The 402,478-nt window shown below is 62.7% G+C and carries 376 protein-coding genes, 4 tRNA genes, 7 pseudogenes and 1 riboswitch; of the genes and pseudogenes, 231 read left to right on the plus strand and 156 right to left on the minus strand.

The genetic code is table 11. The annotated features are described in order from the left end of the window. Window positions 1-398: 398 nt before the first annotated feature. Both LB568_RS07265 and LB568_RS07270 read right to left on the minus strand, forming a co-directional pair. A complete protein-coding gene (locus LB568_RS07265; protein WP_013895120.1) occupies window positions 399-539 on the minus strand; it encodes a DUF1127 domain-containing protein in 141 nt (46 codons plus the stop codon). 49 nt (window positions 540-588) lie between these two features. Continuing rightward, window positions 589-729: a DUF1127 domain-containing protein gene (locus LB568_RS07270; protein ID WP_013531315.1), complete on the minus strand. Its 141-nt coding sequence runs from the start codon at window positions 727-729 to the stop codon at window positions 589-591. Window positions 730-965: 236 nt separating this feature from the next. Here LB568_RS07270 and LB568_RS07275 point away from each other — a divergent pair, with 236 nt between their 5' ends. Both LB568_RS07275 and LB568_RS07280 read left to right on the plus strand, forming a co-directional pair. Continuing rightward, on the plus strand, window positions 966-2,084 hold the full coding sequence (locus LB568_RS07275) for a DUF2157 domain-containing protein (protein WP_013895121.1): 1,119 nt from the start codon (window positions 966-968) through the stop codon (window positions 2,082-2,084). Next, the gene (locus LB568_RS07280) at window positions 2,081-2,665 is read left to right on the plus strand and encodes a GDYXXLXY domain-containing protein (protein ID WP_041164200.1); all 585 of its coding nucleotides are present in this window, start codon (window positions 2,081-2,083) and stop codon (window positions 2,663-2,665) included. Before LB568_RS07275 ends, LB568_RS07280 begins: the two co-directional genes overlap by 4 nt. Before the next feature lie 50 nt (window positions 2,666-2,715). On the opposite strand, the gene LB568_RS07285 is transcribed toward LB568_RS07280, so the two are convergent. Beyond that, window positions 2,716-2,800: transfer RNA gene (locus LB568_RS07285), tRNA-Leu, on the minus strand. A 362-nt stretch (window positions 2,801-3,162) separates the two neighbouring features. Between LB568_RS07285 and tig the strand changes: the two genes are divergently transcribed. Next, window positions 3,163-4,656: a trigger factor gene (gene tig / locus LB568_RS07290; protein ID WP_224729725.1), complete on the plus strand. Its 1,494-nt coding sequence runs from the start codon at window positions 3,163-3,165 to the stop codon at window positions 4,654-4,656. A 156-nt stretch (window positions 4,657-4,812) separates the two neighbouring features. Beyond that, a complete protein-coding gene (locus tag LB568_RS07295) occupies window positions 4,813-5,334 on the plus strand; it encodes a hypothetical protein (protein ID WP_013895124.1) in 522 nt (173 codons plus the stop codon). A gap of 47 nt (window positions 5,335-5,381) precedes the next feature. Here LB568_RS07295 and LB568_RS07300 read toward each other — a convergent pair whose 3' ends face one another. Then, window positions 5,382-6,062, minus strand: a complete 681-nt coding sequence (locus LB568_RS07300) for a GntR family transcriptional regulator (RefSeq protein WP_013895125.1) — start codon at window positions 6,060-6,062, stop codon at window positions 5,382-5,384. Window positions 6,063-6,282: 220 nt separating this feature from the next. On the opposite strand from LB568_RS07300, the gene LB568_RS07305 reads away from it, so the two are divergent. The 7 genes from LB568_RS07305 to LB568_RS07335 all read left to right on the plus strand — a co-directional run bounded on the left by LB568_RS07305 (window position 6,283) and on the right by LB568_RS07335 (window position 14,783). Continuing rightward, on the plus strand, window positions 6,283-7,410 hold the full coding sequence (locus LB568_RS07305) for a sugar ABC transporter substrate-binding protein (RefSeq protein WP_013895126.1): 1,128 nt from the start codon (window positions 6,283-6,285) through the stop codon (window positions 7,408-7,410). A gap of 102 nt (window positions 7,411-7,512) precedes the next feature. After that, the gene (locus LB568_RS07310) at window positions 7,513-9,045 is read left to right on the plus strand and encodes a sugar ABC transporter ATP-binding protein (protein WP_041164845.1); all 1,533 of its coding nucleotides are present in this window, start codon (window positions 7,513-7,515) and stop codon (window positions 9,043-9,045) included. Next, on the plus strand, window positions 9,042-11,117 hold the full coding sequence (locus LB568_RS07315) for an ABC transporter permease (RefSeq protein ID WP_013895128.1): 2,076 nt from the start codon (window positions 9,042-9,044) through the stop codon (window positions 11,115-11,117). Before LB568_RS07310 ends, LB568_RS07315 begins: the two co-directional genes overlap by 4 nt. A gap of 13 nt (window positions 11,118-11,130) precedes the next feature. Continuing rightward, window positions 11,131-11,937, plus strand: coding sequence for an SDR family oxidoreductase (locus LB568_RS07320; RefSeq protein ID WP_224729726.1), 807 nt, complete (start codon window positions 11,131-11,133; stop codon window positions 11,935-11,937). A gap of 13 nt (window positions 11,938-11,950) precedes the next feature. Continuing rightward, window positions 11,951-12,898 carry a 3-hydroxyacyl-CoA dehydrogenase gene (locus LB568_RS07325; protein WP_224729727.1) on the plus strand — a complete coding sequence of 316 codons (948 nt, stop codon included), beginning with the start codon at window positions 11,951-11,953 and terminating at the stop codon, window positions 12,896-12,898. Further along, complete coding sequence (locus tag LB568_RS07330) at window positions 12,895-13,857, plus strand: 3-keto-5-aminohexanoate cleavage protein (protein ID WP_013895131.1); 963 nt, start codon at window positions 12,895-12,897, stop codon at window positions 13,855-13,857. The genes LB568_RS07325 and LB568_RS07330 overlap by 4 nt, the downstream gene beginning before the upstream one ends. A gap of 47 nt (window positions 13,858-13,904) precedes the next feature. Next, window positions 13,905-14,783 carry an SMP-30/gluconolactonase/LRE family protein gene (locus tag LB568_RS07335; protein WP_224729728.1) on the plus strand — a complete coding sequence of 293 codons (879 nt, stop codon included), beginning with the start codon at window positions 13,905-13,907 and terminating at the stop codon, window positions 14,781-14,783. Between the two features lie 24 nt (window positions 14,784-14,807). Here LB568_RS07335 and LB568_RS07340 read toward each other — a convergent pair whose 3' ends face one another. The 10 genes from LB568_RS07340 to map form a co-directional block, all read right to left on the minus strand. Continuing rightward, the gene (locus LB568_RS07340; RefSeq protein WP_224729729.1) at window positions 14,808-16,124 is read right to left on the minus strand and encodes a M20 family metallopeptidase; all 1,317 of its coding nucleotides are present in this window, start codon (window positions 16,122-16,124) and stop codon (window positions 14,808-14,810) included. Continuing rightward, the gene (locus tag LB568_RS07345; RefSeq protein ID WP_140573750.1) at window positions 16,124-17,083 is read right to left on the minus strand and encodes an ABC transporter permease; all 960 of its coding nucleotides are present in this window, start codon (window positions 17,081-17,083) and stop codon (window positions 16,124-16,126) included. Before LB568_RS07345 ends, LB568_RS07340 begins: the two co-directional genes overlap by 1 nt. After that, window positions 17,080-18,066, minus strand: coding sequence for an ABC transporter permease (locus LB568_RS07350; RefSeq protein ID WP_013895135.1), 987 nt, complete (start codon window positions 18,064-18,066; stop codon window positions 17,080-17,082). Before LB568_RS07350 ends, LB568_RS07345 begins: the two co-directional genes overlap by 4 nt. Before the next feature lie 7 nt (window positions 18,067-18,073). Next, window positions 18,074-19,060, minus strand: a complete 987-nt coding sequence (locus LB568_RS07355; protein WP_013895136.1) for an autoinducer 2 ABC transporter substrate-binding protein — start codon at window positions 19,058-19,060, stop codon at window positions 18,074-18,076. A gap of 34 nt (window positions 19,061-19,094) precedes the next feature. Continuing rightward, a complete protein-coding gene (locus LB568_RS07360) occupies window positions 19,095-19,865 on the minus strand; it encodes an ATP-binding cassette domain-containing protein (protein WP_140573744.1) in 771 nt (256 codons plus the stop codon). 28 nt (window positions 19,866-19,893) lie between these two features. Further along, window positions 19,894-20,670 carry a glutamine amidotransferase gene (locus LB568_RS07365; RefSeq protein WP_224729730.1) on the minus strand — a complete coding sequence of 259 codons (777 nt, stop codon included), beginning with the start codon at window positions 20,668-20,670 and terminating at the stop codon, window positions 19,894-19,896. Window positions 20,671-20,728: 58 nt separating this feature from the next. Continuing rightward, entirely contained in the window at window positions 20,729-21,916 is a 1,188-nt protein-coding gene (locus tag LB568_RS07370) for a carbohydrate kinase family protein (RefSeq protein ID WP_224729731.1), read from the minus strand. A 344-nt stretch (window positions 21,917-22,260) separates the two neighbouring features. Beyond that, window positions 22,261-23,028 carry a hypothetical protein gene (locus tag LB568_RS07375; protein WP_224729732.1) on the minus strand — a complete coding sequence of 256 codons (768 nt, stop codon included), beginning with the start codon at window positions 23,026-23,028 and terminating at the stop codon, window positions 22,261-22,263. A gap of 298 nt (window positions 23,029-23,326) precedes the next feature. Further along, entirely contained in the window at window positions 23,327-24,088 is a 762-nt protein-coding gene (gene radC, locus LB568_RS07380; RefSeq protein ID WP_013895141.1) for a RadC family protein, read from the minus strand. Window positions 24,089-24,145: 57 nt separating this feature from the next. Continuing rightward, window positions 24,146-24,973: a type I methionyl aminopeptidase gene (gene map, locus LB568_RS07385; protein ID WP_023763563.1), complete on the minus strand. Its 828-nt coding sequence runs from the start codon at window positions 24,971-24,973 to the stop codon at window positions 24,146-24,148. A 347-nt stretch (window positions 24,974-25,320) separates the two neighbouring features. On the opposite strand from map, the gene LB568_RS07390 reads away from it, so the two are divergent. From LB568_RS07390 to LB568_RS07400, 3 genes are all read left to right on the plus strand, one after another. Then, window positions 25,321-25,617, plus strand: a complete 297-nt coding sequence (locus LB568_RS07390) for a DUF982 domain-containing protein (protein WP_013895143.1) — start codon at window positions 25,321-25,323, stop codon at window positions 25,615-25,617. Between the two features lie 203 nt (window positions 25,618-25,820). Further along, window positions 25,821-26,084: a DUF6074 family protein gene (locus LB568_RS07395; protein ID WP_013895144.1), complete on the plus strand. Its 264-nt coding sequence runs from the start codon at window positions 25,821-25,823 to the stop codon at window positions 26,082-26,084. A gap of 165 nt (window positions 26,085-26,249) precedes the next feature. Continuing rightward, window positions 26,250-26,325: transfer RNA gene (locus LB568_RS07400), tRNA-Cys, on the plus strand. Between the two features lie 132 nt (window positions 26,326-26,457). Here the strand turns inward: LB568_RS07400 and LB568_RS07405 are convergent. The 5 genes from LB568_RS07405 to phaC form a co-directional block, all read right to left on the minus strand. Continuing rightward, on the minus strand, window positions 26,458-26,664 hold the full coding sequence (locus LB568_RS07405) for a hypothetical protein (protein WP_224729733.1): 207 nt from the start codon (window positions 26,662-26,664) through the stop codon (window positions 26,458-26,460). Between the two features lie 152 nt (window positions 26,665-26,816). Continuing rightward, a tRNA-Glu gene (locus LB568_RS07410) sits at window positions 26,817-26,891 on the minus strand. Next, window positions 26,877-27,035, minus strand: a complete 159-nt coding sequence (locus LB568_RS07415; protein ID WP_167313566.1) for a hypothetical protein — start codon at window positions 27,033-27,035, stop codon at window positions 26,877-26,879. The genes LB568_RS07410 and LB568_RS07415 overlap by 15 nt, the downstream gene beginning before the upstream one ends. Window positions 27,036-27,080: 45 nt before the next feature. Further along, window positions 27,081-28,322 carry a YcbK family protein gene (locus LB568_RS07420; RefSeq protein WP_224729734.1) on the minus strand — a complete coding sequence of 414 codons (1,242 nt, stop codon included), beginning with the start codon at window positions 28,320-28,322 and terminating at the stop codon, window positions 27,081-27,083. A 215-nt stretch (window positions 28,323-28,537) separates the two neighbouring features. After that, on the minus strand, window positions 28,538-30,373 hold the full coding sequence (gene phaC, locus LB568_RS07425; RefSeq protein WP_224729735.1) for a class I poly(R)-hydroxyalkanoic acid synthase: 1,836 nt from the start codon (window positions 30,371-30,373) through the stop codon (window positions 28,538-28,540). Between the two features lie 98 nt (window positions 30,374-30,471). Here phaC and LB568_RS07430 point away from each other — a divergent pair, with 98 nt between their 5' ends. From LB568_RS07430 to recJ, 8 genes are all read left to right on the plus strand, one after another. Then, complete coding sequence (locus tag LB568_RS07430) at window positions 30,472-30,864, plus strand: hypothetical protein (protein WP_140573728.1); 393 nt, start codon at window positions 30,472-30,474, stop codon at window positions 30,862-30,864. A 59-nt stretch (window positions 30,865-30,923) separates the two neighbouring features. Further along, window positions 30,924-32,141 (plus strand): LL-diaminopimelate aminotransferase, encoded by a 1,218-nt coding sequence (locus tag LB568_RS07435; protein WP_013895148.1) that lies wholly within the window; start codon window positions 30,924-30,926, stop codon window positions 32,139-32,141. 37 nt (window positions 32,142-32,178) lie between these two features. Continuing rightward, window positions 32,179-33,492, plus strand: coding sequence for a homoserine dehydrogenase (locus LB568_RS07440; protein WP_224729736.1), 1,314 nt, complete (start codon window positions 32,179-32,181; stop codon window positions 33,490-33,492). A 111-nt stretch (window positions 33,493-33,603) separates the two neighbouring features. Then, window positions 33,604-33,960: a hypothetical protein gene (locus tag LB568_RS07445; RefSeq protein WP_140573726.1), complete on the plus strand. Its 357-nt coding sequence runs from the start codon at window positions 33,604-33,606 to the stop codon at window positions 33,958-33,960. 69 nt (window positions 33,961-34,029) lie between these two features. After that, window positions 34,030-34,197, plus strand: coding sequence for a Thivi_2564 family membrane protein (locus tag LB568_RS07450; protein WP_013895151.1), 168 nt, complete (start codon window positions 34,030-34,032; stop codon window positions 34,195-34,197). 205 nt (window positions 34,198-34,402) lie between these two features. Further along, entirely contained in the window at window positions 34,403-35,386 is a 984-nt protein-coding gene (gene glpX, locus LB568_RS07455) for a class II fructose-bisphosphatase (RefSeq protein ID WP_224729737.1), read from the plus strand. Window positions 35,387-35,460: 74 nt separating this feature from the next. Continuing rightward, a complete protein-coding gene (locus tag LB568_RS07460; protein WP_224729738.1) occupies window positions 35,461-35,685 on the plus strand; it encodes a DUF6434 domain-containing protein in 225 nt (74 codons plus the stop codon). Between the two features lie 94 nt (window positions 35,686-35,779). Continuing rightward, window positions 35,780-37,561, plus strand: a complete 1,782-nt coding sequence (recJ, locus tag LB568_RS07465; RefSeq protein ID WP_224729739.1) for a single-stranded-DNA-specific exonuclease RecJ — start codon at window positions 35,780-35,782, stop codon at window positions 37,559-37,561. Window positions 37,562-37,582: 21 nt separating this feature from the next. Here recJ and LB568_RS07470 read toward each other — a convergent pair whose 3' ends face one another. The 4 genes from LB568_RS07470 to folE form a co-directional block, all read right to left on the minus strand. Continuing rightward, window positions 37,583-38,140 carry a dihydrofolate reductase family protein gene (locus LB568_RS07470; protein WP_224729740.1) on the minus strand — a complete coding sequence of 186 codons (558 nt, stop codon included), beginning with the start codon at window positions 38,138-38,140 and terminating at the stop codon, window positions 37,583-37,585. A gap of 173 nt (window positions 38,141-38,313) precedes the next feature. Further along, on the minus strand, window positions 38,314-39,288 hold the full coding sequence (locus tag LB568_RS07475; protein WP_198028405.1) for a patatin family protein: 975 nt from the start codon (window positions 39,286-39,288) through the stop codon (window positions 38,314-38,316). Between the two features lie 81 nt (window positions 39,289-39,369). Then, complete coding sequence (gene hisI / locus LB568_RS07480) at window positions 39,370-39,828, minus strand: phosphoribosyl-AMP cyclohydrolase (RefSeq protein ID WP_041164852.1); 459 nt, start codon at window positions 39,826-39,828, stop codon at window positions 39,370-39,372. Window positions 39,829-39,919: 91 nt separating this feature from the next. Then, window positions 39,920-40,555, minus strand: coding sequence for a GTP cyclohydrolase I FolE (gene folE / locus LB568_RS07485; RefSeq protein WP_013895157.1), 636 nt, complete (start codon window positions 40,553-40,555; stop codon window positions 39,920-39,922). A gap of 241 nt (window positions 40,556-40,796) precedes the next feature. Between folE and LB568_RS07490 the strand changes: the two genes are divergently transcribed. Then, window positions 40,797-41,243, plus strand: coding sequence for an iron-sulfur cluster assembly scaffold protein (locus tag LB568_RS07490; RefSeq protein WP_023778771.1), 447 nt, complete (start codon window positions 40,797-40,799; stop codon window positions 41,241-41,243). On the opposite strand, the gene LB568_RS07495 is transcribed toward LB568_RS07490, so the two are convergent. Then, on the minus strand, window positions 41,240-42,154 hold the full coding sequence (locus LB568_RS07495; protein ID WP_140573714.1) for a LysR substrate-binding domain-containing protein: 915 nt from the start codon (window positions 42,152-42,154) through the stop codon (window positions 41,240-41,242). The two genes, LB568_RS07490 and LB568_RS07495, sit on opposite strands and share 4 nt — an antisense overlap. A gap of 93 nt (window positions 42,155-42,247) precedes the next feature. Here LB568_RS07495 and LB568_RS07500 point away from each other — a divergent pair, with 93 nt between their 5' ends. The 3 genes from LB568_RS07500 (at window position 42,248) to blaOXA (ending at window position 43,812) form a co-directional block, all read left to right on the plus strand. Further along, window positions 42,248-42,406, plus strand: coding sequence for a hypothetical protein (locus tag LB568_RS07500; RefSeq protein ID WP_224729741.1), 159 nt, complete (start codon window positions 42,248-42,250; stop codon window positions 42,404-42,406). A 74-nt stretch (window positions 42,407-42,480) separates the two neighbouring features. Next, complete coding sequence (yidD, locus tag LB568_RS07505; protein WP_224729742.1) at window positions 42,481-42,849, plus strand: membrane protein insertion efficiency factor YidD; 369 nt, start codon at window positions 42,481-42,483, stop codon at window positions 42,847-42,849. Between the two features lie 141 nt (window positions 42,850-42,990). Beyond that, window positions 42,991-43,812 (plus strand): class D beta-lactamase, encoded by an 822-nt coding sequence (gene blaOXA / locus LB568_RS07510; protein WP_224729743.1) that lies wholly within the window; start codon window positions 42,991-42,993, stop codon window positions 43,810-43,812. 128 nt (window positions 43,813-43,940) lie between these two features. On the opposite strand, the pseudogene LB568_RS07515 reads toward blaOXA, so the two are convergent. Next, window positions 43,941-44,438: pseudogene (locus tag LB568_RS07515) on the minus strand (SAM-dependent methyltransferase); the annotation flags it as partial. Between the two features lie 423 nt (window positions 44,439-44,861). Here LB568_RS07515 and thrS point away from each other — a divergent pair. Beyond that, entirely contained in the window at window positions 44,862-46,838 is a 1,977-nt protein-coding gene (gene thrS / locus LB568_RS07520; protein WP_224729744.1) for a threonine--tRNA ligase, read from the plus strand. A gap of 86 nt (window positions 46,839-46,924) precedes the next feature. Then, window positions 46,925-47,863, plus strand: coding sequence for a lysophospholipid acyltransferase family protein (locus LB568_RS07525; protein WP_224729745.1), 939 nt, complete (start codon window positions 46,925-46,927; stop codon window positions 47,861-47,863). Between the two features lie 2 nt (window positions 47,864-47,865). Here LB568_RS07525 and LB568_RS07530 read toward each other — a convergent pair whose 3' ends face one another. Beyond that, window positions 47,866-48,828, minus strand: coding sequence for a hypothetical protein (locus LB568_RS07530; protein ID WP_140573704.1), 963 nt, complete (start codon window positions 48,826-48,828; stop codon window positions 47,866-47,868). A 154-nt stretch (window positions 48,829-48,982) separates the two neighbouring features. On the opposite strand from LB568_RS07530, the gene LB568_RS07535 reads away from it, so the two are divergent. From LB568_RS07535 to LB568_RS07545, 3 genes are all read left to right on the plus strand, one after another. Next, window positions 48,983-49,567 (plus strand): nitroreductase, encoded by a 585-nt coding sequence (locus LB568_RS07535; RefSeq protein WP_224729746.1) that lies wholly within the window; start codon window positions 48,983-48,985, stop codon window positions 49,565-49,567. Next, window positions 49,568-50,176 carry a flavin reductase family protein gene (locus LB568_RS07540; protein WP_224729747.1) on the plus strand — a complete coding sequence of 203 codons (609 nt, stop codon included), beginning with the start codon at window positions 49,568-49,570 and terminating at the stop codon, window positions 50,174-50,176. A gap of 510 nt (window positions 50,177-50,686) precedes the next feature. After that, window positions 50,687-52,588, plus strand: coding sequence for a CASTOR/POLLUX-related putative ion channel (locus tag LB568_RS07545; protein WP_224729748.1), 1,902 nt, complete (start codon window positions 50,687-50,689; stop codon window positions 52,586-52,588). A gap of 30 nt (window positions 52,589-52,618) precedes the next feature. Here LB568_RS07545 and LB568_RS07550 read toward each other — a convergent pair whose 3' ends face one another. Further along, window positions 52,619-53,500 (minus strand): HpcH/HpaI aldolase/citrate lyase family protein, encoded by an 882-nt coding sequence (locus LB568_RS07550; protein WP_224729749.1) that lies wholly within the window; start codon window positions 53,498-53,500, stop codon window positions 52,619-52,621. Beyond that, the gene (locus LB568_RS07555; RefSeq protein ID WP_013895173.1) at window positions 53,500-53,952 is read right to left on the minus strand and encodes a MaoC family dehydratase; all 453 of its coding nucleotides are present in this window, start codon (window positions 53,950-53,952) and stop codon (window positions 53,500-53,502) included. The genes LB568_RS07550 and LB568_RS07555 overlap by 1 nt, the downstream gene beginning before the upstream one ends. Window positions 53,953-54,105: 153 nt before the next feature. On the opposite strand from LB568_RS07555, the gene LB568_RS07560 reads away from it, so the two are divergent. Next, window positions 54,106-55,230, plus strand: coding sequence for a DUF2336 domain-containing protein (locus LB568_RS07560; RefSeq protein WP_224729750.1), 1,125 nt, complete (start codon window positions 54,106-54,108; stop codon window positions 55,228-55,230). 19 nt (window positions 55,231-55,249) lie between these two features. On the opposite strand, the gene LB568_RS07565 is transcribed toward LB568_RS07560, so the two are convergent. Next, window positions 55,250-57,319, minus strand: a complete 2,070-nt coding sequence (locus tag LB568_RS07565) for an FUSC family protein (protein WP_224729751.1) — start codon at window positions 57,317-57,319, stop codon at window positions 55,250-55,252. 104 nt (window positions 57,320-57,423) lie between these two features. Beyond that, window positions 57,424-59,481 carry a DNA topoisomerase IV subunit B gene (gene parE / locus LB568_RS07570; RefSeq protein WP_224729752.1) on the minus strand — a complete coding sequence of 686 codons (2,058 nt, stop codon included), beginning with the start codon at window positions 59,479-59,481 and terminating at the stop codon, window positions 57,424-57,426. A gap of 257 nt (window positions 59,482-59,738) precedes the next feature. Between parE and cpaB the strand changes: the two genes are divergently transcribed. The 10 genes from cpaB (at window position 59,739) to LB568_RS07620 (ending at window position 69,965) form a co-directional block, all read left to right on the plus strand. Then, window positions 59,739-60,638, plus strand: a complete 900-nt coding sequence (gene cpaB, locus LB568_RS07575) for a Flp pilus assembly protein CpaB (RefSeq protein WP_224729753.1) — start codon at window positions 59,739-59,741, stop codon at window positions 60,636-60,638. A 31-nt stretch (window positions 60,639-60,669) separates the two neighbouring features. Next, window positions 60,670-62,115, plus strand: a complete 1,446-nt coding sequence (locus LB568_RS07580; protein WP_224729754.1) for a type II and III secretion system protein family protein — start codon at window positions 60,670-60,672, stop codon at window positions 62,113-62,115. A 4-nt stretch (window positions 62,116-62,119) separates the two neighbouring features. Then, window positions 62,120-62,389, plus strand: a complete 270-nt coding sequence (locus LB568_RS07585) for a hypothetical protein (protein ID WP_013895179.1) — start codon at window positions 62,120-62,122, stop codon at window positions 62,387-62,389. Between the two features lie 46 nt (window positions 62,390-62,435). Next, window positions 62,436-63,650, plus strand: coding sequence for an AAA family ATPase (locus LB568_RS07590; protein WP_013895180.1), 1,215 nt, complete (start codon window positions 62,436-62,438; stop codon window positions 63,648-63,650). Next, window positions 63,647-65,068, plus strand: a complete 1,422-nt coding sequence (locus LB568_RS07595) for a CpaF family protein (RefSeq protein WP_224729755.1) — start codon at window positions 63,647-63,649, stop codon at window positions 65,066-65,068. Before LB568_RS07590 ends, LB568_RS07595 begins: the two co-directional genes overlap by 4 nt. A gap of 5 nt (window positions 65,069-65,073) precedes the next feature. After that, window positions 65,074-66,039 (plus strand): type II secretion system F family protein, encoded by a 966-nt coding sequence (locus LB568_RS07600; protein WP_140573688.1) that lies wholly within the window; start codon window positions 65,074-65,076, stop codon window positions 66,037-66,039. A gap of 1 nt (window position 66,040) precedes the next feature. Then, entirely contained in the window at window positions 66,041-67,006 is a 966-nt protein-coding gene (locus LB568_RS07605) for a type II secretion system F family protein (protein ID WP_224729756.1), read from the plus strand. A gap of 143 nt (window positions 67,007-67,149) precedes the next feature. Further along, window positions 67,150-67,983 carry a hypothetical protein gene (locus tag LB568_RS07610; protein WP_224729757.1) on the plus strand — a complete coding sequence of 278 codons (834 nt, stop codon included), beginning with the start codon at window positions 67,150-67,152 and terminating at the stop codon, window positions 67,981-67,983. 162 nt (window positions 67,984-68,145) lie between these two features. Beyond that, window positions 68,146-68,619, plus strand: coding sequence for a hypothetical protein (locus tag LB568_RS07615; protein ID WP_041164856.1), 474 nt, complete (start codon window positions 68,146-68,148; stop codon window positions 68,617-68,619). Between the two features lie 170 nt (window positions 68,620-68,789). Continuing rightward, complete coding sequence (locus LB568_RS07620; protein WP_224729758.1) at window positions 68,790-69,965, plus strand: GGDEF domain-containing protein; 1,176 nt, start codon at window positions 68,790-68,792, stop codon at window positions 69,963-69,965. Here the strand turns inward: LB568_RS07620 and gcvP are convergent, their stop codons facing one another. From gcvP to gcvT, 3 genes are read right to left on the minus strand one after another with little or no spacing between them, the layout of a single operon-like run. Next, on the minus strand, window positions 69,966-72,776 hold the full coding sequence (gene gcvP / locus LB568_RS07625) for an aminomethyl-transferring glycine dehydrogenase (protein ID WP_224729759.1): 2,811 nt from the start codon (window positions 72,774-72,776) through the stop codon (window positions 69,966-69,968). A gap of 17 nt (window positions 72,777-72,793) precedes the next feature. Further along, on the minus strand, window positions 72,794-73,162 hold the full coding sequence (gcvH, locus tag LB568_RS07630) for a glycine cleavage system protein GcvH (RefSeq protein ID WP_224729760.1): 369 nt from the start codon (window positions 73,160-73,162) through the stop codon (window positions 72,794-72,796). Window positions 73,163-73,167: 5 nt separating this feature from the next. Further along, window positions 73,168-74,268 (minus strand): glycine cleavage system aminomethyltransferase GcvT, encoded by a 1,101-nt coding sequence (gcvT, locus tag LB568_RS07635; RefSeq protein ID WP_013895189.1) that lies wholly within the window; start codon window positions 74,266-74,268, stop codon window positions 73,168-73,170. A gap of 149 nt (window positions 74,269-74,417) precedes the next feature. After that, window positions 74,418-74,504, minus strand: a riboswitch (glycine riboswitch). A 173-nt stretch (window positions 74,505-74,677) separates the two neighbouring features. Here gcvT and LB568_RS07640 point away from each other — a divergent pair. After that, window positions 74,678-75,679: a hypothetical protein gene (locus LB568_RS07640; protein ID WP_224729761.1), complete on the plus strand. Its 1,002-nt coding sequence runs from the start codon at window positions 74,678-74,680 to the stop codon at window positions 75,677-75,679. On the opposite strand, the gene LB568_RS07645 is transcribed toward LB568_RS07640, so the two are convergent. The 7 genes from LB568_RS07645 to LB568_RS07675 form a co-directional block, all read right to left on the minus strand. After that, on the minus strand, window positions 75,676-76,113 hold the full coding sequence (locus tag LB568_RS07645) for a GNAT family N-acetyltransferase (RefSeq protein WP_224729762.1): 438 nt from the start codon (window positions 76,111-76,113) through the stop codon (window positions 75,676-75,678). The genes LB568_RS07640 and LB568_RS07645 overlap by 4 nt on opposite strands. Beyond that, window positions 76,113-76,904: a molybdopterin-binding protein gene (locus LB568_RS07650; RefSeq protein ID WP_013895192.1), complete on the minus strand. Its 792-nt coding sequence runs from the start codon at window positions 76,902-76,904 to the stop codon at window positions 76,113-76,115. The genes LB568_RS07645 and LB568_RS07650 overlap by 1 nt, the downstream gene beginning before the upstream one ends. Before the next feature lies 1 nt (window position 76,905). Further along, window positions 76,906-77,787, minus strand: a complete 882-nt coding sequence (locus tag LB568_RS07655; protein WP_224729763.1) for a cytochrome b/b6 domain-containing protein — start codon at window positions 77,785-77,787, stop codon at window positions 76,906-76,908. A 97-nt stretch (window positions 77,788-77,884) separates the two neighbouring features. Continuing rightward, on the minus strand, window positions 77,885-78,562 hold the full coding sequence (locus tag LB568_RS07660; RefSeq protein ID WP_013895194.1) for a DUF1345 domain-containing protein: 678 nt from the start codon (window positions 78,560-78,562) through the stop codon (window positions 77,885-77,887). A 30-nt stretch (window positions 78,563-78,592) separates the two neighbouring features. Beyond that, window positions 78,593-79,060 carry a YaiI/YqxD family protein gene (locus LB568_RS07665; RefSeq protein ID WP_140573670.1) on the minus strand — a complete coding sequence of 156 codons (468 nt, stop codon included), beginning with the start codon at window positions 79,058-79,060 and terminating at the stop codon, window positions 78,593-78,595. Window positions 79,061-79,123: 63 nt separating this feature from the next. Continuing rightward, the gene (gene gfa, locus LB568_RS07670) at window positions 79,124-79,693 is read right to left on the minus strand and encodes an S-(hydroxymethyl)glutathione synthase (RefSeq protein ID WP_140573668.1); all 570 of its coding nucleotides are present in this window, start codon (window positions 79,691-79,693) and stop codon (window positions 79,124-79,126) included. Between the two features lie 66 nt (window positions 79,694-79,759). Then, window positions 79,760-80,887 carry an S-(hydroxymethyl)glutathione dehydrogenase/class III alcohol dehydrogenase gene (locus tag LB568_RS07675; protein ID WP_224729764.1) on the minus strand — a complete coding sequence of 376 codons (1,128 nt, stop codon included), beginning with the start codon at window positions 80,885-80,887 and terminating at the stop codon, window positions 79,760-79,762. 239 nt (window positions 80,888-81,126) lie between these two features. Here LB568_RS07675 and LB568_RS07680 point away from each other — a divergent pair, with 239 nt between their 5' ends. The 3 genes from LB568_RS07680 to LB568_RS07690 all read left to right on the plus strand — a co-directional run bounded on the left by LB568_RS07680 (window position 81,127) and on the right by LB568_RS07690 (window position 87,641). Continuing rightward, entirely contained in the window at window positions 81,127-83,139 is a 2,013-nt protein-coding gene (locus LB568_RS07680; RefSeq protein WP_224729765.1) for an acetyl/propionyl/methylcrotonyl-CoA carboxylase subunit alpha, read from the plus strand. Between the two features lie 106 nt (window positions 83,140-83,245). Next, window positions 83,246-86,773 carry a DNA polymerase III subunit alpha gene (dnaE, locus tag LB568_RS07685; RefSeq protein WP_224729766.1) on the plus strand — a complete coding sequence of 1,176 codons (3,528 nt, stop codon included), beginning with the start codon at window positions 83,246-83,248 and terminating at the stop codon, window positions 86,771-86,773. 64 nt (window positions 86,774-86,837) lie between these two features. Further along, a complete protein-coding gene (locus LB568_RS07690; protein WP_224729767.1) occupies window positions 86,838-87,641 on the plus strand; it encodes an ion channel in 804 nt (267 codons plus the stop codon). 17 nt (window positions 87,642-87,658) lie between these two features. Here LB568_RS07690 and LB568_RS07695 read toward each other — a convergent pair whose 3' ends face one another. Further along, complete coding sequence (locus LB568_RS07695) at window positions 87,659-88,540, minus strand: DMT family transporter (RefSeq protein ID WP_013895201.1); 882 nt, start codon at window positions 88,538-88,540, stop codon at window positions 87,659-87,661. Window positions 88,541-88,734: 194 nt separating this feature from the next. Between LB568_RS07695 and LB568_RS07700 the strand changes: the two genes are divergently transcribed. Further along, entirely contained in the window at window positions 88,735-89,241 is a 507-nt protein-coding gene (locus LB568_RS07700) for a hypothetical protein (RefSeq protein WP_224729768.1), read from the plus strand. A 44-nt stretch (window positions 89,242-89,285) separates the two neighbouring features. On the opposite strand, the gene LB568_RS07705 is transcribed toward LB568_RS07700, so the two are convergent. After that, complete coding sequence (locus LB568_RS07705; RefSeq protein WP_224729769.1) at window positions 89,286-90,614, minus strand: DNA polymerase IV; 1,329 nt, start codon at window positions 90,612-90,614, stop codon at window positions 89,286-89,288. A 66-nt stretch (window positions 90,615-90,680) separates the two neighbouring features. Between LB568_RS07705 and LB568_RS07710 the strand changes: the two genes are divergently transcribed. Beyond that, window positions 90,681-91,268: a GNAT family N-acetyltransferase gene (locus LB568_RS07710; protein WP_224729770.1), complete on the plus strand. Its 588-nt coding sequence runs from the start codon at window positions 90,681-90,683 to the stop codon at window positions 91,266-91,268. Between the two features lie 22 nt (window positions 91,269-91,290). Beyond that, the gene (locus tag LB568_RS07715) at window positions 91,291-92,889 is read left to right on the plus strand and encodes a hypothetical protein (protein WP_224729771.1); all 1,599 of its coding nucleotides are present in this window, start codon (window positions 91,291-91,293) and stop codon (window positions 92,887-92,889) included. Window positions 92,890-92,939: 50 nt separating this feature from the next. On the opposite strand, the gene LB568_RS07720 is transcribed toward LB568_RS07715, so the two are convergent. Further along, the gene (locus LB568_RS07720; RefSeq protein ID WP_224729772.1) at window positions 92,940-93,593 is read right to left on the minus strand and encodes a DUF2608 domain-containing protein; all 654 of its coding nucleotides are present in this window, start codon (window positions 93,591-93,593) and stop codon (window positions 92,940-92,942) included. After that, entirely contained in the window at window positions 93,590-93,889 is a 300-nt protein-coding gene (locus LB568_RS07725; protein WP_013895207.1) for a DUF3572 domain-containing protein, read from the minus strand. Before LB568_RS07725 ends, LB568_RS07720 begins: the two co-directional genes overlap by 4 nt. Before the next feature lie 247 nt (window positions 93,890-94,136). Here LB568_RS07725 and LB568_RS07730 point away from each other — a divergent pair, with 247 nt between their 5' ends. The 9 genes from LB568_RS07730 to LB568_RS07770 all read left to right on the plus strand — a co-directional run bounded on the left by LB568_RS07730 (window position 94,137) and on the right by LB568_RS07770 (window position 104,408). Then, window positions 94,137-94,508 carry a response regulator gene (locus LB568_RS07730; protein ID WP_006334976.1) on the plus strand — a complete coding sequence of 124 codons (372 nt, stop codon included), beginning with the start codon at window positions 94,137-94,139 and terminating at the stop codon, window positions 94,506-94,508. A gap of 33 nt (window positions 94,509-94,541) precedes the next feature. Beyond that, a complete protein-coding gene (locus LB568_RS07735; RefSeq protein ID WP_224729773.1) occupies window positions 94,542-95,915 on the plus strand; it encodes a PleD family two-component system response regulator in 1,374 nt (457 codons plus the stop codon). A gap of 550 nt (window positions 95,916-96,465) precedes the next feature. Then, on the plus strand, window positions 96,466-97,965 hold the full coding sequence (locus LB568_RS07740; protein ID WP_224729926.1) for an FAD-dependent monooxygenase: 1,500 nt from the start codon (window positions 96,466-96,468) through the stop codon (window positions 97,963-97,965). Window positions 97,966-98,135: 170 nt separating this feature from the next. After that, a complete protein-coding gene (locus LB568_RS07745) occupies window positions 98,136-98,870 on the plus strand; it encodes a FadR/GntR family transcriptional regulator (RefSeq protein WP_013895211.1) in 735 nt (244 codons plus the stop codon). Continuing rightward, window positions 98,867-100,054 carry a PLP-dependent transferase gene (locus LB568_RS07750; protein ID WP_224729774.1) on the plus strand — a complete coding sequence of 396 codons (1,188 nt, stop codon included), beginning with the start codon at window positions 98,867-98,869 and terminating at the stop codon, window positions 100,052-100,054. The genes LB568_RS07745 and LB568_RS07750 overlap by 4 nt, the downstream gene beginning before the upstream one ends. A 29-nt stretch (window positions 100,055-100,083) precedes the next feature. Continuing rightward, window positions 100,084-101,361 carry an ABC transporter substrate-binding protein gene (locus LB568_RS07755; protein ID WP_013895213.1) on the plus strand — a complete coding sequence of 426 codons (1,278 nt, stop codon included), beginning with the start codon at window positions 100,084-100,086 and terminating at the stop codon, window positions 101,359-101,361. 203 nt (window positions 101,362-101,564) lie between these two features. Further along, on the plus strand, window positions 101,565-102,488 hold the full coding sequence (locus LB568_RS07760; protein WP_224729775.1) for a carbohydrate ABC transporter permease: 924 nt from the start codon (window positions 101,565-101,567) through the stop codon (window positions 102,486-102,488). After that, complete coding sequence (locus LB568_RS07765; RefSeq protein WP_013895215.1) at window positions 102,488-103,336, plus strand: carbohydrate ABC transporter permease; 849 nt, start codon at window positions 102,488-102,490, stop codon at window positions 103,334-103,336. The genes LB568_RS07760 and LB568_RS07765 overlap by 1 nt, the downstream gene beginning before the upstream one ends. Window positions 103,337-103,340: 4 nt before the next feature. Beyond that, complete coding sequence (locus LB568_RS07770; protein ID WP_224729776.1) at window positions 103,341-104,408, plus strand: ABC transporter ATP-binding protein; 1,068 nt, start codon at window positions 103,341-103,343, stop codon at window positions 104,406-104,408. A gap of 103 nt (window positions 104,409-104,511) precedes the next feature. Here LB568_RS07770 and rpmG read toward each other — a convergent pair whose 3' ends face one another. The 8 genes from rpmG to LB568_RS07810 form a co-directional block, all read right to left on the minus strand. Then, a complete protein-coding gene (gene rpmG / locus LB568_RS07775; protein ID WP_006201775.1) occupies window positions 104,512-104,679 on the minus strand; it encodes a 50S ribosomal protein L33 in 168 nt (55 codons plus the stop codon). 282 nt (window positions 104,680-104,961) lie between these two features. Continuing rightward, window positions 104,962-105,417 carry a hypothetical protein gene (locus tag LB568_RS07780; RefSeq protein WP_013895217.1) on the minus strand — a complete coding sequence of 152 codons (456 nt, stop codon included), beginning with the start codon at window positions 105,415-105,417 and terminating at the stop codon, window positions 104,962-104,964. Between the two features lie 115 nt (window positions 105,418-105,532). Further along, window positions 105,533-106,711, minus strand: coding sequence for an MFS transporter (locus tag LB568_RS07785; protein WP_013895218.1), 1,179 nt, complete (start codon window positions 106,709-106,711; stop codon window positions 105,533-105,535). A gap of 77 nt (window positions 106,712-106,788) precedes the next feature. Then, window positions 106,789-107,529, minus strand: a complete 741-nt coding sequence (locus LB568_RS07790; protein WP_224729777.1) for an NUDIX hydrolase — start codon at window positions 107,527-107,529, stop codon at window positions 106,789-106,791. 73 nt (window positions 107,530-107,602) lie between these two features. After that, window positions 107,603-108,055, minus strand: coding sequence for a DUF983 domain-containing protein (locus LB568_RS07795; protein ID WP_224729778.1), 453 nt, complete (start codon window positions 108,053-108,055; stop codon window positions 107,603-107,605). Then, entirely contained in the window at window positions 108,055-110,373 is a 2,319-nt protein-coding gene (gene rnr / locus LB568_RS07800) for a ribonuclease R (protein ID WP_224729779.1), read from the minus strand. The genes LB568_RS07795 and rnr overlap by 1 nt, the downstream gene beginning before the upstream one ends. A gap of 6 nt (window positions 110,374-110,379) precedes the next feature. Further along, entirely contained in the window at window positions 110,380-112,992 is a 2,613-nt protein-coding gene (gene topA / locus LB568_RS07805) for a type I DNA topoisomerase (protein ID WP_224729780.1), read from the minus strand. 338 nt (window positions 112,993-113,330) lie between these two features. Further along, complete coding sequence (locus LB568_RS07810) at window positions 113,331-113,708, minus strand: hypothetical protein (RefSeq protein ID WP_224729781.1); 378 nt, start codon at window positions 113,706-113,708, stop codon at window positions 113,331-113,333. A 294-nt stretch (window positions 113,709-114,002) separates the two neighbouring features. Between LB568_RS07810 and LB568_RS07815 the strand changes: the two genes are divergently transcribed. The 5 genes from LB568_RS07815 to LB568_RS07835 all read left to right on the plus strand — a co-directional run bounded on the left by LB568_RS07815 (window position 114,003) and on the right by LB568_RS07835 (window position 119,618). After that, the gene (locus tag LB568_RS07815; RefSeq protein ID WP_224729782.1) at window positions 114,003-114,749 is read left to right on the plus strand and encodes a cytochrome c biogenesis CcdA family protein; all 747 of its coding nucleotides are present in this window, start codon (window positions 114,003-114,005) and stop codon (window positions 114,747-114,749) included. 82 nt (window positions 114,750-114,831) lie between these two features. Next, a complete protein-coding gene (locus LB568_RS07820; RefSeq protein WP_224729783.1) occupies window positions 114,832-115,269 on the plus strand; it encodes a nuclear transport factor 2 family protein in 438 nt (145 codons plus the stop codon). Window positions 115,270-115,416: 147 nt separating this feature from the next. Continuing rightward, a complete protein-coding gene (gene glmU / locus LB568_RS07825; RefSeq protein WP_224729784.1) occupies window positions 115,417-116,775 on the plus strand; it encodes a bifunctional UDP-N-acetylglucosamine diphosphorylase/glucosamine-1-phosphate N-acetyltransferase GlmU in 1,359 nt (452 codons plus the stop codon). A 173-nt stretch (window positions 116,776-116,948) separates the two neighbouring features. Further along, window positions 116,949-118,772 (plus strand): glutamine--fructose-6-phosphate transaminase (isomerizing), encoded by a 1,824-nt coding sequence (gene glmS, locus LB568_RS07830; protein ID WP_013895227.1) that lies wholly within the window; start codon window positions 116,949-116,951, stop codon window positions 118,770-118,772. Between the two features lie 90 nt (window positions 118,773-118,862). Beyond that, the gene (locus LB568_RS07835) at window positions 118,863-119,618 is read left to right on the plus strand and encodes a DUF502 domain-containing protein (RefSeq protein ID WP_013895228.1); all 756 of its coding nucleotides are present in this window, start codon (window positions 118,863-118,865) and stop codon (window positions 119,616-119,618) included. On the opposite strand, the gene recG is transcribed toward LB568_RS07835, so the two are convergent. Further along, window positions 119,570-121,678 carry an ATP-dependent DNA helicase RecG gene (gene recG, locus LB568_RS07840; RefSeq protein WP_224729785.1) on the minus strand — a complete coding sequence of 703 codons (2,109 nt, stop codon included), beginning with the start codon at window positions 121,676-121,678 and terminating at the stop codon, window positions 119,570-119,572. The genes LB568_RS07835 and recG overlap by 49 nt on opposite strands. A gap of 92 nt (window positions 121,679-121,770) precedes the next feature. Between recG and LB568_RS07845 the strand changes: the two genes are divergently transcribed. The 3 genes from LB568_RS07845 (at window position 121,771) to LB568_RS07855 (ending at window position 127,133) form a co-directional block, all read left to right on the plus strand. Then, the gene (locus LB568_RS07845; protein ID WP_013895230.1) at window positions 121,771-122,058 is read left to right on the plus strand and encodes a succinate dehydrogenase assembly factor 2; all 288 of its coding nucleotides are present in this window, start codon (window positions 121,771-121,773) and stop codon (window positions 122,056-122,058) included. 68 nt (window positions 122,059-122,126) lie between these two features. Further along, window positions 122,127-125,624: a transcription-repair coupling factor gene (mfd, locus tag LB568_RS07850; protein WP_224729786.1), complete on the plus strand. Its 3,498-nt coding sequence runs from the start codon at window positions 122,127-122,129 to the stop codon at window positions 125,622-125,624. A gap of 135 nt (window positions 125,625-125,759) precedes the next feature. Beyond that, on the plus strand, window positions 125,760-127,133 hold the full coding sequence (locus tag LB568_RS07855) for a class II 3-deoxy-7-phosphoheptulonate synthase (protein ID WP_140569275.1): 1,374 nt from the start codon (window positions 125,760-125,762) through the stop codon (window positions 127,131-127,133). Window positions 127,134-127,238: 105 nt separating this feature from the next. Here the strand turns inward: LB568_RS07855 and LB568_RS07860 are convergent, their stop codons facing one another. Continuing rightward, complete coding sequence (locus LB568_RS07860) at window positions 127,239-128,309, minus strand: GGDEF domain-containing protein (RefSeq protein WP_224729787.1); 1,071 nt, start codon at window positions 128,307-128,309, stop codon at window positions 127,239-127,241. 395 nt (window positions 128,310-128,704) lie between these two features. Here LB568_RS07860 and LB568_RS07865 point away from each other — a divergent pair, with 395 nt between their 5' ends. Together LB568_RS07865 and LB568_RS07870 are read left to right on the plus strand one after the other, a co-directional pair. Continuing rightward, entirely contained in the window at window positions 128,705-129,121 is a 417-nt protein-coding gene (locus LB568_RS07865; protein ID WP_013895234.1) for a GFA family protein, read from the plus strand. A gap of 78 nt (window positions 129,122-129,199) precedes the next feature. Next, the gene (locus LB568_RS07870) at window positions 129,200-129,559 is read left to right on the plus strand and encodes a diacylglycerol kinase (protein WP_013895235.1); all 360 of its coding nucleotides are present in this window, start codon (window positions 129,200-129,202) and stop codon (window positions 129,557-129,559) included. Between the two features lie 20 nt (window positions 129,560-129,579). Here LB568_RS07870 and LB568_RS07875 read toward each other — a convergent pair whose 3' ends face one another. Both LB568_RS07875 and LB568_RS07880 read right to left on the minus strand, forming a co-directional pair. Then, complete coding sequence (locus LB568_RS07875; RefSeq protein WP_140569278.1) at window positions 129,580-130,167, minus strand: DedA family protein; 588 nt, start codon at window positions 130,165-130,167, stop codon at window positions 129,580-129,582. Further along, window positions 130,164-130,724, minus strand: a complete 561-nt coding sequence (locus LB568_RS07880) for a DUF1003 domain-containing protein (protein WP_140569280.1) — start codon at window positions 130,722-130,724, stop codon at window positions 130,164-130,166. Before LB568_RS07880 ends, LB568_RS07875 begins: the two co-directional genes overlap by 4 nt. An 86-nt stretch (window positions 130,725-130,810) precedes the next feature. On the opposite strand from LB568_RS07880, the gene LB568_RS07885 reads away from it, so the two are divergent. Next, on the plus strand, window positions 130,811-131,527 hold the full coding sequence (locus tag LB568_RS07885; RefSeq protein ID WP_140569282.1) for a DNA-3-methyladenine glycosylase I: 717 nt from the start codon (window positions 130,811-130,813) through the stop codon (window positions 131,525-131,527). 75 nt (window positions 131,528-131,602) lie between these two features. After that, complete coding sequence (locus LB568_RS07890; protein WP_013895239.1) at window positions 131,603-133,279, plus strand: NAD+ synthase; 1,677 nt, start codon at window positions 131,603-131,605, stop codon at window positions 133,277-133,279. A gap of 29 nt (window positions 133,280-133,308) precedes the next feature. Here the strand turns inward: LB568_RS07890 and LB568_RS07895 are convergent, their stop codons facing one another. Then, on the minus strand, window positions 133,309-133,839 hold the full coding sequence (locus LB568_RS07895) for a dihydrofolate reductase family protein (RefSeq protein ID WP_023780578.1): 531 nt from the start codon (window positions 133,837-133,839) through the stop codon (window positions 133,309-133,311). A 473-nt stretch (window positions 133,840-134,312) separates the two neighbouring features. Here LB568_RS07895 and LB568_RS07900 point away from each other — a divergent pair, with 473 nt between their 5' ends. The 3 genes from LB568_RS07900 (at window position 134,313) to gltX (LB568_RS07910) (ending at window position 138,051) form a co-directional block, all read left to right on the plus strand. After that, entirely contained in the window at window positions 134,313-136,118 is a 1,806-nt protein-coding gene (locus LB568_RS07900) for an ABC transporter ATP-binding protein (protein ID WP_224729788.1), read from the plus strand. A 208-nt stretch (window positions 136,119-136,326) separates the two neighbouring features. After that, on the plus strand, window positions 136,327-136,485 hold the full coding sequence (locus LB568_RS07905; RefSeq protein ID WP_167313527.1) for a hypothetical protein: 159 nt from the start codon (window positions 136,327-136,329) through the stop codon (window positions 136,483-136,485). 192 nt (window positions 136,486-136,677) lie between these two features. Beyond that, window positions 136,678-138,051 carry a glutamate--tRNA ligase gene (gene gltX, locus LB568_RS07910; RefSeq protein ID WP_013895243.1) on the plus strand — a complete coding sequence of 458 codons (1,374 nt, stop codon included), beginning with the start codon at window positions 136,678-136,680 and terminating at the stop codon, window positions 138,049-138,051. On the opposite strand, the gene LB568_RS07915 is transcribed toward gltX (LB568_RS07910), so the two are convergent. The 3 genes from LB568_RS07915 to LB568_RS07925 form a co-directional block, all read right to left on the minus strand. Next, window positions 137,969-139,192 (minus strand): DUF2865 domain-containing protein, encoded by a 1,224-nt coding sequence (locus LB568_RS07915; RefSeq protein WP_013895244.1) that lies wholly within the window; start codon window positions 139,190-139,192, stop codon window positions 137,969-137,971. The two genes, gltX (LB568_RS07910) and LB568_RS07915, sit on opposite strands and share 83 nt — an antisense overlap. Window positions 139,193-139,248: 56 nt before the next feature. After that, window positions 139,249-141,591: an NADP-dependent malic enzyme gene (locus LB568_RS07920; RefSeq protein WP_224729789.1), complete on the minus strand. Its 2,343-nt coding sequence runs from the start codon at window positions 141,589-141,591 to the stop codon at window positions 139,249-139,251. A 161-nt stretch (window positions 141,592-141,752) separates the two neighbouring features. Continuing rightward, entirely contained in the window at window positions 141,753-142,532 is a 780-nt protein-coding gene (locus LB568_RS07925) for an SDR family oxidoreductase (protein ID WP_224729790.1), read from the minus strand. A 118-nt stretch (window positions 142,533-142,650) separates the two neighbouring features. Here LB568_RS07925 and LB568_RS07930 point away from each other — a divergent pair, with 118 nt between their 5' ends. Next, window positions 142,651-143,466, plus strand: a complete 816-nt coding sequence (locus LB568_RS07930; protein WP_013895247.1) for a UDP-2,3-diacylglucosamine diphosphatase — start codon at window positions 142,651-142,653, stop codon at window positions 143,464-143,466. Between the two features lie 125 nt (window positions 143,467-143,591). Further along, a complete protein-coding gene (locus LB568_RS07935) occupies window positions 143,592-144,806 on the plus strand; it encodes an MFS transporter (RefSeq protein WP_224729791.1) in 1,215 nt (404 codons plus the stop codon). Here LB568_RS07935 and dgcA read toward each other — a convergent pair. Then, window positions 144,777-145,760: an N-acetyl-D-Glu racemase DgcA gene (dgcA, locus tag LB568_RS07940; RefSeq protein WP_224729792.1), complete on the minus strand. Its 984-nt coding sequence runs from the start codon at window positions 145,758-145,760 to the stop codon at window positions 144,777-144,779. The genes LB568_RS07935 and dgcA overlap by 30 nt on opposite strands. Window positions 145,761-145,837: 77 nt before the next feature. On the opposite strand from dgcA, the gene LB568_RS07945 reads away from it, so the two are divergent. The 4 genes from LB568_RS07945 to LB568_RS07960 all read left to right on the plus strand — a co-directional run bounded on the left by LB568_RS07945 (window position 145,838) and on the right by LB568_RS07960 (window position 149,912). After that, on the plus strand, window positions 145,838-147,025 hold the full coding sequence (locus LB568_RS07945) for an ABC transporter permease (protein WP_140569299.1): 1,188 nt from the start codon (window positions 145,838-145,840) through the stop codon (window positions 147,023-147,025). A gap of 1 nt (window position 147,026) precedes the next feature. Further along, on the plus strand, window positions 147,027-147,836 hold the full coding sequence (locus LB568_RS07950; protein ID WP_224729793.1) for an ABC transporter ATP-binding protein: 810 nt from the start codon (window positions 147,027-147,029) through the stop codon (window positions 147,834-147,836). A 14-nt stretch (window positions 147,837-147,850) separates the two neighbouring features. Beyond that, window positions 147,851-149,224 (plus strand): MCE family protein, encoded by a 1,374-nt coding sequence (locus LB568_RS07955; RefSeq protein WP_023763666.1) that lies wholly within the window; start codon window positions 147,851-147,853, stop codon window positions 149,222-149,224. A gap of 82 nt (window positions 149,225-149,306) precedes the next feature. Further along, on the plus strand, window positions 149,307-149,912 hold the full coding sequence (locus tag LB568_RS07960) for an ABC-type transport auxiliary lipoprotein family protein (protein WP_224729794.1): 606 nt from the start codon (window positions 149,307-149,309) through the stop codon (window positions 149,910-149,912). Window positions 149,913-149,952: 40 nt separating this feature from the next. Here LB568_RS07960 and LB568_RS07965 read toward each other — a convergent pair whose 3' ends face one another. Both LB568_RS07965 and LB568_RS07970 read right to left on the minus strand, forming a co-directional pair. Beyond that, complete coding sequence (locus LB568_RS07965) at window positions 149,953-150,567, minus strand: 3'-5' exonuclease (protein ID WP_224729795.1); 615 nt, start codon at window positions 150,565-150,567, stop codon at window positions 149,953-149,955. Between the two features lie 188 nt (window positions 150,568-150,755). Then, window positions 150,756-157,049 carry a kinesin gene (locus tag LB568_RS07970; protein ID WP_224729796.1) on the minus strand — a complete coding sequence of 2,098 codons (6,294 nt, stop codon included), beginning with the start codon at window positions 157,047-157,049 and terminating at the stop codon, window positions 150,756-150,758. A gap of 273 nt (window positions 157,050-157,322) precedes the next feature. Between LB568_RS07970 and LB568_RS07975 the strand changes: the two genes are divergently transcribed. The 3 genes from LB568_RS07975 to LB568_RS07985 all read left to right on the plus strand — a co-directional run bounded on the left by LB568_RS07975 (window position 157,323) and on the right by LB568_RS07985 (window position 159,223). Continuing rightward, entirely contained in the window at window positions 157,323-157,691 is a 369-nt protein-coding gene (locus tag LB568_RS07975) for an Hpt domain-containing protein (RefSeq protein WP_224729797.1), read from the plus strand. A gap of 97 nt (window positions 157,692-157,788) precedes the next feature. Further along, a complete protein-coding gene (locus LB568_RS07980) occupies window positions 157,789-158,109 on the plus strand; it encodes a 2Fe-2S iron-sulfur cluster-binding protein (RefSeq protein ID WP_013895257.1) in 321 nt (106 codons plus the stop codon). An 82-nt stretch (window positions 158,110-158,191) separates the two neighbouring features. Beyond that, complete coding sequence (locus tag LB568_RS07985) at window positions 158,192-159,223, plus strand: NAD(P)/FAD-dependent oxidoreductase (RefSeq protein ID WP_140569306.1); 1,032 nt, start codon at window positions 158,192-158,194, stop codon at window positions 159,221-159,223. 15 nt (window positions 159,224-159,238) lie between these two features. Here the strand turns inward: LB568_RS07985 and LB568_RS07990 are convergent, their stop codons facing one another. Together LB568_RS07990 and LB568_RS07995 are read right to left on the minus strand one after the other, a co-directional pair. Continuing rightward, entirely contained in the window at window positions 159,239-160,717 is a 1,479-nt protein-coding gene (locus LB568_RS07990; RefSeq protein ID WP_224729798.1) for an MDR family MFS transporter, read from the minus strand. A 221-nt stretch (window positions 160,718-160,938) separates the two neighbouring features. Continuing rightward, window positions 160,939-161,562 (minus strand): DUF922 domain-containing Zn-dependent protease, encoded by a 624-nt coding sequence (locus tag LB568_RS07995; RefSeq protein ID WP_224729799.1) that lies wholly within the window; start codon window positions 161,560-161,562, stop codon window positions 160,939-160,941. A 213-nt stretch (window positions 161,563-161,775) separates the two neighbouring features. Between LB568_RS07995 and folP the strand changes: the two genes are divergently transcribed. From folP to folK, 3 genes are all read left to right on the plus strand, one after another. After that, window positions 161,776-162,660, plus strand: a complete 885-nt coding sequence (folP, locus tag LB568_RS08000) for a dihydropteroate synthase (protein ID WP_224729800.1) — start codon at window positions 161,776-161,778, stop codon at window positions 162,658-162,660. 73 nt (window positions 162,661-162,733) lie between these two features. Continuing rightward, window positions 162,734-163,093 (plus strand): dihydroneopterin aldolase, encoded by a 360-nt coding sequence (gene folB / locus LB568_RS08005; RefSeq protein ID WP_013895262.1) that lies wholly within the window; start codon window positions 162,734-162,736, stop codon window positions 163,091-163,093. Further along, on the plus strand, window positions 163,077-163,589 hold the full coding sequence (gene folK / locus LB568_RS08010; RefSeq protein WP_224729801.1) for a 2-amino-4-hydroxy-6-hydroxymethyldihydropteridine diphosphokinase: 513 nt from the start codon (window positions 163,077-163,079) through the stop codon (window positions 163,587-163,589). The genes folB and folK overlap by 17 nt, the downstream gene beginning before the upstream one ends. Window positions 163,590-163,601: 12 nt before the next feature. Here the strand turns inward: folK and LB568_RS08015 are convergent, their stop codons facing one another. Next, on the minus strand, window positions 163,602-164,147 hold the full coding sequence (locus LB568_RS08015) for a DUF924 family protein (protein ID WP_224729802.1): 546 nt from the start codon (window positions 164,145-164,147) through the stop codon (window positions 163,602-163,604). Window positions 164,148-164,174: 27 nt separating this feature from the next. Then, window positions 164,175-166,010 (minus strand): monovalent cation:proton antiporter-2 (CPA2) family protein, encoded by a 1,836-nt coding sequence (locus tag LB568_RS08020; protein ID WP_224729803.1) that lies wholly within the window; start codon window positions 166,008-166,010, stop codon window positions 164,175-164,177. 246 nt (window positions 166,011-166,256) lie between these two features. Here LB568_RS08020 and LB568_RS08025 point away from each other — a divergent pair, with 246 nt between their 5' ends. Next, complete coding sequence (locus LB568_RS08025; protein WP_013895266.1) at window positions 166,257-166,523, plus strand: hypothetical protein; 267 nt, start codon at window positions 166,257-166,259, stop codon at window positions 166,521-166,523. Between the two features lie 78 nt (window positions 166,524-166,601). On the opposite strand, the gene LB568_RS08030 is transcribed toward LB568_RS08025, so the two are convergent. The 4 genes from LB568_RS08030 to LB568_RS08045 all read right to left on the minus strand — a co-directional run bounded on the left by LB568_RS08030 (window position 166,602) and on the right by LB568_RS08045 (window position 170,417). Next, complete coding sequence (locus tag LB568_RS08030) at window positions 166,602-167,153, minus strand: hypothetical protein (protein ID WP_013895267.1); 552 nt, start codon at window positions 167,151-167,153, stop codon at window positions 166,602-166,604. 99 nt (window positions 167,154-167,252) lie between these two features. After that, the gene (locus LB568_RS08035) at window positions 167,253-168,362 is read right to left on the minus strand and encodes a YcjF family protein (RefSeq protein WP_224729804.1); all 1,110 of its coding nucleotides are present in this window, start codon (window positions 168,360-168,362) and stop codon (window positions 167,253-167,255) included. Then, window positions 168,359-169,837, minus strand: a complete 1,479-nt coding sequence (locus tag LB568_RS08040; protein WP_224729805.1) for a YcjX family protein — start codon at window positions 169,835-169,837, stop codon at window positions 168,359-168,361. The genes LB568_RS08035 and LB568_RS08040 overlap by 4 nt, the downstream gene beginning before the upstream one ends. A gap of 76 nt (window positions 169,838-169,913) precedes the next feature. After that, the gene (locus tag LB568_RS08045) at window positions 169,914-170,417 is read right to left on the minus strand and encodes a SixA phosphatase family protein (RefSeq protein ID WP_224729806.1); all 504 of its coding nucleotides are present in this window, start codon (window positions 170,415-170,417) and stop codon (window positions 169,914-169,916) included. A gap of 273 nt (window positions 170,418-170,690) precedes the next feature. Between LB568_RS08045 and dksA the strand changes: the two genes are divergently transcribed. Then, a complete protein-coding gene (dksA, locus tag LB568_RS08050; protein WP_006202025.1) occupies window positions 170,691-171,107 on the plus strand; it encodes an RNA polymerase-binding protein DksA in 417 nt (138 codons plus the stop codon). A gap of 121 nt (window positions 171,108-171,228) precedes the next feature. On the opposite strand, the gene LB568_RS08055 is transcribed toward dksA, so the two are convergent. Then, window positions 171,229-171,960 carry a flagellar biosynthetic protein FliO gene (locus LB568_RS08055; protein ID WP_224729807.1) on the minus strand — a complete coding sequence of 244 codons (732 nt, stop codon included), beginning with the start codon at window positions 171,958-171,960 and terminating at the stop codon, window positions 171,229-171,231. Window positions 171,961-172,289: 329 nt separating this feature from the next. Between LB568_RS08055 and cckA the strand changes: the two genes are divergently transcribed. Together cckA and LB568_RS08065 are read left to right on the plus strand one after the other, a co-directional pair. After that, a complete protein-coding gene (gene cckA / locus LB568_RS08060) occupies window positions 172,290-174,866 on the plus strand; it encodes a cell cycle histidine kinase CckA (protein WP_224729808.1) in 2,577 nt (858 codons plus the stop codon). Between the two features lie 83 nt (window positions 174,867-174,949). Then, on the plus strand, window positions 174,950-175,663 hold the full coding sequence (locus LB568_RS08065) for a DeoD-type purine-nucleoside phosphorylase (protein ID WP_224729809.1): 714 nt from the start codon (window positions 174,950-174,952) through the stop codon (window positions 175,661-175,663). 114 nt (window positions 175,664-175,777) lie between these two features. Here LB568_RS08065 and LB568_RS08070 read toward each other — a convergent pair whose 3' ends face one another. Continuing rightward, entirely contained in the window at window positions 175,778-176,083 is a 306-nt protein-coding gene (locus tag LB568_RS08070) for a ribbon-helix-helix domain-containing protein (protein ID WP_013895274.1), read from the minus strand. Window positions 176,084-176,316: 233 nt separating this feature from the next. Between LB568_RS08070 and LB568_RS08075 the strand changes: the two genes are divergently transcribed. The 3 genes from LB568_RS08075 to LB568_RS08085 all read left to right on the plus strand — a co-directional run bounded on the left by LB568_RS08075 (window position 176,317) and on the right by LB568_RS08085 (window position 178,955). Next, a complete protein-coding gene (locus LB568_RS08075) occupies window positions 176,317-176,712 on the plus strand; it encodes a VOC family protein (RefSeq protein ID WP_224729810.1) in 396 nt (131 codons plus the stop codon). A 77-nt stretch (window positions 176,713-176,789) separates the two neighbouring features. Further along, window positions 176,790-177,338, plus strand: coding sequence for a gluconate 2-dehydrogenase subunit 3 family protein (locus LB568_RS08080; protein WP_224729811.1), 549 nt, complete (start codon window positions 176,790-176,792; stop codon window positions 177,336-177,338). A 45-nt stretch (window positions 177,339-177,383) separates the two neighbouring features. Beyond that, window positions 177,384-178,955: a GMC family oxidoreductase gene (locus tag LB568_RS08085; RefSeq protein WP_224729812.1), complete on the plus strand. Its 1,572-nt coding sequence runs from the start codon at window positions 177,384-177,386 to the stop codon at window positions 178,953-178,955. A gap of 55 nt (window positions 178,956-179,010) precedes the next feature. Here the strand turns inward: LB568_RS08085 and LB568_RS08090 are convergent, their stop codons facing one another. Next, window positions 179,011-179,409 carry a hypothetical protein gene (locus tag LB568_RS08090; RefSeq protein WP_013895278.1) on the minus strand — a complete coding sequence of 133 codons (399 nt, stop codon included), beginning with the start codon at window positions 179,407-179,409 and terminating at the stop codon, window positions 179,011-179,013. Between the two features lie 343 nt (window positions 179,410-179,752). On the opposite strand from LB568_RS08090, the gene urtA reads away from it, so the two are divergent. The 6 genes from urtA to LB568_RS08120 all read left to right on the plus strand — a co-directional run bounded on the left by urtA (window position 179,753) and on the right by LB568_RS08120 (window position 186,157). Continuing rightward, the gene (gene urtA / locus LB568_RS08095; RefSeq protein ID WP_412033903.1) at window positions 179,753-181,033 is read left to right on the plus strand and encodes an urea ABC transporter substrate-binding protein; all 1,281 of its coding nucleotides are present in this window, start codon (window positions 179,753-179,755) and stop codon (window positions 181,031-181,033) included. A gap of 106 nt (window positions 181,034-181,139) precedes the next feature. Then, a complete protein-coding gene (gene urtB, locus LB568_RS08100; RefSeq protein ID WP_224729813.1) occupies window positions 181,140-182,756 on the plus strand; it encodes an urea ABC transporter permease subunit UrtB in 1,617 nt (538 codons plus the stop codon). Then, window positions 182,753-183,988, plus strand: a complete 1,236-nt coding sequence (gene urtC, locus LB568_RS08105) for an urea ABC transporter permease subunit UrtC (protein ID WP_224729814.1) — start codon at window positions 182,753-182,755, stop codon at window positions 183,986-183,988. The genes urtB and urtC overlap by 4 nt, the downstream gene beginning before the upstream one ends. Before the next feature lie 6 nt (window positions 183,989-183,994). Beyond that, on the plus strand, window positions 183,995-184,741 hold the full coding sequence (urtD, locus tag LB568_RS08110; RefSeq protein ID WP_023764840.1) for an urea ABC transporter ATP-binding protein UrtD: 747 nt from the start codon (window positions 183,995-183,997) through the stop codon (window positions 184,739-184,741). A gap of 69 nt (window positions 184,742-184,810) precedes the next feature. Further along, complete coding sequence (gene urtE, locus LB568_RS08115) at window positions 184,811-185,506, plus strand: urea ABC transporter ATP-binding subunit UrtE (RefSeq protein ID WP_224729815.1); 696 nt, start codon at window positions 184,811-184,813, stop codon at window positions 185,504-185,506. Between the two features lie 474 nt (window positions 185,507-185,980). Next, on the plus strand, window positions 185,981-186,157 hold the full coding sequence (locus tag LB568_RS08120) for a hypothetical protein (RefSeq protein ID WP_013531844.1): 177 nt from the start codon (window positions 185,981-185,983) through the stop codon (window positions 186,155-186,157). A gap of 49 nt (window positions 186,158-186,206) precedes the next feature. On the opposite strand, the gene LB568_RS08125 is transcribed toward LB568_RS08120, so the two are convergent. The 8 genes from LB568_RS08125 to LB568_RS08160 form a co-directional block, all read right to left on the minus strand. Beyond that, the gene (locus tag LB568_RS08125) at window positions 186,207-187,358 is read right to left on the minus strand and encodes a GGDEF domain-containing protein (RefSeq protein ID WP_140569330.1); all 1,152 of its coding nucleotides are present in this window, start codon (window positions 187,356-187,358) and stop codon (window positions 186,207-186,209) included. 182 nt (window positions 187,359-187,540) lie between these two features. Then, window positions 187,541-188,347: a DUF72 domain-containing protein gene (locus LB568_RS08130; RefSeq protein ID WP_224729816.1), complete on the minus strand. Its 807-nt coding sequence runs from the start codon at window positions 188,345-188,347 to the stop codon at window positions 187,541-187,543. Between the two features lie 24 nt (window positions 188,348-188,371). After that, window positions 188,372-188,845, minus strand: a complete 474-nt coding sequence (locus tag LB568_RS08135; protein WP_263496951.1) for a GNAT family N-acetyltransferase — start codon at window positions 188,843-188,845, stop codon at window positions 188,372-188,374. A 2-nt stretch (window positions 188,846-188,847) separates the two neighbouring features. After that, complete coding sequence (uvrA, locus tag LB568_RS08140; RefSeq protein ID WP_023764844.1) at window positions 188,848-191,769, minus strand: excinuclease ABC subunit UvrA; 2,922 nt, start codon at window positions 191,767-191,769, stop codon at window positions 188,848-188,850. Between the two features lie 687 nt (window positions 191,770-192,456). After that, window positions 192,457-192,750: a hypothetical protein gene (locus tag LB568_RS08145; RefSeq protein WP_224729818.1), complete on the minus strand. Its 294-nt coding sequence runs from the start codon at window positions 192,748-192,750 to the stop codon at window positions 192,457-192,459. Between the two features lie 89 nt (window positions 192,751-192,839). Then, complete coding sequence (locus LB568_RS08150) at window positions 192,840-193,445, minus strand: ATP-dependent Clp protease proteolytic subunit (RefSeq protein ID WP_013895288.1); 606 nt, start codon at window positions 193,443-193,445, stop codon at window positions 192,840-192,842. Between the two features lie 22 nt (window positions 193,446-193,467). Continuing rightward, window positions 193,468-193,944 carry an SRPBCC family protein gene (locus tag LB568_RS08155; RefSeq protein ID WP_013895289.1) on the minus strand — a complete coding sequence of 159 codons (477 nt, stop codon included), beginning with the start codon at window positions 193,942-193,944 and terminating at the stop codon, window positions 193,468-193,470. A gap of 48 nt (window positions 193,945-193,992) precedes the next feature. Then, complete coding sequence (locus LB568_RS08160) at window positions 193,993-194,307, minus strand: ArsR/SmtB family transcription factor (RefSeq protein WP_013895290.1); 315 nt, start codon at window positions 194,305-194,307, stop codon at window positions 193,993-193,995. A gap of 226 nt (window positions 194,308-194,533) precedes the next feature. Between LB568_RS08160 and LB568_RS08165 the strand changes: the two genes are divergently transcribed. Next, window positions 194,534-195,055 carry a single-stranded DNA-binding protein gene (locus LB568_RS08165; protein WP_013895291.1) on the plus strand — a complete coding sequence of 174 codons (522 nt, stop codon included), beginning with the start codon at window positions 194,534-194,536 and terminating at the stop codon, window positions 195,053-195,055. Between the two features lie 162 nt (window positions 195,056-195,217). After that, a complete protein-coding gene (locus tag LB568_RS08170) occupies window positions 195,218-195,643 on the plus strand; it encodes an OsmC family protein (RefSeq protein WP_224729819.1) in 426 nt (141 codons plus the stop codon). Between the two features lie 59 nt (window positions 195,644-195,702). Here LB568_RS08170 and LB568_RS08175 read toward each other — a convergent pair whose 3' ends face one another. Then, on the minus strand, window positions 195,703-196,332 hold the full coding sequence (locus LB568_RS08175; RefSeq protein ID WP_140569344.1) for a MarC family protein: 630 nt from the start codon (window positions 196,330-196,332) through the stop codon (window positions 195,703-195,705). A gap of 117 nt (window positions 196,333-196,449) precedes the next feature. Beyond that, a complete protein-coding gene (locus LB568_RS08180) occupies window positions 196,450-196,992 on the minus strand; it encodes a hypothetical protein (protein WP_224729820.1) in 543 nt (180 codons plus the stop codon). Between the two features lie 86 nt (window positions 196,993-197,078). Between LB568_RS08180 and LB568_RS08185 the strand changes: the two genes are divergently transcribed. Both LB568_RS08185 and gyrA read left to right on the plus strand, forming a co-directional pair. Further along, on the plus strand, window positions 197,079-197,927 hold the full coding sequence (locus tag LB568_RS08185) for a helix-turn-helix transcriptional regulator (protein ID WP_224729821.1): 849 nt from the start codon (window positions 197,079-197,081) through the stop codon (window positions 197,925-197,927). Between the two features lie 325 nt (window positions 197,928-198,252). After that, window positions 198,253-201,054: a DNA gyrase subunit A gene (gene gyrA, locus LB568_RS08190; protein WP_224729822.1), complete on the plus strand. Its 2,802-nt coding sequence runs from the start codon at window positions 198,253-198,255 to the stop codon at window positions 201,052-201,054. Window positions 201,055-201,123: 69 nt separating this feature from the next. On the opposite strand, the gene LB568_RS08195 is transcribed toward gyrA, so the two are convergent. Continuing rightward, window positions 201,124-201,276, minus strand: a complete 153-nt coding sequence (locus LB568_RS08195; protein ID WP_013895297.1) for a hypothetical protein — start codon at window positions 201,274-201,276, stop codon at window positions 201,124-201,126. Between the two features lie 194 nt (window positions 201,277-201,470). On the opposite strand from LB568_RS08195, the gene coaD reads away from it, so the two are divergent. From coaD to tgt, 7 genes are all read left to right on the plus strand, one after another. Next, window positions 201,471-201,971, plus strand: a complete 501-nt coding sequence (gene coaD / locus LB568_RS08200; RefSeq protein ID WP_013895298.1) for a pantetheine-phosphate adenylyltransferase — start codon at window positions 201,471-201,473, stop codon at window positions 201,969-201,971. Between the two features lie 110 nt (window positions 201,972-202,081). Beyond that, entirely contained in the window at window positions 202,082-202,576 is a 495-nt protein-coding gene (locus tag LB568_RS08205; RefSeq protein ID WP_224729927.1) for a peptidylprolyl isomerase, read from the plus strand. A 40-nt stretch (window positions 202,577-202,616) separates the two neighbouring features. After that, entirely contained in the window at window positions 202,617-203,129 is a 513-nt protein-coding gene (locus tag LB568_RS08210) for a peptidylprolyl isomerase (RefSeq protein WP_013895300.1), read from the plus strand. 12 nt (window positions 203,130-203,141) lie between these two features. Continuing rightward, entirely contained in the window at window positions 203,142-203,591 is a 450-nt protein-coding gene (locus LB568_RS08215; protein ID WP_013895301.1) for a DMT family transporter, read from the plus strand. Then, the gene (gene queA, locus LB568_RS08220; protein ID WP_224729823.1) at window positions 203,591-204,679 is read left to right on the plus strand and encodes a tRNA preQ1(34) S-adenosylmethionine ribosyltransferase-isomerase QueA; all 1,089 of its coding nucleotides are present in this window, start codon (window positions 203,591-203,593) and stop codon (window positions 204,677-204,679) included. The genes LB568_RS08215 and queA overlap by 1 nt, the downstream gene beginning before the upstream one ends. Next, window positions 204,669-204,938 (plus strand): hypothetical protein, encoded by a 270-nt coding sequence (locus LB568_RS08225; RefSeq protein ID WP_140569356.1) that lies wholly within the window; start codon window positions 204,669-204,671, stop codon window positions 204,936-204,938. The genes queA and LB568_RS08225 overlap by 11 nt, the downstream gene beginning before the upstream one ends. Next, entirely contained in the window at window positions 204,931-206,061 is a 1,131-nt protein-coding gene (gene tgt, locus LB568_RS08230; RefSeq protein WP_224729824.1) for a tRNA guanosine(34) transglycosylase Tgt, read from the plus strand. The genes LB568_RS08225 and tgt overlap by 8 nt, the downstream gene beginning before the upstream one ends. Before the next feature lie 5 nt (window positions 206,062-206,066). Here the strand turns inward: tgt and LB568_RS08235 are convergent, their stop codons facing one another. Further along, window positions 206,067-206,516: a DUF4864 domain-containing protein gene (locus tag LB568_RS08235; RefSeq protein ID WP_224729825.1), complete on the minus strand. Its 450-nt coding sequence runs from the start codon at window positions 206,514-206,516 to the stop codon at window positions 206,067-206,069. Between the two features lie 245 nt (window positions 206,517-206,761). Between LB568_RS08235 and LB568_RS08240 the strand changes: the two genes are divergently transcribed. The 16 genes from LB568_RS08240 to LB568_RS08315 all read left to right on the plus strand — a co-directional run bounded on the left by LB568_RS08240 (window position 206,762) and on the right by LB568_RS08315 (window position 223,564). After that, complete coding sequence (locus LB568_RS08240; protein WP_010909609.1) at window positions 206,762-206,998, plus strand: Lrp/AsnC family transcriptional regulator; 237 nt, start codon at window positions 206,762-206,764, stop codon at window positions 206,996-206,998. Window positions 206,999-207,169: 171 nt separating this feature from the next. Next, entirely contained in the window at window positions 207,170-208,582 is a 1,413-nt protein-coding gene (locus tag LB568_RS08245; protein WP_041164205.1) for a circularly permuted type 2 ATP-grasp protein, read from the plus strand. A gap of 169 nt (window positions 208,583-208,751) precedes the next feature. Next, window positions 208,752-209,693 (plus strand): alpha-E domain-containing protein, encoded by a 942-nt coding sequence (locus LB568_RS08250; protein WP_013895307.1) that lies wholly within the window; start codon window positions 208,752-208,754, stop codon window positions 209,691-209,693. 66 nt (window positions 209,694-209,759) lie between these two features. Next, window positions 209,760-210,554 (plus strand): transglutaminase family protein, encoded by a 795-nt coding sequence (locus LB568_RS08255; protein ID WP_013895308.1) that lies wholly within the window; start codon window positions 209,760-209,762, stop codon window positions 210,552-210,554. Between the two features lie 31 nt (window positions 210,555-210,585). After that, window positions 210,586-211,317, plus strand: coding sequence for a peptidase (locus tag LB568_RS08260; RefSeq protein WP_013895309.1), 732 nt, complete (start codon window positions 210,586-210,588; stop codon window positions 211,315-211,317). 110 nt (window positions 211,318-211,427) lie between these two features. Further along, entirely contained in the window at window positions 211,428-212,840 is a 1,413-nt protein-coding gene (locus LB568_RS08265) for a pyridoxal phosphate-dependent decarboxylase family protein (RefSeq protein WP_013895310.1), read from the plus strand. Between the two features lie 129 nt (window positions 212,841-212,969). Next, complete coding sequence (locus LB568_RS08270) at window positions 212,970-213,737, plus strand: DeoR/GlpR family DNA-binding transcription regulator (protein WP_013895311.1); 768 nt, start codon at window positions 212,970-212,972, stop codon at window positions 213,735-213,737. 126 nt (window positions 213,738-213,863) lie between these two features. Beyond that, window positions 213,864-215,390 carry a glycerol-3-phosphate dehydrogenase gene (gene glpD, locus LB568_RS08275; RefSeq protein ID WP_140569365.1) on the plus strand — a complete coding sequence of 509 codons (1,527 nt, stop codon included), beginning with the start codon at window positions 213,864-213,866 and terminating at the stop codon, window positions 215,388-215,390. Between the two features lie 42 nt (window positions 215,391-215,432). Beyond that, window positions 215,433-216,512 (plus strand): ABC transporter ATP-binding protein, encoded by a 1,080-nt coding sequence (locus tag LB568_RS08280; RefSeq protein ID WP_013895313.1) that lies wholly within the window; start codon window positions 215,433-215,435, stop codon window positions 216,510-216,512. Window positions 216,513-216,522: 10 nt separating this feature from the next. Next, on the plus strand, window positions 216,523-217,590 hold the full coding sequence (locus LB568_RS08285; protein ID WP_224729826.1) for an ABC transporter ATP-binding protein: 1,068 nt from the start codon (window positions 216,523-216,525) through the stop codon (window positions 217,588-217,590). Continuing rightward, the gene (locus LB568_RS08290) at window positions 217,591-218,457 is read left to right on the plus strand and encodes a carbohydrate ABC transporter permease (protein WP_013895315.1); all 867 of its coding nucleotides are present in this window, start codon (window positions 217,591-217,593) and stop codon (window positions 218,455-218,457) included. 1 nt (window position 218,458) lies between these two features. Further along, entirely contained in the window at window positions 218,459-219,376 is a 918-nt protein-coding gene (locus LB568_RS08295) for a carbohydrate ABC transporter permease (protein ID WP_013895316.1), read from the plus strand. Between the two features lie 2 nt (window positions 219,377-219,378). Further along, window positions 219,379-219,666: a DUF2160 domain-containing protein gene (locus LB568_RS08300; RefSeq protein WP_140569369.1), complete on the plus strand. Its 288-nt coding sequence runs from the start codon at window positions 219,379-219,381 to the stop codon at window positions 219,664-219,666. Between the two features lie 83 nt (window positions 219,667-219,749). Continuing rightward, window positions 219,750-221,474, plus strand: coding sequence for an ABC transporter substrate-binding protein (locus LB568_RS08305; RefSeq protein WP_013895318.1), 1,725 nt, complete (start codon window positions 219,750-219,752; stop codon window positions 221,472-221,474). A gap of 92 nt (window positions 221,475-221,566) precedes the next feature. Continuing rightward, window positions 221,567-223,060, plus strand: coding sequence for a glycerol kinase GlpK (glpK, locus tag LB568_RS08310; protein WP_224729827.1), 1,494 nt, complete (start codon window positions 221,567-221,569; stop codon window positions 223,058-223,060). 27 nt (window positions 223,061-223,087) lie between these two features. Continuing rightward, window positions 223,088-223,564 (plus strand): DUF6882 domain-containing protein, encoded by a 477-nt coding sequence (locus LB568_RS08315; protein WP_013895320.1) that lies wholly within the window; start codon window positions 223,088-223,090, stop codon window positions 223,562-223,564. A gap of 73 nt (window positions 223,565-223,637) precedes the next feature. Here LB568_RS08315 and LB568_RS08320 read toward each other — a convergent pair whose 3' ends face one another. Next, a complete protein-coding gene (locus LB568_RS08320) occupies window positions 223,638-224,108 on the minus strand; it encodes a BA14K family protein (protein ID WP_013895321.1) in 471 nt (156 codons plus the stop codon). 232 nt (window positions 224,109-224,340) lie between these two features. Between LB568_RS08320 and LB568_RS08325 the strand changes: the two genes are divergently transcribed. Then, window positions 224,341-224,416: transfer RNA gene (locus LB568_RS08325), tRNA-Lys, on the plus strand. A 95-nt stretch (window positions 224,417-224,511) separates the two neighbouring features. Here the strand turns inward: LB568_RS08325 and LB568_RS08330 are convergent. After that, window positions 224,512-224,988 (minus strand): hypothetical protein, encoded by a 477-nt coding sequence (locus LB568_RS08330; RefSeq protein WP_224729828.1) that lies wholly within the window; start codon window positions 224,986-224,988, stop codon window positions 224,512-224,514. 173 nt (window positions 224,989-225,161) lie between these two features. Here LB568_RS08330 and LB568_RS08335 point away from each other — a divergent pair, with 173 nt between their 5' ends. The 5 genes from LB568_RS08335 to LB568_RS08355 all read left to right on the plus strand — a co-directional run bounded on the left by LB568_RS08335 (window position 225,162) and on the right by LB568_RS08355 (window position 231,326). Continuing rightward, window positions 225,162-226,235, plus strand: a complete 1,074-nt coding sequence (locus tag LB568_RS08335) for a glycosyltransferase family 4 protein (protein WP_224729829.1) — start codon at window positions 225,162-225,164, stop codon at window positions 226,233-226,235. Between the two features lie 47 nt (window positions 226,236-226,282). Next, on the plus strand, window positions 226,283-228,445 hold the full coding sequence (locus tag LB568_RS08340; protein WP_224729928.1) for a glycogen debranching N-terminal domain-containing protein: 2,163 nt from the start codon (window positions 226,283-226,285) through the stop codon (window positions 228,443-228,445). Window positions 228,446-228,546: 101 nt separating this feature from the next. Further along, window positions 228,547-230,313 carry an alpha,alpha-trehalose-phosphate synthase (UDP-forming) gene (locus tag LB568_RS08345; protein WP_224729830.1) on the plus strand — a complete coding sequence of 589 codons (1,767 nt, stop codon included), beginning with the start codon at window positions 228,547-228,549 and terminating at the stop codon, window positions 230,311-230,313. Then, the gene (gene otsB, locus LB568_RS08350; protein WP_224729831.1) at window positions 230,313-231,095 is read left to right on the plus strand and encodes a trehalose-phosphatase; all 783 of its coding nucleotides are present in this window, start codon (window positions 230,313-230,315) and stop codon (window positions 231,093-231,095) included. The genes LB568_RS08345 and otsB overlap by 1 nt, the downstream gene beginning before the upstream one ends. An 18-nt stretch (window positions 231,096-231,113) precedes the next feature. Further along, entirely contained in the window at window positions 231,114-231,326 is a 213-nt protein-coding gene (locus LB568_RS08355; protein ID WP_224729832.1) for a hypothetical protein, read from the plus strand. Window positions 231,327-231,333: 7 nt separating this feature from the next. Here the strand turns inward: LB568_RS08355 and dprA are convergent, their stop codons facing one another. From dprA to LB568_RS08375, 4 genes are read right to left on the minus strand one after another with little or no spacing between them, the layout of a single operon-like run. After that, on the minus strand, window positions 231,334-232,464 hold the full coding sequence (dprA, locus tag LB568_RS08360; protein ID WP_224729929.1) for a DNA-processing protein DprA: 1,131 nt from the start codon (window positions 232,462-232,464) through the stop codon (window positions 231,334-231,336). Window positions 232,465-232,481: 17 nt separating this feature from the next. Further along, window positions 232,482-233,069, minus strand: a complete 588-nt coding sequence (gene plsY / locus LB568_RS08365) for a glycerol-3-phosphate 1-O-acyltransferase PlsY (protein ID WP_224729833.1) — start codon at window positions 233,067-233,069, stop codon at window positions 232,482-232,484. A gap of 57 nt (window positions 233,070-233,126) precedes the next feature. Next, the gene (locus LB568_RS08370; RefSeq protein ID WP_224729834.1) at window positions 233,127-234,413 is read right to left on the minus strand and encodes a dihydroorotase; all 1,287 of its coding nucleotides are present in this window, start codon (window positions 234,411-234,413) and stop codon (window positions 233,127-233,129) included. Further along, on the minus strand, window positions 234,410-235,390 hold the full coding sequence (locus LB568_RS08375; protein WP_013895331.1) for an aspartate carbamoyltransferase catalytic subunit: 981 nt from the start codon (window positions 235,388-235,390) through the stop codon (window positions 234,410-234,412). The genes LB568_RS08370 and LB568_RS08375 overlap by 4 nt, the downstream gene beginning before the upstream one ends. A 196-nt stretch (window positions 235,391-235,586) precedes the next feature. Between LB568_RS08375 and LB568_RS08380 the strand changes: the two genes are divergently transcribed. The 3 genes from LB568_RS08380 (at window position 235,587) to LB568_RS08390 (ending at window position 238,247) form a co-directional block, all read left to right on the plus strand. Then, entirely contained in the window at window positions 235,587-237,215 is a 1,629-nt protein-coding gene (locus tag LB568_RS08380) for a DNA alkylation response protein (RefSeq protein ID WP_013895332.1), read from the plus strand. A 136-nt stretch (window positions 237,216-237,351) separates the two neighbouring features. Continuing rightward, entirely contained in the window at window positions 237,352-237,906 is a 555-nt protein-coding gene (locus tag LB568_RS08385; RefSeq protein ID WP_013895333.1) for a hypothetical protein, read from the plus strand. Beyond that, on the plus strand, window positions 237,906-238,247 hold the full coding sequence (locus tag LB568_RS08390; protein WP_013895334.1) for a DUF6105 family protein: 342 nt from the start codon (window positions 237,906-237,908) through the stop codon (window positions 238,245-238,247). The genes LB568_RS08385 and LB568_RS08390 overlap by 1 nt, the downstream gene beginning before the upstream one ends. Here the strand turns inward: LB568_RS08390 and ruvX are convergent. Then, window positions 238,165-238,671, minus strand: coding sequence for a Holliday junction resolvase RuvX (gene ruvX / locus LB568_RS08395; protein WP_224729835.1), 507 nt, complete (start codon window positions 238,669-238,671; stop codon window positions 238,165-238,167). The two genes, LB568_RS08390 and ruvX, sit on opposite strands and share 83 nt — an antisense overlap. A gap of 135 nt (window positions 238,672-238,806) precedes the next feature. On the opposite strand from ruvX, the gene LB568_RS08400 reads away from it, so the two are divergent. The 8 genes from LB568_RS08400 to LB568_RS08435 all read left to right on the plus strand — a co-directional run bounded on the left by LB568_RS08400 (window position 238,807) and on the right by LB568_RS08435 (window position 244,563). After that, window positions 238,807-239,514 carry a metal-dependent hydrolase gene (locus tag LB568_RS08400; RefSeq protein WP_224729836.1) on the plus strand — a complete coding sequence of 236 codons (708 nt, stop codon included), beginning with the start codon at window positions 238,807-238,809 and terminating at the stop codon, window positions 239,512-239,514. A 24-nt stretch (window positions 239,515-239,538) separates the two neighbouring features. Next, window positions 239,539-239,955 carry a hypothetical protein gene (locus tag LB568_RS08405; RefSeq protein WP_224729837.1) on the plus strand — a complete coding sequence of 139 codons (417 nt, stop codon included), beginning with the start codon at window positions 239,539-239,541 and terminating at the stop codon, window positions 239,953-239,955. Window positions 239,956-239,999: 44 nt separating this feature from the next. Beyond that, a complete protein-coding gene (locus tag LB568_RS08410) occupies window positions 240,000-240,812 on the plus strand; it encodes a radical SAM protein (RefSeq protein WP_224729838.1) in 813 nt (270 codons plus the stop codon). Window positions 240,813-240,893: 81 nt separating this feature from the next. Further along, on the plus strand, window positions 240,894-241,181 hold the full coding sequence (gene gatC / locus LB568_RS08415; RefSeq protein ID WP_013895338.1) for an Asp-tRNA(Asn)/Glu-tRNA(Gln) amidotransferase subunit GatC: 288 nt from the start codon (window positions 240,894-240,896) through the stop codon (window positions 241,179-241,181). Between the two features lie 6 nt (window positions 241,182-241,187). Beyond that, complete coding sequence (locus LB568_RS08420) at window positions 241,188-241,643, plus strand: GNAT family N-acetyltransferase (protein WP_224729839.1); 456 nt, start codon at window positions 241,188-241,190, stop codon at window positions 241,641-241,643. Further along, a complete protein-coding gene (locus LB568_RS08425; protein ID WP_224729840.1) occupies window positions 241,643-243,208 on the plus strand; it encodes an amidase in 1,566 nt (521 codons plus the stop codon). Before LB568_RS08420 ends, LB568_RS08425 begins: the two co-directional genes overlap by 1 nt. A 1-nt stretch (window position 243,209) precedes the next feature. Then, window positions 243,210-243,743, plus strand: coding sequence for a hypothetical protein (locus LB568_RS08430; protein WP_224729841.1), 534 nt, complete (start codon window positions 243,210-243,212; stop codon window positions 243,741-243,743). Window positions 243,744-243,765: 22 nt separating this feature from the next. Next, window positions 243,766-244,563, plus strand: coding sequence for a YdcF family protein (locus tag LB568_RS08435; protein ID WP_224729842.1), 798 nt, complete (start codon window positions 243,766-243,768; stop codon window positions 244,561-244,563). Here LB568_RS08435 and LB568_RS08440 read toward each other — a convergent pair. Further along, window positions 244,512-245,255, minus strand: coding sequence for a DUF599 domain-containing protein (locus LB568_RS08440; protein WP_013895343.1), 744 nt, complete (start codon window positions 245,253-245,255; stop codon window positions 244,512-244,514). The genes LB568_RS08435 and LB568_RS08440 overlap by 52 nt on opposite strands. Before the next feature lie 175 nt (window positions 245,256-245,430). Between LB568_RS08440 and LB568_RS08445 the strand changes: the two genes are divergently transcribed. The 3 genes from LB568_RS08445 to LB568_RS08455 all read left to right on the plus strand — a co-directional run bounded on the left by LB568_RS08445 (window position 245,431) and on the right by LB568_RS08455 (window position 248,357). Next, entirely contained in the window at window positions 245,431-246,834 is a 1,404-nt protein-coding gene (locus tag LB568_RS08445; RefSeq protein ID WP_224729843.1) for an L-serine ammonia-lyase, read from the plus strand. A 78-nt stretch (window positions 246,835-246,912) separates the two neighbouring features. Then, window positions 246,913-247,350, plus strand: coding sequence for a DUF1489 family protein (locus tag LB568_RS08450; RefSeq protein ID WP_224729844.1), 438 nt, complete (start codon window positions 246,913-246,915; stop codon window positions 247,348-247,350). 305 nt (window positions 247,351-247,655) lie between these two features. Beyond that, window positions 247,656-248,357, plus strand: coding sequence for a DnaJ domain-containing protein (locus LB568_RS08455; protein ID WP_224729845.1), 702 nt, complete (start codon window positions 247,656-247,658; stop codon window positions 248,355-248,357). A 46-nt stretch (window positions 248,358-248,403) separates the two neighbouring features. On the opposite strand, the gene LB568_RS08460 is transcribed toward LB568_RS08455, so the two are convergent. Beyond that, entirely contained in the window at window positions 248,404-249,795 is a 1,392-nt protein-coding gene (locus tag LB568_RS08460) for a D-alanyl-D-alanine carboxypeptidase family protein (protein WP_224729846.1), read from the minus strand. Between LB568_RS08460 and LB568_RS08465 the strand changes: the two genes are divergently transcribed. From LB568_RS08465 to LB568_RS08485, 5 genes and pseudogenes are all read left to right on the plus strand, one after another. Beyond that, window positions 249,722-249,985: a hypothetical protein gene (locus tag LB568_RS08465; RefSeq protein ID WP_224729937.1), complete on the plus strand. Its 264-nt coding sequence runs from the start codon at window positions 249,722-249,724 to the stop codon at window positions 249,983-249,985. The genes LB568_RS08460 and LB568_RS08465 overlap by 74 nt on opposite strands. A 152-nt stretch (window positions 249,986-250,137) precedes the next feature. Next, the gene (locus tag LB568_RS08470; protein WP_013895348.1) at window positions 250,138-250,467 is read left to right on the plus strand and encodes a phasin family protein; all 330 of its coding nucleotides are present in this window, start codon (window positions 250,138-250,140) and stop codon (window positions 250,465-250,467) included. 299 nt (window positions 250,468-250,766) lie between these two features. Further along, window positions 250,767-251,096, plus strand: coding sequence for an ATP-dependent Clp protease adapter ClpS (clpS, locus tag LB568_RS08475; protein ID WP_010909565.1), 330 nt, complete (start codon window positions 250,767-250,769; stop codon window positions 251,094-251,096). Window positions 251,097-251,102: 6 nt separating this feature from the next. Continuing rightward, a complete protein-coding gene (gene clpA, locus LB568_RS08480; protein ID WP_013895350.1) occupies window positions 251,103-253,571 on the plus strand; it encodes an ATP-dependent Clp protease ATP-binding subunit ClpA in 2,469 nt (822 codons plus the stop codon). Between the two features lie 73 nt (window positions 253,572-253,644). Continuing rightward, window positions 253,645-254,233: pseudogene (locus LB568_RS08485) on the plus strand (chloramphenicol phosphotransferase CPT family protein). Here LB568_RS08485 and LB568_RS08490 read toward each other — a convergent pair. The 6 genes from LB568_RS08490 to LB568_RS08515 all read right to left on the minus strand — a co-directional run bounded on the left by LB568_RS08490 (window position 254,230) and on the right by LB568_RS08515 (window position 260,182). Then, window positions 254,230-255,312: a phosphatase PAP2 family protein gene (locus LB568_RS08490; RefSeq protein ID WP_013895352.1), complete on the minus strand. Its 1,083-nt coding sequence runs from the start codon at window positions 255,310-255,312 to the stop codon at window positions 254,230-254,232. The pseudogene LB568_RS08485 and the gene LB568_RS08490 overlap by 4 nt on opposite strands. 108 nt (window positions 255,313-255,420) lie before the next feature. Beyond that, window positions 255,421-255,858: an HIT family protein gene (locus LB568_RS08495; RefSeq protein WP_013895353.1), complete on the minus strand. Its 438-nt coding sequence runs from the start codon at window positions 255,856-255,858 to the stop codon at window positions 255,421-255,423. A 77-nt stretch (window positions 255,859-255,935) separates the two neighbouring features. Beyond that, window positions 255,936-257,555 carry a sulfatase-like hydrolase/transferase gene (locus LB568_RS33655; protein WP_224729847.1) on the minus strand — a complete coding sequence of 540 codons (1,620 nt, stop codon included), beginning with the start codon at window positions 257,553-257,555 and terminating at the stop codon, window positions 255,936-255,938. Window positions 257,556-257,708: 153 nt separating this feature from the next. Then, on the minus strand, window positions 257,709-258,920 hold the full coding sequence (locus LB568_RS08505) for a GNAT family N-acetyltransferase (RefSeq protein WP_224729848.1): 1,212 nt from the start codon (window positions 258,918-258,920) through the stop codon (window positions 257,709-257,711). Between the two features lie 55 nt (window positions 258,921-258,975). Then, window positions 258,976-259,704: a glycerophosphodiester phosphodiesterase gene (locus LB568_RS08510; protein ID WP_023777444.1), complete on the minus strand. Its 729-nt coding sequence runs from the start codon at window positions 259,702-259,704 to the stop codon at window positions 258,976-258,978. Between the two features lie 13 nt (window positions 259,705-259,717). Then, window positions 259,718-260,182, minus strand: a complete 465-nt coding sequence (locus tag LB568_RS08515; protein ID WP_224729849.1) for a RidA family protein — start codon at window positions 260,180-260,182, stop codon at window positions 259,718-259,720. A 139-nt stretch (window positions 260,183-260,321) separates the two neighbouring features. Between LB568_RS08515 and LB568_RS08520 the strand changes: the two genes are divergently transcribed. From LB568_RS08520 to tsf, 5 genes are all read left to right on the plus strand, one after another. Then, window positions 260,322-261,152: a cell envelope integrity EipB family protein gene (locus LB568_RS08520; protein WP_013895357.1), complete on the plus strand. Its 831-nt coding sequence runs from the start codon at window positions 260,322-260,324 to the stop codon at window positions 261,150-261,152. Window positions 261,153-261,248: 96 nt separating this feature from the next. Next, complete coding sequence (locus LB568_RS08525) at window positions 261,249-261,527, plus strand: DUF4031 domain-containing protein (protein ID WP_013895358.1); 279 nt, start codon at window positions 261,249-261,251, stop codon at window positions 261,525-261,527. Beyond that, complete coding sequence (locus LB568_RS08530; protein WP_013895359.1) at window positions 261,524-262,135, plus strand: LysE family translocator; 612 nt, start codon at window positions 261,524-261,526, stop codon at window positions 262,133-262,135. The genes LB568_RS08525 and LB568_RS08530 overlap by 4 nt, the downstream gene beginning before the upstream one ends. Window positions 262,136-262,311: 176 nt before the next feature. Beyond that, window positions 262,312-263,094 carry a 30S ribosomal protein S2 gene (gene rpsB, locus LB568_RS08535; protein WP_224729850.1) on the plus strand — a complete coding sequence of 261 codons (783 nt, stop codon included), beginning with the start codon at window positions 262,312-262,314 and terminating at the stop codon, window positions 263,092-263,094. Window positions 263,095-263,203: 109 nt separating this feature from the next. Next, on the plus strand, window positions 263,204-264,124 hold the full coding sequence (tsf, locus tag LB568_RS08540) for a translation elongation factor Ts (RefSeq protein WP_013895361.1): 921 nt from the start codon (window positions 263,204-263,206) through the stop codon (window positions 264,122-264,124). 107 nt (window positions 264,125-264,231) lie between these two features. On the opposite strand, the gene LB568_RS08545 is transcribed toward tsf, so the two are convergent. Further along, the gene (locus tag LB568_RS08545) at window positions 264,232-265,158 is read right to left on the minus strand and encodes a LysR family transcriptional regulator (protein WP_013895362.1); all 927 of its coding nucleotides are present in this window, start codon (window positions 265,156-265,158) and stop codon (window positions 264,232-264,234) included. 116 nt (window positions 265,159-265,274) lie between these two features. Here LB568_RS08545 and LB568_RS08550 point away from each other — a divergent pair, with 116 nt between their 5' ends. The 13 genes from LB568_RS08550 to lpxB all read left to right on the plus strand — a co-directional run bounded on the left by LB568_RS08550 (window position 265,275) and on the right by lpxB (window position 278,395). Next, window positions 265,275-265,802 carry a nuclear transport factor 2 family protein gene (locus LB568_RS08550; RefSeq protein ID WP_140569486.1) on the plus strand — a complete coding sequence of 176 codons (528 nt, stop codon included), beginning with the start codon at window positions 265,275-265,277 and terminating at the stop codon, window positions 265,800-265,802. Between the two features lie 46 nt (window positions 265,803-265,848). Continuing rightward, window positions 265,849-266,958, plus strand: coding sequence for an aldo/keto reductase (locus tag LB568_RS08555; RefSeq protein ID WP_224729851.1), 1,110 nt, complete (start codon window positions 265,849-265,851; stop codon window positions 266,956-266,958). A 153-nt stretch (window positions 266,959-267,111) separates the two neighbouring features. Next, window positions 267,112-267,834 carry a UMP kinase gene (gene pyrH / locus LB568_RS08560; RefSeq protein WP_013895365.1) on the plus strand — a complete coding sequence of 241 codons (723 nt, stop codon included), beginning with the start codon at window positions 267,112-267,114 and terminating at the stop codon, window positions 267,832-267,834. A gap of 98 nt (window positions 267,835-267,932) precedes the next feature. Next, complete coding sequence (gene frr / locus LB568_RS08565) at window positions 267,933-268,487, plus strand: ribosome recycling factor (RefSeq protein WP_013895366.1); 555 nt, start codon at window positions 267,933-267,935, stop codon at window positions 268,485-268,487. A 31-nt stretch (window positions 268,488-268,518) separates the two neighbouring features. Then, complete coding sequence (locus LB568_RS08570) at window positions 268,519-269,253, plus strand: isoprenyl transferase (RefSeq protein ID WP_023764919.1); 735 nt, start codon at window positions 268,519-268,521, stop codon at window positions 269,251-269,253. Further along, a complete protein-coding gene (locus LB568_RS08575) occupies window positions 269,250-270,065 on the plus strand; it encodes a phosphatidate cytidylyltransferase (RefSeq protein ID WP_224729852.1) in 816 nt (271 codons plus the stop codon). Before LB568_RS08570 ends, LB568_RS08575 begins: the two co-directional genes overlap by 4 nt. Window positions 270,066-270,161: 96 nt before the next feature. Then, on the plus strand, window positions 270,162-271,304 hold the full coding sequence (gene rseP / locus LB568_RS08580) for an RIP metalloprotease RseP (protein WP_224729853.1): 1,143 nt from the start codon (window positions 270,162-270,164) through the stop codon (window positions 271,302-271,304). A 217-nt stretch (window positions 271,305-271,521) separates the two neighbouring features. Then, complete coding sequence (gene bamA, locus LB568_RS08585) at window positions 271,522-273,894, plus strand: outer membrane protein assembly factor BamA (RefSeq protein ID WP_224729854.1); 2,373 nt, start codon at window positions 271,522-271,524, stop codon at window positions 273,892-273,894. A 75-nt stretch (window positions 273,895-273,969) separates the two neighbouring features. Then, a complete protein-coding gene (gene lpxD / locus LB568_RS08590) occupies window positions 273,970-275,025 on the plus strand; it encodes a UDP-3-O-(3-hydroxymyristoyl)glucosamine N-acyltransferase (RefSeq protein WP_013895371.1) in 1,056 nt (351 codons plus the stop codon). Continuing rightward, window positions 275,018-275,485, plus strand: a complete 468-nt coding sequence (gene fabZ, locus LB568_RS08595; RefSeq protein ID WP_013895372.1) for a 3-hydroxyacyl-ACP dehydratase FabZ — start codon at window positions 275,018-275,020, stop codon at window positions 275,483-275,485. The genes lpxD and fabZ overlap by 8 nt, the downstream gene beginning before the upstream one ends. Window positions 275,486-275,498: 13 nt before the next feature. Then, window positions 275,499-276,332 carry an acyl-ACP--UDP-N-acetylglucosamine O-acyltransferase gene (lpxA, locus tag LB568_RS08600; RefSeq protein WP_224729855.1) on the plus strand — a complete coding sequence of 278 codons (834 nt, stop codon included), beginning with the start codon at window positions 275,499-275,501 and terminating at the stop codon, window positions 276,330-276,332. Then, complete coding sequence (locus tag LB568_RS08605) at window positions 276,319-277,221, plus strand: LpxI family protein (RefSeq protein WP_224729856.1); 903 nt, start codon at window positions 276,319-276,321, stop codon at window positions 277,219-277,221. The genes lpxA and LB568_RS08605 overlap by 14 nt, the downstream gene beginning before the upstream one ends. Continuing rightward, window positions 277,211-278,395: a lipid-A-disaccharide synthase gene (lpxB, locus tag LB568_RS08610; RefSeq protein ID WP_224729857.1), complete on the plus strand. Its 1,185-nt coding sequence runs from the start codon at window positions 277,211-277,213 to the stop codon at window positions 278,393-278,395. The genes LB568_RS08605 and lpxB overlap by 11 nt, the downstream gene beginning before the upstream one ends. Before the next feature lie 49 nt (window positions 278,396-278,444). Here the strand turns inward: lpxB and gltA are convergent, their stop codons facing one another. Both gltA and gltX (LB568_RS08620) read right to left on the minus strand, forming a co-directional pair. Continuing rightward, complete coding sequence (gene gltA, locus LB568_RS08615; RefSeq protein WP_013895376.1) at window positions 278,445-279,773, minus strand: citrate synthase; 1,329 nt, start codon at window positions 279,771-279,773, stop codon at window positions 278,445-278,447. 185 nt (window positions 279,774-279,958) lie between these two features. Continuing rightward, window positions 279,959-281,383 carry a glutamate--tRNA ligase gene (gltX, locus tag LB568_RS08620; RefSeq protein WP_224729858.1) on the minus strand — a complete coding sequence of 475 codons (1,425 nt, stop codon included), beginning with the start codon at window positions 281,381-281,383 and terminating at the stop codon, window positions 279,959-279,961. A 103-nt stretch (window positions 281,384-281,486) separates the two neighbouring features. On the opposite strand from gltX (LB568_RS08620), the gene LB568_RS08625 reads away from it, so the two are divergent. Continuing rightward, the gene (locus tag LB568_RS08625) at window positions 281,487-283,940 is read left to right on the plus strand and encodes a ComEC/Rec2 family competence protein (protein WP_224729859.1); all 2,454 of its coding nucleotides are present in this window, start codon (window positions 281,487-281,489) and stop codon (window positions 283,938-283,940) included. On the opposite strand, the gene lexA is transcribed toward LB568_RS08625, so the two are convergent. The 3 genes from lexA to LB568_RS08640 all read right to left on the minus strand — a co-directional run bounded on the left by lexA (window position 283,934) and on the right by LB568_RS08640 (window position 286,830). Further along, a complete protein-coding gene (gene lexA, locus LB568_RS08630) occupies window positions 283,934-284,686 on the minus strand; it encodes a transcriptional repressor LexA (protein ID WP_013895379.1) in 753 nt (250 codons plus the stop codon). The two genes, LB568_RS08625 and lexA, sit on opposite strands and share 7 nt — an antisense overlap. Before the next feature lie 375 nt (window positions 284,687-285,061). After that, window positions 285,062-286,036, minus strand: coding sequence for a pyridoxal-phosphate dependent enzyme (locus LB568_RS08635; protein ID WP_013895380.1), 975 nt, complete (start codon window positions 286,034-286,036; stop codon window positions 285,062-285,064). Further along, complete coding sequence (locus LB568_RS08640) at window positions 286,033-286,830, minus strand: GntR family transcriptional regulator (RefSeq protein WP_013895381.1); 798 nt, start codon at window positions 286,828-286,830, stop codon at window positions 286,033-286,035. The genes LB568_RS08635 and LB568_RS08640 overlap by 4 nt, the downstream gene beginning before the upstream one ends. 126 nt (window positions 286,831-286,956) lie before the next feature. Between LB568_RS08640 and LB568_RS08645 the strand changes: the two genes are divergently transcribed. The 4 genes from LB568_RS08645 to kynU are packed head-to-tail and all read left to right on the plus strand — an operon-like array spanning window position 286,957 to window position 290,975. Continuing rightward, window positions 286,957-287,943, plus strand: coding sequence for an ABC transporter substrate-binding protein (locus LB568_RS08645; protein WP_013895382.1), 987 nt, complete (start codon window positions 286,957-286,959; stop codon window positions 287,941-287,943). 57 nt (window positions 287,944-288,000) lie between these two features. Next, the gene (locus tag LB568_RS08650) at window positions 288,001-288,780 is read left to right on the plus strand and encodes an ABC transporter ATP-binding protein (RefSeq protein ID WP_013895383.1); all 780 of its coding nucleotides are present in this window, start codon (window positions 288,001-288,003) and stop codon (window positions 288,778-288,780) included. 5 nt (window positions 288,781-288,785) lie between these two features. Beyond that, entirely contained in the window at window positions 288,786-289,709 is a 924-nt protein-coding gene (locus LB568_RS08655; RefSeq protein WP_140569498.1) for an ABC transporter permease, read from the plus strand. Between the two features lie 18 nt (window positions 289,710-289,727). Further along, window positions 289,728-290,975, plus strand: a complete 1,248-nt coding sequence (gene kynU, locus LB568_RS08660; RefSeq protein ID WP_224729860.1) for a kynureninase — start codon at window positions 289,728-289,730, stop codon at window positions 290,973-290,975. A gap of 4 nt (window positions 290,976-290,979) precedes the next feature. Here the strand turns inward: kynU and kynA are convergent, their stop codons facing one another. Next, window positions 290,980-291,816 carry a tryptophan 2,3-dioxygenase gene (gene kynA / locus LB568_RS08665; RefSeq protein ID WP_263496958.1) on the minus strand — a complete coding sequence of 279 codons (837 nt, stop codon included), beginning with the start codon at window positions 291,814-291,816 and terminating at the stop codon, window positions 290,980-290,982. Then, window positions 291,813-293,438, minus strand: a complete 1,626-nt coding sequence (locus tag LB568_RS08670) for an AMP-binding protein (protein ID WP_224729861.1) — start codon at window positions 293,436-293,438, stop codon at window positions 291,813-291,815. The genes kynA and LB568_RS08670 overlap by 4 nt, the downstream gene beginning before the upstream one ends. Window positions 293,439-293,747: 309 nt before the next feature. On the opposite strand from LB568_RS08670, the gene LB568_RS08675 reads away from it, so the two are divergent. Then, window positions 293,748-294,578, plus strand: coding sequence for an alpha/beta hydrolase (locus LB568_RS08675; RefSeq protein WP_224729862.1), 831 nt, complete (start codon window positions 293,748-293,750; stop codon window positions 294,576-294,578). Window positions 294,579-294,623: 45 nt separating this feature from the next. Here the strand turns inward: LB568_RS08675 and glp are convergent, their stop codons facing one another. Genes glp through LB568_RS08700 form a run of 5 tightly spaced genes read right to left on the minus strand, consistent with a single transcriptional unit; the run spans window position 294,624 to window position 300,029 of the window. Further along, on the minus strand, window positions 294,624-295,829 hold the full coding sequence (glp, locus tag LB568_RS08680) for a gephyrin-like molybdotransferase Glp (RefSeq protein ID WP_224729863.1): 1,206 nt from the start codon (window positions 295,827-295,829) through the stop codon (window positions 294,624-294,626). Further along, window positions 295,829-296,311: a cyclic pyranopterin monophosphate synthase MoaC gene (gene moaC, locus LB568_RS08685; RefSeq protein ID WP_013895390.1), complete on the minus strand. Its 483-nt coding sequence runs from the start codon at window positions 296,309-296,311 to the stop codon at window positions 295,829-295,831. Before moaC ends, glp begins: the two co-directional genes overlap by 1 nt. 2 nt (window positions 296,312-296,313) lie before the next feature. Continuing rightward, window positions 296,314-297,126, minus strand: coding sequence for an indole-3-glycerol phosphate synthase TrpC (gene trpC, locus LB568_RS08690; protein WP_224729864.1), 813 nt, complete (start codon window positions 297,124-297,126; stop codon window positions 296,314-296,316). A gap of 3 nt (window positions 297,127-297,129) precedes the next feature. Beyond that, window positions 297,130-298,140: an anthranilate phosphoribosyltransferase gene (gene trpD / locus LB568_RS08695; protein WP_224729865.1), complete on the minus strand. Its 1,011-nt coding sequence runs from the start codon at window positions 298,138-298,140 to the stop codon at window positions 297,130-297,132. After that, window positions 298,137-300,029 (minus strand): SurA N-terminal domain-containing protein, encoded by a 1,893-nt coding sequence (locus LB568_RS08700; RefSeq protein ID WP_140569513.1) that lies wholly within the window; start codon window positions 300,027-300,029, stop codon window positions 298,137-298,139. The genes trpD and LB568_RS08700 overlap by 4 nt, the downstream gene beginning before the upstream one ends. A gap of 143 nt (window positions 300,030-300,172) precedes the next feature. Between LB568_RS08700 and tpiA the strand changes: the two genes are divergently transcribed. The 5 genes from tpiA (at window position 300,173) to LB568_RS08725 (ending at window position 305,421) form a co-directional block, all read left to right on the plus strand. Next, on the plus strand, window positions 300,173-300,943 hold the full coding sequence (gene tpiA / locus LB568_RS08705; protein ID WP_013895394.1) for a triose-phosphate isomerase: 771 nt from the start codon (window positions 300,173-300,175) through the stop codon (window positions 300,941-300,943). Window positions 300,944-301,110: 167 nt separating this feature from the next. Beyond that, complete coding sequence (secG, locus tag LB568_RS08710; protein ID WP_224729866.1) at window positions 301,111-301,578, plus strand: preprotein translocase subunit SecG; 468 nt, start codon at window positions 301,111-301,113, stop codon at window positions 301,576-301,578. A gap of 212 nt (window positions 301,579-301,790) precedes the next feature. Then, window positions 301,791-302,918: a L,D-transpeptidase gene (locus LB568_RS08715; RefSeq protein WP_224729867.1), complete on the plus strand. Its 1,128-nt coding sequence runs from the start codon at window positions 301,791-301,793 to the stop codon at window positions 302,916-302,918. A gap of 265 nt (window positions 302,919-303,183) precedes the next feature. After that, complete coding sequence (locus LB568_RS08720) at window positions 303,184-304,821, plus strand: CTP synthase (RefSeq protein WP_140569518.1); 1,638 nt, start codon at window positions 303,184-303,186, stop codon at window positions 304,819-304,821. Window positions 304,822-304,875: 54 nt separating this feature from the next. After that, entirely contained in the window at window positions 304,876-305,421 is a 546-nt protein-coding gene (locus LB568_RS08725) for a DUF1697 domain-containing protein (protein WP_224729868.1), read from the plus strand. Window positions 305,422-305,487: 66 nt separating this feature from the next. Here LB568_RS08725 and LB568_RS08730 read toward each other — a convergent pair whose 3' ends face one another. Both LB568_RS08730 and LB568_RS08735 read right to left on the minus strand, forming a co-directional pair. Further along, the gene (locus tag LB568_RS08730; protein WP_224729869.1) at window positions 305,488-306,945 is read right to left on the minus strand and encodes an NCS1 family nucleobase:cation symporter-1; all 1,458 of its coding nucleotides are present in this window, start codon (window positions 306,943-306,945) and stop codon (window positions 305,488-305,490) included. A gap of 238 nt (window positions 306,946-307,183) precedes the next feature. After that, window positions 307,184-308,086: a LysR substrate-binding domain-containing protein gene (locus LB568_RS08735; protein WP_140569523.1), complete on the minus strand. Its 903-nt coding sequence runs from the start codon at window positions 308,084-308,086 to the stop codon at window positions 307,184-307,186. A 251-nt stretch (window positions 308,087-308,337) separates the two neighbouring features. Here LB568_RS08735 and LB568_RS08740 point away from each other — a divergent pair, with 251 nt between their 5' ends. The 8 genes from LB568_RS08740 to LB568_RS08775 are packed head-to-tail and all read left to right on the plus strand — an operon-like array spanning window position 308,338 to window position 316,938. Then, window positions 308,338-309,852, plus strand: a complete 1,515-nt coding sequence (locus tag LB568_RS08740; RefSeq protein WP_224729870.1) for a leucyl aminopeptidase — start codon at window positions 308,338-308,340, stop codon at window positions 309,850-309,852. A gap of 49 nt (window positions 309,853-309,901) precedes the next feature. Continuing rightward, window positions 309,902-310,822 carry a proline iminopeptidase-family hydrolase gene (locus LB568_RS08745; protein WP_224729871.1) on the plus strand — a complete coding sequence of 307 codons (921 nt, stop codon included), beginning with the start codon at window positions 309,902-309,904 and terminating at the stop codon, window positions 310,820-310,822. A gap of 2 nt (window positions 310,823-310,824) precedes the next feature. After that, the gene (locus LB568_RS08750; protein ID WP_140569528.1) at window positions 310,825-312,486 is read left to right on the plus strand and encodes an ABC transporter substrate-binding protein; all 1,662 of its coding nucleotides are present in this window, start codon (window positions 310,825-310,827) and stop codon (window positions 312,484-312,486) included. Window positions 312,487-312,527: 41 nt separating this feature from the next. Next, a complete protein-coding gene (locus LB568_RS08755; RefSeq protein ID WP_041164208.1) occupies window positions 312,528-313,544 on the plus strand; it encodes an ABC transporter permease in 1,017 nt (338 codons plus the stop codon). Continuing rightward, on the plus strand, window positions 313,544-314,515 hold the full coding sequence (locus LB568_RS08760; protein WP_013895405.1) for an ABC transporter permease: 972 nt from the start codon (window positions 313,544-313,546) through the stop codon (window positions 314,513-314,515). Before LB568_RS08755 ends, LB568_RS08760 begins: the two co-directional genes overlap by 1 nt. Further along, the gene (locus LB568_RS08765) at window positions 314,512-315,471 is read left to right on the plus strand and encodes an ABC transporter ATP-binding protein (RefSeq protein WP_224729872.1); all 960 of its coding nucleotides are present in this window, start codon (window positions 314,512-314,514) and stop codon (window positions 315,469-315,471) included. Before LB568_RS08760 ends, LB568_RS08765 begins: the two co-directional genes overlap by 4 nt. A gap of 8 nt (window positions 315,472-315,479) precedes the next feature. Next, the gene (locus tag LB568_RS08770) at window positions 315,480-316,502 is read left to right on the plus strand and encodes an ABC transporter ATP-binding protein (protein WP_412033902.1); all 1,023 of its coding nucleotides are present in this window, start codon (window positions 315,480-315,482) and stop codon (window positions 316,500-316,502) included. A gap of 25 nt (window positions 316,503-316,527) precedes the next feature. Continuing rightward, the gene (locus tag LB568_RS08775) at window positions 316,528-316,938 is read left to right on the plus strand and encodes a DUF982 domain-containing protein (protein ID WP_224729873.1); all 411 of its coding nucleotides are present in this window, start codon (window positions 316,528-316,530) and stop codon (window positions 316,936-316,938) included. A 1,465-nt stretch (window positions 316,939-318,403) separates the two neighbouring features. Here LB568_RS08775 and LB568_RS08780 read toward each other — a convergent pair. The 4 genes from LB568_RS08780 to LB568_RS08795 form a co-directional block, all read right to left on the minus strand. After that, complete coding sequence (locus tag LB568_RS08780; protein ID WP_140569884.1) at window positions 318,404-318,730, minus strand: low affinity iron permease family protein; 327 nt, start codon at window positions 318,728-318,730, stop codon at window positions 318,404-318,406. A 114-nt stretch (window positions 318,731-318,844) separates the two neighbouring features. Continuing rightward, window positions 318,845-319,327 (minus strand): DUF2269 family protein, encoded by a 483-nt coding sequence (locus LB568_RS08785; RefSeq protein ID WP_224729874.1) that lies wholly within the window; start codon window positions 319,325-319,327, stop codon window positions 318,845-318,847. Further along, window positions 319,327-320,613, minus strand: a complete 1,287-nt coding sequence (locus tag LB568_RS08790) for an SDR family oxidoreductase (RefSeq protein ID WP_224729875.1) — start codon at window positions 320,611-320,613, stop codon at window positions 319,327-319,329. The genes LB568_RS08785 and LB568_RS08790 overlap by 1 nt, the downstream gene beginning before the upstream one ends. 172 nt (window positions 320,614-320,785) lie before the next feature. Beyond that, on the minus strand, window positions 320,786-321,718 hold the full coding sequence (locus LB568_RS08795) for an NAD(P)/FAD-dependent oxidoreductase (protein WP_013895454.1): 933 nt from the start codon (window positions 321,716-321,718) through the stop codon (window positions 320,786-320,788). Window positions 321,719-321,855: 137 nt separating this feature from the next. On the opposite strand from LB568_RS08795, the gene LB568_RS08800 reads away from it, so the two are divergent. The 8 genes from LB568_RS08800 to LB568_RS08835 all read left to right on the plus strand — a co-directional run bounded on the left by LB568_RS08800 (window position 321,856) and on the right by LB568_RS08835 (window position 328,486). Then, on the plus strand, window positions 321,856-322,188 hold the full coding sequence (locus LB568_RS08800; RefSeq protein ID WP_224729876.1) for a hypothetical protein: 333 nt from the start codon (window positions 321,856-321,858) through the stop codon (window positions 322,186-322,188). A gap of 167 nt (window positions 322,189-322,355) precedes the next feature. After that, on the plus strand, window positions 322,356-323,390 hold the full coding sequence (locus tag LB568_RS08805) for an ABC transporter substrate-binding protein (RefSeq protein WP_013895456.1): 1,035 nt from the start codon (window positions 322,356-322,358) through the stop codon (window positions 323,388-323,390). A gap of 10 nt (window positions 323,391-323,400) precedes the next feature. Continuing rightward, window positions 323,401-324,168, plus strand: a complete 768-nt coding sequence (locus LB568_RS08810; RefSeq protein WP_013895457.1) for an ABC transporter permease — start codon at window positions 323,401-323,403, stop codon at window positions 324,166-324,168. Continuing rightward, entirely contained in the window at window positions 324,168-324,842 is a 675-nt protein-coding gene (locus LB568_RS08815; protein WP_224729877.1) for an ABC transporter ATP-binding protein, read from the plus strand. The genes LB568_RS08810 and LB568_RS08815 overlap by 1 nt, the downstream gene beginning before the upstream one ends. Continuing rightward, window positions 324,839-326,014, plus strand: coding sequence for a branched-chain amino acid ABC transporter substrate-binding protein (locus LB568_RS08820; RefSeq protein ID WP_224729878.1), 1,176 nt, complete (start codon window positions 324,839-324,841; stop codon window positions 326,012-326,014). Before LB568_RS08815 ends, LB568_RS08820 begins: the two co-directional genes overlap by 4 nt. After that, the gene (locus tag LB568_RS08825) at window positions 326,002-326,964 is read left to right on the plus strand and encodes a PQQ-dependent catabolism-associated beta-propeller protein (RefSeq protein WP_140569539.1); all 963 of its coding nucleotides are present in this window, start codon (window positions 326,002-326,004) and stop codon (window positions 326,962-326,964) included. The genes LB568_RS08820 and LB568_RS08825 overlap by 13 nt, the downstream gene beginning before the upstream one ends. Beyond that, window positions 326,961-327,686 carry an ABC transporter ATP-binding protein gene (locus LB568_RS08830; RefSeq protein ID WP_224729879.1) on the plus strand — a complete coding sequence of 242 codons (726 nt, stop codon included), beginning with the start codon at window positions 326,961-326,963 and terminating at the stop codon, window positions 327,684-327,686. Before LB568_RS08825 ends, LB568_RS08830 begins: the two co-directional genes overlap by 4 nt. Further along, window positions 327,683-328,486, plus strand: a complete 804-nt coding sequence (locus LB568_RS08835) for an ABC transporter permease (protein ID WP_224729880.1) — start codon at window positions 327,683-327,685, stop codon at window positions 328,484-328,486. The genes LB568_RS08830 and LB568_RS08835 overlap by 4 nt, the downstream gene beginning before the upstream one ends. Window positions 328,487-328,503: 17 nt before the next feature. Here LB568_RS08835 and LB568_RS08840 read toward each other — a convergent pair whose 3' ends face one another. The 11 genes from LB568_RS08840 to LB568_RS08890 all read right to left on the minus strand — a co-directional run bounded on the left by LB568_RS08840 (window position 328,504) and on the right by LB568_RS08890 (window position 339,018). Beyond that, entirely contained in the window at window positions 328,504-328,920 is a 417-nt protein-coding gene (locus LB568_RS08840) for a c-type cytochrome (protein WP_140569541.1), read from the minus strand. Then, complete coding sequence (locus tag LB568_RS08845; RefSeq protein ID WP_224729881.1) at window positions 328,901-329,779, minus strand: cytochrome c oxidase assembly protein; 879 nt, start codon at window positions 329,777-329,779, stop codon at window positions 328,901-328,903. Before LB568_RS08845 ends, LB568_RS08840 begins: the two co-directional genes overlap by 20 nt. After that, entirely contained in the window at window positions 329,776-330,117 is a 342-nt protein-coding gene (locus LB568_RS08850) for a hypothetical protein (protein WP_013895465.1), read from the minus strand. Before LB568_RS08850 ends, LB568_RS08845 begins: the two co-directional genes overlap by 4 nt. Continuing rightward, window positions 330,117-330,722 carry a heme-copper oxidase subunit III gene (locus tag LB568_RS08855; protein WP_013895466.1) on the minus strand — a complete coding sequence of 202 codons (606 nt, stop codon included), beginning with the start codon at window positions 330,720-330,722 and terminating at the stop codon, window positions 330,117-330,119. Before LB568_RS08855 ends, LB568_RS08850 begins: the two co-directional genes overlap by 1 nt. After that, window positions 330,719-332,695, minus strand: a complete 1,977-nt coding sequence (gene ctaD, locus LB568_RS08860; RefSeq protein WP_140569546.1) for a cytochrome c oxidase subunit I — start codon at window positions 332,693-332,695, stop codon at window positions 330,719-330,721. The genes LB568_RS08855 and ctaD (LB568_RS08860) overlap by 4 nt, the downstream gene beginning before the upstream one ends. Beyond that, window positions 332,692-333,705, minus strand: coding sequence for a cytochrome c oxidase subunit II (gene coxB, locus LB568_RS08865; RefSeq protein ID WP_013895468.1), 1,014 nt, complete (start codon window positions 333,703-333,705; stop codon window positions 332,692-332,694). The genes ctaD (LB568_RS08860) and coxB overlap by 4 nt, the downstream gene beginning before the upstream one ends. Then, the gene (locus LB568_RS08870) at window positions 333,702-334,235 is read right to left on the minus strand and encodes a c-type cytochrome (RefSeq protein ID WP_224729882.1); all 534 of its coding nucleotides are present in this window, start codon (window positions 334,233-334,235) and stop codon (window positions 333,702-333,704) included. Before LB568_RS08870 ends, coxB begins: the two co-directional genes overlap by 4 nt. Then, window positions 334,232-335,101: a substrate-binding domain-containing protein gene (locus LB568_RS08875; protein ID WP_224729883.1), complete on the minus strand. Its 870-nt coding sequence runs from the start codon at window positions 335,099-335,101 to the stop codon at window positions 334,232-334,234. Before LB568_RS08875 ends, LB568_RS08870 begins: the two co-directional genes overlap by 4 nt. After that, on the minus strand, window positions 335,082-336,953 hold the full coding sequence (locus LB568_RS08880) for a methanol/ethanol family PQQ-dependent dehydrogenase (protein WP_412033904.1): 1,872 nt from the start codon (window positions 336,951-336,953) through the stop codon (window positions 335,082-335,084). Before LB568_RS08880 ends, LB568_RS08875 begins: the two co-directional genes overlap by 20 nt. 5 nt (window positions 336,954-336,958) lie before the next feature. Then, window positions 336,959-337,693, minus strand: coding sequence for a heme-binding protein (locus tag LB568_RS08885; RefSeq protein WP_224729884.1), 735 nt, complete (start codon window positions 337,691-337,693; stop codon window positions 336,959-336,961). Window positions 337,694-338,049: 356 nt separating this feature from the next. Next, window positions 338,050-339,018: a manganese catalase family protein gene (locus LB568_RS08890; protein ID WP_013895473.1), complete on the minus strand. Its 969-nt coding sequence runs from the start codon at window positions 339,016-339,018 to the stop codon at window positions 338,050-338,052. A 141-nt stretch (window positions 339,019-339,159) separates the two neighbouring features. Here LB568_RS08890 and LB568_RS08895 point away from each other — a divergent pair, with 141 nt between their 5' ends. Next, entirely contained in the window at window positions 339,160-339,669 is a 510-nt protein-coding gene (locus LB568_RS08895; protein ID WP_013895474.1) for a metallophosphoesterase, read from the plus strand. A 35-nt stretch (window positions 339,670-339,704) separates the two neighbouring features. Here LB568_RS08895 and LB568_RS08900 read toward each other — a convergent pair whose 3' ends face one another. Next, the gene (locus LB568_RS08900; RefSeq protein WP_224729885.1) at window positions 339,705-342,857 is read right to left on the minus strand and encodes a GAF domain-containing protein; all 3,153 of its coding nucleotides are present in this window, start codon (window positions 342,855-342,857) and stop codon (window positions 339,705-339,707) included. Between the two features lie 274 nt (window positions 342,858-343,131). Between LB568_RS08900 and LB568_RS08905 the strand changes: the two genes are divergently transcribed. Beyond that, entirely contained in the window at window positions 343,132-343,380 is a 249-nt protein-coding gene (locus LB568_RS08905; RefSeq protein WP_013895476.1) for a hypothetical protein, read from the plus strand. 72 nt (window positions 343,381-343,452) lie between these two features. On the opposite strand, the gene xth is transcribed toward LB568_RS08905, so the two are convergent. Next, window positions 343,453-344,238 carry an exodeoxyribonuclease III gene (gene xth / locus LB568_RS08910; protein ID WP_041164910.1) on the minus strand — a complete coding sequence of 262 codons (786 nt, stop codon included), beginning with the start codon at window positions 344,236-344,238 and terminating at the stop codon, window positions 343,453-343,455. 46 nt (window positions 344,239-344,284) lie between these two features. Between xth and LB568_RS08915 the strand changes: the two genes are divergently transcribed. Beyond that, complete coding sequence (locus LB568_RS08915) at window positions 344,285-345,331, plus strand: alpha/beta hydrolase (RefSeq protein ID WP_224729886.1); 1,047 nt, start codon at window positions 344,285-344,287, stop codon at window positions 345,329-345,331. A 342-nt stretch (window positions 345,332-345,673) separates the two neighbouring features. Continuing rightward, a complete protein-coding gene (locus tag LB568_RS08920; protein ID WP_224729887.1) occupies window positions 345,674-346,009 on the plus strand; it encodes a DUF1003 domain-containing protein in 336 nt (111 codons plus the stop codon). On the opposite strand, the gene LB568_RS08925 is transcribed toward LB568_RS08920, so the two are convergent. Then, a complete protein-coding gene (locus LB568_RS08925) occupies window positions 345,971-346,147 on the minus strand; it encodes a hypothetical protein (protein ID WP_167313568.1) in 177 nt (58 codons plus the stop codon). The two genes, LB568_RS08920 and LB568_RS08925, sit on opposite strands and share 39 nt — an antisense overlap. A 903-nt stretch (window positions 346,148-347,050) precedes the next feature. On the opposite strand from LB568_RS08925, the gene LB568_RS08930 reads away from it, so the two are divergent. Continuing rightward, window positions 347,051-349,042 carry an AI-2E family transporter gene (locus LB568_RS08930; protein WP_013895479.1) on the plus strand — a complete coding sequence of 664 codons (1,992 nt, stop codon included), beginning with the start codon at window positions 347,051-347,053 and terminating at the stop codon, window positions 349,040-349,042. Between the two features lie 78 nt (window positions 349,043-349,120). Here LB568_RS08930 and cyoD read toward each other — a convergent pair whose 3' ends face one another. The 4 genes from cyoD to cyoA are packed head-to-tail and all read right to left on the minus strand — an operon-like array spanning window position 349,121 to window position 353,239. Continuing rightward, window positions 349,121-349,531 carry a cytochrome o ubiquinol oxidase subunit IV gene (gene cyoD / locus LB568_RS08935; protein WP_013895480.1) on the minus strand — a complete coding sequence of 137 codons (411 nt, stop codon included), beginning with the start codon at window positions 349,529-349,531 and terminating at the stop codon, window positions 349,121-349,123. Beyond that, window positions 349,528-350,214, minus strand: coding sequence for a cytochrome (ubi)quinol oxidase subunit III (locus LB568_RS08940; protein WP_140569552.1), 687 nt, complete (start codon window positions 350,212-350,214; stop codon window positions 349,528-349,530). Before LB568_RS08940 ends, cyoD begins: the two co-directional genes overlap by 4 nt. Continuing rightward, window positions 350,211-352,214: a cytochrome o ubiquinol oxidase subunit I gene (cyoB, locus tag LB568_RS08945; RefSeq protein WP_041164913.1), complete on the minus strand. Its 2,004-nt coding sequence runs from the start codon at window positions 352,212-352,214 to the stop codon at window positions 350,211-350,213. The genes LB568_RS08940 and cyoB overlap by 4 nt, the downstream gene beginning before the upstream one ends. Before the next feature lie 2 nt (window positions 352,215-352,216). After that, the gene (cyoA, locus tag LB568_RS08950) at window positions 352,217-353,239 is read right to left on the minus strand and encodes a ubiquinol oxidase subunit II (protein WP_224729888.1); all 1,023 of its coding nucleotides are present in this window, start codon (window positions 353,237-353,239) and stop codon (window positions 352,217-352,219) included. 864 nt (window positions 353,240-354,103) lie between these two features. On the opposite strand from cyoA, the gene LB568_RS08955 reads away from it, so the two are divergent. After that, window positions 354,104-354,973: a class I SAM-dependent methyltransferase gene (locus tag LB568_RS08955; protein WP_013895484.1), complete on the plus strand. Its 870-nt coding sequence runs from the start codon at window positions 354,104-354,106 to the stop codon at window positions 354,971-354,973. Window positions 354,974-355,288: 315 nt separating this feature from the next. Then, on the plus strand, window positions 355,289-357,871 hold the full coding sequence (locus tag LB568_RS08960; RefSeq protein ID WP_224729932.1) for an EAL domain-containing protein: 2,583 nt from the start codon (window positions 355,289-355,291) through the stop codon (window positions 357,869-357,871). Between the two features lie 725 nt (window positions 357,872-358,596). On the opposite strand, the gene LB568_RS08965 is transcribed toward LB568_RS08960, so the two are convergent. Then, entirely contained in the window at window positions 358,597-358,791 is a 195-nt protein-coding gene (locus LB568_RS08965; RefSeq protein ID WP_224729889.1) for a hypothetical protein, read from the minus strand. A gap of 619 nt (window positions 358,792-359,410) precedes the next feature. Continuing rightward, on the minus strand, window positions 359,411-361,204 hold the full coding sequence (locus LB568_RS08970; RefSeq protein WP_013895487.1) for a PAS domain S-box protein: 1,794 nt from the start codon (window positions 361,202-361,204) through the stop codon (window positions 359,411-359,413). A 370-nt stretch (window positions 361,205-361,574) separates the two neighbouring features. On the opposite strand from LB568_RS08970, the gene LB568_RS08975 reads away from it, so the two are divergent. The 5 genes and pseudogenes from LB568_RS08975 to LB568_RS08995 all read left to right on the plus strand — a co-directional run bounded on the left by LB568_RS08975 (window position 361,575) and on the right by LB568_RS08995 (window position 366,495). After that, on the plus strand, window positions 361,575-362,396 hold the full coding sequence (locus LB568_RS08975; protein WP_224729890.1) for a DUF4336 domain-containing protein: 822 nt from the start codon (window positions 361,575-361,577) through the stop codon (window positions 362,394-362,396). Between the two features lie 149 nt (window positions 362,397-362,545). Further along, window positions 362,546-362,683, plus strand: a pseudogene (locus LB568_RS08980) (transcriptional regulator); the annotation flags it as partial. A gap of 44 nt (window positions 362,684-362,727) precedes the next feature. After that, a pseudogene (locus LB568_RS08985) lies at window positions 362,728-364,115 on the plus strand (NAD(P)-binding domain-containing protein). Next, a pseudogene (locus tag LB568_RS08990) lies at window positions 364,112-365,338 on the plus strand (MFS transporter). The pseudogenes LB568_RS08985 and LB568_RS08990 overlap by 4 nt, the downstream one beginning before the upstream one ends. A gap of 491 nt (window positions 365,339-365,829) precedes the next feature. After that, window positions 365,830-366,495 (plus strand): annotated as a pseudogene (locus LB568_RS08995) (ABC transporter ATP-binding protein). Between the two features lie 535 nt (window positions 366,496-367,030). On the opposite strand, the gene LB568_RS09000 reads toward LB568_RS08995, so the two are convergent. The 4 genes from LB568_RS09000 to LB568_RS09015 all read right to left on the minus strand — a co-directional run bounded on the left by LB568_RS09000 (window position 367,031) and on the right by LB568_RS09015 (window position 368,789). Further along, window positions 367,031-367,174, minus strand: coding sequence for a hypothetical protein (locus LB568_RS09000; protein WP_181176674.1), 144 nt, complete (start codon window positions 367,172-367,174; stop codon window positions 367,031-367,033). Window positions 367,175-367,212: 38 nt separating this feature from the next. Continuing rightward, window positions 367,213-367,674 (minus strand): RrF2 family transcriptional regulator, encoded by a 462-nt coding sequence (locus tag LB568_RS09005; protein ID WP_224729891.1) that lies wholly within the window; start codon window positions 367,672-367,674, stop codon window positions 367,213-367,215. Between the two features lie 61 nt (window positions 367,675-367,735). Beyond that, the gene (locus LB568_RS09010; RefSeq protein ID WP_224729892.1) at window positions 367,736-368,200 is read right to left on the minus strand and encodes a group III truncated hemoglobin; all 465 of its coding nucleotides are present in this window, start codon (window positions 368,198-368,200) and stop codon (window positions 367,736-367,738) included. Between the two features lie 115 nt (window positions 368,201-368,315). Further along, complete coding sequence (locus LB568_RS09015) at window positions 368,316-368,789, minus strand: PTS sugar transporter subunit IIA (protein ID WP_224729933.1); 474 nt, start codon at window positions 368,787-368,789, stop codon at window positions 368,316-368,318. Window positions 368,790-369,268: 479 nt separating this feature from the next. Here LB568_RS09015 and LB568_RS09020 point away from each other — a divergent pair, with 479 nt between their 5' ends. The 3 genes from LB568_RS09020 to LB568_RS09030 all read left to right on the plus strand — a co-directional run bounded on the left by LB568_RS09020 (window position 369,269) and on the right by LB568_RS09030 (window position 371,148). Further along, complete coding sequence (locus tag LB568_RS09020) at window positions 369,269-369,682, plus strand: DUF5602 domain-containing protein (RefSeq protein ID WP_224729893.1); 414 nt, start codon at window positions 369,269-369,271, stop codon at window positions 369,680-369,682. Continuing rightward, window positions 369,679-370,203, plus strand: coding sequence for a plastocyanin/azurin family copper-binding protein (locus LB568_RS09025; protein WP_224729894.1), 525 nt, complete (start codon window positions 369,679-369,681; stop codon window positions 370,201-370,203). Before LB568_RS09020 ends, LB568_RS09025 begins: the two co-directional genes overlap by 4 nt. A gap of 114 nt (window positions 370,204-370,317) precedes the next feature. Beyond that, window positions 370,318-371,148 (plus strand): ATP-binding protein, encoded by an 831-nt coding sequence (locus LB568_RS09030; RefSeq protein ID WP_224729895.1) that lies wholly within the window; start codon window positions 370,318-370,320, stop codon window positions 371,146-371,148. On the opposite strand, the gene LB568_RS09035 is transcribed toward LB568_RS09030, so the two are convergent. Continuing rightward, window positions 371,145-372,050, minus strand: a complete 906-nt coding sequence (locus LB568_RS09035) for a LysR family transcriptional regulator (RefSeq protein WP_224729896.1) — start codon at window positions 372,048-372,050, stop codon at window positions 371,145-371,147. The genes LB568_RS09030 and LB568_RS09035 overlap by 4 nt on opposite strands. A 152-nt stretch (window positions 372,051-372,202) precedes the next feature. Here LB568_RS09035 and LB568_RS09040 point away from each other — a divergent pair, with 152 nt between their 5' ends. The 9 genes from LB568_RS09040 to LB568_RS09080 all read left to right on the plus strand — a co-directional run bounded on the left by LB568_RS09040 (window position 372,203) and on the right by LB568_RS09080 (window position 379,912). Beyond that, window positions 372,203-372,976 (plus strand): gluconate 2-dehydrogenase subunit 3 family protein, encoded by a 774-nt coding sequence (locus tag LB568_RS09040; protein WP_224729897.1) that lies wholly within the window; start codon window positions 372,203-372,205, stop codon window positions 372,974-372,976. Between the two features lie 23 nt (window positions 372,977-372,999). Then, window positions 373,000-374,769, plus strand: coding sequence for a GMC family oxidoreductase (locus LB568_RS09045; RefSeq protein WP_224729898.1), 1,770 nt, complete (start codon window positions 373,000-373,002; stop codon window positions 374,767-374,769). A gap of 47 nt (window positions 374,770-374,816) precedes the next feature. Next, on the plus strand, window positions 374,817-375,296 hold the full coding sequence (locus LB568_RS09050; RefSeq protein ID WP_224729899.1) for a c-type cytochrome: 480 nt from the start codon (window positions 374,817-374,819) through the stop codon (window positions 375,294-375,296). Between the two features lie 38 nt (window positions 375,297-375,334). Then, window positions 375,335-375,553: a hypothetical protein gene (locus tag LB568_RS09055; protein WP_224729900.1), complete on the plus strand. Its 219-nt coding sequence runs from the start codon at window positions 375,335-375,337 to the stop codon at window positions 375,551-375,553. Then, the gene (locus tag LB568_RS09060; protein ID WP_224729901.1) at window positions 375,553-375,924 is read left to right on the plus strand and encodes a DUF488 domain-containing protein; all 372 of its coding nucleotides are present in this window, start codon (window positions 375,553-375,555) and stop codon (window positions 375,922-375,924) included. The genes LB568_RS09055 and LB568_RS09060 overlap by 1 nt, the downstream gene beginning before the upstream one ends. 124 nt (window positions 375,925-376,048) lie before the next feature. Beyond that, window positions 376,049-376,705 (plus strand): fructose-6-phosphate aldolase, encoded by a 657-nt coding sequence (gene fsa / locus LB568_RS09065; protein WP_224729902.1) that lies wholly within the window; start codon window positions 376,049-376,051, stop codon window positions 376,703-376,705. A 278-nt stretch (window positions 376,706-376,983) separates the two neighbouring features. After that, window positions 376,984-378,516 (plus strand): FAD-dependent oxidoreductase, encoded by a 1,533-nt coding sequence (locus tag LB568_RS09070; protein WP_224729903.1) that lies wholly within the window; start codon window positions 376,984-376,986, stop codon window positions 378,514-378,516. Window positions 378,517-378,599: 83 nt separating this feature from the next. Next, the gene (locus LB568_RS09075; RefSeq protein WP_224729904.1) at window positions 378,600-378,896 is read left to right on the plus strand and encodes a hypothetical protein; all 297 of its coding nucleotides are present in this window, start codon (window positions 378,600-378,602) and stop codon (window positions 378,894-378,896) included. A 194-nt stretch (window positions 378,897-379,090) separates the two neighbouring features. Further along, window positions 379,091-379,912: a universal stress protein gene (locus LB568_RS09080; RefSeq protein ID WP_224729905.1), complete on the plus strand. Its 822-nt coding sequence runs from the start codon at window positions 379,091-379,093 to the stop codon at window positions 379,910-379,912. A 118-nt stretch (window positions 379,913-380,030) separates the two neighbouring features. Here LB568_RS09080 and LB568_RS09085 read toward each other — a convergent pair whose 3' ends face one another. The 3 genes from LB568_RS09085 to LB568_RS09095 all read right to left on the minus strand — a co-directional run bounded on the left by LB568_RS09085 (window position 380,031) and on the right by LB568_RS09095 (window position 383,073). After that, window positions 380,031-380,651 carry a Tim44/TimA family putative adaptor protein gene (locus LB568_RS09085; RefSeq protein ID WP_224729906.1) on the minus strand — a complete coding sequence of 207 codons (621 nt, stop codon included), beginning with the start codon at window positions 380,649-380,651 and terminating at the stop codon, window positions 380,031-380,033. Between the two features lie 60 nt (window positions 380,652-380,711). Continuing rightward, the gene (ctaD, locus tag LB568_RS09090; protein WP_224729907.1) at window positions 380,712-382,307 is read right to left on the minus strand and encodes a cytochrome c oxidase subunit I; all 1,596 of its coding nucleotides are present in this window, start codon (window positions 382,305-382,307) and stop codon (window positions 380,712-380,714) included. 103 nt (window positions 382,308-382,410) lie between these two features. After that, a complete protein-coding gene (locus LB568_RS09095; protein ID WP_224729934.1) occupies window positions 382,411-383,073 on the minus strand; it encodes a 5-formyltetrahydrofolate cyclo-ligase in 663 nt (220 codons plus the stop codon). Window positions 383,074-383,191: 118 nt separating this feature from the next. Between LB568_RS09095 and LB568_RS33665 the strand changes: the two genes are divergently transcribed. Next, window positions 383,192-384,037, plus strand: coding sequence for a LysR family transcriptional regulator (locus LB568_RS33665; RefSeq protein WP_224729908.1), 846 nt, complete (start codon window positions 383,192-383,194; stop codon window positions 384,035-384,037). 62 nt (window positions 384,038-384,099) lie between these two features. Continuing rightward, window positions 384,100-384,645: a DUF488 family protein gene (locus LB568_RS09105; protein ID WP_224729909.1), complete on the plus strand. Its 546-nt coding sequence runs from the start codon at window positions 384,100-384,102 to the stop codon at window positions 384,643-384,645. Between the two features lie 8 nt (window positions 384,646-384,653). Here LB568_RS09105 and LB568_RS09110 read toward each other — a convergent pair whose 3' ends face one another. The 4 genes from LB568_RS09110 to LB568_RS09125 form a co-directional block, all read right to left on the minus strand. Then, a complete protein-coding gene (locus LB568_RS09110; RefSeq protein WP_224729910.1) occupies window positions 384,654-385,217 on the minus strand; it encodes a nucleoside-diphosphate kinase in 564 nt (187 codons plus the stop codon). Window positions 385,218-385,378: 161 nt separating this feature from the next. Beyond that, complete coding sequence (rnk, locus tag LB568_RS09115; protein WP_224729911.1) at window positions 385,379-385,843, minus strand: nucleoside diphosphate kinase regulator; 465 nt, start codon at window positions 385,841-385,843, stop codon at window positions 385,379-385,381. Window positions 385,844-386,145: 302 nt separating this feature from the next. Next, entirely contained in the window at window positions 386,146-386,352 is a 207-nt protein-coding gene (locus tag LB568_RS09120; protein ID WP_224729912.1) for a hypothetical protein, read from the minus strand. 90 nt (window positions 386,353-386,442) lie between these two features. Next, window positions 386,443-386,664: an XRE family transcriptional regulator gene (locus tag LB568_RS09125; RefSeq protein ID WP_224729913.1), complete on the minus strand. Its 222-nt coding sequence runs from the start codon at window positions 386,662-386,664 to the stop codon at window positions 386,443-386,445. A gap of 387 nt (window positions 386,665-387,051) precedes the next feature. Between LB568_RS09125 and LB568_RS09130 the strand changes: the two genes are divergently transcribed. The 6 genes from LB568_RS09130 (at window position 387,052) to LB568_RS09155 (ending at window position 394,421) form a co-directional block, all read left to right on the plus strand. Continuing rightward, window positions 387,052-387,570 carry a hypothetical protein gene (locus LB568_RS09130; protein ID WP_224729914.1) on the plus strand — a complete coding sequence of 173 codons (519 nt, stop codon included), beginning with the start codon at window positions 387,052-387,054 and terminating at the stop codon, window positions 387,568-387,570. A gap of 11 nt (window positions 387,571-387,581) precedes the next feature. Then, entirely contained in the window at window positions 387,582-388,274 is a 693-nt protein-coding gene (locus tag LB568_RS09135) for a CBS domain-containing protein (protein WP_224729915.1), read from the plus strand. A gap of 10 nt (window positions 388,275-388,284) precedes the next feature. Continuing rightward, complete coding sequence (fdxA, locus tag LB568_RS09140; RefSeq protein WP_224729916.1) at window positions 388,285-388,623, plus strand: ferredoxin FdxA; 339 nt, start codon at window positions 388,285-388,287, stop codon at window positions 388,621-388,623. Window positions 388,624-388,628: 5 nt separating this feature from the next. After that, window positions 388,629-390,647 (plus strand): hydantoinase/oxoprolinase N-terminal domain-containing protein, encoded by a 2,019-nt coding sequence (locus LB568_RS09145; protein ID WP_224729935.1) that lies wholly within the window; start codon window positions 388,629-388,631, stop codon window positions 390,645-390,647. A gap of 333 nt (window positions 390,648-390,980) precedes the next feature. Further along, entirely contained in the window at window positions 390,981-391,505 is a 525-nt protein-coding gene (locus tag LB568_RS09150) for a DUF488 domain-containing protein (RefSeq protein WP_224729917.1), read from the plus strand. Between the two features lie 870 nt (window positions 391,506-392,375). Further along, window positions 392,376-394,421 (plus strand): acyltransferase family protein, encoded by a 2,046-nt coding sequence (locus LB568_RS09155; RefSeq protein WP_224729918.1) that lies wholly within the window; start codon window positions 392,376-392,378, stop codon window positions 394,419-394,421. Window positions 394,422-394,702: 281 nt separating this feature from the next. Here LB568_RS09155 and LB568_RS09160 read toward each other — a convergent pair whose 3' ends face one another. After that, window positions 394,703-394,945: a conjugal transfer protein TraD gene (locus LB568_RS09160; RefSeq protein WP_224729919.1), complete on the minus strand. Its 243-nt coding sequence runs from the start codon at window positions 394,943-394,945 to the stop codon at window positions 394,703-394,705. Window position 394,946: 1 nt separating this feature from the next. Beyond that, window positions 394,947-395,273, minus strand: coding sequence for a conjugal transfer protein TraD (locus tag LB568_RS09165; protein WP_224729920.1), 327 nt, complete (start codon window positions 395,271-395,273; stop codon window positions 394,947-394,949). A gap of 172 nt (window positions 395,274-395,445) precedes the next feature. On the opposite strand from LB568_RS09165, the gene traA reads away from it, so the two are divergent. Together traA and LB568_RS09175 are read left to right on the plus strand one after the other, a co-directional pair. Continuing rightward, window positions 395,446-398,493 carry a Ti-type conjugative transfer relaxase TraA gene (traA, locus tag LB568_RS09170; RefSeq protein WP_224729921.1) on the plus strand — a complete coding sequence of 1,016 codons (3,048 nt, stop codon included), beginning with the start codon at window positions 395,446-395,448 and terminating at the stop codon, window positions 398,491-398,493. 129 nt (window positions 398,494-398,622) lie between these two features. Beyond that, the gene (locus LB568_RS09175) at window positions 398,623-398,820 is read left to right on the plus strand and encodes a helix-turn-helix transcriptional regulator (RefSeq protein ID WP_224729922.1); all 198 of its coding nucleotides are present in this window, start codon (window positions 398,623-398,625) and stop codon (window positions 398,818-398,820) included. 76 nt (window positions 398,821-398,896) lie between these two features. Here LB568_RS09175 and LB568_RS09180 read toward each other — a convergent pair whose 3' ends face one another. Then, window positions 398,897-399,112, minus strand: coding sequence for a helix-turn-helix domain-containing protein (locus LB568_RS09180; RefSeq protein WP_224729936.1), 216 nt, complete (start codon window positions 399,110-399,112; stop codon window positions 398,897-398,899). 163 nt (window positions 399,113-399,275) lie between these two features. On the opposite strand from LB568_RS09180, the gene LB568_RS09185 reads away from it, so the two are divergent. Next, on the plus strand, window positions 399,276-399,881 hold the full coding sequence (locus LB568_RS09185; protein WP_224729923.1) for a hypothetical protein: 606 nt from the start codon (window positions 399,276-399,278) through the stop codon (window positions 399,879-399,881). Between the two features lie 460 nt (window positions 399,882-400,341). Here the strand turns inward: LB568_RS09185 and LB568_RS09190 are convergent, their stop codons facing one another. Continuing rightward, window positions 400,342-401,403, minus strand: a complete 1,062-nt coding sequence (locus LB568_RS09190) for a site-specific integrase (protein ID WP_224729924.1) — start codon at window positions 401,401-401,403, stop codon at window positions 400,342-400,344. Between the two features lie 115 nt (window positions 401,404-401,518). On the opposite strand from LB568_RS09190, the pseudogene dusA reads away from it, so the two are divergent. Next, window positions 401,519-402,478: pseudogene (gene dusA / locus LB568_RS09195) on the plus strand (tRNA dihydrouridine(20/20a) synthase DusA); the annotation flags it as partial.

The following is a 402,478-nucleotide window of genomic DNA, read 5'->3' on the forward strand; positions in this document are numbered from 1 at the left end:
CATTGCCGGGGAGGAGGTCGGCTTTGACGAAATCTCTTTTGCTATCTTTTGAAAGGGGCAAAACCCTTTGGAGCAAATTCATTTGCTCCGGGGAAACAACGCCCGCCGCGGGAGGAGGTGCGGCGGGCGCCGTTTGTGTGGCCAACCCTCGGGAGGAGGTGAAGGTCGGGCCTATTCGTCATTGCCGGGGAGGAGGTCGGCTTTGACGAAATCTCTTTTGCTATCTTTTGAAAGGGGCAAAACCCTTTGGAGCAAAATTCATTTTGCTCCGGGGAAACAACGCCCGCCGCGGGAGGAGGTGCGGCGGGCGTCGTTTTGGTGGTCAACCCTCGGGAGGAGGATAAGGGCTGACCGTTCGCTGGAGGTCGGGGAGGAGGTCGACCCCAGCGAAATTCCTGTTAGATCGCCCGGCGGGCGACGATCTTGATTTCGTCGCGGACGATACCGAGATCATGCAGCTGGCGGTTCGAAAGGCGACCCAGCTCGGTAACCGTCTCGCGATAAACGCGCCAGTTACGATAGTTGCGGATCAGGTTCATTGTCGTTCTCTTTTTCAAAACTGGTTCGGACCATTCGCGGTCCGAAGAATTAGACCGCCTTGCGAGCGACGTAAGGAATGTCGCTACGGCTGATGCCGAGGTCGGTCAGTTCACGGTTGCTCAGGCGGCTCAGCTCGGACACGGTGTCCCTGTAGCGGCGCCAGTTGCGGTAATTGCGGATCAAGTTCATGGTAGTTCTCGTTTCGTCTTTCTTGCGGGTCATTCCGTTTGTGTACCAACCATAAATAGGGGGACCCATATCGATTTAAAAGCGCTATGGCTGCATGGCAGCAATGCAAATTGTGCAATGCAACATTAATGCGCCTTCACGGACCTGACACAAAGAAGCCAGAATCAGAAAGTGCCGCTGGGTCAAAGGTTTGACCGGGCCGGCTGAAAAAAAGACCAAGCTTGGGGAGAAGCGGGATGGCGGGCTATTCGTCACGAGTAAGGTCGGATATCGCGCGGTGGCGGCAGGCGGGCCTGATCGACGCGGCGACAGCCGATACGCTAACGCGTGATGTCGAGGCCAACGAGCGCAATTCGCTCAGTTTCGGTTCGATCCTGGCAATGATGGCCGCCTTGCTGTTCGGCGCCGCCATCCTGATCTTTGTCGCCGCCAACTGGGACGCGATCCCGCGGCTGGCGCGGGTTGTAGCCCTTTTCGCCATCATCCTTGGCGGTTATGTCGGCGGCGCCGTGCTGAAGACGCGCGACCATGCGGCAATCGGCGAGGCCCTGTGGATCGTGGCCGCCGCCGCTTTCGGCGGTTCGATCGCGCTGATCGGCCAAATGTATCATCTCTCGGGCGACGAGGCTTCCGCCCTGATCACGTGGGGCGCCGGCACGGCGCTCGCGGCGGTGGTACTGCGGTCGAACCCGCTAACGGTTGCCGCGGTCGGCATCGCCGATGCCTGGCTGTTCCTGAGAGGGTTCGACTATTTCTATCGCAATGAATTTCCGCACGCCTTCGTCATCATGGCGGCCGTGCTGTTTGCCGTCTCGTTCTGGACCCGCAGCCAGCCGGCACGCCATTTGATCGTCCTGTCTCTGCTCTTCTATCTCGTGCTGTTGGCGATGAACCACGCGACGCTGCCGGTGGCGATCCCCCTGGTCATTGTCTCTGCCGTGCTTTTCGCGGCTGCGGTGTTCGCACCGGAGCCGGTCGACAGGATCGTCCAGCTTGGCGGCCGCTTGCCTTTGCACGCACTGCTCGGCTTCCTCACCGGCCTCGCAATCATCCAGTTCGAACTGGCCGACGAGAGCACCTACAACAGCGGCTTTGCCATCGCTTCCGTCGTCGCGCTGGCCGGCATCGTCGCGGCGATCGTGCTGGCAGGACGGGAGAGCCGCGGCCTGCGCTGGCTTGCCTATCTCGGCTTCGCCTTCGAACTCGCCATCATCTATGTCGTGACCTTGCAGTCGATGCTCGACACCGCAGGCTTCTTCCTTGCCGCCGCCGTGCTGCTCGGCATCCTCGCGACCGTCATCATCCGCGTCGAAAAACGCATGAAGGGTCCAGTCACCAAGGGAGCGATGGCATGATGACCGGAAAGCGGCTGATCATTTCGGCGCTGGTGCTGGCGCTCGTCCAGATAGGGTTCCTGGGTTGGATCATCGCCGGCCGGGCGGCGATCCTGCGCAACGGCAAGGACGTGCTGTTGAAGATCGAACCCGTCGATCCGCGCGACCTGCTGCGCGGCGACTATATCATCCTCGGCTACGAGATTTCGCGCATCCCGGTGAAAATGATCGCCAACATCCCGGCTGGCAAATTCTCCAGCGACGAAACGCCGATCGTGGTCCGCCTGAGGAAGGGGGCCGACGGCTATTGGACGCCAACCACCGCCTGGTTCGGCAAGGCGCCGACGCCGGCTGCTGCCGATGAGGCGGATATATCAGGGCATGTCGCCGAGGGCTGGGATCTTCGCGGGGAGAGCGCGACGATCGCACCGGACTACGGCATCGAGCGCTTCTACCTGCCCGAAGGCGAGGGGATGGCGATCCAGAACGACATGCGGGTGCGCCCGTTCGGGATCAGGCTTGCCCTTGCCAGCGACGGCAAGGCGCAGATCAAGGCGCTGGTCGATGGCGACAAGACGCTGTTCGAGGAGCCGCTGTATTAGTGATAGAGCCTCTGGGTGGCCTGCCACCCGAAGCTCGCTGGAGCGAAGGGTGGTGCGGATGAAGGGACTCGAACCCCCACGCCTTTCGGCACTGGAACCTAAATCCAGGGCGTCTACCAGTTCCGCCACATCCGCATGATCCGGCAATCCCATGTAGCCATCATTCTGTCAATGTCAGGGCCGAAATGTTGGGTCAGGACCAAAAATGTTGGTTATCGGCCGAAATGCGAAGACTGTTGAAAATTAGCCTCGCGTGTGACAAAAGGCGTGTCAAATGTGACGGGACGCGACGATCCGCTTCTACAGAATGTGATAAGAAGTAGGAAAAACAAGAACTTATTCACATTTTGGAACGCAGTTTGGGAGAGTTTGAGCCGTATTTCCGGTCAAACCGCCAGGTTCCGTACCAAAAGCCATTCCCGGCAAGACTATACCGGCAGGCTGTGAACGGCAGGGAGCCGTTTGGCAGCCTCATTGGTGAAAACAAAGGTTTTACGATGCAGGTCACCGAAACACTCAACTCCGGTCTCAAGCGCGAGATCAAGATCACCGTGCCGGCCGGTGACATGGAAGCCAAGCTGATGGCGCGGCTGTCGGACGCCCGCAACAAGGTCCGCATCAACGGCTTCCGGCCGGGCAAGGTGCCGGTGCAGCACCTGCGCAAGGTCTATGGCAAGTCGTTCATGGCCGAAGTGGTCAACGAGATCCTCAACGATTCGACACGGTCGATCATCACGGGCCGCGGCGAGAAGGCAGCCATGCAGCCCGAGGTCATCATGACCGAGGACGAGAAGGAGGCCGAGAAGATCCTGGCCGGTGGCGCCGACTTCGAATTCCGCCTCAACTACGAGGTCATTCCGGCGATCGAGATCAAGGATTTCTCCGACATCAAGGTAACGCGTCAGGTGTACGACGTGCCTGAAACCGAGATCGACGAGCAGGTCAAGCGGGTCGCCGAATCGGCACGCAGCTACGAGCCGAAGACCGGCAAGGCCGCCGAGGGCGACTGTGTGAGCATCGACTATGTCGGCAAGATCGACGGCGAGGCCTTTGCCGGCGGCGCAGGCAACGATCAGCCGCTGGTGCTGGGCTCCAAGGAATTCATTCCCGGCTTCGAGGATCAGCTCATCGGCAGCAAGGCCGGCGACGAAAAGCAGGTCACCGTGACCTTCCCCGAAAACTACCAGGCGGCGCATCTGGCAGGCAAGGAAGCCACCTTCGACGTCACCGTCAAGGAAGTGTCGAAGCCCGGCGAACTCGAAATCAACGACGAGACCGCCAAGAACCTTGGCCTGGATTCGCTGGAGCGCCTGCGTGAGATCGTGCGCGGCCAGATCGAGAACCAGTTCGGTTCGATGACGCGCCAGAAGGTCAAGCGCCAGTTGCTCGACCAACTCGACGCGGCCTATTCGTTCGAGGCACCGTCGAAGCTCGTCGAGGCCGAGTTCAACAACATCTGGGCGCAGGTCAACCGCGATCTGGAAGCGGCCGGCCGCACCTTCGCCGACGAAGAGACGACCGAGGAAGAGGCTCGCGCCGAATATATGCGCCTTGCCGAGCGCCGCGTGCGCCTTGGCCTGGTGCTGGCCGAGATCGGCGAGAAGGCTGGCGTCACCGTGTCGGACGAAGAGCTGCAGCGCGGCCTGTTCGAGCAGGTTCGCCGCTTCCCGGCCAACCAGCAGCAGGAAGCCTTCGAGTTCTACCGCAACAATCCCGAGGCGCTGAATGCGCTGCGGGCGCCGATGTTCGAGGAGAAGGTCGTCGACCACCTGCTCGGCCAGATCTCGGTCACCGACGTCAAGGTCAGCAAGGAAGAGCTGATGGCCGACGACGAGGAAGCGGAAACCACGACCAAGGCCAAGCCGGCCAAGAAAGCCGCAGCCAAGAAGGCCGACGACAAGAAGGCCGATGCCAAGTCTGGCGATGAGGCCGAAGAGCCGAAGAAGAAGGCTGCGCCTAAGAAGAAGGCGGCCGCCAAGGACGCCGAATAAGTCTCGGCACTCGATGGAATTGACGAAGGCCGCCCCCGAGGCGGCCTTTTTCGTTGCGAAACTGCAACAGGCGGCCGGCTTCTCAGGCCGTGGCACTTGGCGATACCAAGCGTTGATCACTATCTGCGCTTCTGCTGCAAATTCCTGGAGGGGGCGTTGAGCCTATTCTTCGAAACGGGGCGTGCTGTCGCCCTGACGCTCGTCCTGGCCTTCGCCTGCAATCTTGCCCCCGCCGACGCGATTGCCGGCGACTGGCGCTTCGGCACGGCTGACGATGGGCTTGTCACGGCTTCGCTCCATGCCACCAACAAGCTGATCACCGGCGGTGGCGCCTTGAGCTACAGTCCGGTCCTGACCATTGCCTGCCGGGCAGGCGGCGAACCGCGCTGGACCGAATGGCTGCAATTGAACGACGCGGTTTCGGCCAGCCGCAAGATCACGATGTCGGTTGCCGTCGACGGCGACAAGTTCGACGAGAGTTGGTCGGTCGGATCGCGCGGCAGGATGCTGGTGCTTGACGGCGCCGATGCGATCAAGCGGCTCGTTTCCGCAAGCCGGCTGTCGCTTTCCTGGCGGTTCGGACTGTTGTCAGGGCGCGGCCAGGCGGATTTCGACCTTGCGGGGTTTGAAGAGGCGGTCGAGCAGATCGCCGGGAACTGCCATACCGATCCGCCGTAACTATCGTCCTCGACCCTGGGGCGAATCCCCGAGCAGGCTTCGCAGTCCTATTTCAGCAGGCCGACCAGGACGTCGAAGGCCGCGTCGATGTCGGCGCGGATCGCCTGGCGGACGGCTTCGACATCGCGGTTGCGCAATGCCGCGAACATCTCCTGGTGGTGCTCGTTGGCGGTCGAGTAGTTTCCGGAATCATGCAGCATGTTGAAATAGGGGCTGATCTGCAGCCACAGGTTCTCGATGATGTTGAGGATGTTCTCGGACCCCGCCGCCCGGTAGATGGAGAAATGAAAGGCATAGTTGGCGCGCAGATAGGATTTGACGTCTCCCGCCGCGTTGGCCTGTTCGAGCGCATTGAGGTGCAGGCCGAGCTGGGCGATGCCCCGGTCGTCCATGCGCTCGGCCGCCCACGCGGCGGCGATCGCTTCGATCTCGAAGCGGACATTCCTGAGATCGATGAGGCGTGCGCGGCTGAGTGCGGGAATTCCGATCGAGCGGCCTGAAACAACCATCAAGGCGTTGGCCGCCGTCAGCCGCCGCAAGGCCTCCCTGACCGGCATCGGACTGACCCCGAAGGCGTCGGCCAGGCTTTGCACGGTCACCATCTCGCCAGGCACGATGCTGCCGTCGAGGATCAATTCGGTGACATGGCGATAGACCCTGTCCTGCAGTGTTTCCCTGGACAGGGGCACGATCTCGACACCAGGCTTCCTGAACGCCGCTCCGGCCATCTCCCCATCAACCTTTCCGCGCAAGGCCGCGCCACAACCCGTTCCCGGAATGCAGGGTTCCGGCAGCGGCGTCAAGCGTCCGCGACTGTCGCCTAGCCGTCAAGGCATTTCATCATTGATCTTTGATCAAATCGTGGTACGGTTTCCAATATCGGATGGCGAGGGCTAGCTTTCGTGCCCTCGGGAGGCATTCGGTCATTCGGATCGGGAGGAATTTCACATGGGTATCGGATTGAAGGTCCGGCGGCTCACGCTGCTGGCAGGCATGGCTGTATGTGCTTTTGGCATGTCCGCGGCTGACGCGGCCCAGAAGCACAAGATCTTTCTCAGCATGAGTTACATCGGCAATGACTGGCAGGCGGAGGCAGCCAATATGGTCAAGGCCATCGCGGCCCACAAAAGCCTGGCCGACAAGGTCGACCTGCAGGTCCAGGTCGCAGGACCCAATGCGCAGCGCCAGATCCAGCAGATCAATGCCATGGTACAGAGCGGCGCCGAGGCGATCGTCGTGTATCCGATCTCGCCGACGGCGCTCAACCAGGTCGTCAAGAATGCCTGCGACAAGGGCGTGAAGGTCTTTGCCTATGACGCCGAGATCACCGAGCCTTGTGCCTACAATGTCCATATCGACCAGCTGGAAGCGGGCAGGGTGACCGCCGAATGGCTCGTCAAGAAGCTCAACGGCAAGGGCAACATCATCGCCATCACCGGTGTTCCCGGAACATCCGTGGACGACCAGCGGACCAAGGCCGCCAAGGAAGTCTTCGCCAAATATCCCGACATCAAGATCGTCGGCGAGGCTGTCGGCATGTGGAGCCAGGCGGTCGCTCGAACCGAACTGTCCAAGATCCTCGCCACGCGCAGTTGGGGCGACATCAACGGCCTGTGGATGCAGGTCGGCTGCTTCACCGCCAACTCCATGCAGCTCGAGGCCGGCAAGAAGGACAGCGAACTGCTGCCTTGCGCCGGCGAGGGCTCGAATGGCGGCCGCATCCAGATGCTGCCGGAGGGGACCGAGGTCGAAGGTGCCGCTCCTCCCTATGCACCGGCGGGCGCGCAACGCATTTCCTATGCCTCGCCGCCCTATTCCGGCGCGTTGGCGTTGAAGCTTGCCGTCGAGGCGATCGAGGGCAAGGACGTGCCGAAGACCACGATCCTGCCGTTGCCGGTCGTCACCAACGAGACGATCAAGCTGTGCAACGAGGGCACCTGGGCGGAGATGAAGGCCGGCTGCAACGTCTTCAAGCCGTCACTGGTTTCCAATCCCGGCTGGTTCGCTTCGATCTTTTCGGACCAGACGCCCGAGATCGGCCTCAACGCCGCCCTCGTCGGACAGCCCGAGAACTAGCCTCCCAGGAAAACCCTGACGATGCGCGGACATCTTGTCCGTGCATCGTCGATCCGCGCTAATGCGTGTCGCCCAGAAGTGCGCAGCCCGGCGATCGAGGACATGACAGAACACCCAGCGCTTCCCGCCATCGAGATCGACGGCATCGGCAAGGCCTTCGGGCCAACGGTGGCGCTGGACGGCGTGTCGTTCCGCATCGCGCCCGGCAGCGTCCACGCACTGCTGGGCGAGAACGGAGCCGGCAAGTCGACGCTGGTGAAACTGCTGTCCGGGCTGGTGCGGCCGAGTGCCGGCCATGTCCGTGTCTTCGGCAAGGAGATCGGCTACGGCGCACCACGCGCGGCACACGCGCTGGGCGTGCAGACGGCGTTCCAGGAAATGACGCTGGTGCGCGACCTCTCGGTCCTCGACAACATGCTGATGCCTTATGCTCCGATCGGCATCTCCGGCCTGATCCGGCGCGCGGCGGCGCGCAAGGCGGTCCGTCGCCATATCGACGAGCTCGGCTTTTCCGTCGATCTCGATGCCGAGGTGGGCGAGCTCGAGCTTTCCGTGCGCCAGAAGATCGAGATCGCGCGCGCCGTCTACCGCAAGCCACGCATCCTGCTGCTCGATGAGCCGACCTCGACGCTCGCCGGTCGCGATGTCGAGTGGCTGGGCGACATCATCGCCAGACTGAAGGCGGCAGGCACCACCATCGTCTTCATCACCCATCGCATGCGCGAGGTCCGCGCTTTTTGCGACACGCTGACGATCCTGAGGAATGGCCGCCACATCGTCACCGCGCCGGTTGCCGATGTCTCGGACGCCGACGTCATCGAAAAGATCATCGGCCGCAGCATCGAACAGACCTTTCCGCCCAAGCCCGATGGCGCCCAGGCTTTCGGTCCGCCGGTCCTGGGCGTGCGTGACTTGAAGGTCGGGCGCAAGCTCGACGGCGCGAGCTTCGATCTGCGCCGCGGCGAGATCCTGGGCATTGCCGGGCTGCAGGGCATGGGCCAGCAGGACCTCTTTCTAGCCTGCTTCGGCATGGCCGAAATCACCCGCGGCGACGTCCTTGTCGACGGCCGCAAGGTCTGGCTCGGCTCTCCGGCGGATGCCTTGCTGCCCAACATGGCCATCGGCCTGGTGCCGGAGGACCGCAAATCCGAGGGCCTGTTCCTGAAACTGCCGGGCAGCCAGAACGCCACACTGCCCGTGGTGTCGCGCTTCACACGCTTCGGCCTTGTCGATGCCGTGGCCGAGGCCCGCTCCGTCGAGGCGGCGTTCGCCACCGTCGAAGTCGACCGCCGCGCGCTGTGGACGCGGGCCGGAGCTTTTTCGGGTGGCAACCAGCAGAAGATCGCCATTGCCAAATGGCTGGTGGCGCAGAGCCGCATCCTGCTGTTGTTCGATCCGACGCGCGGCATCGACGTCGGCACCAAGCACGAGCTCTATGTGATGATGCGAAACTACGTCGCTGCCGGCGGCTCGATCCTGCTGCACTCGACCGAGATTCCCGAACTGGTCCACCAGTGCGACCGGGTCCTGGTTCTCTATGACGGGCGCATCGCGGCCGAGCTCGAAGGCGACGCCATCGCCGAGCCTGCCATCATGCGGCCGGCGCTTGGACATGGCGGGGATATAGCCGCATGAGCAGCGTTTCCCCCTCTGCTTCCGCCGGATTCGGCCTGCGCCGTGCGCTGATACGCAATCGCGGTGCACTGATCGCCGCGGGCGTCCTTGCGATCCTGCTTTTCATCGTCGACTGGATCAGCGCCGGGCCGCTGACCTATTTCGACGTGTCGTTCCTGTCGAGCGGCGGCGCGACCTCGGCGCTTGCGGCGATCGGCCAGACGATCGTGATCCTGTCGGGCGGCTTCGATCTGTCCGCCGGCGCGGTGATATCGCTGGTCAATGCCGTGCTGGCATCGAGCATGGATCCGATGGCGCCAGGCGCAAGCATCCTCTTGTGGACGGCCGTCGGCATCGGCGTCGGCATGGCGGTGGGCGCCTTCAACGGCTTCTTCATCGCGGTGCTGCGCATGCAGCCCATCGTGGTGACGCTGTCCACCATGTTCATCCTGCAAGGCGTGACGCTGCTGGTGATGGACAAGCCCGGCGGCTTCGTGTCGCCCGATCTCGGCACCTTCTATTTGGGCGACGCGATCACCGGCTGGCTGCCAATGCCGCTGGTGGTGATCGGCGTCGTCCTGCTCGCCTGGTTCTGGCTGAAGGGAACCCGTTTCGGCACGGCGCTCTATGCGGTCGGCAGCGACGCGGATTCGGCCGCCGCCGTCGGCATCAACGTCGTGCTGGTGCGCTTTGCCGTCTATGTGATCGCCGGCGGCTGCTACGGCCTTGCCGGCGTCTTCATCAGCGCCCAGACCGGCAGCGGCGACCCGCTGGTCGGCAATCCGCTGCTTCTGTCTATGTTCGCGGCGGTGGTTGTCGGCGGCACGCGCCTGGGCGGCGGGCAGGGTGGTCCGGTGGGTTCTGTGTTCGGCGCCTACATCCTGATGATGGTGGTGAACATCCTGCTGGTGCTCAATGTATCGGCCTATTATTCGACCATCGCCGAAGGCACCATCCTGGTGCTGGCGGCCCTTGCCGGATCCTTGTCTCACGCATCGGTGCTTGCCGTGCAACTGCGCGCGGCGCGAGCCCGGCTCGCCGCCTGGCGCGCGGGTATTCTGCCCTCGCAGCTTGAACCGATCGACCGGCGGCTCAAGATTGCCGGACCCTCGCATGGCAATCCCGACACAGCATCTCCGCGTCCCGCCTTCCATGTTCGCAACGCGGAGACGCTGCGCTACGCGCTGCCTGCCTATGTCTGCCTGCTCATCATCGTGGTCGTCACCCAGATCTGGCTCGGCCGCGCCATCCTCAACCCCGGTTACTGGAATTCACTGCTGGTGCTGTCGTCCTTTCTCGCCGTGCTGGCGCTGGGACAGGGAACGGTCATCCTGACCGGCGGCCTCGATCTCTCCGTGCCGTGGACGATCGGTATTTCCGGCATCATCCTGGCCGGCATGGTCAACGGCTCCGACGCGGCACTCCTCTACGCCTTGCCTGTCGTGCTGGTGATGGCCTGTGCCATCGGCTTCGCCAATGGCTTCGGCATCGTCTATCTCGGCATCTCGCCGATCGTCATGACGCTCGCCACCAACGGCATCCTGCAAGGCTTCGCACTGCTCTATTCGCAGGGCACACCGGCCGGTTTTTCCTCGCCGATGCTGCGCTGGTTCATGACCGCCAAGCTCGGTTTCGTGACTCCGGTGGTCCTGCTGATGGTCGTCTTCGTGGTGGTGGCGGTGCTGCTGCTTGGACGCACGCCGTTCGGGCGCCGGGTCTACGGCATCGGCAATGGGCTGCGCGCGGCGCGCCTGTCCGGCATCGGCGTCGAGCGCACGTTGATCCTGGTCTATATGCTGTCGGCAGTCTGCGCCGCTGTCGTTGGCATCATGCTGACCGGCTTCTCCGGCCAGGCGAGCCTCGGCATGGGCGACGACTATCTCTTGCCGTCGATCGCCGTCGTGGTGGTGGGCGGTGCGCTGATCACCGGCGGGCGCGGCCATTATCTCGGCATGCTCGGAGGCGTGCTGCTTTTGACGGCGCTGCAGATGCTGCTGGCCGGTACCACGCTGCCCTACGCCACGAGGGCAATTCTCTACGGACTGGTCGTTCTGGGCGCCGTCATGGCGTTGCGCGAGCGGCAGTTGCAATGAAAAGGACGGAACGATGAGCGCAAAGGCACCTCAAACGGCGGACGAATTCCTGGCCGGTCTGAAAGGACAGCGCGTGCTGGTGACGGCGGGCGCCGGCGGCATTGGCTTTGCCATCGCCGACACGCTCTCGCGGCTTGGCGCGCGTGTCGTCGTCTGCGACGTTTCCGACGAGGCACTTGCCGCCGCGCCTGGCAAGATCGACCTCGTCGCGGCGGTCAAGGCCGATGTCTCGCGCGACGATGACGTCGATCGGCTGTTCGAGGCGGTCGAGGAAAAACTCGGCGGGCTGGACGCACTGATCAACAATGCCGGCATTGCCGGGCCGACCGGTGGTGTCGACGAGATCGAACCGGACGACTGGCGGCGCTGCATCGACATCTGTCTTACCGGCCAGTTCCTGTGCGCGCGTCGCGCCGTGCCGCTGATCAAGGCGGCGGGCGGCGGCTCGATTGTGTCGATGTCATCGGCGGCCGGCCGCCACGGCTATGCCTTCCGCACGCCCTATTCGGCGGCCAAGTTCGGCGTCATCGGTTTCACCCAAAGCCTCGCCAAGGAGCTTGGGCCGCACGGCATCAGGGTCAACGCCATCCTGCCGGGCATCATCGAAGGGCCGCGCATCGAGGGCGTCATCTCGGCGCGCGCCAGGCAGGTCGGCATCAGCCACGAGGAGATGACCGCTCGCTACCTGCAGAACATCTCGCTGCGCCGCATGACCAGTCCCTATGACGTCGCCTCCATGGTCGCCTTCCTGCTGTCGGACGCCGGCATCAACATTTCCGGGCAGTCGCTCGGCGTCGACGGCAACGTCGAAACGCTCTAGGGAGGGCCGATCCATGGCAAAGGTTGCGATTGTCGGCAGCGGTTTCATCGGGCGGGCATGGGCGATCAGCTTCGCCCGCGCCGGCCATGACGTGCGGATGTGGGACCAGTCGCCCGCCGCGACGGGCGGCGCGCGCGACTACATAGAAGGCGTGCTTGGCGATCTTTCTTCGAACGACCTGCTGCGTGGGCAGTCCGTCGACACCGTGCTTGGCCGCATCGCAATCGCGGCGGAACTGGAGGAGGCGCTGGCCGGAGCAACCCATGTTCAGGAGAACACGCCTGAAAACCTCGATGTGAAGCGGGAAGTGTTCTCCCTGATCGACAGTCTGGCCGGCCCGCAAACGATGATCGCCAGTTCCACCTCGGCGCTGTTGCCGTCGAAGTTCACCGACCATCTAAAGGGACGGCACCGCTGCCTGGTCGTGCATCCGATCAATCCGCCCTACCTCATTCCGGCGGCGGAGGTGGTGCCGGCGCCATGGACCTCCGCCGAGACGCTTGAAAGAACACGCGCCTTCCTCATCGATGCCGGCCATGCGCCGCTGGTGATGAAGCGCGAGCTCGACGGTTTCATCATGAACCGGCTACAGGGCGCCTTGCTTGAGGAAGCCTTCCGGCTCGTCGCCGACGGCTATGCCAGCGTCGAGGATGTCGACATCGGCATCCGCGACGGGTTGGCGCTGCGCTGGTCGTTCATGGGGCCGTTCGAGACCATCGACCTCAATGCGCCCGGCGGCGTGCGCGATTATGTCGATCGCTACCAGGGCATCTACTCCAACATCTTCCCGCAGATGCTGCGCCGGGTCGACTGGGCGGGTGAGGTCATGGCAACCGTCGAGGCCGAGCGCAGCAAGCGCCTGCCGAGGGAAAATCTGGGCGGGCGGCAGGTCTGGCGAGATCGCCGGCTGATGGCGCTGGCGGCACACAAGAAGAAATCGGATCAGGAGTTCGGACAATGAAAGAAACCAGCCGCAAGCCCGGCGCGACGGCGACCAGGGGCAAGGTCATCATCACCTGTGCGGTGACCGGGGCGATCCACACGCCGACCATGTCGCCCTACCTGCCGATCACGCCGGACCAGATCGCGTCGGAAGCGATCGCCGCGGCGGAGGCCGGTGCCGCGATCCTGCATCTGCACGCCCGCGACCCGGAGACGGGCAAGCCTGACCAGACGCCGGAGGCCTTTGCCCGCTTCCTGCCACGCGTCAAGCAAGGCACCAATGCCGCCATCAACATCACCACCGGCGGCAGTCCGTACATGAAGGTAGAAGAGCGCGTGCGCCCAGCCGCCCAGTTCAAACCGGAAGTCGCTTCGCTCAACATGGGCTCGATCAATTTCGGGCTTTATCACCTCGCCGATAAATACGAGACCTTCAAGTTCGACTGGGAAAAGCCGCATCTGGAGGCGACGCGCGACCTGGTCTTCCGCAACTCGTTCAAGGACATCGAGTACATTCTGGCGACCTGCTACGACAACGGCACGCGGTTCGAGTTCGAGTGCTACGACATTGCCCACCTCTACAACCTCGCCCATTTCGCCGATCGCGGGTTGGTGAAGCCGCCGTTCTTCGTGCAGTCGGTGTTCGGCCTGCTCGGTGGCATCGGCACCCATCCGGAAGACGTCGCCCATATGAAGCGCACCGCCGACCGGCTGTTCGGCGACCAGTTCCGCTGGTCGGTGCTCGGCGCGGGCGCCAGCCAACTGCGCATCGCCGCGCAATCGGCCGCGCTCGGCGGCAACATCCGGGTCGGGCTGGAGGACAGCCTGTGGGCCGGCAAGGGCAAGCTCGCCAAGTCGAACGCCGAACAGGTCGTGCTGGCGCGCAAGATCATCGAGGGGCTCGGCATGGAGGTGGCGACGCCGGACGAGGCGCGCGAAATCCTGTCCCTGAAGGGTGGCGACAAGGTTGCCTTCTGACGCGGCCCGACCAATCGCCGCGCGGGCGTCAAAGAGAGGAGGACAGCATGAAGATCGAAGTCGTGGTGGATGTGAAGACCACCTTGGGAGAGGGGCCGCTTTGGGACGTCGAACAGGAGCGCCTTTACTGGATCGACAGTTTCGACGGGCGGGTGTTCCGGGCGACCGCCGACGGGCGCGAAATCCGCTCCTGGGACGTGCCGATGAAGATAGGCTCGATGGCGCTGCGCAAGGACGGCGGCGGCGCGGTGGTTTCGCTGCAGCGCGGCTTCCATCTGCTCGATTTCGCCACCGGCGAGGTGACGCTGATCCATGATCCGGAGCCGGACAAGCCGATGAACCGGCTGAACGACGGGAAGGTCGACCGGCACGGCCGTTTCTTCGCCGGCTCGATGGATACGATGGAGGAGGGGCCTTCAGGCGGGCTCTACCGGCTCGATCCGGATTTCTCCGTCACCCGGATCGATTCCGGCATCATCTGCTCCAACGGCCCGTGTTGGAGCCCCGACGACCGCACCTTCTACTTCGCCGACACCTGGACCGGCGAGATCTGGGCCTACGACTACGACATCGCCACCGGTACGGCCACCAACCGCCGCACCTATACCCGCGTCGACACAAGCCGGGGCGGTGCGGCCGATGGCTCGACCGTCGACGCCGAGGGCTATCTGTGGAATGCGCTGGTCTATGACGGCAGGCTGGTGCGTTATGCGCCGGACGGCAGCATAGATCGCATTATCGACATGCCGGTGAAGAAGATCACCAGCGTCATGTTCGGCGGGCCGAAGCTCGACACGCTCTACGTCACCTCGATGGCCAAGCCGCCACTGCCGCGCTTTCCCGGCGACGGTGTCCTGCGCGGCAGCCTGTTCGCCATCACCGGCCTCGGCGTTACCGGCGTGCCGGAGCCACGATTTGGCGGGTGACCGGCCACCCGGTTCTGTGGCCTGTTAGCGGCACCATTTCTCGACGGCAATCGCAATCGCCTTTGTGCAATCGACGAGATCGCGGACCGAAACGCGCTCGTTGGGCTGATGCGCTTGCGCCGGGTCGCCCGGGCCGAAGTTGACGGTTGGTGTGTTGCCAAGGCCGGTCGGCAGGCCGATGTCGCTATGCGCGCCAAAGCCGCTGAGGACCGGTGACAGATTGGCTTCCTCGACCGCCTGCTGGAAGGCGCCGACGAACGGGTTGTCCGACGGGATCTCGGCGCAGTCCGCGTCGAGAATCCATTCGACGCGGGCCGGGTGCTTTCGCAGATAGGGGTCTGCCTGGCAGACGTTGGCGATATGCTCTTCGATTTCGCGTTTGACGTTGCCACCCAGCCTGAACTCGTCATGTTCGCTCGGCAGATACTGCGCGTCGATGATGATTTCGCCGCGACCCGCCATTGAAGAAGGGTGCTCGCCGGCATTGATCTGGGTGACGATGACCTGGTTGGGCAGGTCCATCAGGGGATGGTTTTTCCTGGGATCGAACATCCAGCGCCGGTTGAGAATGTCTATGCCGTCGAGAATTTGCCGGCAAAGCTGGACGGCATCGACCGGGCCGCTCGAATACCAGGCATTCGGCGTGAGCTCCGCGTGGCCGCCTATGCCGTCGATGATGATCCTGCCCCACAGGATGCCGTGGCAGAGTGGTGCGATCTTGTTCGCCGTCGGTTCGGTCATGATGCCGGCGTCGGCGTGAAAGCCGCGATCGACCATGGCAAGCGAGCCCATGCCGCCGATCTCCTCATCGACCACGGTCGTGAAGACGACGTCGCCGGACAGGGGAATCTCGAGGTCCCTCAGGATCTCGACAGCCATCAGCATGCAGGCGACGCCGCCTTTCATGTCGACCGTGCCGCGGCCGTGCAGGAAGCCGTCCTTGAGGACGGGCTGGAACGGGTCGGTCGTCCAATGGCTCGCGGCGCCCGGCGGGACGACGTCGATATGGCCGGTGAGCATGATGGAGCGTCCTCCACCCGTACCCTTCAGGACGCCGCCGAGATTGGGCCGGCCCTCGAATGTCCGGCCCTTGTTGGCGCCGGCGCGTCCCTTGTATTTCTCGTAGAGCGCCGGGCCGTCCGGATCCCAGAGGTCGGTCGAGAAGCCAAGCGCTTCGATGCGTTTTTGCAGATAGAGCTGGCAATCACGCTCGCCGGGGCCGGCTTCCTTAGGGTTGGATTTCACGATCGAGGGGAAGGCGACGAGATCGCTCAGCGTTGCGACAATACGGTCGGCACTCGCCTCGACGCGCGCGGCGATGATCTCTTCTTTGGACGGCATCATGATCTCCAACGTTGGGACAGTCGGTCGGCGAGAAGGACGAAAACCAGAAGGGCGCCGACAATCCCCACCTGCCAAACCGTGTTAATGTTCAATTGCAGAAGGCCGGTCTTCAGCGTGACCAGCAGCAGGACGGCCGCAAACACGCCGCCGACGCCGCCGCGTCCGCCGGTGATGACGATGCCTCCCAACATGGCGGCGGTCAGCGATTCGAGTTCGAGGTTCTGGCCGATATTGGGCCTGCCGCTGCCGAGCCAGGCGAGCGAAACCAGACCGGCAGCGCCGGCGAGCGCGCCGCTCAGCACATAAAGAATGAAGCGCACGCGGTCGACCGGAATGCCGACCAGTTTGGCCGAGCGTTCGTTGAAGCCCATGGCGTAGATCCAACGCCCCCAGGCCGTCGAGATCAGCACCAGGCCGGCAAGGGCAAAGCACGGAATGGCAAGCGTGAGGAAGGGCATTGGAATGCCCATGACGACGCCGCGCCCCCACACAAGCAGCCACGAGGGCACGCCTGCCTGGGCGGCACCCCCGGTAACGGCAAGTGCCGCGCCGGAATAGACGAAAAATGTGCCAAGCGTCGCAATGAAGGGGAGAAGGGCGAGCCCGTTTACCAGCCATCCGTTCAATGCGCCGAGCATTGCGCCGGCGAGGATGCAGATCGCCGGCAGCAGGGTTGGTGGCAGGCCCAGCTTGAGGCAGAGCATTGCGACGATGGCCGAAAGCGAGACCGCGCCGCCGACCGAAAGGTCGATGCCGGCGCCGCCGGCCATGATGACCAGCCCTTGACCCAGGCCAACCAGCGCCAGGATCGTCGAAAACTGAAGAACGGTGGTGACGGTGCCGAGATTGAAAACCGAGGGCCTCAGCGCCAGCAGGCCGACAATCACGACCAGCCAAAGCCCACAGAGCAAGGCCAGGGTGAGGGCGGGGCCTTGCAAGTTGCGGAGTGTTTTCATGCGCGGGCTCGCTGTATCAGGCTAAGTGGCAATCGGCCGGAGATGGCCTCGAAACCGAGCACGCCGATGATGAGAACACCGGTGACCACGGGCTGCCAGAGCGAGGGGACGCCAATCAGCAGCAGTCCGTTCTGGAGGATTCGCAGGAGGAGCACGCCGAGCACGGTGCCGATCAGGCTGCATTTGCCACCCAATATGCTTGTGCCGCCGAGAATGACCGCGGCAATGGCATCCAGCGCCAGCGTGCTGCCGATGGTCATTTCCACATTACGGTAGGTGGCGACGTAGAAAGTCGCGGCAATGCCAGTCAGGACCCCGCTGATGACGAAGGTCATGAAGCGGGTCTTTATGACCGGTATTCCCGACAGCCGCGCCTTTTCCTCCGAATTGCCGATTGCCAGCAGATAGAGTCCATAGGGCGTTCGACGCAACGCCATCCAGACGATCAGATAGGCCACCGCGATCACCAAGGCAGGAACGGGGACACCAAGTATAGTGGCTGCAAGAAGATTGGTGAGGCTCGAGGGCAGGCCGGAAAGCCATTGCCCGCCGAGAAGGGCGAAGACGGCGGTGCGGTAGACGCCGAGCAGGCCGAGCGTTCCGACAATCGCCGGAACGCGGCCGAGGACGACGACGGTGGCCGTCACGCATCCCAGCAATGCCCCGACCAACGGGCCGACAACGATCGCCAGCACCGGATTGCCGTTCGCGCCGAGCACGCGGCCGATGGCAATCGCCGCGAGACCCATGACGATGCCGATCGACACATCGATGCCGCCCATGGCCAGAAGCAGGGTCATGCCAAGGCCGATCAACAGAAGTTCGACGCTGTTGCGCAGGACTGTCGCCGCATTGCCTGATGTGGCGTAGTGGGGTGATGCGACAGAAAAGATGACGATCGCCAGCAAACAGGCGACAAGCAGAGACCACTCTCGTCCGTTCATGGAGAAGACACCATTTGCAGCCTGTCGCATCGCGCTCATGTCAGGCTCAGAAGTTGAACTTGTCGACATTGTCCTTGGTGAAGACAGCCGGCGGCCCGAGCAGCAGGATGCCCTTGGCGGCATCGTAGGTGACAGGCTTTTCCAGGCCGGCGATCTTGTTTTCCGCCTCGAAGGCCTTGCCGTCGATGAGCTGCTTGCCGGCCCAGACCGTGAGATAGCCGAGCTGCTCGGGATCCCACAGCACGGTGAAGCCGAAGGCCCCGCTCTTCAGGTAGGCCCGCGCCGTGTTCGGGCTGCAGTAGCCGGCGCCGATGACGGAGCCGATCTTGCCGGCGGTCTCTATGGCCTGGGCAACGCCCGGGCATGTCGAGGATGCGACGGCAATGATGGCCTTGATATCGGGATTGGCGGCCATGAGATCGCCGGAGATCTGCGCGGCGCGCTCGGCTGTGCCGCCGGCAAATTGCGGCGCGAGCAGCTTGAGCTTCGGATATTTGGCGGCGGCTTCCTTCTGCATGAAGCCGATCCAGGCATTGAGATTGGACGCCGTCGCTTCGCCGGAGACGATGCCGATCGTTGCGTCCTCGCCGACGCGCTTGACCAACTCGTCGACGATCGTGGTGCCGAGGCCTTCGTCGGTTGCCTGGGCCACGTAGACCGCACGGCCGCTATCGGGTGCATCGCTGTCGCTGGTGAACAGTTTGATGCCCTTCGCCTTGGCGCTCTCGACCACGGGCGCGATGCTGGAGGCATCAAGAACGCTGACCGAGATCGCCTCGACGCCCTGGTCGATCAGGTTCTGCACGATTTGCAACTGGTCGACCGGATTGGTGTCGACCGGGCCGGAGTAGATGAAATCGACGCCGAGATCCTTGGCGGCGCGATTGCCGCCGGCTTCCATGGCGTTGAAATAGGGAATGCCGATCAACTGGGGTACGAAAGCGACTTTGTGCTTGTCGGCGGCGTGCGCTGCGGTTGCGACAGCGAGTGACAGAGCTGAGGCTGCGAGCACTTTCTTGAAATGTGAAAGCATTGTGGTTTGATCCTCTCTGGAAATGACGTGCGTTTCAGTTTGTTTTTTCGAGCGCCCGCACGTCGGGATGAGCGCCTGTTATGAGCGAAACGACTTCCTCGTGATTGGTTTCGGCCGCCAGCCGTTCGGCCACCTTGCGGCCACGCCGGAACACCACGATCCGGTCGGCAACTTCGAAGACTTCGGAAATGTTGTGGCTGATGAGGACGACGGCACAGCCGCGCGCGGCAAGCCGCCGCGTCAATGCCAGCACCTTGCGGGTCTCGGCGACGGCCAGGGCTGCGGTTGGCTCGTCCATGATGACCAGTTTGGCGTTCAAATTGAGTGCCCTGCAGATCGCGACGGCCTGACGTTGGCCGCCCGACAGGCTTCCGACGGGCGCTTCCGGGTCGGAAATATGAGCGTCGAGCTCCCTCAGCAGACCGTCGACGCGCTGGCGCATTTCCTGGCGCTTCAGAAACGGAATGCCCAAAATGGAGCGTTTCAATTCTCGGCCGAGGAAGACGTTTTCGGCGATCGATAGGTTCTCGGAAAGCGCCAGTTCCTGGAAGATTGTAGCGATTCCCGATGAGGCCGCGTCCTTGGGGGAGGAAAAGGCAACTGGATTGCCCTCGATGACGAGTTCGCCATCGCTGGGCGCATGGGCGCCTGCCAGGATCTTGATGAAGGTCGATTTGCCCGCGCCATTGTCGCCAAGCAGCGCCAGCACCTCGCCGGAGCGAATCTCCAGGTCGACATTTGCCAGCGCGGTCAGTGCGCCAAAGCGCTTGGCGATGTTTCTGGCGACAAGAAAAGGTGCTGTCATGACGGTTCCTCCGGCGACTGCCGATTGGCTAGGCGGCGTTGCTCACCCAGCGCAGCACATTCTTCCAAAGGCGCGCGTAGCCCGGCCATTCGACGAAACTGTTGGGCAGCCAGTGCGGGCCGATATCCGATGTCCAGACCAGGGTGCGGCCTTTACCATGGCGCCCGGTAACCAGCAGGGGGTGACCGCCCTGGTCCTGCGGCAGCCGTGCCAGCACTTCGACATCGTCCCGGTCGCGGGCAACGACCTCGTTGGCACCGAGAAGAACGGGCCATTGCCCGTCAATGCCGGCAAAGAGCGGATGATCACTGGGGCCGGTGATCTCGGGCCGGAAGCCTTCTGGGATTTCAAGCCGGTCGTCATTGGGAAGGCAGGTCACCGGCAGCGCTTCCTCGACAGCCGTGCGATGCCAGCGGGCTTTGCCATCGATGCCCTGGAAGGAGAAGTAGCCGCCAATCATGATCAGACCGCCGCCGGCCAGCGTCCAGTCGCGCAGCAGCTTGAGCCGGTTGGGGACCGTCTTGCCGTGTAGCCAGACATCGGGGTGGAGCAGAAGCGAATTCGCGCCAATGTCTGAGAGGATGATCGCCTTGTATTGCGAAAGACCCTCCATGGTGAAGGGCAGCTTTTCGACGGCTTCATGGGCCGGCATGTACTCAAGATCGAATTCGCTGTCCTTCAGGGCGGCAACGAGGGGCGCTGCGCCGAGATGAAAGGTGACGCTGCCGAACTGGTCGAACCCCTTGTAGTGGGTCGCCGAACTCATCCAACTTTCGCCAACCAGAAGGACTTTTGCTTTCGCCATGATCATGCTCTCCTGATGTCGCCAGATGGCGGATGTCCAGAACCGATAAGTCTTTGATTTAGCTTGCCATCACAGCGTCGTGCGCCAAGGCGGTGGCCTTGAGGGTCGCGAAATCCGCTATATAGCCCTGCGCGCCCTCGACCGTTGTCGTCAGGCTCGCGCCGATCGCGGCGTAGCGGGCCGCGGCGTCCAGCGATGCGCCATGCAGCCACAGGCTGAGGAAGATGCCGGCGAAGCTGTCACCGGCGCCGGTGGCATCGACGCGGTTGACCGGCAGTGCCGGCACCTCGATCTGCCGGCCGCCGCCCGACGGGAAGACGACGGCGCCGAATTCGCCGAGGGTGATCACGACCGTTCCGCGCTGCTTGATACGCGAGAGGATCAGCCGCGCCTCTTCGATCATGGTCGCCATCCCGGTACGAAAGCCGAAAATCTCCCGCATCATCACGTCGTTGATGAAGGTCAGATCGATCTGTTTGACCATGTTCGCGAAGGTTTCGGGTGTGCGCGCGCTTCTGGGTAAGCCGGCCGAATGCAGGCTCACCTTCCAGCCGGCCTGATGGAAGCGTTCGATTGATGCCGTCATCGTCTCATAATGAAAACCTTCGATATGAAGACAGGCCGGACGCTGCTCGGGCTGGATGTCCAGATTGGCGGTCAGGTCGACCTCGCCCAGTTCGAACGGTTCGCTGATGATGGTGCGGCTGCCGTTGCGCTCGATGATGACGATCGCCTGTGAGAGCCGGCTATTGGGCGTGCTGCGGATGGGGAGGGCGTGGACACCCAGTTTGGAGAGCTCGCCCAGCGCCCAGTCGCTCTCGGCGTCCCTGCCGACTGCCGTTGCCAGTTCCACGTCAAGGGCGTAGGGCGACCCAACGCCGGCGGCGGCAACCGCGAGATTGGCAGCTGGTCCGCCCAGCGCCTTTTCGATATGGCTTGCGGTGATCCGGTCGTCACGATGAGGCAGCACGTCGACTCGACACAGGAAGTCGACACTCACGCGGCCGGCGACCAGAAGCCTTGGCAGGTGATCGAGATTTTTCGGCCTGCGGGGCCCGCGGCCGGGCAGCGAACGCGCGAAGGAACTGGGCCGGTACATCAATGCGGCAACCGCCTTCTCGATGCGTTCGCGTGTGTCGTCCCTGAGGCCGGCGGTTCCATTGATGAAGTTCGAAACCGTGCCGATGGAGACACCGGCGGCTCGTGCGACATCCGCTATGGTAGGGCGCTTGCGTTGCAAGTGCATGGTTCCAATTGAAGCGTTTCAAACGGTAGCAGTGGATGTGCCACGCCTCAACGAAATGATTTTCTAAAGAATTGAAGTTTTCTCATGTTAACTGGAAGGCTGATCCCGGAAGATGGGGATGGTTGGATTGCTCTTTCCAGGATTGAACGATTTTCAAATTTCCTGCATTTCGTTCGAGCGTGACGCTTGACCGGCGCTTGTCGCAGCACCTCCAGCAACTCGGCCGACATCTGCCGCGCCGAATGGCCTTGGGCGTTCCGCTACGACCAGAAACAACAATGCCGCCGGGCGAACCCGACGGCATCATCTTTGACCAATAAGGGTAATGTCGTTTTGGTGAACGCCTACGGCGTCGTTTCCGCTTCGATCTTGGCGGCCGTCTGGTCGATCTTGTCGGCAAGGACGCCTTGGGCCCAAGTCGTGACCTCGGCGTCTATGGGCTTGTTGGCCATGTTTGCCAGCGCCGCGTCGAGTGATGCCTGATCGGTGCCGACGGTGGCCGTGGCAGCTGCTGCCTCAGCTTCGGCGGCGGCCGCGTTGGCGTCGGCGACAACGGCCGTCTGAGCCGTGATCTGCTTATTCAAGGCCTGGATCTGTGTGGCGTTGGCGACAGGGTCCAGGCCGGCCAGCTGCGTGTTCAGGTCATCCAGTTTGGCCTGGGCCGCTGCCGCTGTGGCTGCCGCCGTCTCAGCCGCGGCTTGCGCGACCTTGGCTTTCGCGGATTGGGTCACGAATGCCTGAACCCCGGCGAACTTCTTGCTCTTGGAGTTCATATAGGCGTTTATGTTGCGCTGCAGAGAATTCAACCGGCCAAGCTTGGCGTGGATGTTCTTTTCCTTGGGCACGGACGAGACTTGTGTGCTCGTGTCTACCGTCGTGTCCTTTTGCGCCTTTGCTACCTGCCCCGGGGCCGACGAGGACTTGCCATGCGAAGCGCCGCTGTTGCCGTGCGTGGCGCCTGCATTGCCACCGCCGTTGCCGTTGCCACCGCCATTGCCACCGCCGTTACCGCCGCCATTGCCACCGCCGTGCCCGTTGCCACCAGCGAGCGCCGGAGATGCCAGGAGCGCCAATGCGGCAAGGGACGCAAACAGAGTTTTTCGGGTTGTCATGGTAACCTCCTCGAGGAATCGCCATCCGCCCGACAGCTAAGAAAGGGTCGTATGAGAAATCGCTAATTCTACAGAGTAAACTTTAGACAAATGCCGTATCAATACGCGAGCCCGCAGCCAGAAGACGCGGTAACGGTTTGATAATACAAAGAAATCAGCGCCATAAAGCTGATGCAGTACTGAAGTCCCATGTCGGCGGGACCTTGGTCCTAGTGCCAACCCGCGGCACTGCTACGCCAAGCTCGAACGCTTGGTTTCGTCTTGGCGAAGACGACTTCACGACGTGTGTTTTGTTGCCCTAGATCAGCAGCAGACCTTTCATCGAGGCGTGGCCTTTGCGCCCGATGATGATGTGATCGTGGACGGCGATGCCGAGGGGCTTGGCCGTATCGATGATCTGCTTGGTCATCTCGATGTCCGCGCGCGATGGCGTCGGGTCGCCTGACGGATGGTTGTGCACCAGGATAATCGCGGTCGCAGACAGTTCGAGCGCCCGCTTGACCACTTCCCTGGGGTAGACGGGCGTATGATCGACCGTGCCCGTCTGCTGTACCTCGTCGACGATCAGCGTGTTCTTCTTGTCGAGGAACAGGATGCGGAACTGCTCGCGCGCCTCGAAAGCCATGGCCGAACGGCAATAATCGAGAAGCTGCTGCCATGAGGAGAGGATCTCGCGGCCGTGGATCTCGCTGCGCGCCATGCGCTGCGCGGTCGCCGCGACGATCTTCAGGTCGAGCGCCACCGTGGGGCCAATGCCCTTGACCTCCTGCAGCAGCCCGACGGGCGCGCCAAGCACTTCGGCCAGCGTGCCGAAGCGCGCCAGCAGCGCCTTGGCGGCCGGCTTGGTGTCGGCGCGCGGGATCAGCCGGAAGAGCAAAAGTTCCAGGAGCTCGTAGTCGGGCAGGGCGTCGGGACCGGCCGAGGCAAAGCGCTCGCGCAATCGGTCGCGATGGCCGAGATAGTGGGGCTTCTCCTCGATCGCCGGCCTGGCCTTCGCGGCCGGCCGGGCTGGCACCTCGGAGAAGAAACTCCGCTCGTCGTCGTCGCTTGCCTTGCCCATCCGCCCCCGCATCCGGCAATCAATCGGGCAAAGCAGTCGCCCGAAATGTCAAGAATATCAGGCCGGCAGGCCGGGGCGGTCGAGTTTGTTCGGCGAGAGCGTGAAAATCTCGCAGCCCGTGTCGGTCACCCCGATCGTGTGCTCGTACTGCGCCGAAAGCGAGCGGTCGCGCGTCACGGCGGTCCAGCCATCCGACAGGACCTTCACATGCGGGCGGCCGAGATTGATCATCGGCTCGATGGTGAAGATCATGCCGGGCCGCATTTCCACGCCTTCATTGGCGTTGCCGTAGTGCAGGATGTTCGGGGCGTCGTGGAAGAGTTGGCCGACGCCATGGCCGCAGAAATCACGCACCACCGAGCAGCGCTCCGCCTCGGCATAGGTCTGGATGGCGGCGCCGATGGCGCCGGTGCGTGCGCCCGGCCTGACTGCCGCGATGCCGCGCATCAGGCATTCATGGGTGACCTCGAGCAGACGTTCCGCCGCTCGCTTGATGGTGCCGACCGGATACATGCGCGAGGAATCGCCGTGCCAGCCGTCGAGGATGTAGGTGACGTCGATGTTGACGATGTCGCCATCCTTCAACGGCTTGCTGTCGGGAATGCCATGGCAGACAACGTGGTTGATCGAGGTGCACGACGACTTGGTGTAGCCGCGATAGTTGAGTGTCGCCGGCAGTGCGCCGTGATCCATGCCGAACTCGAAGACGAAGCGGTCGATCGTGTCCGTGGTGACGCCGGGAGCGACCATCGGCACCAATTCGTCCAGACAGCGCGCGGTGAGGTCGCATGCCCTGCGCATGCCGGCAAAACCTTCCTCGCCATAGAGGCGGATCTGGCCGGTGTTTCTGAGTGGTGCCGTGGCGGCGTCGAGATAGGTGACCATTTTGTCCGTATAGAGCTGGGGCGCTGCAAGAGTGCTGGCGTGAAGATGCCACCAGATTTGGCACTTGGGGGCGAAAGGTTCAAGGAAGAACTGCCTGATACGGCCGGCGCCGCCGGGATATTCGTCTGGTTGGTGCGATCTCTCGCCGGTTTTGCACGGCTGCTTTGCTTCTGGCCGTCATGCGCTTGGGTCGCCCGAGCGGGTCAGATCGCGCGAAGCGTCGCTGATGGCAGCCTGCTCATGGGCCACTTCCGCAGTGACGACACATTTGCATGGCACAAAACCGTCACGGCAACTTTTGACGACGAACGGCGTTGCTTGGGCGACGCCGGTTCGGGAGATGACGGATGGACAGATTGCAGTTCGAGGTGCCGGTGCGCATTGCGCAAGGCCCCGGCTTGCCCGTCGAGGAGATCTACAGCGTCGAGCAGGCGCTCGACTTTCTCCAGGACTGGCCAGCACGCCGGCAAGGACCGGTGTATCAGAAAGCCTTCAATGCCTGTTTTGGCGCCACGGTGGACGTGGTCAAGACCGAGGATGCCTGCCGAGCATTCATGGCGTTCTGCCGTGTCACCGGATTGATGGCTGGCGACATGCTGGCTCCGCGCAAGCGCGGCGGCGAGGCGAGGGCACTGCAGGCCTGAGGGCCATAGCGGTTGTCACAGGCGAACGGCAATAACCGCTTAAACACGCGGCCATGCGGTGGCCAGGGCGCTGCACACTTATCATCCTGCCGCAAACCCACGAAGACGCGCACGGCGTCGTTAAGCTTCCGTTTCCACCTTAACGGCTACGCCATTGCTGTTCAGCGATGGTTGATTCGTTGCGTCAGTTCAGGGTTCGGAAGATGTCCTCAGAAAAAGTTCGTGCGTTCCCGATCGACCGTCAGGTATTCCTGGTCCGGGAAGTTGCCGCCAGGCTCGATAGCCTGCAAGGCGAAACTGCCGCCTCGTTCTGGAGGGCAAAAGCGGCGGAGTTGCTCGATCTCGTTGTCGGATCGGGAAGGGATAAAGCCGCAGCCACCGATGAAGTACGCAGGTTTTTCCTGGCCGTGCAAAGAGAACTGTTGGCCGGAGTGACGGCTCAGCCGGCGCCAGTTCTTTCCGCCTGAAGCAAGGTTTTTCCTGGCGGGGATGAACCAGCGGGGGATGCCCGCACGCCATTGCTATCTGATTGACGTATCCCGCGCCGCGCCTTTTCCATCGTATGGATCAGTGAAATTTTTACCAAAGACGTCAACAACCTTTAAACTTCTTACCGCTACTACCAGTTGCATGGCCTCGTGGCGGAGCGGCTACGCTAGAGACGGCAAATCTCGGAAGCCTCGGTTCGATTCCGAGGCGAGGCCTCCAATCTCCCCAAGCAAGTAACTGGACGGCGGGATTCGGCTGCAAGCTTGAAACGCGCACGGCTTGATCGAGGCGGTCTAGGATCGTTAGCGACGTCCAAGCGCCGAATCCTATCCCTACTCCGAAGTTCGATATTCACGGCCGCTGTTGAGGTAGCGGGGCCGTCATGGCGATGGTGAACTGCCTTGCATATACCCGCTCTTTTGCCGCCGCGGATTGATCGGGCTGCTGCGCGTTGGCGGCCTGAGAGGCCGTCGAGGCGAAGAAGACCGTCTGGGTTAGAAGGGCCGAAAAGACGGCGACCTGGACCAGCACAGCAGTCAAAGCGATCTTTTTGAGCATGCCAGAGAACGCGGCAGCCTGTCTCGGGTTCCCGGCTCTCGCATTCGCCCGCTGCCTCACGGTGGCGGGTTTTTCAATGGCTGGAGTTCGATTTGCCTTTGGCCAATTGGACAGATGATGAGAAGAGTTTTCAGGCACATGCTTGAAATCTCTGGTACGCCCAAGGGGAATCGAACCCCTGTTACCGCCGTGAAAGGGCGGTGTCCTGACCGCTAGACGATGGGCGCGCTCAGATGAAAGCGGCTTATACTGGCGTTGCGCGCAACCGGCAACCCGTCAGGTGCCGCCTTGGACAACTTTTTTCCGGCCCGCCAAATCAGCGATTTCATCAGCATCGGCAAGGTGTTGCTATCTGTCCGGCCGCCCGCCATGCCAGGTCTCCGCGAAAGAACTTCGCCTGAGTGACGACTTTGCCGCTAGCCGTCGCCACCGCCGCTGCGCCGGCGGCAGCGCCAGTTCCAGTCGCGCTCGGGGCCGACGTCGACGTGGACCGATTCGGTGTGGCAGTAGGTGCCGACGCCGCCGCGGCCGGGCATCGTCCTGATGTAGCTCGCCAGCTCCCATTTGGAGACGCCGGGCACCTGGATGTCGGCGGCGGCGCAGTACATGTGCAGTGAATTCTTGGCGCCGTTGGCGCGACGGTTGCGGGCCGGGTCGCGATAGCCCGAGGTCACCATCATCTTGCGGCCGTAATGGCCCTCGATCGTCTTCAGCACGCGAACCAGCGACGGCTTCAGGCAAGCGACGTCGACGCTTTCGTTCTGCTTGAGCAACCCGTTGGGCGCGAGACGGGCCATGCCAGCGGCGGACGCGACCTGGTAGGAGCCGCCCGAGCCTTCGTCCTCGTTGAGATCGACGTCGCTTTCGTCGTCGATGCCGGATTTTCGCTTGATCTCGAACAGGGCGGTCTGGCGCACGCCGGGCAAGGCATCGCTGCCGGTGATGTGGCCGGCTTCATCCCCCGTGGAAGCCAATTGTATCGGTTTTGCCGTGGAATCGGCCGAGGCCAGCGTGATGATCGGCTTTGCCGCCGCCGGCGCGGGCTTGGCCTGTATGGCCGGCTGTTCGCCCGATCGCGTGTTGATCAGCGGAGCAGGCGCCGCCGAAGCGGGCGTGGCGCCGAACATCGAGGCCAGGAAGCCTTTTTTCTTGGGCGCCTCGGCTTGCGGCATTTCCCCGGCGGTCACATAGACGGGATTGTTCATCGCCGGTGCCGCGGCCGGCTTCGTCACGCCGGCATCGGCGGCGGCGATCTTCTGGGCAACCGCATCGGTCTGCTGCGCCGTCTGGGCGGGCTGCTGAAGGGCCTGCGGCGTTTGTCCCGCGATGGTTTCAGCGCCGGCCGGCGTCGTCAGCGGAAACGCGGCTTGGGGCTTGGCCTCCGGCACGTAGGCGACCTTTTCGGGCAGCGCCGTATCGCTTTCGCTCATCACGGTCGTCTGCGTGGTAGCCATCTGAGACGACGAATCGGCGCCGGCGGCCGGCTTGCCGGAAGCGGCGTTGATGTCCGATGCGGAGGCATTGTAGCCGGGCATTCCGACCGACATCGTCTGGTCGCCGGCCGATGTGCAGGAGGCCAGGAGCACGGAGCAGAGCGCTGCCACAATGGCGCGGCGTTCTCCCTTTGCGAGGCTCCATCCTGCTGATTTCAAAGTCAAATTCCCCCTCGATGCCCGGTCGGTGTGTCCTTGGCGCGGAACCACGATATCCGCGTCGAGGTGACTTTGTCTCCGATCCGGAAACGAGACCTGTGTCAAATCCGCAAGCCTGGAGGTATTTTTGCAGGGATCGCCGAATTACGGCCGCTTGAAGGTTGACGACACCATTTCGCCCGCTTTTACCGGGCCGTCAACTCACCAGACATTACAGTCCGTTACACACGCACCTTCACATAGGTGCCGGGAGCATCGCCCAAGGTTTTCATATGCTTGCCGGGTTTGCGGGCAGGCACGCGGGTGTTGTCCTTGGCCTCTATCCAGCTTTGCCAATGCGGCCACCAGGAGCCTGGATGGTCGGTGGCGGCGGCAATCCATTGGTTGAAATCGCCCGCCGGCGCGCCGCCGGTCCAGTACTGATACTTGTTGGACGCAGGTGGATTGACGACGCCGGCGATATGGCCGGAGCCCGCCATCACATACTCGACCTTGCCACCGAAATATTTCGAGCCGAGGAAGACGGACAGTGCCGGCGCGATGTGATCTTCCCTCGAGGCGAGGTTGTAGATCGGAATGGTGACATCGCCGAGCGAGACTGTGTGGCCCGCCAGTTCCATCGTGCCGCGCGAGAGGTTGTTCTCGAGATAGCAGTTGCGCAGGTAGAAAGAGTGGTTGGCGGCCGCCATGCGGGTGGAGTCGGCATTCCAGTAGAGCAGGTCGAAGGGCAGGGGATCCTTGCCGCGCATGTAGTTGTTGACGACATAGGGCCAGATCAGGTCGCCGGAGCGCAGCATGTTGAAGGCGGTCGCCATCTTGGTGCCGTCGAGATAGCCCTTTTCGTTCATCGACTTTTCCACCGCCGCGACCTGTTCCTCGTCGACGAACACTTTCAGGTCGCCGGCATAGGTGAAATCGACCTGCGTGGTGAAGAAGGTCGCCGACTTGATGCGGTCGTCACCTTCCTTGGCCATCAGTGCCAGGGCGGCCGCCAGCAGCGTGCCGCCGACGCAATAGCCGATCGCGTTGACGTCGCGCTCGCCGGTCGCCTTCTCGATCGTGTCGAGGCCGTATTGCAGGCCTTCCCGGATATAGGCTTCCCAACTCTTGGCGCCGTGGCGTTCGTCCGGATTGATCCAGGAGATGACGAAGACGGTGTGACCTTGCTCGATCGCCCAACGGATGAAGGATTTCTGCGGGTTGAGGTCGAGAATGTAGAACTTGTTGATCCAGGGCGGGCAGATCAGCAGCGGTCGTTTCAGCACCGTCTCGGTCGCCGGATCATACTGGATGATCTCGGCCACATCGCTGCGGCCGACCACCTTGCCGGGCGTGGTGGCGATGTTCCTGCCGATCTCGAAGGGCGAATAGTCGGCCTGGCGCAGCTTCAGGTCGCCCTTGCCGGCGGCGATGTCCTCGGCCAGCATCTTCATGCCGCGCACCAGGTTCTCGCCGTTAGAGGCGACGGTTTCGCGAAACAGTTCCGGGTTGGTCAGGATGAAATTCGACGGCGAGATGGCGTTGGATACCTGCTTGACGTAGAAGCTGGCCTTGTGGCGGGTGTGCTCGTCCAGACCTTCGGCGTGCTCGACCAGTTCGGACGCCCAGCGCGAGGTGACGAGATAGGCCTGCTTGAGAAAATCGAAGAAGGCGTTGCGGCCCCATTCCGGATCCTGGAAGCGCTTGTCGCCGCGCTCCGGCTTGACGGCATCGTCGGCGCCCTCGGCGCTGGGGCTGACGCGCTGGATGGCGTTCGCCCAAACGGTCATGTAGCCGGCGAACAGCCGCGTCTGCGCTTCGAGCGCGCGCTGCGGGTCGGCAAGCCAGTATTCGCTGAGCTTGGAGAAGGTCTTGACCATGTCGACGACGGGTTCGGCGACGTGGTCGCGCACTTCGCCCCTTTCGCGCGGTTCGGCCCAGGCGGAGGCCGCCTTGCCGGCCTGCTCGATCATGCGCGCCATATTCAACGCGAAGCGTTCCGGATCCTTCACCAGATATTGCTCGACGGTCGAAGGCTCGTCATCTTCCGCTTTGCCCGAATCGGGTGTTTTGGACATGGTTCGCGGGGTTCCTCCCGAAGCGTTTTCTTGACATATTAACATGGGACATCCGGCAGGGTCCAATCTCGCTCTACCCCGGCTGCCAAGGAAACAATATGACGATTAAGATTGGCGAGACTGTTTTTTTTGACGCCGGACGCTTTTGCCGCATCGGCGCGGCGATCGTGCTGCTGGGCATTGCCGGGTGCTCGAGCACCAATACCGGTGGACCGGTGCCCATCGCGACGGACGCAGGCCCGAAGGATACTGGCTCCTTTCCGAACCTGAACATCAAACCGCAAGTGGCGGCCAAGCAGTTCACCGAAGCGGAGAGGAATGCCAAGCTCGCCGAATTGAAGGGAGACGAGAATGCGCAGGCAGCCAAAGGCGGCGCCGCCAACGTCTCCAACCAGGCGGCGCTGTCGGATCTGGCCAAGAAACATGGCCCCCAGACGCTGAAGCAGATCGAAGGCAAATGCGACCCCGCCCTCGACCCTACCTGCAAATGAGTATATAGCGCGCGCCCAACGCCTCGGATGTCCGGGGCCCTTCGATGTCTGGAACTGCCATGGAAGAATTTCACAAGGTCCGCCGGCTTCCGCCCTATGTCTTCGAGCAGGTCAACCGGCTCAAGGCCAGCGCCCGTTCGCGCGGTGCCGACATCATCGACCTCGGCATGGGCAATCCGGATCTGCCGACGCCAAAAGCCATCGTCGACAAATTGTGCGAGGTGGTGCGCGATCCGCGCACGCATCGCTATTCCTCCTCGCGCGGCATTCCGGGCCTGCGCCGCGCCCAGGCCGCCTACTATCAGCGCCGCTTCGGCGTGAAGCTCAACCCCGACACGCAAGTGGTGGCCACGCTCGGCTCGAAGGAAGGCTTCGCCAACATGGCGCAGGCGATCACCGCGCCCGGCGACGTGATCCTGTGTCCCAATCCGACCTATCCGATCCACGCCTTCGGCTTCATCATGTCGGGCGGCGTCATCCGCTCGCTGCAGGTCGAGCCCGATGACGGCTTCATCCCGGCGCTGGAACGCGGTGTCCGGCACTCGATCCCGAAGCCGCTGGCGCTGATTCTCAATTATCCGTCGAACCCAACGGCGCTGGTCGCTTCGCTCGATTTCTACAAGGACGTGGTAGCCTTCGCCAAGAAGAACGACATCATCATCCTGTCCGACCTTGCCTATTCGGAGATTTATTTCGACGGCAACCCGCCGCCTTCGGTGCTGCAGGTCCCCGGTGCCATCGATATCTGCGTCGAGTTCACCTCGATGTCGAAGACCTTCTCCATGCCCGGCTGGCGCATGGGCTTTGCCGTCGGCAACGAGCGGCTGATCTCGGCGCTGACGCGGGTGAAATCCTATCTCGACTACGGCGCCTTCACGCCGATCCAGGTGGCGGCGGCGCACGCGCTCAACGGCGACGGCGCCGATATCGCCGAAGTCCGCGACATTTACCACAAGCGCCGCGACGTGATGGTCGATGCCTTCGGGCGCGCCGGCTGGACCATTCCGGCCCCGGCCGCCTCGATGTTCGCCTGGGCGCCGATCCCGGAGCCGTTCCGCCATCTCGGCTCGCTCGAATTCTCCAAGCTGCTGATCGAGCACGCCGACGTGGCGGTGGCGCCCGGTGTCGGCTTTGGCGAACATGGCGACGATTTCGTGCGTGTCGCGCTGGTCGAGAACGAGCACCGGATCCGGCAGGCGGCGCGCAACATCAAGCGCTTCCTATCGACCAGCGCCAAGCAGCCCAACAATGTGGTGCCGCTTTCCGCCCACCGGTAAATACAATTCCGATCTGATTTGAGGGACGTCGCCTTCCATGGCTGAAGCATTGCGTGTTGGAATTGCCGGACTTGGCACGGTCGGCGCGTCCGTGGCGCGCGTGCTGCGCGACAAGGCGGCGGAACTGACCCGGCAATGCGGGCGCGACATCATTGTGTCGGCGGTTTCGGCGCGCGACCAGAAACGCGACCGCGGCGTCGATCTCGGTTCGGCAAAATGGTTCGACGATCCGGTCATGATGGCGCAGACGGCCGACATCGACGTGTTCGTCGAACTGATCGGCGGCGACGAAGGTCCGGCGCGGTCATCGGTGAAGGCGGCGCTCGAAGCGGGTCGCCATGTCGTCACCGCCAACAAGGCGCTGCTCGCCAAGCATGGTGTGGCACTTGCCGAGATCGCCGAGAAGAAGGGCGTGCTGCTCAACTACGAGGCAGCGGTGGCCGGCGGCATTCCCGTCATCAAGACGATGCGCGAAGCGATGGCCGGCAATTCGGTCACCCGCGTGTTCGGCATCCTCAACGGCACCTGCAACTATATCCTGACCCGCATGGAGGCCGAGGGCATCTCGTTCGACGCCTGCCTGAAGGATGCGCAGCGGCTGGGCTATGCCGAGGCCGACCCGACCTTCGACATCGAGGGCCACGACACCGCACACAAGCTGTCGATCCTGACCAGCCTTGCCTTCGGCACGAAGATCGCTGCCAACGACATCTACATGGAAGGCATTTCCAACATCACCCAGGCCGACATCCGCGCGGCCGGCGATCTCGGCTACCGGATCAAGCTGCTTGGCGTCGCCCAGCGCACCGAAAGCGGCATCGAGCAGCGCGTGCATCCGACCATGGTGCCGACCGCCTCGGTCATCGCGCAGGTGCATGGCGTCACCAATGCGGTGGCGATCGAGACCGACATCCTCGGCGAGCTGCTGCTTTCAGGCCCCGGCGCCGGCGGCAATGCCACCGCCTCGGCCGTCATCGGCGACATCGCCGACATCGCCAAGAGCCGGCCGGGCTTCCAGCATGGGCCCGTCTTCGGCCGGCCGGCGAAGGAGTTGAGGCCCTACAAGAAGGCGCAGATGCGCAGCCATGCCGGCGGCTACTTCATCCGGCTGACGGTGCATGACCGCATCGGCGTGTTCGCCGCGATCGCCAAGCGCATGGCCGACAACGACATTTCGCTGGAATCGATCGTCCAGCAGGCGATCGGCAGCGAGGCGGTGGCACAGAAGACGGTGATCCTCGTCACCCACGAGACGACAGAGGCGGCCGTGCGCAAGGCCGTCGACGGCATCACCAAGGACGGCCACCTGACCGACAAGCCGCAGGTCATCCGCATCGAGCGGGCTGGATAGCGCCGCGCCATCGCGCCTTGGTTTGGTTCGGGTCGGTGCCGGGGGCGGGATTGCCGGAACCAATCCTTGCCGGCGTCGTTCTCCTGAGGTCCCCAAACCGAAGGAACCGCAATGGCCGAAGCATCGAAATCCGATAGCCCTCAAATCGACGATGTCCAGAAGACGCTGGAAAAGCAGATCGCCGAACTGCGCAAGGAGATCACCAAGATCAACAAGAGCATCTCGGCGCGCGGTGCCGAAATGCTCGACGATGCCAGCGAGCAGGCTTCCGATTTCTACGAGACGGCGGCATCCCGCGCATCACGGACGGCACAGCAGTTGCGCAGCCAGGCCCAGTCGGTTTCGGAAGTCGCGCGCGAAAATCCCGGCACGACGACCGCCGTGGTTGGCGTGATCGGCCTGCTCGGCTTTCTCGCCGGCCTGGCCGTCGGCCAGTCGATGAACGATACGTCGCGCCGCTGGTATTGACGGTGCCGGTACTCAGCCGGCGTTGCCGGCTCGTTTCCCTGCTTCAGGAAATCATTTCAGGAGGGTACCATGGCTTCGTCCGCGCTGATCGGCATCCTGATCACGTTCCTCGTCATCATTCTCGTCCTCTATTTGGTGCAACGCCTGCCGCTCGACGCCAGGATGAGACAGATCGTCCAGATCATCGTCATCATCATAGGCATCGTTTCGCTGCTCAAATATCTCGCGGTTTTCTAGGCTGCGAAGGGCAGGGATTTTCCCGTTTCATGCCGGCTTGGTCCCTGTCGACCCAGCCGGCATCTGTTTCAAAAATTCTGTTTAATCGATTGATATTGCTGGCTTTTCGATAAAATCGCCCGGCTGGTCTTGCCGTTGTCATGCTCGTTTGACAAAACAGGCGTGCCTCCGGCGGGAGGCGGTCTATAAACGAGGATTTGCCGAAATGAACGTGGCCCAGAACATCGTCGCCGGCCTTGACCGGATACTCACCATGGAACTGGTGCGCGTCACCGAACGGGCCGCCGTCGCGGCCGCCAGGCTGCGCGGCCGTGGCGACGAGAAGGCGGCCGACCAGGTTGCCGTGGACGCCATGCGCCAGGAACTGAACCGGCTTGCGATCAAGGGCACGGTGGTGATCGGCGAGGGCGAGCGGGACGAGGCGCCGATGCTTTACATCGGCGAGGAGGTCGGCACCGGCAAAGGTCCGGCGGTCGACATCGCGCTCGATCCGCTCGAGGGCACGACGATCTGCGCCAAGAACCTGCCGAACGCGCTCGCCGTCATCGCGATCGCCGAGAAGGGCAGCCTTTTGTTCGCGCCCGACGTCTATATGGACAAGATCGCCATCGGCCCGGGTTATGCCGAAGGCGTCATCGACATCGATGCCTCGCCGGCCGACAACATCGCCAGCCTCGCCAGGGCCAAGGGCGTCGCTGTCTCCGACATCACGGCCTGCATCCTCGACAGGCCGCGCCACGGCAGGCTGATCGACGCCGTGCGCGCCACCGGAGCCGCGATCCGGCTGATCGGCGACGGCGACGTCGCCGGCGTCATCCACACCACCGACGCGGAAGAAACCGGCATCGATATCTATCTCGGCATCGGGGGTGCGCCGGAAGGTGTTCTGGCTGCGGCGGCGCTGCGTTGCACCGGCGGCCAGATGCAGGGCCGGCTGATCCTCGACACGCCCGAAAAGATCGCACGCGCGGCGAAGATGGGCATTTCCGATCCGAAGCGCGTCTATCGGGCTGAAGACATGGCGCGCGGCGATGTGCTGTTCGCGGCCACCGGCGTCACCGACGGCAACATGCTGGCGGGGGTCAAGTTCGGCCGCACCACCATCACCACCCATACGATCGTGCTGCGCTCGTCGTCGCGAACCGTGCGCGAGATCAAGGCCCGGCACCAGGATCTGGATAAGTTCTAGACCAGCTTGCGAAGCCACGTCACAGTTGCTAGCCATTCAGGGGCGAGCCTGAAGCTGGCCGCAAGGATTTGACGATGAAGGCGTTCGACTGGCACGCGGATCCGATTTCGCGTGCCACTCTCATTACGAAATCCTATCGCAACACCCAGAATGTGCGCCGCTTTCTCACCCGCGAATGCGGCGATGCGTTCAGGTTCGATCGGCCTTTCATGGCCTGGCTCAAGGACGGTCGGGAAAAGACGATGGGGGACGCCGCCGACGAATGGATCCGGCGCCAGGCTGAAAAGCGGAAAGCGTAGTTTTTCTTGAATTGTCCCGCGACGTCTGCCGCCGTGAAGCTTGGTTTTGCCCGCCTTCGGCCTATCCTGCACCGACTATGAGTCGGCAAAGCGCATGATGGGCGAAAGGCGCCTCTTCCTCGATGTCAGGCAGTCGGCCACCGGTCTCGCCTGGGAGCATCGGCTGACCGAACGGCAGGACATGATCGCGCTCGCGATTGCGCAAGGCCATGGGGTGCCCGACATCGTCGCGCGCGTGTTGGCCGGACGCGGCGTTACCGCCGATGAGACCGAGCGGTTTCTCGACCCGACAATCCGCGACCTGTTGCCGGATCCGGCATCGCTGACCGACATGGACAGGGCAGCGGCCCGCATCGCGACGGCGGTGATGGCCAAGGAAAAGGTGGCGATCTTCGGCGACTACGATGTCGACGGCGCCGCCTCGTCCGCCTTGCTGAAGCGGTTCCTGACGCATTTCTCGGTGCCGTCGGAAATCTACATCCCGGATCGGATCTTCGAGGGCTATGGCCCCAATCCCGATGCCATGCGCGAACTCGTCTCGCGTGGCGCGACGCTGATCGTCACCGTCGATTGCGGCACCAACAGTGCCATTTCCATCGACGCGGCCAATGCGGCCGGCGCCGACGTGGTTGTGCTCGATCACCATCAGGTTGGCGGCGCCTTGCCGGCGGCGATTGCCGTCGTCAATCCCAACCGCGACGATGACCTTTCCGGGCAGGGCCATCTCTGCGCCGCCGGTGTCGTCTTCCTTGCCCTGGTGCAGACTGCAAGGGTCCTGCGCGGCCTGACCGACGCGCCGCCGCCGGACCTGCTTTCGCTGCTCGATCTCGCGGCACTTGCCACCGTGTGCGACGTGGTGCCGCTTACCGGCGTCAACCGCGCCTTCGTGGTCAAGGGGCTGCAGGTTGCGCGCCAGCAGAAGAATGAGGGGCTGGCGGCACTGGCGCGGGTCTCGCGCATCGGCGAACCAATCAGCACCTTTCATCTCGCCTATCTGATCGGTCCCCGCATCAATGCCGGCGGACGCATCGGCGATGCGGCACTCGGCAGCCGGCTGCTTGCGACCGACGATCCGGTCGAGGCCCGCACCATCGCCGAGACGCTCGACCGGCTCAACCAGGAGCGGCAGCTGATGGAGCAGGAGATGCTGGCGGCGGCCCGCGCCGAGGCCGATGCCGAGCTTGCCGGCGGCAGCGGTCCGGCGATCGTCGTTACCGCCAGCAACAACTGGCATCCCGGCATTGTCGGCCTGCTCGCCTCGCGGCTGAAGGATCACGCGCGCCGACCGGCTTTCGCCATCGCCTTCAATGCCGTGGGCATAGGTACCGGTTCGGGCCGTTCAGTGTCGGGCTTCGACCTCGGCCGGCTTGTGCGCGAAGCCGCCACTGCCGGGCTGATCGTCAAGGGCGGCGGCCATGGCATGGCGGCCGGCATCACCGTGGAGCGCGCCAGGCTCGGCGAGCTCAGGGCGTTTTTCGAGGAACGGGCGGCCGCCGACGTGTTTCGGCTGCAGGACGAGGAAAGCCTCGCGATCGACGGCGTGCTTGCCGCCGAAGGCGCGACGCTCGGGCTGCTCGATGCGCTGGAAAAGGCGGGGCCATTCGGCGCCGGCCATGTGGCGCCGGTTTTCGTGCTGCCGCGGCATCGGCTGGCCGACGCCCGGTCGGTCGGCACCAACCACATCCGCTGCGAATTACAATCCGACAGCGGCGGCCGCATCCAGGCGATCGCCTTTCGCGCGGTCGACACGGTGCTGGGCGAATTCCTGTTCAAGAACCGCGGCAAGACGGTGCACGTCGCCGGCTCGCTGTCGGGCAATCACTGGAACGGCAACCGCACGGTGCAGTTCCGCATCATCGACGCTGCGCGGGCGTAACAGCACCGGAGGCCGCGGAATTCAGCTGGCCGGCGCATAACGCAGCAGCGTCACGCCCTGGCTCAGGCTTTCCGTGCCAAGCGGTCTCAGCGTCAGCGATTGGCCGGACTGGAAGTATGGCTTGCCGCCGCCAAGCACGACGGGATGCATGTAAAGCCTGAATTCGTCGACGAGACCGGCACGTGACAAGGAGGCGGCGAGATCGGCGCCACCGAGGATCACGAGGCCGCCCGTCTCGGCCTTGAGCGACCTTACGGTGGTCCCGGCATCGCCATTCACTAACCGGGCGTTCGGTCCGACCTCTCGGAGCGTGGTCGAGAATACGATTTTTGGCGTCTCTCGCCACGCGCAGGCAAAATCCCGCTCGACCTCGGTGTCGCCGGTCTCGCGGTCAGGGCTGTCCCAGAAGCGCATCATCTCGTACATGCGTCGTCCGGCTAGGACGACCGAGGCCCGTCGCATCATGTCGTTGAAATGCTGGTGCAGCTCTGCCTCGGGAACGGGCAGAGCGATGTCCCCGTCCGGTCCGGCTATGTAGCCATCCAAGGACGTCAGCATGGAATAGACGATTTTGGCCATCCGCGTGCCTCCGTTCCATCTCTTGTACACGAGCATAACCAATTGCGTTTTGCAATCGGTTTGTCTCGTAGAGGCAAAATGGAATCGACGTAAAGCCGGTCGGACGAAGCATCTCCCTGGACATGAGATGGCAGCGGCAGATGGCAGCGGCGCCTTCAGGCGATTGACGTATTCTAAGCCAGAACCGTCTGAAGCCGGGCCAGTTCGCCGATCTGCGCCATGGTCGCCTGGTAGCCGAGCTGGATCGCCTCGTCGGCGCGGTGGAACTCGGTCAGGCCGATATGGCTAAGCTTGGGCTGCAGCGACATGTCGGGCGGATCGCCGGCGAGCCTGGCGCGCGAAATGCGGTCCTGGATGATGTTGAAGGCCTCGACCATGACGCCGGTGATGCCGAGGCGGCTTTGATGCGACTGGTGCTCCGGGTCCGAGTGGCCGAGACGCGGCGCGTCCTTTTCGACAACCAGCTCGCCGGCGCTATGTTTGATCACGGCGGCACGGCCGAACAGGTCGTAGTGAAGATTGACAGCCACGACCAGCGGCTGCTCGTAGGCGCGGCAGACCGACACCGGGACCGGATTGACCAGCGCGCCGTCGACCAGCACGCGGCCATTGCAATTCACCGGCTCGAACACGCCAGGCAGCGCATAGGAAGCGCGCATGGCTGTGATCAGCGAGCCGCTCGACAGCCAGATTTCGTGGCCAGTGCGGATTTCGGAAGTGACGGCGACGAACGGCTTGGGCAGGTCCTCGAAGCGAACGCCCGCCACATGTTCGCGCAGGCGCGCATCGAGTTTCATGCCGCCGAACAGGCCGCTGCCGCGCAAATTGAGATCGAGCAGGCCGAAGATGCGCCGCCTGGTGAGGCTGCGGGCGAACTCTTCCAGCTCATCCAGTTTGCCGGCGAGATAACAGCCGCCGACCAGTGCGCCGATCGAGGTGCCGGCGATCATCGACACTTCGATGCCGGCCTCATCGAGCGCGCGCAGCACGCCGATATGGGCCCAGCCTCTGGCGCAACCACCGCCAAGGGCGAGCGAAATGCCTGTTTTCCTGGGAGATTTGGTTTCGGATGCGCCACCGGGCGAGGACAGGCCGTTGGCCTCCCTGACATCTGGTCTGTTACGCAATGACGCCCACTCGAGCATCATGATCTCCCTTGTCCCATGTCCTTTGTAGCGGAAGGACGTTTGAGAATAGTGAACATGGGTGGTTTGTGAATATTGAATGGTTCACAGAGGCTTCCGATACGTCTCTTCCGCATCGAACAGCGGCTTGCTGCCATCGTCGGCAAGGGTCCCCTTGCCATCGACCAGCCCCACCGTCCGATAAAAGCAAGAACGCCGGCCCGTGTGACAGGTTGCGTCGTGGCCCAACACTTTGACGCGCAACCATATGGCGTCCTGGTCACAATCCGTGAGCATCTCGACGACATGCTGGAGATTGCCCGAGGTTTCGCCCTTTTTCCAAAGTGCGTTGCGCGACCGCGACCAGTAGTGCGCGATGCCTGTTTCCAGCGTCAGCGCCAGCGCTTGCGCGTTCATGTGCGCGACCATCAAAAGCATACCGTCGGCGGCATCGGTGACGACGACGGTCACAAGGCCCGAGGCATCGAAGCGCGGTGAAAACACCGCGCCTTCTTCCAAGGCCTTCTTGTCTGACGGAGCTTTTGGAAATTCCAGTGCCGACATCGCCGATGTATTTTCCTGTTTGACCATGACTTATCCCGAAAACCGGTTTCCACTTTTCGGGATCATGGTCGGGCGATGCCGGTGACGGGGCTTATATCCCGCCGCCGCGCACCATGGTGACAAAACGAACCTGCTCCTCGGGCGTGTCCTTGAAGACGCCGGTGAAGGTAGAGGTCAGCGTGGTGGAGCCTTGCTTGCGGATGCCGCGCATGGCCATGCACATGTGCTCGGCCTCGATCATGACGGCGACGCCGCGAGGATTGAGCACGTCCTGGATGACGCCGGCGATCTGCGCGGTCAGGGCTTCCTGCGTCTGCAGGCGATGGGCAAAGATATCGACGACGCGCGCGATCTTGGACAGGCCGACGACCTTGCCGTCCGGCAGATAGCCGACATGCGCCTTGCCGATGATCGGCACCATGTGGTGCTCGCAATGCGAATGGAACTGGATATCCTTGACGATGACGAGATCATCATAGCCAGCGACTTCCTCGAAGGTGCGGCCGAGTTCCTCCGCGGGGCACATGTCGTAGCCGCCGAACATTTCGCGATAGGCCTTGGCCACGCGCTTGGGCGTGTCGACCAGTCCCTCGCGATCCGGATTGTCGCCGGTCCAGCGCAGCAATGTGCGCACGGCGGCCTCGACTTCGGCTTCGCTCGGCCGGTCGGTGACCGGCTTTTCCATGTAGGCGGACTGGGGCATGAGTTTCTTGATGACGGCATCCATAAAAAGGCGTCTCCCGTAGTTCCTCTCACAGGAGGAACGAGTTGAACGGACCACGACCTTTCGGTGTCGGAAACTCGCCCCGTTTCCAGCCCCGTAAGCGGCGTGAACTTCCCGGCAAGGACATTGGCTTGCGCAGCCTTGTCGATACCGATCTGCCACCATTATATAAGGTCATGGCGAGCGAAAGGAAGACACGGCAGCGGCAATCGCTGTTCGCTTGGCGGCGACGGATTGGAAAATAATGATCAACGATGTCTACAATGCGAAAATTCTCGGTTTTGCCGGAAATATCGCGCGCATCGGCCGGCTCGATCACCCCGACGCGACCGCAAAAGCCCATTCCAAGCTGTGTGGGTCGACCGTCACCGTCGACCTCAAGATGCAGGACGGCGTGGTCACCGACTTCGCCCATGACGTGAAGGCGTGCGCGCTCGGCCAGGCCTCGTCCTCGATCATGGCGCAGCATGTCGTCGGGGCGAATGCCGAGGAATTGCGCGCGGTGCGCGAGACCATGCTGAAGATGTTGAAGGAAAATGGCGAGCCTCCCGAGGGGCGCTTCGCCGACCTGAAGTATCTGGAACCGGTGCGCGACTACAAGGCACGCCATGCCTCGACCATGCTGACCTTCGACGCCGTGGTCGACGCCATCGGCCAGATCGAGAAGAAGCGCGCCGAAGAAGCGGCTTAGGTCTCGCTGGAAGCGCGCCTGCTTTCGGCGAATTCGCTTCTAACCCAGTCGGCGAAGGCCAAGGCCGGCTCCGAGAGATCACGCAGACTTCTGGCCACCAGCCAATAGGCGCCTGACGCGACGTCGATGTCGAATGGCTTGATCAGTGCGCCGGATGCGACTTCTCCACCGATCTGCAAGAGATCGCCGAGCGCTACGCCATGTCCAAGCAAGGCGGCCTGCTTTGAAAGCGATGCGTCCGCCAGCATGGGGCCTCGCGCGGGTACGGCATCGGGCGGCACGCCGGCTGTCTCGAACCAGCGTGTCCATCCCTGGCGATTTTCCTCATGCAAAAGTGTGTAGTTGGCAAGGTCGATCGGCTTCTCAAGAGGAGGGCCTGAGGCAAGCAGAGCCGGCGACAGGACCGGGGAGTCAACCGTCGAGGCAAGCCGCTCGGCCTGGCTGCGGGGCCACGAGGAAGCGTGGGCGCTGAAGCGAAGGGCAAGTTCAGGCTGACCGCCGCGGAATTCGATCAGTCTGGGATCGACTTCGAGGGACACGTCGATATCGGGCCGCATCTGGCGAAACCGGTTGAGCCGGGGGACCAGCCACACCGATGCCAGCGACGGCTCGACGCTGACACGAACCACGGACTGCGCCGGAATCGCGGCCAATTCCGAAAGCAATTTGTCGATGTCGTCGAAACTCCTGACCAATTGGGAAAGCAGCCGCCGGCCTGCATCCGTCAGTTCGACGCGGCGGTGATGGCGTTCGAACAGGGGCTGGTGCAGGAAGGTTTCGAGCTCGCGGATCTGTCGGCTGATCGCCGCCTGCGAAACGAAAAGTTCTTCGGCCGCGCGGCTGAAGCTCAGAAGACGGCCGGCAGCCTCGAAACTCCTCAGTGCCGTCAGGGGAAGTCGTCCACGCTTCATTCGTATAATCTCAAGTTATCCGACGTGGAAATTATACTCGTTTGAAGGCGAAGGCCAGCGGCGGTCTAATCCGTGTCGAAGGAGACACGGGTCATGATCCAGTTCCTGAGCATCTTCGGCGATGTCATGCGGATCGCAACGTTTCAGTGGCGCGACGAGAGGCAGCACGCAAAGCGATGTGAAGAGCCGGCCAGCCTTGACCGGTGGACACATGCGGCCGACCGGCAGCCATTTCGCCGTTTCCGTTCGTGACAGCAAGGCGGTGGGATTGCGTTCTCCCGCACATGCCCACATCTATCGCGTGGAAACGCGATACGGAGACAGCAGTGGGCGACCGGCACGGGCATGTGCATCCAGCGGAACCGCCGAGTCGCGGCCGCAACTGGCCCGGCCCGTGGCGCAAGACGCCTGGCCGTCTCCTCGGCACGTCGTTCGTACGCCTCTACCAGCTGACGCTGTCCGGCTTTGTCGGCAATTCCTGCCGTCATCTGCCGACCTGTTCGGAATACGCGCATGAGGCGATCGCCAGGCATGGCCTGTGGGCCGGCGGCTGGATGGGATTTTTCCGGGTGCTGCGCTGTGGGCCATTCGGCACGCATGGCGTCGACCTTGTGCCGGAAGCGCTGGCGGATCGTTATGTCTGGTTCATGCCCTGGCGGTACTGGCGGATCGGCAAGAAACGCCGGCAGGGGTGATTGTGCCGATGCGCTAATGGGCCGTTTTTACGATCCGGTAGGGTTAACGCAAGCCTGCACAAAGACTGCGCATTTGAGACAAAATCGAGACAAGAGACCTCGCTAAGCCGCTCGCGAACATCCTTCTGGAGCGAGCAGCACATGCGCAATTTCGACCGTCTTCCCTTCATCTTCGCCGGCATCCTTTTCCTGCTTGCCTGGCTGCTGGGATTTCCGATGCGCGCGCAATCGGCGCCACTTGGCGATGTGCAGTGCACGCTGATCGCCGATGCGGCAAGCGGCAAGACGCTTTACCAGGATGGGACCTGCGACCAGCGGTTCAGCCCGGCCTCGACATTCAAAGTGCCGCTCTCGCTGATCGGCTACGATGCCGGGATCCTGAGCGACGAGCACACGCCGGCCTGGGATTACAAGCCCGAATTCAAAGCGGTGAAACGGGATCAAAAGACCGTCGATCCGGTGATCTGGGAGCGGGACTCGATCATCTGGTACTCGCGGGAGATCACCCGCCGGCTCGGCAACGAGAAATTTGCCGGCTATGTCTCGAAACTCGGTTACGGCAACAGCGACGTGTCCGGCAATCCCGGCAAGGACGATAGCTTGACCCATTCCTGGGTGAACTCCTCGCTCAAGATCACGCCGGTCGAGCAGGTCGATTTCCTGCGCAAGCTGCTTGCCCGCCAACTGCCGGTGTCGGCCAAGGCATATGACATGACATCGGCCATCATCCCGACGTTCCAGGCCGGGGGCTGGACCGTGCAGGGCAAGACCGGCAGCACCAGGCTTGGCGGTGACGCGGACAAGGACAAGCGCTCGCTGGGCTGGTTCGTCGGCTGGGCGAAAAAGGACGGCCGCCAGATTGTCTTCGCGCGGCTGGTCGTCGATGCCACCCGCACCGACATGCCCAAGGGACTGAAGACCCGGGCCGCGTTCCTGAAGGATCTGCCGCTGCTGGTGAAATAGATCGGTCGGGTGCTCCGGCGCGCACGGATGATGTGGCCGCCGGAGTTGGCTGTCCTTTCCATCGGAGTTCTGGAAAGGCGAGCGGCGATATCGCTGCTCTCGAGATCCTCGGTCTCGTCGAAGCCGAGGCCGCGGAGAGATTGTGCCAACTCACCGGGAACGAAGAAGCTGATCCATGGCTCCCCGACAGCGGCAACGCGTGCCGCGTGAAAAGCCAGGGCAGCCTGGCCCGCCGCATCGCGGTTCTCGGCCGGTTCGCTGTAGTCGAACACCACCTCCGAGCCAGGAATACCGGCTATCCAGGACAGCGTCTTGAAGATCGCTTCCTTCGTCAGGTAGGGGACGACCCCCAGCCAGATGAAGAAGCTCGGTTCGGTCGACTGCAAACCGGCCGCGGCCAATTCCGCTGACAGGCTCTGCCGCTCGAAATCGACCGGCACGAATGTTGTGGCGGATGGTTCGGCAAGACCAGCATTGGCAATGCATTTGCGTTTCCAGGCCTGCGTCGCCGGGTGGTCGACTTCGAACACGCTGAGATCCGGATACGGATTGCGCAGCGAAAACGTGTCGAGGCCGGCGCCAAGCACGACGAGTTGCCGAACGCCGCGACGAACCGCCGCCGCCAGCCAGTCCTCGGCGAACCGGGCGCGCGCTCACGAACAGGCGCATGCGCCGGCGGCGCTCGTCTTCCTGCTCAAGCTCCTGTGCCGTGGGAGCCGCTTCACCCAGTATCGCGATCGCGTAAGAATCGCGAAACAGCCCCGCCTGCGGTGAAAACTGATGCAGGGCCCTCATGCGTGCGACGCCAAGGGCGGTTCGGCTGGGTGTAGCGTCTTCCATGCTGATGATTCCAGTTGGTGTCGTGCCTTTTCGCAAGGCTCTGCGACATCTGTAGCGACGTTTCCTGACGGTTGCGCCAATTGCCGCTCTTTACCTGACGCGGCACTGCCTCTAAAACCCGCCCGCTGCCGGTTGTCCATGTGATTTGGCGCATCCGGCTTTACCCACGACCACCCGCGCTCGTTTGCGGGACTGGATAGGAGATACCCATGCTGAATTCCGTTTCCCTGACATTTCCCGATGGCTCCGTCCGCGACTACGACGCGGCGATGACCGGTGCGGGCCTTGCCGAATCGATCTCGAAGTCGCTGGCCAAGAAGGCCGTCGCCTACGCCATCGACGGCACCGTGCGCGATCTCTCCGACCCGCTCGGCAAGTCCGGCAAGGTCGAGATCATCACCCGCGACGATGCGCGCGCCCTTGAGCTCATCCGCCACGACACCGCGCATGTGCTGGCGGAAGCCGTGCAGGAATTGTGGCCGGGGACGCAGGTGACGATCGGGCCGGTGATCGAGAACGGATTCTATTACGACTTCGCCCGCAACGAGCCGTTCACCCCCGACGATTTCCCGGTGATCGAGAAGAAGATGCGCGAGATCATTGCGCGCAACAAGCCGTTCACCAAGGAAGTCTGGTCGCGCGAGCAGGCGAAAAAAGTGTTTGCCGACAAGGGCGAACGCTACAAGCTCGAGCTGATCGACGCCATTCCCGAAGACCAGGATCTCAAGATCTACGCGCAGGGCGACTGGTTCGATCTATGCCGCGGTCCGCACATGGCCTCGACCGGCCAGATCGGCAACGCCTTCAAACTGATGAAGGTGGCCGGTGCCTATTGGCGCGGCGACTCGAACAACCCGATGCTGACCCGCATCTACGGCACGGCCTGGGCCGACCAGGCGCAGCTCGATGCCTACCAGACGATGCTGGAGGAAGCCGAGAAGCGCGACCACCGCAAGCTCGGCCGTGAGATGGACCTGTTCCATTTCCAGGAAGAGGGGCCAGGCGTCGTCTTCTGGCACGCCAAGGGCTGGAAGATGTTCCAGAACCTGGTCAACTACATGCGCCGCCGCCTCGACGAGCAGGGCTACCAGGAGGTCAACGCACCACAGGTGCTCGACAAGAGCCTGTGGGAGACGTCGGGCCACTGGGGCTGGTATCGCGACGCGATGTTCAAGGTGACGGTCGCCGGCGACGACACCGACGACGACCGCGTCTTCGCGCTGAAGCCGATGAACTGCCCGGGCCACGTGCAGATTTTCAAGCATGGGTTGAAGTCATACCGCGATCTGCCCGTAAAACTTGCGGAATTCGGCAATGTGCATCGCTACGAACCGTCAGGTGCGCTGCACGGGCTGATGCGCGTGCGCGGCTTCACGCAGGACGATGCGCATATCTTCTGCACCGAGGAACAGCTCGCGGCGGAATGCCTGCGCATCAACGACCTGATCCTCTCGACCTATGCCGATTTCGGTTTTGAAGAGGTCAGCGTGAAGCTGTCGACGCGGCCAGACAAGCGCGTCGGCACGGATGAGGCTTGGGATCATGCCGAGGCGATCATGGGCAATGTTCTGGAGACGATCAGGACGCGCTCGGGCAACCGCATCAAGACCTCGATCAATCCGGGCGAGGGCGCCTTCTACGGGCCGAAGTTCGAATATGTGCTCAAGGATGCCATCGGCCGCGAATGGCAGTGCGGCACCACGCAGGTCGACTTCAACCTGCCGGAGCGTTTCGGCGCCTTCTACATCGGCTCGGATTCGGAGAAGAAGCAGCCCGTCATGGTGCACCGCGCCATCTGCGGTTCGATGGAGCGTTTTCTCGGCATCCTGATCGAGAACTACTCCGGTCATTTCCCGCTGTGGTTCGCACCGCTGCAGGTGGTGGTGGCGACGATCACGTCGGAGGCGGACGGCTATGCGACCGAAGTGGTGGCAAAGCTGAAGGCGGCCGGACTTCTGGCGGAGGCCGACCTGCGCAACGAGAAGATCAACTACAAGGTCCGCGAACATTCGCTGGCCAAGGTTCCGGTCATTCTCGTCTGCGGCAAGCGCGAGGCGGAGGAACAGACGGTCAATATCCGCCGGCTCGGCTCACGCGACCAGCAATCGCTTGGCCTTGCCGAGGCGATCGCACAGCTGGCCGAGGAAGCGATTACACCCGATCGCCGGCGCAAGCGCGCTGCCTGACTTGAACAGCCCCTTCCGGTCATGGCGGTGGAGCGATCCACCGCCATTTTCATATCCCTGTCACGGCGACCCTGTAACGAGCCCCCATGCTCAAGCTGAAATTGCGCGAACGGCCCTTTCCCGAGCTTTCCTACGCCAACCCGCGCCAGCCGGCGCTGGCGCGCTGGTTCATTCATTCGGTCGAGGGCCTGTCGGGCCGCGATCGTTTCGCGGCACTCTATGATTTCTGGCGCCGCCAGGTGGTGCCGAGCGGCGAGCGGGTGTTCAGCCGCATGCTGGAACTGATCGACGTCGGTGTACGGACCGCCGATCAATGGCCGCCGGCGCAATTGCCAGACACGCCGCTTGTGATCGTCGCCAACCATCCATTCGGCATCGGCGACGGCATTGCCGTGCTGTCGCTGGCCGAACAGTTGGGGCGGCCGTTCCGGGTGATGATCCACAAGGATCTGCTGAAGATCCGCGAGATGGAACCCTATTCGCTGCCGATCGACTTTTCCGAGACCAAGGACGCGCTGAAGAACAACCTGGCCGTGCGCCATGAGGCGGTGCGGCTGCTCAGGGAAGGCGTCACCATCGTGGTGTTTCCGGCCGGCGGCGTCGCCACGGCGCCAAAAGGGTTTGGCCGGGCGCGCGACCTGCCGTGGAAGATGTTTCCGGCCCGTCTCGTCCAGGAGGCGAAAGCATCGGTCATTCCAATGCATTTTTCCGGGCAGAACGGCAGGCTGTTCCATCTGGTCAGCGGCCCGATGAACATGGCCGAGCGCGATGGCCGTGTGGCCAAATTCGTCGGCAAGGCGTCGCTGACCCTGCGCACGTCGCTGCTGATCCGCGAGTTCGCACGGCTGTCGGGCAAGGCGATCGACGTGCGCGTTGGCGATGTGCTGCGCTGGAGCGAGTTGGAGCCTTTGCGCGACCGCAAGCTGCTGCTCGAGCGCCTCTATCGCGGCGTCTTCGACCTGGCGCCGACACAGCCACGCCGCCGGATTCCGTTCCTGCCGGCCCGGACCAAGCTGGCTGCTTAAGGCTAGTCCGCGCCTTCTTCAGGATCCATTGCTGCAGCCTCGGTGGCAAGAACCTCGATTTCCTGGTTCTGTCCGCCGACGACCGTGAAGTCCTTCTGGTAGATGCGGTCGCGGTTCTTGGCGATGATGGTGTAATCGCCTTCGGCAAGCACCATCGAGGCGAAGGCGCCGACGGTCTCCTTGATCGGATCGCCGGATTCGTTGAGCAGCGACCACGAGGTGTCGGCGATTGCCTCGCCGCCCGATTCGCGCACCAGCTTCATCGTGATCTCGGCAGCATGGTGCTCGACGGTGGCCTCGGTCAGCTTGCCGGCCTCGACGCGGATGTCGGAGCGGATGACCGCGTTGACCGCGCCGTAGGTCGATACGACATGGTAGATGCCGGCGTTGAGCCGCACGACGCTGTTGGGCTCGACGTCGGGGATGATCAGCGCGCGGTCGCCATTGGCCTCCGCCGTGCCCTCGTAGATCGAGAAGCGCAGCTTTTTCGGCGGAATGCGCACGCCGCCGGACAGCACCGCGTCAAGCTTCAAGCCGCCGGCGTCGAGCACCAGGCTTTCGCGCTTGGCTTCCTTGCCGACCGTGATGCGCTTGGTGGCGCCGGCCCGGCCGTAGGACGCATGGACCAGATAGCTGCCCGGTTCGAGCTGGAAGACGGCGTTGCCGCCATGCGCGGAGGCGACCATCGGCAATTTGCCGTTGACGGCCTCAGGCTTGAAGACACGCCAGACCAGGCCACGGGTGATATCGGCGCCTTTGTCGGTCAACTGGGCCGACAGAGTGATGGCGCCACCGCCGCCAAGCGCCAGCGGGGTTTCGCTCTTGGGCGTCGCATAGCTCGAAATTCCGGGAAGTTTCAGGTCGCCGACGCCGTCCTTTTCCTGCGCGGCAGCCATGGTGACCGGCAGCAGGAACAGCGCGGCGCAGAGCCGGACCAGGAAAAGACGCAGTCGCCCCTCAAACATGCCTTGCGTTGAAGCCCATGGCGGTGGCAATTTCAAGGCTTAAGAGTCCGATCAACGACTCTTCAGTCCGGCGCTTGCGCGCCTTTGCCCGAGCCGCCCGACTTCCCGATGGTGCGCTTCAGCTCAAAACCGAGTGTTCAGGAGACTTGCGCCCATGGCGTCGCCGATCATCGACTTCCTGCTGACCCGAAATTCAGCACCGATTCCGGACCTCAAGGAGCCAGCGCCTGGTGACGCCGATATCGCAACGATGATCGCTGCCGCCACGCGCGTGCCCGACCATGGCCGGCTCGAACCCTGGCGCTTCATCCTCTATCGCGGCGATGTCCGCATCGAAATCGGCAAGAAGTTGGCCGACCTTGCCGAGCAGCGGGAAGGGCCGTTGCCCGAAGGCCGCCGCAACCAGGAACTGGCGCGATTCTCGCGGGCGCCGCTGGTGATCGGCGTGGTATCGGCGCCGAAGGAGAATCCGAAAATCCCGCAATGGGAGATGTTCCTGTCGGGCGGCATGGCGGCGATGAACCTGATGATTGCGGCCAATGCGCTGGGCTATGGCACCAACATGATCAGCAACTGGTATTCCGATGTCGCGGAGGGCAGGGCGATCCTGGGACTGTCGCCGCAGGAGCGTGTCGTCGGCTTCGTCCACATCGGCTCTTATGCCGGCCCGGCGCCGGAGCGGCCCCGGCCCGATCCCGCAAAGCTCTATGCCGATTACTCAGGGCCTTGGGCCGGCTGAATGTTCTACGAGCCATCGAAGGGGCACGGACTGCCGCACAATCCCTCCAAGGCGATCGTGGCGCCGCGCCCGATCGGCTGGATATCGACGCTGAACAAAGCGGGCGAGATCAATCTCGCGCCATACTCTTTCTTCAATGCGGTTTCGACGCGGCCGTTCATCGTCTGGTTTTCCTCGGAGGGAGAGAAGGACAGCGCCTCCTTCGCCCAGGAAACCAGCGAGTTCGTTGCCAATCTCGTCGGCCGCGATCTCGCGGAGAAGATGAATTACACCTCCGTCAACGCGCCGCGCGGCGTCAACGAGTTCGTCTATGCCGACCTTGCAATGGCGCCTTGCCGTCTAGTCGCGCCGCCGCGCGTGGCAGCAGCACCCGCCGCGCTGGAATGCAGGGTGACGGAAGTCTTTCGGCCGCGGGCGCTGGATGGATCGCCGACGAGCGCTGTCGTCGTCGCCGGCGAAGTGGTCGGCGTGCACATCGACGATGCCTTTCTGAAGGACGGCCTGTTCGACATCACCAAGGCCGGCAATGTCGCTCGTCTCGGCTACATGGACTATGCCAGCGTCGACGAAGTCTTTTCGATGCGCCGGCCGCGCTGGGGCCAGGAATAAGGGCCTTCTTCGTTCGCCGCGCCGTCATAACGGCCCGCACATAACCGGGCTCTCCGATGCGAATGCTTCCGTCGGGGAGGCCGAGTATGCGGTCCAGGGCGATCTCGTAGAGCCTGACGCGTTTCTCCAGGGTTTCGATCGCGATATCCATGTCGGCGTCGCTGCCGCCGGCGAATGCCTTGGCGACCACGTCATGCGTGGCCATGCCGAACTGCATGACGATGTCGGCGACCCCCTCCGGATCGAAGGTCCTGAAGGTGCCGTCTTCGACACCTTGCCGGATGATCCTGACCAGGAGGGGCGAAAACGATGCGCTGGCGGCCAGATTGATGCGGTCGTAGCGTACAGGCGAAAACGCCTACCACTCGCGGTCCGCCATCGCGGCGGCTTCTTGGTCGCGAGCGCGCGAAAAGCGATTTCCCTTCATTTGAACACAGGCTAAGAGAACGGCTTCGGCGATGCGTTGGGGTTGGCGCATCGACCTTGGGGATAGTGCGGGGCACCGGCATCATGAAGAAGCGAGACACGCTGGGAACCCGGCTGCGCTACGGGTTCGACAAGAGCATGGCCGCAGGCCCGATCGCGCTGATCGGTTGGCTCGCGGTCGTTTCCCTGCTGATCATCATCGCCGCCGCGGCGTTGCTTGCGGTGACCCGCATCGCACCGGAGGGCGGCGAGCCGCTGAACTTTTTCGAAGCGTTCTGGGAATCGCTGATGCGCACACTCGATTCCGGCACGATGGGCGGTGATACCGGCTGGGCTTTCCGTCTCGTCATGCTGGTCGTCACGCTAGCCGGCATCTTTGTCGTGTCGGCCCTCATCGGCGTGCTCAGCGCCGGCGTCGACGGCAAGCTCGATGAATTGCGCAAGGGCCGTTCGCGCGTGCTGGAGGCCGATCACACCATTATCCTCAACTGGTCGCCGTCCATCTTCGACGTCATCTCCGAACTGGTCATTGCCAATGCCAGCCGGCGCCGTCCACGCATCGTCGTCATGGCCAATATGGACAAGGTCGCGATGGAGGACGAAATCGCGGCCAAGGTCGGCAAACTGGGCAACACGCGCATCATCTGCCGTAGCGGCGATCCGACCGATCTATACGACCTGGCCATCGTCAACCCGCAGACCTCGCGGTCGGTCATCGTGCTGTCGCCGGAAGGCGACGATCCGGATTCGCAGGTCATCAAGACAGTGCTGGCGCTGGTCAACGACCCAAACCGCCGCGCCGACCCCTACAACATCGCCGCCGAGATCCGCGATGGCAAGAACGCCGAGGTCGCCCGCGTCGTCGGCGGAACCGAGGTGCAACTCGTGCTGGCCGATCAGCTGATCTCGCGTATCGTCGTGCATTCAAGCCGGCAGTCGGGTCTCAGCGGCGTCTATTCGGAGCTGCTCGATTTCGACGGCTGCGAAATCTACACGACCGGGCAGCCGGAGCTTACCGGCAAGACCTTCGGCGAAGCGGTGATGGCGTATGAGCACTGTGCGCTGATCGGCCTTTGCGACCCGCAGGGGCGCGTCGATCTCAATCCGCCGTCGGATCTGGTGATCGGCCAGGACATGCGCGCCATCATCATCGCCGAGGACGATGCCGCGATAAAGCTGGGAGGCACCGGGATCAAGATCGACGCGGCGGCGATCCACGGTCCTCGGCCCATCGAGACGAAGTCGGAGCGGATGCTGATCCTCGGCTGGAACCGGCGCGGTCCGATCATCACCTATGAACTGTCGCGCTACGTCGCGCCTGGTTCGATCCTGACCATCGCCGCCGATACGCCCGGGCTCGAGCAGGAAGTTGCCGGACTGACGGTCGCCAGCGACAATCTGTCGGTTGAGTGCCGCATCACCGACACCTCGAGCAGCGCAGCACTCGCGAGCCTGGATGTGCCTTCCTACGATCACGTGCTCGTCCTCGGCTACAGCGAAACCATGGCGGCGCAGCCAGCCGACACGCGAACGCTGGTGACGCTGCTGCATTTGCGCAAGATCGCCGATGATGCCGGCCTGCACATCTCCATCGTCAGCGAAATGATCGACGTGCGCAATCGGGAGCTCGCTGCGGTGACCAAGGCCGATGATTTCGTCGTCAGCAACCGGCTGGTCAGCCTGATGCTGGCGCAGGCGTCCGAGAACCAACACCTCGCCGCGATCTTCGATGATCTGCTCGACGAGAAGGGCTCCGAAATCTACATGCGCCCGGTCGCGGATTATGTCGCAATCGACCAGCCGCTGACCTTCTGGACGATCGCGGAATCGGCGCGGTTACGCGGCGAGATCGCCATCGGCTACCGGCGCATCCGCACTGGAGATGCCGACCAGCGGGCGCTGGGGGGCGTCATCGTCAACCCGCTGAAGTCGGAAGCGCTGACGTATCTGCCGGAGGACCGGATCATCGTGCTGGCGCGGGACTGAGAGCAATTCCAGGAAGAGTGTGAAACGGATTTAAGCGGAAATCCCCGCCGCCCTCGCGCGTGCCAGAAGCCGTTCGGCCAGCCGCAGGTGTGGGCGGTCGAACATCTTGCCGTCGATGCCGACGACGCCGGGATTTCCCGCCGCCGCGAATGCGTCGACGATTGCCCGGGAGTGTTTCACAGCCTCCGTCGACGGCGTGAAGGCAGCGTTGATGACGGGCACCTGGTCGGGGTGGATCGCCATCTTGCCGGTGAAACCGTCGCGCTCGGCCTCGGCGCATTCCTCGGCGAAGGCCGCCATGTCGCGAAAATTCGGGAAAACCGTGTCTATAGCTGCGACTTCCGCCGCACTGGCGGCGAGAATGGTCATGGTGCGGGCAAGGCGGAACACATCGGTGTAGCGGCCGCTCTCGTCGCGCGCCGATCGCGCGCCGATCGCCGCCGACAGGTCTTCCGCGCCCCAGGTGAGGCCGGCCAGCCGTGCACTTGCGCCGGCATAGGTCGCGGCGGCGAGCACACCGGCCGGGGTTTCGGTGATGATCGGCAGGATTTTGATCGCCCCGTCGGCCAGGCCGTTTTCGGCCTCGCGAACCCTGAGCTTTGCCGAGAGCTGCTGGACGTCCTGGCCGCTGTTGGACTTGGGCAGCATGATGCCATCCGGCTTCGCCGGCACGAGCGCGGCAAGATCGTCATCCGTCAGCCCGGTCGACAGATCGTTGACCCTGACATAGATCGCCGAACTGGGTTGGCTCCGATGCCCGGCGATGAAGAGTGCCGCGATCGCGCGCGCCGTTGCCTTGTTCTGCGGCGCCACGGAGTCCTCGAGGTCGACGATGACCACATCGGCACCGGCTCCCAGGCCTTTTTCCAGCTTCCGTTCGGAATCGCCGGGGACGAACAGCAGCGAACGCATCAGGCAGCCTTCTTCAGCATCATCGCTTGCCTCGTGCATTTGGCGACGAGGTCACCATGCTGGTTATAGGCGCGGTGCTCGAACTCGACGATGCCGCGATCGGGCTTCGATTTCGATTCCCGCACCGAGACGACCGTGGTCTCGACGCGGATGGTGTCGCCATGGAACACCGGGTGCGGAAACACGGTTTCCTTCATGCCGAGATTGGCGACCGTCGTGCCGACCGTGATGTCGTTGACCGAGATGCCGATCATAAGCCCGAGCGTGAACAGCGAGTTGACCAGCGGCTTGCCCCATTCGCTCTTGGCGGCGAAATCGAAGTCGATATGCAGCGGCTGAGGGTTCAGCGTCATCACCGAAAACAGCATGTTGTCGCTTTCGGTGACGGTCTTACGCAGCGTGTGCTGGAAGACGTGGCCGACGACGAACTCCTGGAGATAAAGCCCGGCCATTTTCTGTCTCCTTCGCTGCCTGACGGTTGATAAGCGCTGCAAATCGGCCCCGCAAGCCAGTTAATGAACATGGTGAACCGTTCGTAAACCATTTCTGCCTACCGTCCTGACCGGGGCCAGAAACCTTCTGGCAAGGGGCGTAAGCAGACGGGCATGGTTGTTGTTTCGCATTTCCTGAAGTGGATCTACACGGCCAGGGTGTCCGAGCGCGCCGCCGCGGCAAGTGCGCTTGCTCGTGCCTATATCAATTCCGAACTGGCGTTCGAGGACCGCTGCGCCGCCGAGGCCGCGCTGACGCTGCTGCTCGACGATGCCTCATCGAAGGTGCGGCTGGCGATGGCGGAGGCGCTGTCGATGAGCCATCACGCGCCGCTGCAGATCATCAGCGCGCTGGCCTCCGACCAGCCGGAGGTTGCCGGCGTGGTGCTGGCACGCTCGCCGCTGCTCACCGACGCCGACCTGATCAACCGCGTGGCGGCAAGCCAGAAGGCAACGCAGACGCTGATCGCCGATCGTCCGCTGGTCTCGATGGCGCTGTCGGCGGCCATCGCCGAGATCGGTGAGGCGGAAGCCTGCGCGGTGCTGCTGGCCAACAGCGGCGCCGACATCGCGTCGCTCAGTTTCCGCCGCATGGCCGAGCGCCATGGGCATCTGCCCCTGGTGCGCGAGGCGCTGATATCGGATATCCGCCTGCCTGCCGACTGCCGACACATGCTGCTCATCAAGCTCGGCGAGACATTGAAGACATCGCCTCTGGTCATGGCCCTGATGGGCGCCGCGCGTGCCGAACGCGTCATGCGCGACGCTTGCACCAAGGCCTCGGTGACGCTGATAGAAGGTACGCGCCAGGAAGAACATGCAGCACTCATCGAGCATTTGCGCCTGCGCGGCGATCTCACCGCAAGCTTCCTCATCCGCACCATCGCGCACGGCAAGGTGGATTTCTTCGGCTCCACGCTGGTCGCGCTCAGCCAACAGTCCGAACAGAGGGTGAGGGCGCTGCTTGCCGGCGGGCACGATGTCGCCCTGCAGGCGTTGTTCCGCAGCGCCGGCCTCGCCGCCGCCACGCACGCGATCATCCTGCGGGCGCTGAAAATCTGGCGGGAGGTCGCCAATGGCAAGCGTGTCGCCGGCGTCCAGGAGGTCAGCTGGCTGATGCTCAAGGAATTGGGCGGACAATCCGCGGATGGCGATCTCGCCATCCTGGTCAAGTCGATCCATCTCGAGGCGCTGCGCGAGAACGCACGCGGCCACGCGCTGGCGATCGCCGCGGCCTGAAGTCGGCGCATTCGGCCACTTAGCTTCGATCCCTGGCAAAGAATTCCGGGAAATCCTCCATCGCCGCCGCGATGATGCGCAGTGACGCCGCGATCTGCAGCATGTCGCCGGTGGCGTTTTTCTGGGCGATGCCCGCCGCATATTGGCGGGCGACGGCGATGGTCGCCGTCTGCGGATCGCCCGGAGCGCGGAAGAGCAGTTCGCGCGCCAGGCCCCTCAGGAAGTTGGCGATCGAAAGCGCGGTTTCGGGCGCAATGGCATGGTTTTGGCTCGTAGCGCGCAGCCGCAGGATCTCCAGGCCGACCGTGACGGCGACGACGCCGCCACCCAGAACCGCCTCGCCCTTCCTGCCCGAATTCTGCACCAGCGGCATCAACTGGTTGATCCGGTCATAGGCGAGGCTTTCGAAGGCCGAACGCCTCGGCACACGTTCGTGCAGGCAAAGCCGTGCCAGATCCTCGCGCATGGCGCGCACGATACGGTTGGCCGCGAGCCACGGATCGGCGGGCAGCACGATGAGGAAGACGCCGATCGCCAGCAGGATGCCGACCAGCACCGACGCCGAGCCGGCGAAGAACGGGCCGGGATCATAGGTCATCGCCTGATGCGGACTGAGGAAGGCGAGGAAGTTGATGGCGAAGGCCGTGGCTACGCCGACATAGCGCGGATTGGCCATGCCCAGCGCCGTCGGCACCAGGATTGGCACGACAAACAGCACGAACCAGCCGAAGCCGGGCAGGGCAGGCAATGCGATCTGGCCGACGAGAAAGGCAAAAGGCAAAGCCAGCAGCGTTCCCTTGAAGAAACCCCAGGACACCTGCACGGGATCGGGGCGGGCAGCAAACAGGCTCGATACGACGGCAACGAGAATGACCGTGCCGGCGGCTTCCGACCATTTCGTCGTCAGCCAGAAGGCCGCGACCAGCAGCGTCGCAAAGGCTGCGCGCACGGCGTTGCGCGCCGCGCCGGGATAGTCGCGGTGTACCACAAGGGCCGGCTGCTGGCTGGCGGGACCTGGGCGCCGCGTGACCGGCGCGCGCAAGGCATCGAGCCCGCGCAGCACCTGCTTCAGCGCCTCGGCGAAATCGGCGGCGATGGTGAGGCGGGTGATGGTGCCGACCTTGTCGTCCTCCTGATCGACCGGGGCATCGGGCATCTGCCGGGCCTTGGCCGAGATCGCATCGAGCCGGGCCACCCAAGGCGCGGTGTCGTCCAGCGCGCCGGGTTTGGTCGCCAGTTCGCCGACAAGCAGCTGCAACTCCGAGCGCACCGGAATGAGCGCTGCGTTCTTCGGCGCGGCGTGCGAATGCAGCGCACGCGCGGCCGAGAGTGCCGACAGCAATTGCCCGATGGTGCGCCGCACGGGATGGGCGCGCGGCGCGAAGCTCGGCGCCTCGAGCCTGGCATAGGCGCGCATCTCGCCAAGTGTCTGGGTGTCGGCGACCAGCTTCCTGTGCAGGCCGGAAAGCGTTGCCGGATCGCCGCCGGAGAACGCACCGCCGGCATAGGTCGCAAGATCGATGATGCAGCGCTTCAGCCGCGAGATGATGGCGTCACTGGCCAGCTTGGGCAGGATCAGCCGGCTTGTCAGGCCGGCGCAGACAATGCCGATCACGATCTCGGCACAACGCGCGACCGCGAGGTCCACGACCAGATGCGGCTGCCCGAAGGCGGGCAGGCCGATGATCATGGCGGTGTAGCCGGCAAGTGCCGCACCATAGGCTTCGGGATTGCGCAGCAGCGACGAGACGAAGGTGCAGATGCCGATCCAGACCGCGAGCACCGTCACCAGCACCCAGGGGCCGGTGCCGAACGCGGTGGTGATGCCGATTGCCGCGACGCCGCCCACAAGCGTGCCGAGCAGCCGGTAAAAGCCCTTTGCCAGCACCATGCCGGCGACCGGCTGGGCAACGATGAAAACCGTCATCATCGCCCATTGCGGGTGGTCGAGCTTCAGTGCATAGGCGGCCAGAAGCGCGATCAGGCCGGCCGAAACAGTTCTAAGGGCGAAAATCCAGTCCGAACGCGTCGGCTGCGTCAGCCCGGCCAGATTGGTGTCGAAATAGTCCTTCAGCCGCACCCAGATCACATGCTGGTCTCCGTCTCGGAAGCGCGAGCAAGAGTAATTCCAGGAAAAGTGTGAAACGGTTTCCGTCCGGAATTACGTCAAACAAGAAATAGACCGGCGGGCGGCTAGATATCCAGCACTTCCGCCTCGGCGAATTCGGCACGTTCCTGGATGAAGCGGAAGCGGGCTTCCGGCTTGGTGCCCATCAGCTCATCGACCCTGTCCTTGGTGGCCGAATCGATTTCGTTCACATCGACCCTGAGAAGTGTGCGCTTCCTCGGGTCCATCGTCGTCTCCTTGAGCTGTGCGGCCATCATCTCGCCCAGGCCCTTGAAGCGGCCAAGCTCGACCTTGCCGCGCCCGGTGAATTCGGTGCGCAGCAGCTCGTCCTTGTGCGCGTCGTCGCGGGCATAGGCGACCTTGCCGCCCTGCCTGATCGAGTACAGCGGCGGGACCGCGAGATAGAGGTGTCCACCACGCACCAGCGCCGGCATCTCCTGGTAGAAGAAGGTGATCAGCAGCGAGGCAATGTGGGCGCCGTCGACGTCGGCGTCCGTCATGATGATGACGCGGTCATAGCGCAAATCCTCATCGCGGTACTTCGATCGCGTGCCGCAGCCGAGCGCCTGGATCAGGTCCGATATCTGCTGGTTGGCGGCCAGCTTGTCGTTGCCGGCGCTGGCGACGTTGAGGATTTTGCCGCGCAGCGGCAGCACCGCCTGGCTGGCGCGGTCGCGTGCCTGCTTGGCCGAGCCGCCGGCCGAGTCACCTTCGACGATGAAGAGTTCGGCACCGGCGGCGGCGTTCTGGGTGCAGTCGGCCAGCTTGCCCGGCAGGCGCAGCTTGCGCACCGCGCTCTTGCGCGACACTTCCTTTTCCTGGCGCCGGCGCACCCGTTCATCGGCGCGCGCGATCACCCATTCGAGCAGCTTGGAGGCTTCCTGCGGATTGTCGGCCAGCCAATGATCGAACGGATCGCGGATCGCGGTCTCGACAATGCGGATGGCCTCGATCGTCGCCAGCCTGTCCTTGGTCTGGCCGACGAATTCCGGCTCGCGGATGAACACCGACAGCATGCCCGCCGCCGAGATCATGACGTCTTCCGAGGTGACGATCGAGGCGCGCTTGTTGCCGACGAGCTCGGCATAGGCGCGCAGGCCCCGCGTCAGCACATTGCGGAAACCGGCCTCGTGCGTGCCGCCTTCACCGGTCGGGATGGTGTTGCAGTAGGAATTGACGAAGCCGTCGCCGCCGAACCAGGTCACCGCCCATTCGAGCGAGCCATGGCCGCCTTGCTTGTCGCTCTTGCCGGCGAAGATTTCGCGCGTCACCTGGAAATCGTCGCCCAGCGATGCCTTGAGATAGTCCTTCAAGCCACCGGGAAAATGAAATTCCGCCTTGGCCGGCGTCTGGTCCTTTTCCTTGATCAGCGACGGATCGCAGGTCCAGCGGATCTCGACACCACCGAACAGATAGGCCTTCGAGCGCGTCATGCGGTAAAGCCGCGCCGGCTCGAACGCGGCACCCTTGCCGAATATCTGCTCGTCGGGGTGGAAGCGGATCTTGGTACCGCGCCGGTTGTGGACTTCGCCAAGGTGCTCGAGGCCGCTGACCGGAACGCCGCGCGAGAATCTCTGCCGGTAAAGCTGGCGGCCACGCGCGACTTCGACCTCGAGATGATCCGATAGCGCGTTGACCACGGACACGCCGACGCCGTGCAGGCCGCCTGAAGTCTCGTAGACCTTGGAATCGAACTTGCCGCCCGAATGCAGCGTCGTCATGATCACTTCGAGCGCAGGTTTCTTGAATTTCGGGTGCGGATCGACCGGAATGCCGCGGCCATTGTCGGTGACGGAGAGATAGCCGTCGGCCGAAAGCTCGACATCGATGAAGGTGGCGTGGCCGGCAACCGCCTCGTCCATCGAATTGTCGATGACCTCGGCGAACAGATGGTGCATCGCCTTGTCGTCGGTGCCGCCGATATACATGCCCGGCCGGCGCCGCACCGGCTCCAAGCCTTCGAGCACCTCGATGTCGGCGGCGCTGTAGCCTTCCGAACCGTCGCGGCTTGCCGCCGGCCGCTTGGCCGCCGCCTGCACCAGCGGATCCACCGGGCGCGCGGGTGTGCGGACCGGCTGCGGTTGCTTGTCCAGGTCGCCGAAAAGGTCGTTGTTGTCGTCCATGCCTGCCATAGGTCCGGTGCTGCGAATCACCCGCCGATACTGCCACGCTTTTCAGCGCCAAGCGACGGAGGTTCCTGTTACGTTCGGGGATCCGGCCCGTCTTATCCTAAAACCATTCGATAACCAAGCGGGCGGAAATAGGTCGAATGCCGTCGTTCTCCATTCCTGATTCTTTAACAATGCCGCCTAGCGTGAGCCCAACATAACAAGAAACTACGGGCATCAGGGGTTTGGGCGTGAGGGGCAAGGCCATAAGTATGATCGGTATCGCCGCCGTTTTCGGCGCGATCTCGATCTTTGCCGCGGATTTCTGGGTCAAAAGCCAGGCCGATGCCCAGGAGAAGACGGCCTCGATCGTCGCTCCGGCCGCGCCCAAGGTCGAATTCAAGACCATCGTGGTGGCCAACGCTCCGTTGCGCTACGGCATGGAACTCGATCGCACGAAGCTCATCGAAATTCCCTGGCCGCAGGATTCGCTGCCGCAAGGCGCCTTTGCCACGATCGATGGGCTGCTCGGCGAAGGCGGCCGCGTCGTACTGTCGCCGATCGAGGTCAACGAGCCGGTGCTGCTGACCAAGCTATCGGGGCCGAACGGCCGTGCGACGCTTTCCAACATGCTGACGCCCGGAATGCGGGCGGTCACCATCCGCACCGATGAGATCGCCGGTGTCGGCGGCTTCGTCACGCCGGGCGACCGGGTCGATGTCGTGCTGACGCGCGATGCCGGTGAAATCCAGGAAGTCGCCAAGAATGCGCAGGGGGCGGCCGGTTCGACCATCACTTCCGAAATCGTCGTCGCCGACGCCAAGGTGCTGAGCGTCGGCCAAGGCGCCGACGAGCGCCAGACGGCGCCGCAGATCGCGAATTCCGTGACCCTCGAGGTGACGACCGATGGCGCGCAGAAAGTGGCGCTTGCCCGCACCGTCGGCACGCTGTCGCTGTCGCTTCGCTCGGCCAGCGAAGGCGGCGACGGCAAGAACGGCGTCACCACCATCTCCTCTTTTGGCGGATCGGTGGCGTCCAAGGCGCAGGCCACGGCCGGCTCGTTATTCGATGCCATGACCAAGGAGCCGGAGAAGCCGAAATTCAAGACGGTCATCGTGACGCGTGGCACGAAGGCCGAGGAATACCAGGTTCCGGCGCGGGACCAGAAGTAAAAGGCCGGTGGGGACCGGGTGGGACGGGACAATGCTGATGCGTATCCTATATCGAATGACGGGCCGGTCGTGCTTCGTGCGCGCCCTGGCGATGGCGGTTTCGCTGGCCGCGGGCGCGATGCTCGCTTTTGCCGGCGCGGCCAGGGCGGACAATGACATCGTCTATGTCTCGGCGACCAAGAATGCGTCGATAAAAGTCGCCAAGGGCAAGCCCAAGACGATCATCACGAGCGCGGCTTTCTACCAGATCGTCATCGGCGATCCCGAGATCGCCAACGTCAATCCGCTGACCGATAAATCCTTCTATGTGCTGGGCAACAATCTCGGCACCACCGGCATCGCGCTGTTCGACGACAAAAAGCAGCTTGTCGGCACCGTCGACATCGAGGTGACGCTCGACACCGACGAACTGGCGAACACCATCCGCGCCAGCGTGCCGGACGCCAAGATCAAGGTCGGCTCGGCCAATGGCCGCGTGGTGCTGTCGGGCGAGGCGGACGACGCCGTCGCCGCCGAGAAGGCAAACAAGATCGCCACCCGCTTTTCAGGCAATGAGGAGGTGATCAACTCGGTCAACATCTCGTCGTCGCAGCAGGTCCAGCTCAATGTCCGCTTCGTCGAGATCAACCGCCAGGCGGGTCAGGATCTGGGTGCAAAATACAGCGCCAATTTCGCCTACGGCTTCGGCGGACGCGATGTTTCGCTGGAGCCCGGCACGGTGCCGGCGGCGGGAACCGGTGAAATCATCGGCCGGCTGCTATCCAATGGCGTCTCCATCGATATCGCCATCAAGGCGCTGGAAGAGCGCGGCCTTGCCCGGCGGCTGGCGGAACCGAACCTTATCGCCCGTTCCGGCGAGACGGCGAGCTTCCTGGCCGGTGGCGAATTCCCGATCCCGGTTTCGGAAGAGAACGGCAAGATCTCGGTCAGCTACAAGAAATACGGCGTCAGCCTGGATTTCAAGCCGACCGTGCTCAAGGACGGATTGGTCAGCCTGGACATCGCGCCGGAAGTCTCTTCGATCGACGCGTCGGCGTCCTACAACATTGGCAACATTTCGGTGCCGGGTTTCATCGTGCGCCGTGCCAGGACGTCGGTCGACCTGAAGAACGGCCAGAGCTTCATGATCGCGGGGCTGCTGCAGTCGCAGAACGACATCACCACCTCGCGCATTCCCGGCCTCGGCAAGATGCCGGTGCTTGGAGCGCTGTTCTCGTCGAAATCCTACCAGCGGCGCGAGACCGATCTGGTCATCATCGTCACGCCCTATCTGGTCAAACCGGTCGATCCGTCGAAGAAAATGGCCGAGCCGACCAACGGCACGCAACCGGCCAGCAACGCCGACTACTTCCTCAACAACACGGAGGAAGTGAAAGGGTCGGATACCAACCGCGCCCTGGCTATGGCCGACGGCGGCGCCGCACGGGCCGCTCCCGCCACCACGGTCGGACATTTCCTCGACCTGCCGAAGGACTGAAGCCATGCGTCTGATCCTGAGATCGAGCGTCGCCTTGCTGCTTGCCGGTTTCGCCGGCGGCTGCACCAGCGACGACTATGTACGCAGCGAAGGCGTGACGTCGGGCGCCGGCGACGCCCAGGCCGCCAACACCGTCATGCAGATGGTCGACCCGTGGAAGTACGGTGTCCAGAACACCAGGCTTCTGGTGCCTGCGAAGCGCGGCGATGCCGGACCCGTCACGCCCGATCAGGCGGCGGGCGCGAAGGCAGCGCAAACAAGCACAAGCGACTGAATCGAAAAGGCAATCGATCAAGGCGATCGACCTACAGGCGGCAAGAATGGCAAACGGCATCAAGACCAAGAAGATCCTGCTCGTATCGACGGACAGGACCTTCGTGCAGGACACGCGGACCGCGTTCGCCGCTTCCGAGATCATCCAGCTCTCGACTGTGGACAAGAGTGTCACCGAACTGCGCGGCGAGGTCCAGGAGACCGACTTCGGCGTCATCATCGTCGACATGGACGCGGCAAGGCTGGAGGAAGTCGAGTCGCTGCAGCGCATCATGCGCCGGCTGGAAGGCAAGGCGCCGGTGGTCGTGGTCACCCAGGAGTTCAACGCCGCTGCCGTGCGCATCCTGGTGCAGCTCAAGGTCGCCGACTTCCTGGTCAAGCCGATCACCACCGCCGACCTGGTGCGCTCGGTCGTGCGGGCACTGCAAGGGCCGGGGCGCGAGGAGAATACCGAATCGCAGATTTACACTTTCATGCCGGCCGCGGGCGGCGTCGGCACCACGACGCTGGCGCTGCAGACGGCTTTCCAGCTGCATCACTCGGTGACGCGCGGTGCCTCGACCTGCGTGGTCGACCTCAATTTCCAGCAGGGCGCCTGCGCCGAATATCTCGACCTCGAGCCGCGTTTCGACATCACCGAGATCGAGAACCAGCCCGAACGCCTCGACCGGCAACTGCTCGACGTGATGCTGTCCAAGCATGCGAGCGGGCTTTGCGTGCTGGCGGCGCCGACGCATCCCTCGGAAATGCGCTCATTCAAGACCGATGTCGTGGTGCGCATGCTCGATCTCGTGTCGGCCTACTTCGACAATGTCGTCATCGACATGCCGCGGACATGGTTCCCCTGGACGGAGACGGTGCTGCTTGGCTCCAACAAGCTCTACATCGTCGCCGAGATGACGGTGCCGTGCCTGCGCCACACGCAAAGGCTGATCCAGGCCGTCTACGAGACGGTGGGCAAGGAAGTGAAGCCGAACGTCATCGTCAACCGTTTCGAGCAGAAGATGTTCGACAATGGCATCAAGCAGGCGGACGTCCAGGAAATCCTGGGCGAGCATTTCGTCGGCGGCATCGCCAACAACTACCGGCTGGTGCGCGAGGCGGTCGACCGCGGCGTACCGCTGCACGAGATCGATCCCAACGCCAATGTCGTCAACGACCTCAAGCGGATCATCCTTCCGGAAGAGGCGGTCGCGATCGGAGCCAAGTCGAAATCGCTGTTCGGCCTCGGCAGGAACCTGTTGAAGAGGAAGGCCGGATGACCAGCCGTTTTTCCACCCTGCAGAACCGCGATGCGCGCCCACAGCGCCCGGCGGAATCAGCCCCGGTCGCGCACCATGCGGTCGTCATCCCGACCAGTCGAAAAGTTTTGCCGGCAAAGCCGGAGACGGCACCTGCAAAGAATGCCAACAAGGTGCTCGATGCCCGTGTGCGCATCCACAGGATGCTGCTGGAGGAGATCAACCTTGTCGCGCTGGAGCGTTTGCCCCGCGAGGAGATGCGCCGGCAGGTGCATGATTTCGTTTCGGAAAAAACCAGGCAGGAGCGGATGGCGATCAACACCGCCGAACTCGACGCACTGGTCGACGACATCGTCGACGAGATGGTCGGCCTTGGTCCGCTGGAGCCGCTGCTTAAGGATCCCGACATCAACGATATCCTGATCAACGGCCACCAGAACTGCTTCGTCGAAAAGAAGGGCAAGCTGCAGCAGGTCCACATCCCGTTCAAGGATGAGGCGCATCTTCTGCGCATCATCAACAAGATCGTCGCGGCCGTTGGCCGGCGCGTCGATGAATCGCAGCCGATGGTCGATGCGCGCATGCTGGACGGCTCGCGCTTCAACGCGGCCATCCGCCCGGTTGGTGTCGACGGGCCGCTGGTGTCGATCCGCAAATTCTCCAAGAACAAGCTCGGCCTGCACAAGCTGGTTGAATTCGGCGCCATCACCCAGAACATGGCCGAGGTGCTGGCTGCGGCGGTTCACGCCCGCAAGACGACGATCATTTCGGGCGGCACCGGCACCGGCAAGACGACGATGCTCAATGCGCTGTCAGCCTTCATCCCGGAAGACGAGCGGCTGATCACCATCGAGGACGCGGCCGAACTCCAGCTGCAGCAGCCGCACGTCGCGCGCATGGAGACGCGCCCCGCCAACATCGAGGGCCATGGCGAGCTGAAGCAACGCGATCTCGTCAAGAATGCGCTGCGCATGCGTCCCGATCGCGTCATTCTCGGCGAGTGCCGCGGCGAGGAGGCCTTCGACATGCTGCAGGCGATGAACACCGGCCATGAAGGGTCGATGGCGACCATCCATGCCAACACGCCGCGCGATGCCATTTCGCGTCTCGAACAGATGCTGGGCATGACCGGCATGCCGATGACGGTGCAGTCGATCCGCAGCCAGATCGCCAGCGCCATCGACCTCATCGTCCAGCTGACCCGGCTTTCCGACGGCAAGCGCAAGGTGACGAGCGTTGCCGAAGTGACCGGCATGGAAGGCGACGTCATCCAGATGCAGGAGATCTTCCGCTTCGTGCGCACCGGCATGGACGCCGACGGCAGCATTCTCGGCTATTTCGAGGCGACCGGCATTCGGCCGCGCTTCCTCGAGGATCTGCGTGCGATGGGCATCGAGTTTCCCGGACGATATTTCGAACCCGGCCGGCCGCAGGAGTAGACGGGGTGTTCGACGGACTGAGCGCGATCTATGTCGTCTATGCCGGGGCCGCGCTGACCGGCATCATGATCGCCGAGGCCTGTTATCTTCTCTACGCCGGCCGCAGCGACAAGCGCACCGCCATCAACCGGCGCATGAAGCTGCAGGAAAACAAGATCAGCCAGGAACAGGTGCTGATCCAGCTGCGCAAGGAGCGCGGCCTCGATGCGGGCACCTCGCTGTTCTCGCCGGACCGGTTCCGGGCGTTGCGCACGCAGTCAGGCATGATCATGCCGCTGTCGAAATTCCTGATGATTACCTCCGCCGTGGCCATGGCCATGGCGCTGTTCGCCATCTGGCATGGATTGCCGCTCCTGATGGGGCTTGTCCTGTTCGTCGTTCTGCTGCCGCTGGTGCCGGTTATGGTGATGCGCTTCATGCGCAAGCGCCGGCTCAAGCGTTTCGGCATGCAACTGCCGGAGGCCCTGGAACTGATCACCCGCGGCCTCAAGGCCGGTCATCCGGTGCCGGTGGCCATTGCCATGGTGTCGCGCGAAATGCCCGACCCGATCGGCACCGAATTCGGTGTCATCGCCGATGAGGTGACCTATGGTTCCGATCTGGTCTCGGCATTGAATTCGCTGTTCGACAGGGTCGGCCACGAAGACCTGCCGCTGTTCATGACCGCGGTCTCGATCCAGTCCAGTTCGGGCGGCAATCTGCGCGAGATTCTCGATGGCCTGGCGTTGACGATCCGCGAGCGGGGCAAGCTGCGCCGCAAGGTGCGTGCCATCTCGACCGAGGGCCGCCTGTCGGCCTACATCCTGACGGCGATCCCGGCGCTGCTGTTCGCCGGCATCATGGCCATGATGCCGGGCTTCTACCGCGATGTCTGGGACGAGCCGAAAACCTGGTATTTGATCGGCGGGTCGGTCACCTGGCTGATGCTGGGCAATCTGATGATGTTCAAGATGTCGAATTTCAGGTTCTGACATGCAGGGCTTCATCGAATTCCTCGCCTCGCTTGCACCGACCTCATTGATGCCGGTGGCCATCCTGCTCCTGGCGCTGGGCACCGTGGCGGTCGGTTGGCCGATGGTTGCGGCGAAGGGCGACCGCAACGATGTGAAGCGCCGGCTCAAGGTCGACCATGGTCCCGTGGCCGCAACACCCGAGCCGGTGCAGAAGAAGAACGCCAACGTCGTGCGCGAGAAGGCGGTGAAGCGGGCGCAGGAATTCTATGCCAAGAGCGATCCGGAAAATGTCGCCCGGCTGCGCATGAAGCTGATCCAGGCGGGCTATATGGAGCCGCGCGCCGTCGGCATGTTCTTCATCATCCGCTTCTCGGCGCTGATCGGCGGCGCGATTGCCGCCTTCGTCCTCAACCGGTGGCTGGCCAGTGCCGACGCGACGATGACCAGCCGCTGGGCGTTCATCATCCTGTCGGGCGTGGCCGGCTACTTCCTGCCCGGTCTGGTGCTGAGCCAGAAGACGCGGGAGAAGATGCGCGAATACCGCAATGGGTTTCCCGATTTCATGGATCTGATGATCGTCTGTTCGGATGCCGGCATGAGCATGGAGGCCGGCATCGAGCGCGTCTCGAAGGAACTCGCCAGGACCTATCCGGCGCTCAGCCAGAACCTGCAGCTGGTGTCGCTGGAACTGAGGGCGGGGCGCAGCCTCGACGATGCGCTGAAGGCACTCGCCGACCGCCTCAGCCTGGACGAGGTCCGTTCCTTCGCCACGCTGCTGCAGCAGTCGAAGGAACTCGGCACCAGCCTGTCGGGAGCGCTGCGCGTCTTCTCCGACGAGATGCGCCACAAGCGCATGTCGCTGGCCGAGGAAAAGGCGCATGCACTGCCGGCCAAGATGTCGATACCGGTGACCGTGTGCATCCTGCCGGTGGTGCTGATGATCGCGATCATTCCGATCATCGTCAAAATGACGGGCACGCATTAGGACCTGTCCTATTCCGAAGGAGCAGGATTTCGAACAGTACTGCATCGGGATCTGCAAAGTCAGCAAATGAGAGTCGACAAATGCAGAGCCGGGGCTGACAACCCATCATCCTGCCCGAACGCGGCCCTGCGATGCGAGGACTCATGCGAATTCTTCTGTGTACTCTCTCTGTCTCTGTCGCTCTCGCCGCCGCCAGCTTTTCGACCGCCCAGGCCGCGGCCGACGATTGCGGCGATGCCGCAGCCCTGGTGCAGCAGGCCTATCCCAAGGCTCGAAAGAGCGCCGACGGCGCCTCGTTCACGCTCGACCCCCATACCAGCATTGTCCTGCTCCCGCAGGATGATACACCGGGCGTGGTCTGCAAGGTCTGGCCCGCTCATGACGATCTGCTGCTGGCCTCCGTGCCGCTGATCGATAGCGCCAAATCCAGCGACGACGAGCATTATGGCGATATCGAGCTTCTGGTCGTCGACAGGAAGACCCTACAGGTGCGCCAGCGCCTGCTTCAGCCCAGGCTGATGAACGATGATGCTATTGCGATCCGCAAGATCGAATTCGATACTGGTCGCTATGTCCTGGCGCCCGGTGTCACCGCCTTTGGGCTGCGTATCGACATGGCAAATCACTCGCAGCCCAATCCGTTCAGCGAGACCGATCTGCGGCTCTACGCCATTGCCGGTGGCGCCCTTCATGCGGTGCTCGACGGCCTTGTGGTGGGCAACTATGGCGGTGAAGGCGACACCAATTGCGCTGGATCCTTTCATTCGAGCCAGGTCAGCCTGACGATGAGCCCGGCGAGCCACCATGGCTATCACGATATTGTCGTGGTCGAGCGGTCGGATACGGACGACCCATCTGTCGACAAGAATGGCGAGTGCCAGTCCCATCCCGGCAAGCCTGTGAGCCGCACTTACCGGCTGCGCTATGACGGCGGCCGCTATCCGGTTCCAGACGAGCTCAAGGCCCTGGCGCCGTGAGAATGCACTTGCGTCTGCCGGATGGAGGTGTTGCCGCCCAGTGGTTAACAGCTGGTATCCCCGAAACCAAATCTTGTATGCATTTCGGCACCGAAGCTTAACCGCCGTGCTGTAGTGTCCTTGCTGAAGAACGACCCGGCAAATCGGGCGACGGGGCAGGGCATGCGTCAGACAAAATTTGCGGTGGTCGCCACGATGGCGGCCGTCCTGATGATCACCGGGTGCACGACGAACAACAACGTCGATACGACCAAGACCACGGCTATCCAGCCGGCGGCAAAGGCCGTCGACACCTCCGACCTGGCGGAAGGCAAGGCGCAGTTTCGCGACGCCAATTATGGTCTCGCCGAACAGCATTTCCGCAAGGCCGTCGAGCTGAAGGCCGACAATGCCGAGGCCTGGATGGGGCTCGCCGCTTCCTATGACGAACTCGGCCGCTTCGATTTCGCCGACCGTGCCTATGGCCAGTTGCTGAAGGTCGCCGGCCGCAAGCCGCAGATCGTCAACAATATGGGCTATTCGCAACTGTTGCGCGGCAACAAGAAGAAGGCCAGGGCACTGCTGCTCGAAGCCAAAGCCGGCATGGCCGACCCCACGGTCGTCGACGCCAATCTCGCTTTGCTGAACAAGGGCTGATGTTTCCTGCTCCGCGCCCGGCGTGGTGCGGTTTCGGGACAGATCGCATCGACGGTTTGTAAACCCTATCCGCAGGTTGGATCGAGAGATCGGCTGAAAACCATGTCCGAGGGCTGCCGCTGACCTAGAATGCGGCACAACCGCCGACGCTCGAGAGGCCTCCACCCGACATGTTGGACTTCAGTTCGCTCCTGCTCGCAGCCGCGCTGTCGGGCACTTGCCTCAGCGTCACCATGTTCGCGATCTGGTTTACCGCGCCGCGGGCCAGCTTCGTCCTGACGGTGGCGTGCGGCATTCTCGTGCTCGTCGCGCATGTGATCCTGTTCTGGCAGTACACCAGGGATCCCGACCCGGTGCTGTGCCAGACCGCACTGGCGCTGCTCAGCCTGGGGTTCCTGATCATCTGCCTGTCGGCCATGCAATATCTCGGCGTGTCCGACTACGGACGTGCCGTCGTGCCGACGCTCTGCGCCATGGCCGTCTGTGCGGCGGTGACCTTCCTCGGTCTTGACGGCATCGGCTTCGTCATCACCTACGCGACGGTAACCGTGCTGCTCTCGGCGATCGGGGCCATGTTCTGGATCAACGGCAGCCACGACCGACGGATCCTGCTGGTGGTCTCGTTCCTGGGCGGCACCTGTGCGGTGTCGTTTGCCCTTTGCGGCATGGTCTTGTTGGGCAAGGGGCAGTGGACGCTGAGGGCGGCGCCCGACAACTGGGCCGAACGTCTCAATTCCGTCGTCGCAGTGGCCTGCATGACCGGCCTCGGCGCCTTGACGCTTTCCCTTCACCATCTGCAGGCGCAGATCGAGCTGAAGGCCGAGACTATGACCGATCCGCTGACCGGGCTGATGAACCGCCGCGGGTTGACGTCACTCTATGGCGGGCGGACTTTCGGTCCGTTCATGGCGATCGTCATGTTCGACCTCGATCACTTCAAGAGGACGAACGATGTCTATGGGCACCCGGTCGGCGACCAGGTACTGTGCCGGTTCGCCGCCGTCATAAACAAGTACGCCAGGACTGGCGTCGATGCCTTTCGCCTGGGTGGCGAGGAGTTCGTAATCGTCATGTCGCGGATGACGGAAGAGCGGGCCTATGACCTCGCCAGCAGGATCGGCGTCGCCTTCGGCACCGAGGTCGTTCCCACTCCGCTCGGTCCGTTGCGCAGCACGGTCAGCGGGGGCATCGGCTTTGGCGGGGCTGACGGCAGGTCGCTCGATGACGTGCTGGCCGAGGCGGACGCCGCGCTTTACGCCGCCAAGCGCGCCGGCCGCAATTGTGTCGTCAGCCGCAAAGGGATGGGCAAGGCCGAGCCGGTCGAGCCGGCCTTGCGCTCCGCGTAATTATTCAGCCGCTCCCAAATAGTCCGACAGCGGCGGGCAGGAACAGACCAGGTTGCGGTCGCCGGCGACATTGTCGATGCGCGACACCGGTGGCCAGTACTTTGCCGCGGTGTCGGCGTCGCCCGCGGGATAGGCCGCTTCGAGCCGCGAATAGGGATGGGTCCACTGACCGACCAGCGCCTCGGCCGCGGTGTGCGGTGCGTTGACCAGCGGATTGTCGTTGAGCGGCCATTCGCCCTTCGCCACTTTCGCTGCCTCGCCGGCGATGGCGATCATCGCCTCGCAGAAGCGGTCGAGTTCGCGCTTGGGCTCGGACTCCGTCGGCTCGACCATCAGCGTGCCCGCGACCGGGAACGACATGGTCGGCGCATGGAAACCATAGTCGATCAGCCGTTTGGCGACATCGTCGACACTGATGCCGGCGCTGTCCTTGAGCACGCGCGTGTCGAGGATGCATTCATGCGCGATGCGATCGTGCCGGCCCTTGTAGAGCAGCGGGTAATACGGCGCGAGCCGTGTCGCCACATAGTTGGCCGAGATGATGGCGGTCTCCGTCGCCTGCTTGAGGCCAGCGGCGCCCATCATGCGGATATACATCCAGGTGATCGGCAGGATGGAAGCGCTGCCGAACGGCGCGGCCGACACGGCATGTGCCGAGCCTTCGGTGACATGGCCCGGCAGATAGGGCTGCAAATGCGCCTTGACGCCGATCGGGCCGATGCCGGGACCGCCGCCGCCATGCGGGATGCAGAAGGTCTTGTGCAGGTTCATGTGGCAGACGTCGGCGCCGATGTCGGCGGGGCGGGCCAGCGCGACCAGCGCGTTGAGGTTGGCGCCGTCGAAATAGACCTGGCCGCCATGTTCGTGGATGAGGGCGCAGAGATGGCGCGCGCCTTCTTCATAGACGCCATGCGTCGAAGGATAGGTGAACATCAGCGCGGCGAGATTTTTGGAATGCTCGTTGGCCTTGGCCCGCATATCGTCCATGTCGATATTGCCGTCCTCCAGGCAGCGCACGACGACAACGCTCATGCCGGCCATCGCCGCGCTGGCAGGATTGGTGCCATGCGCGGAGGAAGGGATCAGGCAGACGGTGCGATGGCCTTCGCCGCGCGCACGGTGATAGGCGCGGATGGCGAGCAGGCCGGCATATTCGCCCTGGCTGCCGGCATTGGGCTGCAGGCTGACGGCGTCGAAGCCGGTGATCTCGGAGAGCCACCCTTCCAGCTCGCCGATCATGGCGCGATAGCCGGCCGAATGGCTGGCCGGCGCGAAGGGATGCAGATTGGCGATTTCAGGCCAGCTCACCGGCATCATTTCGGCCGCCGCGTTGAGCTTCATGGTGCAGGATCCGAGCGGGATCATGCTGCGGTCGAGCGCCAGATCCTTGTCGGCCAACCGGCGCAGCAAGCGCATCATGTCGGTCTCGGAGCGGTTCTCCTGGAAAACCGGCTGGGTGAGGAACTCCTTGCCGCGCGGCTTGCCGGGCATCGAGCCGGCTTGGGCAGCGCCTGGCTTGGCGCCGAACAGGGCGGCGATCGCCTCGAGATCCGCCTCGGTCGAGGTTTCGTCGAAGGCGATGCCGATGTGGTCGGCATCGACGACACGCAGCAACCGGCCACCCTTTTCAGCGGCGGCCGCGATCGAGCCTGCCTTGCCCTTCACTTCTGCCGTCACCGTGTCGAAGCGGCTGGAGCCGAGCACGGAGATGTTTGCTGCCTTGAGCCCCGCTGCGAGGCGGTTGGCGAACCCATGGATGCGTTCCGCGATCGCCTGCAGCCCGGCGGGGCCGTGCCAGATCGCATAGGCCGTCGCCATATTGGCGAGCAGCGCCTGCGCGGTGCAGATGTTGGAGGTCGCCTTGTCGCGGCGGATATGTTGTTCGCGGGTTTGCAGGGCAAGGCGGTAGCCGGGACGCCCCTTGCTGTCGGTCGACTGGCCGACCAGGCGGCCGGGCATCAAGCGGGTCAGCTTGTCGGAGACTGCGCAATAGGCGGCGTGCGGCCCGCCAAAGCCCATCGGCACGCCAAAGCGCTGCATCGGACCAACGGCAATGTCGGCGCCAAGCTTGGCCGGCGCGTCGGTCAGCGTCAGGCCGAGCGGGTCGGCGATGAAGACGACGATGGTGCCCATGGCGCGGGCCTTTTCGATCGCAGCCTTGTGGTCGCCATAGACGCCGAATGTGTCCGGCCAGGAGACGAGCAAGGCGGCTGTGTTGTCGTCGATCGTCTCGCCGTCGATCTCGATGCCGAGCGGTTCGGCGCGGGTGCGCACGACATCCAGCGTCTGTGGGTGCGGGACGCCGGCAAGCGCCACCTTGGTGCGCTTGTCGCGGTGGTGGCGCAGTGCGATGCCGACCGCTTCGGCTACGGCCGTCGCCTCATCGAGCAGCGAGGCCGATGCCACCGGCAGGCCGGTCAATTCGGTGACCAGGGTCTGGAAATTGAACAGCATTTCCAGCCGGCCCTGGCTGATCTCGGCCTGGTAGGGCGTATACGCGGTGTACCAGGCCGGATTCTCGAACAAATTGCGCTGGATGACCGGCGGCACGTGCACGCCGTGATAACCGGTGCCGATGAAGCTCTTCAGCACCGTATTCTTGGCCATGATCGCCGACAATTCGTCCAGCGCTTCGGCCTCGCTGGCCGGTGCGGGCAGGGTCAGCGGCAGGTCGAGGCGGATCGACTGCGGCACGGCCTGGCTGATCAGCGTCTCGACGGAGGGAACGCCGATCACGGCAAGCATGGCTCTGACATCGTTGACATCAGGACCGATATGGCGGGCCGAGAACGGGGTGAGTGCTGTGGTCATGGCAATACGTCCTGATATCAACCGATATGAGCTTTGTAGGCGGCCTCATCCATGAGGCTCGCGAGTTGGCCTTCGTCGGCGAGTTTCATCTTCCACAGCCAGCCGGCACCGGTCGCCGCCGAGTTGACCAGCGACGGGTCCGACGACAGCGTGCCGTTGGCCTCGATGATCTCGCCATCGACCGGCGCGTAGACGTCCGAGGCCGCCTTGACGGATTCGACAACGACGGCGGTGTCACCCTTGGCGAGCTTGCGGCCGGCCTCGGGCAGTTCGACGAAAACGAGATCGCCGAGTTGCTCCTGCGCATAGTCGGTGATGCCGACTGTGGCGACGCCGCCCTCGACGCGGAGCCATTCGTGATCGGTGGTGAAATAGGTCGTTGCCATCGGGATCATCCTTTGCGGTAGCGATGAGGGGTGAAGGGCAGGGAGCTGATATCGACAGGGATTTTCGTGCCGCGCACGTCGGCGAAAAGCCGTGTCCCAGGCTTTGCCAGCGGTGTCGCGACATAGCCCATGGCGACGGGATGACCGGCCGAGGGGCCGAAACCACCCGATGTGACATGCCCGGCCGGATTGCCGTCGGCGTCAAAGAGTGCGGCGCCGGCGCGCACCGGCTGGCGGCCTTCCGGCTTCAGGCCGACGCGCTTTTGCGTGGGGCCTCGCTCCACGGCGGCGCGCAAGGCGTCGGCGCCGATGAAGGCGCCGGTCGCGCGGATCTCCTTGGGGATTGCCCACATCAGTGCGGCGGCGGCCGGGTCGGTTTCCGGCGTGATATCCTGGCCATGCAGGCAAAGACCGGCTTCCAGCCGCAGGCTGTCGCGGGCGGCGAGACCGATCCACAGCACGCGCTCATCTTCGAGAAGCTTCGTGACCAAATCCCGCGCGTCTGTCACCGGCAGGCCGATCTCGAAACCGTCCTCGCCGGTATAGCCCGACCGGCTCATGAACCAGCTTTTACGCGGTTCGACGCCGTGCATGAACAGCAGCGAGCCGGTCTCGATGCCGGCGCGGGACAGCACGGCCCAGGCCTCGGGTCCCTGAATAGCCAGGAAGACACGGTCGAGCGGCTCGACCGTCGCATCGAAATCCTTGGCAAGGTCACGCAGGTGCTTTTCATCGGCGACGGCATTGCCGGCATTGGCGACCACCATGAACCTGGCATCGCCGAGCCTGGTGATGATCAGATCGTCGAGAATGCCGCCGGCCTCGTTGAGGAAAAAGGACAGTTTGGACTGCGAGATCTCTAGCGCGCCCGCATCCAGCGGGCAGGCGCGGTCGAGCAGCGCCACCGCCTGCGGTCCGCTGACCTCGAACAGCTTCATGTGCGAGATGTCGAAGAGGCCGGCATGCTCGCGGGTGTGAAGATGCTCCTTCATGACGCCGGCCGGATAGGTCAGCGGCATGGACCAGCCGGCAAAGGCGCCAAAGCGCGCACCGGCCGCTGCATGGATGTCTTCGAGGGGAAGGTGTCTGCTGTCGTCGCCCGTCATGTCATCTCCAGAGTCGCACGCAATCGGCCGCGAATGGCGACCAGTCCGTGCCCCTCTGTCTGAAGCCTGAGAGACTCGCGCAGCCGGAACTCTGTCAGCGGCGCTTACACCTTCGGCGCGGGGGCAAGCCCCGACTTTCCAGAGTGTCTTTCCCGTCTACGGTTCTTTTGCCTGAGAGATTTCGGGCGATTTCCCCTTCGGCGGCAGCTCTCGCTGCTCTCTCCCGCAAACAGGTAGGACTCAAACCCTGAGCCCTCGACGCGCCATCCATAGCCCGTCGGCGACACCTTGTCACCTCCCGGCGACATGGTTCTGACAAGTCTTCGCTAACCACGCCGTTTGCCGGTTTCTCAAGACACTCCTGATATAGCAGGCGGATGGGACGCTTTGGGGCGGATGGGGACGACAGATGGGCGAATTGATCATGAGCGCGCCGGTGGCGGGGCTGACGTCGAAAAGTCGCATCACCGCGGAGGACGTAGCCATGCTGCGCCACGAAGTGTTCGGCGACGGTGTGGTGACCCGGGGCGAGGCAGAGGCACTCTTCGCGCTCGACGCGACGGCGAAGGACAAATGCCGGGACTGGCCTGAATTCTTCGTCGAGGCCGTCACCGACTACATCGTTCATCAGGAAAAGCCGTCCGGTTACATCTCGCAGGACAATGCCGACTGGCTGGTCTGCACGATCTCGCGTGACGGCATGGTCGACAGCCGGACCGAGCTCGAATTGCTGGTCCATGTGCTGGAAGAGGCGAAATCGTCGCCGAGCCGGCTTTGCGTCTATGCGCTGGAACAGGTTGCGCATGCCGTCATCGATGGCAAGGGACCACTGATGCTGGGCGGCGCGCTGGTGCCCGGACTGATCGCCAAAGCGGAAGTCGAGCTGTTGCGCCGTATCCTTCATGCCCATGGCGGCGACGGCAACATCGCCATCACCCGTGCCGAGGCCGAGGTGCTGTTCCGCATCAATGAGCGGACTGCCCAGGCCAACAACGCTCCCTCCTGGAACGATTTGTTCGTCAAGGCGATCGCCAATTTCGTCATGTGCTCGGCCGGCTACGAAGCCCCGACCCGTGACGTGGCGCTACGCCAGGAAACCTTCCTCGATCATGCCGACCTGCAAATCGGCGGGTTCTTCAGCCGCATGGTCTCCGGCGGCCTTGCCGGCATCATCGAGGCCTATCGCTCGCCGGATGACGTCGAGACCGAGTGGGAAGCCAGGAACAGGGCAGCCGAAGCACTCGCCCGCCGTGCCGAAACGATCGATGCCGGCGAAGCCAAATGGCTGGTCGAGCATATCGGCACCAACAGGCCTCTATACGAGAATGAACGCGCGCTGCTGACGCTGATCAAGCACGCCTCGCCGGAGATCCATCCGGCGTTGAAGCCGCTGCTCGACAAGGTGGCTTAGGCTGAGCCGTTCGCTGCGATCGTTTTGCAGAGGATGATGTTGGAATGGCCTTCAGGCCATCCTGCAAACTCGGCCATGCGCTCGAAGCCGGCCTTTTCGTATAGGCCCGGCGCCTGGAAGTCGTGGCTCGATACCCATATCCGTCGGGCGCCGCGAGCGGCGGCCTCCGTGACAAAAGCATTGATCAACTGCGTGGCGTAGCCGCGGCCTCGATGGGCCTCATCGATCCACATCAGCTCGAGTTCCGACGTGCCTGCCCAGGAATAGCCGGCCGCGACACCGATTGTTCGTCCGGCATCCTCGCGAATGACAAAGGCCAGTCCTCGGTCATCGTCACGGCCTGTGAGGCGTCGGTTCTCATTGTGCAGATGGTGTTCCAGTGCACTCCATTCGGAGGACGACAGGTCGTGCTCCGCCTCCATCCGAATGGCCATCAAATCCCGCCATACCAGTCATAGCCATTGTCTTCCCAATAGCCGCCGCGCCCGCCGCCGATATTGGCGAAGCCGTCGACCAGTTCGATCTTGTAGAGATATTTCGGCATCTTGTAGCCGAGCTGGCGCTCGACGCGGACGCGCAGCGGTGCGCCGTTCTCGACCGGCAGCGGCTTGCCGTTGAGGCCATAGGCGAGGATCGTCTGCGGGTGGCGGGCATCGATGAGATCGATCGTGCCGTAATATTTGATGTCGCCGGACAGGCTGCGGTCGATCGTGTCGAGGCAATGGAACATGACGTAGCGCGCCTGCGGCTTGACCACGGCTTGGTCCAGCACCAGCGAAAGCGGCGTGCCTGTCCATTTGGCGATGCAGCTCCAGCCCTCGACGCAGTCATGGCGGGTGATCTGGGTGCGGCTCGGCATGTTTTGAAGTTGCTCGCGGCTGAGCGACAGCGGTTTCTCGACGAGACCCGTCACTTCCAGGCGCCAGTCGGCGAAATTGTTGGCGAGCAGGCCCTTGTAGGTGTCGTCGTCCGGCGCCGTGACACCGTTCGGCCGCTGCGGCTGGCGGATGTCGGCTTCGGCGAATTCCGGCGCCAGCGCGTCGCGGCCGGCGAGCAGGCGCTGTGCGCGGTATGTTAGGCCATTGGCGTTTTCGAGGAAGCTGCGCAGGCCGCTGCCGATGCTCAGCTGGCTGTCGAAGGCATCGCAACCGGACAGCAGGATGCCGGAGGCGGCAAGACTGCCCGCGGTCAGGAACTTACGGCGGCTGATTTCGAATTTCGGCATGTCACGCGCTCCTCTCGGTGGTTTTGTCGTCATGCGCCGGAGGGTCGGTGCGGTACCAGCCGGTGATGATCGAGCGCAATTCGTTGATCGGGCCAGCGGCCAGGATCATCAGGATATGGACGACGAAGAAGCCAACCAGCAGCACCATGACGGTGAAGTGGATGGTGCGCGCCGTCTGCCGGCCACCGAGCAGATCGTTGAGGAACGGCAGCACCGAATTCATGCTGGGCGACATCGCCAGGCCGGTGATGATCATCAGCGGCAAGAGCACGAACAGCACGCCGCCATAGGCCATTTTCTGCAAGGTGTTGTATTCGCGGGTGTGATGGAATTTGAGCTTGGCGTGGTCGATGATGTCCCGCGGCAGGCGCTTCAAATCATCGAGGCGCGGCGCGAGATCGCGGCGGATGTGGCCGTTGACGATGCTGGCGACCAGCCACACGATCAACGTCGTGGTCAGTATCCAGGCAAAGAAGAAATGGACGACGCGGGCGGTGCCGAGATCATAGTAGGACGGGATGGTCGCCCAGGATGGAAAGCCGCGTGCCGTCTCGTTGCCTGCTGGACCCGACCAGCCGAGCACGCCGGTCGTGTCGAAGCGATGCCCGAAGATTTCGGTGTAGCCTCGCGGGCCGGTGTTCGTGTTCTCTGCGCCGATTTCAAAGATGGTGTTGTCGTAGCCAAAGCCCGACTGCTTGCCGATATAGAGCTGCGGGCGGGCATTGAAGATCTGCAGGCCGGAAAGCAGCATGAAAAACAGGGAGATGGCCCAGATCCAGTGCGTCAGCCGCGTCCAGCGCGACTGACGATAGATCAGTGTCTCTTCGCTGGACACGGGAGCGTCCGGCCCGGTGGCGGATTGGCTTCTGGCAACCGATTCCATCTTCGTCTCGTCTCCCGGCCTCGCGGCTTGGCGCGCGTGTCATTGTCCTCCTGATACGTCGCGATCCAAACCAATGTTTCATCCGATCACGGATTTATTACGGGCCGCCCAGGCTGACGGCGAGGTTGACGGCGGCTGCGACGATAACGGTGTTGAAGAAGAACGACAGGATCGAATGGACAAGCACGACACGGCGCATATGCGTCGTCGAAATGTTGGTGTCGGCGGTCTGTGCCGTCATGCCGATAACCGTTGAGAAGTAGAGGAAGTCCCAGCCTTCGGGTCGCTTGTCGCCTGGAAACAGCAGACCGCCAACCGGGATCTTCTTCTTGGTGCCGGCATCGACCTCGTCGCCGTCCATCCAGTAGACATGGGCATAGTGGAGCGCTGCCATGGCGTGGATGGTGAACCAGCCCAATGGGATCGACAGCAGCGCGAAAGCGAGCTCGATCGAGTGGCCTCTGTCCTTCTGATTGATCAACAGGAACAATGAGATAATGGCTACAATGACGACGACGAGCGTTACAGCGAAGATGACTAGTACAGGCTGGTCGGTATCGCGTGCATTCTTGCTCAGATACCTGCCGGTGAACTTTGGCATCTGGGAAACGACGAGAATGACGTAAGCGGCAAAGAATGCGTTGGCGCCGATCGAATAGGCGAGCTGGGCATGGAGCAGCAACGCCACGAGGAGCGCGAAGACACCGAAACACGCCGACGCCGCGAACAGCATGTGACGGTGGATGGGTTTCTCGACCGGGGTTTCGGCGGCCATGGCGGTCTCCACCTGGATGGCGCTTTGTTGCTAGCCCGGTGTGGCGGATTTCAGCGCGCGCCGCAAGATGCGGTCGAGTTCGCCGAGGAAGCGCGAACGGTCCTGCGGCGCGAAGGAGGCATTGTAGCCCTTGCTTTCGCCGGTCTCGCGCAGATGCTGCTTGAGGTCGCGCATCGCCACCGCCATCCCGATGGTTTCGGGCGTGAACGGGCGCCCGGTGGGCCCCAACACATGGGCACCGAGTGCCACGGCGCGGGCGGCGAGCGGAATGTCGGCTGTCACCACGATGTCGTTTGATTTCGCGTTTTCGACGATCCAGTCATCGGCGGCATCCGCCCCCTTGGAGACCACGACGTTGCGGATCATCGGATCCCGAGAGGGCCGCAAACCGCCATTGGAGACGTAAGTGACCACAACCCCAAGGCGTTCGGCGACCTTCTCCACCTCGGCCTTGACCGGGCAGGCGTCTGCGTCGACGTAGATAGCGGGCGCTGGCATTGTCTCTCCGAAATGAACAGGGGCCGGAAACATGTCCGGCCCCTGCCTCGAATCTTATGGCAATCAGGCCGGCAGAGCGCCGGATTTCTTGGCGGTCCAGGTGGCCATATAGTCCATCAGGCCGGGGTTGAGGCAATCATAGGGCTCAAGGCCGATCGACTTCAGCTGGCCGCGAATGCCGTCCATGCGGCTCGGATCGACGCCGGATTCGATGATCGAGGACACAAAGGCGGTGAAGCCCGGAGGCGACCAGCCATCCTCCTGGAAACGCTCGGGATGGATGAAGGACAGGCCCTTGAACGGATGATCGCGCTCGACCGGGCCATGCATGTGGACGCCGCAGCCGGTGCAGGCATGGCGCTGGATGAGCGCCGAGGGATCGACCACCTTCAGCTTGTCGCCGTTCTCGGTGACGGTGACATCGCCGGTGCCGGCAACCGCCACCACCGAGAACACCGCGCCTTCCGGCTTCCAGCATTTGGTGCAGCCACAGGCATGGTTGTGGGCGATCTGCCCCTTGACCTTCACCTTGACCGGATTGCTGGTGCAGGCGCAGACCAGCGTGCCGCCGGCAAAGCCAGCGCTTTCCTTCGGCAGGCCATTGTCGATTTTCGGATGCAGTTTTTCAGGCATTTTTTCTCCTCCCATGTTTCACCACCGAGGTCGCTTGCCGGCTGGCAGGCGACATGTGGCGTTGCTTCAGTAAACGACGACGCTGCGGATCGACTTGCCCTCATGCATGAGGTCGAAACCCTTGTTGATGTCTTCCAGCTTCAGCGTGTGGGTGATCATCGGGTCGATCTGGATCTTGCCGTCCATGTACCAGTCGACGATCTTTGGCACATCGGTGCGGCCGCGTGCGCCGCCGAAGGCGGTGCCCATCCAGCTGCGGCCGGTGACCAACTGGAATGGCCGTGTCGAGATCTCCTGGCCGGCACCGGCGACGCCGATGACCACCGATTTGCCCCAGCCGCGGTGCGAGGCTTCCAGCGCCTGGCGCATCACCTTGGTGTTGCCGGTGCAGTCGAAGGTGTAGTCGGCGCCGCCGATCTGGTCGGCGCCGCGCTTGGTCAGGTTGACGAGGTAAGGCACGATGTCGCCGTCGATCTCCTTCGGATTGACGAAATGCGTCATGCCGAATTTTTCGCCCCATTCCTTCTTGTCGTTGTTCAGGTCGACGCCGATGATCATGTCGGCGCCAGCCAGTTTCAGGCCCTGGATGACGTTCAAGCCGATGCCGCCGAGGCCGAAGACCACCGCGGTGGCGCCGATCTCGACCTTGGCCGTGTTGATGACGGCACCGATGCCGGTGGTCACCCCGCAGCCGATGTAGCAGATCTTGTCGAAGGGCGCGTCCGGATTGACCTTTGCGACGGCGATCTCGGGCAAGACCGTGAAATTGGAGAAGGTCGAGCAGCCCATATAGTGAAAGAGCTTGTCCTTGCCGATCGAGAAGCGCGACGAGCCGTCCGGCATCAAGCCTTGCCCCTGCGTGGCGCGGATCGCCGTGCACAAATTGGTTTTCCTCGACAGGCAGGACGGGCACTGCCGGCATTCGGGCGTGTAAAGCGGAATGACGTGGTCGCCCTTCTTGACCGAAGTGACGCCCTTGCCGACATCGACCACCACGCCGGCACCCTCATGGCCGAGGATGGCCGGAAACAGGCCTTCGGGATCGGCGCCCGACAGGGTGAACTCGTCGGTGTGGCAGATGCCGGTCGCCTTGATCTCGACCAGCACCTCGCCCTCGCGCGGACCGTCGAGGTCGACCTCCATGATCTCCAGCGGCTTTCCGGCGGCAACAGCGACTGCGGCGCGCGTTTTCATCAGGCATTTCCTCCCAAGGCGATTTTTGCACCCAAGCTTTCAGGTTTTGGCCTGCTCATCAACCGTCAGATGAGACGAAATGTTGGCTTTCATGACGCAGACAGCACATCCCTGAGCGCCCCCGACGCAACGCTGGAGGGCTTCGAGAGCGCGACCGGCGTGTCGCCCACCCCGGCACTTGAGAGATGGCCACATAATCCATAGAACTGAACCTTCCGCCGGAGGGGAATGTCGTCCGCATGTTCACGAAGATCCTGATCGCCAACCGTGGCGAGATCGCCTGCCGCGTCATCAAGACGGCGCGCAAAATGGGCATTGCCACGGTCGCGGTTTATTCCGATGCCGATCGCGACGCCGTGCATGTCGAGATGGCAGACGAGGCGGTGCATATCGGGCCGTCACCCGCCGCGCAAAGCTATCTCATGCCTGAAAAGATCATCGCCGCCTGCAAGGAAACGGGCGCCCAGGCCGTGCATCCCGGCTACGGATTCCTCTCGGAACGCGCTGCCTTCTGCGAAGCGTTGGAAGCGGAAGGCATCGTCTTCATCGGCCCGAAACCCAAAGCCATCAAAGCGATGGGCGACAAGATCGAATCAAAGAAGTTCGCCAACGCCGCCAAGGTTTCGACCGTGCCCGGCTGGCTCGGCGTCATCGAGAATGCCGACCATGCGGAAAAAATCGCCGGCGAGATCGGCTATCCCGTGATGATCAAGGCCTCGGCCGGCGGCGGCGGCAAGGGCATGCGCATCGCCTGGGACCGGACGGAAGTGCGCGATGGTTTTGACCGGGCACGTTCGGAGGCCAAGAGTTCGTTCGGCGACGACCGGGTGTTCATCGAAAAATTCGTCGTCGATCCGCGCCATATCGAGATCCAGGTGCTGGCCGACGCGCATGGCAACGCACTCTATCTCGGCGAGCGCGAATGTTCGATCCAGCGCCGCAACCAGAAGGTCGCCGAGGAGGCGCCGTCGCCGTTCCTCGACGCCAAGACCAGAAAGGCGATGGGCGAGCAGTCGGTGGCATTGGCCAAGGCGGTCGACTACCAGAGCGCCGGTACAGTCGAGTTCATCGTCGACAAGGACAAGAACTTCTATTTCCTTGAAATGAATACGCGATTGCAGGTCGAGCATCCGGTGACGGAACTTGTCACCGGCATCGACCTGGTCGAGCAGATGATCCGCGTCGCCGCCGGCGAGAAGCTCGCCTTGAGGCAAGGTGACATCAAGCTGAATGGCTGGGCGATCGAAAGCCGGCTCTACACCGAGGATCCCTATCGCAACTTCCTGCCCTCGATCGGCCGGCTGACGCGCTATCGGCCGCCGGAGGAGGGGCAATTCGGCGACATCGTCATCCGCAACGACACCGGCGTCACCGAAGGCTCGGAGATTTCGATGTTCTACGATCCGATGCTCGCCAAGCTGTGCACCTGGGCGCCGACGCGGCTCGCGGCGATCGATGCCATGTCGGAAGCACTCGACAGCTTCGTGGTCGACGGCATCGAGCATAACATTCCGTTCCTTGCCGCGCTGATGCAGCATCCGCGCTGGCGGGAAGGGGCAATATCGACTGGCTTCATCGCCGAGGAATATCCCGACGGCTTTGCACCCGTGGTGCCGAACGGCGAAGAAAAGGCGGTGCTGGCCTCGATCGTCACCGCGGTGGAGTTGTTGCGCCGCGACCGTCTCGATCGGCTGGGCGGGCGGCTGGCGCCGCATTCGGGGGCGCTCAAGCGCGACTGGGTGGTGAAGATCGGCGAGGAGTATCTCCAAGCATCCATCCTCGAAGGCATGATTTCGATCCCGATGGAAATCGACCTGTCGATCGACGGCGGCAAAGCGCTGACGGTGTCTTCCGACTGGCGGCCGGGCGACCTGATCTGGCGCGGCACGGTTGGCAAACAGAAAGTCGCAGCCCAGATCCGAGCCGTCGCCAACGGCCATCGCGTCGCCTGGAAGGGCATGTCGGTGACGGCGCGCGCCATGCTGCCACGCACGGCCGAACTCGAAAGACTGATGCCGGAGAAAGTGGCGCCGGACACATCGAAACTGCTGCTCTGCCCAATGCCCGGCCTTGTCGTGTCGATCGCCGTTGCCGAAGGCCAGGAGGTCAAGACCGGCGAGACTTTGGCGGTGGTCGAGGCGATGAAGATGGAAAACGTGCTGCGCGCCGAGCGCGATCTCGTCGTGTCGAAGCTCAACGCCAAGCCGGGCGATAGCCTGGCGGTGGACGCCGTGATCATGGAGTTCGCCTGAGCGAGTTGGAAGCCTGTGGCCGGCGGTCGTTTGTGCTGGACTGGTATCGCGCTGTCCCGGACAATACATCTCCATCGACTCAAAATCTTAGGCAGCACGAGAAACCATGGCGGATGAGAGACTTCCACGCGACCCCCTGAAGCGCGAAGCCGCGATTGCGGCCGCGCGGCCGGAGGTGCCGGCGCGGCCGTTCGTCCATCTGCGCGTGCATTCGGCCTATTCCCTGCTTGAAGGCGCGCTTCAGATCGGCAAGATCGTCGGTCACGCCGTGAAGGACGAAGCGCCGGCTATCGCCGTCACCGACACCAACAATCTGTTCGGCGCGCTCGAATTTGCGCAGAAAGCGGTCAAGGACGGTATCCAGCCGATCATCGGCTGTCAGGTCGCGCTCGCCTTTTCCGGAGAGAACAGCGACGGCCAGCGCGACCGCCGGCGGCAGGGTCCGGAGATGCGGCCGGTCGTGCTGCTCGCCGCGACCGAAGCCGGCTATTCCAATCTGGTCCGGCTTGTCAGCGGCGTCTACCTGGAAACACCGCCCGGCGAGGCTGTACACCTGACCACCGAGACGCTGGCCGGGCAGACCGACGGGCTGATCTGCCTCAGCGGCGGGCCGCGCGGCCCGATCGGGAATGCGTTGAAAGAGGATCGCCGCGACCTGGCCGAGACGCGGCTAGTGACCTTGAAAACGCTGTTCGGCGACCGTCTCTATGTCGAGCTGGACCGGGTTGCCGGCTATGACAGGGTCATCGAGCACTCGACGATCGAGCTCGCCTACGCGCACGAACTTCCGCTTGTCGCCACCAACGAGGCCTTTTTCTCCTCGCGCGACGATTATGAGGCGCACGACGCGCTGATTGCGATCGCCGAGGGCTCGGTGGTCGCCGTCGACACCCGCCGCCGGCTGTCGCCGGACAATTTCCTGCGCAGCCAGGCCGACATGGCAAAGCTGTTCGCCGACCTTCCGGAAGCGATAGATAATACGGTCGAGATCGCGCTGCGCTGCTCCTATTATCCAAAAACCCGCAGCCCGATCCTGCCGCGCTTCACCGGCGGCGATACCACCGACAAGGACGCCGCCGAAAAGGCCGAGGCCGAGGAATTGGCCCGCCAGGCGCGCGAGGGGCTGGATGCGCGGCTCGCCCTGCACGGACCGACGCCGGGCTACACGGTCGAGCAATATCGCGAGCGGCTCGAATTCGAGCTTGGCATCATCGAGAAGATGAAATTCCCGGGCTATTTCCTGATCGTTGCCGACTTCATCAAATGGGCCAAGGCGCAAGGCATTCCGGTCGGGCCGGGCCGTGGGTCGGGCGCCGGCTCGCTTGTCGCCTATTCGACGACCATCACCGACATCGATCCGCTGCGCTTCTCGCTGCTGTTCGAGCGCTTCCTCAATCCGGATCGCGTGTCGATGCCCGACTTCGACATCGACTTCTGCCAGGATCGCCGCGAGGAGGTGATCCGCTACGTCCAGCAGAAATACGGCCGCGACCAGGTCGGCCAGATCATCACCTTCGGTACGCTGCAGGCCCGCGCGGTGCTGCGCGACGTCGGCCGCGTGCTGCAGATGCCTTATGGCCAGGTCGACAAGCTGTCCAAGATGGTGCCGCAGAACCCGGCCAATCCGGTGAAGCTCGCTGATGCCATAGCCAACGAACCTCGCTTCGCCGAAGAGGCCGAGAAGGAGCCGATCGTCCAGACGCTGCTCGACATGGCGCAGAAGCTGGAGGGTCTCTATCGCCACGCCTCGACCCACGCCGCCGGCATCGTCATCGGCGACAGGCCTTTGTCGGAGCTGGTGCCGATGTACCGCGATCCGCGCTCGGACATGCCGGTCACCCAGTTCAATATGAAATATGTCGAGCAGGCCGGGCTGGTGAAGTTCGACTTCCTCGGCCTGAAGACGCTGACGGTGCTGGAGACGGCGGTGAAACTGATCCGCCGCCGCGGCATCGACATCGACCTGGCGACAATCCCGCTCGACGATCCCGACACCTACTCCATGCTGTCGCGCGGCGAGGTGGTCGGCGTGTTCCAGGTGGAAAGTGCCGGCATGCGCAAGGCGTTGATCGGCATGCGGCCCGACTGCATCGAGGACATCATCGCCCTGGTCGCGCTCTACCGTCCGGGCCCGATGGAGAACATCCCGACCTACAACGCCAGAAAGCATGGCGAGGAGGAGATGGCCTCGATCCATCCCAAGATCGACCATCTGGTGAAGGAGACGCAAGGCGTCATCGTCTACCAGGAACAGGTCATGCAGATCGCGCAGGAGCTGTCCGGCTATTCGCTCGGCGAAGCCGACCTTCTGCGCCGCGCCATGGGCAAGAAGATCCGCGCCGAGATGGACAAGCAGCGCGAGCGCTTCGTCTCCGGCGCGGTCGAGCGCGGCGTGGCAAAACCGCAAGCCGACTTCATTTTCGACCTGCTGGCCAAGTTCGCCGACTATGGTTTCAACAAGTCGCACGCCGCCGCCTACGCCGTCGTGTCGTACCAGACCGCCTATCTGAAGGCGCATTATCCGGTCGAGTTCCTGGCGGCATCGATGACGCTTGACATGGGCAACACCGACAAGCTCGCCGACTTCCGCCAGGATGCGCTGCGCCTGGGCATCGAGGTTCTGGCGCCGTCGGTGATGACCAGCTTCCGCGCTTTCGAGGTCGGCGAGAACCGCATCTATTATTCGATGGCCGCGCTCAAGGGCGTCGGCGACGCGGCGGTCGAACACATCGTTGCCGTGCGCGGCGAAAAACCGTTCAAGAACCTTGCCGATTTCTGCGAGCGGGTCGATCCCAAGATCGTCGGCAAGCGGGTCTTCGAAAGCCTGATCATGGCCGGCGCGCTCGATTGTTTCGGCCACGACCGTGCAGCGATGCTGGCCGGCGTCGAACGGATGATGGGGCTGGCCTCGCTTGCCCAGCAGAACGCCGTTTCAGGCCAGGCCGATATTTTCGGCGCCTCGCTCGGCGCGCAGTCGCAGGCGCTCAACCTGCCGGCGACGGATCCGTGGCTCGCCGCCGACCGCCTGCACCGCGAATTCCAGGTTGTCGGCTTCTATCTTTCGGCCCATCCGCTCGACGAATACAAGGCTGCCTTGCAGAAGATGCGGGTGCAGAACTGGGCCGAGTTTTCGGCGGCCGTCAAGCGTGGCGCCACCGCCGGCCGGCTTGCCGGCACGGTGACCAGCAAGCAGGAGCGCAAGACGCGCACCGGCAACAAGATGGGCGTGGTGGCCTTCTCTGATACGTCAGGCCAATACGAGGCCGTGCTGTTTTCGGAAGGGCTGGCGCAATATCGCGACCTCCTGGAAGCCGGCCGCTCCGTCGTCATCACGGTCGCGGCGGAGGACAGGCCCGAAGGCGTCAATTTGCGCATCAATTCCGTGCAATCCCTGGAGGACGAGGCAAGCCGCATCCAGAAGGCGCTGCGCATTTTCGTCAGGAACGATGGGCCGGCCTCGATGATCCAGTCCCAGCTCACCCAGCGCGGCGAAAGCCAGGTGAGCATCATCGTCATCAAGGACGAGGCGCAGGGCGAGGTCGAGATTGCCTTGCAGGGCGGCTACCGCGTCTCGCCGCAGATCGCCTCGGCGATGCGCGCCGTCCCCGGCGTGGTCGAAGTGGAGCTGGTGTGATCGCCGCCTTTGCAAGGCGGCCACGCGCCAGGCAGCATTGGCTGCCCCCATTACCGCGATCGGCATGAAGACCGCTGACAGGGGCACATCGCGAGACCTTCCCGCGCTCGCGCGGCTGCGCAACACGCTGCGCAAGCTCTATCATGGGCGCACGCCGGCCGCTTTCCGGTTCCAGCTGGCGGCCGTCATCATCGACCTCGCCATCATCGCCTTCTTCATCGCCACGCCGGTCATCCAGCAGACGGCCTCGTTTCTGTGGCTGGACTATGCCGTGGCGGCCCTCGTTGCCGCCGATCTGACCGCCAGGCTGCTGGCTTCCAATGACGTGCTGCGCCTGATGAAGCAGCCGACCTTCTGGGTGGATGTCTTCATCCTTCTGACTCTGCTGATGCCGACGGCGCTCGCCAGTCTCGGCTTTCTGCGCATCCTGCGGCTATGGTCACTGTCGCGCAGCGGCTCGATCTGGCGGCATTTCGAGATGCGTGGTTTGCGCCCGTGGCGCGAGGCGAGCCACGCGGTCATCAACCTCTTGACGTTTCTTTTCGTCATCACCGGCTTCGTCTACACGTTCTTTTTCCGCAACGGAGCCGGGCTGGAGAACTACATCGACGCGCTTTATTTCACCGTCGCGACGGTGACGACGACCGGTTTCGGCGACATCGTGCTGCCTGGTATAGCCGGCAAGCTGACGGCGATCGTCACCATGATCATCGGCATATCGCTGTTCGTCCGGCTGGCACAGGCGATTTTTCGACCCGCAAAAGTGTTCTTTCCCTGTCCGCAATGCGGATTGCAGCGGCATGAACCGGATGCGGTGCACTGCAAGGCCTGCGGTCATGTCCTCAACATCCCGAACGAAGGCGACTAGGTGTATATTGGCCGGCGTTACGATGCCGCCACTTCAGCCGGTTTTACCGGCCTGCGCTGCAGATTGAGCAGGTTGCCCATCAGGATCAGCAGCGCGCCGCCCGCGGTGAAGGCGTCGATCTGCTCCTGGTAGAGCAGCCAGCCGACCAGCGCCGACAACGGTACGCGCAGAAAATCCATCGGCGAAATGACAGTCGCGTCGGCATAGGTGAGCGCGCGGGCCATGCAGAAATGCGACGACATGCCGGTGAAGGCGATCAGCACGATCCATGGCCAAAGCTCCAGCGGTGGGTTGCGCCATTCATAAAGGGCTGGAACGAGGCCAACCACCGATTGGATGATCAGCATCCAGAAAATGATACGCACGACGCTGTCGGTTCGCGTCAGAGATTTGACCAGGACCACCGAAATGCCGAAGCAGACCGCGGCGCCCAGCACGACCAGATGTCCCGGATCAACCGAGCCTACGCCCGGGCGGACGATGACCACCACGCCGATCAGCCCGAGAACGACAGCCGCGAGTTTCGGACGGCTCAGTCTTTCGCCGAGAAATGTCACCGCCAGGATCGCCGTCCAGATCGGTGTCGTGAATTCGATCGAAATCAGCACCGCCAGCGGAATCAAGGTCAAGGCGTAGAGCCATGCAGCCTGCCCGGTATAGTGGATGACGTTGCGCGCGATATGGGCGAGGGGGCGCTGCGTGCGCATCGCCGTAAAGCCGCCGCTGGTCAGTACCAGCGGCAGGAGGATGAAGAAGCCGATCACCGAGCGCAGTTCCAGCACCTGGAAGACATTGAGTTCGGCCGTCGTGGCGCGGCCGGCCACCGACATCGCCAGGAACGAGGCGATCGACAGCGCCATCCAGAAAGCGGCCTTGGAAATGGAGGGGGCAGGTGACATGCCCGCTATGTCGCAGGCCGTGGCTTTTGGAGCAATCGCTAGTTGCTCCATTCTTCTGGGCCAGTTGCAATGGGCAGCGTTGCAAAACGGTCATGCCGCGGGTGGAACCTGATACGGCAAGGGGCGTTGAGTTCCGATATCCAGCCGTGCTTCGCAAGACGTTTTGCCCTCCAATTTCGACAAGGAGAGTTCCGATGAGACCATTCGCGCAATTTGCGCTTGCCGGATGTCTTCTGGCCGCGACCGGTACGGCACATGCCGACGAGGCCAAGTTCCTGCAGTCATTCAAGGGCAATTTCGCCGGCAAAGGTATCGTCAAGGTCACCACCGACGCGCCGACGGTGAACGTGTCCTGCACATTCAAATCGAACGCGACATCGACGTCACTGGCGCTCGACGGCAATTGCCGCGGGCTCATTGTGGTGACGCGTGCCATCAGCGCCGACCTGAAGGCCGCCGGCGCGAAATACAGCGGGACCTATGTCGGGTCGCGGACGGGGCCGGCACAGCTCAACGGCAGCCGTTCGGGCAATGCGATCAATCTCGGCATTCGCTGGGCAAAGGAAGTCAACGGTGATCGGAAGGCGCAGATGAAGGTCGAAAGGACGGGCGAGAACAGCATCCGGCTGACGGTTGTCGACACCGACCCAAAGACCGGCAAGAGCATCGTGACGAGCCGGATCGATCTGAGGCGTACCTGATTCTCGATGCACAGAGGGGGTAGTGGACGCACCCCTAGGCAGCGTCATTCCTCGAGCGGCTCCGGTGGGTGGGCATCTCGCCCTTTGCCGAATGTATAACCGGTTTCCACCGCCTTGCGGCCGAACTTGTCGCGCAAGGCATCGATGGCGCCCTCGGCCATGGCGCGTTTGCGTGACTGGAGGTCGACCAGATCCGGCGGGTCGGCCTTGTCGTCGTCGGAGAGGTCGCTGACGCCGATGCCGAGCAATCGGAATTTCGTTCCGTCGGTTTCCTTGCGCAGAAGCTCTACGCCGGTCGAAAAGATGCGATCCGCCAGCCTGGTCGGATCGCCGAGCTGGCGGTTGCGCGTGCGTAGCTTGAAATCCTGGGTCTTCAGCTTCAGCACCACGGTGCGTCCGGCGATGCCTGACTTTTTCAGCCGCGCCGAGACCTTCTCCGAAAGGCCTCTCAGCACCGAGACGAGCTCCTCCAGCGACGCGATGTCGGTGTCGAAGGTGGTTTCGGCCGAGACGCTCTTGGCGTCCTGGTCGGGGTCGACGCGGCGCACGTCCTCGCCGCGCGAAAGCCGGTAGAGTCGGTCGCCCATCGTGCCGTAGCGGCGCATCAGGTCGGCGCGTTCCATCTTCTGAAGCTGGCCGATGGTGCGGATGCCGTCGCGCTCCAGCGTGGCGTTGAACGCCTTGCCGACGCCCCAGATCATGGTCACCGGCTGCACCGCCAGGAAGCCGACCGCCTCGGCCTCGCCGATGATCGAAAAGCCGCGCGGCTTGCGGAAGTCCGACGCGATCTTGGCTAGGAACTTGCAGTAGGAGAGGCCGGCCGAGACGGTGATGCCGATCTCCTTCTCGACGGCCAGCGCAAAGCGCGCCAGCACCACCGCTGGCGGCAGGCCGTGCAGCCGCTCGGTGCCGGAGAGATCGAGGAATGCCTCATCGATCGACAGCGGCTCGACCAGTGGCGTCAGCGCCTGCATCATGGCGCGCACCTCGCGGCCGACACGAACGTATTTCTCCATGTCGGGCGGGATCACAACCGCTTCCGGGCAGGCCTCGAGCGCCTTGAACATCGGCATCGCCGAGCGCACGCCCCGGATGCGGGCGATGTAGCATGCGGTGGAGACCACCCCGCGCTTGCCGCCGCCGATGATCAGCGGTTTGTCCTTGAGCGTCGGGTTGTCGCGCTTCTCGATCGCCGCATAGAAGGCATCGCAATCGATATGGGCGAGGTGCAGCCGGTAAAGTTCTGGATGGCGGGCAAGGCGAGGGCTGCCGCAGCGTTCGCAGCGGCGCGTTTCACTGCGCTGATACGTCAGGCAGTCACGGCAAAAACCGTGATCGGGATTGTTGACAGGAGCCGCCATCACTGCGAACATAAAGAGAACAAAAGCAATGGTACGACAGTGCAAGGCCAGCGACAAGCTTGGCCTGGGGAGAACCGTATGAGCACGACCATAGTGCCGCTGGTGCCTGAGCTCTGGCCCGATTTCGAGGACCTTTTCGGCAAGCAAGGCGCCTGCTACGGTTGCTGGTGCACGCATTTCCGGCTGGCGCCGGCAGCGCGGCGCGAGAGCAGCCGTGAACGCAACAAGGACCACATCAAGGCACGCATCGAAGCCGGTCCGCCGCCGGGCCTGCTGGCCTTCGAGGACGGCAAGGCGGTTGGCTGGATGCAGATCGGGCCGCGCGCCGACGTGCCCGAATGGAACAACAAGGGCAGGGGCTCGGCGCCGATCGATCCCGCCGACGCTGCCGATCCGGCCGTCTGGGCGATCTCGTGTTTTTTCATCCGCTCCAAGGCGCGCGGCAGGGGCATCACGCACCGGCTCGTCGAAGGTGGCGTCGAGTTTGCCCGCGGGAATGGCGCACGGCTTGTCGAGGCGTGTCCAATAGACCTGTCCCGCGATTCGCGTTCGCTCGGGCTGTTCGTCGGCTCGTCGCGGGTCTTCGAGAAGGCTGGCTTCGAGAGGCTCGTCGAGCGCAAGGCCGGCCGGCCATTGATGCGGCTGGTGCTGGAGCCCCGCGCCTGACCATCGTCGTCTTGCAGTTGCGATGGTATTTCCCTACCAGAAGTACGAAGCGATTTTGCCTTTTGACCAGAGGGGAATTCCCGTGAACCGTATGTTGCCAGTTGCCTTTACCGCGCTCCTGCTCAGCGCGCCCGCTTTCGGCCAGACCGTCGACAGCCAGGGCGCGAAGCAATTGTCCGATGACCTGTCCCGCTATGTTGGCAAACAGGCGCTCGACAAGGGAATCCTGAAGGTTTCGGCCGAAGGCGATGCCTACAAGATCGTGTTCGATTTCAAGGCGCTTGCCGGGAGTTTTCCCGACCAGAGGCTGGTGAAGTTCGACTTCGCGCCCTACGCGCTGCTGGTCAAGCCGCGCAGCGACGGGACCTGGGATGTGTCGATGGATTTTTCGCAAAGCGCGTCCTTCGAATTCAAGGGGCCCGAAGGGCTGCAAAGCACGCAGTTGTCGATCAAGGACGGCAAGGGCTCCGGCGTCTATGACCCGGGCCTGGCGGCCTTCATCAGCGGCGTCAGTTCGATAGCAGGCATGACGATGACATCGAAGGATGCCAAGCAGCAGATGGACGTCAGCGCCGGTGCCGGCACCGCGACCCTGGCGGCCACCAAGGCTGCCAATGGCGGCGTCGATTTCACGACCTCACAGAAAATGTCGAACTTCGTCGAGGCGATAAAATTCAATGATCCCGAGAGTGGGCTGAATTTTCCGGTCACCGTGAAATCGCCAGAATTGTCCGTGGAGGCCAGCGGCAAGGGCGTGCAGACCAAGCCGCTGCTCGATCTCCTGGCGTTTGCCGTGGCCAATGAGGACGAGAAGACGCTCAAGGCAAACCAGGCGCAACTCAAGTCGCTTCTGCTCGCCGCGCTTCCGGTGTGGGAGCGCATCGACGGCACCTATGGCTTCAAGGATTTCGTGGTCGACAGCCCGATCGGCACGTTCGGGGCGACCCAGCTCAGCACCGCGTTCGGCAGTGACGGCGTTTCCCCGAACGGCGCGATCAGCTACGGCATCAAGGCGTCGGGGCTGACGGTGCCTCAGCAGCTTTTGCCGAGCTGGAGCGTGGCACTGTTGCCCACCGATATCGACCTGAATTTCGGCGGCGCCAACATCGACCTCGACAGCATGGCGAAGAAGGCGATCGAAACCTTTGATCTCAATCAGGATCCGCCGCTGCCGGCCGAGTTCGGCGACCAGCTCAAAGCCGACTTCCTGGCCAAAACGCCGAAGGTGGTCATTGGCCACAGCGTCGTGAAGAACAAGGACATGGAGATCGCGCTCGAAGGCGAGATGACGAGCTTCGGCCAGAAACCCGACGCAAATCTCACGGTCGATGTCGCCGGCTTCGACAAGATCGTGGCCGGCCTGCAGGAGGCGGCAAAGTCCGAACCCGAAGTGGCGCAGTACGTGCCTATGGCTCTCGTCGTGAAAGGGTTTGCCAAGACGCTGCCGGACGGCAAGTTGGAATGGGTTGTCAGCACCAAGGCCGACGGCTCGGTCACCGTCAATGGTGTGATGTTGAAGCCCGCCGATCCGGCGGTGGACGACAGCGTCGACGATGGTGATGGCGAGGACGACGACAGCGGCGGCGACAATGGCGGATCAGGGGCGAAGCTGAATCCTTGAAGGTTCGGCCCTCGAGTAATTCCGGGAAAAGTTTTCCGTCTGGAATTGCCTCAGAGCCTCAGCGCGCCCGCGATCTTGGGCGCGGCTTCGCGCCAGTCCTGCACGACGATGACGTCGTTCGCGACCGGCGGCAGGAACGCGCGCAGCGAATTGTCGGCCATCAAGTGGAAAAGATCTGCGTCGGCCACCGCTTCCCGCACCGACGCCAGATTGTGCGGCTGATCGTCGACGAAGACCACCGGCCGGCCGCTCTTGCCGCGCAGCCTGGCCACTGCCGGCCCTTTGGCCATCTCGGTGGTCAACAGCGGATAGCGTAGCCCCAGGGCATCGAGATGGGCACGGCGCACGGCGCGATGCCTGTGCGGCATGGCGGTCAAGAGGATGATTTCCGCGCGGCCGCCAAGCCCCGCCAGCGCTTCCGTGGCACCATCGGTGATGCTCTGCCAATCGGCCTGCGCGTCGAAGAAATCGCCCAGGAGCGCCGTTACCTCGGGCTGTTCGATCAGCCGGCCGCTGGCCGTTTCGGCAATGTTGCCGGTCAGGCGGAAGGAGGCCAGCGTCAGGCCGTAACCGCGCGACTTGAGGAAGTCCGGGAAGGGCCGGATGAATTCGAGCACAACATCGTCGACATCGAGCACCAGCAATGGCCTGTCGTCGGCCGCCAGTTCCTCGATCTGGCGCGCGGTCTCCGGATCGTCGCTCATATGGAATGCTCGTGATTGTCGTCGCCGAGCGGCAGCGCCCGCAATGCCTTGCCGACGGCTGCTGGCGGCGTACCGGTTTCCTCGGCAAAGCGCATCAGGGTCGGCTCGTGGGCGAGAATGAACTGCAGGACGCCGGCTAGGAAACCCGGCTCGCCGGCGGCCCGGCGGATGGAATGCGCCTCTATCCCGGTGATCGCCAGGAAACGGGGCAACAGCTCCGGATCGGAGGCGACGAAGCCCAGTGCCTTGACGGCAATGGTTTCAGCCTCTTCGCGCATTGACGCCGCGTTTGCCATCACTACCTTCGGTGTGTGGAATGAGTCTCTCCCGCAGTAATGGCAAGATCTGCTTGCGGCAAGCCTTTACAGCGCGGCGCGCCTTTTGGACGCGCGGGAGGCGAGGTGGAATTCGCGACGCTTTGCAGCCCGAGGGTTTCCGTTTCGTCAATCATATTGCCGTATAGTGAAGCAGGGTTTGGTGCGTTCAAGGGAAGTTCGCATGACGGCCGCCTTCGAGCGGAGGGACGGCCGAGACGGGATGTCGATGCCTAAGAAGGTCATGATCGTCGAGGACAATGAGCTCAACATGAAGCTCTTTCGGGACCTCATAGAAGCCAGCGGCTACGAGACAGTGCGCACCCGCAACGGTCTGGAGGCCCTCGACCTCGCGCGCCAGCATCGGCCGGATCTCATCCTGATGGACATCCAATTGCCCGAAGTGTCGGGACTGGAAGTGACCAAATGGCTGAAGGAAGACGACGATTTGCATGTCATCCCGGTCATCGCCGTGACCGCCTTCGCCATGAAGGGCGACGAAGAGCGCATCCGCCAGGGCGGCTGCGAGGCTTATATTTCGAAGCCGATCTCGGTGCCGCGTTTCATCGAAACCATCAAATCCTACCTGGGCGATGCCTGATGCGCCCTTCCAGCCGAGCCGGAGCCTTATGAAATGACCGCGCGGATCCTCGTCGTCGACGACATCCCTGCCAATGTGAGGCTGCTGGAGGTCCGGCTGCTGGCCGAGTATTTCGAGGTGCTGACCGCCACCAACGGGCCCGATGCGATCGAGACCTGCGAGAACGGCAAGGTCGACGTCGTGCTGCTCGACGTGATGATGCCCGAGATGGACGGGTTCGAGGTCTGTCGCCGGTTGAAGAGCGATCCGGCGACGTCGCACATCCCGGTGGTGATGATCACCGCACTCGACCAGGTTTCCGACCGCGTGCGCGGGCTCGAGGCCGGCGCCGACGATTTCCTGACCAAGCCGGTCAACGACCTGCAGCTGATGACGCGCGTCAAAAGCCTGGTCCGGCTGAAATCGCTGACCGACGAACTCAGGCTGCGCGCCTCGACGACGCGCAACATCGGCATCGAGGAACTGCTCAGCCGCAATTTCGCGTCCGAGGACACGGTGCCGAAAGTGCTTTTGATCGACGAACGTAAATCGTCGGTCGAGCGCATCCAGAAGATGCTGCGCGACCGCGCCGACCTCGACGTCACCAGCGATCCGCATGCCGGTTTCTTCCAGGCTGCCGAGACACCCTATGAATGCGTGATGATCTCGACGGCGTTCGCCGATTTCGACCCGCTCAGGCTCTGCTCGCAGCTGCGTTCGCTCGACCGCACCCGTTTCGTGCCGATCATCCTTTTGGCGGATGAGGGCGAGGAGGAGCGCATCATCCGTGGCCTCGAGCTCGGCATCAATGACTATCTGATGCGCCCGATCGACCAGCAGGAGCTGACGGCGCGGCTGCGCACCCAGGTGCGCCGCAAGCGCTACAACGACCAATTGCGCGCCAGCGTCACCCAGACCATCGAAATGGCGGTGACCGACGGCCTTACCGGGCTGCACAACCGCCGCTATCTCGACAGCCACCTGCAGACGCTGTTCGACCGCGCCGTGGCGCGGCGCAGGCCGCTTTCGGTGATGATCACCGATCTCGACCGCTTCAAGGCGATCAATGACACGCATGGCCATGACGGCGGCGACGAGGTGCTGCGGGAGTTCGCGCGGCGGCTGCGCAAGAACGTTCGCGGCATCGACCTTGCCTGCCGGTTCGGCGGTGAGGAGTTCGTGGTGGTGATGCCGGATACCGATGGCGCCGTGGCTGAGAAGGTGGCCGAACGCATCCGCGCTGAAATCGCCCAACAGCCGTTTTCCATCGGCGCCGACGGCAAGACGATCGAGGTCACCGTCAGCGTTGGCGTGTCGTCGGTTCTGAAGGGGGTGGATACGGTGGCGGCGCTGATGAAGCGCGCCGATCTCGCGCTCTATGAAGCCAAGAGCGGTGGTCGCAACCGCGTCGTTGCCAAGGCGGCGTAGCGCCCAGGCCCGATTATCCAGTCAACCCGACAGGGTTACCCGTTTACCTTAATCCAAGCGATTTCCGAGCATTGGTTAAGAAAGTGTTGATTTTCATAAGCTCTTGCGCAAATGTGCTGGTCAAGACGAAGCCGGCACGAGGATAGATAGCCGGCTCGATCCCCAGAATACCCCATGATGCTCAGGTCCGCCGCATCTCCTGGGTCCGTGGGGTCGGCCGGCCGGCGCTGGCAAATAGTGGCCTCCTCGTACCGCTGCCAAACGCCGACCGGCCCCCTTTCCTGAAAATGACATCAGGACTCTGCGCCAAGCCCCGGTAATTTCGGGGCTTTTTTTGCACATGAAAAATCTCGACGCTCCCTGGACCGTGACGGCTCAATCGCGTGTGACGCACTGCCACGCCGCAATGCGAGGGTCTTACGCCGTTCATCAGGGGAGGGAGAGTCCATGCCCCTCCATTTCATAAATATGGCGCACAAGGGGCTTGCTTCAAGGCCCGGTTCCTCCCGTAAAACCCTGGCCCGAGCCAACGGAAATGGGAGTGACGAGAATGCGTATTGTACCGCGGGCAGACGGATCGCCACGGGATCATGCGGTGGTGATCGCCGGCGGCGGTCCGACCGGGTTGATGCTGGCGGGCGAACTCGCATTGGCCGGCGTCGATGCCGCCATTGTCGAGCGGCGCCCGACCCAGCATCTGATCGGTTTGCGCGCGGGTGGTCTGCACGCACGCACGATCGAGGTTCTCGATCAGCGCGGAATTGCCGATCGGTTCCTCTCGCAGGGGCAGTGCTTCCCGACCGTCGGCTTCCACATGATCCGCTTGGACATCAGCGACTTTCCCAGCCGGCACAACCATCTGCTGGCGCTGCGGCAAAACCATATCGAGCGGATATTGGCCGACTGGGTCGGCGAGTTAGAGGTGCCGATCTATCGCGGACAGGAAGTCACGGGTTTTGCGCAGGATGATGACGGTGTCGACCTGGAGCTGTCCGGTGGCCGACGGGTGAGGGCGCAATACCTCGTCGGATGCGACGGAGGACGCAGCACGATCCGCAAGGCGGCGGGCATCGAGTTCGCCGGATGGGATCCAACGATGAGCTGGATGATCGCCGAGGTCGAGATGTCCAGGGAACCGCCATTGGGCTTTCGCAGCGACGCTTGCGGAATTCATGCGATAGGCAAGATCGAGGATGGCGAGCGAGTTGGTGTCGTGCTGACCGAGCGGCAATTGAACGCCGGCGGCGAGCCGACACTGCGCGATCTCAGCGAGGCGCTCACAGCCATCTACGGCACCGACTACGGCGCCCACAGCCCGACCTGGATATCCAGGTTCACCGACATGACGCGTCAGGCCGCGGCTTACCGCGACAGGCGCGTGCTGCTGGCCGGCGACGCCGCGCATATCCATCCCCCGATGGGCGGGCAGGGGCTCAATATCGGCGTGCAGGACGCGGTCAATCTGGGATGGAAGCTGGCCCAGGTGGTCAAGGGAACCTCACCGGAAAGCCTGCTCGACAGCTACCACGCGGAGCGCCACCCGATTGCCGCCCGCGTCCTGCGCAACACAATGGCGCAGGTCGCGCTTCGTCGCAGGGATGACCGCACCGAGGCTTTGGGCGACATCGTCACCGAGCTTCTCGCCATGGACGAGCCCCGCAGGCGGATCGCCGCGGAAATGTCCGGTCTGGGTGTCCATTACGATCTCGGCGAGGGGCATCCGCTGCTTGGCCGGCGCATGCCCGACCTCGATCTGGCTACAGCCAATGGGCCGTTGCGGCTCTTCACGCTGCTGCATGATGCACGGCCGATGCTCCTCAACCTTGGGGAAGCGGGCAGGCTGGACATTGCGCCCTGGGAGGACCGGGTTCGGCAGATCGACGCCGAATATGCCGGTGCTTGGGAGCTTCCGGCCCTTGGGGCGGTCGCCGCGCCAGATGCTGTTTTGATCCGGCCCGATGGCTATCTGGCCTGGGTCGGCGTTGGAACCCGACACGGTTTGGCCGACGCGCTGACCACCTGGTTCGGACCCCCCGCCGCCAAGGGTTAGGTGACACGGTCGGAAGATCGGCCGGGCGTAACCTTCTGAAAACGCAGCTGCTTCGCTACCTTCAACAGCTTGATGGTGGGTGGTCTCCTGACAAGTGATTGACAGGAGTTTCCATCCATGCAGAAATTGGTTGGACCATTGGACCACTTGTGTGCGCTTCGGGAGGATATGTGGACCAGAACAGCCTGCCACCCATTCAGACGACGGCGCGCGATGACGCCGTGCTGAAGGCGTTGGTGGGCTTTGTTCGTGCCGAGGCCCTGCAGCCGGGCGAGCGGCTTCCGACCGAGCGTATCTTGGCCGAACGGCTCAAGGTCAGCCGCAACACGGTGCGCGAGGCGCTGACACGCTGGGAAGGGCTCGGCCTCGTCGAGCGCCGGCAAGGCAGCGGCACCTATCTCAAGGCGGCGGTGTCACCCGACATGCTGCACATGCCGCTGACGCTCGCGGGCGGCAACGACTTCACCAGCCTGATGCAGACGCTGGAGATCCGTCGCGCGCTGGAGGCCGAGGCTGCCGCATTGTGCGCCGAGCGCGCAAGTCCGGCCGACATCGCCGAGATCGAGCGCAAGCTCGACATTATGGAGCAGGCGTTTCGCACCCGCGACGGCATGTCCTCGGAAGAAGACTGGGAGTTCCACCAGGCGGTCTACCGGGTCTCTGGCAACCCGCTGTTCGAACAGATCATCGCCGCCATGCACGAGCTGTTCCATCGCTTCTGGGAGCACCCGCTCGGCGTGCGCGACTTCGGCCATGCCAGCTTCCCCTATCATCGCACCATCTACGAATGCATCGCCGCGCGCGACCCCCAGGGCGCTCGCGCAGAGGCGCTCAAGCTGATCGCCACCGTCGAGGACGATCTCAAGCGCGGTGCCGCCAAACTCAAACTTTCGAGCCAGACATGAACGAGCACCTGACCGCTTTCGAGTACGACTATCTCGCCGAGGCGGCGACGCTCCTGGCGCACGACGAACCGTTCCCCGGTGGCGCGGTGGTGCCGCCGATCTACCAGACCTCATTGTTCACCTTCGCCAACTATGCCGAAATGGCCGACACCTTTGCCGGCAAACGAAAGCAGCCGATCTATTCGCGCGGCGACAATCCGACGGTGATGGAGTTCGAGGCCCGCGTCGCCGCACTCGAGGGCGCCGAGGCCGCGCGCGGCTTTTCCAGCGGCATGGCCGCGATCAGCGCCACGGTGCTTGCCTTCGTCGGGGCGGGTGAGCGTATCGTCGCGGTGCGCAACTGCTACGGCGATGCCTACCGGCTGTTCGAGCGTCTTCTGCCGCGGCTCAACATCAAGGTCGACTATGTCGACGGCTCCGATCCGGACGCGGTCGCCGCAGCTCTTCCCGGGGCCAAGCTGCTTTATCTGGAGAGCCCGACCTCGATGCTGTTCGAGCTGCAGGATTTGCCACACCTGACCCGGCTGGCCAGGGAGCAGGGCATCATCACAACCATCGACAATTCCTGGGCAACGCCGGTGTTTCAGAAGCCGATCTCGCACGGCGTCGATCTGGTGCTGCATTCGGCCTCGAAATATCTTGGCGGCCATAGCGACACCGTCGCCGGCGTGGTGGCGGGTTCGGCCGCGCACATCAAGCACATCAACGAGCAGACCTATTCCTATCTCGGCGGCAAGCTGTCGCCGTTCGAGGCCTGGCTGCTGCTGCGCGGCTTGCGCACGCTGCCGCTGCGCTTGCCGCATCATATGAAGAGCGGCCTGACCATCGCCGACCGGCTGAAGGCGCATGCCAATGTCGAACGCGTCAACCATCCGGCCTATTCCAACCATCCGGGCAAGGCGACGCTGGCCGGCTATGCCGGCCTGTTCTCCTTCGAGGTGACGGAGGATATCGACATCCCGATCTTCGTCGATGCGCTGAAGTTTTTCCGCATCGGCGTCAGCTGGGGCGGCCATGAGAGCCTGGTCGTGCCGGCCAAGGCGTCGCTGGAACAGACGCCGGGACTGAATTCGATGGCGCGCTTCGGCGTCAGCCCCCGAACCATCCGCTTCAATGTCGGATTGGAAAGTGTCGAAGACCTGTGGGCCGACGTGGCCCAGGCCTTCGAAAAAGCCAGAAAATAACAAGCGGGTTCAAAATGGGAGTCTTGAACATGAAAAAACTGACCGTCATGCTTGCCACCGTTGCGGGGCTGGCGATTTCCGCCGGCGGCGCGCTGGCCGATTCGACCCTGAAGATGGTCGAAGTCATCACCAGCCCGCCGCGCACCGAATTCCTGAAGAAGCAGATCGCCGAGTTCGAAGCAGCCAATCCCGGCGTCAAGGTCGAGCTGATCTCGCTGCCCTGGGGGCAGGCCTTCGAAAAATTCCTGACCATGGTACAGGCCGGCGACACGCCCGACGTGGTCGAGATGCCGGAACGCTGGATGGGCCTCTATGCAAACAATGCCCAGCTCGAGGATCTCGGCCCCTACATGGCCAAATGGGACGACGCCAAGACGCTGGGCGACCGCGCCAAGCAGTTCGGCTCGACCGTCAACAACACCCAGTTCATGATCCCCTACGGCTACTATGTGAACGCGCTGTTCTGGAACAAGAAGCTGTTCAAGGAGGCAGGTCTGGACGGCCCGCCGGCGACGCTCGACGAATTCGTCGCCGACTCCAAGAAGATTTCGGCCATTCCGGGCAAATACGGCTACTGCCTGCGCGGCGGGCCGGGCGCTTTCAATGGCATGCACATGTTCATGAACATCGCTCAGGGCAAGGGCGGCTACTTCAACGAGGACGGCACCTCGACCATCAACGAAGAGGGATCGGTCAAGGGCCTGCAGATGCTGGCTGACATGTACAAGGACGGCCTGGCGCCGAAAGACGCGGTGAGCTGGGGCTTCAACGAAACCGTCACCGGCTTCTATTCCGGCACCTGCGCCATGCTCAACCAGGACCCCGACGCGCTGCTCGGCATCGCCGACAAGATGAGCGCCGACGATTTCGCGGTGGCGCCGCTTCCCGTCGGGCCGAGTGGCAAATCGTATCCGACGCTTGGCTATGCCGGCTGGGCGATGTTCGCCAATTCCCAGCACAAGGACGATGCCTGGAAGCTGATGTCGACGCTGCTGTCGCCGAAGGACAATCTGGAATGGGCCAAGGAAGTCGGTGTCGTCCCGATCCACAACGGTGCCGACCAGGATCCCCATTTCAAGACCGAGCAGTTCAAGGGCTGGTTCACGGAGCTCAGCGACAGCTCCAAATATGAGATGGTGACGCCGCCGACGCATCTGGAGAACCTCGGCAACTTCGTCGACCAGGTGGCGATCAAGAACTTCCAGGAAGTGCTGCTCGGCCAGAAGACCGCCAAGGACGTCGCCGACCAGTGGGCTGCCTTCCTGACCAAGGAACAGCAGGACTGGATGGCGAAGAACAAGAAATAAGCGCGTTCTTTCCTTCTCCCGTTCACGGGGAGAAGGTGTCACGAAGTGACGGATGAGGGGCGGCGGTAGTTTTGCCTACTTTGCGCTGCCCCTCATCTGCCTGCCCATCCTTCGCAGCCGCTGCGCTGCAGCTTCGGAGAGTGAACCGGCACTTCTCCCCGCTCATTGTCCATCCGCTGCTCCAGGGAGCCGATCCTCACCCAATGACCTATGCCGTGTCCGAAATACGATCCGCCGGCAAACCGCGCCGAAAGCGGCTATCGCGCGCCGCTATCGAGCCTTGGCTCTATCTCAGCCCGGCGATCATCCTGCTGGTCGTGGTCCTGCTCGTGCCGCTGGTCATTGGCATCAGCTATTCGTTCCGCAAATTCTCGGCCTTCAAGTCGGAATATGTCGGCTTCGGCCAGTACCAGGCGATGCTCTCGGACCAGGTGCTGGGGCAGGCGCTGGTCAACACGCTGTGGTGGACGGTCGCCAGCCTGTTCTTCCAGTTCTTCCTTGGCCTTGGCCTGGCGCTGCTGCTCGACAAGCCGTTCCGGGGCCGCAAGGCGGTGCAGGCGCTGGTCTTCCTGCCCTGGGCGGTGCCGTCCTTCCTGTCGGGCCTGACATGGGCCTGGCTATTCAACCCGATCGTCGGGCCACTGCCGCACTGGCTGTTCGCCTTGGGGCTGAAGGCCGAGCCGACCAATGTGCTCTCCGATCCCTCGACCGCGATGTGGGGGCCGATCGTCGCCAATATCTGGTTCGGCATTCCGTTCTTCGCCATCACGCTGCTGGCGGCGCTGAAATCGATCCCGTCGGAACTGCATGAGGCGGCGGCGATCGACGGCGCCTCGCCCTGGCAGCGCTTCACCAAGGTGACATTGCCGTTTCTGGCGCCGACCATTGCCATCACCGTGATGCTGCGCACCATCTGGATCGCCACCTTCGCCGACCTGATCTTCGTCATGACCGAGGGCGGTCCGGCCGGCTCGACCAACACGGTACCGGTCTACATCTATGTCAGCGCCTTCAAGTCGCTGGACAAGGGCTATGCCTCGGCGGTGGCCGTGCTGCTGCTCGTGCTATTGATTGCCTATGCGATCGCGCTGATCGCCATCCGCCGCTCGCTGGTGAGGCACGTCTGATGATTGCAGGACGCTCAGCCTCGCAACGCTTCTTCGGCGGCATCGGCCTCTACGCAGCCATCGCCGCTTACGTGATCTTCGCCCTGTTCCCGATCTACTGGACGCTGAAGATATCGGTCACGCCGGAGCGGCTCCTCTATTCCGAAGGCATCACCTTCTGGCCTTCGCAAATGACGTTGCAGAATTTCGTCACCGTGCTCGAGGCCACCGATTTCCCGCGCTATTTCCTCAACAGCGTCATCGTCTCGGTATCGACGGCAGCCCTGGTGACGGTCATTGCGACGCTCGCCGGCTACGCCATGTCGCGCTTCACCTTTCGCGGCAAGGCGGCACTGGCGCTGATGCTGCTCTTGACCCAGACCTTTCCCCTGGTGATGGTCATTCCGCCGATCTACCGCGTCATGGGTCAGATCGGCCTGATCAACAGCCTGACCGGGCTGATCATCATCTACACCGCTTTCAACACCGCGTTCGCGACCTTCCTGATGCAGTCCTTCTTCGACGGCATCCCCAAGGATCTGGAGGAAGCGGCGATGATCGACGGCTGTACCCGTGCCCAGGCAATGCGCAAGGTGATCGTGCCGCTGACGCTGCCCGGCATGGGTGCGACGCTGGGCTTCGTCTTCACCGCCGCCTGGAGCGAGCTTCTGTTCGCCCTGATGCTGATTTCCAGCGACGACCAGAAGACTTTCGCAGTCGGCCTGCTGACCTTCATCGGCAAGTTCGCAGTCGACTGGGGGCAGATGATGGCGGCGTCGATCCTGGCGCTGATCCCGGTCTGCATCTTCTTCGCCTTCCTGCAACGCTATCTCGTCACCGGTCTGACCGCCGGTGCCGTCAAAGGATAGATCGATGGCCTCTGTCACACTCGAAAAAGTCCGCAAGGATTATGGCGCCGTCCGCGTCCTGCATGCGGTCGATCTTGAAATCGCCGACGGCGAATTCGTCGTGCTGGTCGGGCCGTCAGGCTGCGGCAAGTCGACTTTGCTGCGGATGATCGCCGGGCTGGAGGAGGCTTCCGGCGGCGAGATTCGCATCGGCGAGCGGCTGGTCAACGACGTGGCCCCCAAGGACCGCGACATCGCCATGGTGTTCCAGTCCTACGCGCTCTATCCGCATATGGATGTGTCCAAGAACATGGGCTTCAGCCTGATGCTGCGCAAAGCCGAGAAGCCGGCGATCGATGCGCGGGTGGATGGAGCGGCCAAACGGCTGGGCCTGGACACCTTCTTGCAGCGCCTGCCGCGGCAATTGTCTGGCGGCCAGCGCCAGCGCGTCGCCATGGGCCGCGCCATCGTGCGCGATCCCAAGGTTTTCCTGTTCGACGAGCCGCTGTCGAACCTCGACGCCAAGCTACGCGTCCATATGCGGGCCGAGATCAAGGCACTGCACCAGCAGTTGAAGACGACCTCGGTCTACGTCACCCACGACCAGATCGAGGCCATGACCATGGCCGACCGCATCGTCGTGATGCATGACGGGCTGATCCAGCAGGTCGGCGCGCCGCTCGATCTCTACGATCGCCCGGCCAACATGTTCGTTGCGGGCTTCATCGGCTCGCCCGGCATGAATTTCTTGCCGGCGACGGTCCGCAAGGGCGGGAAGTCGGACGCCGTGCTAGCCGACGGCCAGGCACTGCGACTGCCGGACGGACTGCCGCTCGGGGATGGCGATGCGGTCACCGTCGGTCTGCGGCCCGAGCACATCAGGCTGGCCGATGAAGGCGCTTTGCGAGGCGAGGTGGGGGTGGTGGAACCGCTCGGCCTGTCGACGCAGTTTTACGTCAAGCTGGCCAACCAGCAGCTTTGCGTCTTTGCCATGGGCCGTGCCGGCGTCAAGCCCGGCGACATCGTGCGGCTGTCGGCCGACCCGGCGTCGCTGCATCTGTTCGACCCGAAAAGCGGCGACCGCGTAGGTTGAAGCAATCGGCAGGGGCTGGGGTACTTCGGTCTGCTGCCCCTGCCTTGCAAACAAAAAAGCCGCCCATCGGGCGGCGTTCCTGTTTGCAAAGGGAAAACCCAGATTACTTGATCTTGGTTTCCTTGAATTCGACGTGCTTCTTGGCGACCGGGTCGTACTTGCGGAACGACAGCTTGTCGGTCTTGGTGCGGCTGTTCTTGCTGGTCACGTAGAAGAAACCGGTGTCGGCGGTCGACAGAAGCTTGATCTTGATGTTTGCGGCTTTGGCCATGATATCAGTCCGTTATGTTCGTGGGGTTTTGGCCGCTGGAGCACGGGAAAACACCCGGACGCGGGAAACTTGGCGCGACACATAAAGAACGTGCCCGGAAAGTCAAGCCCGGCGATACCCTCTCTTCCTTCTCCCCCTGTGGGAGAAGGTGGATCGGCGCGCAGCGCCGAGACGGTTGAGGGGTGGGTAACGGGGTGCCGTCGGCGCCAAGCTGGAACACCCCTCATCCGACCTCGCTTCGCGAGGCCACCTTCTCCCACAAGGGGAGAAGGGAAGGCCGCTTTATGCTTCTTCCTTAACCGCCGCAACTTTCTTCCAGTCTCCGGTCGTGTTCCACCAGCGATTCGGGTTGGCGCGGTCGTCCAGCCCCTTGGACCTGCTGGCAAGGATCGGCTGGATGCGGATCACCGGCTCCTGATAGGAGTGCGCCTGGAAAATCGCCTCGACGACGCGGGCAGCCAGCGCCTGGTCATCGGGCAATTCGAATGAAACCTCGACCGTGCCCGGGCGGCGGCGCAATTCGGTTTCAGCGCCGGCCGCTGCCCCGTCAAGCGGCCTGTAGCGCTCGATGCCGTGCGCGGACTGATAGGCGTTACGATCGTACTTGCCCATGGCCAGCGGGGCGAGCGCCACCACCGCGTCCATGATGCGGTCGACATCGGCGGCCGGAGCCTGGAAGCTCACAAGCAGCAGAAGCGTCATGCGCAGAGATGTGGTTTCAAAGCCGCTGTCGATCATGGGAGTGTCCTCAACTTCGGATGTTTTGGGGACACTCTTTTAACCGGGTGCTCCTGACAAGGTTCTGTCAGCATCGTGCCTCCGGGGGCGGACAAGGGCTTCGACCGGTGCGAGACTACAAGAGGATCTTGCGGATCAGCCTGAAGCAGACCAGGGCGATGTAGGCGCCGAAGAACAGGCCGAGCGACCAGCCGAAGCCGGACGGGCCGAATGCATCCATGCCGATGCCGATCGCCTGTGGACCGAGCACCATGCCGACGCCGTAACAAAGCACGAAGGCGGCGTTGGCGGATGCCAGTTCATGGCCGGAAAGCTGAGAGCCGAGATGGGCAAGGCCGATCGTGTACATGGCCGCGACAACACCGCCCCAGACAAACAGAAGGGCGGCCATCAGGTGCCAATTCTGAGCAAAGAAGGGCATGAAGACGGTGCCGACGAGGCCGACGGTGGCGCAGGCGAGCAACAGGTAGCGGCGGTCGCTGACGCGATCGCTGATCATGCCGATCGGGATCTGCAGCAAAACGTTGCCGAGACCGATCATGGTCAGCAGCAGTGCCGCGTCGGCTTCGGAATAGCCGATGCGGTTGCCGTAGACCGGAAACAGCGCGAAGCCGCCGGTCTCGACGGCGCCGAAGACCAGGACCGCGGCGGTCGCCGACGGCACCAGCCAGATATAGCGCAGGAAATTGCTGGTTTCGCCATCGGCTACAATGCTCGGGCTCTCGTTGCGCGCGGCCAGCACCGGTATCGCGGCCAGCGTCACCAGCGCGATGATGACGCCGAACGGCCTGAAGCCGGAACTGCCGAGATGGGCGAACAGCCACGGCCCGGCGGCAAAGCCGAGCGACAGGACGGTGGCGTAGATGCCAAGGACCAGACCGCGCCGGTGCGGCGGCGCCGAGGTGCTGATCCAGAACTCCGACAGGATGAACAGCACCGTCAGCGCGATGTGCAGCACGATGCGCAGCGGAAACCACATCCAGAAATCAGGCGCGAAGTGAAAGCCGACGAAGGCCAGCGCGCCGGCGGCGATCATCGCGATCATGGTCCAGGCGACACCAAAGCGCATGGCGAGCGGCGTGGCCAGCGGGGCGCCCGCGATCGAAGCCAGGCCGGCGACGGCCGTGTTGAGGCCGATCATCGAAGCCGAATGGCCGCGCGTTTCCAGGATGACGCTGAGCAACGGCATGCCGAGGCCGATGGCGATGCCGACGACGCTGATCGACGAGATCGCCGCCACCATCGGCAGCCAATGTACGCGTTCGTCGCCCTGTTGTTGGGTATCGACCGTCATGAGATGCTGAATACTCTGTCTTTTTGATCTTAGGCAATTCCGGACGAAAACCGCGTCACGCTTTTCCTGGAAGTGCTCTAGAGAAGTTCGCGGGTGAAGCGGTTGCCGACAAGCCGGTAGAAGGGGACGGAACCGCCCGGACGCAGCAGCGGATCATGGGCGAGGCGCTTTTCCAGCTCGTCCAGGATCATTCGCGTGATGTCGGGGATGTCGGCTTCCCTTGCCTTGGCAAGCGGCAGCCAGACCAGTTCCTCGAGTTCGTTGGTCGGGCCGCCGCCAGCCAATTCGACGGCGACATCGTCGCGCCAGGCGCTGAAGAAGCGCGTATCGAAGCGGCGCACCCGGTTGGGCGGGGTGATGGCCCGCGCGATAAAGCGCAGCATGTCCAGGGAGGGCTGCACGCCATGTTCGGCAAAGCCTTGCCAATCGCGCCTGGCGGTGGCGAAGACGCCTTTACGGCCGATCAGCAGCCCGGCTTCCTCATAGGTCTCGCGGATCGCCGACAGGGCGATGGCGCGGGCGCGCGCCGCGCTCGTGCGACCGGGACCGGCAAGCAGCTTTGCTTCCTGCTCAGCGTGCAACGCGGCGGCGACCGGGATGCGGCTGTCGGCAGGGTCGGTGCGGCCACCGGGAAAAACGAATTTTCCGGGCATGAAGGCATGGCCGGCGTGGCGGCGGCCCATCAGGACCAGCACTTCATCGCCCTTGCGGTCGAGAAGGATCAGGGTCGCGGCATCGCGCGGGCGCATCGGCCGATCGCTATGAGCGACCATGCTCCGCTCGATCCCGTCGACTTGCGCCTTGGTCATACCATCCATGCGCACGACCTAGCGGAAACTTCTTGCATGCGAAAGTGGCCTTGACCATTGGCGTATTGCGCCAGCCTGCACCTCAGGCCCCGGGATGCGGCTCGATTGCATCCTTTTCGCCACCGAATCCGTGCATATAGAACGCCCATTGCAGTCCGATGACGGCACCTTTGACAGGCTGCAGCAGCGCAACCGACAAAAGGATGGTCAAGGGCACCCAGATGACGATGTGCTGCCAGGTCGACAAGGTCGACGTCGCTTCCACACCCATGAAGGCACCGAGAATGATGTGGCCGACAATGACGATGACCAGATAGGCGGGCAGGTCGTCGGCCCGATGGTGGTGGATCTCCTCGCCGCAGACGCTGCAGGTGTCGACGGTCTTGGTGAAGCCGCGGAACAGCTTGCCTTCGCCGCAATTCGGACAACGGCCCAGCAGGCCGCGCTTCATCGCCGTCCACAGCGGGCGGGCAACCCGGCCCGAATGATGTTCGCCACCGAAAACCTGGTCTTGTATCCCTAATTCTTTTGGCATCATCGTCTCCTGCCGCGCGAACCCGGTCGCGATTGCGACGCTCGGGCGCGGCCCTTGGCCTTGTGAAACGACTTGACGGAGCCTGGCAGGGGCTTCGGGTCGGTCAACATCTCGAAGCGCATCGCGCCGGCCATCGGTGCCACCTCGACGAGCCGGACCTCGACGCGATCCGCAAGCTGGTAGCCTTTGCCCGAGCGTTCTCCAAACAGGGAGCGGGCCGCTTCGTCGTATATATAGTAATCGCCGCCCAGAGTTGACACCGGGATGAAACCATCGGCGCCATATTGCGGCAATTGGACAAATAGTCCCGATTTGGTGACGCCGGAGATGCGGGCGTCGAAGCGGTCGTCGATGCGTTCGGCGAGGTAGGCGGCGATCAGCCGGTCGACCGTATCGCGTTCGGCAGCCATTGCTCGGCGTTCCGTGCCGGAGATCAGCACCGCAACGTCTTCGAGCCGAGCCTCTTCGTCGCGCGTCAGCCCGCCCGGGCCGAGGCCGAGTGCGGCGATAAGTCCACGATGCACGATGAGGTCGGCATAGCGGCGGATCGGCGAGGTGAAATGCGCGTAGCGCCTGAGGTTCAGGCCGAAATGGCCGATATTCCCAGGCGAATATTCGGCCTGGCTCTGCGAACGCAGCACCACTTCGTTGACCAGCCCTTCATTGTCGGCGCCGCGCACGCGCTCCAGGATGCCGTTGAACTGGCTGGGCCGCATCTGCGCGCCGCGCGCCAGCGACAGCCCCAGCGTCTGCAGGAATTCGCGCAGCGATTCCTGCTTGGCGAGCGATGGCGCGTCGTGGACGCGGTAGACCAGCGCTTGCTTCTTCGCCTCGAGCGACTCGGCGGCGGCGACATTGGCCTGGATCATGAATTCTTCGATCAGCTTGTGGGCATCGAGCCGCTCCGGCACGATCACGCGATCGACCGTGCCGTCCGGCTTGAGCAGGATCTTGCGCTCCGGCAGGTCGAGTTCCAACGGCTGGCGGCCGTCGCGTCCACGCTTCAGGATCGCGTAGGCGTCCCACAGCGGCTTCAGCACCGTGTCGAGGATCGGGCCGGTCTTGTCATCCGGCACGCCGTCGATCGCCGCCTGCGCCTGCGGGTAGGCGAGCTTCGCCGCCGATTTCATCATGATGCGGTGGAAAGAGTGCCTGATCTTGTGACCGTCGGCGGCGAAGGTCATGCGCACCGCCAGCGCCGGGCGGTCCTGGCCCTCACGCAGCGAACAGAGATCGTTGGAAATGCGTTCGGGCAGCATCGGCACGACGCGATCGGGGAAATAGACCGAATTGCCGCGCTTCAGCGCTTCGCGGTCGAGCGCAGTGCCATAGCGCACATAGGCGGCGACATCGGCGATGGCGACGGTGGCGATCACGCCGCCCGGATTCTTCTCATCGAGGTCCGGCGTGGCGAACACCGCGTCATCGTGGTCCTTGGCGTCGGCCGGGTCGATGGTGACCAGCGGCAGGTCTCGCCAGTCCTCGCGGTGATCGAGCGTCGCCGCCTTGACGGCCTCGGATTCGGCGATGACGTCGGCCGGGAAGATGTGGGGAATGTCGTGGGCGTGGATGGCGATCATCGAGACCGCCTTTTCGCTGGTCAGCGACCCCAGCACATTGAGCACCTTGGCGTGGGGCAGACCGTAGCGCGCGGCGCGCGCGGGCTCGACCTCGACCAGATCGCCGTTTTTGGCGCCGTTCTGGAATTCCTTGTCGACGATCAGTTCCGGCTGGCGCCGTTCCACCGGTTCGATGCGAAAGGTGCCGTCCTTGAGCACGCGGAAGACGCCGAGAACGGCATCGGTGCGTTTCTCGAAGATCTTCATCACCCGGCCGGTATAGGCGGGGCCGCCCAGGGCGACATTCGTCTCGTCGGCGGGAAAGGTCTTGGCCAGCACGCGGTCGCCAATGCCGGGCGCCGGTCCACCACCACTGCGCGACAGGCGGATGGAAACGATGGGCGGCGGTCCATTAGCCGTGTGTTCGATGGGACGCGCCAACAGCACGCCGTCGGCGTCACGGTCGAAAATATCGAGGACCGTGACGTGGGGCAGGGCGCCGACGCGGGCCAGCCCCTTGCGCTCCTTGGTCAGGACACCTTCGTCCTGCAGGTCACGCAAAATGTCCTTCAGCCAGATGCGGTCGTCGCCGCGCAAGGCGAATGCCTTGGCGATGTCGCGCTTTCCGGCGCGATCGGGATTTTCGGCGATGTAGCGCAGGATCTCGTCACGCGAGGGCCGGTAGTCGTCCTTGACCTTGGCCCTGGTGTCGGCGGTGCGCGGATCGCCGTGGCTTCTTCCGGTGATCTTGCGCGCCACGCCGTCCTATCCTTTTTTCTTCGCGGCCGGCTTTTTGGTCGCCGCTTTCTTGGTTACCGGGGACGCTGCCTTGCGGAACGGCTTCTTGCCGCCGCCGCCCTTGGCTTCCCTCTCGGCGATCAGCGCCAGCGCATCCTCGATCGTCACCGATTGCGGATCCTTGCCCTTGGGCAGCGTAGCATTGACCTTGCCGAAATTGACGTAAGGCCCGTATTTGCCGTCGCGAACGACGATCTTGCCACCGCCGTCCGGATGGTCGCCCAGTTCTTTCAAGGCAGCGGCGGTGCCGCCGTTGCGGCCGCCCTTGGCCTTCGATTGCTTCTCGGCAATCACCGTGACCGCGCGGTTGAGGCCGATCGAGAACACGTCCTCGATGCTGTCGACATTGGCGTAGGTGCCGTCGTGCAGCACGAACGGACCGTAACGACCGAGCCCGGCCGAGATCATCTTGCCAGATTCGGGATGTTTTCCCACATCGCGCGGCAATGACAGCAGTGCCAGCGCCTTTTCATGGTCGATGGATTCGGGTGTCCAACCCTTGGGCAGGCTGGAGCGCTTGGCTTCCTTGCCGTCGCCGCGCTGGATGTAGGGGCCGAAGCGGCCTGAGCGCAGCGTGATTTCCTCGGCCGTGTAAGGATCCTTGCCGAGCACCTTGGTGCCGTCCTCGCCGCCGCCATTCTCGGCATTCGGGTTGGCGGCGTCGCCGAGCTGGCGGGTGAAGGAGCATTCCGGATAGTTCGAACAGCCGACGAAAGCGCCGAACTTGCCGAGCTTCAGCGACAGATTGCCGGTGCCGCATTTCGGGCAGATGCGCGGGTTCGAGCCGTCTTCCCGCGCGGGAAACACCAGCGGCGCCAGTTCCTCGTTCAGCGCATCGAGCACGTCGGTGACGCGCAGTTCCTTGATATCGGCGACGGCGCCGGAAAAATCCTTCCAGAAGTCGCGCAGCACGTCCTTCCAGGCGAGCTTGCCGTCGGAAATCTCGTCGAGCTTTTCCTCCAGCGAGGCGGTGAAATCATATTCGACATAGCGCTCGAAGAAGCTTTCCAGGAAGGCCGACAGCAGCCGGCCCTTGGCCTGAGGCACCAGCCGGCGCTTGTCGATCGTGACATAGTCGCGGTCCTCAAGCGTCTTCAGGATCGCGGTGTAGGTCGACGGGCGGCCGATGCCGAGCTCTTCCAGCTTCTTGATCAGCGTCGCCTCGGAGTAGCGAGGCGGCGGCTCGGTCGTGTGCTGGGTGGCGTTGATCGCCTGGCGGGCAAGCTGCTCGCCGGCACGGATCTCGGGCAGGCGGCGGTTTTCCTCGTCCTCCGCGTCGTCTTCCTTCTGGTCGGTGTAGGCGGCGATGAAGCCGTCGAAGCGGACGACGGAACCGACGGCGCGAAGCTCGGCGGTGCGCGAGCCGTTTACCGCCTCGATCTCGACGGTGGTCCGCTCGATCTCGGCCGGCTGCATCTGGCTGGAGATGGCGCGCTTCCAGATCAGCTCATAGAGCCGCATCTGGTCGGAATCGAGGTACTGCCTGACCGATGCCGGGGTGCGCATGAAATCCGTCGGACGGATCGCCTCGTGCGCTTCCTGGGCGTTCTTGGCCTTGGTCGTGTAAACGCGCGGCTTTTCCGGCAGGTATTTCGGACCGAATTCCTTGGCGATCGCATCGCGGGCAGCGTCGATCGCTTCCGGCGCCATCTGCACGCCGTCGGTTCGCATATAGGTGATCAGGCCGGTGGTTTCGCCGCCGATCTCCATGCCTTCATAGAGCCGCTGCGCCACCTGCATGGTGCGGGTGGCGGAGAAGCCGAGGCCCGAGGAAGCCGCCTGTTGCAGCGTCGAGGTGGTGAAGGGCGGGCCCGGATTGCGCTTGGTCGGCTTGGCTTCGACGGACAGCGCCTTGAAGGCGGCACCCTCGAGCATCGCCTTGATGTCGTCGGCCTGCGCCTTGTTGGCAATATCGAGCTTCTGCAGCCTCTTGCGCTCGAAGGCGGTGAGCCGGGCTTCGAAAGCCTCGTTGCGGGGCGTGCCGAGGATGGCGGCGATCTGCCAATATTCCTCGCGGATGAAGCGCTCGATCTCGGATTCGCGGTCGCAGACAAGGCGCAACGCCACCGACTGGACGCGGCCGGCCGAGCGGGCGCCCGGCAATTTGCGCCACAGAACCGGCGACAGCGTGAAGCCGACGAGATAATCGAGCGCCCGGCGGGCCAGATAGGCATCGACCAGCGGCGCATCGATCTGGCGCGGATTGGCCATCGCTTCCAGCACCGACGACTTGGTGATGGCGTTGAAGACGACGCGGCTGACCGGCTTGTCCTTCAGCGCACGCTTCTGCTTCAGCACTTCCAGCACGTGCCAGGAGATGGCTTCGCCCTCGCGATCCGGGTCGGTGGCGAGGATCAGGCCATCGGCATCCTTGACCGCCTTGGCGATGTCGGCGAGGCGCTTGCCCGAAGCGGTGTCGACCGCCCAGGACATGGCGAAATCCTCGTCCGGACGCACCGAGCCGTCCTTGGCCGGCAGATCGCGGACATGGCCGAACGAGGCCAGAACCTTGTAGTTCTTGCCGAGGTATTTGTTGATTGTCTTTGCCTTGGCCGGCGATTCGACGACGACGACGTCCATGAGGTCTCTTATTCAGCTGTGATGCGCCAGAAGAATTCCGCTGCGCGCGACGAAATCTCGTTCCTGTTGCCGCTCACATGGCCGCGCTTTCGCATCCGGTCAAGGGGAAGCGCCCAAATTGCGGAGATGCCGGCAGCAATACACTCTTAGAGTGTATGGAGAAAATCACAGAATTGGCCGAGGAGAGACGATGGTCGCAAATTGGCGAAAACGACCGGGCCCCGTTTCGATGAGTCGAGGAGTGCCGTCCTCGATCATGAGGCCGGCCGCCGGCGGTATCGAAGGATGCCCGGCGACCAGCCGATGCCCCGCCAACAGGCGGGAAGCGGGAAGGAGGCTCAGTCGGCCTTGACGACGTGCCAGACGCCGGCAACACCGTCACCGCTCATGTCGCCAGCCTTCTTGTCCTTGACGAAGGTGTAGACCGGCTTGCCGTCATAGGCCCACATCTTGGTGCCGTCGGTGCGTTTGACAACGCTCCATTCGTCGTCCGCCTTGGCGCCGGCCGCGGCCTTCAGCGGCGGCCAGTTGGCGGCGCATTTGTCATAGCAGTTCGACTTGCCCTTGCTGTCCTTGTCATAGGTGTAAAGCGTCATGCCCTTGGCATCGGTGTAGATCTTGGTGCCGCCGACGTCGGCTTCCTTCCACGCCTCGGCGGCGAAGGATGCGACGGTGCTGAGCAGAAGCGCGGCCAGCCCTGCGGTTATGATTTTCATGGAAACCTCCTGATATGTGGAGACGCGCGGGAAATCGCGGTCTCGTTGTGTCAACGCCTGCCGGCCGGAAGTTCTTCCCGAAAGGGCTTGTGGGACATCGGTAGCCGGGGCTTGGCTGCCGGTAACAATTCCCTCGGTTCGGTCGTACTAGTTGCGTGGCGCAGCTGAATTCGGGGCCAGGGAGATTGCCCGAACAGCGACCGGTTGCCACACATTGGTGATTGGCGCACAGGCCAGGGCGTCGCTATACCGGCGCCAAAACAGTATCGTCGCCGAAACAGTAGGGCTTTTGGAATGGCATTGGATATCGGCTATGTCAGCGCGGTCGGGGCGGGCGCCATCTCGTTCCTGTCGCCTTGCGTGCTGCCGCTGGTGCCGCCCTATCTCTGCTACATGGCCGGTGTCTCGGTCGACGATTTTCGCGGCAATGCCGGGGCGACGGCGCGTGAAGGCACGCGCGGCGCGCTGCTCTACTCCTCGATTGCCTTCGTGCTCGGTTTCTCGACCGTGTTCGTGGCACTCGGCGCCGGCGCCTCGACCATCGGCCGGCTGCTGCGCGTCTGGCAGGAGCCGCTGGCGATGGGCGCTGGCGTGCTGATCATCCTGATGGGCCTGAATTTCCTCGGCATCCTGCGCATTCCGCTGTTGTCGCGCGAGGCGCGCTTCCAGTCGCAGGGCAAGCCGGCAAGCGCCGTCGCCGCCTATGTCATGGGACTGGCGTTTGCCTTCGGCTGGACACCTTGCATCGGCCCGGTGCTGGGGCCGATCCTGACGCTGGCCGGTGGGCGCGAAACCGTGGGCGAGGGCGCGCTGCTGCTCGCCGCCTATTCGCTTGGGCTTGGCATACCGTTCCTGATCGCGGCGCTGTTTTCCGGCGCCTTCATGCGTTTCCTCGGCAAATTCCGCGTCCATCTCGGCCGCGTCGAAAAGGCGATCGGCGCGCTGCTGGTCGTCGCCGGCGTGTTTTTCCTCACCGGTGGCGTGCAGACGGTGTCCTACTGGCTGCTGGAGAATTTCCCCGTGCTGGGGCGGCTTGGATAGTCCACTTCAGCACGGGAACGATGCATGGCGGCCTGCGTATGTAGTGCCATTGACCGACACTTTTTCGAGCCGGGAGGCGAGGATGGTAGCCAAGGCGGACGTGCGAAAGTTCTTCCAGGCCTATGAGAAGGTCTACAATGACGCGATCGCCGACACCGTCGATCCCAACGATGTCGCGGACATGTATTCGGCTGGTTTTGTCTCGGTGACGCCGGCAGCGGTCATGGTCGGCGAGAATGGCCAGCAGTTGAAGGCCATCATGAAAAAGGGTTTTGAGGCCTATCGTGCCCTCGGCAGCAAGAGGATGACCTGCAAGGACGTCTCTGTGACACCTATCGACCAGGACCATTGCGTGGCTGGGGTAAGCTGGTCCGGTGACTATGAACGCAAGGACGGGAGTCCCGTGACCATCGACTTTGCGATCAACTATCTCGTCGAAAAGCGCGATGGCAAGCTGAAGGTGTTTGGCTGGATATCAGGTGACGAGCAGGCGGCATTCAGGAAACATGGCCTGTTGTAGGTGTGCTGACTGTCGGATTCCGTCTCAAGCCCCGCTGATCAAGAGTCATCTGCTCCGCCATCTCACCGGAATTTAACCGCATTGGTCCAGCATGGCGCCACTGCTAGCATGATTTGATTCCCAACGCTTTCATATGGTTGTCCTTCCATGAGCCAGAGATCCTGCCTGTCGATCATCCTCGCCGCCGGCGAAGGCACGCGCATGAAGAGTGCGCTGCCGAAGGTGCTGCACCAGATCGCGGGCCTGCCGATGGTCGCGCATGTGGTGAAGGCGGCCGAAGCCGCCGGGGCCGGCGACCAGGCGCTGGTTATCGGCCATGGGGCGGAGGAAATGCGCAAGGCGGCGGCGAAATTCGCGCCTAAAGCAGAGACCTTCGTCCAGGAAAAACGGCTCGGCACCGCGCATGCTGTGCTGGCTGCGCGCGAAGCGATATCAAGGGTTTACGACGATGTCCTGGTGATGTTCGGTGACACGCCGCTGATCGATCCAGGGGCGCTGACCGTGGCGCGACTGAAGCTGGCGGAAGGCGCTGCCGTCGCCGTCATCGGCTTCCGTACACCCAATCCAACTGGCTATGGCCGGCTGATCGAGAAGGGCGGCAAGCTGGTCGCTATCCGCGAGGAGAAGGATTGCAGCGAGGAAGAGAAGAAGATCACATTCTGCAATGGCGGGCTGATGGCGGTGGCCGGCAGCCTGGCGCTGAAGCTGCTCGACGCGGTCGGCAACAAGAACGCCAAGGGCGAATATTACCTCACCGACATTGTCGAGATCGCCAGCGGGCAAGGCCTCGATGTGGTTGCGACCGAAGCCAGCTTTGAAAATGCGCTCGGCATCAACAACCGCGCCGAACTGGCGCAAGCCGAGGGTATCTGGCAGCAGCGCCGGCGGTACGAGGCGATGCTTTCGGGCGTGACGCTGATCGCGCCGGAGACTGTTTTCTTCTCGCACGACACCGAAATCGGTGCCGACACGATCGTCGAGCCCGATGTCTGGTTTGGTCCAGGCGTAAAGATCGCCGGCGGCGCCAAGATCCATGCCTTCAGCCATATCGAAGGCGCAACTGTAGCGGCCAATTGCGATGTCGGTCCGTTCGCACGGCTGCGGCCGGGCGCCGATCTGCGGGAAAAAGCCAAAGTCGGCAATTTCTGCGAGGTCAAGCAGGCTGTTGTCGAGGAGGGCGCCAAGGTCAACCATCTGACCTATATCGGCGATGCCCGGGTCGGCGCGGGCGCCAATATCGGCGCCGGCACCATCACCTGCAACTATGACGGCTACTCGAAATTCTTCACCGACATCGGCGAGGGCGCTTTTGTCGGCTCGAACTCTTCGTTGGTGGCGCCGGTCACCATCGGCAAGGGTGGATACATCGCCTCCGGCAGCGTCATCACTGAAAGCGTGCCCGACGACGCACTGGCCTTCGGTCGGGCGCGCCAGAAGACGATCCCCGGCAAGGGCAAGGAATTGCGCGAGCGCTTTGCCTCGGCCGCGGCTGCCAAAAAGAAGTAAGACCGGCCTTCAAAAACTGAACGATTGCAGTAACCGGATTGCAAGTGCGCTATGTCATGATGCATGCGTGCAGAAGCGTCCGTTACAGCGGACGAAATGCAATGTGACTTCCGCGGCGGACCGGCTATCCCTAAATAACGCTGGTTTTCCACGGGGAATTGGGGGCTGTCTGCATGTGCGGTATCGTTGGAATCGTTGGCCACTCGCAGGTTGCGCCGCTCATTGTCGATGCGTTGAAGCGACTTGAGTATCGCGGCTATGACTCGGCCGGAGTCGCCACCGTCGAGAAGGGTGAGCTTGGCCGCCGGCGCGCCGAGGGCAAGCTGGTCAACCTCGAACGCCGGCTCAAGGATGAGCCGCTTGAAGGCACCATCGGCATCGGCCACACACGCTGGGCGACCCATGGCGTGCCCAACGAGACCAATGCGCATCCGCATTTTTCCGCCGGCGTCGCCATCGTCCACAACGGCATCATCGAGAATTTCGCCGAATTGCGCGACGAACTGATCCGCGACGGCTATTCTTTCTCGTCGCAAACAGACACCGAAGTCGTCGCCCACCTGGTGGCGCGTGAACTCGCCAAGGGGCTGAAGCCGGTCGAGGCCGCCCATCAGGCGCTGAAGCGGCTGGAAGGCGCCTTTGCGCTGGCCATCATGTTCAAGGGCGACGAGGATCTGATCGTTGGCGCCCGCAACGGCCCGCCGCTGGCCGTCGGCCATGGCGATGGCGAAATGTTCCTGGGCTCGGACGCCATCGCGCTCGCGCCGTTCACCAATTCGATCACCTATCTCGAAGACGGCGACTGGGCGGTGGTGCGCCGCGACAGCGTCGCCATCTTCGACATCGACGGCAAAAAGGTTGCCCGCAAGCGCCAGCAGTCGCTGTCGACCAGTTTCATGGTCGACAAGGGCAATCGCCGCCATTTCATGGAGAAGGAAATCCATGAGCAGCCCGAGGTGATCTCGCACACGCTGGCCCACTATGTGGATTTCGTCTCCGGCGTCTCCAAGCCGCTCGACCTGCCTTTCGATTTCGCCAAGATCGACCGGCTGGCGATCTCCGCCTGCGGTACCGCTTACCTCGCCGGCCTGATCGGCAAATACTGGTTCGAGCGCTATGCGCGGCTGCCGGTCGATATCGATGTCGCCTCGGAGTTCCGCTACCGCGAAATGCCGCTGTCGGCCAACGATGCCGCTTTCTTCATCTCGCAATCGGGCGAGACCGCCGACACGCTGGCCTCGCTGCGCTACTGCCGCAAGGCCGGCATGAAGATCGGCGCCGTCGTCAATGTGCGGGAATCGACCATGGCGCGCGAATCCGACGTCGTGCTGCCGACACTTGCTGGCCCCGAGATCGGCGTCGCCTCGACCAAGGCCTTCACCTGCCAGTTGTCCGTGCTGGCCGCGCTTGCGGTGCGCGCCGGCGTGGCGCGCGGTACGATCTCGAAAGAGCAGGAGAAAACCCTGGTGCGGGCGCTTTCGGAAGCGCCGCGCTATGCCAACCAGGTGCTCAAGCTCGAAGAACAGATCGAGCGCATCGCACGCGAACTGTCGCGCTACAAGGATGTGCTCTATCTCGGCCGCGACACCAATTTCCCGCTGGCCATGGAAGGCGCGCTGAAACTCAAGGAAATCTCCTACATCCACGCCGAAGGCTATGCCGCGGGCGAGCTGAAGCATGGCCCGATCGCGCTGATCGACGAGAACATGCCGGTCATCGTCATCGCGCCGCATGACCGCATCTTCGAGAAGACCGTGTCCAACATGCAGGAAGTGGCGGCGCGCGGTGGCAAGATCATCCTGATCACCGACAGCAAGGGCGCGGCACAGGTAAGCGTGAAGACGATGGAAACGATCGTGCTGCCCGATGTGCCCGAAATCATCTCGCCGATCATCTATGCGCTGCCGATCCAGATGCTGGCCTATTTCGCCGCCGTCTTCATGGGCACCGACGTCGACCAGCCGCGCAATCTGGCGAAATCGGTGACGGTGGAGTAGGGGTTTTAAACAGGCGCCTTTAAAAACTTCGCAGTTCCAAACGGCCTTGCTGTTTACTAATGTTGCGCTGCAACCCACGGCCGGTGAACCATGTCCGACGCTCCGAAGACTTCTGGCATGACCCGGCTGAGGAACTATTTCCTCACGGGCTTCGTCGTCTGCGCGCCGCTGGCGATCACCGCCTATATCGCCTGGTCGTTCATCGGCTGGGTCGATTCCTGGGTAAAGCCTTATATTCCAGCGCGTTACAACCCCGATACCTACCTGCCGTTCCCTGTGCCGGGCTTCGGGCTGATCGTCGCCCTGATCCTGATCACGCTGATCGGCTTCCTGACGGCCAACATCGTCGGCCGCGCCATCGTCAATTTCGGTGAGCGCATGCTTGGCCGCATGCCGCTGGTGCGCGGCATCTATGGCTCGCTGAAGCAGATTTTCGAGACCGTGCTGTCGAACAAGGGCGACATGTTCCGCCAGGTCGGGCTGGTCGAGTATCCGCGCAAGGGTGTCTGGTCGCTGGTCTTCGTCGCCAGCGAGAAAGAGACCGAGATCAACCAGAAGCTTGATCAGCAAGGCGATCCGCTGATTGCCGTGTTCATGCCCTGCACGCCGAACCCAACCACCGGCTTCCTGATGTACGTGCCGAAGTCGGACATCGTGCTGCTCGACATGACGATCGAGGACGGTGCCAAGCTGATCGTTTCGGCCGGACTGGTGGCGCCCGAGGTCAAGCAAATGGTTGTCGTGAATGGTGAGCCGATCGAGGGAATGCTTGCCAACCCATCGGTTGCTGCCTTGGCTCAACCGGCGCGCAAGAGCCGGACGGCTTCGTCGCGTCCGAACAAGTAAAGCAGCAGGCGCAGCGCCTCGCCGCGGTCGGATTGCAGCTCAGGGTCGCGCGACAGGATCAACCTTGCATCGTCGCGGGCAGCTTCCAGAAGATCGGCATGCGCCTCGATACGCGCCACCTGAAAACCCGGCGTGCCGGACTGGCGGGTGCCCAAAAGCTCGCCTTCACCGCGCGATTTCAGGTCTTCCTCGGCGATCAGGAAGCCGTCCTCCGTCTCGCGCATCACAGACAGCCGGCGTTTAGCGGTCTCGCCGAGCGGATCCTTGTAGAGCAGCACGCAGGAGGACGGCTTGTCGCCGCGTCCGACACGGCCGCGCAGCTGATGCAACTGCGCCAGGCCAAAGCGCTCGGCATGCTCGATGACCATGACGGTGGCATCAGGCACGTCGACGCCGACCTCGATGACCATGGTGGCGATCAGGATGCGCGTCTCGCCTTGCTTGAAGGCGCGCATCGCCTCGTCCTTCTCCGCACCCTTCATGCGGCCATGGACAAGGCCGATACGATCGCCGAACAGCGGTTTCAGCGAGGCGAAACGATCTTCCGCCGACATCAGCTTGATCTCTTCGGACTCTTCGACCAACGGACAGATCCAGTAGATCTTCTGGCCGCCGGCGACGGCGTCCTCCATGCGGCCGACCAGTTCGTCCAGGCGCTCCAGCGGCAGCGTGACGGTTCGGATCGGCTGGCGGCCGGCCGGCTTTTCCGTCAATTTCGACACGTCCATGTCACCGAAGGCGGTCAGCACCAGCGTGCGCGGGATGGGGGTCGCCGTCATCACCAGCATGTCGGGCGCATCGCCCTTGGCGGTGATGGCAAGCCGCTGGTGGACGCCAAAGCGATGCTGCTCGTCGATGACGGCCAGCACCAGGTCGTCGAAAGTCACCGTTTCCTGGAACAGCGCGTGGGTGCCGACGACGATGTCGATCTCGCCGCTGGCCAGGCCGGCCAGCGTGTCGGCGCGTTCGCGGCCTTTCTCGCGCCCGGTCAGGATGGCGATGCGCAGGCCTATGCTGGCGGCAAGCGGGGCGATCGTCGCCAGATGCTGGCGCGCCAGGATTTCGGTCGGCGCCATCAACGCCGCCTGGCCGCCAGCCTCGACGGCGCGCGCCATGGCAAGCAGCGCGACGACCGTCTTGCCGGACCCGACATCGCCTTGCAGAAGCCGCAGCATGCGCTCGGGGTCGGCGAGATCGGCATTGATTTCGGCCAGCGCGAATTCCTGGGAAGCGGTCAGCGAATAAGGAAGCGCTGCGCGCAGTTTCTCTACGATGCTGCCGTCGCCGACCAGGGGACGGCCAGACAAGCGGCGGATCTTTGCCCGCACAAGCGCCAACGAGACCTGGCCAGCCAGCAATTCGTCATAGGCGAGGCGCCGCCAGGCGGCGCCGTCGATGGAGACGTCGATCGGATCGGCCGGGTTGTGGATGCGGGCGAGCGCGTCGCCAAAGGCCGGAAAGGTGTGCCGGCGCATGAAGGCGCTGTCCTGCCACTCGGGCAATTCGGGCAGGCGGCCGAGCGCCGGGCCGATCGCCCGGCGCAGCACCTTGCCGGACAGCCCCGCGGTGAGTGGGTAGACCGGTTCGACCAGCGGCAGGTTTTCCGCCTCGCTGGCCAGCGCGATATGGTCTGGGTGGACCATGGTCGGGCGGCCGTTGAACCATTCCATGCGGCCCGAGACCACGACATGCTCGCCGACTGGCATCGCCTTTTCGAGATAGGAGGCATGGGCATGGAAGAAGGTCAGGCCGATTTCGCCGGTATCGTCATGGGCAAAGACCCGGTAGGGCACCGACCGGTTGCCACGCGGCGGCGGCTGATGACGGTCGATGCGCACCTCGAGCGTGACGATCGCGCCCTCGGCGGCGAGCGCGATGCCCGGCCGGTTGCGGCGGTCGATGACGGTATGTGGCAGCACGAACAGAAGGTCGCCGGCGCGCGCCGCGCGATCGCCGAGATCGGCGGCGACGACTTTCTCGATCAATGCGCCCACCTTCGGCCCGACGCCGGCGAGCGAGGTGATCGGGACAAAGAGGGGGTCGAGGATGGAAGGACGCATGATGTCAGCTTATGTCGCGACGGCAGCAGCGCAAGGCTGACAGCCCCTTCTATCCACGCTATATGCGCCGCAGCAAGTGAGGATGCGCAACAATGACCGGAACGAAACGATCAAGCGAGGGGCTGGACGTCCACCGCCGCAAGCTCTTGTTCCGCTCCTGGCATCGCGGCTTGCGCGAGATGGATCTGATCCTCGGCACCTTCGCCGATGCCGAGATCGGCGCCTTGACGGCCGAGGAGATCGACCAATATGAGAGGCTCCTCGACATTCCCGACACCGAATTCCTGCCGCTGATCACTGGCGAACGCCCGGTGCCGGCGGATATCGACTGCGCCGTCCTGCAAAAGATCCTGGCGTCCCGCCGGACCATGATTTTCTGAACACAAGCAATTCCAGGAAAAGTGCCAAGCGGTTTTCCTGGGAATTGCGACAACAAGACCGTGATTTGATGAGCCTCATTCCCACCATTGGTCTGCCGAAAGGCCGTGCCGGCCAGTTCATCGTCGACGGTGTCGCCGATGGCTATGAAGCCTTCGCGCTGGTGCAGGCCGCGCTAGAGATCGCGCCCGACAAACCGGCATTGTTCGTGGCGCGTGACGGCCAGCGCCTGCCGGCAATCATCGAGGCGTTGTCCTTCGCGGCGCCCGGCCTGCCGGTGCTCGAATTGCCGGCCTGGGATTGTCTGCCCTATGACCGCGTTTCGCCCGGTTCGGATGCCGCCGCCAAGCGCCTCGATGCGTTAACCGCCATGATCGCGCTGGCCAGGAAGCCACACCGCGCCGTCATCCTCACCACCGCCAATGCGCTGCTGCAGCGCATTCCGCCGGCCGAGCTTGTCGAGGCACAGACTTTTCATGCCAGGCCCGGCAACCAGATCGACATGAACGCGCTGGTGTCGCGGCTGGAAACGTCGGGCTTCGAACGCGTGCCGACGGTGCGCGGTATCGGCGAATTCGCCGTGCGTGGCGGCATTCTCGACCTCTTCGCGCCGGGCTGGACCGAGGCGCTGAGGCTCGATTTCTTCGGCGACACGCTGGAATCGATCCGCGTCTTCGATGCCGCTACGCAGCGCACCACCGGCCAGCGCAAGTCGATGGCGCTGCAGGCGATGAGCGAGGTGGCGCTGACGCCCGAAACCATCAGCCGCTTCCGCCGCGCCTATATCGAAGCCTTCGGCGCACCGCAGCGTGATGACGGCCTCTATGCGGCGGTCAGCGAGGGCAGGCGTTTCGCCGGCATGGAGCACTGGCTGCCGTTCTTCTACGAGCGGCTGGAGACCGTGTTCGACTATCTACCGGACACGCCTGTCGTCTTCGACCACTTGGCGCATGAGGCGTTGGCCGAACGCCATACGCTGATTCTCGACCACTACGAGGCGCGCAAGAAGCAGGCGGACGCGGCTTTGAAGGATGCCGTGCCCTACAAGCCGGTGGCGCCGGATCTGCTTTATCTCTCGCCGGAAAACCTGATCGCCTCGCTCGGGCCGCGCGAAGCGATCGACTTCACGCCGTTCGACGCGCCCGATGCCGGCGCCAAAAAGGTCTACCACGCCGGATCACGCCATGGCCGCAGCTTTGTCGAGGAGCGCGCCGATCCGAACGTCAATGTCTTCGACGCCGTCGTCAGGCATATCGCCGATGAGCGCGCGGCACGTCGCCGCGTCGTCATCGCCGGCTGGACCGAAGGTTCCCTCGACCGGCTTGGCCAGATCCTGGCCGAGCATCATCTCGGCAATCTCAAGCAGGTCGAGACGCTTGCCGAAGCCGATCAGCTCGAGCCAGGGCAGGCGGCCTTGGCCGTGCTGCCGCTGGAATCCGGCTTCGAGACCGAAAGGCTGGTCGTCGTCGCCGAACAGGACATTCTGGGCGACCGGCTGATCCGGCGTTCGAAGCGCAAGAAGCGCGCTTCCGACTTCATCGCCGAAGCGTCGGCCTTGTCGGCCGGCGATATCGTCGTCCATGCCGACCACGGCATCGGCCGCTTCATCGGCCTGCGCACCATCGAAGCGGTCGGCGCGCCGCATGACTGCCTGGAAATCCACTATGCCGGCGACGATCGCCTGTTCCTGCCGGTGGAAAACATCGAGCTCCTGTCGCGCTACGGCTCTGACACAGCCGAGGCGACGCTGGACAAGCTCGGCGGCGGCGCCTGGCAGTCGCGCAAGGCGAAGCTGAAGAAGCGTCTGCTCGACATGGCCGGGCAATTGATCCGCATCGCCGCCGAACGGCAGATGCGGGCAGCACCGGCGCTGGTGCCGGCCGAAGGCCTCTATGACGAATTCTCGGCTCGTTTCCCTTACGAGGAAACCGACGACCAGCAGACGGCGATCGACTCAGTCAGGGATGACCTCGGCGCCGGCAAGCCGATGGACCGGCTGATCTGCGGCGACGTCGGCTTCGGCAAGACCGAAGTGGCGCTGCGCGCCGCCTTCATCGCGGCCATGGAAGGGTTCCAGGTCGCCGTGGTGGTGCCGACGACGCTGTTGTCTCGCCAGCACTTCAAGACGTTTTCGCAGCGTTTTTCCGGCCTGCCGATCCGTGTCGCCCAGGCCTCGCGGCTGGTTGGCGCCAAAGAACTGGCGGAAACCAAAAAGGGCATCGCCGAGGGCCAGGTCGACATCGTCATCGGCACCCATGCGTTGCTCGGATCTGCCATCTCGTTCAAGAATCTCGGCCTGCTGATCATCGACGAGGAGCAGCATTTTGGCGTCAAGCACAAGGAACGGCTGAAGGATCTGAAGACCGACGTCCACGTGCTGACGCTGTCGGCGACGCCGATCCCGCGCACGCTGCAGCTGGCGCTGACCGGTGTGCGCGAACTGTCGCTGATCGCCACGCCGCCGGTCGACCGCATGGCGGTGCGCACCTTCATCTCGCCCTTCGATCCGCTGGTCATCCGCGAGACGCTGCTGCGCGAGCGCTATCGCGGCGGGCATTCGTTCTATGTGGTTCCGCGCATCAGCGATCTCGCCGAAATCCATGATTTTCTGCGTGAATCCGTGCCGGAACTGAAAGTCGCCGTGGCCCACGGCCAGATGCCGCCAGGCGAACTCGACGACATCATGAATGCCTTCTACGACGGCCAGTACGACGTGCTTTTGTCGACGACCATCGTCGAATCCGGCCTGGATATCCCGACCGCCAACACGCTGATCATCCATCGCGCCGACATGTTCGGCCTGTCGCAGCTCTACCAGCTGCGCGGCCGCGTCGGCCGCTCGAAAGTGCGCGCCTATGCGCTGTTCACCTTGCCGGCCAATCGCAAGCTGACCGACACGGCCGAGCGCCGGCTGAAAGTGCTGCAGTCGCTCGACACGCTGGGCGCCGGCTTCCAACTCGCCAGCCACGATCTCGATATCCGTGGCGCCGGCAATCTTCTGGGCGAAGAGCAGTCCGGCCACATCAAGGAGGTCGGCTTCGAGCTTTACCAGCAGATGCTGGAAGAGGCGGTGGCCGAGGTGAAGGATTCCGGCGAGGTCCAGGATGGCGGCTGGTCGCCGCAGATCGCCGTCGGCATCGCGGTGATGATCCCGGAAAGCTATGTGCCCGACCTGCAGCTCAGGCTGGCGCTCTACCGCCGTCTCGGCGATCTCGAAAACACCGAGGAGATCGACGCTTTCGGCGCCGAGCTGATCGACCGTTTCGGCCCGTTGCCGGACGAGGTGAAGCATCTTTTGAAGATCGTCTTCATCAAGGCGCTCTGCCGCAAGGCCAATGTGGAAAAACTCGACGCCGGGCCCAAGGGCGTCGTCATCCATTTCCGCAAGCGCGAATTCTCCAATCCGGTCGGTCTGGTCAAGTTCATTGGCGAACAGGGGTCATTGGCCAAGATCAGGCCTGACCACAGTGTCGTCTTCACCCGTGACTGGCCAACGGCCGAGAAGCGGCTTGCCGGCTCCGCGGTCGTCATGACGCAGCTGGCGCGGCTGGTGGAGAAGGCCGCCTAGCCGCCGGCCATCATTCGCCAGCGCTGAAATTCCGGTCTAGAATAGAAAATCGGCTTCGTGTATGGAGCCGCCACCCCTATAGGGGCTGGAAATGGCGGGCGAGGGTGCTTGCCGGAAAGAGCGTTGGGTGCAGCGATGACGAAATGGTCGCCGAATTCGTGGAGAGCAAAGCCGATCAAGCAGGTTCCTGCTTATCCGGATCTTGCTGCGCTGAAGAACACGGAGGCCCAGCTCGCCACCTTTCCACCGCTGGTCTTTGCCGGCGAGGCGCGCAAGCTGAAGAAGCAGCTCGCGGCTGTCGCCGCCGGCGAGGCCTTCCTCCTCCAGGGCGGCGACTGCGCCGAGAGTTTCGCTGAACATGGCGCGGACAATATCCGCGATTTTTTCCGGGTCTTCCTGCAAATGTCGGTGGTGCTGACCTTTGCCGGCGCGCAGCCGGTGGTGAAGGTCGGCCGTGTTGCCGGCCAGTTCGCCAAGCCGCGCTCGTCCGACAATGAGACCAAGGGCGAGGTGACGCTGCCGAGCTATCGCGGCGACATCATCAACGGCATCGAATTCGATCAGAAGTCGCGCATCCCCGATCCCGCCCGCCAGGAAATGGCGTACCGCCAGTCGGCGGCGACGCTGAACCTCCTGCGCGCTTTCGCACAGGGCGGCTATGCCAGCCTGGAGAACGTGCATCGCTGGATGCTCGGTTTCGTCTCTGACAGCCCGCAAGGCGAGAAGTACGAGTCGCTCGCCAACCGCATCACCGAGACGATGGACTTCATGAAGGCCGTCGGCATCACCTCGGAGACCAATTACGCGCTGCGCGAGACCGATTTCTACACCAGCCACGAGGCGCTGCTGCTCGGGTACGAGGAGGCGCTGACCCGCGTCGATTCCACGTCCGGCGACTGGTACGCCACGTCTGGCCACATGATCTGGATCGGCGACCGCACCCGCCAGCCCGACCATGCCCATGTCGAGTATTGCCGCGGCATCAAGAACCCGCTCGGCCTGAAATGCGGCCCGTCGCTGACGCCGGACGGCTTGCTGGAGCTGATCGACCTGCTCAACCCGGACAACGAGCCCGGCCGGCTGACGCTGATCGCGCGCTTCGGTTCCGACAAGGTCGCCGACCATCTACCGAAGCTGGTGCGCGCGGTGCAGAAGGAAGGCCGCAGTGTCGTCTGGTCGTCGGACCCGATGCACGGCAACACCATCGAGGCCGCCGGCTACAAGACGCGGCCTTTCGACCGCATCCTGAAGGAGGTGCAGACCTTCTTCGAGGTGCACCGCGCCGAAGGCACGCATCCGGGCGGCATCCATGTCGAGATGACCGGCAAGAACGTCACCGAATGCACCGGTGGCGCACGCGCCATCACCGCCGAGGAACTGCAGGACCGCTACCACACGCATTGCGACCCGCGCCTCAATGCCGACCAGGCGATCGAACTGGCGTTCCTGGTGTCGGATCTCCTGAAGAAGAGCCATCCGGTGCGGCACAAGCAGGTCGTGAACGGCTGATTGCTGCCCGGCTGGACTGACGCAAAGAAAAGGCGCCTGGGAATCCGGCGCCTTTTCCGTTTGTGGTCAAATATTTGCCGAGCCGACAGGGCGGGATGGAAGGCTTCAGTCCTTCTTGTAGAGAAGCCAACTCTTGCCGGCGCGGCCGGCCATCGTCGAATGCTTGGTGACGCGGTTGCGCCCGCTGACCTTGGAACGGTAAAGCGCCCGGTCGGCCTTGGTGTAGAGGTCTTCCGGGCCATCGGCCTCGGATGCCATGCAGATGCCCATGGAGACGGTGACGGTGCCGTAATTGGCGCCGGTCTGGCTGCTGGTGAACGGCGTCTGCTCGATCAGCGCACGGATGCGCTCCGAGATCTCGTAGGTGGCGTCCTCGCTGGCGCCCTCGATGATCAGCGCGAACTCCTCGCCGCCGGTGCGGGCGACGAACATGTCGCCGCGAATGCTGGTCTGGAAAATCTCGGCGATGATCTGGATGATCTTGTCGCCGACCGGATGGCCGTAGCGGTCGTTGATGTCCTTGAACCGATCGATATCGGCAAGGATCAGGGCATTGAACAGGATGCCCTTGTTGCTGTTGTAGATCCTGGTGATTTCCTTGTCGAAGGCGCGGCGGTTCCAGATTTGGGTCAACGGGTCGGTGTCGGCCAGCCGCTTGTATTCCTCGAGCTTCGACTTGACGCTCTCGAGTTCGGCGGTCTTGTCACGGAGTGTCGATGCGATCTGCCTGCCATGGTCGATCGTCGAACTGGTGGCGACCGACATGGCGTTGGCGATCTTGTGCAGAAGATCCTGGGAGAGCAGGCTGCGGCCGCTCAGACCGCTCGATGTCTCGTCGAGGATCCTGCCGTATTTCTCGATGTGGCTGCGCTCGCTCCGCAAGAGCGATGCGACTTCCTCGAGCTCCCTGGCGATGACGTCCCGCGCATGCTCGACGATGCCGGGGCCATGGTTGTGGGCAAAGAAGGTGCGCCCGATCTGATCCAGCTCATCCTGCGTCGGCCGGCTGCTCAGCGACACGACGGCGAGACTGAGCTCGCGGTTGGTGCCGCTCAACGCCTCGTAGAAAATCTCGTAGTTGCGCGGCAGGCCGAGCACGCCAAGCTGGCGCATGGTCGTGACGACGGTGCTGGCGATATCGGTGTTTCTTTCGGTCTGGGTGGCTGCCGGCTGCATGTCTGATCCACTCTTCCCCTCGGATCCCGGCGAAGATTTGCGGGTCCACTTATCGCCGACATGGGGGAATGCTACCGACATTCCAGAACGAGACGCGAAGAGGCGCGTCCCCACCCGCAACCTTCACACGACATGACCATAGATGCGCCAGCGCTAAAGTTTCCTTAATTCGGATAAAATCCGCAGGTTTTCTCCGGCTGCGGCTGTAAAGGCTTCATCCTGCCACCAACAACAATGCCGGTTCGGCAGCCTGAGTTCGCAGGCCTGTTACGCTGTTGGAGAAACCAAATTTCGGATTTTCTGCACCAGAGCATGTCGCATTTTCTTGCGTGCGGCCGCCGCAAAGCTGGAATCCTGGCGGTGAGGACGATGCCGCGTTTTCGGAGGAGGTTGGAATGAGTGACAGTCACCAGGGATCTTGTCTGTGCGGAGCGGTCCGTTTCCGGACGCGCGGCGCGCTGCGCGGCGTTGTCTATTGTCACTGCTCGCAGTGCCGCAAGCAGAGCGGCCATTTCTACGCCGCGACCAATGTCGCCGACGCCGACATCGTGATCGAAGGTTCGGAAAGCATCACATGGTATGAGGCTTCCTCCTTCGCCAGGCGTGGCTTTTGCAAGGCATGCGGGTCGGTGCTTTTCTGGAAGCGGGGGGATCAAGACTACATTTCGGTCATGGCGGGATCGTTCGACAGGCCGACGGGCCTCAAGGGCGACTGTCATATCTTCGTTGGCGACAAGGGCGACTATTATTCGATCGACGATGGGCTGCCGCAGTTTGAGAAGTCGACGCCATCGATACCTGTCGCTGAATGAATTTTGGACGAGGCGCCTTATTCCATTGATCGGGCCATTGCTTTATCCCGTGCCGGTGATTCGGAGAGGGATTTGGGCATGCAGCGGCTGATCGACGCTTTTATCAATTCGGTGCGGGCGTTTCGCAAGCTGGCCGCCAACGAGAAGGCATTCCAGCAGGAGCTGACGCTCCTTGCGCTCGCCTTGCCGGCAGGGTGGTTCGTTTCCGTCTCGTGGCGCGGTTACGCGTTGCTGATCGGCGCGGTTCTGCTGCTGATCATGGTCGAGGTCTTGAACACCGGCATCGAGGCGGCCTGCGACGCCTTCAGCCGCGAGTTCAATGTCGACATCCAACTGGCCAAGGATTGCGGTTCGCTGGCGGTTCTGATTTCGGTGGTCATCGTCGCCGGCGTCTGGGGCATTGCGCTCATCGAGCGGCTCACCGGCTTTCCCATCTGACCCATCTGCCGTCCGCGACATCACTGCTCGCGGCCGCGCTCCTGCTTGGCGATATGGTGGGCGACCAGCCAGGCAAGTACGGCCACGGCGAGGCCAATGCCAAGTCCGATGAACAGCCGCTCGTGGCGCATCAGCGTCTGGCCGATCAAATGCTCGGCCCCCAGTCCAAAGACATAGCCGATCGAGCTGAACAGCACTGCCCAGATCATCGACGAGATGGCATTGAGGACGACGAAGCGCGGTGCGGCTATGGTCGAAAGGCCGGCCGCGATGCCGCCGACCAGGCGCATGCCGTAGACGTAGCGGTTCGACAGCACGAAGATGTTGGGGTGGGTGTTGAGCAGGCGGTAAGCGCGGCGGAAACCGGGCCGCTCGCGCAGCCTGACGACATGGCGATTGTCGGCGAAACTTCGGCCCAGGATGAAGAAGAAGGTGTCGCCGGCGAAGGCCCCGAGGGCTGCCGCGACAACGGCATGCCACAGCACGAAAACGTCCTGGTGGGCGAAGAAGCCGCCGAGGATGGCAGCACTTTCCCCTTCGGCAACGCAGCCGAGAAAGACGGCAAGCAGGCCATACTGTTCGATGAAATGATGGATCGCGTCGGTCATGAAGCCGACTGTTGCGACAGCCTCTCGTCGATCCGCGTGACGAGATCGGCCAGCCGCGCGATCTCTTCGCGCATGCCGAGGATCTGGCTGTGGCGCAGCTCATCCAGCTTTTCGTGCAGCGCCATGATCTCGATCTCGGCCTTCAGATTGACCTCATAGTCATGGGCGGCATCGATGCGGTCGCGTTCGGTCTGGCGGTTCTGCGCCATCATGATCACCGGCGCCTGCAGGGCGGCGACCATCGACAGCACCAGGTTGAGGAAGATGAACGGGTAGGGGTCGAAGGCGTCGCGCGACAGCAGCCAGACATTGCCGGCGGTCCACAGGGCCAAAAAAGCCAGGAAGGCCAGGATGAAGGACCAGGAGCCGCCGATGCGGGCGATCGTATCGGCAAGGCGGTCGCCGAACGTCTGGTGGAAAGCCACCGCCTTGTTGGTGTCCCTGGAGATCGTGGTGCGCTCGAGCGCCGATTGCAGCACCCGGCTTTCCAACGGGCTGAGGCCGTCCGGCCGACGCTTGAGCCAGCGGTTCGCCAGTTCATCTATCGTTTTGTTCATGGCCATCTCCATCGTCGGTGGAAATAGACGTAGAGGCTGCCGGCCCTGACGGGAAGTGGTACATTCAGCCGGACAGCGAGGGACCGATGGCCGATTTCAAGAAAATTCGTCTGCGCGCGGCAAAACGCAAGGGCGGCGAGGCGGAGCTTGCATCACTGCTGGGGCCTGTGCCCGACAATGCAGCCGTGGCCGACATATCGGACGATCGCATTCTCTCGACCATGGCAGAGCGCGTTTTCGCGGCGGGTTTCGTCTGGCGCGTCATCGAGCAGAAGTGGCCGGGCTTCGAAGAAGCGTTCCTGCGTTTCGAGCCGAAGCGGCTGTTGTTCCAGCCGGACGATTTCTGGCACGAGCTGACTTCCGACCAGCGCATCGTGCGCAACCCGCAGAAGATCAGGTCCGTCCGGGAAAATGCGGCCTTCGTCGAACGCGTATCCGGGGAACATGGCGGCTTCGGCAATTTCCTCGCCGATTGGCCAGCCGATGATCAAGTCGGGCTGATGGCCTATCTCGGCAAGCACGGCAGCCGGCTCGGCGGCAACACCGGCCAGTATTTCCTGCGCTGGCTGGGATGGGACGCCTTCGTCATTTCGGCCGATATGGCCGCAGCCCTTCGCGATGCCGGCCTCGACATCGCCGATAGTCCGACCTCGAAGCGGGACCTCGACAAGATCCAGGCACAGATCAATCGATGGGTGGCGGACACCGGCCTGCCGCGCCGGCACATTTCGCGCATCCTGGCGATGTCGATCGGCGAGAACCATTCGCCGCAGTCGTTGCGCGAGTATGTGGGCGACGATTGAACGCCAAAGCCTGGCCCGAATTGGTCCAAACGAACGCCATTGCGAGGCCAATTCCGCCGCGCTAAACCGGAAAGCATGACCAAGAAGCTCGACATCCTGCGCATCGCGATCGCCCAGCTCAACCCGACCGTCGGCGATGTCGCCGGCAATCTTGCCAAGGCTCGCGAGGCGAGGGCGGATGCCGCGCGCCAGGGCGCCGACCTCGTGCTCTACACCGAACTTTTCCTCGCCGGTTATCCGCCGGAGGATCTGGTGCTGAAGCCGGCCTTCCTGAAAGCCTGTGAGAAGGCCGCGCAGGACTTTGCCGCCGACACCGCCGATGGCGGCCCCGGCGTCATCATCGGCACGCCGCTGAAGCGCAAGAGCGGCACCCACAATTCGATCGTCTTCGCCGATGGCGGCAAGATCATCGCCGAGCGCTACAAGCTCGACCTGCCGAATTACGGCGAGTTCGACGAGAAGCGCGTCTTCCAGGCCGGGCCGGAGATCCAGGGGCCGGTCAACTTCCGTGGCGTGCGGCTGGGCATTCCGATCTGCGAGGACATCTGGGGCGAAGTCGGCATCTGCGAGACGCTGGCTGAAAGCGGAGCGGAAATCCTGCTGGTGCCGAACGGTTCGCCCTACTACCGCGCCAAGATCGATGTCCGCCACCAGGTCGTCATCCGCCAGGTCATCGAATGCGGGCTGCCGATCATCTATGCCAACCAGCTCGGCGGCCAGGACGAACTGATCTTCGACGGCGCGTCGTTTGCCATCGGCGCCGACAAGACGCTCGCCTTCCAGATGAGCCAATTCGAGGACGCGGTCGACGTCACGACCTGGAAGCGCACGGACGACGGCTGGGCCTGCGCGGAAGGGCCGATGTCGAAGATTCCCGAACGGGAAGAGGCAGACTACCGCGCCTGCATGCTTGGCCTGCGCGACTACGTCAACAAGAACGGCTTCAAGAATGTCGTGCTTGGCCTGTCCGGCGGCATCGATTCGGCGATCTGCGCCGCCCTTGCCGTCGATGCGCTCGGCGAGGAGCGGCTGCGCGCGGTGATGATGCCTTACCGCTATACGTCGAAGGATTCGCTGAAGGACGCCGAGGACTGTGCCCGCGCGCTCGGCTGCCGCTATGACATCGTGCCGATTTTCGAGCCGGTCGAAGGCTTCCTGCATGCGCTGACACAGCTTTTCGAGGGCACCAAGGAAGGCATCACAGAAGAAAACCTGCAGAGCCGCGCGCGCGGCACCATCCTGATGGCGATCTCCAACAAGTTCGGCTCGATGGTGGTCACTACCGGCAACAAGAGCGAGATGTCGGTCGGCTATGCCACGCTCTACGGCGACATGAATGGCGGCTTCAATCCGATCAAGGACCTGTACAAGATGCAGGTCTACGCGCTGTCGCGCTGGCGCAACAGCCATGTGCCGCCAGGCGCGCTCGGGCCTTCCGGCGAGGTGATCCCTAAGAACATCATCGACAAGGCGCCGTCGGCGGAGTTGCGCGAGAACCAGACCGACCAGGATTCGCTACCACCCTATCCGGTGCTGGACGACATCCTCGAATGCCTGGTCGAGAACGAGATGGGGGTCGACGACATCGTCGCACGCGGCCATGACCGGGCGACGGTGACGCGCATCGAGCACCTGCTCTACATCGCCGAGTACAAGCGCCGGCAGGCTGCACCGGGCGTGAAGATCACCAGGAAGAATTTCGGCCGCGACCGCCGCTATCCCATTACCAACCGATTCCGGGATCGCGGCTAGTGGATCGATGCCGGATGCGCGTTGGCGGATCAGGCAGGAACGTAGGTCAACCTGATCACGTCATCGTCAATCAGATCGCTGGCCACAAAGCGAAGCGGCGGCCGAGGGCCGGCGAAGAACGGCTTGCCGTGACCAAGCACGACCGGGTGGAAGTAGAGTTGGTACTCGTCGATCAGACCAAGGTCGGTCACGCTTCGGGCAAGGTTGGGGCCAGACAGCGAAATCTCCCCAGCGAGATCAGCCTTCAGCCCACGGATCACCGCCTCGACGTCGTCCTGGACAAGTGTGGCATTGGGGCCGACTGACGTCAGCGAGCGCGACACGACCCATTTCGGTTGGTTTCGCCACGCCGCCGCGAACTCGTGTCCTTCCGCGCTCCACTCGGGACGGTCTTCGTCCCAATAACGCATGACCTCGTACATGCCGCGACCGTACACACTGCCGGCAAGGTCGCGCACTTGCTCAGTCCAGTGACGGAAGAGCGTGGGGCGTGAGGGCATTGCCAGGTGGTCGACGTAACCATCAAGGGACTGGTTCATCCTGAAAATGAGCTTGGCCATGCTGCAAGGTCTCCAACCCGGGCCTTCAGGATAATCCGAGCCACCGTTATGCAGAAGGGAGATCGGAGGCAAACCGTGTGCCGGCGAGCACGCGGCCAAGCGTCCACCAGCCGTTGTTGCAAAATAACCTCAGTGGCTGGACCAGATACACTTTCGGGCATGGGTCGGTCTTGGCGATGCGTCAGGCTGTCACTATAAGGACCGTTCCGCGATTCATTTGCGGGAGGTCCGAATGGCAGTATTTCAGATGGTAATGCGAGGCCGCGAAGCTTAGGTCTCATCCGGCGCTCCGCGAGGGTCTGTCTCTCGTGCCGAAGCCGGATCGAGCTCAGGCTTATGCCGATGCCGGTCGCCGCCCTCCCGAGGGCTCGACGCCAATATGCCACTCCGCATCCCGGGCACCATCTGCCCCAGCGCGGCTTTTCAATTTTCGACCTTACTGGGATCGGGCTCGTTTGCGCCCGAATGACATCATGGCTCGTTTTAAGATCGATCTGCGCGCGAGCGCCTTTCGCAACGTTCTTGGCTTCACGCTCACTCATTGGCGGCGCCAGCCATGGCGGCTGTCGCTCATCATGGGCGGTTTTCTGCTGTCGACGCTGGCCGATGTGCTGACGCCGCTCTATTCCGGCCGGCTGGTCGACGCCGTCGCCAGCAGCGCCGGCGCGGATGCCATTGCCTGGAATGCCGCGATGACGGCGTTTTCCGTCCTGATGGCGCTCGCTCTGACCGGCGTCGTGCTGCGCAACCTGGCCTTCATGGGAATCGTCGAGCTGACGCTGAAGATGATGGCCGACATCGCCGCCGACGCCTTCCATCGCGTCCAGCGCTTTTCCACCGACTGGCACGCCAACTCCTTTGCCGGCTCGACGGTGCGCAAGGTGACGCGCGGCATGTGGGCGCTCGACCTGCTCAACGACACGATCCTCATCGCGCTGCTGCCGTCGGTCGTCATGCTCGTCGGCTCGACGTTGCTGCTTGGCTGGTTCTGGCCGCTGATGGGTGCGGTCGTCGCGGCAGGCTCGGTGCTGTTCATCATGGTGACGGCGATGCTGTCGCTCGGCTATGTCGCGCCGGCGGCAAGGCTTGCCAACACCTGGGACACGCGCCTCGGCGGATCGCTGGCCGACGCGGTGAGCTGCAACGCCGTGGTCAAGGGCTTTGGCGCCGAGGAGCGCGAGGAGCACCGCCTCGCCAAGGTGGTTGCCAAATGGCGTGCGCGCACGCGGCGCACCTGGGTGCGCGGCACCATCAACGGCACCACGCAAGGGGCGCTGCTGCTTATCATGCGCGCCGCGGTGATCGGCCTGGCGCTGATGCTGTGGTCGTGGGGGCAGGCGAGTGCCGGCGATGTCGCCTTCGTGCTGACCTCGTTCTTCGTGCTGCAGGGCTATTTGCGCGATATCGGCACGCATATCCGCAATCTGCAGCGCTCGATCAACGACATGGAGGAACTGGTCGATTTCCAGTCCGAGCCGCTCGGCATCGAGGACCGGCCCGACGCCAGGCCGATCCGGATCACGCAAGGGGCGATCGGCTTCGACAACGTCACCTTCCATTATGGCAGCCACCGGTCGCCGCTCTATCGCGACTTCTCGGTCGACATCGGACCGGGTGAACGTGTGGGGCTGGTCGGCCATTCGGGGTCGGGCAAGACGACTTTCGTCAAGCTGATCCAGCGGCTCTACGATGTGAACGCTGGAAAGATCCTGATCGACGGCCAGGATATCTCGCAGGTGGCACAGGCATCGCTGCGCGGGCAGATCGCGATCGTCCAGCAGGAGCCGATCCTGTTCCACCGGTCGCTGGCCGAAAACATCGCATATGCCAGGCCAAGCGCGACGCAGGATGAGATCGAGCATGCCGCACGCCTGGCGAGCGCGCACGACTTCATCACCAGCTTGCCGAAGGGGTACGGCACGCTGGTGGGCGAGCGCGGCGTGAAACTGTCGGGCGGCGAGCGGCAACGCGTGGCCATCGCACGTGCCTTCCTCGCCGATGCCCGCATCCTGATCCTGGACGAGGCGACATCGAGCCTCGATTCGGAATCGGAGGTGCTGATCCAGCAGGCGATGGAACGGCTGATGGTCGGCCGCACCACGCTGGTCATCGCGCACCGGCTCTCGACGGTGCGGGCGCTCGACAGGCTGCTGGTCTTCGATCGCGGCAAGATCGTCGAGGAAGGCTCGCATGACGAGCTGATCCGGCTGAAGGGCGGCATCTACCGCCGCCTGTTCGAGCGCCAGGCGCTTGAACTGACCAAGGGGCTGGTCGTTTGACCAGAAGGGGCCTCCGGCTTCGGCTGGAGGTCCCTCTCAGGCATCGGTCAGCCGGAGCGACGTACGCGGCATCTTTTGCGGCCCCGGTTTCGAGGCGTTTTGTTTATAACGCAGGCCGAGACACGTTGTTTCTACCGGGTCGCGGCACTCTTCCTGGCCAAGTTTCGCCGGCGGCGTCACCTCCGCGATCGCGCGATCGGCCGAGTATATGAGGGAGATCTATCTCGACCCTGCTGGCCAGTCGGGTGCGATGGTCCGCTCTCGAATTGCCGAGGTCACGGAAGCGGTCCGCTCCGGCGACATCTTTATCGGTGGGCTGATGGGCGATCGCTGGACCCGGCTCGGTTCCGACGATTTCGGCCACTGATCGGCTTCGACGACCTGTTCGCCGGCACCGTCCCTCCACGAGTTGACCTGCGGCGTCAGGGAAAGGCCGTCTATCTGCCGCCTGGGGCGCACGCCACCCCGGTCTTTTCATTGCTTGCGCCATGTTCTATGTCTGCCGCACGGCGCGGGGGCGCATCTTGTCAATCACCAAGGCATCCGGTACGCCCCGCTCATGACAGTTACCGTTCGTTTCGCTCCGTCACCGACCGGCCGCATCCATATCGGCAATGCGCGCACCGCTCTGTTCAACTGGCTGTTTGCGCTCAACAACAAGGGCCGCTTCATCCAACGCTTCGACGACACCGACATCGCCCGCTCGAAGCAGGAATTCTCCGACGCCATCCTCTACGACCTGCATTGGCTGGGCATTTTCCCGGATGCCACCGAATATCAGTCGCGGCGCTTCGAGATCTATGACGCGGCGGTCGAGCGGCTGAAGGCGGCGGGCGTTCTCTATGCCTGCTACGAAACGCCGGAGGAACTCGATCTCAGGCGCAAGGTGCGCCGCACGCGCGGCCTGCCGCCGGTCTACGGCCGCGAGGCCTTGACGCTGACGCAGGAGCAGGTGGCCGAATACCAGGCCGACGGCCGACGGCCGCACTGGCGCTTCCTGTTGCCCAATTTCTCCGGCGATCCGCTGCAGCCGGAGCGTACCGAGATCCATTGGAACGACCTGGTGCGCGGTGAGGAAACGGTTGACCTGGCCTCTCTGTCAGACCCGGTCCTGGTGCGCGAGGACGGCACCTATCTCTACACGCTGCCTTCCGTCGTCGATGACATCGAGATGGGCATCAGCCATGTCATCCGCGGCGACGACCACGTTACCAACACGGGCGTCCAGATCGCCTTGTTCCGAGCATTGGGTGCTGAACCTCCGGTATTCGGCCACCACAATCTGTTGACCACCGTCTCGGGCGAGGGGCTGTCGAAGCGCACCGGCGCGCTCTCCATTGAAAGCCTGCGCGAGGATGGCATCGAGCCGATGGCGGTTGCTTCGCTCGCCGTGCTGGTCGGCACTTCGGAAAATGTCGCTGCCGCGCACGACCTCGGCGAACTCGCCGGCCACTTCGACCCGGCCGCGACGTCGAAATCATCGGCCAAGTTCGATCCGGACGAGCTTTTCGTGCTCAACCGCGTGCTGCTGCACCATATGCCGTTCGATGAAGCGCGCGACCGGCTGATGGTGCTTGGCATTTCAGGCGAGCAGGCCGAGCCGTTCTGGCTGGCGGTGCGCGGCAATCTCGACCGGCTGGCGGATGCCGTGGCCTGGTGGCGGATCCTGCGCGAGGGGCCGCAAGAGAAACCCGAATTTTCCACGGACGACCGCGATTTCCTTCACCAGGCATTCGATGTCCTGCCTGAAGATCCCTGGAGCGGGACGGTCTGGAAGGATTGGACGGGCAAGATCAGGGAAGCGACCGGGCGCAAGGGCAAGGCATTGTTCATGCCGCTGAGGCTTGCCCTTACCGGGCTGCCTTCGGGGCCGGAGCTTGCAGATCTATTGCCGCTGATGGGTCGGGAAGGAACGCTGGCCCGACGACCCTGATCTTGCGCTGCTCCGGCGGCAAGGCGGACACGGGCGACGTCACCGGCTTGGCGGACAGACGCTTGATGGCTTCGCGGTCGAGCCCGCCCTCCATATTCGCCAGGGTCTCCGGATCCGCGCCCGGATCGGGCTTGGAAGGCGGAACCGGGATGAACGGTGCCGCCTCGGTCTCGGGTTGGGATTGCTGAGGGGCGGGCGGGTTGCCGCCGATGATCTGGAAATTCTGCGCGGCATTGCAACCGCATGCCGGCGGCCGCGCCACGTTGGACTGCTTGTAGAGATAGGCGGTCGGCAATTCGCTGTAGGGCCTGCCGGTGACCGATGACGTCATCGACGCCGAATCGTCGTCCATGCCGCGCGAATAGAAAACCTGCATCTCGGTGCCGGGGCAGCTCGATTCGCAATTCTTCTGGTCGCGCTCGAAGTCGCTGGTCGAGGCGGCGTTCGACATGGGGAAGAAATAGCCGTCGCAGGTGCGCACGCAGGTGGTGTGGAATTCACCGCCGGTGCCCGGAAAGTCCGGAATGTCGGGCCGGTTCAGGACGCGGCTTACACCGCGCTCCTCGTCTGCATCGCCAGGCTGGTTCCTCGTATCGTCAAGCTGGTCCGATCTGCCGCCCTGCCGGTTGTCGCCGCCGAAAAGCTGCTCGAACAGGTTTGCGTTGCCGTCTTCACGGCTTGCTTCCCGCAAGGGTTCCCGGCGCGGCGCAACCGGGTCGTCGCGGCAGCCATTGGCGTCGAGCGCGGCCAGGATGCGGCCACGGTCGCGGCGCGATCCGCCGCCGCCGGCGAGCTGTGCTCGCTTGGCCTGCAGGCTGTCGAGATTGGCGTTCATGCGGTCGATGGTGGCGTTGAGGCCGGCGCATTGGTTGACGTTGCGGGAAAACAGCGAAAACCCGCACCCGGCGCCGTTCGCCTGGCCGCGAGCTTTTGAAATCTGCTCACGCTGCCGTTCGATCGCGGCGTCGTATTTGCGGATCATTGCCGGACCGCCGCCACCGCCGCGCGAGGCAGCGGCAAGATCGGCTTCCAACTGGCGGCAAACCCGAGAGGCAGCCTGCGGCTCGGTGATTGTGGCGCCGGACAGCAAAAGGCCAAGCAGCACGGCAGCATGCGCCTGCTTCAACCCTCCGACTGTCATCCGTCCAACTCCGCCTGATCGTCCGCAAGGCTATCGTATTCGCGGTTAACCGTAATTTACTGCGAAAGCTGCGTTCCGCCCAGATCGACGATCGCCTGTGCCTTGTGCGCGGCTTCGACGACGGCAAGCGCGGTCATGTTGACCACGCCGCGCGACGTGACCGAAGGCGTCAGGATATGCGCCGGCTTGTCGGTGCCGAGCAGGATCGGCCCGACATGCAGCGCATCCATCATGGCACGCAGCGCCGTCAGCGTGATGTTGGCCGAATCGAGGTTCGGGAAGACCAGGAGATTGGCTTCGCCCTTCAGCCGCGAATGCGGATAGACGCGCTGGCGCAGATGCTCCGACAAAGCGGAATCGGCATGCATTTCGCCGTCGCACTGCAATTCCGGCGCGATGCGCGCCAGGATCGCCGCTGCCTGCCGCATCTTGAGCGCGCTCGGCGAATCGCGCGAGCCAAAATCCGAATGCGACAGCAATGCCGCCTTCGGCTCGATGCCGAAGCGCTGGATCTCCTCGGCGGCCAGCACGGTCATCTCGGCGATCTCCTCGGCGGTCGGGTCGACGGAGACGTGGGTGTCGGTGAGGAAGATGATGCCGCGCTGCGAGATCAGCATCGACAGCGTCGACAAATCGTAATCCTTGATGCCGGCGCGCGGCCCGATGATCAGCGTCACGTTGCGCAGATGCCGCTCGAAGCGCCCTTCGAGGCCGCAGACCATGGCGTCGGCATCGCCGCGCTTCAGCGCCAGTGCGGCGATCACCGTATTATCGGTGCGCACCATGGTGCGCGCGGCCTCCGTCGTCACGCCGCGCCGGCCGGCGAGCTCGATCAGGAGGTCGACATAGTGGCGATAACGCGGATCGTCTTCCGGGTTGATCAGTCCGAAATCGACACCCGGTTTGATGCGCAGGCCGTAGCGCTTCAGCCTGACTTCGATGACATGCGGACGGCCGATCAGGATCGGTTCGGCAATGCCTTCCTCGAGCACCACCTGGGCGGCGCGCAGCACGCGCTCATCCTCGCCGTCGGCGTAGATGACGCGCTTGGCGCTCGAGGCCTTGGCGGACGAGAACACCGGCTTCATCACCAGGCCGGAGCGGAAGACGAACCGGTTGAGCTTGTCGATATAGGCGGCGAAATCGGTAATCGGCCGTGTCGCGACGCCGGTGTCGCAGGCCGCCTTGGCGACCGCCGGTGCGATGCGCAGGATGAGCCTGGGATCGAAGGGCGAGGGGATCAGGAAATCGGGTCCGAAGATCGGCGTCTCGCCGGAATAGGCGCGCGCGGCGACGTCCGAAGGCTCTTCGCGGGCAAGGGCCGCGATGGCGCGGACCGCCGCCATCTTCATCTCCTCGTTGATGGCGCTGGCGCCGCAGTCCAGCGCACCACGAAAGATGTAGGGGAAGCAGAGTACGTTGTTGACCTGGTTGGGAAAATCGGACCGGCCCGTGCAGATCATCGCGTCGGGGCGCGCCGCGCGCGCAAGCTCCGGCATGATCTCCGGATTGGGATTGGCAAGCGCCAGGATCAGCGGCTTCGGCGCCATGTGCTGGAGCAGTTCCGGCTTCAGCACACCGGCGGCCGAAAGGCCGAGGAAGACGTCGGCGCCCGCAATAACGTCGGCCAGCGTGCGCGCCTCGGTATCCTTCACATAGGGGTCTTTCCAGCGGTCCATCTCGTCGGTGCGGCCCTTGTAGGCGACGCCGAAACGGTCGGTGACCCAAATATTTTCGACGCGCACGCCGAGCGAGACCAGGAGGTTGAGGCAGGCGAGGGCCGCGGCACCGGCGCCGGAGGTGACGACCTTGATGTCCGAAATGGTCTTGCCGGCGAATTCCAGCCCGTTGAGCACGGCGGCGGCGACGATGATGGCGGTGCCATGCTGGTCGTCGTGGAACACCGGTATCTTCATGCGCGCCTTGAGCCGTTCCTCAACCTCGAAACACTCCGGCGCCTTGATATCCTCGAGGTTGATGCCGCCGAAGGTCGGCTCCAGGGCGGCGACCGTTTCGACCATGCGCTCGATTTCGGGCGCGTCGATCTCGATGTCGAAGACGTCGATGCCGGCGAATTTCTTGAACAGGACCGCCTTGCCCTCCATGACCGGCTTGGACGCCAGCGGGCCGATATTGCCGAGGCCGAGCACGGCCGAGCCGTTGGAGACGACGCCGACCAGGTTGGCGCGCGCCGTATAGTCGGCGGCGGTCGCCGGATCGTCGCGGATCTCCAGGCAAGGGGCCGCCACGCCAGGCGAATAGGCGAGCGCCAGGTCGCGCTGGTTGCCGAGCGGCTTGGTCGCCTGGATTTCGAGCTTTCCAGGCGTCGGGTGCTTGTGGAAGTAGAGGGCGGCTTCGTCGAGGTCCGAACGTGCCGTTTTCTTGCTCTCGCCAGTCATTCCGGCCCTCCCTGCGCTCTGCCTGCGACCCTTCTTAGCATGCGGCCGCGGTTTTTCGAGACGCCAAATGACGCAATCGCGGATCACATTGGCGAGACAGGAATAGCTGATTTATTTCAGCCGCTTGGACAGGGTTTCTTCCGCGTTGCGATTGTCGGGGCTCAGAACGCGCTGACGTAGAGGCCGCCATCCACTGGAATGTTCTGCCCGGTCAGGTAGCCGGCATGGACCGAGCACAGGAAGGCGCAGATCTGGCCGAATTCCTCGGGCGTGCCGAGCCGCTTGGCCGGCACGTCGGCGCTGATGCGGGTCTTGCGCGCCGCCGCCGCCGCGGGATCCTCGACGGTGCCTGCCTCATGCGGGCCGCGCAGCCGGTCGGTATCGAGCTTGCCCGGCAGCAGGCTGTTGATGGTGACGTTGCGGTCGATCACCGTGCGCGCCCCGCCGGCGAGGAACGAGGTCAGGCCGGCGCGCGCGCCCGACGACAGGTCGAGGCCGGGGATGGGGACGTAGACCGACAGCGAGGTGATGTTGACGATGCGGCCGAAGCCACGTTTGGCCATGCCGTCGATGACGGCCTGCACCAGCTCGATCGGTGTGACCATGTTCTGGGTGACACCTTCGAGGATCTTGCCGCGATCGAGTTCGCGGAAATCGCGCAATGGCGGGCCGCCATTGTTGTTGACGAGAATGTCGGGCTCAGGGCAGGCGGCAAGCAGTGCCTTCTGCACTTCGGGTTTCGAGACATCACCGACGACTTCCGAGACCGTCACGCCGTAGCGCTCGCGCAGCTCGGCGGCGGTTTTCGCCACCAGTTCGGCGTTGCGTCCGTTAACGACGATGTCGCAGCCGGCCTCGGCCAGTGCCATGGCGCAGCCTTTTCCAAGTCCCTTGCTGGAAGCGCAGACGATGGCTTTCTTGCCGCGAATACCGAGATCCATGACGATTTCTCCTGTGATTTGGCCGGCAGGCTAGCTCTTAGGCTGGCCCAATCGCAACCGTCATACGGTTGTTGCATGAATCGGGGCATAGGCTGCGCGAAAGCAACGGTGAAACGCGATGTCCGGCCAAGAGCCCCGCACCTTCCGCAGCATGTTCATTTCCGATGTCCATCTCGGCTCGAAAGCGGCCAAGGCCGAATTCCTGATCGATTTCCTTCGCTATCACGACGCCGACATCATCTATCTGGTCGGTGACATCGTCGACGGCTGGCGGCTGCGGCGGAGCTGGCACTGGCCGCAAAGCCACAACGACGTCGTGCAGAAATTGCTGCGCAAGGCGCGCAAGGGCGCCTCGATTACCTATATCGCCGGCAATCACGATGAGTTTGCCCGCCAGTTCCAGGGCGTGCATTTCGGCGGCATCGTCGTTGCCGACCGCGCCATCCATGAGACCGCCGACGGCAGGCGCCTGCTGGTCATCCATGGCGACCAGTTCGACACCGTCGTCCACAACCAGCGCTGGCTCGCCTATCTCGGCGACCATGCTTACGACGCGGCCATGCAGGTCAACCGTGTCATCACGCGTCTGCGCCAGCTGCTCGGCCTGCCTTACTGGTCGTTCTCGTCCTGGGCCAAGGTCAAGGTCAAGAAAGCGGTAAACTTCATCGGTTCGTTCCAGACCGTGCTCAGCGAGGAAGCGCGGCGTTCGCATGTCGACGGCGTCATCTGCGGCCACATCCACCACGCCGCGATCGAGAACTATGGCGATGTGCAGTACATCAACACCGGCGACTGGGTGGAGAGCTGCACGGCGGTGGTCGAACATTTCGACGGCCGCATGGAAATCCTGACCTGGGCGCATGTCCTGCCTGAAGCGCCGGACGAGCCTTTCATCCCGATGCTCATCGAAGATCGGGTCGGGCAGGCGGCCTGACACGGAATTCACGGCGGCTTTCAGCGTTAATCGGTTAGTCCAGCCGGTTTCGCCTGGTTTTCCGCCATGTTAAGGGATCGATCTACATCGCCAGCCGGCCGAGCGCGGCGTAATTGGATCGATTCATGTCCCTGCCGCCGCTTTCGCCAGAACAACTCGTCAAGCCGCGCCATTTCGAGCTGCGCATGAGCCTGATCTTCGCGACATTGTTCGTGTCGCAAGGCACCCATCTGCCCTATTTTCCGCTCTGGCTGCAGGCGAAAGGTTTTGGCGCCGAACAAATCGCCGTCATCCTTGCCGCGCCGATGTTCCTGCGCGTCCTGACGACGCCCATGCTGACGGCACTTGCCGACCGGGCGAAGGACCGCGCCGACGTCTACATCGTGCTGCTCGCGGCAACGATGGTCATTTCGGCAGGCTATTTCCTGCCGGCGACCTACGCGATCGTGCTGGCCGTATCGCTGATTCTGACGGTCGTCTGGACACCGCATTCGCCAATGGCCGATTCGCTTGCGTTGTCCGGGGTGCGCCGCTTCGGCTCGAACTACACCGCCATGCGCAAATGGGGTTCGATCTCCTATCTGTGCGCCAATATCGTAGGCGGCTTCATCCTGGCGGCGGCCGGAGCCAAAGCCGTGCCGGTGATCATATTCGTGGCGCTTGCCGCAGCGCTTGCCGCAGCCTTGTTTGCACCGCGCATGGGGCGGCCGCGCAAGGCTTCGCCGCTGTCGGCCACGGAAATCCAGCACGCGGCACCGAGCCTGTTCAACGCCTATTTCCTCTATTTCACCTTTGGCGTCGGCATCATTACGGCCAGCCACGCCTTCCTCTACGGTTTCGTTTCCATCTACTGGAAATCGATCGGCATCAGCGATTCCGTCGTTGGCCTGCTGTGGGCCTGGGGCGTGGTGTCCGAAGTCTGCATGTTTTTGTTCTTCAACCGCATTTTCGCCTCCGTATCCGTGGTCAAGGTGATGATGATCGCCGGCATCGGTTCGATCGTGCGCTGGATCGTCTTTCCACTCGTATGGCCGCTCGGCCTTGGCGTCGCCGGCTTCTTCGCCGTGCAGTCGCTGCATTCGGTGTCCGTCGCAATGGTGCTGATCGGGCTGCAGAAAATGATCGGCGAGACCGTTTCCGAAGAGCGCACCGGTGCCGCGCAAGGCATCGCCTATTTCTTCAACGGCTTCTTCATGGCGGCCGTCACGCTTGCGTCCGGTCCGCTCTATGACCGTCTCGGCGTCGATGGTTTCCTGGCGATGATTCCGATCGCGATCGTCGGCCTTGTGCTGATCTGGCTGGCGGCGCGCTCAGCCCCAAAGCACCCGGTCCGGGGGTGAGACGAGCGAACCTTGGTAGACAAGGCCCGGCTCGCGGTCGCGCGCCAGCAGCAGCGGACCGTCGAGGTCGACGAAATCGGCGTCCTGGGCGAGCAACACCGCCGGCGCCATCGCCAGCGATGTGCCGACCATGCAGCCGACCATGACGCCGAAACCGAGTTCCCGGGCGCGGTCGCGCAGGACGAGCGCCGCCGTCAGCCCGCCGGACTTGTCGAGCTTGATGTTGACGGCGTCGTAGAGGCCGACAAGCAAATCCAGGTTTTTCGCCTCGTGTACGCTTTCATCGGCGCAGATCGGCACCGGATGCGCGATGTGGCGCAGGATGCCGTCATGGCCGGCCGGCAGCGGCTGTTCGATGAGTGCGATGCCTTGTTCAGCGGCAAAGGCGAGGTTGGCGACGATGTTGTTGTCGGTCCAACCCTCATTGGCATCGAGGATGATTCTGCTCTCGGGCGCGGCCTGTCTCACCGCCTGGATCCGGGCGATGTCGTTGTCGCCGCCGATCTTGACCTTCAGCAGCGGCCGGCTGGCATTGGCGCTGGCTTGTGCCGCCATCGCCGAGGGTTCGCCGAGCGACAGCGTGTAGGCGGTTTCGAGCGGATGCAGCGGGGCCGGCCAGATTGCCTTCGCCGCCGGAATGCCGCTGATCTTGGCTTCGAGGTCCCACAGGGCGCAGTCGATGGCGTTGCGGGCCGCGCCAGCCGGCATCGCATCGAGCAGGGCGATCCGGTCGATGCCGCCGGCGATCCGCCCGCGCATGGCCTCTATCGCCGCGTGCACGCCGTCCATGGTCTCGCCGTAGCGCCTGTAGGGAACGCATTCGCCGCGCCCGACATGCCCATCCTGGCTGATTGTGCAGGTGATGACCTCGGCCTCGGTCTTGGAGCCGCGCGAAATGGTGAAGGTGCCGGCGATCGGGAAACGCTCGGCCTCGACCGAAATGACACGCGCCATATTTTTCTGCTCCGGCTGTGCGAGAAGGGTTGTCGGCAAATCGACAAGGTCGGACCCATCAGGCTAAACAGGACGCCATGTTGACCATAGGCAAGCGCGACGCAAGCGGCACGACCGCCTCGGAGGCTGACCACCAGCCGCGCGTGGCTATCGGCGAGGAGGGCGGCGTTCTTGGCTGCGCGTTCTCCGGTGTCTGGACGACACGGACCGTGGCACTGATCGACGCGGACATGCGCAAGATCGAGAAACGAAGCGGTTTCAAGACCTTGGCCCTCGATCTTTCCAAGATCGAGAAGATCGACACCGCCGGCGCCTGGCTGATCGACCGGCTGGTCAGTGTTTTCGAGAAGAAGAACGTCGAGGTCCAGCTGCAGGGCCAGAGCGAGATCGCGTCCATCCTGCTCGATGCGGTGGGCGAGGCCGTCCGCCGCGAACCCGAATCCGGGCCGGCGCGGCCGCCCAACATCGTCCTTCGCGCCCTCGAAGCGGTTGGCCGGCGCGTCTATGAGATGCGCGACGATTTTCTTGCCTCGATGAATATCCTCGGCGCCACCATCCGCGGCGCGCAAATGAAGCTTGGCCGCGGCCATGCCGTCAATCCGGCGGCGATCTTCAACCAGATCGATCGCATGGGCGTCGGCGCCATACCGGTGGTGGTGCTGATGTCGGCCATCGTCGGCGCCATCGTCGCCCAGCAAGGCGCCTACCAGCTCAGCTATTTCGGCGCCGATATCTTCGTCGTCGACCTCGTCGGCGTGCTGATCCTGCGCGAACTCGGCGTGCTGATGACGGCAATCATGATCGCTGGCCGTTCCGGCAGCGCGATCACCGCCGAGATCGGTTCGATGAAGATGCGCGAGGAGGTCGACGCGCTGAAGGTCATCGGTCTCAATCCGATCGGCGTGCTGGTCTTTCCACGCCTGGTTGCGCTGGTGATCGCCTTGCCGTGCCTGACGATCATCGCCAATTTCGCGGCGCTCGGCGGCGGTATCGCCGCGGCGTGGCTCTACTCCGACATTCCGCCGGCCGCCTTCCTCGACCGGCTGCGCGTCGCCATCGATCTCAGCACCATTTTCGCCGGCCTGATCAAGGCTCCGTTCATGGCGATGATCATCGGCACGATTGCGTCCGTCGAGGGTATGAAGGTCGGCGGCAGCGCCGAATCGCTCGGCCAGCACGTGACCGCCTCGGTGGTGAAGTCGATTTTCGTCGTCATCATCCTCGACGGGCTTTTCGCCATGTTCTACGCAGCGATCGAGTTCTGACATGGCTGAGGGTAATGGGGTCGCGACGAAGGAGCAGGACGAGGGCGACCTCGTGCTTTCGGTGCGCGACGTCACCGTCGCCATCGAGGACAAGCTGATTCTCGACAAACTCTCGCTCGACATCAAACGCGGCGAGATCCTGGGTTTCGTGGGGGCTTCGGGCGCCGGCAAGTCGGTCCTCCTGCGGACCATTCTCGGGTTGATGCCCAAGCAGTCGGGAACGATCAAGCTGTTCGGTGTCGACGTCGACAAGGCAAGCGATATCGAGCGGCTGCGCATCGACATGCGCCTTGGCGTGCTGTTCCAGCATGGCGCGCTGTTTTCGGCGCTGACCGTGCTGGAGAACGTGCAGGTGCCGATGCGCGAATATCTCGACCTGCCGAGAAAGCTGATGGATGAACTGGCATTGCTCAAGATCGAGCTGGTCGGCCTGCCGCCGGATGCGGCGCAGAAATTCCCCTCCGAACTCTCCGGCGGCATGATCAAGCGCGCCGCCCTGGCGCGCGCGCTGGCGCTCGACCCGGATATCGTCTTTCTCGACGAGCCGACGTCCGGCCTCGATCCGATCAGCGCGGCCGAGTTCGACGAACTCGTCGTCAAGCTGCGCGACACCATGGACCTGACCGTCTATATGGTCACGCACGACCTCGACACGCTGTTTACCGCCTGCGACCACGTGGCGGTGCTCGGCAAGAAAAAGGTGCTCGTCGAAGGCAGCATCGACGACATGCTGAAAAGCGAGGAACCGTGGGTGAAATCCTATTTCCGCGGAAAACGCGCCCGGCAACTTGATCTTGCGGCGCGCGCATAGCCATAAGTGAAGCAATGGAAACCAGAGCCAACTACGTCATTGTCGGGATTTTCACGCTGGTTGCGATCCTGGCGGCGTTCGGCTTTGTCTATTGGACGGCCGCGATCGGTGACAGGGGCGAGACGACGCTGCTGCGCGTGCGCATCCCGGGCTCGGCTTCCGGCCTCGGCCGCGGCAGCTTCGTGCTGTTCAACGGCGTCAAGGTCGGCGACGTCAAGCGTGTCTATATCGACGTCGACAATCCGACCGTCGCCATCGCCGACACCGAGATCGATCGGATGACGCCGATAACCAAGTCGACGCAGGCCGATATCGGCCTTGCCGGCCTCACCGGGCAGGCCAACATCGAGCTCAAGGGCGCCGATCCCAAGGAAGTGAAGCTGCTCGACCAGGCGGAAAAGGAAGGCAAGGTCGCCGAGATCGTCGCCAACCCATCCGCTGTGACCAATCTGTTGCAGACAGCGCAGAACATCTTCAATCGCGCCGACAAGGTGCTGAGCGAACTCGAAGGCTTCACCAAGGATGTTCGCGGGCCGCTGACGCAGACCGTGAAGAATGTGCAGACATTCTCCGACGCGCTGGCCAAGAATTCCGACGGCATCGACAAGTTCCTGTCCTCGGTCAGCGCGCTCTCCGACGAACTGAAGGGCGTGTCCGGCAAGCTCGACGGCACGCTGAAGGCGGCGGAAGGCCTGCTCAATGCCGTCGACAAGGACAAGATCAAGAGCATCGTGGCCAACGTCGACACGGTGACCGCGAACCTCAAGCAAACCTCGCAACAGCTCGATGGCGTCATCAAGAATGTCGATACGGCGGTCGGGTCCGTCAACGACTTCGCCAAGCAGACGCAGGGCACGCTGGCCAAGGTCGACGGCGTTCTCGACGGCATCGACCCGGCGCAGGTGCGCACGGCGCTGGCCAACATCCAGAAGGCCAGCGAGAACGCCAACAAGGCCGCCGCCGACATCGCTGTCGTGACCAACAAGTTCGCCAACCGCGCCGACGACATCGACCAGACGATCAAGGATGCCAAGCAATTGGCGCAACGGCTCAACGATGCCTCGGTGCGTGTCGACGGTATCCTGGCCAGGGTCGACAAATTGCTCGGCTCCGGCCAGGCGGATGGCGTGATGGCCGACGCCAGGGCGACGCTGAAATCGTTCAAGCAGGTCGCCGACACGCTGAATGCGCGGCTTGGCGTCATCACCGACAATCTGGCGCGCTTCTCGGGCCAGGGCCTGACAAATGTCGAGGCGCTGGTGCAGGACAGCCGCCGTTCGATCAACCGCATCGAGGAAGCGGTGACGGATCTCAGCCGCAATCCGCAGCGTATCCTTTCGGGTGGCGACGGCGAGGTTCGGCAATTCGATGGCAGGGCGCGGCGTTGACTTCGGCGTCGGCTCGCCTCAGAAACATGAGCTGCAAAAGCGGGTTGATCTTACGATCCGGGGACAACGGGGATCGCGCGTGATGTCTGTGTGGGTGAGAACGGGCGGGTTGACATCGGCTGCGGCACTGCTTGCCCTGACGCTGGCGGGCTGCGCGGCGTTAGGCGGCAAGCCTGCGCCGCTCGACACTTTTGAGCTGTCTGCGCCTTCGGTCGACGCGCATGGCCATAGCCGCAAGCAGATCCTGATCGCCCAGCCTTCGGCGCTCAAGGCGCTGGACAGCCAGAACATCGTCATCAAACCCTCCGACGGCTCGATCCAGTATCTCAAGGGCGCGCAATGGGCCGATCGCCTGCCGCTGATCGTGCAGGCGCGGCTCGCCGAGACGTTCCAGCGCTCGGGCAGCTTTGCCGGTGTCGGCAAGCCGGGCGAGGGTCTGGCGATCGATTACCAGGTCATCGTCGAGGTCCGGTCCTTCGAAGTGCGCGTCGACGGTGGCGAACACGCCGAGGTCGACCTGTTCGTGCGCTTGCTCAACGACCGCAATGGCGAGGTGCGCGCCTCCAAGAGCTTCAACGCATCCGCACCCGTTTCGGGCAAAGGCAACTCCGCTTATGTCGGTGCGCTCGACAATGCGTTCGGCGATGCCGCCAGGCAGATCGTTCGCTGGACGGATTCGGTGATCTGAGCGCCGGTCTCGTTAGCTGAATCTCGCCAACGCTTTCAAGCTACAGGCGCTCGAAGACATCCGGCCGCAGCTTTCCGGTCAGCATCAGATGCTGCAGCGTGTAGGCCAAGGACAGCGCATCGTCGAGCGCCTCATGCCCATGCAATGGCGGGTGCTCGACGCCATAGTAGTCCGCGAGCTTGTTGCTCGGCGTCCTCGCCAGGTCCTCGATCGGCATCCCGGCCGCGATCAGCAGCTTGACGGCATTGTCAAACCGGGTGGCCGGGATCGAAGGCTGAATGCCCGCGATATAGCAGCTGATGGCGATCATGTTCAGTTCGTCCTTGCCCCAAGACCAGAACCGCGCGCCACCGGAAAAACGATCGACGTTGGCGAGGGCTTCTCCCAGCGCGACCCCTTCGGTCTCGACGTCTTCCTCGGTGATGCCGGTCAGTTTGGTGAAGAACGGGTCGAGGGCGTATCTCCGGCCAAACCGGTCGACCGGTCTGATATAGGCCTTGTACGTGCCAAGCAGGGGAAAGTCGTCCTCGAGCCCAAGCTTGACCGCGCCGATCTGCGCGATGACCGGGTCGGGATCGTGGGCCGCGCACCAGAATCGGCGTTGCGAGCCCTCAAGGCAAAGAAACTCGCAGTCGAATATGATTGCCGTCTTCACGGTCACACCCTTTGAGCGTCAGGGTCGCGGTTTTCCGGCGGATTTCCGCGCTGTGGGGGAAGTCGAACCTTGGAGGTCCCCGACGCATCCATCGGCTCGCAACAGTCGTTGTTGGCAGGTTAAGCGCGTGCCGGAGGTTTGGAGAAACAACAGGCGGGACCATGGTCCCGCCTGTTCAATTCCTGGCTTTAGTGCAGCCGGCCGCTGGCGTGGGCCAGCATGGTGTAGACCTTGCCGGTGTCCGACGTCAGGTAGGTCTGCGCCATGATGTTATCGCGGTCGTTGCGCGAGACATCCTTGAGCAGCTTCTCGAAGTCGTCGCAGTAGCGGTCGACGGCGGCACGGAATTCGGCCTCGGCCTGGTACTTGCGGCGGATCTCGTCGAACGTCTGCTGGCCCTTCAGCGTGTAGAGCCGACGCGTGAACACGTCCCGCTCGCCGCGCCGATAGCGGTTCCACAATTCGATCGAGGCATCGTGGTCGATGGCACGCGCGATATCGACGGAGAGCGAGTTCAGCGATTCCACGACATGTAGCGGCGAGCGCTGGGCAGGGGCCGCGCGTGGTGCTTCCGCGGGCGCCGAAGGCGCCGTGGGCCTGAGGTCTCCTTCGTTCGATGCCGCGGTCAAGAGATCGCGTACCCAGCCGCCCTGCGGCGTGCGGGTATTGGCGTCAGCGCGAGGGCGCGGTGCAGCCTCGGCCGGACGATCGAGGTCGAGCGCGCCGCGCAGCGCGGTCCCACCCAGCGGCGCCTGAGGCGTGCGCAGCTCCGGCTGCGGGGCCGGGGCGCGACGCGGCGGCTCGGCGGGGCGTGCCGCCGGCGCTTGCGGCGCCGGGCGCAAGGGACGTTGCTCCGAGCCATCGCCGCCGCCACGACCGGACTTGGCAACGATATCCGAGAGCTCCTTCAGGGCGTTGATCTGCTCCGAAACGGCGCGGCGAATGGCAGAGGTCGATTCCTTTGCCTCTTCCGGCATCTCGATGACGCCCTTCTTGAGCTCGGCGCGGGTGAGGTCGAGCTCGCTCTTGATCGAGCCCGCCGTGCGCCGCATCTCCTCGGTCGCATCGGCGAAGCGCTTGGTGGCCGAATCGACGACGTCGGTGATGGCGTTGCGGATCTTGTCGGCCGACTCCATCGTCTTGCCTTCGGCGTTCTGCAGCGTCTGGCCGACCAGGTTTTCGAACGAGCGCATGACCCTTTCGAGATCTTCCGACTTCTTGACCAGGCCGACGGCAAGATCCTCGAGCGACGACTGCCTTTCGAGCGTGTGTTCGAGGTTGCTCTGGGCCGAACTCAACAGGTCCGAGGCGCTGGCCAGCAGACGGCTGTGTTCGTCGAACTTGGTGGCGATCGAGGCGACTTCACGCAAGGTCGACGAGGACAGGTCCGTCAGCCTTGTCGTGTTCGAATCGACCAGGCGCGCCGAGCTGGCAAAGGTCTGTGCCGCCTTTTCGGTGGTGGCCGCGAAGCTCTGCGTGCTGCCGGTCAGGCGTTCGTCGACCTCGCCGAGATTGACCGCGGCCTGCTCGATCAGCTGGCCGAGCTGCGAGCTGGACTTGGTCATGCGGCCGATGAGGTCAGCGACGCTGTCGGACAGCGACGAGCGCGCGCCTTCGACCGCCGACAAGGTCTCGGCGGTGCGGCTGGCGAGCGCGTTGACAAGGGCTGCATTCTCGCTGCGCAGCTTCTCGGTGGCGCGTTCCGTGACCTCTTCCATGCTCTTTTGCAGTTCCGAGCCGCCCTGTGCGAAACGCTCGACCAATGGGCGGGCGGTTTCGTCGAGGATCTTCGACATCTCGGCGGAGCGCGCCGCGAGCATGGTGTTGAGCTCACGGGTGTTGGCGCCGATCGTCTTGGCGGCGTCGTTGGTGCTCTGGCCGATATGCTGGCCGACCGCCGTGAAGGTCTCGGCGATCACATTGGCGCGTGACACCAGTTGTGCCTCGGCGCTCGAGACCTGCTCGTTGAGCCTCTGGCCCATCGTCTCGGCGGTGTAGGCGAGCCGGTTCTCGACGTTGGCGACCTGCTCCTCGACACGGGCAGCCGCGGCCGCCGCGCTCGATGCGAGACGCTCGTCGGCGCCGGCAAGCGCCTGCTCGATTTCGCGGGCATGCACGGCCAGTTCCTGGCCGGTCTGGCGCGCGCGATCGGCGACCCTCTGCTCGGTGTTGGCGAAGGCGCCGACGATGGTCTGCGCGTGCTCGCCGATCGTCGACGTGCTGTCGGCAATGCGCGAAACCAGGCGTTGGTCGGCCTCTTCGAAGATGCGGCCGATCTCGGAAGCGCGGTTGGACAGCGCGTCCGAACCTTCCGCGATGCGCGACACCAATTGCTGGTCGGCGGCATCGAAGATGCGGCCGAGGTCCGATGCGCGGGCAGCGAGCGCCTCGGCCGATTCGCCGATGCGCACGCCGAGCCGCTGGTCGGCGCTTTCGAAGTTGCGCAGGATGTCACCGGCGCGGGCGGCCAGCGACTGTGCCGTCTCGACGGCGCGGGCAACAAGCTTCTGGTCGGCCGCGTCGAAGGTGCCGGCGATCTCGTTGGCGCGGGCGGAGAGCTGATCGGCGGTCTCCTGGGCGCGGGCGGCGAGCTTCTGGTCGGCCATGTCGAAGGTTCCGGCGATCTCGCTGGCACGGGCAGCCAGTTGGTCGGCGGTTTCGTGGGCGCGGGCCAGCAGCGTGCTGGAAGTATCGTCCGCCCGGGCAAGCAAGGCGTTCGAAGTGTCTTCGGCACGGGCATGGAGACGACGATCCGCATCCTCGAAGGTACGGGCGATGTCTTCGGCCCGCGCCAGCAGTGCGGCGGACGTCTGTTCGGCGCGCTCGGCGATCTTGCGATCGGCGTCGCTGAACGCCGCACCAGCCTGCTCATGCAGCGCGCTGGTGACTTCAAGGACCTTTTCGCGCAAAGCGCCGGCGACGAAGACGGCGCTCTTTTCGAGCACGTTGCGGACGTTGTCGACGCCGGTCGAGAGCGCGCGTTCCATGGTGCCTGCGCGTTCCTCGATGATCCCGGTCTGGCGACTGAACGCCTCTTCGATCTTTTCCACGTCGGCCGCGATCGCGGTGGAAATGTCGGTGCTCCTGGCCGCGATCTGATCGATGTGGCCAGACAGCGAGCGATCGACGTCCTTGCGGGTCTCGGCGAGCTTGCCGAGATCCTCTTCCAGCGCGCGGCTCAGCATGTCGCGGCCTTCGGCCAGCTTGCCGACATGGCCGGCGATGATGCCGTCGATGTCGCCTCGGCTCTCGGTCAGCTTCTGCAGGTCGGCTTCGAGCGCGCGCTTGAGAATGTCGCGGCCCTCGGCCAGCTTCTCCACCTGGCCGGCAACCAGGCCGTCGATGCTGGAGCGGCTTTCGGCCAGCTTGGCAAGATCGGCTTCGAGCGCGCGCTTGAGAACGTCGCGGCCTTCGGCCAGCTTCTCCACCTGGCCGGCGACCAGACCGTCGATGCTGGAGCGGCTTTCGGCCAGCTTGGCAAGGTCGTCCTCGAGTGCCCTGGACAGGGTCGAACGTTCCTGGACAAGCCTGTCCGCGTGGCTGTTGACAAGGGTGTTGACGCCTTCGAGGTCGTCCTCCAGCGCCTTCGACAGCGTCGAACGATCCTGGACGAGCCGTTCGGAATGGCTGTTGACAAGGCTGTTGACGCTTTCGAGATCGGCTTCGAGTGCCCTGGCGAACTGCGCACGGTCATCGACCAGCTTCTGCGACTGGTCGGCGACGGTGTTCTTGATGGTGTTGAGGTCGGCTTCCAGGGCGCGCCGCAGGATGTCGCGGCCTTCCGACAGCTTCTCGACCTGACCGGCGACCAGACCGTCGATGCTGGAGCGGCTTTCGGCCAACTTGGCAAGGTCGTCCTCGAGAGCCTTCGACAGGGTCGAGCGGTCCTGAACGAGCCTGTTCATGTGGTCGGCGATGACGCTGTTCACGTTCTGCAGGTCGGCTTCCAGGACCCGAGAAAGCTGTCCACGGTCCTCGGCCAGTTTCTCCGACTGGCTGGATATGACGCCCTTGATGGTGTTGAGGTCCGATTCCAGCGCCCGCTTGAGGATGTCGCGGCCTTCGGCCAGCTTCTCGACCTGGCCGGCGACCAAGCCGTCGATGCTCGAGCGGCTCTCGGCCAGCTTGGCAAGGTCGGCTTCGAGCGTCTGCGACAGCAGGCTGCGGTCGTTGGAGAGCCGTCCCGAATGATCTTCGATCAGGTTCCTTATGCCCGAAAGGTCGTCCTCGAGCGAACGGCCGAGCAGGCTGCGGTCTTCGGCCAGCTTTGCCGAGTGCGACTCGATGAGGCTCTTGATGCCGGCGATGTCGTTTTCCAACGCCTTGGCGAGCACGGCACGGCCTTCGGCGATCTTCTCGACCTGACCGGCGACGAGGCCATCGATGTCGGCGCGGCTGTCGGACAATTTGCCGAGATCGGCCTCCAGGGCACGCGACAGGATGTTGCGGCCTTCAGCCAGTTTGCCGACATGTCCGGCAACCATTTCATCAATAATGGTACGAGCTTGCACGAGCTTCCCGGAGTCTTCGTTCAGAGCCAGGGAGAGCCGGTTGCGGCCTTCCTCCAGCCTTTCGAGATGGCTGCCGAGCGACGCATCGATGGCAGCGCGCGATTCGTTGACCTTGCGCAGATCCTCCTCGAGGGCACGCGCGATCAGGCTGCGGCCTTCGGCCAGCTTCTGCACCTGGTTGGTCACCGCGGCATCGATGCCGGCACGGCTCTCGTCGAATTTCGCCAGGTCCTCCTGCATGGCGGCCGCCATGCGCTCACGGCTTTCGGACAGCTTGCGGCTGTGGTTCTCGACGGCTTCCTCGATGCCGACGCGGGCATCGGAAAGGCGCTGGATATCGGAATCGAACGAGCGCGAGACGACATGACGCGCCGCTTCCATGCGTCCGGCAAAGTCGCTGGCGCGAGCCTCCAGCATGGTCGATGTCGAGTTGACGATGTCGGCCATGTCGGCGCCGATCTGGGTCTTGCCCTGATCGATCATCGCGGACAACGTATCCTTGCTTTCGGCGAAGGTGTGGGCGATTTCGCGGGCGCGTTCGACCAGTGTCTCGTTGATCTGGCGGGCGCGGGCCTCGAGCGCCGCGTTGAGCTTCTGCGTGCCGGTGTCGAGCGCCTCGGCGCGGGTCTGGAATTCGCTGATCAGCGCCTGGCCACGTTCGGCGAGCGTGCGCTCGATGCCGTTGAGGCTGGCTTCGAATTCGGAATTGAGGGTGCGGGCGGCGCCGCCAAGCAGCGACACCATCCCGGTGGTGCGATCGTCGAGCAGGTCGGTCAACGACCGGGTCAGGCCGTCCGTCGTGTCCGTCAACTTGGCGATACGGGTGTCGAGCAGGGAGGCAAAAGCCTCGCCGGAGGTCGACAGCCTGTCGGTAATGGTGTCGAGGCGGCCTTCGACCGAATCGAAGATCGACATCGAGCTTTCATTGATGCGGTCGATGAGCGTGTCACCGGAATTGGTGATCGTCATCGACAGCTTGGTCGACGCGTTGAGGATCGAGTCGCGGATGATGTCGCTGGCGGCGCCGATTTCCTCCTTGAGCGTTTCATGCGCACCCGAAATCGAGGCGCGGACACGCTCCGCATGGGTGACGACCGCCTCGCGCTCGCTGCCGAGCCCGTCGACAAGCGAGCGGATGCGGGTCTCGTTTTCCGAATAGGAGCGCTCGATCTGGTTGACTTCGCTATGGACCAGCGTTTCCAGTTCCACGGCGCGGGCGAGCGTGCGTTCGATGCCTTCGCCCATGGCCGCGACCTCGCGGCGAACGGCTTGGCCGATCATCATGACGCGATCCTGGGCGAGGTTTTCTGGCTCGGTCAGGCGGAAAGCCACTTCGGTCATCGACTGGGCGGCAATGCGCATGTCCTGGGCGCGACGGATCATCGCCGCGAAGGCCCAGAACAGGATGACCGGCACGATCGCCGCGACGGCGAGGCCAATCAGTTCGGGGCGGGCAAAGAACTGGTCGAGCGTGCGGATTCGCCAGATGCTCGGTCCGAAAAGCAGGTTGGCCAATCCGCCGGCGCCCGCGATCCAGGCGAGCGAAACAAAGGCAATGACCCAATAGACGGTGTTGGAGGCGCGCCGGTTGAGGCTGTGCAGGAGTGTCTTGTAGTCCTTCTGGCGATCGTCATTGGCCGGGGCGAAGCCCGTCGCCTGTGTGCCGAAGCCTGTCGCCTGTGTGCCATTGCCATTGCGCGTCTCAACGGGCCGCAGTTCGGCGGGCTTGGCTTTTGGCGCGGGCTTGGCGGGCTGGGCCTGACTGACGGTGGGCTCCGGCTTCTGGTTGCGCCCCTCTCGTGCCAATTCGTCGGCGGCCTGGGATATCTGTGCTTCCAGATCTTCCATCGAAGCTGCGATATCGAGATCACCGTCAGTATCGCTGCTGAGGTCGATATCGAGCGCTTTTTCCAGTTCCCTGGCTACATCGTTGTCGAGAGTTCTCGTCGTCGTCGTTGGTTTCTTCGCCATGCCTTCGCTACCCTGTACTAGCTGCCGCGGGCTTATAATTGTCTTTGTCGTACCCCCGCGCAGGAGGCTGAAAATGGACCCCTCGTATCGTAATGACACAGGGGGGTAAAGAAAACATGCATTCCGTGGGATACGTAAAACTTTAAATATAAGGTTAACAGAAGCGTGATTCCGGTGCCGCTTTCGCAACATTTTTCCGGGCCACTCATTAACCCGTTGTCCACTGGATGCGCCTAGTTTTTCAGGCGACCGAAGAAAACGGAGTTCGAGTTCATGCGTGGCGAAAGCGGCATTGCCTTCTCAATGCCCGGGGGCAACGTATCGGGAACGAGGCAGTCCCGGCCGGTCGATTTGGCACACCTTGCCCGGCAAACGATGGGCGATCGCGCCCTCGAGCAAGAGGTGCTGGCGCTGTTTGTACAGCAGGCGCTATCTGTGCGCGACAAAATAGTCGACGCCGACGTCAAGGGCCGGCTTCTGCTGGCGCATGGGCTGAAAGGCTCGGCGCGCGGCGTCGGCGCCTTCGCCATCGCCGATTGCGCCACCGAAATCGAGCGTCGTCCGGAGGACGGTCAGACACTCAAACGGCTTGGCACGCTGATCGACGAAGTGCGCGATTTCATCGCCGCCATCAATCGCTGATCCCGGTTTGCGGAAAAACGTCACCGAGCGGCGCTTTCGCGCGGCAGTTGACTTGTCTGCCGGAGTGATTATCTCGGCGGAAACTCTCAGGTGACAAATGACAAAACTGACCTTCATCGCCCATGACGGCACACATTTCGACGTGGATGCCGAGAACGGCTCGACGGTGATGGAAAACGCCATCCGCAACGCCGTGCCGGGGATCGAGGCGGAGTGCGGCGGCGCCTGCGCCTGCGCGACCTGCCATGTCTATGTCGATGAGGCGTGGACGGCCGAAGTCGGAGAGCCGGAGGCGATGGAAGAGGACATGCTGGACTTCGCCTACGAGGTCCAGCCGAATTCGCGGCTTTCCTGCCAGATCAAGGTGCGCGACGCGCTCGACGGCCTCGTCGTGCGGGTGCCGGAGCGCCAGGGCTGAAAAGCCGATTTTTCCCGCTGCCGCTTGGCAGCGAGCCGGTGGTCATGCAGTCTCACGCCAACACAGCAGCGAGGCAGAGCGCATGACCGGCACCATCAGCACAGACGTCCTCATTGTCGGGGCAGGGCCGGTCGGCCTGTTTTCGGTGTTCGAGCTCGGCCTGTTCGACATGAAGTGCCATCTGATCGATATTCTCGACCGGCCGGGCGGCCAATGCGCGGAACTCTATCCGGAGAAGCCGATCTACGACATTCCCGGCTGGCCTTCGATCTCGGCGCAGGGGCTGGTCGACAAGCTGCTTGAGCAGATCGCGCCGTTCAAGCCGGATTTCACCTACAACCGGATGGTTTCCAGCCTCGAGAAGCTGGAGGATGGCAGCTTTCGCGTCACCACGGACGAAAATGAGGTGTTCGAGGCCAAGGTGGTGGTGATCGCCGCCGGTGGCGGCTCGTTCCAGCCGAAGCGCCCGCCGATCCCCGGCATCGAACCCTATGAAGGCAAGAGCGTCTTCTATTCGGTGCGCCGGATGGAGGATTTTCGCGGCCACGACCTGGTCATCGTCGGCGGCGGCGACTCGGCGCTCGACTGGACGCTGAACCTGCAGCCGGTGGCAAAGAGCGTCACGCTGGTTCACCGACGGCCCGAATTCCGGGCGGCGCCGGACAGCGTCAACAAGATGTATGCCATGCAGGAGATGAAGCAGCTGGAATTCAGGGTTGGCCAGGTGACCGGGCTCACCGGCGCCGACGGCCAGCTCTCATCCGCGACCATCAAGGGTGGTCCGGAGGGCGATGTCGAGGTGCCTTGCACCCGCATGCTGCCGTTCTTCGGCCTGACCATGAAGCTCGGCCCGATCGCGGAATGGGGGCTCAATCTCCACGAGAACCTGATCCCGGTCGACACCGAGAAGTTCCAGACATCGGTGCCCGGCATTTTCGCGGTGGGCGACATCAACTGGTATCCCGGCAAGCTGAAGCTGATCCTGTCGGGTTTTCACGAGGTGGCGCTGATGGCGCAGGCCGCCAAGCGCATCATCAGCCCCGGCGAACGTATCGTGTTCCAGTATACGACCTCGTCCACGAGCCTGCAAAAGAAGCTCGGCGTGGTGGAGTGACCTGGCTGACCGGTTCTACTCGGCCATCACCGGCGGGTGCTCGGCCTGGCCGCGAAGCGGTTTCTCCGGCATCAATGCAAGCGTGATCAGCGCCAGGAACAGCGTCGCCGCGGCGACAAGGAAGATCATCACGAAGGGCTCGGCAGATATGACCTGGCCGACGGCCAGCGTGCCTTCGCCGGCCAGCGGCAGGCCATAGCCGAGGGCGACGGCGCCGAGCATTGCAACGCCCAGCGCGCTGCCCAGCGAACGCAGGAAGGTCAGCACGCCGGTTGCGACGCCAAGATGCGCCCGGTCGACGGCGTTCTGGACCGATACGGTGGCGACCGGGAAGGTCGTCCCGCTGCCCAGGCCGATGCAGACCGTCAGGACTTCGACAACCAGCAGCGAAGCGTGTCCGGCGACGAGGGCGAGCAGGCCGAGGCATATGATCGAGAAGAGCACGCCCACCATGGCGATCCGCTTGTAGTGGACGAAGCGCGGTATTGTTCGCCCGCTGAATGTCGCGCCGGCCACGGTGCCAAGCAGCAGCCCCAGCATCGCAAGACCCGACTCGCTGACCGAAAGGCCGACGATCGACTGCAGGTAGACAGGCAGGTAGACCGCCAGGCCTATGTTGGCAGCCTGCAGAAGGAACATCGACAAGGTGCCGGCGCGGACGATCGGGTTGCTCAGCACTTCAAGCGAGATGAGCGGTTCGGCCGCGCGCAGCAGCCGCAGCGAAAACGCCGCCCAGAAAACCGCGGACGCCGCCAGCAGCCCGAGGATTTCGCTGGACAGCCACGGATACTCGCTGCCGCCCCAGTTGAGCGCCAGCAGCAGCAAGGCCGTGGCCGCGACCAGCAGCAGCGCGCCCAGGCCGTCGATGCGATGATGCTTGGCGGCGATCGGCAGCTTCTTGAGCGGGTTGTTGATGATCGCCATCGCCAGCAGGCCGAGCGGGATGTTGATCCAGAAAATCAGGGACCAGTGAAGATGTTCGGCGAAGGTGCCGCCAAGCAGGGGCCCGGCGATGCTGGCGACGGCCCAGGTGCCGGAAATCCAGGCGGCGTAGCGCGCTCGTTCGCGTGGCGGGACGAGGTCGCCGATGACGGTTTGCGTCAAGGTGAACAGGCCGCCACCGCCGGCGCCCTGGATGGCCCTGCCGACGACCAGCACAAACATGTTTGGCGCCATCGCACTGACCACCGATCCGAGGAGAAAGATCAGGATGGCGGCATAAACGGTTGGCCGGCGGCCATAAACGTCCGAGATCTTGCCGTAGAGCGGTGCCATGGCGGTCGCGGTCAGGAGGTAGCCGGTGACGATCCATGGCAGATACTGCGCATGGCCGAGCGCGTGGCCGATGGTCGGCATCGCCGGCGCGACGATGGTCTGATCGAGCGCCGCCAACAGCATCGACAGAAGCACGCCGGCGATGATGGCGTTCTTCTCGCTTTCGGTCAGCGGCGTGGCTGCAGCCGTCATGGTCTGCTTGTCGACAGCCTGGTCCATAGTCTTTTGTCCATGTGCTTGCGCGGCGTGCGGTTCACCGACAGGGCCGGCCTGGTGCGTCCGCCACGCGATCGGTCGTGGTGCTCGTGCTCGATGGGTCGTGCGCTGCCAACCCGTGATATGTCGTTCCCTATAGGCCGATTTCGACCGCCGCTCGCAAATTTTTCGAATCTGGCACTACGCTTCGACCGGGTTGGCGCCATGGACGCGTCGAGGAAAATTCAGGCCGGCGGCCGCAATTGGCCACTCTCGATACGCTCGATGCGATAGCGCAGGAGCCGCAGGATGCGGCTTTCGAAATTGACGCTCTCGACGCGGTCGAACTGCACCTGGGCGCGGTCGTGCTCGGCGAGGACGGCGGCGGTGATTTGGGCCGCCTTGGCCTTTGCCGCATCGCAATCTTTCCGCGGATAGGTCGCCTTCAGCGCCTCTTCCAGCTTGCGGGCATGGTTCTTGGCAATCTCGACATGGCGCTCCTCATGGCGCTTGATGTCGGCCGACAGCGTGTCCCAGAACAGCTTCACGTCGGCGTCCGCCTTGCGCGGGCGGCGCCATTCTGGAAGGATCACCTTGACCTTGACGGTCACGGCGGCGTCGGCGATCCGGCAGGAACCTGCCTGCCGGGCGTAGCTGATGCGGGTGGTGAACGCCATCTGGGTGGCGCCGGGGTGGCGGGAGCCCGTGCTCTTGACCTGTGGCCCGCGTTTGGAAAGCTGCGTCTCGATATCGTCGAGGGTGCTGCCGCCGATGGAAAAATAGCTGTATGTCTTCACGAGGTTGGCCGCGCCCGCCGGGATGGCGGTCATGGCAAGCAGCAGTGCGCAGAGCAGGGATCGTTTCATCATGTTGCCTCTTCGAGCACCTTGCTTTACGGCCGTTGCCGGCGCAACGGAATTGATCCGGCGCGGATCACACATCGTTGATGAGCCTAGAGTCGGATGATTTCTGGTCGGATCGACCTGAAATCTGAATCCGCCTCCAAATCAAAGGGGTAGAGCATCATGTCGTCCGAAAACCGCTTCACATCTTTCGGCATCATGCTCCAAGGTTGACGAGCAATGACGGCGAGGCGATGGCAACTGGCCCATGGACGCCATCTCGACCTTGGCGAAAGAGCCGTGGTTGCCGGCATCCTCAACGTTACCCCTGACAGCTTTTCCGACGGCGGCCTGTTCGATGCAACCGAGACGGCGCTGGCCCAGGCACGCCGCATGATCGCCGAAGGGGCGGGGATTGTCGATGTCGGGGGAGAATCGACCCGGCCCGGCGCTGGCGCGGTATCGGCCGGGGAGGAACAGGCGCGCGTCCTGCCTGTAATCGAGGCGCTGGCGAGCGCCGGCGACGTGCTGATTTCCGTCGATACCTATCGTGCCGAAACCGCGCGCCTTGCGGTGGCTGCCGGCGCGCACATCGTCAACGATGTCTGGGGCTTGCAGCGCGAGCCTGACATTGCGCGCATCGCGGCTGAAACCGGCGCTGGGCTCATTGTCATGCATACCGGGCGGGATCGCGAGAAGCTGCCCGACGTCATTGCCGACCAGCTGGCTTTCCTGGGAGAATCGCTGGAGATTGCCCGCGGGCACGGTGTCGCCGACGACCATATCGTGCTCGACCCCGGCTTCGGCTTCGCCAAGGAGACGGCGGAGGAAAACCTCGACCTGATGGCGCGGTTCTCCGAGCTTCATGGGCTCGGCTTTCCTCTGATGGCCGGCACCTCGCGAAAGCGTTTCATCGGCACCGTCACCGGCCGCGATGCGGCCCACCGCGCTGCCGGAACGGCGGCGACCAGCGTCATTCTCAGGCTCAAGGGCGCGCATCTGTTTCGCGTCCACGATGTCGCAATCAACGTGGACGCGCTGGCCATGGCGGATGCTATGCTGGCGCGCGAAACCGCCGCATCGGCCCGAAAATCGGGATCGATTTTCGGAAAGCACGATGCGTAGATTCAAAAGTGTTAGAGCGTGCTTTGTGCGTCCAAGTGGACGCACGTCGCTCTAAGGACCGGGACGCTGAGCCATGTATGTCATTCGCTTGAAGAATTGCGCCTTCTTTGCCCGGCATGGCGTGCTGGACGAGGAGGAGGCGCTCGGCCAGCGTTTCTATGTCGACGCGGTGCTGTCCGTTGACCCTGGACGCGCCCTTGTCGACGACGCGATCGGGGAGACCGTCAATTATGGCATCGCCTTCATGGTGATCGAGAAGATCATCACCGGCGAGCGGCGCTTCCTGATCGAGGCCCTGGCAATGGAGGTGGCAAAGGCGCTGACGGAACGGTTTCCCCAAATCAGGAAGGCCGAAATCACCGTGCGCAAGCCCAACGCACCGGTGCCCGGCGTGCTCGATTACGTCGAGGTGACCGTTGTCTGGCCAGAATAACACCGTCTATCTCAGCCTCGGCGGCAATCTCGGCGACCCGGCGGCCTCGATGGCCGCGGCGCTGCGCATTCTCGACGCCGATGCCGATACAAGCGTGGCCGCCGTCTCCTCGCTCTACCGCACGCCGCCCTGGGGCAAGCTCGACCAGCCGGATTTCCTCAACGCTGCCGCCGAACTGTCGACGCGGCTTTCGCCTCGCGCGCTGCTCGACCTCTGCCTCGACGCGGAGCGCAAGCTGAAGCGGGTGCGCGAGGAGCGCTGGGGGCCGCGTCTGATCGACATCGACATTCTGGTGTTCGGTGACCGTGTCATCCATGAGACGGGGCTGGAAGTGCCGCATCCGCGCATGCTGGAACGCGCCTTCGTCCTGGCGCCGCTGGCCGAGATCGCGCCCGGTGTGGCGGTTGCCGGCCGTAGCGTGGCCGAGCGCTTGGGGGCCGTCGACGCATCAGGCATCGAGCGACTGCCATCAGGCCGCGACTGGTGGCTACACTAGGCGGGCTGGGCATCAGCCAGAGAAACCACCACCGTCCAGAAATGCCTTTTCCTCCGGCGTGGTTTCGCGGCCGAGCATCCTGTTGCGGTGCGGAAAGCGGCCGAAGCGCTGGATGATGTCGCGGTGCTCCTCGGCATATTTGAGGTAGTCCGGCGCATTGGCGGTGGTGAGTGCCACGGACCTTTCCTGATCGGCGAGCAGTTCGGAGTGTTCGAACGGCAGATAGAGGAATACGCGGAGTTCCGGTTCGAGCAACAGATCGTGGCCGGCCAAAACCGCTTTTTGAGCGAAATGCCTGGCAAGCGGGTCGGTTGCATACATATGGCCGGTGCCGCGAAAGCAATTTCGTGGAAACTGGTCGAGCAGGATCATCAGCGCCAGCGAGCCTTCGGCATGATCCGACCAGCCGTCGCATTCGCGCCGCGCGGCTGCATAGTGCAGGTCGAGAAAACGATTGCGGAAGTCGGTGTCGAAGGCCTCGTTCTTCTCGAACCACGCGTCCTCGCCGGCGTCACGCCAGAATTTGGTGACCGACAGGGCTCTGCTGTCCAATTCCATGCGTGGTTCCCTATTCAATCGGCGGGTTCAATCGGCAGTTTCGGATTTATGCAGGACGCCGGCCGTCTCTTCATTGAGGGCCTGACCGGCACGTCGCGGCGTGGACAGCGGCGTCGGAATCGGCGTTCCGATATTGCCCCTGAGAAAACGCTGTCCGGCGCGAATGCCTTCGGCGAGCTGGGTTTCGAAACGGTCGGTGTCGCGGCGCCTGACATCCTCGATCGTTTCGGCCACGTCCTCCGGATCCACGCCGAGCGATTCCAGGGCCGAGCCGCCGAACACCAGCGCCGATTCGAAGGTCTCGCGCAGCTGGAAATCGACGCCCGCGCGAATGAGCTGCAGTGCCGTGCCGCGATCGAAGGCGCGGGCCAGTACGGTCAGCAACGGAAACTCGGCTTTGACAAGCTCGGCGATGCGAACGGCGGCATTGGCCTTGTCGACGCAGATGAGCACGGCGCGCGCCCTGCCGGCACCCGCGGCATGGAGGATATCGAGCCGCGTGCCGTCGCCATAATAGACCTTGAAGCCGAAGTCGGCCGCCGCCTGGATCATCTCGACGTCGTTGTCGATGATCGACACATCGATGCCGCGCAGCAGCAGCGGCTGGCTGGCGATCTGCCCGAAGCGGCCGAAGCCGATGATCAGCACGCTGCCGCTCAGACCGTCGGCGACATCGACCCCATCGAGCGACTGCTCGTCGCGCGGCGTCAGGTACCGCAACGCCACGATGGCCAGCGGAGTTAGCACCATGGAGATGATGACAATGGCGGTGAGTGTCGCATTGGCCTGGTTGTCGATGATGCCGACGGCGGCGGCGGCCGAATAGAGAACGAAGGCGAATTCGCCGCCTTGCGCCATGAAGACCGCACGTTCCAGCGCTTCGCGATGGCCTGTCTTGAGGATTCGGGCGACGGCATAGATGCCGAACGCCTTCATTGCCATGTAGGCGACGACATAGATGGCGATCAGCTTCCAGTTCGCGGCCACCACATGCAGGTCGAGCGACATGCCGACCGCGAGGAAGAACAGGCCGAGCAGGATGCCGCGGAACGGTTCGATGTCGGCCTCGAGCTGATGGCGGAAGGTCGATTCGGACAGAAGCACGCCGGCCAGGAACGCACCCATCGCCATCGACAGGCCGCTGAGCTGCATGGCGAGCGCCGACCCGAGCACGACCAGAAGCGCGGCGGCCGTCATGACTTCGCGGGCACGGGCATCCGCCAGGATGCGGAAGAAGGGGTTGAGCAGATAGCGCCCGGCCACCACCAGCCCGACGATCGCGGCAAGGCCTATACCGACCTCTGTCAGCCGCTCCGACAGGCTGGTATCGGCGCCGCCAGGCGCCAGGAACGCGATCAGGGCCAGCAGCGGCACGATGGCGAGGTCTTCCAGCAGCAGGATGGAGACGATGCGCTGGCCTTTCGGCGAGGCGATTTCGCCGCGTTCCTCGAGGAGCTGCATGACGATTGCCGTCGAGGTCAGCACGAATCCGGCGCCGGCAACGAAGGATTGCGAGACTGGAAACCCGCCGGCCATTCCAACGCCGGTGAGCAGGATCGCGCAGACGCCGACCTGAAACGCGCCGAGCCCGAAAATCTCGCGGCGCAGGCCCCATAGCCGCGACGGCTGCATTTCCAGCCCGATGATGAACAGGAACATGACGACGCCGAGTTCGGCGACATGGAGGATGGCTTCCGATTCGGAAAAGATGCGCAGGCCGAACGGTCCGATCACCACGCCGGCGGCCAGGTAGCCGAGAATCGAGCCCAACCCCATGCGCTTGAAGATGGGAACGGCGACGACGCCGGCAGCAAGCAGCGCCACCACCTGGACCAGATCGCTGCCCGATGCCTCTGCCGCCATGCCGTCATTCCGCTCGTTCGAGGATCGTTTTGGATTGTGAAGTCGTGTGACAAGGGCGCAAAGATACGGGCTTCGGCGGGGATCGAACAGCCCCGAATCCGGACCAAGGCGATGTTGCAGGCGCGATACACAAGTTGACGCCGCAACCACGTTGCTTCTTGCCACAATCAGAGGTTAAGGACGCTCGGCTTCGGCCATTGGAGGGCGCGACGATCAAGTCGCGCCCTTTTTGAGGAGATGACTGACATGAAGAAGTTTTTGTTTGTTGCCGTCGGCCTGGCGGTGCTGGCCGGTTCGGCTTGCTCCAAGGCGCCCGAGTGCACGGCGGAGATCGCCACCAAGAAAGCGCAGGACATGGCCGCCGCGCTGCAGGAAGCGATCACCAAGGATCCGTCCAAGGCGGCTGACCTGACCGCCAAGGTCCAGGCGGTGACAACGAAGTACCAGGGCGCCACCACGCTGGCTGACGCCTGCAAGGCTTATGACGAGTTGACTACGGCGATCAAGGGCTAACGCCTGATTCGATGGGATCAAAACCGAGCGGCGGCCTGATGGTCGCCGCTTTTTTGTTTTGGGCAAGATCCAGGATGGTCAGTTCGGCGCGATGGAACCGACTTCGACGGTGTCGACGCGTTTCAGGCTCATGCCGATCACCGGGACAAGCTGATCGGCGACGCGGACGGCAACCGTCACCGTCATCGAATTGTCGTCGGGAATGCGCGCCTGCATGACGCCGCGCAGCTGGTTGCGGTTGATGGTGAAGACCACCTTGCGGGCGTCGACCACATTGCCGCCGATAATGTCGAGGCCGGAACCGGCCGCGCCGCCCATGAAAGAGCCCTTGTAGTCGCGGCCCTTGCGCTCGATCTTGGCCGACATCTGCTGGGTGAACATGCCGACCCGGCAGCCGCCGTCGAGCGTCATGCCCATCTTGCCGTCGGGCGTCGAGCCCGTGAAGCTGCAGTTGAACTTCGTGCCCTTGTACTTGCCGGCGACGATCTCGCCCGGGCCAACCCATTTGCCTTCGGCCGAATGGAAGAATTGTTTGTCCGGCTCCGCCGCCGACGCCCCCGAGGCGATGCCGGCGACCGCTGTGATCGCGGCGGCGAGAGGCAGGATGCTGGACAGAATTACGCTTTTCATCGACGACACCCGGCAACAAAGAGGCTGTTTGAAACCGGTTCGACCATGAAGAAGATTGGTTAATGCTTCGTCACTTTCGGTGCTCGAAAGCGCAATCTGTCAACCATCTCGAAGGCTCGAACCTTGTTTGCCGGGCTCGGCGGTTTCGGCCCCTTTCCTCGTCGCAAACGATGTCAGCGCCGAGAGGAAATCGCCCAGGCCCGGGCGCTTCGCGGCGCTGAAGGGCAGGGGACGCGCGGTCTCCATCGCGGCAATGCCGATGCGCGCCGTCATCATGCCGTTGACGACGCCCTCGCCAAGCTTGGCCGAAAGGCGTGCCGCCAGGCCGTGGCCGACAATCTGCTGGACGAAGCTGTCGCCAACAGCGATCGAGCCGGTGACGGCCAGATGCGCCAGCACGCTGCGCGCCAGGCGGAAGAACCCCAGCGTTCCCGGCCGCCCGCCATAAAGTTCCGACAGGCGGCGAATGAGGCGCCCGGCCTCGAACACTACATAGGCGACATCGACAAGCGCCCGCGGGCTGACCGCCGTCACCAGCGAGACGCGCTTGGCGGACTCGAGGATCATCACCTTGGCCCTGGCGTCCAGGGGGCCGAGAATCTCCGCTTCGGCCAGGCGCACCAGATTGCCACCGTCGATGATCTCGCCGCGCAGTTCGGACAGGGCGCGGCGGCCGGCCGCCGTCTCGGGCTTGGCCGCGACGAAGGCAGACAGCTCGTCGACCACCGACCGTGCCGCCTTCGGATCGTCGCGGGCGATGGCATCCAGCGCCCGCTTCTGCAGCTTTTCGACTTCGGCGAGGCGGGCGATCGCCAGGAATTCGCGGATGAGGATCACCAGCAGCGCCAGCACGGCGATTACAGCCATGCCGGCGGCCAGCCAGCCCAGCCATTCGGCGCGCGCGAACAGATCGCGGATGAGCTGGTCGGTCCACAGGCCGACGGCCAGCGAAACCAGCACGCCAATGGCGCCGAAGAAAATGCTGCCGAACAGCGAGCGCTTCCTGGGGGCGATCGCCGGCGGCGGTTCGGCGGCGATGATGTCGGGTTCGTCGAAGACGTCGGCTTCCGCCGGGATGACCAGCGCGACGCCGGGCTTCATCGCTCGGGGTTTGCGCGAGGGCTCGTCCGGGCGCGGCTGTGACGTCTGTTGTCTCGGCGCGGCCTCCGGCTCGATGCGGAAGGCCGCCGGCTTGCGGGGCGCGATCATGCCAGATGGTCTCCGATCAGGAACTGCAGGGCACGGTCGAGCCTGATATGCGGCAGCGACAGCGTGACGCCTTCGGCCGTGCGTTCGAGTTTTGGCGGACGGAACCGGACAAAACGGATTGCCGGGTCGGTGGAGTCCTGTCTGTGATCCGGGCCCGAAACATCGAACACCGCATCAATTTTCTCCGGTAGATCGCCGGGAAATATAGCGGTTTCCGTCTTTCCATCGAACGTTTCACCGTTGATCTTCTCGCCGGCGATCGGCGTGCCGATGATGACCGGCAAAGTCTCGCGGCCCTGCTTGACGGTGCCTTCGCGGGTCGCGCGCACCGCCGCCATGGCGACGACATCGACGTCGGCGCCGGTGAAATTCGCCCGCGCCACGGCACGGTCGGCCAGGCGACGCACGATCGCCTGCAAGCGGTCATGGCTTTCGTGGTGCAGGTGATCGGCCTTGGTCGCCGCGACCAGGATGCGGTCGATGCGCCGCGAAAACAGGTCGGTGAGGAAACTGCCCCGCCCGGGACGGAAACAGGCCAGAATCTCGGTTACCGCCCGCTCCAGGTCGGCCATGGCGCCGGGGCCGGCGTTCAGCGCCTGCATGGCGTCGATCAGCACGATCTGGCGGTCGAGACGGGTGATGTGTTCGCGGAAGAAGGGTTTGACGACATGCGTCTTATAGGCCTCGTAGCGCCTTTCCATCATGGCATGGAGCGAGCCGCTACGCGGGCGCCTGTCGCCGAGGCCAGGCAGCGGCGCGAAAGTCAGCGCCGGCGAGCCTTCGAGGTCGCCAGGCATGAGGAAGCGGCCGGGCGGCAGGGTCGAAAGCGCCCTTTCGTCGAGCTTGCAGGCCTTGAGATAGGCAGCGAAGCTTTCGGCCAGGCGGCGTGCGGTCATTTCGTCGGCGTCGGCGTTCGGGTCGATCTCTTCGGATATCGCCCGCCAGGCCTGCGACAGGTCCTCACGCACCGGCAAGGTGGCCATTTCAATGGCCTCGCGTGAAAAATCGGCGAAGGATTTGCCGAGCAGCGGCAGGTCGAGCAGCCATTCTCCGGGGTAATCGACGATGTCGACCGACAGTTTGCCTGACGAGAACATGCGGCTCCAGCCGGAGGCCGATTCGTATTCAATGGTCAGCCGCAGTTCCGAAATGGCGCGCGTCGAATCAGGCCAGACGCGCTCGTTGACCAATGCGGCGATGTGATCTTCGTACTGGAAGCGCGGCACGGCGTCATCCGGCTGTTCTTCGAGGAAGGCGCGTGCGATACGCCCGGACTTCTGCGCCTCGAACAGCGGCAGGCGCCCGCCGTGGATCAGATTGTGGACCAGGGCGGAGATGAACACCGTCTTGCCGGCGCGCGAAAGCCCTGTAACGCCCAACCGCATCGACGGAGAAAAAAGCCCTGAGGCCCGTCCCGACAGCGTATCGAGGGCAATTCTCGCCTCGTCGGTGAAGGTGGTCAGCGATGATGCCAAAATGTGATCTCTCGGGCTGCGGTCCGTCCGATATAGGTTCTGGAACCGGGCTTTGAAATGGTGCGGGAAATCGGGATCAAAGATCGGCCGGTGTCAGAAACGCTTCGAGATAGCCGGCGTGCTGGGACGCTTTCGCCAGATCGTCGAGGAAACGCACCACCGCCAGGCCCGAGGTCGGGAAACCATGATTGAGCATTGCCCGCGCCGTCTCGTCGCCGTCGCCCGAAACCGCCATGGCGAGGTCCTCCGTCATCGGGTTGTGGCCGATGACCAGCAGCGAACCCGGGCCGCCGTGCTCCCGGATGAGGCGGAGATAGCCGGCCGCGTCCTCGCTGTAGAGCGTGTCGAAAAACAGAACCTTGCCGGTGTCGGTCTGGCCGGCCAGACCCTCGAGTGTCTCCTTGGCGCGCTTGGCATTGGAGCACAGCGTCAGGTCCGGAACATAGCCCCGTGATCGCATGGCCGCTCCGATGATCTCGGCATCGGCGCGGCCGGATGCATCGAGCGGGCGATCGAAATCGCGCATGCCGGGCAGCGCCCAACTGGCCTTGGCGTGCCGTAACAGATAGAGCCTGCTCACCCAACCTCCATGACGCCGAAAGCCGAAACCGCACCGCGATTAGCCACGAGAACGGCTTGGCGCACAATGGTTCGTGTTCTCGGCGCGATGAATCACAGGAGACTGCGCGGCAAAGGGTTGACGCACTTTCTCCATCGAATCAGGGGCATCTCGCCCCAAGGAGGGCCGCCGGGATACTTTAACAATTGCGTGAGTCGGTGGCCGATTGCGCTTGTGCAGGCGTTTGGTCGCGAATATATAGGCGCCAAATTTGGGGCTGTTTGGGTGAGTCGAATGAACGACATCGTTACCGCCGATTACGTACCCTCCGAAGACGAGCCGTTCATGAACGAACGGCAGAAATCCTACTTCCGCCTAAAGCTCGTCACCTGGAAAAATGACATATTGCGCGAAGCGCGCGAAACTCTCGAAATCCTACAGCAGGAAAACGCCAACCACCCGGACCTCGCCGACCGCGCCTCTTCGGAAACAGACCGTGCCATCGAACTCAGGGCCCGCGATCGCCAGCGAAAGCTCATCTCGAAGATCGATTCGGCGCTGCAGCGCATCGACGAAGGCACTTACGGCTATTGCGAGGAAACCGGCGAGCCGATCGCGCTGAAGCGGCTCGATGCGCGCCCGATCGCGACATTGTCGATCGAAGCGCAGGAGCGGCATGAGCGCCGCGAGAAAGTCTACCGCGACGACTGAGCCATACTTCCCGCGCTGAGTTGCGGTGACATCGATGTTGAAATGGCCGGGAAACCGGCCATTTTTTGTCGAGACCTCAGCGCCGAATCAGCCCAGTCCACCGGCAAGCGGCTCAGGCGCGCTACCTCTTCTGGCTGGACAGTTCGCCCAGAAGCTTGGTCATTTCGTCGTCGAGGGACTGCGGCGCCTTGGCCGCCGGTTTGCCCACCGGGCCGCCGGAGCGAGGCTGGTCGAGCGAAACCTCGAGTTCCCTCATCAGAGTGTCGTCGATGCTATCCTGCCTTGACGGCGGCGGCGCGTGCTTGACGACATTGGCGTTGGCGGAGCCATAGGCGGGCAGCGGCGTGACATTGGTCGACTGATAGGGTTGCGGTGCGGGCGCCGGTGGCGGCGCTGCCGGGCGCGGGCGGGCGGGCATTGCCGCGGTCACCGGCTGCGGCGCCGGTGCCTGTCTTGGAGGCGCGGGGGCGGGCTGGGGCGACCGCGGCTTTGCCGGGGCCGCGGTGGCCGGGACAGGCTGCAGGCCGCCATCTCCGGTCAGCGCCGGACGGCGCGGCGCGGCAAGGCGAATATCGCGTTCGACGACGACATCGGTCGGGCCGCCGATCAGAAGCAGGTGCTCGATATCGTCGCGGCGCACCAGCACCAGCCGGCGATGGCTGTCGACGGCGGTGGCGTCCATGACGGCCAGCCGCGTCTTGCGGTTGCGGCCGCCGGCGACAAAGGTGCCGAAGGTCAGGTTGCGGACTAGCCTGATGATGACAAGCACGATGACCAGCAGGATCAGCGCGGCGAAGGTCCACAGGAGTGCTGCCGCATAACCGGGGCCCGCCACGCTATCCAGCCACTGCATTGGTTTCCCCTGGTCGGTTTTGGAAAGTGAGGCGACACTAGACCGTTGCGGCTGGCCACCGCAAGTTACCTTTCACGCATCGTGAACAGCTTGAAACACTAGGAGGGCCGGTCGGCATCATTTTTATCTGACATTTGCCGCCCGGGCCTTTTCCGGACTAGGAGAATGTGATTCAACCGGCTAAAGCGCGTCGCGCTGAAGCCGATTCATGCGACGCGCCTTAGGTCCTTGTTTTCATGCAGGTCGTTTTCCCAAAACCGAAATCATTTTTGGGCGACATGCATTAGAGGGCGGGTGCCGGAACGTCGGACTTCACGAGCAGGGGGCATATGGCCAAGGAAGCGCGAGCCGATTTCTATCCGGTACCGATCGTCGACCAGAACACGCGACCCGGCGCGGTCACCCGGCTCATCATCTTCATCGTCGTTCTGACGGGGGCCGCGATCGTCTTCGGCCTGTTCCGCGAGCGTCTCGGCGATCCCTTCCTGCTCGGCATGCTCGGCGTGCTGGCGATGATCGGCGTCGGCTTCCTGTTCGCGACCGCGATCGGCTTCGTCCAGATCACGCCGCGCTCGACCGGCGACGAACTCTCCAAGGCCTTCGTGGATTCGATGTCGCAGGGTCTCCTGGTCACGGACACCAAGGGCCGCGTCGTTTACGCCAACCGGGCTTACGCCGACATGACCGGGGCGTCGTCGGCCGCCGACCTGAAGACAGTCGAAGGGCTGCTTTCGGATGTTCCCGAGGCCTCGGTGACCATCTACCGGCTGGCCTCCGGCCTGCGCGACGGCCAGCCTGGCGACGGCGAATTCCGGCTGGCGCAATCGATCCGGCCCGGCGCCGAACCGGGCGCCCGCTGGTACCGCGCCCGTGCGCGCGCCTTCAGCGTTCCGGGCCAGCGGCTGCCCATGCTGGCCTGGCAACTCGCCGATATTTCGCAGGAGCGGGCCGAGCAGGAGCGTTTCTTCCTCGACCTGCAGAAGGCCATCGACCATCTCGACCACGCGCCGGCAGGCTTCTTCTCCGCCGATCAGGACGGCCGCGTCACCTACATCAACGCCACGCTCGCCGAATGGCTGGGGATCGATCTCGCCAGCTTCACGCCTGGCGCGGTGAGCTTGCCCGATATCGTCGCCGGTGACGGCATGGCGCTGGTGCGCTCGGTCAAGGCCGATCCCGGCACGACACGCAACGCCGTCATCGATCTCGACCTGACGACGATGACCGGCGAAGCGCTGCCGGTGCGCTTCATGCATCGCGTTTCGGCCAGCCGGGAAGGCATTGGCGGCCCGACGCGCACGATCGTGCTCAACCGCACGCAGGGCGAGGATGCTTCCGCCGATCTGCGCGCTTCGGAAGTGCGCTTCACCCGCTTCTTCAATTCGACGCCGATGGCGATCGCCGGCGTCGATGCCAGCGGGCGCATCCTGCGCACCAACGCGCCGTTCCTGTCGCTGTTTTCCTCGGTCGTCGACCGGGATGCCGTGGATCGCCGGGTGCGGCTCGATACGGTGATCCACGGGCGCGACCGGCCGGCCTTTGCCGCCGCCTTCGAGAAGGCCCGGCAACGGCAGGCCGACATCGATCCGATCGACACCGTGCTGCCCGGCAACGAAGACCGGCATATCCGGTTCTACGTCAATGCCGTCGCCGACGGCACTGGCGGCGAGGGCGCCGAGGAATCGGCCATCGTCTACGCCGTCGACACGACCGAGCAGAAGGCGCTCGAAGGCCAGATGGCGCAAAGCCAGAAGATGCAGGCGGTCGGCCAGCTTGCCGGCGGCATCGCGCACGACTTCAACAATGTGCTGACCGCCATCATCATGGCGTCGGACCTGCTTTTGACCAATCACCGGCCGTCGGATCCGTCCTTCCCCGACATCATGAACATCAAGCAGAATGCCAACCGGGCGGCCTCGCTGGTCAGGCAGCTGCTGGCCTTCTCGCGCAAGCAGACGCTGCGGCCGGAGGTGCTGAACCTGACCGATGTGCTCGCCGATCTCAGGATGCTGCTTGCTCGCCTGGTCGGCAACGACATCAAGCTGAAGGTCGACCACGGCCGCGACCTGTGGCCGGTCAAGGTCGATATCGGCCAGTTCGAGCAGGTGGTGGTCAACCTGGCGGTCAACGCGCGCGATGCGATGCCGGCCGGCGGCGATCTCACGGTGCGCACCCGCAATGTCACCACCGAGGAATGCAAGACCTTCCCCTACCGCGAACTCACCGCGGCCGACTATGTCGTGGTCGAAGTCGAGGACACCGGCAGCGGCATCGCGCCGGACGTGCTGAAGAAGATCTTCGAGCCGTTCTTCACCACCAAGGAAGTCGGCAAGGGCACGGGCCTTGGCCTGTCGATGGTCTACGGCATCATCAAGCAGACCGGCGGCTTCATTTTCTGTGATTCCGAAGTCGGCAAGGGATCGATCTTCCGCATCTTCCTGCCGCGTCACATCGCAGAAGCAAAGACGGCGGCCGAGCCCGGTGAAGCGCCGAGCGCGGCGCCGGCCAAACCGGCCGACAGCACCAAGGACCTGTCCGGATCCGCCACGGTGCTGCTGGTCGAGGACGAGGATGCCGTGCGCATGGGCGGCATGCGGGCGCTGACCTCGCGCGGGTATACGGTGCACGAGGCCTCCTCGGGGGTCGAGGCGCTGGAAGTGTTCGAAGCGCTTGGCGGCAAGGTCGACATCGTCGTTTCGGACGTGGTGATGCCGGAAATGGACGGGCCGACCCTGCTTGGCGAATTGCGCAAGCGTCAGCCGGACATCAAGTTCGTCTTCGTGTCTGGCTATGCCGAGGACGCATTCGCCAGGAACCTGCCGGCGGACGCGCAATTCGGGTTCCTGCCGAAGCCGTTCTCGCTCAAGCAACTGGCGACGATCGTCAAGGACGTGCTCGAGTCCTAATTGGTCCGTTGCCCCGCACTTGCGCAACGCGCTGATAACGCCATGATTGCGGGTGAAGGGCAGGCGGGCTCGGGGAGCAGCTGTTGACGCCGCACATCGAAGCAGACAGGGGCGACTACGCCGATACGGTATTGCTGCCGGGCGACCCGCAGCGCGCCGAATGGATGGCGCGGACATTTCTGGAAGCGCCGCGCTGCGTCAATTGCCGGCGGGGTTCGCTCGGGTTTACCGGCCTTTTTCGGGGCCAGCCGGTCAGCATTCAGGCGACGGGTATCGGTGTTTCATCGTTCCTGATCTATGCCCATGAATTGCTTGACTACTATGGCGTCCGAACATTGATCCGAACCGGCACCTGCGGCGGCCTGAGCGCGGAGGTCAAACTGCGCAGTCTCGTGATCTCGCGATGGGCACGGCCGGAAAATACCGAGAACGGTCAGGTCTTTGGCCTTTACGACGCCGACGCCGGCCCGGATGCGGAACTTCTCGCTTGCGCATTGGCCAAGGCAGCCGAACTCGGCATCGACCACCACGCCGGTCTGACGGTCTGCACCGACATATTCTACCATCCTGAAGCGCATGCCCGCTATGCCGAAGCAAGAGCGCTTGGAGCGCTGGCCGTGGACATGGAAACCAGCGCGCTCTACCGCATCGCGGCGCATTTCAGAGCGAGGGCGTTATCGCTGCTGACCGTCGTCGACAATCTGGTTATCGGCGAACTGACCGACTATTCCGAACGCCAGGAGCTCTTTGCCGATATGAGCCGGCTGGCGCTCGAAATCGCTGCGGAAGGGCGCTAGGCGGTCCACGGTTTCACCGAAAACCGCTCTAACTCTTTGTTTGACACCATTCCCAGGGGAAAGCGCTACGCGTTTTCACGGGAAAACCGGTTTCACTCTTTTCCTGAAATTTCTCTAGGCCGCCTCTCGCTTCAACGCCATCCGCTCGTCCATGTCAGGCCGATGACCGCGCAGATAGAGCGCGCAGGTGGTCCGCAGCATGGAGGCGAAGTTCGGGATTTCGCCGTTGATCTCGATCGCCTCGTCGTACAGCTTCGAGATGAATTTGGGCGTCGTCAGGTTCTGGCTTTCGGCGATTTCATCGAGCAAGGCCCAGAACGTCGCCTCGAGCTGGATGCTGGTCGAATGTCCGTCGATGCGGATCGACCGGTTAATCTGGCGATAGCCTTCCGGATCCTGCGCGGCAAAGACTCGGCACATTGTTACCTCCCATTTTTGTTGGTCTTGGGCACCGACGGAGCCGCCGGTGCCTTTTGAACACTGCCTGCGATTTCATCTTCCGTCGGACGCCCGACAACGGCAATCAGACTTTCGTCCTTGAAGCGGGATGACACTAGCCGTTTTCCCGGTCCCACGCGTGGTAATCGGCTGCCACCACCTTTCCTGGCCGGCGCGCATAATCATCTCGAAGCACGGAAGCTGCGGAGTCTGATTTGGCTAAGGCGATCCACACCATGATCCGGGTTCTCGACGAGGCCCGATCCATCGATTTCTACAACAAGGCCTTCGGCCTCGATGTCGCCCAACGGCTGGATTTCGAGACCTTCACGCTCGTTTACCTCAGCAATGCCGATACACCTTTCGAAGTCGAGTTGACCGTCAATAAGGGTCGGCAGGAGCCTTATGTGCTCGGCGACGGCTATGGTCATCTCGCGGTTTCGGTCGCCGATCTCGACAGCGAACACGACCGGCTTGGCGCCCTCGGCCTTAACCCGAAGAAGATCGTCGAGTTCAATCGCGACGGTTCACTCATCGCCCGCTTTTTCTTCATCGAGGACCCCGACGGCTACAAGATCGAGGTCCTGCAGCGTGGAGGACGCTTCCAATAGGAGATAACCCGCCGCGCGAACCGGCGCGGCGCCAGCAACGGCACCTCAGGGTGCGAACAGCAAGCAGGGAGGAAACTATGGTCACGATTTATGAGAGGAAGCCTGGCTATGAGAGGAAATCTGGCCTGTCACGGCGAGAGCTTCTCAAACGCGGCGGCATCGGCGCGATGCTCGTTATCTCCGGCAGCGCCGTCATCAGCCCCGAATATGCCTGGGGGCTTGAGACATCGGCGCTGAAACCCGAGACGATGGCGACGCTGATCCAGGTAGCGCGCGACATCTATCCGCACGATCAGGTTCCGGACAAATATTACGCTGTCGCCGTCAAGGGCCATGACGAGATGGCCGGCAAGGATCCTGCCCACAAGGCGCTGATCGAAAACGGGATCGCCGACCTCGACAAGAAGGCCGGCAAGGACGGCTACCGCGGGCTTGGCTGGGAGGAACAGCGGGTCGCACTGCTCAAGGACATCGAGAGCTCGCCCTTCTTCCAGGCGGTTCGCGGCGGCCTCGTCGTCAGCCTCTACAACCAGAAGGAGGTCTGGCCGATCTTCGGCTACGAGGGCGAGGCCTATTCGAAGGGCGGCTACATCGCGCGCGGCTTCAACGACATCGAGTGGCTCTGAGCTGCGTGGCTCAACCACATCCAATTGATTTCATGGGAGGAAACCATGGCAGCACCATTTGATCTGAAGAACGATGGCGTGGTCGTCATCATCGGCTCGGGCGCCGGTGGCGGCACGCTCGGCAACGAACTTGCGCAGAAAGGCATCGACGTCGTCATCCTCGAGGCCGGCGCGCGCCACGAATATGAGGATTTCATCAACGACGAGTGGGATTCCTTTGCCCAACTCGCCTGGAAGGACAAGCGCACGACCTCGGGCGACTGGCGTGTGGCCAAGGATTTTCCGAACCTGCCGGCGTGGATCGTCAAGTCGGTCGGCGGTTCGACCACGCACTGGGCCGGAGCGTCGCTGCGCTTCCAGGAACATGAGTTCAAGACGCTTTCGACCTACGGCAGGCTGGAAGGCGCCAACCTTCTGGACTGGCCAGTCACCTTGGCCGAGATGGAGCCCTATTACGCCAAGGCGGAAGCCAAGATGGGCGTGACCGGCACCAATGACTGGCCGCGGCTGCCCGGCAACAACAACTTCAAGGTGCTGAAGGCCGGCGCCGACAAGCTCGGTTACAAGGAATGCCACACCGGCAACATGGCGATCAATTCGGTCGAGCGCGACGATCGCATGTCCTGCCAGCAGACCGGCTTTTGCTTCCAGGGCTGCAAGTGGGGCGCCAAATGGTCGACGCTCTACACCGAGATCCCCAAGGGCGAGGCGACAGGCCATCTCGAAGTCCGGCCGAACGCCATGGCGGTCAAGATCAACCATGATGACAGCGGCAAGGTGACCGGCGTGGTCTATGCCGACAAGGACGGCAAGCTGCAGGAACAGAAGGCGCGCATCGTCGCCGTTGCCGGCAATTCCATCGAAAGCCCACGGCTGCTGCTCAACTCGCAATCAGCCAAGTTCCCGCATGGCCTCGCCAATTCGTCGGGGCAGGTGGGCAAGAACTACATGCGCCACACCACGGGCTCGGTCTATGCCATCTTCGACAAGCCCGTGCACATGTATCGCGGCACCACCATGGCCGGCATCATCCGCGACGAGGCGCGCCACGATCCATCGCGCGGCTTCGTCGGCGGCTACGAGTTCGAGACCCTGTCGCTCGGCCTGCCGTTCATGGCGGCGTTCCTCGATCCGGGCAGCTGGGGCCGTTCCTTCACCACGGCGCTCGACCATTACGACCATATGGCAGGCCTGTGGATCGTCGGCGAGGACATGCCGAGCGCGGAAAACCGCATCACGCTGCATGCCGATGAGAAGGACGAGCACGGCATGCCCATCGCCGACGTGCATTTCGACGACCATCCGAACGACACCGCGATGCGCAACCATGCCTACAAGCAGGCTTCGGCGCTCTACGCAGCGGTCGGCGCCACACGCACCTTCCCGACGCCGCCCTATCCCTCGACCCACAATCTCGGCACCAACCGGATGAGCGAGAAGGCGGAGGACGGCGTCGTCAACAAGCATGGCCAGACGCACGACATCAAGAACCTGTTCGTGTCGGACGGCAGCCAGTTCACCACGGGTGCCGCGGAAAACCCGACACTCACCATCGTGTCGCTGGCGATCCGCCAGGCCGACTATATCGCCGCCCAGATGTCGGCCAAGACGATCTAACCTCCCGACTGCCTGCTGGCGCGGGGCCCGACAGGGTTCCGCGCCTTTTTTCGTTTTAGTTCTTGGTGCAGGTCGAGGCGGTGAAGGCGCCGTCGGGCTGCTTCATGATGATGTCGAAGGAGGGCGGGTTCTGGCCGTCCAGCGTCGCCTGGGTCATCGACAGCGCGTTGCCGCCGGTGGTGTAGCCACCCAATGGCCCCAGCCAGGTGATGACGCCGTTGGCATCCATCTGATAATTGTAACCCTGCTGGGCGGTGCCGAAGGTGACAGGGCCCGTATAGACATTTCCCTTGATGGTGATGTCGCCGAGGCTGAGGAACATGCCGAGCAGATAGACTTCGCAGTGATAGGTGCCGTCGGGCATCTTGCCGTCGCTGAAGTCGGCCCGCGCGGCCCCGGTTGCTGTCGCCAGAAACACCATGCCGATGAAAATGCGTGAAATCAGGGATGCCATGACGTTGCCCGGTTGAGCAGCGAGCTTGCCCTATTTTTGCGCTGTGCCGCAACATTTGTCGTTCGCGACCTGGGCGTTTAGGCCAAAATCTAGGCATTTACTAAAGATGGGCAAAACTTAGGCAGATGCCGTATGCACTGCGCAAAATTCCCTCAACCAATTTTTAACCGGCCCTCTTTGATTTGCTCAACCTTATATAGTAACTGCGTGATAATGTTCGTCTATTTGCCGATTTTCTATGCCCCGAAGGCGGTTGGCATGGGGGTTGCATTGCATTGTTGCGGTGCAATCAACCAGCTTGGGAGTCTTCGCTATGAGGGGTAATTTCTCGACAATAACAAAAATGTTCTCGGCAGGTGCGGTCGCCGCCGGCCTGCTGATGTCGGCGCCCGCCAGGGCGGCCGACGATACGATCAAGGTCGGCATCCTGCATTCGCTGTCGGGGACCATGGCGATTTCGGAGACGACGCTGAAGGACGCCATGCTGATGCTCATCGACGAGCAGAACGCCAAGGGCGGCCTGCTCGGCAAGAAGCTCGAGGCCGTTGTCGTCGATCCGGCTTCAAACTGGCCGCTGTTCGCCGAAAAAGCGCGCGAGCTGATCTCCAAGGACAAGGTCGCGGCGGTGTTCGGCTGCTGGACCTCGGTGTCACGCAAATCGGTGCTGCCGGTGTTCTCCGAGCTCGACAACATCCTGTTCTATCCCGTCCAGTATGAAGGCGAGGAAAGCGAGCGCAACGTGTTCTACACGGGCGCCGCGCCAAACCAGCAGGCGATCCCGGCCGTCGATTACCTGATGAGCGAAGATGGCGGCTCGGTGAAGCGCTGGGTGCTGGAAGGCACCGACTACGTCTATCCGCGCACCACCAACAAGATCCTCGAAGCCTATCTGAAGGCGAAGGGCGTCGCGGCCGAGGACATCATGACCAACTATACGCCGTTCGGTTTCTCCGACTGGCAGACGGAAGTTTCGGCGATCAAGAAGTTCGGTTCGGCCGGAAAGAAGACCGCTGTCGTCTCGACCGTCAACGGCGACGCCAACGTGCCGTTCTACAAGGAACTCGGCAACCAGGGCATTAAGGCCGAGGACATCCCGGTCATGGCCTTTTCGGTCGGCGAGGAAGAACTTGCCGGTCTCGACACCAAGCCGCTGGTCGGCCATCTCGCCGCCTGGAACTATTTCGAGAGCGTCAACACGCCCGAGAACAAGAAGTTCATCGCCGACTGGCACAAGTTCATCAAGAACAACAAGCGCACCACCAACGATCCGATGGAGGCCCACTATATCGGCTTCAACATGTGGGTGAAGGCGGTCCAGAAGGCCGGCACCACCGATCCGGACAAGGTGATCGATGCCATGATCGGCGTTTCGGTGCCGAACCTGACCGGCGGCTATTCGACGATGATGCCGAACCACCACATCACCAAGCCGGTGCTGATCGGTGAGATCCAGGCCAATGGCCAATTCGAAACGGTTTCGAAGACACCTGGTCTCGTGATGGGTGACGAATGGTCCGACTATTTGCCGGACTCCAAGGATTTGATCTCCGATTGGCGCAAGCCTCTGTCCTGCGGCAACTTCAACGTCGCTACCGGCAAGTGCGGCGGCAAGGGCACGAACTGATCCTCCCGGGCTGGACCTTGCGGTCCATGCCCAAGACCGCGCGCGTCCGGACGGTTTCCTCCACTGTCCGGACGCCCATTCAACCTTCAAGGATCACCAAGACCCGATGAAGATTTTCCGTGCGATGGGCCTGACGCTTTTGTTCCTGCTGACGACGCTGTCGTCTTCGGGCGCCGCGGAAGCCGATCTGCGTGCAATTATTGCCAAGTTCGCTACGGTAACGGACTTTTCCGAGACGGGAGCCGTCGTTCACGAATTGACCGCCACAGGCGATCCCGCCGCCGAACCGGCGCTTGCCGCATTGGCTGACGGCAATCTTTACATTCGCACCGCCGACTCGATGGTGTTTGTCGGCAAGGAAGGCGATGAAAGCGTCCATCTCTTCGACCCGCTAAGCGGTGAGGCAGCTGGCGAGGCCTCCGAGGACGACATAACCAAGATCACTGTCAACAACACCTTGCGCCGCACCATCCGCGACGCGCTGGGCACGCTGACGCTTGGCGCCAAGGACCCGGCGGTGCGCGTCAGTGCCGCCGACACCATGTTCAAGACACCCGACGCGGCCAACATCGAGCCGCTCGACGCGGCGATCGCCAATGAGACCGTCGCCAGCGTCAAGGCTCTGCTCGAACAGGCCCGCGCCGCATCGGTCCTGGTTTCGGATCAACCGGAGGCCGACAAGCTTGCGGCCGTGGCGCTGATCGGGGCGCGGGGCGATCGCGACGCGGTTTCACTGCTGACGTCGGTTGAGGCGAATGCTTCGGGAGCCGTGAAGGAAGCCGCGACCGCTGCAATCGCCAACATCAATTCGACGCTGGCCTTCTGGGATGCCGGCCAGAACATCTGGTACGGCATTTCCCTGGGCTCGGTGCTGTTGCTGGCCGCCATCGGCCTTGCCATCACCTTCGGCGTCATGGGCGTCATCAACATGGCGCATGGCGAGATGGTCATGCTCGGCGCCTACACCACCTTCGTCGTCCAGCAGGTGATCCGCACATCCTTTCCCGGCCTGTTCGACTGGTCGCTGGTGATCGCGCTGCCGCTCGCCTTCCTGGTTGCCGCGATCGTCGGTCTCGCCATCGAGCGCGGCGTCATCCGCTTCCTCTACGGACGGCCGCTGGAAACGCTGCTGGCAACATGGGGCGTGTCGCTGATCCTGCAGCAGGCGGTGCGCTCGATCTTCGGACCGACCAACCAGGAGGTCGGCAACCCCTCCTGGATGTCGGGTTCGTTCAATGTCGGACAGCTTGCGATCACCTGGAACCGGCTTTGGATCCTGGTCTTCGCGCTCACCGTCTTCGCGGTGCTGCTCTACGTGATGAAGCGCACGCCCTGGGGGCTGCAGATGCGCGCCGTCACCGCCAACCGGCGAATGGCCGCCTCGATGGGCATCAGGACGCCATGGGTCGACGCGCTGACCTTCGCGCTCGGCTCCGGCATTGCCGGCATTGCCGGCGTCGCGCTCAGCCAGATCGACAATGTCTCGCCCAATCTCGGCCGCGGCTATATCATCGACAGTTTCATGGTCGTCGTCTTCGGTGGCGTCGGCAATCTGTGGGGCACGCTGGTCGGCGCCTTTTCGCTCGGCATCGTGAACAAGTTCCTCGAGCCTTACGCAGGCGCGGTGCTCGGCAAGATCGTCGTGCTGGTGCTGATCATCCTGTTCATCCAGAAGCGCCCGCGCGGCCTGTTCGCGCTCAAGGGCAGGGCGGTGGAAGCATGATCACGGGACGCTTCTTCGCCGCCGGCGCGGACCGCCGCATCGCCATCACCATCTTCATCCTGCTGGCTGTCGCCATCATCGTGCCGCTGCTCAATCTCGTAGTGTCCCCGGCGAACCCCTTCTACATCCCGTCCTATATCGTGGCGCTGACCGGCAAGTATCTCTGCTACGCGCTGCTGGCGCTTTCGCTCGACCTGGTCTGGGGCTATTGCGGCATCCTCTCGCTCGGCCACGGCGCCTTCTTCGCGCTCGGCGGCTACGCGATGGGCATGTATCTGATGCGCCAGATCGGCTCGCGCGGCGTCTATGGCAACCCGATCCTGCCGGATTTCATGGTGTTCCTGAACTACAAGGAATTGCCCTGGTTCTGGACCGGTTTCGACCATTTCTGGTTCGCCGCGATCATGGTGCTCGCGGTGCCCGGTCTCCTCGCCTTCGTCTTTGGTTGGTTCGCCTTCCGCAGCCGCGTCACCGGCGTCTATCTGTCCATCATCACCCAGGCGATGACCTATGCGCTGCTGCTTGCCTTCTTCCGCAACGACATGGGTTTCGGCGGCAATAACGGGCTGACCGATTTCAAGGATATTCTGGGCTTCAACGTGCAGGCCGACGCGACCCGCTCGGCGCTGTTCGCGGCCAGCGCCGTGATGCTGGCGCTTGCCGTGTTGCTGACCTGGGCGATCGTCGGCTCGAAATACGGCAAGCTCCTGATGGCTGTGCGCGACGCCGAGAGCCGCACGCGCTTCCTCGGCTGGCGGGCGGAGAACGTAAAACTGTTCGCCTTCACGATCTCTGCCGTGATGGCCGGCATTGCCGGCGCGCTCTACGTGCCGCAGGTCGGCATCATCAATCCCGGCGAGTTCGAGCCGTCCAACTCGATCGAGGTGGTGATCTGGGCAGCCGTTGGCGGCCGCGGCACCATCGTCGGACCGATCATCGGTGCGTTGCTCGTCAATGCCGGGAAATCCTGGTTCACCGGCGTGCTGCCGGAACTGTGGCTGTTCGCGCTCGGCGGCCTGTTCGTCGCCGTCACGCTGCTGCTGCCGAAGGGCATCGTCGGCATGTGGGATAGCTGGCGCGGCAATGCCAGGGCGTTGCGCGCGGCCGCCGCCGCTGAAGAAGCCGGCGCCAGGATTGGAATGGCGCCCGCGACATCGAAGCCCGTGCGCTCGCCAGCGAGGAATCCAGGCGAATGGTCCTTGTCCGGCCCCGAACCGCAGGCGGCGGAGTAGGCGATCATGAGCAAGTCGAACACCATCCTCTACCTCGACGGCGTCTCGGTCTCCTTCGACGGGTTCCGCGCCATCAACAATCTATCGCTGGTGCTCGACAAGGGCGAGATGCGGGCCATCATCGGCCCCAACGGCGCCGGCAAGACGACGATGATGGACATCGTCACCGGCAAGACGCGGCCCGACGAGGGCGAAGTGTTCTTCGACGGCCAGGTCGATCTGACCCGGCATGACGAGGCCGAGATCGCCATGATGGGCATCGGCCGCAAATTCCAGAAGCCGACGGTCTTCGAAAGCCACACGATCGAGGACAATCTGATGCTGGCGCTGAAGGGACCGCGCTCGATCTTCCCGGCGCTGTTCCATCGCCGCTCCGCAGCCGAGGCGCGGCAGATCGACGATATTCTCGGCATCATCCGGCTTGGCGACAAACGTGGCGAAATCGCAGCCAATCTCAGCCACGGCCAGAAGCAGTGGCTCGAGATCGGCATGCTCTTGGCACAGGATCCGAAGCTGTTGCTGGTCGACGAACCGGTCGCCGGCATGACAGATGCCGAGACCGAGGAGACCGCGCGGCTGCTCAGGGATATCGCACGCGACCATTCGGTCATCGTCGTCGAGCACGACATGCATTTCGTGCGCGAGCTCGGCGTCAAGGTCACCTGCCTGCACGAGGGCTCGGTGCTCTCCGAAGGCACGCTCGACTTCGTCTCGGCCGACGAGCGCGTCGTCGAAGTCTATCTGGGGAGATGAGCATGGTGTGGCGGGTGCAATTCCATCGCTTCGATCTGTCGTTCCTCCGCTTCTGGAAAAGGCGCTGACATGCTCGAAGTTTCCAATGCCACGCTCCACTATGGCGCCGCCCAGGCGCTGCGCGGCGTGTCGCTGAAGGCGGGCGCCGGCAAGATCACCTGCGTGCTCGGCCGCAATGGTGTCGGCAAGACCAGTTTGATGAGATCGATCGTCGGCCACCACCGGCTGACGAGCGGAAGCGTTGCCTTCGAGGGGAAGGCGCTCGACCGGAGCGCGGCGTATGACCGCGCCCGGTCGGGCATCGCATTCGTGCCGCAGGGCAGGGAGATCTTTCCCCTGCTCACGGTGCGGGAAAATCTCGAATCCGGCTTCGCGCCGTTGAAACGGGCCGACCGCAACGTGCCGTCCCATGTCTTCGAGTTGTTTCCGGTGCTCAAGCAGATGCTCGGCCGCCGCGGCGGTGACCTGTCCGGCGGCCAGCAGCAGCAGCTCGCCATCGGCCGGGCCTTGGTGATGCGGCCGAAACTCCTGGTGCTGGACGAGCCGACGGAAGGGATCCAGCCGTCGATCATCAAGGATATCGGCCGCGCCATTCGCTATCTGCGCGACCAGGCCGGCATCGCGGTGCTGCTGGTCGAGCAGTATCTCGACTTCTGCCGCGAGCTCGCCGACGAGGTCAACATCATGGACCGCGGCCAGATCGTCCATACCGGCCCGGCCGAAGATCTAGACCGGACTGATGTGCGGAAGTTCCTTACGGTCTAGAATCGTCTCGTCGTCATCCTGGGGCGAAGCAAGGAGCGAAGCGACGCGGCGCAGACCCCAGGATCCATGCCGTGACATCGGCCGAAGAGTGCGTCGATGCAGAATAGAAACCCGCTTCGGCGCGCCAATCGATCCCAGATACTGCACCGTGGCGGCGCTTTTAAAGTCACGGCATGGATCCTTGGGTCTTCGCTCCGCTTCGCGTTCGCTACGCCCAAGGATGACGAAGTCGCGAGGTGCGCTGCGGCGCTCAATCTTTCTTCAAAGATCACTGTACGTCTCTGGCACGCCGAACATCGCGTGCTAGTCTTTTCCATGGCTTTGTGAGTCGGCCGCTTCCGTATCAGTCTGGTTATCGCAGATCGAGGAGCACGGCCAATGCCGGGCAAGTTTCACACAAGCAAGGCTGCCTAGCTTCCCTCCTGCGATCTCTGTCGTTCAAACGCGTTTGGGCACACAGGCTAAGGGACAGCCATGGAACGTTACGTCGAGGACTACCAGAAGCGGCGGCTTACCGAACGCGTCGACATCATCGCTGCCATCAACATCTTGAGATCACAGGGCTGCGACTACGACGATCTGATCGAGGAGATCACCAAGGTCTTCTATGTCGATCTCGATACCTTCAATGAGATCGTCATGGCGGCATAAGAGCCGCGTTCGTCCACCCGCGATCAGAGGCCGGTATTGATATGCGTGATCAGCTCGCGCGCCGGAACGGAGAAGCGATGACGACGCGGTTGCGGCCACCGCGTTTGGCGTCGTAGAGCGCCTTGTCGGCGGCGCTGAGCACCTTGTCGAAGCTCGGGCCGTCCTTGGCGCCGAAGGCAAACCCGGCGCTGACCGTGCATGTCAGCGAGCCCATCTCGGTTTCTATCCGGCGCGCGGCGAAAGCGGTCCGGATGCGCTCTGCCGCAGCCTCCACGGTCTCCGGCAGGGTGCGTTTCAGCACCAGCGCGAATTCCTCGCCGCCCATGCGCGCGGCGACATCGGTCTGGCGAAGATTGCCTACGAGTTCGCTCGCGAACACTCTCAGCACCTCATCGCCCGCCGCGTGGCCGAATTCATCGTTGATGGCTTTGAAGCTGTCGAGGTCGAAGACGACGATCGCGGTAAAAGCTCCGACCGGCGCATTGCCATGCATGTCGAACAGCGCGCGCCGGTTGAGCAGTCCGGTCAAGGGATCGGTCAATGCATCGCGGCGGTGATGCCTGGCCAGACGGCCCTGGTTGAGGGCAAGCGACAACGCGCCGATGCCGGTCATGCTGGCGATGACCACGATCAGGCTCAGTTCCTCGGCCCAGTTGCTCGGCGCATGCCCCAGGACCAGTCTTCCATCCCAGGCGAGAACCATGGCGCACAGTACAAAGGACGTGGCCGTGGCCGAATAGAGCGCGGTGATGCCGATCGTCAGGGCAGGGGCTTCATCGCGACCTCTCCAGTACTCGAACGCCGTCGCGAACAGAAGCAAGGCCGCGAACAGGTTCTCGAACATGAAGCCAAGGCCGTCATATCCAAGAGCCATGGGCGGCAGCGCCACCGCCAGCGATATGCAGCCCAACAAAGCTCGCGGCATCGGCGAGCCGCCGGTCCTGAACTGGTAGGCGGCACCCAGCATGGTCGAAAAACCAATCAGCAGGAAGGCCAGCGCGGCGATGCCCAGCAGGCGGCCGGGCATGTCGATATAGGCGTCATAGACAAAGATGTCGCCGACAACGAACACCAGGCTGGTCGCCCATGTCAGCAGGAATCGCTCCGACCGGGCGGTCAGCCACATGCCGAACAATGTCAGGCCCAGGCAAGCAGCGGAAAAACCGACAGCCAGCAGAAGTGAAGTGTAGTCGAGCGACATGCCCCTCTTTCCCTGCCGACGGCGGTTCCAGCTCTGCGGCTTGGCGTCGTCGCATTCATGCGGCAAGGAAGTGTCGATAAGGTTACGATCATGGCGAAGATGCCACGAATAGGCGCTTTGCTACGCGTACAAAGCATAGATGGCGCGCTTTAAGCATGTAGCCGGATATCGACTGAAGCTCGTCAGCCGGCCACTCGCTTCATCAGCGCCATCGCCCCGAACGGCGCGCGCACCTTGCCCTCGGTGATGAAGTAGACGAACACGTCGCGCGGCTGGACCGGCGCATCGGTCTTGGGATCGGCACGCCGCAGGTCTTCCGGCTGCTTGCCCTGCGCCCAGGTCCTTGCCCGCACCGCCCACTCGTCGAGGCCCTTTGGCGTGTAGCAATCGGGATTGTCATCTGAGCCGGTCTGCAGCCGCGCATAGACGAAATCCCCGGTGACGTCGGCGATATCAGGGTATTTGGCATGATCGGCATAGACGATCGCCGCCTTGTATTTGCGCGCCAGGGCCGCGAACTCCGGCACCACGAAACTGTCGTTGCGCACTTCGAGCGCGTGGCGCAGCGCAACGCCATCCTGCTTTTCCGGCAAGAGTTTCAGAAAGGCCTCGAAATCGTCCGGATCGAATTTCTTGGTCGGTGCGAACTGCCACAGGATCGGCCCGAGCTTCTCGCCGAGCGCGGCAACGCCGGAGCCGAGAAAACGCATCATCGATTCGCCGGCTTCGCCGAGCACGCGCCGGTTGGTGACGAAGCGGTTGCCTTTCAGCGAGTAGACGAAACCATCCGGTGCCTCGTTGGCCCATTTGACGAAGGTCGGTTCCTTGAAGCTGGAATAATAGGTGCCGTTGACTTCGATGCTCGGCACCTGCCGGCTGGCATATTGCAGCTGCTTGGCCTTCGGAAGCTTGTCCGGATAGAAGGACTTATCCCACGGCTCGAAGGTCCAGCCGCCCATGCCGGAGCGGATTGTTCCCGATTTGCTCATTTTCGTCCTCCCAGTTTTAGAAAATCAGGCCGTCGTCGTGGCCTCGGCGACCCGCTTTGCCATGTCGACGAGCACCCATCCTGGCCGGTACGGATTGGGCCGGCGACCCGTTTCGCGATAGCCGTAAGCGAGATAGAGCGCGATGTTCCGTTCCATTTTCGCATTGGTGTAGAGCCGTGTCTCCGGCAGGCCCCACAAGCGCGTCTGTCGATCCGCGTGATTGAGCAGCTTGATACCAAAACCCTTGCCCTGGAAGGCGGGCGACACCGCGACGGAGAAGATCATCGCGTGGTCCTCATGTCGCTCCAGTGTGAGCACTCCGGCCAGTTCGCCGCCACTCTCCAGCAGCCAGACCTCGCCGCGCCCGATGCGCGGCGCATAGTCCTCGGTGACCGGAATCGGCGGTCCGCCGAGCAGCGCGGTATAGGGCGCGTACGCCGCTTGCGTCAGCGAGACGATTGCGGCGAGATCCTCGGGGCGGGCCGCTCTGAGGTTCATGCTCACTCCGCCGCTTCGCGCTTGCCTCCGGGGCGCCGCTCAAGAAGTTCCTTGAGGAACTGGCCTGTATAGCTGCGCTTTTCGCGCACGATCGCTTCCGGCGTGCCTGACGCGACCAGTTCGCCGCCGCCGTCGCCGCCTTCGGGACCGAGGTCGAGCACCCAGTCGGCGGTCTTGATGACTTCGAGATTGTGCTCGATGACCACTACCGTGTTGCCCTGGTCGACCAGTTCGTGCAGCACTTCCAACAGTTTGGCGACATCGTGGAAGTGCAGGCCGGTGGTCGGCTCGTCAAGGATGTAGAGCGTCTTGCCGGTCGCCTTGCGCGACAATTCCTTGGCGAGTTTTATCCGCTGCGCCTCGCCGCCGGACAGTGTCGTCGCCTGCTGGCCGATATGGATATAGCCGAGGCCGACCTGCTTCAGCGTGTCGAGCTTGTCGCGGACGCCGGGCACGGCGGCGAAGAAATCGACGCCTTCCTCCACCGTCATGTCAAGTACGTCGGCGATCGACTTGCCCTTGAACAGCACGTCGAGCGTCTCGCGGTTGTAGCGCTTGCCGTGGCAGACGTCGCAGGTGACGTAGACGTCGGGCAGGAAGTGCATCTCGATCTTGATGACGCCGTCGCCCTGGCAGGCCTCGCAGCGGCCACCCTTGACGTTAAAGGAAAAACGCCCCGGCTGATAACCGCGCGCCTTGGCTTCCGGCAGGCCGGCGAACCAGTCGCGGATCGGCGTGAAGGCGCCGGTATAGGTGGCGGGGTTCGAACGCGGCGTACGGCCGATCGGCGACTGGTCGATGTCGATGACCTTGTCGAGGAATTCGAGGCCCTCGATGCGGTCATGCTCGGCCGGATGCTCACGCGAGCCCATGATGCGGCGCGAGGCCGCTTTGAACAGCGTCTCGATGAGGAAGGTCGACTTGCCGCCGCCCGACACGCCGGTGACGGCGGTGAAGGTGCCGAGCGGGATTTCGGCGGTGACGTTCTTCAGATTGTTGCCGCGCGCGCCGACGATTTTCAGGCGGCGATTTTTTTTCGCCTCACGCCGAACACCAGGGGTGGCGACTTCCAGCGCGCCCGACAGATATTGGCCGGTGATCGAATTGGGGTTGGCCATCACCTGCTGCGGCGTGCCCTGGGCGATGATCTCGCCGCCATGGATGCCGGCGGCCGGTCCCATGTCGACGACATAGTCGGCATGCAGGATGGCGTCCTCGTCATGCTCGACGACGATCACCGTGTTGCCGATATCGCGCAGGTGCTTCAGCGTGTCGAGCAGCCGCGTGTTGTCGCGCTGATGCAGGCCGATCGACGGCTCGTCCAGCACGTAGAGTACCCCGGTGAGGCCCGAGCCGATCTGCGAGGCCAGCCGGATGCGCTGGCTCTCGCCGCCCGACAGCGTGCCGGAATTGCGCGACAGCGTCAGGTAGTCGAGACCGACATCGTTGAGGAAGCGCAGCCGCTCGCGGATTTCCTTCAGCACCCGCACCGCGATCTCGTTCTGCTTGTCGTTGAGCTGCGCGGGCAGGTCGGTGAACCATTTGTCGGCATTGCGGATCGACTGCTCGGTGACCTCGCCAATGTGTTTGCCGCCGATCTTCACCGCCAGCGCTTCCGGCTTCAGCCGGTAGCCCTTGCAGACCGGGCAAGGCGTCGCCGACATGAAGCGCTCGATCTCCTCGCGCATCCAGGCGGATTCGGTCTCCTTCCAGCGCCGTTCGAGATTGGGGATGACGCCTTCGAAGGTCTTGGTCGTCTTGTAGGAGCGCAAGCCATCATCGTATTGGAAGGTGATCTCGCGCTCGCCGGTGCCGCGCAGGATCGCCTCCTGGGCCTCGGTGGTCAGATCCTTGAACTTGTCGCCGAGCTTGAAGTTGTAGGCCTTGCCCAGCGCTTCGAGCGTCTGCGAGTAGTAGGGCGAGGTCGATTTCGCCCACGGGCTGACGGCGCCGTCGCGCAGCGATACGTTCTCGTCGGGCACGACGAGGTTGGGGTCAATGGCACGCTGGCTGCCGAGACCGTCGCAGGTCGGGCAGGCGCCGAACGGGTTGTTGAACGAGAACAGGCGCGGCTCGATCTCGGGAATGGTGAAGCCGGACACCGGACAGGCGAATTTTTCCGAGAACAGGATGCGCTCATGCGTCTCGTTCTTCGACTTGTTGACCGAATCCTCGCCGGTCTGGCTGGCGTCGAGCGGCTTGTCGGCGAACTCGGCCACCGCCAGTCCCTCGGCGAGCTTCAGCGCCGTCTCGATGGAGTCGGCAAGCCGCGTGGCAAGATCGCCGCGCACGACGATGCGGTCGACGACGACATCGATGTCATGCTTGTATTTCTTGTCCAGCGCCGGAACGTCGGCGATTTCATAGAAGACGCCATCGACCTTGACGCGCTGAAAGCCCTTCTTCTGCAGTTCGAGGAGCTCCTTGCGGTACTCGCCCTTGCGGCCGCGCACGATGGGCGCCAGCAGGAACAGTCGTGTGCCTTCCTCGAGCGCCAGCACGCGGTCGACCATCTGGCTGACCGTCTGGCTCTCGATCGGCAGGCCGGTGGCCGGCGAATAGGGAACGCCGACACGCGCGAACAGCAGGCGCATGTAGTCGTAGATCTCGGTGACGGTGCCGACCGTCGAACGCGGGTTCTTCGATGTAGTCTTCTGCTCGATTGAGATTGCCGGCGACAGGCCGTCGATCTGGTCGACGTCAGGCTTCTGCATCATTTCGAGGAATTGGCGCGCATAGGCCGACAGGCTTTCGACATAGCGGCGCTGGCCTTCGGCATAGATGGTGTCGAAGGCAAGCGACGACTTGCCGGAGCCCGACAGGCCGGTCATGACGATCAGGCTGTCACGCGGCAGGTCGAGATCGACGTTCTTCAGATTGTGTTCGCGCGCCCCGCGAATGGAAAGGAATTTATGGTCGGCCATCGCCGGTCGCCGCCTCAGATCTGGAATTCATGGGATTGGCGGGCTTTTCCCGGCCATCCCCTATGTAGGTGTTTTTGCCGCCACGTCGAGAGACGCCACAACTCCCGACAGAAGTCGTTTAACCGTCTTTCGCGCGAACGGGCAAGCGGAAAGAACAAAGGCCGAACACGCTCCTGACAAAGCTGTGCAAAAACTGACCTGAAACTAACCTCCCGGAGATCACATTTTTCCGTAACCGGCTATTGGCGGTTGACGCAGCCGGCTCACGGGAGCAGTCTCCCGATGTCAACGAAGCCGGCCGTCTTTCGATGGCCTCGCCGCCCCAAGGCGGCCTGCGAGACGCCGCAGGCATTGCGATTTGCGCTTCGAGACGAATGTCGCAACGGACAAAGGAGCGGAGCATGACGCCACCTGATAGTCCCCAAGGGCTCCACATCTAGCTGGAGCCGCGGCAGGCGCAAGTGTGAGGATCAGCTTCAACGCTGCCCGACAAACCGTGACCGGCCGTATCCCACAAAAATCAGAGACTACTAGTCGGATCGTCGGCTGAATGCCGCGAAGCATCCGAAATCAAACGCCGGCAGTACACTCCCGGCAAGATTGGATTTGAGATCCAGAAAAGCCCCGTCCGTTTGCCCTAGGGCACGGCGGGGCTGTTCTTTTGTGCTGGGCCGGCCGCGGCTATCCCTACCTTCGAGGTTTCATTCCGCCCGTGGCGACATCGACCGTGATGCTGCCGGAAATCCTGACATCGGTATTGCCGATCTTGAACTGGCCGTTGCCGCTGCTGGGGAACGCATCGTCAGGCTCGGGCTGGGGGGCCGGCTTGGCAATCTGATAGCCACCGGTCACGCCGGGCAGGGCCTTCTGCGGCGGCGAGCCATCCTCTGCGAGGGCCGTGCCGGACACGAGGCCGGCAATGGCGAGCACGGCGGCGGCGATCACACGATGCGATGGTCTGGACGGATGCGTGTCGGTCATCCCCCGATTATAGGGAGGTGCCGCCATCGGAACCAGACCGGTCTCGTCAAATCTTCGGCAAGCCGAAGAAAATCCGATCTGCCTTCGCCTCACGCCGCCTTTTTGCGCGTGTCGAAGACGTGGTCGACAATGCCCCATGCCTGTGCCTCGCGGGCGGTCATGAAATGGTCGCGGTCCAGCGTACGTTCAACCTCTTCGTAGCTGCGGCCGCAATGCTGCGCGTAAAGTTCGGCCATGTGGCGTTTGGTCTTCACGATGCGCTCGGCATGGCGCTGGATATCGGACGCTTGGCCCTGGAAGCCGCCCAGCGGCTGATGCAGCAGGATGGTGGCGTTCGGCAGCGAGATACGACGCCCCGGCGTGCCTGCCATCAGCAGGAACGATCCCATCGACGCCGCAAACCCCATGCACACGGTCGACACCGGGCAACTGATGTACTGCATGGTGTCGTAGATGGCGAAGCCGCTGGTCACCACGCCGCCCGGCGAGTTGATGTAGAGCGAGATCTCCTTGTCGGGATTATCTGATTCCAGTGACAAAAGCTGCGCACAGACCAGCGCCGAGATGTCGTCGTTGATCTCGCCATTGATGAAGATGATGCGCTCGCGCAGCAGCCGCGAGAAAATGTCGAAGGCGCGTTCGCCGCGGCTCGATTGCTCGATCACCATCGGCACTAGATTGGCAACACCGCTCATTTTTCGTCTCCGATTTCTATGTTCACGCCGCGCGCAGCAGAAGGCGCGGCGTGTTCGCGGCGATGGGCTTCCCGGCCTCGTGCAACCCCAGCGAAAGCCGGCAGCCGGCACCAGCCATGGCGACGGCGGGCATGGCTTTGCGGGCAAAGCCGTCATGGACGATGCGCAGATGCGTGCCGCCGGAAACGGTGCGGGCAAGCGTGAAGGTGACGGTGCTGTCGAGCGGGTCCTGCCGTGTCGCATCGCCCGGCTGCTCCCGCCAGGAATAGCGCAACAGGCGTTCGGGCTCGGCGTCGAGGATTTCGCATTCGATCGGAGCCTCCGGTCCCGCGAAGGCAAAACGGCTGCCGGCCTGCGGCCTGATGTCGTTCGGCATCATCCAGGCGGCGAGCAATTCCGGCACCGTCAGCGCCCGCCACACCTTTTCGGGCGGCTCGGAAAGATCGTATTCGAACTCCAGCGCATCCTGGGCGACTTCGTTTTGGTTTTTGGCGTTCATCGATCCCAAATCCTTCACTGGTCCAAACCCTTCACTGATCCAAATCCTTCACTGGTCCATGTCCTTCAAAACCGTCTTCAACCTTTCGATACGCTCCGGCCAGAAGGTCCGGTAGCGCTCGATCCAGGAGAGCAGGGGGGCAAGCCCCTGCGGATCGGCGCGGTAATAGGCATTGCGGCCGGCCCGCCGCTCGACCACGAGGCCGGCGCTGCGCAGCACCGCCAGATGCTGCGACACGGCCGGCTGTGACACCGTCAGGCCGCTGCGCAGTTCCGACACGCTCATCTCTGCCGTGGCGAGACGCTCGAAGACGGCGCGGCGCGTCGGGTCGGCCAGGGCGCGGAAAATCTCTGCTTCGATCATGACGAAAGCATAAGTCGATACTTATTGATTTGGCAAGTGATGTTTTGAAACCCATATGCGGGGCTCGGGCATTGCTGCCATTCCTTGACAATCAGCGGCAGTGCATATAGGAACGAAAAGGGAACAAAAACCTTGTGGGAAAAGCCAGCCTTAGCAGGCGGCTGACATTCGCAGCCTGTAAGGTGCTGCGACAAAAATTTGTTTCGGATGAGCGCGGAGAAATATCATGGCGGGTAGCGTCAACAAGGTCATTCTGGTCGGCAATCTTGGTGCGGACCCTGAAATCCGCCGCCTGAACTCGGGCGAGCCGGTCGTCAACATTCGCATCGCCACGTCGGAAAGCTGGCGCGACAAGAATTCGGGCGAGCGCAAGGAAAAGACCGAGTGGCACAACGTCGTCATCTTCAATGAGGGCATAGCCAAGGTCGCCGAGCAGTACCTGAAGAAGGGCATGAAGGTCTATGTCGAGGGCCAGCTGCAGACGCGCAAATGGCAGGACCAGACCGGCGCCGACAAATACACGACGGAAGTCGTGCTGCAGAAATTCCGCGGCGAGCTGCAGATGCTCGACGCGCGCGGCCAGGGCGAGGGTGGCCAGGTCGGCGGCTATTCCGGCGGCAACAGCCGTGGTTCCGATTTTGGCCAGTCCAGCCCGAACGAGAGCTTCAACCGTGGCGGCGGCAGCGCTCCCAGGGGCGGCGGTGGCGGCGGTTCGTCGCGCGAGCTGGACGACGAAATCCCGTTCTGATCAAGGCGGGCTCTGATCGAAACCGCGGACGCCAGTTTTGGCTCAGGCTCAATGTTGGCTCAAGCATTGTGCCCCGAGAGTCCCAATGGACTTTCGGGGTTTTGCATTGTCGAATTGAGCGCTGGCCGAGCGGTCAAGGAAATACGGTGAAGGACGAGTTCGATGAAAGCACGCGTGAAATGGGTGGAGGAACGCACCTTCATCGGTGAGTCCGGCAGCGGTCATAAGGTCGTGCTGGGAACCGCGTCCGGCCCGGAAGGCAAGACGCCGGGGCCGAGCCCGATGGAACTGGTGCTGATCGGCACCGGCGGCTGTTCGGCCTATGATGTCGTCCATATCCTTGAAAAGGGCCGCGAGGCGGTCGAGGACTGCGTCGTCGAGCTCGATTCCGACCGGGCCGAGACCGACCCAAAGGTGTTCACGCGCATCCACATGCATTTCGTCGTCAAGGGCAGGGCGCTCTCGCCGGAAAAGGTCAAGCGAGCGATCGACCTGTCGATCGAGAAATACTGCTCGGCCTCGGCGATGCTGGCCAAAACCGCCACGATCACCCACGATTTCGAAGTGATCGATACGACGGCGAGGTAGGCAGTAGGCAGTAGGCAGTAGGCAGTAGGCAGTAGGCAGTAGGCAGTAGGGATTACTGTTCAACTCGCCATCAGCGCCTTGATGCCGTCGGCGACGAACTGTACGGCCAATGCCGCCAGGATGACGCCGAGCAGGCGGGTCAGGATCGAACGCCCGGTCTGGCCGAGGATGCGGTCGATGCGCTCCGACAGCACGAACACCAGATAGGTGATGGCGAGGCAGACGAAGATGATGCCGACCAGCGCGGCTTGCGCCGCAAAGCCCTGAAACGAGCCGGAGAGCAGCACCGTCGCCGAAATGGCGCCGGGGCCGGCGATCAGCGGGATCGCCAGCGGGAAAGCGGCGATGTTGTGGATCATGTCCTTGGTGATGGCAACGTCGCCGATCTTCTCCTTGCGATCCTGCCGGCGCTCGAACACCATTTCAAAGGCGATGAAGAACAGCAGAAAACCGCCGGCGACACGGAAGGCTGGCAGCGTAATGCCGAACACCGACAGGATGGAGGCGCCGGCGACGGCGAACAGCGCCATCACCAGGAAGCCGATGATCGAGGCGCGGACCGAGACCTGCTGGCGCTCCTCGCGGTTCATGCCGCGTGTCACGGCGAGAAACAGCGGCGCCAGGCCGGGCGGGTCGATGGTCACCAGAATGGTGACGAAGGCGTTGAACAGGCTGTCGAAACTCGGCATCTCTGACCCCTCCCGCCGGGCCGAGCCCGTGCCCTGCAATTGGTAGAGCAAAGCAGGGGCACTGAAAACAGGCTGTGGCGTGAAATGCCGGCAAGACAGAGGGGGCGTGAGGGACCGCTACCTTTCATTTCGAACTTTATTCGCGCGGCGGGCCAGGAATTCGACCTCGAGCCGCCATGTCGCGCCATCGTCGTGCGAACGCTCGCCAAGCCAGCGGAAGCTGTCTTCGGTGATGCGCGAAAAACTCCAGCGCACTGAGGAGCCAGTGCCATCGGCGCCGATCTGCACGATCGTGTCGCCCTCGGCGCGCCCAAGCTGGCGGCTGAAGTACTGGTTGCGCGGATCACTCCAGAAGATGTGCCAGGCGTCCGCGGCGGGATCATAGACCCGCAGCGTCGTACCATAGAACGTCCATTTGCCGAGCGAAGGCTGCGAACCGGTGTTCCGTGCGGGCAGGATCCAGACGTCCTGGATGGCGCGGCCTTCCAGCACCCAGCCGAAATGCACCTCGCCGCGCCCGGTCAGCACCATGCCGTCCTCGAGGTGGCGCGAGGCGTCGAATGTCCAGGCACCGACGAAGCGGCCGTAGAGATTGAGTTTTTCGGCTAACTCGCCGATCGGTCCGGGGCTGTGCAAGGCTTCGGCAAAGGGATCGAACATGGCCGTGGTCTCTTTTTGTCAGGAGACCGTGAGGATTAGCCGGTGACGGTGTTCTGGGCTTGGGAAAAATTGCTATATTTCGGCCCATGACGGCCACAACGCATACGCTCGCATTTGGACCTGGCTGGCATGTGGCGGATGTGATCTGCACGGCCGGCGCCGGCGACCGGCCGTTCGAGGAGGCGCATCGGGATTTCTGTGTGGCGGCGGTGACCAGCGGCACGTTCCGCTACCGCGCGCAGCAAGGCACCGCGATGCTGGCACCCGGCGCGCTGCTGCTCGGCAATTCCGGCACGTGCTACGAATGCGGGCACGAACATGGCGGCGGCGACCGTTGCCTCTCGTTCCACTTCAGGCCGGCCTACATGGAACGGATCGTGGCCGGTGTCCCGGGCACCGGGACGCTGGCCTTCGACGCGCCGCGACTGCCGCCTTTGCCGGCCTTGGCGCCATTGTTGGCAGAGGCGGAAGCCGCGCGCGCAATGGCCGACAAGGACGCCTTCGAGGAACTTTCCCTACGCATTGCCGCTGCCGCAGTCGCCACGGTTTCCAGCGCCACGCCTGCCAGGCGCGCCCCGAGCCGTCGCGATCAGAAGCGGGTCGCCGAAGCCGTGCGGCGCATCGAGCTGGATGCCGACGGGCCGGTTTCGCTTTCAGTGTTGGCCGATGAAGCGGCGACCAGTCCCTATCATTTCCTGCGCACCTTCCGGCAGGTCGCCGGCATGACGCCCTATCAATTCCTGCTCAAGACCCGGCTGCACCGCGCGGCGGTGCGGCTGCGCATGTCGAACGATACGATTTCGGCGATCGCCTTCGAGGCCGGCTTCAACGATCTGTCGACTTTCAACCGCCGTTTCCGGCGCATCATGGGCGAGACGCCGGGCAACTATCGCGCTCGCCGATCAAGCGCCCCGGCAAGCGGGCGTCTCGGCTGAAGCGGGCTCAGTCCGACGTCGGCACGTACCGCCAACCTGCGATCAGTCCCCGTCGAGATCGCGGCGCAGCCACCCGCTCAGCGCTCGCAAGGCGGCCACGGGCTCCAAATTCAGGGCGCCCGCGGCTTTCGTTAGGCGAAGTTGGTCCATTGCCGGCTTTTGCCCAGGTGGCGGCGAAAAGCGTTGTGGCCATATCGTCGCAATCAGCGGTATCCTTTTGAAATTACCACCAAAAATGACACTGGAAAAGTGTCGCTGATATTGGAGTTTCGGCCGTGCTTCCTATATAAGCGTCAAGTGATTCCTGATTAGATTGTGATCCGATTTGACCGACCAAAAAACACCGCGCGGCGCCGACGGCGGCCCCACCGGCATCGAGCCGATCTCCATCATCGAGGAGATGCAGAGCTCCTATCTGTCTTACGCCATGAGCGTGATCGTCAGCCGTGCGCTGCCCGATGTGCGCGATGGCCTCAAGCCGGTGCATCGCCGCATTCTCTACGCGGCGCATGAGAGCGGCTATCACTGGAACCGCAAATATGTGAAGTCCGCACGCCCGGTCGCCGATGTGATGGGTAAATACCATCCGCATGGCGATGCCTCGATCTATGACGCCTTGGTGCGCATGGCGCAGGATTGGTCGCTGCGCGTGCCGCTGATCGACGGGCAGGGCAATTTCGGCTCGATCGACGGCGATCCGCCGGCGGCGATGCGCTACACCGAATCGCGTCTGACCAAGGTCGCGCATGAATTGCTGGAGGACATCGACAAGGAGACCGTCGATTTCCAGGACACGTATGACGCCTCCGACACCGAGCCGAAAGTGCTGCCGGCGCGCTTCCCCAACCTTCTGGTCAACGGCTCTGGCGGCATTGCCGTCGGCATGGCCACCAACATTCCGCCGCACAATCTGAGCGAAGTCTGCAACGGCGCGATCGCCATCATCGACAATCCGGCGATCGACCTGCCGGCGCTGATGGAGATCATTCCGGGGCCGGATTTTCCGACCGGCGGCATCGTGCTTGGCCGTTCCGGCATCTACAGCGCCTATGCGACCGGCCGCGGTTCCATCGTCATGCGCGGCAAGGTCAACATCGAACAGCGCGGCAATGACCGTGAATCGATCATCATCACCGAGGTTCCCTACCAGGTGAACAAGGCCTCGATGATCGAGAAGATGGCCGAACTGGTGCGCGACAAGCGCATCGAGGGCATTTCCGACATCCGTGACGAAAGCGACCGCCAGGGCTACCGCGTCGTCATCGAACTGAAGCGCGACGCCGTTGCCGACGTCATCCTCAACCAGCTTTACCGTTTCACGCCGCTGCAGACCTCGTTCGGCGCCAATATGGTGGCGCTGAACGGCGGCAAGCCGGAAGTGATGAACCTGACCGATATGCTGAGGGCGTTCGTCTCCTTCCGCGAAGAGGTGATCACGAGGCGCACGAAATTCCTGCTGCGCAAGGCGCGCGACCGCGCCCATGTGCTGGTGGGTCTGGCCATCGCCGTCGCCAACATCGACGAAGTGATCAAGCTGATCCGCACCGCGCCCGATCCGCAGACGGCGCGCGAGCAGTTGATGGAGCGGCGCTGGCCGTCGGGCGACGTCGAATCGCTGATCCTCCTGATCGACGATCCGCGCCATCGCATCAACGAGGACGGCACCTACAATCTGTCCGAGGAACAGGCGCGCGCCATCCTCGAACTGCGCCTGCAGCGCCTGACGGCACTTGGCCGCGACGAAATCGCCGACGAGTTGAACACGATCGGCGCCGAAATCATCGATTATCTGGACATTTTGTCGTCCCGCGCGCGGGTCCAGCAGATCGTCAAGGACGAACTTGCCGCCGTGCGCGACGAGTTCGGCACGCCACGCCGCACCGAACTCACCGACGGCGGCGCGGACATGGAAGACGAGGACCTGATCCAGCGCGAGGACATGGTCGTGACGGTGAGCCATTCCGGCTACATCAAGCGCGTGCCGCTTTCGCTCTACCGGGCGCAGCGCCGTGGCGGCAAGGGCCGCTCCGGCATGTCGACCAAGGAAGAGGATTTCGTGACCCGGCTGTTCGTGGCCAACACGCACACGCCGGTGCTGTTCTTCTCCTCGCGCGGCATCGTCTACAAGGAAAAGGTCTGGCGGCTGCCGATCGGCAACCCGCAGTCACGCGGCAAGGCGCTGATCAACATGCTGCCGCTGGAGCAGGGCGAGCGCATCACCACCATCATGCCGCTGCCGGAGGACGAGACGAGCTGGGGCGAGCTCGACGTGATGTTCGCCACGACGCGCGGCACCGTGCGCCGCAACAAGCTGTCCGACTTCGTCCAGGTCAACCGCAACGGCAAGATTGCGATGAAGCTGGAGGAGGAGGGCGACGAGATCCTCGGCGTCGAGACCTGCACCGACAATGACGATGTGCTTCTGACGGCGAATTCGGGTCAGTGCATCCGCTTCTCCGTCGGGGACGTGCGTGTCTTCCAGAGCCGCAATTCCGTCGGCGTGCGCGGCATCACCATGGCTGCGACCGACCGCATCATCTCCATGTCGGTGATCGAGCATGTCGATGCTTCTCCGGCGGAGCGAGCCGCTTACCTCAAGCGGGCGGCGTCGGAGCGGCGGCTTGCCGCCGAGACGGCGGGAGAGGAAGAAGAGATCGCGCTGACCAATGAGGAGATCGGCGAGGAGACGGAGCTTTCCGACAGCCGTTACGAAGAGCTCAAGGCGCATGAACAGTACGTTCTGACGGTGACCGAATATGGCTACGGCAAGCGCTCGTCGTCCTATGATTTCCGCCTGACCGGCCGCGGCGGCAAGGGCATCCGCGCCACCGACGTGTCGAAGACCGCCGAGATTGGCCAGCTGGTGGCGACCTTCCCGGTCGGCAATGACGACCAGATCATGCTGGTGTCGGACGGCGGCACCGTCATCCGGGTACCGGTCAACGGCATCCGCTTCGCCAGCCGCGCCACCAAGGGCGTGACCATCTTCAACACGGCTGAGGGTGAAAAGGTGGTTTCGGTCGAGCGGATATCCGAACCGCAACCGGACGAGGAAATCGAAGAAGCCGTCGAGGGCGGTTCTGAGGCCAGCCCTACACCAGACGCTGGCACCGATAGCGCGGAATAACTGCCGCGGCAGGTTCTGGACATAGCAACGCCGGCCCATTGGCCGGCGCGGCAGCAAGTCTGGACTGACTTAGTAGTGACGATAGGGCTTGCGGGGGCCGAAGCCTTCGAAGCGCTTGGTGGTGGCCCTGACGCGGACCCGTTGCGCCTCCTGATGCAGCCCGAATACTGTGGCGATCAGCATGGCGACGGTCATTGCAGTGGCGAGCATGTAGATCAGCATTTGCGTGTTCTCCTGCGCCTTACAACGGATAGATGGGATTTTGGTTTCATCTTATTAAGGTGCAACCTAGTGAACGCTGCGTGAAGGCTTCGTGATCAGCGTGTTCATCTGTCGTTCATGCGGCGGAAAAGGTTCACGGCTTCGGTGCCGATCGGATTTGCCTTTGCGGCGGAGGCTCGCTAGAAGCACCAGCCATGACTGAACGAATTGCCCTCTATGCCGGCTCTTTCGACCCGCTGACCAACGGCCATCTCGATGTGCTGAAAGCATCGCTGGCCGTGGCCGACATCGTCTATGCCGCGATCGGCATTCATCCGGGCAAGAAACCGCTGTTCTCCTTCGAGGAGCGGGTGCAACTCATCGAAGCCGCCACCAAGGCCGAATTCGGCCGGGACGGGGGCCGCATCAAGGTGGTCGCCTTTGACGGGCTGGTCATCGACGCGGCCAGGAGAGAGGGCGCCTCGATCATGATCCGGGGCCTGCGCGACGGCACCGATCTCGACTACGAGATGCAGATGGCCGGCATGAACGAGACCATGGCGCCGGAACTGCAGACGGTTTTTCTGCCCGCCAGCCCTTCGGTACGCACCATTACGGCCACACTTGTGCGCCAGATAGCCTCGATGGGAGGCGACATCCGCCCCTTCGTGCCAGCGGCCGTCGCCGGTGCGCTCACCGCCAAATTCGCAAAATAGGTTTCTCGGAGAAGACCATGCAGCTGAAAAAGCTCGCCTCGTTCCTCGTCGTGCTTGCCGGTCTCGTGACCGCATCGATCTCGGCCCATGCCGCCGATCCCGAAAACACCATGATCATCACACTGAAGGGCGGCGACGTGACCATCGCGCTGCGGCCCGACCTGGCGCCCAAGCATGTCGCGCAGATCAAGAAGCTTGTGCGTGATCATGCCTACGACAACGTCGCCTTCCACCGTGTCATCGACGGCTTCATGGCGCAGACCGGCGACGTGAAGTTCGGCAACATGGAGAAGGGTTTCAACCCCCAGGCCGTCGGCACCGGCGGTTCCGACCTGCCCGACCTGCCTGCCGAGTTCTCACAGACCGAGCACTACAAGCGCGGCGTGGTCGGCATGGCTCGCTCGCAGGACCCGAATTCCGCAAACTCGCAGTTCTTCATCATGTTCGCGCCGGCGCCGCCGCTCGACGGGCAGTACACCATCGTCGGCAATGTGGTCAGCGGCATGGACCTGGTGGACAAGATCAAGAAGGGCGACGAGGCGGACAACGGTACGGTCTCCGATCCCGATCGGATGATCAAAGTGCGCATCGCCGCAGACAAGTAAAATTGTCAAATAAATCTGTTTTATCAAAAGGATAACTGACATGGCCGAGATCAAGGACCGCGAGAACGCGCTCATCATGGAAACGACCAAGGGCAAGGTCGTCATCGAACTTCTTCCCGACCTGGCACCCGGCCATGTCGCCCGCATCAAGGAACTGGCCAGGGAAGGCGCCTATGACGGCGTGGTCTTCCACCGCGTCATCGAAGGCTTCATGGCGCAGACCGGCGACGTCAAGTTCGGCAATTCGAGCAAGCCGACCTTTGCTCCTTCCCGCGCCGGCATGGGCGGCTCCGACAAGCCGGACCTGAAGGCCGAATTCTCCAATGCCAACCACGGCCGCGGCACCTGTTCGATGGCGCGTTCGCAGAACCCGAACTCGGCCAATTCGCAGTTCTTCATCTGCTTCGACGATGCCGCCTTCCTCAACCGCCAGTACACGGTGTGGGGCCAGGTCATCGAAGGCATGGACAATGTCGACAAGATCAAGCGCGGCGAGCCGGTGCAGGATCCCGACAAGATCGTGTCGCTGAAGGTCGCGGCCGACGTCAAGTAAGGTAATACGACAATGATGGGCGTCGTCTGGTCGCTTCTCGGCATCCTGTCCGGCGCCTTCATTGCCATTCAGGCGCCGATCAATTCGCAGCTGGCGCGCGGCCTGGGGCTCCCGGTCGCGGCGGCGGCGTTTTCGTTCCTGTCGGGCGCGGTGGTGCTCGGCATCATCGCCGTCATCGTGGTCAAGCTGCAAGGCATCTCGCTCGACTGGAAGGCGCCCGCGCCCTGGCTGTTCATTGCCGGCGGCATGCTCGGCGGCTTCTACGTCACGCTGTCGACGATCCTCACGCCCCGCATCGGTGCCGCCGCACTGATGGCGTTCCTGGTTGCAGGGCAACTGCTGGCCGGCATGCTCATCGACCGCATAGGCTTCCTCGGTGTCGCGGTGCGTGAAATCTCGCTCGGCCGCGTTGCCGGCGCGGTGCTGCTCTTGGCCGGAGCGCTGCTCGTCCGGCTCTTCTGATGCGTGTCGATCTCTTTGATTTCGACCTGCCTGAGGAGCGCATCGCGCTTCGCCCGGCGGAGCCGCGCGACAGCGCCGGGATGCTGGTGGTCAGACCGGGCGAGGCGCTCGACGATCGCAGGGTTGGCGACCTGCCATCCCTGCTCAGGGCGGGCGACGTGCTGGTGTTCAACGACACCAAGGTCATCCCTGCGCAGCTCAAAGGCATAAGGCGGCGCGGCGAGGCGCAGGCACAGGTCGAGGCCACGCTGCACATGCGCATGGCGCCGGACCGCTGGCTCGCCTTCATGCGGCCAGGCAAGCGCGTTGCCGCCGGCGACCGCATCCATTTCGGCCATGACGGCAATTCCTGTTTCCTCGGCCAGCTCGACGCGACGGTGATCGAGAAGGGCGAGGGCGGCGAGGCGCTGCTCGGCTTCGACCTGTCGGGGCCGTTCCTGGACGAGGCGCTGCATGCCGTCGGCCACATACCGCTGCCGCCCTATATCGCCTCGAAGCGCGATGACGACGAGCGCGACCGGGCCGACTACCAGACCATCTATGCCCGGGAGGAAGGTGCCGTTGCGGCGCCCACCGCTGGCCTGCATTTCACGCCGGAGCTGTTTGCCGCGCTCGACGCCAAGCGCGTCGAACGCCGGTTCGTCACACTTCATGTCGGCGCCGGCACGTTCCTGCCGGTGAAGGCGGACGACACCGCCGACCACAAGATGCATGCCGAGATCGGTTCGGTCAGCGCGGCGACCGCCGAAGCGCTCAACGCGGCGAAGGCGAGGGGCGGGCGCATCATCGCCGTCGGCACGACGTCGCTGCGCTTGCTGGAAAGTGCCGCGCGTGACGACGGCACATTGGCTGCATGGTCCGGGCCGACCGACATCTTCATCACGCCCGGCTATCGTTTCCGCACCGCCGACATGCTGATGACCAATTTCCATCTGCCGCGCTCGACCCTGTTCATGCTGGTGTCGGCCTTCAGTGGCCTGGAGACGATGCGTGCCGCCTATGCGCATGCCATCGCCGAGCGCTACAGGTTCTATTCGTATGGAGACGCAAGCCTGCTTTATCGAGCGGAGACGAGCGATGGACGATGATCTGCAAGCCCTAGATCGCGAAAACCTGATCGCGGAGGTGAAAAAATTGCGCGCCGGCATTCGCGCACACCGCGATGCTTCCGGGCACGATCTGTGCTGGCATCATCCCGACCTCTGGGATCTGCTACCGGAGAAGACCGAGCCATCCATTGCGGTGCCGCCTTGGCCCAAATTCATGCGCGGCTGCATCCAATATCGCCAGTCGCTCGACAGCCAAGCGCCGGACGCGCCGGTTCATGACAAGGAATTCAATGGCTAAGCCGTTCTCTTTCAAGGTTCTGGCGACCGACGGCAAGGCACGGCGCGGGGTGATCGACATGCCGCGCGGCGAAATCCGCACGCCGGCCTTCATGCCGGTCGGCACTGGCGGCACGGTCAAGGCCATGTACATGGACCAGGTGCGCGGCGTCGGCGCCGACATCATCCTTGGCAACACCTATCATCTGATGCTGCGACCCGGCGCGGAGCGCGTGGCGCGGCTTGGCGGCTTGCACGAGTTTGCCCGCTGGCCCCAGCCGATCCTGACCGACAGCGGCGGTTTTCAGGTGATGTCGCTGTCGAAGCTGCGGAAGCTGACCGAGAAGGGCGTCACCTTCCGCTCCCATATCGACGGCGCCGCTTACGAAATGTCGCCGGAGCGCTCGATCGAGATCCAGGGTCTGCTCGATTCCGACATCCAGATGCAGCTCGACGAATGCACGGCGCTGCCGGCCGAGATCAAGGAGATCGAGCGCGCCATGGAGCTGTCGCTGCGTTGGGCCGAGCGCTGCAAGACGGCGTTCGGCGACCAGCCAGGCAAGGCGATGTTCGGCATCGTGCAAGGCGGCGACAACGCGGCACTGAGGGTGCGCTCGGCGCAGGCGCTGAGCGCGATGAATTTGAAAGGCTACGCGGTCGGCGGCCTTGCTGTCGGCGAACCGCAAGCGGTGATGCTGGAGATGCTCGACATCACCTGTCCGGAACTGCCTGACGACAAGCCGCGCTATCTCATGGGCGTCGGTACGCCCGACGATATCCTGAAATCGGTGGCGCGCGGCATCGACATGTTCGATTGCGTGATGCCGACGCGGGCCGGCCGCCACGGCCTTGCCTACACCAGGCGCGGCAAGGTCAATCTGCGCAACGCACGCCACGCCGACGATCCGCGCCCGCTCGACGAGGAAAGCGACTGCCCGGCGGCGCGGGATTATTCACGCGCCTACCTGCACCATCTGGTGCGCTCGCAGGAGGCGCTCGGGGCCATGCTGCTGACCTGGAATAATCTTTCGTATTATCAAAAGCTTATGCAGGATATCCGAGCCGCGATCGAGACCGGCGCGTTCGATGCGCGTGGAGCTGAGATCACCGAGGGCTGGGCGAGGGGCGACATCCCCTTCCTGTAAAAACCTCAGGTGCTCAACGAATTCGACGCCCGCAAGCTGCAGCCGGTGATCTGGAACGTGCCGTCGGGCTGCTGCTGCAGCGTATAGACCGCCTCGTAGTTCTTGCCATCGGGCCCGACGATCAGCACCTGCTGGACAATCGAACCCGGGCCCGTCTGCTCGACCTTGCCAAAGGCATAGGATTGTGGCCTGCGCACCGGCGGGTAGCCGTTGGTCACCATGTTCATGAAGGCGTCGACGGTCGGGAAGACCTGCTTCACGTTTGGCGCGGCGAAGCTGTAGGCCCTGGCGCCGTCATTGGCGATGAGGGCTTTCAACTGACCGTCGATGACAGCCTGGCCGGCCTTGATCTCGGCATCGCCGGCAAAGGCCCCTGATATGAAGATGGGTGACATGAAGATGGGCGACATGAAGATGAATGGAATGACTGCGAATGCGAAAAAAGCACGGCGCATGGCCTGTCTCCGTTGTCCCTCGAAAAGGTCTTCCCTCAAAATCGCTGTCCGAAGACGCATCATAATATACGCTCCGCGGCATATCGCGGTTTCAGCGATTGCGAATATTCGCAAAGGCGATAACCGAGCGACCGGAAGCCGCGGCCAAGGCTCGGGCCGGCTAGGGATGGATTCCAACGCTTGAAAGCCCGCCTCCAGTCTGCCAGAAGGGCCGCTTGGACTTGGACGTTTAGCGGGACGAAGCCATGAAGGCGTTTTTCGTGCAGATCAAATGCGAGCTGGGCAAATCCTATGAGGTTGCCAGCGCGCTGGCCGATGCCGAGATCGCCTCGGAGATCTACTCCACCGCCGGCAACTACGATCTGCTCGCCAAGTTCTATGTCGACGATGAGGAAGACGTCGGCCATTTCGTCAACGAGAAGGTGCAGATTCTCCCCGGCATCAAGGATACATTCACCGTCGTCACCTTCCGCGCATTCTAGCCGCCAAACGCTGTTGCCCGGGCGGGAGGCAAAGGCTGATCAAGGTCATATTTAGGCTGCCTCAATTTTAGGCAAGCGCAAGATACTGATCGCCCGCTTCCCCCAAATCACCGATTGCGCTTGATTTTCTCCGGCGACGCCAGTGAAATGGCGTCACAGGGGAGTACGCGATTGGCAGCGTTCGATGAAATGCTTCCGGAAGTCTCCGGATTGAGAAGACCGTATTCGGCTTATGATCGCTGGCTGAAGGAGCAGGATCCAGCCAGACTTACCGAGAAGATGCAGGACGCCGAACGCGTCTTCCGCAAGACCGGCATAACCTTCGCCGTCTATGGCGAGCAGGAAGCCTCCGAACGGCTGATCCCTTTCGATATCGTTCCACGCATCATTTCAGGCAATGAGTGGCGGCGCCTGACGCAAGGCATTGAGCAGCGCGTGCAGGCGCTGAATGCCTTCCTCGACGATATCTACCATCGCCAGGAAATCCTGCGCGCCGGCCGCGTTCCCAGGGAATTGATCGCCAAGAACGAGGCGTTTTTGCCGGAAATGATCGGCGTGCGGCCACCGGCCGGCGTCTACACCCACATTATCGGCGTCGACATCGTCCGCATCAGCGAGGACGAATTCTACGTGCTGGAGGACAATGCGCGCACGCCATCCGGCGTCTCCTACATGCTGGAGAACCGCGAAACGATGATGCAGCTGTTTCCCGAGCTGTTCCAGAAGATCAAGGTGCGGCCGGTGGAGAACTATCCGCAGCTTCTGCGCCAGTCCCTGGCGGCGGTTCGCCCGCAAGGCACCAAGGGTGCGCCGACCATCGCGGTGCTGACGCCCGGCAGTTTCAATTCCGCCTATTTCGAACACGCTTTTCTCGCCGACCAGATGGGCGTGCAACTGGTCGAGGGGCAGGATCTGCGCGTGGTCGACGGCCATGTCGCGATGCGCACGACCGAGGGCTACAAGCAGATCGACGTGCTCTACCGCCGTGTCGACGATTCCTTCCTCGACCCGCTGACCTTCCGGCCGGATTCGGCACTTGGCGTGCCAGGCATCATGGATGTCTATCGTGCCGGCAACATCACCATCGCCAATGCGCCGGGCACCGGCATCGCCGACGACAAGGCGATCTATTCCTACATGCCCGAGATCGTCGAATTCTACACTGGCCGCAAGGCGATCCTCGGCAACATCCCGACCTGGCGCTGTTCGGAAGCGGACAGCCTGAAATACGTGCTCGAGCACATCCACGAACTGGTGATCAAGGAAGTGCATGGCTCGGGCGGCTACGGCATGCTGGTCGGGCCGGCGGCGACCAAGAAGGAATGCCAGGATTTCGCCAAGAAGCTGGCGGCAAAACCTTCCAACTACATCGCGCAGCCCACTCTGGCGCTGTCGACCTGTCCGATCCTGACCGACAAGGGCCTGGCGCCGCGCCATGTCGATCTCCGGCCTTACGTGCTGGTGTCCGACCGCATCCAGATCGTGCCCGGCGGGCTGACCCGTGTCGCGTTGAAGGAAGGCTCGCTGGTGGTCAATTCCTCGCAAGGCGGCGGCACGAAGGACACCTGGGTGCTGGATGATTGAGAGAGCGAATAGGCAGTAGGCAGTAGGCAGTAGGCAGTAGGCAGTAGGCAGTAGGGAATAGTCAGTAGTGAGTATAAGAGGGGACCGGGAAATGCCATATTCCATTGAGATTCAAGCGCTTACTATTCTCTACTCACTATTCCCTACTCACTAGCCCGAAGGGCCTCCCATGCTTCTCGGCCGCACCGCCAACGGGCTCTACTGGATGAACCGCTATATCGAGCGGGCTGAAAACATGGCGCGGCTGGTCGATGCCGGGTTGCGCATGGCGCTGACCCGCACGCAAAGCGCGTCGGAAGAGTGGAATTCGGTGCTGCTCAGCGCCGGCTCGGATGTCACCTTCACGCAGAAATACCAAGACTATACGGCCGCCAACGTCTCCGATTTCCTGCTTCGCGATACGTCGAACCCTTCGAGCACGATGTCGTCGATCGAGACGGCCCGCAACAATGCGCGCATGGTGCGCACCGCGCTGACGCGCGAGACGTGGGAAAGCATCAACGAAGCCTGGATGGCGCTGAAGCGGATGCTGGCAAGGCCGATCGACGAGCGCGACCTGCCGACCGTCCTCGACGCGATCAAGCGCGAAACGGCGCTGATCCGCGGCTCGTTCTACGGCACCATGCTGCGCAACGAGATTTTCGATTTTTCGCAGCTCGGCACCTATGTCGAGCGCGCCGACAACACGGCGCGCATCCTCGACGTGAAATATTACGTGCTGTTGCCGTCGATTTCCTGGGTCGGCTCGACACTCGACAACTACCAGTGGGAATCGATCCTGCGCTCGGTGTCGGCGCATCGCTCCTACCGCTGGGTCTACGACGCCGACTACAAGCCGACCAACATCGCCGATTACCTGATCCTCAATGTGCGCATGCCGCGTTCGCTGACCTTCTGCTATCGCTTCCTGTCGGAGCATCTGAAATTTCTTGGCGACGACTATGGCGAGCGGCATGCCTGCCACGCCACGGCGGACAAAACACAGGCGATGCTGAGGGCCGGATCGATCAAGGATATATTCGACACCGGCCTGCACGAGTTCCTGGCGGGGTTCATTCGCGACAACACCAGGCTCGGCGACGAGATCGCGCAGGATTACCGGTTTTATTGAGCATGATCCCGCAAAGTGGAAACCGGTTTGCGGACAAGATCATGCTTACAAACGGAAAATGACGCCATGCGGCTCAAGATCACCCACCGGACGGAATACCGCTACGATGCGCCGGTGCAATATCTGCTCCAGAGGCTGCGGCTGCTTCCGGTGAGCGGGCCGACACAGACGGTGCTGTCCTGGGCGCTGAAGGTCGAAGGTGCGCGCGAGGAAGTGCGATTTACCGACCACTATGGCAATGACAACCGGCTGCTGAGCGTCGAGGGTGACCGCGACTTCATCACGGTCGAGGCATCGGGCGAGGCGGTGACACGCGACACAGCGGGCGTCTGCGGACCACACCAGGGCTTTGCGCCGCTTTGGCTGTTCGCGCAGGAGACGACCTTGACTACGATCGGCGACGGTATCCGCGAGCTTGCCGAGACGGTCGGCAAGGGGACCGACATCGAAAGGCTGCATCGGCTGATGGCCATCATCTGCGAACGCGTCGCCTATACGCCGGGCACTACCAACGCGACGACGTCGGCGGAAGAAGCCCTGGCGCTTAAGACCGGGGTCTGCCAGGACCATGGCCACATCTTCGCCGCCGCCGCGCGTGCGATGGGATTTCCGGCCCGCTATGTCAGCGGCTATCTGATGATGGACGCCGCTGTCGAGCAGGCGGCAAGCCACGCCTGGGCCGAAGCCCATGTCCCGGGCCTCGGCTGGGTTGCCTTCGACCCCGCCAACGGTATCTCTCCCGACGAACGCTATGTGAAGGTGGCCACCGGTCGCGACTACCGCGACGCCTCACCGGTGTCGGGAATTCGGCTGGGACAGGCGGAAGAACTGCTTGCGGTCACCGTCACGGTAGAGCAGTAATCCCGCAAGGATTGGTGCCAGAAGAGATTCCATGACATATTGCGTCGGCCTGAAGATCGATCGCGGGCTCGTGTTCATGTCGGACACGCGCACCAATGCGGGTATGGATTCGATCTCGACCTTCAAGAAGATGCATGTCTGGGAAGAGCCCGGCGAGCGCGTCATCGTCTTGATGTCGGCCGGCAATCTGGCGACGACACAGGCCGTGGTCAGCCTGCTCGACGAGCGCACCAAGGCCGTGGCTGACCGCCATGCAACGCTGCTCGAAACGCCGTCCATGTATCAGACGGTGCGGCTGGTCGGGGACACCGTCAAGGAAGTGATCGCGCACTCTTCGCCCGCGGGCGAGAAGGCCGATTCCTATTTCAACGCCTCCTTCATCCTGGGTGGCCAGATCAAGGGCAGCCCGCCGCGCCTGTTCATGATCTATCCAGAAGGCAATTTCATCGAGTCCACCGACGACACGCCGTTCTTCCAGATCGGCGAGACCAAATACGGCAAGCCGATCATCATCCGTGCCTATGAGCGGACGATGAGCCTCGCCGAGACGGTGAAGCTGCTGCTGGTTTCCTTCGATTCGACGCTGAAGTCGAACCTGTCGGTCGGCCTGCCGCTCGATCTGCTTTTCCTGGAGAATGATGCCTTCAAGGTTGGCCTGAGGAAGCGGATCGGCCAGGACGACCAGTATTATCGCACGATCTCCGATGGCTGGTCGAATGCGTTGAAGACGGCCTTTGCCAGCCTGCCGGATTTTCCTGGCTAGGGTGAGTGCGGCAGGCGTCAGCCGTTGCATATGCTTCACGTGTTAATTAGTAATGGATTTTGAAGGCCGGGCGAAGAGTGCCGGCATTACGATCGTGTCGGGAGGACAAGATGAACAACAATGATTTCCGGCGATGGTCGCAACGCGCCGCCGACTGGGGCGCCGACTATCGCGACACATTGCGCGAGCGGCCGGTGCGGCCGCTGGTCGAGCCGGGCGACATCTTCAGGAGCATAGAAGCCTCGCCGCCCGAAGACGCCGAACCGATGGACAGGATCTTCGCCGATTTCGAGGAGAAGATCGTGCCGGGGATGACGCATTGGCAGCATCCGCGTTTCTTCGCCTATTTCCCGGCCAACGCCGCGCCGGTCTCGGTGGTGGCGGAGTACCTGGTGTCGGCGATGGCCGCGCAATGCATGCTCTGGCAGACCTCGCCGGCTGCGACCGAACTCGAGACGCGCACCGTCGACTGGATGCGCCAGGCGCTCGGCCTGCCGCAGGGCTTTTCCGGCGCGATCCAGGATTCGGCCTCGTCGGCGACACTGAACGCGGTGCTGACCATGCGCGAGCGGGCGCTGGACTGGCAAGGCAACAAAAAGGGGCTGGCCGGGCAGGAGCGGTTGCGCATCTATTCCTCCGACCAGGTGCACACCTCCATCGACCGGGCGATCTGGGTGTCGGGTATCGGCGAGGACAATCTGGTGCGCATTCCGGTCGCCGGCCGTTTTCGTGCCATGGATACTTCGGCTCTCGAAGCGGCGATCATCGCCGACCGGCAAGCCGGCATGCTGCCGGCGGGGATCATCGCTTGCGTTGGCGGCACCAGCACCGGCGGTACCGATGACATTGCCGCGGTCGCCGAGGTGGCGCGGCGGCATGGGCTTTATCTTCATGTCGACGCGGCATGGGCGGGGTCGGCGATGATCTGTCCTGAGTACCGGCATTTCTGGACCGGCGTCGAAGGCGCCGATTCGATCGTCTTCAATCCGCACAAATGGCTGGGCGCGCAATTCGACTGCTCCATCCAGTTCCTGCGCGATCCCGAAAGCCATGTCAGGACGCTGGCCATTAAGCCGGACTATCTGAAGACCCATGGTCACGACGGCATCATCAACTACTCCGAATGGTCGGTGCCGCTCGGGCGGCGCTTCCGCGCGCTGAAATTGTGGTTCCTGCTGCGCGCTCACGGGCTGGAAAACCTGCGCACGATGATCCGCAACCATGTCGCCTGGAGCGAAGGCCTCGCCGCGCGGCTGGCCAAAGAGGCAGATTTCGAGATCGTCAGCCAGCCGATGCTCTCGCTGTTCTCGTTCCGGCACGAGGCGGCCCCGGACGCCAATTCCGACGAACACAATCTGCGGCTGGTCAATGCGATCAACGACGACGGCCGCATCTACCTGACACAGACGAGGGTCGATGGACGGGTGGCGATCCGCTTCCAGGTTGGTCAGTTCGAGGCGACGGCTGGCGACGTCGATGCCGCTTTCGCGGTCATCACCGAAGTCGCGCGCGCCATGTCCTAATCAAGGCTGTTCCGGATTGCGCAGGAGTTTGTCTTTGCAATCATGTGATTTTCGTTAGCCGGCTTGTGCCTTTTCATCGGTTTCGTTTTCAACTATGCTCAAGAAAAACGAAAACGGGAGCTTGCCCAAATGTATCTATCGCCGCGCCATGCCGAAATCGTCCAGATGGCCAAGGATAATGGGCGCGTGCTGGTCGACGACCTGGCAACGCATTTCAATGTGACGCCGCAAACCATCCGCAAGGACCTCAACGACCTCTGCGACCAGCGGCTGCTTTCGCGCATCCATGGCGGCGCGTTGTTTCCCTCGGGCATAGAGAACATGGAGTATGAGGCGCGGCGCAAGATTGCCGCCGAAGAGAAGGAGGCGATCGGACGCGCGGCGGCCAAGCTGATCCCCGACAACGCTTCGCTGTTCATCAACATAGGCACCACGACGGAGTCGGTCAGCAAGGCTTTGCTCGACCACAACGGCCTGATGGTGATCACCAATAACATCAATGTTGCCAATAGGATGCGCATATATCCTTCGATCGAGGTGGTGATTGCCGGCGGGGTGGTGCGCGGCTCCGATGGCGGTGTCGTGGGTGAAGCGGCGGTCGATTTCATCAGGCAATTCAAGGTCGACTATGCCGTGATCGGCGCCTCGGCGATCGACCATGACGGCGCCTTGCTCGATTTCGATTTTCGCGAGGTGAAGGTGGCGCAAGCGATTATCGCCAACGCAAGACATGTCATCCTGGTTTCCGACCAGACCAAATTCGAACGCACCGCGCCTGTGCGCATCGGCCATCTGTCGCAGGTCAACACCTTCATCACCGATCGCTGCGACATTCCTTCGGTGCGCAAGATCTGCCAGGAGGCAGAGGTTCAACTGATCGAGACATCGCTCGGCTAAGAGGTTTCACGGCCGTCTCACAGGCTCGCGATATTTCGTTTGACATTCGTTATCAGTTCGAAATAATTCCACCACGGTTTCGCAAAAGACCCAAAATGGTGCAATGCGAAATCGTGGAGGAGCTAAGTGGACGCATCTTCAATCCGTGACATTTTCGTCATAGGTGGCGGCATCAACGGCTGCGGCATCGCCCGCGATGCCGTCGGTCGTGGCTTTTCGGTTTTTCTCGCCGAGATGAACGATCTCGCCAGCGGAACATCCTCCGGTTCGACCAAGTTGATCCATGGCGGGCTGCGCTATCTCGAATTCTACGAATTTCGCCTGGTGCGCGAGGCGCTCATGGAACGCGAGGTTCTGTGGAAGAACGCCCCGCACATCATCTGGCCGATGCGCTTCGTGCTGCCCTATGCCAAGGGCCTGCGCCCGGCCTGGCTGATCCGGCTCGGCCTGTTCCTCTACGACCATATTGGCGGGCGCAAATTGCTGCCGGCGACCAGGACGCTCGACATGGCGAGCGACCCGGCGGGCAAGCCCTTGAAGCCATTGTTCAAGAAGGCTTTCGAATATTCGGATGGCTGGGTCAATGATGCACGCCTGGTGGCGCTCAATGCACGCGATGCCGCCGACCGCGGCGCGACGATCCGAACCCGCACCAAGGTGGTCGAGGCACGCCGCGAAGGTGGCATCTGGGCGATCAAGATCGAGAACCTGCAGACAGGCGCGACCGAGGAGATCAAGGCAAGGCTGCTGGTCAATGCTGCCGGTCCATGGGTCGATCATGTCCTGTCCGGCGTCGTCGGCCAGAACGATGTCCACAATGTCCGCCTCGTGCAGGGCAGTCACATCGTCATCGCCAAGAAATTCGACGATCCGCGCGCCTATTTCTTCCAGAACAGGGATGGGCGCATCATCTTCGCCATTCCCTATGAGGAAGAGTTCACGCTGATCGGCACCACCGACCGGGACTATCCCGGCGATCCGCACGACGTGAAGATCAGCGACACCGAGATCGACTATCTCTGCGCCGCGGCCAGCGAGTATTTCGCGCAACCGGTGAAGCGCTCGGACATTGTCTGGACCTATTCGGCGGTTCGCCCGCTCTATGATGACGGCGCCTCCAAGGCGCAGGAAGCAACTCGCGACTATGTGCTGAAGGCCGATGGCGGCGACGGCGCGGCCCCGATCGTCAACGCTTTCGGCGGCAAGATCACCACCTACCGCCGGCTGTCGGAATCGATGCTGGAAAAGATCGAAGGTTTTCTCGGCAAGCGCGGCAAGCCATGGACCGCCAACGCGCCACTGCCTGGGGGTGACTTCCCCGCCACCGGTTTCGACGCGCAGGTGGCAAAGCTGAAGGCGGCCTATGCGTTCCTCGACGCGCGCCTTGCCCGCCGGCTGACCCGGCTTTACGGGACGCGTGCACAGAACCTGCTCGGCCTTGCCAAATCGAATGCCGATCTCGGCCGCAATTTCGGCGGCGATCTCTACGAGGCCGAAGTGCGTTATCTCGTTGAAAACGAATGGGCTATCACGGCGGAAGACGTGCTGTGGCGGCGGACCAAGCGCGGCCTGCATCTTGGCCGTGAGCAGGTTTCCGCACTCGATGAATTCATGCGTGGCATAAGCCGGCGGCACGTCGCGGCCGCTGAATGAAGAGGTTTTTGAGCTGATGCGGAAAGCCTGGGAGGAGGCGTCATGCTGGAACTGAGGAACGTCACCAAGACGGTCGGTGCGATCGAGCACATCCGCGACGTGTCGCTGACGCTTCAGCACGGCTCGCTCAACGTCCTGCTCGGCCCAACGCTTTCAGGCAAGACCAGCTTGATGCGGCTGATGGCCGGCCTCGATGTGCCGACTTCCGGCTCGGTCTGGTTCGACGGCCAGAATGTCACCGGCATGCCGGTCCAGAAGCGCAAGATCGCCATGGTCTACCAGCAGTTCATCAACTATCCGGCGATGACGGTCTATGAGAACATCGCCTCGCCGCTGCGGGTGGCCGGCATCGAGCAGGCCAGGATCGACAGCCAGGTGCGGGAAGCCGCCGCATTGCTGAAACTGACGCCCTATCTCGACCGCACGCCGCTCAACCTGTCTGGCGGCCAGCAGCAGCGCACCGCATTGGCGCGCGCCATCGTCAAGAATGCCAGCCTGGTGCTGCTCGATGAGCCGCTCGCCAATCTCGACTACAAGCTGCGCGAGGAATTGCGCGCCGAACTGCCGAGGATTTTTGCCGCCGCCGGCACCATCTTCGTTTACGCCACGACCGAGCCGCACGAGGCGTTGCTACTCGGCGGCAACACCGCGACGCTATCGGAAGGCCAGATCACCCAGTTCGGGCCGACCATCGATGTGTTCCGCAAGCCGGTCGACCTGGTGACGGCCAAGACGTTCGCCGATCCGCCGCTCAACACCATCGTGCTGGCCAAGAAAGGCGCCGACTTCCTGCTCGAGGGCGGGGTCAAGCTGCCGGTGCCGCCCGAACTCGTCGGCATTGCCGATGCGAACTACACGGTTGGTTTTCAACCGCACCATCTTTCGCTCGAACGGCCCAATGCCTTGGCAGTGCCGGTGCGAGCCAAGGTCACCATCACAGAAATCACTGGGTCGGAGAGTTTCATCCATCTCGACTTCGCCGATGCACGTTGGGTCATGCTGTCTCACGGCATCCTCGATTTCGAGCCCGATGATGCGATCGATGTGTTTATCGACCCGCGTCACATCATGGTTTTCGACGAGCACGGCCGCGCCGTGACGGCACCGAAGCTGGCGGCTTGAGGAGGGCGATATGGCGCGCATCAACGTCAACCATGTCAGGCATTCCTACCTGCCGAACCCGCGAACGGATGCCGATTTCGCGCTACGCGAAGTGCATCACACCTTCGAGGACGGCGGCGCTTATGCGCTGCTCGGGCCTTCCGGCTGCGGCAAGACCACGCTGCTCAACATCATTTCGGGCCTGCTGCATCCCTCGCACGGCCAGCTGCTGTTCAACGGCAGGGATGTCACCACCCTGTCGACCCAGGAACGCAACATCGCGCAGGTGTTCCAGTTCCCGGTCATCTACGACACCATGACCGTCTACGACAATCTGGCGTTCCCGCTGCGCAATCGCGGCGTGCCGGAAGCCGACGTCGACCGCAAGGTGCGCGAGACGCTGGAGATGATCGACCTGGCGTCCTGGGCCAAGAAGAAGGCGAGGGGCCTGACCGCCGACCAGAAGCAGAAGATATCGCTCGGCCGCGGGCTGGTGCGCTCGGACGTCAACGCCATCCTGTTCGACGAGCCGCTGACCGTCATCGATCCGCACATGAAGTGGGTGCTGCGTTCGCAGCTCAAGCAGCTTCACCGCCGCTTCGGCTACACCATGGTCTATGTCACGCACGACCAGACCGAGGCGCTGACCTTCGCCGACCAGGTGGTGGTCATGTATGATGGCGGCATCGTCCAGATCGGCACGCCGGCGGAACTTTTCGAGCGGCCGCGCCATACCTTCGTCGGCTATTTCATTGGGTCGCCGGGCATGAACGTCATGCCGGTGGCGATCGAAGGCAGGACGGCAATGCTCGGTTCGCAACGGATCGAATTGCCGGGCGCGCCCAAAGCCGGCAGCGGCGCAGTCGAACTCGGCATCCGTCCTGAATATGTGCGGCTCGGTCGCGACGGCATGGCTGTCTCGATCAGCAAGGTCGAAGACGTCGGTCGCCACAAGGTGGTGCGCGCCAAACTGGAAGGCCGGGACATCGCGGCCGTGATCGGCGAGGACGAAACGGTTCCGGCTGAACCGAAGGTGCGGTTCGATCCGGCCGGCATCAACATCTATGCCGATTCCTGGCGTGTCGAGATGGGGGCATAGATGGACAAGACCTGGAACAACAAGGCCTGGTTTCTGGTGCTGCCGGTGCTGGTGCTGGTGGCCTTCACCGCTGTCGTCCCGCTGATGACCGTCGTCAACTATTCGGTGCAGGACACGTTCGGCAACAATGTCTTCACCTGGGCCGGCACCGAATGGTTCGAGGAATTGCTTTCGTCCAGCCGCTTCTGGGAAGCGATGGTGCGCAACCTGATCTTCTCCTTCATCATCCTGGCGATCGAGGTGCCGCTCGGCATTTTCATCGCGCTCAACATGCCGAAAAAGGGCTGGGGCGTTCCTGTCTGCCTGGTTTTGATGTCGCTGCCGCTGCTGATCCCGTGGAACGTCGTCGGCACCATCTGGCAGGTGTTTGGACGCAACGACATCGGCCTGCTGGGCTATTATCTCAACGCGATCGGCATCGACTATAATTACGTGCAGGATCCGTTCGACGCCTGGGTGACGATCATCGTCATGGACGTCTGGCACTGGACCAGCCTCGTCGTGCTGCTCTGCTATGCCGGCCTGGTCTCGATCCCGGATGCCTTCTATCAGGCGGCCAAGATCGACGGCGCCTCGCGCTGGGCGGTGTTCCGCTACATCCAGTTGCCGAAGATGCAGCGCGTGCTTCTGATCGCCGTGCTGCTGCGCTTCATGGACAGTTTCATGATCTACACCGAACCCTTCGTCGTCACCGGCGGCGGGCCGGGCAATTCGACGACATTCCTGTCGATCGACCTCGTCAAGACCGCACTCGGCCAATTCGACCTTGGGCCGGCGGCGGCCATGTCGCTGGTCTACTTCCTCATCATCCTGTTGTTGTCATGGGTGTTCTACACCGTGATGACCAACTACGACGCGGAGCGCTGAGATGGGCCGCGCCAACGAGACGACGACGGAGCGTGACCGGGTGAGCCAGGTTTCAGAAGGGCTCTCAAGCGCGCTGTCGCAGAGCGAAATCGATCGGCGCATGCGCCGGCGCGGCGAGGAATCGCGCTGGTGGTGGATCGTGCCGACGCTCTACATCATCGTGTTGCTGCTGCCGATCTATTGGCTCATCAACATGAGCTTCAAGACCAATGCCGAGATCGTCAATTCGCTGACGCTCTATCCGCATCAGCCTACGATCGCCAACTACGTCACCATCTTCACGCAGAAGGCGTGGTATTCCGGCTACATCAACTCGATCACCTATGTCGTCATGAACATGGTGATCTCAGTGTCCGTGGCGTTGCCGGCTGCCTACGCCTTCTCGCGCTATCGTTTTCTCGGCGACAAGCATCTGTTCTTCTGGCTTTTGACCAACCGCATGGCGCCGCCGGCGGTGTTTGCACTGCCGTTCTTCCAGCTCTATTCCGCCTTCGGCCTCATTGACACGCATATCGCGGTGGCGCTGGCGCACTGCCTGTTCAATGTGCCGCTGGCGGTGTGGATCCTCGAGGGCTTCATGTCGGGCGTGCCGAAGGAAATCGACGAGACCGCCTATATCGACGGCTATTCGTTCCCGCGCTTCTTCGTAAAGATTTTCATGCCGCTGATCGCCAGCGGTATCGGCGTCGCCTGCTTCTTCTGCTTCATGTTCTCATGGGTCGAGCTGCTGATCGCCCGCACGCTGACCACGACAGACGCCAAGCCGATCGCCGCCACAATGACCCGTACCGTCTCGGCATCGGGCATGGACTGGGGGCTGCTGGCCGCAGCCGGCGTGCTGACGCTGATCCCCGGCGCGCTCGTGATCTGGTTCGTGCGAAATTATATCGCCAAGGGCTTCGCCCTGGGGAGGGTGTGACCATGAACCTCGACTTCTCCTGGATGGCGTGGACCTGGCCGACGGCCGCCTTCTTCGCCGTCATCGTGCTGCTTCTGGTCGGGATGGGCGCTTGGGAATACGCCTCTCCGGGCGGCAATCCGCGCGTCGGCGTGCTGCGCTTCGAGACGACGCGCGGCGACCGTCTTTTCCTGTCGCTGCTTGGCAGCGCCTTTATCCATCTCGCTTGGCTGGGTCTTGTCGGACCCAACCTGTGGTGGGCTCTCGCTCTCTCCGTGGTCTACGCCGTCGGCGTTTTCCGCTACGTATAGAGGGCGAAACTGTTGAAGCGGCCGCGTAGCGGCGGCCGCTTCAGATCGCACTTGAAATCTTTTCAAAATGTGGAGGAAACACAATGCGACGGCAATTTCTTACATCGACGACTGCGCTTGTCCTATTGCTCGGCGCGGGCAATGCCTACGCCGGGATGGACGAAGCCAAGGCCTTCCTGGACAAGGAGATAGGCGACGTTTCGACGCTTTCCCGCGCCGACCAGGAAAAGCAAATGCAGTGGTTTATCGACGCGGCCAAGCCCTTCGCCGGCATGGACATCAAGGTCGTGTCGGAAACCTTGACCACGCACCAGTACGAGTCTCAGGTGCTGGCGCCGGCCTTTACCGCCATTACCGGCATCAAGGTCACGCATGACGTCATCCAGGAAGGTGACGTCGTCGAAAAGATTCAGACCCAGATGCAAACCGGCCAGAACATCTACGACGGCTGGGTCAACGATTCGGATCTGATCGGCACGCACTGGCGCTACCAGCAGGTGCGCAACCTGACCGACTGGATGGCGGGCGAAGGCAAGGACGTCACCGATCCGATGCTGGACGTCGACGACTTCATCGGCACCAAGTTCACCACCGCGCCGGACAAGAAGCTTTACCAGCTCCCCGACCAGCAGTTCGCGAACCTCTATTGGTTCCGCTACGACTGGTTCAACGATGAGAAGAACAAGGCCGACTTCAAGGCCAAATACGGCTACGACCTCGGCGTGCCGGTCAACTGGTCGGCCTATGAGGACATCGCCGCGTTCTTCACCGGCCGCGACGTCGACGGCAAGAAGGTCTATGGCCACATGGACTACGGCAAGAAGGATCCGTCGCTCGGCTGGCGGTTCACCGACGCCTGGCTGTCGATGGCCGGCAACGGCGACAAGGGCCTGCCGAATGGCGTGCCGGTCGACGAATGGGGCATCAAGGTCGATGCGAATTCACGGCCTGTCGGCTCGTGCACGGCACGCGGCGGCGACACCAATGGACCAGCATCGGTCTACGCCATCCAGAAGTATCTTGACTGGCTCAAAGCCTATGCGCCGCCGGAAGCTCAGGGCATGACCTTCTCCGAATCCGGTCCCGTGCCGTCGCAAGGCAATGTTGCCCAGCAGATCTTCTGGTACACCGCCTTCACAGCCGACATGGTCAAGCCGGGCCTGCCGGTCATGAACGAGGACGGTACGCCGAAGTGGCGTATGGCGCCATCTCCGCACGGCTCCTACTGGAAGGACGGCATGAAGCTCGGCTATCAGGACGTCGGCTCCTGGACGCTGATGAAGTCCACGCCGACCGACCGCGCCAAGGCCGCCTGGCTTTATGCGCAGTTCGTGACCTCCAAGACCGTCGACGTGAAGAAGAGCCAGGTTGGCCTGACCTTCATTCGCGACTCCACCATCCACGACAAGAGCTTCACCGAACGTGCGCCGAAGCTCGGTGGTCTGATCGAGTTCTACCGCTCGCCGGCCCGTGTGCAGTGGACGCCGACCGGCACCAACGTGCCGGATTATCCGAAGCTGGCGCAGCTCTGGTGGCAGAACATCGGCGACGCATCCTCGGGTGCCAAGACGCCGCAGGAAGCCATGGATTCGCTCTGCGCCGATCAGGAAAAGGTCATGAGCCGCATCGAGAAATCCGGTGTCCAGGGCGACATCGGGCCGAAGATGGCCGAAGAGCACGATCTGGCCTACTGGAATGCCGACGCGGTCAAGGCCGGCAATCTCGCCCCTCAGCTGAAGCTCGAGCAGGAGAAAGACAAGCCGATCACCATCAACTACGACGAACTGGTGAAGAGCTGGCAGAAATAGGACTGTCTATGCGGGCGCTCGCGCCCGTGTGAAATTAGGGGAGGCGGCGCGTTGCCGTCTCCCTTCTTTGTATCGAGGCGGAGGACGTTGGGATGAGTGGTTTTGTGCTGGCGATCGACCAGGGTACGACGTCGACCAGGGCGATCCTGTTCGACGGCCAGATGAAAGTCGCCGGCTCCGGGCAGAAGGAATTCACTCAGCACTATCCGGCCTCCGGTTGGGTCGAACACGATCCCGAGGAGATCTGGAGCAGTGTCGTGGCAACAGTGAAGGCCGCGCTGAAAAAGGCCGGCCGCGCCGCTTCGGATGTCGCGGCGATCGGCATCACCAACCAGCGCGAGACCGTCGTCATCTGGGACAAGGCGACGGGCAAGCCGATCCACAATGCGATCGTCTGGCAAGATCGGCGCACCGCACAGCTCTGCCACAGGCTGAAGAAGCAGGGGCTGGAGAAGAAATTCACCCGCAAGACCGGCCTGCTGCTCGATCCTTATTTTTCGGGCACCAAGATCGCCTGGATGCTCGACAAGGTGAAAGGGGCGAGGCGACGCGCGGAGAAGGGCGAGTTGCTGGCCGGCACCATCGATAGTTTCCTGATCTGGCGGCTGACCGGCGGCAAGGTCCACGCCACCGATGCCACCAATGCCTCGCGCACGCTGGTCTACAACATCGCCGAGAATGTCTGGGACGAGGAACTGCTTTCGATCCTGCGCATCCCCGCCGCGATGCTGCCTGAGGTGAAGGATTGCGCCGACGATTACGGCGCCACCGAGAAGGGTCTGTTCGGCGCCGAGATAAAGATCTTCGGCGTTGCCGGCGACCAGCATGCCGCGACCATCGGCCAGGCCTGCTTCGAGCCGGGCATGATGAAGTCGACCTATGGCACCGGCTGCTTCGCGCTGCTCAACACCGGCAGCGACCTGGTCCGTTCGAAGAACCGGCTGTTGACCACCATAGCCTACCGGCTGAACGGCAGGACGACCTATGCGCTGGAAGGCTCAATCTTCATTGCCGGTGCGGCCGTGCAATGGCTGCGTGACGGCATCAAGGTGATCGGCAAGGCCGAGCAGAGCGGCAAATTGGCTGATGAGGCTGATCCCTCGCAAAACGTCTATCTGGTGCCGGCCTTCGTCGGGCTCGGCGCGCCGCACTGGGACGCCGAAGCGCGCGGCGCCATCTTCGGGCTGACCCGCAATTCCGGTCCGGCGGAGTTTGCGCGCGCCGCACTTGAATCGGTCGCCTATCAGACGCGCGACCTGCTCGACGCCATGCGCAAGGACTGGAAGGGCGGCGCGGCCAAGACGGTGCTCAGGGTCGATGGCGGCATGGTTGCATCGGACTGGACCATGCAGCGCCTGGCCGACATCCTCGACGCACCCGTCGACCGCCCGACCATTCTGGAGACCACGGCGCTGGGGGCGGCCTGGCTCGCCGGGTCGAAGGCGGGCGTGTGGCCGGATGCCAAGAAGTTTGCGAAAAGCTGGGCGCTCGAGCGGCGCTTCCAGCCGGATATGGATAGCTCCATACGCTCGGCCAAACTCGCAGGCTGGCGCGATGCTGTGCGCAGGACCCTGAGCGTGCCATAACCGATTGTCTAATGGGGGCGAGGGGAAATGAAGCCAGATTGGTATCCTGATTGGCGCGACGAGGCTATCGAACAACTGAATGCCAAGAATGCCCGTTTGGAGAAAGACTTCCAGCTCGGCCACTGGTCTCGCTACGATTATGACATGACGACAGGAAGGCTTCTGTTCTCCAAGGAGGGGGCGGTCAAGGTGATCGCCGAGATCCAGATTGCCGGCTCCACGAGCGCCAAGGCAGATAACTGGCTGTGGGCCTGGGCAAATTCGAATTTGCCCGACGATGTTCTCAGCGACGCAAAGCTGGTTCGATCCTTCGGCGAGAAAAACAGCATTGACGAGCTGACTCAGTCTTACGTGAGAGATGCGGATAATGACCTGGAAGTGCTCGGCTGGGAATTGACGGCGGCGGCGGTTCGAATTTGCGATGCCCTTGGAGCGTACCGCTCGCCGCGTGGTGAAGGCGGTGCGCTTTTTCTTATTCTGAAGAGCGTCAAATGGGCAGGCTGACAACGCTCCGATAGAGAAGACCCGCGCCAGTTCTGGCACGGGCCTGCTCGTCAGCTACTTAATCACCCGCAAATCAATAGGGCGAACGGCACTGCCGACGCGGACCGTAGTTCGGCTGGAACGTGTTGTCCGAAGCGCGGTAGCTGCGATAGCGGTCGTAGCACCACTGCACATGGGCATTGCCTTCATAGACGCGGTTGTTCTCGCTGTTGACGATCGCGCCGGTGATCAGCGCGCCGGTGGCGAAGGCCGCGAGCGGGAACCAGTAGTCGCCGTGACGGCGATAGCCGCGACGGTATTCGCGATAGCCGCGATGGCCATTCCAATACATGCCGCCATTGCGGGCGAAACTGCGGTTGCGCGAGAAATTGCGGTCAAAGGAGCGGTTTCTCCTCCACTCGCGGTACTGCACTGTCTGCACATCAGGCGTTACGGTCTGGGATAGGGGTACATAGGCAGTTGCAGCGTTGACCGGCACCACTTCCGCCGCAACAAATGTGGCCGAAAGGGTAGCTGCAATCACGCCGGATAGGATTCTGTTCATCGGTCTTCTCCTCGAAGGATTGGCGGACGTCCCTGTAGGCCGAAAACGGTCGGCGCAGGGGATTTGTTCCCCCGCATCGGCTGTCGCCGACGGGCAGAGGCCAGGAGCGACCTTAGGGTGCCGCAATTGCCAGCGCTGGACAGGTTCACGGGCCCGCTTTTTCCGGTTGACCGGCCGAAGCACTCTCCCTATGTTCCGCGCAATTTCGAGGGCGGCCTTTTCGAGCCCGCGGGAGCGCGTAGCTCAGCCGGTAGAGCAACTGACTTTTAATCAGTAGGTCATGGGTTCGAATCCCATCGCGCTCACCATTGCCTCAAGGTACATCCGGAATCATCGGACACGCTACCTCAGCGTAAATGAATGCTTCCTGCCGAAGCGGCCCAAGTACCCTATCAGTTGCCGCTCAGTTATCCCGCGAGAAATGCACGCCGAGAACCGTGGCTTTCTTTGCCAGCAGGCCCTCCAGGTCGGCGTCCGATCGCTTGGTGCCGGTGCGCTCGCGCAATAGCGCGATCGCTGCCTTCATCGACAGCGAGGCATCCTCTCGGTGACTGCCCAGAATGGCATCCGCCGCGCCGGCGACATCCGTGGTCTCTGCTGGTGCGCGCATGGTCTGATCCTTTCGATCCAGGTCGGCCTCGGTGCCGCCGACAGATTCCCTGGCGCCGCGGTCGAAAACCACCGCCAATCCGTTCTTGACAGCAAGGGCCGCGACCATGTCGTCGAGTTCGTGCGCCGAAATCCCGGGTTTCAGGAAGCGATGGACCGCCCTGGCGGCCTGGTCCGTCGAGACGTAGCCGAAGCGCCGCTTCCTCGCCTCGACATATTGCTCAATGATCATTGCCACACGCCGGGCGGCAATATCGTCGGATCGCTGCAACGCAACCTCCTTGTGCTGTCGTGACCGCGACATGCAGGAGACAAGGGTACTGAATGTAGAGCGGGCAGGGCGAAGATCAATCGTCGCACCCTTCCTTGACTGGGGATTTGGGGAACGATCCCGCAGCTGATGCATTTTGCTTCATGACCAGCTCATTGAGGGAACGCCGGGCCATGAAGATTGCCCATGTCGCGCCGCTTTACGAATCCGTGCCGCCGAGACTCTATGGCGGCACCGAGCGCATCATCTCCTACCTTACCGAAGCGCTCGTCGAGCTTGGCCACGACGTGACGTTGTTCGCCAGCGGCGATGCGAAGACCTCCGCCAGGCTGGTGCCATGCCGCGAAAGGGCGCTTCGTCTCGACCCCCGTCCGTTGAAATCGGAGATCGCGGCGCATCTGTCGATGCTCGACGAGGTGAGGAAACGGGCCGACGATTTTGACGTCATCCATTTCCATCTCAGCCACTTCCTGCACTTCCCGTTTTTTCGCGATATGGCGCAACGCACGGTGACGACGCCGCATGGCAGGCTGGATTACGCGGACCTCGCACAAGCCTATGACCAGTTCCCGCGGTTTCCAATGATTTCGATATCCCGCAGCCAGCGGGCGCGGTTCGCATCGGCGAACTGGCTGGCGACGATCCACCATGGACTGCCGCTCAAGCTCTATGAACCTGACTTCGAGGCGGGTTCGGATGGCGCCTATCTTGCTTTTCTCGGCAGGATGTCGCGCGACAAGCGGCCGGACCGGGCGATCGAGATTGCCCGCCGCACCGGCCTGAAACTCAAGCTCGCGGCCAAGATCGGTGATGGCGATCGCGCCTATTTCGAGGAAGTCGTCCAGCCGATGATCGATGGCGACCGGGTCGAATATGTCGGCGAGATCAGCGAGGACCAGAAGAGCCGGTTTCTCGGCAACGCCGCCGCCTTGCTGTTCCCCATTGACTGGCCGGAGCCGTTCGGCCTTGCCGTGGTCGAGGCCATGGCTTGCGGAACACCGGTCATGGCGTGGAGCTGCGGCGCCATGCCCGAGATCGTCGATCACGGCGTGACCGGTTTCGTCGTCGAGACCATCGAAGATGCCGTCGCCACGATGCCGGCTCTCCTGCAACTCGACAGGCGACGAATAAGGGGGGTCTTCGAAAAGCGGTTTTCAGCCGACAGGATGGCAGGCGACTATGTCGCGGCGTACTCCCGGCTGACTGGCAGCCATGAGGGCAGCCATGAGGAAATCAGGGCCTCATAGAGCGCTTCACCCGCTCGAAAAACCAGCACGGGACAATCTTCTTGACCATCACCCAACTCGACGAGCGCAAGCTTGATCCGGCAATAGCGCTGGCCTCCCTGGACGAGACCGCGCCAAGGGAACCGCACCGGCTTTTCGCGCTCAAGCATGGCGACTCCTTCGCCGTCGCCGATGCCTATGGCGACATACGCGGTGTCGGCGACGGCTTCTTCCGCGACGACACGCGCGTGCTTTCTGAATTCCGGCTGACCGTCGGCGGGCGGTCGACGTCCTTGCTCGGCGCATCGCTCAGCCAGGACAACGTGCTGTTCACCACCAATCTGACCAACCTGCCGATCGAGAGCATCGGCGGCCGCCCCATTCCGCAAGGCGCGATCCACATCGAGCGCGTCAGGCTGATTTGGCAGGACCGGCTTTACGAACGCCTGACGCTTTCCAACTACAGCCAGGAACATTCGAGCCTCCGGCTTTCGCTGCGCTTTGCCGCGGATTTCCGCGACATGTTCGAAGTGCGCGGCTCGACGCGGCCCAAACGCGGCACCGCGCGCACAGCCGAAATCGGCAAGAACACGGTGATGCTTCGCTACGAGGGCCTGGACAAGGTGGAGCGCACGTCGGCGATCTCGTTTTCGCAAGTTCCGGACGAATTGACCTCGGAGCAGGCGGATTTCTTCATCGCCGTCACCAAGCGCAGCCGCAAGACGCTCTATGTCGAGGTCGGCACCGAGATCGCGGATGCTCCGGAACGCGAACGATTTCGTGCGGCCGCCGCTCGCGCGCGCTTTGGCATGCGGGCCAAGCGCCGCCACGGTGCAACGCTGCACAGCTCGGGCCGCGTGTTCAACGACTGGATCGAGCGGGCACGCGCCGACGTGGCGCTGCTGACCACGGAACTGGCGACAGGTCCCTATCCCTACGCCGGCATCCCGTGGTTCTCGACGGCCTTCGGCAGGGACGGGGTAATCTCGGCCCTGCAAATGCTCTGGCTCAATCCCGGCCTGGCGCGGGGCGTGCTCGCTTTTCTGGCGCAGCACCAGGCGACCGAAACCTCACCCTTCAGCGACTCCCAGCCCGGCAAGATCATGCACGAGACACGCAAGGGCGAGATGACGGCGCTCAGCGAACTGCCGTTTGGCCGTTACTATGGGGGTGTCGACACGACCCCGCTTTATGTCCATCTCGCCTGCGCCTATGCCGACCGCACCGGCGACACGAAGTTCATCGACGGCCTGTGGCCATCGCTATGTGCCGCCGCCGAATGGATCGAGGCGGCGAGCCAGCCGACGGGATTCCTGACCTACCAGCGCGCCGCGGAATCGGGCCTAGCCAACCAGGGATGGAAGGACAGTTTTGATTCCGTCTTTCACGCCGACGGCCGCATCCCGAAAGGCCCGATCGCACTGGTCGAGGTGCAAGGCTACGTCTTTGCAGCGTTCCAGGGATTGGCGAAACTGGCTCGGCTGCGGGATGAAACCGAAAAGGCCGAAGCCTGGGAGAAGCGCGCCGAAGAAATCCGCCAACGGGTCGAAAGCCAGTTCTGGATCGAGGAACTCGGCTACTATGCGCTTGCCCTGGACGGCGACGGTGAACCTTGCAAGGTGCGCACCTCCAATGCCGGCCATCTGCTTTATGTCGGCCTTCCCGACCCGGATCGCGCGCGCATCGTCGCCGACCAGTTGCTGTCGGCCTCATTCTCCTCCGGCTGGGGCCTGCGGACGCTGGCGGACGACGCCATCTTCTTCAATCCCATGTCCTACCACAACGGTTCCATCTGGCCGCACGACACCGCGATCTGCGCTGCCGGACTGGCGCGGTACGGCATCAGGGACAATGTGGTGCGGCTGATGAGCGGAACGTTCGAATCCGCTGTTCATTTCAACATGCGCCTGCCCGAACTGTTCTGCGGCTTCACCCGCGCACCGGGCGAGGCGCCCATCGCCTATCCGGTTGCCTGCTTGCCGCAGGCCTGGTCGGCCGGCTCGGCCTTCATGCTCATGCAAGCGTGCCTGGGCCTTCAGATCGACGGCTGGACCGGCGAAATTCAGGTGACGAGACCGCGCCTGCCGATCGGCATCGACAATCTGGTGGTCCGCCATCTGGCGGTGGCGGGCGCCTCTGTCGACCTCACATTTCAACGGGTCGGCGACCGGGTCGGCGCCTTTCTGGCCGATCGCCATGAGGGGCTGGTGCCGCTCGTGGTCAGGAGCTGAAAAATCGGAACCATCGCGCTCGGTGAGCGTTTGACCATCACGCAGGGTTGCCGGGATAACCGGCCCGCTGCACTATCTCATTGAAAGGTAAGTCGATTTCAATGCCTGACAGCAGTTCGTACCTGGTCATTCCTTCGTCCGTATTGTGGCTCCTTGGGTTTGCAGTTGTCAGTATCTCGATCCTCATCATCGCGACGATGGTTCTGCGGGCACGCCGGAGTGGCATCCACACCGGGGAAACCGAGCCCGCTGGCAGCCTGTTACCGGAATTCGAGAAGAACGGGCAGTCCGCGACCGCTTCGCTCGTCCAATGGTCGCCGGAAACGCTACGCCACATTTTGGCAAAGGAACTTCCGGACGCCCAGGTGATCGTGGTTTCAAATCGTGAGCCGTATATCCACAACCGAAAGGGCGACGACGTCCAGCTGGTCGTACCTGCCAGCGGCCTCGTCTCCGCCCTGGAACCGATCACCCGCGCCTGCGCGGGCACGTGGATCGCCTATGGAGGCGGTTCGGCCGATGCGCTGGTGGTCGACGAAAATGACCGGGTGGAGGTGCCGCCCGAAAATCCTTCCTACACGTTGCGGCGTGTCTGGCTGAGCGAAGAAGAACAGCAGGGTTATTATCTCGGCTTTGCCAATGAAGGCCTCTGGCCGTTGTGCCATATTGCCTTCACCCGGCCGATATTCCGCACCTCCGATTGGGAGACTTACGAGGCGGTCAACCGTAAATTCGCCGACACCGTTGTGGCGGAAGCCCGCAACGAGCAGCCGATCGTGCTGGTCCAGGACTACCATTTCGCGTTGCTGCCGCGGATGATCCGGGAGCGCCTTCCGGAAGCCACCATCATCACCTTCTGGCACATCCCATGGCCGAATTCGGAGGTGTTCAGCATCTGCCCGTGGCGCGAGAAGATTCTCGAGGGCCTGCTCGGCAGCTCGATTGTCGGCTTTCATACCCAGTTTCATTGCAACAACTTCATCGAGAGCGTCGACCGTTTCCTGGAAAGCAGGATCGAGCGCGAGGATTCGGCCATCTCCTATGGCGGCGAGATCAGCCTCGTTCATGCGTATCCGATTTCGATCGAATGGCCGCCGGCGCAACTGGGCAAACTGCCTGACGTGGTGCAATGCCGCCGGCGCATCCGCGAGAGATTCGGCCTGGCCGACAATGTCAGGCTGTGCGTGGGCGTTGAACGTCTCGACTACACCAAGGGCATCCTCGATCGCTTCGACGCACTCGATGAGCTCCTGAAGCTTCATCCGGAATGGATCGGCAAGGTGGCGTTGCTGCAGATCGCCGCGCCCAGCCGCGGCACCTTGCCCGCCTATCAGCAATTGTACGATGAGTGCCTGCGCCATGCCGAGGATCTCAACCAGCGTTATGGCCGCGAAGGCTACAAACCTATCCTTATGGTGACGGAACATCACTCGCAGGAGCAGGTCTACGAGATCTACCGCGCCGCCGATGTCTGCATGGTCACAAGCCTGCATGACGGCATGAACCTGGTCGCCAAGGAGTTTGTCGCGGCGCGTGACGACGAACAGGGCGTCCTGCTGCTCAGCATGTTCGCAGGCGCTTCCAAGGAGCTGCTCGAGGCGCTGATCGTCAACCCCTATGACGCGGCGACGATGGGCGACGCCTTGCTGCAGGCCCTGACCATGTCGCAGGAGGAGCAGCGCCAACGCATGCAGCGCATGCGCGAGATCGTTCGCGACAACAATGTCTATCGATGGGCGGGCAGCATGCTCCTCGATGCAGCGCGCCTGCGCAAGCGCGTTGCGGTCGATCGTGCCGTCGGCGCGGCTCCCGCGGCGCCTGGCAACGTGATATCGTTGCTCGATCGCAAACGGGTGGCGGCGCTGTGATGCCGGTATCGCCAAACCTGCCGGCACCGGCTCTTCCGCAAGGGCCATGGGCCCTGTTCCTGGATATCGACGGCACGCTTCTCGAACATGCCGCGCATCCCGACGCGGTGGTCGTCGGCGATGAGCTACGCGCGCTGCTGGCAAGCCTCGAAGCCCGATTGGATGGAGCGTTGGCGTTTATCACGGGTCGATCGATTGCCGCCGTCGACAATCTCTTCCAGCCGCTCAGATTGCGCGCCGCCGGTCTCTATGGCCTCGAACACAGGCTGGCGCGGGACGGCCCGGTCGAGGCCGCCGGCGAGCCGGCCGACATAGCCGCACTTGCCCAGGAAATCGAGGCCGAACTGGACAACGCTGATGTCTATATCGAGCGCAAGGGGCCGATCCTGGCCATTCACACGCGCGCGGCGCCGCATTTGCTGCGGCGCGCAACACAGTTGGTCGAACAGGCGCTGGGCAGACTGCCCGCGGGATATAGGGTGCTTGCCGGCAATGCCGGGGTCGAACTGATGCCGCTGGAGGCGGCGAAGGGAGCGGCTATAAGGCGCTTCATGGAAGAGCCGGCTTTCAGCGGACGGCGCCCGGTATTCCTTGGCGACGACACTTCAGATGAAAACGGCTTCGAAGTCGTCAATGAAATGGACGGCGTCTCGGTGCGCATCAAACCACGCGGACCGACCGCCGCGCGCCATGCGCTAACCGGTGTCGAGGAGGCGCTGGTCTGGCTCGATGCCGCGAACCACAGCAATGCGGAGAAATCGGCCGGTCTGGTCGCGACATGAAAATCGGAGGAGCCGGCAATGACCCAATTCACCAGCCTCATCCGCGAGATCATGCCCAGCTGGCTACGCCGGCGCTCGCGCCGGAACGTGCAAGAGAGCGAGCCAGGCTTCGATCCGTCGCGCCCGGAGGATGCCGACATGGTCTGGCGCGGCATCGTCGAAAAGGATCTCTTTGGAGCCAACACGCCGGACTATGCGGAAACCCTGGAGAAAGAAACCAATCGCCACTGATGGTTGGTTAGTTCTCGAAGAGCAGTGAAACGTTGCCGCCGGCATGACGCTCGAGCCGACCGGCGAGATCGAGTTCCAGCAACACCATGAAAACCTGGGCCGGATGCAGGCCGGTATGGCGGATGATCTCGTCGACCGGCACCGGAGTCGGTCCCAGTGCCTGGATCACCTTGGCACGGTCGCTCTCGCCGGGTGGCGGTGTGGCCGAAAAGTCGGGCGGGTCTTCGAACGGCGGCATCTCGGGCGCCCGCATGCCGGTCAGCGGCGCGATCGCCCTGGAAATGTCCGACGCCTCGGTGACCAGCGTGGCGCCGTCCTTGAGCAAGCCGTTGGTGCCGGCCGCGCGAGGGTCAAGTGGCGACCCCGGCACCGCGAAAACCAGCCGCCCCATCTCGCCGGCAAGCCTGGCGCTGATCAAGGAACCCGAGCGCTGCGCCGCCTCGATCACCGCCAGCCCGAGAGCAGCACCCGCGACAAGGCGGTTGCGGCGCGGGAAATCCTGGGCACGCGGCTGCCAGCCGAACGGCATTTCCGAGATGACGGCTCCACGCTCGGCGATTTCGTCGCACAGGCCGGCATTTTCAGGGGGGTAGGGCAGGTCGAGGCCTCCCGCCAGGACACCGATCGTGCCGGTTGCAAGACTGCCCTGATGCGCCGCGGTGTCGATGCCGCGCGCCAGGCCAGAGACGATCGCATAGCCGTCGCGGCCAAGATCAGCCGCCAGCATGCGTGCCATCTTGATGCCGGCGAGCGATGCGTTGCGGGCGCCGACGATGGCGATCCCCGGCAGCCGGAACACGCTGGCATTGCCCTTGACCGCCAGCAACGGCGGCGGGTGGTCCATGCCGCGCAGCAGCGGCGGATAGTCGGCTTCGCCAATGCCGACGAAGCGGGCGCCGGCCCGCCGGGCTGCCTCCATCTCGGCCTCGGCTTCGGCAATGGAAGGAATGCGGGCGATCCGATTGGCGCCGCCCGAAATCATCAGTTCCGGCAGCACTTCCAGCGCGACCTCGGCCGAACCGAAGCGGTTGATCAGGTCGCGGAAGGAGGCAGGACCGACATTTTGGGTGCGGATTAGCCGCAGCCAGCTCAGCCGCTGCCGGTCGCTGAGGCGCGGCCCGGCGGCCGGCTCGCTCACCGCGGTGGCGTGCTCGCTCACCCCTTGGCTCCGATCTTGCCCTCGGTCCCGACAAGCAGGCGCGAAATGTTCTCCCGGTGCTTGATGAAGACGATGATGCTCATCACCACGAACAGCAGGGCAACCTGCGGCGTGCTCAGGACATAAAGCGCGATCGGCACGACGACGGCCGCCGTCAATGCGGCAAGCGAGGAGAAGCGGAGCAGGAAAGCCATTACCAGCCAGACGACGGCGAAGATCAGCGCCACTTGCCAGGCAAGCCCGATCAGCACGCCGAGATAGGTGGCGACACCCTTGCCGCCCTTGAAACCCAGCCAGGCTGGGAAGAGATGGCCGAGAAAGGCGCCGAAACCAGCCCAGACCGCGGTTTCAGGCGCAAAGTGGGCTGCTATCAGCACGGCGGCCGTGCCTTTCAGCGCATCGAGCAGCAATGTCGCCGCGGCAAGTCCCTTGTTGCCTGTGCGCAGGACATTGGTGGCGCCGATATTGCCCGAACCGATTTTGCGCACGTCGCCGAGGCCGGCGGCGCGTGTCAGCAACAGGCCGAAGGGGATCGAGCCCAAGAGATAGCCGAACACCAACGCCAGGATTGGACCGTAAGTCATTGTTTCCCCCGCAAGTTCTCTTGGTCGGCCAGGCCGGCGCGATGCGCCGCGGCTGGCTCAGATCGAGAACACTGTGCGGCCCGCGACCAGCGTTTGCAAGACCTTGCCCTGCAGGCGCGCGCCTTCGAAACAGGTGTTTTTCGAGCGCGAACGAATGCCGCCCTCGCTGACGATCCACGGCTCGTCGAGGTCGACCAGCACGAGATCGGCCATTGCGCCCGGCTTCAGCGTGCCGCCGGATAACCCGAACAGCCTTGCCGGCGCGGTGGAGAGCGTCTCGATCAGCCGCAGCAATGGCACGTCGCCATTGTGGTAGAGCCGCAAGGCCGCGCCGAGCAATGTCTCCAGCCCGATGGCGCCGGCGGCTGCGTCGGCGAAGGGCAGGCGCTTGGTGTCGACATCCTGCGGATCGTGCGAGGAGACGATGATGTCGACCGTACCGTCCCTGACCGCCTCGATCATCGCCAGCCGGTCTTCCTCGGCGCGCAACGGCGGCGTCAGGCGGAAAAAGGTGCGGTATTCGCCGACGTCGTTTTCATTGAGCGACAGATTGTGGATCGACACGCCCGACGTCACATCGGCGCCATCGGCCTTCGCCCGGGTCACGGCTGCCGCTGCCATCGCTGTCGAGATCTTCGCCGCGTGGTAGGAACCACGCGTCAGGCGCGCCAGGGCAAGATCGCGCTCGAGCGGAATGGACTCGGCTTCACGCGGTATGCCGGAAAGGCCAAGCCAGCTCGCGTAGAGGCCCTCGTTCATCACGCCGGCCGAAGCGAGGTCGGCATCCTGCGTCTCATGCACGATGGTGGCCCCGAAATCGCGCGCATAAGTCAGCGCGCGGCGCATCACCAGCGCGCTTGATATGGTGTGGCGGCCGTCGGTGAAAGCGACGGCGCCGGCCTCGCGCAACAGGCCGAATTCGGTCATCTCGCGGCCATCGAGGCCTTTGGTGATCGCCGCCGCCGGAAAGATGTTGACGACGGCCGTGTCCTTGGCGGTGCGCAGCACGAACTCGACCAGCGCAACATTGTCGATCACCGGGTCGGTGTCGGGCATCATGACGACGGAGGTGACGCCGCCGGCCGCCGCGGCGAGGCTTGCCGAAGCGATGGTTTCGCGATGCTCGCCGCCCGGCTCGCCGATGAAGACGCGGCCGTCGATAAGGCCTGGAATGATCGTCTTGCCGGCGCAGTCGACAACGGTAGCGCCCTCGGGGATGCCCTGGTTCAGCGCCGCCTTGCCGGCGGCGGCGATCCTGCGGCCATCGACGATGACGGAGCCGATCTCGTCGATGCCGCGCGAGGGGTCGACGATGCGGGCGCGTTCAAAGACGGTCGTGGTCATGCGCCGCGCCCCTCTTGACTACGCCCTTCTTGATTGCGGCGGGGGTCGAGCAGCGCTTCCATCACCGCCATGCGTACGGCGACGCCCATCTCCACCTGTTCCTGGATGACGCTTTGCGGACCATCGGCGATTTCCGAGGCGATCTCGACGCCACGATTCATCGGCCCGGGATGCATGACCAACGCATCGTCCTTGGCCGCCTTCAGCTTTTCGGCGTCGAGCCCGAAATAGCGGAAATATTCGCGCACCGAGGGCACGAAGGCGCCTTCCATCCGTTCGCGCTGCAGGCGCAGCATCATCACCACGTCGGCATCCTTCAAGCCTTCGGCCATGGAGCGGGTGACGATGACGCCCATCCTGTCGATGCCGGAAGGCAGCAGCGTCGAAGGCGCGACGACCCGCACCTGCGCGCCGAGCGCGTTGAGCAGCATGATGTTGGAGCGCGCCACGCGCGAATGCAGGATGTCGCCGCAGATCGCCACGATCAGCTTCGACAGCGGACCCTTGGCGCGGCGGATGGTCAGCGCGTCGAGCAGCGCCTGTGTCGGATGCTCATGCGCACCGTCGCCGGCATTGACCACCGAGCAGCCGACCTTCTGCGCCAGAAGGGCAGCGGCGCCCGCCGACTGGTGGCGGATGATCAATATATCGGGCCGCATGGCGTTCAGCGTCATCGCCGTGTCGATGAGCGTCTCGCCCTTCTTCACCGAGGAGCTTGCCACCGACATGTTCATGACATCGGCACCCAACCGTTTTCCGGCCAGCTCGAACGACGACTGCGTCCGGGTCGAGGCCTCGTAGAAGAGGTTGATCTGGGTGCGGCCGCGCAGCGTCGAGGTCTTTTTCTCGGATTGCCTGGAGATCGCGACCGCGCGATCCGCCCGGTCGAGCAAAAGCTCGATGTCGGCGGGCGAAAGGTCGCTGATGCCCAGAAGATGGCGGTGAGGGTAGAGTGGCAGGGACGAAGCGTCGGTCATCTCAAGGGGCTGCTATAGGGTGAGGACTTTGCGCCCGCAAGCGTCAGCTTTCGATTGAAGCCTTTCTCCCCGGTATTTTCGTCGCGCGGGTTGCACGGCTTGGCTATATCTAGCCGATGGCCTCGGATTCGTGGCTTTTCGACGATAAGGGCCTTTCTGCCGAAAGAAGGATTGGCTGCCGAAAAAAGGATTGGGCGTGACCGACGACGTAACGAACCAGCCGCCGCCGCTTGCGGGCGGCAACGCTTGGCGAGGCGATCCGTTACTGATCCAGCTTGCCGAGCGCTTTTCCGATCCGGTCCGCAAGGATTTGGATGGGCTGGGCCGTTTCGTCCTGACGCAGGAGGCGCAGGAACTGGCACGCCTCGCCAATGTCGAGACGCCGAAGCTCAGGACGCATGACCGCCAGGGTCGGCGCATCGATCTTGTCGAGTTCCATCCCGCCTACCATGCCTTGATGCGCCGCTCGGTGGCAAACGGGCTGCACTCCTCGGTCTGGGAAAATGGCGATGCCGAGATCGGCCGCCGCCATCAGGTGCGTGCCGCCCGTTTCTACCTGACCGCCGAGCTCGAAACCGGGCACCTTTGCCCCATCACCATGACCAGCGCCTCGCTTGCCGCCCTGATGGCCAGTCCAAAGCTGTTCCGCGAATGGGCGCCGCGCGTGACGACGCGCAAATACGACCAGAGCCAGAAGCCGCCGGTCGACAAGACCGGACTGACGCTCGGCATGGGCATGACCGAGAAACAGGGCGGCACCGATGTGCGCGCCAATGTGACCAGGGCCGAGCGGGCCGGCAGCGGTTTTTATCGCCTGACCGGCCACAAATGGTTCATGTCGGCGCCGATGTCGGACGCCTTCCTGGTGCTCGCGCAGGCGCCGGAAGGCCTGTCCTGCTTCCTGGTGCCGCGCGTCCTCGGCGACGGATCTGGCAACGGCTTCCGCTTCCAGCGGCTGAAGGACAAGCTCGGCAACCGCTCCAACGCGTCCTCCGAGGTGGAATTCGTCAACGCCATCGGCGAGATGGTCGGCGAGCCCGGCGCCGGCGTGAAGACGATCATGGACATGGTCACCTTGACGCGGCTCGACTGCGCGGTGGCATCGTCGGCGATCATGCGGGCAGGGCTGGCCGAAGCAGTCCATCATGCCCGTCATCGCCAGGTGTTCGGCTCACCGTTGATCGAGCAGCCGCTGATGCAGCGTGTGCTGGCCGACATGGCGCTCGATGTCGCCGCCGCTACCGCGCTGTCGTTTCGGCTGGCGCGCTCCTTCGACGAGGCGGCGAGCGATCGCGGCGAGGCGGCGTTTGCCCGCGCCATGACGCCGGTCGTCAAATACTGGGTCTGCAAGATCGCGCCGCCGCTGCTTTACGAGGCAATGGAGTGCCTTGGCGGCAATGGTTATGTCGAGGAGGCGCCGCTCGCCCGCTATTACCGCGAGGCGCCGGTCAACGCGATCTGGGAAGGGTCGGGCAATGTCATGGCGCTCGACGTGCTGCGCGTGCTCGGCCGCGCGCCCGGCTTGTTCGAGGAAGTGCTGGCCGGCATCGACCGCGACCTCGGCGCCGGCGGGCGCGGCACGATCGGCGTGCTGAAGGCGGCGATGCAGGTCGCATCGACCGACGAGGGATCGGCCCGGCTGCTCACGGAACAACTGGCTCTGTCGGCCGCGGCGGCGGAACTGCGCCGGCTGGGGGCAGGGCGGATTGCCGATGCCTTCGTCGAGACGCGCCTGGCCGGCCAGTGGCGCAACACCTATGGCATGCTCGATGCGCGCCACGACGCGCGCATGATCATCGACACGCTCTATCCGCCGGTGAATTGAACCCGTAGGCGGCGCATCGCCGGGTCCGGGAGTGCCGATCGCGCGCCTGTGGACCGCCGTTAACCTTAACAAATGGTTTCCGTTGCGGCGACGGACGGCAAAGCCCACTGTCGTTCCTGTCGAAGCAGGAATCATGATGCGACACGTATTGACCTCGTTTTTGTCCGTGCATTGGGCGATCGTTTTCGCCCTGCTCGCGCTGATCTGCATGGATGGGGACCGCGGCGTGGCGGCGGCTCTTGGTGTGCTCGGCGTGACGATCGAGAGTGCGCGCTTCGTCGACCTGAAGAACATCGTCGTGGTCGCGCCGCTGGCGACCGCATTGCTGGTCGTGTCGGTGCTGTTTTTCTGGGCCTTCGTCGATACGCTCATCAACGACGGGATCAGCCCGGGTGCAGACAGTGTGGTGCGCATCGCCTTCATCTCCGCGTCCGGTGTCCTGTCGATCATCCTTGTCGGCGGCGCGGCGCAAGGCATCAACGGTCTGTTCATGGTGGTCGCCGTGCAACTGGCGGCACTTCTGGCCTCCTATGTCGCAATGCTCGCCGAGCGGCGCTCGGCGGCCGTGTCGGACGACGCCGACTTCCGCGCCACGGCGCACAGCATGGCGAAGGCAGCGGCGCACAATTCGCTGCTCTCCCTGATATCGGGCCGCAACCAGACCGGGCCCAAAGGGAAGGGTGGCCGCTGATGCGCTACATCTTCGCATTGTGGGCGGGTCCGATGGCGCTGTTCTGGGGCTGGTTCTACCTGTCGCTCAACGACATGAATTTCGGCTATGTCATGCTGACCCGGCAGCTGCACGATTTCGTGTTCCAGCTCTATGGCCAGATGCTCGGCATCGATCCGGCAATCATCCCCGGCATGGTGGCAAAGGCCTGCATCTTCGACGGGTTTCTGCTGATGGCGATATGGGCGTTTCGCCGCCGTCGCGAAATCCTGGATTGGGTCAAGCGGCGCTGGGCGGGTCCGGTTCCGTTCGATCGGATGCAGCGAGCGACTGAAGCCGGTCCAAAACTCCCTGCAGAATAAAGGCGGCCGCCGCCGAATCGATCTTGCCGGCGCGTTTGGCGCGCGAGAAATCCATCTCGATCAATGTCCTTTCGGCCGCGACCGTCGACAGCCTCTCATCCCAGAACACGAAGGGCAGATCGCTGAGCTGTGCCATGTTGCGCACGAAGGCGCGCGATTTCTGGGCGCGGGGACCTTCCGACCCGTCCATGTTGATCGGCAGCCCGATCACCACCGCACCGGCGTTCTCCTTCTTCAGCAAGGCCAGAAGGACGGCGGCATCGAGTGAGAATTTCCTCCGGATGATGACCGGGCGCGGATGCGCGAAGGAGAACCCCCGGTCCGAAACCGCGACGCCGATCGTCTTGTCGCCGAGATCGAGCCCCGCCAGCGTCCTGCCATCGGCGAGCCGTGCCGGCAATTGCTCAATCGTGATGATAGCCAACGGTTTTCCTTTGTCTTTTTCAGCGCCGCGTGTTCTTCCGGATGCCCGGCGGACACTATACCCTTTGATCTCAAGTTGATCTCAGGGCCATCGGCCTTCTATCCTCTGGCACGGTAAAAATCGAGGAATGCATTCATGAAACTGACCTGGTACGGCCATTCGGCCTTCCGCATCGAAACCGGCGACGCCAAGATCCTCATCGACCCCTATCTGATCGGAAATCCGTCATGGACGGGGGGCTGGGAAGAGCCGGCGGAAGGGATCACGCATGTGCTGCTGACGCACGGGCACAGCGACCACATCAGCGGTGCGCTGGAAGTGCTCGGCAAAAGCGGCGCCCAGCTGGTCGCGAATTTCGAGATCTGCATGTATCTGGTCGGCAAAGGCGTCAGCGACAAGAAGATCAATCCCGGCAATATCGGTGGCACGGTCGATTGCGGCGGCTTCACCACGACATTCGTCCAGGCGCTGCACTCCTCCTCGTTTGGCGAAGACGGTGGTAGGAACGTCTATCTCGGCAATCCGGGCGGGCTGGTTCTGCATTTCCCGGAAGACAGCACGCTCTACCACATGGGCGACACCGACATCTTTTCCGACATGGCGCTGATCAACGAGCTGCATGAGCCGAAGATCGGCATCGTGCCGATCGGCGACCGCTTCACCATGGGCGGTGCGGTCGCGGCACTTGCCTGCCGCCGTTTCTTCAAGTTCGACACGGTTGTTCCTTGCCACTTCGGGACCTTTCCGATGATCGATCCGACGCCCGAAAAATTCGAGGCCGGCCTGGAAGGGTCCGGCGTGAAGGTTGCGTTGCCGAAAATCGGTGAGACGATTACGATCTAGAAACAGCCAAAGCGGAACAAATCCATGGCGTTGGGGCGATCTCTTTGCGTGTCGATGTTTGTCGCGGCGTCACCCGCGCTTGCCGCGGATGATTTCATCGATGGGGTCTATCTTCAGTCTGAGGAACTTTGCGCACAGGCAAAGAAGGACACGCTGCAGACACTGATCGACACCGGAAACATCGTGCTTTCGGCGCACGGCCTGCAAGGCGTCGAATACAATTGCGAGTTCCTGCAGGTCAGCAAGGCGACGCGCTCTCCAAGCTGGGCGGTGACGGCGATCTGCCAGGAACCGGGCTATGTCTTTCCAGATGTCCTGTCGGTGACACAGACCAGCCCGACGCAGATCGACCTCGTGTCGGTTCGGCCCATCGACGACGAAAGCGAGGCGAGCGGCAACAGCGGCAGCTACTATCTATGCGAGGGCGTTGCGCTGCCATGACGATACTGAGCCGTGTAAGATCGCTTCTTGGCGGTAAGCGGCCTGTGTTCCGAAGACTGGAACTGCATGTCGCGCATGGCTGCAACCTGTCGTGCGAAAGCTGCTCGCACTATTCCAATCACGCGCATTCCGGCACCGTCTCGCTCGATGAGGCGGATCGCTGGATGGGGCATTGGAGCCGGCGCGTGTCGGTCAAGCGGTTCACCTTGCTGGGCGGCGAACCCAGCATCCATCCGCAACTGCCGGGTTTCGTCGGGCTGGTGCGGCGGCACTGGCCGCGCGCCAGCATGGAGATCGTCAGCAACGGCTTCTTCCTGCATCGCCACCCGACATTGCCGGCCATCCTGGCCGCCGATCCCGACGCGCGGCTGATCGTCTCGGTCCATCATGATTCCGAGGAATATCGCGAGAGGCTGAAACCGGTTTTCGATCTGCTGGAGGCGTGGCGGCGAGACCACAAGGTCCTAATCGAGCTGCGTCCGTCGGACAAGAACTGGACCCGGCGCTACGAAGGTTTCGGCAATGCCATGACGCCTTTCGATGATCGCGATCCTCGTTCTAGCTGGGAAATCTGCCCGGCTCGCCATTGCAAGCAGTTGCATGACGGGCAGATCTGGAAATGCGCCCCGCTGGCCTATCTGCCGATGCAGAAGGGAAAGTACCGGCTGTCCGAGAAGTGGGACCCGTATCTCGCCTACCAGCCGCTCGATCCCGGTTGCTCCAATGCCGAACTGCAGGCGTTCGCCGCACTGGAGGATGAGGCTGCTTGCGGCATGTGCCCGGCAAAGCAGCGCTTTTTCGAATTGCCCAATCCGTTGCGCCGCCCCAAGGATCGGGCCAGCGCTTCCGTAGCCTAGCATTGCTTCCGATACGATGCATGTTGCGTGCCGCGCGCGGCGCCGCTATAGCCCGGACTGGTTTTTCCCCGAGGCAAATACATGTCCGTTGATCTTCAGACAGTGAAGCGCGTCGCGCGTCTCGCCCGCATCGCGGTGAGCGAAGAGGATGCAGAACGCATGACCGGCGAGCTGAATGCCATCCTTGGCTTTGTCGAACAGCTCAACGAGGTCGATGTTTCCGGCGTCGAGCCGATGACCTCGGTGACGCCGATGGAGATGAAGAAGCGCGGCGATGTCGTCACCGACGGCAACAAGGCGGCCGACATCGTCGCCAACGCGCCGGCCACCGAAGAGAATTTCTTCCTTGTGCCGAAGGTCGTGGAGTAGGGGCCGATGGCAATCGAGATCGCCGTCGAGACGCCGCTGCAGGACGATGTGCGCGGCCTGGTCAGGGAACTCAACGAGACCTTGCTCGAACTGACGCCGCCGGAGCACTGCTACCACATGACGGTCGAGCAGATGGCCGGCCAGGACACGACCGTTTTCATCGCCCGCGACGACGGTGTCGCCATTGGCTGTGGCGCGCTGAAGCGCCATGGCGATGCCATCGGCGAGGTCAAGCGCATGTACACGCGGCCTTCGCATCGCGGCCGCAAGATCGGCGCCGGTATCGTCGAGCGGGTCGAGGCGTTGGCGCGGCAGGAAGGACTGAAGCGGCTGGTGCTGGAGACAGGCGATCGTCATCCCGCGGCATGGACCGTCTACGAACGTGCCGGGTTCTCGCGCTGCGGCCCGGTGCTGGATTATCCCGATTCCCAGTGGTCGGTGTTTTACGAAAAGAGCCTTTGATGAGCGACCTCACCCGACTGACGATTTCGCAGGCCCGCGCCAAGCTGCGCGGCAAGGAAATCACCGCGACCGAGATTACCGATGCCTATCTCTCGGCGATCGATCGCGCCAATCCGGCGCTCAATGCCTATGTGGCGGTGACCGGCGACAAGGCGCGCGACATGGCCAAGGCGTCCGACGCCAGGCTGGTCAAGGGCGAGGGCGGCGCGCTGGAAGGCATTCCGCTGGGGATCAAGGATCTGTTCGGCACCGACGGTGTCCACACCCAGGCCTGCAGCCATGTGCTCGACGGCTTCAAGCCGCGGTATGAATCGACCGTCACCGCCAATCTGTGGGCCGACGGTGCGGTCATGCTGGGCAAGCTCAACATGGACGAATTCGCCATGGGCTCGTCCAACGAGACTTCTTATTACGGCCCGGTCATCAATCCGTGGCGGCGTTCGCGCGTCGACACGGTGGTGATGCCGACGACGCATCAGGGCGACGGCGGCTTCGTATCGGCCGGCGGCACGAAAACGCAGCGCACCCTGGACAATGCGCAGCTGGTGCCGGGTGGCTCTTCCGGCGGCTCGGCGACCGCCGTATCGGCTTTCCTGTGCGCCGGCGCCACGGCAACGGACACCGGCGGCTCGATCCGCCAGCCGGCCGCCTTCACCGGTACGGTCGGCATCAAGCCGACCTATGGCCGATGCTCGCGCTGGGGCATCGTCGCCTTCGCTTCGTCGCTCGACCAGGCCGGGCCGATCGCGCGCGACGTGCGCGATGCCGCGATCCTGCTCAAATCCATGGCCTCCGTCGATCCGAAGGACACCACTTCGGTCGACCGGCCGGTGCCCGATTATGAAGCGGCGATCGGCAAGCCGATCAACGGCATGAAGGTCGGCATTCCCAAGGAATACCGCGTCGACGGCATGCCCGAGGAGATCGAGGCACTGTGGCAGAAGGGCATTGCCTGGCTCAGGGACGCCGGCGCCGAGATCGTCGACATTTCCCTGCCGCACACCAAATACGCGCTCCCGGCCTATTACATCGTGGCGCCGGCCGAGGCGTCGTCCAACCTGGCGCGCTATGACGGCGTCCGCTACGGCTTGCGCGTGCCGGGCAAGGACATCGTCGAGATGTACGAGAAGACCCGCGCCGCCGGCTTCGGCCGCGAGGTCAAGCGCCGCATCATGATCGGCACCTATGTGCTGTCGGCCGGCTATTACGATGCCTATTATCTGCAGGCGCAGAAGGTGCGTAACCTGATCAAGCGCGATTTCGAGAACGTCTTTGCCGCCGGCATCGACGTCATCCTGACCCCGGCGACGCCGTCCGCCGCCTTCGGCATCGCCGACGAGGACATGGCCGCCGATCCAGTCAAGATGTACCTCAATGACATTTTCACGGTCACCGTGAACATGGCCGGCCTGCCCGGCATCGCAGTGCCCGCCGGACTCGACCCCAAGGGGCTGCCGCTTGGCCTGCAGCTGATCGGCAGGCCGTTCGAGGAAGAGACGCTGTTCCAGACTGCCGCCGTCATCGAACAGGCGGCAGGCACGTTCCAGCCGGAGAAGTGGTGGTAACATGTCGCCCCCGTCTCGCATTTCCATCATCGAGACGGGATATGAACTGCTGATTACAAATCCGCCCAGGCGTTCAGCCATCAGGGTCGGCTTTCTTCTTCTCTCGATCGCAATCGTCGCCGTCACCACCAAATGGGGGCTGTTCGACAAATCGCCGGCAACGGTCGCGAGTGGCCTTTTCGGCCTGATGTCATTTCTGGCGATTGCCGGGTTTCTCGCATATTTTCTCGGCAAGGAGTTCATCTGGCTCGCATCGGGAGGCGAAACGCTGCGGATCGCGAAAGACACGATTGTCCGCGAAATCAGGGGCACTCCGTTCCGTGATCGCGCCTTCCTCACATATAACGGGCAGCTCACTGCCGAGGTCCTGGAACACACCTATCCGACCGACGACACCGGACTGAAGGAAGTGGTTCGCTTGGCCACGGCAAGCGGGCCAATCTCGTTCGGACGGGAACTCGATCGTTCGGAGGCTGAGGCTGTTGCGGAAGCCGTCAGGCGCTTTGCCGCCCGCCGCACTCTAGGCAGATCGTAGGGGCAGATCGTAGGGGGAAAGCGTGTTCTACTATCTTTCCAAGATCCTGTGGTTCTTCATCCAGCCGCTCAACCTGACGATCTTCCTGCTTCTGGCGGGGCTGATCGCCGGGATGGTCGGCCGGCGTCGGCTGGCCGTCACCGGCAGCATGCTCGCCGTCCTGATCCTTGCGCTGTCGGCCTGGACGTCGCTTGGCGCCATTATGCTCAATCCGCTGGAGGAACGCTTTCCACGGCCGCCGCTGCCGCAAAAGGTGGACGGCATCGTCGTGCTCGGCGGTGGGTTCGAGGGGGCCATCAACCTCACGCGCGGCGGCTATGAATTGAGCAGCAGCGGCGATCGCATGGTCGAGACCGCAATCCTCGCCCGGCGCTTCCCGCAGGCCAAGGTGGTCGTATCCGGCGGAAACGGTTCGCTTTTCCTTGATGGCGAGGGCGACGCCGACACCGCGCCCCGCCTGCTCGGCCCCCTGGGTGTATCGGCCGATCGTCTCGTCCTCGAGGACAAGTCCCGCAACACCTATGAAAACGCGGTCTTCAGCCGCAAGCTCGTCGAACCGAAGCCGGGCGAGACCTGGCTGCTGGTGACCTCCGCCTTCCACATGCCACGGGCCAAGGCGCTGTTCGACAAGGCTGGTTTTCCAACCGTTCCGTGGCCGGTCGACTATCGCACCTCGGGCAAGGAAGGGGTCGGCCTGTTTCGCGACAATGCGGCCGATTCACTTGAGAATACGACCATGGCGATCCGCGAATGGATCGGATTGTTCGCCTATTGGCTGTCCGGCCGCATCGACCGGCCTTTTCCGGCGCCGGGCGGCTGACCGATGACGGCGCGCCGCGCTGCCGAGAAGAACTGGCGCCGCACCAGCACGGCCAGCAGCAGAAGCGTCGACAGCACGAACACCACCGGATCGACGAACCAGCCGAGATAGCCGATCGAGAAGAACACGCCGCGCAGGCCGGAGTTGAAATGCTTGCCGGCCAGCATGTTCATCTGCGCGGCGCGCCAAACCGCCGTTTCGGTGACCGGGTTGCGCGAGGCTTCGCCATGCGGGATCGGCACCGCGCCGATCAGGATCGTGCAATAATTGAACAGCCGGTACGCCCAGCCGAATTTGAAGAAGGAAAAGGCCAGGATCAGTACCAGTCCTAGCACCTTTATCTGAAAGGCCGAGCGTGACGGCGCACCGCCCAAAGGCAGGTCGCTCAGCACTTCGAGCACCCGGTCGGACGCGCCGAGCAGAGCAAAGCAGCCGCCGAGCGCGATCAGCGAACTGGAGGCGAAGAAGGCGGTTCCCTGCTGCAGGCCGCTCATGATGGCGGTGTCGACGATGCGGATCTCGCGCTCGGCCATGGTGCGCATCCAGGCCTCGCGTTGCGCGTTCATCGCCGTGGTCAGCGACACGCGGCTGACCAGCCGGCCGTCGGAGGCGAGCGTGTGCAGCAGCCACGCGGCGAGGAAGAGACCCAACGCCGCGAGGTCGGCCGTCGAAAGATCGAGGGAATCGCGCATGAGCTGAATTTATCACATTCGGCGTGACCGCTTCGATCGCTGGTATCGAGCGATAGGCAACCGATGTCGCTGCCAGAGCAAACAAGGTCGGCAGGTGCCGCGCCGCGATTGTCAAAAGAGCGGAAACATCCTGGGAATTCCTATATGTAATCCTCGACGTGACCCAGGAGACAGCGTGTTCCTTTCGGTTTTCGACCTGTTCAAGATCGGCATCGGCCCCTCGAGCTCGCACACGATGGGTCCGATGACGGCCGCGCGGCGGTTTCTCGACGAGGTCGCGGGGGACGACTGGCCACGCCCCGCCGGCGCCAAGGTCGACCGCATCGGCGCCAGCCTGCATGGTTCGCTCGCCTATACCGGCATCGGCCATGGCAGCGACCGCGCCGTTATCCTGGGACTTGCCGGCCAGACGCCGCAAACGGTCGATCCGGACCGGGCCGACGAGATCGTCAACCGCATCACCGCCGACAGATTGATTTCACCGCCCGGTCACCCCTCCTACCGTTTCGATCCGGCCACCGATCTTGTGCTCGACCGCAAGACGCCGCTCACGGGGCATGCCAACGGCATGGCGTTCTACGCCTATGACGCCGGCGGCCGCCTGCTGCTCAAGCGCATCTACTATTCGATCGGAGGAGGTTTCGTCGTTTCGGAAGAAGAGTTGCAGCGGATGAAAGCCAAGGGGTCGGTGACGACAGAGGGCAAGAAGGTGCCCTATCCCTTCAAGAATGCCGTCGAGATGCTGAAGATGGCGGCCAAGAGCGGGCTCTCCATCGCCGAACTGAAGCGCGTCAACGAGGAAACGCAAATGACGCGCGAGGAACTCGATGCCGGCCTCGACGCCATCTGGAGCGCCATGAAGGGTTGCATCGATCGTGGCCTGTCGCAGGACGGCATCATGCCAGGCGGGCTGAAGGTGCGGCGCCGCGCGCGCATGCTGCACGACAAGCTGCAGGAACAATGGCAGCAGAACCGGCCGAACCCCTTGCTCGCCAACGATTGGCTGTCGATCTACGCCATGGCGGTCAACGAGGAGAATGCGGCGGGCGGCCGCGTCGTCACCGCGCCGACCAATGGGGCCGCGGGCACGCTGCCGGCGGTGCTGCGCTACTGGCTACATTTCCACCCCGAGGCCGACCAGCCTAGCATCCGCGACTTCCTGCTGACGGCGGCAGCGGTCGGCGGCATCATCAAGACCAACGCCTCGATCTCGGGCGCCGAAGTCGGCTGCCAGGGCGAGGTTGGCTCTGCTTCGGCAATGGCCGCGGCTGGGCTGTGTGCCGTCATGGGCGGCACGCCCGAGCAGGTCGAGAATGCCGCCGAGATCGCGCTCGAACATCATCTCGGCATGACCTGCGATCCGGTCGGCGGGCTTGTGCAGGTGCCGTGCATCGAGCGCAATGCGCTGGGCGCGGTCAAGGCCGTGACCGCTGCGTCGCTGGCGATCAAGGGCGACGGCGTGCATTTCGTGCCGCTCGACGCGGCGATCGAGACCATGCGCCAGACCGGCCTCGACATGAACGAGAAGTACAAGGAAACCAGCCTTGGCGGTCTCGCCGTCAATGTCGTGGAGTGCTGAGGTTTCTGGCCTAAACCGGCACTGTGGAGAAGTCCGTCAGGCCGTTGACGTCCCGGCGCTCCGGACTAACCTTAGCGGATGGCTCTCAATCTCCTAAAACTGTGCGTCGGCTGCGACAGCGTCGAGGATCTCGAGGAATGGATCGAGTTCCGTCTCGACGAACGGCGCCGGGCCGGTGATCCGGTCGAACACTGGCACACGACCCGCATGGTGCCGACGCGTGGGCAAGAGGTCACCAATGGCGGGTCGCTCTACTGGGTGATCAAGGGCAATGTGCAATGCCGCCAGCTGATCACGGAAATCCGGCCGTTCACAGATGACGAAGGTATCGGCCGCTGCCATTTGATGCTCGATCCGCGGGTCATTCGCACCGACTGGCAGCCGCGCCGGGCGTTTCAGGGCTGGCGCTATCTGAAGCCGTCGGATGCGCCGGCTGATCTCGGCAAAGGCAAGGCCGGGCTGGTGGAGATGCCGCCGAAGCTCAGGCGCGAGCTTGCCGATCTAGGTTTGCTCTAAAAGCGGGTCGCGCTGAAACGGATTCATGCGGCGCGCTCTGGGTCTGAGTTCATTTTTGAGCGGCATGCTCTAGCCGTCCGCTGGCCCTCCATCTTGCTCCGTGCTGGACTTGCAAGCGGCGAGACAACGCCACATCTTGAAATTCATGCGCGATGAAAAGCTGTCGAAGTCGACAAGGGCCGCGGCGTTGGCTGGGCCAACGCCCTCTTGCTATCGGAGGGAGGCCATGATTCCGGCGCAGAAAAAGTGTTGAAGGAAGTGACGCGGCTGTCCAGGCGGGCAGGGAATCCGCGGGGCGGTGGGAAATGTTAGGCGCAATTATCGTCCTGGTCGCATTGCTGCTGGTGCTGCTGATGGTAGCCACGGCGTTTCTTCGCGCCGATCCGGCCAGGCTCGCCAGCTCGACGAGAACATTGGGGCCGATCCTGCTGGCCTTGGTGGGCGGCGCCGTGCTGCTGGTCGGGCGCAGCGGGATCGGCGGCATCATCCTGTTCGCGGCGATCGGCTGGTATGGCGCCACGCGCGCAGGCCGGCCAAATGCCAAGCCGACGCCTGGAAAACGCTCGACAGTGCGGACAGCGGCGCTCGAGATGGAACTCGATCACAATTCGGGCGGTCTCGAAGGACTGGTCCTGGCCGGCCGCCATGACGGCAAGATGCTTGGCGCCATGGGTCTTTCGGAATTACAGCATCTCTACCGCGAACTCTCCGGCGATCCGGAGAGCAGGCAGTTGCTAGAGACGTATCTTGACGGCAGATTTCCCGTCTGGCGCAAAAACATTGAGACGAACGGTGGCGAAGGGCTGGGTGTTGCGCCAGGTCCTGGCGCCATGACTAAGGAGGAGGCCTACAAGGTCCTTGGTCTTGAAGCGGGGGCCGCCGCGGCGGATGTCCGCAAGGCGCACCGCCGCCTGATGCAGCGCCTGCACCCCGACATCGGCGGCACGTCTTTCCTGGCGGCGCGAATCAACGAAGCCAAGGACGTCTTGCTCTCCAATCACAACTAGTCTCCTTCGACGCAAAAATTTTCCGGGAGATTGTGTGCACGCCGTCCTATTGCTGGACGGCGTAGCACTCGATGCTCTTCTTCTTCAAAGCGGTGCAGGCCTTCCAGGCAGCGGTCTTCGAACCGAAGCCGCCGAAGCGTGCGCGATAATAGGTGACGCCATCCTTGTCGAAGGCGACGGTGAATCCGGCGGCATCGGCCAGCACCTTGGGCGCCTGCTTGCTGGTCTTGTCGAGGAAAGCCTGGGCTTCGGACTGCTTGGGCGAGGAAGCGACCTGGATGGCCCAGCCCGAGGGCACCGATGCGGTGTTGACTGGATCGACCGCGGGTGCAGGCGCGGGCGTCGGCTCGGCATAGGCGGCCACGACCTGTGCGGTGGCGACCTTGGGGGCGGAGACGATGACCGTCTTCACCTTCTTGGCCGCAACGACCAGCTTGGGTTCTTCGACCGTGGCGTCGTCCTCCGCGCTGCTGTCCTCGGCATTGCTGTCGCCCTGCGCGACGGTCGCGTCTTCGACGACGGCCGTATCGTCACTTGCAACAGCCACCGGCTTTTCGTCCGGCGTCGGCGCGTCGTGCTTGGGCAGCAGGACCTTGGCCAGCGCCCTGATCGGATTGCTATCAGCCTTGGCGACCAGATCGCCGCCGCCGCGGGTAGAAGCCCTCGGCAAATAGGTGTTGATCAGCGCCGCCATCTGGTTGTCGCGGCTGCCGCCAGATGTGCCGCCCATGACGACGGCAACGAGGCGGCGATTGCCGTCTGACACAGACGAGACGAGATTGAAGCCGGAGGCGCGTGTGTAACCGGTCTTGATGCCGTCGACGCCTTTGATGCGCCCGAGCAGGCGGTTGTGACCGTTGATGCGCTGGCGGCCATAGAGGAAGGACCGCTGCGAGAAATAGCCGTAATATTGGGGGAAATGCTCACGCAGTGCGATGCCGAGCGTCGCCATGTCGCGCGCGGTGGTGAACTGGCCGGGGTCGGGCAGACCGTTGGCATTGCGGAAGACGGTGCCGTTCATGCCGAGCTGGCGCGCCTTGGCCGTCATCATGCGGGCAAAATTGGTTTCGTTGCCGCCAATCATTTCGCCAAGCGCGGTTGCCGAGTCGTTGGCCGACTTGGTGACTATCGACAGAATGGCGGTGTCGACCGTGACCGAACCGCCCGGCTTCACGCCGAGTTTCGTCGGCGCCTCGGCGGATGCCTTGGCCGAAAACACGACAGGCGTGTTCCTGCTGATCTTGCCCTTCGCCAGAGCTTCGAAGGTCAGGTAAAGCGTCATCATCTTGGTCAGCGATGCCGGATAGCGCCTGCCGTTGGCATCGGCGGAGTACAGCACCTTGCCGGTCTTGGCGTCCACGACAATGGCCGCCTGCCGCGCCGCCAGCGACGAGGCAACGTCAGCGCAAACGAATGTAAGCGCCAAGGCGAAGACCATGATCGCTTTGAGGGGGGAGGTGGATCTGGAAACGATGCCCAACAACGCCTTACGCACTGATATTTACCTTGAATTCTTCGTTGCGCTGGAGGCGGCAAAGGGTCCTGCCGCACTTTCAGCCAAGCTAGCGGGGCAGCGTTACCAATCCGTTTATGGTAACCGTCGCGTTCACCATTTTCTTCGGGCTTGAAACTCACTTTATTTGATTTTTAGGCATTGCCTGCGCAGGCGGGCTCTGAACGCAGGCGAAATATTGACTTTTGTGCGGCGCACAATATATTCTAGTGCATTGCACAAGGGCGCCCCGAAGAAGGACGCCTCAACCGTCAAGGGAATCGCGAAATGACCCAGACCTATGAGGACTTCAGCAAATACGGCAAAGAGTTTGCCGACACCGGATTGAAGAGCTTCGCTTCGCTCTCCAAGGGCGCTCAGGCGATCGCCACCGAGGCCGGCGAATACACCAAGAAGAGTTTCGAAGCCGGCAGCGCCGCTGCCGAGAAGCTGCTCTCTGCCAAGTCGCTCGACAAGGCGATCGAGATCCACACAGACTATGCCAAGCAGTCCTACGAGGCGTTCGTCGCCGAGGCCACCAAGATCGGCGACCTCTATGCCGAACTCGCCAAGGAAGCCTACAAGCCGTTCGAATCGATCGTTGCCAAGGCGAAGTAATTTCGCCCGGGCGAAGCAATTCGCCTTACGACGACAGCGAGATCCGGCCCTTTGGGTCCGGCACAAGACCCGGTCGCGCGAGCGCGGCCGGGTTTTTTCATGTCGATTTGCTATCCAGCGCCTCGCGCCCCTTCACGATTGCGAAAATCCGCGAAGTTTGGTCACCTAGCCATATTGTCAGCTAACCAGAAGGGCTTAAAATCGTCCATCGAACACCTACATGTTGAGCTCGCATGAGGATTCGAAAGAGGCAGGATTACGTGACGATCGGTTTGACTGCCACGACACAGGTGGCGCGGATGCAAAACGGCGGCGGCGACGGCAATGAGGCCGGCCGCGGGACGGCCGTCATCACGCGCACAAAAACCAAGACCAAGAAGCCTAGCCTTTACCGGGTTCTCATTCTCAACGACGACTACACTCCGATGGAGTTCGTGGTTCACGTGCTGGAGCGTTTTTTCCAGAAGGACCGCGAAGCTGCCACACGCATCATGCTTCATGTTCACAATCATGGGGTGGGCGAGTGCGGGGTCTATACATTCGAGGTGGCCGAGACCAAAGTGTCCCAGGTCATGGATTTCGCCCGACAGAATCAGCATCCGCTGCAATGCGTGATGGAGAAGAAGTGAGGTAACATGCCGGCTTTCTCCCAAGGCCTGGAAAAGGCGCTTCACCAAGCGCTGACGCTCGCCAATGAGCGGCACCATGAATATGCAACCCTTGAACACCTGCTGCTCGCGCTGATCGACGACACCGAGGCGGCCGCCGTCATGCGCGCCTGCAACGTCGATCTCGACGAGCTCAAGCACACCGTTCTCACCTATATCGACACCGAGCTCGACAATCTGGTCACCGGTTACGACGAGGATTCCAAGCCGACCGCCGGTTTCCAGCGCGTCATCCAGCGCGCTGTGATCCACGTGCAGTCGTCGGGCCGCGAGGAAGTGTCGGGCGCCAACGTGCTCGTTGCCATCTTCGCCGAGCGCGAGAGCCATGCCGCTTATTTCCTGCAGGAACAGCAGATGACCCGCTACGACGCGGTCAACTACATCTCGCACGGCATCGCCAAGCGCCCGGGCGCTTCCGAGACGCGTTCGCCGCGCGGCGCCGATGACGAGCAGGGCGGCCAGAACGGCGCCGAGCCGCAAGAGGAAGGCGGCAAGAAGAAGCAGCAGCAGGACGCGCTGACCGCTTATTGCGTCAACCTCAACAACAAGGCCAAGGCCGGCAAGATCGATCCGCTGATCGGCCGCGAGTCGGAGATCAACCGCACCATCCAGGTGCTGTGCCGCCGCTCCAAGAACAATCCGCTCTATGTCGGCGACCCCGGCGTCGGCAAGACGGCGATCGCCGAAGGCTTGGCCAAGCGCATCGTCGAGGGCGATGTTCCCGAAGTGCTGCACAATGCCACCATTTTCGCGCTCGACATGGGCACGCTTCTGGCCGGCACGCGCTATCGCGGTGATTTCGAGGAACGGCTAAAGCAGGTCGTCAAGGAGCTTGAGGATTATCCGGGCGCCGTGCTGTTCATCGACGAGATCCACACCGTGATCGGTGCCGGCGCCACTTCGGGCGGCGCCATGGACGCGTCGAACCTGTTGAAGCCGGCGTTGTCGTCGGGTGCGATCCGTTGCATCGGCTCGACCACCTACAAGGAGTTCCGCCAGTTCTTCGAAAAGGATCGTGCCCTGGTGCGGCGCTTCCAGAAGATCGACGTCAACGAGCCGACCATCGAGGATGCCATCGAGATCATGAAGGGCTTGAAGCCCTATTTCGAGGAGTTCCACAAGGTCCGCTACACGAGCGAAGCCATCAAGGCCTCGGTCGAGCTGTCGGCGCGCTACATCAACGACCGCAAGCTGCCGGACAAGGCGATCGACGTGATCGACGAGACCGGCGCCTCGCAGATGCTGGTGCCGGAAGCCAAGCGTAAGAAGACGATCGGCATCAAGGAGATCGAGGCAACGATCGCCACCATGGCCCGCATCCCGCCGAAGACGGTTTCGGCCGATGACGAGAAGGTGCTGCAGGGCCTCGACATCGAGCTGAAGCGCGTCGTCTACGGCCAGGACACCGCGATCACCGCGCTGACCTCGGCGATCAAGCTGGCCCGTGCCGGCCTGCGCGAACCGGAAAAGCCGATCGGCTCCTATCTGTTCTCAGGCCCGACCGGCGTCGGCAAGACCGAAGTGGCCAAGCAATTGGCCGCCTCGCTCGGCGTCGAACTGATCCGCTTCGACATGTCGGAATATATGGAACGCCACACCGTCTCGCGGCTGATCGGCGCGCCTCCCGGCTATGTCGGCTTCGACCAGGGCGGTCTTTTGACCGACGGCGTCGACCAGCATCCGCACTGCGTGCTGCTGCTCGACGAGGTCGAGAAGGCGCATCCGGACCTGTTCAACATCCTGTTGCAGGTCATGGATCACGGCAAGCTGACCGACCATAACGGCAAGCAGATCGATTTCCGCAATGTCATCCTGATCATGACCACCAATGCGGGCGCCTCCGATGCGCAGCGCGCGGCGATCGGCTTCGGTTCGACCAAGCGTGAAGGCGACGATGTCGAGGCGATCAACCGGCTGTTCACGCCGGAGTTCCGCAACCGTCTCGATGCGATCATCCCGTTCGGCTCGCTGCCGGTGCCGGTCATCCATCAGGTGGTGCAGAAGTTCGTCATGCAGCTCGAGGCCCAGCTCTCAGAGCGTGGCGTTACCTTCGACCTGTCGTCGGATGCCATCGCATGGCTCGCCGACAAGGGCTATGACGAGCGCATGGGCGCACGGCCTCTCGGCCGTGTCATCCAGGAGCACATCAAGAAGCCGTTGGCCGACGAGGTGCTGTTCGGCAAGCTCAAGAAGGGCGGCACGGTGCGTGTCACCGTCGAGAAGAAGGAAACCGGCGAGACCGGCCTGAAACTCGAATCGCTGGCCGACGAGGCGCCGGTGAAGCCGAAGAAGGAAGAGCCGGAAGACGCGCCGAAGCCGCGCAAGGCCGTGGCCAAGAAGCCCGCCGCAAAGAAGGTGGTGGCGCAGAAGCCGGAGCCCAAGGGCAAGGATGGCGGCAAGCGCAGCCTGGTACCGCAACTGCCCCGCAAGGGCTGATCCTGATGAAAGTCGAAAAAAGCCCCGAAACGGGGCTTTTTTCATTGGCATCGTGAGGTGGCGGAGGTGGCATATGGCTGGCCAGATCATCATCCTCAACGGCGCGCCGCGATCGGGCAAGTCGAGCATCGCTCAGGCCATCCAGGAACGTTTTGAAGGTCCGTGGATGAACCTGGGCGTCGACAGCTATGCGCAGATCACGCCGCCGAGATATCGTCCGGGAATAGGCCTCCGACCCGGCGGCGAGCGGCCTGACCTCGAAGTTTTCGTGCCGCGATTTTATGCGGCCCTCTACGAATCGATCGCGGCCCATAGCCGGCTGGATCTGAACGTTGTGGCGGATGTCGGTCATCACGATGGCTATTCGAAACCGCTCGACATCCTGGCCGATTGCGCGCGCCGGCTCGCCGGCCTGCCGGTGCTGTTTGTCGGCGTTCGCTGTCCGATTGAGATCATTATGGAAAGGCGAGCCGCCAGCGAGACGGGCAGGGGCTATGTCACCGGCTCTTCAGACGATCCCGTGCCTTTGCCGGTGCGTCTGTGGCAGGAGGCGGTGCACCGGCCGGGTGTACGATCTGGAAGTCGACACCTCGCTTCTGAGCTCGGTGCAGTGCGCGGATGCAATTCGGCAGCATCTCAAGAGCGTCCAAGTGGCAAACTAGGCGTGCGCCCGGGACAATGCTCCACCCGTGATTTTCCAGATCGCGACGGCAATAAGCGCGCCCGCGTAGCCGTCGACGGCATAGTGCCAGCCAAGCACCACCGAACCGAGCATGATGATGGCTGCGAATATCCACATCACGATGCCGAGCCTGGTCGATAACCGCGTCAGGTAGAGAGCGAAGAGCACCGACGTCGCGACGTGAATCGAGGGGAATGCGGATATGCCCATGGTTCCCGAAGGCGAACCCGTATAGCCGCTCCACAACCTGTCCTGCGTGGACAATGCCCAGATCGGATACTGGCGGTTCGCCGACGCGAGCGCATCCATCAACGGCTGATACTGATCGCCAAGGTCGAGCCTTGCATAAAAGCACGGGCCCGCGGATGAGAATGCCATTGCGATGAAGAAGCCGCCAACCAGCCAGACCAGCATGAAGCTGAGCAGAAACTGATGGCGCAGCAGCGAGTCGCGGGCAGCGGCGACGCTTGAAAAAACCATTGCGACCAGCACGACGAACCAGAAATTGTAGCAGAAATTGAGAAGGTGAACGGCCAGCGGACTTTCGACGATCCACCAGAGCCATTGATAGGGAGTGCGGCCGAAATGCAGGTCGGCGCCGAAATGCGCGAGGGTCTGGTCCCAGGAGAAAGGCACCAGCACCGCGATCGCTCCTTTCAGCACCACAAAGCCCGACATAAAAACCAGCATCGCGGCAAGGCCGTTGATGCCGTTGGCAATGCGATTTCGATCGGTCAGCATCTGCTGGAGCGGGCGCAACAACATGCGGAGCGGCGACCTGGCACGATCGACAAACGCCAGCCAGAACAGCCGGAGGGTCGCGTATGCGCATCCGGCAATCCAGAAGTAAACTACCAGATAGAAAGCGTATTCGTAAAGTAATCCAAAATCCGGCAGGTTGCCAACTCTGCTGCCGACCACAAAACTCAATCCGAGCGTAAATAGTGCTACCGCATGAACAGTACGGTGCCGGAAAAATGCATCGACCAAAAGGTTTGAGAAGGCGTCATCGACCCCAGCATCAAACCGCCTGCCTATAGCTTCGGAAGTATCTTGCATCGAATGCCCCTCGCAAGACAAATGCCTCAAGAGGGTTTGAAAGACTATTAAAAAAGCAATCGCCGACGGTGGCGTGGGTGCCGAGATGATCGCTCGGTTTACAAAGACTTAAAATCGCGCACGCAGGACGGTTCGGATCATTTCGGCGTTCTGTGCCAGCACTTCGGGCTTCTCCATCCCACCCGTGTGGGGCTTCAGGGGGATGCCGTCGAAGCGCGGAATGACATGGACATGCAGATGGTAGACAGTCTGCCCTGAAGCGGGCTCGTTGAACTGCATGACGGTGACGCCGTCGGCGTCGAAGGCTTGTTTGACCGCCGCCGCCATTTTCTGGACGACCGTGAAAAGCGGACCGAAGGTCGAGGGGTCGGCGTCGAGCAGGTTGCGCGACGGCGCCTTCGGCACGACCAGCGTATGGCCGGGCCCCTGCGGCATCACGTCCATGAAGGCCACGACCGCTTCGTCTTCGTAGACGCGGTGCGAGGGAATTTCTCCGCGCAGAATCTTGGCGAAGATGTTTTCGGTGTCGTAGGCGGTTTCGGCCATGGTGAGCGCTCCGGATTGTGCCTCGCCATCTCGTGTAGCGAAGCTGCCCCGGAGCGGCAAGACGATGCGGCGCGGGATCAGGCGAGATCGACCATGCCAGCTTCGACGAGCGTGCGATGGAAGCGTCTTTTGCGCGGCGACGTGCTGTCGAAATAAGCTGTGCCGCAGTCGTCCAGCAAGGCGGCGCGCGTGGCGAACACCGGATCGAGCGGCAGCCCGGCAGCCAGCAAGGTCAGCGTCGACAGGAAGGCGCTATCCAGGACCGGAGGAGCCGCAAGGTCGTCCGGCAGCCTGCAATTCATGGCCTCGACAGCATAGAATGTCTGACGTAGGGCCGGGTCGGACGGCGGCAATCCGGTAAGCGTCGTGGTGAATGACGGCTGATGATCGCCGTAGCGGACGATGATGGCCGGTTGGCCATTCAACGTGACTTCGAGTTGGCTGCGAAAGGCGGCATAGGCTTTGATGCTCTCCGCCAGCCGCACGGCATATTCGCCATAGGATGCGACGCCGGTCGCGGCGACAGCGTCGCGGCGAAGTTCGCCATGACGGTCGAGCGGGAAGATGCGGCGGCGATGGTCGCCGTGGTTCATCAGCGTGGCAATCGAAAGGAAACTCGGCTTGCTGCCGGCAACGCGATCGGAAAGATGTTCGAGCGCGCGATCATAGAGCTGCTCGTCGTGATGTTCCCGCTTCCAGCGTTCGGCGTCGAACGGAGGCGGCAAGGTTTCGGCATAACTGACATCTGCAAACCCGATCGAGTTATAGAACCTGCCGCAACTGACGAAGGAGGGTCGGTCACAGCTGATATGCGACACGTCGTAGCCCAAGCCGGCCAGAACGGACGGAAGCGCATGCCGCACACGCCCGCTCAGAAGGTGAAAGACGAAGCGGCTGTCATTGCCGAATGAAAGCGAGGAGAGGCCCGTCAGCACGGAAAACTCGGTCTGCAACGTGCTGCCACCGAAGACGTCGACATGCAGTGTCCCCGAAAGGCTGCCCGTCGGGGCGAAGAACGGCGCGAATGCGGCGTCGATCGGGATGCCGAGCCGCCTCGGGTCGAATGTCGATTCGTGCAGGATCATGACGATGTGCGGCGGTCGTTCGTCAGCCGGTCGCCGTGCAGGCACCGGCGGCAGCAGCGGCTCAGGATCCGGATCGATGTCGACAAAGCCCGGCCGCCGCGACGGGCCGGCCCCGAACCAGGAAGCGACGAAGGCCGAAAGATGAACCCTGTCGTCGGTCAGATGGTGGAAGTGAAACCGCCTCGACCCGCCGCTCACCCACAGGACGCAGAGATAGACACCGGCCGCGGCACCGAACAATGCAAACCGTTGCGGCAACGGAATTGCCGGTTCGGCGAGCATCATCGCCAGAACCGCGATCAGCGCGACGATCGCGATCATGCCGGCCAGGGCAGGGACTGCCATGCGCGCATGGTCGGCGATCACGCCGCGAAAACTGCTTGCCGCGAGATGGTAGATATCGCCGGCCAGGAAATTGAAGCCGAGATGATGATATTTCAGCTTGGAGACGATGCCGATCACGGTGGTCAGCATCAGCGCGGCCCAAAGGGCGACGATGTTGCCGGCGAACAGAAGATGCGCGAGGCCAAAGAGAAGGAAGAAAGTGGCAAAGCCGAGAGGCCAGGCCGAGCGCTTGCCCTCGAGCCAGGCGACCAACAACGAGGTGGCCACAAGGCCCGCCGCACCGAGCCAATGCCCGACACCCAGAGATGCCCAACCCTGCATACTTCCCCCAGGGCGCTTGCGCGCCCATGTCCCCGGGGCATGGTCTAGCGGATTCCGGCCGGACGGTAAACAGCGGCAACTTGCACGCCTAAAGGCATGCTATTCCTCGAGATCCTTGCGGAAAGGCGTGTGGTCTTCCAGATATTCGCCCATCCGCTCGACTTCGCGACGCTCGCGCCGGAGATAATCGGCCACCGCATTGCGCAGGCCGGGATGAGAAATGTAGTGCGCGGAATGCATGGTCACCGGCCGGTAGCCGCGTGCCAGCTTGTGCTCTCCCTGCGCTCCTGCCTCGACCACCTTGAGCTTGCGTTCGATGGCGAAGTCGATCGCCTGGTGGTAGCAGACCTCGAAATGCAGGAAGGGATGATCCTCGATGCAGCCCCAGTTGCGGCCATAGAGCGCGTCGGAGCCGATGAAGTTGATGGCGCCGGCAATGTAGCGGCCGTTGCGCTTTGCCATCACCAGCAGGATGTCGTCCGCCATGCGTTCGCCGATCAGCGAGAAGAAGTGGCGGTTCAGATAGGGACGGCCCCATTTGCGGCTGCCAGTGTCCATGTAGAAGGCGAAAAAGTCGTCCCAGGCCTTTTCCGTCAGGTCCTTGCCGGTCAGCCAGTCGATCGAGATGCCATCGGCAAGCGCCTCGCGCCTTTCCTTCTTCATTGCCTTGCGCTTGCGCGAGGCAAGCGTGGCCAGGAAGTCGTCATAGGAGGAAAAGCCTTCGTTGAAGAAGTGGAATTGCTGATCGGTGCGATGCAGGAAGCCTGCCGCCTCCAGCGTCGCGACATCGCTCTCCTGCGCGAAGGTGACATGCGCGGAGGACACGCCGAGCTTGTCGGTCACCATTTTGAGGCCGGCGGCCAACCCGGCCTTCACCGCATCCTGGTCCTCGCCTTTGCCGACCAGCAGGCGAGGGCCGGTGACCGGCGTGAACGGCACAGCACTTTGCAGTTTTGGATAATAGCGGCCGCCGGCGCGCTCGAAGGCATCGGACCAACCGTGATCGAACACATATTCGCCCTGGCTGTGCGACTTGAGATAGCAGGGGACGGCACCGAGCAGCCTGCCTTGCGCTGTCTCCAGCCGCAGGTGATGTCCTTGCCAGCCGGTGCGCCGCACGGCGCAGCCGGAATCCTCCAGCGCACTTAAAAAAGCGTATGAAACCAGCGGGTTGTAGTCGTTTTCCGCGTTACGCGTGGTGCCGGCAAATCCGTTCCATTCATCGCAGGTGAAGGCTCCGATGCCAGCGGCGATGCGGATCGAATAGTCCGCATTTGCCGTTTGCCTGTCGCCATCGTCGCCCTGATCCATGAGGCTTATTTAAGCTCCATCCGGGCTGCTACAAGTCACGTTTCAGACACTCCGCTCAGGCGACTTCGACGAGGTCGGGTTCGAACCCTTCGAAGGTCATCTGGTCGGCATATCTGAAGGTCAGGTCGACCGCGGGCTGATCATGCACCGTCCAGGTGATGACGGGCATTTTGAGCTTTTCACGCACAAAGCTGACAAACGGATTCGGCAGGTCGCCGGCGGCGTAGGAGGTAAAGGAAAGCTCGTGCGCCAGCATGGCGAAATGCGCCTCGATCAGTTTGAGGTCCTTGCCGTAGGCGGTCAGTCCACCCGGAATGCCCTGCGCGTGTTTGGCGAAATCGCGGATCAGCCAATGATCGAACGACATGATCGCCGCCTTGCCCTTGTAGCGCTTGAGCATCTTGCCGACGCGCGCCACCAGCCCTTCGTCGCGGCCGGGAGTCCCTTTCAGCTCGACGACCATGGGTACGCGGCCATCGACGAGGTCGAGCGCTTCCTGCAGCGTCGGCACGTGATCCGGTGTCCCGCCAACCTTGAGCGTCGCAAGTTCAGCCGCGGTGCGCTGCCAGACGAAACCGTCCTGCCCGGTCAGCCTTTTCAGGTCGCCATCGTGGATGATGACGGGAACACCATCCGACGACAGATGCACGTCGCATTCGATGGCGTAGCCACGTTCGGCCGCGGCAGTGAAGGCGGAAAGCGTGTTTTCCCAGCGCGTCTTGTTCATGTCGTGAAAGCCGCGATGGGCAACAGGCCGGGCAATCAGCCAGGAAAGGTCGGTCATGTCAGGCCTTCGCTCATTCGACTTCGAAGATCGCTTCGATTTCCACTGCGGCATTAAGCGGCAGGGAGGCGGTGCCGACGGCGGAGCGGGCATGCTTGCCGCGCTCGCCAAGAGCGGCGACCAGGAAATCGGAGGCGCCATTGGCAACCAGGTGCTGCTCGACGAAGTCGGCGGCGGAGGCGACGAAGACGGTGATCTTCACCAGGCGGCGGATTTTCTCGAGATCGCCCAGCGCTGCCTTGGCCTGTGCCAGAATGTTGATGGCGCAGTATTTCGCAGCGTCCTTGCCGCTTGCCGTGTCGACATCGCGGCCGAGCAGGCCGACGGCCTGCAGCTTGCCGTCCTTGAGCGGCAATTGCCCGGCGGTGAACAGCAGGTTGCCGGTCCTGCAGTAAGGCACGTAGTTGGCGGCAGGCGCGGCAGCGACAGGAAGCGTCACGCCCAGATCGCTTAGCCGCTTTTCGATTGTTTCACTCATTGCTTTTCCCTATTGCTGGAAGGCGCCGCGCTGGCCGGGCCGAAATTGCTATTTTTGCCTCGCTTCCGCCATGACTTTTTTTAAGCTGGACCATCTTTCCCTGCGGCCCTGCCATCAGCCGCGACGATCGGAGCACCACATGCGCGCAACGCGCCTCGCATTCCATGCCGTCCTGTTGTCTGCGGTCTTCTCGATAGGGCCCGCTTTCGCTGTGCCGGCGCTGCAGGCGCATCGCGCCGTGTACGACCTCACCCTCAACAAGGCGTCCGACCGCTCCGGCATAACCGGCATATCGGGCCGTATGGTCTACGAGTTCAACGGCTCCGCCTGCGAGGGCTATACCGTGAAGTTCCGTTTCGTCACCCAGATCGTCACCAATGACAATACAAGAGTCACCGACCAGCAGACGACCACGTTCGAGGATGCCGAAGGCAAGACGTTTTCGTTCGTGACCAAATCCTTCGTCGACCAGAACCTCGACAAGGAGGTCAAGGGCATTGCCACGAAAGACGCGAAGGGGCTCAAGGTCGATATCGACAAGCCCGAGAAGAACAGCCTCGAACTCGCCGCCACCCAGTTCCCGACCCAACATCTGGTCGAACTGATCGGCAAGGCCGAGAAGGGCGAGAACTTCTACCAGACAAACCTGTTCGACGGTTCCGAAGACGCCAACAAGGTGATGGCGACCACCGTCGTCGTCGGCAAGAAGACCGATGGGGAGAAGGCCGACCCGGAAGCGCCGGCGCTGGCGAAGCTTGCCACCGACAAATACTGGCCGGTCGACATCGCCTATTTCGACGACAGCGCCCAGAACGGCGAAGAAGTGCCGGAATATCGGATCAGCTTCAAGCTGCATGAGAACGGCATCACCCGCGATCTCACCATGGACTATGGCGACTTCTCGATGACCGGCAAGCTGGTCAATCTTTCGCTGTTCGACCAGACAAAGCCTTGCCCGGTATCGAAATAATTGGCCCAGGATCGAAATAACTGGCGCGGTATCGAAATAGCTGGCGCGGTATCGAAATAGCGGGAATGTGCAATTGAGCGGGCCACGGCGGGCTTGATGGCGGTCTACGTCGACGCGGCGATCTGGAAGTGGGCGGGCCATCTCTGGTGCCATCTCCTGGCCGACGATACCGACGAGTTGCATCGCTTTGCCGCCGAACTCGGCGTCAAGCGCTCGTCCTACCAGGGACCGCCCAAGACATCGGCGCCGCATTATGACATAACCGGCTTCGAGCGCGACCGCGCGGTGCGGCTTGGCGCCATCGAATGCAGCCGCGAGCAGATCGTCGCCATCTTCCGGCGCGTGCGGGTGCCCAACGGAAAGGCCAGGCGATGACACCAACGGCTTTTTTCGCGTACTGCGCCGCCGTCACCCTTGCCGCCGCAACACCCGGACCAGCGATGTTCGCGGTCATCACCAATGGCGTCTCGCGTGGGTTTCTTCGCGCCTTCATAGCTGGCGTCGGAGTCGCGGCCGGTGATGCCGTGCTGGTCACTCTGGCGCTGCTCGGGCTGGTGGCGCTCGCCCAGACCTTCGAATGGATCTTTCTCCTGCTGAAATATGCAGGCGCCGCCTATCTGATCTTTCTCGGCGTAAGGATGTGGCGGGCCTCGGCGACGCAATCAAACAAGGCGCAGATGGCCGAGGCGAGATTGTCCCGGTCCTTCCTCCTTGGCGCGTCCATAGCGCTGGGGAATCCGAAGGCTATCCTGTTCCATGCCTCGATCATGCCGCTGATCCTCAATCTCGACACCATGACCTTCACCGATGGCTTGCTGGTGGTTGCGGTCGTGATCAGCGTGAACGTCCTGACCATGGGGCTCTATGCCGCGCTGGCGGGCAGGGCCTCAGGCTGGTTCAGGACGCCGAAGCGCATGCGGCTAATGAACAGGTTTGCCGGCAGCGCCATGATCGGCACCGGAGCGCTGATTGCCGCACGCTGAGCGGTGAAGCGCCTCATCGCTTGCGTTTGTCGCGCATCCCCTCTATATGCGCGCTCATTCCACACACGGACTTTGGTGTCTGCCCGGGAGAAATCCGGCTGAAACCTCCGGTGGCGTTCGAGGACTTCGTCCAAAAATGCCTGTGTCCGTGGAGGCTAACCGGAAAGGAAATGAGAATGGCACTGCCTGATTTCAGCATGCGCCAGCTTTTGGAAGCTGGCATTCACTTCGGCCACCAGACCCACCGCTGGAACCCGAAGATGGCGCCCTACATCTATGGCGCCCGCAACAACATCCACATCATCGACCTCTCGCAGACGGTGCCTTTGCTGCACCAGGCTCTGAAGCAGGTTTCCGACACTGTCGCCAAGGGCGGCCGCGTGCTGTTCGTCGGCACCAAGCGCCAGGCGTCGGACATCGTCGCCGACGCGGCACAGCGTTCGGCCCAGTATTACGTCAACTCGCGTTGGCTCGGCGGCATGCTGACCAACTGGAAGACGATCTCGAACTCGATCCAGCGCCTGCGCAAGCTCGACGAGATGCTGGCCGGCGAGGCTCAGGGCCTCACCAAGAAGGAGCGCCTCAACCTCGACCGTGAGCGCGAAAAGCTCGACAAGGCACTCGGCGGCATCAAGGACATGGGCTCGACGCCCGACCTGATGTTCGTGATCGACACCAACAAGGAAGCGATCGCCATTCTCGAGGCCAAGCGTCTCGGCATCCCGGTCGTCGCCATCATCGATTCGAACTGCGATCCGGACAAGATCGACTTCCCGATCCCCGGCAATGACGACGCGGCCCGCGCCATCCAGCTCTATTGCGACCTGATCGCCAAGGCTGCGATCGACGGCATCGCCCGTCAGCAGGGCGCGCTCGGTGTCGACCTCGGCGCTTCGGTCGAAGCTCCCGTCGAGCCGGCACTCGACCCGGCTCCGGCATCGGAAACCCCCGAGGCTTGATAATCGAAGGCCGGCAACGGCCTTCATCTTTCTCATATTTTGGCACGCTAAACAGACGCACCATCGACTATCGATGGTGCGTCGGTGCATTCTAGACAAAGAGGCGACAATGAGCATTTCGGCTGCACAGGTCAAAGAACTCCGCGACTTGACCGGCGCGGGCATGATGGACTGCAAGGCGGCGTTGACCGAGACCAACGGCAACATGGAAGAGGCCGTAGACTGGCTGCGCAAGAAGGGCATCTCGAAGGCCGACAAGAAGGCTGGCCGTACCGCGGCCGAAGGCCTGATCGGCGTTGACAGCGGCGTACGCGAGGCTGCCATTGTCGAGGTCAACTCCGAGACCGACTTCGTCGCCCGCAACGCCGCGTTCCAGGAAATCGTCGCCAATGTCGCCAAGGTCGCGCTCGCCTACGGCATGACGGAAGCCGTGGCTGCCGCGAAGTATCCGGGCTCGGACAAGTCGGTCACCGACACCATCAAGGACGCTGTCGGCACCATTGGCGAGAATTTGGGCTTCCGCCGCTCGGCCAAGCTCACCGTTCCGCATGGCGCGGTTGCGACCTACGTCCACAACGCCGTCGCCGACGGCCTGGGCAAGCTCGGCGTGTTGGTCGCGATCGAGACCACGGGCAACGAGCATGCCGCCAACGCCTTTGGCCGCCAGGTCGCCATGCATGTCGCCGCCACCAACCCGATGGCGCTGACAGCGGAGCAGATCGATCCGGCAGCGGTCGAGCGCGAGAAGGCGATCTTCTCCGACCAGGCACGCCAGTCCGGCAAGCCGGAAGCGATCATCGAGAAGATGGTCGAGGGCCGGATGCGCAAGTTCTATGAGGAAGTCGTGCTCCTGAAGCAGGCCTTCGTGCTCAATCCCGACATCACCGTCGAGAAGGCGCTCAAGGATGCCGAGAAGGACATCGGCGCACCGGCCAAGATCACGGCCTATCTGCGCTTCGCGCTCGGCGAAGGCATCGAGAGGGAAGAGTCCGATTTCGCGGCGGAAGTCGCGGCGGCGGTCAAGAAATAAGCCCTTCCAGGGCTAACTCTTTATTTTAACGCAATTCCCAAGGGAAAGCGCTACGCGCTTTTCCCGGAAAACCGCTTCACACTTTTCCTGGAATTGCTCCAACGAACTCAGGCAACTCGGCCGGGTGTCCGCAAGGGCGCCCGGCCGATTTCGTTTGCGGTATCGATGAAGGCCCTCAGCTTCGGCGCCATCGCGGCCCGGCGTGGGAAGTAGAGAAAAAGCCCAGGCTCCTCGATCGCCGATTGCGGCAGCACCTGGACGAGGCGGCCGGCGGCAAGATCGGCGCGCGCCAGTGGCTCGAACATATAGGCGAGCCCGACGCCTGCAAGCGCAAGATCGATTGCCGCAAGCGAATCCGTCACGACAACGCTGCCCCGCGTCTCCATGGCGATGTCCTTGCCGTCCTCGACCAGATCCCAGCGATAGAGTGCCCCGGAGCGGACGAGCCGGTAGCCAATGCAATTGTGATTAGCCAGATCGGCAACGCTGCCGGGACGGCCGTGCCGCCCGATATAGGCGGGCGAGGCGACGATGACGACGGAGAATGGCGGCGTCAGCCGGACCGCCACCATGTCCTGCGCGATCATCTCGCCAAGCCGGATGCCGGCATCGAAGCCTTCGCCGACGATATCCACCAGACCCTGGTCGGCGAAAATCTCGACCGTAACCTCCGGATAGCGCTCGGCCATCGCTGCGACGACTGGCGTCACCGCCAATGGGATCGCGATGTTGGAGGCGTTGATCCTGAGCAGGCCGGACGGCCTGCCTTTGACGCTGCGGATACGGTCCATCCGCTCGGCGATGTCCTGCAGGGCAGGGGCCGCCGTTTCCACCAGCGCCTTGCCGGCCTCGGTGAGCGAAACGCTGCGCGTCGTGCGTGCGAACAGGGGCTGGCCAATCCGCTCTTCGACGAGGCGCACGGCATGGCTGACCGCCGAGGGGCTCATGCCGAGTTCGGCAGCGGCAAGCGCGAATCCGCCGCGCCGGGCAACGGCGACGATCACAGGCAGGTGGGTGAGCAGGTCCCGATCCATTAATGCATGATATCGCATAGTCTATGCGAACAATGCAATCTTATCGATGTCAGCATGCCGGTCCACATTGTCGCCAACACGTCGGCGATGGGCTGATGGCATCGAGGAGAAGAGACATGAATGCGTTGAAGCATGTGACGTTCGCTGCAGGCTTGGCTTTGGCGCCGGTCGATGCCGGCGGGGCGGAACCATCCGACTGGCGGGCGTTCGCTGACGAGCGCGCGGTGATCCGCATCGCCGATGCCATCGACCGCGCCGTCGACGCCCAGGACTGGAAGCTTGCACGCAGCTATTTCGCGGATCGGGTCACTGCCGATTTCAGCAGCCTTTCCGGGCAGCCGGCGGCCAACATCGCTTCCGACGACCTGATCGGCGCCTGGGCCGGCAACCTCAAGGGCAGCAAGACAAGCCTGCATTTGCGCACCAACCACCAGGTCGTCCTCGATGCCGATGCGGCGACCGTTCGTTCCAACGGCTATGCCTGGAACCGGATGGAGGGCAATGGCGACCCGCTTTGGGAAGTCTGGGGTACCTATGAGCACCACCTGACGCGCTCCGCCGCCGGCTGGAAGGTCGACGGCTTCACGTTCCGCATGACGCATGAGCGCGGCAATCCCTGGGTCAAGACGACGCCGGGACAGTGAACTGCGGGCCAGTGACGCAGCAGCTACCAAGCATTGGAGAACGATCATGAGCATGACCTATTACACGCTCGGCAACAGCGGCCTCAGGGTCAGCCGGCTGGCGCTGGGCACGATGACCTTCGGCACGGAATGGGGTTGGGGAGCCGACAGGGACACCGCGCGGGCGATGTTCGACGCCTATGTCGAGGCGGGCGGCAATTTCTTCGACACCGCGGACCTCTACACCGGCGGCACCGCCGAAGCCTGGCTTGGCGAATTCATCGCCGAGCGCGGCTTGCGCGACATGGCGGTGATCGCCAGCAAGTTCACCATGAATATGCAGCCTGGCAATCCGAATGGCGGCGGCAATGGCCGCAAGAACATCATGCGGGCCGTCGATGCTTCGCTGAAGCGGTTGGGCACCGACTATATCGATCTCTATCTCATGCATGTCTGGGATAGGCTGACGCCGGCCGAAGAGGTCATGCGCACGCTCGACGATCTCGTGCGCGCGGGCAAAATTCGCCATGTCGGCCTGTCCGATGTGCCGGCCTGGTACGCGGGCCGGGCCCAGGCGATCGCCGAACTGCGCGGATATGAGCCGGTCTCGGCGCTACAGCTGGAATATTCCCTGGCCGAACGAGCGATCGAGAACGAATTCGTGCCGTTCGGCATGCGCCATGGCGCCGGCATCATGGTCTGGAGCCCGCTGGCGAGCGGACTGCTGAGCGGCAAGTATCGGCCGGCTCAGGCCGGAAACGCCGGTCGGCTCGACGGATTCCGTAACTCGACGCATCCGGGTTTTCAGAAGTTCACCGAGCGCAACTGGGCCATTGTCGCCGAACTCGAGAAGGTCGCATCCGAGCTTGGCCGATCCATGTCCCAGGTCGCGCTCAACTGGGCGGCGACGCAGCCGGGGATTGCCGCGGTCATCCTCGGCGCGACGAAGCTTGCCCAGATGCAGGACAATCTTGGCGCGCTGGATTTCGAGATTCCCGCAAGGCTTCGCGACCGGCTGGACGAGGTCAGCAGGACTCCGGCGCCGTTTCCCTATTCTTTTTTCGGTCCGCAAATACAGGCGCGTGTTACCGGCGGTGCCGCGACCGGCGACAAGCCTTCCGGATACGCGTCGCCGGTGCTCGTCGAGGGTCTGCCGACCAGCGTCTCCACCAGTTGATCGATCGGGCAGGGTGGCCATGAAATTGCCGTTTGGGCGCCGCGTGACATCGCGCCCCCCTTCGTGTATCGGAACTCGGCATCGTGCCAATGTTCGGGCGCCTGCGCGAGGGTGGCCAGCCCAGGCGCGCCACATGCAAATGACGAGGACCATATGACGGTGAAGCCCCTCTACCGACGTGTTTTGTTGAAAGCGTCGGGCGAAGCGTTGATGGGCGAACAGCATTTCGGCATCGATGTCTCGGTCGTGGACCGCATTGCCGCCGACATCGCCGAAGCCCGCGCGCTGGGCATCGAGGTTGGCGTCGTCATCGGCGGCGGCAACATCTTTCGCGGCGTGGCCGTCGCCTCCAAGGGCGGAGACCGCGTCACCGGCGACCACATGGGCATGCTGGCCACGGTCATCAACTCGCTGGCGCTGCGCACATCGCTGAACAAGATCGGCGTCGACGCCGTCGTGCTGTCCGCTATTGCCATGCCCGAGCTCTGCGAAAGCTTTTCGCAACGCCAGGCGACCGCCTACATGAACCAGGGCAAGGTGGTGATCTTTGCCGGCGGCACCGGCAATCCGTTCTTCACGACCGATTCGGCCGCCGCACTTCGCGCGGCTGAAATCGGCGCCGACGCGCTGTTCAAGGGCACGCAGGTCGACGGCGTCTACTCGGCTGATCCGAAAAAGGATCCGGATGCGACGCGTTTCGAGCGCATCAGCCATGGTGAAGTCATAAAACGCGGCCTTTCCATCATGGATACGGCTGCGATTGCACTTGCGCGTGAAAACAACATTCCGATAATCGTTTATTCGATCCACGAAAAAGGTGGTTTCGGCGATATTCTGAGGGGCGGCGGCCGCTGCACGGTCGTCGCGGACGATTGATCCGGGGCCTGATCCCGAAGAGGGAAGCCGGTTTCGACAATCGGGCCCGAACGCCCCCGAAGCAGTGAACCCGCGGCAGACGGGTCGAGGAGACTAAGATGAGTGGTGAGTACGACGATCTCAAGCGGCGCATGGATGGGGCAATCGCTGCGTTCAAGCATGACCTGGCTTCGCTGCGGACCGGTCGCGCTTCCAGCAATCTGCTCGATGCGATCCAGGTTCAGGCCTATGGCACCACCATGCCGATCAACCAGGTCGCCAACGTCACGGTGCCGGAGCCGCGCATGATCTCGGTGTCGGTCTGGGACAAGTCGATGGTCAGCGCCGTCGACCGCGCGATCCGCGAATCCAATCTGGGCTTCAATCCGATCGTCGACGGCACCAATCTAAGGATTCCGCTGCCAGAGCTCAACGAGCAGCGCCGCAAGGAACTGGTCAAGATCTCGCATGGCTACGCCGAGAACGCCCGCGTCGCCGCGCGCCACGTGCGCCGCGACGGCATGGACTTCCTGAAGAAGGCGGAGAAGGACGGCGATATCAGCGAGGACGATCATCGCAAGCGTTCGGACCAGGTGCAGAAGCTCACCGACGAAACGATCAGCACCATCGATCATCTGCTTTCCGACAAGGAAGCTGAAATCATGCAGGTTTAGGTTGGCCTTGGGCTGATCCGAAAGCGAGATCATGACAACGCCCGCGCACGTCGCGATCATCATGGATGGAAATGGACGCTGGGCCAAGGCGCGTGGCATGCCGAGGCTTGCGGGTCATCGCGCCGGGGTGGAGGCGCTGCGCAAGACGGTGCGGGCGGCTCCCGATCTCGGCATCTCCTTCCTGACCGTCTATGCCTTCTCGTCGGAGAACTGGTCGCGGCCGAAGTCCGAGGTCAGCGACCTGATGGGACTGTTGAAGCTGTTCATCCGCCGTGACCTTGCCGATCTGCACCAGAGCGGCGTGCGGGTCAGGATCATCGGCGACAGGACAGGGCTGCAGGCCGACATCAGGGGGCTGCTCGACGAAGCTGAATCGCTTACCGCCAACAACGAGGCGCTGACGCTGGTCATCGCCTTCAACTATGGCGGGCGCGACGAGATCGTCCGCACGGCGCGCAAGCTTGCCTCGGCCGTGGCGCGCGGCGAGATCGACAGCGAGGCAATCACCGCCGAAAGCTTTGCCGGCTTGCTCGACACGCAAGGCATCCCCGACCCGGAACTGGTCATACGCACCAGCGGCGAGCTCCGCCTGTCCAACTTCCTCTTGTGGCAGGCCGCCTACAGCGAACTCGTCTTCCTGCCGTGCTATTGGCCGGACTTCAACCGCGAGCACCTCGCCGAGGCCTTGCGCGAATTCGCCGGCCGCGAGCGCCGTTTCGGCGGCCTGGGCCCGCCAGACGTCGCTTCGCGACCGGCCGCGGGATGAGCAACCTTCAGCTCCGCGTCATTTCGGCGGTCGTGCTGGCCATTGTCGCCCTTGGCCTGACCTGGCTTGGCGGCCTGCCTTTCCGGCTGCTGTGCGCGGCGATGTCGGCGATGATCTTTTACGAGTGGACACGCATGTCGCGGCCTGTGCCGGCCAGCGGGCTCGGCTTCCTGCCCGAAGCGCTGGCCACCGTTTTCATCGTCGCCCTGATTGCCGGCCTTCCCGCATTCTGGCTGCTGCCGCTCGTCGTGGCGCTGGTTGCCGTGGCGGCGATTGCCGCCCGGGTCAGCAAGAGTGGGCAGTGGGACGCGAGCGGTCTTGCCTATGCCTGCGTGTCTGGCTTGTCGCTTGCCCTGCTGCGTGATGGCGACCATTCGGGGCTCGTCGCCATCCTGTTTCTGTTCGCGGTGGTCTGGGCGACCGACATTTTTGCCTATTTCGTCGGACGCGCGGTCGGCGGCCCCAAACTGGCGCCGTCGATTTCGCCCGGCAAGACCCGCAGCGGCGCGCTCGGCGGCGCGGTTGGCGGCGTTGTCGCCGGTCTCATTCTGGCCGCCATCGCCGGCGCCGGCGACCTGGCGTTGCTCGGTCTCGTGGCGCTCGCGCTTTCGATTGTCGCCCAGGCTGGCGACCTTTTCGAATCATGGGTCAAGCGGCGGCATGACTGCAAGGATTCGGGTGTGCTCATTCCGGGCCATGGCGGCGTCATGGATCGTGTCGACGGGCTTGTCGCGGCGGCTCTCGCCCTGTACGTCATCGGCTGGATTTCGGCGGGGGCCGATCATCCGGCACGGGGGCTGTTTCCCATTTGAATGGTGTCGTTCCGCGATCCGATGCGGGCATGCCTTGGATTTGCCTGGATTGATGTCACAGTCACGGCGCAACCGCGGAAGAATTGAGGGCCTGAGTTGAACGAGATTCTTCACGCGATTTTCAGCACGGACGGCCTCTTTCTCGGCACGCTGGTGCCGTTTCTCTTCGTGCTCACCGTGGTGGTGTTCGTCCACGAAATGGGCCACTACCTCGTCGGCCGCTGGTGCGGCATCGGGGTCAGGGCGTTCTCGATCGGCTTCGGGCCGGAACTTATCGGCTTCAACGACAGGCATGGCACGCGCTGGAAGCTCTGCGCCATACCGCTGGGCGGCTATGTCAAATTTGTCGGCGACATGAGCGCCACCTCCAGCAAACCTACGGCTGGAGAGCTCGAAACGCTGACCGACGAGGAACGCAAGATTGCCTTCCACACCCAGGCGATCTGGAAGCGCGCGGCGACGGTGGCGGCCGGGCCGCTGTTCAATTTCCTGCTGACGATCGTCGTCTTCTCCGTGCTGTTCACCACCTATGGGCGTTATGTCGCCGAGCCCATGGTGGCGCAGGTTACCACCGACAGTCCGGCAGCCAGGGCCGGCATCCTGCCCGGAGACCGATTCGTCAGTGTCGACGGCAGCAAGGTCGAGACCTTCGGTGACGTGCAGCGCCTGGTTTCGGGCCGTGCCGGTGACACCATCACCTTCGTCATGCTGCGCGGTGGCAAGGAAGTCACCGTGACGGCGACACCGCAATTAATGGAGCAGCAGGACGCACTCGGCAACAAGGTCAGGGTCGCGGTGATCGGCGTCGTCAACAACAAGGAGCTCGGCCAGCCCCGTCTCGTCACCTACACCCCGGTCGGGGCCGTTGCCGCGGCGGTCGAGGAAACCGGCCATGTCATCGAGCGCACCGGCCAGTTCATGCAGCGCTTCGCCGTCGGGCGCGAGGACAAGTGCCAGCTGGGGGGCCCCGTCAAAATCGCCGACATGGCCGGCAAGGCAGCCAAACTGGGTTTCGAGTGGCTGGTTCAGCTCGTTGCATTGCTGTCCGTCGGGATAGGCATTCTAAACCTTTTGCCGATTCCCCCCCTCGACGGGGGCCATCTCTTGTTCTACGGGGTGGAGGCCGTCATCCGCCGTCCGGTGTCGGAATGGATGATGGAAATGGCCTATCGGGCCGGTCTGCTCCTGGTGCTGTGCTTCATGGGCTTCGTTTTCTGGAACGATCTGTTTGGATGCTGAAATCATGAAGGAATTTGGCCTGGGCATGGTCGATGTTGAGACGTCGTTTACCATGCACGGGGATATGAGTGACGCGAAAGCCACGCAACTCGGTTAAGTAAATACAAATTAACCAGAAGCCTTGCGTGTAGGGAAAATCCGGTTAATACGGTAGGGGAAATTACCGCACGTCCGGTTTTCTCGCCGTGGGGACTACGAGAAAAGGTTATTAAGCCCGATGAAGGCAGCATCCAAGTTTCTGAACGCCGCGTCCGCGGCGGCACTGTCCGCCGCTCTGGTCGTACCAGGTGCGCTCGCAGTGCAATTCGTTGCCACATCGGCGGCTGAAGCCGCTGTCGTCAGCCGGGTGGAAGTGAGCGGCAACCAGCGTGTCGACGCCGAAACCATCCGCAACTACATCACCATCAAGCCGGGCAAGGCCTTCTCCAGTTCGGACATCGACAGCGCGGTCAAGGCGCTGTTCGGCACCGGCCTGTTCTCGGATGTCCAGATCAACCAGGTCGGCTCGACCCTGGTGGTCAAGGTTTCCGAATACAAGGTCGTCAACCAGGTGCTGTTCCAGGGCAACAAGAAGCTCAAGGACAACGCGCTTCAGGCCGCGGTTCAGCTGAAGCCGCGCAGCACGTTCTCGCAAGCCACGCTCGATTCGGACGTCGAGGCGGTCAAGGCCGCGTACCGCCGTATCGGCCGTGACGACGCCGGCGTGACCACCCAGATCATGGATCTCGGTGACAACCGCGTGAACGTGGTCTTCAAGATCACTGAAGGCGACCGCACGCAGATCGCCGCGATCAATTTTGTCGGCAACAGCGCCTATTCCAGCCGCCGCCTGTCGGACGTGATCAACACCAAGCGCTCGTCCTGGGTTTCGTTCATCCTGCGCGATGACGTCTATGACGAAGACAAGCTGCGCGCCGACCAGGAGCTGCTGCGCCGCTTCTATTACAATCACGGCTACGCCGATTTCCAAGTCGTGTCGGCTGTCGGCGAACTCGACAATGCGACGAACAAATATACCGTCACCATCACCGTCCAGGAAGGCGAGCGGTACAATTTCGGCGATATCAGCGTCGAAAGCACGATCCCGGAAGTCGACGCCAAGTCGCTGCAATCGGTGGTCGAGACCCAAAAGGGCGACGTCTACAACGCAAAGAACGTCGAGGATTCGATCATTGCCCTGACCGAGAAGGTGGCCGGTTCCGGCTACGCCTTCGCGCAGGTGACGCCACGTGGCGACCGCAATTTCGAGAACCATACGATCTCGGTGGTCTATACCATCGATCAGGGCACCAAGGCCTATATCGAGCGCATCGAGATCCGTGGCAACGATCGCACACGCGACTACGTCATTCGCCGCGAATTCGACGTCAGCGAAGGCGACGCGTTCAACCAGGTGCTTGTCCAGCGCGCGAAGAAGCGGCTGGAAGACCTGAATTATTTTGACAAAGTCGATATCTCGACGGTGCCCGGCTCGCAGCCCGACCAGGTCGTCCTGGTGGTCGACGTGGTCGAGAAGTCGACGGGTGAATTCTCGGTCGGCGCCGGCTATTCGACCGGTGGCGACACGGCGGGTCCGTCGGTCGAAGGATCGATCACCGAGCGTAACTTCCTCGGCCGCGGCCAGTTCATCAAGGTGTCGGCGGGCGGCGGCAAGAATTCGCGCGACTACAGCCTGTCCTTCACCGAGCCGTATTTCCTCGGCCGTCGCATCGCCGCCGGCTTCGACATCTACAAGTCGACGCGGGAATACAACAACAATTACGACAGCGACACGACGGGCGCGACGATCCGCTTCGGACTGCCGATCACCAACAGCATCACGACCCAGCTGGCCTACAACATCTCGCAAGAGAAATATAAAGTCGACGACAGTTGCGGTCCTACCAGTCCTGGTGATCCGGACGGCACTTGTAACATTTCACCGGCGATCCTGGATGGCATCGCTCAGAGTCCTTGGATCAAGTCGTCGGTCAGCTTGGGGCTGGTCTACAACACCATCGACGACATGAAGAACCCGCATGAGGGTATCTACGCCAACACGACGGTCGAAGTGGCCGGTCTCGGTGGCGATGCCAAGTTCGTGAAGGTCACTGGACGCGGCAGCGTCTACCAGACTCTCTCCGAGCAGCTTGACCTGGTCGGATTGATTTCAGGCGGTGCGGGTCACGTGGAGGCTTATGGCGGCGATGGATCTCTGCGGATATTCGATCAATTCCAGAGCACTGACCGCATGATCCGTGGCTTTGCCTATGGCGGTATCGGCCCGGTCGATCCGACCACGGGTGACCATCTCGGTGGTGTGACCTATTTCAACGCCTCGGCCGAAGCGCAGTTCCCGTTGCCTGTTGTTCCGGAGAGCTTCGGTCTGCGCGGCGCTGTATTTGCGGATGCTGCAACGTTGTACGGTAGCAAGATCGATACTAGCGTGAACCAGAGTTCGCTTGACATGAAATTGCGTGCTTCGGTCGGTATCGGCCTGATGTGGGCCTCGCCCTTCGGTCCGATCCGTATCGACTATGCGATCCCGGTCAGGAAGGAAGCGACCGACGACGTGCAGGAATTCAACTTCGGCATATCGACCCGCTTCTGATCGGCGGCCAACGATGCTCCCGGATTTTCTGGATCCGGGAGAAATGTTCCGACCTAGCTGGATATAGCTTCTGGAATGACCGATCCGGTGTTCTTCGCGCCATCACGCCGGTATACGGCGGCCGAAGTCGCGAATCTGACCGGCTCGGTGCTTGTCGATTCCGGCCAATCCGACGTTTCTATCTCTGCGCTGGCTCCGGCCAGCGAGGGCGGCGCCAATGCGCTCGTCTTCGTCGACGGCAAGCGTAATTCAGCGCTGATGCCGTCGCTGCGGGCCGCGGCGGTCCTGTGCCCGGCCGAATTCGCCAACAAGGCGCCGGACGGCGTCGCTGTCCTGATCCATCCGCGGCCGCAACAGGCATTCGCGCTGGTTGGACGATTGCTGTTCCCGACAGCCGCGACGCCGGGGCCAATGACCAGTGAAACCGGTATCTCCCCGCACGCTCATATCGACCCGACCGCCCATGTCGAAGCTGGCGCGATCATCGAGGCCGGCGTGGTCATCGGGCCGGGCGTCTCGATCGGCAGCGGCACCGTCATCGCGCCCAACGCCGTCATTGGACAGTCCTGCCGGATCGGCCGTGACGGTTATGTCGGGCCGGGCGCCAGTATTCAGTATGCGCTGATCGGCAATCGGGTCATCATCCATGGCGGCGCCAGGATCGGCCAGGACGGCTTTGGATTCGTTGGCGGCGCCAAGGGGCCGGAACGCGTTCCCCAGATCGGGCGGGTCGTTATCCAGGACGATGTCGAGATCGGCTCCAATTCCACCGTCGATCGCGGCGCCATGTCCGATACGATCATCGGCCAGGGTACCAAGATCGACAATCTCGTACAGATCGCTCATAACGTCCGCATCGGCCGCAATTGCATAGTGGCCGGGCTTTCCGGTATTTCCGGTTCCGTGGTCGTGGGTGACAATGTCACGATGGGCGGCGGCGTCGGGCTGGCGGATCACCTGACCATCGGCACGGGAGCCAAGCTTGCCGCCAGAAGTGGATTTATGAGCAATGTTCCTGCCGGCGAGATCTGGGGCGGTTATCCGGCACAGCCGATGGCGGAAGCCATGCGAGAGATAGCCATGTTGCGCACGATGGCCAGGGCACGCAAGCAGGGCAAGGACAATGGCTGACATGGTGGCGGCGACGACGCTGGAAGCGGTCGACATAATGGGGCTGATGAAGCTCCTGCCGCACCGCTATCCCTTCCTGATGATCGATCGCATCGTCGAGATCGATGGCGACAACTCCGCCATCGGCATCAAGAACGTGACCATAAACGAGCCACATTTTCAGGGGCATTTCCCCGACCAGCCGGTGATGCCGGGCGTGCTGATCGTCGAGGCCATGGCGCAGACGGCCGGCGCCATCTGTATCCGCAGCCTTGGAGCATCGAAGCCGTCGCTGGTCTATTTCCTCACCATCGACAATGCCAAATTCCGCAAACCGGTCGTCCCCGGCGACCAGTTGAAGATCCATGTCAAGAAAATCAAGAAGCGCGGCAACCTGCTCAAATTCGCCTGCGAAGCCCTGGTCGACGGTACCAAGGCGGCCGAGGCCGAGATTTCAGCCATGATGGTCACCGGCGACTGACGATCGAGTGCCTATGAAAATCAAGACTTCAATCCATCCTTCTTCCGTCGTGGAAGAAGGCGCTCAAATCGGCCAAGGTGTGCGCATAGGGCCGTTCTGCCATGTCAGCGCCGATGCCGTGATCGGCGACGGTGTCGAACTGGTCAGCCATGTCTCGGTGATGGGCGCGACCACTATCGGGGCGTCGACCAAGGTCTATCCGATGGCGATACTGGGCGCGCCGCCGCAGAACACCAAGCACAAGGGCGGCCGCACCACCCTGGTCATCGGCGCCAACTGCACCATCCGCGAAGGCGTGACCATGCATGTCGGAACCGACACCAGCCGGGGCGAAACGACGGTCGGCGACAACGGCAATTTCCTCGCTTACGCTCACATCGCCCATGATTGCGTTGTCGGCAAAAACGCCACCTTCGCCAATGGCGCCACGCTGGGCGGACACTGCGAGATCGGCGACAACGTCTATATTGGCGGCCTCAGCGCCGTGCATCAATTCGTGCGTGTCGGCGACAACGCCTTTCTTGGCGGGTGCTCGGCTTTCGTCGGTGACGTCATTCCCTATGCCATTGCCGTCGGCAACCGCGCCAGCTTGCGCGGCTTGAACATCATCGGCCTCAAGCGTGCCGGCCTGCCGCGTTCCGAAATCTATCTGCTGCGTAGAGCTTACAGGACGATCTTCGATCGCTCCCGCACCGTCGGCGAGAACATCGAATTGGCCAAGGCCGAGTTCGCCGCTTCGCCGACCGCCATGAAGATCATCGATTTCATCACCAGTCGCGGCAAGCGGCACTATGCTGTGCCGTCGCTCAAGGGCGGCGATGGCGACGACACCGATGATGAAGACTGAGACGGCGGGAACTGCTCTCGATCTCCCGCCTGATGCCAAGGTCGGCATCATCGCCGGCGGCGGCAGCCTTCCGGTCGAAGTGGCGGCCGGCCTGGCGGAGGCCGGACATCCGCCCATCATCATCCTGGTCGATGGTCAGGCCGACCGTCAGTCCGACCTCACAATCTACGAGCATGAAAGCCTCGCGCTGGAAGACATCGGCTCGCTGGCTGCGTTGCTGAGGCGCCGGCGGATCACCCATCTGGTCCTTGCCGGCGAGATCAGGCGCAGGCCGCGGCTGGTCGACATGCGCCCGAGCCTTGGCTTGCTGGCGCTGATACCCTCGGTCGCCATGGCGCTTGCGCGCGGCGATGACGGGCTGTTGAAGATATTGACCCGCGGCCTGGAGGCGCGCGGCGTTAAGGTCGTCGGCGCGCATGAGGTCGTGCCCCGGCTTGTCGCGGCCGAAGGGCCGCTGACCAAGGCGGTGCCGAGAAAGTCCGACTGGCGCGATATCGAGGCGGCACGCGCGGCGGCAAAGGCCATCGGCGCGCTCGACATTGGTCAGGCGGCTATTGCCATCGGTGGCCGCGCTATTGCCTTGGAAGGCGTCGAGGGTACCCATGGACTGCTCGAGCGGACGCAGCAGCTGCGCGGCCATGGCAGGCTTGCCGGCAAGACCCGCGGTGTCCTGGTCAAATGCGCCAAGCCCGGCCAGGAGTTGCGTGCCGACCTGCCATCCATTGGCCCCCGGACGGTCGAGGCGGCACACGCAGCCGGTCTTGCCGGCATTGCCGTCGAAGCCGGCCATTCGCTGATCCTCGAAGGTCCCGTCGTTCTCGCGCGCGCCAATGCGCTTGGGCTGTTCGTGTTCGGCCTGCCGGCCGCGGAGCCTGGCCATGGCAGCTGAGAAGCCGCTAAAGATCGCCATCGTCGCCGGCGAAGAGTCCGGCGACTTGTTGGGCGCCGACATCGTGCAGGCGTTGAAACGCATGACCGGACGCGAGGTACGGCTGGTCGGCATTGGCGGACGGCATCTGCAGGCGCTTGGGCTGGTGCCGTTGTTCGACGGGGCGGAGATCGCGCTGATGGGGCTCAGCGCCATTCTGCGTGACCTGCCGCGCCTGATGCGGCGGATCAGCCAGACGGCGGGCGCGGTCGCTGCTGAAACCCCCGATTGCCTGATCACCATCGACAGCCCTGATTTCTCGCTGCGCGTCGCCAGAAAGGTCCGCGCCGCCGATCCGTCGATCCCGATCGTCCATTATGTCTGCCCAAGCGTCTGGGCGTGGCGGCCGGGCAGGGCGCCGGCGATGAAGCCCTATGTCGACCACATGTTGTGCATCCTGCCGTTCGAGGTGAAGGAGCTCAGCCGCCTCGGCGGCCCGCCCGGCACCTATGTCGGACATCGCCTTGCGCATGATCCGGGCGTACTCAGCGCTGCGAGGGCGCAGATCCAGCCGCGCGACCTCTCGGGAGATCGCATCAAGACGCTGCTCGTCTTGCCCGGTTCGCGGCGCGGTGAGGTGAGCCGGCTGATCGAACCGTTCGGCGAGACGGTCTCGATCCTGCGGCAGCGCGGACATCAACTGCGTCTGCTGTTGCCGACAGTGCCGCATGTCGCCGACCTGGTCAGGGCCTCGGTGGCGCGCTGGGACCAGGAGCCGGAAATCATTCTCGATCCCGAGCGCAAATGGCAGGCCTTCGGCAAGGCCGATGCCGCGCTGATCGCGTCTGGAACGGTGTCGCTGGAACTGGCGTTGTCGGGCGTGCCGACGATCTCGTGTTACCGGCTCGATCCGGTGATGCGCATGGTCCAGGGCCTGGTCAGGGTGTGGAGTGCCGCCTTGCCCAATCTCATCGCCGACCAGGCGATCGTGCCGGAGCACTACAACCAGTATGTGCGGCCACGCTATCTGGCGCGGCAGCTGGAAGCGCTGTTTTCGGACACCGCCTACCGTAGCTGGCAAAAGGACGGCTTTGCTGAAGTTGTCAGGCGCATGGCCACGGACAGGCCTTCAGGCGAGATCGCAGCGGAGGTGGTGATGGGGTGCATAAAGAAGGCAGTAGGCAGTAGGCAGTAGGCAGTAGGCCTCTTATTCCCTACTGCCTATTCCCTATTCCCTCTATTCCCTACCTTTTCGCGATCGGCACGTAGTCGCGCTCCGGCGCACCGGTGTAGAGCTGGCGCGGGCGGCCGATCTTCTGGCGCGGATCCTCGATCATTTCCTTCCACTGCGCGATCCAGCCGACGGTGCGGGCGACCGCGAACAGCACGGTGAACATGGTGGTGGGGAAGCCCAGCGCCTTCAGCGTGATGCCGGAGTAGAAGTCGACGTTCGGATAGAGCTTCTTCTCGATGAAGTAGGAATCGGTCAGCGCGATCTTTTCCAGCTCCATGGCGATGTCGAGCAGCGGATCGTCCTTGATGCCGAGTTCGCCCAGAACCTCATGCGCCGTCTTCTGCATGATCTTGGCTCGCGGATCGTAGTTCTTGTAGACGCGGTGGCCAAAGCCCATCAGCCGGAACGGGTCGTCCTTGTCCTTGGCGCGGGCGATGAATTCCGGGATGTGATCGACATGGCCGATCTCGCCCAGCATGTTGAGCGCCGCCTCGTTGGCGCCGCCATGGGCCGGGCCCCACAGGCAAGCGATGCCGGCCGCGATGCAGGCGAAAGGGTTGGCGCCCGAAGAGCCGGCGAGGCGAACGGTCGAGGTCGAGGCGTTCTGCTCGTGATCGGCATGCAGGATGAAGATGCGCTCCATGGCGCGTGCCAGCACCGGGTTGATCTTGTATTCCTCGCACGGCACGGCGAAGCACATATGCAGGAAGTTGGCCGCGAAACCGAGATCGTTCTTCGGGTAAATGAAGGGCTGGCCGATGTGGTACTTGTAGGCCATGGCCGCGATCGTCGGCATCTTGGCGATCAGCCGCATGGAGGCGACCATGCGCTGGTACGGGTCGGAGATGTCGGTGGAGTCGTGATAGAAGGCCGACAGCGCGCCGACCACGCCGCACATCACCGCCATCGGGTGCGCGTCGCGTCGGAATCCGGTGAAGAAGCGCGACATCTGCTCGTGCACCATGGTGTGGCGCGTCACGCGGTAATCGAAATCGTCCTTCTGCGCCTTGGTCGGCAGTTCGCCGTAGAGCAGGAGATAGCAGACTTCGAGGAAATCGCCGTGTTCGGCCAACTGGTCGATCGGGTAGCCGCGATGCAGGAGAATGCCGGCATCGCCATCGATGAAGGTGATCTCCGACTCGCAGCTCGCCGTCGAGGTGAAGCCGGGATCGTAGGTGAAGGCACCGGTGGTGCTGTAGAGCGAAGCGATGTCGATGACGTCGGGCCCGACGGAACCGCTTCGCACCTTGAACTCATGAGTCTTGCCGCCGAATTCCAGCTTTGCCGTGGCCTCTTGGGTCTTGCCGCCAAATTCCAGTTTTGTCGCAGCTTCGGTCATTGCAAACTCCTTCTCGTTTCCTCATGCCGGCAAAGGCAAATTTCTGCAGAGCGACACGTCGAAATCACCGCAATGCGCGTATTCGCCACCGCATTTCAGGAGGGTGCGTGCCAGATTGGGCCAGGGCCTAATGTTGCACTGCGAAACCCGCCTTTCAATGCCAATCTTCTTGGGCCAGTTTGCTCCTAATCGATTTGATCGGCTATGCGCGCCAGGCTCTCCTCGCGCCCCAGCACGGCAAGCACGTCGAACACGCCTGGCGAGGTGCTTTTGCCCGTCAGGGCGGCCCGCAGAGGCTGCGCCACGGCGCCAAGCTTGTGACCACCGGCCAGTGCGTAGTCGCGGACCGCGGCCGCCCCCGCCCCGGCCCGGCCAGCGCCCGACAGCGCGTTCAAAGCTTCGTGAGCGCCGCGCAGGATCCTGCGGGCATCGTCGTTGAGCAGGAGCGCCGCCTTGTCGTCGATCGGCAGCGGCCGCGTGGCAAACAGAAAGGCGGCGCCGTCGACGAGCTCGACCAGCGTCTTGGCGCGCTCCTTCAGGCCGGGCAGCGCTGCCAGCAGCTGCGCCTTGTTGCGGTCGTCGAGGCGCGCGGCCATCGCCGGGCCACCCTCGAGATAGGGCAGGGTGGCGATGAAGATGTCCAACAGTTCGGCATCGGCCATGCGGCGCATATGGGCGCCGTTGATCGCCTCCAGCTTGGCGAAATCGAAACGGGCCGCGCCCTTGTTGACGTCGCCTATGTCGAACCAGGACACCATGTCCTTGATCGACATGATCTCGTCGTCGCCGTGGCTCCAGCCCAGGCGCGCCAGGTAGTTGAGCAGTGCTTCCGGCAGGTAGCCCATGGCGCGGTAGGCCTCGACGCCAAGCGCGCCGTGCCGCTTCGACAGCTTGGCACCGTCGGCGCCATGGATCAGCGGGATGTGCGACATCGACGGCACATCCCAACCCATGGCGTTGTAGATCACGGTCTGGCGGGCGGCATTGGTCAGGTGATCGTCGCCACGGATGATGTGGGTGATGCCCATGTCGTGATCGTCGACGACGACGGCATGCATGTAGGTCGGGTTGCCGTCGGAGCGCAGGATGATGAAGTCGTCGAGATCCTTGTTGGGGAAGCGCACCTCGCCCTGCACGCGGTCGTGCACCACGGTCTCGCCCTCCGTCGGCGCCTTGACACGGATTGCGCCCTTGACGCCGGGCGGGGCTTCGGACGGATCACGATCGCGCCACTGGCCGTTGTAGCGCGGCGGCAGGCCCTTGGCGCGCGCTGCCTCGCGCATCGCCTCGAGTTCGGCGGGGGTCTCGTAGCTGTAATAAGCCTTGCCCAGGCGCACCAGCTCCTCGGCCACCTCGCGGTGTCGCGGCGCGCGCTCGAACTGCGAAACCGCGTCGCCATCCCAGCCCAGACCGAGCCAGGTGAGGCCGTCCAGGATCGCGGCCGTCGCCGCCTCGGTCGAACGCTCGCGATCGGTGTCCTCGATGCGCAGCAGCATCGTGCCGGCGGTATGCTTTGCATACAGCCAGTTGAACAGCGCCGTGCGCGCGCCGCCGATGTGCAGGTAGCCGGTGGGCGAGGGGGCAAAACGGGTGACGACCTTGTCGGACATTGAACTCTCGGGAAGCGTCTGAAGCGGGGTGTGGGGTGCGGGGACTTTCGCGCGTCGCGCGTTCATGTACCATAGGGCGTCAGGGGTGCAAGGGGCAGACCCGATGGCTGGACGAAGCCGGGGCTCGGATCAGGGCGAGGACGCAGTTGTTGGCGTCAGCGAGCGGTCCTTGTTTGCGATGCCGCTGCCGGCCGAGTTGCCGACGCAATCGCCTCTCGTGCCGGGTTCAGGCAAGCAGTCGCTACCGGATATCCCCGCCCCAGTTCCGTCACCGGCCGGCAGGATCGTGCGTGTGCGCCGGCAACTCGGCCGGCTGTCATTGCCGCGCCTCCGCAACGGCATCACTGCGGCGGCGGAGCTGGAGCTTGACCGCGGCATTGGCTTCCTGCTGGTGCCGGTTTGCCTTGCAATCGGCGCGATCGGCTATTTTTCGCTGACCGTCGAACCGGACTTCGCCAGGCCTGTCGCGGTGGTGGCCCTCATGGGCTTCCTGGCGATTGTCTCGCGCTCGTGGCCGAAAACCCATCTGTGCATGACGGCGGCATTGCTGTGCGCGCTTGGCTTGCTCGCCGCCAAGGTCGAGACGTGGCGCACGGGAACCCAGATGCTGGGCTCGGAAATCTCGACGCAACTGAGCGGCCGCGTGGTCTCGATCGAAGAGATGGAGACCGGCCGTATCCGGCTGACCATCGACGTGACGTCGACCGCCCGGCCGAAACTGCGCTACGCGCCGGAACGCGTTCGGCTTTCGGCACGCAAGATACCGCCGGAAATGACCGCCGGCTCCCTTGTCACGGGCTACGCCAAGCTGTTGCCGCCAACCGGTCCGGTGCGGCCGGAGAGCTACGATTTCTCCTTCGACAGCTATTTCGCCGGCATCGGCGGCAGCGGGTTCTTTCTCGGCAATCCGAAAGTCGTTGCGGCCGATGACGGTGGCATGCCGCTGTCGGCCCGCCTTTCCTCAGCGATAGAAAACGCCCGCGAAGCCATTGCCGACCATATCAGGGGCAGCGTCGGCGGCGCCGAAGGCGAGATCGCGGCGGCGTTGATCGTCGGCGTGCGCGCCGGCATCCCCGACGAAATCAACGAAGCGATGCGGCGCACCGGCATCTATCACATCATCTCCATTTCGGGACTGCACATGGCGCTGGTCGCCGGCACCATCATGGGTCTGCTGCGCGGCGCCTTCGCGTTGTTCCCCGACTTTTCCGCGCGCCGGCCGGTGAAGAAATACGCGGCCGCGGCCGCACTTTTGTCGATCGCCGCCTATCTCGTCATCTCCGGCGTCGTCGTCGCCGCCGAGCGCAGCTTCATCATGCTGGCGGTGATGCTGATTGCCGTCCTGTTCGATCGCGCGGCTCTAACCATGCGCAATCTGGCGATCTCGGCGATCGCCGTCATCCTGGTTTCCCCGCATGAGGTGGTCGGCCCGAGCTTCCAGATGTCGTTCGCCGCGACCGCGGCCCTGGTTGGAGCCTATGCCGGCTGGGCGGATCACCGTGCGGGAAAGACCAGACCGCCGCCGCCGAAGCGATCCTTGCCCGGTTTCCTGACCAGAAAATTCCTGCTGGCGACAGGCGGATTGGCCATGACCTCAATCATCGCCGGCAGCGCCACGGCGCTGTTTGCCATCTGGCATTTCCAGCGGGTGTCGCCGCTCAGCCTGTTCGCCAATCTGGCCGTCATGCCGATCGTCTCAGTCGTGATGTTCCTGGCCGTTGCCAGCGCGCTTCTGATGCCGTTCGGGTTGGATGCGCCATCCCTTTACCTGATGGGCAAGGGCCTGACCGCGATGATCGCCGTTTCGGCATGGATATCGGAACGCTCTCCGGTCGATGCGGTCGGGCTTATCTCACAGCAATCCGTGCTGCTGGTGACGATTGCCCTGGTCATCGCGACGATGGCGACGACGTGGCTGCGGCTTGCAGCGCTTCCATTCGCTATCGCCGGCCTGCTGACGGTGTCCGATACGCGCACGCCGGATGTGCTGGTCTCGGAAGACGCGCGGCTGGTTGCGCTGCCGATCGGCGATGGCGAACTCGCCGTCAACCGGGCCCGGCCGAACGAATTCACGGTCGACAACTGGAAGCGCGCGCTGAGATCCGAAACCATCATCCTGCCGGAAATATTCGACAAGGCGGATGGACAATTCGATATTGCTGATGCCGTCAATCTCCCGCCGGGAGCGCCGTTCTATTGCACAGACGGTGTCTGTCTCGCCAGGCACCCGTCCGGTGCGATCATAGCGCATGTCGAAGACCGCAAGGATACCTGGAAGGCCTGTGGCTTCGCCGACCTGATCATCGTCAATGACGCGACGGCCTACGATGCCTGCCACAATCCGCTGGTTCTCGTCGTTACCAAACGGCAGCTCGCCCGCAAGGGCAGTGCGGCCATCTTCTTCGACCGCCAATCGGCCACCGGTCCGCCAACCATCAGCTTCGCGGTGGACAGCCCGTATCGGCCCTGGCACGCGCAGCGAAAGTTTTCGCGCGAGGCGAGAGGCCTGGAGCCCTATCGCAAACCTGACAAGCCAAGTGCCGTGCCGGCTCAGTAGCGCCTGATCAGCCCAACCAGCTTGCCCTGCACCTTGACCCTGTCCGGCCCGAAGATGCGCGTCTCGTAGGCCGGATTGGCGGCTTCAAGCGCAATCGAAGCACCCTTGCGGCGGAACCGCTTCAGGGTCGCTTCCTCCTCGTCGACCAGCGCCACGACGATCTCGCCCGGGCTCGCCGTATCGGCGTTGCGGATAATGACCGTGTCGCCATCGAAGATGCCGGCCTCGATCATCGAGTCGCCCTTGACTTCCAGCGCATAGTGCTCGCCGCCCATGATCATGTCCGGCGGCACCGAGATGGTATGCGTCTGATGCTGGATGGCATCGATGGGCACACCGGCGGCGATGCGACCCATGACCGGGATGGACACCGCTGGAACCGCATCGTCGTCGTTGCCAGCAGCGGCAAAGCGCGACGGTGCCGGCTTGATCTGGCGGCCGAGGCTGCCCTGACCGAGACCGCCTTGGCCGAGACTCCCCTGGATGACGCTTGGCGAGAACTTCTTTGCCGCGTTGAGGCCCGGCGCGATCGAATCCGGCAGCCGCAGCACTTCCAGCGCACGCGCCCGGTTGGGCAGCCGGCGAATGAAGCCGCGTTCCTCCAGCGCCGTGATCAAGCGATGGATCCCTGATTTGGAGGCGAGGTCGAGCGCCTCTTTCATCTCGTCGAAGGAGGGCGGAATACCGCTTTCCTTGAGCCGTTCATGAATGAACATCAAGAGTTCATGTTGCTTGCGTGTCAGCATGGCGGCCCCCAAGGCATCTGGACAAGGGTTTTGATCCAGAATGGTTCTGATCCAGAATCGAAAAACAAACCCAGAACAAACACTATCTGTTCCAGTTGTGTTCTGCAACCGTTTAAAGTTTAGTGAATTTGGTAAGAGAGCCGAAATCATTTGCGGCCCGGACAGGCCGGAAATCGGGGTTTTTCGCCCGTTGCCGCCCGTCGCCCGCATTGAAATGTTTGGTTAATAGCCTGTGGCCTGTCTTGCGACATGGCTCGGCATCAGCCGACGGCAGAGCCCGTCGAGGCCGATTTCGGCGCTTGCGATCGGCTTGCCTGCCGTGAACGAAACGAAATCAAAACGCCAACAATCGCCGGTTCGGAAGCAGGTACGGGATCAGGCTGGCGGGATCGCACCGGCCAGCACCTGCGCATAGAATTCCGCATCGATATTGCCGCCGGAGATGACGCAGACGACGTTGCCGGTCGCCCGCTCACTGCTGAGAGCCGCGGCCAGCGAGGCGGCGCCCGCGCCCTCGGCGACGACCTTGGCCTTCGAGAACAGGAGCCGCATGGCCTCCGTCACCTGTTGCAGGCTGACGGCGATGGCACCGTCGATGAGCTGGTTCGCCAACGGCCATAGCTCGGGGATCAGGGAGGGACCGCCAATGCTCTTGATGAAGGAGGGCCGTGTCTCGATCTCGACAATACGTCCGGCCGCCAGTGCGGCGGTGACCGGCGCCGCGTTCTCGTCCTCGACGGCAAAGACCCTCGCCTGCGGACGAAGGGCCTTGAGCGCACTTGCAACGCCGGTCGTCATGCCGCCGCCGCCATATGGCGTCAGCACGAAATCGACCTCCGGCAGATCCTCGACAATCTCGAGGCCGATGGTGCCGTTGCCAGCCAACACCGCCTGATCGGTGACGGGATTGATGAGAAGTTCGTCAATGTCGGGCCGCTCGATCGCGGTGATGTAGCGCCACCAGGTCTCGTGGGAGACAAAGCGCACCTCGCCGCCAAGACGGCGGACACCGTCGATCTTGGTCTGCGGCGCGCCGGCATACATGTAGGCGGCCATCGGAACGCCAAGAGCCCGTGCCGCCCAGGCCAACCCATAGGCCATGTTGCCCGAACTGACGGTCGCAACACCGTGCCTGAGTTCATCGGCGTCACGACAAAGCAAGGTATTGAGCGCCGGCCTGAGCTTGAAGGCGCCGATCGGCGACAGGGTCTCGAGCTTGAGGAATATCCGCTGGTCGGCACGGCCAAGATCGAGGCGCAGCAGCGGGGTGCGCGGCAGCCAGGCGGCCAGCCGATCGCGGGCTTCGGCAATCTCGTCAAGCGTCGGACGATGCGGAGGTGCCGAGATCATCCGGCAACCGCTTTCAAGCTGCCGGCGCGCGCGACGTCCTTGTTCGCGTCGCCGTCCTCGCTGTGGACATAGACGTGCAGCGTATAACCGATGTGGGCCGTCATCAGCGCTTTTGCCCGCTCGACGTCGCGGTCCAGGGCGGCTTCCATGATCGCCGTGTGGTGCTCGATCGCCATCGCCTCGCGCAGCGCGTTCATGGCCTCTTCGTAGCCGTCCTTGAGGCCGGCCGCCGCCCGCAATGTCGGCGCCAGCCCAAGAAAGCGATGGTGCCGGCGCAGCTGGTCCGAGATCGTCGAGCGAAACCGCAACAGCCAGCTGGATGTCGCAGCGCTCAGCAGCGCGGCATGAAAAGCCTCGTGGTTCTCGTCCCACTGGTCGACGGCGGCATCCGATGGGTCGTCCACCGCGGTCTTGCAGCGGGCGAGCCGGTAGTGCGCGGTGACAACCGCGTCTTCCCACTCCCGGCCGCCTTTCTCCATCGATTCCTGGAAGAGCGGTATCTCGACGACCATCCTCGCGCGCGCCAGATCCTCAAGTTCGGCCCGGGATACGGGGGCGACCGCGAAGCCGCGATTGCTGATGGCGGTGACCAGGCGTTCGGCTTCGAGGCGCGACAATGCTTCGCGCAGCGGCGTCCAGCCAACTCCATAGATGCCGCGCAGGGCGCTGAGCTTGAGCGGGGCGCCCGGCATGAGACGGGTGGTGAGGATATCGCGCCGCAGAAGCTGGTAGGCGGCTTCCGTCTTGGTGGAGTTCTTCTGGTCCTGCATCGCGATCCATTCGTTCTCTGCCATTGGAGAAATTATATATGATGATTGGTGATGGCAAGAATTATATATAATGTTTGACATGCGCCGATGGACTGACCATGATCGCTGGAGGTGCCCCGAGGCGGCGCTGATCAAATCTGGGAGGAAATGATGTTGAAGTCGAAATCCGCATGGCTGTCGGGATTGGCTCTGGCAGGCGCATTGATGGTCAGCGCCGGGAGCGCCGCGGCCGATCAGATCCGTATCGGCATCGCCAATTTCGGCGAGCATCCGCAATTGAACGCCGCCATAGCCGGCTTCAAGAAGGCGCTGACGGACAATGGCTTCGTCGAGGGCAAGGACGTCGTCTACACAGAGAGCCATACTAATTTCGATGCATCGCTGGTGCCGCAGATGATCGCCAAGCTGCAGGCCGAGCAGCCCAAGCTGATCTACACCATCACCACGCCGGTCTCGCAGATCGCCAAGAAGGCGCTCGCCGGCTCCGGCATTCCGATCGTCTTTGCCGCGGTCACCGACCCGGTGGCGGCCAAGCTGGTGCCGTCGTGGGACGCAGGCGACGAAGGCATGACCGGCGCCACCGATCTGCAGGACGTCGCCGCGGTGATGGCCTTCACCAAGAAGCTTCTGCCGAACGCCAAGCGTTTCGGCGTGCCTTACAATCCGGGCGAGGCCAACGACGTTGCCCTGATCGAGAAGATCAAGGCGGCGGCGCCCGCTGCCGGCTTCGAAGTCGTGGAAGTCGGTATCGACAACGTCAATGACATCCAGCAGCGCATCGCATCGCTCGCCGGCAAGGCCGACGTGATCTACGGCCCGACCTCGAACCTGATCCAGCCGGCGATCGCCGCCGTCTCCGCGGCCGCCCGCCAGGCCGGCATCCCTGTCGTCAACGCCGACGACAGCGCGGTCCGCAACGGCACCGTACCGGCGAGCTTCGCGGTCAATTACACGCAGGTCGGCGTCAACGCCGGCAACATCGCCGCCGAGATCCTCAAGGGCAAGGATCCGAAGACGATCGCGCCGTCGCGCCCGGCCTACAAGGACCACATGGCAACGATTTCCCGCAAGGCGATGGCCGCGTTCGGCATCGAGATACCGGCTTCGATGGCCGATTGCGGCTGCATCGTCGACTGATATCGGGACTGAAGGGTGACGGCAGGGGCGCCGTCACCCTCAGGTCAGGGAGGAACGATGCTCGAGATCCGATCCGCGCGCAAAGTATTCTACAGGGGCCAGGCCGACGAGAAGATCGCGCTGGACGGCCTCAGCCTGTCATTGGCGACTGGCGAGTTCGGCATCGTCATCGGCTCCAACGGAGCCGGCAAGAGCAGCATGCTCAATGCCATTTCCGGAGCGCTCATCCTCGATTCCGGCAAGATCCTGATCAACGGCGCCGATGTGACAAATATGCCGGTGCACAAGCGTGCCGCAAGATTGGCGCGGGTGTTCCAGGATCCGATGCGCGGCACCGCCGCCAGCATGACGGTGGCGGAGAACATGCTGCTGGCCGATCTGCGCAGCCACAAGCGCACCCTGCGGCAAGGGCTGAACGCCACACGGCTCGCCTCCTATAAGGAGCGCCTGTCCATACTTGGCCTCGGCCTTGAAAATCGTCTCGATACGCGCGTCGACCTGCTCTCAGGCGGGCAGCGGCAGTCCCTGTCGCTGATCATGGCCGTCGGCGGATCGCCAGACTTGCTTTTGCTCGACGAGCACACAGCGGCGCTCGACCCGCGCACGGCCGAGATCGTCATGCAGGCCACGGTGCGTGCCGTCAGCGCGCTGAAGCTGACCACACTGATGGTGACCCACAACATGCAGCACGCCGTGGACTATGGCAGCCGGGTGATCATGCTCGACGCGGGCCGGGTCCTGCTGGAAGTCACCGGCGAGGAAAAGGCTAGGGTCACGGTTATCGATCTGATCGGCCATTTTTCCGTCAAGACCGACCGCATGTTGTTGGCGAGCTGATCCCCATGGGCTTTATTCAGGAAGTTCTCTCAAGCTTCATCTCGATCATGCCGGTCACCCTGGCGCAAAGCCTGATCCTGGCCTTCGTCGTGCTCGGCATCATGATCCCGTTTCGCATGCTGAATTTTCCCGATCTCACCAGCGAAGGCGCGTTTCCACTGGGCGGCTGCGTCTGCGGCGTGCTGCTGGCTGCCGGGGCAGAGCCGGTGACCGGCATCCTGGTCGCATTCATCGTGGGCTTCGCGGCGGGCTGCTGCACCGCCTTCATCCATCTGCGCTTCCGTATCCACACGCTGCTTGCCGGTATCCTGATGATGACGATGCTCTACAGCATCAATCTTCGCATCATGGGCAAGTCCAACCTCTCCGTCTTCGGCTCGCCCACGGTGTTCGACTGGGTGCCGTTCGCGCGGCCGGGTTTTCCGGCCAGCAAGATCGTCGTCGCCGGCCTTCTGGCGCTCGTCGTCTTCGTGGCGCTTTACATGTTCTTCAGGACCGAGAAAGGGACCGCGGTGCGCGCCGTGGGCGCCAATCCTGATATGGCCGAGGCGCAAGGCATCAATGTCTGGGCGGCGACCATCGGCGGCGTCGGGCTGGCGAGCGCGTTTTCGGCGTCAAGCGGCGCGCTGATGGTGCAGTCGCAGGGCTTCGCCGACGTCAATATGGGGCTCGGCATCCTCATCAACGGACTGGCCGCGCTGATGATCGGCGAGGCGGTTGTCGGCAAGCAGACCGTCTGGCGCCAGTTGCTGGCGCCCTTTGCCGGCGCGATCATCTATTACCAGCTGGTGTCGTTCTGCCTTGCCGCCGGCATGCCGCCTCCCGATTTGAAGCTTGCCACGGGCCTGTTCGTGCTCGCCATGCTTGCTCTGCCCAGCCTCAAGCGCAGCCGGGGGCCCGCGCCGGCTCGCGAAGCCATTCGTGAATAATCGAGGACATCACCAATCATGAACGCAACGCTCGACCTCACGGCCGTCGAAGCCATGGATGCGGCGGATCCGCTGCGCGCCATGCGCGACCGGTTCACCTTGCCGGAAGGCGTGATCTACCTCGACGGCAATTCGCTCGGCGCCGCAGCGCCTGCGGTTTTCAACGAGCTGCAGAAGGCCGCGACGCAAGAGTGGGCGCAGGATCTGATCCGTGCCTGGAACACCGCCGGCTGGTTCGATATGCCGGTCGCGCTTGGCGACCAGCTCGGCCGGCTGATCGGCGCCGCCCCGGGCCAGACGGTGGTCTGCGACACGACCTCGATCAACATCTACAAGGTGCTGCATGCCGCACTCGGGATGCGGCCGGGCCGGTCGGTCATCGTCGCCGAGGGCGACAGCTTTCCGACCGATCTCTATATGGCCGAAGGCGTCGCCTCGACGCGGCCGGGCACCGTGCTGAGGCTCGAAGGCGTCGATGCGGCAACCATTGAAGAGCTGATCGACGAGCGCGTCGCGGTCATCTTGGTCAACCACGTCAATTACAAATCCGGCCAATTGCGTGACATGGCCGCGCTGACGCGCAGGGCCCATCAGGCCGGCGCGCTGATCGTCTGGGATCTCTGCCACACCGCCGGCGCCTTGCCGGTCGAACTCGACAGCGCCAATGCCGATTTCGCCATCGGCTGCACCTACAAATATCTCAATGGCGGTCCGGGCGCCCCGGCCTTCATCTACGCCGCCAAACGCCACCACGACGATGTCCATCAACCGCTCAGCGGCTGGTGGGGCCATGCGCGGCCATTTGCCTTCGAACAGGGTTTTGCAGCCGGCAGCGGCATCCGCCGCTTCCTGTGCGGCACGCAGCCCGTGCTTTCGATGCGGGCGCTGAAAGGGGCGCTGGATATCTGGGACGATGTCGACATGGCCGCGGTGCGCACGAAAAGCATCGCGCTGACCGACCTGTTCATCCGGCTTGTCGAGACCAGATGCGGCGCCTATGGCCTCGAACTGGAGAGCCCGCGGGACGGCAATCGGCGCGGCAGCCAGATTTCCTTCATGCATCCGCATGGCTACCAGGTGATGCGGGCCTTGATCGAGCGTGGCGTGATCGGCGATTTCCGGGCGCCGTCGACCATCCGCTTCGGCTTCACGCCGCTCTATGTCGGCTACAGGGACGTCTGGCAGGCGGTCGAGGTGCTGGAGGACATTTTGCGCACTGAAGCTTGGAAAGAGGCGCGATTTGCGGTCAAGACGGCGGTGACTTGAGAAACTAGAGCCGGGTGCGGACCGTCCAGAGTTCCGGGAACAGCACGACCTCCAGCATCTTCTTGAGATAGGAGGCGCCCGATGTGCCTCCGGTGCCGCGTTTCAGGCCGATGATGCGCTCGACCGTGGTGACATGGTTGAAACGCCAGCGCCGGAAATAGTCCTCGAAATCGACCAGCTTCTCGGCCAATTCATAAAACATCCAGTAGCGCTGCGGGTCGCGATAGACGGTCTGCCATGCGACCAGAACCGCCTCATTCTCGGTCCGGGTTTCACGCCAGTCGGTTCGCCCGGCGTCGGCGCCGATGTCGAACCCGTTGCGCGCCAGAAGCAGCAGCGCTTCGTCGTAGAGCGATGGCTCCGCCAGGATCGCCTCCAGCTTACCGCTGAGGTCCGGCCGGTGCTTGTGGGGCCCGAGCATTGCAAGGTTGCGGTTGCCGGCCATGAACTCGATGGCGCGATATTGCCAGGACTGGAAGCCCGAGGACTGGCCGAGCGCATCGCGGAACTCGGTGTATTCGCTGGGTGTCATCGTGCGCAGCACGTCCCAGGCATTGTTCAACTGCTCGAAGATCCGAGCGACGCGCGACAGCATCTTGAAGCTGGGCTCGAGCCGGTCGGCACGGATGGAACGGATCGCGGCACCGATTTCGTGCAAAGCGAGCTTCATCCAAAGCTCGGAGGTCTGGTGCTGGATGATGAACAGCATTTCGTCATGCGCCGACGACAGCGGCGTCTGCGCCTCCAGCACTTTCTCCAGATGCAGATAGTCGCTGTAGGACATGCGTTCCTTGAACGACATCTGGGCGCCTTCCGACGCTGGATCGTAGGGCTCGCTCAATTGACGGTCTCCGTGCGCAGCCGGAAGCGCTGGATCTTCCCGGTCTGGGTCTTGGGCAGCGCGGCGATGAATTTCACCGATCGCGGGTATTTATAAGGTGCGATGGTGGCCTTGACGTGGTCCTGCAGGCGCTTGACGGTCAACGCGTCCGGCGCCACGCCTTGCACCAGTACGACATGCGCCTCGACGATCTGGCCGCGCTCGGCATCACCGGCGCCGATGACAGCGCATTCGGCGACATCAGGATGCGACAGCAGCGCTGCCTCGACCTCCGGTCCGGCGATGTTGTAGCCGGCGCTGACGATCATGTCGTCGGAGCGGGCGGCGAAATGGAAGAAACCGTCTTCGTCCTGCGTGAAGGTATCGCCGGTGAGGTTCCAGCCGTCGCGGACATAGTCCTTTTGCCTGTCATCGGCCATGTAGCGGCAACCGGTCGGTCCACGCACCGCAAGCCGTCCGGTCGTTCCGCGCGGCACTTCACGCATCTCGTCGTCGACGATGCGCGCCTCGTAGCCGCCTACCGGTTTGCCGGTCGATGCAGGCTTCATGTCGTCGAAACGGTTGGAGATGAAGATGTGCAGCATTTCGGTGGCGCCGATGCCGTCGAGGATCGGCTTGCCGGTCTTCTTCGTCCACTCCTCGAAGACCGGAGCCGGCAATGTCTCGCCCGCCGATACGGCGACGCGCAGCGACGACAGGTCCGCCCCTTCGTCCATGGCCTTCAGCATCGCGCGGTAGGCGGTCGGCGCGGTGAAGGAGATGGTCGCTTTGTAGGTTTCGATGATGTGGATCATGTTGGGCGGCGTCGCCTGTTCCAGCAGCGTCGCCGCGGCGCCGAAGCGCAGGGGAAAGATGGCAAGCCCGCCCAGGCCGAAGGTGAAGGCGAGCGGCGGCGAGCCCACGAAGATGTCGTCGGGCGTCACCTGCAGGATTTCACGGGCATAGGCGTCGGCGATGATCAGGAGGTCGCGGTGGAAATGCATCGTCGCCTTCGGCACGCCTGTCGTGCCCGAGGTGAAGCCGAGCAGGGCGACATCGTCGCGGCCGGTGTTGACGGCGGTGAAGGTCACCGGCTTGTCGAGCGCGGCACGATCGAGCTCGGCATCATGGTTGGCGGTGCCGTCGAAGCCGATGACCTGTTTCAGGAACGCGCTGTCCTTGGCGCAGGCCGTCATCTCGTCCATCAGCCTGGTGTCGCAGAGCGCGATGGTGACCTCGGCCTTGTCGACGATCTTGGAAAGCTCGCCGGCGCGCAGCATCGGCATGGTGTTGACGACCACGGCGCCGACCTTGGTGGCGGCCAGCCAGCAGGCGACCATGGCAGGGTTGTTGGCGGAGCGGATCAGCACCCGGTTGCCCGGCTTGACGCCATAATTCTCGACCAGCGCGTGCGCCAGCCTGTTCGTCCAGTCGGACAGTTCCTTGTAGGTGCGGCGGCGGCCATTGCCGATCAGGGCGGTGTGGTCACCAAGCCCCTTCTGCACCAGCCTGTCGGTCAGTTCGACACCGGCGTTGAGGTGTTCAGGATAATCAAAACCGTCGAGCAGGATATCGGGCCATTGTTCCGGCGGCGGCAGGTGGTCGCGCGTGAACGTGTCGATATGCGCTGAAGGCCCAAGCATCTCGCCGCTATCCTATGTGCTGCCTGGCCAATGCGCGAGGCATCTGGCCGAAGGCGGTTAATCTGTCGTTCCTGTCTTTCGTGGAGGTTTCGTGCTGCCGGCTGCACCTGCTCGACCATGCCATCGGAAAAGATGGGCATCCGAGATAGAGCACAGCAGACCTCCCATTTTGCCAACTGTTGCGCAGGCAGGATCGCACCAGTCGAAATTTGTTTCAAGCCTAAAATGTTTTGCCCTGGAGCATTGACGCGTGGCATGGTGGCCGCCATTGGTAGCGCTGAAACGATGCCGCTTCGGGGGAGGGTGCCGATGATCGAACATCGCATTGCCGATTGGAACAATGCCTACGCCAACGGCGCGAATATCGCCGGTAGCGACCGGTGGCCGGCCGCGTGGGCGGAACCGGCGCAAGCGTTTCGCGATGCGCTGTCGGCGCAAGGCCGGGCGAGGTTCGATATCGCCTATGGCGATAGACCGCGCAACCGGTTCGATCTTTTCCTGCCCGATGCCGTTCCCAGGGGGCTCGTGGTGTTCATCCATGGCGGTTACTGGCTGGAGTCCGACAAGAGCGGCTGGTCGCACCTCGCCAAGGGCGCGGTCAGCAGCGGCTTCGCCGTCGCGATGCCGTCCTATACACTGTGCCCGGACATACGCATCGCCGGCATCGTCAGCGAGATCGGCGCGGCGATCGGCAAAGCAGCGGCAATGGTCGAAGGACCGCTGATGCTGACCGGCCATTCGGCCGGCGGCCATCTCGCCACCCGAATGGTGACCACGACCACGCCGCTGGCCGCCGACGTGGCAAGGCGCATAGGCCATGTCGTTTCGATTTCGGGCCTGCATGACCTGCGTCCGCTGATGCGTACCGGCATGAACGAGGCGCTGGCAATCGACGAGCATGAGGCGCTGACTGAAAGCCCGGCCCTGCTGCGGCCCATGGATGGCGCTCGCATCACCTGCTGGACCGGCGGCGGCGAGCGTTCCGAATTCCTGCGCCAGAATGCGCTGCTGGCCAACATCTGGACCGGCCTTGGCGCCACGACTAGCGCCGTGGTCGAACCAGATCGGCATCACTATGACATTGTCGACGGGCTTGCCGATCCGGCGCATCCGCTGACGCGGCTCTTGATCTCGGAATAGCCGAGATCTTTTTGGACCTATATCAGCAGCTTATATGGCTATTCTTCAGCGTAGCATCAGCACGTTGCAGGTGTCACCGGCAGTGGATGCGGGGGCAAAGGGCGCGCGCACGACCAGCCCGTTGGCGTCGGCCAGCATCCGCAGCATCGAGGAATCCTGGATACTGAATGGCGTCGCCACCAGTCCGCCATCGTCTTCCCTGACCACCGCCCGTACATAATCCTGGCGCAGGTCATTGGCCGCCATTGCGGCGCCCAGTCTGGCCTGGCGAACGTCCTGGCGATAATTGCGGCCGCCAAGCCTTGCCAGAAGCGGCTTCAGGAACAATTGCGAACAGACCAGGCTTGCCACCGGGTTGCCGGGCAGGCCGATGCATCTGATGTCGCCGAGGCGGCCGAACATCAGTGGCTTGCCGGGGCGCATGGCGATCTTCCAGAAACCGAGCGTCATGCCTTCGCCGGTCAGCACGTCATGGATCAAATCGTGGTCGCCGACCGAGGCGCCACCCAGCGTGACGATGACATCGGCGCCAGCGGCGACAGCTTTCCTGACCAATGCCGCGATTGCGTCCTTGCGGTCGGCGGCAATGCCGAGATCGAGCGCGCGAGCGCCGACCGATTGCGCCGCCGCGGCGACGCCATAGGCGTTGGATGAGATGATCTGGTCCGGCCCGAGCTCGCTGCCGGGCGCCAGCAGCTCGTCCCCGGTGGCAATGATGGCGACCAGCGGCCTCTTCACCACGCTTATCCGGGGATGATTTGCCGATGCGGTCAGGGAAAGCGCCGCCGGATCCAGCACCCGGCCTCTTTGCAGCAGCACATCGCCTGTCGCGAAGTCGAGGCCGGTGCGGCGGATGTTGCGTCCCTCGGCGGTGGGTTCGATCACTTCGATATCGCCGCCGCCGAGATCGCGGACATTTTCCTGGATGACGATGGTGTCGGCGCCATCAGGCAGCGGCGCGCCGGTGAAGATGCGTACCGCCTGGCGCTTGCCGATCGTACCGTCAAAGCCACGCCCGGCCGGCGCCATGCCGATCACCGAGAGTTTCGATGGCACCGAGGCCATGTCGGCGGCGCGCACCGCATAACCGTCCATCGCCGAGGCGTTGAAAGGCGGCTGGGTGCGAAGCGCCACGACCGGCTCCGCCAGCACGCGATCGATCGCCTCGAAAAGAGAAACGCTTTCGCCAGCCAAGGGTGCTGCGCCGTCAAGCAGGCGCTCGAGCGCCTCGGCGACCGGAAGCAGTGCCATCAGGCGCCCACCTTGTAGTCGCCGGACTTGCCGCCGGTCTTTTCGACCAGCCTGATGCCGGAAATGACCATGGCGCGGTCGACAGCTTTCGCCATGTCGTAAATGGTCAGGCAGGCCACGGAAGCGGCGGTCAGCGCTTCCATCTCGACGCCTGTCTTGCCGGTCACGCGCGCCAGAGCGGTGACTTTCAGCCCAGGCAGGGCGTGGTCCGGCTCGATGTCGACGGAAACCTTGGTCAAGAGCAGCGGATGGCAGAGCGGAACAAGCTCGTGCGTCCTCTTCGCCGCCATGATGCCGGCGATGCGCGCGGTGCCGAGCACGTCACCCTTCTTGGCGTTGCCGGCGAGGATGGTTTTCAGTGTTTCGGGCTGCATCGAGACGAAACCCTCGGCGATCGCGGTGCGGGTCGTCTCTTGCTTGTCGCCGACATCGACCATGTTGGCCTCGCCTTGCGCGCCGAGATGGGTGAGCGCGGCCGCCATCGTCAGATGACCTCAGTCAACGCCTTGCCCGTCAAAAGCAGGCGCGTCGCCGCGGTGACATCCTCTTGCCGCATCAGGCTTTCGCCGACGAGGAAGGTGCCGATGCCGGTCTTTCGCATCCTGAGGCAATCGTCATGTGTGAAGATACCGCTCTCGCTGACCAGCAGCCGGTCGCCCGGCACCATCGGCGCCAGCCGCTCCGAGGTCTTAAGACTGGTTTCGAATGTTCTGAGATTGCGGTTGTTGATGCCGATCAGCCGCGATGACAATTTTACCGCACGCTGCGTCTCGGCCTCATCATGCACCTCGATCAAAGCATCCATGCCGAGTTCGAATGCGGTCGCTTCCAATTCGCTCGCCAAGGCATCGTCGACGCTGGCCATGATGATCAGGATGGCGTCCGCGCTCCAGGCGCGGGCCTCATAGACCTGATAGGGATCGAACAGGAAATCCTTGCGCAGCGCGGGCAGGGCGGTGGCTGCCCGTGCCTTGGTGAGAAATTCCGGCGCGCCCTGGAAGGACGGTGCATCGGTCAGCACGGAAAGGCAGGCGGCGCCGCCTTTTTCATAGGCCTGCGCCAATGCCGGCGGATCGAAATCGGCCCGGATCAGCCCTTTGGACGGGCTCGCCTTCTTGATCTCGGCGATCAGGGCGAAGTTGCCGGATCTGCGCTTCGCCTCGAGTGCGGCGAGAAAACCACGCGGTGCGTCGGCATCCTTGGCTCGTGCCTTGATCTCCGCCAGCGGCGCGCGTGCCTTGGCGGCGGCGATCTCGTCTCGCTTGTAGGCTTCGATCTTGCGCAGAATGTCAGACACGGTTCACCCGTTCGAGATTTCGACCAGCCGGTCAAGCACCTGCAAGGCGCGGCCGCTGTCGATGGCCTGCGCGGCGAGCGCGATGCCGTCGCCAAGCGTCGTCGCCTTGCCCGCAATCACCAGCCCGGCGCCGGCATTCATCAGCACGGTGTCGCGATAGGCGCCGGCAGCTCCGCCCAGCATATCGCGCAACGCACTGGCGTTGTAGGCGGCGTCGCCGCCCCGGAGATCGTCCTTGGTATGGCGCTTCAGCCCGACCTCTTCCGGGGTCAGCGTGAAGCTGCGGATTTCGCCGCCAACCAGTTCGGCGACCTGCGTCTCGCCGGTGGTGGTGATCTCGTCATAGCCATCGCCGTGGGCGACCCAGGCATGTTCGGTGCCCAGCGCCTTCAGCGTCTCGGCCACCGGCATGACCCATTCCGGCAGAAACACGCCGACCATCTGTCGCTTGACGCTGGCCGGATTGGAGAGGGGCCCGAGCAGGTTGAAGATGGTGCGGGTGCCGAGCTCGACCCGGGTCGGGCCGACATGCTTCATCGCCGGATGGTGCGCGGGTGCGAACATGAAGCCGACGCCCGCCTCCTGGATGCAACGGCCGATGAACTCGGGCGAGAGGTCGATCTTGACGCCAAGCGCGACCAGGACATCGGCGGCGCCGGTCAGCGAGGACAGGCCGCGATTGCCGTGCTTGGCGACCGGGACGCCGCTGGCGGCAATGACGAAAGCCGAGGCTGTCGAAATGTTGACGCTATGGGAATTGTCGCCGCCGGTGCCGACGATATCGATCGCGCCTGGCGGCGCCTCGACGCGAAGCATCTTGGCGCGCATGGTGGCGACGGCACCGGATATCTCACTCACCGTCTCGCCGCGCACGCGCAGCGCCATCAGGAAGCCGCCTATTTGCCCGGGAGTCGCGTCGCCCGACATGATGATGTCGAAGGCCTCGCGCGCTTCCTCGAAGGAAAGCGCGCTGCCGGTCGCGACCTTGGCGATATGGGTTTTCAGCGCGCTCATCTTGTCGAGGCTTGGGCGACGGCGGCCTGGTCGACGCGGACGTCGTACTGCGTCTGCAACTGCGCCACCAATTGGTCGAGCAGATCGTCCGACATGCCGGAGGTGAAGGATTTCTGCGCGTCCTCCGGTACCGAGCTGGCATCGGCCCCCGCTGGTTCGAACACTTCGGCGACCTTGAACAGGATCTGTCCGTCGCCGGTGGGCGAGGGGATCAACCCGGTGCCGCCTTCGCCGACGCCGAACATCACAGCAGCGCCTTCCTTGCCGAAGTCCGCATCGTCGGCTTCACGCCTCAGACCGCGCTTGGTCTGCTTCTCCAGCTTGAGCTCACCGGCGATGACGTCCAGCGTGGCGCCGGCCTTGAGCCGCTTTTCGAGTTCGTCCGCCTTGGCGGCGAGGCGCTTGGTGGTCTCGGCGGCCGTCCAGTCGGCGACGACTTTCTTGCGGACCTCATCCAGCGTCCGGTCGCGAGCCGGCGTGACCGAACCGACCTCATAGAAGATGAAGCCATTGTCCGCCGTGGTCAGCCCGTCGTTTTCAGTGTTGGGTTCGGCATCGAAGACGGCCTTGATCAGCTCCGGCGATTCCGGCAGGTCCTTGACGATCGAACCGTCCGGCCTGAGGCCTGAGCGATCGATGGCGTCGATCGTGATGTCCTTGAGCTTCAGCTTGGCCGCCGCGTCGGCCAGCGAACTGCCGGAGGCGCGAGTGTCCTCGTAATTGTCGTGCACATCCAAAAGAATGCGGCTTGCCTCGCCAAGCGCCAGGTCCTTGCGGATCTGGTCCGACACTTCTGCCAGCGGCTTCACCACTTCCGGCTTGATCTCGGTGACGCGCAGCAGCACCGGACCGAAGGCGCCCTGGACGACCGGGCTGACCTCGTTGGCGTTGAGCGCGAAGGCCGCGTCGGCGACCGCCTTGTCGGCGATCTTGTCCTTGGCGAGCGTGCCGAGCAACGTGTCGGCCGGCGTCTTGCCTTCGGCCGCGACAAGCTTGTCGAAGGTGGCGCCCGCCTTGAGCGAATCAAGCGCGGCCTTGGCCGCGTCCGGCGTCTTGAACACAAGCTGCTCGATGGTGCGCATTTCGGGCGTCGTGTAGCGCGCCTTGTTCTTGTTGTAGTCGTCGCTGACCTGTTGGTCGGTGACGGCGGTCGTATCCATGATGTCCACCGGTTCGAGGCGAACGTAGGAGAATTTGCGGTATTCAGGCGCGGCGTAGGTTTTCTTGTTGGCCTCGAAATAGGCCTGAAGCACGCTGTCACTCGGCGCCTCGATCGGCTCGACGAGCGCCTTTGGCAATGTCAGATAGTCGACCGTGCGGTCCTCGCCGCGATAGAGCGCGACCGCCTTGAAGAAAGTGTCCGGCGCCTTGAGACCGTCCGAGACCGCCTCGACGATCTGCTGGCGCACCGCCACCTGGGCGCGGTTCTTCAGATAATCCTCGGGCCGCATGCCGACCTCGTGCAGCATGTATTCGAACGTCCTTCTGTCGAACTGGCCGCTTGGGCCTTTGAAGGCCGGATCCTCGCGTGTCAGTTCCGCCAGCCTGTCCTTGGACAGGCCGAGCCCCAGTTTCCTTGCTTGTTCGTCGAGAACGGCGCCGGAAACGAGCTGAGCCAGGATCTGGTTGTCGATGCCGAGCCCCTTGGCCTGTTCGTGGGTCAGGCGCTGGCCGAACTGCTGCGACATGACGGCCAGCTGGCGATCGTAGGCGAGGCGGTATTCGTTGATCGACACCTTGGTGCCGCCGGCGGTTATCACCGAATCGTGGCCGGCAAAGCCGCCCATCAGGCGCCCGGAAATGCCCCAGGCGGCGAAACTGACCACCAGGAGCGAAAGCAGTGTCTTCGCGACCCAGGTACCCGCCGCGCTTCTCAATGTACCAAGCATGGTTACTTCCGATTTATGCGCATTTTCGCATGCGCCGAGTCTGAAACAAGCGCAATAGCGCCCTTCCGGTCCACTGTCGATTGCTTTGTGGCCTGATTTTGGTAGTGAGGGCCAGAGCCAGATATTGCCCGGAGAAGCAGACCATGACGCCAGGAATTCGCCCGCTCGTCGCCGGCAACTGGAAAATGAACGGCACCAGTGCCTCGCTGAACGAACTCAGGATGATCGGCAACGGGTTCATGAGCGGGCTCGATGCGGAAACCGAAGCCCTGGTCTGCGTTCCCGCGACGCTGCTTTCCCATGCCGCGGAGATTCTTTCGCGCACGCCGGTCCATGCCGGCGGCGAGGACTGCCACGCCAAGGAAAGCGGCGCCTACACCGGCTGCATCTCGGCGGAGATGCTGAAGGATGCCGGCGCGAGCCACGTCATCGTCGGCCATTCCGAATGCCGCGAACAACGCGGCGAGGACGATGCGACGGTCCAGGCCAAAGCCACCGCCGCATGGCGCGCCGGGCTCGTGGCCATCGTTTGCATCGGCGAGACACAGCAGGAACGCGAGGCTGGAGCCACGCTGGAGGTGCTGTCGCGCCAGGTCGCCGGCTCGGTGCCGCCAAGCGCCACTCCGTCCAACACCGTCATTGCCTATGAGCCGGTATGGGCGATCGGCACCGGCCTGACGCCAACCGCGGCCGACGTTGCCGAAGCGCATGCGCATATCCGCGAAAAGCTGGCGGAAAAGCTCGGCGCCGTAGCCGCCAAAATGCGCATTCTCTATGGCGGCTCGGTCAAGCCATCCAACGCGGTTGAACTGCTGGGTGTCAGGAATGTCGATGGCGCGCTGGTCGGTGGCGCCAGCCTGAAAGCGGCGGATTTCCTTGCTATCGCGGAAGCCTATCGCAGCATTTCAGGATGAGATTTGCGACGATGGACGCGTCGCGGCGCGTCCAAATTCGTTGCAAAGGTGGCGTTGCTTCCCATATTCCGGCCACGGGCTTGGAAATGCCGTGAAAGCATTGTATTGAGCCGCCTCCAATTCACCGGTCGTGTTCGCGGCCGGGCAAGGCCTTGCCAGGATAAACTATGCAAACCGTACTGATCGTCATCCATCTCATGGTCGTGCTCGCCCTTGTCGGCGTGGTGCTGCTGCAGCGCTCCGAAGGCGGCGGCCTTGGCATTGGTGGCGGATCGGGCTTCATGACCGCGCGTGGCGCTGCCAACGCGCTGACCCGCGCGACTGCGATCCTGGCGGCTGCGTTCTTTGTCACATCGCTGACCTTGTCGATCATTGCCCGCTACGGCGAGAAGCCGATCGATATCCTCGACCGCGTTCCCGCGACATCGGGTGAAGCCGGCAAGGGCGTGCTCAACCAATTGCCCGGCACGACCACCCCGGCACCCGCCGGCAACGCCACGCCGACGCCGCCATCCGGCAACGATGCCGCGACGACGCCTCCGGCAAAGGCTCCGGCCACCGCGCCGGCCGCCGGCTCGACGCCGCCGGCAGGCAATGGCACCACCAACACCGCCCCCCAGGTCCCGAACCAGTAACTTCCGCTCGCTCCAAACCGCGATCTGTGATCGTTTGATCACAGTCGCGGCAAATGCTGCGCGATCACGAAGATTCGACGGGTAGTGGTGCTGCCTCGCGCTTGAGGCATCCGCATTTATTCGACTATAGATTGCACGCGGCATTTTCGGTGTCCTTGGGGGACGCCGGGCGACGCCGTGGGCAACCAGCATTGAACGATCGGATCTTCGCCATGCAGCTTCGCAGCTTCATTTTCCTGGGACTTTGCGCCGCACTCGGCCTCAGTTCCCCGGCTTTGGCCGGCATGCCGGCCAATATGGCCGCCAATCAGTCGGTCGACAGGACCGACGCCATCAACATCGCAGTCAAGAGCGATGCGGCGCAGTTGAGGCTTCTCAAGAAGAAGAAAAACCCGACGCCGGACGATCTCGCCCAGATCAAGAAGATCGAGGCCAAGATCGTTGCCAACAAGGAAGACGCCAAGGCCAAGGTGCTTGAAGCCAGGAAACTGGCGATGCGCGAAGCGGCCAAGGCCCGGGCCGAGGCCGCACGCCAAGACTTCCTGGCAAAAAGGGGCCAAAGTGCCTCTGCCACTGAAGTGGCCGAAGCCAAGCCGGCCAAGAAGACCGTCAAGGTCATTGAGCCGATTGAACCGATCGCGCCGATCCAGTCGGCCGAGCCGCTCCCGGCCGAGGCCATGAACGTCGCGTTGACCGGCAACAATGGCGAGTTGCGCAGCGAGGTCATCGGCGGCCAGAAGCAGCCGAGCGGTGGTCTGTTCGCCGGCCTGTTCGGCGGGACCTCGTCATCCGGCTCCTCGATCAGCTATCTGCCCGAGACGCGCGCGCTCGACTCGGCGCTTGCCCAGAAGAACGCCAAGAAGCCGTTCAAGGTGAAGCCGGAATTCGTGCCTCAGGACGTGGAATTCACGGGCTACGATGCCGGCACCATCGTCATCGACACCAGTGCGCGCCGGCTCTATCTGGTCGAATCATCGACCACCGCGCGTCGCTACGCCATCGCGGTCGGCCGTGAAGGCCTGCAGTTCAAGGGCACGGTCGCCGTCGGCGACAAGCAGGAATGGCCGCGCTGGATCCCGACGCTGGACATGCAGAAGCGCGAACCGAAGCACTACGCCCAGTACAAGGACGGCATGCCCGGCGGCGGCCAGAACCCGCTCGGCGCACGCGCCATCTATCTCTATGACGGCAAGAAGGACACGCATCTGCGTATCCATGGCACCATCGCGCCGCAGTCGATCGGAACCAGCGCCTCCAATGGCTGCTTCCGCATGATGAACGAGCACGTCATGGACCTTTACAGCCGCGTCAGGGTCGGTACCAGAGTCGTCATCATCTGACGTTTCCACCATCATGCCGAAAGGGCCGGCTCAGCCGGCCCTTTTGTTTTGCCTTGCTCACGACCAAGCCTGTTCGGTCGTGATCCCTGGACAAACCGAAACCGTTTGTCTGGACAAACCGAAACCGTTTGTCCGGACAAACCGAAACCCGTTTGTCCGAGAAAACCGGATTCCACTTTTCGGGATCATGGTCCGAGCGCCTTTTTGGGAAAAAGCCTTCGCGGCGGTTTTTTCTCTGGCGGAATCAATCCGGCCGCGTTAAGCGATGACTCCCATGGCGCGATATGTATTCATCACAGGCGGCGTGGTTTCCTCACTTGGAAAAGGCATAGCCGCAGCGGCCCTTGGGGCTCTCCTGCAGGCGCGAGGCTATCGCGCACGCATCAAAAAACTCGACCCTTACCTCAATGTCGATCCCGGCACGATGTCGCCGTACCAGCACGGCGAGGTGTTCGTCACCGATGACGGTGCCGAGACCGATCTCGATCTTGGCCACTACGAGCGCTTCACCGGCCGCTCGGCCAATCAGCAGGACAACATCACCACCGGCCGCATCTACAAGAACATCATCGAGCGCGAGCGGCGCGGCGATTATCTCGGCGCAACCGTGCAGGTCATTCCGCATGTGACCGATGAGATCAAGAATTTCGTCCTCAACGGCAATGACGATTATGATTTCGTGCTGTGCGAGATCGGCGGCACGGTCGGCGACATCGAGGCGATGCCGTTCCTCGAGGCGATCCGCCAGCTCGGCAACGACCTGCCGCGCAACAACGCCGTCTACGTGCACCTGACCTTGATGCCCTACATTCCGACGGCGGGCGAGCTGAAGACAAAGCCGACCCAGCATTCGGTCAAGGAACTGCGCGGCATCGGCATCGCGCCCGACATCCTGCTGGTGCGCGCCGACCGCGCCATTCCCAAGGAAGAGCGCCGCAAGCTGTCGCTGTTCTGCAATGTCAGGGAAAGCGCCGTCATCCAGGCACTCGATGTGCCGCATATCTACGACGTGCCGATGGCCTATCACAAGGAAGGGCTCGATTCGGAAGTGCTGGCCGCCTTCGGCATCGATCCGGCGCCGAAGCCGCGCATGGAACCCTGGCAGAAGGTGTCCGACCGCATCCACAATCCGGAAGGCGAGGTGACCATCGCCATCGTCGGCAAATACACCGGCCTCAAGGACGCCTACAAATCGCTGATCGAGGCGCTCTCGCATGGCGGCCTGGCCAACCATGTCAAGGTCAAGCTCGACTGGATCGAGAGCGAGATCTTCGAAAAGGAAGATCCGACGCCATGGCTGGAAAAGGTGCATGGGATCCTGGTTCCCGGCGGTTTCGGCGAGCGCGGTTCGGAAGGCAAGATCCTGGCGGCGAAGTTCGCGCGCGAACGCAAGGTGCCGTATTTCGGCATCTGCTTCGGCATGCAGATGGCCTGCATCGAGGCGGCGCGTTCGCTAGCCGGCGTGGACAATGCATCCTCGACCGAGTTTGGCCCGACCGAGGAACCGGTCGTCGGCCTGATGACCGAATGGCTGAAAGGCAACATGCTGGAGAAGCGCCGCGAAACCGGCGATCTCGGCGGCACGATGCGGCTCGGCGCCTATCAGGCCGAACTCGCCAAGGGCTCGAAGATCGCCGACATCTATGGCGATACGCAGATTTCCGAGCGCCACCGCCATCGCTACGAGGTCAACGTCGACTACAAGGAGCGGCTCGAGGATTGCGGCCTGGTGTTTGCCGGCATGTCGCCTGACGGCGTGCTGCCGGAAACGGTCGAGTATCCCGACCATCCCTGGTTCATCGGCGTCCAGTATCACCCCGAGCTGAAGAGCCGGCCGCTCGATCCGCATCCGCTGTTCGCCAGCTTCATCGAGGCGGCGGTCGAGCAGTCGCGCCTCGTCTAGACGCCGTCGAGCGAGACGCGCCTCGTCTAGACGCCGTCGAGCGAGACGCGCCTCATGCAGACCTATGTCGCGCTCCTCTACAGCATCATCCTGGGCGAGGGGCGCCGGGTCGTCATGTCGGACCTCAAGGCGATGGCGGAAGGCCTTGGCCTGAAGAACGTTCGCACGCTGGTTGCGACCGGCAACCTTGTCTTCGAGAGCGAAAAGACCTCGATCGCCGCACTTGAAAAGCGGCTGGAAGCGGCGTTCGAAAAGGCCTTCGGCCGCCACGTCGACATCATTGTCCGCAGCAGCGGAGATTGGCTGAAACTGGCAAGCCGCAATCCATTCCCGAGAGAATCGGTGGAAGCCGGCGATCAGGTCGCGGTGCGCGTGATGCGCAAGCCCGTGGCCGAAGATGCCCTATCGGGGCTTCAGGCCTATGCCGGGGAGGACGAGAAGGTGCTCCTGGTCGGCGGCGACATATGGCTGGTGTTCTCGCGCGAGGGGCCAAGCTCGCGGCTGCTTGCCGCCGCCAGTCACAAACGCATGGGCATCGGCACGTCGCGCAACTGGAACACGGTGCGCAAGCTGGCCGAGATGGTTGGCAGTAGGCAGTAGGCAGTAGGCAGTAGGCAGTAGGGAAGCGGTCTGTCTTCCCTAGCCCATACTGCCTACTCCCTAATTTCAAGCCTTCGCCATCTTGGCGCCGGCACTCACGGCTGCGGTGCGCAGCACGTAGTAGATGACGCCCGCAATCGCCACGCCGAAGAACCAGCCATAGACACCCCACCAGGACGGCAGCCAGTTGGTGAAGTTGGGCAGGATCGACGAGAAGACCGCGCCGATGCCGGCGGCGATGAAGGCGTTGACGTGCCAGCCGCCCTGGAAGCGGAATTCGCCATCCTCGCGATAGAGCGCCTCGACATCGACCTCGCCTTTGCGGATCAGGTAATAGTCGACCATCATGACGCCGAAGATCGGTCCCATCGTCGCGCCGATGACGTTGACGAAGGAGGCGGCACTGCCTTCCCACGGCGCGAAGGGGTAGAGCACAAGCGCGATCAGCGCTGCGATATAGCCGCCCTTCTTGAAGTCGATCTGCCTGGGAAAGACGTTGGAGAAGTCGAAGGCCGGCGAGACGAAGTTGGCCACGACATTAATGCCGAGCGTCGCCACCGCGAAGGTCAGAGCGGCCAGAGCAGCCAGGAACCAGCTGTCGAACTTGGCCGAGATCTGGTCGGGGTGCAGCAGCACTTCGTGATAGACGTCGTAGGCGGCAATGGTGGTGACGCCGGCGACCAGCGAGAACAAGATAAGATTGACCGGCAGGCCCCAGATGTTGCCTTTGCGCAACGCAGCCTTGTCCGGCGCGTAGCGGGCGAAATCGCAGAAGTTGAGATAGAGCGCCGAGAAGTAGGTCACCCAGATCGCGGCGACCGCGAACAGCGAGGTCCACGAGCCCGGCTCACCGGGCACGCCGGCGTCCTTGGTCTTCTCCTTCAGCACATCCATCGGGATGTCGCTGGTGAAGGCGAAGGTTCCGGATTTGACGCAGAGATAGATCGCCAGGATCAGCATCATCACCCAGACCGCAGGCCCCGCCCAATCCTGGAAGCGGCGCACCGTCTCCATGCCGCGCTGGATGATCAGCAGCTGCAGCGCCCAGATGACGACGAAGCAGATCACTTCCAGGCCGGAATGGCCGAGGAAATGCGTGTTGGCGTTGAAATCGGCAAACCATTGCGAGCGGATCAGCAGCGCCACGATCGCGCCGGAGGCGGCGGCCGTTTGCGCGCCGTACCAGAAGCAGGCGACGATGGCGCGCACAAGTGCCGGTATGTTGGCGCCCCAGATGCCGAAGGAGGCGCGGGCCAGCACGGGGTAGGGCACGCCAGTCTTGACGCCGGCATAGCCGACCATGTTCATCAGCACGTAGATGATCAATGACCCGATGCCGATGGCGATGATGAAGTTGACGAAGCCGCCGCAGAACAGAAACAGGCTGGCGGCGAGATAATAACCCCACAGGCTGTGAACGTCCGACGTCCAGACGTTGAAGATCGAGAATGGTCCCCAGTTTCGAACCGTAGCCGGAGCGAGGTCCTCATTGTATAGGTCAGGCGATGCGCCCTGTATCGTCATTGCAATGTTCCCCTTTTGCAAAAAACGCGCCCTCACGCGTTGACCGCAGAGGTTACGCCTGACGCAGGGGAACCGACAAGCAACCAATTTGCCGGCTTTGGCCTTAAAGATATTCAATGCGAACCGCGATTATCGAGGGATCGTAACAGTGGGTCGCTGTTGAACCCCAACGATCGGTGATTCGACTGTCCAATCAATGTCGCCGGTTTTGGGAGAACGACATGCATACGCGACGCGCTTAGGTGATGGCCATCGCGCGCTTGTGGTCCTCGACTTCGGAAAGCAGCCAATCCTGAAACAGGCTGGTGCCCGGCTTGTTGCCGATGCTGCGACGCTGATGCAGGTAGATGCCGGCCGGATAGGTGTGGCGGGCGCGAAACGGGGCGACAAGCTTGCCTTGCTGCAGAAAATCCTGTGCCATCATCGTGTCGGCAAGCGCGATGCCAGCGCCGTTGACCGCCTCGCGCATGATCAGCGTGCAATCGTCCAGGGTCGTGCTGGATTTCGGCGATGTCTCCAAAACGCCTTCCTGCTCCAGCCAACGCTTCCACCTCATCGTCTCGCATTCATGGATCAAGTGGTGATTGACCAGATCGGCAGGCGATCGCAGCGGCACCGGCCCTTCGAGCAACGAGGGCGCGCAGACCGGCGTCAGCAGCAGCGGGATCAACAGCGTCAAGGCCGGGCCGGCCTTGTAGACGAATTCGTCGACGATGGCCAAATCGAAGTTGGCGCGCTTGCCCGAACTCGAGATCTCCAGATCGACGGACGGATGCAGCCGGCGAAAATTCGGCAGCCGGTCCGCAAGCCAAAGATTGAGAACAGCCGGCACGCACAAGACCCGGACACGCTGGGTCCGGCCGTGGCTCGGGCCATCGGAGAAGCTGACATCGTCGGTGGCGCGCCAGATGGCCTCGAATGCTTCCGAGAGGCTGCGCGCATAGTAGGAGCCCCTGATGGTCGGCGTGATCTGGCGAAAGCCGCGTTCGAACAGATCCTGGCCAAGATTCCGTTCAAGTGCACGGATGTGGCGGCTGACGGCAGAGGGTGTCAGGTGCAGTTCTTCGGCCGCGTCCTTGACGCTGCCAAGACGTGCGGCGGCCTCGAAGGCGCGCATGCCATTGAGTGAAGGTAAGGCCATTGCCCGATCATGAATTGTCAGTTGAGTTTTTGTCAATCGACATGGACAAAATTGGCGTTTGATCACCAGGGTCCTTCGGGGATACCCAGAAGGCAAGGGCGACCAAGTCGCCATCAGAAAACGAATATTTGGGGGCCTCCGGCACCATTCCACCAGTGGCAGAGACCGGCCTGATCGGTTTTCCGCCGCTGGCAGGCGAAGCTTTGCGCAAAGCGGCGCTGAGGCCGGGGCAAATGGGAGAATGACTGCTTATGCCTCAATCGCCAGTGCCGGTCTTTGAAGCGGCCGACGAGATTTCGGCTGAAGCCTCTGTCGTCGTGATCCTGCAAACTGCCCAGACAGGCTTTGGTCCACGGGCAGCGGCGCTGGATGTCGAGTTAAGCGGGATTTTGTCCCGTGCCTGCTCCGACCCGGACGCTTTGGCCGAGTCTGGTACCTGCATCGATGTGATCGCTCCCCAGGCCGTATCGGCCCGGCGCATCATCGTTCTCGCTTTGGGCAAGGCCGAGGCTCTAACCGCGCTGTCACTGGCGCGTGCCGGCGGTTTGCTGGCCGCGCATCTCGAAGGCAAGAGTGAGTGCGCGGCCACCTTGCTCCTGGATCCGATCGCCGGTGTCGACCTGCCGGGCGCGGACATCCTGGCGCGCGTGGCGCTCGGCATGCGGCTGCGGCGCTATCGCTTCGACATGCGCAACCAACGCCAGGGTGCCGGCGCGGATAGAACCCTGCGTGTGCAACTGGTCGGCGCAAGTCGCGCCGAGCTAGCCCCGGCGCTGGCACGGATCAACGCCATTGCCGACGGCGTCGAATATGCGCGCACGCTGGTCAATCTGCCGCCGAACCATCTCCATCCCGACAATTTCCACGATCACCTGGAGCCGCTGCGCGAAACCGGCATCGACGTCGAGATCCTCGATACGACAAAGCTCGGGGAACTCGGCATGAATGCGATCCTGGCTGTCGGGTCAGGGTCGGTACGGCCGCCGCGCGTTGCTGTTCTGCGCTATCGCGGCAAGGGTGCTCCCGCGCAGCCAATGGCTTTCGTCGGCAAGGGCGTATGCTTCGACTCCGGCGGGCTCTGCATCAAGCGCGGCGAGCAGATGTTCGACATGAAGGCCGACATGGGTGGCGCGGCCGCCGTTGTCGGCCTGCTGATAGCGCTCGCCCGGCAAGGCAGCCCTGTGCATGCTGTCGGCATTCTGGGCATTGCCGAGAACATGCCGTCCGGCACCGCGCTGAAGCCGCGCGACATCATCACGACGGCTTCGGGACAGACCGTGGAAGTGTTCGACACGGACGCGGAAGGGCGCCTGATCCTGGCCGACTGCCTTTACTATGCGGCTTCGCGCTTCAACCCCTCGGTGATCGTCGATCTGGCGACGCTGACCTATTCGGTGATGCGCGGCCTCGGATCGATATTCGCCGGTCTGTTCAGCACCGACAATGCCATCGCGACGCAGATGATCGCGGCCGGGGAAACGGTCGGCGAGCGTTTCTGGCAGTTGCCGCTCGACCGGGCCTACGATGAGGGGCTGCAGTCGCCATTCGCCGATATCCGGCACCACGCCAAGGACATGGAAGATGGCGACGCGCCCTATGCGGCGGCGTTCCTGCGCCACTTCACCGAGGATCGGCCCTGGGTGCATCTCGACATAGCCGGCAAGGAAATGGCCGACAAGGATCAGCCGCTCGGCCGGGAGGGCGCCACGGCGTTCGGCGTGCAGATGCTGGAAGAATGGGTCCAGGCCAACCGCAAGGTGAACTAGGCGCCCACGGACAACGACAAGATGCCTTTCAAACATGCAAGGAGCCGGGATGTCGTCTGAGATCAGTAGTAGGGAAGGGCGGGCCGCCTTCGGCAGCTACGAAACCTGGTATCGAATCTCCGGCGAACTGGATGCCGACAAGGCCCCCATCGTGATCCTGCACGGCGGTCCGGGTGTCGCCCACAATTATGTCGATGCCTACAAGCTTCTTGCCCGGAGAGATCGCGCCGTCATCCATTACGACCAGTTGGGTTGCGGCAATTCGACTTTGTTGCCCGAGAAGGGCGCCGATTTCTGGACGCCCCGGCTTTTCATCGACGAGCTTGAAAACCTGGTCGACCATCTCGGCATTCGCGCGGGCTTCCATGTCCTTGGCCAAAGCTGGGGCGGCATGCTGGGCGCCGAATATGCGGTGACGCGGCCGAAGGGTCTGAAGTCGCTGACCATCGCCAACTCGCCGGCTTCCATGAAGCTGTGGGTCGAAGAGGCCAACCGGTTGCGCGCCGACCTGCCCGGGGATGTCCAGGAGACACTGACCCGCCACGAGCAGGCCGGCACAACGGACGATCCGGCCTATCAGGCGGCGACGATGGTTTTCTACGAACGGCATGTCTGCCGGGTGGTGCCTTTCCCGCCCGAGGTAACCGAGACCTTCGCCCAGGTCGTGCGCAATCCGACGGTCTATCATGTGATGAACGGGCCCAACGAGTTCCATGTCATCGGAACGCTGAAGAACTGGAGCATCATCGATCGCCTGCCGGCTGTCGATGTTCCGACGCTGATCATCTCCGGACGCCATGACGAGGCCACGCCCGCGACCGTGCAGCCCTACAAGGACGGCATCAAGGGATCGCGCTGGGAGATATTCGAGCATTCCAGCCATATGCCGCATGTCGAAGAGCAGGACCTGTGCATGCGGGTGGTGGGAGACTTCCTGGACGACAACGACAACAGAGAAAAGGGGAACTAAGCATGAAGAAACTGCTTCTGGCGGCGTCAGCCGCGGCATTGCTGGCCAGCGCATGGCTGGCTCCGGCGCAGGCCGAATATCTCAAAGAGCACCGAGGCGGCACCATTCGCCTTCTGGCCCGCTCAGCGGCGGGAACGCTCGATCCGCACATCAACTACACCGACCAGGGCTGGCAGATGTACCAGCCGATCTATGACGGCCTGGTCGCCTTCCGCAAAGCCGAGGGCATGGACGGCTTCACCATCGTACCCGACCTCGCGGAGGCGCTGCCGCAGGTCAGCAATGACGGCAAGACCTTCACCTTCAAGCTGCGCAAGGGCATCAAGTTCTCCGACGGCCATGATCTCAGTGTGAAGGACGTCGTTGCGTCCTTCCAGCGCATCTTCAAGGTTTCCGGGCCGACCTCCGGCACTTTCTATGCCGGCATCGTCGGCGCCGACAAATGTCTGGCCGACACCAAGAGCTGCACGCTGGAAGGCGGCGTTGTCGGGGACGAAGCCGCCGGCACCGTCACCCTCAATCTCACCAAGCCTGACGCCGAGATCCTCTACAAGCTCGCCTTGCCCCACGCCGTGGTGCTGCCGGCGGACACGCCCGCCGAAGACATGGGCTCCAAGCCCATTCCCAGCACCGGCGCTTACATGATCTCCGCCTTCGACCCCAACAAGGGCATGACGGTGTCGCGCAACCCCAATTTCAAGCAGTGGAGCGAGGACGCGCAGCCGGACGGCTATCCGGATGTCGTCCAATATGATTTCGGCCTGTCCGAGGAAGCGGCCGTCTCGGCGATCCAGAACGGCGAAGCAGACTGGATGTTCGATGCGCTGCCGAGCGATCGCCTGGGCGAACTTGGCAGCAAGTCCATGGACCAGCTGCACATCTCGCCGCTTTCAGCGTGGTGGTATGCGCCGCTGAACAACCGTCTCGCTCCGTTCGACAACGAAAAGGCGCGCCAGGCCGTCGCCTATGCGATCGACCGCAACACGCTGGTCAAGCTGTTCGGCGGCAAGGTGTTGGCCTCGCCGGTCTGCCAGGTCCTGCCGCCGGACTTCCCTGGCCACGAAGATTATTGCCCCTTCACCAAGAACCCTGGCGCCAAATGGTCGGCGCCCGATCTCGACAAGGCAAAGCAACTCGTCGAGGAATCCGGCACCAAGGGCCAGAAGGTGACCATCATCGCCGAAGACACCGCCATCTCACGCTCCATCGGCGTCTATCTGCAGAGCGTGCTGACCACCATCGGCTATGTCGCCGACGTCAAGCCGATCTCGTCCAACATCCAGTTCACCTACATCCAGAACACCAACAACAAAGTGCAGATGTCCATCACCCAGTGGTACAAGGACTATCCGGCGGCTTCCGACTTCCTCAACATCCTGTTCTCCTGCGCTTCCTTCCGTGAAGGGTCGGACGCTTCGATCAACATCGCCGGCTTCTGCGACAAGGATATCGACGCAAAGATGCAGAAGGCGCTCGATCTCGGGGTGACCGACCAGAAGGCCGCAGACAAGATGTGGGCCGAGATCGACAAGCAGGTCACGGACAAGGCGCCGGCTGTCGGCCTGTTCACGCCGAAGCGGCTTGACTTCGTCAGCAAGCGCGTGGGCAATTTCAAGTTCAACCGGCAGTTCAACTGGATGATCACCCAATCCTGGGTGCAGTGATGGCCTGGGTGCAGTAACGAACTGCGGAGAGGGGCGCGTCCGTGTCGAACCAAGTCGCTGCCATGCCGCGCAAGACGCGAGGGCCCTGGGCCGTCGCGTTTGCGAAGCTGGCAAGGAACAGGGCCGCCATGGCGTCCCTGGCCGTGTTCCTCCTTATTGTCCTGGCTTGCGTCAGTGCGCCTCTCTATGCGCACTGGGCGCAAGTCGACCCTTTCGCCTCGACGCTCGACGCCGTCATCCAGATCGATGGCGCCGACGTCGCGGTGATGGAGCCGTCGACGGAGGGGCTCGGCCTTGGCTATACGCCGCTCGGCCCGACCTGGCGGCTCGGCAATTACTTTCTCGGCGCCGACAGCCAAGGGCGCGACGTCATGGCCAGGATGCTCTATGGCGGGCTGAGTTCGCTGTTGATCTCCGGCGCCGCCACCATCTTCACCCTGATCCTAGGCACGTCAGCCGGACTGATCGCCGGCTATTTCGGCGGCATCACCGATACGGTGCTGTCGCGCTTGCTGGATGTGCTGTGGGCGTTCCCGATCTATCTCCTGGCGATTTCGCTTTCAATCGTCACCATCGCGCAGGGCATTTCGATCGGGCCGATCGAGATCGAGTCCGGCAGCCTGTGGCTGCCGGTCATCATCATCGGCATCGTCTACGTGCCTTATGTGGCGCGCCCCATACGCGGGCAGGTCCTGTCGCTGCGCCGCAGCGAATTTGTCCACGCCGCGGTCAATCTGGGCGTGCCTGGATGGCGCATCCTGTGGCGCGACATCCTGCCCAACATCACCACCACGCTCATCGTCTTCGTGCCGCTGATGATGGCGCTGAACATGCTGACGGAATCGGCGCTCTCCTTCCTGTCGATCGGCGTGCAGCCGCCGGCGGCGAGCTGGGGCACAATCATCCAGGACGGACAGGCATTGCTCTATACGCGGCCGCTGGTGGCGCTGGCGCCGGGCCTGGCGATCGCGGTGTCCGTCATGGCGCTCAACGTCTTCGGTGACGGCCTGCGCGACGCGCTCGACCCACGCTCCAAAGTTCGGCTGGGGCGCGACTGATGATCTACGCGATCCTGCGCCGCTTCGGTCAGATGCTGTTCGTGATGTTCGGCATCTCGGTCATCGTCTTCCTGATCTTCTTCGCGACGCCGGGCGCCGATCCGGCGGCGCGCATCGCCGGCCGCAACGCGTCGCCCGAAGTGCTGGAGGCGGTGCGCCACAGCTTCGGCTTCGACCGGCCGCTCTACGTCCAGTACGTGACGATGATGGAGAAGATCTTCGTCACCGGCGATCTGACCTCCTTCGTCAACCGCGGCTGGAAGGTGGTGCCGGCCGTGCTGGATTCGATCCCGGTCACGCTATCGCTGGTGTTCGGGGCGGCGATCCTGTGGGTGGTGGTGTCCATCATCATCGGCATCATCGCCGCCGCCACGCGCGACAGCTGGCTGGACAAGGTTCTGATGGCGCTGGGACTGCTCGGCATTTCCATGCCGGTCTATTGGCTGGGCGAGGTGATGAACCTGATCACCCAGAGCCGTTACCACGACAGTTGGCTGTTCTCCTGGGTACCGCCGCTCGGCTACAAGAATTTCTCGGACGATCCCAAGGGCTGGTTCCTGACGCTGGTCATTCCGTGGATCACGCTGGCCATTCTCTACATCGGCATCTATGGGCGCGTGCTGCGCGCGGCGATCATCGAATCCCTGCAGGAAGACTATATCCGCACGGCCCGCGCCAAGGGCCTGTCGGAAACCCGCATCCTGCTGCGCCACGCGCTGCGCACATCGCTGATTGCCTTCGTCACGCTGTTCGGCCTCGATTTCGGCGCGCTGGTGGGTGGCTCCGCCTTGCTGACAGAGGTGGTGTTCGGGCTGCACGGCATCGGCAAGCTCACCTATGACGCGCTGCAGAATCTCGATCTGCCGATGATCATGGCAACGGTGATGTATGCTTCCATGTTCGTGGTCATCGCCAACGCGGTGGTCGATTTCGTCTACATCCTCCTCGATCCCCGCCTGAGGACGTCATGATACTGTCGGTGCGTGACCTCAGAGTATCCTTCCGGACCGATGACGGCCTGGTGCGGGCCATCGACGGCGTTTCCTTCGATCTTGGGGAAAGCGAGATTCTCGGCGTCGTCGGCGAATCCGGTTCCGGCAAGACCGTATCGCTGCTGGCCGTGATGGGCCTCATCACCGACCCCAATGCCGTCATCGAGGGCTCGATCCGTTACAAGGGCCGCGAGTTGGTGGGACTGCCGGCGCGCGAACTGAGGCGCCTGCGCGGCAACGAGATCGCGATGATCTTCCAGGATCCGATGACGGCGCTGACGCCGGTCTACACGATCGGCTGGCAAATCGCCGAGCAGATCCGCGCACATCGAAATATCAGCAAATCCAAAGCGATGGAGCGCGTCGAGGAACTGCTGGCCGAGGTGAATTTTCCCAACCCGCACGAGGCGATGTCGCGCTACCCGCACCAGCTCTCCGGTGGCATGCGCCAGCGGGCGGTGATCGCAATGGCGCTGTCGTGCAATCCGGCCCTGTTAGTGGCGGACGAGCCGACCACCGCGCTCGACGTCACGGTGCAGGCCGGCATTCTCGATCTCGTGCGCAAACTGCGCGCGACGCACAAGTCGGCCGTGGTCTTCATCACGCATGACATGGGCGTGGTCTCCGAACTCGCCGACCGCGTCCTGGTCATGTATGCCGGTCGCGTGGTGGAACGCGGCAGCCGCATGGAACTGTTTTCCGACCCGCGACATCCCTATACGCGCGCGCTGCTCGGTTCGATTCCGCCATTGACCGGTGAAAAACCGCGCCGCCTGCCGGCCATTCCCGGCTCGCCGCCGTCGCTGCTGCGCTTGCCGCAGGGCTGCGCTTTCGGTCCGCGTTGCCCCGTTCACTACGAACCCTGCGTGACCGGCAAGCCCGACCTCGGGGCTGGAGCCCACGCCGCCGCATGCTTCCGGGCGGTGCAGGCATGAGCGGAGCAATGATCGACAAAGAATCGATGGCCGACAAGGAACCGATGACCGACAGGGATCAGCCAATCCTCGAGACGCGTTCGCTGGGAAAGCGCTTCTCGATCGGCACCCGGTTTTCGGCGGAAGGCAGGCGAACCGTCCATGCGGTCGACAATGTTTCGCTGACGGTTCGGCGCGGCGAGACTGTCGGGCTGGTCGGCGAATCCGGATGCGGCAAGTCCACGCTGGCGCGCTGCCTGGTAAGGCTCTACGACATCACGGACGGCACGCTTCTGTTCGAAGGTGACGACATCACCTCGAAGTCGCTCTCCGAACTCAGGCCGCTGCGGCGGCGCCTGCAAATGGTCTTCCAGGACCCGTCGGCCTCGCTCAATCCGCGCCGTCGTGTCGGCGACCTGGTGGCCGAGCCGCTGCGCATCCACGGCAAGCTTTCGTCTCGCGAGATCACCGCGCGTGTTGCCGAACTGTTCGACCTCGTCGGGCTGTTGCCGGATCACGTCATGCGGTTCCCGCACGAATTTTCCGGCGGGCAGCGCCAGCGTGTCGGCATTGCACGGGCCATTGCCCTCAACCCCGATCTGGTCGTGCTGGATGAGCCCGTCTCCGCGCTCGACGTGTCGGTGCAGGCGCAGATCGTCAACCTGCTTGCCGACCTGCAGGAGAAGCTCAACCTCACCTACATCTTCATCGCCCATGACCTGTCGGTGGTGCGCCAGGTGTCGACCCGCATCGCAGTCATGTATCTCGGCTCGATCGTCGAGGAAGGTCCGGCGGAAGAGGTGTTCGCAACACCTGCCCATCCCTACAGCCAGGCGCTGATCTCGGCGGTTCCCGTCGTGGAGACGACGCCTAGCGGGACGCGCAAGCGCATCATCCTGACCGGCGACGTGCCGAGCCCGCTCAAGCCGCCATCCGGGTGCCGTTTCCATCCGCGATGCCCGATCGCGGCGGATCGTTGCCGCATCGAGCGGCCGGAGTTGAGGGAATATCGACCGGGCCGAAAGGTAGCCTGCCACTTTCCGACGGCGTAGCGGGCCGCCCATCGGCGCCTGGACGATGGCCGACAGTTTTTTGAAAAATTCCACCGTCAGCGTGGAACCAACCGCCAAGCCGCGCGTTTCAATCGGTTCGATCGCACGCATTGCGATCGACCGGGAGGAACCAATGGACTACCTGCATTTCTTTTCGCCCGTGCGGATTTCGCGCGGGCAGGGGCATCCTGTAGAAGAAGTGGATAATGTCGCCGAGGCGATGGTTTTCTTGCGCAAATGGCCGACAGGCCGGCGCGGGCCTGTGTATCAGTGCGCGCTGAATTGCTGCGCGGCCGCGTTGTCGGGCCAGATGTCAGCCGAAGAAGCAAGGAAGGCGTTCACCGGCTTTGCCCGGATCACGCGGCTTCTGGACGATGACATGGCGTTGCCCGTAGCCGGCGAAAACATGGCGGACATATACGCGCTGCGGCGTTAGGAGCCATGGCTTCACAGGCGTAGCCCTCGCGTCGTGATAGCGCGCGGGGGTGCGTTGGCGCGCGGCGCTAGGTTATCAGGCAGATTGAAAGGGGAGCGGCAAATACGCTACTTGTCACTGCAATGCATATTCGACGCCACCGCCGGAAGCCTGTCCAGGAAAACGCTCCATGGATGCCACCGGCTCGACCACGTCTGCTGCAAAGGCACCTGTCGCGCTCATGGCCGCAGCCAAAAAATATTCCTGAAAATAGCCGCATGAATGCCAACCGCACACCCCCGCGTATCTACAGGGATCGCGTCGTTGGTGGTTACGGCGTCAAAGACGCGCCGCCGCCATATCAGTGGCGGATCGGGCGCAGTCTGGCATAAAGCCAGTAACGTCTGGAGGGCACTAGACCAACCGCTGTCGTGTGCACTATGTGTGCGGTGAGAACCTCGATATAGGCAAGTGGTTTCCGCTGCGGCGGCGTAACCACAAATTAGGCTACTTTCAGCGGCGTCTATCGCCAAATTCGTCTGTCGTTCCAGCGGGGTATTGGACGGACCGAGACATAACAAAGATCGTAAAATTGGTATGTTATCTCCCAAACTTGCCATAGCCCCTATGATGGATCGGGCAGATACATAAATAAAATCAGCTAGTTACGAGCTTCTGTGTGCAAAAATCGCACACGAAAGTTCTGCTTCTCTTCTTTTTTCGTTCCCACGATGGAGCCGCCGATAGCCCTTTTGGGATGCTCTTGTGCCGACGGCATTCGCCTCCCCAATGCGGCTGTTCGCCGGATTTCCGTCGAACCTCATTGGCCCGCTCCAGGTGTCCAGCTGTGCAGCTTGACCGGCTCAATGAAAGCTTTTCGAACGTTCAGGGGTGGCGCGCTTGAACACACAGCCAAGCGTCACGACGGGCCGCTATGGGATCATGTCACTCGGCGTGGTCAAGCAGCGCGTGGAGCTTGTGAATTCGATCTGCTATCCGGCCAGAAGCATCTACACAAGCGAGAGGTTGCCGGCTTAGCGGATCGCCTTCCTCATTCCAGCGGCCGCGAAGAACAGCCAGCCAATGACATGTCGGAAGAAATAGATGCACGAGCCCCAAATCGCTAAGCATCGCAACCACGAATAGCTTCTCACCGGAAGAAACATCCTTCACGAAGCATGGGGGCGACAGGCATAAATCCAACCATAGTGAAGGCCCAGCTACCCCCCCATTGTCGGGATGACGTTACGAACCGCAGTGCCGCACAGAGCAGCAGCCCTTAGCCGGCCGTTCTACGCCCCGTCTGCATCGTTTCATAAGCGTGATGCTCGAACTGGCTCCGGGCGTTCTCGTGCCGCGTCAGGAAACAGAGTTGCTCGCGAAGGGCGAAGACGAACTGCTACCTGACGGCGGCAGAGGCCATTGAGTTCGGCCTTATCTCGGAAATCCTCGATTGAAGCCCTGCCGCAAACCGGAGCGCCGCTCATCAATCGCCCTCCTGTTTGCGATGGCGGTGTTTTTCGATTTCCTCGGGCTCTTCATCGTCGATGCGCGTGATGTTGGAAGCATTGTGATCTGATCGCAGGATCTCGTCCAGTTTGGCGTGGATGGCCTGGGTATCGCGGTGCTCTGCTCGCTGAATGAACAGCGTCATGGCCCAGGTGAACAAGGTGGCCGCTCCATGCCAGTCCAGGCTCTGTCGCTCGAAGATCATCCAAAGCACCGCATAGACCAACAAGATCAGGAATGCCGCGGGACGAGAGGTCAATGTGCCGATTGAGGTAAGCACGCGGGTGACGGGATGGTTGGTCATCCCAAAGAACTTGCGGCGGCGAGCCTTGTTCCCGAGCGCAGTACATTGCGCCGCCATGAGCCTGCCAGGCGCGACAGGCTGGTTGACAGGATGATGGTTGCCGATCGTGCCTAGCTACAACGCTGGCCATGCGATTGCCGGGCGCGCAATCATCAGCCAGAAAATGGCGAGGACCGCGCCGAAAGCCGGGAAGCCGAAGACAAACCAGCGTCTGAACAGTTGATTGTAGCGCTCGGGCGGGGCCTGGTTGGATAGGGCGGCCTGTGTCGCCAGATTTCGCATCTCGATCTGCATCCACACGACAGGCAGCCAGAACACGCCGGTTGCGATGTAAAGCAGGATCGAGAGGTCGATCCAGCCTTCGGACAGTGAATACCCCGCAAGCCAAGCAAGGCCTAGTCCGGTCAGAGGTTGTGCGACAACGGCCGTAGCCGTGAACAGGAAATCAGCCAGGACGACAATGCGGGCGACGGCGGCGATCGTCGCGGCGTTTCCGGTCCGGTGTGCCATAAGCATGAAAAACGCGATGCCGGCGCCAGTCCCGAGCAACACAGCCGCACCGATGACGTGCAGGTATTTGAGCACAAAGTACATCATCAGCGTTCCTCCAGAATGGCCAGCGCTGCAAAATGCAAAACGAGGATCGGGAAGATTTTCAACAGCGGCCCGAGTGGCTCGTACCAAAGATCCGGCCGCAGAATGCTCCCAGCGATCGCATAGAAAAGCGTTACCGCGATAGCGCCGAAAAGACCAAGCCGGCTGGTTGGACGCCAAGCGATAAACGCCCCCACGACCATGTCAGCCAGCGCGCCGGCGACGACCGCCGGTTCGGCCAAGGCGCCGGCAGCAGTGCCAATCAGCAAGTCAACTCCGCTGCGCCAGCCGACGGTGAGGGAAATGATACCGGTCAAAATCCAGAAGAGCGGCAAAACGACAAACAGCGCCGGCTTCACAAAGTAAAGACCGGCGAACCATCGCTCCTGCACCGTCGCAGGATTTAGACGTAGCGCGGCTGTAAGACTAGATGGCTGAATGGCGGTCACCCTCATCCACGGCTGGGGATCGCCGACAGCGCCACGCATGATCTCTTTTGCAGCATTGGTGCGCATCGGCGGGCGCCAGCCTAGCTGAGCCGCGGCATCCCCCAACCTGTACAAGGTAGCTGCGGTCCAATTGGGCAAGATGAACTCTTGAGCACTGCTCCATCCGAACCAGCGGCGATAGCAACCCACGACCTCTCTCATCGAAAGCGCCTCGGGCCCAACCAGATCAAGTGTGAGGCGCGATGGACTGCCGGGTTCGAGGAAAAAGAGAACGGTGGAGATCACGTCATCGAGCTGAACGACCTGGAGCCGGCCCGTGTCGGGCATCACAGGCAAGAGCGGCAAAGCCGCGAGGCCGCGAAAAAGCGCACTGGCGCCGAAAGCCGGCCTTCCCAGAACTACCGATGGGCGCAGGATCACCCAGTCAAGACTGCGCGCCATCAATGCTTCATCGCCGGCGAGCTTGCTGATGGAAAAGGCGGACGGCTGCTGGCGATCGACCCCGATGGCGGAAAAGTGGATAACCTTGTTCACACCTGCCTGCTCACACGCGATGAAGAGAGCCGAGGCGCCGGTCGAATGGACATGCCGGGTGTTTTCCCGGGCACTATCCTGCAGAACGCCGGCACAGTTTACGACAGCGTCCACACCGGCCAGATAGGGCGTCCAATCCTCAGGTCGCAAGGCCCGCGCCATATCCAGAGAAATTGTTGGGATATCCGGGTGGACGCCAGTACCTGGGCGGTGAAGCACGCGAACTACCTCATGTTCCTCACCTGTCAGGCGCGCGCAAAGCGCGTCCCCAATCAGACCCGACGCGCCGGTGACGAGAACTTTCATTCCTTCCTCCCGCCGTTCGCCGGCGCGTGCGCCTTCATAGACCCGGCCACCGCGCCGGAGAGAACTTGATCAAGGCCGAAGCCAGCAGTGTCACACCGGTGGAACAAGCTCCAGGCGACAATGCAGCGAAGAGTGGCCGGCGGTAGAGTGCGTTCGCATCTGCAGGTCTACTTCATCGACATTTCGGCGCCGGCTTGGCGCAATCGCGCAGGTCGTTGTGAATGTGAGTTGCAGCCGTGGCGGCATGTCCGAACGAAACGGCAATTTGATTGAGCCCCTCCGCCACGTCACCGATGGCATAGAGCCCTGGCGTTGAAGTCTCAAGGTGCCGATTGACCAGGACATAGCCCTCTTCGTCACGGATAGCCCCGAGCGCAACCGCGAGTTCGGAGCGTACGTCGCAGCCCATGGAGGGGTACACCACATCAATGTTGCGCAGCGGGGCGCCCTCGGCCATGACGACATCGAACCCGGTTCGTCGAGGGATCAGGTCATCGACAGCGTCCCAGATTTCTACTCCGCCTGCCAATGCGACGTCGCGGGCAGCCTCGGAAACATCATCCGGGTGGTTGGCGAGCAAGGCAACTCGACTGCCATATTCCTTCAGGAACAGAGCCTCCCTGACGGCGAGATGCTCCGGGCCAACGACGCCGATGCGGCTGCCCCTGGCCTCATACGCATCGCAAACCGGGCATAGTCTGACAATGCCATCCGCGATCGCCTGCTGCAGTCCTTTAATCGAAGGTGCCTTGTCCACAATGCCCGTTGCCAGAATTACGCGCCTTGCTTGGACCATCCCGCAGGCCGTCGTCAGAAGAAAATATCCCTCGCGTTTTTCGGCGTGAGCTACGTAACCGTCGGCGACACTCGCCCCGTATAGACGTGCTTGGGCTCGTAGGCGGCCGAGCAGTTCTTCCCCGTTGATGCCGTCGGGGAAGCCGGGACAGTTATGGCATTTTGGAATGAGCTTGGCACGCGCATCCCCCGCGTCGAATGAGATCACCGAACGCAGAAACCTGGCCAAATACGTGGCTGCGGCGAGCCCTGCTGGGCCCCCCCCGACGATAGCAACGTCAAAAATTTGTGAGCCGGAAGAACATGGCATAGCGCCCAACCCACGCGAAACAACCTTGTTCCACGTGGTGTCGAATGGACACCCAACAAGAGCGAGCCTTGAACCGAGGCATAAACGTCGTAGCTGCCATCCCGTGAATACAGCGCCACCAGGAAAGTGAAGCCGTCATGAAACTTCGGATCACCGCCGTGCTTAATCTGGCGAAAGGGTCTGAGATGAGCGCGACCAGAGAATCTTTTGAAAATTGGTTACAGGAGAACGTCGGCACCCTTCCTGGCAGAGAGGAAGTCAGCGTCACGGTGCTCGCCCAGCAATTCGAACAGGATGCCGAGGTGGCTGGTTACGGGCACGACGTAAGGGAGGACGAACTCGGAAACATCGAGGATGCTATCGAGCAAACGATAAAGAACGCCGCGGTGCAGAGCCTGAGATCCGAAGGGGACGATCTGGCGCCTGTGATGGACGCGCTGGAGGTCGATGATCCCAAGAGGGGGCCGTAGGCCCTAACAACCGCCTTCCGTTCGCCTGACCAATCCCGCGGGAGGTGGCATAGCGAGGCCCGTCTCGTAATGGGCGCCAGGTCAATTCCGAGTTAGTTCCATGCACCGTAGAGGAACATTCCTGTCGCCAAGACGTTAGCTGAGTTCCTTCACACCGGTGCTGCTCCGTGTTAACTGCGAACCTCCCAGGCGAATGGCTCACCCGGCACGAACAGGGCCACATCTCGCGGCGGACGGCTCTTGCAGGTATCGGTTGCTGGCTGCTGGCTGTTTCCTCGGAAGCCGAGGCACGGCCACAGCCGCGCGTGCGGTTTGGCGTGCTGGGATATGGCACCGCTGCTTGGGAAGTCGACGTCATGCGGCGGCACGCGTTGGACACTGCATTCGGAGTATCAATCGAGGCGCAGCGGCTTGCTGGAGCCGAAGCGGGCAAGACCGCATTGTTGGCGGGCAGTGTCGACGTTATCGTTTCGGATTGGGTGTGGGTTATGCGCCAGCGGAGCGAAGGCGCCGATCTGGTCTTCTATCCCTATTCTCGTGCCGTCGGCGCATTGGAACTGCCACAAGGTTCGCCCATCCGAACTCTTGCGGACCTCAAGGGCAAAAGGCTGGGGATCGCGGGTGGGCCGCTGGACAAAAGCTGGATTCTGTTGCGCGCGCTCGGCCTCCGTCAGGTGAAGCGCGATCTTGCTGAAGAGGTGTATCCGGTGTTCGGCGCGCCGCCTTTGTTGGAGCAGGAATTCCTGGCGCGGCGACTGGATGGCCTGCTGACATTCTGGAATTTCGCCGCCCGTCTCGAATCGGGGGGAGCAAGGCCTCTGCTCAGCGTCGCGCAAGTGCTGCAGGGGCTTGGCGTATCCAGGGAACTGCCGATGCTCGGCTACGTCTTCCATGAAAGCTGGGCCCGAGCCAACCCGATCGCCCTCGCGCGATTCACGAACGCCACTGTGGCGGCGAAGTCGCTGCTCGCGTCCTCGGACGACGAATGGCGGATGCTTGCGCCGCAATTGGGCACTGACGATCTTCACCTCCAGGCGGCGCTACGCGACGCTTATCGGGCCGGAATCCCTCGTCGCTTCGGCAAAGACGAACGTGATGGCGCGGCGCGGTTGTTTGCAATTCTGGCTGAATTGGGCGGCGAGGATCTGGTCGGCAAGGCAACGAGCTTGGATCCCGGTGTTTTCTGGCCCATACTGGCTTGAGCTGGCGATCATGACCGAGGTCTCAGCCATTACCACCAACATTCAGCGTTGGCAGTCCGCTGCGGCATTGCTTGCCATGGTGCTTACCTGGCAGATCGCGGCATCGATTGCCGCCAATAGGCTGTTTCCCGGTCCGGTCCAGGTTGTGTCGGTTCTCTTGCACGAAGCGGTTCGGGGCGAGCTGCTGTACCATCTCGGCATCTCGCTCGCCCGCGTCGCCGCAAGCCTTGGGGCGGCAATCCTGATCGGAGCGGTCCTTGGCTATGCGGCAGGCCGCTCGCGCAGGGCCGACGTCTGGATGAGGCCTTGGATCGTGTTGCTCCTCAACATGCCGGCGCTGATCACCGTCATCCTGATATATATCTGGCTGGGCCTTGCCGACACGGCGCTTGTCCTGGCCGTCGCGCTCAACAAGATCCCCAATGTTGTGGTGACTATCCGTGAAGGCGCCGGCCGGCTAGACAAGGACTTTGCCGAAATGGCCGAGCTCTATCGTTTCGGCCGCGCTGCGATGCTGCGGTATGTCGTGCTGCCGCAACTGGCGCCTTTCTTCCTGGTCACCCTGCGCAACGGGCTGGCACTGACGTGGAAGATCGTGCTGCTCGCCGAACTGCTCGGCCGCTCCAACGGCGTCGGGTTCCAGCTGCAGGTCTATTTCCAGAACTTCGACGTCACCCACATCCTTGCCTATGCCATCAGTTTCGGCGTCGTGATGCTTGCCATAGAGTATGGGCTGCTTGTGCCGTTGGAACGCCGTCTGCTCGCATGGCGACGCTGATGCTCAGGATCAGAATCGAGGAGAAGACTTTCCCGGGTGACGACGGCCAACACCGGACGATCTTTTGTCCGCTGTCGCTCGATATAGCCGACGGGCAGGTCTGCGTCCTGACCGGCCCGTCCGGTGTCGGCAAGTCGACGCTGCTGTCGATCGTTTCGGGGGTCGACGGCGAATTCTCCGGCAGCGTGAGCGGCCGCGCGCTTCCAGTAGGCATGCTTTTCCAGACGCCGAGGCTGCTGCCGTGGCTCACCGCCTTGCGCAATGTCGAACTCGCCGTCCCGGGCCACGCGCCCGATGCCGCCCGGTGGCTCGCCGCTGTCGGCTTGAAAGGTCATGAGCAGGATTTTCCGCAACGTCTCTCGGGCGGCATGGCGCGGCGCGTAGCGCTCGCCCGGGCGCTCGCCGTCGAGCCCGCGCTCCTGCTCCTCGACGAGCCGTTCGCATCACTCGACGAGGCGACGGTGCAAGCCATGCGCCGCCTGCTGCAGGATAGTTTCGCCAAGCGGCGCCCCACCACGCTGCTGGTCACCCACGATCTTGCATACGCCTCGTCGCTGGGCGACCGGGTCATCGTTCTGGAAGGATCGCCGGCGCGCATCGTGCGCGATGTGGCAATCTCACGTCGCGATGAAGCCGGATCGTCGCGCTTTAGGCTGGGAAGTCCGGTACAATGAGACTGGTGCTGGCCCTTCTCTGTCTTCTGTTGATCGCCGGCCCTGGCGCCGCCGAGGAACAGACGATGCTAATCGGCTATATCGGCCAGCAGCGCAAACCGGCTCTGCCCTTGGGACCCCTTGACGAAACCGTCGCCGATGATGGCCTGCAAGGCGCAAGGCTCGGTATTGCCGACGACGACAGCACCGGCCGGTTTCTTGGGCAGAAATTTCGGTTGGAGGAAAGGATCCTGGCGCCCACTGAACCTCCGGCCGACGCGGTAAGGCAATTCGCCAATGCCGGCATCGTCTTTGTCATTGCCGATCTCGATGCCGGTCAGCTTCTGCAGGCCAGTGCCGCGCCCGGAGCCGAGCGGATGACGTTGCTCAACAGCCGAGCGCCGGACGACGTGCTGCGCCAGCAGGATTGCCGCAGGAACGTGCTGCACACGATTCCGAGCCGCGCCATGCTCGCCGACGGGTTGGCGCAATATCTCGTCTGGAAGCGGTGGCAGCATTGGTTCCTGCTTGTGGGGCCGCACCCGCAGGATCAGGCCATGGCGGCGGCTTTTCGAAGGGCGGCGGCTCGCTTCGGAGCCGAGATCACGATCGACCAGCCGTGGACGTTCAGGCCCGCCAACGGACGCGCCGATACCGGGCACGTCACGCTGCAAACCGAAATACCCGCGGTCACGCAGGTCAGCGACTATGATGTGCTCGTGGCCGCCGACGAGGCGGATGAATTCGGCGCCTACCTCGAGGGCCGCACCGCCCTGCCGAGGATCATCGCCGGCACGCAAGGGCTGGTCGCGACCGGCTGGAGCCCCGTGAGCGAGGAGTGGGGCGCAACTCAACTGCAGGATCGTTTCCGCAGGCAGGCGGGGCGGTGGATGCTGCCCAGCGACTACGCCGCCTGGCTCGCGGTACGCAGCGTCGGCGAGGCAGCGACGCGTCTGCACAGTCTCGATCCCGCGGCAATCGGGAGATACATGCGCGGCGACACGTTTCTTCTCGCCGGCTTCAAGGGGCAGGGGCTCAGTTTCCGTGCCTGGGATGGACAGATGCGCCAGCCCATCTTGATCGCCGGGCCGCGCCTGCTGATTTCCAGCTCGCCGCAACCGGGCTTCCTGCATCAGCGCACGCCGCTCGATACCCTGGGCATCGACCTGGAGGAGAGCCTATGCAAGTTCTGATGGCGCTGTTGCTGGCGTCGTTCGCACTTCCTGCTCCCGCCGCCGCCGAGACCATCTACGTGTCCAACGAGCAGGACAATACTGTCGCGGTCGTCGATGGTGCGACAATGACCATGCTGGCGACGATCGACGTCGGCCGACGTCCGCGTGGACTGGCGCTTTCGGTCGACAACAAGGCGCTGTTCGTCGCGGAAGGTGACGACAACCGCATCGACGTGGTCGACGTCGCGACGCGCCGGATGGTCGGGCAGTTGCCCTCGGGAGCCGATCCGGAATTCTTCGTGGTCCATCCGGACGGCAAGCGGCTGTTCGTGGCCAACGAGAACGACAATCTGGTGTCGGTAGTGGACATTGCCGCCGCCAAGGTCATCGGCACGGTCGATGTCGGCGTCGAACCGGAAGGCATGGCGGCCAGCGCCGATGGCCGCTATGTCGCCTGCACGTCGGAGACCACCAGCATGGTCCATCTGATCGACGCAGGCACGCTCGAACTGGTCGACAATCTGCTCGTCGACACCCGACCGCGAGCGGCTTCATTCTCGCCGGATGGTAAGCAATTGTGGGTCTCGTCGGAGATACGGGGCACCGTCACCGTCTTCGACACGGCAACGCGCGCGCAAACCGGCAAGATCGAGTTCGCGGTGCCGGGTATCCGACCCGAGGGCGTGCAGGCGGTCGGCTTGGCCATTTCGCGCGACGGCGCGACCGCCTACGTGGCGCTTGGACCAGCCAACAGGGTGGCTGAAGTCGATGTGAAAACGCTGACGGTCCGTCGGCTCTACCTTGTTGGCCTACGGCCCTGGCACGTTGCGCTCTCCGCCGACCAGAAGCGTCTGGTCAGCGCCAACGGCAATTCCGGCGACATCTCCTTTATCGATATCGAGAACCAGGAGGTGGTGAAATCGCTGCCGGTAGGCCGCGGTCCATGGGGCGTGGTGATCGGCCCATGAACGTCTTGTCGGTCGAGCATCTCAGCCACAGTTTCGGAAGCCGGCGGGTTCTGGACGAGGTGTCGTTTTCGGTGCCGGAGGGCGGGATGTGCATTCTGCTTGGACGCAACGGCGCCGGCAAGACGACATTGTTCTCGCTTGTCACCGGGCTCTATCACGCCCGTGCCGGGTCAGTCCTTGTCCTTGGCCATGCGATGAAGGCGAGCCCGTCAACCGCTCTTGCTCAAATGGGTGTTGTCTTCCAACAGCTGACGCTTGACCTCGACCTGACGGCCGGCGAGAACCTGCGCTACCATGCTGCCCTGCATGGGCTCTCCAAGGCGTTGAGCAAAGAGCGATCCATTGAGGAGCTCAGCCGGCTCGAAGTGGCCGACAGGATCGACGATCCTGTCCGCGCGCTTTCCGGGGGGCAGCGTCGCCGTGTCGAGATCGCACGCGCTCTGATGCATGACCCACGCCTTTTGCTGCTGGACGAGCCGACCACCGGGCTCGACGTGCCGGGCCGCCGCGCGCTCGAGCGGCACGTAAGGGAGCTTTGCCGTGAGCGCGGCATTGCTGTTCTGTGGGCAACGCATTTTCTGGAGGAACTAACGGCCGATGACGATGTGGTGGTGCTGCATCGAGGAACAGTACGCTGGGTCGGCCGCGCCGATCGCCTCGCTGCCGATCTCGGTGTCGCCAGCACGGCGGAAGCCTTCGCGTTGCTGACGGGGGCCGAATGAAAACGTCTCACGCCGTGCGGGCGCTGAACGGTATCCTGCGCAGGGAGATGCTACGCACGCTGCGGCAACGCGGCCGATTGCTCTCAGCGATGGTAAGGCCGCTTGTCTGGCTGGCGATCTTTGCCGCCGGCTTCCGCTCCGTTCTCGGCCTGTCGATCACGCCGCCCTACCAGACCTATGTGCTCTACGAAGTGTATGTGGTGCCCGGGCTGGCGGCCATGATGCTGCTCTTCCACGCCATGGCGAGCTCGCTGGCCATGGTCTACGACCGCGAGATGGGCAGCATGCGCCTGTTGCTGACGGCGCCGTTGCCACGCTGGTACCTGCTTGCCGCGCGGCTGCTGGCCAGCGTCATTGTCGTCATGCCTCTGGTCTATCTATTCCTAGTTATCGCGCGCTATTGGGACGTCCGGCCGCCGGCTCTCGGCTATGTCGCGGCGTTTCCGGCGCTCTTGCTGTCGGGCCTGATGCTTGGCGCCTTCGGATTGCTCGTATCGTCGGTCTCGACGCAAATGGAGAACTTCGCCGGCGTGATGAATTTCGTCATCTTCCCGATGTTCTTTGCTTCGACGGCGCTCTATCCGCTGTGGCGTCTCGCCGAGGCGGGGCCGGTCCTGGCAACGATCGCCGCGTGGAACCCGTTCAGCTCGGCGGTCGAGTTGATCCGCTTTGCGCTGTATCTGCGGTTCGATGCCGCTTCAGCCTTAGTCGTATTCATCTGTCTGCTCGCGTTCTTCCTCGCTGCCGTGGTCGGTTATGACCCCGGTCGCGGCCTGTGGTCGCGGCGCCCCGGAAGCTGAACGATAAACTGCTCCAATCACTTCAAGGCATAGAGGTAGGCTGCGATATCGCGCGCCTGCTGCTCCGTGATCCCTGTCGATGGCATGGCCGTGTGCGGATTGATCTCCCTGGCCGATCGTATCCAGCGCACCAGGTTCTCCGGATTGTTGGCCATGACGCCGCCGATAATGACACGGTCGGCAAGGCTTGCGTCGAGGCGAGGGCCGACTTGCCCTTGCGCGCCCGGCACGCCCGTAATCGTGTGACAGCCGGAGCAGCCATTCGCGGTCATGATCGGCAGAGCGCGCGCAACGTCACCGCCCGTGGCGGCCTGCGCCTCGTGCCGGATGCGCGCGGCCCGATCGGACCACCAGGTCAGCCCGACCACAACGGCGATGAGCAGCAGCAGCGTGGCGCTGGCGGCGGCAAGCAGTTTAGACAGGCCCGAGCGCATGCGCCGCCTCCCTCCTTCCGCTCGCCCTGATCCACAGCCCGGCCAGCAGCAATGCCGCCCCGCCATAGATCAATCCGGCCGGCACCCACATCACCAGCCCGGCAAGCTGCTGGTCCTCCAGCGGGCTCAAATTCCACAGCGCCGCCCCCACGGCGTTCTCCGGGTACCAGAGCCGTGGCGAAAGCAACAGGAGAACGCCGAGCAGGCCAGTGTGCAGCGAGGTGACGAAGAGATGCATGACCGCGCCGCCATAGTTGTGCTGACGACCGGAGCGCGGCAAGATCGCCCACCAGAACAGCAGGCCGGTTCCAAGGAAGCTCGCGTGCTGGGCATAGTGCAGCACGCCGCGCTCCAGCGCTGCCTCGAACACCGTCGGAATGTGCCAGATCCATATGGCGATGCCGTGAACAATGGTCGCGCTGAGCGGCCGGGTTGCGAAAGCCCAGACCGCCTGCAACCATCCGGCGTGCCCGGCAATTCCCAGAACGCGGCGGAAGCGGGTGGGGAGGCCCCACATCAAGGCCGCGGCCGGGCAGGCCGCGACCAACAGCGGCGCCGCCACGGCCATCAGCAGTTCATGCTCGATCATATGCGCGGCAAACACCTGCTCGCCGAGCGCGTGAATGGGGCTGACCAATGCGGCTGTCAACATGCCCCATCCGGCCGTGAACAGCAGCGCCTGGCGCAGCCGCAAAGTCCTGCCGCGGCCGCTGCGCCGCCAAAGCCGGCTCGCGCCCACGGCATAGACGAGACCAAGGACGGCAAGCGGCAGCGTAATCGGCAGTGCGAGCGTCCATCCGGCTTCTGGCGCGCCGGCACCAAAGCAGATCGAGGTTGAGAACAGCGCGTCGAGGTTCATCGCAGGCACTCGTCCAGGATAAGCGCGGCGCTGCCTTGCATGACGATGACAAGTGCAAACAGCAGAGCCGACAACATGCCGAGATTGGCGACGAATTGCTCGGTGCTGCGCGTGCGCTCCGGCTTGAAGGCGGCGCCGCCCTGCCGCTCCGCCCGCCATGACAAGGCGCCGCCGAGCAGCGAAAGCACGACGAGCATCAGTGCCGAGGGAAGTACCACCTCGACCTGACGGTTGCACTGCCACGGCACGATTGCGTAGTTCAGCTGCGTGGAGATTGCCCAAGCCATCGGCCCTGACAGAAGACCGCCCCAGGACGTTCCCATTCGCAACGCGCGCATCAGCCCAGCCTCGGCATCCAGTAGATGAGCAGATAGATCGGGATCCAGGTCAGGACCACGAAATCCCAATAGAAGACATTGTCGCCGACATCGCCGAAGCGCCGGCCGCTATAGCCGTGGCGTGTGAACATCAGCACCGTCAAAACGATCGTGTCGCCGATATCGGTTATGAGATGCGTGGTGTGCAGCCCGAGCAGCACCCAGAGCATGGATCCATAAGCATTGGTGTCCCAATAGATGTTCAGCGCCGGAAACTCGAACCAGCGCACGACAAGCGGAGCCAAGCCGAGCAGCGACATCACCACCATGCCGATCCGCACCGGCCCGATCGCGCATTGCTTGGCGTACCGGTTGAGGATGTGGTTCGGCACTAGGCTGACGATGAGAAGCAGGGTCACGATCGTCCCCGGCCAATGGTTAGGCTGCGGAGCGCTTAGACGCCAGTTGGGCCACACCGTCGTCAGATAGAGGTAGGCGCCTGCGGCCAGCGCAAAGCCCGTGCCCTCCAGCGCCATGAAACCAAGCGTACCCCACCAAGTCGGGCTGCGCGGGCCATGTCCAAAAGTCGGGAGGCCGGAAAGATCTAGCTCAGGACGCTGGCTCATTCCTCGTCCTCCGGATCGCCCTTGGGCCAAAACCATCCGATCAAGGTGATGGCGATCGGAGCGGCGCCCCAGACAACCGCCCATGGCGTGAAGATCGAGTAGACAAACGTGCCGCCGACGGAGAGCGCCGCCAGCAGCGGCCAGATCGACGGTGTCGCCGATTTCTCGCGAATGTCTGGATGGGCCTCCGCAACGGTCGAGATGAGGAGTTCGCGCGCATCGACCCGCAACCCGGTCGCCACGGGCAGCGCTTCGCGCTCGGCCCAGAGCGGCTCGACATGCGTGACAATCGGAATGCGCGCAAAATTGTAGCTCGGCGGTGGCGAAGACGTCGCCCATTCCAACGTTCCGGCACCCCAGGGATTGTTTCCGGCCGGGGCGCCTTTCAGCGCGCTATACGCGAGGTTGAAAGTGAACAGGACGAAGCTCAAGAAGAAGAGCACCGCCCCGGCCGAGATGAAAAGATTGATGTTTCCCCAGCCAAGCTCGGCCGGATAGGTGTAGACCCTTCGCGGCATGCCCCACAGCCCGACGAGATGCATCGGGAAAAACGTCGCGTTGAAGCCGATGAAGGCCAGCCAGAAATGCCAGCGTCCGAGGCGCTCGCTCATCATGCGGCCGCTGATCTTCGGGAACCAGAAATAAGCCGCGCCAATCAGCGGGAACACCGAGCCGCCGATCAGCACGTAGTGGAAATGCGCGACGACGAAGTAGGTATCGTGGACCTGGAGATCCAACGGCACCGAGGCGAGCATGACTCCGGTCAGGCCGCCGATGACGAAGATGAAGAAGAAGCCGAAGACGAACAGCAATGGGGTCCGAACCACGGGTCTGCCGTCCCATAAAGTCGCGAGCCAGCAGAAGATCTGCACACCGTTCGGAATGGCGATCATCATGCTGGATGCGGTGAAGAAACTGGCGCCAAGCTTCGGCAAGCCGGTGGCGAACATGTGATGGACCCAAAGCCCGAACGAGAGGAAGCCGACCGCGATCAGCGACAGGACAAGCCCGAGGTGGCCGAAGGTCGGCCGCCTGGCGAAGGCGGGGATGATCGAAGACACCATGCCGGTAGCCGGCAGGAAGATGATGTAGACTTCCGGGTGGCCAAAGAACCAGAAGAGATGTTGGAACAGCAGAGCGTCCCCACCTTCCGCGGGGTTGAAGATATGGGTGCCGACCAGCCGGTCCAGGATCAGGAAGGTGGAGGTGATCATCACCGCCGGCATCGCGAAAACGACGACGAAGGAAGTGACCAGCATCGCCCAGACATAGAGCGGAATCTTGTCCAGCGACATACCGGGCGCCCGCTGCTTGAACACCGTAACGATGGTCGCCACCGCGACGGCCAGGGACGACACTTCCGTATAGGTGATCATCTGCGCCCAGACGTCAGCCCGCTTGCCCGGTGCGAATTCGGGGCCGGACAGCGGCACGTAAGCAAACCAGCCGACATCGGGCGCCATGTTGAGCGCGAAAGACACCCAGGCGAAAACGCCACCCGAAACGTAGATCCAATAGCTGAAGGCGTTCAGGCGAGGGAACGCGATGTTGCGGGTGCCGACCATCAGCGGCACGAGATAAATTCCAGTCGCCTGCACGATGGGCACCGCGAACAGAAACATCATGGTAACGCCGTGCATGGTGAACAGCTGGTTATAGAGGTCCGGTCCGATCAGACCGCGCTGTGGACCTGAGAGCTGGATGCGCATGGCCACCGCATTGAGCCCGCCCAGGCACAGAAATACGAAGGCGGTGATCAGATAGCGCCGGGCGATGACTTTGTGATCGACGCTCGACAGCGCGCCGATGATGCCGGGCGGCGTGCGCCATGTCCGCGCCAGCCAGCGATGCAGGCTGGCATCGTCCATGCCGGTGTCGCGCGGTCCGTCATGCTCGGGTGCGACATCGCCCTTGGCGGATGTTTCGCGCTCCGGCGGCAGGTCGCGCTGGCTTGTGAGGTCAGCGCTGCTCATTTCAGACCCTCGAGATAGGCGACGATGGCGTTGAGCTCGTCGCCGCTAAGATCGACCACCGGCATGTGCGACCCGGGCTTGATGCCTTGCGGGTCGGCTATCCAGGCGGCGAGATTGCCGCGGCTCATCGTCAATGTTCCGGCGGCGAGCGTCTGCCGACTGGCTATATGAGTGAGATCGGGGGCGACGGTTCCTCCCGCGGCCGTGCCGCCTATCCTGTGGCACATCACGCAGGGGCGCCGCAGAAACAGATCTTCGCCGGCTTTGGCCTCGTCCCCGGTCGGAGCAGCGGCCGGCTGCAACTGGTCGTTCCACCAGGCGTCGAACTTTGCACGCGGCTCGGCGATGATGAAGGTGCCCATGTTTGCGTGCTGCGCGCCGCAGAACTCGGCGCATTGGCCCCGGTAGACGCCGGGCTTGTCGGCCTTGATGTCGAGCACGTTGACGTGGCCGGGAATGAGGTCGAGCTTGCCGGAAAGGCTCGGAATCCAGAAGGAATGGATGACGTCGGTCGAGGTCAGAAGAAGCCGCACCGGCTCGCCTGCAGGGATATGGATCTCGTTCGCCGTGGTCAGGATGCGGCTCGGCGTGGCATCCTCATAGCGTACCTCCCACCACCATTGATGGCCCGTGACCCGAATGGTCAGCGCGGCGTCCGAGCCGATCGCGGCGAGCGTCCTGTTGGCGAAGAAGCTCAGCAGCGTCAGCCCGATCAGGATCATGGCGGTCAATCCCACGGCGGTCAGGACCACGCGCAACTTCCGGCTGTCGGCGCCGGCGTCGATCGCGAGCGGTTCCGCCTGCGCGCGCGACCGCATCATCAGCGGCGCGGCGAGGGCGATCATCACCAGCACCCACACCACCGCGCAGAGGCCGGTGAAGAACCAGATCAGCCACGCCAACTCGCTCGCGGCGGGACCTTTCGGGTCGAGGGCCGATTGCCAGCCCGCGCATCCCTGGAGCAACAGAGTGCCGGCGGTGGCGAACGCCATCGAGATGAGGCGGTTCACGGCGACTTCCCCAGCGTGGCCGCGTCCGGCATGCGGTTTTCGGAAGGATGCACCATCATGTCGTCATTGCGTTGCGGCGCGGCGGAAGACGGCGCGTTGCCGCTCAGCGAGTGTACATAAGCCGCAAGCTCCCAGATCTGGTCGTCGGGGATCTTGTCGCGAAAGCTCGGCATGCCGTTCGGCCGGCCGTCGCGGATCGTGGCATGGATGCTTTCCATCGAGCTGCCATAGATCCACTTCTGGTCCATCAGCGCCGGCCCCATGCCGCCGCCGCCATTGGCGTGGCACCCCGAACAGTTGAACCAGCTGAACAGACGCTTGCCCTCGCTCATGTGGAAGGCGTTGGCTGCGAAGCTCGCCGCCTTGTTGTCGGTGGGGGAGGGTCGCTGGCCGCCCGGCTCCAGCGTGGTCACAGGCGTCGGCTGTTCGCCGGATCCGAGCGCCGATTGCGGGCGCGTGTCACGCTCCTCGCGTTGGCAGGCGGCCAGGATCAGCGTTGCCGAAACCAGCACGGCAACCGCGCGCATCATCGTACCGTACTCCCGGAAGCGTCGAGACGGGGAACGCCGTACTGGGCCAGCACGGCGTTGATCTCGGCCCTGTGCTTGGCGAGCGCGGCATTCACTTCGCCGCGCAACGCATCGTCCTCGCGGCGTACCCCCATGGAGATGTCGTAGACCATCGGCAACAGTGGCCCGTCTATGAGAGGCACGACCGGCGTGACGCGGAGCGGCACCTTCTGCCTAGCGGCGAAATAGCCGGCAAGCGGTCCCCATACGACGGCGAGATCGATCTGACCCGCGGCCACCGCTTCGACGATGCGCGCCAGAGGATTGGGCGCGGAATAATCGCCATAGACAGGAAAGCCGACGAGATGTCCGACGATGCCGCGGCGGCCAAGCGCCTGGACCGGCGGGGAGTTGGCGCCGTCGTCGCCGATGAGCTGAACGCCGATCCGCAATTCGCGCAGGCGCGCATCGTTGAAGGATCCGATGTCCGGACCGTCCTGGCGCGTGACGAAAACGTAGGACGACCTATAATATGGCGTGGTGGTGCGCAGCATTTGGAGATTAGCCGGGGTGCCGGGAACAAGATCGCACAATCCGGCCTTCAGGGTGTTGCGCACGAAGCCGCGCCGCTGGGCCCACCAGGTGTAGGACAGCTTTGCCCCGAGCTCGCCCGCCACGATTTGCGCGATTTTGTTCTCGAAGCCCTGACCATCCGCATTGGAGAAGGGCATGTTGTTGGGATCGGCGCATACCCTGAGCTCGCGTGCATCGGCCGCTGTCGCCGCAAGCATCGGGGCCAGCGTGCCGATGCCGATCGCAAGCAGCACGAGGGCCCAGCGTCCCAGCCTCACGGCTGTCTCGAACACATCAAGGGAGCCGGAACACATAGAGCGTGCCTCCCGCCGTGGTCGCGTTCTTCAGATCCTTCATGGCGTTGACGAAGCCAAGCGCGGCAGTGGCGTCACGTGGGTCGAGGTCGCCGGAGACGATGGCGCCGGCCCAGCCGCCGACGCCGGAGAGGATGGCGACATATTGATGCCCGTCGGGTCCGCGATACGTGATCGGCTGGCCGATGATGCCCGACGATGTTTTGAACTGCCAAAGCAGCTCTCCGGTCCTAGCGCTGACCGCCTTGAACCAGCCCTCCATCGTGCCGTAGAAGACCACATCGCCCGCGGTCACCACCGCGCCGCTCCACACCGGGAAATTCTCCTTCAAGCTCCAGGCGGGTTTCTCCGCGGCTATGTCCCAGGCGGTGAAGGCGCCGCGATTGCCGCCGGGGCCGGGGATCATGCGGACGTTCATTCCCACATAGGGCGTGCCGGCGATGTAATTCACCTCGACGCCTTCTTCATCCATGCACAGATTGTTGTGCGGGATGTAGAGCAGGCCGGTCTTCGGCGAGAACGCGGACGGCTGCCAGTCCTTGAGACCCGATGCCGTCGGACAGATATCGCGAACGACCTTGCCGGTGCCGGTCTTCTTGTCCGGGTTTTCGATCAGCCGGCCCGTCTTGAGATCGACACCTTTGCTGGAGTTGACGGGGCCGAAGGGCTTTGCCGACAGGACCTCGCCGGTGGTCCGGTCGAGGATGTAGAGATAGCCGTTGCGCTCCGGCCGGACCAGCACCTTGCGCGGCTTGCCCTGCCAGGTCATGTCGAGCAGGATCTGTTCGTTGATGCCGTCATAGTCGTGGAGGTCATGCGGGCTCCACTGATAAAACCATTTCGCCGCCCCGGTGTCGGGATCGCGCGCAAAAATGCCGGACGTCCATTTGTTGTCGCCCGGCCGCAAATCCGGATTCCATGGTCCTGGATTGCCAGTGCCGTGGAAGATCAGGTTCAGATCGGGATCATAGGAAATCCAGCCCCACATGTTGCCGCCGCCGATCTTCCAGGCTTCCGGCGGCCAAGTGGTTACGCCAAGGTCCTTGCCTTTGTCCGCGTCGTAATGCGGCTTGAAGTCCGGCCCTATCAGCACGTCCTTGTCGGGGCCGGTGCCGTATGCCGTCCAGACGACATGCCCGTCTCCCACATCGAGCGCCTTGACCCAGCCGCGCACGCCCATCTCGCCGCCGGAATTGCCGACCAGCACTTTGCCCTTCACCACAAGCGGCGCCATGGTGATGGTCTCGCCGATGTTGATGTTGCCGATATGCGTGTTCCAGATCGGCTTTCCGGTGTTCGCATCGAGGGCAATGGTGTGGCCGTCCAGCGTATTGAAGAAAATGCGCCCGTCGGCGAAGGCCGCCCCTCGATTGACGACGTCGCAGCAGGCCACCCCCTGTGCCGCCGGCTCGGGATTGGGCTCGTACTTCCACTTCATCGGCGCGCCGGGCTTGGAGAGATCGAGCGCATAGACGAAGTTGGGGAATGGCGTGACGATGTACATGGTGTTGCCGACGACCAGGGGCGCTGCTTCCTGCCCCTTGTTCACGCCGGTCGAGAACGTGAACGCAACCTGCAGGTTCTTCACGTTGCCTTCGTTGATCTCGGAGAGTTCGCTGAAGCGCGTCGACGCATAGTTCTTGGCCGGCATCGCCCATTGACCGTCATCGGGTGGCGAGGCTGCGGCGGGCGGTGCAATCGCTTCTGTCTTAGAGGGCTCCGAGACAGCGCCCTGGAGCGGGAGCCAGGTGAGCAACGTTACTAGAAAGATGCCCGTGCCGAGGGAATTCCGGGTGGCCAACGTGCGGGTGTGTCGTCCTGCGTCAACGCGCGTTGGTCCCAGCTGCGGCATGCCTTTCATTTATGGATCGAGCCTCCCACGCCGGCACCGAGTTCCGCTGCAATGTCGGCCTCGGTGCCGGCACAAAGCGGATGGCCCCAGCCGGAAGCGCTTTTGCCGCCGGGGTCGAGATCGTAGACAATGGCGTCCTTGCGATTGGGGTTGACGCCTGCGGGAACCTTGTCGAGGCCGAGCGCGGCCCGGATGCGCCAGGCGACATTGTGATCGGCGCATGAGGAGTCCCCGGAAACGCCGAGGCCGCCCACGATGCCCTTGCCGTCGTAAAGGGCAAGCCCGCCGCCAAACACCACTACGCCTCCGATCGGCTTGCCGACCAGCGGATCGCTCGCGCTTCCGAAGGTTTTGGGATCGCCCGCATAAGCCGCGGCCTGGTTGACGGGATTGGTCGCCTGCAAGCCAAACAGCGGCCCGCCCGGCTGCACTCCCGCGTAGAGATTGGCCGTCGACAGCGCCATCTGAGCCAGGCTGAGGCCGTTGGCCGTGTTGGCTTTCTCCGCTGCGATCAGCCGGCTGCCCGGCCATTGCGAATCGACGGCAGGTCCACTGAACGCAACCGCGCAGACAGTGCCGTCGCGGGCAATGATCGCCGCCCATTCATTGGTGTCAAAGCCGCCATTGGCCGGTCCGCCGCTTGCCTTCACATTGGCCTTGAGGGTTGTAAGCAGCTTGTCGTGATCGGCCGGGCAGGGCTGCTGCGCCATGGCCTTGTCGGCGTGGAACAGGTCAGCCATCAGCAACAGCAGACCAAAGACAGGCACCAAAAGCTGACGGCCACACATCGTCCTGCGCATTCGTTCGACACCAAAAGAGCACCCTGCAAACCCGAAACAGGAGGGTGAGTTCAACGCGGTCGGTGCGTAACTCGCAGAATGCTTCTATGTTCCTGCGTTGGAAAAATTCGTGCAGCTGGATTGGAACGCTAGCCGTTCACGGCGCCTGCGGCGAGCACCTGAAACGCGAAAACGGGGACCGCGGAGGCACTCGCCTCTCCGCGACAAGGCTGTTGCCTTGCGAGGGCGTTCACCACCGACCTGTTCCAGGCTTGTCGCCGAACGTCGCTGCTCCCGCAACGACGTTCGGCTCTCAACTAACCCTTACGTGAGCGTTTGGCGGCGCGCTCTGCCGCGGCCGGAGCTTCCTCGATGTCGGCCGCGCCTCCGAAATCCACGTTCTTGGTACGACCGGCTCCCGGACCGGCACCCAGGTCAGCGCCTGTAGTCGGATCGGAAGCGGGATCGGAAAGAGTACGCTCGGCCATCTTGGCCACCACCTTCATGTCTTTGGCGCCCAACTTGACGGTCGCTAGGCCGTCTCCGCCATCGACGGGCATCACCTGTTCGAGATCATCGATCCGATCCCACTCTTCGCCCGAATTCCATGGGCCATTGACGTCGCCGTCGCCCTGAGAGGTGTTGACGTACATGCTGGCGAACTTTTCGACGCCCGGGAGCTTGCCTGACGGGAAATTGTTTTCGATCGCATAGAGTGCTTTCTCAAACGACTTCTGGTGAGCAATCTCGCGCGTCATCAGGAAGCCGAGCGCGTCCTTGATGCCCGGGTCGTCGGTGATGTTGATGAGGCGTTCGTAAACGATTTTGGCGCGCGCTTCGGCGGCGATATTGGATCGCAGGTCCACCGTAGGCTCGCCGCGCGAGTCGACATAGGCGGCGGTCCAGGGAACGCCGGCTGAGTCGCAAAGCGCGGGAGCGCCGCCGAACAGAATCGATTCCTTGGCCGTTGTACCGCTGGCGCCGATCATCAGGTAAAGGTCCGCTTCTTTCATTTGGCCCTCGGCAAGTTGTGCCTTGAGCCCCTTGTTCAGCATGGTGACGATCGATCCCACCACTTCGAGGTGGCTGAGTTCTTCGGTCGCGATATCCAGCAACATGTCGCGACGGCCAAGATCGTCTTCGCCAAGCCCCTGCGTGAAATAACGCATCGCCGCGGCAAGCTCGCCATCGGCGCCCCCGAACTGCTCCATGATCATGCAGGCCAGGCGGGGATTGGGCTCCGAGACGCGAACGGTGTATTGCAGGCGCTTGTTATGCATGAACATGGACATTTCTCCGGTTAGAACGTCCGAACATCCCCGCAAGACGATTGTTCCCTCAGCGGCTGACTCCTGGCCCGTTTTCTGTTTCGATGACCGATCCCAGCCGATGGTGTCGTCGGCCCTCCCCATAAGCGCGTGACGGCAATGGTCTTTTTTACGAGCGATACGCATTTCAACGATCCACGCATCCTCCGGATCGATCGCCGGCCGTTCGGATCGCTGGCCGAGCACGACGAGGCGCTGATTGCGCGGTGGAACGAGACTGTCGGCCCCGAGGATGAAATCTGGCACCTTGGCGATTTCGCGCGCCTCGGCAAGTCGAGCGTCGAAGCACTGCTGGCCCGCCTAAACGGCCGCAAGAACCTCATCGTCGGCAACAATGATGCTTCCGAAACAACGGCTGCGGGCGGGTGGAACAGCGTCCAGCACTATAGGGAGTTCATGCACGAGGACCAGCTCATCGTGTTGTGCCACTATCCGTTCCGGACGTGGAACCGGATGGGCAAGAAGTCGATAAACCTGCACGGACATTCGCACGGCAAATTGAAGCCGCTGACACGCCAATATGATGTCGGTGTCGACAGCTGGGACTTCCGGCCCGTTCCATTGCCCATCTTGCGCGGCAAGCGCGGCTCGGTCTCGCGGCTGAAATGAAGAGAGATCGGTGAGCGAGGCTGGCCGTTGCCCGTTCACTTTCGATCCAGCACCTTGCGGATCTTCTCGGCCAATTGGTCGATCGTGTAGGGCTTGGTCAAAAGCTCCGTTCCAAAATCGAGCGTACCGTTGTGGACAATTGCGTTGCGCGTGTAGCCGGTGGTGTAGAGCACTTTTAGCGAGGGGTGCGCTTGTTTGACCTGGTCGACCAGTTCGCGGCCCGACATCTCCGGCATGACCACGTCAGTGAACAGAAGCGAAGGCACTTGCCCGTTTTGGACAGCCGCCAGCGCCTCCCTTGGCCCTTGCATTTCCAACACGGAATAGCCCAGTTCCCGCAGCGCTTCCGCGGCCATCAGCCGGACGCGATCTTCATCCTCGACGACCATGATGATCTCGTCCGCACTGCCGGGGTGCTCGCCCGCCACGGCCTCGGTTTGGCTGTCGAGCACTCCGCCGTGCGAACGCGGCAAGTAAATTTTCAAAGTGGTTCCGATACCCTGCTCGGAATAGATCTTCACGCTGCCGCCCGACTGACGAACAAACCCATAGACTTGGCTCAGCCCCAGCCCGGTGCCTTTGCCGACCCCTTTGGTGGTGAAGAACGGATCGAAGGCTCTGGCCAAAACGTCAGCAGTCATGCCGGTTCCGGTATCCGTAACGGCTATCATTACGTACTGGCCGGAGGGAATAGCGTTCTCCCTGCCATAGCGATCGTCGATGTGGGTGTTGGATGTCTCGATCGTCAGCTTTCCACCGCTAGGCATGGCATCCCGTGCGTTGACGCAAAGGTTGAGCAGCGCGCTTTCCAATTGCCCTGCGTCGGCCTCCACATGCCATAGTCCCGCGGCGAGCACGGTCTCGATCTGGATGGTCTCGCCAAGCGTCCGGTTCAGCAATTCGCTCATGCCGGAGACAAGGCGATTTGGATTCAGCCGCTTCGGCGCCAGCGGCTGCTGGCGGGAAAAGGCAAGCAGCCGCTTGGTAAGTTCCGCCGCGCGCTGTGCTCCATCTATCGCGCCGGTCACGAATTGGTGGACGTTGGTGTCGCCGTTTCTGAGCTTGCGCTGCACAAGATTGAGGCCGCCGATGATGACAGCCAGCATGTTGTTGAAGTCGTGCGCGATACCACCGGTGAGCTGTCCGACAGCTTCCATCTTCTGGGCCTGGCGCAGGTGCTCTTCTGCTCTGGTGCGTTCGGCAACTTCGTCTATCACACGCTGTTCGAGCGTGCCGTTGAGTGTCTGCAGCGCCTTGAACAGTCGGGAGTTGTCGATTGCCGTCGCGGCATGGCCCGCAAGCCCCAGCAACGCCGTCTCTTGCTGTTCGGCGAAGACGCCGGTCTCTGAATGACCAAAGAAGAGGCCGCCCAGCACCTCGCCCGAACGCGAGACGACCGGTACGGCAAGATAGGAACGCACCGGCAGATGGCCCTCCGGCATTCCCTTGCGGGGCCAGTTCTTTCCGTAACGCGGATCGGCGAGTATATCGTCGGAGCGCACGACGCTTGTCCCGCGGAATGTGGGCTCGAAAACCGCGGTGTTGCGCGGCATGGGGAAATTTTCGAATGCGGACCGAGGTGCCCCGGACAGGGCGTAGAGCATATAGCTGTCGCCCTTGTCGTCGATCACATTGTAGAAGAAGGCTCCGAATTGTGCGCCCGACAGTTCTACGCCGGCATCGGTGACTGTCTGGACGATCCGCTCCACGTCAAGCTCGGCCGCCACGGCGGCAGCGGTGGCGTTCATCAACTGGAGCTGATGCTCCACCCGTTTTCGCTCGGTGACATCCACGACGGTGCCGATGAAGCGAACCGCGCGGCCGGACTGGAAAATCGATTCCCCCGTTGCGGCAATCCAGCGCTCCTTGCCGTCCCGCAGGCCAATGGTCCGGTATTCGATGTCGTAGCGCGAAGAGGTGCCTGGCGCGAGCGCCTGGCGTACGGCCTCGTCGGCCCGTGCTCGATCCTCTGGATGGAGGCCCGCCAGGAATGCGCTTTCATATGTCACCTCCGCGTCCGGCGGCAGCCCAAAAAGGGCTTTGCAGCGATCGTCCCAGCGCAGCACCCTGGTTACGGGATCGTAGTCCCAGGTGCCGATAGCGGCCGCGTCGGTGGCAAGCCTCAGCCGCTCCTCGCTCGCCCGGGCCGCCTGTTCCGAGCGAACGCGTTCGATGTGAGCCCAGGACCTCTCCGTCACCTCGGTCAGCAAGGACAGTTCGCGTTGCGACCAGACGCGAGGCTGCTTGTCATGGATGGCCATCAGGGCGGTCAGCCGGCCCTGTTTGACCAGAGGCATGCAGATGGTTGCCGTTATGCCGATATCCTGAAAGGTCTTGGCCTCCTCGGGAGCAATTTCCGCAAGGTTGTTGTTGATGATAAGCGGCCGATTGGCGCGGAGATTGGTGACTGCCAGGCGACCGAAATCGGCAAGACTGTAATACCCCCTGATGCTTGGCGAGCCGGGTGCGCTCCAGTCGCCGCGAATAGTGAAATGGTCCTGGTCCTGCTCCATGTCGGCGTAGGCGCAAATCGAGACGCCCAGGTGTTCACCGAGGAGACGAGTGGTGATCCGCATGACGGCGTCGGCATCGGCCGCGAGGGCAATCTCCCTGCCGAGGCGGTCCAGAAAGGCGAGACGCTCGGCGTTCTCGCGCAGGGCGTTCTCGGCGCGAAGCCTCTCTATCGCGGTACGCGTCCGGTCCGCCACCTCCGAGATGAGGGCGATCTCCTCGGTCGCCCAACGTCTGGGCGCGGAGTGGTTCAGGTATAGCAGCGCCACCAACCCGCCATGCTCGGTAACGGGCATGTTGATGACGGATTGAGCGCTGATGGCTTTGAGGGCATCCGCATGGCCGCTGGTTCGCGGGTCTGTCTCGGCGTTCTCAAAGACGACGGTTTCGCCGCGCTTCAAATCGTCGATGTACGAACCGTAGTTCCTGAAATTCAGCGTCCCGGCCAGGCTTTTGATGCCGGGTGCGTTCCAATCCCTGTCGATGGTGATGGTTTCATTCTCAAGATCGATCGTGCCGTATCCGGCTCGGCTGATGCCAAAATGGTGCCCCAGCAGTTCCGCGGCTGCGTAGGCCAGTTCTGCAGGATCCGTAATCTCGCGAATCCGGTCGCCCAGCGCTGCCAAAAGCTCGAAGCGCTGCAGTTCAGACTGACGACCGCGTGAAGTGTCCCCCATCTCGCCCCCGTTTTTGCCCGGACTGAATAATGCGGTCGACGGCCAAGAGTTCCCTTAAAGGACGGCACGTTCTGACCGACGTGACGGCTGCGAGCCCGACACTGGCCACATCGGCTCTGCCGATGACGGTCTTCCCTCATGAATCCTTATTTGGGTACATCATAGTTTAATGACACGTGGTGCGCCGCGTCGCATAAACGTCGGACCAGCGGACATGTGACGAGCTCCGCTGCCTGGGAGCGACGATCGCACTCTCGCGCGTTTGGAGACGCTGATGCTTGACCGAGCCACTCGCACGAACACGGAAGCTCTCTACCCGAATGACCTGGACACTCTTCGCGCGGTTTTCGACGCAATGTGCCAGGAATTTGCCGTTCTGCCGGACAGCACGGCGGCCCATTCCATCGCCAGGGAACTTGTCAGGCTTTTCCAGACCGGAATGACGGAAGCGGCCATGCTGATGGTTGCCGTGCGTGCGCGGTGGCAAGGCGATTGGAAAATGGAACACAGCAGCGCTGCCTGACGTTTGATGGCCAGGCGTGCCGATCCATGGCGCCACCGACAGCAGCGCCCGAGCTGAGGCGCATGTCTCAACTCAACGAGGCCAATCCAACTCGATCCAGGCTGGTGCGTGATCGCTCGGCTTTTCCCATCCTCGCACCGCAACATCCACGCCCGCGCCACCCAGCCGCTCCCTGAGCGAGGGGCTCACGAGAAGATGGTCCATGCGAAGGCCAGAGCTGCGGTCGTAGCCGCCCCGGTAGGAGAAGTTCCAATAGGTATAGACACCCCTTTCGGGCTGGATCAGCCTGACTGCGTCGATCCAGCCCTCGGCAAGCATCTCGGCGTAAGCTTGCCGGCTCTCCGGAAAGTAGACGGCGTCACTCAGCCATCGAGCCGGCACCGCGGCGTCGATCGGCGCGGGCACAACATTATAGTCGCCGCAGAGCACGCTGGCAGGCGAGTCCCTGATCAGGAGCCGTCCGTAGTCGATCAGCCGCTCGAACCAGCGGAGCTTGTAATCGAACTTCGGACCGGGTGCTGGGTTGCCGTTGGGCAAGTAGAGACAGCCGACGACAAGCCCGTCGATGTCCGCCTCGATGTAACGGCTGTGCGTATCGTCGACGTCACCCGGCAAACCGCGGCGACGTTCCTGCGGCTGCTTGCCTCGCGCGAGAATGGCTACGCCATTATAGGACTTCTGCCCATGCCATATCGCTCCGTAGCCGGCGTTCCTGATGGCCTCGGCCGGAAACTTCTCGTCCGATGTCTTTAATTCCTGAAGACAAACAATGTCGTACTGCGTCTCGCCCAGCCATTTGAGCAGAACCGGCAACCGCCCGTTGACGCCGTTCACATTGAAAGTCGCGACCCTGATCATCTTCGAGGCGATCCACTCATGGTGCTCTCCATTCGGTGAGTTCATCTTGACAATCAGCATCAACCACCAATCGCCAAGAAGGTTTCGATGCGAACACAGACAGATCCGCCGCGCCCATGCTCATGGAGAGCTTATTTCCAAGCTGTTGAACCGGCTGTGCAGCGTTGTCGGTGTCTGGCGGAACAAGCTGTGGCCCCGAAGGTTGGGGGCACGCAGACAGGTTTCAACAGGCACGGGCATGGCGTTCGACAGAGAGGATGCGAAACTCGCGGCCGGACTGCTTGTCGCGGCATTGGCGGCACTGGCGGGATACAACGCCGTCCGCGCCAGACGGGCGATCGCCGCCCGGGCATACGGATGCGTGATGGAGATCGGTGGTCTGCGCCTGCATTTTATCGAAGCCGGATCCGGCATGCCGCTGCTTCTGCTGCATGGCAACGGATCGATGGCGGAGGATTTCAAATGGAGCGGCATCTTCGATGAGGCGGCAAAGACCTACCGGGTACTCGCATTCGACCGTCCCGGCTTTGGGAGAAGCTCACGGTCGCGCCGGCGCTGGTCCGCTGGCGACCAAGCCGACCTCATACATGCCGCCGTCAACAGGCTCGGTATAGAGAAATATCTCGTGCTTGGACATTCCTGGGGAGCTTGGATCGCCCTCGAGCTGGCGCGCAGGCATTCGCCATCCGTCGCCGGCATCGTGCTGGTCTCAGGCTACTACTATCCGCCACCGCGGCTGGATCTTGCACTGGCCGCGCTGCCGGCATTGCCTGTGATCGGCACCGTGTTTCGTCACGCCTTGCTGCCGCTGCTGGTGAGGCATGCCTGGCCTTGGGCAATGGGGAAGATCTTTCAACCAGCGGCAATAGCGGGCGATTTCGCCGCACTCGCAAAAGATGTCGCCAGCCGGCCATCGCAACTGCGGGCGGTTTGTTTCGAGTCGGCGTCGATGCTGGGCGCGGCTCTGTCGAGGAAGGCCAGCTATAGGGACATTGCCGTGCCTACCGGCATCCTGGGGAGCCGGCGACCGCTTGTTCGACGCGGAACGGGATGCGCGACGCCTGCATGCGGAGATCTGTGGCTCTCTCCTTGAGGTCATTCCGGACACTGGCCATATGGTTCATCAGAGCGCCCCGCAGGCCGTGGTCGGCATGTTGCACGCGATTGCAGGACGGCACGCCATGTCCGAAAGGCCCCGTCGGCGGCGGCTCGAGCCGTGTGCCGAGGAGTTCGAGGCAGGTCCGGCCTCGCAGAGATTCCAGGCGGGCGACAAGTGATGCCGTTTGCACGAACCGTTCAAACGGGGTTCTCAACATGAGTGATCAAGCCGACATGCAGTCGGTACTGCACCAGAACATACAGGCTCTGGTCGAGCAGAGGCGACAACAGGAGGAGCACAGGTGCGCATTGTGCCATTTCGCGCTTCGCGGGAAGCATGACTTTCGTCTATCTGCATCTCGCAATTCTTGCCGCCTGGGTTGTTGCGAACCTTGGCGTGATACCAACCCTTCCAGCCTGGGACCCAACGTTTGTGATCCTGGCCATGGTCGCCTCTGTCGAGGCAATCTTCCTGTCGACCTTCGTGCTGATCAATCAGAACAGAATGGCCGAACACAGTGAGCGCCGAGCGGAGCTGGATCTACAGATCAGCCTTCTCAACGAACATGAAACCACTCGACTGATCGAGATGATGGCCGCCTTGACGGCGCGTCTGATTGTCCCGACCCCGGTCTCATTGGCTGAGCTTTCGGTCGAGTTCGTCCAGCAGTGACCGATGCTCGCTGGGCATGTCCGCATCAGTTGGCAAATCCAGCAATTGGCGCAACTGGCGACGACTGGCATCTGATGAAATCCACTGACGAATGAGACGGGCTATGACCTTCTGTTGTGCCTTGCCGATTTCTTCCATGTTATGCACCCGAACTTTGTCCGCGGCTCGAACTCGGCGGGTCTTCGATGGTTCCCCGGTCGGGTGCAGAACCGAGGCGAGTTGAACAACAGTCTGCAGGCGACACGGCTTACTGCGGCCCGATGGCCGACCTATCGAGGATGCCCAGCGGGTGCGGACACGTGGCAAAGACCGTGCGCCGTGGGGGTGGTGGGCTGATCACCTTGGCTGCATCAGAAAAGCTATTTCATCAATTTGACCTGAAGCGAGAGGCTCAGCCAGGTTGCGAATAGCAGCATCGGAACTGGGCGTCGGCAAAGTCGACGTGGGCCCCGAAGCCGTTGCGATCACCTTGCGTAAGAAGCCGATGGCGTCCCTATGGCGCAACAGGAAGGCGCTGGGCCTGGATACCGAAACGGCCGCTTGATTTTCAGGCGATCAGTCCAGGCCTCGGACGCCGATGCAGTCCGCCTGGCACTTGGCGCCGTGCGCGCCGCCCAGTCGGGTGACGTGATTTGCCCGAACCCGTGAGCATCGGCGATCTCATGGTCACGGGCACGCGCGACATTAACCCGCGCCCGTTCCGGCATGCTTGGAATCCGGCTGCAGTCAACTGCGCCTTGCGGCCACACCGCATATGGCGGATTCGCGCGGACTACCGGCTCCAGATCGTGTGGGAAGTTCGGCACCTCGACAGGCATTCAGCGGTCGGCTCCGCTCTCGTGAGTGACTGCCGGAAATATCTCGGCAACCTCGATCATGATGTCTTCACGAAACGAGGCGCGAATCCTCTTTTATGACCAAACTTGGTGCTGGGACCAATGTTCCCGCTCCACGCCCAACGTGCCGAAAGCCACTTGGGGCAGCGCAAGTTGCGCTCTGCGCGAATATGTCTGATCATGTGAAGTTGGGCAGGAGAATTGGATGGCGATAAGTCGGCTAAACGGCGCGCAGCCCTCTGTTCCTAGATTGAGGGACATCGACACCGCGGCCACGGCTCACCCGCGCACTGCTTTGCCCACCGTAGCGACCGTCGTGACAGTGGTCGCCGCGTTGTATTTCGGCCGCGAGGTATTCCTGCCGATCGCGATCGCGCTGCTGCTGACTTTCGCGCTTGCGCCGGTGGTTTCGGCGCTCAAACGGATTGGCATTCCCCGCCTTGCCGCCGTCATCTCCAGCGTGCTTGGTACCTTCGCAGCGCTCGCCTTCTTCTCCTTCATTGTCGTTACGCAAGTCGGGGAACTGGCGCAGAATGTTTCGCTTTACCAAACAAATATCCTGGCCAAGGTCAGGTCGCTCAAGGAAACCGGCGTCGGCGGCGGCATCATCGCCAGATTGACCGGGGTGATCGAGCGCGTCGGCCAGGAGATCAACAAGCAGGAGCCGGCCCAGCCAGCAGCCAGCCAGCCTCAACGCGAGCCGGTTCCCGTTGAGATCGTGTCACATGAAAGGCCGCTCGAGATCCTGCAAAATTTGATCGCCCCGCTTGTCAGTCCGCTGGCGTCGGCGGGGCTCATCATCGTCGTCGTCATTTTCATGCTGCTTGAGCGCGAGGATCTTCGCGATCGCTTCATACGGTTGGTCGGCTACGGCGATCTTCACAGAACCACCGAAGCGCTTCAGGACGCCGGCAAACGGCTCGGCCGCTATCTGCTCATGCAACTGGTCGTGAACATCTTGTATGCCGTCCCCATCTCGATCGGGCTGTGGATCCTTGGGATCCCCAATGCGCTGTTATGGGGTTTGCTCGCATTGGCGCTGCGATTCGTTCCCTATATCGGTCCTGTCATCGGTGCACTGCTGCCCTTGTTCCTTGCCCTGGCCGTGGCGCCCGGGTGGTCGCTCCTACTGTGGACAGCCGCGCTGTTCGTGATCATGGAAGTCATCACCGGCAATGTCATCGAACCTTGGCTCTACGGATCGCGCACAGGGCTTTCTCCCTTGGCCGTCATCGTGGCAGCGATTTTCTGGACCTGGCTCTGGGGACCTCTCGGTCTGGTCTTGTCTACTCCGCTCACGGTCTGCCTTGTCGTGCTGGGCAGGCATGTGACGCAGTTCGAGTTCCTCGACGTCCTGTTCGGTAACGAACCGGTGCTCGAGCCGCATGCCCGGCTGTATCAGCGCCTGCTGGCCGGCGATCCAGAAGAAGCCACGGACCACGCCGAGGAAATTCTCGAGGAACAATATCTGGTCGAGTTCTACGGCAAGGTCGCGGTTCCCGCCCTTCTGCTGGGCGAACAGGATCGGGTCAGGGGCGTGATGGATGATCACCAGCTGCGGCAGCTGGCTGCCAGCGCCCAGACCTTGGTAGCCAATCTTGACGACAGCGCTCACGAGGAAGCGGAGGAGGACGATCTCGCCCCGGGCGAGGCGTCCGGCTCGGAAAAGGAGAAGGCAATCGACGCGGAAGCCGGACAGGACGTAGAGCTCCCAGACGGCACAGGCCTGACCGTGCTTTGCGCCGGCGGGCGCGGCGAACTCGACGACGCGGCCGCCGCGATGCTGGCGCAGATCCTGCTGATCCAAGGCGCGGCGACGTCGAAGGCCAGTTTCGTAGATCTGCATCCGGCGGGCATTCGCCGGCTGGAGCTGGGAGGGCTCAACGCTGTCGTGATCGGGTTCCTGAACCGCAACTCCGTCAAACATGCACGTTTTATGGTGCGCCGCATAAAACGTATCAATCCAGCGATACGGGTGGGCGTGGTGTTCTGGGGAGGAAACGGCGAAGATCACGGCGAGACAGCCGGTAAAACGGGCAATGACATCAATGCCGATTTCATCGCGCTCGACATGGTCGCCGCGGTGACCGGAGCGCTATCGAGGGATCCTGCGGTGGCGCTGAAGGCCGTTGCCAAGCGGCGTGCTCGTCGCAGGCCGCCGGCACGCAAGAAAGACGCCCTAGTGCCGGCCAAATGAGCTGGAGGAGGGCGCTCCGGCCTGTCGGATTCAGGAAAATGGGCTTCGGTGACCGTGCCTTGGGAGGGTGCAGGTCGTTCAAGGCATCGTTCCGGCTTGATGGGCCGTCATGGCGGCCATGTTCTCGTTCAGGTGGGCCATGATCCAAACCGATCCCAGGACCACCAGCGCAACGATCAGCACGCCGAAGGCCAGGGCGAGAATGTTGTTGGTGTTGTCCGGCCCGGTGGTCAGGTGCAGAAAGAAGACGAGATGCACACCCATTTGAGCGACCGCGAGCACCACCAGGGCCGAGATCACCGCCGGCTGGTAAATCAGGTCGGTTTGAGCCGCCAGGAATGACGCGATCGTGAGCAGGATGGCCAGGCCGTAGCCGATCACATAGCCCAACAGCCCTCCAGCCACTTCGTGCTCGGTTATGCGTTCCTCGCCCGGTGCGGAATCGCGGCGATCCTGCATCTCGCCGGGCCCGCTCTCGATGTCGGTCATGGCGATGCTCCCAACAGATAGACCAGGGTGAAGATGGCGACCCAGATGATGTCGAGTGCGTGCCAGAAAAGCCCGAAGCAGTGGAGCCGCCGCAAAATATCCGACCGAAAACCCTTGACCCACAGCTGCGCCATCATCGTGCCCAGCCAGAGCAGGCCGAGCCCGACATGGGTGCCGTGGCAGCCAACTAGGGCAAAGAAGGCTGATAGAAATGCGCTGCGCGAAGGCCCCGCCTGCTCGCCGATCATCGCCGCGAATTCCTGCACCTCTAGAAACAGGAAGGCTGCCCCGAGCAATCCGGTGACGAGCAGCCAAGCCTGCGTGGCAGCCATCGATCTGCGATCGGTCGCGAGCGTTGCCAGGCCACCGGTGAAGCTCGACGTGAGCAGAAGGCCCGTCTGCACCGCAACGCGGGTGGGCTCGAACAATTCCTTGCCGGTCGGTCCGCCGGCGGTCGCCTTGGCAAGCACGGCATACGCCGCGAAGAAGGCCGAGAATATGATGATGTCAGACAGCAGAAAGATCCAGAAGCCATATGCCACGGTGACGAATTTCGACGCCGGGCCGCCTTCTCCGTGGCCGGTCGCGGAGCGCACGCCGTACCGGCCGCCGTGACCAAGCCGATAGGGGTCTCGTGTCTGGGTGCCCGCGCCGAAGTCGCCGGGTAAAGCGTGATCGCTCATGTCGGGCGCTCCCTTCTGCGCAACCAGGCAAACTGCGCGGCCTTGCGGCCCTCGTCGATGCGCGCGACCTCTTCGGCGGGAATCTCATAATCCCCATGATCGCGCCAGGCGAAGACGACGAAGGTTGCGTAGGCGCCGATGAAGCCGACGATTGCCAGCCACCATATGTGCCAGATCAGCGCGAAGCCGATCAGCGTGCTGAAGAAGGCGGTGACGAAGCCTGTCGGGCTGTTGCGCGGCATCTCGATAGGCTCGTATGCTTCCTCCGCATCGGGCCTCTTCTCCTCCCTTGCTTGTTGCTTGATGCCCCAGTAGGGCTCTTCATCCTCGACGTAAGGCAGCCGCGCGTAGTTGAAGATGGGGGGAGGGGAGGATGTCGACCATTCCAGTGAACGCCCGTCCCATGGATCGCCTGTCTCGTCGCGAAGTTTATCGCGATGTCGGATCGAAACGGCCAGTTGCATGATCTGCAGTGCGGCGCCGGCGATCATCACCAGCACGCCGAACGCGGCCACCACCAGCCATGGCGCCCACAGATCCATATCGATATGTTGCAGGCGCCGCGTCATGCCGAGCAGACCGACGATATAGAGCGGCACGAAGACCAGCATGTAGCCGGCCAAGGTGACCCAGAATGCGGCCTTGCCCCAGCCTTCGTGCAAGCGGAAGCCGAACGCCTTGGGAAACCAGTAGGTGAAGCCGGCGAACGCGCCGAACAGCACGCCCGAAATGATGACATTGTGGAAATGCGCCACGAGGAAAAGGGAATTGTGCAGCACGAAATCGGCCGGTGGGACGGCAAGCAGAACGCCAGTCATGCCGCCGACGGTGAAGGTGGTCACGAAGGCCAGCGCCCAAAGCATCGGCGTGTCGAAGCGGATACGCCCGCCATACATGGTGAAGAGCCAGTTGTAGATCTTCACCCCGGTGCCGACGGCGATGACCGACGTGGCAATGCCGAAGGCGGCGTTGACGTCTGCTCCGGCGCCCATGGTGAAGAAGTGATGCAGCCAGACCATGAACGAGACGATGCAGATGAACATCGTGGCCGCGACCATCGAACGGTATCCGAACAGCGGCTTTGACGAGAATGTCGAGAAGACCTCGGAAAAGATGCCGAAGGCGGGAAGCACCAGAATGTAGACCTCGGGATGGCCCCAGGCCCAGATCAGGTTGACGAACATCATCTGATTTCCGCCGGCTTCGTTGGTGAAGAAATGGAAGCCGAGATAGCGGTCCAGCGTCAGCATCGCCAGCGTGGCGGTGAGGATCGGGAAGGCGGCGACGATGAGCAGGTTGGACGCGAGCGAGGTCCAGCAGAACATCGGCATTCGCAGGTAGCCCATACCAGGCGCACGCATCTTGAGGATGGTCGTCACCAGGTTGACGCCGGTAAGCAGCGTGCCGACGCCGGAGATCTGGATCGACCAAAGATAGTAATCGACACCGACGCCCGGCGAGTAGGTTGTCTCCGACAAGGGGGCATAGGGCAGCCAGCCGGTGCGCGCGAACTCACCGATGACAAGCGAGATGTTGACCAGCAGGGCTCCGGAAGCCGTCAGCCAGAAGCTGACGGAGTTGAGCGTCGGAAAGGCTACATCGCGTATGCCAAGCTGCAGCGGTACGGCGAAATTCATCAGGCCGATCATGAAAGGCATCGCCGCGAAGAAGATCATGATCGTGCCGTGCGCGGAGAAGATCTGGTCGTAATGCTCCGGCGGCAGGTAGCCCGGCCCGTGGATCGCCAGCACCTGTTGCGTGCGCATCATGATGGCATCGATGAAGCCACGCAGAAGCATGAGCATCGCCAGCACAATGTACATCACGCCGATGCGCTTGTGGTCGACCGAGCTTATCCACTCGTTCCACAGATAGGGCCAGTAGCCCTTCACCGTTATCCAGCCAAGCACGGCGGCCGCTGCCAGAAAGACGCCGAGAGCCGCGACGAGCGGGATGGGTTGATCGAAGGGAATGGCCGACCAGTCGAGCTTGCCCAGCATCGTCATTGCGCCCCTTCTGCCTGTGGATGATGCCCGGTCGCCGCCGCCGCCGCGGGCAATGCCTTTGGGCTCACCTGTGGCTCGCCGCCGGCTGCACTTTCAGCGGGCCCCGGACCCGGGGGCAATGTCTGCTGAGCGACGGCATCGAACAGCCCGGGCTGAACATGGCCGAACGTGGACGGCGCCACGTTGGTGCTTTGCCGGGCGAGCTCGCGATAGGCATTGGCGTTGAGCACGCCGCCGCCGCCGCGCAGCGACGACGCCCAGCGGGCGAAGGCATCGGCTGACACTGCGCTCACGCTGAAATTCATGTCCGAGAAGCCGTCGCCGCTGAAGTGCGCCGACTGGCCGTAAAAGCTGCCCTCGCGGTCGGCCTGCAGATGCAACTCGGTCTGCATGCCGTTCATGACGTAAACCATGCTGCCAAGCTGGGGCACGAAGAACGTGTTCATCACGCTGGCCGAGGTCAGCTTGAAATGCACTGGAACGCCGGCGGGGATGACCAATTGATTGACCGCGCCCACGCCCTGCTCGGGATAGAGGAATAGCCATTTCCAGTCGAGCGCCACCACCTGGATGTCAAGCGGCGGCTGCGCGGAAGGGATCGGCTTGCGCGGATCGAGCTGGTACGATCCGTAATAGATCAGCCCGCCAAGGAAAAAGATGGTGAGCGTCGGGATCGACCAGACGATCAACTCGATGCGCCCCGAATAGGTGAACTCCGGGTCATAGCGCGCGTTGCTGTTCGAGGCGCGGAATTTCCATGCGAAGGCCAGGAGCGCAACAAGCGTCGGGACAACGATCACCAGCATCACCGCCAGTGAGTTCAAGAGGATCGTGCGGTTGCCCGAGCCAATGGGTCCTTGCGGGTCGAGCACACCTCCCGCGCAGCCGGGGAAGAATGCGATTGCCGGGACCCAGAGCAGTTGCCGCCCCGGCTTGGGGCTGGATGGCAACAACACTGGCTCGGCCAGCAATCCTGGAGAGGACGCGTCCTTGGGGCGCGCGTTCTTCGCGCTTTCCATCTGACCTCTTCCCGTGATGCAACTTCAAGGCACGGCCGGGTGCCGCCCTCCGCCGGACGCCCTAACCGGCGCCTCCCGAGTTTGTTCCGCCGGTCCATGCCATTGGTGATCATGCCCGGCTTCGGCGCAAAAGTGGAGGTCAAGACCGGGTGGCGAAGACCGCTGGGGCCTTATTGTCGTTTCCTCGGCGAGACGCCCGCCGCACCGCTAACCCGTTTTCCCCGCCGGATAGACACCCTCCAAAACATCATTGAAATGGCGGCTGACGGCCTTGTTGCACTCGCACGCGAGCGAGCGCAGTCCTTCTGGATTGCGCACCGCAAGCCGAGATCGCCTGGTTTCGATACCGACAGCATCTTCCGTGCAAGCCGGATGCCGGCCCTTCGGTCCCAAAACGAGACACATCTAAGGCCAGTGTTGCCCCGGGGTTACAGCGCAATACCTGGTTTTAGTCTACAAGATCTTTGCGTAGGGGTTTCCTGGGCACGGTGGACCGTCTGGGAACTAGGGGCAGATATGAGGAAGGTAGCCCGTCGATTTCGGTCGACGGGTTTTCTTTTGGAACATCGACCAGGGAATGCCGGTTCGCGTGTGCGGCTTCCTGCTTTCCCTCCCAACACGCCGCAATCAGAGTGTCCGGTGCTCCGAGACAGGCCTGCTCGACCCCGGGCGGCGGGCCATATCGGTGGAGTTGACCGTTGGCGGGTAAAGCCGCCGCCCGTTTCCTGCCTGGCTCAATTAAATGGCTGAATTTCAAACCGACCCATTACCAACCGGCGCATTGACGCGCGACCCTTTCGCTGCAAGGATATATTAACGATTTGTTTACCAGGCGCCAGTCACCGCTGGGAACTTGGGGGGAATTTGGAACCGTTTCTGGGTACGAACCGCCTCAATTGGGATGATCGGGCCGAACTGCATTCGACCGACACAACAGGCAGCTATCACATCGAAAATGTGCTGGCAGGCGGATCCAATCTTTATGAACTGGAGACGGAGGAGGTCGGTGATATTGTCGGCAAAGACATCGTCCATTTGCAATGTCATATTGGGCTCGACACGATCAGCTTGAAGAATCTCGGCGCGGGCAGCGTGACCGGTCTCGACTTTTCACCGACGGCGATCGCCGCTGCGCGGGATTTCGCTGCGAAGGCAGGCACTGAGGTGCGCTTCGTCGAGGCGCCACTGTTCGAGGCAGTTGAAGCACTCGGCCGGACCTTCGACGTCGTTTATGTTACCTGGGGCTCGGTAAACTGGCTGGACGACGTGTTCCGCTGGGCGCGGGTTGTTGCTGATCTCCTGCGACCCGGCGGCAGGCTCTATATGGCCGAGGGCCATCCGTTGATGTTTCAATGTGATCGCAAGGCCGCGGCGCTGGAGTTTAAGCACGATTGGCGAACGCCTACAGCTCTGCCGCTCACATGGAACGAGGAACGGACCTATACTGGCGACGACCGCATTTTGAAGCATTCTCGCTATTATGAGTGGATTCATCCGATCAGCGACGTGGTGAACGCGCTGATTTCAGCTGGGATGACGCTCGATTTTCTGAATGAGCATGACACGGTTTCTTGGCAGCACTTTTCATTCGCGGTGAGAGCCGGCAAGGATATGTACGGCTTACCCAACAACTCTCCCAAGATCCCAATGGCCTACTCCATTGGCGCGACTAAGCGAAGCGTCGGCAAGATACCATACCTTGTTGCTCCCAAAACGATTGCGGACCACTGTTAATCCAGTTTTGCACTGTCATCCCCTGGGCACGATCACCCGGACCCGGGGATCATCCCCGCCGACACGTTGCCTCATTGAGTGGCCGCTGGGTCCAATCGCCTCCGGCGACGTGCCAGAACGACCTCCGCGGTCGGACAGTGCAAAGTTTTCAGAACTGTGAAGTTCAAAATTAATTAATGAAAGCTAATGTTCTATCGGCGGATAGATCCGAGAATCTGAACAACACAGGGGAGTCTCACCCTATTGGCTCTTTTCGGCGCTAGGTTCGGCGGCATAAAGGATGCTGTTTTTTCCTCGGCAAACATCCCGGCCGCAATGGCGGTCTTGGTTATTGCGATTAGCGCAGCGTATGCGGACCACCAGAACAAAATCGTTTCGGACCAAACCGCTCGTGCGGATGTTCTGGTCAAGGTCAATCTGATCCGCGCCAAGCTAGAAGGGAACATCAACGGAAACCTTCAACTCGTGCATGGACTGGTCGCGACGGTCGTGACTGAACCCTATATGGGACAGCAACGCTTCGCCTCGCTCGCGAGCAACCTGTTTGGCGGCGACTCGCAATTGAACAATATTGCTGGCGCGCCCGATCTGGTCGTTTCCTTAATGTACCCTCTGAAGGGCAACGAGAAAGCGGTGGGCCTCGATTACCGAATGGACGATCGGCAGCGCAACGCCGCGCTGCGGGCACGAGACGAGCGCAAGTTGATTCTAGCCGGTCCGGTCGACCTGAAGCAGGGCGGCCAAGGCTTCATCGGCCGTTTTCCGGTTTTCGTGCCGAGCGCGGGCAATACTGAAAGATTCTGGGGCATCATTTCCGCCGTTGTCGACGTGCAGCGCCTTTACAGGGCGAGCGGCCTGTTTGACGATGATCTCGGGATTGACGTCGCGCTCATCGGTAAAGACGCCCTCGGCCCGCGTGGAGATCAATTCTTCGGCGATATCGGCGTCCGCAAAAGCAATCCAGTGACGGCCGAAGTTCTGCTCCCCTCAGGTTCCTGGCAAATAGCGGCCATCCCCAAAAGCGGCTGGCCTTCGACACCTAGCAACGCGTGGTTCTTGCGCGCGATCATGGCCGCGGCCGGGGCGCTGGTTGTGATCCCATTCTTGGTCACCAGTCGTCTGATTGGCGAGAGGCAGCGCAATTATGCGGAACTGCGTCGATTGTCGAGACGCCTCGAACTCGCTCTGGAGGCGTCGGCTATTGGCGTTTGGGAACACGATCTCGCGACCAATGATCTGTCCTGGGACGACCGCGTCAACGAAATATATGGCAAACCCAGCGATGGAGGACCTCGCGGCTACTCGGATTGGGCGGGGGCAATTCACCCCCAGGATTTAGCCGGCGCCAACGCAGATTTCGACCGTGCCGTGGCCAGCCGCGGAACATATTCGTCGGAGTACCGGATTATTCGTTCGGACGGCGAGATTCGTCATGTCCGAGCCAAGGCGACGATATACCAGGCTCCAAACGAGACGGCCAAAATGATTGGTGCGGAATGGGATGTAACAGCCGACGTTTTGCTGAATACCGATCTGGTTCGCGCAAAACAGCTGTCTGAGTCGAAAAATGCGGAACTCGGGGCAGCCAAGGCGCGCATAGAGCATATTGCGCTTCACGATTCGCTGACCGGTCTGCCCAACCGTCGTTACCTCGACCAGATGTTGGAGGAGTACACAGCAAATGCAAAGCGTGATGGGTGCTATGCGGCCCTGCTTCACATCGACTTGGACCGGTTCAAGCACATCAACGATACTCTTGGCCATGCCGCGGGTGACGCGATGTTGGTACACGCATCTGCCGTCCTCCGATCCAAGGTCGAGAATGGGGGATTCGTCGCTCGGATCGGAGGAGACGAATTCGTCGTCCTGTGCACGGTGAATGACGATATCAAGCAACTAGCGCTGCTGGCTGACCGCATCATCAGTCAGATGGGCGAACCCGTCTACTACCGCGGTCACCGATGCCGTTTTGGTGTCAGCGTGGGAATTGCAGTCGACAACCGAAAAGACGCCGAAGCCAAGCACCTGCTGATGAACGCCGACATCGCGCTTTACCGAGCAAAAAGTCGTGGGCGCAATCGACACGAATTCTTCACTGAGGCGATGCAAAGCGAAATCGTCGACACAAAGCGGATTGCCGATGAGCTGCTTGGCGGCCTCGAGCGTAACGAGTTCATAGCCTTCTACCAGCCCCAATTTAGCGCAAAAACGCTCGAAATTGTCGGAGTCGAGGCCCTTGCGCGATGGAGACACCCAAAGGAGGGTATTTTAGCGCCGGATGTCTTTCTAAAGATTGCAGAAGAACTAAATGTCGTGTCGACGATCGATCGAACCATACTGAACCAAGCGCTTTCAGATTTCCAAGGCTGGTCTGCTGCGGGTCTTCATATACCGCGCGTATCGGTCAACGTTTCGGCACGGCGGCTTCAGGACGAAGAACTCATAAAGAGCTTGAGAGAACTAAATATCAAGAAGGGAACAGTTTCGTTCGAGCTTGTTGAATCCATTTTCCTTGATGAAAACGACGATTTGGTGACTTGGAATGTCGACCAGATCAAGCAACTGGGCATTGATATAGAGATAGATGATTTTGGCACCGGCTATGCCTCCATAGTCAGCCTGCTCAAGCTACAGCCTCGCCGACTGAAGATAGATCGGCAGCTGGTCATCCCAATTGTCGAATCGCCGCAACGAAGGCAGGTTGTCTCGTCGATCATCGAAATTGGCAAGTCCTTGGGTATCGAGGTTATAGCGGAAGGCGTCGAGACGATGGAGCACGCACGCGTGCTCAAGGGGTTGGGCTGCGATATACTGCAGGGTTATGCCTTTGGGCAGGCATTGGATTCCGACCGCCTGAAGGTCTTGGTTCGCTCTCGGCGTCTGCGTGCGGCCAGCTGAGTGATAGCTGCTGCGTTTGCTGCCTGCCTGCTTCGCATATACTGGAACCGCGGACGTTGACGCTAGCGCCTTCGCCTATACATCGTGTCAGAAGGCAATATCTCGCTCCCCGCAATCTGGATCTACAAGGACGTGACAACATGACGGCTCTGGGCGAAAACGGTCGTACCGGCTACCTGCTTGGCGGAACGGCAGCTGTCCGGTCCAGATCGCCCAAGGCCGCCAGTCTGCTCACGGCAAGCGGTCATTCAACAGTTCTACAATTCGTGATTGACTGGGGTTCTTGGAAGTTTTTCGAAATTTCTGGGTGGCGCCTCAGTCCGAATTGCGGTTGCTTTTGAACAAAGTGGGACACTAGATTCGGTTTTAGGAAGCTTTGAAGGCATCGACTTCTTGCACATACGCCAGATTGCGTGTCAGCACGAAGTCCCACGCTTGCTACCTTTGAACGGCAGCTTTGAGCCACAAGGAGACCGTCCTCGCTTGGGTTGCAGGCCACGCAAGGCCTATGAAATGGTCCCGGCTGCGTCTCGCTGTAGTCCACTGCCCGGAGGTTGAGAGAAACACTCCTCTCTCGCTTGCGTCCGCAGCAACTAAAAATGCCCGGTTGGAAATCTCACATGTCTGTCCTACCTCCTCAGGACCGCTCGCTCGAGACCTTCTTCTTACCATCGGGAATTGATCGCGGTGCGGGGGCATTTTCCCGTGGATATCAAAACTGCCGTTCAATTGGCGCCATCGCCGTAGCGGCGTTCCAGCGCATCGGCTATGCGCTCGCAAAGGAGCTCCGCAGTAGCAGTCGTGAGGTGGAGACGAACGTGGCCTCTTTCGGGGTCAACGAGTTCAACAAAGATCCCGGAATCGGATTGTCCGGGCTGATCCAAGACGTCCTTGACGACAAAATCGACTGTCTTGTCCAATTGTTTGGCCCTAAATGTTTCGCAATCCCACCGGTTCTACAGGCGGCTTCCCGGGAAGCCCAAGTCTGTTTCGATGATTGTGTGCGTAGTACTCGGCAAGAGCCTGCGTCGCGAACACTTCGACCGTTGACTCGCCACTCTCAACGACACGGACGATCCACCGGTTCTCGACTGTTTAACCAGCACCTCGTTTGGTTCTCCACCCACCATCCCCGTTCTCGGTTTGCGCGACGCGAGATGCTTCGCGTTTTCTTCAGAGAAGAACATCCATACTTGAGCAGCGTCAATCTAATATTTTGTGATTGCAGATCCAAATCGAATTGATGACATGGGACGAAGCGCCCCTTTCTTAGTTGGCGGTTATCCCCACGTTAAACCCGTTGTTACGAGGCGCCACCCACCTCCAGGCGGCAGCACCGGTCCTGTAGTGTCCCACCGGATGAACTCGACTTCCTTCCCGGGGCTCGCCGCACGGTGTTCAACAGCACCTCGTGCAGGACGCGCAGGTTGGGTGTTCTGGCTGGATCCTGAAGAACAGCTGGTGGCGGTCCGGGAAGCGGCGCTAATTGAGGCCCCAACAGGGGACGGTCCATTTACCTACCCACCGAATGCCGAGTTCCTAGGCCTCACTCACAACAGATGCCTCCACGGCAGCCAGCGGCGCTTCCAGCGTCCAATTGATCCCATGCGAGCCACACTCAAGATCGGCCTTCCCGCCGACAGCCTCAGGCGCTACCCGCTTCAGCACCACGGTTCCAAAGCCGCCCTGACCGATGGCCTGGACCTTCGGCCCATCGGTTTCGGCCCAGGCGAGGTTAAAGAGCTTCGAATCTCCCGAACCGTTCGTATGCCATTGGACGGAAATCGTGCCCCTGTCTCCCGAAAGCACGCCGTACTTGGCTGAGTTGGTCGCGAGTTCGTGAAAGGCAATGCCGAAATACTGGACGGCGTTGGGGCTCAGCACTATGGATGGTCCCGACATGGAAATCCGCCCCTCATTCCCGAACGGTTTGGCTTGCGACAGCAGCAGTTCGAAAAGGGTCACGCCTCTCCAATCGCCAGCGACAAGCAGATCGTGCGAGCGTGACAGGGCCATGATCCGCTCGCGAACCTGCCGTTCGAACACCGCAGGGTTCTCGGCGCGCTTGTTGGTTTCCCTGATCATCGAAAGGATGACGGAATACTGGTTTTTGACCCGGTGGTTGACCTCGCGCATCAGCATGCGGATCCGCTGCTCGTTCTCTTTTGCCGATGTGATGTCCCTGGCAATCTTCGATGCGCCGATGATCTGCCCGGTTGCGCTGCGCACGGGCGATACCGTCAGCGAGACCGGAACCAGACTGCCATCCTTGCGCTGACGGACCGTCTCGTATGTGTCGACGACTTCCCCACGGCGGATGCGTTCGAGGATGCGGGGTTCCTCGTCCTGGTGGTCATCCGGGATCAGCATCGTCACCGAACGGCCGATCGCTTCCTCGGCGGTGTAGCCGAACAGCCGTTCTGCGCCGCGATTCCAGCTCTTGATGATGGTGTTCAGGTCCTTGCTCACGATGGCATCGAACGAGGATTCCACGATCGCCGACAAATGGTGCCTGGCCTCCTCGGCATTCTGGCGGTCGGTGAGGTCAAACAGCATGTTGACGGCACCGATCAGCTTGCCCGTCTCATCGCGGAGCGGCGTCGGATATGGCTGAAATGGGAAGAAAGATCCGTCAGGGCGCTGCGCTATCGCCTGCTGGCCACGCACAGGGCGGTTTTCCTTCAGCGCGATCGCCATGGGGCACTCATCGTGAGGAAGGTCCTTGCCGTCCGGTGTGAACAGCTTGAACGTCACGCACCACTTGTCCTTGCCGATCTCGGGCTCGCGGCCCGCCATTTCGGCGGCGGCTCGGTTGTAGTAGGTGATGACCCCATCCGGGTCAGTCGTGTAGATGGCGACAGGGAGACTGTCGAGGACCTGGTGATAGGTGCTGTCCTGCCGCTTGAGCTCCGTGCGGGTGCGTTCCAGGTCGGTTACATCGACAGTGAAACAGCGTGTGTTGATTAGCTTGCCGTCGCGGAAATGCCCGCTGGAAGAAATTTCAACGTGCTTGATCGATCCGTCGTGGGCTCTCAATCGCGCCGGATATCTGGCGATCTTCTCGCCACGGGAGAGGCGGTCCAAAATGTCCTCGATCACTTCCCGGTCGGGATAGAACTCCGCGACGTGGCGACCGATATAGTCCTGCGCCGGAAACCCGAGAAGGTCGAGCTCGGCCTGGTTGGCATGAAGAACGACACCATCCGCACTTACCAGATGGAGCGCAACGGCGCCGTTTTCGAAGAAATCCTGGTAGTCGAAGTTCCGATTATCCTCACAAGGCATGTCCGGGTTCTTGAACGCGACAACATTCGCCTGCGGCACTTCATTCATCCCAAAACCCCTTTCTGCTCAACCGGCGGTAACGCGGGTGTCGCCAATTTGTTCCTGTAGCTCGTCCCTCGCGGGACGCTCCTCTTGATTGAGCTTGTGGAGGCATGCAAATCTGAGCTCGGACGGAAACCACCGTGCCTCACATGGACAAACCTCTCGTCCTGGTCGTCGACGACGAAGCCTTGATTGCCGCGGAGATGGAGACTGCTCTTTCCGAGGCGGGCTTCACGTAGCTTTGGGATCGTCGTGTGCACAGGCAGAGCGTTTGCTCGCGAACCACATGCCCGCGCGATCCTGGATCGGCTTGGTATGCCCAAGCAGGTCGTGAGGAACTTTACAGAATGGCCTGCGGACCTGACTGTGAAAAGATATGCAGGGCGAAAGCGGTTGTTCGGCCGTGTCGGGCGATCGCTTTCGATACCGCCTCGATCGCACCATGACGCCCTTGAGGGGGTGGAAAGCGTTCATCTGGCGGACTAGATTTCCCCACATGCTGGAGCCGCTAGGATCGGATCTTTGGTTTGCGGATGGCGGAGTCGTATCGTTCAAAGGCTTCGACTATCCAACACGCATGGTCGTCGTGCGTCTTGCCGACGGCGGACTGTGGCTATGGTCGCCAGTCGAAAGAACGGCAGCAATTGAGGCCGAGATTCGGTCCCTGGGTCCTGTTCGGCATATCGTCAGCCCCAACAAGCTGCACTATCTGTTTCTGGAGGACTGGCAGGCCGCATTCCCGGATGCGAATGTGTGGGCGACGGCGACGACAATCGCAAAGTGCAGGCAGCTCCGCTTTTGCGGGGTACTGGCCGACAATCCGCCCGCCGAATGGAACGGGCAGGTCGACCAATTCTACTTCACCAATTCGCCATTCATGGACGAACTGATCTTCTTCCACCGCGCGTCGCGGACCGCCATCATCGCCGACCTCTCTCAGACCTTCAGCGCGACGTTCTTGAAACACCATTGGCCTTGGTGGATGCGAGCAATCGCAAGAGTTTCCAAAATGATCGAAGGGTGGGGTTATCCCCCGATCGACTATCGGGTCAGTTTCCGCAACCGCTCAACAGCGCGCCCAAAGATTCGTGAGCTGATCGGAAAGCACCCCGAGCACGTCGTCGTGGCGCACGGTGAGGTTGTCAGGACGGGTGGCGAAGCATTTTTGCGGCGGGCGTTTTCATGGTTGCTCCATTAGCCCCAACGTCAGAGCGGACAGTCGCCGAACGGCCTTTATCTGCTGATCTGTGCGCGAGACGAGATAGTTCGCTCTGAGGTTCGAAAGTTCTGCAATTGCGACTGAAAGGTTCCTGAACGCTTTGGAACCTTGGCCTGGCTTCAGCCGGGCTTGCGCAAGAACGCCAGGCGACGACGCTGATCTGCCGCGCCAACTATCCCGGAATGAATGCGTTGATTGGCTATTTGGCCGACGAGTGCTGTGCCGACGCGAAATGTGCGCCCGCGGCCAGCAAAGCCATGGCCTGATTTTTTTTACCTGCGTAATTCGAAGATACTGGAAGGATCGAAAAATGGACGCAATCGCAGATCTACCGGTGGCAGTCATCGGCGCCGGTCCGGTCGGCTTGGCCGCGGCAGCCCAACTGATCCGCCGCGGGCTGAAGGTGGAGGTTTACGAGGCCGGCTCGCATGCCGGTTCGAACCTTTTGGACTGGGGCACGTGCGGGTCTTCACGCCCTGGCGCTATTGCGTCGATGCCGTCGCCCGGCAGCTGCTCGAAAGCCATGGGTGGAGAATGCCCGAGCCCGAGGCATTCCCCACTGCCGGTGAGATCGTCGCCCAATACATCAGCCCGCTCGCGCAACTTCCGGAACTGGCCCCGTCCATCGAAACAAATGCTCGCGTCGTCGCGGTGTCCCGATGGGGTGCGGACAAGGTTGTCAGCAAAGAGCGTGCAACTAAGCCCTTTATGCTGATGGTCGAAACTGCCGGCGGCCGGCGCCGGGATGCGGCCAGCGCTGTAATCGACGCCTCGGGCACATGGCAAACACCCAACCCGCTTGGCGCCGGAGGCCCGTCCGCCGAAGGCGAAAACGAGTTCGGCGACCGGATCGCCTACGGCATACCTGATGTACTCGGCCGGGACCGCCATCTCTACGCGGGGCGTACGACTCTCGTGGTGGGGGCTGGTCATTCCGCAGCCAACGCATTGCTGGAACTGACCAAGCTGTCAGAAAGCGCCCCGGGCACTTCAGCAATCTGGACGACGCGCAGCACTGACCTAGTCCGCATCTACGGTGGTGGCGATGCCGACGCGTTGCCGGCACGTGGCGAACTCGGCTCCGAAGTGAGGGAGCTTGCCGAAAGCGGTCGCGTCCAACTTGTCACGGGCTTTGCCACGACAGCAATCCGGGAGGTTGACGGCCGCCTGCTCGTGGAAGGGCAAACAAAAGACGGTATTCAAACCATCGGTCCCGTCGACAGGATTATCGCGGCCACCGGCCAGCGCCCGGACATTGCCTTGACCCGCGAGCTGCGGCTCGACCTCGATCCATGGCTTGAAAGCGTGAAGGCCCTCGGTCCTCTCATCGATCCCAATGAGCACTCTTGTGGGGACGTCCCGCCGCATGGCCACCGCGAGCTCAGCCACCCCGAACCGGGGTTCTATACCGTCGGCATAAAGAGCTACGGTCGCGCTCCGACATTCCTGCTGTTGACGGGCTACGAGCAGGCCCGCTCCGTCGCGGCGGCGATCGCCGGTGACATGGCGGCCGCCGATGCCGTTCAACTGGTTCTGCCGGAGACGGGAGTTTGCACGGTGCCGGCATCCTTTTTCGGCTCGTCAGCCGAAGGCTGTTGCGGTGGCCCGGCGCCAGCGGCGGTTGATGCCTGCTGTGTTGCGGATGTCCAGGCCAAGGAGAGTGGCAAGTCTGGCTGCGGCTGCAGCGCCGCGGCATGACCTCTTCGCCTCAGCCGACCACCACCGTGCGCAGCCGGCGCACGATCATCACCACGCTTGGCGTCACACAGATCATGGCGTGGGGATCATCGTACTATCTCCCCGCGGTCATTGCGCCGGCAGTCGCTGCGGATACCGGCTGGCCTCTGGCCTGGGTCGTCGGAGGCCTGTCTCTTGGATTGCTCACGGCGGGAGTCATCTCGCCGCATGTCGGTTCCTCGATCGAACGACACGGCGGCCGAAACGTCTTGGCATTCAGCGCGGGATGCATCGGCCTTGGCCAGATCGGACTTGCGGTCGCGCCCAATTTGGCCGCGTACATCGGGGCCTGGCTGGTGATCGGCCTCGGCATGGGGGCAGGGCTTTACGACGCCGCGTTTGGGACGCTTGGCCGGCTCTACGGTCATGGGGCGCGGTCCGCCATCACGACGCTCACCCTGTTCGGTGGCTTGGCGAGCACAGTGTGCTGGCCGATCTCGGCGTTTCTGCTGGGCGAGATTGGTTGGCGCGGCGCCTGTCTGGTTTACGCCGCCGTTCAGCTTTTCATTGCTTTGCCGCTCTACCTCGTGATCCTGCCTCGCGGCGTGCCTCAACCGTCTGCCCAAGCCGGACCGAACGCGGCAGCGACGCCGGCTCTGCCAATCGGCCGCCATCTCACGATCATGGTTGTCCTGGCCGCGACTCTTACGCTTGCCGCCGTCATCTCCTCGACCTTGTCGGTGCATCTTCTAACGATCCTGCAAAAGAGCGGCAAGACTCTCACTGCGGCCGTGGCGCTTGGGGCGCTCGTCGGTCCCTCCCAGGTCGCTGCACGCACAATCGAGATGATGATCGCGCGCTTTCATCACCCGATCTGGACCAAGTTCGCGTCGGTGGCCTTCGTCGCAATCGGGGTCTCGGCGCTCTGGGTCGGCATGCCGATCGTGCCGTAGGCGCTCGCGTTCTACGGGGCGGGCATCGGGTTGGAGTCCATTGCTCGCGGTACGCTACCGCTCGCCTTGTTCGGCTCTAACGGATACGCCCAACTGATGGGCCGCCTTGCCATGCCCAGCCTGATCGCCCAGGCAGCAGCACCGTCCATTGGCGCATTGCTGCTGCAACGCTTTGGCGCCTACGGCACACTGGCCACGCTCACCGGCCTGGCACTGATCAACGTCGGCTTGGCATGCGCATTGGGCTGGCTGGTTTTCAGTCGGCGTGGCTTTCAAATTCAGCCGAAATAGCCTCGGTTGTTTACGAGCCATGTGCTGGACCGACAAGCTCGCGTTCCATGGCGGGTAGCGGCGGATAGGGCCGGATATAAATCGGATGATGGATGGGGAAGATACATAAAGAAAATCAGCTAGTTACGAGATGTTGTGTGCAAAAATCGCACACGAAAGTTCTGCTACTTTTCCTTTTTCGTTCCCACGACAGAGCCGCCGATACTCCGATTCGGGCCCTCTTTTGCCGACGAGAATTGCCGCTTCATTGCGGACGTTCGCTACGATATCCATTGGCCGCAACATCCGCTCTGGCCTCCAATTCCCCTGGAGTTTTAGAAGCTTTCCAAACTTTCTGCCTTGCGCCTCAGCCCCAATCGCGTGCGCTTATGGGAGAAATTCGGATGTCAGAACCGGTTTTGGAAGTTGCCCGCCAGATCTTCGAAGCGAGGAGCTCAGAACAATGCGGCACCCCTGATGAAGGTGTCCAGCCTCGGGCCGGCTATGGCGGCATGCCGGTGCTGCGCGAGGTCTTGCTGGAGGTCAATAAAGCCGAGATCGTCGCACTGGTGGGCAGCAACGGCGCCGGCAAGACGACGCTGCTGAGAGCGCTGTCGCGGGTGATCGGCTCGACCGGCACGATTGAGTTCGCCGGCCGCGACCTTTCGCCGATGACGCCCGACGAGGCGTTTGGCACAGGGCTGGTTCAGGTGCCGGAGGGCCGCCAGCTTTTCGACCGGATGAGCGTCGAGGACAACCTGCTGATGGGCGCCTACAGGCGCGGCGACGGCCAGGCGATCGGTCGGGACCTCGAACGTATCTACGGCCTGTTTCCGCGTCTTGGCGAGCGCCGTCTCCAGCTTGCCGGCTCGCTGTCGGGCGGCGAGCAGCAGATATGTGTGCCATGGCGCGCGGTCTTATGGCGGCGCCGGTGCTGTTGATGATCGACGAAATGAGCCTTGGCCTGGCGCCGGTGATTGTAGAGCAGTTGCTGGAGGTTTTGGCGGGCGGTCCGCAAGGAAGGCGTCACGATCCTGCTGGTCGAACAGGACGTGCACCTGGCGCTTTCGGGCGCCGATCGCGGCTATGTCATGGAGACCGGCCGCATCGTCCACCATGGCGCGGCAAAGGCGCTGATCGACGACCCGGCAGTGCGCAAGGCATATCTCGGGCTGTAGGTGGTGCGACTCGAGCTCGATGGCCATGAGCGAGCCGCTCTCCCAGCAAAAAGTCCATCCCTGCGTAGGACATGGACGAGTTGCGTCACAAGAAGCTCGCTCTGCACCAAGCTAAATGACCAGCATTATGGCCGCCCCAATTTGCAGAACGCTTGAGGCACAAGAGCTATTTCAGCCGCTTGTGTGCGCCAAAAGAGTTGCCGCAGTGCCGGGCAATGCTTGATGCAGACCTGTGCAAGCCACTGGGCGTCAGGCGTCCATTCGAACAGTGGCGCCAGGCTGCGGTTGATTTCTTTCCATGGGCTCATCTATCTCGCAGCAGGCACGAAGTACGGCATGCGCCTTCGAAAGCTTGTGCGGCGAGAGCTCGAACGTCAGCAGCGCGTCTTATGACATCCCCACTACCATTTTCTAACCGGTCTGTGCCATCTCGGTCGATGCCGTTCGACACCGGCGCCCACCAAATCGGAGCTCGGTTCGTCCAGGCACTCGGACCAGCGTGGGTTAATAGCGTCACGCTCCCCGTTCCGCGCAACTAGACAAACATCATCACGATGACCGCGCCGATCACTATGAGGACAAGTCCGCCAATGAGCATCGGCAGCAGATTGTTGTCCGGGTCGATGCCAGAATCAATCGTCTTTGTTACCTGTTGATCGTTCTTCTTTGGTTCAGCCATGGCTCGTCTCCGTTCGAGGGAAAGCTGCCGGCGCTACATTATTCGCCGCCGCGTGCCGACCCGACACGAGCCGGTGATGTCGGGGAGCCGAGGAAGTCCCCGGGCATCAGCACGATGTCGGCCAACGTGTAGCGGTCAAGAGTGTTCTGGAAGGAGGCTATCGCTTCGCCAAACATGCCTGAGAGCTTGCAGGAGGCAGTCAGCACGCACTGGTTTCCGGAGGCAAAGCACTCCACAAGGGCGAAATCCGGCTCGGTCAGTCGTATTACGTCGCCAATCCGGATCATCTCGGGCCGACAACCCAGAACAAGGCCTCCGGAACGGCCGCGGATTGCCTTCAAATAGCCGCTGCGGGTCAGGGTATTGGCCACTTTGTTCAGATGCGTCTTCGACACTTTAAAGGTGCGGGCGGTTTCCTCAATCGTAATCAGGCGATCGGCAGCTGAGGCGGCGTACATCAGCATCCGCAAGGCATAGTCCGAGAAGGCGGTCAGCCGCATGGATATCTCCTGTCGCCGATTGGTGCGCATTGGCGGAAGCCACTCACAAACCGATGCTGCATCACAGGTCCTTCTCGACGATGGGTTCGATCCCAATCGTGGGCTCGCCGCGGTTGAAGGTTATCGCGAGACGGAAACTGTGGGCGATGCGCAGCGCGCGATCCATAAAAAGCGTCGCCACCTCGGCCGGACAAATGCGACGCACCGTCGTCCGAAACAACATTAGCCAGCGACGGAAATGCGGAGCGTCGAGACCGGCTATGGCCAGGTGTGGCGGCAGCGGCCTGCCGCCGTAACGGGATGTCCGAAGAAGAGTTGCAGACCAGAAGTCACACATCTTCGCCAGATGCTGCGGCCATTTATCTGGCTCGATCCGATCGCGGAAGATGGGACCGAGAAGATCATCACGACGAATTTCGTCATAAAAACCGTGGACTACACGGCGGATCATTGCCTCGTCGAGTATGTCGGGCAATGGCACACCGTCGACCACGATTGTTCTCTTGCTTCGACCGTTTCCGGTCATTGCGTAGCTCCTGTTTTCTCCGACGCAAGCTGCCTGCGGCCTTGGTCGCTCTTCGATGAATCCTCCATAAAAGATAGATTGTCAATCTATCTTATTGCGCGACAATTCACCAGAATTAGGTATGTTCGACCAAGCCGCGAATGACGAGCCCTGAAACAATGCCAGGCCTGAGGCGGGAACTACCTAAATTGGCGGGGAATTCCTGATTCGGCTCAGTTTCGAGAGTCGCCAAGGCCTCATCAGATGACCGTGCCAGCCGCAGTTGCTCCCGAACATGAGGTGCCCGAAGCAGGCGACATATTCGCGAAAGGGCAGGAAGAAAGGTGGGAGTGGCAGAGCTCGGCCAGAGCACAGTGTAAATGAGATCCGCGGGATCGTCGTCCGGACCATCAAAGCGAATGGGTTGAGCCAAGCGTGTCAAAGATGCGACCGGCGAATAGATTGTACTGAGCAGAGCGTGGGGGATCGCGACGCCACGACCGATGCCCGTTGAGCCGAGGCGCTCCCGGTCGAAAAGACCCCGCAGAATTACCTGCTCGTCAAGCCCAGTTCTCCGAGCATCCTGACGGCAATTTTTGACAGGGCCGATTGCTTTCCCTTGGTCACAAGGCCGAGCAAAATGTCGTCATCTGACAAGGTGGGGGAGATCATCAGAGCCAACCTCGTGCGACACGCATCTTTAAATGGCGTCCAGCCGCGTTGCTTAAGCAGGGCAGAATTCACAAGGAACGAAATGGAGGTCCTGGCTGTCCCGGACGCGACGCCAGCGCCCTCTCGCGTCCGGGCTACGAGCCTGTTTTGAGGCGTTTCGACTTTGTCGAAATCGAGTCTGAAACATATTCATAGCAATCTGGAAATAGTAAAAACTCTTTCGAAATCAACCAAAACAGTGTCCGCTTTACGAACAGAAATAATGCACTGAAATGGCAATTAATTTCGTTTGACGAACAGAATGGTCTCCTGCTTGCTGGGCGGGCGCAAACACCGCGCCAGCAAATGAAAAGCGCATTGCCAAACTTGTCCAGATTTTTGTCGTCGCTTTTTTAGTCAAAGAAGGAAGATAGCGTGATGAAACATCTCGCCCTCGCAGTCGTCCTCACAACGGGTAGCTCGTGTTGCGCCTTTGCGGCGAACGAGGTAACCAAATCCCCGCCAGCTGCTCCTTACCAACAGGTCAGCAAGCTAGTGAAATTGCCCGACTTCCTACCAGGCATGGGCCAACTCTTCGTTGATCCGGCTACATTGCCGGTCGGGCCGTTCCTTGCCTACGACCACGACGGCAAGCTTGTCAGCACCATCTACATGCTGCCGATCAAGGATCTCAATCCGGACAAGCGTTTTGACGACCTCGCGGCCCCGGGCGGAAATGTCGACCACGTCGATGTCTACTACAATGCCGGCCATCCAGGCGTCGAAGTCCCGCATGCCCACGTCGTGCTCTGGCATGTCTCGGTTCCTGACGAAGCGCGGGTCGCCAAATGACGCTCACGCGTCGTGAGATGCTGGGAAAGGGCGGTGGGCTTGCCGCCTCCCTTTCCCTATTCCCGTCGACCGCATGGGCCAGCAGGGCGGTGGACATCGGGATGCAAGGGCGCGACGAGGGCTCGCACGTCTGGTTCGACCCGATCGGCATTCTGATCAAACCAGGTCAGACGGTCCGCTGGACCAATCTCAATCCTGGCAATTCGCACACGACCACGGCGTACAATCCGACAAACTTCGGGCGATCGCTTCGTATGCCCAAGACGGCAAAATCGTGGGATTCCGACTACCTCCTGCCAAGCGAAAGCTTTTCGGTCACCTTCACTGAACAGGGGGTCTACGATTATTATTGCATCCCGCATGAGCACGCCGGAATGGTCGGCCGCATCATTGTCGGCGAACCCGAGACGAACGGCTGGACTGAACTTGCCGGGGCCAATGACGGCCTCCCAGAGGAGGCCCTCAACGCGTTTCCGACGGTCGAAGACATTATGGCGAAAAGGATCGTCCGGCGCGCCTAGGCCATCCATTGGACATACGACTATCGGCGACAGGGAGGACTGAATACGACCATGCGAGGGGAAGCGCGAGTTTCCTGACCGTCGCTAGTTATCGATTGATTGGGGGCGACCTTCATGACAGGCAATATTCCTCCGCGCGATATTCAATCACGCTCCCAAATGGAGCACGGCGAGAGCGCTCATGTATCGGACATGCCCATCAACGTCCTAACCGCTGTCCAACAACGTGAGCGTGCGACACATCGGCTTGCCGCCCTGGGCGAGATGACTGGCGGAATTGCCCATGATTTCAGGAACCTCCTGGCAGTAATCGAATCCGGCCTAAGGCTTGCGGAGAGACGAGCCGACGAGCCCGAAAGTGTGCGGGCCTACATTGCCGCCGCACGGGAAGGAATCGACCGAGGGATCGAGTTGACGTCGCAGCTGCTCGCTTTCGCAAAGCATCAGGAACTCGATGCCCACGCTGGCAATTTGAATGAGTTTCTCAGCTCTTTCGAGCCTTTCCTCAGGTATGGCGCGGGACCAGACATCAGAGTGAAGCTCGAACTTGGTTCTGGTATCCCGCAATGCCTGATCGATCCCGCATTTTTCGACGCAGCAGTGCTTAATCTCGTCATCAATGCGCGGGATGCCATGCCGAACGGCGGCGAGATCCGGGTCATCACCGGGCGATTGGTGCAGACGGCCGCGTCACCAGACCCGCCCGGGCCGGGAACCTACGCGTGCGTTCGCGTGAAAGATCACGGTTGCGGCATGCCTCCGGAGGTCTTGCAAAAGGCATTCGAACCCTTCTTCACGACGAAGGGCGAGAAGGGCACAGGGATAGGACTGTCGCACGTGCAGGCCTTGGCGAAGATGGTTGGTGGTCAGATCCGGGTTGCGAGCGAGCAAGGCGTCGGAACGACAGTCGACCTCCTATTCCCATCGATCGAACAGGCTACTTAAGCGTCGAAAAAGGAATCCTGCGATTTGATGTCGCGTGCGACGGAATGCAGGCCGGCAAGAGCGGGAACTACTACGCTCTCGTCCGCGCTTGCGGATTGCACCGCGTACACCGGATAGGAGAATTGCGGCATCTCGGGCACAAGATGCAGCCGGCCGGCTGTTATGTGAGGCTGCACAGAACTCATCCTGAAATATCCGGATCCGCCAGTCGCAAGAACATAGCTCAGTGCTAGCGGACCGAGATCGAAAGAAAGATCGGGCGCAGCACTCGGGAAATTCATTCCGTGGTGAAGGCCAAAATCCGGCCCCCAATCCATATAAACATAATCGGATTCGTCCAGGAGGCGCGCTTCGGAATCGGTAGTCACGAGGACGAGTTTTTCCTCCAGAAGCAGATCGATCTTCAAACCTGGTCTGTGTGGCGGTGCGTACATGATCGCCAGGTCGACCATTCCCGACGCGACCTGGTTGATCAAATCCTGTGGCACGTCGACGTGTACTCGAAGTGCAATGTCCTGGAGCGATCCGCGCATCCATCGGACCCAATCGAGCAGAAGGGGTTGCGCAAGGCTGACTTCGCTGCCGACGGTTAGGACCGCTCGGCGTCCCGGGGGCACGGCCACCTGATGAAGAGTGCGTTGCCATAGCTGGACGAACATCGGCGCGTGGCGCAGGAACTGCTCACCGGCCGGAGTGAGCGAAGCCCCGCCTTTATGCCGGACAAAAAGCGGCCGGCCCAGCTGCTGCTCGAGCCTGCGGATACGCGCGCTAACCGTCGTCTGCGCGACGTTGAGCCGTTCCGAAGCCCGAATAAAACTTCCGGTCGAAACGATCTCGATGAAGGTACGGGCGAGCTCGATATCCACGACTAGGATAGCATAAAAATTGCCTTCAAATGTCAATCAAATTCGTTTGTCAAATAGATCGTACTGCTAATAGGCTTCCTTACAAATCCACCAAGCCTAGCGCTGGATGCTGCGCAGCGCCGGTTGGAGCGAGCGCAAGCTCTCTCCATCGTCCCCATTGTTTTGCCTACAGCGTCATAGGAGGAATCATGTCAAGGGAAGAAAAGAGCCAAGGCGATGTGGGTCGGCGCGACTTTCTGAAGCTCTTCGGCGCGGCCGGAGCTGCCGGAGCGGCAGCGAGTACTCTGCCACTTGGCGGATCCGCATCGGCGGACGAAATCATGGCTGCGACCACCGCAAATAAAAAAAATCACCACGTGACCGCCGCCACTACACCGCATGTTGGAGGTTCTGGCTATGAATTCTTCAATGTAGACGAATCCGCCTTCATCGAAGCGGCAGTCGATACGCTCCTTCCAAGCGATTCAACAGGCCCCGGCGCCAAGGAACTTGGCGTTGCGACCTACATCGACCGGCAGATGGCAGGTGGATACGGCAAGGGTGACCGCCTGTATCTGGAAGGACCATTTGGCGAGGGTACGCCCGAGCAGGGCTATCAATTGCCGATGACGCCATCGGAACTGATCCGGGCCGGCATCGCCGACGTCAATGCCTTCGTGCAGAAAAACCACAAGAGTACATTCGACGGCCTTTCGGCAAAAAATCGTGCCGCGGTGCTGGCCGATCTCGAGAGCGAGAAGGTCGAGCTCCGAACCGTGCCCACCGCGACCTTCTTCGGGCTGCTGCTTCAGCTGACGATCGAGGGCTATTTCGCCGACCCGATGTATGGCGGGAACAAGGACGGAGCGGCTTGGAAGATGATCGGGTTTCCAGGCGCCGACGCCATGTACATGGACAAGATCGAACCCTTCCGGAACAGGCCCTACAAGGCTGAACCCAAAGGCATTCAGGACCTCATCTAGCCGACGGAAAAGGAGACTGTAACATGGCCACCAAACTCAACGCTGTCGATGTCCTGATTGTCGGTCTTGGTTGGACAGGCGGCATCATCGCCAAGGAGCTCGCGTCGACGAAGCTGAAAATTGTCGCCCTTGAGCGGGGAGGCCCGCGCGACACCAATCCGGATTTCATCGACCCGCAGATCCATGACGAACTGCGCTACGCCGCCCGCTACGATCTCATGCAGAACGTCCGGCGGGAAACCATCACCTTCCGCAACCGTGAATCGCAAACGGCGCTGCCGATGCGGCAACTCGGCTCGTTCCTGCCTGGCCAGGGTGTCGGCGGAGCCGGTGTGCACTGGAACGGCGTCACCTGGCGCTGGCTCGAATGGGATCATCAGGCGCGCGCCCGGACGGTCGACAAATACGGCGAAAAGATCATCCCATCGGATATGCACCTGCAGGACTGGCCGATCACCTATGACGATCTCGAACCCTATTACTACAAGTTCGAAAAGACCTGCGGCACCTCCGGCAAGGCCGGCAACATCAACGGCCGAAAGATCGATGGTGGCAACATCTTCGAAGGATCGCGAAAGGAGGAATACCCCAACCCGCCGATGATCGCCGCGCAGAGCATGGTGATGTTCGAGAAGGCGGCCCGTAATCTCGGATACCACCCTTTCCCCAATCCGTCGTCAAATGCGTCGCGGGATTACGTCAATCCCGATGGCGTGGCCTTCGGCCAATGTCACTATTGTGGCTTCTGCGAGCGTTTCGGCTGCGAGGCCAATGCCAAGGCCAGCCCGCATTTCACCGTCATTCCGCTGGCGCTGAAGAACCCGAATTTCGAGCTGCGCACCAACTCGATCGTGCTGAAGGTCAATCTCGACTCGACCCGCAAGAAAGCGGTCAGCGTCACCTATCTCGACGCACGCGGGCGGGAGTTCGAACAGCCTGCCGACCTCATCATCCTGTCAGCCTACGCGCTCGGCAACGTCAACCTGCTGCTGCAATCGGGCATCGGCGTGCCTTATGACCCGGCCATGGGCAAGGGCGTGGTCGGCCGCAATTACGCGTATCAGTGCGGTGGCGGGGCTACGGCCTTCTTCGACAAGGAAACCATCCTCAATCGCTTCATGGGCGCCGGCGCGCTCGGCACGACCATGGACGATTTCAACGGCGACAACTACGATTTCGTGAAGGCCGGCTACATCGGCGGCGGCGGCATCAGCTGCAGCAACTCGGGCGCCCGGCCCATCCAGTCGCATCCAACTCCGCACGGCACGCCGCGCTGGGGCTCCGCCTGGAAGAAGGCAGTTGTCGACAATTACGACCACGCGGCCAGCGTCGGCAACCAGGGCGCGGTGATGGCCTACCGACAGAACTATCTCAGCCTCGACCCGACCTACACCGACGTCTTCGGGCGTCCATTGATGAGGATGACATTCGACTTCCAGGACAACGAAGTCAGGCAGATGAACGGCCAGGCCGACATCTGCGTGAAGATCGCCAAGGAGATGGGTGCGACAAAGGTCGATCGGAGCATCCCTCCCGTGCCCTATTCGATCGTGCCTTATCAAAGCACGCACAACACGGGCGGGGCAGTGTTTGGAGCCGATCCGAACACCAGCGTCCTGAACAAATACCTTCAGGTCTGGGACGTCCCGAACGTGTTCGTGACCGGCGCGTGCGTGTTTCCCCAGAACGCCGGGAAGAACCCGACCGGACCCGTAGGCGCTCTTGCCTACTGGGCGGTGGACGCGATCAAGAACACGTATCTGAAGAGCCCCGGCCCACTGGTTCCCTCCTGAGGCAACGCTGCCGGATCCGGATCCGCGGTTCGGGTCCGGCAGACTGGGTGCGTTTCAATCCCCAGATTGCCAAGGGCAGTCGACCGAAACCAACCCTTAACTCGTTGAAAGAAGCAACCATGAAATCGACTTTGCTCGGATTGACAACCGCAATTCTCACTACAGTCGGGTCGGCCCATGCGCTGGAGGCATCCCCCGGCAACGCCGAAGCCGGCGCAACCGTCTTCAAGAGGTGCATGGCCTGCCACTCGGTCGGCCCAGACGCCAAGAACGGAGTAGGTCCGGCCTTGAACGGCGTCGTCGGCCGAGCGGCCGGCGTGTATCCGGGCTACGACTATTCAGCGGCGAACAAGAATTCCGGTTTGACCTGGGATGAACCGACGCTGACGACTTATTTGCACGCACCACGCAAACTGGTCCCCGGCACAAAGATGACGTTTGCCGGTCTCAGCAAGGACCAGGACATCGCCGACGTGATCGCCTATCTGAAACAGTTCAACGCCCAAGGACAGAAGGTCGCCCCTTGAGTCAGGGGCAACCTTCCGGATCGCAAAGCACGACCTTTATGAAGTTCCTGCTGCACCACGGCCTGGGATATTCCTCGATCCATCGGATCGGGAACTACCTGCGCAGCCATGGTGCGGGTCGTCACTGGATCGAGCGATATCGCGGCGACGTCTTTTTGGTCGTATCGGACGAAGCCGACGAGGCGATCCTTAGAAAGGAATTCTCCGACCTTCTTGATGCTGTCAACGAGACGGAGACAGACGGGATACGACGCTAATGAACGAAAACATTCTCGACGAGGAGGTGAAATTGAAGCGGGCATATGAGAGTCCCGCTACCGACGATGGCAAGCGAGTGTTGGTCGACCGGCTTTGGCCGCGAGGGGTCAAGAAGACCGAAGCCGCCATCGACTGTTGGATGAAGGAACTCGCGCCAAGCACCGAGCTTCGGCGATGGTTCGGACACGATCCAGCCCGTTGGGAGGAATTCCGCTGGCGATATGCGGCGGAAATCCATGAGCATCGCGATGAACTGGACCAGCTGCGCGACCTGATACGGCAGGGCACCGTTACACTCGTCTACTCGGCTCATGACGAGGTCCACAACGACGCCGTCGTCCTTAGAGAGATTTTGCTGAGACACCGATAGAGATGGGGCGCTACTCCACTGCCATTGGGCGTGCGATCGCGGCCACGGCAACAAACTCTCCGGGAACCAAAGCAGAAAACACCCATCCAATGATCGATGGGCGTTCACCTTAGAGGAGAAGACGATGAAATTCTTCGTCGATACCGCCGATATATCCGAAATTCGTGAGCTTGCCGCCGCTGGCGTGCTCAACGGGGTGACCACAAACCCGTCGCTTATAGCAAAGACCGGACGACCGATCAGGGATGTGGTCAAGGAGATTTGCCAGACGATCGAGGGTCCGGTTTCAGCGGAAGTCACCGCGACCCATTTCGACGGCATGGTCGCCGAAGGAAAGCTTTTGGCCGGCATCGCCGCCAATGTGGCCGTCAAGGTGCCGTCGACCTGGGATGGGTTCAGGGCTTGCCGGGCTCTCAGTCAGCTCGGCCACAAGGTAAATGTCACCCTGTGCTTTTCAGCCAACCAGGCGCTGCTCGCAGCCAAGGCAGGCGCGACCTTCATTTCGCCGTTCGTCGGCAGGCTCGACGATCTTGGTCTGGACGGCATGGAGGTGATCCGAGAAATTCGCAAGATCTACGACAACGACAAATCCTTTACGACGGAAATCCTGGCGTCTTCAATTCGCACCCCTCTCCATGTCAAACAGGCGGCGATCGCAGGCGCAGATGTCGCCACGGTACCGCCAGCGATACTCAGAAGCCTCGCCAGACATCCACTCACCGACAAGGGCCTGGAGTCCTTTCTTGCCGACTGGGGAAAGACTGGGCAGGCAATCCTGTAATTGGGCGCAAATCCTGTTAGGCGCAGTGGAATCTCCGAAGGAAACCATCATGAAAACTGCACTCAACTACCGATTAAATTCGTTTGCATGATATCCGCGAGAGCGGGAAACTGCAGTGTGAAGCCACTCAGCCCAATGCGTCACGCAGTCGGAATGCTGGCGCAGCTGGTGCTGAGAATCTGAAGGGCGCACTAGCCAGGCAGAAGGTATCCCGAAGCAGTGGGATTGCCGCTTCGCCGCACGAGCGATTTTGATACCGGATCGCCAAGGAGAAGAATATGGCTGAAGCTGATACCAAGTTAACCGGGCCGGATCTGGTGCAGGGGATCGCGCTGTCAGACCTTCCCGATGGCGGAAAGCTTGTCGGCCATCGTGGCGATGAGCAGGTATTGCTTGTGCGCCGCGGGGCGGAGATCTTCGCCATCGGCGCGACATGCACACATTATAGCGGACCGCTCGGTGACGGACTTGTGGTGGCGGGTACCATTCGGTGCCCGTGGCATCATGCTTGCTTCGATTTGCGCACAGGCGAAGCCTTGCGAGCGCCTGCCTTCAATCCACTCGCTTGCTGGTCGGTGGAACAACGTGATGGTCGGATATTCGTGGGCGAGAAACTCAAACGGACGGCGCCGAAGCCGCGCGGCGGAAGCGCTGGCCGGGCCCCCGAGAAAATCGTCATTGTCGGCGGCGGCGCAGCGGGTTTCGCAGCGGCCGAAATGCTGCGGCGGGAGCAGTACCAGGGCAGCATCGTCATGATCAGCGACGACCATGCGCCGCCCGTCGACCGGCCCAACCTCTCCAAGGACTACCTCGCCGGAAAGGCTCCGGAGGACTGGATCCCGGTCCGCGGCGAGAAATTCTATTCAAAAAACAACATCGACCTGCGTCTCGATACGAAGGCCGTTGATATCGACCTGCGTTCCCGCGAGGTCGTCCTCATCGATGAAGGAAGGATTCCTTACGACAGGTTGCTGATTGCGACCGGCGCCGAACCTGTCCGCCTGACCATCCGTGGCGCCGACCAGCCACACGTTCACACGCTGCGCTCGTTTGCAGATTGCAAGGCGATCGTCGAGCGAGCCACGACCGCGCGGCGCGCCGTCGTGCTTGGAGCCAGTTTCATCGGCTTGGAAGTTGCCGCAGCCCTGCGCGCGCGCAATATCGAAGTTCATGTCGTGGCGCCGGATAAGCGGCCCATGGAACGGGTCCTCGGTCCGCAAATGGGCGACTTCATCCGCGCACTCCATGAGGAGCATGGCGTCGCATTCCATCTTGAGAACACGCCGACCAGCATCGACGGCAGGAAGGTGAAACTTAGCAGCGGCGGTACGTTGGCGGCGGATTTCGTCGTCGTCGGCGTCGGCGTGCGGCCGCGAACCGGGGTTGCCGAAAAGGCGGGGCTCGTCCTTGACCGCGGCGTCACCGTGAATGCCTTCCTGGAGACGAGCGCACCGGACATATTCGCGGCCGGCGACATTGCGCGGTGGCCGGATCCTCACACTGGCGAGAACATTCGGGTCGAGCATTGGGTGGTTGCAGAGAGGCAGGGGCAAACCGCGGCCCTGAACATGCTCGGCCATCGCGAGAAATTCGCAGCTGTGCCGTTCTTCTGGAGCCAGCACTACGACGTGCCCATCAACTATGTCGGCCATGCTGGGCAATGGGACGAGATCGCGGTCGAGGGAGATATCGGTGCCAGGGACTGCCTGCTGCGCTTCAAGCGCGATGGGCGCACGCTGGCAGTCGCTTCGATCTTCCGTGACATAGAGAGCCTGGAGGCCGAGGCCGAGATAGAGCGCCAAATAGCCTAGCGAGCGCTCTGCGGCAATCCGGGCCGAAGAGCGCCGTCAAAATGGCGAACGGGAATGTGGTTGTGACTGAAAGGAGTTCGACTATGTCCACACTGCAGCAGGAACTTGGCGTCACCGACGGTTTTCGCACTGTTGGGTCCGCCCAGCACTATTCAAAGGTCGTGAAATTCATCGACGAGCTCGCCAGACAGGCTGCTAACGATGCACCGACCTCGGTCGAAATTTTTTCCGACAGAGGCCGCTGGTACTGCCGGGTCCGTCGCGGCGATGAAAAGACCCGGCCGATGGGTCCCTATACCAAACAACAGGCTGAGCGGATCCAGGAGGCTCGTAGAATGTTGATCGCCAAAAGAGGTACCGCTCGGATCATGTTCGAGTAGGGAGAGGACGTTCTCCGCCGGCCGGCGCACTTCTCATCACAACGATCGTTCATCATCGACTTTTTTGAAACTGTGCAGGTAGACCTCCAGCTTTGAGGTTGCCGCCTGGTGAAGCCGCGTTGCGCGGCAGGATGTCTGTTGACTTTTTCCCGTTGGCTCAGCCGGCATCATCTCCAACATGGAAGGAACGCCCAATGGGCTACAAGTCAATCGTTCTCAATCTCGATATCGACGGTATGATCGCTCCTGTAGTCAAGCTTGGCGTCGATTTGGCCCAGCGGTTTGATGCGCGCCTGATCGGTCTCTCGGCCGCCGACGTTCCGCCGCCCGTCGTAATGGAAGGAGGAGTGGCCTTCGACGGAGAGAGCATGATGCGCCACCGCAAGAACATCGAGCGACGAATTGAGGACCTCCGCACGGAATTCGAAGATCTTGCTGGCGCAACGGTTGAGACGGAATGGCGTGGGGCCGTCGGCAATCCGACCCGCTTGCTGATCAGCGCGGCGCGTGTGGCCGATCTCATCGTCACAGCACCGCCCGAGGGTGCCTCTTTTGGCAACGTCCATCGTTCCACCGATCTCGGCAGCCTGATCCTTCAAGCAGGACGGCCAGTCTTTGTCGCCTCGAGCAACCAGGAAAATTTCCGCATCGACAAGATCCTTGTCGGATGGAAGGACACGCGTGAAGCCAGGCGCGCGGTTACTGACGCCATGCCCTTTTTGCAAATGGCTCAGGAGGTTCGTGTCATTACGATCGACAATGACGCAACCGACGAAACCTGGAATAGTCTGGACGATGTTGTTGCCTTACTTTCCTTTCACGGCGTAGAGGCGAAGGCGGACGTTTTTCCGGAAAAATCCGATGGGGAGACGATCGCCGATGTCGCCGACGCGATGCATGCCGATCTGATCATATCCGGCGCCTATGGCCACAGCAGATTCAGGGAATGGATCTTCGGCGGTGCTACACGCTCGCTGCTTGAAAATGGTCGACTGAATCGAGTCATGTCGAATTGATCGCGATACTCGATAGTGGGATGAGCATCGTCACAAGCTGACAAATCCACGGATGCCGCGCAGCGCTCGGGACTGCGACCAGGCTGTCAACCAGGCTTACCGGACGAGCACATACCCGTTACTCGCCTGACGTGGCGATCAACATCCAATTCCGCTTCGTTGACTGGGTTTCACTGGCGAACGTCCACTTGTCGATCACCTCAACAATCTGCTCGGGATCGCCGGCGAGGATCTCGTTGTTGACCGAGCGTGTAACGCTCACCAACTCGGAAACATACCGAACCACAATCTCAGTGGTGCCGTCCTCATCAAGGGTATCGACGATCTTTGCTTCGCTGGTGCCGATGAAGGTCAGAAGCAGCGTCTCCTTGCGGTCCCGGCGTTCGGAAATGGCTAGCTCGAAGGCATCAAGCACTTCCGGCCCGACTAGGCGCTTCAACGCCTGGATGTCACTGTCCGCATAGGCCCGCAGAATAGTTTCATAGGCTGTCTTGGCGCCAGCCAGAAACGCGGCGACGTCGAAATCCGGGTCGATCTTTCGAATCCCATCCAAGAGGGTATCGGCGGAGGCCCTGCGTTCGTCACTGTCGTTCCGTTGGCCCGTCGGCGCATCATCACGCTTGGCCTTGTCGTTGCATTGACGCGGCTGGGTTTGGCCCCAAGTGCTCAGCAAGGCCCAATAGAACGCGATGATCCCTAAGAGCAGGATGTGGCTGTTTGGATCTGTGGTTTCGTTCATGACGTTCTCCCGACGATATGTCGAAGCGACAGCTGGCACCGATCTCCAACAGAGCGACGATTAGGTAATGCGCGGCAGCTTCTCCCACTGATGGAAGGGCGGTGGCGACGGCAGTTGCCATTCGAGCGTGGTCGCGCCTTCGCCCCATGGATTGGCAGTGGCCTGGCGTCTGCGACTGAAAGCTTCCGCCACCGTGATGAAGAAGACGATAAGTCCGGCAGTTGAAATGTAAGCCCCGATCGACGACACGAAATTCCAGCCGGCGAAAGCATCGGGGTAGTCAGCATAGCGTCTCGGCATGCCGGCCATGCCGAGAAAATGCTGCGGGAAGAAGACGAGGTTCACGCCGACGAACATCAGCCAGAAATGCAGCTTGCCCATCCTTTCATTGTACATGTAGCCGGTCATCTTCGGGAACCAGTAGTAGAAGCCTGCGAAGATGGCGAAGACGGCTCCCAAGGACAGCACATAGTGGAAGTGGGCGATCACGAAATAGGTGTCGTGCAACGAGCGGTCGATCCCGGGGCTGGCGACCATGATGCCGGTGACGCCGCCGATGGTGAAGAGGAGGACGAAGCCGATAGCCCAGAGCATCGGAGTCTTGAACTCGATCGATCCTCCCCACATAGTGGCCAGCCACGAAAACACTTTCACGCCAGTCGGAACGGCAATGACCATCGAAGCGAAGGCGAAGTAGCGCTGAGTGTCGACCGACAGCCCGGTCGTATACATATGATGTGCCCACACCACAAAGCCGATAGCCCCGATTGCCACCATGGCGTAAGCCATGCCGATATAGCCGAAGATCGGCTTCTTGGCGAAGGTCGAGATGACATGGCTGATGATGCCAAAGCCGGGAAGAATCATGATGTAGACTTCGGGATGACCGAAGAACCAGAACAGATGCTGGTAAAGGATCGGATCACCGCCGCCGTCGGGGATGAAGAAAGTCGTGCCAAAGTTGCGGTCCGTGAGCAGCATCGTGATCGCGCCAGCGAGCACCGGCAGCGACATGAGAAGCATGAATGCGGTGACCAGCATCGACCAAGCGAACAGAGGCATCTTGTGCATCGTCATTCCAGGCGCGCGCATGTTGAAGATTGTGGTGATGAAGTTGATGGCGCCGAGGATTGAGGAAGCGCCCGCAAGATGGATCGAAAGAATGACGAGGTCGACTGCAGGGCCGGGCTGGCCGGAGGTCGAGAGCGGCGGATAGAGCGTCCAGCCACCGCCGTGGCCGAGGGTGCCGGGCGCTCCTGGAACGAACATCGAGGTGATGAAGAGGATGAACGCCATCACCAGAAGCCAGAACGAGATATTGTTCAGTCGCGGAAACGCCATGTCGGGCGCGCCGATCATGATCGGCACCATCCAGTTGCCGAAACCGCCGATCAGGGCCGGCATGAGGACGAAAAAGATCATGACCAGCCCATGGGCGCTGACGACGACGTTGTAGACTGCTGGATCGCCGAATATCTGCAGTCCCGGCTCCTGCAGTTCCATGCGAATCAACAGGGAAAGCGCGGTGCCGAAGACCCCTGTCATGATCGAGAACACCAGATAAAGCGTCCCGATGTCCTTATGGTTCGTGGACCACAGCCACCTGGCGAAGAAACGGGGCTTGTGGTCGCCGAACGTTGTTGCTGGGTTCGACATTGTGCTCTCCTGCCGTTTATTCAGGCATGCAGGATGGTTTCCACGATGGGCGACGTTCAGTCGCCGTCGCAACCGGAGAACCAGGCGCTGCCTGCTTCGTGTTTCAAGCGTCCGTGACGATTACGTCCATCGGAATGTCGTGAGGCTGCGGATGGATCGTTCGGAGCCGGCTTCCCGTGTAGCCCACTCCGATAACCAGCGGCCGCCTCTGCATAGCCGCGAGCGTTCTGTCGAAGAAGCCGCCACCATATCCTAGGCGGTAATTCGCTCCGTCGAAGCCGACCACCGGAGCGATCACTATATCCGGCAGGACCGAAGGCCCGCGTGACGGAACCAGGATGTTCCAAACGCCGCGCTCGAGCGGATCACCCGGCCGCCAGGACCGGAACTCAAGCGGCCAGCCTTTCCTGATGACAACGGGAAGCGCTATCCTGCCGCCGCGTTCGATGATCTTGATCGACCAGTTGCGAAGGTCGGGCTCGCCGCGGAACGGCCAATAGCCGCTGACGATGCGACCGCTGACCTTGCCGATGGCAAGATCGAGGCTCGAAGCGATGCGGTCCGACCTGGCCTTCTTCTCATCGACATCGATGGCGAGGCGCTCCTCGATCAATCTCTGCCGCTCTGCCTTTCGCCAGCGCAAGATTTCGCTCCAGGATTCTGCAGTCTCCGAATGCCCGCCATACTCGGGCGACAGCTCGCGCGCGTAGCAGGGCGGAGATGCGTATTCGTGGATTTCAGCGTCGGGGTATCTCTTTTCGGCCATCGGTAGCTCCGTATCCGCGCGCCACACTTTGGTGAAACCCTGCTCCGCAGGAAACAGGAAGGCAAACGGAATTAAATGCTGTACCAGTGCAAAATTATTGCGTTCATAGGAGCGGCCGGTGGACATCGATAGAGCGCGCACTTTCCTTGAAATCGTCCATTCCGGCAGCTTTCTGAAAGCTGCCGATCGGCTCCACGTCACGCAAACCACGGTAAGCGCGCGAATCCGCACGCTGGAGGAGGAGCTCGGACGTCAGCTCTTCATCCGTAACCGCAACGGCGCGCAACTGACGCCGGCGGGTCGGGAGTTCGAGCGCTTCGCCCAGTCCTTCGTGCAGATCTGGGAACGCGCTCGACACCAGCTCGCCATCCCATCGGGACGGATAAGCGTCGTGGCGCTGGGCGGAGAGCTCAGCCTGTGGAACCCGCTGCTGCTCGATTGGCTGGTCTGGATGAAGAAGGCCAGGCCGGAAATCGCCATCCAAGCCCAGGTCGGCGTGCCGGATCAGCTCCTCGATCAGCTCAGGACCGGCGTTCTGGACATTGCTGTTCTCTATGCGCCGAAGCTGCTCCCGGGCTTCAGAGTAGAGCTTCTCGTCGAGGAGCAGCTCGTCCTGGTCCGCACCACGGACAGAGACGGGGAACCCGGCGGCTCCAAGGACTACGTCTATGTCGACTGGGGGCCGCTGTTTGCGGCTCAGCACGACGCAAGTTCGACCGCGTTCGGGGAACCCGGATTGCTGGTCGGCCTCGGGCCGCTGGGTCTAAACTACATTCTGCGCGCTGGCGGAATGGGTTATTTTCGCAGGGGCGCCGCGGCTCCTCACATCGAGGCGGGGCAACTCGAGGTCGTGGAGGGCGCGCCGGAATTCACCTACCCGGCTTATGCCGTCTATCCGGAAGCAAGCGAGGCGCGAGCCGACGTGCAGGAGGCGCTACGCGGCCTGAAGCAAGTTGTGAAATGATCGTTCCTCCCAGGCGAAGCCACGTCGCTGGAAGGGGATGGATCGCCACGGATTGACCGAACATGCCTTATCCATTTTACACCATCGGCCACTCGACCAGGTCAATTGCCGAATTCGTTGCTCTGCTACGGGTTGGAGAAATCGCTTTGGTGGTCGATATCAGGACCGTCAGGCGATCAAGGGCGAACCCGCAGTTCAACAGCGACGCGTTTCCGGAAAGCCTGGCGGCGTTCGGCGTGGGATATGAGCATATTGCCGAGCTTGGTGGCTTGCGCGGCAAGGCGCGCGAAATTCCAGCGACGCTCAACGCATTCTGGATCAACCAGAGTTTTCACAACTATGCCGACTACGCGCTGTCAGCGGAGTTTCATCGCGGCTTGGACCGGCTAGTATTCCTCGGCAGGCAGCGACGGTGCGCCGTCATGTGCTCGGAGGCGCTCTGGTGGCGCTGTCACAGGAGGATCGTCGCGGACTACCTGATCAGCCGCGGCGAGACGGTCTTTCATCTGATGGGCGATGACAAGGTCGAGCTGGCGAAACTCACCGGCGGCGTGAAGGCAAGGCCCGACGGGACGCTTGTCTATCCGCCTTCACAGCCTTCGGGGTAGTCGAGCTCTCAGGCGGCCGACGGACCCGGGTCGTCGAACCCGGCATCGAATGCCGCCGCAACCTTGTTCTGACCTTCGTTGTGCGGTTCACCGGAACGATGGACGACGCGCAGACGCGGCCCGCCCGGCCGCCACGGCCCCGGCTCGGCAACCCCCGCCAGCTTTAGTCTCTCCCGCCTTGCGGCTTCTGGCAGATAGACCACTTCATGTACGGTCAGCGTTTCAAGGCTGCCGTCCGAGGTCGGAATGGACATGGACTGACCCTCGGCCAGACCGAGCAGCGCCAGCCCGCGCGGATTGGTGATAGGCAACAGCATGCCAACCAGACCGCGCATCTGGTCATGGGCGACGATGCGGGTTTCGGCAGGGCCGTCGTTCACCCGATAAGCCACGCGGCTGCTGAGTGTCACGACGTTTGCCGGGATGTCTTCCCGAAACATCACGAATGCGCTCGAAATCTTCCGTTGGAGAATAGTTGAGAAGGTTCCGTCGCGGGTAGGGTGGCGTTCCCGCATCACTTCGAGAATCGTGTAGTCCTTGGTCGTCAGTTGACAGCCATCGATAGCAGGCATTGTACGTCTCCGGCCGATCCGTGAAAGAGGATCCGGCGTCAAGCAATTGATCGGGTATGGAATGCTACCCCTGTGCCGGGCCAGGATAGGCCGGCGCAGGGGCCACACTCCCGCGATGAGGCTGCCCGCGTGATTGAGGAGACGGATGGAGACGCCCATGTCTAGACGCCCGCAGCGATTGTCGAAGACGCTGGCGCGCGCTGATCGGCACCATCGCCTTCCGGAGCGAGCTGGGTCACGTCAAGCACCAACAATTCGTGCCGGCGCCCATCCCGGGCGGTCCACATGATCGACTGTCCAGCCGAGAGGCCGATCAGGGCTGTGCCAATCGGCGTGAGGATCGACACCTTGCCTTCGGAGATGTCCGCATCGCCAGGGAAAACCAGCGTGACCGTTTTCCGATCGCCGGTGTCGGGCTTGAAGGTCACAGTCGAACCCATCCGGACGGTGCCGGCAGAGACCCAGTCATCGGCGACGATGCGCGCGCGCTCAAGTTCGGCGAGCAACTCATCTGCCGCCTCCGGATTCCGGGCGGCAACGGTGTTCGCGAGGGCCGACAAACGTGCATGATCCGACTGAGAGATGCGGATGTTCGGCTTGCGCCGGGTTTTCTTGTTGTCTTGCATTTGAATGCTCATAATTTTTGTGCCAGCCGTCATCAGGTGGCGGAAGTGGCCAAAACTCGGGGAGTTTTTTGCTTGAAGCCGCAATAGCCAAGGGACGTTCAGCCCCGCGGATTATCCAAGTCGATGGAAGGATGCCCCTCGGCTCGGGGCACATGGCAGCCGAGCCGGGGGTTACGATCCCGCGATGGGGCAAACCCGGAAAAGAAAATCGCAAAGAATTTTAGCGGCGGCGTTCATAGGACCATAGTTGGGGAAGCAATCTGGGAAGTCAAGGCAGCCGCCTCAGCGGCGTCAGTCTTGGGCTATTTGAGGCGAACGCCGAGCAATGTGTTTATCACCAGTTCTCTTCCAACCCTGTTTATGCCGGTTCCGAGCGGTCTCTCTTCCGCCAGCCCGAGGAAGACGAGGCGTTCGGCCAACGCTTTCGATAGAGCCGGGTAGGGTCCGCGATTCATGCGCTTAAGCGCTGTTTGTTCCTCCTCTGTGAGGTCACCCCATACAACCTTCATGACGCTTTCCTTGATTGCACCCGGTCAGCCAATGCGGGATTAAATTATCCAGCGACGGCTGTGACATTCATCAATCCCGCAAACCTGAGTCTATGGAACGGCATCTGTTCCGACGATGCCGCCCTCGTTCTCCAGAATACCGATCCGCTTGACTTCCGAGCGGTTGAGTTTCAGGCGCACGCCGACACCGCCGCCGTTCTCGGCGATGAAAACGGCGCCGGCGTTTTCAAGCGTGGTTTGCAGCGTGTCGCAGACATCCTCGGCGGGAAGGCTGATCCGGCGCTCGAATTCTTCGATGATCAGCGCGTCCACGCCTGAATTGCTTGCGAGCTTTTCACGGGTCCATTCGACCAGCGCGCGCGCCGCACGGCATTGAGCACCAGTGATCATCATAAATCTCCTGCCGGACTGCGTTCGGGAGCGAAATCACCGCCTGTTCAAAGCCAAAGGCGATCCGGGCGCGGCGGTTTCATCCAAAATGCATATCGAATCCGAAAAGGGAAGGGCAACGCCACGCCTTGAAAGCGAAATTGACGATGCAAAATACTTGTGCTGAAGCGGCAATAAATTTCGTTTGTCTTGCATGTAAGGATGAGGCAGGCTTCGGCAGCAAATTTTGACAGGATCGGGTGCCAGCAGCAGGTCCCAACGCCAGGACGACTTGGCGATGTCGCGCGAAGGTACCCAGGCTCGGCGGCGATGACGAACGCTTTTGAAGATATCGGTAGAACGGTTTCCGGCTCGGACGTTCAGCTTCATACAGTCGGTCCATTGACATCGGCCAACCGCCTCGACGCAGGTTCCCGCATCCTGATCGCGCCCACGGATGCCAATGCTCTCAAAACGCGGCTGCGTGAGGAGCTGCTCATGCAAGCACAGGCCCGGCTGCCGATCACGTATGCAAGTCTGGCCGAGAGCATGGTCGGTTCGGGCGCAACAGGCGTGATCCGAGACGTGCTCGAACAGCTGATGGACGACGATGCAGGCGAAGGCCAGCCATTGCTTGCGGCTGTTGCCGTGAAGGCGCTCGAGCCCGGTCTGCCCGCTCCCTGGTTCTTCCGGAAAGCCGAGGACATGGGGCTGTTCGATGGCGATCCGGCCGATCTGGAAGCCTATGCTTTTCATGCAAGGGAGTTCTATCGCGCGATCCACCTCCATTCTGTCAACGGGCAGGGCTCCGGCACCTTGCCGTCGGTTCTTCAACACGCAGACAGGTGAAGGAGAACGAAATGCTGATCGCCAAGGATGTCATGACGTCGCCTGTCATCGCGGTCGGGCCTGACAGCACGGTGGATGAGGTCGCCGATATTCTCTTGTCGCACGGGATCAGCGCCGTGCCAGTGATTGACCGAGGTGCGCTGCTGGGCATCGTTAGCGAAGGGGACCTGATCCGCCGGGCGGAGATCGGCACGGTGCCGCAAGCTCGTTCCTGGTGGCTTCATTTGTTCACCAACAACACGGCTCAGGCGGAAGGCTACGTCAAGTCTCATTCCGAACATGTGACCGACGTCATGACACGGCAGGTTGCGACAGTGGTCGAGAGCACGCCAGTCGCCGAGATCGCAACCTTGCTTGAACACAATCGGATCAAGCGAGTTCCGGTGGTTCGCGACGGAAAGGTGGTGGGGATCGTCAGTCGCGCCAATCTGGTGCGAGCACTGGTCGTTGCCAGGAAAGGCTGGCGCGCTCCGGCCTTGCACGACGACAGCAGCATCAGGATGGAGATTGTCGACGCCTTGCGATCCGAATCGTGGCCCTCGACTTCGGAGGTGAGCGTGAACAACGGCGTGGTCACCCTGTGGGGAACGTACATGTCGGAGCAGGAGAGGAAAGCCTCGATCGTCCTGGCAGAAAACACCGCTGGCGTGCTTGCTATCGACGACCATCGCATTCCCCTCGATATGACCTACGGCTTGGTCTGAAGGCCACGGAATGACGTTTGTGGTCACTGACAATTGCATCAGATGCAAATACATGGACTGCGTGGAAGTCTGTCCTGTGGACTGTTTCTACGAGGGCGAGAACATGCTCGTCATCCACCCCGACGAATGCATCGACTGCGGCGTCTGCGAGCCTGAATGCCCGGCGAAAGCCATTTTTCCCGATACCGTGCCTGGTCTCGACGATTGGCTCGCGCTGAATGCGGAGTACGCGTCTGTGTGGCCCAATATTGCGATCAAGCGCGATCCACCCGCCGACGCCAAGGCGTTCGACGGCCAAGCAGACAAGATCGCGAAATATTTCTCGCCGGAACCTGGGCTGGGCGACTGATCAAAATGAACGCATATGCGCACCAGCAGTCGCCACTTTATCTGGGTATCGACACCGGCGGCACGTACACCGATGCCGTGCTGTGGTCAGAATCTACAGGCATCGTGGCCAAGGCCAAATCGCTGACCACACGGCACGATCTTGCCGAGGGCATCGCCGGTGCCGTCGACGCTGTTTTATCCGAGGCTGCCATCGAACCCGGCGCGATCAAGCTCGTCTCCATGTCGACCACGCTCGCAACCAACGCCCTCGTCGAAGGGCAGGGCGGACGTGTCGCGCTGGTGATGATCGGTTTCGCCGAAGCCGACCTTGACCGGAACGGATTGTCAAAGGCTCTCGGCTCCGATCCCGTGATCTTTTGTCCGGGCGGACATGACGTCCATGGCGATCCGCGTCAGCTGGTGCTGGACGCTCTCGTGGCTGCGCTGCCGTCTCTCGCCGACACGGTCTCAGGCATCGCCGTGGCCTCCTATTTTGCGGTTCGCAATCCCGAGCATGAGGTCGCGGTACGTGACGTCATTCGCGAGCGTACCGGGCTTCCGGTGACCTGTTCGCATGAGCTGTCGTCGAAACTCGGCGGCCCGCGACGGGCGCTGACCACGCTTCTCAACGCTCGGTTGATCTCGATGATTGATCGTCTTGTCGACGCCACCGAGGGCTTTCTGAAAAGACGCGGGATCGTCGCTCCGCTCATGGTCGTGCGCGGCGACGGCGCGCTTGTCACCGCTGAATTCGCCCGCGCCCGGCCGATCGAGACCATCCTGTCAGGACCAGCGGCAAGCCTGGTTGGAGCCCGGTACATGACCGGAATCGATGACGCAGTGGTGTCCGACATCGGCGGCACCACCACCGACATCGCCGTTCTGGACGGCGGTCGCCTGCGGCTCGACCCGGAAGGCGCTACCGTCGGCGGAATGCGAACCATGGTGGAAGCCGTCGCCATGCGCACCTTTGGCCTCGGGGGAGATTCGGAAGTCTCGCTCCATGAGAGGTCGCTGACGTCGACGATCGTTCTCGGCCCCCGTCGGCTCGTGCCGCTGGCGCTGGCCGCGGTGAAGCACGGTGATGTCATATCCAAAGGACTCAAGCGGCAATTGCTCAGCCCTAACACCAGCCGGCTGGACGGCCGCTTTGCATTGCGCACAGGCGTGCCCGAGCGTCTGGCTGCGGGCCTGACAGTTACCGAGGCACGGCTCTATGCTGACATTTCGGCAATTCCCGCAGCCCTTGATCGGCTGCTCGCATCGACGTCACAGGTCGCGACACTCAATCGCCTCGTCGCGCGCGGTCTGGTGCATATCACGGGCTTCACGCCATCCGATGCGGCCCATGTGCTCGGTCGGCAGGACAACTGGGATCCTGTCGCGGCTCGACTGGGCGCCGAATTGTTCGCACGCAAGCGCGACGGCCAGGGGCATCGTGTCGCCAAAGGAGCGGAAGCATTTTCCGAGATGGTCCTCATCGCCGTCACCCGGCGTTCTGCAGAAGCCATTCTTGAAACAGTCTTTGCCGAGGACGGGCTGGATGGCGGCGTCTCTGTTTCCAATCCGCTGGTTCAGCGTGCGGTAGAGCGAGGAGACGGCATGGCGCAGCTGTCGATCGCACTCGACCGGCCAGTGATCGGCCTCGGCGCTTCGGCATCGCTTCACTACGCGCGGCTGCCGCCGATCATCGGCAATGTGTGCAAGATCGCCGAACATGCCGACGTCGCCAATGCGCTAGGCGCGGTGGTCGGGCAGGTACGGATGTCGGCGGAAGCCCGCGTCAGCCAGCCGGAGATCGGGCTTTTCCGTCTCAATTCCGGCCTGCGGCTGGACGACTATGAGACCGAGGACGAGGCGATGGCTGCCGCCGAGGCCCACATTCGTGTCCTGGCGGCAGATCTTGCCGCGCGCGCCGGGACCGATCAGGCGCGGATCGAAATCGCACGGGACATAAGAGTCGCCACAATCGAAGGCGAGCGCAGTTTCGTCGAAGCCATCGTCGTCGCGACAGCCACCGGGCGGCCGCGGATCGCGTCCTGACCTGGATCGGGGCCGCCCTGTGGCCACGGCCGGAACGTTACGCAGGCTGGAGCCCTTCGCCGACCCGAAGACCGATATAGGCCCTGGTGCCAATCAATACTCCGCACGCCAGCGGGACTTTGCAGTGGGTGCATGTGCCATCGACCGCCAGCAAATGGTCGCCGACGCGTACCAGGACCAGCTGACCGGCGGCATAGGCATTATTGCGATTGCCACGGTGAACACACCAACAGCGAGGTCAGGGTCGGTTTCCGCGGGCTGTTTCGATGCCATCTTGGTTCTCCTTCACCATCCTGACGGCGTGCGTCGACCATGCGCCAGACATGAAATTGGATGCAGCGCTTTTCGAAAAGTTCCCGTGGTTCGCCACGGATGGTACCCTTCCTCCTGGGTGTCGTGCCAGTCGGGAACCAATCCTCGCCAGCCGCATCCGATGGTTTCGAACGCGCCGACTATGCACTGATGGAGCCGTTCGCCAAAGGCCTGGCGCAACTGCGAGAGCTTGGCAGTGAGCATCGCTGCGCAATCATGTGCCCGGAAGCCGTCTGGCGGCGCTGCCACCGCCGCATCATTGCCGACTACCTGCTCGGAGTAGGCGAACGCGTCATGCACATCCTGGGGGCGGGTCATGTCGAGGAGGCCAGCCTGACGCCCGGCGCTGTAGTGCGCGCGGGTGGAAAGATCGTTTATTCCGGGGAGCATCTCCTCGGGAAATTCGCAGGTGCGGCCGGTTCAGTTTTCGTTGGTTGCCCCGAGCGCATGGTCGACGATCGTCTGCGCCTGGGCCAGGATGGCGTGCAGGTGATCCTGGCCCCGAAAACTCTCTCCGGAAATCTTGTATATATCTTCGGTGCCTGACGGGCGCGCGGCAAACCAGCCGTGGCCACCTTGAGGCTGTTCGATTTCGGCATTGCTGCCGGGTGCCCGGCTGAGCACCGACTTGATCGGCTCTTCGGCCAAGGTCTTCGACGTGATCTGCTTGGGTGAAAGCTTCGACAGCTTGTCCTTTTGTGCCGGGGTCGCGATGGCCGGATACGGTCGGCAACCGGCTCGCCCAAATCGTTCGTCAGGTCGCGATAGACCTCGCCTGGATCCTTGCCCAACTTCGCCATGATCTGCCGACAATAACGCCGGAACGATGCCACCCTTGTCGGTTGTCCTGACGGCCCGTTGCGGCGCATGAACGTTGCTCCTGCACTTTCCTCGCCGCAAAAACCCAGCGAACCGTCCTGGAGCCCCTCGGCCAACCATTTGCCCTTGCGACCCATCGAGCCGGCCAGACCGTGGCTGGTGAGAAGCTGCCGGTAAGTCTCGTTGGCAGCAAGCGAGGACATTCGACTTGCTCGTAAGCCTCCGAAGTGCGCCGCAACCGCTCAGCCGCTTTACCTGCCCAACGGCTGCTTGGACAACAAAACCAGTTCAGCCGCGATATTGGGAGCCGCGATCGGAATGGTGAACGCAGTCCGGCGGTGGGGATCTACGCTCGATGCGGCGCGCAAGGCGGCGCCCGTCAGGCGGGCATCGATGGCGACATTCGGTTGCAGCCGAGAACCGTGGATCGGACTCACAGCGCCTTCGACCGAAACAAATCCTGTGTTCGGCCTTTCCGATGATCGGTACATACTGTAATTGCCCGCAAGCTAAGGCTGATGGGCGTTAACTGGAGGCCGGATTGGTCTGAACCAGGACGTTGTCCGATTTTCACTACAAGAATGCGTGTTTTGCCCAATGGCCGATAATTTTGGTTCGACCTCGGAACGCTCGTCGAAGGACTACCTAGCTTTTCTTGACGGGCTCCGGGCCATCGCGATCCTATCGGTAGTATTCTATCATCTGTATGGCGACCGCCTCCCCAATGGTTTTTTGGGAGTTGATGTTTTCTTCGTCATTTCTGGTTTCGTCGTCAGCTATACGGTGTCGAGGCGCTACCGGGGCCAGTCCGCTTTTCATTTTGTATTGGAATTCTATGCACGCCGATTCACAAGAATCATGCCGGCCCTGTTGGTGTGCTTGCTGTTCAGTGCGCTCGCCACCTTTCTGTTCGTTCCGGACGCCTGGCTCAGCACATCAATCAGCAAAACCGCCTCTTCCGCCTTCGTCGGCCTGAGCAACATCTCCCTGGCCAAGGGAACCGACTATTTTTCACCCGTGACCGAGTTTAACCCATTCGCTCACACGTGGTCTCTTGGGGTTGAGGAACAATTCTACGTTGTTTTCCCGCTGCTGTTTTTCCCTTGGGTTATGGGACCGCGCGGGAAGCGATTCTCGGCGTTTGTTTATGGTGCGCTTGCCGTCGTCTCGATGGCGACATGGCTTCATCTTCTGGCTGCAAATCCGCTTCACGCCTTCTACATGCCCTATGCCCGCTTTTGGCAGTTGGCATGCGGCATATTGTGCTTGCAACTTGTCAGCCGAATAGGAGGACGGACGGGCCTTGAGAGGCATTGCAATCTTGCTGCCACGATCGCCCTGATAGGCCTCGTGGCAACATTCGCGCTCGACTTTGGCAAGGGTTCCCATGGGCTTGAGAATATCGCTGCAGTTGCCTGCACAACTATCTTGATCGGATGCCTCTACCATCTGGGAAGTGATCGTGCGCCACACTTTGCGGTGTTGGAAACAAGGCCGGTCAGGTTCGTCGGCTGGATCTCATATTCGCTCTACCTGTGGCATTGGCCTGTCTTCGTGATCGCAAGATGGACGATAGGCATCGAATCCACCGCCACAAAATTGGCAGCGTTGCTGATCGCGGTGGCGTTCAGCCTCGGCTCGTATTTCTGGATCGAAACACCGACGCGTCGATTGCGGATTCTGAGAATCGTCCCCGATATGGCCGTTGTTGCCCTCTTTTTAGTTGTCATCGCTGCCGCGTTTTTCGGCTTCAAATTGATGCGCGACAATCGATATGAAATCGCCTTGAGCACGGTCATGAGGAATCGAGGCGAATGGTATGCAACCTCACCAGACACCTCTCCCCAATCTCCTGGTTGTGCCGTCGTCACGGAAACTGTGGAAGAAGCGCAGTTCTTCACCAAACGTGGCTGCCCGGGCGAAGGGCGCAGCGAGACCTTGTTCGTGCTGGGCGATTCTCACGCGGGAGCCTACATTCCTATGCTGGAGCGCTTCACGCTCGAAACCGGCATCCGAACGGTGGTGGTGTGGACCGCCGGTTGCCCGTTTATCAGCTTCAACCTCGCCCAAGATACTGCGCCAAGGTGTGCTCATGCCACGAGTGCCAGCGCGGCCTACGTCGCCAAGATTGCCAAGCGTCGCGACCTGCTGTTCCTGCCCTCGCTCCGACTGGCCCGACTTAGTTTTCAGGAGGGTTCGGGCCCCGAAGGTAACGCTGAGACCAGCGAGCAGCAGAGGGAACAGACCGTCAAGAACGCTATCGAACAACTTACCCACCTCTCAAAGGCGGGACTGTCGATTGTTTTCGAAGGCCCAAAGCCAATCTTCAGGGCCGCGGCCTTTCGATGCAGTGATTGGTTCAATTCAATGAACCCGTCCTGTGCCAATGGATTCGACATCGATCGAAAGTTAATAGAAAAACTTCGGTCACCAATTTTGCAGGGCTACGCCGAGATATCAGCGGCTCTGCCGAACATTCACGTCTGGGACCCTTTGCCTACCCTCTGCCCGCAAGTTACATGTTCTGCATTCAGGAATGGACACCCGTTGTTCTTCGACGGCGATCATGTGACGGCCTATGCCAATTCGCTTCTGGTGGAGGACTTCGTGTCAGAGATCGAGGCTGCAACTTCTGATCCATGAAAGTTGCATCGTCCCCCCAAATGCAACTATGTCGGACGCAGAACTGAAATTCAACGAAAGAGTGTGTGCCAAGCATTATGCAAAATGATTGGCCGCGCTAATTTGGGAGTCCGAGGCTGCTGATCGGCCTTGGAATTGGACGTTTAACGGGACGCCAGTCTGGAGCCCGACCCAGTGGAAGTGGCCGCTACTTTCTCGGCCTGGCCGCTGGTGCAAGGCGGGCGGCGCTACGCCTTTTGGTGCTTCGCGCCGCCCGCCATTTGCGCGAGACACCGCTTCGTTTACCGGGCCTTCGGCTCACCATGCCGTTCAGCATCGAACGCCTGCCGACCCTTTGCAGTCCATAATCGTTGTGCTTGCTCGCCTTCATCGCCCTGCAGTTTGGCGGCGATCCAAAGCAGCGCGCCGTAGATGATAGCGCGATCGTCATTGGTGAGCTCGACGATGCCTGCTTTGACGACGAGCCCACCGAGTTCGATGAGCTGCCGTGTGCGTTGGCGTCGCGCGACCTGCCACATGCGCATATCATGCCGAGCCAGAGCCGCTCGCAGTCGATTGCGGGCTGCCCGGTTGTGCTGGAGCGCTACGAAGGTTCCGCTCAGACCCCGGAGCAGTTCCCCGGGACCTGCTCGCGAAAAACATCGCCCCACGCTTGGCCCATGCCTCACGCTTTGCGGTGTCTTTCGTCTCGGCAATTGCGACCAGTGCGCCGGCCAGTTCGTCTGTGCTGAGCTGATCGGCGCCGGTGGCGATCACCAGTTCGCCCAGCTGCTGCACCTTCCGCGTTTTAAGGTCTCGCGCTTTGTCTTCCAGCGCCTTCAGTTCGGCGTCGAAGTCTCGTGGTTTGCGCATGGCAGTCTCCATCGATTGTCGATGTGGCAATGATAGGCGAGCGCTTGCCGGAAGGCTTCAGGGTTGCCGAGACAGCCCGGGACGGGCTGGTCCATCCCGAGAATTTTTCGAGGGAGGGCGCGCTTATACGTCGTGCCGACGTAGGCTTTGCCGTGCAAATGATCTGGGCGCGATGGCGATCTATCATCTTCACGTCAAGGTCATTGGCCGCAAGGCAGGCTCAAGCGCGGTGGCGTCAGCCGCCTACCGCTCGGCTTCGCGGCTGCGCGACGAGCGGATCGATCGTGTTCAGGACTTCTCGGCCAAGCGCGGTGTCGTCCATTCCGAGGTGATGCTGCCGGAGGATGCACCCGAAGCCTGGCGCGACCGCGAACGGCTGTGGAACGATGTCGAGGCGTTCGAGGTGCGCAAGGATGCGCAGTTGGCCCGCGAAGTCGAGTTCGCCCTGCCGCGTGAACTCAGCCAGGCGCAAGGCATCGAACTGGCGCGCGACTTTGTACAAGTCGAGTTTGTCAGCAAGGGCATGGTCGCTGATCTCAATGTCCATTGGGACAGGGCGGAGGATGGCAGTCCCAAGCCGCACGCTCATGTCATGCTCACGATGCGGTCCGTGGACGAGAATGGTTTTGGGGCGAAGGTTCGAGACTGGAATGCTACCCAGATGGTCGAGCGCTGGCGCGAGCGATGGGCGGAACTGGCCAATGAGCGTCTGGCCGAACTCGACATCGACGCCCGCATCGATCACCGCAGTCTGGAAGCGCAGGGCATTGCCCTGGAGCCGCAAACGCAGATTGGTGCGCCGGCGCAACGCATCGAGGGCAATGGCCTTGCTGCTGGCGACAGGGAAGCAGATCGCGCCGAACTGCATCGCGAGATCGCGCGCAACAATGGCGCGCGCATCATTGCCGATCCTAACCTCGCGCTGGACGCCATCACCCATCAGCAATCGACCTTCACCCGAAAAGACATTGCCAAGTTCTCGCATCGGCACAGCGATGGAGTGGAGCAGTTCAACGCGGTGGTGGCAGCCATCACCAACGCACCCGATCTGGTCGAACTCGGCAAGGACCGGCGCGGCGAAGACCGTTTCACCACCGGGCAGATGATCGAGACCGAACAGCGCCTTCACCGCGCGGCTGAGCGTATCGATCTGGACGAGCGACACGCGGTGAGTGACGCACATCGCGAGGCAGCACTGGCGCGAGCTGCGCAACGCGGTCTTGTCCTGTCACGTGAGCAGACCGATGCGCTTGCGCATATCGCCGATGGTCACGGTCTTGGTGTCGTCGTCGGCTTTGCCGGAACGGGTAAGAGCGCCATGCTGGGTGTCGCGCGCCAGGCATGGGCAGCCGCGGGCTACGAGGTTCGAGGCGCGGCACTGTCCGGCATTGCCGCCGAGAATCTGGAAGGCGGATCAGGCATCCCGTCACGCACCATCGCCAGTCTGGAGCATAGCTGGGGGCAGGGCAGGGATCTTCTCACCACGCGCGATGTCCTGGTGATCGATGAGGCCGGCATGGTCGGCACGCGCCAGTTGGAGCGCGTGCTCTCCCGTGCGGCGGACGTTGGCGCAAAGGTCGTGCTGGTCGGCGATCCGCAACAGTTGCAGGCAATCGAAGCGGGCGCTGCATTCCGTTCCATCCATGAGCGACACGGCGGTGTCGAAATCGGTCAGGTGCGCCGGCAGCGCGAGGACTGGCAGCGCGACGCCACGCGCGATCTGGCAACCGGCAGGATCGGCGCCGCAATCAGCGCCTACGACGCGCAAGGCATGGTGCATCAGGCTGCAACGCGCGACGAAGCTCGAGGTGAACTCGTCGAGCGCTGGGACCGCGACAGGCGGGCGCATCCAGAGGCGAGCCGGATCATCCTCACCCACACAAACGACGAAGTACGCGCCATGAACCAGGCAGCGCGCGAGCGCATGCGCGCTGCCGGAGAACTCGGCGACGATGTCCAGGTGAATGTGGAACGCGGTGCAAGAAACTTCGCCAGCGGCGACCGGGTCATGTTCCTTCGCAACGAGCGCGGGCTTGGCGTCAAGAACGGCACGCTTGGCATCGTGGAGGAGCTCAGCACACAGAGCATGACCGTGCGCACTGATGACGACAGATCGGTTCGCTTCGACCTGAAAGACTACGCGCACATCGACCACGGCTATGCCGCGACCATTCACAAGGCTCAGGGCATGACTGTCGACCGGACCCATGTGCTCGCCACGCCGGGCATGGATGCACATGGCAGCTACGTCGCCCTGTCGCGGCATCGAGATGGGATGGATCTGCATTACGGCAGCGATGACTTCGCGACCCGCGAACGGCTGCACCGGACGCTGTCACGGGACCGCGCCAAGGACATGGCGTCGGATTACGAGCAGGTAGACCCGGCGCAGAGCTATGCCGAGCGGCGGGGCATCACGTTCCGACAGCGCGTGGTCGAGATCGCGCGCCGGATCGTTCCGGAGAAGCTGCGCGACAGGATCGGCGGACTGCTGGACGGGTTGCGATCGCCCGCAGACGGCGAGCCCACGCAGGAACGTGGACCTGGGCCGGGAAGGGAGAGCGTTGGGGTGCGGCTCGGAGATGCAGGCCGGACACCGGAAAGGGATTCTTCTGCCGGGGGAGTGCCGCGCGACACGAATCAGCCGGGGAACCCCGAAGCAGAGATGCGCCGAGCACGCACCCAAGCGCTTGTTCGTCACGCGCGCGCTATCGACGCGATCCTCAGTACGGGACATGCGGACGGGCAGGGCAGTCCCGAGCAGATGCGCGAGTTGAGGGATGCCCGTAGCGCTTTCGAGAAGGTGCGGCCGCATGGCTGGCTCGATGCCGAAGCGGCCTACGTCAAGAACCCCGAGCTGGTTCGTGAAGCGAGCGCCGGCCGCATCAGCCGCATCGTGCTTGCTCTCCAGCTTGAAACGGAAATTCGCACTGGGATGGACCTCGATCCCGGCGGTCGCGCCGACCGGTTCGTGGAACGTTGGCAAAAGCTCGACCGTACCGGAAGGGAGCAATATCTGGCCGGCGACATGTCGGGCTACAAGTCAACGCGCTTGGCCATGTCCGATATGGCCAAGAGCCTTGAACGCGATCCGCAGCTTGAATCCCTGCTTGCCAACCGGAAGCGCGACCTTGGGATCAACGTGGAGACGGGCCGTCGCCTGGGCGCGGAACTCGCCTTTAGCCATGGCATCGGTAAGGGGCGGGGGATTGGAATCTAAGGCCTGCCGATTTGCCGCCGTTTCCACTCCGCAGTCGGCTGAGGCGACAAACCTGATTGCCTCCGGCATGGGGTTCGTCCTGTCTGTCCCAGCAGAAATCAGCAAAAACCAGTGAGAAGCAGGCGAGCTATGCCCGAGCCAGATCGTATCATACGCCTCAGAACCGTCCTTGACCGGACCGGTTTGTCCCGCTCGACCGTCTATCGCAAGATCGCCGAGGGCACGTTCCCCGCTCAGATCAAGGTAAGCATCAACGGGGCGGGCTGGCGTGAATCGGATGTAAGTCGATGGGTTGACGATCCAGTTGCATGGCGAAGAGAGCGTTAGCTCTGACTGCGAGCGAACCGAACGCCAGGGCCGCCGCCGTTCTCTGGGATGAACTTCATTCCCGCTGCGTTGTCGGTCAGGCTCGCCGCAATCTAACGCCCGGATGATTGCCGTTAGTGAACTCCACGCCCTCTGCCTCAAGAACGGCACGGATTTTGTCCTGGGTTTCAGCAGATACCGCCGCGACGCGCTCGCTGTCGCTCTCACAGCGTTTTACAGTAGGAATAGAAACGCCAGCCCGCTTGGCAAGCTCCGATTGTGATATGCCGATCAAGGCTCGGGCCGCGCGCATTTGTGCTGCTGTCACCAATTTCTGTTTGATCCCTTTAGATCATTGCGCTATGATCCAAAGGTATCAGTGGATACCCTTGGCCTGTTGTCGGGGGTGCGGCTAGACGCAGTGTTGACGCACCATGCCTAGCCTGACCACGCCAAAGCTGTCTGGAGCTCGGATCATGGCTGATTCCGACAATACCATGACTTTGCCTTTCGTCATCGGCCCGCAAGGGGATAAGCAGAACGTTCCCGAACGGCAAGCAATGGACCCGGCGTCAGGCCTTTGGAGCGAGTGGCAAAAAGCTCGATATGCTTCGTTGCTGTTGTGTCGGGTGCAGCAGCGTTTGGAGGCACGAATGATGGCCAATACCGGAATTCCGGTAGTGACCTCAGGCGAATCCGCGTCTTGGCGGATGTCGGTGGCCGCGTCGGAGGAGAGCGCCGAATATGCGGTGGCTCGAGAGGCAGAGGTGTTTGCCATGACCGAGGCACTCAAATTTCAAGATGCTATCCCCAGTGTTGCTGCTCTGTCGCTCGCTGGGATCATCGCGAAACTGGACATGATTGTTGGTGCCGACCGGGACATCGGCGATCCGACGGATTTTCCATGGCCGCACATTGCGTCCGTATTGCGCGACCTCAAGGCACTTGCGGGCGATCTGCCAGCCTATCGATCGGACCGCACCGCTACCCGTGCTGACGTGGAGAGATATTGGAACGAAGCCATCAAGCTCGTGACGGCGCTTTCGTACGAGGAATCCCAACGGAATGGTCCTGTTTTGTGAACCTCCCGTAGCCGCATATGACGCGGGCCTCTAGGCTACGGCATCACTCCCCGAGAATGCTGCGGATTGGAGCAGGTGGGAAAAAAGCTTGGCCACGCCGAGCAACGAGCTCGTAGTATACGCTGTGGCGAAATCACCACGCCGTCCAACCTCGTCAAGTGGGCGCGCATGACCGACGCGCACGCTGAGGCATGCCATTGCACGATTGATGGCGCGCGTCTCTTTGCATGTCGCAGGTCTTCGCGATGCTAGCTTTCGTGAAGCCGAACGGCCGATCGACTTTGGCAGCAGCATCGTGGTGCCGCCTTCACCCTGGCCGCTGGGGTCATGATCTCGTGGTCGCCTGGCACGTGAGCTGCAGCGGTATTGATCAACTTCTGCAGAGTGCGCCGTGTCAGCATCCAGGGGCGATGAAATACTTCGACCGCAACCTAAGCCTAAGAAGGCGTACTCCCGCTAACTATGCAGCCTTCGCCGCGTGGATAGTGTGGAGCATTTCCGGCTTGAGGTGCGTATAGCGCCGCAACATCTTCCAGTCCTTGTGCCCCGTGACCAGCGCTACCTGTTCGATTGTGAACCCAGCTTCAAAAAGGCGGCTCGTTCCTTCGTGCCGCAAGTCGTGAAAATGAAGATCGAGGATTCCCAGGTCAGCACATCCTCGACGGAAGGCAGTTCCAATTGACCGATGGTTGAACGGGAAGATTCGATCGTCGTCATTGCTGCGCTTTGTCAGCCGCTCTTCAACAATGGCCCACGCATCATAGCCAGTGGCTGCGAACAGCGGTATGCGCTGGTTGTTACCGTTCTTGTTTCGAGGGTCCTTCCTGTCGCGGACAAGGAGCATCCGCGTGCGAGATTCCAAATCGGACCAACGCACCTTGCAGATCTCTTCCTGGCGCATCGCGGTTGCGATAGCGAATCGAATGATCAGGCTAATCGGTGCAATCTGGCGAGGGTTTGCCTCGAAGTGAGCGATAAGCTTGTCGAGTTCATCCTGTGTCGGTCGTCTATCTCGCTGTTGGCCTTTGCCAACGAGACCGAGCCTCGTTAGGGCGACACGCGCGAAATCAACTGGTTCGACCTTGACGGGCAGGCCGTGGACCGCAGCGGCGTGGGTAAGAACAAGTTTTATAAAGCCGATGTCGATACCGAGGGTCATCGGTCCGGCACCTTGGTCGGCGCGGTCACGACCAAAACGAATGAGCCGCTCGCGATCGAGCGCTGCTAGGTTGCACTTCCCCAAATGCCGTCGGAGCATATCGAGGGCCGCGGCCTTGGAGCGGCGAGGGGACTTGCCTACATCGCACATGTCGTCGATATGAAGGTCTATCAGTTCGCCGAAGGTTTTGAGGCGCGCTATGCGGGACTTGGTCGGCGTCTCACCTCGATCGACCTGGCGCTCGGTTTCGGTGGCCCAACGCCGGGCGTCGTCTCGGCGCAGGAAAGTCTCGCTGACGTAGCGACCTTTGCGACGGACTTGGACGCGCCAGGAACCGGATGAGAGTTTTGTATAGGTGGCCATTTTTTCGTGTGCGCTCCGTGTGCACTGAGAGATCGAAACGTGGCGAAAAGGGTCGTATTCTGGCGTAAGGTGGCGTAGCGGCGATGGCGACTAACAAATTGATGTTAAAGAAAAAATGCTGAAATATCAAGAGCATAGACTCGCTTTGGCCCCGATGATGGACTGGACGGACCGGCATTGCCGCTTCTTCCATCGCCAGCTGACGACCCGTGCGCTGCTCTACACCGAGATGGTGGTGGCCGATGCGGTCATCCAGGGCGCGCGCGATCGGCTGCTTGGCTTCGATCAGGCGGAACATCCGGTCGCCCTCCAGCTCGGCGGCTCCGACCCCGCGAAACTTGCCGAGGCGGCGCGCATTGGCGAAGCGTTCGGCTATGACGAGATCAATCTCAATGTCGGCTGTCCGTCGGACCGCGTCCAGTCGGGCACGTTCGGCGCCTGTCTGATGAAAGTGCCCGACCTTGTCGCCGACTGCGTCGCGGCCATGAAAGCGACGGTGAAGATCCCCGTCACCGTGAAATGCCGCATCGGCGTCGACGAACAGGATCCCGAACCGGCGCTCGATGCGCTGGCGAACGGGGTTTTCGAAGCCGGCACCGACGCCTTGTGGGTGCATGCGCGCAAGGCCTGGCTGGAAGGGTTGAGCCCGAAGGAAAACCGCGACATCCCGCCGCTCGACTACAACAGGGTCTATCGGCTGAAGGCCGGAAAACCGAACAAATTCATTGGTATCAATGGCGGAATTCAGTCGCTTGACGAAGCGCGCGGGCATCTCGATCATGTCGACGGCGCCATGCTTGGCCGCGCCGCCTACCACACACCAGGTATTCTGGCTGGCGTCGATGCCGCGTTCTACGGCACTGAGCCAGCGGCATTCGATTTCGCCGCCCTGATCGATGCGATGGCGGACTATGCGGCGCGCCATATCGAACAGGGTGGGCGGCTTGGCCATGTCACCCGCCACATGGTCGGGCTGTTCCACGGACTGCCCGGCGCGCGCCGCTACCGCCAGATACTGTCGACGGACGCGACCCGGGCCCGCCGCCGGGCCGGGGGGGGGGAGCGGGCGTGGGGG

Source organism: Mesorhizobium sp. B263B2A (assembly GCF_020165775.1).
Taxonomy (GTDB): Bacteria; Pseudomonadota; Alphaproteobacteria; order Rhizobiales; family Rhizobiaceae; genus Mesorhizobium; species Mesorhizobium opportunistum.

Coding starts and splice junctions, on each gene's coding strand:
- LB568_RS07265 (WP_013895120.1), bottom strand. CDS start 539: ATGAACCTGATCCGCAACTATCGTAACTGGCGCGTTTATCGCGAGACG.
- LB568_RS07270 (WP_013531315.1), bottom strand. CDS start 729: ATGAACTTGATCCGCAATTACCGCAACTGGCGCCGCTACAGGGACACC.
- LB568_RS07275 (WP_013895121.1), top strand. CDS start 966: ATGGCGGGCTATTCGTCACGAGTAAGGTCGGATATCGCGCGGTGGCGG.
- LB568_RS07280 (WP_041164200.1), top strand. CDS start 2,081: ATGATGACCGGAAAGCGGCTGATCATTTCGGCGCTGGTGCTGGCGCTC.
- tig (WP_224729725.1), top strand. CDS start 3,163: ATGCAGGTCACCGAAACACTCAACTCCGGTCTCAAGCGCGAGATCAAG.
- LB568_RS07300 (WP_013895125.1), bottom strand. CDS start 6,062: ATGGCCGGAGCGGCGTTCAGGAAGCCTGGTGTCGAGATCGTGCCCCTG.
- LB568_RS07305 (WP_013895126.1), top strand. CDS start 6,283: ATGGGTATCGGATTGAAGGTCCGGCGGCTCACGCTGCTGGCAGGCATG.
- LB568_RS07310 (WP_041164845.1), top strand. CDS start 7,513: ATGACAGAACACCCAGCGCTTCCCGCCATCGAGATCGACGGCATCGGC.
- LB568_RS07315 (WP_013895128.1), top strand. CDS start 9,042: ATGAGCAGCGTTTCCCCCTCTGCTTCCGCCGGATTCGGCCTGCGCCGT.
- LB568_RS07320 (WP_224729726.1), top strand. CDS start 11,131: ATGAGCGCAAAGGCACCTCAAACGGCGGACGAATTCCTGGCCGGTCTG.
- LB568_RS07325 (WP_224729727.1), top strand. CDS start 11,951: ATGGCAAAGGTTGCGATTGTCGGCAGCGGTTTCATCGGGCGGGCATGG.
- LB568_RS07330 (WP_013895131.1), top strand. CDS start 12,895: ATGAAAGAAACCAGCCGCAAGCCCGGCGCGACGGCGACCAGGGGCAAG.
- LB568_RS07335 (WP_224729728.1), top strand. CDS start 13,905: ATGAAGATCGAAGTCGTGGTGGATGTGAAGACCACCTTGGGAGAGGGG.
- LB568_RS07340 (WP_224729729.1), bottom strand. CDS start 16,124: ATGCCGTCCAAAGAAGAGATCATCGCCGCGCGCGTCGAGGCGAGTGCC.
- LB568_RS07345 (WP_140573750.1), bottom strand. CDS start 17,083: ATGAAAACACTCCGCAACTTGCAAGGCCCCGCCCTCACCCTGGCCTTG.
- LB568_RS07350 (WP_013895135.1), bottom strand. CDS start 18,066: ATGAGCGCGATGCGACAGGCTGCAAATGGTGTCTTCTCCATGAACGGA.
- LB568_RS07355 (WP_013895136.1), bottom strand. CDS start 19,060: ATGCTTTCACATTTCAAGAAAGTGCTCGCAGCCTCAGCTCTGTCACTC.
- LB568_RS07360 (WP_140573744.1), bottom strand. CDS start 19,865: ATGACAGCACCTTTTCTTGTCGCCAGAAACATCGCCAAGCGCTTTGGC.
- LB568_RS07365 (WP_224729730.1), bottom strand. CDS start 20,670: ATGGCGAAAGCAAAAGTCCTTCTGGTTGGCGAAAGTTGGATGAGTTCG.
- LB568_RS07370 (WP_224729731.1), bottom strand. CDS start 21,916: ATGCACTTGCAACGCAAGCGCCCTACCATAGCGGATGTCGCACGAGCC.
- LB568_RS07375 (WP_224729732.1), bottom strand. CDS start 23,028: ATGACAACCCGAAAAACTCTGTTTGCGTCCCTTGCCGCATTGGCGCTC.
- radC (WP_013895141.1), bottom strand. CDS start 24,088: ATGGGCAAGGCAAGCGACGACGACGAGCGGAGTTTCTTCTCCGAGGTG.
- map (WP_023763563.1), bottom strand. CDS start 24,973: ATGGTCACCTATCTCGACGCCGCCACGGCACCACTCAGAAACACCGGC.
- LB568_RS07390 (WP_013895143.1), top strand. CDS start 25,321: ATGGACAGATTGCAGTTCGAGGTGCCGGTGCGCATTGCGCAAGGCCCC.
- LB568_RS07395 (WP_013895144.1), top strand. CDS start 25,821: ATGTCCTCAGAAAAAGTTCGTGCGTTCCCGATCGACCGTCAGGTATTC.
- LB568_RS07405 (WP_224729733.1), bottom strand. CDS start 26,664: ATGCTCAAAAAGATCGCTTTGACTGCTGTGCTGGTCCAGGTCGCCGTC.
- LB568_RS07415 (WP_167313566.1), bottom strand. CDS start 27,035: ATGGCGGGCGGCCGGACAGATAGCAACACCTTGCCGATGCTGATGAAA.
- phaC (WP_224729735.1), bottom strand. CDS start 30,373: ATGTCCAAAACACCCGATTCGGGCAAAGCGGAAGATGACGAGCCTTCG.
- LB568_RS07430 (WP_140573728.1), top strand. CDS start 30,472: ATGACGATTAAGATTGGCGAGACTGTTTTTTTTGACGCCGGACGCTTT.
- LB568_RS07435 (WP_013895148.1), top strand. CDS start 30,924: ATGGAAGAATTTCACAAGGTCCGCCGGCTTCCGCCCTATGTCTTCGAG.
- LB568_RS07440 (WP_224729736.1), top strand. CDS start 32,179: ATGGCTGAAGCATTGCGTGTTGGAATTGCCGGACTTGGCACGGTCGGC.
- LB568_RS07445 (WP_140573726.1), top strand. CDS start 33,604: ATGGCCGAAGCATCGAAATCCGATAGCCCTCAAATCGACGATGTCCAG.
- LB568_RS07450 (WP_013895151.1), top strand. CDS start 34,030: ATGGCTTCGTCCGCGCTGATCGGCATCCTGATCACGTTCCTCGTCATC.
- glpX (WP_224729737.1), top strand. CDS start 34,403: ATGAACGTGGCCCAGAACATCGTCGCCGGCCTTGACCGGATACTCACC.
- LB568_RS07460 (WP_224729738.1), top strand. CDS start 35,461: ATGAAGGCGTTCGACTGGCACGCGGATCCGATTTCGCGTGCCACTCTC.
- recJ (WP_224729739.1), top strand. CDS start 35,780: ATGATGGGCGAAAGGCGCCTCTTCCTCGATGTCAGGCAGTCGGCCACC.
- LB568_RS07470 (WP_224729740.1), bottom strand. CDS start 38,140: ATGGCCAAAATCGTCTATTCCATGCTGACGTCCTTGGATGGCTACATA.
- LB568_RS07475 (WP_198028405.1), bottom strand. CDS start 39,288: ATGATGCTCGAGTGGGCGTCATTGCGTAACAGACCAGATGTCAGGGAG.
- hisI (WP_041164852.1), bottom strand. CDS start 39,828: ATGTCGGCACTGGAATTTCCAAAAGCTCCGTCAGACAAGAAGGCCTTG.
- folE (WP_013895157.1), bottom strand. CDS start 40,555: ATGGATGCCGTCATCAAGAAACTCATGCCCCAGTCCGCCTACATGGAA.
- LB568_RS07490 (WP_023778771.1), top strand. CDS start 40,797: ATGATCAACGATGTCTACAATGCGAAAATTCTCGGTTTTGCCGGAAAT.
- LB568_RS07495 (WP_140573714.1), bottom strand. CDS start 42,154: ATGAAGCGTGGACGACTTCCCCTGACGGCACTGAGGAGTTTCGAGGCT.
- LB568_RS07500 (WP_224729741.1), top strand. CDS start 42,248: ATGATCCAGTTCCTGAGCATCTTCGGCGATGTCATGCGGATCGCAACG.
- blaOXA (WP_224729743.1), top strand. CDS start 42,991: ATGCGCAATTTCGACCGTCTTCCCTTCATCTTCGCCGGCATCCTTTTC.
- thrS (WP_224729744.1), top strand. CDS start 44,862: ATGCTGAATTCCGTTTCCCTGACATTTCCCGATGGCTCCGTCCGCGAC.
- LB568_RS07525 (WP_224729745.1), top strand. CDS start 46,925: ATGCTCAAGCTGAAATTGCGCGAACGGCCCTTTCCCGAGCTTTCCTAC.
- LB568_RS07530 (WP_140573704.1), bottom strand. CDS start 48,828: ATGTTTGAGGGGCGACTGCGTCTTTTCCTGGTCCGGCTCTGCGCCGCG.
- LB568_RS07535 (WP_224729746.1), top strand. CDS start 48,983: ATGGCGTCGCCGATCATCGACTTCCTGCTGACCCGAAATTCAGCACCG.
- LB568_RS07540 (WP_224729747.1), top strand. CDS start 49,568: ATGTTCTACGAGCCATCGAAGGGGCACGGACTGCCGCACAATCCCTCC.
- LB568_RS07545 (WP_224729748.1), top strand. CDS start 50,687: ATGAAGAAGCGAGACACGCTGGGAACCCGGCTGCGCTACGGGTTCGAC.
- LB568_RS07550 (WP_224729749.1), bottom strand. CDS start 53,500: ATGCGTTCGCTGCTGTTCGTCCCCGGCGATTCCGAACGGAAGCTGGAA.
- LB568_RS07555 (WP_013895173.1), bottom strand. CDS start 53,952: ATGGCCGGGCTTTATCTCCAGGAGTTCGTCGTCGGCCACGTCTTCCAG.
- LB568_RS07560 (WP_224729750.1), top strand. CDS start 54,106: ATGGTTGTTGTTTCGCATTTCCTGAAGTGGATCTACACGGCCAGGGTG.
- parE (WP_224729752.1), bottom strand. CDS start 59,481: ATGGACGACAACAACGACCTTTTCGGCGACCTGGACAAGCAACCGCAG.
- cpaB (WP_224729753.1), top strand. CDS start 59,739: ATGATCGGTATCGCCGCCGTTTTCGGCGCGATCTCGATCTTTGCCGCG.
- LB568_RS07580 (WP_224729754.1), top strand. CDS start 60,670: ATGCTGATGCGTATCCTATATCGAATGACGGGCCGGTCGTGCTTCGTG.
- LB568_RS07585 (WP_013895179.1), top strand. CDS start 62,120: ATGCGTCTGATCCTGAGATCGAGCGTCGCCTTGCTGCTTGCCGGTTTC.
- LB568_RS07590 (WP_013895180.1), top strand. CDS start 62,436: ATGGCAAACGGCATCAAGACCAAGAAGATCCTGCTCGTATCGACGGAC.
- LB568_RS07595 (WP_224729755.1), top strand. CDS start 63,647: ATGACCAGCCGTTTTTCCACCCTGCAGAACCGCGATGCGCGCCCACAG.
- LB568_RS07605 (WP_224729756.1), top strand. CDS start 66,041: ATGCAGGGCTTCATCGAATTCCTCGCCTCGCTTGCACCGACCTCATTG.
- LB568_RS07610 (WP_224729757.1), top strand. CDS start 67,150: ATGCGAATTCTTCTGTGTACTCTCTCTGTCTCTGTCGCTCTCGCCGCC.
- LB568_RS07615 (WP_041164856.1), top strand. CDS start 68,146: ATGCGTCAGACAAAATTTGCGGTGGTCGCCACGATGGCGGCCGTCCTG.
- LB568_RS07620 (WP_224729758.1), top strand. CDS start 68,790: ATGTTGGACTTCAGTTCGCTCCTGCTCGCAGCCGCGCTGTCGGGCACT.
- gcvP (WP_224729759.1), bottom strand. CDS start 72,776: ATGACCACAGCACTCACCCCGTTCTCGGCCCGCCATATCGGTCCTGAT.
- gcvH (WP_224729760.1), bottom strand. CDS start 73,162: ATGGCAACGACCTATTTCACCACCGATCACGAATGGCTCCGCGTCGAG.
- gcvT (WP_013895189.1), bottom strand. CDS start 74,268: ATGACGGGCGACGACAGCAGACACCTTCCCCTCGAAGACATCCATGCA.
- LB568_RS07640 (WP_224729761.1), top strand. CDS start 74,678: ATGGGCGAATTGATCATGAGCGCGCCGGTGGCGGGGCTGACGTCGAAA.
- LB568_RS07645 (WP_224729762.1), bottom strand. CDS start 76,113: ATGGCCATTCGGATGGAGGCGGAGCACGACCTGTCGTCCTCCGAATGG.
- LB568_RS07650 (WP_013895192.1), bottom strand. CDS start 76,904: ATGCCGAAATTCGAAATCAGCCGCCGTAAGTTCCTGACCGCGGGCAGT.
- LB568_RS07655 (WP_224729763.1), bottom strand. CDS start 77,787: ATGGAATCGGTTGCCAGAAGCCAATCCGCCACCGGGCCGGACGCTCCC.
- LB568_RS07660 (WP_013895194.1), bottom strand. CDS start 78,562: ATGGCCGCCGAAACCCCGGTCGAGAAACCCATCCACCGTCACATGCTG.
- LB568_RS07665 (WP_140573670.1), bottom strand. CDS start 79,060: ATGCCAGCGCCCGCTATCTACGTCGACGCAGACGCCTGCCCGGTCAAG.
- gfa (WP_140573668.1), bottom strand. CDS start 79,693: ATGCCTGAAAAACTGCATCCGAAAATCGACAATGGCCTGCCGAAGGAA.
- LB568_RS07675 (WP_224729764.1), bottom strand. CDS start 80,887: ATGAAAACGCGCGCCGCAGTCGCTGTTGCCGCCGGAAAGCCGCTGGAG.
- LB568_RS07680 (WP_224729765.1), top strand. CDS start 81,127: ATGTTCACGAAGATCCTGATCGCCAACCGTGGCGAGATCGCCTGCCGC.
- dnaE (WP_224729766.1), top strand. CDS start 83,246: ATGGCGGATGAGAGACTTCCACGCGACCCCCTGAAGCGCGAAGCCGCG.
- LB568_RS07690 (WP_224729767.1), top strand. CDS start 86,838: ATGAAGACCGCTGACAGGGGCACATCGCGAGACCTTCCCGCGCTCGCG.
- LB568_RS07695 (WP_013895201.1), bottom strand. CDS start 88,540: ATGTCACCTGCCCCCTCCATTTCCAAGGCCGCTTTCTGGATGGCGCTG.
- LB568_RS07700 (WP_224729768.1), top strand. CDS start 88,735: ATGAGACCATTCGCGCAATTTGCGCTTGCCGGATGTCTTCTGGCCGCG.
- LB568_RS07705 (WP_224729769.1), bottom strand. CDS start 90,614: ATGTTCGCAGTGATGGCGGCTCCTGTCAACAATCCCGATCACGGTTTT.
- LB568_RS07710 (WP_224729770.1), top strand. CDS start 90,681: ATGAGCACGACCATAGTGCCGCTGGTGCCTGAGCTCTGGCCCGATTTC.
- LB568_RS07715 (WP_224729771.1), top strand. CDS start 91,291: ATGGTATTTCCCTACCAGAAGTACGAAGCGATTTTGCCTTTTGACCAG.
- LB568_RS07720 (WP_224729772.1), bottom strand. CDS start 93,593: ATGAGCGACGATCCGGAGACCGCGCGCCAGATCGAGGAACTGGCGGCC.
- LB568_RS07725 (WP_013895207.1), bottom strand. CDS start 93,889: ATGGCAAACGCGGCGTCAATGCGCGAAGAGGCTGAAACCATTGCCGTC.
- LB568_RS07730 (WP_006334976.1), top strand. CDS start 94,137: ATGCCTAAGAAGGTCATGATCGTCGAGGACAATGAGCTCAACATGAAG.
- LB568_RS07735 (WP_224729773.1), top strand. CDS start 94,542: ATGACCGCGCGGATCCTCGTCGTCGACGACATCCCTGCCAATGTGAGG.
- LB568_RS07740 (WP_224729926.1), top strand. CDS start 96,466: ATGCGTATTGTACCGCGGGCAGACGGATCGCCACGGGATCATGCGGTG.
- LB568_RS07750 (WP_224729774.1), top strand. CDS start 98,867: ATGAACGAGCACCTGACCGCTTTCGAGTACGACTATCTCGCCGAGGCG.
- LB568_RS07755 (WP_013895213.1), top strand. CDS start 100,084: ATGAAAAAACTGACCGTCATGCTTGCCACCGTTGCGGGGCTGGCGATT.
- LB568_RS07760 (WP_224729775.1), top strand. CDS start 101,565: ATGACCTATGCCGTGTCCGAAATACGATCCGCCGGCAAACCGCGCCGA.
- LB568_RS07765 (WP_013895215.1), top strand. CDS start 102,488: ATGATTGCAGGACGCTCAGCCTCGCAACGCTTCTTCGGCGGCATCGGC.
- LB568_RS07770 (WP_224729776.1), top strand. CDS start 103,341: ATGGCCTCTGTCACACTCGAAAAAGTCCGCAAGGATTATGGCGCCGTC.
- rpmG (WP_006201775.1), bottom strand. CDS start 104,679: ATGGCCAAAGCCGCAAACATCAAGATCAAGCTTCTGTCGACCGCCGAC.
- LB568_RS07780 (WP_013895217.1), bottom strand. CDS start 105,417: ATGATCGACAGCGGCTTTGAAACCACATCTCTGCGCATGACGCTTCTG.
- LB568_RS07785 (WP_013895218.1), bottom strand. CDS start 106,711: ATGACGGTCGATACCCAACAACAGGGCGACGAACGCGTACATTGGCTG.
- LB568_RS07790 (WP_224729777.1), bottom strand. CDS start 107,529: ATGGATGGTATGACCAAGGCGCAAGTCGACGGGATCGAGCGGAGCATG.
- LB568_RS07795 (WP_224729778.1), bottom strand. CDS start 108,055: ATGCCAAAAGAATTAGGGATACAAGACCAGGTTTTCGGTGGCGAACAT.
- topA (WP_224729780.1), bottom strand. CDS start 112,992: ATGGACGTCGTCGTCGTCGAATCGCCGGCCAAGGCAAAGACAATCAAC.
- LB568_RS07810 (WP_224729781.1), bottom strand. CDS start 113,708: ATGAAAATCATAACCGCAGGGCTGGCCGCGCTTCTGCTCAGCACCGTC.
- LB568_RS07815 (WP_224729782.1), top strand. CDS start 114,003: ATGGCATTGGATATCGGCTATGTCAGCGCGGTCGGGGCGGGCGCCATC.
- LB568_RS07820 (WP_224729783.1), top strand. CDS start 114,832: ATGGTAGCCAAGGCGGACGTGCGAAAGTTCTTCCAGGCCTATGAGAAG.
- glmU (WP_224729784.1), top strand. CDS start 115,417: ATGAGCCAGAGATCCTGCCTGTCGATCATCCTCGCCGCCGGCGAAGGC.
- glmS (WP_013895227.1), top strand. CDS start 116,949: ATGTGCGGTATCGTTGGAATCGTTGGCCACTCGCAGGTTGCGCCGCTC.
- LB568_RS07835 (WP_013895228.1), top strand. CDS start 118,863: ATGTCCGACGCTCCGAAGACTTCTGGCATGACCCGGCTGAGGAACTAT.
- recG (WP_224729785.1), bottom strand. CDS start 121,678: ATGCGTCCTTCCATCCTCGACCCCCTCTTTGTCCCGATCACCTCGCTC.
- LB568_RS07845 (WP_013895230.1), top strand. CDS start 121,771: ATGACCGGAACGAAACGATCAAGCGAGGGGCTGGACGTCCACCGCCGC.
- mfd (WP_224729786.1), top strand. CDS start 122,127: ATGAGCCTCATTCCCACCATTGGTCTGCCGAAAGGCCGTGCCGGCCAG.
- LB568_RS07855 (WP_140569275.1), top strand. CDS start 125,760: ATGACGAAATGGTCGCCGAATTCGTGGAGAGCAAAGCCGATCAAGCAG.
- LB568_RS07860 (WP_224729787.1), bottom strand. CDS start 128,309: ATGCAGCCGGCAGCCACCCAGACCGAAAGAAACACCGATATCGCCAGC.
- LB568_RS07865 (WP_013895234.1), top strand. CDS start 128,705: ATGAGTGACAGTCACCAGGGATCTTGTCTGTGCGGAGCGGTCCGTTTC.
- LB568_RS07870 (WP_013895235.1), top strand. CDS start 129,200: ATGCAGCGGCTGATCGACGCTTTTATCAATTCGGTGCGGGCGTTTCGC.
- LB568_RS07875 (WP_140569278.1), bottom strand. CDS start 130,167: ATGACCGACGCGATCCATCATTTCATCGAACAGTATGGCCTGCTTGCC.
- LB568_RS07880 (WP_140569280.1), bottom strand. CDS start 130,724: ATGAACAAAACGATAGATGAACTGGCGAACCGCTGGCTCAAGCGTCGG.
- LB568_RS07885 (WP_140569282.1), top strand. CDS start 130,811: ATGGCCGATTTCAAGAAAATTCGTCTGCGCGCGGCAAAACGCAAGGGC.
- LB568_RS07890 (WP_013895239.1), top strand. CDS start 131,603: ATGACCAAGAAGCTCGACATCCTGCGCATCGCGATCGCCCAGCTCAAC.
- LB568_RS07895 (WP_023780578.1), bottom strand. CDS start 133,839: ATGGCCAAGCTCATTTTCAGGATGAACCAGTCCCTTGATGGTTACGTC.
- LB568_RS07900 (WP_224729788.1), top strand. CDS start 134,313: ATGGCTCGTTTTAAGATCGATCTGCGCGCGAGCGCCTTTCGCAACGTT.
- LB568_RS07905 (WP_167313527.1), top strand. CDS start 136,327: ATGAGGGAGATCTATCTCGACCCTGCTGGCCAGTCGGGTGCGATGGTC.
- gltX (WP_013895243.1), top strand. CDS start 136,678: ATGACAGTTACCGTTCGTTTCGCTCCGTCACCGACCGGCCGCATCCAT.
- LB568_RS07915 (WP_013895244.1), bottom strand. CDS start 139,192: ATGACAGTCGGAGGGTTGAAGCAGGCGCATGCTGCCGTGCTGCTTGGC.
- LB568_RS07920 (WP_224729789.1), bottom strand. CDS start 141,591: ATGACTGGCGAGAGCAAGAAAACGGCACGTTCGGACCTCGACGAAGCC.
- LB568_RS07925 (WP_224729790.1), bottom strand. CDS start 142,532: ATGGATCTCGGTATTCGCGGCAAGAAAGCCATCGTCTGCGCTTCCAGC.
- LB568_RS07930 (WP_013895247.1), top strand. CDS start 142,651: ATGTCCGGCCAAGAGCCCCGCACCTTCCGCAGCATGTTCATTTCCGAT.
- LB568_RS07935 (WP_224729791.1), top strand. CDS start 143,592: ATGTCCCTGCCGCCGCTTTCGCCAGAACAACTCGTCAAGCCGCGCCAT.
- dgcA (WP_224729792.1), bottom strand. CDS start 145,760: ATGGCGCGTGTCATTTCGGTCGAGGCCGAGCGTTTCCCGATCGCCGGC.
- LB568_RS07945 (WP_140569299.1), top strand. CDS start 145,838: ATGTTGACCATAGGCAAGCGCGACGCAAGCGGCACGACCGCCTCGGAG.
- LB568_RS07950 (WP_224729793.1), top strand. CDS start 147,027: ATGGCTGAGGGTAATGGGGTCGCGACGAAGGAGCAGGACGAGGGCGAC.
- LB568_RS07955 (WP_023763666.1), top strand. CDS start 147,851: ATGGAAACCAGAGCCAACTACGTCATTGTCGGGATTTTCACGCTGGTT.
- LB568_RS07960 (WP_224729794.1), top strand. CDS start 149,307: ATGTCTGTGTGGGTGAGAACGGGCGGGTTGACATCGGCTGCGGCACTG.
- LB568_RS07970 (WP_224729796.1), bottom strand. CDS start 157,049: ATGGCGAAGAAACCAACGACGACGACGAGAACTCTCGACAACGATGTA.
- LB568_RS07975 (WP_224729797.1), top strand. CDS start 157,323: ATGCGTGGCGAAAGCGGCATTGCCTTCTCAATGCCCGGGGGCAACGTA.
- LB568_RS07980 (WP_013895257.1), top strand. CDS start 157,789: ATGACAAAACTGACCTTCATCGCCCATGACGGCACACATTTCGACGTG.
- LB568_RS07985 (WP_140569306.1), top strand. CDS start 158,192: ATGACCGGCACCATCAGCACAGACGTCCTCATTGTCGGGGCAGGGCCG.
- LB568_RS07990 (WP_224729798.1), bottom strand. CDS start 160,717: ATGGACCAGGCTGTCGACAAGCAGACCATGACGGCTGCAGCCACGCCG.
- LB568_RS07995 (WP_224729799.1), bottom strand. CDS start 161,562: ATGATGAAACGATCCCTGCTCTGCGCACTGCTGCTTGCCATGACCGCC.
- folP (WP_224729800.1), top strand. CDS start 161,776: ATGACGGCGAGGCGATGGCAACTGGCCCATGGACGCCATCTCGACCTT.
- folB (WP_013895262.1), top strand. CDS start 162,734: ATGTATGTCATTCGCTTGAAGAATTGCGCCTTCTTTGCCCGGCATGGC.
- LB568_RS08015 (WP_224729802.1), bottom strand. CDS start 164,147: ATGGAATTGGACAGCAGAGCCCTGTCGGTCACCAAATTCTGGCGTGAC.
- LB568_RS08020 (WP_224729803.1), bottom strand. CDS start 166,010: ATGGCGGCAGAGGCATCGGGCAGCGATCTGGTCCAGGTGGTGGCGCTG.
- LB568_RS08025 (WP_013895266.1), top strand. CDS start 166,257: ATGAAGAAGTTTTTGTTTGTTGCCGTCGGCCTGGCGGTGCTGGCCGGT.
- LB568_RS08030 (WP_013895267.1), bottom strand. CDS start 167,153: ATGAAAAGCGTAATTCTGTCCAGCATCCTGCCTCTCGCCGCCGCGATC.
- LB568_RS08035 (WP_224729804.1), bottom strand. CDS start 168,362: ATGATCGCGCCCCGCAAGCCGGCGGCCTTCCGCATCGAGCCGGAGGCC.
- dksA (WP_006202025.1), top strand. CDS start 170,691: ATGAACGACATCGTTACCGCCGATTACGTACCCTCCGAAGACGAGCCG.
- LB568_RS08055 (WP_224729807.1), bottom strand. CDS start 171,960: ATGCAGTGGCTGGATAGCGTGGCGGGCCCCGGTTATGCGGCAGCACTC.
- cckA (WP_224729808.1), top strand. CDS start 172,290: ATGGCCAAGGAAGCGCGAGCCGATTTCTATCCGGTACCGATCGTCGAC.
- LB568_RS08070 (WP_013895274.1), bottom strand. CDS start 176,083: ATGTGCCGAGTCTTTGCCGCGCAGGATCCGGAAGGCTATCGCCAGATT.
- LB568_RS08080 (WP_224729811.1), top strand. CDS start 176,790: ATGGTCACGATTTATGAGAGGAAGCCTGGCTATGAGAGGAAATCTGGC.
- LB568_RS08085 (WP_224729812.1), top strand. CDS start 177,384: ATGGCAGCACCATTTGATCTGAAGAACGATGGCGTGGTCGTCATCATC.
- LB568_RS08090 (WP_013895278.1), bottom strand. CDS start 179,409: ATGGCATCCCTGATTTCACGCATTTTCATCGGCATGGTGTTTCTGGCG.
- urtA (WP_412033903.1), top strand. CDS start 179,753: ATGTTCTCGGCAGGTGCGGTCGCCGCCGGCCTGCTGATGTCGGCGCCC.
- urtB (WP_224729813.1), top strand. CDS start 181,140: ATGAAGATTTTCCGTGCGATGGGCCTGACGCTTTTGTTCCTGCTGACG.
- urtC (WP_224729814.1), top strand. CDS start 182,753: ATGATCACGGGACGCTTCTTCGCCGCCGGCGCGGACCGCCGCATCGCC.
- urtD (WP_023764840.1), top strand. CDS start 183,995: ATGAGCAAGTCGAACACCATCCTCTACCTCGACGGCGTCTCGGTCTCC.
- urtE (WP_224729815.1), top strand. CDS start 184,811: ATGCTCGAAGTTTCCAATGCCACGCTCCACTATGGCGCCGCCCAGGCG.
- LB568_RS08120 (WP_013531844.1), top strand. CDS start 185,981: ATGGAACGTTACGTCGAGGACTACCAGAAGCGGCGGCTTACCGAACGC.
- LB568_RS08125 (WP_140569330.1), bottom strand. CDS start 187,358: ATGTCGCTCGACTACACTTCACTTCTGCTGGCTGTCGGTTTTTCCGCT.
- LB568_RS08130 (WP_224729816.1), bottom strand. CDS start 188,347: ATGAGCAAATCGGGAACAATCCGCTCCGGCATGGGCGGCTGGACCTTC.
- LB568_RS08135 (WP_263496951.1), bottom strand. CDS start 188,845: ATGAACCTCAGAGCGGCCCGCCCCGAGGATCTCGCCGCAATCGTCTCG.
- uvrA (WP_023764844.1), bottom strand. CDS start 191,769: ATGGCCGACCATAAATTCCTTTCCATTCGCGGGGCGCGCGAACACAAT.
- LB568_RS08145 (WP_224729818.1), bottom strand. CDS start 192,750: ATGACCGACACGCATCCGTCCAGACCATCGCATCGTGTGATCGCCGCC.
- LB568_RS08150 (WP_013895288.1), bottom strand. CDS start 193,445: ATGAGCGGTGTTGCCAATCTAGTGCCGATGGTGATCGAGCAATCGAGC.
- LB568_RS08155 (WP_013895289.1), bottom strand. CDS start 193,944: ATGAACGCCAAAAACCAAAACGAAGTCGCCCAGGATGCGCTGGAGTTC.
- LB568_RS08160 (WP_013895290.1), bottom strand. CDS start 194,307: ATGATCGAAGCAGAGATTTTCCGCGCCCTGGCCGACCCGACGCGCCGC.
- LB568_RS08165 (WP_013895291.1), top strand. CDS start 194,534: ATGGCGGGTAGCGTCAACAAGGTCATTCTGGTCGGCAATCTTGGTGCG.
- LB568_RS08170 (WP_224729819.1), top strand. CDS start 195,218: ATGAAAGCACGCGTGAAATGGGTGGAGGAACGCACCTTCATCGGTGAG.
- LB568_RS08175 (WP_140569344.1), bottom strand. CDS start 196,332: ATGCCGAGTTTCGACAGCCTGTTCAACGCCTTCGTCACCATTCTGGTG.
- LB568_RS08180 (WP_224729820.1), bottom strand. CDS start 196,992: ATGTTCGATCCCTTTGCCGAAGCCTTGCACAGCCCCGGACCGATCGGC.
- LB568_RS08185 (WP_224729821.1), top strand. CDS start 197,079: ATGACGGCCACAACGCATACGCTCGCATTTGGACCTGGCTGGCATGTG.
- LB568_RS08195 (WP_013895297.1), bottom strand. CDS start 201,276: ATGCTGATCTACATGCTCGCCACTGCAATGACCGTCGCCATGCTGATC.
- coaD (WP_013895298.1), top strand. CDS start 201,471: ATGACTGAACGAATTGCCCTCTATGCCGGCTCTTTCGACCCGCTGACC.
- LB568_RS08205 (WP_224729927.1), top strand. CDS start 202,082: ATGATCATCACACTGAAGGGCGGCGACGTGACCATCGCGCTGCGGCCC.
- LB568_RS08210 (WP_013895300.1), top strand. CDS start 202,617: ATGGCCGAGATCAAGGACCGCGAGAACGCGCTCATCATGGAAACGACC.
- LB568_RS08215 (WP_013895301.1), top strand. CDS start 203,142: ATGATGGGCGTCGTCTGGTCGCTTCTCGGCATCCTGTCCGGCGCCTTC.
- queA (WP_224729823.1), top strand. CDS start 203,591: ATGCGTGTCGATCTCTTTGATTTCGACCTGCCTGAGGAGCGCATCGCG.
- LB568_RS08225 (WP_140569356.1), top strand. CDS start 204,669: ATGGACGATGATCTGCAAGCCCTAGATCGCGAAAACCTGATCGCGGAG.
- tgt (WP_224729824.1), top strand. CDS start 204,931: ATGGCTAAGCCGTTCTCTTTCAAGGTTCTGGCGACCGACGGCAAGGCA.
- LB568_RS08235 (WP_224729825.1), bottom strand. CDS start 206,516: ATGCGCCGTGCTTTTTTCGCATTCGCAGTCATTCCATTCATCTTCATG.
- LB568_RS08240 (WP_010909609.1), top strand. CDS start 206,762: ATGAAGGCGTTTTTCGTGCAGATCAAATGCGAGCTGGGCAAATCCTAT.
- LB568_RS08250 (WP_013895307.1), top strand. CDS start 208,752: ATGCTTCTCGGCCGCACCGCCAACGGGCTCTACTGGATGAACCGCTAT.
- LB568_RS08255 (WP_013895308.1), top strand. CDS start 209,760: ATGCGGCTCAAGATCACCCACCGGACGGAATACCGCTACGATGCGCCG.
- LB568_RS08260 (WP_013895309.1), top strand. CDS start 210,586: ATGACATATTGCGTCGGCCTGAAGATCGATCGCGGGCTCGTGTTCATG.
- LB568_RS08265 (WP_013895310.1), top strand. CDS start 211,428: ATGAACAACAATGATTTCCGGCGATGGTCGCAACGCGCCGCCGACTGG.
- LB568_RS08270 (WP_013895311.1), top strand. CDS start 212,970: ATGTATCTATCGCCGCGCCATGCCGAAATCGTCCAGATGGCCAAGGAT.
- LB568_RS08280 (WP_013895313.1), top strand. CDS start 215,433: ATGCTGGAACTGAGGAACGTCACCAAGACGGTCGGTGCGATCGAGCAC.
- LB568_RS08285 (WP_224729826.1), top strand. CDS start 216,523: ATGGCGCGCATCAACGTCAACCATGTCAGGCATTCCTACCTGCCGAAC.
- LB568_RS08290 (WP_013895315.1), top strand. CDS start 217,591: ATGGACAAGACCTGGAACAACAAGGCCTGGTTTCTGGTGCTGCCGGTG.
- LB568_RS08295 (WP_013895316.1), top strand. CDS start 218,459: ATGGGCCGCGCCAACGAGACGACGACGGAGCGTGACCGGGTGAGCCAG.
- LB568_RS08300 (WP_140569369.1), top strand. CDS start 219,379: ATGAACCTCGACTTCTCCTGGATGGCGTGGACCTGGCCGACGGCCGCC.
- LB568_RS08305 (WP_013895318.1), top strand. CDS start 219,750: ATGCGACGGCAATTTCTTACATCGACGACTGCGCTTGTCCTATTGCTC.
- glpK (WP_224729827.1), top strand. CDS start 221,567: ATGAGTGGTTTTGTGCTGGCGATCGACCAGGGTACGACGTCGACCAGG.
- LB568_RS08315 (WP_013895320.1), top strand. CDS start 223,088: ATGAAGCCAGATTGGTATCCTGATTGGCGCGACGAGGCTATCGAACAA.
- LB568_RS08320 (WP_013895321.1), bottom strand. CDS start 224,108: ATGAACAGAATCCTATCCGGCGTGATTGCAGCTACCCTTTCGGCCACA.
- LB568_RS08335 (WP_224729829.1), top strand. CDS start 225,162: ATGAAGATTGCCCATGTCGCGCCGCTTTACGAATCCGTGCCGCCGAGA.
- LB568_RS08345 (WP_224729830.1), top strand. CDS start 228,547: ATGCCTGACAGCAGTTCGTACCTGGTCATTCCTTCGTCCGTATTGTGG.
- otsB (WP_224729831.1), top strand. CDS start 230,313: ATGCCGGTATCGCCAAACCTGCCGGCACCGGCTCTTCCGCAAGGGCCA.
- LB568_RS08355 (WP_224729832.1), top strand. CDS start 231,114: ATGACCCAATTCACCAGCCTCATCCGCGAGATCATGCCCAGCTGGCTA.
- plsY (WP_224729833.1), bottom strand. CDS start 233,069: ATGACTTACGGTCCAATCCTGGCGTTGGTGTTCGGCTATCTCTTGGGC.
- LB568_RS08370 (WP_224729834.1), bottom strand. CDS start 234,413: ATGACCACGACCGTCTTTGAACGCGCCCGCATCGTCGACCCCTCGCGC.
- LB568_RS08375 (WP_013895331.1), bottom strand. CDS start 235,390: ATGACCGACGCTTCGTCCCTGCCACTCTACCCTCACCGCCATCTTCTG.
- LB568_RS08385 (WP_013895333.1), top strand. CDS start 237,352: ATGCGACACGTATTGACCTCGTTTTTGTCCGTGCATTGGGCGATCGTT.
- LB568_RS08390 (WP_013895334.1), top strand. CDS start 237,906: ATGCGCTACATCTTCGCATTGTGGGCGGGTCCGATGGCGCTGTTCTGG.
- LB568_RS08400 (WP_224729836.1), top strand. CDS start 238,807: ATGAAACTGACCTGGTACGGCCATTCGGCCTTCCGCATCGAAACCGGC.
- LB568_RS08405 (WP_224729837.1), top strand. CDS start 239,539: ATGGCGTTGGGGCGATCTCTTTGCGTGTCGATGTTTGTCGCGGCGTCA.
- gatC (WP_013895338.1), top strand. CDS start 240,894: ATGTCCGTTGATCTTCAGACAGTGAAGCGCGTCGCGCGTCTCGCCCGC.
- LB568_RS08420 (WP_224729839.1), top strand. CDS start 241,188: ATGGCAATCGAGATCGCCGTCGAGACGCCGCTGCAGGACGATGTGCGC.
- LB568_RS08425 (WP_224729840.1), top strand. CDS start 241,643: ATGAGCGACCTCACCCGACTGACGATTTCGCAGGCCCGCGCCAAGCTG.
- LB568_RS08430 (WP_224729841.1), top strand. CDS start 243,210: ATGTCGCCCCCGTCTCGCATTTCCATCATCGAGACGGGATATGAACTG.
- LB568_RS08440 (WP_013895343.1), bottom strand. CDS start 245,255: ATGCGCGATTCCCTCGATCTTTCGACGGCCGACCTCGCGGCGTTGGGT.
- LB568_RS08450 (WP_224729844.1), top strand. CDS start 246,913: ATGGCTCTCAATCTCCTAAAACTGTGCGTCGGCTGCGACAGCGTCGAG.
- LB568_RS08455 (WP_224729845.1), top strand. CDS start 247,656: ATGTTAGGCGCAATTATCGTCCTGGTCGCATTGCTGCTGGTGCTGCTG.
- LB568_RS08465 (WP_224729937.1), top strand. CDS start 249,722: ATGGCCGCCTGCCGCGCCGCCAGCGACGAGGCAACGTCAGCGCAAACG.
- LB568_RS08460 (WP_224729846.1), bottom strand. CDS start 249,795: ATGGTCTTCGCCTTGGCGCTTACATTCGTTTGCGCTGACGTTGCCTCG.
- LB568_RS08470 (WP_013895348.1), top strand. CDS start 250,138: ATGACCCAGACCTATGAGGACTTCAGCAAATACGGCAAAGAGTTTGCC.
- clpS (WP_010909565.1), top strand. CDS start 250,767: ATGCAAAACGGCGGCGGCGACGGCAATGAGGCCGGCCGCGGGACGGCC.
- clpA (WP_013895350.1), top strand. CDS start 251,103: ATGCCGGCTTTCTCCCAAGGCCTGGAAAAGGCGCTTCACCAAGCGCTG.
- LB568_RS08490 (WP_013895352.1), bottom strand. CDS start 255,312: ATGCAAGATACTTCCGAAGCTATAGGCAGGCGGTTTGATGCTGGGGTC.
- LB568_RS08495 (WP_013895353.1), bottom strand. CDS start 255,858: ATGGCCGAAACCGCCTACGACACCGAAAACATCTTCGCCAAGATTCTG.
- LB568_RS08505 (WP_224729848.1), bottom strand. CDS start 258,920: ATGGATCAGGGCGACGATGGCGACAGGCAAACGGCAAATGCGGACTAT.
- LB568_RS08510 (WP_023777444.1), bottom strand. CDS start 259,704: ATGACCGACCTTTCCTGGCTGATTGCCCGGCCTGTTGCCCATCGCGGC.
- LB568_RS08515 (WP_224729849.1), bottom strand. CDS start 260,182: ATGAGTGAAACAATCGAAAAGCGGCTAAGCGATCTGGGCGTGACGCTT.
- LB568_RS08520 (WP_013895357.1), top strand. CDS start 260,322: ATGCGCGCAACGCGCCTCGCATTCCATGCCGTCCTGTTGTCTGCGGTC.
- LB568_RS08525 (WP_013895358.1), top strand. CDS start 261,249: ATGGCGGTCTACGTCGACGCGGCGATCTGGAAGTGGGCGGGCCATCTC.
- LB568_RS08530 (WP_013895359.1), top strand. CDS start 261,524: ATGACACCAACGGCTTTTTTCGCGTACTGCGCCGCCGTCACCCTTGCC.
- rpsB (WP_224729850.1), top strand. CDS start 262,312: ATGGCACTGCCTGATTTCAGCATGCGCCAGCTTTTGGAAGCTGGCATT.
- tsf (WP_013895361.1), top strand. CDS start 263,204: ATGAGCATTTCGGCTGCACAGGTCAAAGAACTCCGCGACTTGACCGGC.
- LB568_RS08545 (WP_013895362.1), bottom strand. CDS start 265,158: ATGGATCGGGACCTGCTCACCCACCTGCCTGTGATCGTCGCCGTTGCC.
- LB568_RS08550 (WP_140569486.1), top strand. CDS start 265,275: ATGAATGCGTTGAAGCATGTGACGTTCGCTGCAGGCTTGGCTTTGGCG.
- LB568_RS08555 (WP_224729851.1), top strand. CDS start 265,849: ATGAGCATGACCTATTACACGCTCGGCAACAGCGGCCTCAGGGTCAGC.
- pyrH (WP_013895365.1), top strand. CDS start 267,112: ATGACGGTGAAGCCCCTCTACCGACGTGTTTTGTTGAAAGCGTCGGGC.
- frr (WP_013895366.1), top strand. CDS start 267,933: ATGAGTGGTGAGTACGACGATCTCAAGCGGCGCATGGATGGGGCAATC.
- LB568_RS08570 (WP_023764919.1), top strand. CDS start 268,519: ATGACAACGCCCGCGCACGTCGCGATCATCATGGATGGAAATGGACGC.
- LB568_RS08575 (WP_224729852.1), top strand. CDS start 269,250: ATGAGCAACCTTCAGCTCCGCGTCATTTCGGCGGTCGTGCTGGCCATT.
- bamA (WP_224729854.1), top strand. CDS start 271,522: ATGAAGGCAGCATCCAAGTTTCTGAACGCCGCGTCCGCGGCGGCACTG.
- lpxD (WP_013895371.1), top strand. CDS start 273,970: ATGACCGATCCGGTGTTCTTCGCGCCATCACGCCGGTATACGGCGGCC.
- fabZ (WP_013895372.1), top strand. CDS start 275,018: ATGGCTGACATGGTGGCGGCGACGACGCTGGAAGCGGTCGACATAATG.
- lpxA (WP_224729855.1), top strand. CDS start 275,499: ATGAAAATCAAGACTTCAATCCATCCTTCTTCCGTCGTGGAAGAAGGC.
- LB568_RS08605 (WP_224729856.1), top strand. CDS start 276,319: ATGATGAAGACTGAGACGGCGGGAACTGCTCTCGATCTCCCGCCTGAT.
- lpxB (WP_224729857.1), top strand. CDS start 277,211: ATGGCAGCTGAGAAGCCGCTAAAGATCGCCATCGTCGCCGGCGAAGAG.
- gltA (WP_013895376.1), bottom strand. CDS start 279,773: ATGACCGAAGCTGCGACAAAACTGGAATTTGGCGGCAAGACCCAAGAG.
- gltX (WP_224729858.1), bottom strand. CDS start 281,383: ATGTCCGACAAGGTCGTCACCCGTTTTGCCCCCTCGCCCACCGGCTAC.
- LB568_RS08625 (WP_224729859.1), top strand. CDS start 281,487: ATGGCTGGACGAAGCCGGGGCTCGGATCAGGGCGAGGACGCAGTTGTT.
- lexA (WP_013895379.1), bottom strand. CDS start 284,686: ATGCTGACACGCAAGCAACATGAACTCTTGATGTTCATTCATGAACGG.
- LB568_RS08635 (WP_013895380.1), bottom strand. CDS start 286,036: ATGATCTCGGCACCTCCGCATCGTCCGACGCTTGACGAGATTGCCGAA.
- LB568_RS08640 (WP_013895381.1), bottom strand. CDS start 286,830: ATGGCAGAGAACGAATGGATCGCGATGCAGGACCAGAAGAACTCCACC.
- LB568_RS08645 (WP_013895382.1), top strand. CDS start 286,957: ATGTTGAAGTCGAAATCCGCATGGCTGTCGGGATTGGCTCTGGCAGGC.
- LB568_RS08650 (WP_013895383.1), top strand. CDS start 288,001: ATGCTCGAGATCCGATCCGCGCGCAAAGTATTCTACAGGGGCCAGGCC.
- LB568_RS08655 (WP_140569498.1), top strand. CDS start 288,786: ATGGGCTTTATTCAGGAAGTTCTCTCAAGCTTCATCTCGATCATGCCG.
- kynU (WP_224729860.1), top strand. CDS start 289,728: ATGAACGCAACGCTCGACCTCACGGCCGTCGAAGCCATGGATGCGGCG.
- LB568_RS08670 (WP_224729861.1), bottom strand. CDS start 293,438: ATGCTTGGGCCTTCAGCGCATATCGACACGTTCACGCGCGACCACCTG.
- LB568_RS08675 (WP_224729862.1), top strand. CDS start 293,748: ATGATCGAACATCGCATTGCCGATTGGAACAATGCCTACGCCAACGGC.
- glp (WP_224729863.1), bottom strand. CDS start 295,829: ATGGCACTGCTTCCGGTCGCCGAGGCGCTCGAGCGCCTGCTTGACGGC.
- moaC (WP_013895390.1), bottom strand. CDS start 296,311: ATGGCGGCCGCGCTCACCCATCTCGGCGCGCAAGGCGAGGCCAACATG.
- trpD (WP_224729865.1), bottom strand. CDS start 298,140: ATGAGCGCGCTGAAAACCCATATCGCCAAGGTCGCGACCGGCAGCGCG.
- LB568_RS08700 (WP_140569513.1), bottom strand. CDS start 300,029: ATGCTTGGTACATTGAGAAGCGCGGCGGGTACCTGGGTCGCGAAGACA.
- tpiA (WP_013895394.1), top strand. CDS start 300,173: ATGACGCCAGGAATTCGCCCGCTCGTCGCCGGCAACTGGAAAATGAAC.
- secG (WP_224729866.1), top strand. CDS start 301,111: ATGCAAACCGTACTGATCGTCATCCATCTCATGGTCGTGCTCGCCCTT.
- LB568_RS08715 (WP_224729867.1), top strand. CDS start 301,791: ATGCAGCTTCGCAGCTTCATTTTCCTGGGACTTTGCGCCGCACTCGGC.
- LB568_RS08720 (WP_140569518.1), top strand. CDS start 303,184: ATGACTCCCATGGCGCGATATGTATTCATCACAGGCGGCGTGGTTTCC.
- LB568_RS08725 (WP_224729868.1), top strand. CDS start 304,876: ATGCAGACCTATGTCGCGCTCCTCTACAGCATCATCCTGGGCGAGGGG.
- LB568_RS08730 (WP_224729869.1), bottom strand. CDS start 306,945: ATGACGATACAGGGCGCATCGCCTGACCTATACAATGAGGACCTCGCT.
- LB568_RS08735 (WP_140569523.1), bottom strand. CDS start 308,086: ATGGCCTTACCTTCACTCAATGGCATGCGCGCCTTCGAGGCCGCCGCA.
- LB568_RS08740 (WP_224729870.1), top strand. CDS start 308,338: ATGCCTCAATCGCCAGTGCCGGTCTTTGAAGCGGCCGACGAGATTTCG.
- LB568_RS08745 (WP_224729871.1), top strand. CDS start 309,902: ATGTCGTCTGAGATCAGTAGTAGGGAAGGGCGGGCCGCCTTCGGCAGC.
- LB568_RS08750 (WP_140569528.1), top strand. CDS start 310,825: ATGAAGAAACTGCTTCTGGCGGCGTCAGCCGCGGCATTGCTGGCCAGC.
- LB568_RS08760 (WP_013895405.1), top strand. CDS start 313,544: ATGATCTACGCGATCCTGCGCCGCTTCGGTCAGATGCTGTTCGTGATG.
- LB568_RS08765 (WP_224729872.1), top strand. CDS start 314,512: ATGATACTGTCGGTGCGTGACCTCAGAGTATCCTTCCGGACCGATGAC.
- LB568_RS08770 (WP_412033902.1), top strand. CDS start 315,480: ATGATCGACAAAGAATCGATGGCCGACAAGGAACCGATGACCGACAGG.
- LB568_RS08775 (WP_224729873.1), top strand. CDS start 316,528: ATGGCCGACAGTTTTTTGAAAAATTCCACCGTCAGCGTGGAACCAACC.
- LB568_RS08780 (WP_140569884.1), bottom strand. CDS start 318,730: ATGACCAACCATCCCGTCACCCGCGTGCTTACCTCAATCGGCACATTG.
- LB568_RS08785 (WP_224729874.1), bottom strand. CDS start 319,327: ATGATGTACTTTGTGCTCAAATACCTGCACGTCATCGGTGCGGCTGTG.
- LB568_RS08790 (WP_224729875.1), bottom strand. CDS start 320,613: ATGAAAGTTCTCGTCACCGGCGCGTCGGGTCTGATTGGGGACGCGCTT.
- LB568_RS08795 (WP_013895454.1), bottom strand. CDS start 321,718: ATGCCATGTTCTTCCGGCTCACAAATTTTTGACGTTGCTATCGTCGGG.
- LB568_RS08800 (WP_224729876.1), top strand. CDS start 321,856: ATGAAACTTCGGATCACCGCCGTGCTTAATCTGGCGAAAGGGTCTGAG.
- LB568_RS08810 (WP_013895457.1), top strand. CDS start 323,401: ATGACCGAGGTCTCAGCCATTACCACCAACATTCAGCGTTGGCAGTCC.
- LB568_RS08815 (WP_224729877.1), top strand. CDS start 324,168: ATGCTCAGGATCAGAATCGAGGAGAAGACTTTCCCGGGTGACGACGGC.
- LB568_RS08820 (WP_224729878.1), top strand. CDS start 324,839: ATGAGACTGGTGCTGGCCCTTCTCTGTCTTCTGTTGATCGCCGGCCCT.
- LB568_RS08825 (WP_140569539.1), top strand. CDS start 326,002: ATGCAAGTTCTGATGGCGCTGTTGCTGGCGTCGTTCGCACTTCCTGCT.
- LB568_RS08830 (WP_224729879.1), top strand. CDS start 326,961: ATGAACGTCTTGTCGGTCGAGCATCTCAGCCACAGTTTCGGAAGCCGG.
- LB568_RS08835 (WP_224729880.1), top strand. CDS start 327,683: ATGAAAACGTCTCACGCCGTGCGGGCGCTGAACGGTATCCTGCGCAGG.
- LB568_RS08840 (WP_140569541.1), bottom strand. CDS start 328,920: ATGCGCTCGGGCCTGTCTAAACTGCTTGCCGCCGCCAGCGCCACGCTG.
- LB568_RS08845 (WP_224729881.1), bottom strand. CDS start 329,779: ATGAACCTCGACGCGCTGTTCTCAACCTCGATCTGCTTTGGTGCCGGC.
- LB568_RS08850 (WP_013895465.1), bottom strand. CDS start 330,117: ATGCGCGCGTTGCGAATGGGAACGTCCTGGGGCGGTCTTCTGTCAGGG.
- LB568_RS08855 (WP_013895466.1), bottom strand. CDS start 330,722: ATGAGCCAGCGTCCTGAGCTAGATCTTTCCGGCCTCCCGACTTTTGGA.
- ctaD (WP_140569546.1), bottom strand. CDS start 332,695: ATGAGCAGCGCTGACCTCACAAGCCAGCGCGACCTGCCGCCGGAGCGC.
- LB568_RS08870 (WP_224729882.1), bottom strand. CDS start 334,235: ATGATGCGCGCGGTTGCCGTGCTGGTTTCGGCAACGCTGATCCTGGCC.
- LB568_RS08875 (WP_224729883.1), bottom strand. CDS start 335,101: ATGTGTTCCGGCTCCCTTGATGTGTTCGAGACAGCCGTGAGGCTGGGA.
- LB568_RS08880 (WP_412033904.1), bottom strand. CDS start 336,953: ATGCCGCAGCTGGGACCAACGCGCGTTGACGCAGGACGACACACCCGC.
- LB568_RS08885 (WP_224729884.1), bottom strand. CDS start 337,693: ATGGCTGACCTGTTCCACGCCGACAAGGCCATGGCGCAGCAGCCCTGC.
- LB568_RS08890 (WP_013895473.1), bottom strand. CDS start 339,018: ATGTTCATGCATAACAAGCGCCTGCAATACACCGTTCGCGTCTCGGAG.
- LB568_RS08895 (WP_013895474.1), top strand. CDS start 339,160: ATGGTCTTTTTTACGAGCGATACGCATTTCAACGATCCACGCATCCTC.
- LB568_RS08900 (WP_224729885.1), bottom strand. CDS start 342,857: ATGGGGGACACTTCACGCGGTCGTCAGTCTGAACTGCAGCGCTTCGAG.
- LB568_RS08905 (WP_013895476.1), top strand. CDS start 343,132: ATGCTTGACCGAGCCACTCGCACGAACACGGAAGCTCTCTACCCGAAT.
- xth (WP_041164910.1), bottom strand. CDS start 344,238: ATGATCAGGGTCGCGACTTTCAATGTGAACGGCGTCAACGGGCGGTTG.
- LB568_RS08920 (WP_224729887.1), top strand. CDS start 345,674: ATGACTTTCGTCTATCTGCATCTCGCAATTCTTGCCGCCTGGGTTGTT.
- LB568_RS08925 (WP_167313568.1), bottom strand. CDS start 346,147: ATGGAAGAAATCGGCAAGGCACAACAGAAGGTCATAGCCCGTCTCATT.
- LB568_RS08930 (WP_013895479.1), top strand. CDS start 347,051: ATGGCGATAAGTCGGCTAAACGGCGCGCAGCCCTCTGTTCCTAGATTG.
- cyoD (WP_013895480.1), bottom strand. CDS start 349,531: ATGACCGACATCGAGAGCGGGCCCGGCGAGATGCAGGATCGCCGCGAT.
- LB568_RS08940 (WP_140569552.1), bottom strand. CDS start 350,214: ATGAGCGATCACGCTTTACCCGGCGACTTCGGCGCGGGCACCCAGACA.
- cyoB (WP_041164913.1), bottom strand. CDS start 352,214: ATGCTGGGCAAGCTCGACTGGTCGGCCATTCCCTTCGATCAACCCATC.
- cyoA (WP_224729888.1), bottom strand. CDS start 353,239: ATGGAAAGCGCGAAGAACGCGCGCCCCAAGGACGCGTCCTCTCCAGGA.
- LB568_RS08960 (WP_224729932.1), top strand. CDS start 355,289: ATGGCGGTCTTGGTTATTGCGATTAGCGCAGCGTATGCGGACCACCAG.
- LB568_RS08970 (WP_013895487.1), bottom strand. CDS start 361,204: ATGAATGAAGTGCCGCAGGCGAATGTTGTCGCGTTCAAGAACCCGGAC.
- LB568_RS08975 (WP_224729890.1), top strand. CDS start 361,575: ATGCAGGGCGAAAGCGGTTGTTCGGCCGTGTCGGGCGATCGCTTTCGA.
- LB568_RS09000 (WP_181176674.1), bottom strand. CDS start 367,174: ATGGCTGAACCAAAGAAGAACGATCAACAGGTAACAAAGACGATTGAT.
- LB568_RS09005 (WP_224729891.1), bottom strand. CDS start 367,674: ATGCGGCTGACCGCCTTCTCGGACTATGCCTTGCGGATGCTGATGTAC.
- LB568_RS09010 (WP_224729892.1), bottom strand. CDS start 368,200: ATGACCGGAAACGGTCGAAGCAAGAGAACAATCGTGGTCGACGGTGTG.
- LB568_RS09020 (WP_224729893.1), top strand. CDS start 369,269: ATGAAACATCTCGCCCTCGCAGTCGTCCTCACAACGGGTAGCTCGTGT.
- LB568_RS09025 (WP_224729894.1), top strand. CDS start 369,679: ATGACGCTCACGCGTCGTGAGATGCTGGGAAAGGGCGGTGGGCTTGCC.
- LB568_RS09030 (WP_224729895.1), top strand. CDS start 370,318: ATGACAGGCAATATTCCTCCGCGCGATATTCAATCACGCTCCCAAATG.
- LB568_RS09040 (WP_224729897.1), top strand. CDS start 372,203: ATGTCAAGGGAAGAAAAGAGCCAAGGCGATGTGGGTCGGCGCGACTTT.
- LB568_RS09045 (WP_224729898.1), top strand. CDS start 373,000: ATGGCCACCAAACTCAACGCTGTCGATGTCCTGATTGTCGGTCTTGGT.
- LB568_RS09055 (WP_224729900.1), top strand. CDS start 375,335: ATGAAGTTCCTGCTGCACCACGGCCTGGGATATTCCTCGATCCATCGG.
- LB568_RS09060 (WP_224729901.1), top strand. CDS start 375,553: ATGAACGAAAACATTCTCGACGAGGAGGTGAAATTGAAGCGGGCATAT.
- fsa (WP_224729902.1), top strand. CDS start 376,049: ATGAAATTCTTCGTCGATACCGCCGATATATCCGAAATTCGTGAGCTT.
- LB568_RS09070 (WP_224729903.1), top strand. CDS start 376,984: ATGGCTGAAGCTGATACCAAGTTAACCGGGCCGGATCTGGTGCAGGGG.
- LB568_RS09075 (WP_224729904.1), top strand. CDS start 378,600: ATGTCCACACTGCAGCAGGAACTTGGCGTCACCGACGGTTTTCGCACT.
- LB568_RS09080 (WP_224729905.1), top strand. CDS start 379,091: ATGGGCTACAAGTCAATCGTTCTCAATCTCGATATCGACGGTATGATC.
- LB568_RS09085 (WP_224729906.1), bottom strand. CDS start 380,651: ATGAACGAAACCACAGATCCAAACAGCCACATCCTGCTCTTAGGGATC.
- ctaD (WP_224729907.1), bottom strand. CDS start 382,307: ATGTCGAACCCAGCAACAACGTTCGGCGACCACAAGCCCCGTTTCTTC.
- LB568_RS09095 (WP_224729934.1), bottom strand. CDS start 383,073: ATGGCCGAAAAGAGATACCCCGACGCTGAAATCCACGAATACGCATCT.
- LB568_RS09105 (WP_224729909.1), top strand. CDS start 384,100: ATGCCTTATCCATTTTACACCATCGGCCACTCGACCAGGTCAATTGCC.
- LB568_RS09110 (WP_224729910.1), bottom strand. CDS start 385,217: ATGCCTGCTATCGATGGCTGTCAACTGACGACCAAGGACTACACGATT.
- rnk (WP_224729911.1), bottom strand. CDS start 385,843: ATGCAAGACAACAAGAAAACCCGGCGCAAGCCGAACATCCGCATCTCT.
- LB568_RS09120 (WP_224729912.1), bottom strand. CDS start 386,352: ATGAAGGTTGTATGGGGTGACCTCACAGAGGAGGAACAAACAGCGCTT.
- LB568_RS09130 (WP_224729914.1), top strand. CDS start 387,052: ATGACGAACGCTTTTGAAGATATCGGTAGAACGGTTTCCGGCTCGGAC.
- LB568_RS09135 (WP_224729915.1), top strand. CDS start 387,582: ATGCTGATCGCCAAGGATGTCATGACGTCGCCTGTCATCGCGGTCGGG.
- fdxA (WP_224729916.1), top strand. CDS start 388,285: ATGACGTTTGTGGTCACTGACAATTGCATCAGATGCAAATACATGGAC.
- LB568_RS09145 (WP_224729935.1), top strand. CDS start 388,629: ATGAACGCATATGCGCACCAGCAGTCGCCACTTTATCTGGGTATCGAC.
- LB568_RS09150 (WP_224729917.1), top strand. CDS start 390,981: ATGCAGCGCTTTTCGAAAAGTTCCCGTGGTTCGCCACGGATGGTACCC.
- LB568_RS09155 (WP_224729918.1), top strand. CDS start 392,376: ATGGCCGATAATTTTGGTTCGACCTCGGAACGCTCGTCGAAGGACTAC.
- LB568_RS09160 (WP_224729919.1), bottom strand. CDS start 394,945: ATGCGCATGTGGCAGGTCGCGCGACGCCAACGCACACGGCAGCTCATC.
- LB568_RS09165 (WP_224729920.1), bottom strand. CDS start 395,273: ATGCGCAAACCACGAGACTTCGACGCCGAACTGAAGGCGCTGGAAGAC.
- traA (WP_224729921.1), top strand. CDS start 395,446: ATGGCGATCTATCATCTTCACGTCAAGGTCATTGGCCGCAAGGCAGGC.
- LB568_RS09175 (WP_224729922.1), top strand. CDS start 398,623: ATGCCCGAGCCAGATCGTATCATACGCCTCAGAACCGTCCTTGACCGG.
- LB568_RS09180 (WP_224729936.1), bottom strand. CDS start 399,112: ATGCGCGCGGCCCGAGCCTTGATCGGCATATCACAATCGGAGCTTGCC.
- LB568_RS09185 (WP_224729923.1), top strand. CDS start 399,276: ATGGCTGATTCCGACAATACCATGACTTTGCCTTTCGTCATCGGCCCG.
- LB568_RS09190 (WP_224729924.1), bottom strand. CDS start 401,403: ATGGCCACCTATACAAAACTCTCATCCGGTTCCTGGCGCGTCCAAGTC.